The sequence below is a fragment of the Pseudomonas sp. S150 genome (assembly GCF_004526365.1).
Classification (GTDB): Bacteria; Pseudomonadota; Gammaproteobacteria; order Pseudomonadales; family Pseudomonadaceae; genus Aquipseudomonas; species Aquipseudomonas putida_A.
The window spans coordinates 2,519,963-2,981,335 of the sequence record NZ_CP038207.1 but is presented as its reverse complement, the minus strand read 5'-3'; the positions used below and the strand labels follow the sequence as shown (position 1 = coordinate 2,981,335).

General features: G+C 61.1%; 346 protein-coding genes, 5 tRNA genes, 1 other RNA gene and 16 pseudogenes (1 of these 368 running past the window's edge). 181 read left to right on the top strand and 187 right to left on the bottom strand.

Going from position 1 to position 461,373, the window contains the following annotated elements:
- From purB to nuoN, 18 genes and pseudogenes are all read left to right on the top strand, one after another.
- Positions 1–220 (top strand): annotated as a pseudogene (gene purB, locus E3Z29_RS13590) (adenylosuccinate lyase); it begins 1,153 nt to the left of the window's first position.
- 86 nt (positions 221–306) lie between these two features.
- Positions 307–1,482, top strand: a pseudogene (locus E3Z29_RS13585) (JmjC domain-containing protein).
- The gene (locus E3Z29_RS13580) at positions 1,475–1,900 is read left to right on the top strand and encodes a GNAT family N-acetyltransferase (RefSeq protein ID WP_003223818.1); all 426 of its coding nucleotides are present in this window, start codon (positions 1,475–1,477) and stop codon (positions 1,898–1,900) included. The pseudogene E3Z29_RS13585 and the gene E3Z29_RS13580 overlap by 8 nt, the downstream one beginning before the upstream one ends.
- A gap of 243 nt (positions 1,901–2,143) precedes the next feature.
- Positions 2,144–2,881 carry a secretin N-terminal domain-containing protein gene (locus E3Z29_RS13575; RefSeq protein ID WP_134786003.1) on the top strand — a complete coding sequence of 246 codons (738 nt, stop codon included), beginning with the start codon at positions 2,144–2,146 and terminating at the stop codon, positions 2,879–2,881.
- 473 nt (positions 2,882–3,354) lie between these two features.
- Positions 3,355–4,680, top strand: coding sequence for an isocitrate lyase (gene aceA, locus E3Z29_RS13570; protein ID WP_003223815.1), 1,326 nt, complete (start codon positions 3,355–3,357; stop codon positions 4,678–4,680).
- 643 nt (positions 4,681–5,323) lie between these two features.
- Positions 5,324–5,737, top strand: a complete 414-nt coding sequence (locus E3Z29_RS13565; protein ID WP_003223812.1) for an NADH-quinone oxidoreductase subunit A — start codon at positions 5,324–5,326, stop codon at positions 5,735–5,737.
- 10 nt (positions 5,738–5,747) lie between these two features.
- Positions 5,748–6,422 (top strand): NADH-quinone oxidoreductase subunit B family protein, encoded by a 675-nt coding sequence (locus E3Z29_RS13560; RefSeq protein ID WP_003223809.1) that lies wholly within the window; start codon positions 5,748–5,750, stop codon positions 6,420–6,422.
- A gap of 72 nt (positions 6,423–6,494) precedes the next feature.
- Positions 6,495–8,279 (top strand): NADH-quinone oxidoreductase subunit C/D, encoded by a 1,785-nt coding sequence (gene nuoC / locus E3Z29_RS13555; RefSeq protein WP_003223807.1) that lies wholly within the window; start codon positions 6,495–6,497, stop codon positions 8,277–8,279.
- A 2-nt stretch (positions 8,280–8,281) separates the two neighbouring features.
- Positions 8,282–8,779, top strand: a complete 498-nt coding sequence (gene nuoE, locus E3Z29_RS13550) for an NADH-quinone oxidoreductase subunit NuoE (RefSeq protein WP_003223804.1) — start codon at positions 8,282–8,284, stop codon at positions 8,777–8,779.
- The gene (gene nuoF / locus E3Z29_RS13545) at positions 8,776–10,131 is read left to right on the top strand and encodes an NADH-quinone oxidoreductase subunit NuoF (RefSeq protein ID WP_041073222.1); all 1,356 of its coding nucleotides are present in this window, start codon (positions 8,776–8,778) and stop codon (positions 10,129–10,131) included. The genes nuoE and nuoF overlap by 4 nt, the downstream gene beginning before the upstream one ends.
- Positions 10,132–10,267: 136 nt before the next feature.
- Complete coding sequence (nuoG, locus tag E3Z29_RS13540) at positions 10,268–12,982, top strand: NADH-quinone oxidoreductase subunit NuoG (RefSeq protein WP_134786002.1); 2,715 nt, start codon at positions 10,268–10,270, stop codon at positions 12,980–12,982.
- Positions 12,979–13,986, top strand: coding sequence for an NADH-quinone oxidoreductase subunit NuoH (gene nuoH, locus E3Z29_RS13535; RefSeq protein ID WP_007964859.1), 1,008 nt, complete (start codon positions 12,979–12,981; stop codon positions 13,984–13,986). Before nuoG ends, nuoH begins: the two co-directional genes overlap by 4 nt.
- A gap of 11 nt (positions 13,987–13,997) precedes the next feature.
- On the top strand, positions 13,998–14,546 hold the full coding sequence (gene nuoI, locus E3Z29_RS13530; RefSeq protein WP_003223795.1) for an NADH-quinone oxidoreductase subunit NuoI: 549 nt from the start codon (positions 13,998–14,000) through the stop codon (positions 14,544–14,546).
- A gap of 9 nt (positions 14,547–14,555) precedes the next feature.
- Positions 14,556–15,056: an NADH-quinone oxidoreductase subunit J gene (gene nuoJ / locus E3Z29_RS13525; RefSeq protein WP_003223793.1), complete on the top strand. Its 501-nt coding sequence runs from the start codon at positions 14,556–14,558 to the stop codon at positions 15,054–15,056.
- A gap of 3 nt (positions 15,057–15,059) precedes the next feature.
- Positions 15,060–15,368 carry an NADH-quinone oxidoreductase subunit NuoK gene (gene nuoK, locus E3Z29_RS13520; protein WP_003180046.1) on the top strand — a complete coding sequence of 103 codons (309 nt, stop codon included), beginning with the start codon at positions 15,060–15,062 and terminating at the stop codon, positions 15,366–15,368.
- On the top strand, positions 15,365–17,218 hold the full coding sequence (gene nuoL, locus E3Z29_RS13515) for an NADH-quinone oxidoreductase subunit L (protein ID WP_115990180.1): 1,854 nt from the start codon (positions 15,365–15,367) through the stop codon (positions 17,216–17,218). The genes nuoK and nuoL overlap by 4 nt, the downstream gene beginning before the upstream one ends.
- Before the next feature lie 39 nt (positions 17,219–17,257).
- Positions 17,258–18,790: an NADH-quinone oxidoreductase subunit M gene (gene nuoM / locus E3Z29_RS13510; protein WP_003223785.1), complete on the top strand. Its 1,533-nt coding sequence runs from the start codon at positions 17,258–17,260 to the stop codon at positions 18,788–18,790.
- Between the two features lie 7 nt (positions 18,791–18,797).
- Positions 18,798–20,264: pseudogene (gene nuoN / locus E3Z29_RS13505) on the top strand (NADH-quinone oxidoreductase subunit NuoN).
- 191 nt (positions 20,265–20,455) lie between these two features.
- Here nuoN and E3Z29_RS13500 read toward each other — a convergent pair.
- The gene (locus E3Z29_RS13500) at positions 20,456–20,920 is read right to left on the bottom strand and encodes a GNAT family N-acetyltransferase (RefSeq protein ID WP_098968147.1); all 465 of its coding nucleotides are present in this window, start codon (positions 20,918–20,920) and stop codon (positions 20,456–20,458) included.
- A gap of 369 nt (positions 20,921–21,289) precedes the next feature.
- Here E3Z29_RS13500 and E3Z29_RS13495 point away from each other — a divergent pair, with 369 nt between their 5' ends.
- The 4 genes from E3Z29_RS13495 (at position 21,290) to E3Z29_RS13480 (ending at position 24,807) form a co-directional block, all read left to right on the top strand.
- A complete protein-coding gene (locus E3Z29_RS13495) occupies positions 21,290–21,640 on the top strand; it encodes a toxin (RefSeq protein ID WP_027614658.1) in 351 nt (116 codons plus the stop codon).
- A complete protein-coding gene (locus E3Z29_RS13490; RefSeq protein WP_027614657.1) occupies positions 21,630–21,944 on the top strand; it encodes a DNA-binding transcriptional regulator in 315 nt (104 codons plus the stop codon). The genes E3Z29_RS13495 and E3Z29_RS13490 overlap by 11 nt, the downstream gene beginning before the upstream one ends.
- 173 nt (positions 21,945–22,117) lie before the next feature.
- The gene (locus tag E3Z29_RS13485) at positions 22,118–23,443 is read left to right on the top strand and encodes an OprD family porin (protein ID WP_134786001.1); all 1,326 of its coding nucleotides are present in this window, start codon (positions 22,118–22,120) and stop codon (positions 23,441–23,443) included.
- Between the two features lie 179 nt (positions 23,444–23,622).
- Positions 23,623–24,807, top strand: coding sequence for an acyltransferase (locus E3Z29_RS13480; RefSeq protein ID WP_134786000.1), 1,185 nt, complete (start codon positions 23,623–23,625; stop codon positions 24,805–24,807).
- 118 nt (positions 24,808–24,925) lie between these two features.
- Here E3Z29_RS13480 and E3Z29_RS13475 read toward each other — a convergent pair whose 3' ends face one another.
- The 5 genes and pseudogenes from E3Z29_RS13475 to E3Z29_RS13455 form a co-directional block, all read right to left on the bottom strand.
- Positions 24,926–25,258: a DUF2790 domain-containing protein gene (locus E3Z29_RS13475; protein ID WP_134785999.1), complete on the bottom strand. Its 333-nt coding sequence runs from the start codon at positions 25,256–25,258 to the stop codon at positions 24,926–24,928.
- Between the two features lie 66 nt (positions 25,259–25,324).
- Positions 25,325–25,525, bottom strand: coding sequence for a co-regulatory protein PtrA N-terminal domain-containing protein (locus E3Z29_RS13470; protein WP_134785998.1), 201 nt, complete (start codon positions 25,523–25,525; stop codon positions 25,325–25,327).
- A gap of 212 nt (positions 25,526–25,737) precedes the next feature.
- A pseudogene (locus E3Z29_RS13465) lies at positions 25,738–28,888 on the bottom strand (CusA/CzcA family heavy metal efflux RND transporter).
- Positions 28,889–28,903: 15 nt separating this feature from the next.
- A complete protein-coding gene (locus tag E3Z29_RS13460) occupies positions 28,904–30,097 on the bottom strand; it encodes an efflux RND transporter periplasmic adaptor subunit (protein WP_134785997.1) in 1,194 nt (397 codons plus the stop codon).
- Positions 30,098–30,146: 49 nt separating this feature from the next.
- Positions 30,147–31,394 (bottom strand): TolC family protein, encoded by a 1,248-nt coding sequence (locus E3Z29_RS13455; RefSeq protein WP_134785996.1) that lies wholly within the window; start codon positions 31,392–31,394, stop codon positions 30,147–30,149.
- A gap of 537 nt (positions 31,395–31,931) precedes the next feature.
- Here E3Z29_RS13455 and E3Z29_RS13450 point away from each other — a divergent pair.
- Positions 31,932–32,606 (top strand): heavy metal response regulator transcription factor, encoded by a 675-nt coding sequence (locus tag E3Z29_RS13450; protein ID WP_027614650.1) that lies wholly within the window; start codon positions 31,932–31,934, stop codon positions 32,604–32,606.
- The gene (locus E3Z29_RS13445; RefSeq protein WP_134785995.1) at positions 32,603–34,036 is read left to right on the top strand and encodes a heavy metal sensor histidine kinase; all 1,434 of its coding nucleotides are present in this window, start codon (positions 32,603–32,605) and stop codon (positions 34,034–34,036) included. The genes E3Z29_RS13450 and E3Z29_RS13445 overlap by 4 nt, the downstream gene beginning before the upstream one ends.
- Positions 34,037–34,559: 523 nt before the next feature.
- On the opposite strand, the gene E3Z29_RS13440 is transcribed toward E3Z29_RS13445, so the two are convergent.
- From E3Z29_RS13440 to E3Z29_RS13415, 6 genes are read right to left on the bottom strand one after another with little or no spacing between them, the layout of a single operon-like run.
- Complete coding sequence (locus E3Z29_RS13440) at positions 34,560–36,302, bottom strand: ABC transporter substrate-binding protein (protein WP_098968138.1); 1,743 nt, start codon at positions 36,300–36,302, stop codon at positions 34,560–34,562.
- 47 nt (positions 36,303–36,349) lie between these two features.
- On the bottom strand, positions 36,350–36,622 hold the full coding sequence (locus E3Z29_RS13435) for a DUF2160 domain-containing protein (RefSeq protein ID WP_027614647.1): 273 nt from the start codon (positions 36,620–36,622) through the stop codon (positions 36,350–36,352).
- Positions 36,623–36,632: 10 nt separating this feature from the next.
- Positions 36,633–37,433 (bottom strand): carbohydrate ABC transporter permease, encoded by an 801-nt coding sequence (locus E3Z29_RS13430; RefSeq protein ID WP_027614646.1) that lies wholly within the window; start codon positions 37,431–37,433, stop codon positions 36,633–36,635.
- 10 nt (positions 37,434–37,443) lie between these two features.
- Positions 37,444–38,310, bottom strand: coding sequence for a carbohydrate ABC transporter permease (locus E3Z29_RS13425; protein ID WP_007961995.1), 867 nt, complete (start codon positions 38,308–38,310; stop codon positions 37,444–37,446).
- The gene (locus tag E3Z29_RS13420) at positions 38,307–39,416 is read right to left on the bottom strand and encodes an ABC transporter ATP-binding protein (RefSeq protein WP_098968137.1); all 1,110 of its coding nucleotides are present in this window, start codon (positions 39,414–39,416) and stop codon (positions 38,307–38,309) included. Before E3Z29_RS13420 ends, E3Z29_RS13425 begins: the two co-directional genes overlap by 4 nt.
- A complete protein-coding gene (locus E3Z29_RS13415) occupies positions 39,416–40,510 on the bottom strand; it encodes an ABC transporter ATP-binding protein (protein WP_095138884.1) in 1,095 nt (364 codons plus the stop codon). The genes E3Z29_RS13420 and E3Z29_RS13415 overlap by 1 nt, the downstream gene beginning before the upstream one ends.
- Before the next feature lie 381 nt (positions 40,511–40,891).
- Here E3Z29_RS13415 and E3Z29_RS13410 point away from each other — a divergent pair, with 381 nt between their 5' ends.
- Both E3Z29_RS13410 and uppP read left to right on the top strand, forming a co-directional pair.
- Positions 40,892–42,739 (top strand): sigma-54-dependent Fis family transcriptional regulator, encoded by a 1,848-nt coding sequence (locus tag E3Z29_RS13410; RefSeq protein ID WP_134785994.1) that lies wholly within the window; start codon positions 40,892–40,894, stop codon positions 42,737–42,739.
- A gap of 253 nt (positions 42,740–42,992) precedes the next feature.
- Positions 42,993–43,865 carry an undecaprenyl-diphosphatase UppP gene (gene uppP, locus E3Z29_RS13405; RefSeq protein WP_134785993.1) on the top strand — a complete coding sequence of 291 codons (873 nt, stop codon included), beginning with the start codon at positions 42,993–42,995 and terminating at the stop codon, positions 43,863–43,865.
- Between the two features lie 62 nt (positions 43,866–43,927).
- Here uppP and cysS read toward each other — a convergent pair whose 3' ends face one another.
- Positions 43,928–45,310 (bottom strand): cysteine--tRNA ligase, encoded by a 1,383-nt coding sequence (gene cysS / locus E3Z29_RS13400; RefSeq protein WP_134785992.1) that lies wholly within the window; start codon positions 45,308–45,310, stop codon positions 43,928–43,930.
- 22 nt (positions 45,311–45,332) lie between these two features.
- Positions 45,333–47,033 (bottom strand): glutamine--tRNA ligase/YqeY domain fusion protein, encoded by a 1,701-nt coding sequence (locus E3Z29_RS13395; protein WP_027614640.1) that lies wholly within the window; start codon positions 47,031–47,033, stop codon positions 45,333–45,335.
- 265 nt (positions 47,034–47,298) lie between these two features.
- Here E3Z29_RS13395 and E3Z29_RS13390 point away from each other — a divergent pair, with 265 nt between their 5' ends.
- Complete coding sequence (locus E3Z29_RS13390) at positions 47,299–47,805, top strand: peptidylprolyl isomerase (RefSeq protein WP_134785991.1); 507 nt, start codon at positions 47,299–47,301, stop codon at positions 47,803–47,805.
- Positions 47,802–48,548, top strand: coding sequence for a UDP-2,3-diacylglucosamine diphosphatase (lpxH, locus tag E3Z29_RS13385; protein WP_134785990.1), 747 nt, complete (start codon positions 47,802–47,804; stop codon positions 48,546–48,548). Before E3Z29_RS13390 ends, lpxH begins: the two co-directional genes overlap by 4 nt.
- A 179-nt stretch (positions 48,549–48,727) precedes the next feature.
- Here lpxH and E3Z29_RS13380 read toward each other — a convergent pair whose 3' ends face one another.
- From E3Z29_RS13380 to E3Z29_RS13345, 8 genes are all read right to left on the bottom strand, one after another.
- Positions 48,728–50,257 (bottom strand): DHA2 family efflux MFS transporter permease subunit, encoded by a 1,530-nt coding sequence (locus E3Z29_RS13380; protein ID WP_047597558.1) that lies wholly within the window; start codon positions 50,255–50,257, stop codon positions 48,728–48,730.
- Positions 50,258–50,496: 239 nt separating this feature from the next.
- Positions 50,497–51,699 carry an efflux RND transporter periplasmic adaptor subunit gene (locus E3Z29_RS13375; RefSeq protein WP_134785989.1) on the bottom strand — a complete coding sequence of 401 codons (1,203 nt, stop codon included), beginning with the start codon at positions 51,697–51,699 and terminating at the stop codon, positions 50,497–50,499.
- A 14-nt stretch (positions 51,700–51,713) separates the two neighbouring features.
- Positions 51,714–53,183 carry an efflux transporter outer membrane subunit gene (locus tag E3Z29_RS13370; RefSeq protein ID WP_134785988.1) on the bottom strand — a complete coding sequence of 490 codons (1,470 nt, stop codon included), beginning with the start codon at positions 53,181–53,183 and terminating at the stop codon, positions 51,714–51,716.
- Positions 53,173–53,655, bottom strand: coding sequence for a MarR family winged helix-turn-helix transcriptional regulator (locus tag E3Z29_RS13365; protein ID WP_134785987.1), 483 nt, complete (start codon positions 53,653–53,655; stop codon positions 53,173–53,175). The genes E3Z29_RS13370 and E3Z29_RS13365 overlap by 11 nt, the downstream gene beginning before the upstream one ends.
- Before the next feature lie 237 nt (positions 53,656–53,892).
- Positions 53,893–55,212 (bottom strand): DUF308 domain-containing protein, encoded by a 1,320-nt coding sequence (locus E3Z29_RS13360; protein ID WP_134785986.1) that lies wholly within the window; start codon positions 55,210–55,212, stop codon positions 53,893–53,895.
- A gap of 94 nt (positions 55,213–55,306) precedes the next feature.
- Entirely contained in the window at positions 55,307–58,981 is a 3,675-nt protein-coding gene (locus E3Z29_RS13355; RefSeq protein ID WP_134785985.1) for a translocation/assembly module TamB domain-containing protein, read from the bottom strand.
- Positions 58,978–60,705, bottom strand: coding sequence for an autotransporter assembly complex family protein (locus E3Z29_RS13350; protein ID WP_134785984.1), 1,728 nt, complete (start codon positions 60,703–60,705; stop codon positions 58,978–58,980). Before E3Z29_RS13350 ends, E3Z29_RS13355 begins: the two co-directional genes overlap by 4 nt.
- 66 nt (positions 60,706–60,771) lie before the next feature.
- Positions 60,772–61,422: an N-acetyltransferase gene (locus tag E3Z29_RS13345; protein WP_007961094.1), complete on the bottom strand. Its 651-nt coding sequence runs from the start codon at positions 61,420–61,422 to the stop codon at positions 60,772–60,774.
- A gap of 305 nt (positions 61,423–61,727) precedes the next feature.
- Between E3Z29_RS13345 and xthA the strand changes: the two genes are divergently transcribed.
- Together xthA and E3Z29_RS13335 are read left to right on the top strand one after the other, a co-directional pair.
- Positions 61,728–62,540: an exodeoxyribonuclease III gene (xthA, locus tag E3Z29_RS13340; RefSeq protein WP_027614628.1), complete on the top strand. Its 813-nt coding sequence runs from the start codon at positions 61,728–61,730 to the stop codon at positions 62,538–62,540.
- Positions 62,541–62,780: 240 nt separating this feature from the next.
- Entirely contained in the window at positions 62,781–64,115 is a 1,335-nt protein-coding gene (locus tag E3Z29_RS13335; protein WP_134785983.1) for a substrate-binding domain-containing protein, read from the top strand.
- A gap of 131 nt (positions 64,116–64,246) precedes the next feature.
- Here E3Z29_RS13335 and E3Z29_RS13330 read toward each other — a convergent pair whose 3' ends face one another.
- Entirely contained in the window at positions 64,247–65,476 is a 1,230-nt protein-coding gene (locus E3Z29_RS13330; RefSeq protein ID WP_134785982.1) for an acyl-CoA dehydrogenase, read from the bottom strand.
- Between the two features lie 157 nt (positions 65,477–65,633).
- Between E3Z29_RS13330 and E3Z29_RS13325 the strand changes: the two genes are divergently transcribed.
- From E3Z29_RS13325 to E3Z29_RS13310, 3 genes are all read left to right on the top strand, one after another.
- Positions 65,634–66,563: a LysR family transcriptional regulator gene (locus tag E3Z29_RS13325; RefSeq protein ID WP_027614626.1), complete on the top strand. Its 930-nt coding sequence runs from the start codon at positions 65,634–65,636 to the stop codon at positions 66,561–66,563.
- Positions 66,564–66,741: 178 nt separating this feature from the next.
- Positions 66,742–67,140 (top strand): MerR family DNA-binding transcriptional regulator, encoded by a 399-nt coding sequence (locus E3Z29_RS13320; protein ID WP_098968123.1) that lies wholly within the window; start codon positions 66,742–66,744, stop codon positions 67,138–67,140.
- A gap of 143 nt (positions 67,141–67,283) precedes the next feature.
- Positions 67,284–68,183 carry a hydroxymethylglutaryl-CoA lyase gene (locus E3Z29_RS13310; protein ID WP_027614624.1) on the top strand — a complete coding sequence of 300 codons (900 nt, stop codon included), beginning with the start codon at positions 67,284–67,286 and terminating at the stop codon, positions 68,181–68,183.
- Between the two features lie 666 nt (positions 68,184–68,849).
- Here E3Z29_RS13310 and E3Z29_RS13305 read toward each other — a convergent pair.
- Positions 68,850–70,547 (bottom strand): AMP-binding protein, encoded by a 1,698-nt coding sequence (locus E3Z29_RS13305; protein ID WP_134785981.1) that lies wholly within the window; start codon positions 70,545–70,547, stop codon positions 68,850–68,852.
- A gap of 298 nt (positions 70,548–70,845) precedes the next feature.
- Between E3Z29_RS13305 and E3Z29_RS13300 the strand changes: the two genes are divergently transcribed.
- From E3Z29_RS13300 to E3Z29_RS13285, 4 genes are all read left to right on the top strand, one after another.
- A complete protein-coding gene (locus tag E3Z29_RS13300) occupies positions 70,846–72,009 on the top strand; it encodes an isovaleryl-CoA dehydrogenase (RefSeq protein ID WP_007961115.1) in 1,164 nt (387 codons plus the stop codon).
- A 12-nt stretch (positions 72,010–72,021) separates the two neighbouring features.
- A complete protein-coding gene (locus tag E3Z29_RS13295; RefSeq protein ID WP_134785980.1) occupies positions 72,022–73,629 on the top strand; it encodes a carboxyl transferase domain-containing protein in 1,608 nt (535 codons plus the stop codon).
- 137 nt (positions 73,630–73,766) lie between these two features.
- On the top strand, positions 73,767–74,582 hold the full coding sequence (locus tag E3Z29_RS13290) for a gamma-carboxygeranoyl-CoA hydratase (protein WP_098968120.1): 816 nt from the start codon (positions 73,767–73,769) through the stop codon (positions 74,580–74,582).
- Positions 74,582–76,531 (top strand): acetyl/propionyl/methylcrotonyl-CoA carboxylase subunit alpha, encoded by a 1,950-nt coding sequence (locus tag E3Z29_RS13285; protein ID WP_134785979.1) that lies wholly within the window; start codon positions 74,582–74,584, stop codon positions 76,529–76,531. Before E3Z29_RS13290 ends, E3Z29_RS13285 begins: the two co-directional genes overlap by 1 nt.
- A gap of 39 nt (positions 76,532–76,570) precedes the next feature.
- On the opposite strand, the gene E3Z29_RS13280 is transcribed toward E3Z29_RS13285, so the two are convergent.
- Positions 76,571–77,230, bottom strand: coding sequence for a LexA family transcriptional regulator (locus tag E3Z29_RS13280; RefSeq protein WP_027614618.1), 660 nt, complete (start codon positions 77,228–77,230; stop codon positions 76,571–76,573).
- 131 nt (positions 77,231–77,361) lie between these two features.
- Between E3Z29_RS13280 and E3Z29_RS13275 the strand changes: the two genes are divergently transcribed.
- Complete coding sequence (locus E3Z29_RS13275; RefSeq protein ID WP_027614617.1) at positions 77,362–77,700, top strand: DUF6124 family protein; 339 nt, start codon at positions 77,362–77,364, stop codon at positions 77,698–77,700.
- 219 nt (positions 77,701–77,919) lie between these two features.
- Here E3Z29_RS13275 and E3Z29_RS29395 read toward each other — a convergent pair whose 3' ends face one another.
- Positions 77,920–78,084, bottom strand: coding sequence for a hypothetical protein (locus E3Z29_RS29395; RefSeq protein ID WP_158556651.1), 165 nt, complete (start codon positions 78,082–78,084; stop codon positions 77,920–77,922).
- 96 nt (positions 78,085–78,180) lie between these two features.
- Here E3Z29_RS29395 and E3Z29_RS13270 point away from each other — a divergent pair, with 96 nt between their 5' ends.
- Together E3Z29_RS13270 and E3Z29_RS13265 are read left to right on the top strand one after the other, a co-directional pair.
- Positions 78,181–79,332, top strand: coding sequence for a M14-type cytosolic carboxypeptidase (locus E3Z29_RS13270; protein WP_134785978.1), 1,152 nt, complete (start codon positions 78,181–78,183; stop codon positions 79,330–79,332).
- Positions 79,333–79,481: 149 nt separating this feature from the next.
- A complete protein-coding gene (locus E3Z29_RS13265) occupies positions 79,482–80,681 on the top strand; it encodes an MFS transporter (RefSeq protein WP_134785977.1) in 1,200 nt (399 codons plus the stop codon).
- Here E3Z29_RS13265 and E3Z29_RS13260 read toward each other — a convergent pair.
- Both E3Z29_RS13260 and E3Z29_RS13255 read right to left on the bottom strand, forming a co-directional pair.
- Positions 80,678–81,223 (bottom strand): cytochrome b, encoded by a 546-nt coding sequence (locus E3Z29_RS13260; protein WP_134785976.1) that lies wholly within the window; start codon positions 81,221–81,223, stop codon positions 80,678–80,680. The genes E3Z29_RS13265 and E3Z29_RS13260 overlap by 4 nt on opposite strands.
- Positions 81,220–82,317, bottom strand: a pseudogene (locus E3Z29_RS13255) (catalase family peroxidase). Before E3Z29_RS13255 ends, E3Z29_RS13260 begins: the two are co-directional and overlap by 4 nt.
- A 157-nt stretch (positions 82,318–82,474) precedes the next feature.
- Here E3Z29_RS13255 and E3Z29_RS13250 point away from each other — a divergent pair.
- Positions 82,475–82,981, top strand: coding sequence for an RNA polymerase sigma factor (locus E3Z29_RS13250; protein ID WP_134785975.1), 507 nt, complete (start codon positions 82,475–82,477; stop codon positions 82,979–82,981).
- Positions 82,978–83,733, top strand: coding sequence for an anti-sigma factor (locus E3Z29_RS13245; protein ID WP_134785974.1), 756 nt, complete (start codon positions 82,978–82,980; stop codon positions 83,731–83,733). The genes E3Z29_RS13250 and E3Z29_RS13245 overlap by 4 nt, the downstream gene beginning before the upstream one ends.
- 124 nt (positions 83,734–83,857) lie before the next feature.
- On the opposite strand, the pseudogene E3Z29_RS13235 reads toward E3Z29_RS13245, so the two are convergent.
- The 7 genes and pseudogenes from E3Z29_RS13235 to E3Z29_RS13205 form a co-directional block, all read right to left on the bottom strand.
- A pseudogene (locus tag E3Z29_RS13235) lies at positions 83,858–84,834 on the bottom strand (spore coat protein U domain-containing protein).
- A complete protein-coding gene (locus tag E3Z29_RS13230) occupies positions 84,831–87,188 on the bottom strand; it encodes a fimbria/pilus outer membrane usher protein (RefSeq protein ID WP_134785973.1) in 2,358 nt (785 codons plus the stop codon). Before E3Z29_RS13230 ends, E3Z29_RS13235 begins: the two are co-directional and overlap by 4 nt.
- A 244-nt stretch (positions 87,189–87,432) precedes the next feature.
- Entirely contained in the window at positions 87,433–88,221 is a 789-nt protein-coding gene (locus E3Z29_RS13225) for a molecular chaperone (protein WP_134785972.1), read from the bottom strand.
- Positions 88,222–88,255: 34 nt separating this feature from the next.
- A complete protein-coding gene (locus E3Z29_RS13220; protein ID WP_134785971.1) occupies positions 88,256–88,756 on the bottom strand; it encodes a spore coat U domain-containing protein in 501 nt (166 codons plus the stop codon).
- A 4-nt stretch (positions 88,757–88,760) separates the two neighbouring features.
- Positions 88,761–89,297 carry a spore coat U domain-containing protein gene (locus E3Z29_RS13215; protein WP_027614606.1) on the bottom strand — a complete coding sequence of 179 codons (537 nt, stop codon included), beginning with the start codon at positions 89,295–89,297 and terminating at the stop codon, positions 88,761–88,763.
- A gap of 20 nt (positions 89,298–89,317) precedes the next feature.
- Entirely contained in the window at positions 89,318–89,851 is a 534-nt protein-coding gene (locus E3Z29_RS13210) for a spore coat U domain-containing protein (protein WP_096795681.1), read from the bottom strand.
- Between the two features lie 104 nt (positions 89,852–89,955).
- Positions 89,956–90,459 (bottom strand): spore coat U domain-containing protein, encoded by a 504-nt coding sequence (locus tag E3Z29_RS13205; RefSeq protein ID WP_167734198.1) that lies wholly within the window; start codon positions 90,457–90,459, stop codon positions 89,956–89,958.
- A 305-nt stretch (positions 90,460–90,764) separates the two neighbouring features.
- Between E3Z29_RS13205 and zapE the strand changes: the two genes are divergently transcribed.
- Both zapE and E3Z29_RS13195 read left to right on the top strand, forming a co-directional pair.
- Entirely contained in the window at positions 90,765–91,886 is a 1,122-nt protein-coding gene (gene zapE / locus E3Z29_RS13200; protein ID WP_098968108.1) for a cell division protein ZapE, read from the top strand.
- Between the two features lie 202 nt (positions 91,887–92,088).
- Positions 92,089–93,402, top strand: coding sequence for a protein kinase (locus tag E3Z29_RS13195; RefSeq protein WP_134785970.1), 1,314 nt, complete (start codon positions 92,089–92,091; stop codon positions 93,400–93,402).
- 124 nt (positions 93,403–93,526) lie between these two features.
- Here E3Z29_RS13195 and E3Z29_RS13185 read toward each other — a convergent pair whose 3' ends face one another.
- Positions 93,527–94,231 carry a YebC/PmpR family DNA-binding transcriptional regulator gene (locus E3Z29_RS13185; protein ID WP_027614601.1) on the bottom strand — a complete coding sequence of 235 codons (705 nt, stop codon included), beginning with the start codon at positions 94,229–94,231 and terminating at the stop codon, positions 93,527–93,529.
- A gap of 219 nt (positions 94,232–94,450) precedes the next feature.
- On the opposite strand from E3Z29_RS13185, the gene E3Z29_RS13180 reads away from it, so the two are divergent.
- Complete coding sequence (locus tag E3Z29_RS13180; RefSeq protein ID WP_134785969.1) at positions 94,451–95,836, top strand: type VI secretion system Vgr family protein; 1,386 nt, start codon at positions 94,451–94,453, stop codon at positions 95,834–95,836.
- Between the two features lie 952 nt (positions 95,837–96,788).
- Here E3Z29_RS13180 and E3Z29_RS13175 read toward each other — a convergent pair.
- Both E3Z29_RS13175 and E3Z29_RS13170 read right to left on the bottom strand, forming a co-directional pair.
- Positions 96,789–98,180 (bottom strand): FAD-dependent oxidoreductase, encoded by a 1,392-nt coding sequence (locus E3Z29_RS13175; RefSeq protein ID WP_134785968.1) that lies wholly within the window; start codon positions 98,178–98,180, stop codon positions 96,789–96,791.
- Between the two features lie 71 nt (positions 98,181–98,251).
- Positions 98,252–99,579, bottom strand: a pseudogene (locus E3Z29_RS13170) (MFS transporter).
- A 270-nt stretch (positions 99,580–99,849) separates the two neighbouring features.
- Between E3Z29_RS13170 and E3Z29_RS13165 the strand changes: the two are divergent.
- Positions 99,850–100,722, top strand: a complete 873-nt coding sequence (locus E3Z29_RS13165; protein ID WP_096795687.1) for a LysR family transcriptional regulator — start codon at positions 99,850–99,852, stop codon at positions 100,720–100,722.
- Positions 100,723–100,843: 121 nt separating this feature from the next.
- Here E3Z29_RS13165 and E3Z29_RS13160 read toward each other — a convergent pair whose 3' ends face one another.
- Complete coding sequence (locus E3Z29_RS13160; RefSeq protein ID WP_134785967.1) at positions 100,844–101,704, bottom strand: LysR substrate-binding domain-containing protein; 861 nt, start codon at positions 101,702–101,704, stop codon at positions 100,844–100,846.
- A 113-nt stretch (positions 101,705–101,817) separates the two neighbouring features.
- Between E3Z29_RS13160 and E3Z29_RS13155 the strand changes: the two genes are divergently transcribed.
- The 3 genes from E3Z29_RS13155 to E3Z29_RS13140 all read left to right on the top strand — a co-directional run bounded on the left by E3Z29_RS13155 (position 101,818) and on the right by E3Z29_RS13140 (position 104,646).
- On the top strand, positions 101,818–102,927 hold the full coding sequence (locus E3Z29_RS13155) for a 2-aminoethylphosphonate--pyruvate transaminase (protein ID WP_098968103.1): 1,110 nt from the start codon (positions 101,818–101,820) through the stop codon (positions 102,925–102,927).
- 143 nt (positions 102,928–103,070) lie between these two features.
- A complete protein-coding gene (gene phnX, locus E3Z29_RS13145) occupies positions 103,071–103,898 on the top strand; it encodes a phosphonoacetaldehyde hydrolase (RefSeq protein WP_134785966.1) in 828 nt (275 codons plus the stop codon).
- Between the two features lie 193 nt (positions 103,899–104,091).
- On the top strand, positions 104,092–104,646 hold the full coding sequence (locus E3Z29_RS13140; RefSeq protein ID WP_134785965.1) for a cytochrome b: 555 nt from the start codon (positions 104,092–104,094) through the stop codon (positions 104,644–104,646).
- Between the two features lie 126 nt (positions 104,647–104,772).
- Here the strand turns inward: E3Z29_RS13140 and E3Z29_RS13135 are convergent, their stop codons facing one another.
- The gene (locus E3Z29_RS13135; protein WP_134785964.1) at positions 104,773–105,696 is read right to left on the bottom strand and encodes a 1-aminocyclopropane-1-carboxylate deaminase/D-cysteine desulfhydrase; all 924 of its coding nucleotides are present in this window, start codon (positions 105,694–105,696) and stop codon (positions 104,773–104,775) included.
- A 227-nt stretch (positions 105,697–105,923) separates the two neighbouring features.
- Positions 105,924–107,963, bottom strand: a complete 2,040-nt coding sequence (locus tag E3Z29_RS13125; protein WP_134785963.1) for an FAD-dependent oxidoreductase — start codon at positions 107,961–107,963, stop codon at positions 105,924–105,926.
- Between the two features lie 206 nt (positions 107,964–108,169).
- On the opposite strand from E3Z29_RS13125, the gene E3Z29_RS13120 reads away from it, so the two are divergent.
- A complete protein-coding gene (locus E3Z29_RS13120) occupies positions 108,170–109,300 on the top strand; it encodes a carbon-nitrogen hydrolase family protein (RefSeq protein ID WP_103369259.1) in 1,131 nt (376 codons plus the stop codon).
- A gap of 3 nt (positions 109,301–109,303) precedes the next feature.
- Complete coding sequence (locus E3Z29_RS13115) at positions 109,304–110,344, top strand: AraC family transcriptional regulator (protein ID WP_134785962.1); 1,041 nt, start codon at positions 109,304–109,306, stop codon at positions 110,342–110,344.
- 4 nt (positions 110,345–110,348) lie between these two features.
- Here the strand turns inward: E3Z29_RS13115 and E3Z29_RS29620 are convergent, their stop codons facing one another.
- From E3Z29_RS29620 to E3Z29_RS13100, 3 genes are all read right to left on the bottom strand, one after another.
- The gene (locus E3Z29_RS29620) at positions 110,349–110,477 is read right to left on the bottom strand and encodes a hypothetical protein (protein ID WP_256662080.1); all 129 of its coding nucleotides are present in this window, start codon (positions 110,475–110,477) and stop codon (positions 110,349–110,351) included.
- Positions 110,478–110,728: 251 nt separating this feature from the next.
- Positions 110,729–111,616 (bottom strand): DUF2242 domain-containing protein, encoded by an 888-nt coding sequence (locus E3Z29_RS13105; RefSeq protein WP_098968097.1) that lies wholly within the window; start codon positions 111,614–111,616, stop codon positions 110,729–110,731.
- A 91-nt stretch (positions 111,617–111,707) separates the two neighbouring features.
- A complete protein-coding gene (locus E3Z29_RS13100) occupies positions 111,708–112,607 on the bottom strand; it encodes a LysR family transcriptional regulator (RefSeq protein WP_134785960.1) in 900 nt (299 codons plus the stop codon).
- Positions 112,608–112,727: 120 nt separating this feature from the next.
- Here E3Z29_RS13100 and E3Z29_RS13095 point away from each other — a divergent pair, with 120 nt between their 5' ends.
- Entirely contained in the window at positions 112,728–113,921 is a 1,194-nt protein-coding gene (locus E3Z29_RS13095; RefSeq protein ID WP_134785959.1) for an MFS transporter, read from the top strand.
- A gap of 559 nt (positions 113,922–114,480) precedes the next feature.
- Here the strand turns inward: E3Z29_RS13095 and E3Z29_RS13090 are convergent.
- The 10 genes from E3Z29_RS13090 to E3Z29_RS13045 all read right to left on the bottom strand — a co-directional run bounded on the left by E3Z29_RS13090 (position 114,481) and on the right by E3Z29_RS13045 (position 123,882).
- Positions 114,481–116,352 (bottom strand): SurA N-terminal domain-containing protein, encoded by a 1,872-nt coding sequence (locus E3Z29_RS13090; RefSeq protein ID WP_134785958.1) that lies wholly within the window; start codon positions 116,350–116,352, stop codon positions 114,481–114,483.
- Between the two features lie 236 nt (positions 116,353–116,588).
- Positions 116,589–116,861 carry an HU family DNA-binding protein gene (locus E3Z29_RS13085; protein WP_008077714.1) on the bottom strand — a complete coding sequence of 91 codons (273 nt, stop codon included), beginning with the start codon at positions 116,859–116,861 and terminating at the stop codon, positions 116,589–116,591.
- A 148-nt stretch (positions 116,862–117,009) separates the two neighbouring features.
- Complete coding sequence (lon, locus tag E3Z29_RS13080; RefSeq protein WP_003223634.1) at positions 117,010–119,406, bottom strand: endopeptidase La; 2,397 nt, start codon at positions 119,404–119,406, stop codon at positions 117,010–117,012.
- 163 nt (positions 119,407–119,569) lie between these two features.
- Entirely contained in the window at positions 119,570–120,853 is a 1,284-nt protein-coding gene (gene clpX, locus E3Z29_RS13075) for an ATP-dependent Clp protease ATP-binding subunit ClpX (protein ID WP_003223632.1), read from the bottom strand.
- Between the two features lie 112 nt (positions 120,854–120,965).
- The gene (clpP, locus tag E3Z29_RS13070; RefSeq protein ID WP_007951559.1) at positions 120,966–121,601 is read right to left on the bottom strand and encodes an ATP-dependent Clp endopeptidase proteolytic subunit ClpP; all 636 of its coding nucleotides are present in this window, start codon (positions 121,599–121,601) and stop codon (positions 120,966–120,968) included.
- 92 nt (positions 121,602–121,693) lie between these two features.
- Positions 121,694–123,004 carry a trigger factor gene (gene tig, locus E3Z29_RS13065; RefSeq protein ID WP_027614582.1) on the bottom strand — a complete coding sequence of 437 codons (1,311 nt, stop codon included), beginning with the start codon at positions 123,002–123,004 and terminating at the stop codon, positions 121,694–121,696.
- Between the two features lie 398 nt (positions 123,005–123,402).
- Positions 123,403–123,478 (bottom strand) — tRNA-His (locus tag E3Z29_RS13060).
- A 76-nt stretch (positions 123,479–123,554) separates the two neighbouring features.
- Positions 123,555–123,639: transfer RNA gene (locus E3Z29_RS13055), tRNA-Leu, on the bottom strand.
- Positions 123,640–123,697: 58 nt separating this feature from the next.
- Positions 123,698–123,773 (bottom strand) — tRNA-His (locus E3Z29_RS13050).
- A gap of 32 nt (positions 123,774–123,805) precedes the next feature.
- Positions 123,806–123,882: transfer RNA gene (locus E3Z29_RS13045), tRNA-Arg, on the bottom strand.
- 275 nt (positions 123,883–124,157) lie between these two features.
- On the opposite strand from E3Z29_RS13045, the gene folD reads away from it, so the two are divergent.
- On the top strand, positions 124,158–125,012 hold the full coding sequence (folD, locus tag E3Z29_RS13040; RefSeq protein WP_003223627.1) for a bifunctional methylenetetrahydrofolate dehydrogenase/methenyltetrahydrofolate cyclohydrolase FolD: 855 nt from the start codon (positions 124,158–124,160) through the stop codon (positions 125,010–125,012).
- A 229-nt stretch (positions 125,013–125,241) separates the two neighbouring features.
- On the top strand, positions 125,242–126,180 hold the full coding sequence (pbpG, locus tag E3Z29_RS13035; RefSeq protein WP_047597458.1) for a D-alanyl-D-alanine endopeptidase: 939 nt from the start codon (positions 125,242–125,244) through the stop codon (positions 126,178–126,180).
- Between the two features lie 150 nt (positions 126,181–126,330).
- On the opposite strand, the gene E3Z29_RS13030 is transcribed toward pbpG, so the two are convergent.
- The 3 genes from E3Z29_RS13030 to E3Z29_RS13020 form a co-directional block, all read right to left on the bottom strand.
- Positions 126,331–126,525 carry a hypothetical protein gene (locus E3Z29_RS13030; protein WP_047291581.1) on the bottom strand — a complete coding sequence of 65 codons (195 nt, stop codon included), beginning with the start codon at positions 126,523–126,525 and terminating at the stop codon, positions 126,331–126,333.
- A 12-nt stretch (positions 126,526–126,537) separates the two neighbouring features.
- Entirely contained in the window at positions 126,538–126,744 is a 207-nt protein-coding gene (locus E3Z29_RS13025; RefSeq protein ID WP_007965370.1) for a DUF6021 family protein, read from the bottom strand.
- A 90-nt stretch (positions 126,745–126,834) separates the two neighbouring features.
- Positions 126,835–127,506: a peptidase C39 family protein gene (locus E3Z29_RS13020; protein ID WP_134785957.1), complete on the bottom strand. Its 672-nt coding sequence runs from the start codon at positions 127,504–127,506 to the stop codon at positions 126,835–126,837.
- Between the two features lie 232 nt (positions 127,507–127,738).
- On the opposite strand from E3Z29_RS13020, the gene E3Z29_RS29390 reads away from it, so the two are divergent.
- Positions 127,739–127,906 (top strand): hypothetical protein, encoded by a 168-nt coding sequence (locus E3Z29_RS29390; RefSeq protein WP_167734114.1) that lies wholly within the window; start codon positions 127,739–127,741, stop codon positions 127,904–127,906.
- 103 nt (positions 127,907–128,009) lie between these two features.
- Here the strand turns inward: E3Z29_RS29390 and E3Z29_RS13015 are convergent, their stop codons facing one another.
- Positions 128,010–128,759, bottom strand: coding sequence for a TerC family protein (locus tag E3Z29_RS13015; protein WP_027613902.1), 750 nt, complete (start codon positions 128,757–128,759; stop codon positions 128,010–128,012).
- A 29-nt stretch (positions 128,760–128,788) separates the two neighbouring features.
- Positions 128,789–129,031: a hypothetical protein gene (locus E3Z29_RS13010; RefSeq protein WP_007965379.1), complete on the bottom strand. Its 243-nt coding sequence runs from the start codon at positions 129,029–129,031 to the stop codon at positions 128,789–128,791.
- A 153-nt stretch (positions 129,032–129,184) separates the two neighbouring features.
- Between E3Z29_RS13010 and nhaR the strand changes: the two genes are divergently transcribed.
- Entirely contained in the window at positions 129,185–130,084 is a 900-nt protein-coding gene (gene nhaR / locus E3Z29_RS13005; RefSeq protein WP_134785956.1) for a transcriptional activator NhaR, read from the top strand.
- On the opposite strand, the gene E3Z29_RS13000 is transcribed toward nhaR, so the two are convergent.
- A complete protein-coding gene (locus E3Z29_RS13000; RefSeq protein ID WP_007965383.1) occupies positions 130,079–131,242 on the bottom strand; it encodes an MFS transporter in 1,164 nt (387 codons plus the stop codon). The two genes, nhaR and E3Z29_RS13000, sit on opposite strands and share 6 nt — an antisense overlap.
- Positions 131,243–131,579: 337 nt before the next feature.
- Between E3Z29_RS13000 and sstT the strand changes: the two genes are divergently transcribed.
- Positions 131,580–132,812, top strand: a complete 1,233-nt coding sequence (gene sstT / locus E3Z29_RS12995) for a serine/threonine transporter SstT (protein WP_134785955.1) — start codon at positions 131,580–131,582, stop codon at positions 132,810–132,812.
- 240 nt (positions 132,813–133,052) lie between these two features.
- Here the strand turns inward: sstT and E3Z29_RS12990 are convergent, their stop codons facing one another.
- A complete protein-coding gene (locus E3Z29_RS12990; protein ID WP_134785954.1) occupies positions 133,053–133,562 on the bottom strand; it encodes a DUF1993 family protein in 510 nt (169 codons plus the stop codon).
- A gap of 125 nt (positions 133,563–133,687) precedes the next feature.
- Between E3Z29_RS12990 and E3Z29_RS12985 the strand changes: the two genes are divergently transcribed.
- Entirely contained in the window at positions 133,688–134,332 is a 645-nt protein-coding gene (locus tag E3Z29_RS12985) for a YceH family protein (protein WP_134785953.1), read from the top strand.
- A 132-nt stretch (positions 134,333–134,464) separates the two neighbouring features.
- Here the strand turns inward: E3Z29_RS12985 and E3Z29_RS12980 are convergent, their stop codons facing one another.
- Both E3Z29_RS12980 and E3Z29_RS12975 read right to left on the bottom strand, forming a co-directional pair.
- Entirely contained in the window at positions 134,465–134,983 is a 519-nt protein-coding gene (locus E3Z29_RS12980; protein ID WP_134785952.1) for a cupin domain-containing protein, read from the bottom strand.
- A 212-nt stretch (positions 134,984–135,195) separates the two neighbouring features.
- The gene (locus E3Z29_RS12975; RefSeq protein WP_134785951.1) at positions 135,196–136,014 is read right to left on the bottom strand and encodes a shikimate 5-dehydrogenase; all 819 of its coding nucleotides are present in this window, start codon (positions 136,012–136,014) and stop codon (positions 135,196–135,198) included.
- A gap of 257 nt (positions 136,015–136,271) precedes the next feature.
- Between E3Z29_RS12975 and E3Z29_RS12970 the strand changes: the two genes are divergently transcribed.
- The 3 genes from E3Z29_RS12970 (at position 136,272) to E3Z29_RS12960 (ending at position 137,331) form a co-directional block, all read left to right on the top strand.
- Positions 136,272–136,622: a hypothetical protein gene (locus E3Z29_RS12970; protein ID WP_007965394.1), complete on the top strand. Its 351-nt coding sequence runs from the start codon at positions 136,272–136,274 to the stop codon at positions 136,620–136,622.
- Between the two features lie 229 nt (positions 136,623–136,851).
- Positions 136,852–137,046: a hypothetical protein gene (locus E3Z29_RS12965; protein ID WP_025108897.1), complete on the top strand. Its 195-nt coding sequence runs from the start codon at positions 136,852–136,854 to the stop codon at positions 137,044–137,046.
- 102 nt (positions 137,047–137,148) lie between these two features.
- Positions 137,149–137,331 (top strand): hypothetical protein, encoded by a 183-nt coding sequence (locus E3Z29_RS12960; protein ID WP_097087786.1) that lies wholly within the window; start codon positions 137,149–137,151, stop codon positions 137,329–137,331.
- Here E3Z29_RS12960 and E3Z29_RS12955 read toward each other — a convergent pair.
- Together E3Z29_RS12955 and E3Z29_RS12950 are read right to left on the bottom strand one after the other, a co-directional pair.
- The gene (locus E3Z29_RS12955; protein WP_027613894.1) at positions 137,328–138,389 is read right to left on the bottom strand and encodes an AI-2E family transporter; all 1,062 of its coding nucleotides are present in this window, start codon (positions 138,387–138,389) and stop codon (positions 137,328–137,330) included. The two genes, E3Z29_RS12960 and E3Z29_RS12955, sit on opposite strands and share 4 nt — an antisense overlap.
- A 117-nt stretch (positions 138,390–138,506) precedes the next feature.
- Positions 138,507–139,193: a cysteine hydrolase family protein gene (locus E3Z29_RS12950; RefSeq protein ID WP_134785950.1), complete on the bottom strand. Its 687-nt coding sequence runs from the start codon at positions 139,191–139,193 to the stop codon at positions 138,507–138,509.
- A gap of 192 nt (positions 139,194–139,385) precedes the next feature.
- On the opposite strand from E3Z29_RS12950, the gene yegQ reads away from it, so the two are divergent.
- On the top strand, positions 139,386–140,720 hold the full coding sequence (gene yegQ / locus E3Z29_RS12945) for a tRNA 5-hydroxyuridine modification protein YegQ (protein ID WP_098968080.1): 1,335 nt from the start codon (positions 139,386–139,388) through the stop codon (positions 140,718–140,720).
- A gap of 113 nt (positions 140,721–140,833) precedes the next feature.
- Here the strand turns inward: yegQ and E3Z29_RS12935 are convergent, their stop codons facing one another.
- On the bottom strand, positions 140,834–141,697 hold the full coding sequence (locus E3Z29_RS12935) for a LysR family transcriptional regulator (protein ID WP_098968079.1): 864 nt from the start codon (positions 141,695–141,697) through the stop codon (positions 140,834–140,836).
- 101 nt (positions 141,698–141,798) lie between these two features.
- Here E3Z29_RS12935 and E3Z29_RS12930 point away from each other — a divergent pair, with 101 nt between their 5' ends.
- Positions 141,799–142,692 (top strand): DMT family transporter, encoded by an 894-nt coding sequence (locus tag E3Z29_RS12930; protein WP_134785949.1) that lies wholly within the window; start codon positions 141,799–141,801, stop codon positions 142,690–142,692.
- Positions 142,693–142,826: 134 nt separating this feature from the next.
- On the opposite strand, the gene E3Z29_RS12925 is transcribed toward E3Z29_RS12930, so the two are convergent.
- Positions 142,827–143,057 (bottom strand): hypothetical protein, encoded by a 231-nt coding sequence (locus tag E3Z29_RS12925; protein ID WP_007965409.1) that lies wholly within the window; start codon positions 143,055–143,057, stop codon positions 142,827–142,829.
- Between the two features lie 92 nt (positions 143,058–143,149).
- Entirely contained in the window at positions 143,150–143,863 is a 714-nt protein-coding gene (locus E3Z29_RS12920) for a FadR/GntR family transcriptional regulator (RefSeq protein WP_134785948.1), read from the bottom strand.
- 366 nt (positions 143,864–144,229) lie between these two features.
- Here E3Z29_RS12920 and E3Z29_RS12915 point away from each other — a divergent pair, with 366 nt between their 5' ends.
- Both E3Z29_RS12915 and gudD read left to right on the top strand, forming a co-directional pair.
- The gene (locus E3Z29_RS12915) at positions 144,230–145,576 is read left to right on the top strand and encodes an MFS transporter (RefSeq protein WP_134785947.1); all 1,347 of its coding nucleotides are present in this window, start codon (positions 144,230–144,232) and stop codon (positions 145,574–145,576) included.
- 34 nt (positions 145,577–145,610) lie between these two features.
- Positions 145,611–146,954, top strand: a complete 1,344-nt coding sequence (gene gudD / locus E3Z29_RS12910; protein WP_134785946.1) for a glucarate dehydratase — start codon at positions 145,611–145,613, stop codon at positions 146,952–146,954.
- A gap of 132 nt (positions 146,955–147,086) precedes the next feature.
- Here the strand turns inward: gudD and E3Z29_RS12905 are convergent, their stop codons facing one another.
- Positions 147,087–147,959 (bottom strand): LysR family transcriptional regulator, encoded by an 873-nt coding sequence (locus tag E3Z29_RS12905; RefSeq protein WP_134785945.1) that lies wholly within the window; start codon positions 147,957–147,959, stop codon positions 147,087–147,089.
- A gap of 160 nt (positions 147,960–148,119) precedes the next feature.
- Here E3Z29_RS12905 and ampC point away from each other — a divergent pair, with 160 nt between their 5' ends.
- A complete protein-coding gene (ampC, locus tag E3Z29_RS12900; RefSeq protein WP_134785944.1) occupies positions 148,120–149,286 on the top strand; it encodes a class C beta-lactamase in 1,167 nt (388 codons plus the stop codon).
- A 60-nt stretch (positions 149,287–149,346) separates the two neighbouring features.
- Here ampC and E3Z29_RS12895 read toward each other — a convergent pair whose 3' ends face one another.
- Positions 149,347–149,655: a hypothetical protein gene (locus E3Z29_RS12895; protein WP_134785943.1), complete on the bottom strand. Its 309-nt coding sequence runs from the start codon at positions 149,653–149,655 to the stop codon at positions 149,347–149,349.
- A gap of 196 nt (positions 149,656–149,851) precedes the next feature.
- Here E3Z29_RS12895 and E3Z29_RS12890 point away from each other — a divergent pair, with 196 nt between their 5' ends.
- The 3 genes from E3Z29_RS12890 (at position 149,852) to E3Z29_RS12880 (ending at position 152,124) form a co-directional block, all read left to right on the top strand.
- Positions 149,852–150,046, top strand: coding sequence for a hypothetical protein (locus E3Z29_RS12890; RefSeq protein ID WP_134785942.1), 195 nt, complete (start codon positions 149,852–149,854; stop codon positions 150,044–150,046).
- A gap of 97 nt (positions 150,047–150,143) precedes the next feature.
- Positions 150,144–151,511 carry an AAA family ATPase gene (locus E3Z29_RS12885; protein WP_134785941.1) on the top strand — a complete coding sequence of 456 codons (1,368 nt, stop codon included), beginning with the start codon at positions 150,144–150,146 and terminating at the stop codon, positions 151,509–151,511.
- Entirely contained in the window at positions 151,504–152,124 is a 621-nt protein-coding gene (locus E3Z29_RS12880; protein ID WP_134785940.1) for a retron system putative HNH endonuclease, read from the top strand. Before E3Z29_RS12885 ends, E3Z29_RS12880 begins: the two co-directional genes overlap by 8 nt.
- 87 nt (positions 152,125–152,211) lie before the next feature.
- Here E3Z29_RS12880 and E3Z29_RS12875 read toward each other — a convergent pair whose 3' ends face one another.
- Positions 152,212–152,784, bottom strand: a complete 573-nt coding sequence (locus E3Z29_RS12875; RefSeq protein ID WP_027613884.1) for a DUF4174 domain-containing protein — start codon at positions 152,782–152,784, stop codon at positions 152,212–152,214.
- 209 nt (positions 152,785–152,993) lie between these two features.
- Between E3Z29_RS12875 and E3Z29_RS12870 the strand changes: the two genes are divergently transcribed.
- The gene (locus E3Z29_RS12870) at positions 152,994–153,467 is read left to right on the top strand and encodes a GNAT family N-acetyltransferase (RefSeq protein ID WP_134785939.1); all 474 of its coding nucleotides are present in this window, start codon (positions 152,994–152,996) and stop codon (positions 153,465–153,467) included.
- A gap of 80 nt (positions 153,468–153,547) precedes the next feature.
- On the opposite strand, the gene E3Z29_RS12865 is transcribed toward E3Z29_RS12870, so the two are convergent.
- The 3 genes from E3Z29_RS12865 to E3Z29_RS12855 form a co-directional block, all read right to left on the bottom strand.
- Positions 153,548–154,333 (bottom strand): sulfite exporter TauE/SafE family protein, encoded by a 786-nt coding sequence (locus E3Z29_RS12865; RefSeq protein ID WP_027613882.1) that lies wholly within the window; start codon positions 154,331–154,333, stop codon positions 153,548–153,550.
- A gap of 228 nt (positions 154,334–154,561) precedes the next feature.
- A complete protein-coding gene (locus tag E3Z29_RS12860) occupies positions 154,562–155,776 on the bottom strand; it encodes an MFS transporter (RefSeq protein WP_134785938.1) in 1,215 nt (404 codons plus the stop codon).
- 176 nt (positions 155,777–155,952) lie between these two features.
- A complete protein-coding gene (locus E3Z29_RS12855) occupies positions 155,953–156,702 on the bottom strand; it encodes a hypothetical protein (RefSeq protein WP_027613880.1) in 750 nt (249 codons plus the stop codon).
- Positions 156,703–156,936: 234 nt separating this feature from the next.
- On the opposite strand from E3Z29_RS12855, the gene E3Z29_RS12850 reads away from it, so the two are divergent.
- From E3Z29_RS12850 to E3Z29_RS12840, 3 genes are all read left to right on the top strand, one after another.
- Positions 156,937–158,085, top strand: a complete 1,149-nt coding sequence (locus E3Z29_RS12850; protein WP_134785937.1) for an aldose epimerase family protein — start codon at positions 156,937–156,939, stop codon at positions 158,083–158,085.
- 178 nt (positions 158,086–158,263) lie between these two features.
- Complete coding sequence (locus tag E3Z29_RS12845) at positions 158,264–159,085, top strand: aldo/keto reductase (protein ID WP_134785936.1); 822 nt, start codon at positions 158,264–158,266, stop codon at positions 159,083–159,085.
- A 28-nt stretch (positions 159,086–159,113) separates the two neighbouring features.
- Positions 159,114–159,584 (top strand): DUF1810 domain-containing protein, encoded by a 471-nt coding sequence (locus E3Z29_RS12840; RefSeq protein ID WP_098968066.1) that lies wholly within the window; start codon positions 159,114–159,116, stop codon positions 159,582–159,584.
- Here the strand turns inward: E3Z29_RS12840 and E3Z29_RS12835 are convergent.
- Positions 159,549–161,909: a DNA polymerase II gene (locus tag E3Z29_RS12835; protein ID WP_167734111.1), complete on the bottom strand. Its 2,361-nt coding sequence runs from the start codon at positions 161,907–161,909 to the stop codon at positions 159,549–159,551. The two genes, E3Z29_RS12840 and E3Z29_RS12835, sit on opposite strands and share 36 nt — an antisense overlap.
- A gap of 342 nt (positions 161,910–162,251) precedes the next feature.
- Between E3Z29_RS12835 and E3Z29_RS12830 the strand changes: the two genes are divergently transcribed.
- Complete coding sequence (locus E3Z29_RS12830) at positions 162,252–162,692, top strand: CBS domain-containing protein (protein ID WP_027613875.1); 441 nt, start codon at positions 162,252–162,254, stop codon at positions 162,690–162,692.
- A gap of 155 nt (positions 162,693–162,847) precedes the next feature.
- Here the strand turns inward: E3Z29_RS12830 and E3Z29_RS12825 are convergent, their stop codons facing one another.
- Positions 162,848–163,471, bottom strand: coding sequence for a glutathione S-transferase N-terminal domain-containing protein (locus E3Z29_RS12825; RefSeq protein ID WP_134785934.1), 624 nt, complete (start codon positions 163,469–163,471; stop codon positions 162,848–162,850).
- Between the two features lie 1,093 nt (positions 163,472–164,564).
- Here E3Z29_RS12825 and E3Z29_RS12820 point away from each other — a divergent pair.
- From E3Z29_RS12820 to E3Z29_RS12770, 11 genes are all read left to right on the top strand, one after another.
- On the top strand, positions 164,565–165,389 hold the full coding sequence (locus E3Z29_RS12820) for an energy transducer TonB (RefSeq protein WP_134785933.1): 825 nt from the start codon (positions 164,565–164,567) through the stop codon (positions 165,387–165,389).
- Between the two features lie 51 nt (positions 165,390–165,440).
- Positions 165,441–166,148: a MotA/TolQ/ExbB proton channel family protein gene (locus E3Z29_RS12815; protein ID WP_007966644.1), complete on the top strand. Its 708-nt coding sequence runs from the start codon at positions 165,441–165,443 to the stop codon at positions 166,146–166,148.
- On the top strand, positions 166,148–166,549 hold the full coding sequence (locus E3Z29_RS12810; RefSeq protein ID WP_003223575.1) for a biopolymer transporter ExbD: 402 nt from the start codon (positions 166,148–166,150) through the stop codon (positions 166,547–166,549). Before E3Z29_RS12815 ends, E3Z29_RS12810 begins: the two co-directional genes overlap by 1 nt.
- Before the next feature lie 206 nt (positions 166,550–166,755).
- Positions 166,756–169,467, top strand: coding sequence for a TonB-dependent receptor (locus E3Z29_RS12805; protein ID WP_167734109.1), 2,712 nt, complete (start codon positions 166,756–166,758; stop codon positions 169,465–169,467).
- Positions 169,468–169,696: 229 nt separating this feature from the next.
- Positions 169,697–171,562, top strand: a complete 1,866-nt coding sequence (locus E3Z29_RS12800) for an extracellular solute-binding protein (RefSeq protein WP_134785932.1) — start codon at positions 169,697–169,699, stop codon at positions 171,560–171,562.
- Position 171,563: 1 nt separating this feature from the next.
- Positions 171,564–172,628, top strand: a complete 1,065-nt coding sequence (locus E3Z29_RS12795) for a microcin C ABC transporter permease YejB (protein WP_134785931.1) — start codon at positions 171,564–171,566, stop codon at positions 172,626–172,628.
- Positions 172,628–173,650 carry an ABC transporter permease gene (locus E3Z29_RS12790; protein WP_134785930.1) on the top strand — a complete coding sequence of 341 codons (1,023 nt, stop codon included), beginning with the start codon at positions 172,628–172,630 and terminating at the stop codon, positions 173,648–173,650. Before E3Z29_RS12795 ends, E3Z29_RS12790 begins: the two co-directional genes overlap by 1 nt.
- 14 nt (positions 173,651–173,664) lie before the next feature.
- Positions 173,665–175,299 carry an ABC transporter ATP-binding protein gene (locus E3Z29_RS12785; RefSeq protein ID WP_134785929.1) on the top strand — a complete coding sequence of 545 codons (1,635 nt, stop codon included), beginning with the start codon at positions 173,665–173,667 and terminating at the stop codon, positions 175,297–175,299.
- A gap of 168 nt (positions 175,300–175,467) precedes the next feature.
- Positions 175,468–175,989, top strand: a complete 522-nt coding sequence (locus E3Z29_RS12780) for a DUF3455 domain-containing protein (protein WP_134785928.1) — start codon at positions 175,468–175,470, stop codon at positions 175,987–175,989.
- 228 nt (positions 175,990–176,217) lie between these two features.
- A complete protein-coding gene (locus E3Z29_RS12775; RefSeq protein WP_134785927.1) occupies positions 176,218–176,751 on the top strand; it encodes a sigma-70 family RNA polymerase sigma factor in 534 nt (177 codons plus the stop codon).
- On the top strand, positions 176,748–177,449 hold the full coding sequence (locus E3Z29_RS12770; protein WP_134785926.1) for an anti-sigma factor domain-containing protein: 702 nt from the start codon (positions 176,748–176,750) through the stop codon (positions 177,447–177,449). The genes E3Z29_RS12775 and E3Z29_RS12770 overlap by 4 nt, the downstream gene beginning before the upstream one ends.
- A 7-nt stretch (positions 177,450–177,456) precedes the next feature.
- Here the strand turns inward: E3Z29_RS12770 and E3Z29_RS12765 are convergent, their stop codons facing one another.
- Complete coding sequence (locus tag E3Z29_RS12765; RefSeq protein ID WP_134785925.1) at positions 177,457–178,548, bottom strand: DUF1615 domain-containing protein; 1,092 nt, start codon at positions 178,546–178,548, stop codon at positions 177,457–177,459.
- A 324-nt stretch (positions 178,549–178,872) separates the two neighbouring features.
- On the opposite strand from E3Z29_RS12765, the gene E3Z29_RS12760 reads away from it, so the two are divergent.
- Together E3Z29_RS12760 and E3Z29_RS12755 are read left to right on the top strand one after the other, a co-directional pair.
- Positions 178,873–181,077 carry a TonB-dependent siderophore receptor gene (locus E3Z29_RS12760; RefSeq protein ID WP_134785924.1) on the top strand — a complete coding sequence of 735 codons (2,205 nt, stop codon included), beginning with the start codon at positions 178,873–178,875 and terminating at the stop codon, positions 181,075–181,077.
- Positions 181,078–181,416: 339 nt separating this feature from the next.
- A complete protein-coding gene (locus E3Z29_RS12755) occupies positions 181,417–182,952 on the top strand; it encodes an FAD-dependent oxidoreductase (protein WP_134785923.1) in 1,536 nt (511 codons plus the stop codon).
- A gap of 124 nt (positions 182,953–183,076) precedes the next feature.
- Here the strand turns inward: E3Z29_RS12755 and hemB are convergent, their stop codons facing one another.
- Together hemB and E3Z29_RS12745 are read right to left on the bottom strand one after the other, a co-directional pair.
- Positions 183,077–184,051, bottom strand: coding sequence for a porphobilinogen synthase (hemB, locus tag E3Z29_RS12750; RefSeq protein ID WP_027613860.1), 975 nt, complete (start codon positions 184,049–184,051; stop codon positions 183,077–183,079).
- A 243-nt stretch (positions 184,052–184,294) separates the two neighbouring features.
- Positions 184,295–184,993 (bottom strand): glutathione S-transferase family protein, encoded by a 699-nt coding sequence (locus E3Z29_RS12745; protein WP_096797390.1) that lies wholly within the window; start codon positions 184,991–184,993, stop codon positions 184,295–184,297.
- 223 nt (positions 184,994–185,216) lie between these two features.
- On the opposite strand from E3Z29_RS12745, the gene E3Z29_RS12740 reads away from it, so the two are divergent.
- Positions 185,217–185,891, top strand: a complete 675-nt coding sequence (locus tag E3Z29_RS12740; protein ID WP_098968050.1) for a histidine phosphatase family protein — start codon at positions 185,217–185,219, stop codon at positions 185,889–185,891.
- 136 nt (positions 185,892–186,027) lie between these two features.
- Here E3Z29_RS12740 and mnmH read toward each other — a convergent pair whose 3' ends face one another.
- The 4 genes from mnmH to E3Z29_RS12720 form a co-directional block, all read right to left on the bottom strand.
- Positions 186,028–187,131: a tRNA 2-selenouridine(34) synthase MnmH gene (gene mnmH / locus E3Z29_RS12735; protein WP_134785922.1), complete on the bottom strand. Its 1,104-nt coding sequence runs from the start codon at positions 187,129–187,131 to the stop codon at positions 186,028–186,030.
- Positions 187,131–188,165, bottom strand: a complete 1,035-nt coding sequence (gene selD / locus E3Z29_RS12730; RefSeq protein WP_096797393.1) for a selenide, water dikinase SelD — start codon at positions 188,163–188,165, stop codon at positions 187,131–187,133. Before selD ends, mnmH begins: the two co-directional genes overlap by 1 nt.
- 196 nt (positions 188,166–188,361) lie before the next feature.
- A complete protein-coding gene (locus E3Z29_RS12725; protein ID WP_134785921.1) occupies positions 188,362–188,727 on the bottom strand; it encodes a DUF4440 domain-containing protein in 366 nt (121 codons plus the stop codon).
- 98 nt (positions 188,728–188,825) lie between these two features.
- The gene (locus tag E3Z29_RS12720) at positions 188,826–199,346 is read right to left on the bottom strand and encodes an autotransporter-associated beta strand repeat-containing protein (protein WP_134785920.1); all 10,521 of its coding nucleotides are present in this window, start codon (positions 199,344–199,346) and stop codon (positions 188,826–188,828) included.
- 454 nt (positions 199,347–199,800) lie between these two features.
- Between E3Z29_RS12720 and E3Z29_RS12715 the strand changes: the two genes are divergently transcribed.
- Together E3Z29_RS12715 and E3Z29_RS12710 are read left to right on the top strand one after the other, a co-directional pair.
- Complete coding sequence (locus E3Z29_RS12715; RefSeq protein ID WP_134785919.1) at positions 199,801–200,760, top strand: nucleoside-specific channel-forming protein Tsx; 960 nt, start codon at positions 199,801–199,803, stop codon at positions 200,758–200,760.
- Positions 200,761–200,775: 15 nt separating this feature from the next.
- Positions 200,776–201,798 carry a purine nucleoside permease gene (locus E3Z29_RS12710; protein WP_134785918.1) on the top strand — a complete coding sequence of 341 codons (1,023 nt, stop codon included), beginning with the start codon at positions 200,776–200,778 and terminating at the stop codon, positions 201,796–201,798.
- 120 nt (positions 201,799–201,918) lie between these two features.
- Here the strand turns inward: E3Z29_RS12710 and E3Z29_RS12705 are convergent, their stop codons facing one another.
- The 3 genes from E3Z29_RS12705 to E3Z29_RS12695 form a co-directional block, all read right to left on the bottom strand.
- A complete protein-coding gene (locus E3Z29_RS12705) occupies positions 201,919–202,875 on the bottom strand; it encodes a zinc-binding alcohol dehydrogenase family protein (RefSeq protein WP_134785917.1) in 957 nt (318 codons plus the stop codon).
- Positions 202,876–202,904: 29 nt separating this feature from the next.
- On the bottom strand, positions 202,905–203,078 hold the full coding sequence (locus E3Z29_RS12700; RefSeq protein WP_007969534.1) for a DUF1427 family protein: 174 nt from the start codon (positions 203,076–203,078) through the stop codon (positions 202,905–202,907).
- Between the two features lie 212 nt (positions 203,079–203,290).
- Complete coding sequence (locus E3Z29_RS12695) at positions 203,291–204,067, bottom strand: helix-turn-helix domain-containing protein (RefSeq protein ID WP_134785916.1); 777 nt, start codon at positions 204,065–204,067, stop codon at positions 203,291–203,293.
- A gap of 136 nt (positions 204,068–204,203) precedes the next feature.
- Between E3Z29_RS12695 and E3Z29_RS12690 the strand changes: the two genes are divergently transcribed.
- Positions 204,204–204,431, top strand: a complete 228-nt coding sequence (locus E3Z29_RS12690) for a DUF6555 family protein (protein ID WP_027613849.1) — start codon at positions 204,204–204,206, stop codon at positions 204,429–204,431.
- Between the two features lie 40 nt (positions 204,432–204,471).
- Complete coding sequence (locus tag E3Z29_RS12685; RefSeq protein ID WP_098968039.1) at positions 204,472–204,744, top strand: hypothetical protein; 273 nt, start codon at positions 204,472–204,474, stop codon at positions 204,742–204,744.
- Between the two features lie 22 nt (positions 204,745–204,766).
- Here the strand turns inward: E3Z29_RS12685 and E3Z29_RS12680 are convergent, their stop codons facing one another.
- From E3Z29_RS12680 to E3Z29_RS12665, 4 genes are all read right to left on the bottom strand, one after another.
- Positions 204,767–204,934, bottom strand: a complete 168-nt coding sequence (locus E3Z29_RS12680; protein ID WP_081730276.1) for a metallothionein — start codon at positions 204,932–204,934, stop codon at positions 204,767–204,769.
- Between the two features lie 991 nt (positions 204,935–205,925).
- Positions 205,926–207,185 (bottom strand): IS256 family transposase, encoded by a 1,260-nt coding sequence (locus tag E3Z29_RS12675; protein ID WP_134785915.1) that lies wholly within the window; start codon positions 207,183–207,185, stop codon positions 205,926–205,928.
- Between the two features lie 95 nt (positions 207,186–207,280).
- Positions 207,281–207,736, bottom strand: coding sequence for a DMT family transporter (locus tag E3Z29_RS12670; protein WP_095138734.1), 456 nt, complete (start codon positions 207,734–207,736; stop codon positions 207,281–207,283).
- A gap of 4 nt (positions 207,737–207,740) precedes the next feature.
- On the bottom strand, positions 207,741–208,226 hold the full coding sequence (locus E3Z29_RS12665; RefSeq protein WP_134787562.1) for a DMT family transporter: 486 nt from the start codon (positions 208,224–208,226) through the stop codon (positions 207,741–207,743).
- Positions 208,227–208,339: 113 nt separating this feature from the next.
- Here E3Z29_RS12665 and E3Z29_RS12660 point away from each other — a divergent pair, with 113 nt between their 5' ends.
- Entirely contained in the window at positions 208,340–209,275 is a 936-nt protein-coding gene (locus E3Z29_RS12660) for a LysR family transcriptional regulator (protein WP_134785914.1), read from the top strand.
- Positions 209,276–209,492: 217 nt separating this feature from the next.
- Here E3Z29_RS12660 and E3Z29_RS29925 read toward each other — a convergent pair.
- The 3 genes and pseudogenes from E3Z29_RS29925 to E3Z29_RS12650 form a co-directional block, all read right to left on the bottom strand.
- Positions 209,493–210,086, bottom strand: a pseudogene (locus E3Z29_RS29925) (methyl-accepting chemotaxis protein); the annotation flags it as partial.
- A gap of 312 nt (positions 210,087–210,398) precedes the next feature.
- Positions 210,399–211,175, bottom strand: a pseudogene (locus E3Z29_RS29920) (cache domain-containing protein); the annotation flags it as partial.
- 195 nt (positions 211,176–211,370) lie between these two features.
- Complete coding sequence (locus tag E3Z29_RS12650; RefSeq protein ID WP_097087731.1) at positions 211,371–212,690, bottom strand: Na+/H+ antiporter family protein; 1,320 nt, start codon at positions 212,688–212,690, stop codon at positions 211,371–211,373.
- 318 nt (positions 212,691–213,008) lie between these two features.
- Between E3Z29_RS12650 and E3Z29_RS29915 the strand changes: the two are divergent.
- Positions 213,009–214,349, top strand: a pseudogene (locus E3Z29_RS29915) (cache domain-containing protein); the annotation flags it as partial.
- Positions 214,350–214,499: 150 nt separating this feature from the next.
- On the top strand, positions 214,500–215,255 hold the full coding sequence (locus E3Z29_RS29910) for a methyl-accepting chemotaxis protein (RefSeq protein ID WP_371262551.1): 756 nt from the start codon (positions 214,500–214,502) through the stop codon (positions 215,253–215,255).
- A 124-nt stretch (positions 215,256–215,379) separates the two neighbouring features.
- On the opposite strand, the gene E3Z29_RS12635 is transcribed toward E3Z29_RS29910, so the two are convergent.
- The 4 genes from E3Z29_RS12635 to E3Z29_RS12620 are packed head-to-tail and all read right to left on the bottom strand — an operon-like array spanning position 215,380 to position 217,981.
- Positions 215,380–216,693, bottom strand: coding sequence for a sensor histidine kinase (locus E3Z29_RS12635; protein ID WP_134785913.1), 1,314 nt, complete (start codon positions 216,691–216,693; stop codon positions 215,380–215,382).
- Entirely contained in the window at positions 216,690–217,358 is a 669-nt protein-coding gene (locus tag E3Z29_RS12630; protein ID WP_003223514.1) for a response regulator transcription factor, read from the bottom strand. Before E3Z29_RS12630 ends, E3Z29_RS12635 begins: the two co-directional genes overlap by 4 nt.
- Positions 217,359–217,361: 3 nt before the next feature.
- Positions 217,362–217,673 carry a PepSY domain-containing protein gene (locus tag E3Z29_RS12625; protein WP_027613999.1) on the bottom strand — a complete coding sequence of 104 codons (312 nt, stop codon included), beginning with the start codon at positions 217,671–217,673 and terminating at the stop codon, positions 217,362–217,364.
- Positions 217,673–217,981, bottom strand: a complete 309-nt coding sequence (locus E3Z29_RS12620) for a PepSY domain-containing protein (RefSeq protein ID WP_027614000.1) — start codon at positions 217,979–217,981, stop codon at positions 217,673–217,675. Before E3Z29_RS12620 ends, E3Z29_RS12625 begins: the two co-directional genes overlap by 1 nt.
- A gap of 261 nt (positions 217,982–218,242) precedes the next feature.
- Here E3Z29_RS12620 and E3Z29_RS12615 point away from each other — a divergent pair, with 261 nt between their 5' ends.
- The 4 genes from E3Z29_RS12615 (at position 218,243) to codA (ending at position 222,757) form a co-directional block, all read left to right on the top strand.
- The gene (locus E3Z29_RS12615; RefSeq protein ID WP_134785912.1) at positions 218,243–219,322 is read left to right on the top strand and encodes a patatin-like phospholipase family protein; all 1,080 of its coding nucleotides are present in this window, start codon (positions 218,243–218,245) and stop codon (positions 219,320–219,322) included.
- Between the two features lie 95 nt (positions 219,323–219,417).
- On the top strand, positions 219,418–219,774 hold the full coding sequence (gene queD / locus E3Z29_RS12610) for a 6-carboxytetrahydropterin synthase QueD (protein ID WP_007915588.1): 357 nt from the start codon (positions 219,418–219,420) through the stop codon (positions 219,772–219,774).
- 449 nt (positions 219,775–220,223) lie between these two features.
- Positions 220,224–221,495: a cytosine permease gene (gene codB, locus E3Z29_RS12600; RefSeq protein WP_134785911.1), complete on the top strand. Its 1,272-nt coding sequence runs from the start codon at positions 220,224–220,226 to the stop codon at positions 221,493–221,495.
- A 14-nt stretch (positions 221,496–221,509) separates the two neighbouring features.
- Positions 221,510–222,757, top strand: a complete 1,248-nt coding sequence (gene codA / locus E3Z29_RS12595) for a cytosine deaminase (RefSeq protein ID WP_134785910.1) — start codon at positions 221,510–221,512, stop codon at positions 222,755–222,757.
- Positions 222,758–222,885: 128 nt separating this feature from the next.
- On the opposite strand, the gene E3Z29_RS12590 is transcribed toward codA, so the two are convergent.
- Positions 222,886–223,866, bottom strand: a complete 981-nt coding sequence (locus E3Z29_RS12590; protein ID WP_134785909.1) for a diaminopimelate epimerase — start codon at positions 223,864–223,866, stop codon at positions 222,886–222,888.
- Between the two features lie 637 nt (positions 223,867–224,503).
- Here E3Z29_RS12590 and E3Z29_RS12575 point away from each other — a divergent pair.
- A complete protein-coding gene (locus E3Z29_RS12575) occupies positions 224,504–225,655 on the top strand; it encodes an MFS transporter (protein WP_098968027.1) in 1,152 nt (383 codons plus the stop codon).
- 93 nt (positions 225,656–225,748) lie between these two features.
- Entirely contained in the window at positions 225,749–227,257 is a 1,509-nt protein-coding gene (locus tag E3Z29_RS12570; RefSeq protein WP_134785907.1) for a serine protease, read from the top strand.
- Between the two features lie 54 nt (positions 227,258–227,311).
- On the opposite strand, the gene E3Z29_RS12565 is transcribed toward E3Z29_RS12570, so the two are convergent.
- The 4 genes from E3Z29_RS12565 to E3Z29_RS12550 form a co-directional block, all read right to left on the bottom strand.
- A complete protein-coding gene (locus tag E3Z29_RS12565) occupies positions 227,312–229,735 on the bottom strand; it encodes a TonB-dependent receptor (RefSeq protein WP_134785906.1) in 2,424 nt (807 codons plus the stop codon).
- 98 nt (positions 229,736–229,833) lie between these two features.
- Complete coding sequence (locus E3Z29_RS12560) at positions 229,834–230,817, bottom strand: FecR family protein (protein WP_134785905.1); 984 nt, start codon at positions 230,815–230,817, stop codon at positions 229,834–229,836.
- Between the two features lie 40 nt (positions 230,818–230,857).
- Positions 230,858–231,358: a sigma-70 family RNA polymerase sigma factor gene (locus E3Z29_RS12555; RefSeq protein ID WP_003223490.1), complete on the bottom strand. Its 501-nt coding sequence runs from the start codon at positions 231,356–231,358 to the stop codon at positions 230,858–230,860.
- Between the two features lie 95 nt (positions 231,359–231,453).
- The gene (locus E3Z29_RS12550) at positions 231,454–231,831 is read right to left on the bottom strand and encodes a c-type cytochrome (protein WP_134785904.1); all 378 of its coding nucleotides are present in this window, start codon (positions 231,829–231,831) and stop codon (positions 231,454–231,456) included.
- Between the two features lie 221 nt (positions 231,832–232,052).
- On the opposite strand from E3Z29_RS12550, the gene nhaA reads away from it, so the two are divergent.
- The gene (nhaA, locus tag E3Z29_RS12545) at positions 232,053–233,255 is read left to right on the top strand and encodes a Na+/H+ antiporter NhaA (RefSeq protein WP_134785903.1); all 1,203 of its coding nucleotides are present in this window, start codon (positions 232,053–232,055) and stop codon (positions 233,253–233,255) included.
- Positions 233,256–233,394: 139 nt separating this feature from the next.
- Here the strand turns inward: nhaA and E3Z29_RS12540 are convergent, their stop codons facing one another.
- Together E3Z29_RS12540 and E3Z29_RS12535 are read right to left on the bottom strand one after the other, a co-directional pair.
- Entirely contained in the window at positions 233,395–237,864 is a 4,470-nt protein-coding gene (locus E3Z29_RS12540; protein WP_134785902.1) for a hemagglutinin repeat-containing protein, read from the bottom strand.
- A 113-nt stretch (positions 237,865–237,977) separates the two neighbouring features.
- Entirely contained in the window at positions 237,978–239,705 is a 1,728-nt protein-coding gene (locus E3Z29_RS12535) for a ShlB/FhaC/HecB family hemolysin secretion/activation protein (RefSeq protein ID WP_134785901.1), read from the bottom strand.
- Between the two features lie 342 nt (positions 239,706–240,047).
- Between E3Z29_RS12535 and E3Z29_RS12530 the strand changes: the two genes are divergently transcribed.
- Positions 240,048–241,169 carry an HlyD family secretion protein gene (locus E3Z29_RS12530; RefSeq protein ID WP_134785900.1) on the top strand — a complete coding sequence of 374 codons (1,122 nt, stop codon included), beginning with the start codon at positions 240,048–240,050 and terminating at the stop codon, positions 241,167–241,169.
- A complete protein-coding gene (locus tag E3Z29_RS12525) occupies positions 241,166–242,758 on the top strand; it encodes a DHA2 family efflux MFS transporter permease subunit (RefSeq protein WP_134785899.1) in 1,593 nt (530 codons plus the stop codon). The genes E3Z29_RS12530 and E3Z29_RS12525 overlap by 4 nt, the downstream gene beginning before the upstream one ends.
- A gap of 151 nt (positions 242,759–242,909) precedes the next feature.
- Here the strand turns inward: E3Z29_RS12525 and E3Z29_RS12520 are convergent, their stop codons facing one another.
- The 3 genes from E3Z29_RS12520 to E3Z29_RS12510 all read right to left on the bottom strand — a co-directional run bounded on the left by E3Z29_RS12520 (position 242,910) and on the right by E3Z29_RS12510 (position 245,965).
- A complete protein-coding gene (locus E3Z29_RS12520) occupies positions 242,910–243,350 on the bottom strand; it encodes a carboxymuconolactone decarboxylase family protein (RefSeq protein ID WP_007968280.1) in 441 nt (146 codons plus the stop codon).
- 97 nt (positions 243,351–243,447) lie between these two features.
- A complete protein-coding gene (locus E3Z29_RS12515) occupies positions 243,448–244,890 on the bottom strand; it encodes a mechanosensitive ion channel domain-containing protein (protein ID WP_134785898.1) in 1,443 nt (480 codons plus the stop codon).
- A 208-nt stretch (positions 244,891–245,098) separates the two neighbouring features.
- A complete protein-coding gene (locus E3Z29_RS12510) occupies positions 245,099–245,965 on the bottom strand; it encodes a pirin family protein (protein WP_098968017.1) in 867 nt (288 codons plus the stop codon).
- Between the two features lie 291 nt (positions 245,966–246,256).
- Between E3Z29_RS12510 and dkgB the strand changes: the two genes are divergently transcribed.
- Positions 246,257–247,060 (top strand): 2,5-didehydrogluconate reductase DkgB, encoded by an 804-nt coding sequence (dkgB, locus tag E3Z29_RS12505; protein ID WP_098968016.1) that lies wholly within the window; start codon positions 246,257–246,259, stop codon positions 247,058–247,060.
- Positions 247,061–247,064: 4 nt separating this feature from the next.
- Here dkgB and E3Z29_RS12500 read toward each other — a convergent pair whose 3' ends face one another.
- From E3Z29_RS12500 to E3Z29_RS12470, 7 genes are all read right to left on the bottom strand, one after another.
- Positions 247,065–250,283 (bottom strand): transporter substrate-binding domain-containing protein, encoded by a 3,219-nt coding sequence (locus E3Z29_RS12500; protein WP_177416193.1) that lies wholly within the window; start codon positions 250,281–250,283, stop codon positions 247,065–247,067.
- A gap of 8 nt (positions 250,284–250,291) precedes the next feature.
- Positions 250,292–250,924, bottom strand: a complete 633-nt coding sequence (locus E3Z29_RS12495) for a response regulator transcription factor (protein ID WP_098968015.1) — start codon at positions 250,922–250,924, stop codon at positions 250,292–250,294.
- A 142-nt stretch (positions 250,925–251,066) separates the two neighbouring features.
- The gene (locus E3Z29_RS12490) at positions 251,067–251,501 is read right to left on the bottom strand and encodes a chemotaxis protein CheY (RefSeq protein ID WP_134785897.1); all 435 of its coding nucleotides are present in this window, start codon (positions 251,499–251,501) and stop codon (positions 251,067–251,069) included.
- 136 nt (positions 251,502–251,637) lie between these two features.
- The gene (locus E3Z29_RS12485; RefSeq protein WP_007968289.1) at positions 251,638–252,354 is read right to left on the bottom strand and encodes an MgtC/SapB family protein; all 717 of its coding nucleotides are present in this window, start codon (positions 252,352–252,354) and stop codon (positions 251,638–251,640) included.
- A gap of 142 nt (positions 252,355–252,496) precedes the next feature.
- The gene (gene mgtA / locus E3Z29_RS12480; RefSeq protein ID WP_134785896.1) at positions 252,497–255,196 is read right to left on the bottom strand and encodes a magnesium-translocating P-type ATPase; all 2,700 of its coding nucleotides are present in this window, start codon (positions 255,194–255,196) and stop codon (positions 252,497–252,499) included.
- Between the two features lie 558 nt (positions 255,197–255,754).
- On the bottom strand, positions 255,755–257,089 hold the full coding sequence (locus E3Z29_RS12475; protein ID WP_097087697.1) for a lysine N(6)-hydroxylase/L-ornithine N(5)-oxygenase family protein: 1,335 nt from the start codon (positions 257,087–257,089) through the stop codon (positions 255,755–255,757).
- Between the two features lie 134 nt (positions 257,090–257,223).
- The gene (locus E3Z29_RS12470) at positions 257,224–257,706 is read right to left on the bottom strand and encodes a sigma-70 family RNA polymerase sigma factor (protein WP_027614027.1); all 483 of its coding nucleotides are present in this window, start codon (positions 257,704–257,706) and stop codon (positions 257,224–257,226) included.
- Positions 257,707–258,026: 320 nt separating this feature from the next.
- Between E3Z29_RS12470 and E3Z29_RS12465 the strand changes: the two genes are divergently transcribed.
- From E3Z29_RS12465 to E3Z29_RS12455, 3 genes are read left to right on the top strand one after another with little or no spacing between them, the layout of a single operon-like run.
- Positions 258,027–259,199: an efflux RND transporter periplasmic adaptor subunit gene (locus E3Z29_RS12465; protein ID WP_134785895.1), complete on the top strand. Its 1,173-nt coding sequence runs from the start codon at positions 258,027–258,029 to the stop codon at positions 259,197–259,199.
- Positions 259,200–261,173, top strand: a complete 1,974-nt coding sequence (locus tag E3Z29_RS12460; RefSeq protein ID WP_134785894.1) for a MacB family efflux pump subunit — start codon at positions 259,200–259,202, stop codon at positions 261,171–261,173.
- Between the two features lie 7 nt (positions 261,174–261,180).
- Complete coding sequence (locus E3Z29_RS12455) at positions 261,181–262,572, top strand: efflux transporter outer membrane subunit (protein ID WP_098968010.1); 1,392 nt, start codon at positions 261,181–261,183, stop codon at positions 262,570–262,572.
- Positions 262,573–262,828: 256 nt separating this feature from the next.
- Here the strand turns inward: E3Z29_RS12455 and E3Z29_RS12450 are convergent, their stop codons facing one another.
- Positions 262,829–264,448 carry a PvdJ/PvdD/PvdP-like protein gene (locus E3Z29_RS12450; RefSeq protein WP_098968009.1) on the bottom strand — a complete coding sequence of 540 codons (1,620 nt, stop codon included), beginning with the start codon at positions 264,446–264,448 and terminating at the stop codon, positions 262,829–262,831.
- Positions 264,449–264,768: 320 nt separating this feature from the next.
- Between E3Z29_RS12450 and pvdM the strand changes: the two genes are divergently transcribed.
- From pvdM to E3Z29_RS12425, 5 genes and pseudogenes are all read left to right on the top strand, one after another.
- Positions 264,769–266,139, top strand: a complete 1,371-nt coding sequence (gene pvdM / locus E3Z29_RS12445; RefSeq protein ID WP_027614032.1) for a pyoverdine-tailoring dipeptidase-like protein PvdM — start codon at positions 264,769–264,771, stop codon at positions 266,137–266,139.
- On the top strand, positions 266,136–267,416 hold the full coding sequence (locus E3Z29_RS12440) for an aminotransferase class V-fold PLP-dependent enzyme (protein ID WP_134785893.1): 1,281 nt from the start codon (positions 266,136–266,138) through the stop codon (positions 267,414–267,416). Before pvdM ends, E3Z29_RS12440 begins: the two co-directional genes overlap by 4 nt.
- 37 nt (positions 267,417–267,453) lie before the next feature.
- Positions 267,454–268,363, top strand: a pseudogene (locus E3Z29_RS12435) (formylglycine-generating enzyme family protein).
- Positions 268,364–268,511: 148 nt separating this feature from the next.
- Complete coding sequence (locus tag E3Z29_RS12430) at positions 268,512–270,161, top strand: cyclic peptide export ABC transporter (protein WP_007968743.1); 1,650 nt, start codon at positions 268,512–268,514, stop codon at positions 270,159–270,161.
- Between the two features lie 116 nt (positions 270,162–270,277).
- Positions 270,278–272,740 carry a TonB-dependent siderophore receptor gene (locus tag E3Z29_RS12425; RefSeq protein ID WP_134785892.1) on the top strand — a complete coding sequence of 821 codons (2,463 nt, stop codon included), beginning with the start codon at positions 270,278–270,280 and terminating at the stop codon, positions 272,738–272,740.
- 947 nt (positions 272,741–273,687) lie between these two features.
- On the opposite strand, the gene E3Z29_RS12420 is transcribed toward E3Z29_RS12425, so the two are convergent.
- The 4 genes from E3Z29_RS12420 to E3Z29_RS12405 form a co-directional block, all read right to left on the bottom strand.
- A complete protein-coding gene (locus tag E3Z29_RS12420) occupies positions 273,688–274,647 on the bottom strand; it encodes an alpha/beta hydrolase (RefSeq protein ID WP_134785891.1) in 960 nt (319 codons plus the stop codon).
- Between the two features lie 67 nt (positions 274,648–274,714).
- Entirely contained in the window at positions 274,715–289,711 is a 14,997-nt protein-coding gene (locus E3Z29_RS12415; protein ID WP_134785890.1) for a non-ribosomal peptide synthase/polyketide synthase, read from the bottom strand.
- Positions 289,711–302,031 (bottom strand): non-ribosomal peptide synthetase, encoded by a 12,321-nt coding sequence (locus E3Z29_RS12410; RefSeq protein ID WP_134785889.1) that lies wholly within the window; start codon positions 302,029–302,031, stop codon positions 289,711–289,713. Before E3Z29_RS12410 ends, E3Z29_RS12415 begins: the two co-directional genes overlap by 1 nt.
- Before the next feature lie 244 nt (positions 302,032–302,275).
- Entirely contained in the window at positions 302,276–302,962 is a 687-nt protein-coding gene (locus E3Z29_RS12405; protein ID WP_237403067.1) for a thioesterase II family protein, read from the bottom strand.
- Positions 302,963–303,143: 181 nt separating this feature from the next.
- On the opposite strand from E3Z29_RS12405, the gene E3Z29_RS12400 reads away from it, so the two are divergent.
- Complete coding sequence (locus E3Z29_RS12400; RefSeq protein WP_108182192.1) at positions 303,144–304,277, top strand: cupin-like domain-containing protein; 1,134 nt, start codon at positions 303,144–303,146, stop codon at positions 304,275–304,277.
- 179 nt (positions 304,278–304,456) lie between these two features.
- On the opposite strand, the gene E3Z29_RS12395 is transcribed toward E3Z29_RS12400, so the two are convergent.
- Entirely contained in the window at positions 304,457–305,629 is a 1,173-nt protein-coding gene (locus E3Z29_RS12395) for an MFS transporter (protein ID WP_134785887.1), read from the bottom strand.
- A gap of 334 nt (positions 305,630–305,963) precedes the next feature.
- Here E3Z29_RS12395 and E3Z29_RS12390 point away from each other — a divergent pair, with 334 nt between their 5' ends.
- The 5 genes and pseudogenes from E3Z29_RS12390 (at position 305,964) to E3Z29_RS12370 (ending at position 311,649) form a co-directional block, all read left to right on the top strand.
- Positions 305,964–307,511 (top strand): family 2 encapsulin nanocompartment cargo protein terpene cyclase, encoded by a 1,548-nt coding sequence (locus tag E3Z29_RS12390; RefSeq protein ID WP_098967998.1) that lies wholly within the window; start codon positions 305,964–305,966, stop codon positions 307,509–307,511.
- 87 nt (positions 307,512–307,598) lie between these two features.
- The gene (locus tag E3Z29_RS12385) at positions 307,599–308,399 is read left to right on the top strand and encodes a glucose 1-dehydrogenase (protein WP_134785886.1); all 801 of its coding nucleotides are present in this window, start codon (positions 307,599–307,601) and stop codon (positions 308,397–308,399) included.
- Complete coding sequence (locus tag E3Z29_RS12380) at positions 308,392–310,218, top strand: glycoside hydrolase family 15 protein (protein ID WP_134785885.1); 1,827 nt, start codon at positions 308,392–308,394, stop codon at positions 310,216–310,218. The genes E3Z29_RS12385 and E3Z29_RS12380 overlap by 8 nt, the downstream gene beginning before the upstream one ends.
- A 390-nt stretch (positions 310,219–310,608) precedes the next feature.
- Positions 310,609–310,998, top strand: coding sequence for a hypothetical protein (locus E3Z29_RS12375; RefSeq protein ID WP_134785884.1), 390 nt, complete (start codon positions 310,609–310,611; stop codon positions 310,996–310,998).
- 12 nt (positions 310,999–311,010) lie between these two features.
- Positions 311,011–311,649: pseudogene (locus E3Z29_RS12370) on the top strand (BRCT domain-containing protein).
- Here E3Z29_RS12370 and E3Z29_RS12365 read toward each other — a convergent pair.
- Complete coding sequence (locus E3Z29_RS12365) at positions 311,612–312,643, bottom strand: GlxA family transcriptional regulator (RefSeq protein WP_134785883.1); 1,032 nt, start codon at positions 312,641–312,643, stop codon at positions 311,612–311,614. The pseudogene E3Z29_RS12370 and the gene E3Z29_RS12365 overlap by 38 nt on opposite strands.
- A gap of 89 nt (positions 312,644–312,732) precedes the next feature.
- Here E3Z29_RS12365 and inhA point away from each other — a divergent pair, with 89 nt between their 5' ends.
- From inhA to E3Z29_RS12350, 3 genes are all read left to right on the top strand, one after another.
- Positions 312,733–313,419 (top strand): isonitrile hydratase, encoded by a 687-nt coding sequence (gene inhA / locus E3Z29_RS12360; RefSeq protein WP_134785882.1) that lies wholly within the window; start codon positions 312,733–312,735, stop codon positions 313,417–313,419.
- Positions 313,420–313,655: 236 nt separating this feature from the next.
- On the top strand, positions 313,656–314,447 hold the full coding sequence (locus E3Z29_RS12355) for a CPBP family intramembrane glutamic endopeptidase (RefSeq protein WP_134785881.1): 792 nt from the start codon (positions 313,656–313,658) through the stop codon (positions 314,445–314,447).
- Positions 314,448–314,550: 103 nt separating this feature from the next.
- Positions 314,551–316,116, top strand: coding sequence for a PAS domain-containing methyl-accepting chemotaxis protein (locus tag E3Z29_RS12350; RefSeq protein ID WP_003223402.1), 1,566 nt, complete (start codon positions 314,551–314,553; stop codon positions 316,114–316,116).
- Positions 316,117–316,888: 772 nt separating this feature from the next.
- Here E3Z29_RS12350 and E3Z29_RS29385 read toward each other — a convergent pair.
- Complete coding sequence (locus E3Z29_RS29385; RefSeq protein ID WP_167734057.1) at positions 316,889–317,035, bottom strand: hypothetical protein; 147 nt, start codon at positions 317,033–317,035, stop codon at positions 316,889–316,891.
- A 379-nt stretch (positions 317,036–317,414) separates the two neighbouring features.
- Here E3Z29_RS29385 and E3Z29_RS12335 point away from each other — a divergent pair, with 379 nt between their 5' ends.
- Positions 317,415–317,882, top strand: coding sequence for a hypothetical protein (locus E3Z29_RS12335; RefSeq protein ID WP_098967989.1), 468 nt, complete (start codon positions 317,415–317,417; stop codon positions 317,880–317,882).
- Between the two features lie 750 nt (positions 317,883–318,632).
- Here E3Z29_RS12335 and E3Z29_RS12330 read toward each other — a convergent pair.
- On the bottom strand, positions 318,633–319,313 hold the full coding sequence (locus E3Z29_RS12330) for an alpha/beta family hydrolase (RefSeq protein WP_134785878.1): 681 nt from the start codon (positions 319,311–319,313) through the stop codon (positions 318,633–318,635).
- A gap of 95 nt (positions 319,314–319,408) precedes the next feature.
- Between E3Z29_RS12330 and ccoN (E3Z29_RS12325) the strand changes: the two genes are divergently transcribed.
- From ccoN (E3Z29_RS12325) to ccoP (E3Z29_RS12290), 8 genes are all read left to right on the top strand, one after another.
- Complete coding sequence (ccoN, locus tag E3Z29_RS12325) at positions 319,409–320,833, top strand: cytochrome-c oxidase, cbb3-type subunit I (protein ID WP_047293096.1); 1,425 nt, start codon at positions 319,409–319,411, stop codon at positions 320,831–320,833.
- A 10-nt stretch (positions 320,834–320,843) separates the two neighbouring features.
- Entirely contained in the window at positions 320,844–321,452 is a 609-nt protein-coding gene (gene ccoO, locus E3Z29_RS12320) for a cytochrome-c oxidase, cbb3-type subunit II (protein ID WP_134785877.1), read from the top strand.
- A 5-nt stretch (positions 321,453–321,457) separates the two neighbouring features.
- The gene (locus E3Z29_RS12315; RefSeq protein WP_098968495.1) at positions 321,458–321,655 is read left to right on the top strand and encodes a cbb3-type cytochrome c oxidase subunit 3; all 198 of its coding nucleotides are present in this window, start codon (positions 321,458–321,460) and stop codon (positions 321,653–321,655) included.
- Positions 321,652–322,605 (top strand): cytochrome-c oxidase, cbb3-type subunit III, encoded by a 954-nt coding sequence (gene ccoP, locus E3Z29_RS12310; RefSeq protein WP_134785876.1) that lies wholly within the window; start codon positions 321,652–321,654, stop codon positions 322,603–322,605. Before E3Z29_RS12315 ends, ccoP (E3Z29_RS12310) begins: the two co-directional genes overlap by 4 nt.
- Before the next feature lie 482 nt (positions 322,606–323,087).
- A complete protein-coding gene (ccoN, locus tag E3Z29_RS12305; protein ID WP_134785875.1) occupies positions 323,088–324,530 on the top strand; it encodes a cytochrome-c oxidase, cbb3-type subunit I in 1,443 nt (480 codons plus the stop codon).
- Entirely contained in the window at positions 324,530–325,138 is a 609-nt protein-coding gene (ccoO, locus tag E3Z29_RS12300) for a cytochrome-c oxidase, cbb3-type subunit II (protein WP_007905434.1), read from the top strand. The genes ccoN (E3Z29_RS12305) and ccoO (E3Z29_RS12300) overlap by 1 nt, the downstream gene beginning before the upstream one ends.
- Before the next feature lie 6 nt (positions 325,139–325,144).
- On the top strand, positions 325,145–325,330 hold the full coding sequence (locus E3Z29_RS12295; protein WP_003175465.1) for a CcoQ/FixQ family Cbb3-type cytochrome c oxidase assembly chaperone: 186 nt from the start codon (positions 325,145–325,147) through the stop codon (positions 325,328–325,330).
- On the top strand, positions 325,327–326,310 hold the full coding sequence (gene ccoP / locus E3Z29_RS12290; RefSeq protein WP_103368398.1) for a cytochrome-c oxidase, cbb3-type subunit III: 984 nt from the start codon (positions 325,327–325,329) through the stop codon (positions 326,308–326,310). Before E3Z29_RS12295 ends, ccoP (E3Z29_RS12290) begins: the two co-directional genes overlap by 4 nt.
- Positions 326,311–326,365: 55 nt before the next feature.
- On the opposite strand, the gene E3Z29_RS12285 is transcribed toward ccoP (E3Z29_RS12290), so the two are convergent.
- The gene (locus E3Z29_RS12285) at positions 326,366–327,370 is read right to left on the bottom strand and encodes a metallophosphoesterase (RefSeq protein WP_098967985.1); all 1,005 of its coding nucleotides are present in this window, start codon (positions 327,368–327,370) and stop codon (positions 326,366–326,368) included.
- Between the two features lie 627 nt (positions 327,371–327,997).
- Between E3Z29_RS12285 and E3Z29_RS12275 the strand changes: the two genes are divergently transcribed.
- The 8 genes from E3Z29_RS12275 (at position 327,998) to hemN (ending at position 335,980) form a co-directional block, all read left to right on the top strand.
- Positions 327,998–328,252, top strand: coding sequence for a type II toxin-antitoxin system Phd/YefM family antitoxin (locus tag E3Z29_RS12275; RefSeq protein ID WP_047599120.1), 255 nt, complete (start codon positions 327,998–328,000; stop codon positions 328,250–328,252).
- On the top strand, positions 328,252–328,662 hold the full coding sequence (locus E3Z29_RS12270) for a type II toxin-antitoxin system VapC family toxin (protein ID WP_027613254.1): 411 nt from the start codon (positions 328,252–328,254) through the stop codon (positions 328,660–328,662). Before E3Z29_RS12275 ends, E3Z29_RS12270 begins: the two co-directional genes overlap by 1 nt.
- 222 nt (positions 328,663–328,884) lie before the next feature.
- Positions 328,885–330,300, top strand: coding sequence for a cytochrome c oxidase accessory protein CcoG (gene ccoG, locus E3Z29_RS12265; RefSeq protein ID WP_134785873.1), 1,416 nt, complete (start codon positions 328,885–328,887; stop codon positions 330,298–330,300).
- Positions 330,301–330,311: 11 nt separating this feature from the next.
- Positions 330,312–330,854 (top strand): FixH family protein, encoded by a 543-nt coding sequence (locus tag E3Z29_RS12260; protein WP_134785872.1) that lies wholly within the window; start codon positions 330,312–330,314, stop codon positions 330,852–330,854.
- A gap of 211 nt (positions 330,855–331,065) precedes the next feature.
- On the top strand, positions 331,066–333,516 hold the full coding sequence (locus tag E3Z29_RS12255; RefSeq protein ID WP_134785871.1) for a heavy metal translocating P-type ATPase: 2,451 nt from the start codon (positions 331,066–331,068) through the stop codon (positions 333,514–333,516).
- Positions 333,517–333,538: 22 nt separating this feature from the next.
- On the top strand, positions 333,539–333,751 hold the full coding sequence (gene ccoS / locus E3Z29_RS12250) for a cbb3-type cytochrome oxidase assembly protein CcoS (protein WP_007965536.1): 213 nt from the start codon (positions 333,539–333,541) through the stop codon (positions 333,749–333,751).
- Positions 333,744–334,427, top strand: a complete 684-nt coding sequence (locus E3Z29_RS12245) for a sulfite exporter TauE/SafE family protein (protein ID WP_097087645.1) — start codon at positions 333,744–333,746, stop codon at positions 334,425–334,427. The genes ccoS and E3Z29_RS12245 overlap by 8 nt, the downstream gene beginning before the upstream one ends.
- Before the next feature lie 170 nt (positions 334,428–334,597).
- Complete coding sequence (gene hemN / locus E3Z29_RS12240) at positions 334,598–335,980, top strand: oxygen-independent coproporphyrinogen III oxidase (protein ID WP_134785870.1); 1,383 nt, start codon at positions 334,598–334,600, stop codon at positions 335,978–335,980.
- Here hemN and E3Z29_RS12235 read toward each other — a convergent pair.
- Positions 335,977–336,459, bottom strand: a complete 483-nt coding sequence (locus tag E3Z29_RS12235) for a hypothetical protein (RefSeq protein ID WP_098967978.1) — start codon at positions 336,457–336,459, stop codon at positions 335,977–335,979. The genes hemN and E3Z29_RS12235 overlap by 4 nt on opposite strands.
- A gap of 155 nt (positions 336,460–336,614) precedes the next feature.
- Between E3Z29_RS12235 and fnr the strand changes: the two genes are divergently transcribed.
- Both fnr and E3Z29_RS12225 read left to right on the top strand, forming a co-directional pair.
- A complete protein-coding gene (fnr, locus tag E3Z29_RS12230) occupies positions 336,615–337,349 on the top strand; it encodes a fumarate/nitrate reduction transcriptional regulator Fnr (protein ID WP_003223347.1) in 735 nt (244 codons plus the stop codon).
- Between the two features lie 78 nt (positions 337,350–337,427).
- Positions 337,428–337,976: an adenine phosphoribosyltransferase gene (locus E3Z29_RS12225; protein ID WP_003223345.1), complete on the top strand. Its 549-nt coding sequence runs from the start codon at positions 337,428–337,430 to the stop codon at positions 337,974–337,976.
- Positions 337,977–338,096: 120 nt separating this feature from the next.
- On the opposite strand, the gene E3Z29_RS12220 is transcribed toward E3Z29_RS12225, so the two are convergent.
- The 5 genes from E3Z29_RS12220 to dnaX form a co-directional block, all read right to left on the bottom strand.
- On the bottom strand, positions 338,097–339,245 hold the full coding sequence (locus E3Z29_RS12220) for an acyl-CoA dehydrogenase family protein (RefSeq protein WP_134785869.1): 1,149 nt from the start codon (positions 339,243–339,245) through the stop codon (positions 338,097–338,099).
- Between the two features lie 201 nt (positions 339,246–339,446).
- Positions 339,447–340,049 (bottom strand): recombination mediator RecR, encoded by a 603-nt coding sequence (gene recR / locus E3Z29_RS12215; RefSeq protein WP_007965550.1) that lies wholly within the window; start codon positions 340,047–340,049, stop codon positions 339,447–339,449.
- Between the two features lie 66 nt (positions 340,050–340,115).
- Entirely contained in the window at positions 340,116–341,150 is a 1,035-nt protein-coding gene (locus E3Z29_RS12210; RefSeq protein WP_134785868.1) for an NADP-dependent oxidoreductase, read from the bottom strand.
- A 264-nt stretch (positions 341,151–341,414) separates the two neighbouring features.
- The gene (locus E3Z29_RS12205) at positions 341,415–341,753 is read right to left on the bottom strand and encodes a YbaB/EbfC family nucleoid-associated protein (RefSeq protein WP_003223337.1); all 339 of its coding nucleotides are present in this window, start codon (positions 341,751–341,753) and stop codon (positions 341,415–341,417) included.
- Positions 341,754–341,820: 67 nt separating this feature from the next.
- Positions 341,821–343,902 (bottom strand): DNA polymerase III subunit gamma/tau, encoded by a 2,082-nt coding sequence (gene dnaX, locus E3Z29_RS12200; protein ID WP_098967975.1) that lies wholly within the window; start codon positions 343,900–343,902, stop codon positions 341,821–341,823.
- Between the two features lie 143 nt (positions 343,903–344,045).
- On the opposite strand from dnaX, the gene E3Z29_RS12195 reads away from it, so the two are divergent.
- A complete protein-coding gene (locus E3Z29_RS12195) occupies positions 344,046–344,795 on the top strand; it encodes an ABC transporter substrate-binding protein (RefSeq protein WP_134785867.1) in 750 nt (249 codons plus the stop codon).
- Between the two features lie 121 nt (positions 344,796–344,916).
- Here E3Z29_RS12195 and E3Z29_RS12185 read toward each other — a convergent pair whose 3' ends face one another.
- The 7 genes from E3Z29_RS12185 to E3Z29_RS12155 form a co-directional block, all read right to left on the bottom strand.
- A complete protein-coding gene (locus E3Z29_RS12185) occupies positions 344,917–346,866 on the bottom strand; it encodes a hypothetical protein (RefSeq protein ID WP_134785866.1) in 1,950 nt (649 codons plus the stop codon).
- Between the two features lie 228 nt (positions 346,867–347,094).
- An RNA gene (gene ffs / locus E3Z29_RS12180) (signal recognition particle sRNA small type) lies at positions 347,095–347,191 on the bottom strand.
- Positions 347,192–347,302: 111 nt separating this feature from the next.
- Entirely contained in the window at positions 347,303–348,469 is a 1,167-nt protein-coding gene (locus E3Z29_RS12175) for a putative zinc-binding metallopeptidase (protein ID WP_134785865.1), read from the bottom strand.
- A gap of 251 nt (positions 348,470–348,720) precedes the next feature.
- Positions 348,721–351,078 (bottom strand): NAD-dependent DNA ligase LigA, encoded by a 2,358-nt coding sequence (gene ligA / locus E3Z29_RS12170; protein ID WP_134785864.1) that lies wholly within the window; start codon positions 351,076–351,078, stop codon positions 348,721–348,723.
- Positions 351,079–351,302: 224 nt separating this feature from the next.
- Entirely contained in the window at positions 351,303–352,166 is an 864-nt protein-coding gene (zipA, locus tag E3Z29_RS12165; protein WP_027613270.1) for a cell division protein ZipA, read from the bottom strand.
- 259 nt (positions 352,167–352,425) lie between these two features.
- Positions 352,426–355,914: a chromosome segregation protein SMC gene (gene smc / locus E3Z29_RS12160; protein ID WP_098967970.1), complete on the bottom strand. Its 3,489-nt coding sequence runs from the start codon at positions 355,912–355,914 to the stop codon at positions 352,426–352,428.
- 2 nt (positions 355,915–355,916) lie between these two features.
- Positions 355,917–356,576: a GntR family transcriptional regulator gene (locus tag E3Z29_RS12155; RefSeq protein ID WP_134785863.1), complete on the bottom strand. Its 660-nt coding sequence runs from the start codon at positions 356,574–356,576 to the stop codon at positions 355,917–355,919.
- 267 nt (positions 356,577–356,843) lie between these two features.
- Between E3Z29_RS12155 and xdhA the strand changes: the two genes are divergently transcribed.
- From xdhA to guaD, 4 genes are all read left to right on the top strand, one after another.
- Positions 356,844–358,298 (top strand): xanthine dehydrogenase small subunit, encoded by a 1,455-nt coding sequence (gene xdhA, locus E3Z29_RS12150; RefSeq protein ID WP_134785862.1) that lies wholly within the window; start codon positions 356,844–356,846, stop codon positions 358,296–358,298.
- A complete protein-coding gene (xdhB, locus tag E3Z29_RS12145; RefSeq protein WP_134785861.1) occupies positions 358,291–360,690 on the top strand; it encodes a xanthine dehydrogenase molybdopterin binding subunit in 2,400 nt (799 codons plus the stop codon). The genes xdhA and xdhB overlap by 8 nt, the downstream gene beginning before the upstream one ends.
- A gap of 117 nt (positions 360,691–360,807) precedes the next feature.
- Entirely contained in the window at positions 360,808–361,665 is an 858-nt protein-coding gene (xdhC, locus tag E3Z29_RS12140; RefSeq protein ID WP_027613274.1) for a xanthine dehydrogenase accessory protein XdhC, read from the top strand.
- A 13-nt stretch (positions 361,666–361,678) separates the two neighbouring features.
- Positions 361,679–362,983, top strand: coding sequence for a guanine deaminase (guaD, locus tag E3Z29_RS12135; protein WP_041067772.1), 1,305 nt, complete (start codon positions 361,679–361,681; stop codon positions 362,981–362,983).
- Positions 362,984–363,167: 184 nt separating this feature from the next.
- On the opposite strand, the gene E3Z29_RS12130 is transcribed toward guaD, so the two are convergent.
- Positions 363,168–363,932, bottom strand: coding sequence for a GntR family transcriptional regulator (locus E3Z29_RS12130; protein WP_027613276.1), 765 nt, complete (start codon positions 363,930–363,932; stop codon positions 363,168–363,170).
- Between the two features lie 360 nt (positions 363,933–364,292).
- Here E3Z29_RS12130 and E3Z29_RS12120 point away from each other — a divergent pair, with 360 nt between their 5' ends.
- Complete coding sequence (locus tag E3Z29_RS12120; protein ID WP_134785859.1) at positions 364,293–365,489, top strand: benzoate/H(+) symporter BenE family transporter; 1,197 nt, start codon at positions 364,293–364,295, stop codon at positions 365,487–365,489.
- 37 nt (positions 365,490–365,526) lie between these two features.
- Here E3Z29_RS12120 and E3Z29_RS12115 read toward each other — a convergent pair whose 3' ends face one another.
- Complete coding sequence (locus E3Z29_RS12115) at positions 365,527–365,871, bottom strand: YggL family protein (protein WP_134785858.1); 345 nt, start codon at positions 365,869–365,871, stop codon at positions 365,527–365,529.
- A gap of 235 nt (positions 365,872–366,106) precedes the next feature.
- Here E3Z29_RS12115 and dacB point away from each other — a divergent pair, with 235 nt between their 5' ends.
- A complete protein-coding gene (dacB, locus tag E3Z29_RS12110; protein WP_134785857.1) occupies positions 366,107–367,567 on the top strand; it encodes a D-alanyl-D-alanine carboxypeptidase/D-alanyl-D-alanine-endopeptidase in 1,461 nt (486 codons plus the stop codon).
- Positions 367,568–367,692: 125 nt separating this feature from the next.
- Here the strand turns inward: dacB and E3Z29_RS12100 are convergent.
- Positions 367,693–370,080: pseudogene (locus E3Z29_RS12100) on the bottom strand (diguanylate cyclase).
- A 148-nt stretch (positions 370,081–370,228) separates the two neighbouring features.
- Complete coding sequence (gene rlmKL / locus E3Z29_RS12095; protein ID WP_027613280.1) at positions 370,229–372,499, bottom strand: bifunctional 23S rRNA (guanine(2069)-N(7))-methyltransferase RlmK/23S rRNA (guanine(2445)-N(2))-methyltransferase RlmL; 2,271 nt, start codon at positions 372,497–372,499, stop codon at positions 370,229–370,231.
- A 532-nt stretch (positions 372,500–373,031) separates the two neighbouring features.
- Here rlmKL and rmf point away from each other — a divergent pair.
- Positions 373,032–373,247, top strand: a complete 216-nt coding sequence (gene rmf / locus E3Z29_RS12090; protein ID WP_003223300.1) for a ribosome modulation factor — start codon at positions 373,032–373,034, stop codon at positions 373,245–373,247.
- Positions 373,248–373,487: 240 nt separating this feature from the next.
- Here the strand turns inward: rmf and E3Z29_RS12080 are convergent, their stop codons facing one another.
- A complete protein-coding gene (locus E3Z29_RS12080; RefSeq protein ID WP_134785856.1) occupies positions 373,488–374,507 on the bottom strand; it encodes a quinone-dependent dihydroorotate dehydrogenase in 1,020 nt (339 codons plus the stop codon).
- A 223-nt stretch (positions 374,508–374,730) separates the two neighbouring features.
- Between E3Z29_RS12080 and E3Z29_RS12075 the strand changes: the two genes are divergently transcribed.
- The 8 genes from E3Z29_RS12075 (at position 374,731) to cobA (ending at position 386,924) form a co-directional block, all read left to right on the top strand.
- A complete protein-coding gene (locus E3Z29_RS12075; protein ID WP_134785855.1) occupies positions 374,731–375,942 on the top strand; it encodes a CmpA/NrtA family ABC transporter substrate-binding protein in 1,212 nt (403 codons plus the stop codon).
- Between the two features lie 15 nt (positions 375,943–375,957).
- The gene (locus tag E3Z29_RS12070; protein ID WP_027613283.1) at positions 375,958–376,533 is read left to right on the top strand and encodes an ANTAR domain-containing response regulator; all 576 of its coding nucleotides are present in this window, start codon (positions 375,958–375,960) and stop codon (positions 376,531–376,533) included.
- Positions 376,534–377,357: 824 nt separating this feature from the next.
- The gene (locus E3Z29_RS12065; protein WP_027613284.1) at positions 377,358–378,569 is read left to right on the top strand and encodes a NarK/NasA family nitrate transporter; all 1,212 of its coding nucleotides are present in this window, start codon (positions 377,358–377,360) and stop codon (positions 378,567–378,569) included.
- A 7-nt stretch (positions 378,570–378,576) separates the two neighbouring features.
- Positions 378,577–380,247, top strand: coding sequence for a bifunctional protein-serine/threonine kinase/phosphatase (locus E3Z29_RS12060; protein ID WP_134785854.1), 1,671 nt, complete (start codon positions 378,577–378,579; stop codon positions 380,245–380,247).
- Between the two features lie 420 nt (positions 380,248–380,667).
- Positions 380,668–383,121, top strand: a complete 2,454-nt coding sequence (gene nirB, locus E3Z29_RS12055; RefSeq protein ID WP_134785853.1) for a nitrite reductase large subunit NirB — start codon at positions 380,668–380,670, stop codon at positions 383,119–383,121.
- Positions 383,118–383,435: a nitrite reductase small subunit NirD gene (gene nirD / locus E3Z29_RS12050; RefSeq protein ID WP_027613287.1), complete on the top strand. Its 318-nt coding sequence runs from the start codon at positions 383,118–383,120 to the stop codon at positions 383,433–383,435. The genes nirB and nirD overlap by 4 nt, the downstream gene beginning before the upstream one ends.
- Positions 383,435–386,146 carry a nitrate reductase gene (locus E3Z29_RS12045; protein ID WP_134785852.1) on the top strand — a complete coding sequence of 904 codons (2,712 nt, stop codon included), beginning with the start codon at positions 383,435–383,437 and terminating at the stop codon, positions 386,144–386,146. Before nirD ends, E3Z29_RS12045 begins: the two co-directional genes overlap by 1 nt.
- A gap of 13 nt (positions 386,147–386,159) precedes the next feature.
- Entirely contained in the window at positions 386,160–386,924 is a 765-nt protein-coding gene (cobA, locus tag E3Z29_RS12040) for a uroporphyrinogen-III C-methyltransferase (protein ID WP_134785851.1), read from the top strand.
- A 62-nt stretch (positions 386,925–386,986) separates the two neighbouring features.
- Here the strand turns inward: cobA and E3Z29_RS12035 are convergent, their stop codons facing one another.
- From E3Z29_RS12035 to ppsA, 8 genes are all read right to left on the bottom strand, one after another.
- Positions 386,987–388,036, bottom strand: coding sequence for an OmpA family protein (locus E3Z29_RS12035; RefSeq protein WP_027613290.1), 1,050 nt, complete (start codon positions 388,034–388,036; stop codon positions 386,987–386,989).
- 107 nt (positions 388,037–388,143) lie between these two features.
- Complete coding sequence (gene sigX / locus E3Z29_RS12030) at positions 388,144–388,734, bottom strand: RNA polymerase sigma factor SigX (RefSeq protein WP_011333251.1); 591 nt, start codon at positions 388,732–388,734, stop codon at positions 388,144–388,146.
- A gap of 87 nt (positions 388,735–388,821) precedes the next feature.
- The gene (locus E3Z29_RS12025) at positions 388,822–389,646 is read right to left on the bottom strand and encodes a mechanosensitive ion channel domain-containing protein (protein WP_134785850.1); all 825 of its coding nucleotides are present in this window, start codon (positions 389,644–389,646) and stop codon (positions 388,822–388,824) included.
- A 2-nt stretch (positions 389,647–389,648) separates the two neighbouring features.
- Positions 389,649–389,897 (bottom strand): CrfX protein, encoded by a 249-nt coding sequence (locus tag E3Z29_RS12020; protein WP_134785849.1) that lies wholly within the window; start codon positions 389,895–389,897, stop codon positions 389,649–389,651.
- A gap of 63 nt (positions 389,898–389,960) precedes the next feature.
- Positions 389,961–390,956, bottom strand: coding sequence for a zinc transporter ZntB (locus E3Z29_RS12015; RefSeq protein WP_027613291.1), 996 nt, complete (start codon positions 390,954–390,956; stop codon positions 389,961–389,963).
- A 22-nt stretch (positions 390,957–390,978) separates the two neighbouring features.
- Positions 390,979–391,470: a ribonuclease E activity regulator RraA gene (gene rraA / locus E3Z29_RS12010; protein ID WP_098967958.1), complete on the bottom strand. Its 492-nt coding sequence runs from the start codon at positions 391,468–391,470 to the stop codon at positions 390,979–390,981.
- Positions 391,471–391,696: 226 nt separating this feature from the next.
- Complete coding sequence (locus E3Z29_RS12005) at positions 391,697–392,686, bottom strand: alpha/beta fold hydrolase (protein ID WP_027613293.1); 990 nt, start codon at positions 392,684–392,686, stop codon at positions 391,697–391,699.
- A gap of 187 nt (positions 392,687–392,873) precedes the next feature.
- Positions 392,874–395,249, bottom strand: a complete 2,376-nt coding sequence (ppsA, locus tag E3Z29_RS12000) for a phosphoenolpyruvate synthase (protein ID WP_096797095.1) — start codon at positions 395,247–395,249, stop codon at positions 392,874–392,876.
- Positions 395,250–395,423: 174 nt separating this feature from the next.
- Between ppsA and E3Z29_RS11995 the strand changes: the two genes are divergently transcribed.
- The gene (locus tag E3Z29_RS11995; protein WP_007960912.1) at positions 395,424–396,242 is read left to right on the top strand and encodes a pyruvate, water dikinase regulatory protein; all 819 of its coding nucleotides are present in this window, start codon (positions 395,424–395,426) and stop codon (positions 396,240–396,242) included.
- A gap of 112 nt (positions 396,243–396,354) precedes the next feature.
- Here the strand turns inward: E3Z29_RS11995 and E3Z29_RS11990 are convergent.
- Positions 396,355–397,765 (bottom strand): annotated as a pseudogene (locus E3Z29_RS11990) (PLP-dependent aminotransferase family protein).
- A gap of 83 nt (positions 397,766–397,848) precedes the next feature.
- Between E3Z29_RS11990 and E3Z29_RS11985 the strand changes: the two are divergent.
- From E3Z29_RS11985 to E3Z29_RS11970, 4 genes are all read left to right on the top strand, one after another.
- Positions 397,849–398,766 carry a DMT family transporter gene (locus E3Z29_RS11985; RefSeq protein WP_134785848.1) on the top strand — a complete coding sequence of 306 codons (918 nt, stop codon included), beginning with the start codon at positions 397,849–397,851 and terminating at the stop codon, positions 398,764–398,766.
- 66 nt (positions 398,767–398,832) lie between these two features.
- The gene (locus E3Z29_RS11980) at positions 398,833–399,561 is read left to right on the top strand and encodes an alanyl-tRNA editing protein (protein WP_134785847.1); all 729 of its coding nucleotides are present in this window, start codon (positions 398,833–398,835) and stop codon (positions 399,559–399,561) included.
- Between the two features lie 276 nt (positions 399,562–399,837).
- A complete protein-coding gene (locus tag E3Z29_RS11975; protein WP_134785846.1) occupies positions 399,838–401,583 on the top strand; it encodes an ABC transporter permease subunit in 1,746 nt (581 codons plus the stop codon).
- A gap of 14 nt (positions 401,584–401,597) precedes the next feature.
- Entirely contained in the window at positions 401,598–402,920 is a 1,323-nt protein-coding gene (locus tag E3Z29_RS11970) for an AAA-associated domain-containing protein (protein ID WP_134785845.1), read from the top strand.
- A 23-nt stretch (positions 402,921–402,943) separates the two neighbouring features.
- On the opposite strand, the gene prpD is transcribed toward E3Z29_RS11970, so the two are convergent.
- The 6 genes from prpD to E3Z29_RS11930 all read right to left on the bottom strand — a co-directional run bounded on the left by prpD (position 402,944) and on the right by E3Z29_RS11930 (position 411,914).
- Positions 402,944–404,428 (bottom strand): 2-methylcitrate dehydratase, encoded by a 1,485-nt coding sequence (gene prpD, locus E3Z29_RS11965; RefSeq protein WP_134785844.1) that lies wholly within the window; start codon positions 404,426–404,428, stop codon positions 402,944–402,946.
- Between the two features lie 556 nt (positions 404,429–404,984).
- On the bottom strand, positions 404,985–406,187 hold the full coding sequence (gene prpF, locus E3Z29_RS11960; RefSeq protein WP_134785843.1) for a 2-methylaconitate cis-trans isomerase PrpF: 1,203 nt from the start codon (positions 406,185–406,187) through the stop codon (positions 404,985–404,987).
- A gap of 54 nt (positions 406,188–406,241) precedes the next feature.
- On the bottom strand, positions 406,242–408,836 hold the full coding sequence (gene acnD, locus E3Z29_RS11955) for a Fe/S-dependent 2-methylisocitrate dehydratase AcnD (RefSeq protein ID WP_134785842.1): 2,595 nt from the start codon (positions 408,834–408,836) through the stop codon (positions 406,242–406,244).
- A gap of 201 nt (positions 408,837–409,037) precedes the next feature.
- A complete protein-coding gene (gene prpC / locus E3Z29_RS11945) occupies positions 409,038–410,165 on the bottom strand; it encodes a 2-methylcitrate synthase (RefSeq protein ID WP_134785841.1) in 1,128 nt (375 codons plus the stop codon).
- A 136-nt stretch (positions 410,166–410,301) separates the two neighbouring features.
- The gene (gene prpB / locus E3Z29_RS11935) at positions 410,302–411,195 is read right to left on the bottom strand and encodes a methylisocitrate lyase (protein WP_007960897.1); all 894 of its coding nucleotides are present in this window, start codon (positions 411,193–411,195) and stop codon (positions 410,302–410,304) included.
- Entirely contained in the window at positions 411,192–411,914 is a 723-nt protein-coding gene (locus E3Z29_RS11930) for a GntR family transcriptional regulator (RefSeq protein ID WP_177416209.1), read from the bottom strand. The genes prpB and E3Z29_RS11930 overlap by 4 nt, the downstream gene beginning before the upstream one ends.
- A gap of 290 nt (positions 411,915–412,204) precedes the next feature.
- Here E3Z29_RS11930 and E3Z29_RS11925 point away from each other — a divergent pair, with 290 nt between their 5' ends.
- The 4 genes from E3Z29_RS11925 (at position 412,205) to pabB (ending at position 416,867) form a co-directional block, all read left to right on the top strand.
- Positions 412,205–412,741 (top strand): ATP-dependent zinc protease, encoded by a 537-nt coding sequence (locus E3Z29_RS11925; RefSeq protein ID WP_025110318.1) that lies wholly within the window; start codon positions 412,205–412,207, stop codon positions 412,739–412,741.
- A gap of 5 nt (positions 412,742–412,746) precedes the next feature.
- Complete coding sequence (locus E3Z29_RS11920) at positions 412,747–414,282, top strand: inactive transglutaminase family protein (protein WP_007960894.1); 1,536 nt, start codon at positions 412,747–412,749, stop codon at positions 414,280–414,282.
- Positions 414,282–415,268, top strand: coding sequence for an alpha-L-glutamate ligase-like protein (locus tag E3Z29_RS11915; RefSeq protein ID WP_103484624.1), 987 nt, complete (start codon positions 414,282–414,284; stop codon positions 415,266–415,268). The genes E3Z29_RS11920 and E3Z29_RS11915 overlap by 1 nt, the downstream gene beginning before the upstream one ends.
- A gap of 255 nt (positions 415,269–415,523) precedes the next feature.
- On the top strand, positions 415,524–416,867 hold the full coding sequence (gene pabB, locus E3Z29_RS11910) for an aminodeoxychorismate synthase component I (RefSeq protein WP_134785840.1): 1,344 nt from the start codon (positions 415,524–415,526) through the stop codon (positions 416,865–416,867).
- 109 nt (positions 416,868–416,976) lie between these two features.
- Here pabB and thrH read toward each other — a convergent pair whose 3' ends face one another.
- Complete coding sequence (gene thrH / locus E3Z29_RS11905; protein ID WP_098967943.1) at positions 416,977–417,594, bottom strand: bifunctional phosphoserine phosphatase/homoserine phosphotransferase ThrH; 618 nt, start codon at positions 417,592–417,594, stop codon at positions 416,977–416,979.
- A 163-nt stretch (positions 417,595–417,757) separates the two neighbouring features.
- Between thrH and E3Z29_RS11900 the strand changes: the two genes are divergently transcribed.
- The 3 genes from E3Z29_RS11900 to E3Z29_RS11885 all read left to right on the top strand — a co-directional run bounded on the left by E3Z29_RS11900 (position 417,758) and on the right by E3Z29_RS11885 (position 421,395).
- Positions 417,758–418,492 (top strand): phosphoadenylyl-sulfate reductase, encoded by a 735-nt coding sequence (locus E3Z29_RS11900; protein WP_003223260.1) that lies wholly within the window; start codon positions 417,758–417,760, stop codon positions 418,490–418,492.
- 582 nt (positions 418,493–419,074) lie between these two features.
- Positions 419,075–420,613 carry an NCS1 family nucleobase:cation symporter-1 gene (locus tag E3Z29_RS11890; RefSeq protein ID WP_134785839.1) on the top strand — a complete coding sequence of 513 codons (1,539 nt, stop codon included), beginning with the start codon at positions 419,075–419,077 and terminating at the stop codon, positions 420,611–420,613.
- Between the two features lie 53 nt (positions 420,614–420,666).
- Positions 420,667–421,395: an aspartate/glutamate racemase family protein gene (locus E3Z29_RS11885; protein WP_027613303.1), complete on the top strand. Its 729-nt coding sequence runs from the start codon at positions 420,667–420,669 to the stop codon at positions 421,393–421,395.
- 129 nt (positions 421,396–421,524) lie between these two features.
- Here the strand turns inward: E3Z29_RS11885 and E3Z29_RS11880 are convergent, their stop codons facing one another.
- Positions 421,525–422,451: a LysR family transcriptional regulator gene (locus E3Z29_RS11880; protein ID WP_098968494.1), complete on the bottom strand. Its 927-nt coding sequence runs from the start codon at positions 422,449–422,451 to the stop codon at positions 421,525–421,527.
- Between the two features lie 126 nt (positions 422,452–422,577).
- Between E3Z29_RS11880 and E3Z29_RS11875 the strand changes: the two genes are divergently transcribed.
- Positions 422,578–423,324, top strand: coding sequence for a 3-oxoacyl-ACP reductase family protein (locus E3Z29_RS11875; RefSeq protein WP_134785838.1), 747 nt, complete (start codon positions 422,578–422,580; stop codon positions 423,322–423,324).
- Between the two features lie 79 nt (positions 423,325–423,403).
- Here the strand turns inward: E3Z29_RS11875 and E3Z29_RS11870 are convergent, their stop codons facing one another.
- On the bottom strand, positions 423,404–424,099 hold the full coding sequence (locus E3Z29_RS11870) for an HAD-IA family hydrolase (protein WP_134785837.1): 696 nt from the start codon (positions 424,097–424,099) through the stop codon (positions 423,404–423,406).
- 246 nt (positions 424,100–424,345) lie between these two features.
- On the opposite strand from E3Z29_RS11870, the pseudogene E3Z29_RS11865 reads away from it, so the two are divergent.
- Positions 424,346–429,119: pseudogene (locus E3Z29_RS11865) on the top strand (RHS repeat-associated core domain-containing protein).
- Positions 429,116–429,544 (top strand): hypothetical protein, encoded by a 429-nt coding sequence (locus E3Z29_RS11860; RefSeq protein WP_096797772.1) that lies wholly within the window; start codon positions 429,116–429,118, stop codon positions 429,542–429,544. Before E3Z29_RS11865 ends, E3Z29_RS11860 begins: the two are co-directional and overlap by 4 nt.
- Positions 429,545–429,619: 75 nt before the next feature.
- Here the strand turns inward: E3Z29_RS11860 and E3Z29_RS29380 are convergent, their stop codons facing one another.
- The 4 genes from E3Z29_RS29380 to E3Z29_RS11845 form a co-directional block, all read right to left on the bottom strand.
- Positions 429,620–429,787 carry a hypothetical protein gene (locus E3Z29_RS29380; protein ID WP_003223252.1) on the bottom strand — a complete coding sequence of 56 codons (168 nt, stop codon included), beginning with the start codon at positions 429,785–429,787 and terminating at the stop codon, positions 429,620–429,622.
- A gap of 123 nt (positions 429,788–429,910) precedes the next feature.
- Positions 429,911–430,336 carry a YMGG-like glycine zipper-containing protein gene (locus E3Z29_RS11855; RefSeq protein ID WP_027613308.1) on the bottom strand — a complete coding sequence of 142 codons (426 nt, stop codon included), beginning with the start codon at positions 430,334–430,336 and terminating at the stop codon, positions 429,911–429,913.
- A gap of 138 nt (positions 430,337–430,474) precedes the next feature.
- A complete protein-coding gene (locus E3Z29_RS11850; protein WP_134785836.1) occupies positions 430,475–430,843 on the bottom strand; it encodes a glycine zipper domain-containing protein in 369 nt (122 codons plus the stop codon).
- A 325-nt stretch (positions 430,844–431,168) separates the two neighbouring features.
- Positions 431,169–431,357, bottom strand: coding sequence for a hypothetical protein (locus tag E3Z29_RS11845; protein WP_007960727.1), 189 nt, complete (start codon positions 431,355–431,357; stop codon positions 431,169–431,171).
- A 239-nt stretch (positions 431,358–431,596) separates the two neighbouring features.
- Here E3Z29_RS11845 and E3Z29_RS11840 point away from each other — a divergent pair, with 239 nt between their 5' ends.
- The gene (locus E3Z29_RS11840; protein ID WP_027613310.1) at positions 431,597–431,875 is read left to right on the top strand and encodes a hypothetical protein; all 279 of its coding nucleotides are present in this window, start codon (positions 431,597–431,599) and stop codon (positions 431,873–431,875) included.
- Between the two features lie 66 nt (positions 431,876–431,941).
- On the opposite strand, the gene E3Z29_RS11835 is transcribed toward E3Z29_RS11840, so the two are convergent.
- Positions 431,942–432,262, bottom strand: coding sequence for a YbjQ family protein (locus E3Z29_RS11835; RefSeq protein ID WP_134785835.1), 321 nt, complete (start codon positions 432,260–432,262; stop codon positions 431,942–431,944).
- A gap of 464 nt (positions 432,263–432,726) precedes the next feature.
- Positions 432,727–432,975, bottom strand: a complete 249-nt coding sequence (locus E3Z29_RS11830; RefSeq protein WP_134785834.1) for a hypothetical protein — start codon at positions 432,973–432,975, stop codon at positions 432,727–432,729.
- A gap of 414 nt (positions 432,976–433,389) precedes the next feature.
- On the opposite strand from E3Z29_RS11830, the pseudogene E3Z29_RS11825 reads away from it, so the two are divergent.
- A pseudogene (locus E3Z29_RS11825) lies at positions 433,390–434,378 on the top strand (tyrosine-type recombinase/integrase); the annotation flags it as partial.
- A gap of 49 nt (positions 434,379–434,427) precedes the next feature.
- On the opposite strand, the gene E3Z29_RS11820 reads toward E3Z29_RS11825, so the two are convergent.
- Positions 434,428–434,703, bottom strand: a complete 276-nt coding sequence (locus E3Z29_RS11820; RefSeq protein ID WP_098967936.1) for a SinR family protein — start codon at positions 434,701–434,703, stop codon at positions 434,428–434,430.
- Positions 434,704–434,981: 278 nt separating this feature from the next.
- Positions 434,982–435,071: transfer RNA gene (locus E3Z29_RS11815), tRNA-Ser, on the bottom strand.
- Positions 435,072–435,366: 295 nt separating this feature from the next.
- Here E3Z29_RS11815 and E3Z29_RS11810 point away from each other — a divergent pair.
- From E3Z29_RS11810 to E3Z29_RS11800, 3 genes are all read left to right on the top strand, one after another.
- Positions 435,367–436,056, top strand: coding sequence for a crotonase/enoyl-CoA hydratase family protein (locus E3Z29_RS11810; protein ID WP_134785833.1), 690 nt, complete (start codon positions 435,367–435,369; stop codon positions 436,054–436,056).
- A 216-nt stretch (positions 436,057–436,272) separates the two neighbouring features.
- Positions 436,273–436,995, top strand: a complete 723-nt coding sequence (locus E3Z29_RS11805; protein ID WP_098967935.1) for a 1-acylglycerol-3-phosphate O-acyltransferase — start codon at positions 436,273–436,275, stop codon at positions 436,993–436,995.
- 132 nt (positions 436,996–437,127) lie between these two features.
- On the top strand, positions 437,128–438,099 hold the full coding sequence (locus tag E3Z29_RS11800) for a magnesium and cobalt transport protein CorA (RefSeq protein ID WP_134785832.1): 972 nt from the start codon (positions 437,128–437,130) through the stop codon (positions 438,097–438,099).
- Between the two features lie 98 nt (positions 438,100–438,197).
- Here E3Z29_RS11800 and E3Z29_RS11795 read toward each other — a convergent pair whose 3' ends face one another.
- From E3Z29_RS11795 to E3Z29_RS11785, 3 genes are all read right to left on the bottom strand, one after another.
- Positions 438,198–438,920 (bottom strand): amidotransferase, encoded by a 723-nt coding sequence (locus E3Z29_RS11795; RefSeq protein ID WP_095139972.1) that lies wholly within the window; start codon positions 438,918–438,920, stop codon positions 438,198–438,200.
- Between the two features lie 95 nt (positions 438,921–439,015).
- Positions 439,016–441,160, bottom strand: coding sequence for a 3-hydroxyacyl-CoA dehydrogenase NAD-binding domain-containing protein (locus tag E3Z29_RS11790; protein WP_134785831.1), 2,145 nt, complete (start codon positions 441,158–441,160; stop codon positions 439,016–439,018).
- A gap of 25 nt (positions 441,161–441,185) precedes the next feature.
- The gene (locus tag E3Z29_RS11785; protein ID WP_098967931.1) at positions 441,186–442,391 is read right to left on the bottom strand and encodes an acetyl-CoA C-acetyltransferase; all 1,206 of its coding nucleotides are present in this window, start codon (positions 442,389–442,391) and stop codon (positions 441,186–441,188) included.
- Positions 442,392–443,029: 638 nt separating this feature from the next.
- Between E3Z29_RS11785 and E3Z29_RS11780 the strand changes: the two genes are divergently transcribed.
- Positions 443,030–443,797, top strand: coding sequence for a cytochrome c (locus tag E3Z29_RS11780; RefSeq protein ID WP_134787560.1), 768 nt, complete (start codon positions 443,030–443,032; stop codon positions 443,795–443,797).
- A gap of 120 nt (positions 443,798–443,917) precedes the next feature.
- On the opposite strand, the gene E3Z29_RS11775 is transcribed toward E3Z29_RS11780, so the two are convergent.
- From E3Z29_RS11775 to E3Z29_RS11725, 10 genes are all read right to left on the bottom strand, one after another.
- Positions 443,918–444,721 (bottom strand): transglutaminase family protein, encoded by an 804-nt coding sequence (locus E3Z29_RS11775; RefSeq protein ID WP_098967930.1) that lies wholly within the window; start codon positions 444,719–444,721, stop codon positions 443,918–443,920.
- Positions 444,718–445,668 carry an alpha-E domain-containing protein gene (locus tag E3Z29_RS11770; protein WP_027613321.1) on the bottom strand — a complete coding sequence of 317 codons (951 nt, stop codon included), beginning with the start codon at positions 445,666–445,668 and terminating at the stop codon, positions 444,718–444,720. The genes E3Z29_RS11775 and E3Z29_RS11770 overlap by 4 nt, the downstream gene beginning before the upstream one ends.
- 12 nt (positions 445,669–445,680) lie before the next feature.
- Positions 445,681–447,090 (bottom strand): circularly permuted type 2 ATP-grasp protein, encoded by a 1,410-nt coding sequence (locus E3Z29_RS11765; protein ID WP_083366520.1) that lies wholly within the window; start codon positions 447,088–447,090, stop codon positions 445,681–445,683.
- Positions 447,091–447,564: 474 nt separating this feature from the next.
- Positions 447,565–447,912 carry a ribonuclease E inhibitor RraB gene (locus E3Z29_RS11760; RefSeq protein ID WP_007960698.1) on the bottom strand — a complete coding sequence of 116 codons (348 nt, stop codon included), beginning with the start codon at positions 447,910–447,912 and terminating at the stop codon, positions 447,565–447,567.
- A 212-nt stretch (positions 447,913–448,124) separates the two neighbouring features.
- Positions 448,125–448,358 (bottom strand): hypothetical protein, encoded by a 234-nt coding sequence (locus tag E3Z29_RS11755; protein ID WP_027613323.1) that lies wholly within the window; start codon positions 448,356–448,358, stop codon positions 448,125–448,127.
- 289 nt (positions 448,359–448,647) lie between these two features.
- A complete protein-coding gene (gene speE / locus E3Z29_RS11750) occupies positions 448,648–449,523 on the bottom strand; it encodes a polyamine aminopropyltransferase (protein ID WP_134785830.1) in 876 nt (291 codons plus the stop codon).
- Positions 449,524–449,778: 255 nt separating this feature from the next.
- Positions 449,779–449,970, bottom strand: a complete 192-nt coding sequence (locus E3Z29_RS11740) for a PLDc N-terminal domain-containing protein (protein WP_007960694.1) — start codon at positions 449,968–449,970, stop codon at positions 449,779–449,781.
- A 71-nt stretch (positions 449,971–450,041) separates the two neighbouring features.
- Positions 450,042–450,572 (bottom strand): hypothetical protein, encoded by a 531-nt coding sequence (locus E3Z29_RS11735; RefSeq protein ID WP_134785829.1) that lies wholly within the window; start codon positions 450,570–450,572, stop codon positions 450,042–450,044.
- A gap of 203 nt (positions 450,573–450,775) precedes the next feature.
- Complete coding sequence (locus E3Z29_RS11730; RefSeq protein ID WP_134785828.1) at positions 450,776–451,294, bottom strand: ankyrin repeat domain-containing protein; 519 nt, start codon at positions 451,292–451,294, stop codon at positions 450,776–450,778.
- A 97-nt stretch (positions 451,295–451,391) separates the two neighbouring features.
- A complete protein-coding gene (locus E3Z29_RS11725; RefSeq protein ID WP_134785827.1) occupies positions 451,392–453,230 on the bottom strand; it encodes a long-chain-acyl-CoA synthetase in 1,839 nt (612 codons plus the stop codon).
- 379 nt (positions 453,231–453,609) lie between these two features.
- On the opposite strand from E3Z29_RS11725, the gene E3Z29_RS29790 reads away from it, so the two are divergent.
- On the top strand, positions 453,610–453,888 hold the full coding sequence (locus E3Z29_RS29790) for a DUF3509 domain-containing protein (protein ID WP_027613327.1): 279 nt from the start codon (positions 453,610–453,612) through the stop codon (positions 453,886–453,888).
- A gap of 191 nt (positions 453,889–454,079) precedes the next feature.
- Here E3Z29_RS29790 and mtnC read toward each other — a convergent pair whose 3' ends face one another.
- The 5 genes from mtnC to aroC all read right to left on the bottom strand — a co-directional run bounded on the left by mtnC (position 454,080) and on the right by aroC (position 458,297).
- Positions 454,080–454,763 (bottom strand): acireductone synthase, encoded by a 684-nt coding sequence (mtnC, locus tag E3Z29_RS11715; RefSeq protein ID WP_098967926.1) that lies wholly within the window; start codon positions 454,761–454,763, stop codon positions 454,080–454,082.
- 4 nt (positions 454,764–454,767) lie between these two features.
- Complete coding sequence (locus E3Z29_RS11710) at positions 454,768–455,313, bottom strand: acireductone dioxygenase (protein ID WP_027613329.1); 546 nt, start codon at positions 455,311–455,313, stop codon at positions 454,768–454,770.
- Positions 455,314–455,405: 92 nt separating this feature from the next.
- Positions 455,406–456,032, bottom strand: a complete 627-nt coding sequence (locus tag E3Z29_RS11705) for a methylthioribulose 1-phosphate dehydratase (RefSeq protein ID WP_041068872.1) — start codon at positions 456,030–456,032, stop codon at positions 455,406–455,408.
- Positions 456,029–457,174 carry an MFS transporter gene (locus E3Z29_RS11700; protein WP_134785826.1) on the bottom strand — a complete coding sequence of 382 codons (1,146 nt, stop codon included), beginning with the start codon at positions 457,172–457,174 and terminating at the stop codon, positions 456,029–456,031. The genes E3Z29_RS11705 and E3Z29_RS11700 overlap by 4 nt, the downstream gene beginning before the upstream one ends.
- Before the next feature lie 31 nt (positions 457,175–457,205).
- Complete coding sequence (aroC, locus tag E3Z29_RS11695; RefSeq protein WP_134785825.1) at positions 457,206–458,297, bottom strand: chorismate synthase; 1,092 nt, start codon at positions 458,295–458,297, stop codon at positions 457,206–457,208.
- Positions 458,298–458,427: 130 nt separating this feature from the next.
- Between aroC and E3Z29_RS11690 the strand changes: the two genes are divergently transcribed.
- Both E3Z29_RS11690 and E3Z29_RS11685 read left to right on the top strand, forming a co-directional pair.
- Positions 458,428–459,381: an alpha/beta hydrolase gene (locus E3Z29_RS11690; protein WP_134785824.1), complete on the top strand. Its 954-nt coding sequence runs from the start codon at positions 458,428–458,430 to the stop codon at positions 459,379–459,381.
- A gap of 99 nt (positions 459,382–459,480) precedes the next feature.
- Positions 459,481–460,272: a hypothetical protein gene (locus E3Z29_RS11685; RefSeq protein WP_134785823.1), complete on the top strand. Its 792-nt coding sequence runs from the start codon at positions 459,481–459,483 to the stop codon at positions 460,270–460,272.
- 160 nt (positions 460,273–460,432) lie between these two features.
- Here the strand turns inward: E3Z29_RS11685 and prmB are convergent, their stop codons facing one another.
- On the bottom strand, positions 460,433–461,341 hold the full coding sequence (gene prmB / locus E3Z29_RS11680; protein ID WP_086794742.1) for a 50S ribosomal protein L3 N(5)-glutamine methyltransferase: 909 nt from the start codon (positions 461,339–461,341) through the stop codon (positions 460,433–460,435).
- Positions 461,342–461,373 lie beyond the last annotated feature (32 nt).

Here is a 461,373-nt window from a genome sequence, read left to right as displayed (position 1 = left end):
AGTATTGGCCGAGCCGATCCAGACCGTGATGCGCCGCTACAACATCGAAAACCCGTACGAAAAGCTCAAAGAACTGACCCGCGGCAAGGGCATCAGCCCGGAAGCGCTGCAGACTTTCATCGACGGCCTGGACATGCCAGCCGAAGCGAAAGCCGAGCTGAAACAGCTGACCCCGGCCAACTACATCGGTAACGCTGTAGCGCAAGCCAAACGCATCTGATTCACCGCTTGACCCGTTTGAGACGCCCGGCCGCGCCGGGCGTTTTTATTCCCGTCTGAAAAATGCTTTTTTTCAATAGGTTACACATGAATCCTGATACTCCTCTTCAACTTCTGGGCGGTCTCACGGCGCGCGAATTCATGCGCGATTACTGGCAGAAAAAGCCGCTGCTGATCCGTCAGGCCATTCCTGACTTCGAAAGCCCGATCGACGCCGACGAACTCGCCGGCCTGGCCCTGGAAGAAGAGGTCGAGTCGCGCCTGGTGATCGAGCACGGCGAGCGTCCGTGGGAGCTGCGTCGCGGCCCGTTCGCCGAAGACGAATTCAGCAAGCTGCCAGAAAAAAGAGTGGACTCTGCTCGTTCAGGCCGTTGACCAATTCGTCCCGGAAGTCAGCGAACTGCTGGAAAACTTCCGCTTCCTGCCGAGCTGGCGCGTCGATGACGTGATGATCAGCTTCGCCGCCCCGGGGGTGGCAGCGTCGGCCCGCACTTCGACAATTACGACGTGTTCCTGCTGCAAGGCCACGGCCAGCGCAACTGGAAGATCGGCCAGATGTGCGACTCCGAGAGCCCGCTGCTGCAACACGCGGATCTGCGCATTCTCGCCGAATTCCACGAGACCGAAGAGTGGGTGCTTGAACCGGGCGACATGCTCTACCTGCCGCCGCGCCTGGCCCACTGCGGTGTCGCCGTGGACAACTGCATGACCTACTCGGTCGGCTTCCGCGCCCCGAGCGCCTCGGAAGTACTGACCCACTTCACCGACTTCCTCAGCCAGTTCCTGACTGACGAAGAACGCTACACCGACGCCGATGCGAAACCGGTCAGCGATGATCCGAATCAGATCCAGCACGACGCACTCGGCCGCCTGAAAAGCCTGCTCGCCGAGCACATGAGCGACGAGCGCCTGCTGCTGACCTGGTTCGGCCAGTACATGACCGAGCCGCGCTACCCGGAACTGGTGGTCGGCCCGGAAGACGTTGAAGAAGATGACTTCCTCAACGCGCTGCAGGACGGCGCAGTGCTGATCCGCAACCCGAGCGCGCGTCTGGCCTGGTCGGAAGTCGATGACGACCTGCTGCTGTTCGCCAGTGGCCAGAGCCGTTACCTGCCGGGCAAGCTGCGCGAGCTGCTGAAGATGATCTGCGCCGCCGATGCGCTGCACGTCGACAACCTCGGCGAGTGGCTGAACGACGAAGACGGTCGCGGCCTGCTGTGCGAACTGGTCAAACAAGGCAGCCTGGGATTTGCCGATGAATAAGATTCGCGTACGTGTCGCAGACTGGCAAAAGGACAACGCCGAGATCCGGCGCATTCGTGAAACGGTGTTCATCGCCGAACAATCGGTGCCACCCGAGCTTGAATGGGACGCCGATGACGCGACCGCCGTGCATTTTCTGGCGTTCGAAGGCGACTTTCCGATCGGCACCGCCCGCCTGCTGCCCGACGGACACATTGGCCGGGTTTCGGTGCTGAAGGACTGGCGCGGCATGAAGGTAGGCGATGCGCTGATGCAAGCGGTCATCGCTGAAGCCGAAGCCCGCGGCCTGCAGCAGCAGATGCTCAGCGCCCAGGTACAGGCCACGGCGTTCTATGAGCGCCTGGGCTTCAGCCTGGTCAGCGAGGAATTCCTCGAAGCCGGGATTCCGCATGTCGATATGGTTCGCCATTCGGCCTGAGACCGCGGCGCGGCTTTCGCGAGCAAGCTCGCTCCCACAGTTGATCTGCAGCAGACACAGATTGTGTGTCAGACAGAGATTCAATGTGGGAGCGAGCTTGCTCGCGAAGAGGCCAGCAAGAACACCACAAAACGCCCCGACATCAACCGATGCAGGGGCGTTTTGCTGTCTACGATTCAACTTGCCCCACCCCGAGCCGACAAACTGGCAATATCAAGCCTTTCGAAAGCGGAGATAACGGACATGTCCCTACGCACCCTGCTCACCACCCTGCTGCTCGGTTGCAGTTTTTCGGTGATGGCAGCCACAGAAATCGTGCCTCTCAACTACCGCACCAGCGCCGACATGTTGCCGATGGCGCAAGACTTTATCGGCAAGGATGGCCAGGTCAGCGCCTATGGCAACCAACTGATCATCAAGGCCGAGCCGGACAAGATTCAGGAACTCAAAGCGCTGATCACCCAGCTTGACACTGCGCCCAAGCGCCTGCTGATCACGGTCGACACCAACGAAAACAACCAGCAGAACACTGGCGACCAACAGACCCGGATCATCAACTACAGCACCGCCAGCCGTGACGGCGGCATCCAGCAGATTCAGGCCAGCGAGGGCGCGCCGGCGCTGATCCAGGTCGGCCAAAGTGTGCCGATCACCAGCAGCCAGACCAACTCCTACGGCGACTACAGTAGCCAGACCCAATACCGCAACGTCACTCAAGGCTTCTACGTCACCGCCAGCGTCACCGGCGACATCGTTCACCTGGCAATCAGTACCAACCGTGACCGCATGAGCCAGGAACGTCCCGATGTAGTGAACGTGCAAAGTACCGACACAACGGTCAGCGGACGCCTGGGCGAATGGATCACCCTCGCCGGCGTAAATCGCCAGACTCAGGCCGACAAACAGGGCCTGACCCGCAGCTACTCGACTCAAGGCCGAGATGACATGACTTTACGGGTCAAAGTCGACGCCCTGGACTAAAGCACCGAAAACTGACTGATTAGTCGTATTAGACGAAAGATGTAGTGCTTGAAAAAAAGCACTACAAAACGTTTGACGGGTTAAAAAAGCGAAGGCATGATGGCCTCGCTCCCGCTAATCAGAGGCCCTGGCAAGGGCCTTCGAAGCGATGTTCGCACCTACCCCGCGAACCGCTTCGTGTCTGTACCGCCCACAAGGTGTGTTTGACGAGGTTGCCGACTGGAACGAAGTTGTCCCGAGGGACGGAAGCGTAATTAGGTAACCCGGCTTCACGCTGTAGACCGTATAAAGGCCCACGACGCCCGAATGCGCCCGCAGTCCGCCACTACCTGCTCACTTCCCCTCGAGCCCATCGTTCATCCCGTCGCCTCCCCCGCCGAATCCGACTTGACCACCTAAGCTTCTGGTCAGCGAGCGCAGGAATTTTCCACCGCAGAACAACTTTTCATAAAGACGCGACGAGGTTTATCTCCATGGCACTGACACGCGAACAGCAAATTGCAGCCCTTGAAAAAGACTGGGCTGAAAACCCGCGCTGGAAAGGCGTGACTCGCACTTATTCCGCTGCTGACGTCGTCCGTCTGCGTGGCTCGGTTCAACCTGAGCACACCTTTGCGAAAATGGGCGCCGAGAAGCTGTGGAACCTGGTGACCCAGGGTGCCAAGCCGTCCTTCCGCCCAGAGAAAGATTTCGTCAACTGCATGGGCGCCCTGACCGGTGGCCAGGCTGTTCAGCAGGTCAAGGCCGGTATCCAGGCGATCTACCTGTCGGGCTGGCAAGTGGCTGCGGACAACAACTCCGCAGAATCGATGTACCCGGACCAGTCGCTGTACCCGGTGGACTCGGTGCCAACCGTGGTCAAGCGCATCAACAACTCGTTCCGTCGTGCCGACCAGATCCAGTGGAAAGCCGGCAAGAATCCGGGCGACGAAGGCTACATCGACTACTTCGCACCAATCGTGGCTGACGCTGAAGCCGGTTTCGGCGGCGTGCTGAACGCCTACGAGCTGATGAAGAGCATGATCGAAGCAGGCGCCGCCGGCGTTCACTTCGAAGACCAACTGGCTTCCGTGAAAAAATGCGGCCACATGGGCGGCAAGGTACTGGTTCCTACTCAGGAAGCCGTACAGAAGCTGACCGCTGCTCGTCTGGCGGCTGACGTTGCCGGCACGCCGACCATCATCCTGGCGCGTACCGACGCCAACGCGGCTGACCTGCTGACTTCGGACTGCGATCCGTACGACCAGCCGTTCGTGACAGGCGAGCGTACTCAGGAAGGCTTCTACAAGGTACGTGCCGGTCTGGATCAGGCGATTGCCCGTGGCCTGGCCTACGCACCGTACGCCGACCTGATCTGGTGCGAAACCGCCAAACCGGATCTGGAAGAAGCCCGTCGCTTCGCTGAAGCGATCAAGAAGGAATACCCGGACCAACTGCTGTCGTACAACTGCTCGCCTTCCTTCAACTGGAAGAAAAACCTGGACGACGCGACCATCGCCAAGTTCCAGCGCGAACTGTCCGCCATGGGCTACAAGCACCAGTTCATCACCCTGGCCGGCATTCACAACATGTGGCACAGCATGTTCAACCTGGCGCACGACTACGCCCGCAACGACATGACTGCCTACGTGAAGCTGCAAGAGCAGGAATTCGCTGACGCCGCCAAGGGTTACACCTTCGTGGCTCACCAGCAGGAAGTGGGCACCGGCTACTTCGACGACATGACCACCGTGATTCAGGGTGGCTCGTCCTCGGTGACCGCGCTGACCGGTTCGACCGAAGAAGAACAGTTCCACTGATTCGGCTTCGCTGAGCAAACGGCCTTTGCGGATCGTATAGAAAGCTAACCGCAAAGCCGCAAGACTGACGCCCCGACTGGTTCGGGGCGTTTTTTTTTGCGCGCCGATTCCCCAAACACCACAAAACCCCTGTGGGAGTGAGCCTGCTCGCGATAGCGGTTTGTCAGCTAGCACATGTATGAATGACCCACCGCTATCGCGAGCAGGCTCACTCCTACAGGGATCGACGTCGCTCGGACAAAAACATTGATCCAGAGCGGTACGAACGCCAGAAAAATCAGCTAAAACTGGCGCCACCGCTACTTGCAGTAACAGGCATATAAGACAACTTTCTGTTTACTGCACCGCTAAACAGTTACAAAACCACCCCAAACGATATCAATTATCATTTAGCAGCAACTATGTTCGTTACATTTCCTACAAAACATAATTCGCGGAAACCCGGCTAATGCCCGCACTGCATGGGCTACAGGGCATTGGAGGTGCGCTATGTCCTTATTCCAATAAATAATTTCGCTATAGGAATTTTACTTGCCGGGTGTTTAGCCATAAAATCAGCGCGATTGATTGCTGCGACATATCGTCACTGCCTTATTTCTTTATCAAGCTCAGAGACCTTTGCTCTCTGTTAAGGATTACCAGCATGCCCGAAGCGACAGGACTCATGGCCCACAACTGGGGCTTTGCCATTTTCCTTCTGGGTGTAGTCGGCCTGTGTGCCTTCATGCTCGGCGTCTCCAGCCTCCTCGGGTCAAAAGCCTGGGGCCGCAGCAAAAACGAACCGTTCGAGTCCGGCATGCTACCTACCGGTGGCGCCCGCTTGCGGCTCTCAGCCAAATTCTATCTGGTCGCGATGCTGTTCGTGATCTTCGATATCGAAGCCCTCTTTCTCTTTGCATGGTCTGTGTCCGTCCGCGAAAGCGGCTGGACCGGATTCGTCGAAGCTCTCGTTTTCATAGCAATTCTGTTGGCAGGTCTTGTCTACCTGTTCCGAGTGGGCGCCCTTGACTGGGCTCCGGAAGCTCGTCGCAAGCGGCAGGCGAAGCTGAAACAATGAGGCTTTGGCAATGCAATACAATCTCACCAGAATCGACCCCGATGCTCCTAACGAGCAGTATCCGATTGGCGAACGGGAAACCGTTTCCGATCCGTTAGAGGATCAAGTTCACAAAAACATTTTCATGGGCAAGCTCGAAGACGTGCTGAGTGGCGCGGTCAACTGGGGGCGTAAAAACTCCCTGTGGCCGTACAACTTCGGCCTTTCGTGCTGCTACGTGGAAATGACCACCGCCTTCACGGCGCCCCACGACATCGCGCGCTTTGGCGCCGAAGTGATCCGGGCATCACCGCGTCAGGCCGACTTCATGGTTATCGCCGGTACCTGCTTCATCAAGATGGCGCCGATCATTCAGCGTCTCTACGAGCAGATGCTCGAGCCGAAGTGGGTTATCTCCATGGGTTCGTGCGCCAACTCCGGTGGCATGTACGACATCTACTCCGTGGTTCAAGGGGTGGACAAGTTCCTGCCCGTGGACGTCTACGTACCTGGCTGCCCGCCTCGTCCAGAAGCATTCCTTCAAGGCTTGATGCTGTTGCAGGAATCGATTGGACAGGAGCGTCGTCCGCTTTCCTGGGTCGTTGGCGACCAAGGCGTTTATCGCGCCGACATGCCTTCGCAAAAGGAACAGCGCCGCGAACAGCGAATCGCAGTCACCAACCTGCGCAGCCCTGACGAAGTCTGATCCAGTCTGTTCTTACAAAGAAACGAGAAGCTGGCTTCATTCTTTACGTTGACCGAAAGCGAAAAAATAACCATGACTACAGGCAGCGCTCTGTACATCCCGCCTTATAAGGCAGACGACCAGGATGTGGTCGTCGAATTGAACAACCGTTTTGGCGCCGAAGCGTTCACCGCTCAGTCGACCCGCACCGGCATGCCGGTGCTGTGGGTGGCGCGCGCCAGACTTGTCGAAGTCCTGACCTTCCTGCGCAACCTGCCCAAGCCGTACGTCATGCTCTATGACTTGCACGGCGTGGACGAGCGTCTGCGCACCAAGCGTCAAGGGCTGCCATCGGGCGCCGACTTCACCGTGTTCTATCACCTCATGTCGCTTGAGCGTAATAGTGACGTGATGATCAAAGTCGCCTTGTCCGAAAGCGACCTGAGCTTGCCGACCGTCACCAGCATCTGGCCGAACGCCAACTGGTACGAGCGTGAAGTCTGGGACATGTTCGGCATCGACTTCAAAGGCCACCCGCACCTGTCGCGCATCATGATGCCGCCGACCTGGGAAGGTCACCCGCTGCGCAAGGACTTCCCGGCGCGCGCCACCGAATTCGATCCGTTCAGCCTCAACCTCGCCAAGCAGCAGCTTGAGGAAGAAGCCGCGCGCTTCCGTCCTGAAGACTGGGGCATGAAGCGTTCCGGGGCCAACGAGGACTACATGTTCCTCAACCTGGGCCCGAACCACCCTTCGGCGCACGGCGCGTTCCGCATCATTCTGCAACTCGATGGCGAAGAAATCGTCGACTGCGTACCGGACATCGGTTACCACCACCGTGGTGCCGAGAAGATGGCCGAGCGTCAGTCCTGGCACAGCTTCATCCCGTACACCGACCGCATCGACTACCTCGGCGGCGTGATGAACAACCTGCCGTACGTGCTCTCGGTCGAGAAGCTGGCCGGCATCAAGGTCCCGGAGAAGGTCGACGTCATCCGCATCATGATGGCCGAGTTCTTCCGGATCACCAGCCACTTGCTGTTCCTGGGGACCTACATCCAGGACGTCGGCGCCATGACCCCGGTGTTCTTCACCTTCACCGACCGCCAGAAGGCGTACACGGTGATCGAAGCCATTACCGGTTTCCGTCTGCATCCGGCCTGGTACCGCATCGGTGGCGTCGCCCACGACCTGCCGCGCGGCTGGGACAAACTGGTGAAAGACTTCGTTGAATGGCTGCCGAAGCGCCTCGACGAATACACCAAGGCTGCCCTGCAGAACAGCATCCTCAAAGGCCGGACCATCGGCGTCGCGCAGTACAACACCAAAGAAGCCCTGGAATGGGGCGTCACCGGTGCCGGCCTGCGTTCGACCGGTTGCGACTTCGACCTGCGTAAAGCGCGCCCATACTCCGGCTACGAGAACTTCGAGTTCGAAGTACCGCTGGCCGCCAATGGCGATGCCTACGATCGCTGCATGGTCCGCGTCGAAGAGATGCGCCAGAGCATCAAGATCATCGACCAGTGCATGCGCAACATGCCGGAAGGCCCGTACAAGGCGGATCACCCGCTGACCACGCCGCCGCCGAAAGAACGCACGCTGCAGCACATCGAAACCCTGATCACGCACTTCCTGCAAGTTTCGTGGGGTCCGGTCATGCCGGCCAACGAATCCTTCCAGATGATCGAAGCGACCAAGGGCATCAACAGTTATTACCTGACGAGCGACGGCGGCACCATGAGCTACCGTACCCGGATCCGCACTCCGAGCTTCCCGCACCTGCAACAGATCCCTTCGGTGATCAAAGGCAGCATGGTCGCGGACTTGATTGCGTACCTGGGTAGTATCGACTTCGTTATGGCCGACGTGGACCGCTAAGCATGAACAGCACGCTTATCCAGACAGACCGTTTCACCTTGAGTGAAACCGAGCGCTCGGCCATCGAGCACGAGCTGCATCACTACGAAGACCCGCGCGCGGCGTCGATCGAAGCCCTGAAGATCGTTCAGAAGGAACGCGGCTGGGTGCCGGATGGCGCCCTGTACGCGATCGGCGAGATCCTCGGCATCCCGGCCAGCGACGTTGAAGGCGTGGCGACGTTCTACAGCCAGATCTTCCGTCAGCCGGTCGGCCGTCACATCATTCGCGTCTGCGACAGCATGGTCTGCTACATCGGCGGCCACGAGTCGGTGGTCAGCGAAATCCAGAACAATCTGGGCATCGGCCTGGGTCAGACCACCGCCGACGGTCGTTTCACCCTGCTGCCTGTCTGCTGCCTCGGCAACTGCGACAAGGCACCGGCGTTGATGATCGACGACGACACCTTTGGCGACGTGCAGCCTGCCGGCGTGGCCAAACTGCTCGAGGGCTACGTATGACCCTGACATCTTTCGGTCCCGCCAACCGCATCAAGCGTTCGGCCGAGACTCACCCGCTGACCTGGCGTCTGCGTGACGACGGCGAAGCCGTGTGGCTCGACGAATACCAGGCCAAGAACGGTTACGCCGCTGCGCGCAAGGCCTTCGCCGACATGGCCCAGGACGACATCGTCCAGACCGTGAAAGACGCCGGCCTCAAAGGTCGCGGCGGTGCAGGCTTCCCCACTGGCGTGAAGTGGGGCCTGATGCCCAAGGACGAATCCATCAACATCCGCTACCTGCTGTGCAACGCGGATGAAATGGAGCCGAACACCTGGAAAGACCGCATGCTGATGGAGCAACTGCCCCATCTGCTGATCGAAGGCATGCTGATCAGTGCCCGCGCGCTGAAAACCTACCGTGGCTACATCTTCCTGCGTGGCGAGTACACCACCGCCGCCAAGCACTTGAATCGTGCCGTGGAAGAAGCCAAGGCTGCGGGCCTGCTGGGCAAGAACATTCTGGGCAGCGGTTTCGATTTCGAACTGTTCGTCCACACCGGCGCCGGGCGTTACATCTGCGGTGAAGAAACCGCACTGATCAACTCCCTCGAAGGCCGCCGCGCCAACCCGCGCTCCAAGCCGCCCTTCCCTGCCGCCGTCGGCGTGTGGGGCAAGCCGACCTGCGTGAACAACGTGGAAACCCTGTGCAACGTGCCGGCGATCATTGCCGACGGCGTTGACTGGTACAAATCGTTGGCCCGCGAAGGCAGCGAAGACATGGGCACCAAGCTCATGGGCTTCTCCGGCAAGGTCAAGAATCCGGGGCTGTGGGAGCTGCCATTCGGCGTCACCGGTCGCGAGCTGTTCGAAGACTACGCCGGCGGCATGCGCGACGGTTACAAGCTCAAGGCTTGGCAGCCAGGTGGCGCCGGTACCGGTTTCCTGTTGCCGGAACACCTCGACGCACAGATGTACGCCGGCGGCATCGCCAAAGTGGGCACCCGGATGGGTACCGGCCTGGCGATGGCGGTGGACGACAGCGTCAACATGGTCTCCTTGCTGCGCAACATGGAGCAGTTCTTCGCTCGCGAATCCTGCGGCTTCTGCACCCCGTGCCGTGATGGCCTGCCATGGAGCGTCAAGCTCTTGATGGCCATCGAAGAAGGCCGTGGTCAGCCAGGCGACATCGAGACCCTGCTGGGTCTGGTCGGCTTCCTCGGCCCAGGCAAGACCTTCTGTGCTCACGCACCGGGTGCCGTGGAGCCGCTGGGCAGTGCCATCAAATACTTCCGTCCAGAGTTCGAAGCCGGTATCGCGCCTGCAAGCGCCGCCGTCCCGCCTCTGGCAAGGCCGATCGTAATCGGCGCGTAAACGCTTAAAAAGGCGAAGGGTCCGTGCCCTTCGCCTTTCGTCCGATGACGCCTTTCGGGGCTGACTGGATTCGGACGGATAACAAGATTCCATTAGCCACGCCCGCTGACACCGGGCCAACGAAGACCTTTGAACCATGGCCACTATCCACGTAGACGGCAAAGCGCTCGAAGTCGACGGGGCAGACAACCTGTTACAGGCATGTCTGTCGCTGGGCCTCGACATCCCTTATTTCTGCTGGCACCCCGCGCTTGGTAGCGTTGGGGCCTGCCGCCAGTGCGCGGTCAAGCAGTACACCGACGAGAACGACACCCGTGGTCGCATCGTCATGTCCTGCATGACCCCTGCCACCGACAACACCTGGATCTCCATCGACGATGAAGAATCCAAGGCGTTCCGCGCCAGTGTTGTCGAATGGCTGATGACCAACCACCCGCACGACTGCCCTGTGTGCGAAGAAGGCGGTCACTGCCACCTGCAAGACATGACGGTGATGACCGGCCACAACGAGCGCCGTTATCGATTCACCAAACGCACCCACCAGAACCAGCAACTGGGCCCGTTCATTTCCCACGAAATGAACCGCTGCATCGCCTGCTACCGCTGCGTGCGTTTCTACAAGGACTACGCCGGCGGCACCGACCTCGGTGTGTTCGGCGCCCACGACAACGTGTACTTCGGTCGCGTTGAAGACGGCACCCTCGAAAGCGAGTTCTCCGGCAACCTCACCGAGGTCTGCCCGACCGGTGTGTTCACCGACAAGACTCACTCCGAGCGCTACAACCGTAAATGGGACATGCAGTTCTCGCCGAGCATCTGCCATGGCTGCTCCAGCGGTTGCAACATTTCCCCGGGCGAGCGTTACGGCGAACTGCGTCGCATCGAAAACCGTTTCAACGGTTCGGTGAACCAGTACTTCCTGTGCGACCGTGGCCGTTTCGGTTATGGCTACGTCAACCGCACCGACCGTCCACGTCAGCCACTGCTGGCCGACGGCACCAAGCTGGGCCTGGATCAGGCGCTGGACAAGGCAGCCGATCTGCTGCGCGGGCGCAATATCGTCGGTATCGGTTCGCCGCGTGCCAGCCTCGAAAGCAACTACGCGCTGCGTGAACTGGTCGGCGCCGAGCATTTCTACTCCGGTATCGAAGCCTCCGAACTGGAGCGCATCCGTCTGGTCCTGCAAGTGCTCAAAGACAGCCCGCTGCCAGTGCCGAACATGCGCGACATCGAAGACCACGACGCCGTGTTCGTCCTCGGTGAAGACCTGACCCAGACCGCCGCCCGTATGGCGCTGTCCCTGCGTCAGTCGGTCAAGGGCAAAGCTGAAGACATGGCCGAGGCCATGCGCGTTCAGCCGTGGCTCGACGCCGCGGTGAAGAACATCGGTCAGCACGAACTGAACCCGCTGTTCATCGCCAGCCTGGCGGAAACCAAGCTCGACGACATCGCGGAAGAGTGCGTTCACGCCGCTCCGGACGATCTGGCGCGCATCGGCTTCGCTGTGGCCCACGCACTGGATGCCAGCGCACCGGCCGTTGAAGGTCTGGATGCTGAAGCACTGGAACTGGCCAAGCGCATTGCCGACGCCCTGCTCGCGGCCAAACGTCCGCTGATCATCGCCGGTACTTCGCTGGGTTCCAAAGCCTTGATCGAAGCGGCGGCGAACATCGCCAAAGCCCTGAAGCTGCGCGAGAAGAACGGTTCGATCAGCCTGATCGTGCCGGAAGCCAACAGCCTTGGCCTGGCCATGCTCGGTGGCGAATCGGTCGACGCGGCGCTGCAAGCCGTGATCGACGGCAAGGCCGACGCCATCGTCGTGCTGGAAAACGATCTGTACACCCGCACCTCGAAAGCCAAGGTCGATGCCGCGCTGAACGCTGCGAAAGCCGTGATCGTTGCCGACCACCAGAAAACCGCCACCACCGACCGCGCGCAACTGGTGCTGCCAGCGGCAAGCTTCGCTGAAGGCGACGGTACGCTGGTCAGCCAGGAAGGCCGCGCCCAGCGCTTCTTCCAGGTTTTCGATCCGCAATACATGGATGCGAGCATCCTGGTTCACGAAGGCTGGCGCTGGCTGCACGCCCTGCGCTCGACCCTGCTGAACCAGCCGATCGACTGGACGCAACTCGACCACGTCACCGCTGCCGTGGCGTCGAGCACCGAGCAACTGGCGCGTATCGTCGACGCCGCGCCGTCTGCCGCGTTCCGCATCAAGGGTCTGAAACTGGCGCGTGAGCCGCTGCGTTATTCCGGTCGCACCGCGATGCGCGCCGACATCAGCGTTCACGAACCGCGCACCCCGCAAGACAAAGACACCGCGTTCGCCTTCTCCATGGAAGGTTACTCGGGCTCGGCCGAACCGCGTCAGCAAGTGCCGTTCGCCTGGTCGCCGGGCTGGAACTCGCCGCAAGCCTGGAACAAGTTCCAGGATGAAGTCGGTGGTCACCTGCGTGCTGGCGACCCGGGCACCCGCCTGATCGAAAGCACCGGCGATTCGCTGAACTGGTTCGCCGCTGCTCCGCGCGCATTCAACCCGGCACCGGGTACCTGGCAGGCCGTGCCGTTCTACCACCTGTTCGGCAGCGACGAAAACTCGTCGAAAGCCGCACCGGTACAGGAACGCATCCCGGCTCCGTACGTGGCGCTGGCCAAATCCGAAGCGGATCGCCTGGGCGTCAACGACGGTGCTCTGCTGAGCCTGAACGTGGCCGGCCAGACCCTGCGTCTGCCGCTGCGCATCAATGAAGAACTGGGCGCTGGTCTGGTGGCCTTGCCTGCGGGCATCGCCGGCATTCCACCGGCATTCGCCGGCCTGTCCGTCGACGGTCTGCAGGAGGCAGCGCAATGACCTGGTTCACCCCTGAAGTGATCGATGTGATCCTGACGGTCATCAAAGCCATCGTGATTCTGCTGGCCGTCGTGGTCGCGGGCGCGTTGCTCAGCTTTGTCGAACGTCGCCTGCTGGGCTGGTGGCAGGACCGTTACGGTCCGAACCGCGTTGGCCCGTTCGGCATGTTCCAGATCGCCGCCGACATGCTGAAGATGTTCTTCAAGGAAGACTGGACTCCGCCGTTTGCCGACAAGGTGATTTTCACCCTGGCACCGGTGGTGGCCATGTCCGCCTTGCTGATCGCCTTTGCGATCATCCCGATCACCCCGACCTGGGGCGTCGCGGATCTGAACATCGGCCTGCTGTTCTTCTTCGCCATGGCCGGTCTGTCGGTCTACGCGGTGCTGTTCGCCGGCTGGTCGAGCAACAACAAGTTCGCCCTGCTCGGCAGCTTGCGTGCTTCGGCGCAGACCGTGTCCTACGAAGTGTTCATGGGCCTGGCCCTGATGGGCATCGTGGTGCAGGTCGGCTCGTTCAACATGCGCGACATCGTCGAGTACCAGGCGCAGAACCTGTGGTTCATCATTCCGCAGTTCTTCGGCTTCTGTACCTTCTTCATCGCTGGCGTCGCCGTGACTCACCGTCACCCGTTCGACCAGCCGGAAGCGGAACAGGAACTGGCAGACGGTTACCACATTGAATACGCCGGTATGAAATGGGGCATGTTCTTCGTCGGTGAATACATCGGCATCATCCTGATCTCGGCGCTGCTGGTCACCCTGTTCTTCGGTGGCTGGCACGGTCCGTTCGGCATCCTGCCGCAACTGTCCTTCGTCTGGTTCGCACTGAAGACCGCGTTCTTCATCATGCTGTTCATCCTGCTGCGCGCTTCCATCCCGCGTCCGCGTTATGACCAGGTGATGGATTTCAGCTGGAAATTCTGCCTGCCACTGACCCTGATCAATTTGCTGATAACCGCTGCGGTTGTGTTGTGGAACACACCTGCGGTTGCGGTTCAGTGAGGATTTGACCCATGTTCAAATATATTGGCGACATCGTTAAGGGTACCGGTACCCAGTTGCGCAGCCTGGTCATGGTCTTCGGCCATGGCTTCCGCAAGCGCGACACCCTGCAATACCCGGAAGAGCCGGTCTACCTGCCGCCACGCTACCGTGGTCGCATCGTCCTGACCCGTGACCCCGATGGCGAAGAGCGTTGCGTAGCCTGCAACCTGTGCGCCGTGGCTTGCCCGGTAGGTTGCATCTCGCTGCAGAAAGCTGAAACCGAAGACGGTCGCTGGTACCCGGACTTCTTCCGTATCAACTTCTCGCGCTGCATTTTCTGCGGTCTCTGCGAGGAAGCCTGTCCGACCACCGCAATCCAGCTGACTCCGGATTTCGAGATGGCCGAGTTCAAACGTCAGGACCTGGTGTACGAGAAAGAAGATCTTTTGATCTCCGGCCCCGGCAAAAACCCTGATTACAACTTCTATCGTGTTGCAGGTATGGCAATCGCTGGCAAGCCGAAAGGCTCTGCGCAGAACGAAGCCGAACCGATCAACGTGAAGAGCTTGCTGCCTTAAGGAAGAACGATGGAATTCGCTTTCTATTTCGCATCGGGTATCGCGGTGGTGTCCACGCTTCGTGTGGTCACCAACACCAACCCTGTGCACGCCCTGCTCTACCTGATCATCTCGTTGATCGCCGTGGCCATGACCTTCTTCGCACTCGGCGCACCGTTCGCCGGCGTGCTGGAAGTGATCGCCTACGCCGGCGCCATCATGGTGCTGTTCGTGTTCGTGGTGATGATGCTGAACCTGGGCCCGGCCTCGGTTCAACAGGAACGCACCTGGCTCAAGCCCGGTATCTGGGCCGGGCCGGTGATTCTCGCCGCCCTGCTGCTGGCCGAACTGCTGTATGTGCTGTTCGCTCACCAGAGCGGCCAGGCCATCGGCCACACCACCGTCGATGCAAAAGCCGTGGGCGTCAGCCTGTTCGGTCCGTATCTGCTGGTGGTCGAACTCGCCTCGATGCTGCTGCTCGCCGCAGCCGTCACGGCGTTCCATTTGGGCCGTAACGAGGCGAAGGAGTAAGACATGCCTGCTATCCCTCTCGAACATGGATTGGCCGTTGCCGGCATCCTGTTCTGCCTTGGTCTGGTCGGCCTGATGGTCCGCCGCAACATTTTGTTCGTGTTGATGAGTCTGGAAGTGATGATGAACGCCTCTGCCCTGGCCTTCATCGTTGCGGGCGCCCGCTGGGCGCAACCGGATGGACAGATCATGTTCATCCTGGTGATCAGCCTGGCAGCCGCCGAGGCCAGTATTGGCCTGGCGATCCTGCTGCAACTGTATCGCCGCTTCCACACGCTCGATATCGACGCTGCCAGTGAGATGCGCGGATGAACCTAATCTTTCTGACTTTTGTATTCCCTCTGATCGGTTTCCTGCTGCTGTCGTTCTCCCGTGGACGCTGGTCGGAAAACCTCTCGGCGCTGATCGGCGTGGGTTCCATTGGCTTGTCGGCGATTGTTGCCGCCTACGTCATCTGGCAATTCAACGTCGCGCCGCCCGAGGGCGGTCACTACACCCTGGTGCTGTGGAAGTGGATGGCGGTCGAAGGCTTCAAGCCTGACTTCGCCCTCTACATCGATGGCCTGTCGATCACCATGCTCGGCGTGGTGGTGGGCGTGGGTTTCCTGATCCACCTGTTCGCGTCCTGGTACATGCGCGGCGAAGCGGGCTACTCGCGCTTCTTCTCGTACACCAACCTGTTTATCGCCAGCATGCTGTTCCTGGTACTCGGCGATAACCTGTTGTTCCTGTACTTCGGCTGGGAAGGCGTGGGCCTGTGCTCGTACCTGTTGATCGGTTTCTACTACAGCAACCGCAACAACGGTAACGCCGCACTCAAGGCCTTCATCGTGACCCGGATCGGCGACGTGTTCATGGCCATCGGCCTGTTCATCCTGTTCCAGCAAGTGGGCACGCTGAACATCCAGGAACTGCTGGTGCTGGCACCACAGAAATTCCAGGTCGGTGACTTCTGGATCACCCTGGCGACTCTGATGCTGCTGGGTGGCGCGGTCGGTAAATCGGCGCAACTGCCACTGCAAACCTGGCTCGCGGACGCGATGGCCGGTCCGACCCCGGTGTCGGCACTGATCCACGCTGCAACCATGGTAACTGCCGGTGTCTACCTGATTGCCCGTACCCACGGTCTGTTCACCCTGGCGCCGGAAATCCTGCACCTGGTCGGCATCGTCGGTGGTGTGACTCTGGTACTGGCCGGTTTCGCCGCACTGGTACAGACCGACATCAAACGTATCCTCGCCTACTCGACCATGAGCCAGATCGGCTACATGTTCCTGGCGCTGGGCGTGGGTGCCTGGGATGGCGCGATTTTCCACCTGATGACCCACGCCTTCTTCAAGGCCCTGCTGTTCCTTGCCTCCGGCGCGGTGATCGTTGCCTGCCACCACGAGCAGAACATCTTCAAGATGGGCGGTCTGTGGAAAAAGCTGCCACTGGCCTACGCCAGCTTCATCGTCGGTGGTGCTGCACTGGCCGCCCTGCCACTGGTCACCGCCGGTTTCTACTCCAAGGACGAAATCCTTTGGGAAGCGTTCGCCAGCGGCAACCACGGTCTGCTTTACGCCGGTCTGGTCGGTGCGTTCATGACTTCGCTGTACACCTTCCGCCTGATCTTCATCACGTTCCACGGTGAAGCCAAGACCGAAGCCCACGCCGGTCACGGCATCTCTCACTGGCTGCCACTGTCGGTGCTGATCGTACTGTCGACGTTCGTCGGCGCCATGATCGTTCCACCGCTGCACGGCGTACTGCCTGAGAGCGTTGGCCATGCCGGTGGTGAAGCCAAGCACAGTCTGGAAATCGCTTCGGGCGCCATCGCCCTGGCCGGTATCCTGCTGGCGGCCCTGCTGTTCCTCGGCAAGCGTCGCTTCGTGACCGCGATCGCCAACAGCGGCGTCGGCCGTTTCCTTTCAGCCTGGTGGTTCGCTGCCTGGGGCTTCGACTGGATCTACGACAAACTGTTCGTCAAGCCGTACCTTGCGATCAGCCATGTACTGCGCAGAGACCCGCTCGACCAGACCATCGGTCTGATCCCGCGTATGGCCAAAGGCGGTCACACCGCCCTGAGCCGCACCGAGACCGGTCAACTGCGTTGGTATGCCGCCTCGATGGCTGCTGGTGCCGTGCTGGTAATCGGCGCCATCGTGCTGGTAGCGGTCTGATATGAACCTTGCGAATTTGCGAAAGGAAACGAGCCCGTCATGATTCTGCCTTGGCTAATCCTGATCCCCTTCATCGGCGGCCTGCTGTGCTGGATGGGTGAGCGCTTCGGCGCTACCCTCCCCCGCTGGATTGCGCTGTTGACCATGACCCTGGAACTCGCCCTCGGCCTCTGGCTGTGGGCCCACGGTGACTATTCATTTGCTCCGGCGCCTGGCGCCGATCCGACCTGGGCGCTCGAGTTCAAGCACGTCTGGATCCAGCGCTTCGGCATCAACGTGCACCTGGCCCTCGACGGCCTGTCGCTGTTGATGATCCTGCTGACCGGCCTGCTGGGTATCCTCTCGGTACTCTGCTCGTGGAAAGAGATTCAACGTCACGTTGGCTTCTTCCACCTGAACCTGATGTGGATCCTGGGCGGCGTGGTCGGCGTGTTCCTCGCCCTCGACCTGTTCATGTTCTTCTTCTTCTGGGAAATGATGCTGGTGCCGATGTACTTCCTCATCGCGCTCTGGGGTCACAGTTCTTCGGACGGCAAGAAAACCCGGATCTACGCAGCAACCAAGTTCTTCATCTTCACTCAGGCTTCCGGCCTGATCATGCTGGTGGCGATCCTCGGTCTGGTGCTGGTCAACTTCAACAACACTGGCGTGATTACCTTCAACTACGCCGACCTGTTGAAGACCAAGATGTCGATGACCACCGAGTACATTCTGATGCTCGGCTTCTTCATCGCCTTCGCGGTCAAGCTGCCAGTCGTACCGTTCCACTCGTGGTTGCCTGACGCGCACGCCCAGGCGCCGACTGCCGGTTCCGTCGACCTCGCCGGTATCCTGCTGAAAACCGCGGCCTACGGTCTGCTGCGTTTCGCCCTGCCGCTGTTCCCGAATGCTTCGGCCGAGTTCGCGCCGATCGCCATGACCCTCGGTCTGATCGGGATCTTCTACGGTGCGTTCCTCGCGTTCGCGCAAACCGACATCAAGCGTCTGATCGCCTTCTCGTCCGTTTCCCACATGGGCTTCGTGTTGATCGGCATCTACTCCGGCAGCCAACTGGCGCTGCAAGGTGCAGTGATCCAGATGCTGGCGCACGGTCTGTCGGCCGCGGCACTGTTTATCCTCAGCGGTCAGCTGTACGAGCGTCTGCACACCCGTGACATGCGTGAGATGGGCGGTCTGTGGTCGCGTATCGCTTACCTGCCGGCGATCAGCCTGTTCTTCGCCGCCGCCTCGCTGGGTCTGCCGGGTACCGGTAACTTCGTCGGCGAGTTCCTGATCCTGATCGGTACGTTCGCCAGTGCGCCATGGATCACCGCGATTGCCACCTCCGGTCTGGTGTTCGGTTCGGTCTACTCGCTGATCATGATCCACCGTGCCTACTTCGGTCCGTCGAAATCGGATTCGATCCTGCACGGCATGGACGGTCGCGAACTGATCATGGTGCTGGGCCTTGCGGTGCTGCTGATTTACCTCGGCGTCTACCCGCAACCGTTCCTCGACACTTCCGCCGCCACGATGCATGGCGTGCAGCAGTGGCTCGGCACCGCCTTCACTCAACTCGCTTCGGCCCGGTAAGAGCGCTATGGAATTCACGATTCAACACTTTATTGCGCTTGCGCCACTGTTGATCACCAGCCTCACCATTATCGTGGTGATGCTGGCAATCGCCTGGCGCCGCAACCACTCGCAGACCTTCCTGATCTCGGTCGCCGGTCTGAACCTGGCCCTGCTGTCGATCCTGCCAGCCCTGAAAGTCGCGCCTCTGGCTGTGACTCCTTTGCTGCAAGTCGACACCTTCGCCTGCCTGTACATGGCGCTGATCCTGGTCGCCACCCTCGCCTGTGTGACCCTCGCCCACGCCTACCTCGGCGATGGCGGTTCGGGTTACCCGGGCAACCGTGAAGAACTGTACCTGCTGATCCTGATGGCCGCCGCCGGTGGTCTGGTTCTGGTCAGCGCGCAGCACCTGGCCGGTTTGTTCATCGGTCTGGAACTGCTGTCGGTGCCGGTCTACGGTCTGGTGGCTTACGCCTTCTTCAACAAGCGTTCGCTGGAAGCCGGCATCAAGTACATGGTGCTGTCGGCGGCCGGTTCCGCGTTCCTGTTGTTCGGCATGGCCCTGCTCTACGCTGACGCCGGCACCCTGAGCTTCAACGGTATCGGTCAGGCACTGGCTACCACCAACCTGCCGAGCTCGCTGGCGCAGTTGGGTCTGGGCATGATGCTGATCGGTCTGGCATTCAAGCTGTCGTTGGTACCGTTCCACCTGTGGACCCCGGACGTGTACGAAGGTGCTCCGGCGCCAGTCGCCGCGTTCCTCGCCACGGCGTCGAAGGTTGCCGTGTTCGCGGTGATGGTGCGTCTGTTCCAGATCTCCCCTGCTGCCAGAGCAGCGGCGTGCTGAGCGACGTACTGAGCGTGATCGCCGTCGCCTCGATCCTGTTCGGTAACCTGCTGGCCCTGACCCAGAGCAACCTCAAGCGTCTGCTCGGTTACTCGTCCATCGCGCACTTCGGCTACCTGCTGATTGCCCTGGGTGGCGAGCAAGGGTCTGGCGGTGGAAGCCATCGGCGTGTATCTGGTGACTTATGTGATCACCAGCCTTGGCGCCTTCGGCGTGATCACCCTGATGTCCTCGCCGTACAACGGCCGTGACGCCGACGCGCTGTACGAGTACCGCGGCCTGTTCTGGCGCCGTCCGTACCTGACCGCCGTGCTGACCGTGATGATGCTGTCCCTGGCCGGTATTCCGCTGACCGCTGGCTTCATCGGCAAGTTCTACATCATCGCCACCGGTGTCGAGTCGCACCAATGGTGGCTGGTCGGTTCGCTGGTACTGGGCAGCGCCATCGGCGTGTTCTACTACCTGCGCGTGATGGTCACCCTGTACCTGATCGAACCGAACCTGCGCCGCCACGACGCCCAACTGCACTGGGAACAGAAGGCAGGCGGCGTGATGCTGTTGGCCATCGCCCTGGTCGCGTTCTTCCTCGGTGTGTACCCGCAGCCATTGCTGACTCTGGTTCAGCAGGCGGGTCTGGCGGGCTGATTGCTCGGCTGGCTACAAGTGAAAACGGCACCTTCGGGTGCCGTTTTTGTTTTACAGATTCCATGTAGCAACAAATAACCTGTGGCGAGGGAGCTTGCTCCCGTCAGGACGCGAAGCGGCCCCGCTGTTCAACTGAGAAGCGGGGCCCGCTACGCAGTCCAGCGGGAGCAAGCTCCCTCGCCCCAATGGCATCACAGTTTCTTCACCATCGGCACGCACGCCAGTTGCAGACCAGAAGGCGATTGATAAATTGCACTCCCCTCCCCAATGTAACCGCAGCGCCGGTAAAAATCGACAGCGTTCAATGTCGCGTCCAGACACACCTCTGCCAGCCCCAGCTCCCGCGCCAGATCTTCGAGAAAGAACAGAACACGCTTGCCCAGCCCACGCTGCATGAAATCCGGGCGGATGAAGATTGCGCCGATTTCATGCTGCTCCAGATCAAGCATTCCAGTTGCTACAGGTTCACCCTCAGTGCAGACCAGATAGAAATGCTTTTCCATCAGCGTGTCGTAGCCGTCTTCGGCCGCTCCTTTGGTCCAGTCGAGCATTTGCTGCTGGCTGTAGGCACCGATGCATTGGTGCCGGATGGCCAGTCGCCGAATGTCGAACGCGATCTGCGCATCGTCCGGGGTAGCTCTTCTGATGTCGAACATTTCTCTCTCCTTGAGGTATGTGCGGACGGAGCATGAAAAAGCCCCGTCCATTTCTGGCGGGGCTTTGGGTACACGTCAAATGACAAACACGTATGACCTTATGGCCCGCCGGAAGCGGTCATGGAGGAGCACATCATTGTCATTCGAAGTCGGGTAGTCATGGGGGGATAGTGCTGTGGATTGTTCCGACATGTCAATTGTGAAGCCTCCTCTCTACTCAATCGAATGTTCTCACCACACTCGCCGATTCGTCCTACAGGTGTTTTTACGACCGGCGTCTACCGTTCAAAAAGGGACGAAAAGGACGGCCTGAAGGCCTTGACCGATTCGATTATCGAGACAACACTATACGTAGGTAGCGTACAGAACATGGATGCTCTATTTATCGAATTGCCTGTGTTTCAGAAGCACCGAGACGACTATCTGGATGACGATCTGTTTCGCAGCTTTCAATTGGAGTTGCTGAAAAATCCGGAAGCGGGCGATCTCATCGAGGACACAGGCGGGCTTCGTAAAATTCGCTTCAGCGACCAACGAAGAGGGAAAGGCAAGCGCAGCGGATTACGAGTGATTTATTACTGGTGGTCAGGCTTCGATCAGTTCTGGCTCTTTACCGTCTTCAACAAAAACGAGCAGGACGATTTGACGCCTGCCCAGAAAAAGCTTTTCAGAAAAACACTGGATAGAGAACTCAACGCGAGAAGCCACTATGAAACGTGACATTTTTTCCGAACTGATGGATGGACTGGAAGCACTGGCCGATGAACGCCAAGGCAAAATCACCTTGCGTACCCATAAGGTTCAGCTGCCAAAACTGATGCCGATCACTGCTGAGGAAGTGATAGCCATCCGTCAGCAACTTAATCTTTCCCGGTCAGTTTTCGCGATGTATCTACGCACCAATACGCGAACGCTCGAGAACTGGGAGCAAGGACGAGCTACGCCCAATGCTCAGGCCACAACCCTGATCCGTCTGGTCGAGCGTTTTCCACAGACAATCGAACAACTCGCAGCCCTGACCTGACACGGGGTTTTGATTCCAGCCACATGACGAAATTGTAATTCCCCCCTCACCTTGGCGTTATCCGCAGCTTGCAACGATGTGACCCGGCGACCAATGCCGGCGGGCCCTGCCCCGTCGAACAATAAAACCACGCCGACGCACGTTCCCGTTCTGCCGAACCCAAGGAGTGTTTGATGGTTAACAATACAAAAATGTCGATGGCCGCTTTAGCGGTGGTGGTCGGCTCCGGGCCGTCCATGGTGTTTGCAGAAGACAAGCCCGAAGGCTTTGTCGAAGGCAGCAGCCTGACGGTGCTCAACCGCAACTTCTACTTCAATCGTGATCATCGCAACGGCCAGTCCAGCCCCACCGGCAACGGTTATTCCGAAGCCTGGGCGCATGCGGTGATCAGCAAGTTCGAATCCGGTTTCACCCAAGGCACCGTCGGGGTCGGTGTCGACGCATTTGCCATGCTCGGCTTGAAACTCGACACCGGTGACGGCCGCAACGGCGGGCGCAGTTCGTTCGATGTGCTGCCGGTCAACCGTGACGGCCAGGCGCGGGATGAATACACCAAGATCGGTGGCGCCGCCAAAGTGCGGGCCTTCGATACCGTGGTCAAGGTCGGTGATGTGTTCCCGGCCAACCCGGTGGTGGCCGCAGGTGATTCGCGCCTGCTGCCGGAAAGCTTTCGCGGTGTGACGGCGACCAACACCAGCATCGACGGTCTGTCGATTCAGGGCGGTCGTTTGCATGCGATGAGCCAACCGGTGTCCAGCGACATGCGCGAAAATTTCGCCACGTTCTACGCCGGCCCGGTCAATTCGCCGTGGATCGCTTATGGCGGCGGCGACTACGTGCTTAACAAGAACCTCAGTTTCAGCCTGTATTCCAGTCGCCTCAAGGACACCTGGAACCAGTATTACGCCGGCACCGCCTGGACCTATCCACTGTCGGACGAGTTGTCGTTGTTCGGCGGCCTGAACTATTACAAGGCGGTCGACGAAGGCAAGCAACTGCTCGGCCAATTCGACAACAACATCTGGAGCGGCCGCGTCGGCGTGAAGCTCGGCGCCCATTCCGTCGCCCTCTCCCATCAGCGCAACAACGGCAACGACGACTTCGATTACCTGCGCCAGTCCGACTCGATCTTCCTCGATAACTCGATCCAGTACAGCGACTTCAACTCGCCGAAGGAACGTTCGTGGATGGTGCGCTACGACCTCGACATGAGCACTTACGGCGTACCCGGTCTGTCGTTCATGACCCGTTACGCACGTGGCACCGACGCCGACTATTCCAACGCCAACGCCGTGTACATGCGCCGCGATGCCGAAGGCAATCCGCTGACCGACCAGAAGCGCTGGGAGCGCGACATCGAAGTCAAATACGTGGTGCAGAGCGGTTCGATGAAAGACCTGTCGCTGCGTTTGCGCCAGGCCACCACCCGCGCCACGGCGTTCGAGTCAGACCTGGATGAAGTGCGGGTGATCGTCGAGTACCCGCTGGCGATTCTCTGAGTTTCCCGAGCAATACCATTCACCTTTAGAAGCTCCTTGCTCCTTTGGTCAGAGGTGAATTTTTTGGCGTCCTTCGGGGCGCCTTTTTTTGCGCTGAATAAACTCATCGTTTTCTTGACCGAACCGCAAGCCACCTGCCATCTTCGCCTGCGCTGACCAACAAGAATAACGAGGGACCGATGAGTAGCCGTAAGAACCTGGAAATCGAGTACTTGCGAGGGGCTGCTGTGGCCATGACCTTCTTGTGCCATGTCACCATGATGCTGCCGTTCCATACCGATACGCTGCTGAGAATATTCTCGATTTTCATGCCCTGGACCGGTGTCGACCTGTTCTTCTGCATTTCCGGTTTCGTGGTCAGCAAGGCCTATCTGGACCATTTCGACCAACAGCGCGCCCAAGGTCAGTCCGGTCTGGCAACTGCATGTTTCTGGCTGCGCCGCGCCTATCGTCTGCTGCCCACAGCATGGCTCTGGATACTCATTCCGCTGTTGTTTTCCGTTATTTTCAACCAATCGAATGCCTTTGGTTCGTGGTACGACAATTTGCGCAGTTTCACCGCCGTCGCGACCTTCAGCGGCAACCTGGCGATGCATTACAACTCGCTGCTGGGCCCTAGCCCTCAATACTGGAGCCTGGCGCTCGAAGAGCAGTTTTACTTCGTATTTCCTTTTTTTCTGCTGTTTGTCACGGCCCCGCGTTGGCGGATCATTGCCCTGTTCGCACTGATTGCGTTGCAGTTCGGTATCGACAGAAATCCTTACGGCCAACCCGCGAGCATCCTCACGCACTTCCGTCTGGATGCAATGCTCTGGGGAATTCTCCTGTGCCTGTTCACCCGTACCCGCCTCTATCGGCAGATAGAACCGGTCGGTCTGGGTCAGGGGACGATCAAACCGCTGCTTTGCACGCTGTTCCTGCTATACATGCTGGGTTCTGTCGCCATCCAGCTGATTGCCATGCCCATTGCTGTCGGCATCGTCGCGATGGTCGCGGTATTGATTGTCTGGCTGGCGAGTTATCAGAAGGGCTATATCTACTGCCCGGCGTTCATGCGCGGTCTCATGCAATGGCTTGGCTCACGGTCGTATGGGCTCTACGTGATCCACGTGTTCACCAACCACCTGAGTACAGAGGTCTGGACGCGTGTTGCCGCCAACCAAGGCGTGCCGCTGGATGGGCGTTTCACCCTTGAGCTGTTACTGACGTCGGTGGGTCTGCTGGTGCTGCTGAGCGAACTCAACTACCGCTTTATCGAAACGCCTCTGCGTCTGCGCGGCGCCGAGATTGCCCGACGCAAGTTGAACCAGGAAGCGTCTCCGCTCCCGGCCGTTGTGGATGTCGAGCCTTTGCCGACCAAGTAACCCTCCTTGAACACACAGGCTAGAGAGCTGACATACGAAGGACAACCTGAAAACATTGTGGGAAGGTTCTGCTTTTCCCACACAACTTTTAAATGCAGCTCCGGGGATCAGGTGTTGGTTAGCCACCACTGTTGCGGCACACGCCGGCCACGCTGTATCTGAGGGTGTTGAGTTGCCCTTGCGAGTCTTCGTAGGTCATAGCGGTAGGCACCACCGAGCAGGCAGGCTGCGGCTTCACCACGCTGACGATTTTCACCACGTCGAGCTTCATGCCGTATTCGTATTCCTTGACCACCGGCGCCGCTGTGCCGCGCTCGGCTGCGTATTGCTCCATGGCTTTGGCGTTGGCGCTGAAAGCACGTTCGAAAGTGCGATCGCCGCCGCCTTCAGCCAGTGCATTTACCGACATCGCCATGACGCCGGCGAAGGTCATCCATTTGATCAACTGCATGTTTACTCCTCCGTAAAAAAGCCCGGCATCGGCACACGACAACGGGCTTGTTCCAGTGCGCCGGGCTTACAGGTCTTTGGTCTTGTCGTCTTTCTTCTCGTTGACGACGACCGGGTCGCGGGCCTGTTCCTTGGTCACGAACAGCTCCACGGCGCGATCATTGGCGGTCATCATCCGGTCGAACGTGCGGTCACCGCCGCCTTCGGCCATGGCCAGGGACGACAGCATCAGGGCGGCTGCGAAGGTGCTCAGTTGGGCGAATTTCATGGTTGATTCCTCGTTTAAGTAGCTGACGGGATCAAGGTAACAAGGCGCACCTTTCGTGACGGTGGCGGGGGAATTACATATCCGTTATCTGCCGGATCAGTGCACGGAACCCATGTGGGAGCGGGCTTGCTCGCGAAAGCGGTGTGTCATCCAACATTGATGTCGACTGACACGGCCTCTTCGCGAGCAAGCCCGCTCCCACAGGAGATCACCTACTCAGACGGTACGGTGTCCTCATCCCGGCGATGGGCGATCTGGTACAGCGCGGGCAATATCAGCAGCGTGAGAATGGTCGAGGACAGGATTCCGCCGATCACCACCGTCGCCAACGGGCGCTGCACTTCCGCACCCGTGCCGGTCGCCAGCGCCATCGGGATAAAGCCTAACGACGCCACCAGCGCGGTCATCAACACCGGCCGCAAACGCGTCAGCGCACCTTCGTGGATCGCATCGGATAGAGAACGCCCTTCCTCGCGCAAATTACGAATAAACGCAATCATCACCAAGCCGTTCAACACCGCCACACCGGACAACGCAATAAACCCGACACCCGCCGAAATCGACAACGGAATATCCCGCAGCCACAGCGCCATCACCCCGCCGGTCAAGGCAAACGGAATCCCGGTAAACACCAGCAAGCCGTCCTTCAGATTGTTGAACATCATGAACAGCAATCCGAACACCAGCAGCAACGCCACCGGCACCACGATCTGCAAGCGCTTGGCCGCCGACTGCAGTTGCTCGAACTGCCCGCCCCAACTGGTCCAGTAACCGGCCGGCACCTGCACCTCGCGCTCGATCAGCGCACCGGCCTCGCTGACGAACGAGCCGATATCGCGCCCGCGCACGTTGGCGCTGACGATCACCAGGCGCTTGCCGTTTTCGCGGCTGACCTGATTCGGCCCGAGCACCAGATCGAGGCTGGCGACGTCTTTCAGCGCGATAAACCCGACCTGATTCGCCGCACCGCTCAGCGCCGGCACCGGAATCAGCAACGCCGACAAGCCGTCGATGTCCTTGCGCATCGCGTCGGACAAGCGCACCACCATGTCGAAGCGCCGATCACCCTCGTACAAAGTGCCAGCCTGCCGTCCCCCCACTGCGACGGCGATGGTGTCCTGCACATCGCCAACGTTGAGGCCATAACGCGCCGCCTTGTCGCGATCGATGTTGATGGTCAGCACCGGCAGCCCGGTGGTCTGCTCGACCTTCACTTCAGAGGCGCCATTGACCTTCTGCATCGCCGCCGCGATCTTCGCCGCCGTGGCGTTGAGCACGTCCATGTCATCGCCAAACACCTTCACCGCAACATCGCTGCGCACACCGGAGATCAGTTCGTTGAAGCGCAACTGGATCGGCTGCGACAGTTCATAGTTGCTACCCGGCAACGTCGCGGCGGCTTGTTGCAACTCGGCCATCAGTGTTTCGCGGGACTTGTTCGGGTCTGGCCATTGATCCTTCGGTTTGAGCATCACGTAGCTGTCAGAGATGTTCGGCGGCATCGGATCGGAGGCGATTTCCGCCGTACCGGTGCGGGCGAACACCCTTTCAACCTCCGGCACTTTGGCCAGGATCAGCGTTTCCAGCCGCTGCTGCATGTCCACCGATTGCGTCAGGCTGGTGCCCGGCACGCGCAGCGCTTGCAGGGCAAAATCCCCCTCACTGAGGCTCGGTACAAACTCGCTGCCCATGCGGCTGGTGAGCACGCCGCTGAGCACGATCACGCCCAACGCCGCGCCCCACGGCCACCGTGCGATGGGCCATGACCCAGGCCAGCGCCGGCGCATACACCCGACGTGCACCGCGCATCACCACGCCCTCTTCTTCCTTGACCTTGCCGGTGACGAACAGCGCAATCGCTGCCGGCACAAAGGTCACCGACAGCAGCATCGCACCGAGCAAAGCGATGACCACGGTGAACGCCATCGGGTGGAACATTTTCCCTTCGACGCCGCTCAGGGCGAAGATCGGCAGGTACACCACCATGATGATCAACTGGCCGAAAATCAGCGGTCGGCGCGCCTCCTTCGCCGCGGCAAAGACCTCCTTGAAACGCTCGGCGCGGGTCAACAAACGGCCGTGATGCTGCTGCGCATGCGCCAGACGACGCAGGGTGTTTTCGACGATCACCACCGCGCCGTCGACGATGATCCCGAAGTCCAGCGCGCCGAGGCTCATCAGGTTGGCACTGACCTTGTTGCTGAACATCCCGGTGAAGGTGAACAGCATCGACAGCGGAATCACCATTGCCGTGATCAGCGCGGCGCGGATGTTGCCGAGGAACAGGAACAGAATCGCGATCACCAGAATCGCGCCTTCGATCAGGTTCTTTTTCACTGTGGCGATGGCTTTGTCGACCAGGTGCGTGCGGTCATAGACCGGCACGGCGATCACGCCTTGCGGCAGGGATTTATTGATCTGTTCCAGCTTGCTGGCCACCGCTTGCGAAACGGTGCGGCTGTTTTCGCCGATCAGCATGAACACCGTACCCAGCACCACTTCGCGACCGTTTTCGGTGGCCGCACCGCTGCGCAGTTCGCGGCCGATTTCCACCGTGGCGACGTTCTTCACCCGGATCGGCGTGCCGTCGACATTGGCCATGACGATGTTGGCGATGTCCTCGGTGCTCGCCACTTGCCCCGGCGCGCGGATCAGCAATTGCTCGCCGCTGCGCTCGATATACCCGGCGCCGACGTTGGCGTTGTTGCGCTCCAGCGCGGTGATCAGATCGGTGAGCGTGAGCTTGTACGCGGCGAGGCGTTTCGGGTCCGGCGCGATCTGATAATCCTTGGCAAACCCACCGATGGTGTTGATCTCGGCGACGCCCGGTACGTTGCGCAATTGCGGCTTGATGATCCAGTCCTGAATCACCCGCAGATCGGTCGGCGTGTAGGTTGTGCCGTCGTCCTTCAACGCGCCCTCCTGGGCTTCCACCGTCCATAAAAAGATCTCACCGAGACCGGTGGAAATCGGCCCCATCACCGCTTCCGCGCCTTCGGGCAATTGCTCCCTGGCGATCTGCAGACGCTCGTTGACCAGTTGGCGAGCGAAAAACAGGTCGGTGCCGTCCTTGAAGATCACCGTAACCTGCGACAACCCGGAGCGCGACAGCGAACGGGTCTGCTCCAGCGCCGGCAAACCGGCCATCGCGGTTTCAATCGGGAAAGTGATGCGCTGCTCGGTTTCCAGCGGCGAGAACCCGGCGGCGCCGGTGTTGATCTGCACCTGGACGTTGGTGATGTCGGGCACGGCGTCGATCGGCAGCTTTTGATAACTGGCGACGCCGAGGCCGGCCATGAGCAGAACGGCGAGCAGCACGATGATGCGCTGCTCGATGGCAAACTGGATCAGGCGTTCGAACATGGTGACCTTCCAGAATTAATGACTGTGCTCGGCTGAGGCTTTGCCCAGCTCCGACTTGAGGACGAAGCTGCCGGCGCTGGCGACTTGCACGCCCGGTTCCAGCCCTTGAGTGACTTCCACGTGGCCGGCGGCACGGCTGCCCAGTTCCACCGCCTGCGCCTTGAAGCCGTCGTCGGTACGCACGAACACCGTGGGTTTGTCCTCGACGGTCTGGATCGCGGTTTCCGGCACGGCGACTTTGGCCTGGCGGCTCTCGGTGGCGACCCGCGCGGTGACGAACAGCCCCGGGCGCCACGAGCCTTTAGGGTTTTCCACGGTCACGCGCACGGTCGCGGTGCGGGTCTGTTCGCCGAGCAGGCTGCCGACGTACGCCACGCTGCCGGTCACTTCGGCCTTTAACTCAGGCGCGCTGACAGTCACCGGTTTGCCCACCTGCACTTTGGACAGATCCTTGGGCGAGACACCGAACGTGACCCACACCCGCGACAGATCCGAGAGGGTGAAAGCCGCGGTGGTCTCATCGACCACCTCCCCCGGCGTCAGGTGTTTTTCCACCACCACACCGTCGAACGGTGCGCGCAGTTCGTAGCGATTGCCGCCGGTGGCGACCACGCTGCCGCTGAGCACGCTGATTTTCTGTCGGGCGTTGTTCATGGCGATTACCGCTTCTTCCAGCGCCTGCCTGGCCTGGAGGAAATCCTGCTCGGCGGAGATCTTGTCCTGCCAGAGCTTTTTTTCGCGTTCGTAGGTGGTGCGCGCCAACGCCAAGCGACGTTGCGCGGCGGCCTGTTCACTGCGCTGATCGGAGATTTGCTGACTGGCGATCACCGCTAGCAACTGGCCCTTTTTCACCGGTTGCCCGAGGTTGACCGCCACCGACTCGACCACCCCCGGCACGCGCGGCACGACGTGTGCCGTGCGGTCCTCGTCGAAGCGCACTTCGCCGGGAAACGACAAGCCGAGACTGATGCTTTGCGCCCGCGCCTCGGCCAGTTGAATGCCTGCGGCGGCGATCTGCTCGGCGCTCAATTCGATGTGGCCTTGTTCGGCATGTTCGCCTTCGGCGGCAGCGCCCTCCTCGGCGTGATCGGCGTGTTCGGAGGCCTCATCAGCATGCGCGTCGATATTTGAATTGGCCGGCCACATCGAACCGAGGCCAATGCCCAGCGCCAAGGTCGCCACCGCGACCACCATCAGTTTTTTATCCATGGAAACTCCTCTGCGCCGTGCCATCGCGCAGTTGTCTGAAAAGTGAAATTCAAGGGCTGACGCTGAGGTCGCCGTAGATCCGTTCGAGGCGCACGCGGGCGTCGGTCGCCTCGCTGACGGCCTGGATGTATTGGCTGCGCGCAGCGATCAGGGTGCGTTGGGCATCGAGTACGTCGAGGAAACCGAACTTGCCCATTTCGAAACCGCGCGTGGCGCTGTCCACTGCGCTTTGTGCGGCGGGCAGGATGGTCTGGTTGAACGCGTTGACTTCGCCGTTGGCGGTCTGCCATTGCTCAAGGCTGGTCTGGACTTCGGTGCGCAAACGCAGCTCGGTGGCGTTGCGCAGATCCCGCGCCTGATCGCTGCGCCGTGCGGCGGCGAGCACGTTGCCCTGATTGCGGTTGAACAGCGGAATCGGCATCGACAGCCCGACCACGTTGACTCGCTCACGCTCGGTTTCGCTGTACTGGCTGCCGATGCTCACGGTCAGGTCGGGAATGCGCTGGGACTTTTCCAGGCCCAACGAGGCTTCGCGCTGATCGATCTGCAGCTTCGCCAGACGCAGCTCGGCAGTCTGGTTCAGACGCTCAAGCAAACGGCCGGGCGGCGGCAGCGTGGCGAGGTTCTGTGTGCCGGGTTGCACGTTGGTCGAAGTCGGCAACGGTGCGCCCATGACCTGCGCCAGTTGCTGATAGGCGTTGGCCTGATCGCGCTCGGCGCGGCTCACCTCCAGGCGCACTTCCGAGAGCTGCACTTGCGCCCGCGTGCCTTCGACCGGCGACGATTTACCGGCCTCGATCCGCCCCTGAGCAACGCGCACACCGTGCTCGGCCAGTTGCAGTGACTGGCGCGACAGCTGCAAGCGTTGCTGCGCGGTTTGCGCGCTGTTGAACGCCTGAATCACATCGGCGCGCAAGGCATTGCGCTTGCGCTCCAGTTCGATACCGGCAGCGTCCTGCGCCCGGCTGGCAACATCGATCCGCGCTGCGCGTTTGCCGCCCAGCTCAATCGGCTGGCTGAGCATCACCGTGGTGGTGCGCGAGTTGCGCCGGGTGTCTTCGGCCTCCCACGACACCTCGGGATTGGGGATCAGCCCGGCCTGCTGGCGATCGCCCTCGGCAATACCGATTTCCCATTGCGCAGCAGCGAGATCGGGGTTGTCGGCGAAGGCACTTTGCAGCGCCTGATCCAGTGTCAGGGTCGATGCGCTGGCCAGGCTGCTGCACGCCAGCAACAAGAGGCCGCTGGCGGTTTTGTTCAGGCGTGATCGCGCCGTCAGTTCAATTAAACCGGGCAATGGAGGGCTTCCTTTAATTCAGGATTTTTCGATGCCGCCACGTTAGGGTTTTGAACTTATCGACAAGGTGACTGGAACATTACAAATCCGTTATCCACGGTTCAGCAAAGTTGTTTTGTTTTACGATGCGAAGTGCAAACGGCTTTGCCGCAATACATAGAAACAAATACTCGGTAGTTAACTGCTGAACAGTACTTGTCGGAATCAAACTTACGAGAATCACGTGGTCCGCGCTGCGGCGGACTGTCGCACAGCCCCGGTTTAAAGCATTGGGTTGTTGACCCTGTAGCCGCTACAACCTTTATCGTTGCGGACATCCCCTCACCCCAGCCCTCTCCCGGGGGGAGAGGGGGCCGACCGAAGTGTCTCGGGTTTTTTATCGACCTGTTACATCAAGTCGATTATGGATTCAGTAAAGTTTTTCACGTTGGCGTAGTTCTGAAATATCCCGCATTCAGTCCCCTCTCCCTCGGGGAGAGGGTTAGGGTGAGGGGTTGCCTTAATTAGATATCCCTTAAATAAAAGTGGTGATAGATCATGCGAATCCTTGTCGTCGAGGACGAGCTTAAAGCTGCCGAATACTTGCATCAGGGTTTGACCGAAAGTGGTTATATCGTTGACCACGCCGCCACCGGTGCCGATGGATTGCATCTGGCGCAACAGCAGGCGTATGACCTGATCATTCTCGACGTGAACTTGCCGGAACTGGACGGTTGGGGCGTGCTGGAACAACTGCGCCGCACCCACTCGACGCGGGTGATGATGCTCACCGCGCGCGGGCGGCTGGCGGACAAGATTCGCGGTCTGGACCTGGGCGCCGACGACTACCTGGTCAAGCCGTTCGAGTTTCCCGAACTGCTGGCGCGGGTCCGCACCTTGATGCGCCGCAGTGAAAACATCCCAGTGCCACAGGTGTTGAAAGTCGCCGATCTGGAACTGGATCCGGGCCGCCATCGGGCATTTCGGGGTGCGCAGCGCATCGACCTGACCACCAAGGAATTCGCCCTGCTGCACTTGTTGATGCGCCAGTCCGGCGAGGTGCTGACCCGTACGCAGATCATTTCGCTGGTGTGGGACATGAATTTCGACTGCGACACCAACGTGGTCGAAGTATCGATCCGCCGCTTGCGGGCGAAGATCGATGATCCGTTCGACAACAAGCTGATCCACACCCTGCGCGGTGTCGGCTATGTGCTGGAGGCGCGGGAATGAAGCCGGCCAGCCTGTCGATGCGCCTCGGTCTGACGGTAAGTATTCTCGGCGCGCTGTTGGTGGTATTCCTGGCGATCCTCGCCTATTTCGCCCTGACCCATGAGCTGAATGCGCTGTCGCGCGACAGCCTGCAAAAGAAGATGGCGCAGGTGGAGCACAGCCTGTCGCTGTATGTCGACGCCAATGAGGTCAGTGGCAAGCCGCACATTCTGCTCGATCAGGTCATGGGCCACGACAACCTGACGCTGACGATTTATGACCGCTCGAACCTGCGTACGCCGCTGCTCAAATCCGGCTCGGGACTGAAGGATCCGCGCGCCGAATTGCGCGCAGTACGAGGCACTACCGAGCAGTTGGCCTATAGCGACAGCATCGATGACGAGGGTGCGAAGTTCCTTACCGCGTCGAAGCTGATTCGGCTCAAGGACGGCAGCAGCGTGCCGGTGCTGCTGTCGATGGACAACGCGCACGATCAGGCGCTGCTCAGCGCCTATCTGCGCTCGACGCTGATTGCCTTGCCGCTGTTGCTGGTGTTCATCGGCCTGACGGCGTGGGGCGCGGTGCAGCGTGGATTGGCGCCGCTGCGCGAGTTTCGCAAAGTGGCGGCGATGGTCTCGACGCAGGACCTGGATCATCGGCTGTCGGTGGTGAACATGCCGCAGGAGTTGAGCGAACTGGCGCAGGGCATCAACTTCATGCTGCATCGCCTCGATGCCGGGGTGCAGCAGTTGTCACAGTTCTCCGATGACCTGGCGCATGAACTGCGCACGCCGATCAACAACCTGATGGGCAAGGCGCAGGTGACGCTGTCGCGCGAGCGCACGAGCGAGGAATACCAGGACGTTCTGGTGTCGTGCACCGAGGAGCTGGAGCGCGTGGCGCGGATTGTTTCCGACATGCTGTTTTTGGCGCAGGTCAGTCATCCGTCGGCACTGGCGCCGTTTGAATCGGTGGCGCTGGAGGCGGAAGCGGCGAAGGTTGCGGAGATGTTTTCGCTGGCGGCGCAGGACAAGCAGATTCATTTGAATGTTGTTGGCAGCGCATCGGTGTTAGGCGATCGGCTGATGATCCAGCGGGCGATTTCCAATCTGCTGTCCAACGCGCTGCGCCATTGCCCGAACGGTAAAACCATCACCTTGCTGATCGAGCAAGGCGCGACGCAGGCTTCACTGCTGGTGAGCAATCCCGGCGCCGGCATCGAGGCGCAACACCTGCCGCACCTGTTCGACCGCTTCTATCGCGTCGACAGCGCCCGCTCGCGCTCACAGGGCAGCACCGGGCTGGGGCTGGCGATCGTGCGCTCGATCATGAGCCTGCATCAGGGGGTAGCGGAGGTGAAGAGCTTGCCAGGTGTCATGACCGTATTCCGCCTCGGTTTTCCTGCGGCGACACCCATGGCCCCATCGCTTGCAGGCAAGCTCCCACAGTGAGTCGCGGTGAACCCGGACTTTGATGGCAATACAAAACCTGTGGGAGCTGGCTTGCCAGCGATGGCGGCGGCTCAGGCGATATTTTTCGTCTGACACAGCGCTATCGCGAGCAGGCTCACTCCTACAATGAATCGCGGTGAACCCGAATTTTGATGGCAATACAAAACCTGTGGGAGCTGGCTTGCCAGCGATGGCGGCGGGTCAGTCACATTTTTGTTGTCTGACACTCCGCTATCGCGAGCAGGCTCACTCCTACAGTGAATCGCGGTGAACCCGGACTTTGCAGGCGTCACAAAACCTGTGGGAGCTTGCCTGCAAGCGATGGCGGCAGGTCAGTCACATCCTTGTTATTTGACACACCGCTATCGCTGGCAAGCCAGCTCCCACAAGAGTTTGTGGTGTGCCCAGATTGTGTGAGCAACACAGAACCCTGTGGGAGCGTGGCTTGCTCGCGAAAGCGGTAGATCAGGCAACAAAAAAAACGGCACCTCACGGTGCCGTTTTGCTTTTCACACATCAACCATCACTTACGCGCATCCGCCCACGATTTCAGCAGTTCGTTGTAGCTCACGGTCTCGCCCTGCGGCTTCTCGTTGGCCAGTTTTGGTTTTGGTGCGCCCGGTTGGTCGAACCAGTATTGCGCGTCGCGTTCCGGGTTCATTTTCGGGGCGCATACTGCTTGCGCCTTGGAGCGTTCGAGGCGGGTCATGATTGCGTCCTGATCCTTGGCCAGGCCGTCCAGCGCCTGTTGCGGAGTCTTCTCGCCGCTGGCCGCTTCGGCGATGTGGCTCCACCACAATTGCGCCAGGCGCGGATAGTCCGGCACGTTGGTGCCGGTCGGGGTCCATTGCACGCGGGCCGGGCTGCGGTAGAACTCGACCAGGCCACCGAGTTTCGGCGCCAGATCGGTCATCGCCTGCGAGTTGATGTCCGACTCGCGGATCGGCGTCAGGCCGACGATGGTTTTCTTCAGCGACACGGTTTTCGAAGTGACGAACTGCGCGTACAGCCACGCCGCCAACTTCTGTTTCTCAGGGGTGGATTTCATGAATGTCCACGAACCCACGTCCTGATACCCGAGCTTCATGCCCTCTTCCCAATACGGCCCGCGCGGCGACGGCGCCATGCGCCATTTCGGCGTGCCGTCGGCGTTGACCACCGGCAGGCCCGGTTTGGTCATGTCGGCGGTGAACGCGGTGTACCAGAAGATCTGCTGGGCGATGTTGCCTTGCGACGGCACCGGGCCGGACTCGGAGAAGGTCATGCCCGCCGCTTCCGGTGGCGCGTAGGCCTTGAGCCAGTCGACGTATTTCTGCGTGGCGAACACCGCCGCGGGGCCGTTGGTGTCGCCGCCGCGGGTCACGCTGGAGCCGACCGGGTGGCAGTCCTCGACGCGAATCCCCCACTCGTCCACCGGCAAGCCGTTGGGCAGGCCCTTGTCGCCGCCACCGGCCATGGAAAACCAGGCATCGGTGAAACGCCAGCCCAGCGACGGGTCTTTCTTACCGTAGTCCATGTGTCCGTAGACGCGTTTGCCGTCGATCTCCTTGACGTCTTCGCTGAAGAATTTGGCGATGTCTTCATAGGCCGACCAGTTCACCGGCACGCCCAATTCGTAGCCGTACTTTTCCTTGAACTTGGCTTTCAGATCGGCGCGTTCGAACCAGTCGGCGCGGAACCAGTACAGGTTGGCGAACTGTTGGTCGGGCAGTTGATAGATCTTGCCGTCCGGCGCGGTAGTGAACGAGATGCCGATGAAGTCCTTGATGTCGAGGGTCGGCGAGGTGAAGTTCTTGCCTTCGTTGGCCATCAGGTCGGTGATCGATTCGGTCTTGCCGTAGCGAAAGTGCGTACCGATCAGGTCCGAGTCGTTGACCCAGCCGTCGTAGATGTTCTTGTCCGACTGCATCACCGTCTGCATTTTTTCCACCACATCGCCTTCTTGCAGCAGGTCGTGGGTGAGCTTGATCCCGGTGATTTCGGTGAACGCCTTGGCCAGCACCTTGGACTCGTATTCGTGGGTGGTCAGGGTCTCGGAAACCACTTTGATTTCCATGCCGCGAAACGGCTCGGCGGCCTTGATGAACCACTTCAATTCTTCGAGTTGCTGATCGGCCGTCAGGGTCGACGGCTTGAATTCACTGCCGATCCATTTTTTCGCAGCGTCTTCGTAGGCATCGGCCCAGGCAGATGCGCTCAAACCGCTGAGTGCCAGCAAGGCTGCCAATGAAATGCTATGTCGCAGCTTATTGTTTTTGTCGAACATAGAGACCTCCAGTTTGAGTTACGGAGCACGATTGCCGAGCGACTCGACTAGCCCCAGCGCATCACAACCAACAGCCACACCAGAGACAGCGCGGACGCTACCCAGATGCTCCAGTCGGTGACGCCGATTACCAGCAGATGCAGGTAGGCGCTGCCGAGAAGACCGATGAACAAGCGATCGCCACGGGTGGTGGCAATCGGCAGAAAACCGCGTCGCAGGATGCTCGGCGAGCGCAATTCCCAGGTGGTCATGCCCACCAGCAACAGGCCGATGGCGATAAAGAACCCCGCCGTGGGGGTGGTCCAGCTCATCCATTCCATCATGCGTTCCTCAGACCCGACCGAGGGCAAAGCCCTTGGCCACGTGGTTGCGAACAAACCAGATCACCAGCATGCCCGGCAGGATGGTCAGCACCCCCGCCGCCGCCAGCACGCCCCAGTCGATGCCCGAAGCGGAAACCGTGCGCGTCATCACCGCGGCAATCGGCTTGGCGTTGACCGAAGTCAGCGTGCGCGCCAGCAGCAGTTCGACCCAGGAAAACATGAAGCAGAAGAACGCCGTGACGCCGATGCCCGAGCCGATCAGCGGGATGAAAATCTTCACGAAGAACTTGGGAAAGCTGTAGCCGTCGATGTACGCGGTTTCGTCGATTTCCTTGGGCACCCCGGACATGAAGCCTTCAAGAATCCACACCGCCAGCGGCACGTTGAACAGGCAGTGCGCTAGCGCCACGGCGATGTGCGTGTCGAACAGCCCAATCGACGAATACAGCTGGAAGAACGGCAACAGAAACACCGCCGGTGGCGCCATGCGGTTGGTCAGCAGCCAGAAGAACAGGTGCTTGTCGCCGAGGAAGCGATAGCGCGAAAACGCATAGGCCGCCGGCAGCGCCACACTCAGCGAGATCACCGTGTTCAGGCTGACGTAATACAGCGAATTGAGATAACCGGTGTACCAGCTCGGATCGGTGAAAATCACCTTGTAGTTGTGCCAGGTGAAATCCTGGGGGAACAGGGTCAACCCGCCGAGAATTTCGGTGTTGCTCTTGAACGACATGTTCAGCAGCCAGTAGATCGGCACCAGCAGAAACAGGATGTACACCAGCAGCGGAATCAGCTTTCTCTTGCTCATGGCCGGGCCCTCAGCGGTTGGCGTCGGAATGGGTCATGGCGGTGTAGAACAGCCACGAGACCAGCAGGATGATCAGGAAGTACACCAGCGAAAACGCCGCCGCCGGCCCCAGATCGAATTGACCGACCGCCATCTGCGTCAACGTCTGACTCAAGAAGGTCGTGGCATTGCCCGGCCCGCCGCCGGTGAGCACGAACGGCTCGGTGTAGATCATGAAACTGTCCATGAAGCGCAGCATCACCGCGATCAGCAGCACGCTCTTCAGCTTCGGCAACTGAATATGGCGGAACACTGCCCACGCCGAGGCGCGGTCGATCCGCGCCGCCTGGTAATACACGTCGGGAATCGCCCGCAGCCCGGAAAAACACAGCAGCGCCACCAGCGAAGTCCAGTGCCAGACGTCCATCACCAGCACCGTCACCCAGGCGTCCATGGTGTTGGCCGCGTAGTTGTAACTGATGCCCAGCGCATTCAGGCTCGACCCCAGCAGACCAATGTCGGCACGCCCGAAAATCTGCCAGATGGTGCCCACCACGTTCCATGGGATCAGCAGCGGAATCGCCAGGATGATCAGCACCACCGACGACCAGCGGCCCTTGGTCGGCATGGTCAGGGCGACGGCGATACCCAACGGAATTTCGATCAGCAGCACGCAGGCCGAGTAGATGAATTGGCGCAGCAGCGAGTCATGCAGACGCGGGTCGAGCAGCACCTGCTTGTACCAGTCGGCGCCGACAAAGTAGCGGCTGGACTGGTCGAAGATGTCCTGTACCGAGTAGTTGACCACGGTCATCATCGGGATCACCGCGCTGAACGCCACCAGCAGAAATACCGGCAACACCAGCCACCAGGCCTTGTTGTTCTGCACCTTGTTCATGGCTGCACCTCGTCGTCGGCTTCGAGCAGAAACTCATCGGCATAGACCATCAGCCACTGCGCCGGAAAACTGATATACGCCGTGCCCTGCGGCACCGGTTTGTCTTCGGCCAGACGCACCTTCAGCGGCGCGCCATCGAGGTCGAGGGTGAGGATCTTGTAGGTGCCGAGGTCTTCGACGTGAACCACCCGCGCCTGCATCGCCTCGTCAAACGGCTCGTCCCAGACGTGAATGAATTCGGGGCGGATGCCGACCTTCAGATTTTTCCACTGACCGTGTTCGATATGCCGTTGCAAGGCGTCGGACAACGGCAAGTGCGTCGAGGCGAAACCGACCCCGCCCGGCTGCGGCTGCACCTCGATCAGATTCATCCCCGGGCTGCCGATGAAGTAGCCGACAAAGGTGTGAGTCGGCCGCTCGAACAATTCCCGTGGCGTGCCGAACTGCACGATCTGTCCGCCGTACATCACCGCGATCTTGTCGGCGAAGGTCGAAGCTTCGAGCTGATCGTGGGTGACGTAGACCATGGTGATGTTGAACTGCTCGTGGATCTGCTTGAGCTTGCGCCGCAGTTTCCACTTCAGGTGCGGGTCGATCACCGTCAGCGGCTCGTCGAAGAGAATCGCCGAGACGTCGTCACGCACCAGGCCACGGCCCATGGAGACTTTCTGTTTTTCGTCGGCAGTGAGGTTACGCGCCTTCTTGCTCAGCAAGTTTTGCAGGTCGAGGACTTCGGCAATTTCCTGCACCTTGCTGTGCACTTTCGCCTCGGCCATGCCCTGATTGCGCAGGGGGAAGGCCAGGTTGTCGAACACGGTCATGGTGTCGTAGACCACCGGGAACTGGAACACCTGAGCGATGTTGCGCTTCTCCGGGGTCAGGTCGTTGACCGCTTTGCCATCGAACAGCACATGCCCTTGCGAGGGGCTGAGCAGGCCGGAAATGATGTTGAGCAAGGTCGACTTGCCGCAACCCGAAGGGCCGAGCAAGGCATACGCGCCGCCCTGCTCCCAAATGTGATCCATCTCGCGGATCGCGTAATCGTCAGGCCCGCTCGGCTGCTTGCTGTAGCTGTGGGCGAGGTGCTGCAAACGGATTTCGGCCATCAGGCAACCCTCGCGACACGTTGACCCGGTGCCTGCACCAGACGGCCCTGCGCATCGAACACGAACAGTTTGTGGGTCGGGATGTAGATGCGGATCGGCGCATCGACGTCGTATTCGTGAACCCCCGGCAGGTGCAGCACCAGCAGGAAATGCTCGTTGCGCACGTGCAGGAAGGTTTCCGAGCCGCTGATCTCCGCCACTTCGACGGTAACCGCCAGCTCCAGATCGTCATCGTTGCTCGGCACCAGCGAGATATGGCTGGGGCGCACGCCAAAGCGGAACTCGCCCTCACCCACCGGGCGCAGGTCGACGTTCAACGGGAAGTGCACGAAGTTGGCGAAGCTGACTTCGTTGCCGGCGATGCGCCCGGGCATCAGGTTGATCGGCGGCTCGGAGAACAACTCCGCCGCCAGCACGGTTTGCGGCTGGTGGTAGACCGAGGTCGATGGGCCGCTCTGGATCACCCGGCCCTCGTGCAGAATCGTCGTGGTGCCGCCCAGCGCCAACGCTTCGTTGGGTTCGGTGGTGGCGTAGATCGCAATGGTGTGGCGCAGCTTGAACAGCTCGCGCATTTCCTGGCGCAGTTCTTCGCGCAGCTTGTAATCAAGGTTGACCAGCGGCTCGTCGAACAGGATCAACTCGGCGTCCTTGACCAACGCCCGGGCCATCGCCGTGCGCTGCTGTTGGCCGCCGGACAGCTCCAGCGGATAGCGCTGCAGGAACTTCTCGATGCGCAGCATCTTCGCGGTTTCCAGCACTTTGCTATGGATGATTTCTTTGGAAACACCGGCCTGACGCAGCGGCGAGGCGATGTTCTCGAACACGGTCATGGTCGGGTAATTGATGAACTGCTGATAAACCATCGACACGTTGCGCAGGCGCACCGGGCGCTGGGTGACGTCGACGCCGTTCATCAGGATCCGGCCGCTGTCGGGCTTGTCCAGGCCTGCCATCAGGCGCATCAGGCTGGTCTTGCCGGACAGCGTGCGGCCGAGCAGAACGTTGAAAGATCCGGGTTCGAATTTCAGGCAGGCATCGTCGATCCAGGTCTGGCCCTCGACGGTGCGGCTGACGTGCTCCAGGGTGAGTGACATGGCTCGGCCTTTTTATTATTGGAGTCAAGCGACCTGTGCAGCAGAGCGACATTCGTGCCAGAAATGGCAAGTGGTTGATTTGTCGTGAAAAGGGCTGAAAACGCGGGGATCAGGCGTTCATTGCTGAACACATTTGAACAGCTGGGCGATTGACAATGAACAATAGTGAACAACACTCTATGAACGATTTTTGCCCAAATTCTGTGAACGATGAAAATCCAATGTGGGAGCGGGCTTGCTCGCGAATGCGGTGTGTCAGTCGATGTAAATGTGTCTGATATACCGCTTTCGCGAGCAAGCCCGCTCCCACAGTTTTGATCTGTGTTGGTTTTGAAAGCAGTGCCATAACAACAATAAAATGCCCTTCAGAGGCCCACCACCATGGCCGCACCTGCCCCGCCGCTGTCCCACGACGCGATTGTCCAGACCTCCTGGCAACGTTGCCGCGCCTTCGGCCTTGACCACCAAAGCACACCGGCCTTCGATCAATTGCCCGCCGCCGGCATCGCGCAGCTGCTCGACCGTCACCACGCGCTGGTGCAAACCACCCATCAGGAAGTGCTGCCGTATTACGAGAACATCCTCAGCAACTCCAATTGCCTGATCATGCTCGCCGACCATCAGGGTCAGGTGCTGACCTCGTGGGGCACTCAGCGCTTTATCGAGCCGAACCTGGCCCGAGGGTTTAGCGCCGGGGCGAGCTGGATGGAACGCTGCAGTGGCACCAATGCGATCGGCACCGCGCTGGCCTGCGAGCAAGCGGTGCACATCGAGCACGATGAACACTTTCTCAAAGCCAACCGCTTCATGACCGGCTCCGCCGCACCGATTTTCGATGCCGAGCGCAAGGTTATCGCCGTGCTCGACGTGTCCAGCGACAGCTACCTGCCGCCCTCGCACACGCTGGGCATGGTCAAGATGATGAGCCAGACCGTGGAGAACCGGCTGATCCTCAACCTGTTCCATGGCCAGCACTTTCAACTGACCTTCAACACCGGGTTGAACAACCTCGACAGTCAGTGGGCCGGTTTGTTGATTTTCGATGAGAGCGGGCAGGTGCTGTCGGCTAATCGCCGGGCGGACAATCTGCTCGGCGTGCGCCTGTCGCGGGTCAGTGTCGAGAGCCTGTTCAACGTGTCGCTGCTGGAGCTGTTGAATCAGCCCGACGGCTTGCCGTTCGCCCTGCAGACCTCCGGGCGCAACCGTTTTCAGTGTTTGTTGAAGCGACCGCAACAGGCAGCGGTTCAGCCTCAAGTATTTGCTGAACCGAAAAGCGCCGAAACGTCGCTCAAACCCGCGGGCGCCATCAGCCTCAGCACCCTGCACTTCGGTGACAGCCGGGTGGAAAAAGCCGTGCGTCAGGCCGAACGCCTGCTGGAAAAAGACATTCCGCTGCTGATCCACGGCGAAACCGGAGTCGGCAAGGAAGTCTTCGTCAAAGCCCTGCACCAGGCCAGTTCGAGAAGCAAACAGGCATTTATCGCCGTCAACTGCGCGGCGATCCCCGCCGAACTGGTGGAATCAGAACTGTTCGGCTATGAAAAAGGCGCGTTCACCGGCGCCAACCAGAAAGGCAGCATCGGCCTGATCCGCAAAGCCGACAAAGGCACCCTGTTCCTCGACGAAATCGGCGACATGCCGTTGCCGACTCAGGCGCGGTTGTTGCGGGTGTTGCAGGAGCGCTGCGTGCAACCGGTGGGCAGCAGCGAGTTGTTCGCGGTGGATCTGCGGATCATCTCGGCGACCAACCGCTCTTTGCGCGAACAAGTGCAATTGGGCCGATTTCGTGAGGACTTGTACTACCGAATTGGCGGTTTGACACTGGAACTGCCGCCGCTCAGAGAGCGCAGTGATAAAGAGGCGCTGTTCAAACGCCTGTGGGAGCAGCATCGCGAACCGACGCAATGGGCCGGGCTCAGCCGCGAAGTGCTGGAGCTGTTCGAGCGGCACCCGTGGCCGGGTAATCTGCGTCAGGTCAGCAGCGTGATGCAGGTAGCGCTGGCGATGGCCGAGGAACAACCGGTGCGGCCGGAGCATCTGCCGGATGATTTTTTTGTCGATCTGGAGATGGAGCCGGTGGAGAGCGTGCAGCCGCTGGGGCTGGATCTGAATGATGTGGAAGCGTTGAACCGGGAGTTGAAAGCAGCCGGGGGGAATATTTCGCATCTGGCGCGGCGGTTGGGGGTTAGTCGCAATACCCTTTACAAGCGCTTGCGTCAGGCTGAGTGACGGGGTGGCTGAACCGGCCTCTTCGCGAGCAAGCCCGCTCCCACAGGGGATCCGTGTCGTACACAAAAATCAGACATGACAAAAATCCAATGTGGGAGCGGGCTTGCTCGCGAAGGCGCCAGCCCAGTCACCCCACAACTATCAATCCGCCCTCATTGACCGAACCGACTAGACTGTGACGAAATGTTTCAGTTTTTCGCCATGCCATTGATTCAGACACCTCCCTCCTCCTGATTTTCACAGGATAAGTGCTTTGACCAACATCTGTTCCACCGGCCTCGATATCGGCTTCGCTTCGCTGGACTACCTGCAGATCGGCTTCCTCGGCATCATTCAAGGCATCACCGAGTTGCTGCCCGTTTCCTCCACCGCGCATATGCGCATCGTCCCGGCCCTGCTCGGCTGGCCGGATCCCGGCTCGGCGTTTTCTGCAGCGATGCAATTGGCGGCACTGGCGGCGGTGGTCAGTTATTTCTGGCGCGATGTCCGGCAAGTGGTCGGCGGCAGCGTCGATGCGGTGCGCCAACGGGATTTCAACAATCGCTGGTTCATCCTCGCGGTGGCCATCGTGCTGGCGACCATCCCCATCGGCATCGCCGGTATAGCTTTGTCATCGACACTCAACGCCTGCAACTCGCCCCTTCGCGGCCTGATGGTGATCGGGATTTCCTGCGTGGTCATGGCGGTGCTGCTGGCGGCTGCCGAACTCACCTGCCGCCATCGGCGCAGCGTGGACGAAATGCGTCTGCGCGACGCGCTGATCGTCGGCATCGCACAGATTGGCGCGCTGATTCCTGGGGTGTCGCGCTCCGGCTCAACGCTGACGGCGGCGTTGTTTCTCAACTTCAAGCGTGAAGAAGCGGCGCGGTTCTCGTTCCTGCTCGGGCTGCCGGCCATCGCCCTCGCCGGTTTGAAAGAGTTGTGGGTGTTGTTCCACGCCGACCTTCCAGCAGCCGTTTGGGGACACCTGATTTTCGGTCTGGTGATTGCCAGCATCTCGGCGTTCTTCGCGATCTGGGGCCTGATGCGTTTTCTGGAGAAATTCTCCACCTGGCCATTCGTCATCTACCGCGCGGTGCTGGGGATTTTCCTGATCGTCGCGGTCAGCACCGGGGCCTTGAGCTAAGGCCCCGCCAGAAAAAACAAAACCCGCACTCGGCGGGTTTTGTTTTAACGCGGATCAGGCAATCAGTCAGCCAGACGCCAGGTCGTGCCACCCTTGCCGTCTTCCAGCACCACGCCCATGGCGGTGAGCTGGTCGCGGATGCGGTCGGATTCGGCCCAGTCCTTGCCGGCACGTGCCGCCAGACGCGCAGCGATCAGCGCCTCGACTTCAGCGGCATCGACACGCCCTTCGGCGCCGGCCTGCAGGAAGTCATCGGCTTCGAGCTGCAACACACCCAGCACGCTGGCCAGTTCTTTGAGGCGCGCCGCCAGACCGGCCGCCGCGTCGAGATCGCTCTCGCGCAGACGGTTGATCTCGCGAACCATCTCAAACAGCACCGCGCAGGCTTCCGGCGTGCCGAAGTCGTCGTTCATCACCGTGGTGAAACGCTCGACGAAGGCTTCGCCGCCGGCCGGAGCAACGCTCGGCAGGCCTTTCAACGCGTGGTAGAAACGCTCGAGTGCGCCCTTGGCGTCCTTGAGGTTGTCTTCCGAGTAGTTGATCGCGCTGCGGTAGTGGCTCGACACCAGCAGGTAACGCACGACTTCCGGGTGGTACTTGTCGAGCACATCGCGAATGGTGAAGAAGTTGTTCAAGGACTTGGACATCTTCTCGCCATTGATACGGATCATGCCGCAATGCATCCACGCGTTGGCGTAGGTCTTGCCGGTGGCCGCTTCGCTCTGGGCGATTTCGTTTTCATGGTGCGGGAACTCGAGGTCGCTGCCGCCGCCATGGATGTCGAAGGTCTCACCGAGGCAGCAGGTAGACATCACCGAGCACTCGATGTGCCAGCCCGGACGCCCGGCGCCCCACGGCGATTCCCAGCTCGGCTCGCCCGGCTTGGCGGCTTTCCACAGGACGAAGTCCAGCGGATCTTCTTTCGACTCGTCGACTTCGATGCGCGCACCGATGCGCAGGTCTTCGATCTTCTTGCGCGACAGCTTGCCGTAGCCCATGAACTTGGCGACGCGGTAGTACACGTCGCCATTGCCCGGGGCGTAAGCGAAGCCCTTGTCGATCAGGGTCTGGATCATCGCGTGCATGCCCGGAATGTGATCCGTGGCGCGCGGTTCCATGTCCGGCTTCTTGATGTTCAGGCGCGCTTCGTCTTCGTGCATCGCCGCGATCATGCGCTCGGTCAGCGCTTCGAACGACTCACCGTTCTCGCGGGCACGATTGATGATCTTGTCGTCGATGTCGGTGATGTTGCGCACGTAGGTCAGGTCGTAACCGCTGAAGCGCAACCAGCGGGTCACCAGGTCGAACGCGACCATGCTGCGGCCGTGGCCGAGGTGGCAGTAGTCGTACACGGTCATGCCGCACACGTACATGCGCACCTTGTTGCCATCCAGCGGCTTGAAGACTTCTTTGCTCTTGGTGAGCGTGTTGTAGATCGTCAGCACTTTATATTTCCTTGACGCTAAATCACTGGCCCCACGAATCACGCAGGGTCACGGTACGGTTGAATACCGGCTGACCTGGTTTCGAGTCCTTGATGTCGGCGACGAAGTAGCCTTCGCGCTCGAACTGGAAACGGTCTTCCGGCTGTGCATTGCCAAGCGATGGCTCAGCACGACAACCGGTCAGCACTTGCAGTGAGTCAGGGTTGATGTTGTCGAGGAAACTCGCGCTGTCTTCGGCCTTCTCCGGATTCGGAGAACGGAACAGGCGATCGTACAGACGCACTTCGCACTCGATGCTGGCAGCCGCCGGCACCCAGTGGATCACGCCTTTGACCTTGCGGCCTTCAGGGTTCTTGCCCAGGGTGTCCGGGTCGTACGAGCAACGCAGCTCGACGATGTTGCCGTCGGCGTCCTTGATCGCTTCGTCGGCACGGATCACGTAGCTGCCACGCAGACGCACTTCGCCGTTCGGCTCCAGGCGCTTGTAGCCCTTTGGTGGTTCTTCCATGAAGTCATCGCGGTCGATGTAGATTTCACGGGCGAACGGCAGCTGGCGCACGCCGAGTTCTTCTTTCTGCGGATGACGCGGCAGTTCGAGGTTTTCGACCTGACCTTCCGGGTAATTGGTGATCACGACTTTCAACGGACGCAGCACGCACATGGCGCGCGGCGCGTTCGCGTCCAGATCCTGACGGATGCTGAACTCGAGCATGCCGAAATCGACCACGCCATCGGAACGGTTGGTGCCGATCATGTCGCAGAAGTTACGGATCGACGCCGGCGTGTAGCCACGGCGACGGAAGCCGGACAGCGTCGACATGCGCGGGTCGTCCCAGCCATTGACGTGCTTTTCATCGACCAGTTGCTTGAGCTTGCGCTTGCTGGTGATGGTGTAGTTCAGGTTCAGACGGCTGAATTCGTACTGGCGCGGGTTGGCCGGCACCGGCAGGTTTTCCAGGAACCACTCGTACAGCGGACGATGGCTTTCGAATTCCAGGGTGCAGATCGAGTGGGTGATGCCTTCGATGGCGTCCGACTGACCGTGGGTGAAGTCATAGTTCGGGTAGATGCACCACTTGTCACCGGTCTGATGGTGATGGGCGTGGCGGATGCGGTACATGATCGGATCGCGCAGGTTCATGTTCGGCGAGGCCATGTCGATCTTCGCGCGCAGCACGCGGGCACCGTCCGGGAACTCACCGGCGCGCATGCGCGCAAACCAGTCGAGGTTCTCTTCCACCGAACGGTCGCGGAACGGGCTGTTCTTGCCTGGCTCAGTCAGGCTGCCACGGTATTCCTTGGCCTGCTCCGGGGTCAGGTCGTCGACGTAGGCCTTGCCGGCCTTGATCAGCTCGATGGCCCAATCGTGCAACTGGTCGAAATACTGCGAGGCGTAGCGCACTTCGCCGGACCACTCGAAGCCCAGCCATTTGACGTCGGATTCGATCGCGTCGATGTATTCCTGGTCTTCCTTGGCCGGGTTAGTGTCGTCGAAACGCAGGTGCGTGACGCCGCCGAACTCCTGGGCCAGGCCGAAGTTCACGCAGATCGACTTGGCGTGGCCGATGTGCAGGTAGCCGTTGGGCTCAGGCGGAAAACGGGTGACGATCTGGGTGTGCTTGCCCGAGTCCAGGTCTGCCTGGATGATCGGCCGCAGGAAATTGACCGGCACGGCAGGGCCGGACTTGGCATTCGAGGTAGGGTCGACAGTGGGCTTGCTCATAGGATCCTTGACTTACATGTGCGCGGCCGCAAAGGGGGCCAGACAAAACAAAGCCGCTATCATAGCCGATGCTGTCAAGGGCCTGACAGAGTGCGGCCTATAAAGGAGCGCATTTAATCGCCGGGATATGAAAAACAGCCTCGAAATTCGCGCCTGTCACGCTAAACTGCGCACCTTGGCCGATGGGCTGAACCGGTATAGGGCGCAAATGTCCCAATACCCACGAATTCCTTATAAAACGCTTCATTGAAAAAGAGCACCGATCATGACTCAAGTCAAACTGACCACCAACTACGGCGACATCGTCATCGAACTGGACGCTGAAAAAGCGCCGATCACCGTTGCCAACTTCCTTGAATACGTTAAGGCCGGTCACTACGAAAACGTAGTCTTTCACCGTGTGATCAAGGGTTTCATGATCCAGGGCGGCGGTTTCCAGCCTGGCATGCAGGAAAAGAAAGACAAGCGCGCCAGCATCCAGAACGAAGCCGACAACGGCCTGAAGAACGAGAAGTACACCCTGGCCATGGCCCGCACCATGGACCCGCACTCGGCCTCGGCGCAGTTCTTTATCAACGCCACCAACAACAGCTTCCTCAACCACACTGCCAAGACCGCTCAGGGCTGGGGTTACGCCGTGTTCGGTAAAGTCGTTGCCGGTACCGACGTGGTCGACAAGATCGAAGGCGTGGCCACCACTTCCAAGGCCGGTCACCAGGACGTGCCGAAAGACGACGTGATCATCGAGAAAGCCGAGATCATCGAAGCGTGATATTGCTGATTTCAGACTTGCATCTGGAAGAGGAGCGCCCGGACATTACCCGGGCGTTTCTGGATTTGCTCGCCGGACGCGCCCGCTCGGCGAGTGCGTTGTACATCCTCGGCGACTTTTTCGAGGCGTGGATTGGCGACGATGCCATGACGCCCTTCCAGCGCTCCATCTGCCTGGCCCTGCGCGAACTGAGCGACAGCGGCACGGCGATCTTTCTCATGCACGGCAATCGCGACTTCCTGCTCGGCAAGGCCTTCTGCAAAGCAGCCGGCTGCACCCTGTTGAAGGACCCGAGTGTCGTGCAGTTTTACGGCGAGCCGGTGCTGCTGATGCACGGCGACAGCCTGTGCACCCGCGACGAAGCCTACATGAAGCTGCGCCGCTACCTGCGTAACCCGATCACCCTGTTCATCCTGCGCCACCTGCCGCTGAGCACCCGCCACAAACTGGCGCGCAAGCTGCGCAGCGAAAGCCGCGCGCAGACGCGGATGAAGGCCAATGACATTGTTGATGTCACGCCTGAGGAAATTCCGCGGATCATGCAGCAATACGCGGTGAAAACCCTGATTCACGGGCATACCCATCGTCCGGCGATCCACAAGCTGCAACTCGGCGAGCAGGCGGCGAAGCGGATTGTGCTGGGGGACTGGGATCGTCAGGGTTGGGCGTTGCAGGTGGATGAGAACGGGTATGCCCTGGCACCGTTCGACTTTGCTCCGCCGCCGGCCCTGCCGCACGGCTGAAGATCGCCCCCCCTCACCCCAGCCCTCTCCCCCAGGGGGGCGAGGGGGAAAGGGAGCCGATCTTCATGCTATTCAAAACCTGAGTTCAACTCGGTGGCTCAGGTCGGCGGACCTCGAAAGAAACCCTCAGTCAGTCCCCTCTCCCTCCGGGAGAGGGTTAGGGTGAGGGGCTTTTGACCTTAGTGTCCTGAAGCAGCAGGCCCGGCCTTCGCCGCAAACGGCGGCTTCGCCAGCCACACAATCAGAATCAGCCCCATGAAGCCCCAGCCCAGCAGCGTGAAGTAATCCACGGTGGAGAGCATGTACGCCTGACTGGTGAGGATCTGATCCATCTGCGCGTACGCCGATTGGCTCGCGCCGCCTAAATGGTTCAAGGTCTCGCGGGTCGCCGGTTCGAAGGTACTGATGCTTTCGCTCATGTACGCATGATGCTGATCGGCGCGGCGGATCCAGATCCACGTGGTCAACGATGCCGCAAAGCTGCCGCCCAAGGTGCGCAGGAAGGTTGCCAGGCCTGCGCCGTCGGCGATCTGGCTTGGCGGCAGGTCGGACATCAGGATGCTCAGGGTCGGCATGAAGAACAGCGCCACGCCGATACCCATGAACAGCTGCACCAGAGCGATGTGCTGGAAGTCCACCTCGTTGGTGAACTCGGCGCGCATGAAGCAGCTCAGGCCAATCGCCAGGAACGCCAGACCAGCCAGCAGGCGCAGGTCGAACTTGTTCGCGTACTTGCCGACAAACGGCGACAGCAACACCGGCAGAATCCCGATCGGCGCCACCGCCAGACCGGCCCAGGTCGCGGTGTAACCCATCTGGGTTTGCAGCCACTGCGGCAGGATCAGGTTGATGCCGAAGAAACCGGCGTATCCAAGGACCAGCACCAGCGTGCCGATGCGGAAGTTGCGGTAGGCGAACAACCGCAGGTTCACCACCGGATGCTGGTCGGTCATTTCCCAGATGACGAACACTGCCAAGGCGATCACCGAAATCGCCGCGCCGATGATGATGAAGTTCGACTCGAACCAGTCCAGGTCATTGCCCTTGTCGAGGATCACCTGCAACGCGCCGACGCCGATGATCAACGTGATCAGCCCGACGTAGTCCATCGGTTGGCGACTGGTTTCCACCGGGCGCTTGGCCAGTTGCGAGCGCACCACCATCACCGCAAAGATGCCGATCGGTACGTTGATGAAGAAGATCCACGGCCAGCTGTAGCTGTCAGTGATCCAGCCACCAAGGATGGGCCCGGCAATCGGCGCGACCACCGTGACCATCGCCAGCAACGCCAGGGCCATGCCGCGCCTCGCGGGGGGATACACGGCAATCAACAGGGTTTGCGTCATCGGGTACAGCGGCCCGGCCACCAGGCCTTGCAGCACGCGGAAGCCTATCAATTCCGGCATCGAGGTGGAGATACCGCAGAGGAACGAGGCCAGCACGAACAGAATGGTGGCCCAGAGAAACAGCTTCACCTCGCCGAAACGCCGACTGAGCCAACCGGTCAGCGGCAGCGCGATGGCGTTGCTCACGGCAAACGAGGTGATCACCCAGGTGCCCTGCTCCGAACTCACCCCGAGGTTGCCGGAGATGGTCGGCAGCGCCACGTTGGCGATGGTGGTGTCGAGCACTTGCATGAACGTCGCCAGCGACAGGCCGATGGTGCTGAGCAACAGGCTGGGCGGCGTGAAAGAGGCGTTATTGCTCATTGTGAATCCTATGAAACCGGGTTGACGCTGCGTCTGTTAAAGAAGCAGTTGCCCATAAGGAACAGGCCCTTGTGATGAGGAAGTTCATCTGTGGTGAGGGGATTTATCCCCGATGGGTCGCGAAGCGGCCCCTCCTTTGATTCAGAAAAGCCGGGCCTGCTGCGCAGTCCATCGGGGATAAATCCCCTCACCACAGTAAATCTCATCACCTTGAGAACCTGTTCCCACAGGGGGAAGATTCAGCGTTGCGCGGTCTTGCTCACCGCAGCGCTGTTGTCGTGGATCAGTTGCGCAATCATCGCGTCGGCTTCGGCCAGTTGGCGGTCGTAGACGTTGGTGCTGAACGAGGCCTTTTGCGGTGGTTGCTGGGCCAGCACCGGACCGCTCTGGTCATGCAGGTTCACTTCAACGTTGGTCGACAGGCCGACCCGCAGCGGGTGCTTGGCCAGTTCTTCGGCGTTGATGTGAATCCGCACCGGCACGCGCTGCACGATCTTGATCCAGTTGCCGGTGGCGTTCTGCGCCGGCAACAGGGCGAACGCGCTGCCGGTACCGGCGCCGAGGCTGTCGACGGTGCCGCTGTACTTCACGCTGCTGCCGTAGATGTCGGACTCGATGTCCACCGGTTGGCCGATGCGCATGTCACGCAATTGGGTTTCCTTGAAGTTGGCATCGATCCACAGTTGATCCAGCGGAATCACCGCCATCAGCGCGGTGCCCGGCTGTACGCGCTGACCGAGCTGCACGGTGCGCTTGGCGACGTAACCGGTGACTGGCGCGATCAGGGTGCTGCGGGCGTTGGTCAGGTACGCCTGACGCAGATCCGCTGCGGCGGACATCACGTCCGGGTGCGACGAAACCACGGTGTCATCGACCAGCGCGCTGGTGGTTTTCAGTTGCTGCTTGGCGTTGGCCAGGGCGTTTTGCGCCGAGGTCAGGTCGTCGCGGGCGTGGGACAGTTCTTCCTGGGAAATCGCCCCGCCAGCAGCGAGGTTTTTCCGGCGGTTGTAGTTGTCCTGAGCCTTCTGCACCTCAGCCTGTTGCGCGTTGACCTGGGCTTTCATGCCATCGACGTTGCTGTACAGGCCGCGCACCTGACGCACGGTACGCGCCAGTTTCGCCTGGGCACTTTGCAGGCCGACTTCAGCGTCGTTCGGGTCAAAGTTGATCAGCACCTGACCTTCGTGAACCAGATCACCATCGTCAGCGCCAATGCTGACCACGGTGCCAGTGACCAGCGGGGTGATCTCCACGACGTTGCCGTTGACGTAGGCGTCGTCGGTGCTTTCGTTGAAGCGCCCGATGAATTCGTGATACGCCCAGACGCCGGCCCCGGCGAGCAGGACCACGACGGCCAGCACCAGCAGCATGAATTTGCGTTTGCGTGGATTACCGGTGTCGGGGGTGTTGTCTTGAGTTTGAGTGTTTTCGGCAGTGGCCATGACAAATACCTGAATTAGTTGTGCGACGTGGCTGGGGTGGTGTTGGCTGCGGTCAGGGTTTCACCCTGAAAGCCGCCGCCCAGCGCTTGCATCAGTTGAATCGACAGGTCGATCTGCTCGGCATTGAGGTTGGCCAGCTGACGCTGGGCCTGCAGCAATTGCTGCTCGATGCTGAGCACGTCCAGGTAGTTGCCGATGCCGGAACCGTAACGCTGGACGACGGTGTTGTAAGAATCCTGAGCAATCTCGGTGGCGTGTTGCTGCGCGCCGATCTGCCGGCCGATGTCACGCAACTGATTGATCGTATCGCTGACATCACCGAGGGCTTTCACCAGACTTTTGTTGTACTGCGCCACCGCCAGATCGTAATCGGCGTCGCGCGCATCGAGGTTGGCGCGCAGGCGCCCGCCGTCGAAGATCGGCACCGAAATGGTCGGGGCGATGCTGAAGAAACGACTGGCCGACCCGAACATCGCGTCACCCAACAAGGATTCGGCACCGGCCGAAGCCGTGAGGTTCAAGTTGGGATAGAAGCGGGTTTTCGCCGAGTCGATGTCCTTGCTCGCGGCCTCAACGCGCCAGCGCGCAGCGACCAGATCCGGACGCCGGCCGAGCAGTTCCGCCGGCAATACCGACGGCACCGCCACGGCGCTGGCTTGCAGAACTTTCGGTCGAGCAATTTCGTTGCCGCGATCCGGGCCTTTACCGAGCAGTACGGCCAGGGCGATTTTCGCGCTGTTCAGACGTTTTTCAGCGTCGATCAGGCTGGCTTCGGAACTGGCCTCAAGGCTTTGGGTTTGCTGGAACTGGTACTGGCTGTCGATCCCGGCACTCAAGCGGCGCTGGCTCAGATCGAGCATCTGTTTGGTGCGTTTCAGATCGTCGTTGGCCAGGTCGTAAACGATATGCGCCTGACCCAGATCGCTGTAGGCCCGGGCCACGTCGGCGGCGAGGGTCAATTGCGCGGCCTGACGGTCGACTTCGGCAGCGCGAGCCTGACCGAGTGCAGCTTCCCAGGCATCACGCTGGCCGCCCCACAGGTCGAAGTTGTAATTGAAACCGGCGCTGACGTTACGCACGGTGGCGTAGGCATCGCCCTGCCCTCGCGGGTCCTGATCCTTGGCCAGGCGCGAACGGCTGATGCCGGCGCTGGCGTCGAGGGTCGGATAGCGTTCGGCATCGGCGGCATACGCGGCGGCGCTGGCCTGATGCGCGCGGGCTTCGGCGATCTGCATGTCCGGGCTGTCGTGCAGCGCTTCGCGGATCAGCCCGTCGAGTTGCGGGTCGCCGAGGCTGGTCCACCAGTCGCTTTTTGGCCACGCGGCCGGCGACAGGGTCACGCCGTTGAGGGACTGGCTGGCGTTGAGGCTTTTCGCATCCAGGCTTTTGCCTTGAGTGTCGAGGCCGCTGTAATTGGCGCAGCCGGCGAGGATCATCGCCGACAGCACCAGGGTCAGGCTGGTGCGCAAGGTTTTACCGCTCATTGTGTTCACCTAACCGCTGGATAGTGATCGGGTCACCGGCTGCCAGCAGGATTTTCTTGAGGATGTATTCCAGGGTCTTCAACTCGTCCGTAGTGACGGCACCGGCCAGTTCATTCATCGCATCGGCGCCGATGTGCGGCAGGCGATCGGCCAGTTGCTGGCCCTGCTCGGTGAGCTTGAGCTGCACCTGACGGCGATCGCCTTCGCTGCGTTGGCGAACAAGGAAGCCTTTCTGCTCCAGACGATCGAGCATGCGTGTCATCGAACCGCTGTCCAGCGACAAATGCCGGCACAGCTCGGCCGGGGTGTCGACGCCGAACTGGGCCATGATGATCAACACCTTGAATTGCGCGGCTGTGATGCCGTGGGGTTCCATGTGGGTGTCGATGATCCGGTCCTTGAGCAGCGCGGCACGGCCGAGCAACAGGCCGAGATGGCAATGTTTGAATTCGTCCGGGGTGAAATGCTTCATGTGCTCACCTAATAACTGCCTAGGCAGTGAATGTATGTCGAGATGTTACTGCCTAGGCAGCGAATGTCAACGTAATAGTTAGGTTGCTTTGTAATTAGTTGACCAGTGGACTGGGTTTTTGTGTTGCCCGCACTGACGCTTTCGCGAGCAAGCTCGCTCCCACAGGGATCTCATGCATACATGGATCAATGTGGGAGCGAGCTTGCTCGCGAAGGCAGCGACTGGGTGTAACGTCGGTCAGGATTTGTCGGAAGGATGCACAGATGGCGGCTGGAGGGGATGCACTTCGCGCCCGCGCAAGGCCGTCAGCGCATAACCGCAAGCGCGTTTGATCACCGCATACATGCTGTGCCAGCCCGGCGGTGCCGGCTCGATGGCGGCATGCAACGCCCGTGCATAATCGAGCACCAGACCGGGCGTCCAGGCCATCACTTCGGCGCGTTTACGCACCTGCGCCGCCACCCAGAACTCGGGGCTGAGTATCACTCTGGCGAAATCGAGCATGCTCGAATGCCCGCGATTCATCGCCCCTTCAAGGGCTGCTTCGAGGCTGTGGGCGACGGCACTCGAGCAGTTGCGGCTGGTGAGATTGTATGTGCTGTTCTGCCGATACTCAGCCCAGAACGCCTGCAACCGCCGGGCGTCATAGTGAGCAAAACTGACCTGAACCGAAGACGGGCACCAGTCGGCCACCTCCCCCGCATAGTCAGGCAGAAACCGCCCGGCGACATCGTTGTTCGGCGTCGCCCGCAGCAAGCGCACGAAATCCCCCGCCGAACGATCGATGTCGTCCAGCGGGTAATGGCTGATGTAAATCTCCGGGCCACATTCCAGCGCCGCGTGGCCGGCGGAGATCACGCCGTTGATGTCGACCGCTGCGATATAGCGGTTGAGCAGACGGTTGCGCACCAGAGTGTCATCGACGGTGCCGCTGGGGGTCCAGACATGGATCACCAGCGCTGTGCTGGGGGCCGGCCCACCGACCGAGGCCGGACTCGCCAACGGTGGCTGGTGTTTGAAGCGCAGTGACTGGCGCAACAACGCGCAGCCCGAAAGAAAGATGCTCATGCCAATGCAGAAAGGCACCGTGCCCTTATACAACGTCGGATACGGTTCGAGGATGAACAGGCCAAAGGTGATTTCGAACAATCCGGTGAGCAGCGACAATCGCCAACCGACAAAGCGCACCACCACCGCCGCCGCCAGCCGAAAGCCGCCATCGAGCAGAAACGCCACACCGAACAGCACTGCCAGAATCAGGCTGGCGACATGTTGCCGGTCGACGATCAGCAGCCCAAGCAGCAGGAACGCCAGACCGCGCGCCTTGCGCAAAGCGGCGGCGGTGCCGGTCTGCGGTGCTGGCACCAGCAGGATAATCAGGGCCTCGAGTAACAGCAGATAGCCAAAGACATGCAGCGGAAAATACAGCACACCGTCCAGCGCATCGATGAAGATCGCCACCCCGGCCGCGCCCCAGACAATGCCGGTCAGCGCCAGCGTCGACCAACGGTTACGGACAAAGTCATTACCGAGCAAGACCATACTCAAGCGGACCATAGGCGCAACCGGCAAGGTTTTGAGGGTTCGGTGAGTCTAATACATCCTGGAAAAACCGGATCGCAGCGTCACGACCCGGCTATTGGCCACGTTCTCAGAAATCGCGCTTGTAGAAGATATCCAGCGAACTGGCGACACCGCTGGCGGCTTCGACATATACCTTCTTGCTCAGCTTGTAACGCAGCGCGATGGTGTTGGCTGGCTCGAACACGCCGACGCCATAACGCAGACTGAGTTTCTCGGAGATGTTGCCGCTGGCGACCACGCTGGTGGTGTTGCCGCTGCCCTGGGTATCGAGCTGGAAGTCCTGAATCCCAAGATCTTTGGCCAGGCCGCTGGTGACCCCGGAACTGCCCATCAAGCCCAGGCCCAGCGCCGCTTGCGCGAGCATGTTGTTGTCTTCGCCGTTGGTGCTCAGCGGACGCCCGAGCACCAGATACGACAACGCCTGCTCCTGACTCATCGCCGGTTCAGAGAAGATTTGCGTGGTCGGTTGCTCGGCGCTGCCGCTCAGGCGGATACCGGCAATCACGTCGTCGGTCTGGCGGATCGCTTCGATGTCCAGATACGGCTGATCGATCGGGCCGGCAAACAGCAGCCGCGCACGACGCACGTTCAGGCGCTGGCCATAGGCGCGGTAACGGCCGTCGTTGAGCCACAGCTCGCCACGGGTGTCCATGTTGTCGCCGATGTGCACGTGACCTTGCAGGTTGGCGGTCAGGCCGAACCCGGCGAAGCTCAGTTTGTCTTCGCCGACCACCACGTCGATGTCCATTTTCATCGCCAGCGGTGGTTTGCCCTCTTCGGTCTGCGCGCCGACGATGATCGTGTCGTCGGAAACCTTTACCGTCGATGGCGGCAGTTCACGCACGGTGATTTCGCCTCGCGGCACCTGTACCTTGCCGGCAATCTTCAGCTCATCGCCGGCCATGGAAATTTTCAGGTCCGGCGCCACTTCAAGCTTGGCGTACGGTTCAACGGTGACCGGCAATTGCGTGCCCTTGAGCGCCAGATCGACCACCAGCGCCTGGCCCCAGGCGACGTTACCGTTCAGGCTGCCCTGCCCGCTCTTGCCACTCTTCCAGCCGCCGTCCAGACGCACCGATTCACCGGCAATCACCGCCTGCAGTTGCAGGTCTTTGAGTTCCATCGGCAGCTCGGCGCCGGAGACTTCGCCGTCACTGAGCTTCACCGTGCCGTTGACCAGCGGCGCCAGCAGTCCGCCGGATATCGTGCCGCTGCCGTTGAGGCGCCCGGTCAGTTTCTCGACCATCGGCACAAACGGCCGCGCCACCGAAAGGTCCAGCCCGCTGAGACGGAAAGAACCACTCAGCGGTTTGTTTTTCGGCAACGGATTGAGCTGTGCCTGCACCATCAATTCGCCGAGCTTGCCGCCGACGAAGTTGAGTTCGGTGTCCACGCGCTTCGGTGTGAGTTTGCTGGTGAGCTTCAGGGTCTGGTACGGGAAGTCCAGCCACTGATCCTTTTCCTTCATGCGCAAGGTGCCGCCGCTGGCGTCGACGCTGACCACGCCGTTGGGGCCGCTGGCTGGCAGGTCCAGTTGCAGGTCGGCGTTGAGCTTGCCCTGCCAGGCGAAGTCTTTCGGTAGCCATTGTGCGAGGCTTTCAATCGGGAACTGCTTGAGGTGGTAACGCAGTTTCGGCTCCGGCAGCAGGCGCTGATCTTCACCGCACAGGCTGGCATTACCGGACATCCAGCAATGCGCGCCGAAGTTGATCTTGCCGTCGGCGAGGCGTTCGAGTTTGGCCGGGCTCTGCAGTTTCCAGTCCTGGCCGCCGGCCTGAATATCGCCGCTGGCCAAACGACCGCGCCAGTTACCCTTGTCCAGATTGCCGTCCAGGCCGAGGGCCAGTTTCAACTTCGGCCCGAGCAGGTCGAGGTTGAGTTTCTGGCTCTTGATGTCGCCCTGCGCGCTGGCGGTCAATACGCCAAGATTGGTATCGCCGGCCTGAATGCCACTGCCTTTGAGATCGATCTTCGCTCGTTGCGCACTGTCGAGCGTGGCGTCGAGGTTGAGGCTTTGCAGGCGATTGTCCTGGAACGCCAGTTGCGAACCTTGCAGATCAAGTTTGCCTTGCGGTGCTTTCAGCGTACCGGCAACGTTGACCTGACCCGTGACCTGCCCCCGCAGCTGCGGCCAGAGCTGGGCCAGACGCGTCAGTTTGATGTCGATCTGGCCGGTGAGTTTCTGTTGCAGGCTGCCTTTGCCGCTGATGCTGTTATCGCCGAGGCGGATGTGCAGGGCATTCAGGTTCCACTGCTCACCCGCGCCGTCAGCCTTGGCTTGCAGGATCGCCGGTTGCCCACGCAATTTGCCTTTGAGGTCGAGATCGGCGGTGAGGCTCAGGCGTTCGTTCTTCATTTCGCCTTTGCTGCGCAACGGGCCGGCCAGGGTGCCCGGCAGCTGCGCAACCCAGTACGCCGGGTTCAACGCAGAGAGATCCAGCGCAGTGTCCCAGGCGATGCCATCGGCGAACTGCACGTTGACATGGCCTTCGGCCTTGCCCTGCCCGGCTTCCATTTTCAATTGCGGCAAGGCGATCTGTTTCAGGCTGCCGCTGAACGGACTGCTCAGGCTGAACGCCCCCGCCGGTCCATCGAGGTCGGCGGCGAAGTTACCGAGGTACTGACCGTCGGTGTAGGAGACTTCGCCAGTGAAAGTGCGCAAGGCGACTTGCGGCTCGTCGATTTCGTTATACAGCCGATGCCACGGGAAATCCTGCCAGTTGATGTTGGCCTGAGCCGTGAGGCCCTTGCTCCAGTCAACGCTGCCGGTGAGCTTGAGGCTTTGCTTATCGTTGGCCGTCAGGTCGAGGCCGGCGATCTGCGCGCCGCTGGCATCGACCTTGCCTTTGAGCAGCAGCGCCACCGGGCCTTTATCGGCGGGCAGCGTGGCATTGCCGTTTAACTGGTAACCGTTTTTCAAGTCACCTTCGCCGGTCAAAACCAGTTGATTGAGTTGCAGAGTGTCCGGCAGATCGGCGCTTGGTTTGAATGCCTCGGAGGTGATACGCACCTTGGCCGGCAGGTTTTCCGCCAGCGGTTGCAGTTCGCCGCTCAACTGGCCGTCGAGGTAACCGTGGCTGTCGGCGTGCAGGTTGAGGGTTTTCAGCAGATCGCCGTCGACTTTCAACGCCAGCGTCCATGGGCCAGTGCCTGGGGACGGCAGGCTCAGGTCACCGGCGATGTTCAGCGGCCAGTTGCCGGTCGGTTGCAGCAGGCCGGAGAGGTTCAGGCTGAGGTCGTCGCGCTGCAGTTTCACGCTGTCGATCTGCATGCCCTGGGCGGTCCAGTGTGCCGCCAGTTGCAGGCCCTTGAGCTGCTCGCTGCCGTTGAACAGCAGGCTGCCGACTTGTACGTCGCCGAGTTCGATGGCCACCGGCAGTTGCAGATCCGGCAGTTTGATCGGGCCGCTTTCAGTGGTTTCTTCACTCGGCGGGAATTGCAGAATGACCTGATCGGCCTTGAGCTGTTCGATGCACAAAGTCATGCGGGTCAGGCACAGCGGTGACCAGGCGAAGATTGCCTTGTTCAGCTCGACGCGACTGCTGTCCTGCTGCCACAGCAGATGATCGGCGCTCCATTGGCCACCGAGACGGCCCTGGAAATTCTCCACGCTCAAACCCGGCACCAGGCTCAGCGCCCAACGGCTGCCGGCCTGCGTCCCGAGTACCGCGCTGATGCTCAGTACGATCAATAACACCAGCGCCAACAGCGCCAGAGCGGTAATTTTCAAACCACGCTTCACAGCTCAGGCCCCATGGAAAAGTGCAGCCGGATGCCGCCGTCGTCGTCCAGCGCGTGGGCCAGGTCGAGGCGGATCGGCCCCACCGGCGAGACCCAGCGCACACCGATACCGACCCCGGTCTTGAGGTTCGGCAGTTCGAGTTTGTTGAAGGAGTTGCCCTGGTCGACGAAGGTCGCGACCCGCCACTTCTCGGCAATCGAATACTGGTACTCGACGCTGCCGGCGACCATGTAGCGTCCGCCAATACGGTCGCCCTTGGAGTTCTCCGGGGACAGACTTTGGTAGTCGTAACCGCGCACGCTCTGATCGCCACCGGCGAAGAAACGCAGGGACGGCGGTACCGAGTTGTAACCATTGGTGGCGCTGCCGCCGACCTGCACCCGACCGAGGAAGCGGTGGTTGTCGAACACCGTGGTCAGGCCTTTGATCAACGCTGTGCCATATAAGAGGTTGTTGTCCGAACCGAGGCCCTCCTTCGCCACCTTGCTTTCAAAGGTCAGGCGATAGCCGTTGTGCGGGTCGATGCGGTTGTCGCTTTTCAGGTACGAGTAACTGATGCCGGGCATCAGCAAGGTACTCAGGCCGGAGTCGTCGCCGAGTTCATATTCTTCGCGCTGCCATTTCAGCGAGATCACTCGCTGCCAGCCGCTGGGCAACTTGCTGTGCCATTCCGGGCCAAACGTCAGCAGCTTGCTCAGGGTGTCCGAGCCGTCGATGTCTTCGTATTGATAACCACCGGCCCAGCGCAGTTTGTCGGTCAGCGGCGGGTCAAGCGGGATGTCATAGAACAATCCGACGTTCTGCCGTGGCGCCGACAACTCGGCTTCCCAGCCGTAACTGTCGCCCTGCGGGTTGACCCAGTGGCGCGTCCAGTTGGCCTTGATCCGCGGGCCGACGTCGGTCGAATAACCGAGGCCCAGGCCCATGGTGCGTGGCTTGCGGGTGTCGAGTTTGACGTCAACCGGGATCACGTCGTTTTTCGCCGCCGTCGGCGCCGCATCGACGCGCACGCCTTCGAAATAGCCACTCGATTGCAGGTCGCGGTTGAGTTCGGCGATCAGCTCGGAGTCATACGGATCGCCAGCCTTGAACGGCACCATGCGTTGCAGCAGGTCTTCGTCGAACGGCGTATCGCCCTCGAAACTGACTTTGCCCAGCGCATAACGCGGGCCGCTGTCGTAGATCAATTCAACGTCGGCCACCCCGGCACGCGGGTCGACCAAAAGTTTCTGGCTGGTGAAATGGCCACTGAAAAAGCCGAAGCGCGAGGCCTGGTTCTGGATCAGGCGTTTGGCGTCTTCATAACGCCCATGGTTGAGCACGGCGCCGGACTTGAGCGTGTCACTGCTCGGCACACGAAAGGATTTGAGGGAGGCGGCAGGCCCATCGACGCGGATGGTGACGTTGCGCAGACGAATCGGTTCGCCGGGATCGATGTTCAGCACCAGGCGCGGTTTTTCGCCGCCCTTCACGTCACTGTCGATCTGCGGCTGGTAATAACCCAAGGCCTGCGCGGCTTTGCGCGCCTGCTCCTCGGCCCCGCGACTGAAGCGCAGCAAGGCTTGTTCGTCACGATCGCCAAGGCTGCCGATATAACCTTCTATATTGGCCTTGAGTTCATCGTTGGACGGTTTGATCCGCACGTCCAATTCACTTTGCGCCAGCGCCGCGCAGCTGGTTAACAGCATGAGCACGCCACTGGTAAATCTTCCTGGAAACTTCATAGGCGCGGATGCTATCACGGGCTTGGGAGCGTGATAGAACAGGAAATTTCCGAAAAAGTTCTATGGCTAAGCCGTTGCAGTTTGTAACACCTGCGGATTGGCGTGGAAAAACACGTGCTCGCGCACCGGGCCGACGGCCACTTCGCCGATCTCCTCATAACCCTGACGTTTGTAGAATTCCAGGTAGCGCGGGTTGCCGGTGTCGAGCACCACGCCTTGCGAGGTTTCGTCCACTGCGCACCAGTTATGCACGGCGGTCAGCAACTGCTCGCCGAAGTGTTTGCCCTGAAACTGCGGATGAATCCCCAGCAGCGGCAGCATGTGCACGGAGTCGCTGGGCACGCAGGCGGCCACCGCATCGTGGTATTCCAGATAACGCCGGGTGCAGCGGAATCCGGTGCTGAGCACCATGCGCAGGCGCCATGCCCAACTTTCGGTGATGCCCAGGCGACGCTGCGGCGGCGCGATCAGGGCGATGCCGATCAGCCGGTCGTTGACCAACAGGCCGATGGCCGGCTGATCCTGCAGAAAGTGCTGTTTGACCAGTTCCCGCACCGTGGCCCGCACGCGCTGCTCGTAACCCGGCCGCTCGGCCTCGAACAAGTAACCGAAGGTCGGCTCGTGGCGATAGGCCTGATACAGCAGCGATCGGGCTTCGCGCGAGTAACCGCGGTCGAGCATGTGGATGTCGGCGATGGCGGTCTGGGTTTCAGGCATGACGGTGATTCTCCCCCGGGGCGCGGCTCAAATGACTGCGCTCTTGATGGTACGAACCTTTTGCGGGTGGCGCAGTTCCCCACAGGTATAGACCAAGCCAGACTCTTCATCGACCGGGCGGCCGTCAATCGCGAGCAGGCTCACTCCTACAGGGGTACGCATTCCAAATTGTAGGAGTGAGCCTGCTCGCGATGGCGTCAGCTCGGGCAACCCACATCCCACAGACAAAAATGATTTCTCCCACCCCACACTGGCCCCCATCCCACATGTCAGCTAGCATCGCCCTTTTGCCAGGACTGCCGACCATGAAGATTGTTTCCTTCAACATCAACGGACTGCGCGCCCGTCCGCATCAGCTGGCAGCGCTGATCGAAAAGCATCAGCCGGACGTGATCGGCCTGCAGGAAACCAAGGTTCACGACGACCAGTTCCCGCTGGAAGAAGTGCGTGCGCTGGGCTATCACGTTTATTTCCACGGTCAGAAAGGCCATTACGGCGTCGCCCTGCTTTCGCGCAAAGAACCGATCGCGATCCACAAAGGCTTCGCCAGCGATGAAGAAGACGCGCAGCGCCGCTTTATCTGGGGCACCTTCGCCGACGCCAATGGCGTGCCGGTGACCATCATGAACGGCTACTTCCCGCAGGGCGAAAGCCGCGACCACCCGACCAAATTCCCGGCCAAACAACGCTTCTACAGCGACCTGCAAACCCTGCTGGAAAGCCAGTTCCACAACGAACAGCCGCTGGTGGTGATGGGCGATGTGAACATTTCCCCGGAGGACTGCGACATCGGCATCGGCCCGGACAACATGAAGCGCTGGTTGAAAACTGGCAAATGCAGCTTCCTGCCGGAAGAGCGCGAGTGGATGGCCCGCCTGAAAAACTGGGGCCTGACCGACAGCTATCGCCACTTGAACCCGGACGTGACCGACATGTTCAGCTGGTTCGACTATCGCAGCCGTGGTTTTGAAGACGAACCGAAGCGCGGGCTGCGGATTGACGTGATCCTGGCGTCCCATGGTTTGCTGCCAAGGGTCAAGGATGCGGGCGTGGACTATGAACTGCGCGGCATGGAAAAACCGTCGGATCATGCGCCGATCTGGCTTGAGTTGAGCTGATTCACAACGCTTCTCCCTGTAGGAGTGAGCCTGTGGTGAGGGGATTTATCCCCGATGGGCTGCGAAGCGGCCCCAGTCGTCTCTAATAGATCGAAATGAAGATTTTGGGTCGGCTTCGCCAACCATCGGGGATAAATCCCCTCACCACAGGCTCACTCCTACATTGGATCCCTGTCATGTTTTGGTCATGCGCCTGACTTAATCTCCCCGGCAATCCCCTTGGCCTGATTCGGTGCCGGCATGACCCTGCGTGTTCTGTTCGCTTTTCTGTCGAGTGCATGGCTGACGGTCAGTGCCGCCACCCTGCCCATCCCTGAAAATGGCCCGGCATTGCGCATTCAGGGTTCCAACACCATTGGCGCCGATCTTGGCCCGGCGTTGGTTGAAGGCTTTCTGCAGGACCAGGGCCTGCTGAAAATTCACCGCGAGAACCCCGACACCGCCAACGAACAACACATCGTCGGCCAGACTGCCCAAGGCAAACGGGTGGTGGTGGAAGTCGCCGCCCACGGTTCCAGCACCGGTTTCACTTCGCTGAAAAGCGCCAGTGCCGACCTCGCCGCCTCCTCCCGACCGATCAAGGACAGCGAACTGCTCAGCCTGCAAGCGCTCGGCGATCTGAAAAGCGCCGCCGCCGAGCAGGTGATTGCCATCGACGGCCTGGCGATCATCCTTCACCCCGGCAACCCACTGCAGCAACTGGACACAGAGCAACTGGCGCGGGTCTTCAGCGGTGAGGTGAAAACCTGGGAAGACCTCGGCGGTCGCGGCGGCGCGATTCATTTATATGCGCGGGATGATCAGTCCGGCACTTACGACACGTTCAAGGAACTGGTGCTGGGTCGGCGTGGGAAAAGTCTGAGTTCCAGTGCGAAACGCTTCGAATCCAGCGAGCAATTGTCCGACGCGGTGAGCAGTGATCCGCAGGGTATCGGTTTCATCGGTCTGCCGTATGTGCGTCAGGCCAAAGCCGTGGCGATTGCCGACGGCGCATCGCAATCGATGTTGCCGCTCAACAGCCTGATTGCCACTGAGGACTATCCGCTGTCGCGGCGCCTGTTCTTTTATCTGCCGCCGGGCAACCAGAATCCGTGGGCATCGGCACTGGTGGCGTTTGCGCAAAGCCCACAGGGCCAGAAGATTGTTGCGGCCAACGGCTTCATCAGCCAGACCGTGCACGCGATGACCGTGACACCGAATGCGCTGATGCCCGAGGGTTATCAATCCCTCAGCCGCCATGCCCAGCGTCTGACGGTGAATTTCCGTTTCGAAGAAGGCAGCGCCAGCCTCGACAACAAGGCGCGGCAGGATCTGGCGCGGGTGCTCGACTATATACAGCGCCATGACAAGACCGAGCGCGCGGTGACGCTGGTGGGGTTTGGCGACGAGAAAGACGATCCGGCCCGCGCCGACCTGCTGTCAAAGCTGCGGGCGATGGCGGTGCGCCGTGAATTGGTGAAGAACGGCGTGGTGATGCGCGAAGTGCGCGGGTTTGGCGCGTTGATGCCGGTGGCGGCGAACAGTGCGGATGAAGGCAGGATCAAGAATCGGCGGGTTGAGGTTTGGGTGTACTGAATCTGATGCAGGTGTGCTGGATGCATGGGCCCCTTCGCGAGCAAGCCCGCTCCCACTTTTGATCGCATTCTTCTAGTCGGGATGCGGTCGAATGTGGGAGCGGGCTTGCTCGCGAAGCCGGCGACGCGGTCTTAATGACCGCTGCGCAGCATTTCCTTCGGCACATACTTGCCGATCTCGAACTTGCCGATCGCCGCGCGGTGCACTTCGTCCGGGCCGTCAGCCAGGCGCAGGGTGCGCTGCATGGCGTACATGTAGGCCAGCGGAAAATCGTTGGAGACCCCGGCCCCGCCGTGGATCTGGATCGCCCGGTCGATCACCCGCAGCGCCACGTTCGGCGCGACGACCTTGATCTGCGCGATCTCGCTCTTCGCCACTTTGTTGCCGACGGTGTCCATCATGTACGCCGCTTTCAGGGTCAGCAGACGGGCCATGTCGATTTCCATCCGCGAGTCGGCGATCTTGTCGACATTACCGCCCAGACGCGCCAACGGCTTGCCAAACGCGGTGCGACTCACCGAGCGCTTGCACATCAATTCCAACGCACGTTCAGCCATGCCGATCGAGCGCATGCAGTGGTGAATCCGCCCTGGACCTAGGCGACCCTGAGCTATTTCGAAGCCGCGACCTTCGCCGAGCAGGACGTTTTCGTAAGGCACGCGCACGTTGTCGAACAGCACTTCGGCGTGGCCGTGCGGTGCATCGTCGTAGCCGAATACCGGCAGCGGGCGGACGATTTTCACCCCGGGGGTGTCGACCGGCACCAGGATCATCGAGTGCTGCGCATGGCGCGGTGCGTCAGGGTTGCTCAGGCCCATGAAGATCAGAATCTTGCAGCGCGGATCGCAGGCGCCGGAAGTCCACCATTTCTTGCCGTTGATCACCCATTCATCGCCATCATGCACGGCGCGGGCGGCCATGTTGGTGGCGTCGGACGAGGCCACGTCCGGCTCGGTCATGGCGAACGCCGAGCGGATCTCGCCGCGCAGCAGCGGTTCGAGCCAGCGCTGTTTCTGCTCTTCGTTGGCGTAGCGCACCAGCACTTCCATGTTGCCGGTGTCCGGCGCCGAGCAGTTGAACGGCTCCGGCCCCAACAGCGAACGGCCCATGATTTCTGCCAGCGGTGCATATTCAAGGTTGGTCAGGCCAGCGCCGAGTTCCGACTCAGGCAGGAACAGATTCCACAGCCCTTCGGCCTTGGCCTTGGCTTTGAGCTCTTCCATGATCGCGGTCGGCTGCCAGCGATCACCCTCGGCAACCTGGCGTTCGAACACGGCTTCGGCCGGGTAAACGTAAGTGTCCATGAACGCGGTCACGCGCTCACGCAGTTCTTGCACCTTGGGCGAATAAGCGAAATCCATGAGCAATTACCTTCTTTAGGCAGAGGTTGTTCAGATCATGCAATCGATGCTAGAACAGCGCTGATAATTTACCTAGCCTATTCTCGGCGTGTATAAACATTCATCACCGATATATGATCCGCTGATCGTCAGCCCCTAGAACAAGAGAAGCCGCGTTATGAATCTGAGTAAGGTCGACCTCAACCTTTTCATCGTCTTCGACGCGATCTACACCGAAGCCAACCTGACCCGCGCCGGGCAGATTGTCGGGATTACCCAGCCGGCGGTGTCCAACGCGTTGGCGCGGTTGCGCGAGACCTTCAACGATCCGCTGTTCGTGCGCACCGCGCAGGGCATGGTGCCGACGCCGATGGCACAGAACATCATCGGCCCGGTGCGCAACGCGCTGTCGTTGCTGCGGGTGTCGGTGCAGGAGAGCCGGATTTTCAACCCGGCCCAAGCGGTGAAGACTTATCGCATCAGCATGACCGACCTCACTGAGGCAGTGATTCTGCCGCCGCTGTTCCAGCGTTTGCGGCGTCTGGCGCCGACGGTGATCATCGAGAGCTTTCTGTCCAAACGCCGCGAGACCACCAAGGAACTGGCTGCCGGACGCCTGGATTTTGCCGTCGATGCCCCGCTCAACACCGACCCGCAGGTGCGCCACGTCAAGCTGATGGAAGACCGTTACGTCTGTGCGATGCGCAAGGGCCATCCGCTGGCGGGCAAGGAGAAACTGTCGCTGGATGACTATCTGTCGCTGACCCACATCCATATATCCAGTCGCCGCAGCGGGCTGGGCTATGTGGATCTGGCGCTGGGCAAAATGGGCATTCAGCGCAAGATCGCCCTGCGCTCGCAGCATTATCTGATGGCGTCGCAGGTCATGCAGCAGACCGACATGGTGATGACGGTACCCGAGCGCTTTGCCCGGCGTAATGACCTGCATGCGTTCAACCTGCCAGTCAACGACGTGCCGCCGCTGGAGACTCACCTGTACTGGCATGAAAGCACCGACCAGGACCCAGCAAATCGCTGGATGCGCGAGCAGATCATCGAGTTGTGCCAGCAGGTGGCAGCGCAGGAGAAGAAGCTGGACAAGGTGTAAGTCTTTGCACCGAGTCGCTGGCATCGCGAGCAGGCTCACTCCTACATACGACCGCGTTTCAATTGTAGGAGTGAGCCTGCTCGCGATGAGGCCCACAAGAACACCGCAGATCATCCTTCTTGACGTAAACGTCAACTCGCCATTAGCTTAGCGCCAAGACCTTTTTCCGAGCGCTTTCATGAGCAGCCAGACCTACAGCATTTCCGACCTCGCCCGCGAGCTGGACATCACCACCCGGGCGATCCGCTTTTATGAAGAACAAGGCCTGCTCAGCCCTGAGCGCCGTGGCCAGGAACGCATCTACTCGCCGCGCGACAAGGTCAGCCTGAAGCTGATCCTGCGTGGCAAGCGCATCGGCTTTTCGTTGGCCGAATGCCGCGAATTGATCGAACTCTACGACCCGTCCAGCGGTAACACCAAACAGCTCAACAGCATGCTGGCGAAAATCAGCGAACGCCGCGAACAGCTTGAGCAGCAGTTGCTCGACATCGAACAGATGAAGCTGGAACTCGACACCGCTGAAGAGCGCTGCGTGCAGGCGTTGGAGCAGACGCTCAAGGGCCAGCAGGCGAGCTAGTAAACAACACAAATCCCTTGTAGGAGTGAGCCTGCTCGCGATAGCGGTGTGTCAGTCGAGCAAATATTAACTGACTCACCGCTATCGCGAGCAGGCTCACTCCTACAGGGGATCTCCTCGAATCCAGAAGAGCAGGTCAACCCATGTCCCTCCCCTCCCAAGTACGCCTGATCGAAGTCGGCCCGCGCGATGGCCTGCAGAACGAAGCCCAACCGATCAGCGTGGCTGACAAGGTGCAACTGGTCGACGCCCTGAGCGCCGCCGGCCTTGGTTATATCGAAGTCGGCAGTTTTGTCTCGCCGAAATGGGTGCCGCAGATGGCCGGATCCGCCGAAGTGTTTGCGCAGATCCAGCGCAAACCCGGTGTGACCTACGGCGCACTGGCGCCGAACCTGCGCGGATTTGAAGATGCGCTGGCTGCCGGCGTGAAAGAAGTCGCGGTGTTCGCTGCGGCGTCCGAGGCGTTCTCGCAGCGCAACATCAACTGCTCGATCAGCGAAAGCCTGGCGCGCTTCGCACCGATCATGGAGGCCGCGAAACAGCACGGCGTTACCGTGCGCGGTTACGTGTCCTGCGTGCTCGGTTGCCCTTATGAAGGCGAGGTCGCACCGGAACAAGTGGCGATGGTCGCCCGCGAGTTGTATGCGATGGGCTGCTACGAAGTGTCCCTCGGCGACACCATCGGCACCGGCACCGCCGGCGCGACCCGGCGGTTGTTCGAAGTGGTGTCGGCGCAAGTGCCACGGGAAAAACTCGCCGGGCACTTCCACGACACCTACGGCCAGGCGATGGCCAACATCTATGCCAGCCTGCTGGAAGGCATCGCGGTGTTCGACAGCTCTATCGCCGGCCTCGGCGGCTGCCCGTACGCCAAAGGCGCGAGCGGTAACGTCGCCACCGAAGACGTGGTGTACCTGCTCAACGGCCTGGGCATCGAGACCGGTATCGACCTCGACGCCCTGATTGCGGCGGGTCAGCAGATCAGCGCGGTGCTCGGTCGCCCGAGCGGTTCGCGTGTGGCCAAGGCCCGTAACGCCCAGTGAGGGCGAAGGTGTTACCGCTGTGTCCGAAACGTGGGCGTAGTCGAGTAACACGGAAACAAATTGTCTGGTTTGCCCTGAAGGAAAAATCCTTCAAAAATCTCAAGGCATTGATTTACAAGGGATTTAAAAAGTTGGCACGGCTTCTGCTATCTCTATGGCATAACAAGAATAAAAAGCAGCAAACCAATAAAAATAAGACGTACCGACTCTGACATAACAAAAACAACACGGCAGAGACGCAGCTAACAGATTTTTTTGGAGAAGGTGTGCTTTTCAGGGTGCTCTCAGGAGTGACCCGCAACCGGGCAGAGAACAATAAAACTACCTTCAGGTAGCTCCCGAATCGGTTGGATCGTTTAACGAGAAAGCAGATCAGCGCTCAAAAAAATACGTTTGCTCTTGACCCCGGATGGGGGTCGCCAAAAACAGCGGTAAAGGGCCACGGTTGCCAAAAACAACAACAGACCGCCCCTCAATAATAAAAAAGAGCACGCGACGACAAAATTAAAGGGGAGCTTCGGCTCCCCTTTGTGCTTTCTGTGATTCCTGAAAACATCACAGATTCCCTGTGGGAGCGGGCTTGCTCGCGAATGCTGAGTGTCAGGCGACAAATTTGTATCTGATACACCGCATTCGCGAGCAAGCCCGCTCCCACATTTGATTGTGTCAGGCCTGCTTTTCGCGGAGCTCCTCGATACTGATCTCGCGCATCCGGAATTTCTGGATCTTCCCCGTCACCGTCATCGGGAACTCTTCGACGAACTTGAAGTAACGCGGCGTCTTGAAGTGCGCGATGCGTTCCTTGCACCACGCTTGCAGCTCTTGTTCGGTGGCATGGTGGCCGGGATGGAACTTGATCCAGGCGACAATCTCCTCGCCGTAACGCGAGCACGGAATGCCGATCACTTGTACGTCCGCCACCGCCGGGTGGGTGAAGAAAAACTCTTCCAGCTCACGCGGATAAACGTTCTCGCCACCACGGATGATCATGTCCTTGTTGCGCCCGGCGATGTTCACGTAACCCTCATCGTTCATGCTCGCCAGATCGCCGGTGTGCATCCAGCCGGCCTCGTCGATGGCTTCGGCCGTGGCTTGCGGGTTGCTCCAGTAACCGAGCATCACACTGTAACCGCGGGTGCACAGCTCACCGATGGTGCCGCGCGGCACCAGGTTGCCCGCCTCGTCGATGATTTTGCTTTCCAGTTGCGGCTGGGTGCGGCCGACGGTGGTGACGCGCAGTTCCAGCTCATCGTTCGGCCCGGTCTGCAGCGACACCGGACTGGTCTCGGTCATGCCGTAGGCAATCTGCACTTCGCTCATGTGCATCTCGCTGATGACCCGGCGCATTACCTCGATCGGGCAAGTGGCGCCGGCCATGATCCCGGTGCGCAGGGTCGACAAGTCGAACTCGGCCCGCTGCGGCTGATCGAGCATGGCGATGAACATGGTTGGCACACCGTACAGGCCGGTGGCTTGTTCTTCGGCGACAGTTTGCAGGGTCAGCAGCGGGTCGAACGCGTCGTTGGGATAAATCATGGTGCTGGCGTGGGTGATGCAGCCGAGGTTGCCCATGACCATGCCGAAGCAGTGATACAGCGGCACGGGGATCACCAGGCGGTCGCTCGGGGTCAGGCCGATGCTTTCGCCGACCATGTAACCGTTGTTGAGGATGTTGTAGTGACTGAGGGTCGCGCCCTTGGGGAAACCGGTGGTGCCGGAGGTGTACTGGATGTTCACCGGTTGATCGAAGTGCAGACTGTCGCTGCGTTCACGCAGTTGTTCGGGCGAAACTCTGCTCGCCAGATCGGCCAGTTGCGACCACGGCAGGAAGCCCGACGGTGGCTGTGCGTCGAGGCTGATCACCCCGCGCAAATCCGCCAGACGTTCGCTGCACAAATGGCCGATGGATTGCTCTGCGAGTTCCGGTACCAGCCCTTGCAGCATGGCGTGGTAGTTGGAGGACTTGAAAGCGCCGGCGCACACCAGCCACTGGCAACCGGACTGCTTGAGCACGTATTCCAGTTCGGAGCTGCGGTAGGCCGGGTTGATGTTGACCAGGATCACGCCGAGCTTCGCCGTGGCGATTTGCGTGATGCACCACTGTGCACAGTTCGGCGCCCAGATACCGAGCCGATCTCCCGCCTGCAAACCCAGCGCCAGCAAGGCTCTGGCGTGCAGGTCGACGCTATCGGCCAGTTGCTGCCAGGTATAACGCAACTGCTGATGCCTTACGACCAGCGCCTCGCCGTGTGGGTGTTGCGCGACAGTCTGATCGAACTTCTGCCCGATGGTCATCGCCAGCAAGGCTTTGTCCTGGGAGCCTCGGGTATAGCTGCGCTGCGGGTTTGCACTGGGTTGATCCATGATGACCCCTATTGTCTTTATTAGTGGGTTTACCGGGATTTTGCTTCGGGTGGGAGCGGGCTTGCTCGCGAATGGGGAGGATCAGTCGCCAGATGTATAGGCTGACACACTGCATTCGCGAGCAAGCCCGCTCCCACCAAAAGCACTCCGCTTCAATCCTGAACTGGTCCTACTCTCGCCTATGTTGACGTTAACGTAAAGGGTGATTGACAGCCATTCGTCACAGGCTTACGTTAACGTAAAGGTGAGAGCCGTTCGACCGCCCTCCCCACCCTACAAAAAAGCCAAAAGGTGACCCATGAGCTACCCATCCCTGAACTTCGCCCTCGGTGAAACCATCGACATGCTGCGCGATCAGGTTCAGTCCTTCGTCGCCGATCAGATCGCCCCACGCGCCGCGCAGATCGACCGCGACAACCTGTTCCCGGCCGACATGTGGCGCAAATTCGGTGACATGGGCCTGCTCGGCATCACCGTGCCGGAAGAGTACGGCGGCGCGGGCCTGGGTTACCTGGCGCACGTGGTGGCGATGGAAGAAATCAGCCGCGGCTCGGCTTCCGTGGCGCTGTCCTACGGCGCGCACTCCAATCTCTGCGTCAACCAGATCAACCGCAACGGCAACCACGAACAGAAATCCAAATACCTGCCGAAGCTGATCAGCGGCGAACACGTTGGTGCACTCGCCATGAGCGAGCCGAACGCCGGTTCCGACGTGGTCTCGATGAAACTGCGCGCCGACAAACGCGGCGACCGCTTCGTGCTCAATGGCAGCAAGACCTGGATCACCAACGGCCCTGACGCCAACACCTACGTGATCTACGCCAAGACCGACCTGGAAAAAGGCCCGCACGGCATCACCGCGTTCATCGTCGAGCGCGACTGGAAAGGCTTCAGCCGCAGCAACAAGTTCGACAAGCTCGGCATGCGCGGTTCCAACACCTGCGAGCTGTTCTTCGATGACGTCGAAGTGCCGGAAGAAAACATCCTCGGTGTGCTCAACGGTGGCGTGAAAGTGCTGATGAGCGGCCTCGATTACGAGCGCGTCGTACTGTCCGGCGGTCCGACCGGGATCATGCAGTCGTGCATGGACCTGATCGTGCCGTACATCCACGATCGCAAGCAGTTCGGCCAGAGCATCGGCGAATTCCAGCTGATCCAGGGCAAAGTCGCCGACATGTACACCCAGCTCAACGCCAGCCGCGCCTACCTGTATGCAGTCGCTCAGGCCTGCGAGCGTGGCGAAACCACGCGCAAGGACGCCGCCGGGGTGATCCTCTACACCGCCGAGCGCGCCACGCAAATGGCCCTCGACGCGATCCAGATTCTTGGCGGCAACGGCTACATCAACGAATTCCCGGCCGGACGTCTGCTGCGTGACGCCAAGCTGTACGAAATCGGCGCCGGCACCAGTGAGATCCGGCGCATGCTGATCGGCCGCGAACTGTTCAACGAAACCCGCTAAACGGAGCTGCACATGGCTATCCTGCATACCCAGCTCAACCCCCGCTCAGCGGAGTTCGCCGCCAACAGCGCGGCGATGCTTGAACAGGTCGACGCGCTGCACACCCTGCTCGCCCAAGTGGCGCAGGGCGGCGGCGCGAAAGCCCAGGAACGTCACACCTCGCGGGGCAAGTTGCTGCCGCGCGAACGCATCAACCGCCTGCTCGATCCGGGCTCGCCGTTTCTCGAGATCAGCCAGCTCGCCGCCCACGCCGTGTACGGCGAAGACGTGCCAGCCGCCGGGGTGATTGCCGGGATCGGCCGGGTCGAAGGCGTCGAGTGCATGATCGTCGCCAACGACGCGACGGTGAAAGGTGGCTCGTACTACCCGCTGACCGTGAAAAAACACCTGCGCGCGCAGACCATCGCCCAGCAGAACCGCCTGCCGTGCATCTATCTGGTGGACTCGGGCGGCGCCAATCTGCCGCGTCAGGACGAGGTGTTCCCGGATCGCGAGCACTTTGGCCGGATCTTCTTCAACCAGGCCAACATGAGCGCGATGGGCATTCCGCAGATCGCCGTGGTCATGGGCTCCTGCACCGCAGGCGGTGCCTATGTGCCGGCGATGGCGGACGAAGCAATCATGGTGCGCAATCAGGCGACGATCTTCCTCGCCGGCCCACCGCTGGTGAAAGCCGCGACCGGTGAAGTGGTCAGCGCAGAAGACCTCGGCGGTGCCGACGTGCACTGCAAGATTTCCGGCGTGGCCGACCATTACGCCGAGAGCGACGAACACGCCCTCGCCCTCGCCCGCCGCAGCGTCGCCAACCTCAACTGGCGCAAGCTCGGCGAAGTGCAGCAGCGCACGCCGATTGCGCCGCTGTACGCCAGCGACGAGTTATATGGCGTGGTTTCGGCCGACGCCAAACAGCCATTCGACGTGCGCGAAGTGATTGCGCGGCTGGTCGACGGTTCGGTGTTCGATGAATTCAAGGCGCTGTTCGGCACCACGCTGGTCTGCGGTTTTGCGCACCTGCATGGCTACCCGATCGCGATCCTCGCCAACAACGGCATCCTCTTCGCCGAAGCCGCGCAAAAAGGCGCGCACTTCATCGAGCTGGCCTGCCAGCGCGGCATTCCGCTGCTGTTCCTGCAGAACATCACCGGGTTCATGGTCGGCCAGAAATACGAGGCCGGCGGCATCGCCAAGCACGGCGCGAAACTGGTGACCGCCGTGGCCTGCGCCAAAGTGCCGAAATTCACCGTGATCATCGGCGGTAGCTTCGGCGCCGGTAACTACGGCATGTGCGGGCGCGCTTACGATCCGCGTTTCCTGTGGATGTGGCCGAATGCGCGCATCGGCGTGATGGGCGCAGAGCAGGCTGCGGGCGTGTTGGTGCAAGTCAAGCGCGAGCAGGCCGAACGCAGCGGCCAGACCTTCAGCGCCGCGCAGGAAGCCGAGATCAAGCAACCGATCCTCGACCAGTACGAAGAGCAGGGTCACCCCTACTACTCCAGCGCACGCCTGTGGGACGACGGCGTCATCGACCCGGCGCAGACCCGCGATGTGCTGGCCCTGGCCTTGTCCGCGTCGTTGAACGCGCCTATCGAACCGAGCCGCTTCGGCGTGTTCCGGATGTGATGCTTTTTTGTGGGAGCGGGCTTGCTCGCGAAAGCGGGCTTGCTCGCGAAAGCGGTGTATCAGTCGACGTATCCGCAACTGACAGACCGTCTTCGCGAGCAAGCCCGCTCCCACAGAAACCGTGGAGACGGAAGAATATGAGCGACTTCAACACCCTCGAACTGCACAACGACCCACGGGGTTTCGCCACCCTGTGGCTCAACCGTGCGGAAAAGAACAACGCGTTCAACGCCGAAATGATCCGCGAACTGATCCTCGCACTGGACAAGGTTGCCAGCGACGCCAGCCTGCGTTTCCTGTTGGTGCGCGGGCGTGGCAAGCATTTCAGCGCCGGCGCCGATCTGGCGTGGATGCAGCAATCGGCCGAGCTCGATTATCACACCAATCTGGACGATGCCCGCGAACTGGCGGAGCTGATGTACAACCTCGCCAAGCTGAAAATCCCGACCGTGGCCGTGGTGCAGGGCGCGGCGTTCGGCGGCGCGCTGGGGCTGATCAGTTGCTGCGACATGGCGATTGGCGCCGATGACGCGCAATTCTGTCTGTCGGAAGTGCGCATCGGCCTGGCACCGGCGGTGATCAGTCCGTTCGTGGTGCAGGCCATCGGCGAACGTGCCGCGCGTCGTTATGCGCTGACTGCCGAGCGCTTCGGCGGGCAGCGTGCGCGAGAAATCGGTTTGTTGTCCGACAGCTACCCGGCCGCCGAGCTTGATCAAGCCGTCGAGCAATGGATCGACAACCTGCTGCTCAACAGTCCGGCCGCGATGCGCGCCAGCAAGGATCTGTTGCGCGAAGTCGGTAACGGCGCGCTGACCCCGGCGCTGCGCCGCTACACCGAAAACGCCATCGCGCGCATCCGCGTCAGCCCTGAAGGCCAGGAAGGCTTGCGCGCCTTTCTGCAAAAACGTGCGCCAAGCTGGCAAGCCGCAACCACCACTAAGGAGCCGCGTTGATGAGCGCACCTGTTCTCACCACCCTGCTGGTGGCCAACCGTGGCGAAATCGCTTGCCGGGTCATGCGTACCGCCAAGGCGCTGGGCCTGACCACCGTCGCCGTGCACAGTGCCACCGACCGCGAAGCGCGGCACAGCCGGGAGGCGGATATCCGCGTTGATCTCGGGGGCAGCAAAGCCGCCGACAGCTATCTGCAAATCGACAAACTGATCGCAGCGGCCAAGGCCAGCGGCGCGCAGGCGATTCACCCGGGTTACGGTTTCCTGTCGGAGAATGCCGGCTTCGCCCGTGCCATTGAACAGGCCGGGCTGATTTTCCTCGGCCCGCCCGCTTCGGCCATCGACGCGATGGGCAGCAAATCCGCAGCCAAGGCGCTGATGGAAACCGCCGGTGTGCCGCTGGTGCCGGGCTATCACGGCGAGGCGCAGGATCTCGAAACCTTCCGCGATGCCTGCGCACGCATTGGCTATCCGGTGCTGCTCAAGGCCACGGCCGGTGGCGGCGGCAAAGGTATGAAAGTGGTTGAGGACGTCAGCCAACTGGCCGAAGCGCTGGCCTCGGCGCAGCGTGAGGCGCAGTCGTCGTTCGGCGATTCGCGGATGCTGGTGGAGAAATACCTGCTCAAACCACGCCATGTGGAAATTCAGGTGTTCGCCGATCAGCATGGCAACTGCCTGTACCTCAACGAGCGTGATTGCTCGATCCAGCGCCGGCACCAGAAGGTCGTCGAAGAAGCCCCGGCCCCGGGCCTGACCCCGGAACTGCGCCGCGCCATGGGCGAAGCGGCCGTGCGTTCGGCGCAGGCGATCGGTTACGTCGGTGCCGGCACCGTCGAGTTTCTGCTCGATGCGCGTGGCGAATTCTTCTTCATGGAGATGAACACGCGCTTGCAGGTCGAGCACCCGGTCACCGAAGCGATCACTGGCCTCGATCTGGTGGCGTGGCAGATTCTTGTGGCGCGCGGTGAAGCGCTGCCGATCACCCAGGATCAGGTGCCGCTCAATGGCCATGCGATTGAAGTGCGCCTGTATGCCGAAGATCCGTCGAATGATTTCCTTCCGGCTACCGGTCGCCTGGATTTGTACCGTGAATCGGCAGGAGGACCTGGGCGTCGGGTGGACAGCGGGGTTGCAGAAGGCGATGAAATTTCGCCGTTCTACGACCCGATGCTCGGTAAGCTGATCGCCTGGGGCGAGGATCGCGAACAGGCGCGCCTACGGCTGTTGAGCATGCTTGATGAGTTCGCGATTGGCGGCTTGAAGACCAACATCAACTTCCTGCGGCGGATCATCGCGCATCCCGCGTTTGCCGCCGCGGAGCTGGATACCGGGTTTATTCCGCGTTATCAGGAAACGCTGCTGCCCGCTCCGGGTGAGCTGAGCGATGAGTTCTGGCAGACCGCAGCACAGGCTTTCGCGCAGAGTTTGCCGGGTACTGTTCGGGCGGATGATCCGGAGTCGCCGTGGGCCTTGAACAGTGGTTTGCGCGCCGGTCTGCCGGCAGAAGTCACTTTGCATTTGAGCTGCGAGGGCCAGGATCGGGCGCTGACGCTGAATAGCTCAGGCAACGCCACACTGTCCGGTGAAGCACTGGTGGTCGAGCACGATGGCGTACGCCGTGTCCTGCGGGCAATTCGCCAGGGCGATTCGCTGTACCTGCAATGGGACGGCGAGTTGCGGCGCATTCAGGCGTATGACCCGATCAGCGCCGTCGACGCCAGCCACAGCCATCAGGGCGGTCTGACTGCGCCCATGAACGGCAGCATCGTGCGGGTGTTGGTGGAGGCCGGGCAATCGGTCGAGGCCGGTGCGCAACTGGTGGTGCTGGAGGCGATGAAGATGGAGCACAGCATTCGCGCGCCCCATGCGGGAGTGATCAAAGCGCTGTATTGCCAGGAAGGCGAAATGGTCGGCGAAGGCAGCGCTTTGGTGGAACTGGAAGCCGAGTAAATGGGAGATCGATCCTACGCCGAGCGAGGATCGATCGGACTAGAAACGCGCCGTGGCCTGAACCACCACGCCGATGATTCGACACTCATCGGTGAACAGGGCTTTGGGCCAGGTCGGATTGAGCGGTACCAGATAACGCTGGCCGCCCTCTTCGTCGAGCTTGCGAAAGATCGCTTCATCGCAGCCCTGCCACTGGGCGATCACCAGTTTGCCGGGCAGCGCCTCCACCTCCGGGTCCACCAGGATCAGCATGCCTTCGGCGATGCTCTGACCTGAAGGTGCGGTCATCGAATTTCCCGTCACGGTCAGCCAGAACGCTGCGCCACGGGCGTGATAATCCGTCAGTTCGAAGCGCTGCTTGTCATGTGACGGGGCGTAAGCGGCGGTTGCACTCTCACGCGATTCGCACGGCGTGTGCCAATCGCTGACCGGATAGCGGAAATACGGGTTGTACTTCTGCGCCAGCGGCATCTCGTCATCGTCGGTCTCCTGCGGCTCGCGAATCACCAGCACCACTTCCAGGAAGTCCATCCCCAGCGCCTGCAATACGCGGTTCATTTCCGTAATACCCGGCTCGCGACGTTTGTTCAGCCAATGGCCGATCCCGCCCTGGGACATGCCGACGCGCTCTCCGAGCTCTGTTTGAGTGATTTTGAGTTCACTCATTTTGGCCTTGACCAACTCAATCCATTTATCCATGTGCGGCACCTTACTTGCCCCGCCTTCGGCCGGCAAAACACATATTGTAGTATTTAAATTCTGGTCACAACTACGCATCGTACTATGCTGGAAGCACGGACTTTCAATCGAACAAGGAGTGACCCTTCACCATGAATATCAGCAGCAAAGACTTGCCCGATCTGCAAATGGACACCACGTTCACCTCCCCTCAAGGCAATGCAGCAGCGCAGCGAGCACTGGACTATTACTTGAAACCAGCTGTTTCAGAACCCGAGGTCGAGGAGCGATTTTTCAATGTGAAACGCCATCTCAGCGGCGAAGAGGCCCTCGTGCACGCGTCGGATCTGTTGCGCTGCGCAGCCGCCACCGCCTTCAAGGCAGCCGAAAACCTGCAGGGCGCGAGCCGCGACCTGGCATTTTCGGTGGTGCATATGGTGGATATGGCGCGAGCGATGGTCGACCATTCAATTGATGGCGAACAGCTCTGACGAACATGGGAAGCGGACGGACAGGAAAGAATTTTCCGATCGCGCAGATAAAAACATTTGACTTGCAAATGATAATGATTATTATTGCAAGCAGCTGGTCGCGAGATCAGTCGATGGACCAGAGACCTTAGGTCGGTCTTCTGGACTATCTCCTCATCAGGCTAATCACGGTTTTTGACCCGGCTTTTTGCCGGGTCTTTTTTTGCCCGTTTTTCGGGCTTATGGCTTCAGGCTAATGAAGTCTTTGGGTGCTGCAAATTCGATGGCGCGGATAATATCAAAAGAATATCGCTTGGCAAGCAAAGCCCGGCCCGATTGGGGCAAACTAATGACAATTAGCACTTGAGAATCAATCGCACACTCTCTAAGCTGCTTGCGCGTCATGGAAGACGCCCCCCACGCAACCCGCAATTTCCCTCGGTTTCAGCCCTGTCTTGCGTGTAAAGTAGCCGCCATAAAAATCATATTCAGGAACCGATTATGACCGTGGCCAAATCTTCGTTCGACATCAGCGCCAACTTCGACAGCGGCAACATCCAAGTCATCGACATCTCCAACCCGCTCAACCCGGTTCTGGCCATTCGCCCGGATACCCGCAGCGCGCATTTTCAGTGGTTCCACTTCAAGGCCAGCGGCCTGCATGTTCATCAGGAACACTGGTTTCGCCTGGTCAACGCCAGTCAATCCTCTTACAACAAGGCCTGGACTGGCTATCAGGCTGTTGCGTCCTACGACCATGTGAATTGGTTTCGTATTCCTACCAGTTTCGAAGGCGACAGCCTGCGCTTCTGCCTCGAAGCCGAGCAGACCCACGCCTGGTTCGCCTACTTCGAACCCTACAGCCGAGGTCGTCACGACTGGCTGATCGAGCAAGCGCTGAGCAAGGCCGGCACCGAGTTGCTGGCTACCGGCAAAAGCGTCGAAGGTCGTGACATTCAACTGCTGCGCAAGGGCAGGGGCGCCGAAGGCCAGCGCAAAATCTGGATCATCGCGCAACAGCACCCGGGTGAGCACATGGCCGAATGGTTCATGGAGGGTGTGATCGAACGCCTGGAACGCCACGACGACCCGGTGTTGAACAAGCTGCTGGCCAGCGCGGATCTGTATCTGGTGCCGAACATGAACCCGGACGGCGCCTTCCACGGCCATCTGCGTACCAACGCCATGGGCCAGGACCTGAACCGCGCCTGGCAGAGCGCCAGTCAGGAAGTCAGCCCCGAGGTACTTTTCGTACAGCAGCAGATGGAAAAGTACGGCGTCGATCTGTTCCTCGACGTACACGGTGATGAAGAAATTCCCCACGTGTTCACCGCCGGTTGTGAAGGCAACCCGGGTTACACGCCGCGCATCGAGAAGCTCGAAGAGCATTTCCGCACGCACCTCAAGCACACCACCAAAGACTTCCAGACCAAATACGGCTACACCCGCGACGAACCGGGCCAGGCCAACATGACCTTGGCCTGCAACGCGGTCGGGCAGCAATACGACTGCCTGGCGCTGACCCTGGAAATGCCGTTCAAGGATCACGACGACCATCCGGACAAAAAAACGGGCTGGTCGGGCAAGCGCTCGAAACAGTTGGGCAAGGACGTGCTGACCACCATCGCAGACATGGTCGACACTCTGCGTTGATCCCTCCCCCGCTCCACCCAAAGATCGCAGCTGTGGCTGCGATCTTTTTTTTGCGCAATAAAATGCCACCTCCAATCAGGTTGCAAATTAAAACCAAACTATCTACTTTGATTCTGGTTTTAATTTAAAACCCAAAAAGGAATCAGGGCATGCAATCTCAACCCCTCAAAAGCAGTGTGGTGCTGCTGTTCGCCATTGCCTGTGGACTGGCGGTGGGCAACGTGTATTACGCGCAGCCGCTGCTGGACGCCATGGCCGATGCCTTCGCCATGTCACCGGCAACCATCGGCATCGTCATTACCCTGACGCAGATCGGCTATGGCATCGGTCTGGTATTGCTGGTGCCACTCGGCGACCTGCTCAACCGACGGCGACTGATCGTCACCCAGACCCTGCTCTCGGCCGCCACACTGTTGATGATCGCGCTGGCGCCCAACAGTGTGTGGTTGCTGCTCGGCATGACGCTGACCGGTTTGCTCGCCGTGGTGACGCAAGTGCTGGTGGCGTACGCCGCGACATTAGCCGTCCCGGCGCAACGCGGTCGGGTGGTCGGCGTCGTCACCAGCGGCATCGTCGTCGGCATTCTGCTCGCGCGCACCATTGCCGGGGCCATGGCTGATCTGGCCGGTTGGCGGGCGATCTATCTGCTGTCGGCGGGGCTGACGCTGCTGATGGCGCTGCTGCTGTTGCGCGTATTGCCCAAGGATGAAGTCTCGCAGCCGGCGAGCCGTTACGGCGCGCTGATCGCTTCGGTGTTCAGTCTGTTCCGGCAAGAGCCGGTGCTGCGCCAACGGGCAATCCTCGCGTTGCTGACCTTCGCCAGCGCCATGGTGCTGTGGACGCCGATGGTGCTGCCGCTGGCCGCCCCGCCACTGTCGCTGTCGCACAGTGAAATCGGCCTGTTCGGGTTGGCCGGCGCCGCCGGTGCACTTGCCGCCGCGCGCGCCGGGCATCTGGCTGATCGCGGCCTGGGCCAATGGGTCAGCGGTCTGTCGCTGCTGCTGATGCTCGCCTCGTGGCTGCCGATCGCCCTCACCCAGTCCTCGCTGTGGGCGCTGTTGCTCGGCGTGATCACCCTCGATCTGGGCTTGCAGGCCGTGCACGTCACCAGCCAGAGCATGATCTACAGCGTGCGCCCTGAAGCGCAAAGCCGCCTCACCGCCGGCTACATGCTGTTCTATTCGATCGGCAGTGCATTGGGTTCGATTACCTCGACGGCGATGTACGCCTGGGCCGGCTGGACCGGCGTGTGTCTGCTTGGCGCCGTTATCAACGCATTGGCGCTGGGTTATTGGTGGCTGACCCTGAGAAGTGGCGCACCGCAGCGGTGCGCCACACAAGCGGGTTAATCGCGATCGCGACCGCGCAACATGCTGTCGAGCACCTCGTCGCGGCGCACCCAACCATGGAACAGCGCCGCTGCCAGGTGCAACAGCACGGTGAGGAACAACAGGTACGCCAGATAGCCATGCGCCTTGCGCAGCAGGGCAAACACTTGCGCATCGGCCGGCAGGATCGACGGCAACTGCAAGGTATTGCTGAGCATCACCGGCTCCCCGGACGCACTGATCATCGCCCAACCGAGCAGCGGCAGCACCAGCATCAACGCGTACAACAACACATGCGAAGCCTTGGCCGCCATCACCTGCCAGCACGGCAGATCGGCCGGCAGCGGCGGCTGTCGAGTGGAAAACCGCACCAACAGACGCACGACCACCAGCAGCAGAATCGCAATCCCCAGCGGTTTGTGCAGATGAATCAGCCATTCATGCCGCTGTGAAACCGAAGTGACCATGCCGGCGCCAATGAACAACATGGCGATGATCATCAGCGCCATCAGCCAGTGCAGCAGCCGCGCCAACAGCGCGAAATGAGTCGGTTGCGTGCTCATGGGCGAGCCTCCTGTCTGGCGGCGGGCAATTGGCTGACTTCACTGGTTCGCCGTAGATAGGAATCGGCGTAACCGGCGGAACGCGCCGCGAGCAGCGGGTCGTCGGAGCCTTCGATCCCGGCTGGCAGCACCAGCGGATCGTAGTTGATGTCGCGGCATTCGCCGCTGAGCTGCGGCTGAGTCTTCTCCAGCACCAGCGTGCCGGCGTTGATCACCTTGCGGCCCTCGGGCCAGGTTTTACTGGCATCGTTCACCGGATCACCCGGGGTTGGCCAGGGTGATATTCAGCTGCCAGCGCAACGGCCCCTCGGCCAGACGCTGCACCAGATCCTTCTCGAGAAAATCCGCACCCTCCGGCGCCGAGGCTCCGGCGGCATCGCGCGCCAATGGCGTGACACTCCAGCGCACCGCCTGCTTCTGCCCGCTGGCGTTGACCAGATAGAACGCATTGATGCTGTTGTAGGTTTCAGTGGCATAGCTGGCCGACGGTTTGGCGGTCTTCACCCACGTCAGAAACGGCACGGCTTCCGGGTGCGCGGCGAAGAATGCCGGCACTTTCGACGGATCCGGTTTACCCGTGTGGCCGGGTCCGGCGACTGCGCCTGCTGCAATTGATAGAACGCCTCTGGAGTGCCGACCGGGAACACCGGCATGCTGTTCATCCCGGTGCGCCATTGCTGACCGTTGGCCTGGGTGAAACGCAGCGCCAGGCTGCGGATCGGCACGCTGCTGTCCGGGGCGTAGGGATTCCCCGCCGGCAATGCGAAACGCCCGACCACCGGGGTTTGCGCCTCGTTGAACACCTGCGCCGAAGAAAACGCCCGCGCCTCGCCACTGCTCTCGAAATGCCCGATCACGCACACGCCCTTGGCGTGGTTACGCCGAAACCCGGGATGCACGCCGTTGTTTTTCTCCAGCACATCGACCAGCGCCTTGGGCGTCAGACGTTGTGGGTCAAGGTTACCGTGCACGTAGGCAAACGCCCCGGCCACTGCGGCAACCACCACGGCAATCGCCGTCAGGCGCAACACTGTGCTCGCGGCACTCAAGGGCGGGCGCGACGGCCTGCCCGGCGGTGAAGTGCGATCAACCATGAATAACTCCAGGGCCATCGGCCACAAGTAGGAAGAATCAGCAAGACGCGCCCCAGCGGGATTTATTCCATGGCCCGGTATTTATTTTTCCGAACGTGGAATAACCTCGAACGGCAGACGTCTCCCTAGTCCACAGCGTAGTGACTAGCAGAAATTCATGAGCGAATTCGACGAACAGTTGAGAGAAATCATTCCCAGATTGCGCCGCTTTGCCGTGTCATTGACCCGCAACAGCAGTAGCGCCGACGATCTGGTGCAGGCCAGCCTCGAGCGGGCCCTGTCCGGCTGGGGTGCGAAACGCGCCGAGGGTGATGTGCGCGCGTGGCTGTTCGCGATTCTCTATCGGCAATTTCTCGACGCCCATCGGCGCTCGCGTCGTTATGCGCGGATGCTCGAATTCTTCACCGGTCGCGACGACGCCGAACCCTCGGTCGAGCGCACCGTGATCGCCCAATCGACCCTGCAAGCCTTCGATCGCCTGCCCACCGAACAACGCGCGCTGTTGCTGATGGTCTCGGTCGAAGGCCTGAGCTACAAGGAAGTCGCCGAAATCCTCGACATCCCCACAGGCACGGTGATGTCGCGCCTGTGCCGCGCCCGCCAAGCCTTGCGCCAACTCAGCGACGGCGAAATCAGCAGCCCTTCTTTGCGGATACTCAAATGATCAGCATGCCCCCCAGCGAGCGCGACCTGCACGCGTACGTCGATCACCAACTCAACGAAGCCGACCGGCGTCTGGTCGACACCTGGCTGGCCACTCTCCCGGAAGCCGCCGCGCAGGTGCGCGCCTGGCAGCACGACGCCCAGTTGTTGCGCGCAGCCCTGGGCGGTGCCTTGCAGCAACCGGCCAATCCGGAGCTCGACCCCGCGCTGATTCGCCAGCGCCTCAAGCGTCATTCGCGGCGCCACCTGGTCAGCGCGGCGGTGCTGCTGATCGCGGTCGGCATCGGCGGTTTCAGTGGCTGGCAGGCGCGGGAAATGACCCTCGTGCGCTCTTCCACGCTACCCATGACCGATGCCTTGCAAGCCTATCGTTTGATCGCCCAGCAAGGGATATTACCGGCGGACTACAAGGTCGACACTGACGGCGACATGCAGCATTGGCTCGACCGTTATTTCACCCAGGCCAGTCGCTTGCCGGATCTGAAATCCGCCGGTTTCGAACCGGTCAGTGGCCGCCTGCTCAGCACCGATGAAGGCCCGGCGGCGATGGTGGTGTATGAGGATCGCAGCGGCCACAAGGTCAGTTTCTATGTGCGACCACCGGGACCTGAAAACACCTTCCTGCCACGCGGCAGTCGCAGCGACGGCGATCTGCAGGCCGATTACTGGTCCGGTGGCGGGTACAACTATGCGATGGTCAGCCCGACGGATTCGCCGGCGGTGCAGCAATTGAGGCAGTCACTGCCATTGTGAAAACTGCGCCAATCCCCCTGTGGGAGCGGGCTTGCTCGCGAAAGCGCTAGATCAGCCACCATCATTGTTGAATGACACACCGTATTCGCGAGCAAGCCCGCTCCCACAGGGGTCATCGTATGAGTCAGAACCCTACGTCGAGCACCACATTGTCCAGGTAAGTCCCCGCCGGCGGTGTGGTCTGATCGGTGTAGATCTTCGCGTTGTAGTTGAAGATCTGACTTCCGGTGCCCAGCCCATTCCCCGGATTCACCTCGGCATCGGTGCTCGACCGGCGTGCGCTGCCGACACTGCCCCACCGGGTGGTGCCAGCGCTTTTGAAGATATCGTAGGCCAGATAATTACTTCCGGAAATCATCCGCCGCCGACCGCCGACACTGACCGGGTTCTGTCCGTCGCTCAAACCGACGGTGTAAGCACTGCCCTTGGTGCAGGCCAGATTGATGGTCTGCCCGGTCACCGGGGTAAAGGCACTGATTACCGGTGCACTGCCAAAGGCAATGTTCGGCGCAGTAATCGTGCAGTCGTTGGACACGGTCAGGTTCACCGTCAACGTCGCGGTACCGCTATTGATGTCGCGCCCCAGACAAACACTGCCGATACCGATCCCGGAGCAGTAATTCCAGTTCCAGAAAATGCTCAGGGTTTCCGTATAAACCCACCCCGGCGGCGACGTTACTGCCAATGGTCGTGCCCAAGTACAGCGGCACGGTTTTCGGGGTGGTGCCGTTGAGCAGCCCCAAAGCATCGATGATGCCGTTGCGGGCGAAGTCGAAGGCGGTGCCACGGGTGACCGGGTAGCTGGTGCTGTTTGTTGGCGTAGATCGTGTAGCCGATGACGTCACCGGTCGGCCCGAGCAAGCCGCTCTGGGTCGAGGTAATGGTGGCGTAGAAATGGTCGTTGCTGGTCAGCAATGACAACAGCGAACCGGTACAACTCAACCCGGCATTGAGCGTGGAACTGGGCTGCGTCGTGGTGCGCACGGCAATCGAACTGATCGAACCGAACGCCGCCGGCGTGGTGCTGACCACCGAACACAAGGCCTGCGCCATCCCCGGCAGCAGCAACGCCAGACACAGGCAAATCCGCGCCGCGCTCATTGGCACACCAACGGGCCGATCAGCGGCACCTGGCTTTGCCGCATATCCACTTCGAATTGCGTCTTGCAGGTTTTGCCGTCGGCCAGCGTCACCTGCAACGAGTTCTGCGCCTGCAGGTTTTCCAAATAGACCAGCCCGTCCCAGCCGACCACCGTGCGCGCCCCACTCTGCTCGTGCAGCACGCCGGCGCCCAATGGCAGTTCGCGTTGCTGCGCATCTACCAGCACGATGCTCGCGGCGATCACCCGGGTCAGAGGAAACTCCAGCAAATAGCCGCTGCCACGGCGCACGGCGATGCGTTGTTCGACGTTGGGGCTGCGCACGTTGGCCGGCAGATTCAGCGGATCGATTTCGTATTTGCCGCGGTAGTACGCGCTGCTCCACGGCACCAGCAAGTGGCCGTTTTTATCGGTCTGACCGACCTGCTGGTTTTCGTAGCGCACCGGAATATCGGCGAAACCCTCGGTGCTGACCACCACAAACGCGTCGTCGATGCGATTGGCGGCGAACACCTGGCGGTCCATCCACACCAGCGAGCCACTGGCATCGGCCCAACGGGTCTCGGCGTCGGACGTGCCGTAGACACCGGCCTGCAACTGCACCGATTGCAGACGCCAGGTCACATCAGCCTGACGATAATCGGGGCCATCACCCTTGGCGTAACCCAGATTGAAACCCTCCCCGCCCTCGGTCGGCACCGAGCGGCTGTAATTGACCCGCTGCTGACTCTGCCCGGTCTTACTGCGCTCGCTACTGATCGCCAGGCTGCCGCGCAGATCGAACGGGATCACCAGTTGCGCCTGCACTGCCCAGTTGCTGTCGCCGATCTCGCGGTTGGCCGACAGATAGAAGCTGCTGTTGCGCCATAGCGGTTTGCTCCAGCTCAGGTTGAGCAGACGCGTGCGCGAATCGTCCGCCGCGCGCACATCGAAATAACCGGCACCGAGGCTGCCCCAGCGCTCGAGGTTGACGCTCAGGGTCGCTTGCTCGCTGCGCCGGCTGAGGCTGATGTAAGGGCTGTCGATCACGCTGAGGTCGGCGTACTGATCGCGGCGTTGCAGGCGCTGCCAGGAAAAACTGTAGCGCTGGCTGCTGTACTGATAACCGAGACTCACCTGCTCGCCGCCGTCGCCGTCGAATCGGCTCTGACTGATGGCGCTGTTGAGTACGCCGAAATTGCCCAGACGCCAATTGCCGCCGATCCCGCCGAGGGTCAGCGAGTCAGCCGCTTCGGCGTGGCTTTCCAGGGTGAAGCTGTCGCTGACACCGTAGCGCAGGCTGCCGGAGGTCATGCCAGGGCCATAGCTGAAGTCCTTCAAACCGTAATCGCGGCGCAACGTACCGGCCGCCACCGAGAAATCACTCAGGCCTTTTTGCAGCAGACTGCTGGTGACATAGAACGGCACCGTGGTCGACACCTGCCGCCCCAGCGCATCGGTGGTCACCACCACGGCCTCACCGGCGCCGTTGATGAAAGGAATGTTGGTCAGGGTATACGGACCCGGTTGCAGGTCGGTGCTGCTCGACTTGTAGCCGTTGATGAACAGATCCACCGACGACGGCACAGCGGCCTCACCGGCGAACTGCGGCAACGGATAGGTGACCAGATCCGGACGCACGGCAAAGTCCCGCGAGAACTGCACACCGCCCAGACGCACCGAGTTGCTCCACGGCAAGGCGTCGCTGATCACGTCCCCGCCCTCGTAGGTGAGCATTCGCTCGTCGTCGGAGTAACGCCAGGTGGTGTCGTAGCGCAGGTAGCCGTTGCCCAGTGTGCTGACCGAATCGCCGGACAAGGTACGCCGGTACTGCCCGGTGTTGGACAACGTGCCCCAGCTATCGAACAGCCGCACCTCGTTCCACGCCGCCAGATAAGTGCCGGCATCGTCGGTGTCGTTGAGGTACAGGTCATAGTTGAACAACGCGCCGAAACTGCTCAGCGCCGGGGTGCGCGGATAGTTCTCGCGATTACCGATGAACTGATCCGGCAGCCACTGCGGTGGCACCACCAGCAGCAGGCGCTGGCCGACACTGTCGTATTCGCTGTGCAGTCCAGGCAGGCCGTCGAGATCAACTTCAGCACCAGGATTGCCCGGCAGTTTCATCCCGGTTTCAGCCAATACGCTGGCCGGCAAAAACAGATGCCCGTCACGTTGCTGCACCGCCACCACCCGCCCGGTGTTCATCTGATTGACCACCAACTCCAGAAACAACTGTGCATCACTCACGGCCTCCATGCCGCTGGGCGGTGGCGGCAGTTCGCCGGCCTGGGATGGTTGCACGAACATCAGGCACCACGCGCCGGTCATGAGCCACAACGGACGCTGAATACGACGAGCCCATCCCGGGCTCATACACGCTTTACGTCCGTCAATGGACTCGATCCTCCTGATGCCACTCTTGCCAAAGCCAGATATCTTTCTGTGGAATTTTGACGACACGATGCATTCATTGTGGCGAGGGAGCTTGCTCCCGCTCGGCGGCGCAGCCGTCGTCAGAACTGTTTAAGCGAACTGCCTGACATGGCTTGGGGCTGCTTCGCAACCCAGCGGGAGCAAGCTCCCTCGCCACAAAAGTCCACTCGGCATGGCTCCCTTTTCAGCGTCCCGGCGCAATGCTCTGCACCTGGACCCCGCCATTGACTCGCACTCGCAACGCCGACTCACTCGCCAACGCTCCAGGTGCCGGCCAGCGCATCACCGCGCCAGGCAGCACATAACCCAGCAACCCCTCGGCTAATGGCTTGCTCTGTCCACCCTCTTTGATCGCCACGTCGGTCAGCCGCGCATGCACAGCGCCCTGATTGCGCACTTCGATATACGGTCGACCGTCCACCGCCACCGTGCGCCAGCTCAGCTGCGGCACACCGATACCTTTGGGGTCACGCGGGCGGGTGCTGTCTTCCTTGCTCCACAGCCCCGCGCCGTAGGCAAACAAGGGCACCGAATAGCGCATCTGAAAGCGGATCGCGGCCGCGGTCTTGCCGCCCTCGGCAGCCGGCGGCTGGGCGGAAGGGATTTCGTCGATGATGATCCGGTAGGCCAGTTCCTGCCCCGGCGGCACATCCTTGGTCCGGGTCAGGCGCACCAGTTGTTTTTGCCCCGGTTCGATCTTCGCCACCGGTGGGCTGCCGATCACGTCGCGCTGGTTCTGGTATTGCTCCTCAAAGCCGCTCTGGCTCCAGCCGAACACACGGATCTGCAGGTTGGCGGTTTCCGTGCCACGGTTTTCCAGCCACAACGCACTGGCCTGTTGATCGGCTTCCAGCACCGGATCGATCGGCCAGATCAACACCGAACTGGCGGCCTGCGCATGGCCGGCCCCGAGCATGACCAGTGCCAGCAACGCGCCCTGCAACAACGAATGCCCAGACGTAACTGCCCCCATGAACCTGCTCCTTGTCGGCCATTCAAATTTCGCTTTACCACGACAGCTGCACCTGCAACACGTCGCTGTACGTCCCCCCGGGCTGATTGCCCGGCAATTGCACCTGACCGTAAATCGGCAGGCTGATGTTGTTCGCATCGCTATAGGCCACCGCCACGCTCTGGCCGATGCCCAGGCTCTGGCTGTAAGCCGCATCGCGGAACAGCGCATACGCCACCCGCGCACTGCCGCTGTTGATCTGCATGTGGCGACCGCTGCTGTTGTACTGGCCGCCATCGACCGTCATGTTCACTGCCACCCCCGGCGTGCATTGCAACTGCACGCCGCCGGTCAATGCCACTTGCACCGTGCCGGTCGCGAGGGCCGAACTCGAACCGAAATTCAGTCCGCCGTAATTCGACACCCCGCCGACTACCAGACACCCCGGCGTGATGGTCGCGCTGACCTGAAAGCTCTGGCTGGTCGCCGCCCCCAGCGGCAGCGGCACACTGCCCGCACAGAGCAGGAGCAGCGCGGCACAGCCTTGGCGGCGCATGGCATCAGAACGTCAGTTCAACAGCGACGGTGTCGGTGTAAGTCCCTGCCGGCAGCCCGGCCTTGCCCACCGCCTGACCGTAGATATTCACCGTCTGCGCCACGCCAGTGCTGGTCGCCAGATTGATCGTGCCGTCGATCGGCAGCAGCTGCGAATGCCCGGCATCGGTGTAGAAGTCGTACGGCACGTAGTTGGCGACACCGTCATACAACGCACGAGCGCCGCCCGGCGACTGTCCGTCGTGAGCACCGGCGCGCACTTTGACCACCGGGGTCGTGCCGCTGGAGCAGAGAATCGACAGCGCCCCGCCGCCACCGCCCAGTACCTGCCCGCTGGCGGTGGTGAACAGGCTGTTGGCGGTGCCGAAGTTCAAGGCACCGAAGTTCAGCCCGGTGGAGCCGCCGGCACCGTTGACCTGACAGCTGCTGATCAGGGTCAGGCTGGCGGTGATCTGGCCGGTGACCGTGGTGGCGGCGTGGGCACTGGAAACCAGCGTCAGGCCGAGCAACGACAAACCTATCCTTGATGCAAACTTGCGCATGGTGTCCGTCCTCTACGGGGTTACCAGTCGAGCGTCACCGTCAGCGTGTCGGTGTAGACACCTGCCGGAACCGCGCGGGTATTCGCCACCACCGTGCCAAACACCGGAATCGGTATCTGCGCACCGCTGGTGACAGCGAAATTGTGTTGTTGGCCAATGCTGTAGCGCTGGCTGCCGGAGGCATCCAGAAAGAGTTGATAAGGCAGGGTCTGGCGCCCGTTGCTCAGGCGGCGGGTGGTGCCGTCACCGTGGCTGCCGCCGTCGATGGTGACGGTGAAACCGGTGACCGAGGGATTGCAGGCGACGTTCAGCTTGCCGCTGCTGTCGCCGTCGAGACTGGCCTTGATCGGCGCGTTCCAGGTCGGCCCCTGCTGACCGAAATCGAGGGTGCCCAGATTGCTCACCGGGATCGCCGGGGTGGCGCTGTTGGTGACTTCGCACCCGGCGATCAGGATCAGCCGCGCATTGATCTGCCCACTGATCGCCGCCTGTGCGTCGTCAGCGAGCAACAGCAACGTACCCGTGGCGATAACCATCCAGTGCTTGCCTGTCATTGCGTCCGTCCTACTCCTTCAGGATGCCTGCGTACCTTGCGTTCAGCATTGAACGCCCCTTCCCTGCGCAACCCGCCTCCAGCGGATTGCCTGAAATCCTGCACTCACCAGGTCACGGTGACTTTCACCAGATCCGAATAGCGGCTGACCTGCGGCACCTGCGCCAGACGCTCGATCCGCGCGTACAGCGGCAGCTCCACCGTGCCGGTGTCCGGCACCCGGCCGCTGACTGGCACGTTCACCACCAGCGGCACCCGGCGCGCCGCGTCCTGATACAGCCGATATGGAATCGGCTGGCTCCCCGCCGCCCCCGCCATGTAGCGAACCTCGCCAACGCCACCATGCAGGCCACCGTCGACCCGCAGTTGATACGGCGTGTCAGGGTTGCATTCCAGACGTGGCAACCGTTGGTTGGTCAGCGCCGCACCCAGTGGCCCGGCCGGGTCGTCGAGACGCGCAATACTGCCGAAATCCAGCACGCCCAATTGTTCGATACCCGCCTCGCGCTGCTGGCCGATCAACTGGCAGCCACGCTGCACGTCAACGCGGACTTCGACCTGAAGATCCGCCGCATGCACCGAGGCCCCAAGCACCCCGAGCAGGCCCATCACCACACGTACAATCACTGTCCCATTCCTTGTGAGGGAACATCCTGGATGACGTTACTGTGTTTCAGGGTAGCAACGGACGACGAATCCGCCAGTCGATTGGATCCATGGATCTGCCGGGATATGTTTCGAAAGTTTGGCAACACGGCGAATTACATCGCTGAAAATAGCTGTACGCCCCGCACAAATCTGTTCAGTGATCGCCCACTGTCGACGAGCCGCGATGGAAGCCGGGCGCAGCCTCTGGTTACACTACGGCGCCGCGCTCCCGGGCGCGGGTCTGATGAACACGGAGTGACTGCACTGTGCCCTCTCGAGCGCCCAAACGATCGCCACTGACCCTGCGCTGGTCGGCGCTGCGCCGCTGGTTCGCCAAGGGCCGGCCCGCGCATGCCGGGCATGACGCGAATGCCCAGTCGATCCGCGACTATTTCCGGCACAAGGCCCATAGTCAGGGTTACACCCTCAGCCACAGCCAACAGCGGGTGATCGATTGCATGGCGCAGCAGGCCAGCCTGTTGTTCGGCGCCAAGCCGCAAATGCCGCCGAGCCTGTACCTGCATGGCGCGGTCGGACGCGGCAAGAGCTGGCTGCTCGACGGTTTTTTCCAGGCACTGCCGACCGCGCAGAAACAGCGCGTGCATTTCCATGAATTCTTTGCCCGGTTGCATCAGGGCATGTTTAACCATCGCGAACAGGACGACGCTCTCGGCGTCGCCCTCGACGAGCTGTTAGCCGATTGCCAGGTACTGTGTTTCGACGAATTTCATGTGCATGACATCGGCGATGCGATGCTCATCACCCGCCTGTTCAAGGCCTTGTTCCAGCGCGGGATTCTGCTGCTGGTGACTTCCAACTATCCGCCGGAAGGCTTGCTGCCCAACCCGCTCTATCATGCGCGCTTCAAACCGGTGATCGAATTGATCAACGCCCGAATGCAAGTGATGGAGGTCGGCGGCCCGCACGATTACCGCAGCCAGGCGAGCAACCATGCGCATCAGGTTTTCACGCAGGGCCACTATGTGTGGCCAGCCACCGCAACCCAGCGCCAGGCGCTGAACCTGCCGCCCGAAGGTGCCCCGGCCATTGCGTTGCCGGTGGGCAGCCGACACGTTCAGGCGCGCCTGTGCGATGGCAGCCGGGTCGCTTTCACCTTCAGCGACGTGTGCGAGCAACCGACAGCGGTGATGGATTATCTGGAGCTGTGTCGGCGTTTCGACCAGTGGATCATCGACGACCTGCCGGAACTCGGTGAGTGCTCGATCGCCGCACAACAGCGCTTCATCAACCTGATCGACGTGCTCTACGACCAGGACAAGCACCTGACCCTGCTCAGCCGCTTGCCACTGCGCGAGGCCCTTGGCGGCAATGCCATCGATCTGGCGCGCACCCGCAGTCGCCTGGGGCAGTTGCAGGAAACCCACTGATCCCTCGGATCCCCTGTGGGAGCGGGCTTGCTCGCGAAAGCGGAGTGTCAGTGACGAATCACTGACTGACAGGACGCCTTCGCGAGCAAGCTCGCTCCCACAGTGGATCAGAGTGTTCTTCAGTGCAAATCCCGGCTTTGCCGTTATCATGTCGCCCATTCCGAGCGCCCGGCGCTTCTTTCCTTTGATAGTGAACATCCCCATGCACACCCTTGCTCAATTGCGCGCCGGCGAGTTGTCGGGCATTACCCGGCTGGATCTGTCTTGCGGCCTGACCGAGTTCCCCCGGGAGATTTTCGAACTGGCCGATACGCTGGAGGTGCTCAATCTCAGCGGCAACGCCTTGAGCAGTCTGCCCGACGACCTGCATCGCCTGACCAGGATGCGCATTCTGTTCTGCTCGGACAACCGCTTCACCGAGGTGCCGGAGTGCGTCGGAAAATGTGCGGCGCTGACGATGATCGGCTTCAAGGCCAACCGCATCAGCCACGTGCCGGGCGCAGCACTGCCGCCGCTGCTGCGCTGGTTGATCCTGACCGACAACTGCATCGAAAGCCTGCCCGTCGAACTGGGTGAGCGCCCCCACCTGCAAAAACTGCTGCTGGCCGGTAATCGCCTGCAAGCGCTGCCCGCTTCAATGAGCCAGTGCCATCGCCTGGAGCTGATCCGCATCGCCGCCAACCAGATGCGTGAACTGCCGCAGTGGCTGCTGACCCTGCCGAGCCTGACCTGGCTGGCGTATGCCGGCAATCCGCTGGAAACCGAAGCCGATGCCACCGCGCTGGAAGCCACGCCGCTGATCGACTGGTCGGCGCTGCGTCTGGAACAGCGCCTGGGCGAAGGCGCCTCGGGGGTGATTTCCCGGGCGCAGTGGCAGCGCGCCGACGGCTCGCAGGTGCCGGTCGCGGTGAAGCTCTATAAAGGTGAAATGACCAGCGACGGTTCGCCGCTGCACGAAATGAATGCCTGCATTACCGCCGGCCTGCACCCGAACCTGATCCGCGTGGAAGGCCGTATTCACGGGCATCCCGATGGCCAACAGGGGCTGGTGATGCAACTGATCGACCCAAGCTTTCGCAACCTGGCGGCATTGCCGAGCCTGGCGAGCTGCTCGCGGGATGTGTATGCCGAGGACTGCCGCTTCAGTGCCGAAGTGGCGCTGAACATTGCCAAGGGCATCGCTTCGGCGGCCGAGCACTTGCATCAACAGGGCATCACCCACGGCGACCTCTACGGCCACAACATTCTGCTGAACGATCAGGGCGATTGCTTGCTCGGGGATTTCGGCGCGGCGTCGTTCCATGCCACCACCGACAACCTGGAAACCCGGGCACTGCAACGCATCGAAGTGCGGGCGTTCGGGGTTCTGCTCGGGGAATTGCTGGCGCGCGTCGACTCGGGGTTGAGCGATGAACAGCGCGAGGTGCTGGAGGCGCTGGAACAGCGTTGCTGTCAGCCGGACGTGCTGGCGCGGCCGGGGTTTGGCGAAGTGATTGAGATGCTGGAAACGCTGTAACTGACGCAAATCCTGTGGCGAGGGAGCTTGCTCCCGCTGGACGGCAAAGCCGTCCCAAAAACAACGACTGCCGCGCAGCCGAGCGGGAGCAAGCTCCCTCGCCACAGTTTATCTTTGCAGCAAATCAGCCCGCCAGACCGACAAACATGTCCTGCACGTCGTCGTGGTTGTCGAGGCCTTCGAGGAACGCTTCAACTTCAGCCATCTGCTCGGCGCTCAGGCCGCTGACCGGGTTCTTCGGCTGGTAGCCGAGTTTGGCCGACAGCACCGTGAAGCCTTGCTCAGGCAGGGCTTTCTGCACGGCGTCGAGGTCGGTCGGATCGGTCAGGAACAGGGTCGCGCCCTCTTCGCCCGGCTCGAAGTCCTGGGCTCCGGCCTCGATCGCGGCCATTTCCGGATCGGCGTCCGGGGTGTCCGGCGACGCTTCGATCATGCCGACGTGGTTGAAGTCCCAGGCCACCGAACCGGAAGCGCCCAGTTGACCCTTGCGGAACGCCACGCGGATTTCCGCGACGGTGCGGTTGATGTTGTCGGTGACGCACTCGACGATCAACGGAACCTGATGCGGCGCGAAACCTTCGTACGTCACGCGGTGGTACTGCACGGTTTCGCCCAGCAGGCCGGCGCCTTTCTTGATGGCGCGGTCCAGGGTTTCCTTGGGCATCGAAGCTTTCTTGGCCTGCTCGACCACCAGACGCAGGTGTGCGTTGGTGGCGGTATCGGCACCGTTGCGGGCAGCGATGGTGATTTCTTTCACCAGTTTGCCGAAGATCTTGCCCTTGGCGTTGGCTGCCGCTTCTTTGTGTTTAACCTTCCACTGTGCGCCCATTACTCACTCTCTTGATCTGTGGCGCCGAGACATCTATTGGCCGACGCGTGGCGCCAAGTTTATACGGCCTAAAGTCGGCAATCGACCAAAAAAATCATTGTTGAATCGACATCGTCACCACGACTTGTAGGGCGATTCTGAAAAGCCCACCAGCCATGACCATTCGTGCTCGCGTTTTCGTACCCTCTGCCGTCCGTATTGCCCACAGAGCCCGTACGAATGCTCAATGATAAGGAAAGCCCGTTCACCCTGACCCTGATCGACGGCCCGCTGTGCCTGCCGGTCTTGCGTTTCAGTGGCAAGGAAGCACTCAATCAGCCGTTTCGCTTCGAGATTGAAATGATCGGTCTGGCACCGGCGTTGCCCCCAGGCAGTCTGCTGCGCCAACCGGCGTTCCTGCGCCTGGGCGCCGATCACGGGATCCACGGTCTGATCCACAGCGTCAGTTGCGAGCATCGCGCCAGCCACCGCATCGGCTACCGGCTGATCCTCGTCCCGCTGCTGCTGAGTCTGGACCAGCCGCCCCGGCGCCGGGTCTTCGTGCAAACGAGCGTGCCGACGATCCTCGCGCAATTGCTCGGCGAGCATGAGTTGCCGGCGGACAGTTACCGGATCGAAATGAGCGTCGGCCAATACCCGCCGCGGCCCTTTTGCATCCAGTACGAAGAAAGTGACCTGGCCTTCGTGCAACGGCTGTGTGAGGAGGAAGGCATCCACTATCACTTCGAGCATCACCCGAACGGGCATGTGCTGGTGTTTGCCGATGACAACCTCAGCCTGCCGCAGGAACCGTTGCCGGTGCCGTTTGGCATCACCGACGACACACCATCACCGCGCGTCAGCACGCTGTTTCAGCGCCATGACGCGCCACCGGTGATGGCTGCGCACGGCATTCGCAACCGCGGGCAGGAGGCCATCGCCACCGACGCGGCCAACCATCCCTTGCCCGCACTCGCACCGCAGAACCTGTCGGGCGAACAGCGTCACGCCGAACAACGCAGCCGTCGCCATCTGCAGCGCCAGCGCTGTCAGTCGCGCTCGATCCGGGGCAACTGCGATTGCAGCGCGTTGCGCAGCGGGCATCTGTTACAGATCAGCGAGCATCCGATCAATACCTTCAATGAACAATGGCTGATCACCGAACTGCATCACCAGGGCCAGCACCCCTCGATCCTCGACCCGACCACTGATGTGCATCGCTATCGAAACGACTTCACTGCCCTGCCCTGGTCAAGCGATTTTCGCCCGCCATTGGCACAGCCGCGCCCGAACATCGGCGGCTACCATCTGGCACAAGTGCTGGGATCGCCCGGCCAGCCCGCGCAACTGGATGATCGCGGGCGCATCGGCGTCAACCTCTGGCCGGCGCAGACAACTGAGTCTGCATGCCTGTGGCTGCCAATCGCACTGACCGGCGCCGGCCGGCTCGCCACCCACCAGTTGCCCCGCGCCGGCAGTGAGGTGTGGGTCAGCTTCCTCGACAGCGACCCGGATCGACCGATTCTGTGCCTCGCCAACCCACGCCCTGCGCCACCGAGTGAAACACCACCACCGCGCGACAGCAGCCTGTTGCTCGATTGGCTGCTGCACGGTGCCGATCCCTAAGCGCCGCAGACATTGGCATTGAGTACACCTGGAAGAAACTGGGTGGTTGTGAGGTCGCTATCGCTGGCAAGCCAGCTCCCACAGTTGGATTGGGTGTGGGCTGTTGGAGGTGGGTCGGCTCGCAGGCCGCCTTCGCGAGCAAGCCCGCTCCCACAGTGGATTGGGTGTGAGCTGTTGGAGATTGGTCGGCTGGGAGATTGCTATCGCTGGCAAGCCAGCTCTCACAGTTGGATTGGGTGCGGGCTGTTGGAGCTGGGTCGGCTGGGAGGCCGCCTTCGCGAGCAAGCTCGCTCCCACAGTGGATTGGGTGTGGGTTGTTGGAGATTGGTCGGCTGGGAGATTGCTATCGCTGGCAAGCCAGCTCTCACAGTTGGATTGGGTGTGGGCTGTTGGAGGTGGGTCGGCTCGCAGGCCGCCTTCGCGAGCAAGCCCGCTCCCACAGTGGATTGGGTGTGGGCTGTTGGAGATTGGTCGGCTGGGAGATTGCTATCGCTGGCAAGCCAGCTCTCACAGTTGGATTGGGTGCGGGCAGTTGGAGGCTGGTCGGCTCGTAGGCCGCCTTCGCTGGCAGGCCAGCTCCCACAGGGAGCTAAAGCCAAGCGCATGCTTTTCACCACTCAAATGGCCGAGTGTGAGCTCGCCGAAAGCTCTTGATCTTGCCGTGCCGGCCCCATCGGCAGGCTGAGTGGAGGGGTTTATCCGGGGGTGGGAGCGCAGCGACCGTTCGACGAAGTCGAACACATCGAGAGGAGGTGCAGCGAAGCAAACCGGAGGCGCTGCCCCCCGGATGAACCCCGGAGCGAAGGAACCCGAGCCTAAGCGAGGGCCGTACGCCGGGGCCCAGCCTTTTGGTTACTTTTGGGCGTCTGCAAAAGTGACCCGCCGTAAGGGCGGAACCCTAAGCAGCCGTTACCGCAGCAACGGATATGCCCCCATAAATCAAAGCCCCCATTCACCCCTTGTCAGCCTTCCCCGCCGCCGCCGCAAACCTCGCCAACCGCACATCCAGATGCCGCGGCCGCCGCCCATGATCCTCAGCCCGCTCCTTGCGCCGAATCGCATTACGCACCATCAACGACCCCAGATACCGAATCGGCTCCGGCGGAAAATACCCCAGCGGCCCGTTCACCAACGGCGAACGAGTCCAGGGGTTATCGAGCCCCTGCACCAACGAGGCAAGAATCTGCCCGCCCATGTGACACGGCCCGACGCCACTGCCGGAATAACCAAAGCCATAAAACACATTGCCACTGGCACTCATCTGCCCGAAAAACGGCAACCCGGTGACCGATCGATCCGACGGCCCGTTCCACGTTGCGTCGATCTTTACATCGGCAAACGCCGGGAAGAAGTCGCCGAGACTGCGCTTGAGCAAATCCGCATAGGGCGATGGCTGATCGAACACCGGCAACATCCGCCCACCATACGCAAACGTGTTACCACCCTTGCCAAGCATGATCCGGCCGTCCGGCGTGTTGTGGTAGTAGTGCACGAAAATCCGCGAATCGAGCACCGTGACACCGCTGGTCAAACCGATTTCCTGCAGCAGATCCGGGCGCGGCTCGGTGATCAGCATGTCACTGGAGACAATCGCCACGCTGCGTTCGAACTGCGGAAAAGCGCGGGCCATCCACGCGTTCATCGCCAGTACCACGCGGTCGGCTATTACGCAGCCCCCAGCGGTGTGAATACGCGCCGGACGGCCCTCCTCCAGGCCGGTCATCGCCGTGTTCTCGTGGATCTTCACGCCCAGTTGCAACGCCACCCGACGCAGCCCGCGTACCAGTTTGCCCGGCTGCACACTGGCCGCCGCTGGCGAGAACCAGCCCTCCAGATGCTTGCTGGAACCGGCCATGCGCTGCACATCGGCCACCGGGCGCTGCGTGAACGAGTTGATGCCGTTACGCTCCAGCGCCGCGATCACGGCGTCGGTCGAACCGACCTGCGCCTTGTTGGTGGCGGTGTACAGCGTGCCGTCGAGGCGGTAATCGGCATCGACGCCGTACTGTTCGCAGAACTCGCCGATGGCGTGGATGCTGCGCTCGGATTCCTTGACCAGACGCACTGCCTCCTCGACACCGAACAGGCGCTCGAGGGTGAAATACTTGGCCGACCACGACAACGCACACCCACCGTTGCGCCCACTGGCACCGGCGCCGCAGATGTCGGCTTCGATCAGCAATACGTCGAGTTCCGGGTTCTGCTGCTTGAGCATGATCGCCGTCCACAACCCGGTGTAGCCGCCGCCGACGATGCACACGTCGCTGCGCACTTCGCCTTGCAGCGACGGACACGTCGCGGATGGATCGGCCTGCAAGGCCTGTTCGAGCCAAAACGGTCGCATGGGATTCTCCAGTCAGATGGCCACGACACAGCCTGCCGCGAGCGCCGCAGCAGGCCGCAGGGCAAGGGTTTTCAGTTACGCAGGGGTTTGATGGTCAGTGGGCAATTGGGAATGGCCGCGCGCGGTTCCATCACCCCGACCGGGCGGCTGTTCCAGTGCGGAATCAGCACCAGCGCCGAGAACAATGCGCAGCCGGCGAAGACGATGAACACCGTCACCGAATCGAAGTAACCTGGCAGTAATCCGCCGAGCACCGCGCCGACCGAGCCGCAACCGTTGACGAAACCGGCTGCCGTGGCACCGGCCTTGGCCTTGCCGAAGTCAATGGCGGCCGCGCCGCTGATCATCGAATCCGGCCCGTACAGGGTCAGGCCCATGACAAACAGCAGCGCCACCACCAGCATCACGCTGCCGGTGTGCAAGGCTCCCATGAACAGCGCCAGGGTTACGGTCAGCGCCAGCAGGCTGAGGACGCAGGCTGGCATGCGCCGGGCGCCGAACAGTTTGTCCGAGGCCAGACCGATCATGATCGGCCCGAGCAACCCGGCCAGTTCGAACGAGGTGGGAATGATCGCCGCGCCGACCTTGCCGACACTTGGCATCTGCTCAAAGACGATCACCGGGCCCCACAACAGAATCGCGTAACGCGCCGGTTTCAACATGAAATACGCCAGGCCCAGCACCAGCACCGTGCGGTTGCGCAGGATTTCCTTCAACGGCTCCCAGACGCTGAGCTTGCTGTTGGCTTCGGTTTCCGCGGCACTGAGTTCCGGCTCTGGCTCTACCGCCGGCAGGCCGACATCTTCGGGTTTGTTGCGCTGAAAAATGAAGAACAACAGCGCCACCACCGCGACCACTGCCGCGCTGGAAATGAACGCCGCGTGCCAGGTGCCCATCAGCGTATACGCCCACCAGCCGGCAAACGGCGAGGCCACCAGACCGCCAAACGCGTAGCAGGAGCTCCACAATCCGAGCACCCGCCCACGCTGCTGCGCCGGGAAGAAACTCCCAAGGTTTTTACACAATCCCGACCAGCCGGTGGACTGCGCCAGCCCCTGGATCAGCATGCAAGTGGCGAAGATCGGCAAGGTCGCGAAACTGCCCATCACCAATGCCGCACCAGCGGAAATCAGCAGCCCGCCAAGCACCACGACCCTCGGGCCGAAACGGTCGGCAAGCATGCCCCAAGTGAATTGGCCGATGGCGTAGGCCGCCAGAGATAGATCGCATCGAGGTTGGCCATGGCCATCTTGTCGAGCATGAAGGTCGGGTCTTCGGCGATGCCCAGTTTGGCCACCGAAAACGCTTTGCGGGTGAAATAGAAAGCGGCGTACGCGAGCCAGGTGACAGCGAAAATCTGCATGCGCCAACGCGCAATGGTGCCGATGTGCTTGTTCATTGTGGTTCTGACCTCAGGGTGTGAGTGTGCCGGCAGAATCGTTAAGTAAACGCCTGTGTTTTTTATTGTTGAGCACTGCGCCAGCGCCCCATCCCTGATGGCGATAGCGGTCAGATGAGTCCTGTTGTTGCACGCACAGGCTCATCGCCGACGCTGCTGCCCGAGCGGACAGTCAGCGCTGGCGTGAGCGGATCAAAGCAATTACTGTTTAATAAATAAAATCGATTTATCGTATTTCACACATAAGCTCAGCTTGTTACTGGAGGCTGCATGTCGGTGTCCCACGCCCAGCTCAAAGCCTTCCACGCCGTGGCCGTCCATGGAAGCTTTACCAAAGCCGCTGAACGGCTTTTTCTCACGCAACCGGCAATTTCCGACCAGGTGCGCAAACTCGAAGAGCGTTTTGGTGTGTTGCTGTTCCATCGCAACAAGCGTTCGGTGCGCCTGACCGATCTCGGTGAGCGGCTGCTGGCGATTACTCAGCGGCTGTTTGTGATCGAGGCTGAAGCCCAGGAACTGCTGCAGGAATCCCAGGCGTTGCAGACTGGCAGCCTGATTCTCGCAGTGGACGCACCGATACACGTGCTGCCGCAAATCGCGCGGTTCTGCGAGCGGTATCCGGGGATCAGCGTGAAGATCGAGACCGGTAACACCGATGAATCGCTGTTTCGCCTGTTCAACTATCAGGCCGATCTGGCGCTGCTCGGGCGCGATGTCACTGATGAACGTCTGCTGTGCGTGCCGCTGCGTAACGACCCGATGGTGGCGTTCGTTTCGCGCCATCACCCGTGGGCCGAGCGCGAGTCGATCTGTCTGGCCGATCTCGACGACACGCCACTGGTGCTGCGCGAGCACGGCTCGGTGACCCGCCAGACTCTGGAAGAAGAAATGGCCCGCGCCGGTTTTCGCATTCGCCCGGCAATCCAGGTCGAGGGTCGGGAAGCCGCGCGCGAGGCGGTGGTGGTGGGGATCGGTGTGGGGGTGGTATCAGCGGCGGAGTTTGGCGCGGATTCGCGGGTGTGTGCGTTGCCGATCACCGATTGCACCCGGCGGTTGACCGAGACGCTGGTGTGCTTGCGCGAGCAGAGTTCGCGGCGGGTGGTGGCGACATTTCTCGATATGGTTCGCGAGAGTCTTGGGTAAACCGGTCTGGCCCCTTCGCGAGCAAGCTCGCTCCCACAGGGTTCTCGGTCGTTCACACATTATGTACACGCCACAATACCTGTGGGAGCGAGCTTGCTCGCGAATGAGGCGACGCGAATTGTCAGACTGTCGCCAGATCGAAGAACGCCTGAATCAGGCGCAACTCCCGCCGCCGCTCCATGCAGCCAATCATGTGCCGATTGACCAACCCGTCGCCGACAATCGGAATCGCCACCACCCTCGGGTCATGGCTGACCTCCACCGACGACACCACGCCCACCCCCAGCTCCGCCGCCACCGCTTCGGTCACCGCCTCACGGCTGTCCAGTTCCAGCAGCACCCGCGGATTCACCGCCGCCTGCGCACACGCCTGATCAAAGGTACGGCGGGTGATCGAACTCGGCTCGCGCAGCACCATGATCACCTGATCCAGCTCCTTGAGCTTCACTTCGCCGGCACGCTGCGCCCACGCATGCGCCGCCGGCACCAGCGCACAGATCCGCGATTCGCTCAACGCTTGCAGATGCAGGCCCTTGCGCGGTTCGACCTCGGTCAGCACCGCCACGTCGGCATGCTCGGACAACAGCGCGGCGAGGGTTTCCTGCGCATTGCCCAGACGCAGGTTCACCGTGATTCCAGGATAGCGCGCACGCAGGCTGGCGAGCATCGGCATGACCATGTGCGGACCGTCCGCCGCCACTTCGAGGCGCCCGGTGAGCAACTGACGATTGGCTTCGAGCAGGGTTTGCGCTTCTTCGGCCAAACCGAACATCGCGCGGGTAATCGCCGCCAGTTTGGTGCCCTCCTCGGTCAGTTCCACCCGGCGTGCGGTGCGACGCAACAAGGTGATCTGGTAGTGCTCCTCCAGCGCCTTGATGTGTCCGGTGACCGCCGGCTGACTGATGAACAGGCGCGCCGCCGCGCGGGTAAAGCTGCCTTCCCGGGCCACGGCGTCGAAGGCGCGCAGCTGGAACAGATTCATGAATAACCCTCACTGATGGCTGGCATAACAACAAACAATTTGATTGATAGACCGCCGAATTGCAACGTATGCCCCGTAGCTTCATCCCACAGCGCTATCGCGAGGACACACGAATGAGTACTGCCGCACCCATCCTGCTCACTCCCGGCCCGTTGACCACGTCGGCCCGCACCCGCCAGGCAATGATGATCGACTGGGGGTCATGGGATGACCGCTTCAATCAACTGACCGCCAGCCTCTGCGAGCAATTGCTGGCGATCCTCAATGGCGCCGCCACTCACCACTGCGTGCCATTGCAGGGCAGCGGCACCTTCGCTGTCGAAGCCGCCATCGGCACCTTGGTACCGCGTGACGGCAAAATCCTCGTGCTGATCAACGGTGCCTACGGCAAGCGTCTGGCGAAGATCTGCGAAGTGCTCGGCCGCTCGTTCAGCACCTTCGAAACCGCCGAAGATGAACCGACCACCGCTGCCGACGTCGATCGTCTGCTGCGTGCCGACGGCGACATCAGCCACGTCGCGCTGATTCATTGCGAAACCAGCACCGGCATTCTCAACCCGTTGCCGGAAATCGCCGAGGTCGTCGCGCAACACGGCAAACGCCTGATCATCGATGCCATGAGCTCGTTCGGCGCACTGCCGGTGGACGCGCAAAAAGTGCCGTTCGATGCGCTGATCGCCGCTTCCGGCAAGTGCCTGGAAGGCGTGCCGGGGATGGGTTTCGTTTTCGCCCGCAAGGAATCGCTGGCAGCAGCGGCCGGCAATTCGCACTCGCTGGCGATGGACCTGTATGACCAGCACACGTATATGCAGAAGACCGGCCAGTGGCGCTTCACCCCGCCGACCCACGTGGTCGCGGCGCTGCACGAAGCGCTGCTGCAATACAACGAAGAAGGTGGCCTGCCCGCGCGGCATGCGCGCTACGCCGCCAACTGTCAGGCGTTGATGGAAGAGATGGGCAAGCTCGGGCTGCGCAGCTTCCTGCCGGCAGCGATCCAGGCCCCGATCATCGCCACCTTCCATGCCCCGCAAGACCCGCGTTACCAGTTCAAGGACTTCTACGAACGGGTCAAGGCCAAGGGTTACATCCTCTACCCCGGCAAACTGACCCAGGTCGAAACCTTCCGCGTCGGCTGCATCGGCCACGTCAACCCGGACGAAATGCGCCAGGCCGTGGCGGCAGTGGGTGAAGTGCTGCGCGAGATGGAAGTCCTCGATATCTGAAACACCACTAATCCCCTGTGGGAGCGGGCTTGCTCGCGAAGGCGGAGTGTCAGCCGCCATCAATGTTGAATGTGCCGCCGCATTCGCGAGCAAGCCCGCTCCCACAGTTTTGAACCGTATTGCCAACTCAGGAATTGATTGCCATGAACTACACCAACCCAAGCAAACTGCAAGCCGCCATCCTCGACTGGGCCGGCACCGTGGTCGATTTCGGCTCGTTCGCGCCAACGCAGATCTTCGTCGAAGCCTTCGCCGAATTCGATGTGCAGGTGTCCATCGAAGAGGCCCGTGGCCCGATGGGCATGGGCAAGTGGGACCACATTCGTACCCTGTGCGACCAACCGCAGGTCGCTGAGCGTTATCGCAAAGCGTTCGGCCGCACCCCGACCGACGATGACGTGACCGCGATCTACAACCGCTTCATGCCGCTGCAGATCGAGAAGATCGCCGAGCACTCGGCGCTGATTCCCGGCGCACTGGAAACCATCGCCAACCTGCGCCAGCAAGGGATCAAGATCGGTTCCTGCTCCGGCTACCCGAAACTGGTAATGGACAAGGTCGTGGCCCTCGCTGCCACTAACGGCTACGTTGCCGACCACGTGGTCGCTACCGACGAAGTGCCGAACGGTCGCCCATGGCCGGCCCAGGCCCTGGCCAACGTGATTGCGTTGGGCATCGATGATGTCGCGGCCTGCGTGAAGATCGACGACACCGTGCCGGGCATCCTCGAAGGCCGTCGCGCCGGGATGTGGACCGTGGCGCTGATCTGCTCGGGCAACGCGCTGGGCTTGGATTACGCCGGCTACCGGGCGCTGGGCAGCGACGAACTGGCCAGCGAACGCAAACGCATCCACGCGCTGTTCGCCGATTCGCGCCCGCATTACATGATCGACACCATCAGCGACCTGCCGGAAGTGATTGCCGACATCAACAAGCGTCTGGCCAACGGTGAAATGCCGCAATCGAGCTGATTGCTTCTTTTGTCAAAACAACAAAAAACGCCAGGGTCTTCGCGACGCTGGCGTTTTTTTATGGCTGAAGCCTTGAGTCAGCGCAGTGAAACTCCGATCAGCCTCAGGCAAATCCGCCAAAGCGGATTACAGTTAAAGCATGCCGTCGCACAAGAACGGCACGTGGCGACCCTGATCTGTGAGGAAACACCGTATGCCGTGGACAAGTTCCGAATCCCGCTACAGCACCGTGTCCGTGCTGCTGCACTGGCTGATGCTGGTCCTGTTGATCCTGGTGTATGCCAGCATGGAGTTGCGCGGGATTTTTCCCAAAGGCAGTGGCGGCCGCTCGCTGATCCGCGAAGTGCACTACATGCTCGGCCTGACCGTGTTCGTGCTGGTGTGGTTTCGCCTCGTAGCGCGCAGCATCGGCCCGGCACCGAAAATCTTCCCGGCCTCGCCGCAGTGGCAAACCCTGCTGGCGCGGGTGATGCACTGGTTGTTGTACCTGTTCATGATCAGCATGCCGATTCTTGGCTGGCTGATTACCAGCGCCGAGGGGCATCAGGTGATGTTCTACGGTTTCGATCTGCCGTTGCTGGTTCATGAAGACAAGGCATTCGCCAAGCAGGTGGAGCACTGGCACGTGTTGATCGGCAACATCGGCTACTGGCTGATCGGTCTGCATGCGCTGGCGGGGCTGTATCACCATTATGTGGTGGGCGATAACACGTTGCTGCGGATGATGCCCAAGCGCGCGGAACGCTGAGGCCCAGTTTTGTCCATGCCTTGTGGTGAGGGGATTCATCCCCGATGGGGCGCGTAGCGGCCCTGAAAGAAAGGGCTGCTGCGCCGCCCATCGGGGATGAATCCCCTCGCTACAAAACCATTCACGCTAAATCCTGGTGAATCCGCGGCGCCCCTGCAAGCCACCGGTATGCACGAAGATCAGCCGCGTGCCGTGCTCGAACCTGCCCGCTTCAACCTGCTGCTTCAGCGCCAATAACGCCTTGCCGGTGTACAGCGGCTCCAGCGGAACGCCGCTACTGCGCTCAGTGCTCTCGATGAACTCAAGCAACACCGGATCGACCTTGGCGAAACCACCCCGACTCGCATCGAACAATGCGTAATTCGTCATTGCCATATCCGTCTCCCGAACAATCGCCTCAACCTGCGGTGCCACGCCATGATCCTCGGGCACCGCCAGAGCGCCGTACACCGGATGTGCACCCGCCTCGGCGAGCACCAGCCCCGCCAGGGTCGTCCCGGTGCCGCAGGCCAGCCACCAGCCGTGGAAATCGCTCCAGCCCAGATTGTTCAGTTGCGTGTTGACCTGCTCCTTGAGCGCTTTGCAGCCCAAGGCACCGGCCAATCCGCCGCCACCCTCTGGCACTGCGTGCAGATTCGGGAACTGCGCCTGCCAAGGCTCCCAGAATCCGGGCTCATGCCGCGCCCGATAGCCACCGTAACCGAGCCAGTGCAGTTGCATGCCGAACGCCTGCAGGTCCTCAACCGTGGGCGTCTGCTGTGGATGGCCACGCAACAGCCCAACGGTTTCGAAACCCAGACGCTTACCAGCCGCCGCCAGCGCATGCAGATGATTGGAATGCGCACCACCCAGGCTGATGATGCCCTGCGCGCCGGCGCGGTCGGCAGCCTTGAGGTGTTCGGTGAGTTTGAACCATTTGTTGCCGCTGATCAGCGGGTCGATCTGGTCGAGGCGCAGGATGGCGACCTCGATTCCGGCGTTGGTGAGCCAGTCGAGTTGAAGCAATTCGAGGGGGGCTTGGGGTAGCCAGTTGGCGGGGGGAAGAAGCATGGGCGACTGATCATTCGAGGCAGAGCCGGCATTCTAGTCGCTCACAGGACGCCATCGCGAGCAGGCTCACTCCTACAGGCTCCGCGGCATGCATAAATTCTGCGAACACCACAAATCTACTGTGGGAGCGGGCTTGCTCGCGAATGCGGTCTGTCAGTCATTGCATAGGTCAACTGACACGACGCCTTCGCGAGCAAGCCCGCTCCCACATTGGAGATTTGTGGGGCTTAGAGTTCAGCAGCCAGACGCGAACCCTGGTTGATCGCGCGCTTGGCATCCAGCTCCGCCGCCACATCGGCGCCGCCGATCAAGTGCACATTCTGCCCCGCCGCGACCAGACCTTCCTGCAGATCGCGCAGTGGATCCTGGCCGGCGCAGATCACGATGTTGTCCACCGCCAGCACTTGCGGCTCGCCGGTTTCGCCGATGCGGATGTGCAGGCCTTCGTCGTCGATTTTCAGGTATTCGACGCTGTTGAGCATCTGTACCTGCTTGTTCTTCAGACCGGTGCGGTGAATCCAGCCAGTGGTCTTGCCCAGACCATCACCGACCTTGGTTTTCTTGCGCTGCAACAGGAACACTTCGCGAGCCGGCGCGTGCGGCGCTGCTTTGATCCCGGCCACGCCACCACGGGCTTCCAGATGGGTGTCGATGCCCCACTCTTTCCAGAACGCGGTGCGATCCAGACTGGTGGCCACGCCTTCGTGCACAAGGAATTCCGAGACATCGAAACCGATGCCGCCCGCGCCAATCACCGCGACGCGCTTGCCCACCGGTTTGCGCTCGAGGATCACGTCCAGGTAGCTCAGCACCTTGGCATTCTCCACGCCCGGAATCGCCGGCACACGCGGCGCGATGCCGGTGGCGAGGATGATTTCGTCGTAACCGCCCTCGACCAGCTTCGCCACGTCGACACGGGTGTTCAGGCACACCTCGACATTCGTGGTCTGCAGCTTGCGCTTGAAGTAGCGCAGGGTTTCGAAGAATTCTTCCTTGCCCGGCACACGCTTGGCGATGTTGAACTGGCCGCCAATTTCGCTGGCGGAATCGAACAAGGTCACCTGATGCCCGCGCTCGGCGGCCACGGTCGCAGCGGACAGACCGGCAGGGCCGGCACCGACCACGGCGATCTTCTTGATCTGTTGCACCGGCAGATAGTTGAGCTCGGTTTCATGGCAGGCACGCGGGTTGACCAGGCAACTGGTGAGCTTGCCGCCGAAGGTGTGATCGAGGCACGCCTGGTTGCAACCGATGCAGGTGTTGATTTCGTCAGCGCGGCCTTCTGCAGCTTTGTTGACGAAGTCCGGATCGGCGAGGAACGGCCGTGCCATCGAGACCATGTCGGCATCGCCTTCAGCGAGAATCTGCTCGGCGATTTCCGGGGTGTTGATGCGGTTGGTGGTGATCAGCGGAATGTTCACCGAACCACGCAATTTGGCGGTGACCTTGCTGAACGCCGCGCGCGGCACCTTGGTGGCGATGGTCGGGATCCGCGCTTCGTGCCAGCCGATGCCGGTGTTGATGAGGGTCGCGCCGGCCTGCTCGATGGCTTTGGCCAGGGTCACGATCTCTTCCCTGCTGCTGCCGCCCTCGACCAGATCAAGCATCGACAAACGGAAAATGATGATGAAGTTCGGGCCGACTGCTTCGCGCACGCGGCGGACGATTTCCACCGGCAGGCGCATACGGTTTTCATAGCTGCCGCCCCAGCGGTCGGTGCGGTGGTTGGTGTGCGCAGCGAGGAACTGGTTAATGAAATAACCTTCCGAGCCCATGATTTCCACACCGTCATACTCGGCGCTCTGCGCCAGTACCGAGCAGGTGACGAAATCGCTGATCTGTTTCTCGATGCCCTCCTCGTCCAGCTCTTTGGGCTTGAACGGGTTGATCGGCGCCTGAATCGCACTCGGCGCGACCTGTTTCGGGCTGTAGGCATAACGCCCGGCGTGGAGGATCTGCATGCAGATCTTGCCGCCCGCCTCGTGCACTGCGCGAGTGACGATGCGGTGCTTGAGCGCTTCTTCCTCGGTGGTCAGTTTGGCTGCGCCGGAGTACACGCCGCCCTCGTCGTTCGGGCCGATACCGCCAGTGACCATCAGGCCGACACCGCCACGGGCACGCTCGGCGAAGTACGCGGCCATGCGTTCGAAGCCACCCGGTTTCTCTTCAAGGCCGGTGTGCATCGAGCCCATCAGGGTGCGGTTGCGCAGCGTGGTGAATCCCAGGTCCAGCGGGGCCAACAGGTGCGGGTAATGAGCGGCGGTCATCGGTAACTCCACAACGTGCGATCACGGAAATTGCGGGAGCTCTGCGTCCCCCGTCAGTCATGTTCGACAGACTAAGAGTCGCACTGCTGTCACTCAATGACCGAAACTGACAACTTATTGATCCAAATGCGCAGCGCCCCTTGGCAAGCGCAGGCATGCGCCCTACCCTAGTCGCCACACCCTGTACCCGGCTGTTGTTGGTTTTCATGCGCAAACTTCTGTATCTGTTTTTCTCCATGGCCATCGTTGCCGCCCTGACCACCTACGCCATGTGGGCGGCGGACCGGCCGGCGGGGCATTACCTGTCGGACCTGCGCATCAAACTGGCGGTCGATCAGGGCACGCCCGCCGACCGCGGTAATCTGCTGGGCATCCAGCCGGAACTGTTTCCCACCGACTACCAAAGCCCGGAGCGCCTGCACCGCAAACTCGCAGCTTATCTGCAGCAGGCACAGGATCAGGGGCTGCTCAACGAAAAAACCGTGGTGGTACTGCCCGAGCATGTCGGCACCTGGCTGATGATCAGCGGCGAGAAAGACGAGCTGTATCAGGCGCCGACCCTGGTCGAAGCGATGAACTGGCTGGCGGCGAGCAATCCGTTGCTGTTCGCCCGCGCCTGGCTCACTGCCAAGGGCGAAAATCGCCTCGACGACGCGCACCTGCGCATGAAGTCCAAAGCCATGGCCAAGGATTACCAGACGTTATTCGGTGGTCTGGCCAAGGAATTCCACGTCACACTGGTGGCCGGTTCCATCGTCCTGCCCGAACCGAGCATTCGTGATGGCCAACTCAAGCCCGGCAGCGGCGCGCTGTTCAACAGCAGCGTGGTGTTCGGCCGTGATGGCGTGCCGTTGGGCCAGCCCCAGCGGCAAATGCACCCGATCTTCGAACAGCGCGACGTGATCAATAGCGAAGACGAGCATGCAATCAACGTGATCGAGACCCCGGCCGGGCGTCTGGGTGTGCTGATCGGCAGCGACAGCTGGTACCCCGACAACTATCGCCGACTCGACGAGCAAGGCGCGCAACTGGTGGCGGTGCCGGCCTTCGTCGTCGGCCACGACGCCTGGAATCAGCCGTGGGCCGGCTATAAGGGTTCGAGTACACCGGGGTCGGTCAGCCTCAAGCCCGGAGAAATCAGTGAAGGTCAGGCCTGGCATCGCCTGACACTGACCGCACAGCCACCGAGCAGCCGTGCGATCGCCGGCATGAGCGTGTTCCTGCGCGGCCAGTTCTGGGACAAGCCCGGTTCGGGGCAAAGCTTCCTCAGCAGCAACGGCCAGCAATTCGCCGATGGCGAAGCCCGTGGCGCGCGTCTGCTGAACATCTGGTTGTAAGCCATGAAGCCGCTGCCGATGCGTCTGGGGGATCTGTCGGTAGGTTTCGTGCACAGCCTCGCTGATGCCGTGCGCAGCCAAGGTGCCGATCCGCAACCGCTGCTCGAACAATATGGGCTGGATGCTGCGCGACTGGCCGAGGCCGGCGCGCGGTTGTCGATTCCGCGCTACATGCGTCTGGGGCACAGCGCGATTCAGTTGACCGGCGATCCGGCACTGGGCTTGCGCATGGGTCAGCTCAGCCGCTTGAGTCAGGCCGGACTCGCCGGGGTCACTGCCGCGCAGGCGCCGACCGTGCGCGAGGCCGCCCGTTGTCTGATCCGCTTCGAGCCGCTGTACGGCTCCAACTATCGCGGGCAGTCGAGTTTTCACGAAGACGCTCATGGCGCGTGGCTGCGCTTCTATTCGATCAGCCCGTACAACGCCTATAACCGTTTTGTAGTGGATTCGATTATCGCCGGCTGGTTGCATCAACTGTCCAGCGTCGGTCGCGAGCCACTGCGCGCCGAGCGCATCGAGATCGAATTTGACGCGCCGGACTACCGCGACGCCTACAACGCGCTGGGCGACTGCCCGATCCAGTTCGGCGCTGAGCGCAATCAATTGCGCCTGAACCTGAACAGCCTCGCACAGCGTAATCCCGAGCACTGTCCGAGTACCTGGCGGCATCTGCTGCAATTGTGTGAACGGGAACTGGAGCAATTGACCCGCACCCGCAGCCTGCGTGAACGCATCACTCAACTGCTGGGGCCGTTGCTCAATGGTGGCCGGGAACCCGACCTGGAAGAAGTGGCGGCGCGCCTGAAGCTGCCGACCTGGACCTTGCGGCGCAAACTGGCCGAGGAAGGCACGCAGTTTCGCGCGATCCTCAATGACACCCGCCGTGATCTGGCGATGACCTACATCCGCGACACCGAACTGGCGTTCGGCGAGATCGCCTACCTGCTGGGCTTTGCTTCAGCCGAGGCGTTTCAACGCGCCTTCAAGCGCTGGAGCGGCCAGACCCCCGGCGAGTTTCGCCGCAGTCACCGCAAAACCGCCTGACACCTTACAACTCGGTGGCGTCTTCGGCCGGCTCTGGCTGATCCAGTTCATACGCCTGGTATTCGAGCAGTTCTTCTTGATAGTCGTCCATCGTGTGATCCCCCTGCTGCCCGTTTGAAAATAGCCCGATCAACTGACCAGTGCCTCGAGCCTATCGTGCCCGTATGAAGGAAAAGTGACATCCCGCCTTCATGAATAAAACGTAGCAGGTGGTCAGGAATTTATCGCAGGATTTTTGTCGGGGGAATGTAACGAGATTTGAGTACACCACAAAACAAATGTGGGAGCGGGCTTGCTCGCGAAAGCGCAGTGTCAATCAACATATACATTGACTGATACTCCGCTTTCGCGAGCAAGCCCGCTCCCACATGGGATGTGTGTGTGTTACTGCATCGCCGGAATCGGCTCCGATGGCGGCGGGATATTGGTCGGGTTGGCCGGCGGCGTGATCGTTTCGGTAGCCGGTGCAGGCTCTGCACTCGGTGCCGGGGTGATCGGCGCTGACTCGGCCGGCGGCACCACTGGCTCAGAACCCGTTGGCGTCGGCGCAACCGGAGCGGGGGCCGGGGTCGCTGCCGGGGCTGCCGGCGTCATGTTTTGGGCAGGCTCGACAATCCCGGCTGGCGGCGGTGCAGGCGTTGCCTCCACCGCCGGTGCAGGTGTAACCGGCGCTACAGCGGCAGGCTTGGGCTCAGGCACACCGAGATCGGTCTTGGGTTTTTCTTCGATGTGCGCGGCTTTCTTCGCATCGGCTGGCAGGAACAACTCAACCAGCGTGAAGAACCGCTCGTAGAACTTCTGCGAGGTCACGGTCTCACTGGCCACCTTGACCATCGAATCGTCGGATGAGCCGATCGGCATCGACACCGAACCCAATACGCCAACCCCGAGACTGGCGGAGTTGTTGGTCTTCTTCAGCGCATAGCGATCCTGCAGGGCATTGGCGAACACCGTGGCATGGTGCTTGGAGCTGCCATCTTCGGTACACACCACATTGAAGCTGATCTCCATGTGGGTTTCACCGGTTTGCTGGAAGCTTTTGTGGCCACTGATCAGTTTCGGGTCACTGCTGGTGATGATGTAGCCCTGGCTGAGCAACGCACGACGGGCCGCCTCGCAACTCGCGGTGTCGGCCACCGGATAATTGCGCGAGAACGTGCCGGAATCATCGAAGTTCTCATGCTCATAGATCGGCTTGTCCTTCGAACAGCCAGCAACAGCGGTCAACAACAGCGCCAACCCAACGACACGCATGGGAGTTGAAATCAACATTGAACATCCTGAGGAAAAACAGTCCGGGGCGTATTGTGCAACAGAACGTGGCCCTGCGGCGCATGGATTGTGTCTTAAAGCCGTTACAACCCTATTGACCCTTGATTGCCGGAAAAAGTCGCAGCGACAAGTGATCGATGAAGACGCGCAATTTGGCGGTGGCATGGCGACTGGAGGGCCACAATACCCAGAACTGACCGGTGTGCTGCATATAGGCATCCAGCACTCGCTGCAAGCGCCCCTGCGCCACATCCTCATGGGTCATGAAATCCGGCAGGCAGGCGATACCCATCCCTGCCAGCGCCGCATGATGGACGGCTTCGATGGAGGTAGTGACCAGCCGCGTCGGCAAGCTCGGCTCCGGCGCGCCCTCCTCGCCAATCAATGGCCATGGCTCCAGCTTGCCAGTGGCATGAAAGGTGTGCCGCAAGCAGGCGTGCTCCGCCAGATCGGCGGGAATTTGCGGCACGCCGTGCTCCCGCAGATACAACGGGCTCGCCACCAGCACCATGTGAAACTCGCCCAAGGGCCGCGCCATCAGCCGTGAATCACGTGGTTGACCGGTACGAATCACCGCATCAAAGCCCTCCTCAACCACGTCGACCATGCGATCAGTCAGGTCCAGATCCAGCTCGATCTGCGGGTACAGCGCCATGAACTCATTCATCACCGGCATTACCAGGCCGTGCACCTGCGGCAGGCTGATGCGCAGTTTGCCATGGGGCTGGGAGGCGGAATCGCAAAGTTCGAACTCGGCGGCTTCCACCTCGGCAAGAATTTTGCGACAGCGTGCGAGGAACAGCGCGCCCTCGCTGGTCAGGGTGATGCTGCGGGTAGTGCGATGAAACAGCCGCACGCCCAATCGCGCCTCCAGCCGGGCGATACTTTTGCCCACCGCTGAAGACGACACGCCCTGCAGCCGCCCAGCCTCGGTAAAACTGCGGGTCTCGGCGACTTGAACAAACACCGAAATACTGCCCAGACTGTCCATTCCACACCTCCGATTCACGACATCCATGTCCGATATGTTCGGAACCGTAACCCATTTTTCTCCAATGCGCAGCGCCCTAGCCTATGGCCTTCACCCACTTCGGCACATGGACGCTGACTCATGAACGACGCACAACTGACCTCGGCCCTCACCCAGCCAGTCGACACCCGCGAACGATTGCCCCTCGGCGCCCTGCTGGCCCTGGCCACCGCCGGTTTCATCACGGTGCTGACCGAAGCCATGCCCGCCGGCCTGCTGCCACAAATGAGCGCGGGGCTGAATGTCTCCCAGGCACTGATCGGGCAACTGGTCACCCTGTACGCGATTGGCTCGATGCTCGCCGCCATCCCGCTGACCATCGTCACCCGCAGCTGGCGTCGTCGGCCATTGCTGCTGTCAGCCATCGGCGGCTTCGCCATCGCCAACAGCATCACCGCCGTGTCGGAATGGTACTGGCTGACTTTGACCGCACGCTTGCTCGCCGGGATATTTGCCGGGCTGCTGTGGGCGTTGCTGGCAAGCTACGCCAGCCGCATGGTTGCCCCACACCTGCAAGGCCGGGCGATCACCGTCGCCATGCTCGGCGCGCCGCTGGCGCTGTCGCTGGGCATCCCGGCGGGAACACTGCTCGGCACGCTGGTCGGCTGGCGCCTGAGCTTCGCCATCATGACTGCGCTGACGCTGTTGCTGGTGATCTGGGTGCGCTGGCAAGTGCCGGACTTTGCCGGAGAACACGCAGGAAAACGCCTGCCCCTACATCAGGTCTTCACCCTGCCCGGCGTACGCTCGGTGTTGTTCGTGACCTTGACCTACGTGATCGCCCACAACCTGCTGTACACCTACATCGCGCCATTCCTGCAACCGTCGGGACTGGCCAGCGATATCGACCGGGTGCTGCTGGTGTTCGGCCTGGCCTCAGTGCTGAGCCTGTGGATCGTCGGCAGCCTGATCGATCACTGGCTGCGCGAACTGATGCTGATCAGCACGCTGCTGTTCATGCTCTCCGCCATCGCCTTGGGCCTGTGGCGAGAATCGGCGACCGTGGTCTACCTCGCCGTCGCCGTGTGGGGACTGGCGTTTGGTGCGATGCCTTCGCTGCTGCAGACTGCCTCGGCGAAAACCGCTGGAGAGGCTGCCGATACGGCGCAATCGATGCTGGTGACCCTGTGGAATGTCGGAATTGCCGGGGGTGGTTTGGCGGGTGGTTTGCTGCTGGGGAGTCTGGGGGTTGGGGGTTTTCCGTGGATTGTTGTGGGGTTGCTGGTTTTGACCTTGAGTGCGGTGCTGAGGGCGAGGGGCTATGGGTTTGTGTGATTGGGATGTTTGTCTGTGAGAGGCCGGGCGGCTAGTCGGCCGTCTTCGCTGGCAAGCCAGCTCCCACAATTGATCTGCGGATAGTCAGTTAGAGACAGGCCGGCTCGTAGGCCGCCATCGCCGGCAGGCCAGCTCCCACAGTAGCGCAAAAGCCGAACGCATGCTCTTCACCACTCAAATGGCCGAGTGTCAGCTCGCCGAAAGCTCTTGATCTTGCCGTGCCGGCCCCATCGGCAGGCTGAGTGGAGGGGTTTATCCGGGGGAAGGAGCGCAGCGACGTTTGGCGAAGCCAAACACATCGAGAGGAGGTGCAGCGAAGCAAACCGGAGGCGATGCCCCCGGATGAATCCCGTAACGAAGGAACCCGAGCCACGGCGAGGGCCGAACGCCGGGGCCAAGCCTTTTGGGTTACCTTTTCGGCGTCTGGAAAAGGTGACTCGCTGTAAGAGCGAAACCGCCAGCGGCAGCACCCGAAGCAACGGATATACACCCAAATCTCAACCATAAAAAAAGCCCCGACCATAAGATCGGGGCTTTCCAGTTACCACTCAGTCAACCATCAATACCGCTTGATGTCCGCCTGACTCTCCAACTGCTTACGGAACGCCGCAAAATCCTGCTGACCTTCACGCGAAGCCAGGAAACGACGGTACTGCGCCTTCTCTTCATCAGTCGGCGCTACTGCTTCATTCACACCGTCCAGACGCACAATCATCAGACTACCGTCCTGCAAGGTCACGCTGCTGAACGTCGGCTTGCCCTTGGCTGCCGGTTTCGGCATGCGGAACAACGCCTGCAGCACAGTCGGGTCAACCCCTTCCTGAGCACGGGTCGCCGCCGTCACAACCTTCCAGTTCTGGCCGTCAACCGCCTTGTCCAGTGCAGTCTTGCCATCGCGCAGACCAGCAATCAACTGGTCAGCCTTGGTCTTGGCCGCAGCGCTGGCGTGCTCTTTGGTCAGTTGGGCACGGATCGCCGTGTTCACCGCTTCGAGTGGCAACTGCTCAGGCTTCAGATGTTCCTTGGCGCGCAGCACGACCACGGTTTCCGGGTCCAGCTCGATACCGGTGCTGTTGGCGTTTTCTTCCAGCACTTCCTGACTGAACGCAGCCGTCACCACCGCGCGGTTGGCGGCGATGCCTTCGCCACCTTCACGGCCGAATGGCTTGGAGGTGTGCACAGTCAGTTTCAGATCCGCCGCAGGCTGGGCCAGGTCAGACGCTTCGAACGCCGAGTCTTCCAGTTGCTTGGTCGCCTCGACAAAACGCTGCTCGACCTGTTGAGTCTTCAGCTCGCGGGTCAACTTGTCTTTCAGGCTGGCCAGGGTCGGAACTTCCGGCGCTTCAACACCCAGCAGCTTGATCAGGTGGAAACCGAAGTCGGTACGCACCGGCTCGGACACCTGGTCCTTGTTCAGCGAGTACAGGGCTTTTTCGAAAGCTGGGTCATAGACGCCAGGACCGGCGAAACCGAGGTCACCGCCATTGTTGGCCGAGCCCGGATCCTGCGAGAACTCCTTGGCCAGCGCTTCGAATTTCTCGCCCTTGGCCAGACGCGCCTGGACCTCTTCGATCTTCGCCTTGGCCTGAGCGTCGGTGGTCTTGTCGTTGACTTCGATCAGGATGTGCGCCGCACGACGCTGTTCCGACAGGTTGGCGATCTCTTTCTGATACGCCGCCTGCAGGTCTTCATCCTTGACCGCAACCTGGTCGAAGAACGAAGACTTCTTCAGCTCGACATAATCGACGACCACTTGCTCAGGGGTCATGAACTCCTTGGCGTGCTCGTCGTAGTAAGCCTTGACCTCATCGTCGGTCAGCTTGACCGCGGCCGGGTCGGCCTTGACGTTCAGCGAAGCGAAATCGCGGGTCTGTTTTTCCAGACGGGCAAATGCCAGCACTTCGGCGTCGGTGACGAAGCCGCTACCGGCAACACCGGCGCGCAACTGACCGATCAGCATTTCCTGAGCCAGCATCTGGCGGAATTGCATGCGGGTGTAGCCCAGTTGACGAATCACCTGGTCGAAGCGCTCGGAGCTGAACTTGCCGTCCACCTGGAATTCAGGGGTCTGCAGGATCACCTGATCCAGTGCACCTTCGGAGAAAGCGAATTTCGATTGTTCTGCGCCTTGCAGCAGCAGCTTGCGATCGATCAGGCCCTTGAGGGCCGATTCGCGGAGCATTTTTTCGTCAAGCAAGGAAGCATCGAAGTCCTTGCCCAGTTGTTGCATCAGCTGACGGCGTTGCATGTCAACGGCCTGGCTCAGCTCGTTCTGGCTGATTTCTTCACCATTGACCTTGGCCGCATCGTTGGTGTGCGTCGTGGCCTTGAAAATGGCATCGAAACCGGTCAGAGCCATCAGTGCAACGATGACCCCGATAATGGTCTTGGCAATCCAGCCTTGTGAATTGTCCCTGATATTCTGCAGCATGCGTCCCCCAGAAACGGTTGAACTTCAAAAATTAGGCAACCGTGGAGCGTGGGTAGAATCCGGATAGAAGAAAGGCGCATCCGAGGATGCGCCTTCTCGTAACTGGCGGAGCGGACAGGGCTCGAACCCTCGATCCCGGCGTTACAGGCGGCTGTTCCAGCGACCTGCTCTACCGCTCCGCTGCCAAGTCAGGCATGACCCCGACCCGGATGGGTAAAAACCTGAAACAAACTAACTTAGTTAACAGCTTCTTTCAGTGCTTTACCGGCTTTGAAACCTGGCTTTTTAGCAGCAGCGATTTGCAGCGTCTTGCCGGTCTGTGGGTTACGACCAACGCGAGCTGGACGATCAGTCACGGAGAAAGTGCCGAAACCAACCAGAACAACGGAGTCGCCAGCCTTGAGAGCGCCAGTGACGGATTCGATTACAGCGTCCAGCGCACGGCCAGCAGCAGCTTTCGGGATATCAGCGGATGCAGCGATAGCATCAATCAGTTCCGACTTGTTCACTCTAAGTCCCCTTATATCTATTTTGAGATGATTCTAAGTTTTTTGGTGAAAGCAAAAACGAGTGCTGAATGGCCTACAGACACTTAAGAGCCGCTTTATAACAAGGGCTCTAAAAAGCTGTCAAGGAAGCCCCCCAGGCAAAAACGTATTAATGCGTGCTAATTCTTTCCTTTGAATCAGACTCACGTTTTTCGTCCTTGGAAACTATCTCCGGAGCCACATCCGGCAAGGGCTCCGGCGCGTATTGCAGCGCAATTTGCAGGACCTCGTCAATCCATTTAACCGGTTTAATCTGCAGATCCTGCTTGATATTGTCAGGAATCTCCTTCAGATCGCGCACGTTCTCTTCCGGAATAATCACAATCTTGATTCCGCCACGGTGAGCCGCGAGCAGTTTTTCCTTCAGACCACCAATTGCCAACACTTGGCCACGCAGGGTAATTTCGCCGGTCATGGCGACATCGGCGCGCACCGGAATCCCGGTCAATGCCGAAACCAGTGCCGTGCACATGCCTACACCAGCGCTCGGACCGTCCTTCGGGGTCGCCCCTTCCGGCATGTGAATGTGGGTGTCGCGCTTCTCATGGAAGTCCAGCGGAATGCCCAGGCTTTTGGCACGGCTGCGCACAACGGTCAGCGCCGCAGTGATCGATTCGACCATTACATCGCCCAGCGAACCGGTCTTGATCAGCTGACCTTTACCCGGCACCACAGCCGCTTCGATGGTCAGCAATTCACCGCCCACCTGCGTCCACGCCAGGCCAGTCACCTGACCGATCTGATCCTGTTGCTCTGCCAGACCGTAGCGGAATTTACGCACGCCGAGGAAATGCTCCAGCAGGTCAGCTGTCACTTTTACCGAGAAGCGTTTTTCCAGCGCATGTTCTTTCACGGCCTTGCGGCAGACTTTGGCTATCTGACGTTCGAGGCCACGCACACCGGCTTCACGGGTGTAGTAACGGATGATGTCGCGGATCGCTTCCTCGTCGAATTCCAGCTCACCCTTCTTCAGACCATTAGCGGCAATCTGCTTGGGCGACAGGTACTTTACGGCGATGTTGATCTTTTCGTCTTCGGTGTAGCCCGGCAGACGAATGACTTCCATCCGGTCCAGCAATGCCGGCGGGATGTTCATCGAGTTCGAGGTGCACAGGAACATCACATCGGACAGGTCGTAATCGACTTCCAGATAGTGATCGTTGAAGTTGTGGTTCTGCTCCGGATCGAGCACTTCCAGCAACGCCGACGCCGGGTCGCCACGCATGTCGCTGCCCATTTTGTCGATTTCATCGAGCAGGAACAGCGGGTTGCGCACACCCACTTTTGTCATCTTTTGAATCAATCTTCCTGGCATCGAACCAATGTAAGTCCGACGATGACCACGAATTTCCGCTTCATCACGCACGCCACCGAGGGCCATACGCACAAATTTACGGTTGGTGGCGTGGGCAATCGACTCTGCCAGCGAGGTCTTACCCACGCCAGGAGGACCCACCAGGCACAGCACCGGGCCACGGATCTTCTTCACGCGCTTCTGCACGGCGAGGTATTCAAGGATGCGCTCCTTGACCTCTTCGAGACCGTAGTGATCGGCGTCGAGAATGTCTTCAGCACGCGCCAGGTCGAGGCGTACCTTGCTTTGCGCCTTCCACGGCACCTGCACCAGCCAGTCGATGTAGGAGCGCACCACGGTGGCTTCAGCGGACATCGGCGACATTTGCTTGAGCTTGTTCAGCTCGGCGGTGGCTTTGGCCAAGGCATCTTTCGGCAGGCCGGCAGCATCGATGCGCTTTTTCAGCTCTTCGATTTCATTGTGACCTTCGTCACCGTCGCCCAGCTCTTTCTGAATGGCCTTCATCTGCTCATTCAGGTAGTACTCGCGCTGGCTGCGCTCCATTTGCTTTTTGACGCGGCCGCGAATGCGTTTTTCAACTTGCAGCAGATCGATTTCGGCATCCAGCAAGGCGAGCACGTGCTCGACCCGGGCCGACAGATCGATTATTTCGAGGATTTCCTGTTTCTGCTCGATCTTCAGCGCCATGTGCGCGGCCATGGTGTCGACCAGACGACCCGGCTCATCAATGCTGTTGAGCGACGACAGGACCTCAGCCGGGACCTTCTTGCCCAACTGCACGTATTGTTCGAACTGCGACAGCAGGCTGCGCACGAACACTTCGGATTCGCGCTCGGCGGCGTCGACTTCGTCGATCAGCGAGACTTCGGCGCGGCAATGCCCGTCGACTTCGCTGAAGCGCTCTACAGCACCGCGCTGCTCACCTTCGACCAGAACCTTGACGGTGCCGTCCGGCAGCTTCAGCAACTGCAACACAGTGGCGATAGTACCTACGCGATAGAGAGCGTCTTCACCGGGATCATCGTCAGCCGGGTTTCTCTGGGCCAGCAGCAGGATCTGCTTGTCGCCCGTCATCGCGGCCTCGAGGGCTTCGATGGATTTCTCGCGCCCCACGAACAGCGGGATAACCATGTGCGGATAAACCACGACATCACGCAATGGCAGGAGAGGCAATTCGATGGTTGTCTTCATGATTTCGCCTCTACGGCGGCCATATGGCCGTAATCAGATGGAATTAAACTTGAAACCAAGATGGGGGCTGCCTTGAAAAAAAACAAGCGCAAAGCGGATGTAAAAAACGACATAAAAAAAAAGAGGCCCGAAGGCCCCTTCTTTGTTCCGGCAGTGTGGACGCTTACGCGTCCGGCGCTGCCTTGGCCGTCGGCTCACTGTTTTCGTAGATATACAGTGGCTTGGACTTGCCTTCAATCACGCTTTCATCGATGACGACTTTGCTCACCTCAGACTGCGAAGGGATTTCGTACATCGTGTCGAGCAGCACACCTTCGAGAATCGACCGCAGGCCACGGGCACCGGTTTTACGTTCCAGGGCACGCTTGGCGACCGATTTCAGTGCGTCGGTCCGGAACTCCAGATCCACGCCTTCCATCTCGAACAGCTTGGCATACTGTTTGGTCAGAGCATTTTTCGGCTCGGTGAGGATCTGCATCAACGCAGCCTCGTCGAGCTCGTCCAGCGTCGCAAGAACCGGCAGACGACCGACAAATTCCGGGATCAGACCGAACTTGACCAGATCGTCAGGCTCGACTTCACGCAGGGATTCACCAACTTTCTTGCCTTCTTCCTTGCTGCGCACTTCTGCGTTGAAACCGATGCCGCCCTTGGTGGAACGGTTTTGGATAACCTTTTCCAGACCAGAGAACGCACCACCGCAGATGAACAGGATGTTACGGGTGTCGACCTGCAGGAATTCCTGCTGCGGATGCTTGCGACCACCTTGCGGTGGAACGGAAGCGACCGTGCCTTCGATCAACTTGAGCAAGGCCTGCTGCACGCCTTCACCAGAAACATCGCGGGTGATCGACGGGTTGTCGGACTTGCGGGAAATCTTGTCGATTTCGTCGATATAGACAATGCCCATCTGGGCCTTTTCCACGTCGTAATCGCACTTTTGCAGCAATTTCTGAATGATGTTCTCGACATCTTCACCTACGTAACCTGCCTCAGTGAGGGTGGTTGCGTCAGCGATGGTGAACGGAACGTTCAGCAGGCGGGCCAGTGTTTCGGCCAGCAGGGTTTTACCGGAGCCTGTCGGGCCGATCAGCAGGATGTTGCTCTTGCCGAGTTCGACGTCGTCAGCCTTCTTGTCACGCTGATTCAGGCGCTTGTAGTGGTTGTACACCGCTACGGCCAGAACCTTTTTCGCACGCTCCTGACCGATTACATACTGGTCAAGGATGCCGCTGATTTCTTTAGGCGAAGGCAATTTATGCGCGCTGCTTTCGGCCTGTGCTTCCTGCACCTCCTCGCGGATGATGTCATTGCACAGGTCGACGCACTCGTCGCAGATAAAGACCGAGGGGCCGGCAATCAATTTGCGCACTTCATGCTGGCTTTTGCCACAGAAGGAGCAATAGAGCAGCTTGCCGTTGTCCTCGCCGTTGCGGGTGTCAGTCATTCGTTCGATCCAAATCCGATAGGCTTGCAACACAAGATGAAGGCTATTGCGGGCTTTTTCAAGCCCGCTGGTGGTCGGACCTGCCGACCCACCTTATTTTGAGCTGCTTATTTTACGCAGGACGCTGGTTGATGACTTCGTCGATCAGGCCGTATTCCTTCGCAGCTTCTGCACTCATGAAGTTGTCGCGGTTGGTGTCACGCTCGATTTCTTCAAGCGTACGACCGCTGTGCTTGGCCATCAGCGTGTTCAGACGCTCGCGAATGAAAAGGATTTCCTTGGCATGGATTTCGATATCCGAGGCCTGGCCCTGGAAACCGCCCAGTGGCTGGTGAATCATCACACGCGAGTTCGGCAGGCAGAAACGCTTGCCTGGAGCACCGGCCGTCAGCAGGAATGCACCCATGCTGCACGCCTGACCAATGCACGTCGTCGAGACGTTTGGCTTGATGAACTGCATGGTGTCGTAGATCGACATGCCCGCTGTCACCGAACCGCCCGGGGAGTTGATATAGAGATGGATGTCCTTGTCCGGGTTTTCCGCTTCAAGGAACAGCAATTGCGCACAGATCAGGTTGGCCATGTAGTCCTCTACAGGACCCACCAGAAAAATGACGCGCTCCTTCAGAAGGCGCGAGTAGATGTCATAGGCGCGCTCGCCACGAGCAGATTGCTCGACAACCATCGGGACCAGGCCGCCAGCGGCCTGGATATCAGAGTTCTGCTGAATATACGAATTACGGAACATGCTCTGCAGTCACTCCCAAATAGTTATGTCTTGAATACGCATAAGCCAGCTCGAAGGCTGGCTTATGTGTGTACTTCTTAACGCAAAAACAATCAGTCGGCTTTTGGAGCTTCTACCGGCTTGACCGCTTCTTCGTAAGAGACCGATTTGTCGGTCACGCTAGCTTTCTGCAGAACAGTATCCACAACTTGTTCTTCCAGCACAACCGAACGAACTTCGTTCAGTTGCTGCTCGTTCTTGTAGTACCAGGACACGACCTGCTCAGGTTCCTGGTAAGCCGAAGCCATTTCCTGAATCATTTCGCGAACGCGGGCTTCGTCAGGCTTCAGGTCGAATTGCTTGACCACTTCGGCCACGATCAGACCCAGCACTACACGGCGCTTGGCTTGCTCTTCGAACAGCTCGGCCGGCAGTTGGTCAGGCTTGATGTTGCCACCGAACTGCTGAACCGCCTGCACACGCAGACGGTCAACTTCGTTGGACAGCAGAGCCTTCGGCACTTCGATCGGGTTGGTGGCCAGCAGACCGTCCATTACCTGATTTTTTACCTTGGACTTGATGGCCTGACGCAGCTCACGCTCCATGTTCTTGCGAACTTCGGTGCGGAAACCGTCGATGCCGCTTTCCTTGATGCCGAATTGAGCGAAGAACTCTTCGTTCAGCTCTGGCAGCTTAGGCTCGGAAACGGTGTTTACAGTCACGGTGAACTCGGCGGTTTTGCCGGCCAGGTCCAGGTTCTGATAGTCCTCAGGGAAGGTCAGGTTCAGAACGCGCTCTTCGCCCGCTTTAGCGCCCACCAGGCCTTCTTCGAAGCCCGGGATCATGCGACCGGAACCCAGCACCAGCTGAGTGCCTTTGGCCGAGCCGCCAGCGAAGGCTTCGCCGTCAACCTTGCCAACGAAATCGATGTTCAGCTGGTCTTCGTTCTGAGCGGCACGATCGGCCACTTCAAAACGGGTGTTCTGCTTGCGCAGGATGTCCAGCATCTTGTCCAGATCGGCGTCAGCCACTTCAGCGCTCAGGCGCTCGACAGTGATGCCGTCGAAACCGGCAACGGTGAACTCAGGGAACACTTCGAATACGGCAACGTATTCCAGGTCTTTGCCAGCTTCCAGCGACTTCGGCTCGATCGAAGGCGAACCGGCAGGGTTCAGCTTCTGCTCAACCACGGCTTCGTAGAAGGAGGACTGGATGACATCACCAACAGCTTCCTGACGAGCGTCAGCACCGAAACGGCGCTTGATTTCGCTCATTGGCACTTTGCCTGGACGGAAGCCAGCAATCTTGGCCTTTTGGGCAGTCTGCTGCAGACGCTTGTTGACCTGGCTCTCAATGCGCTCAGCCGGCACGGTGACGCTCATGCGGCGCTCAAGAGCAGTAGTATTTTCAACAGAAACTTGCATGGATATTCCTCGTTGCACAGACGTTAGCCGGCCGTTTCCGACCCCAGAATCAAGGGCATGCATTCTAGTGGGTCAAACTCAAGAAGTCACCCTACTGAAAACGGGTAAAAAAACAGCAGGCCATTTATAGGTGTGAATGCAGCAATGCACTCCACCTCGAAGACGAATAAAGACCATCACGCCAAGGCTCTGCTTCAACCGCTTCTATATATAGAAGAGACTGCGAGCCATCTCCCTGACGGCTGATCCCGCGAACATGGCCGGCGGTCGGCACACTGACAGCAAGCCCCTGAACACGACGAAACGCCCTGCCCTTCGACCCGAAACGCTGCGCGACAAACCACCAGCCGTAAAACAAAAAAGGCGCCAGACTGTTAAATCTGGCGCCTTTCGAAATATGGGGTGGACGATGGGGATCGAACCCACGACAACGGGAGTCACAATCCCGTGCTCTACCAACTGAGCTACGCCCACCATATTGCGTCACAAAAAAGCCATTCAACTTCTTTGCTGAACTTCATCAGACCTGCGGCATGAATGAAGCTTTAATTGGTGCGGATGAAGAGACTCGAACTCTTACGCCTCGCGGCGCTGGAACCTAAATCCAGTGTGTCTACCAATTCCACCACATCCGCAGATGAAGCTTTTTAAAGCAAAGGCGCCAGACTGTTACATCTGACGCCTTTCGAAATATGGGGTGGACGATGGGGATCGAACCCACGACAACGGGAGTCACAATCCCGTGCTCTACCAACTGAGCTACGCCCACCATATCGCGCTACTTGTGCCAAAGCTGCCTAATGGCGCACCCGGCAGGACTCGAACCTGCGACCATCCGCTTAGAAGGCGGATGCTCTATCCAGCTGAGCTACGGGCGCCTTATTAATCTGTACTCTTGGAGGACTACAAACTAAATGCTTTCCAGCTTCGCAGAACGCTAATTCCGCTCAACCTTCTTAACCAGTGCTAGGCTGTGCCCGACAAGTGCGACGAATAGTATAGAGCGCTCCCAAGGTCGTCAAATCCTTTTTGAAAAAAATTCATTTAATTAAAGGAGTTAGGGGAATTTGCTGACCAAGCGCCTTTGCCCTCACCGCCTGACATGCGAGAATGCGTTCTCTTTTTTTCCCCTCTCGATGGTTAATCACGCGCAATGACTGCACAACTAATCGACGGCAAATCGATCGCCGCCAGCCTGCGCCAGCAGATCGCCCAACGAGTTGCCGAGCGTCGCCAGCAAGGCCTGCGCACTCCCGGCCTCGCGGTGATCCTGGTCGGCAGCGATCCTGCCTCTCAGGTTTATGTCTCGCACAAGCGTAAAGACTGTGAAGAGGTCGGCTTCCTCTCTCAAGCCTACGACCTGCCTTCCGAAACCACTCAAGAAGCGCTGACCGATCTGATCGATCGCCTCAACGACGACCCGGCCATCGACGGCGTGCTGCTGCAACTGCCGCTGCCCGAGCACCTGGACGCCTCCAAACTGCTGGAGCGCATTCGCCCGGACAAAGACGTCGATGGCTTCCATCCTTATAACGTCGGTCGCCTGGCCCAGCGCATTCCGTTGCTGCGTCCGTGCACCCCAAAAGGCATCATGACCTTGCTGGAAAGCACCGGCGTGGACCTTTATGGTCTGGATGCGGTGGTGGTGGGTGCGTCGAACATCGTCGGTCGTCCGATGGCGATGGAACTGCTGCTGGCCGGTTGCACCGTGACCGTCACCCACCGCTTCACCAAGGACCTGGCCGGCCACGTCGGTCGCGCTGACCTGGTGGTGGTCGCCGCCGGCAAGCCGGGACTGGTCAAGGGTGAGTGGATCAAGGAAGGCGCGATCGTGATCGACGTCGGCATCAACCGTCAGGACGACGGCAAGCTGGTCGGTGACGTGGTGTATGAAACCGCCCTGCCCCGCGCCGGCTGGATCACTCCGGTCCCCGGCGGCGTTGGCCCGATGACCCGTGCCTGCCTGCTGGAAAACACCCTCTACGCGGCAGAAACCCTGCACGCCTGAGACGTTTTTCCGCAATAAAAGAACCCCGCCTTGTGCGGGGTTTTTCGTATCTGAGAAAAAACACTAACCGTTCGCCGGAAACCCCTCTTTTTACAGGCCTTTTCACGAGATTTTCAGGTCATTCAAACAACCATCGACAGATCTTCAGCCATACTCCTAGAATGCGACGCTTTGAAGAAATAACCCGTTACAAACTAACGGAATATCCAACCTTTATGAGTTCGCCCGCGTGAAAATTCGTCTTTCGATCCTGAGCCTGGTTTTTGCTTTTTCAGGCACATTCGTCACGCCAACGGTCAACGCCGCAGAAACTACCGCCGCGCCACGCGACGCTTCACAACTGAAGATCGCCTCCGGCAGCGCCCTGCTTATGGATTTGCAGACCAATAAAGTCATCTATTCGAGCAATCCGGATGTGATCGTACCGATCGCTTCTGTGAGCAAACTGATGACCGGACTGGTGGTGGTTGAAGCGCACCAGAACATGGACGAATGGATCGACGTCGACATCAGCCATACGCCGGAAATGAAAGGCGTGTTCTCCCGAGTCAAACTGAAGAGCGAACTGCCGCGTCGCGAGATGCTGCTGATTGCCCTGATGTCCTCGGAGAACCGTGCTGCCGCCAGCCTCGCGCATCACTATCCAGGCGGTTACGCCGCGTTCATCGCCGCAATGAACGCCAAGGCCAAAGCGCTGGGCATGACCAATACGCACTATGTCGAGCCGACCGGGTTGTCGGAACGCAACGTGTCCACCGCCCGCGACTTGAGCAAACTGCTGGTGGCCGCTAGCAAGCATCCGATCCTCAGCGAGCTGACCACCACCAAGGAAAAAACCGTAGCGTTCCGCAAGCCCAATTACACCCTGGGTTTCCGCAACACCGATCACCTGGTGAACAAGGCTGACTGGGACATCAAGATCACCAAAACCGGCTTCACCAACCCGGCGGGTCATTGCCTGGTGCTGGTGACGCGAATGAGCAACCGCCCGGTTGCCCTGGTGATTCTCGATGCGTTCGGCAAGTACACGCATTTTGCCGATGCCAGCCGTATCCGCAGCTGGATGGAAACCGGTCGTAGCGCCAGCGTCCCGGCAGTTGCGCAGCAATACAAGGCCGAGAAAAACCTCAAGTCGCGCCAGAGCGGCGTGGTCGAAGCCTCCAAGTAATTAGAAATCTCCAACTGTGACGAGGGAGCTTGCTCCCGCTGGGGCACGTAGAGGACCTTCTTTTTTAACAGAAAAGGCCTGCTGCGCAGTCCAGCGGGAGCAAGCTCCCTCGCCACAGAGGTATTCAGCCAGTGGTTAAATACCCGTTATTCAATCATTGGGTAACGGCATTTTGTCGTCGTCCGGAATGCCGTCACCAGCGCTCGGATCTGGCGTCAGCACATTAGGTCGCGCCAGCGGATCGCGCAGCGGGCTGTCCGGATCCAGCACAGGGTCCACGTCGTCCTCAGGCGTGGTCGGCACGCTGTCCGGTTTTTTATCGTCGAAGCTGGAATCGGTACTCATACGCACCTCACTTCATGGTTTCAGATCAGCCAACGGATCATAGGGCTTGGCCGGACGCTTGCTGTCTTCGCCAGGCTCCACGTCTTTTGGCGCCTTGGCGGGGCCGACCGGATCAACCTGCGGATCGTCGAGATCCGGTGAATCCGGATCGAAACCCAGATCATGACCGGAAGAATGCTCGCTCGAGTGCGGGCCTTTCGGGGATGGGGAATCTGCCATGCTTGCCTCCTGACTCACCCGCGAATTCGGGTTCTATCGTTAAGAGGCGTGCCGGGCGTGAGGGGTGCCCGGCAGATGACGAACGGAAGGTTAATGTGTGGCCAAGGCCTTTCTGGCTTGCGCCGCTTCACGTTCCTGGCCGGCTTGCGCCAGCTCGTCCGCAGCCTTGAGCCAGCGCTGGCGGTCGACTTCGGCAGGAATCTGCGACGGTTTCTGGATCAGTACCGCCCAGCCGCCGGATTTTTCGAAGGCGGATTCAAAGGAACTGAAACTCATCAGTTCGCGGCGATTCATCCCGGCGCGCAACAGCACCTTCTGTTTCAGCCGGTCGTAACCGGAAAGGATCGCGTAACGCGGTTCAGCCCAGAACGCCGAGCCCTCACTGAAACGTACCATTACCGGATAACCGGCCGCCACCTGAGTCAACAAGGCAGGCAGGTTCTTGTCCAGCGGGTAGACCACCATGCCGTAATCACGGGCCAGGTTCTGCAGATTCTGCTGCAACTGATCCTGTGCCCCCGGCAGATGCAACGGTTTTTCCAGCAAGCCCGGGGTGATCATGATGCCTTGCTGCGACAACAGGCTGGCCAGCACTTGCGGACCACTTTGATTGGCTTCGCCGCGATAGAACGTGCCGCTGAGTTCGACCCGTTCCGGCAGACGCTTGACCTGCGGCGCGACACTGCCCGCACACCCTGCCAACACCGCCGCGCAACCGGCCACCAGCAACGCCCCTCGCAATCGAGAAAATACCTGCACCATCATCACTCTCGTCAGACGCCGGTCATCGTGTTCCGGCAACGCCTGCGATCATAGGGCGACGCACGCCTGCGGTATAGCCTTAAACCGCAGACCGATCGTTTGCATAGAGCGAACTGATTGGTCATCACCGACCTTTGGTCAATAGTCTGAAACACCCCATTGTCTAGACTGTCACTGAAACAGAGCGAACTGAAAAAGTGTGTGCCCGATGCAGGGCAAAGAGGAGGCACTGATGAGCCTGACCATGACTATCGTAATGCTGATCGCCGGCTGGCTGGCCGTGGCCACTGCCATGTTGTGGGGCGTGCTGCGAATTTCGCGGCGCCACCATCACCCGCAGCCACCTGTGGCGGTCGAAAAACCGCAAAAGCACAACGCACGGCACGCGACCGCACATTGATACTGCAAACGTTGATACTGCAAACGTTGATACTGCAAACGTTCCGCCCATAAAAAAGCCCCCTGAACGCTTGGCGCTCAGGGGGCTTTTGGCTGGTCAGCGCTTACGCCTGCTGCGCCAGTTTCTTCTGCTTAGCCCGACGCGACATCATGTTCAGCACCTCAATCGCTGCCGAGAACGCCATGGCCGCGTACACATAACCTTTCGGTACGTGGGCGCCGAAGCCTTCGGCGATCAGCGTCATGCCGATCATGATCAGGAAGCCCAGCGCCAGCATCACCACCGTCGGGTTGTCGTTGATGAATTTGGCCAGCGGTTCAGCCGCGAACAGCATCACCATTACCGAGACCACCACTGCGATCACCATGATCGGCAAGTGCTCAGTCATGCCCACCGCAGTAATGATGCTGTCGATCGAGAACACCATGTCCAGCATCAGGATCTGACCGATCGCAGCCGCAAAACCCAAGGTCACGGTCGATGTCGCGGATTTCGGGTCTTCCGGTGCCGGGTCCATGCTGTGATGGATCTCGGTCGTGGCTTTCCACACCAGGAACAGACCACCGGCAATCAGGATCATGTCCTTCCAAGAGAACGCCTGGCCCATGATTTCGATCACAGGGGCAGTCAACTGCACGATGAAGGCGATGGTGCTCAACAGAGCCAGACGCAGAATCAGCGCCATGCCAATACCGATGCGCCGCGCCTTCTGCCGATGCTGCACGGGCAGTTTGTTGGTCAGGATCGAAATAAAGATCAGGTTATCGATGCCGAGCACGATTTCCATCACCACCAGTGTGGCCAAAGCAACCCAGGCGGCGGGGCTGGCGGCGAGTTCTAACAGATATTCCATGGGTCAGTCCTGACTCTGTGTAAGACGGTTTAGATGGTCTTGGAGGAAGATTCGGATTTTTCCGCGTCTTTTTCCGGTGTTTCTTTTTTCTCGATCAGGCCGCCGGTGGCGTCGCTGAGTGCTTGTTCAGCAGCCTTGTGCGTGTCGTCGATCGCCTGTTTGGCGCTTTCGGCGGCCTTGCCCATCAACTGCTGGGCGCTTTTCTCGGCCTGATCGCAACCGGCCATAAGCAGTAAAGACGTAAACATCAACGCTGGAATTGTGTATTTCATGGGACTTCCTTCGAATGAACAGACAGGGTCACAGACCACCCGTCGATGGCTGGGCATTCTAGGGAGACAAACACTTCAGGAAAATTCGTATTTTTAGCGGCTATACTTCGGTTTTAACGAACACTGCGCAATCCAGTCAGAGGCCATTGCTCGATGCTCAACTACCGACAACTGCATTACTTCTGGGTGGTCGCCAAGACCGGCAGCATCGTGCGTGCCTGCGAGCAACTTAACCTCACGCCACAAACCATCAGCGGGCAGATCTCGCTGCTCGAACAAACCTACGGCATCGAACTGTTTCAACGGGTCGGCCGTCAGCTGGAGCTGACCGAAGCCGGGCGTCAGGCCCTGCCCTATGCCGAGCAGATGTTCCAGTTAGGCGGCGAACTGGAGCTGATGCTGCGCGCCCAGCCCAACGAGCAGCAGATCCTGTTCCGCGTCGGCGTGGCGGACGTGGTGCCCAAGTCCATCGTCTACCGCCTGATTGCGCCGACCATGGAGTTGCACGAGCCACTGCGCATCACCTGCCGCGAAGACAAACTCGAACGCCTGCTCGCGGATCTGGCGATCCAGCGCCTGGATCTGGTGATTTCCGACAGCCCGATGCCGTCGCACCTCGACATCAAGGGCTACAGCCAAAAGCTCGGCGAATGCGGGATCAGTTTCTTCGCCACCACGAAGTTGGCAGCGCAATACGGGCAGGATTTCCCGCGCAGCCTCAACGGCGCACCGCTGTTGATTCCCGGTGCGGAAACCGTGGTGCGCAGCCGTTTGCAGCGCTGGTTTGCCGAGCAGCAGATCCAGCCGCGAATCGTCGGGGAGTTCGATGACAGCGCCCTGATGCAGGCCTTCGGCCAATCGGGCAGCGGGATCTTCATCGGTCCGAGCGTGATTGCCGATGAAGTCAAACGCCAGTACGGCGTCGAAGTGATTGGCCAGACCGATGCGGTGACCGAGTCGTTCTATGCCATTTCGGTGGAGCGCAAGGTCAAGCACCCCGGCATCGTTGCGATTACCGAAGGTGCCCGACGCGAGCTGTTTACCGCGTTATGACGCCTGGGCGCACGCTTCGCGCGGTTTGAGCGTCATCAGCACCATGGCGAGGAACACCGACAACAGAATGAACCCGGCAGCGGCGAACCCCAGAAAACCCAGGCCGGCACTGTCGATCACCCGCCCGCCGATCATCGCTCCGAGGCCGATCCCGAGGTTGGCCCCGGCGATATTCAGCGAGGCGGCAAAGGCTGGCGCTTCCGGTGCGGCCTTCATCAGGCGTACATGGCTGACCAGGAACAACGCAGCCTGGGTGATGCCCCAGATGCCCATGGCCACCGCCAGCCCCACCGTCGAGTGAATATTCGGCACCAGCGAGACCATGCCGGCAATCATGAACGCGCAGAACAACACCGAGGCGCCCAGTGGATGACGATCCACCGCGCGACCGCCCAGTGAGTTGCCGATCAGCCCGACCGCACCGAAGCCCATCAGGCACCAGCCGACCACCGTGCCGTTGAACCCGGCCAGCCGTTCAAGAATGTCGGCCAGATAGGTGTAAGCGGTGAACATGCCGCTGAACACCAGGATCGACAATACGACATGGCCGATCATCAGCGGGTTGCGCAGGATCTTGAACTGCGAGGCGAAACTGACCTGATGCTGATGCAGACTGGTTTTCGGCAGGTAAACAAACAGCAGCAAGGCCTTGGCGAAAGCGATCACCGCCAGAATCGCGAATGCACTGCGCCAGCCGAACGCATCGGAAATCAAGGTGCCCACCGGAATGCCGAACACCGTCGCGCAAACAATGCCGAAGCCGATCTTGGCAATCGCGCGGCCGGCGTGATCCGGGCCGACGATGTCCACCGCCGTCTCACTGGCCAAGGCCCAGAACACCGGCAGGCCGAGCGCCGGGATCAACCGGGCGATGGCCATGACCCAGATGTTCGGCGCCAGCGCCGCAACGGTGTTGGCCAGGCCGAACATGATCAAAATCGTGATGAACAACTTGCGCCGCTCGAACCGGGCGAAATACGCGGTCAAAAATGGACCGAACATCGCCACCGTGAAAGCGAATAGAGTCACCAGCAAACCGGCCTGCGGAATGGTTACCGCCAGGTCGCGGGCAATGGCCGGCAACAGGCCGACGATGACGAATTCCGTGGTCAGCACCGTGAATCCGGCGGCGGACAACAGAAGAATGGGCAACAGCATGAGCAACTCCAGCAAAACGACGACACCAGCGATGACCAAGAGGCCCGCTGGCAGACTATGAAAATGAGGATGGCGAATCTTAACAGAGTGTTTCCGGGCTGACTTGCACAAACCTGCCGACTTGCCGATCAATCCGGTGGCAGATCGTCACAGGCCTGAAGGATAACGCCTACGCTGTGATAAAGTCCGCGCCCTGAAAAACGTACACCCTATTCAGCGGCCTGTTTAACAGCGTTGATGGCGCGTCAGCCCTTTCGGTTCGTGCCGGTGACCTGCCCCCCGATGTATCACCGGTTTCACGCAACCTTGCACCCTATAAAAAATCAGAGATGCCGTTATGACCGCTTCATCCCCTTCTCTATTGCAACGCCTGAAAAACCTCAGCCTGGTCACGCAGATCCTGATCGGCCTGATTGCCGGTATCGCTCTGGCGCTGTTCGCCCCGGAAGCGGCGAAAGGCTCGGCGTTCATCGGCAAAGTGTTCGTCTCGGCACTGAAAGCCGTGGCCCCGATTCTGGTGTTCGTGCTGGTGATGGCGTCGATTGCCAACCACAAGCACGGCCAGGAAACCCACATCCGGCCGATCCTGTTTCTTTATCTGCTCGGCACATTCGCTGCGGCGGTGGTGGCGGTTGTCGCCAGCATGGCGTTTCCCTCGCATCTGGTGTTATCCACCGACAACGTGTCAGTCACCGCGCCAGGCGGCATCGCCGAGGTGCTGCAAAGTCTGCTGTTGAGCGTGGTCGATAATCCGGTCAGCGCCCTGATGAACGCCAACTTCATCGGCATTCTCGCCTGGGCGATCGGCATGGGCGTTGCCATTCGCCACGCCGGTGACACCACCCGCGAAGTGCTCGGCGATCTGTCCAACGGCGTGACGCTGATCGTGCGCGTGGTGATTCGTTTCGCCCCCCTGGGCATTTTCGGTCTGGTGGCCTCGACGCTCGCGACCTCGGGCTTCGGCGCACTGATCGGTTACGCGCATCTACTGGGCGTGCTGCTGGGCTGCATGCTGTTCGTCGCGCTGGTGATGAACCCGCTGATCGTGTTCTGGAAACTCCGTCGCAACCCGTACCCGCTGACCCTCAAGTGCCTGCGCGAAAGCGGCATCACCGCGTTCTTCACCCGCAGCTCGGCGGCGAACATTCCGGTCAACCTGGAACTGAGCAAGCGCCTGGGCCTGCACGAAGACACCTACTCGGTATCGATCCCGCTGGGGGCAACCATCAACATGGCCGGCGCGGCGATCACCATCACCGTATTGACCCTGGCCGCGGTGCACACGCTGGGGATTGCCGTGGACATTCCAACCGCGACTCTGCTCAGCGTCGTCGCGGCGATCTGCGCCTGTGGCGCCTCGGGCGTGGCCGGCGGCTCGCTGCTGCTGATTCCGCTGGCGTGCAGCCTGTTCGGTATCCCGAGCGAGATTGCCATGCAGGTGGTGGCGGTCGGTTTCATCATTGGGGTGTTGCAGGACTCGGCGGAGACGGCGTTGAATTCGTCCACCGATGTGCTGTTTACCGCCGCGGCGTGCCTGGGTGAAGAGGCGAAAGCCCAGCGCACTGCGTAACAATTGCTGCAATGAAAAGCCCGCCAAGGTGTGAACCCTGGCGGGCTTTTTTGTGGCCGAGATCTTTCCCCCCTCACCCCAACCCTCTCCCCCCAAGGGGCGAGGGGGAAAGGGAGCCGATCTTTGTCGCATTCAAGTCTTGAGTTCGACTCGATAGATCAAGTCGGCGTATCTCGAACAAACAACGCGATCAGTCCCCTCTCCCCCTGGGAGAGGGCTAGGGTGAGGGCTTCTAACGATTTAGTACGCGCCCATGTAATCGCGTTTACCCACTTCAACACCGTTGTGACGCAGCAGCGCGTAGGTGGTGGTGACGTGGAAGAAGAACTGCGGCAGACCGTAGCTCAGCAGGTAAGCCTGGCCGCTGAAGCGCTTCTCCTTCGGCGTGCCCGGACGGGTCACGATCTCGATGCCTTCCTTGCCGTTGATCTGCTCCGGCTTGATCTCGCCGATGTAGGCCAGGACCTTGGCGATCAGCGCCTGCAGCTCGGCGAAGGTGGTTTCGGTGTCGTCATATTTCGGGATTTCGACTTCAGCCAGACGCGAAGTAACGCCCTTGGCGAAGTCGACGGCGATCTGCACCTGACGTACCAACGGGAACATGTCCGGGTACAGGCGCGCTTGCAGGAAGGCGTTCGGGTCGATGTTTTTCTCGGTGGCGTGGGCTTCAGCCTTTTTCAGGACATCGCTCAGGGCGTTGAGCATTTGTTGAAAAACCGGGACGGATGCGGCGTACAGGGAAATGGTCATGGCAGTCTCGTGTAGTGGCTGGGTGGAACGTGGAGGCGATTATAGCCATGCTTGATGACCACACGGCTTGCCTTTTGTTAGCCAAGGATTAGGCTAGGCGCCTTCGACTGCAGAGGGAACGCGCGATGACCACCGAACTTGCAACCACCACCGACGAACCACGGCTCAACGCCACGGAAATCCGCATTCTGGGTTCGTTGATCGAAAAACAGGCCACCAGCCCGGAAACCTACCCGCTGACCCTCAATGCACTGGTGCTGGCCTGCAATCAGAAAACCAGCCGTGAACCGGTGATGAACCTGACTCAAGGCCAGGTTGGCCAGAGCCTGCGGGCGCTGGAAAGCCACGGTTACGCCAAACTGGTCATGGGCAGTCGCGCCGATCGCTGGGAGCACAAGCTCGACAAGGCACTGGAGCTGGTGCCGGCCCAAGTGATTCTCAGCGGATTGATGTTCCTGCGTGGCCCGCAGACGGTGAATGAGCTGCTGACCCGCAGCGGCCGCATGCACGACTTCGAAGATGCCGAGCAAGTGGTGCATCAGCTTGAACGCCTGATCGCGCGCGGACTGGCGGTGTTGATTCCACGTCAGGCCGGTCAGCGCGAAGACCGCTACACCCATGCGCTGGGCGATCCGGCAGATATCGAGGCGATCCTGGCGTCGCGGCAGAATCCTGGGGAACGCTCGACCAGCGGCGTTTCCGTGGAGAGAATCGAAGAGCTGGAAGCACGGATTGCCGCACTGGAAGAGCGCCTGGCGCGCCTCGAATAATCACCCCCAATCCTATGGTGGGAGCGGGCTTGCTCGCGAAGGGGCTGTGTCAGTCGAATCACTGTGAATGACACACCGCATTCGCGAGCAAGCCCGCTCCCACAGGGTCTGCACCAAGCCGAAGATCTCTATTTATTCACCATCCCAGTAATCCACACCATCCGCCTGCCGCGCCACGGCAACGAAGCCTGACGCATTGCCTTGGTCATCGACTTTGAAGTTGTCCATCACCGCGTATTTGTTGGAGTCCGGGTATTCACAGATATCCGGTTGCTGCTGGGTGCTGACCGCCAGGTAACGCAGTTCCGCGTCGCTGGTGTTGATGATCTGATGCGCCGTTTCCGGGCCGCCCGGCGGGCAGGCGATCACGTCGCCCGCGCGGATCGGAAAGCGTTCGGCCCCCAGCCGCACTTCGCCCTTCCCGGCCACCACATAGAACATCTCTTCATTGACCCGATGGCTGTGAAACGGACTGCCGCGCATGCCTGGCGGCAAGGCGTACAACCGATAGCCGAGTTTCTGCGCACCAAGCTGCTGGCCGATGCGCGCCATGCGTTGTTGATAGCGGCCAGCGGTTTCGCCCTCCGGAGCAAGGGCTTCGGGCAGGGATTCGAGTTCGACCTGGTGCAGGTTGAGGATGGGTGGGTGCATGGCGGGCCTCGGTCAGGTTTTTTATGAGGGGCAAGTCTGGGCTTGCTGAGGCCGCAGTATAGGCAACCGACTAACAACCGAGTCGCGGCCTTCGCGAGCAAGCCCGCTCCCACAGGATTTGTGGTTGCTCACCTGGTTGTGTTGCAACCTGATACCTGTGGGAGCGGGCTTGCTCGCGAAGAGGCCCGATGGATCAGCGCAAAACTCAATGATCAGCTGCGAGCAAATGCCACCGCCGCCGCAAACTGCTCTTCATTTGGCCGCACCCCGGTGTACAGCACAAACTGCTCCAGCGCCTGGATCGCAATCACTTCCAGCCCGGTAATCACCTTCTTGCCCTCAGCCCGCCCACGCACGATCAGCGGCGTCTCGGACGGAATCGCTACCACATCGAATACCGTGTCGGCGGCCTGGATCACTTCAGGCTCGAACGCCAGTTGCCCGGCCTCCGGCCCGCCGTCCATGCCCACCGGGGTGACGTTGATCAGCATCTGCGGCCGCTCTTCGCCGAGCTCCGCCTGCCAGCGATAGCCCAGCGAGTCCGCCAGTGCCCGTCCGGCGCGCTCGTTACGCGCAACGATCAAGCCATTCTTGTAGCCACCATCGCGCAAGGCACTGGCCACCGCTTTGGCCATGCCGCCGCTGCCGCGCAGGGCGAACGTCGAATCCTTCGGCACCGCGTGGGTTTCCAGCAATTGCGCGATGGCGATGTAGTCGGTGTTGTAGGCCTTGAGGTGGCCGTTGGTGTTGACGATGGTGTTGATCGACTGGATCGCCGCCGCCGACGCATCCAGTTCATCGACCAGCGCAATGCACGCTTCCTTGAACGGCATCGACACACCGCAACCGCGAATCCCCAACGCACGAATCCCGCCAACAGCCCCCGGCAGATCCTGACTGCTGAACGCCTTGTAATAGAAGTTCAGGCCCAACTGCTCATACAAATGGTTATGAAACCGCAGACCGAAGTTCCCGGGGCGCCCTGACAGGGACATGCACAGCTGGGTGTCTTTGTTGGGATTCATCTGCATGAAACTTCTCCTTCAAAACGGACTTTCGGATGGACGGAGTTAGCCATTCCATCGGGTTCTGGACGATCATAGGCGCCTGTCTGCAACGGGCTGCGAGCCCCTTTGACCGACCGGTAAAGAAGCCGGTACAGACCTTACACAAAATTTACCCAGCGGCTGTGCTGATTTTCAGAATTTCGCTGTCATAGAAGTATCCCCGCGACAACTTTGGGCCTGGTGCAGGCCCGGACGCCGGGTCGAAGAACCGAGGAATTATCATGATTCGTAAACTCCCCATCGTGGCCTTGTTGATTGGTGCATTCGCTATCACAGGTCAGGCAGAAGCCCACGGCGGTGGCTGGCAGGGTCCGGCAGTGTTTGGTGCGATCGTCGGCTCGGCCATCATCGGCTCCGCGTTGATCAACCAGGACCGGCCGGTCTACGTGCAACAGCCTGTTTACGCTCAACCGGCACCGGTTTATGTGCAACAGCCTCCGCCACCGGTCTACTACCAGCCGGCGCCGGTCTATGTGCAACAACCGGTCTACGTGCCTGGCCCGGTCTACTACGGCCCACCACGCGGCTACTACGGCCGGCCACACGGCTACTACGGTGGCCCGCGCTGGTAATCGCAACCAACAAGCCCCGCTTTATAGCGGGGCTTTTTTATGACCGTCGGTCGGGCCAAGTCTGAAAAAATCTCGCCAAGGTCGCTGTGAGGACAGTCCCGGCAGCTAAAGTCGGCATGATGGACTTGACCGTCGGGGGCAAAACACAGAACGGTCATCTATTTGTCATGACGGAACCGCAATCTGAATCCGTCCGTAAACAACAGGTTGATAAAAACAAGGACGACCCATGCCTACTCAAAATCCGCACCGCATCGTCGGCCTGTGCACTTCAAGCAAGGTGTACAGCGCGCTGACTGAACTGAAACACCTGGAAGGCCACCGCTGCGCCAAGTTTCTTTCGCTGCTGGCGGAGAATCTCGTGCACAAGGGCCTGCTCAATGAGCGCGAAGTGGTGCACATGCTCGACCAGGTTGTCGACTGATGCAGCCCTCACTGTGATCAATGACCACTATCGAAAGCGTTGATTGTCCCTGAGCGCAGCGAATCCCTAAGGTAGCTCCACAGATTGATGGAGGTACTTGTCATGGCTCAGGTTCAAATCATGTCGGTAGTCGGTAGCGCTGTTCCCGCATCGCTCAGAGCGTCGGGATTGCTCGCCTGCTGGTATCTGGTGCGCGATGGCGAGCCGATCAGCGGCCCGCTCACTTCACTGCCCGCCGCACAGGCCCTGTCACAGAAAATCGTCAGCGGCCCATTCCACGCTTAAGGCAACTGGACTTTCGGTTTGGTCTCGATGAACAACGCCCAACTGGACATGAACAGCGCTGCGATCAGCGGCCCGATCACGAAACCGTTGAGGCCAAACACCGCGAGGCCGCCGAGGGTCGAGATGAGGATCATGTAATCCGGCATGCGCGTGTCCTTGCCGACCAGGATCGGGCGCAGCACGTTGTCCACCAAGCCAATCACAAACACCCCGAACAGCCCCAGCACCACGCCCTGCCAGATCATCCCACTGAGCAGGAAGTACACCGCCACCGGCGCCCAGACGATCCCCGCACCCACCGCCGGCAACAGCGACAGAAAGCCCATCAGCACCGCCCACAGCAACGCGCTGGGAATGTCGAGAAACCAGAAAATCGCCCCACCCAATGCGCCCTGAGTGACCGCCACCACCAGGTTGCCCTTGACCGTCGCGCGTACTACCCGATTGAACTTCAACTGCAAACGGCGTTTGTGGCTCTCTTCCAACGGCACCGCGGTGCGTACCTTGCGCACCAGCTCGGCGCCATCGCGCAGAAAGAAAAACAGCAGGTACAGCATGATGCCGAAGCTGACCACGAACTCGAATGTGCCTTGACCGAAACTGAACGCCTGACTGGCCAGCACCTGACTGCCCTGCATCGACGCCTTGACGATTTTCTCGCGCAGACCGTTGAGTTCGCCCATGCCGAAGCGATCGAGCAAATGCTGAAAATACGGCGGCAAGCTGTGTTTGAACTGTGCCAGATAGGCACCGATGTCCAGCTGGCCGCTTTCGATGTTGTTGTAAACCGTCGCGCCTTCCTGGACCAACAGGATGCTGAGGATGATCACCGGCAGAATCGCGATCACCAGGCAGATGCCCAGAGTGCAGAGCGCTGTCAGGTTGCGCCGCCAGCCAAATTTGAGCTGTAACTTGCGCTGCATCGGCGCAAACAGAATGCCGAGAATCACCGCCCAGAACACCGCGCCGTAGAACGGCAGCAGAATCCAGATGAAGGCGACCGTCACCAACAGCAACAGCACGGTGAGGGATTTGAATTGCAGGGTTTTTTCGTTCATGTCCGATCCATGTCAGTCAGGCGTCTCGCACGCCCCGAACCTTAGTCAGCCGGGGCGCGCGCGAGTGCCATCTTTGTTCATGGAGCATAGATTGCCTGGACGATGCAGCCCGGCTAATCAGCGCACCGGCAGTTTGACGATCTGCGCAGTGCTCAACACATCGCCGAAGGTGTCTTCGACTTCCGCCAACGCGGCTTTGTGCAGCGAATCCTTGTCGATAGACACGCCGTTGGCGCGGGTGATGGCGCGGGTCGCCGAGGCATCGGACGCGACAATCACGTTGTAACCCAAAGGCGCGGCGTCCCGTGCGGCACCCGCCACGCAGGCGTGGGTCATCAGGCCGGAAATGATCAGGGTCTGGATGCCGGCCTTTTTCAATTGCTGGTCAAGGTCGGTGCTGGCGAACACGCTGACGGTGCTCTTTTGCAGCACCACGTCTTGCGGGCGCGGCTGCATGTCCGGGTGAAATTTGACGGTCTGGCCATCGATGGCAAATACCGGCGAACCGGCCGGTGCGACGTGCTGCACGTGATACACCGGGATCTTGTGACTGTCAGCGAAAGTGATCAGCTCACGGGTTTTCGCCAGGGCCGCGGCACCGTCCGGGATCGGCATCCGGCCGCTGAAATATTCATTCTGGAAATCGATCACCACCAGTGCGGATTTGCCCGCTGGCAAATGATCAGCCGGTGTCGCGCCGGACATTGCCCGAATGGTCGGGTGGTTGTCGGCCATCGCTGCGGTGCTGGCCATTACACCGGAAAATGCACAAGCGGTGAGAAAGCGGCGAGTAAAATTCTGCATGGGAAAGTCCTGCCTCGGTTGATTTGACAAGCGAATCTTAAGCAGCCACCGCCGCACCGAACACAGTGAAACCGGCACATGATCTGTGCCCTTTCTGCACAGATAAAGTCCACGCACTCAAACGTAGATCCAGATCAATAAACCGCACTTGCCACTGCACTACCCTGCCGCGCTTTTGCGACCGATGCCGCCATGAAGCCAGACCTCCCCCTCGCCGCCCCGGAATTGCTCGCCCCTGCCGGCACCCTGAAGAACATGCGCTATGCCTTCGCCTACGGTGCCGATGCGGTCTACGCCGGCCAGCCGCGTTACAGCCTGCGGGTGCGCAACAACGAGTTCGACCACGCCAACCTCGCCCTCGGCATTCGCGAAGCGCAGGCACAGGGCAAGCGCTTCTACGTGGTGGTCAACATCGCCCCGCACAACGCCAAACTGAAGACCTTCCTCAAGGATCTGGCGCCAGTGATCGAGATGGCGCCGGATGCGCTGATCATGTCCGACCCGGGCCTGATCATGCTGGTGCGCCGGCATTTCCCGCAGATGCCGATCCACCTTTCGGTGCAGGCCAACACGGTGAACTGGGCGAGCGTCGAATTCTGGCAGCAACAAGGCCTGAGCCGGATCATCCTGTCGCGGGAGCTGTCGCTGGAAGAAATCGGTGAAATCCGTGAACAGGTACCAGGCATGGAACTGGAAGTGTTCGTTCATGGCGCACTGTGCATGGCCTACTCCGGGCGCTGCCTGCTGTCGGGCTACATGAACAAGCGCGACGCCAATCAGGGCACCTGCACCAACGCTTGCCGGTGGAAGTATTCGGCGCAGCAAGCCACGGAAAACCAGCTCGGCGAGATCGTGCAGACCTTCCAGCCGGAGCCAACCCTGGGCATCGGCGCGCCGACCGATCAGGTATTTCTGCTGCAGGAAGCCAATCGCCCCGATGAGTTGATGCCGGCATTTGAAGACGAGCACGGCACCTACATCATGAACGCCAAGGATCTGCGCGCGGTGCAGCACGTCGAACGCCTGACGCGCATGGGCGTGCATTCGTTGAAGATCGAGGGCCGGACCAAATCGCACTTCTATTGCGCACGCACCACTCAGGTCTATCGCCGGGCAATCGACGATGCGATGGCCGGGCGCGAGTTCGACCGCAGTCTGATGACCGATCTGGAATCACTGGCCCAGCGCGGCTACACCGAAGGTTTCCTGCGTCGCCATGTACATGACGAATACCAGAATTATCAGAACGGCAGCTCGGTGTCAGAGCGTCAGCAGTTCGTCGGCGAACTGACCGGCGAGCGCCGCGACCGGTTGGCCGAGGTCAAAGTGAAGAACCGTTTTGCCTTGGGCGATCATCTGGAACTGATGACACCCAAGGGCAATTTCCACTTCGATCTGCACCAGTTGCAGAGTGCCAAGGGTGAAGCGATCGAGGTTGCGCCGGGGGATGGGCACACGGTGTACCTGCCGATTCCGGATGCGGTGGATTTGCGCTTTGGCCTGCTGATGCGCGACCTGACTCCTTGACCCCCTCCCCTGTAGGAGCTGCCGCAGGCTGCGATCTTTTGACTTTATTTTTGAAAAACTAGATCAAAAGATCGCAGCCTGCGGCAGCTCCTACAGGTGCGCGTTGGATGTGATCAGAGGAATTCTTCACGCAACATCGCCACGAACGCCTCACGCGCCGGGTGTACCCCGGCGTTTTCGTGCCAGTAAAACAGGTTGTCGATCGCCGTCAGTTCGGGAAACTCATAGCCCACGCATCCAGCGCCTTTGGCGTATTGCTCGAACACGCCTTTAGGCACCAAGGCCACGCCGGCGCCAGCACTCACGCAACCGACAATCGCCCCGTAACTGGCCAAGCTGACAATCGGCAGCGCCTGCCCCTGACGCAAAAGCCAGTGCTCCAGCGCCGCCCGATACGGGCAGCCCTGCGGCCACATGAACACGGTTTTGTCCTGCAGATCGTGGATGTCGCGCACCGGGCCGAATGATGTCGAGGCAATCAGTAGCAATTCTTCGCGGTACATCGGCGTGCGTTTCAGTTGCGCTCGCTCGACGTCCACCGCGACGATCGCACCGTCGAGGCGATGGCTGACGGTGTCGTCGAGTAATTGGCCCCAGGTGCCAGTGGTCAATTCCAGCGCCACCTGCGGATAGCGCTGGTGAAACTTGGCCAACAGTCGGGGCAAACGCCCGGTGGCCGAGGACTCGATCGCGCCGATACGCAGCGGGCCGGACGGTTCGGCGGCGGGATCCACCGCGCGCTTGGCTTCGGCGGTCAGCGCCAGAATCCGCTCGGCATACGCCAGGAACGTCTGCCCCGCCGAGCTGATCCGCAGCCCGCGCCCTTCGCGCAGAAACAGCGCCACACCGAGTTCAGCTTCCAACGCCTTGATCCGTGCGGTGATGTTCGACGGCACGCAAAACAGCTTTTCAGCGGCGCGGGCAATGCTGCCCTCGTCAGCCACGGTCTTGAACATGCGGATCTGCGCCAGCTCCATACTCATCACTCAAAGTGAACATTCAGCGCAGTATAAGTCAGTTGTGGAGACTTTCTGGCCGCCCGGATACTCGGCGCATCAACCCTTGCGGTGCGCCGATCATGCCGTCTCCTTCTCCCTTGAAAATCATTCTGGCCATGGCCTTCGTGGTCGGTTGCTGGGCCTATTCGCCGACCGGCATTCACATCGGCCTGCAAGCCTACGACCCCGGGCATCTGGCGTTGCTGCGGTTTCTGCTGGCGTCGTTGTTCATGGCCGTGATTGCGGCGTTCAAGGGCATTCGCCTGCCGCAACCGCGCGATGTGCCGCTGTTGTTCGCCCTGGGATTTTTTGCCGTCAGCCTGCATCACGTGGCGCTGAACATCGGCCAGCAAAGCGTCAGTGCCGGCGCCTCCAGCGTACTGGCACAGTCGAGCCCGCTGTTCAGTACGCTGCTGGCGCGTTACGTGTTCAAGGATCAGGTCAGTGTCTGGCGTTGGGGCTGCGTGTTGCTGGGACTGGTCGGGGTGGTGATCGTGGTCAGCGCCGATCGGGGCATGGGGCAGATCGACGCGCATGGCTTGCTGATTCTGCTGGCGGCGCTGTCATGGAGCATTTACTTCGCCCTGCAAAAACATCACGCCCGGCGTTATGACGGCTTCAGTCTGGCCTGTTATGCGGTGTGGTCGGGGACGCTGCTGTTGCTGATTTATCTGCCGGGGCTGGGTGCGGCGGTGGTGAAAGCGCCGCTGCGAGTGCAGTGGGCAGTGCTGGCACTGGGGGTATTTCCCAGTGCACTGGCCTATCTGGCCTGGGGCTTTGTGCTCAAGCATGTGGACTTGAGCCGGGCGACGATGACGTTGTACCTGATACCACCGACGGCGATGGGGATTGCTTCACTGGGATTGGGCGAGCGACCGACGCTGATGGTGCTGGTGGGGTCGGCGGTGGTGCTGATCAGTGTGCTGGCGTTGAATCTGGAGCGGCGGGTGGAGGGTCGACCGATTGAGGTCTGATCGAGGTTTTTACTGAGGCTATGACCCCATCGCGAGCAGGCTCACTCCTACAGGGGGATGCGTTCTACCTGTGGGAGCGAGCTTGCTCGCGAAAGGGCCGGCGCAGACTATAAATATCTCATGCCGGGTTAGCCTCAGCGCCTGTCATCCGACAATGGCGTCGGCTCATCCGCTGGCGGCACATCATCGTCCGCCGCCGGGTCCTTCCAGTCTTCCGGCCGATCGGCATCACTCAACGGATCGCGCCCCGGGCTCATGCCCGGCGGCGCATCGTGATCGGCCAGTGTCGGCTCATCCGTGCCGGGCACCGGACGGGTTGGATCGGTCGGCAGCACACCACCCTGAAACAGCAAATCATTAGCCATGACACACCTCACCAAGGAGGTCCGGAGAACCCGGGCCATACAGCTTGGAAGCGTGCATCTGCAGGCGGTGCTATCGAGCAGACCAACGGCAATCAGCCTTGAGAACTGAAACGGTCGCGGCTGTTGGTCAGGTGCAGCCACATGGCCGCGCGCGCCGCGTCCGGATCCTGCCGCTTGATCGCATTCAGGATCGCTTCGTGCTCCAGATGGGCCAACTGCCCCAGCTTGCTCAGATCCGCCGCGCCACGCTCGGCGGCATTGAGCCGCTGACGTGGAATCATCGCGCTGCCCAGGTGCTGCATGATTTCGCTGAAGCAGACGTTGCCGGTGGCTTCGGCAATAAGCAGATGAAAACGTCGATCAGCCTCGACACAACTGTCATTGCTGTCCAGCAAACGCTGATAGTCATCCAGCGCCTGACGCATTTGCAGCAATTGCTGCTCGCTGCGACGTGACGCGGCCAACGCCGCAGCCTGCGTCTCCAGGCCCATGCGCAATTCCAGAATGCTGCGCACCCCGAGAGCGGTGTCGACATTCAGGCGCAAGCCCTGCTCGGCAGCGCGCTCGATGACAAAACTGCCGATGCCGTGCCGCGTCTCGACCAGGCCCGAGGCCTGCAACTTGGAAATCGCTTCGCGCACCACCGTGCGACTGACGCCGTGCTCCTGAACGATGGCGTTCTCCGACGGCAGCTTGTCGCCGGGCGACAACTGGCCAAGCAGGATGCTCTGGGTGAGTTTCTCCACCAGATCGTGTGCGAGGTTGTGTGCACGTTTGGGCGCAGGGGCGTCGAGGTCTTCTTGCATGATCGGTTCCGGTCATCGGGGCTTGTCGATCGTAGCACTGCGCGGTGGCTGACGAGATCGATTTTAGCGCTGAAACAGCCAGCAACTTGTATGACAACATTCAATAAAACGAAAAAAACCGCAACAACCAAGCCCTACGCCCTGTTTGAAAATTTGGATCGCGAACCGAAATGCACGTCTGATGGGTGCGATTTGAACCAATGAAAACGGGGACAAATCCCAAAAAGAAATAAAAAATCTGTTCACCAGACAAATTTAATCGCTCCACCCCACTTGTAGGACAAAAAATCCAAGTTGTATGATGTCTATCAACAACGCAGCATCCAGCCCTACCCCGCATAAAAATAATCAGTGGGAGAAAACCAAGTGAAAACCTCCGTCTCCGGGATGAACGAGGGCGTCGATTCGACACTCGCGTCCGCCATCTCGAAAGTGAAACGCCACGTCCTGCCGCTCTTCGTGATCATGTTCATTGTCAATTACATTGACCGGGTGAACATCGGTTTCGTCCGCACTCACATGGAACAGGATCTGGGCATCGGGGCTGCCGCCTACGGCTTCGGCGCCGGGCTGTTCTTCATCGGTTACGCGCTGTTCGAAGTGCCATCCAACATGCTTTTGCAGAAAGTCGGCGCGCGTATCTGGCTCACCCGCATCATGCTCACCTGGGGCCTGGTCGCCGCCGGCATGGCGTTCATCCAGAACGAAACGCACTTTTACATCCTGCGCTTTCTGCTCGGCGTGGCCGAAGCCGGGTTCTTTCCCGGGGTGATCTACTACTTCACGCGCTGGCTACCCGGCGCCGAACGCGGCAAGGCAATCGCGATTTTCCTCAGCGGCTCAGCGGTCGCCTCGCTGATCTCCGGCCCGTTGTCCGGCCTGCTTTTGCAGATCAATGGCCTGGGCCTGCACGGCTGGCAATGGATGTACTTCATCGAGGGCATGTTTTCCGTGGGGCTGTGTGTGTTCGTGTGGTTCTGGCTCGACGCCAAACCCCACGACGCAAAATGGCTGACCCGCGCCGAACAGGACGCACTGGTCAGCGCCATCGATGATGAACAGAAGGCCCGCGAAGCCGCGACGCCGATCCGCCCGTCGATGGGCAAACTGCTCAAGGACCGGCAGATCATCCTGTTTTGCCTGATCTACTTTTTTATCCAGCTGACGATCTACGCCGCGACGTTCTGGCTGCCGAGCATCATCAAGAAAATGGGCGAGATGAGTGACTTCCAGGTCGGGCTGTTCAACTCGATTCCATGGTTGCTGTCGATCGTCGGCATGTACGCCTTCGCCGCCTTCTCGGCCAAGTGGAAGCACCAGCAGGCCTGGGTCGCCACCGCGTTGTTGATCGCCGCGGCGGGGATGTTCATGTCCACCACCGGCGGGCCGATCTTCGCCTTTGTCGCGATCTGTTTTGCCGCGCTGGGCTTCAAGTCCGCCTCATCGTTGTTTTGGCCGATTCCGCAGGCCTATCTGGATGCACGGATCGCCGCGGCAGTGATCGCACTGATCAACTCGGTGGGCAACCTCGGCGGCTTCGTCGCGCCGACCACCTTCGGCCTGCTCGAAGAACACACTGGTTCGATTCAGGGCGGCCTCTATGGCCTGGCCGCGACTTCGATCATCGCCGCGATCATCGTCTTCGCTGCACGTACCACCCCGAAACCCGCTGCTGACCTCGCCGTGGCCGAGGCCGCGCCAAAGCACGCATGACTTCCTTTTTAAAGATGCTGACAAGGATAAAAACATGACCGCACACGACACTGCCAAAGCGCCAATCATCACTGACATGCAGGTGATTCCCGTGGCCGGCCACGACGGCATGCTGCTCAACCTGAGCGGCGCCCACGGGCCGTTTTTCACCCGCAATATCGTCATTCTCAAGGACAACGCCGGCCACACTGGCGTCGGTGAAGTGCCCGGTGGCGAGCGCATCCGGCAGACGCTGGAGGACGCCCGCAGCCTGGTGCTCGGCAGCACAATCGGCAACTATCAGAAGATCCTCAATCAGGTGCGCCAGACCTTCGCCGAGCGTGATGCCGGCGGCCGTGGCCTGCAGACGTTCGACCTGCGCATCACCATCCACGCGGTCACCGGACTCGAAGCCGCCCTGCTCGACTTGCTCGGGCAACACCTCGACGTACCGGTCGCGGCGCTGCTCGGTGAGGGGCAGCAGCGCGATCAAGTGAAGATGCTCGGTTATCTGTTTTATGTCGGCGATCAACGCGAGACCAACCTCGCCTACCGCAGCGAACCGGACGCCGATAACGACTGGTTCCGCGTGCGTCACGAGAAGGCCATGAGCGCCGAAGCGGTGGTGCGCCTGGCTGAAGCGGCCCAGGCGAAATACGGTTTCCAGGACTTCAAACTCAAAGGCGGCGTGCTTAGCGGCGACGCGGAAATCGAAGCCGTGACGGCACTGGCCGAACGCTTTCCCGAGGCGCGTATCACGCTTGATCCGAACGGCGCCTGGTCACTGAAAGAAGCGATCCGCCTGTGCCGCGATCAACATAAGGTGCTGGCTTACGCCGAAGACCCGTGCGGTGCGGAAAACGGTTACTCGGGGCGCGAAGTCATGGCCGAGTTCCGCCGCGCAACCGGACTGAAGACGGCGACCAACATGATCGCCACCGACTGGCGCGAGATGGGCCACGCCATTCAGTTGCAGTCGGTGGACATTCCGTTGGCCGACCCGCACTTCTGGACCATGCAAGGCTCGGTACGTGTCGCGCAGTTGTGCCATGAGTGGGGCCTGACCTGGGGCTCACACTCCAACAACCACTTCGATATCTCACTGGCGATGTTTACCCATGTCGCGGCAGCGGCACCGGGCGACATCACCGCCATCGACACGCACTGGATCTGGCAGGACGGCCAGCGTCTGACCAAGGCACCGCTGCAAATTGTCGACGGTTGCGTGCAAGTGCCGCAGAAACCTGGGCTGGGGGTGGAGCTGGACATAGATCAGCTGGCCAAGGCCCACGAACTGTACAAAGGCATGGGTCTCGGCGCGCGGGATGACAGCGTGGCGATGCAGTTTTTGATACCGGGGTGGACGTTCGATAACAAGCGGCCGTGTCTGGTGCGCTGAATTCTGATCTGCAGTCCACTGCCGTCCCTGTGGGAGCGGGCTTGCTCGCGAAGGCGGTGCATCAGTCAATATTTGAGTTGACTGACACACCGCCTTCGCGAGCAAGCCCGCTCCCACAGGAGGGGATTTGTGTCAGGCAGAGTTTTGTACCAGCCACTGCTTGAACGCCGTCATCGCCGCCGTCTCCGGCCTTGACTGCAAGCGCGTCAGCCAATAACTGCCGGTGGTGATTTCAATCGCAAACGGCTGACGAATCACGTCCGCCGCCAGTTGCCGGGCGAACATCAGCGGTGGCGCCAAGGCCACCCCGCTGCCCTGCAGCGCCGCTTCCATCATCGCCAGAGACGAATCGAACACAATGCTTTGCGGCGGCGCCGCGTGGGTCGCCAGGCCGGCGGCGTGAAACCACTCCGGCCATTCATCGGTGCGATAGGAACGCAGCAAGCGCTGTTGCAGCAGATCGCCCGGGGTATGCAACTGCCGGGCAATTTCCGGCACGCACAACACCGACAGTGGCGCATCCAGCAGACGCGTTGCCTCGATGCCGTGCCACGCTCCGGCGCCAAAACGAATCGCGTAATCCAGCCCCTCGGCGGCGACGTCGACCCGGTTGTTGTGAGTCGACAGCCGCAAATCTATGAGCGGATGTTTCGCCTGGAAGTCTGGCAGCCGTGGCAGCAACCAACCGACCGCAAAGGTTCCGACGGCACCCACGGTCAACATTTCCCGATACTGACCGCCGGCCAGCCGCTCGAGCATCTGCGCGATATGATCGAACGACGTGGTCAAAACCGGCAACAGGGTCTCGCCTTCACTGGTCAGCATCAGCCCGCGGGGCAGGCGTTTGAACAGGGTGACGTTGAGTTGCGCTTCGAGGCTTTTCACCTGATGGCTCACCGCCGCCTGAGTCACGCATAACTCCACGGCGGCACGGGTAAAGCTCAGATGACGCGCCGAGGCTTCGAACGCGCGCAGTGCATTGAGCGGCAGTAGAGGTCGAATCATGCCCAGTCCCAAATTTTTCTAATGGCTCATCCGAAATATCATCGTTTGTCGACGAGTGCCAGACTGCCTAAATTGTCGGCGCTGATCAGCTGCCCAACATTGCAATTGCCCGCAGTCTAGCGGGATAACACCCTCAACACTCATGGAGAGTGGTTCATTTATGTCATTCATCAATCCGAGCAAAGTCATTTCTCGCAGCGCTTTCGGCCTGATTTTCGCTGCCACCGCGTGCATGGCTGCCCAGCAAACCGACGATCAGTTGCAGGCGCTGGTCAAGGCCGCCGTGACCCCGGTCATGCAGCAACAGGACATTGCGGGGCTGGCCGTGGCCGTGACCGTCGATGGCAAGGTGCACTACTTTAACTACGGTGTCGCCGACAAAAGCACCGGGCAACCGGTGAGTGAAAACACCCTGTTCGAAATCGGCTCGGTGAGCAAAACCTTCACCGCAACCCTCGCCGCCTACGCCCAGGCCAGCGGCAAACTGGAATTCTCCGACAAGGCCAGCCAGCACTGGCCCGAGCTGAAAGGCAGCGCTTTTGACCACATCAGCCTGCTGCAACTGGGCACTTACAGCGCCGGCGGCCTGCCATTGCAATTCCCGGATGCTGCGGATTCTTCCGACAAGATGCTCGGCTATTACCAACAGTGGAAATCGACTTTTCCGGTCGGCAGCCATCGCCTGTATTCCAACCCGAGCATCGGCCTGTTCGGCTATCTGGCGGCGAAAAGCCTTGGCCAACCGTTCAATCAGGTCATGACTGAAACCCTGCTGCCGAAACTCGGGCTCAAGCACACCTTCCTGTCGGTGCCGGCGTCTGAACAAAAGCTCTACGCCCAAGGCTATGACAAGAACAACAAACCGATTCGAGTCAGCCCCGGCGCCCTCGACTCCGAAGCCTACGGCGTAAAAACCAGCGCCGCGGATCTGCTGCAATATGTCCAGGCCAACCTCGACACCGCCAAACTCGAATCACCCGTGCAAAAAGCCATCGCCCTCACCCACACCGGCTACTACACCGTCGGCGACATGACCCAGGGCCTGGGCTGGGAACGCTACACCTACCCGATCAGCCTCGACCGCCTGCTGGACGGCAACTCGACGCCGATGGCCATGGAAGCGCACAAGGTCAAATGGCTCAACCCGCCACAGCCGGAACCGGCGAACGTGCTGCTGAACAAGACCGGTTCCACCGGTGGCTTCGGCGCGTATGTCGCATTCGTACCGTCGAAGAAAGTCGGGATCGTCATTCTGGCGAACCGCAACTACCCGAATGGAGAGCGGGTGAAGATTGCGCACAAGATTCTGGGGGAGTTGACCCGGTGATCACGCCATAAAAAATGGGCGACCTGAGAGGGTCGCCCATTTTGGTTTGAGGGTTTGAAACTACGCCTGTAGCTTCCAGCCCAGCACATCCATCAGGTCGCAGCTGTCGCGCAGAGGGATTGCCAGCACCCGGGCGAAGTCCTGCAGCAGTAATGAGTCATGACCGATGCCGTCGCTGAGGGAAAGGGTTTCCAGCAGTTGAGTCACGCTTCGTAATCGGTAGGCGGCGGTGCCGTGGAGTACGTCTACCGGGGCTTCGCGGTCGATCAGGAGACAGGGGATCGGGCAGTCGATGCCGGTGATGGGGATATAGCGGGGTTTGCTTGAACTGGTGGAAATTTCAGGTGATTCGACATCCGTTTTCTTCATGGGTGAAACTCCAATGGGGATTGCTGAAAACGCTACCCATCTCACTTCCACATGAGGGTGGCAGCTGCACGCAGGTGTGGAAGACCGAGCCAATCACCCTAACCCGGCGCACTCAAAAGCGCTCCCGCGTACAGCCACCGTAAGGTCGCGATGTTGACATAAAAGATGTCGCCATGCGCATAACGGAGCTTGGTGAATGAGTCTGCAAACGGACTTCCACATCCGGCCGCTGATTTTGCAGCGGCCCGAAGAGGTTATCGGCGTTCGACCCAAGCCACCAGCTCACCAACGCCGCCGCGCTTTGAAGGAAATATCCGAGGAATTTGAAGGGTGTTGCGCAGCTCATTCTGGTGGGAATATGCGGCAACTATTTTCATGGGTGACCGGGTGAAATGGAGTATCTACACTCCATCGAATCAATCCGTGGCCGGGGATGACATAATGCGCGCCAAAGCTTTTTAACCGACTGACCCTCGAAGGGCGTTGTAATGGAAATCTACAGATTGAGGCTCACGAATGTCGGTCGGTTCGCCGATGTTAACGTTCGACTGGCGCCTACCCAAGAACACCCTTCTAACGTAACCGTACTGGTTGGGAACAATGGCGCCGGGAAAACCACTCTTCTTAAATCCTTAGCAAACTCGCTGAGTTGGCTGGTCGCAAGAGTTCGTAACGAGAAAGGCAATGGCAATCATCTGGCTGAGGAAGACATTCAGAATGGAGCTAACGCAGCATTAGTGTTGGTCTCTGTAATTGACGAATCGTCTACAACGCCCCTCCCTTCGGACTCCGATGGTGACAATAGCCTTTTTGTTTGGGGTATTGGCCGCGGGAGGCAGGGTAGAAAACACTCCATGCACAGCACGTTAGCGGATGCAACTCGCTTGGCAGACCACTATCGCAATCAACTGACTGCCAATGATAAGGCGTCTCTTCCACTGATCGCTTACTACCCCGTCGAGCGTTCGGTTTTGGAAATACCACTTAAAATAAAAACCAAACACACCTTTGATCAGTTGGATGGGTACGACAACTCTTTGAATCGAGGCGTCGACTTCCGGCGCTTTTTCGAATGGTTTCGTGAACGTGAAGATAGTGAAAACGAGACTGGAGTATCCACAAGCGCATTGTTGGAAATCTCCAAAAAGTTCGGTACTGACAGCGACGTTTGGAAAACTCTATCCAAACTGAAAGCTTCTTCCCGCGACCGCCAACTGACCGCCGTCCGCTCCGCCATCGCCGCTTTCATGCCCGGCTTCACCAACCTGCGCGTGCAACGCAAGCCGCGTCTACACATGGCTATCGACAAGGACGGCGTCACCCTCAACGTCGCCCAACTCTCGCAAGGCGAGAAGTCGATGATGGCGCTGGTCGGTGATATCGCCCGCCGCCTGGCAATGATGAACCAGTCGCTGGACAACCCGCTCCACGGGGACGGCATCGTGCTGATCGACGAAGTGGATCTGCACCTGCACCCGAAATGGCAACGCAGTCTGATCCGCCAACTGAGCGAAACCTTCCCCAACTGTCAGTTCGTACTGACCACCCACTCGCCACTGGTCATCAGCGACGCCAAGGATGTGCTGGTTTACGTGCTCAATGACGGTGAACTCCACGAACACAACGGCCTGTACGGACTTGATGCCAATCAGGTGCTGCTGGAAGTCATGGACACCGATATCCGCAACAGTGACGTTCAAAAACGCTTGAACGCGCTGCTCGAACGCCTGCAGGACGGTGATCTGGAAACTGCCCAGAAGCTATTCGCCGAACTGGCAGAAGAACTTCCAGACGGTCATATCGAACTGGCGAAAGCAGCGCTGTTGCTGCGCAAGCTGGAGCTGCGCCGTGCGTAAGATCACCAAGGGAACCGAGCCGGAACAACTCATCAGATGGAAACGCGCCAACACAACATTACGTTACCGGGACCTGCCCGGCGAAGAACGCGTGAGCGTGCGCACGGCCTGTATAACGGAACAGTTCAGCCTTTGCGCCTATTGCTGCCAGACCATTGCAGGCGACAACTCACATAACGAGCACGTTGAGGCCCAGGATAAAGCTCCCAATCGCACCTTGGAGTTCACCAACATCGTCGCCAGTTGCCAGCGCCAGAATCAATGTGGACATCATCGAGGCACGCGCCCACTAGATCTGACGCCCTTGATGGAGGAATGCGAGTCGGAATTGAAGTTTTATCTGTCCGGCAGAGTGACCGGCAAAACTGAACGCGCAAATTCAGCTCTGGAAATTTTGAATCTCGGTCATACCGAAGAAAGCAATCGCGGACTCATAGGGGCACGGAAACAACTGGTTGATCAGTTGATCTTTACAGGAGGCATGCAACCCGATGACCTTGAAGATGAAGAGCTTCTGGGCATTCTCCTTGATGACATGCTGACTCCCAAGAATGGCCAGCTTGCGGCTTTTTCTCCGATTCTGGTCAATGTCATCCGTCAGCTCCTGCCCTGATGTTCAAAGTATCGTGGCCATTCCCGCGGACAAAAAAATGGCGATCGTTTAAGACGTTCGCCATTTTTTATTCAGAGCCTGCCTCAATCAATCATCCGGCATTTCCGGTGGCTTGCTCGGTTTCGCCGGTTTACTCGCCTTGGCGCCCTTCTCGCCTTTCTTGGCTGCCGGTTCGGCGGCGGTGGCCTTGGTTTCAGCGACCGTCGGTGCGCTGATTTCCTTTTCGCTGGCCGGCAGCGCGTCAACCGTGTCGAAGATTTTCTTCAGGTCCACCGATTTCGCTTCATCGCCCGAGGCCGACAGTTTGGTCTCGCCGTCCTTGCCCAGCAGGAACACTTTAGGATACGCGCCGGCACCGAGTTTCAGCGACCGCAGCAAAGCCATGGTGTCTTGCTGGCCGAGATCCTTGCCATCGAGTTGTCCGGCCATATTGAGGATGGTGTAGACCTTGATGTTGCGGTCGGCGACGCCCTTCTTGTTCGCCGGATCTTCCAGCGACTTTTTCAACCCCACCCACACCGGGTCGACGGTGCTTTGGGCGATCACGATCAACGGTCGGGCCCGTCCCATATCCCCGGCTATGGGCGAGTCATTGTCAGCGGCGAACAAGGGGCCGGCAATCGCCAGCAAGAGTGTCAGGGTCAGTGACCTGATGAGCATGCGCATCTCCTTTTGATATCCACGCTCTAATGATTGCGCATCGCGGCGATTGTTCCGGGGTCGTGCCCGGCAAATATGTTTCGCCTTGTCAGAAGCTTAGGTCAGCCGCGTCATTGCGCAACTGCATCGGCGTAATCGTGACGCGGATTTGATTACCTTTTGTGAGCGCATTAGGGTGGTCATTCTGCCCACGAAATGGAGTTCAACCCATGCACATCGACTACCTGTGCGATCACCCGCATTTGATTGAGGAACTCGCCGAACTCAATTTCAAGGAATGGGGCGAATTCCGTGACGGCGATACCCTTGAAGCCCGCACCGAGCGGATGCGCGCGGCCTGCGGCAAGGGTGCGGTTCCCAGCGTGGTGGTGGCCATGGAAGATGGCAGATTGCTCGGCGGCGCGCTGTTGATCGACAGCGACATGAAGATCCGTCCCGAGCTGACGCCTTGGCTGGCCGGGGTTTATGTGAAGGCCGAGGTGCGTGGACGCGGGGTTGCTTCGCAGCTGGTCAACAGGATCGTCGCCGAGGCGGCGACGCTGGGAGTGACTGAGTTGTATCTGTACACCGATGCGGCGCAAGCACTGTATGCGCGGTTGGGTTGGGAGGTGGTCGAGGATCTGGTCTACGAGGATTTGCCGGTGACCGTCATGAAATTCAACATCCTTCATACCCCAGTGTAGGAGCTGCCGCAGGCTGCGATCTTTTGATCCTGATCGTAAAAACGAAGATCAAAAGATCGCAGCCTGCGGCAGCCCCTACATCAGAACGCCAGCTTATAGCCGATCAACAGCAACATGGTCGCCAGGCACGGGCGCAGCAACTCATCGGAAATGCGCCCGGTCAGGTGGCTGCCCAGCCAGATGCCCGGCAGCGAACCCATCAGCAGAAAGCCCAGCACGCCCCAGTCCATGTTACCCATGCTCGCGTGGCCCAGACCTGCAACCAGGGTCAGCGGCACGGCGTGGGCGATTTCGGTGCCGACCAGGCGCCGGGTGGGCAGCAGCGGATAGAGGATGAACAACGCGACTGTGCCAAGGGCGCCGGCGCCGATCGAGGTCAGGGCGACCATGGTGCCGAGGATCAGCCCGGTGATCACCGTCATCACATTCAGGCGCGTGCCGCTCGGGTTGTAGTTGCCGCCCGCGCGTTTGTGGGCGAATTCGAGCAGGCGCTTCTTGAACAGAATCGCCAGCGCCGTGGCGAACAGCACGAAGCCCAAGGCCTGTTTGATGATCGCGTTCATCGCTTCGGGCGCGGTGTGCAGGGTGCTGAGAAACCACAGGGTCATGGCGACTGCCGGCACGCTGCCGAGGGTCAGCCAGCCGGTGATCGCCCAGTCGATGTTGTTGTTTTTTTTGTGCACCAGCACGCCACTGGATTTGGTAATGGCCGCGTACAACAGGTCGGTGCCCACCGCTGTTGCCGGGTTGATGCCGAACCACAGCAGGATCGGCGTCATCAACGAACCGCCGCCGACACCGGTCATGCCGACAATAAAACCCACCACCAGCCCGGCAATCACCAGGCCGAAATTTGCCAATTCCATTAAGACGTCCAGAAAAACGACAGGAAAAATCTGGCCCGCAGCATAGCGATTTTTCATATAACCACATATATCGATGCGGTCTATCGTTATGCCTTCCAGCCACACCGCCTTTATCTGAGTGGGAGCGGGCTTGCTCGCGAAGGCGGTGTGTCATTCACGTAGATATCGACTGACACGCCCTTTTCGCGAGCAAGCCCGCTCCCACAGGGGTTCATGGTGCCAGGTAGATCAATGCACGCGCCGGCCCGGTTTGAAACTGTGATGACGGTTGATCCACACCGTCGCCAACGCAATCAGCGACAGGACCAACAACGCCCACGGAAACGACATCGCCCCCGCCCGATCCAGCAGCAGCCCGCCAAACAGACCGCCGCCGGCAATCGCCACGTTCCAGGAGGTGGTGAGCATCGCCTGCACCACGTCCACATGCTCGCCAGCCGAATCCGCTGCAGCCGTCAGCAGCAACGTCGCCGAGCCGCCAAACGACAGGCCCCACACGGCCATGCAGGTGTAGATCAGCCACGGTGACGGGGATATCAGCGCCAGCACCAGTGCGGTCACGGCAAACAGCACGAGGCTGATTAGCGTCAGCCAGCGCAACCAGCGGTCCACCAGCAGGCCGATGATCCAGATCCCGATCAGCGAACACAGGCCGAACACCAGCAGCACCAGATCGACGCGCTCGGCCAGCCCGGCCTGCATCAGGAATGGCGCGATGTAGGTGTAGAGAATGTTGTGCCCAAGCATCCAGGTCAGCACCACGAACAGCACCGGCCGTACGCCCGGCAGACGCAGCGATTGCAGCAACGGCAGGCGTTCGGCGCTGGCCTGGCCCGGACGGTCCGGCACCGCCAGCACAATCCACGCCGCCAGCACCAACGCCAGCGCCGACATGATCCCGAACGAAGCGCGCCAACCGATCAGGTTGCCCAGCCAGGTTCCCGCCGGGGTGCCCAGCGACAGCGCCACCGGGGTGCCGAGCATGGCGATTGCCAACGCCCGTCCCTGCTGGTGCACCGGCACGATGCCACGGGCGTAGCCGGCCATGATTCCCCACGACAGGCCTGCCGCCATCCCGGCCAGGAACCGCGACGCCAAGGTCAAGCCGTAATGGCTGGAAAACGTAGTCACGGTGTTGAACACTAGGAAGCCACCGACCGTCATCAGCAGTACCCGCCGCCGTGGCCAGCCCCGGGTGGCGACGGTCAGCGGAATCGCCGCGACAATCGAGCCCAGCGCATACAGCGTCACCAGTTGCCCGGCGAGCACTTCGCTGACCCCAAGCCCGGCGCCGATCTGCGGAAGCAGCCCGGCCGGCAGGGTCTCGGTGAGGATGGCGATGAAGCCGGTCATGGCGAAGGCCAGCAACGCGGCATAGGGCAGTTTTTCTGTGCGGGTAGCGCGGTCGATACGGTTGAAGTCGGTGCTTGCGGAGTCGGTCATGACAGGTGCAGCTCCCTTTGGATCAATAGTAGCGATGGATTGTATACAAAAATCCCACGCACAATTTGATCAATGTGGGAGCGAGCCTGCTCGCGAATGCGGTGGATCTATCAGAGATTCAGCGCCTGGTAGATCGCTTTCGCGAGCAGGCTCGCTCCCACATTGGATCTCCGCACTTACTGCACCGGAAGGAAATTCAGGAACAGCAGGCTCTGCGCGTAGTTCAGGCCGATGCGCCGGTAGCGCTCATCAAGCATCTGCGCCAGCAGGTCGAGCCGCGCGACGATCTTGCCGAACTCGGTGGCGAAACTCAGGTTGCTGCCCTCCTCCGAGATTTCATTGGAGAACAGCAGCGGCTGGCCTTCCTTGTTCTGGCGCTGGGCCAGAATCCACGTGGCTTTCTCGATGTTGCGCGCGGCGTTGTGGACGAAGGTCGGGTTGATTGCATCGGTCATGTAGAACTCGATGCGATTGCCGTGGGCGGTGACCAGCATGCTGCCGATGGCATAGATGAAGGCGCCGACCCGATCCCCGAGAAACTCCGGACTCATCGCATAGCTGAGCGCCGCCAGATCCTTGCGCCCGCCCAGCACCGGCAACGGTTGTTGCTGCTCGACTGCCAGGCGCACCTGTTTCACCGCGGTGTTGATGTCGAGGAATCCCGATTTGCGCAGCTCTTCCGGGTTGCGCAAATACAGCTTGCCCATCAACCGATAAAGACTGTTGAGGTTGTCGCGCATCGCCAACGTGGCCATACGGTCGACGCTGGTCTGCAGGAATTCCTGCGGTTGACCGTCACGCATCTGAGCGATGAAACCGTTGCCGGTCTGGTGCGTGCAACCGCTGACAAACAGCGATGACAGACAGGCCAGCAGCAGGCACGGGCGGCGAAAAAATCGGGCGATCGGGTGAAAAACTCTCGGCATGAATTCTCGAACGGGCACATTTCTGTGCGGCGGGCGTCGCCGCATCCTGGCCATGGATAGAGCCGCCGAATCCGGAAAAGTGCAGCGCTGGCACGATTTCCCGACCTTCGGCAACTATTTAGTATGACTTTATATTTGCACTAAACCTTTAACCGGCTATAAATTCTGACTCAACCCACAATTAGCATGACTATTACCCTGTTTTGAAAACAACAACAAAAAGGAAGGTCAACCATGCTTCAATCACGTCACCTGCTCTCCGGCCTCGGAATGTCCCTGATGATCGCCACCCTCTCCGCCAACGCGGCCGGCCTCAGCGCCGAACACAAAGCCTTTGGCAAAACCAATGACGGCACGCCCGTCGAGCAATACATCCTGCGCAACAGCCACGGCATGCAGGCGACCGTCATCACCTACGGCGCCACCCTGCAATCACTGCTGGTGCCGGACAAACACGGCAAAGCAGCCGATGTGGTGCTGGGTTTCGACGATGTTCAGGGTTACCAGAAAGGCACAGCGTATTTCGGCGCGACCATCGGCCGTTTCGGCAATCGCCTCGCGGACGGCGCGTTCGAACTCGACGGCAAGCGCTATCAGGTGCCGCAGAACGACAAGTCCAACGCTTTGCACGGCGGTACTCAGGGCTTCGACAAGAAGGTCTGGAAAGCGCAGGAAACCAAGGACAAGGATTCCGTCGGCGTGACCCTCACCTATCTGTCGGCAGACGGTGAAATGGGCTTCCCCGGCAACCTCACCACCGAAGTGACCTACCGCCTGACCGACAGCAACGAGTTGCGCATCGACTATAAGGCCAGCACCGATAAACCGACCGTGCTCAACCTGACCAACCACAGCTACTTCAACCTCGCCGGCGCCGGCAATGGCGACATTCTCAAGCAGGTGGCCACCTTGCACGCCAGCCGTTACACCCCGGTCACCGACAAGTTGATCCCGACCGGCGAACTGGCGCCAGTGGCCGGCACACCAATGGACTTCACCAAACCCACCGCCATTGGTACGCACATCAAGGCCGATCACCCACAGCTGAAATTCGCCGAGCCGAAACAGGGTGGCTTCGATTTCAACTGGGTGCTGGATAGCAAAGGTGATGTGAACAAAGTCGCCGCCGAGGTCAGCGATCCGCAGTCAGGGCGGCATTTGCAGTTGTTCACCAGCGAGCCTGGTGTGCAGTTCTACACCAGTAACTTCCTCGACGGCACGGTCAAGGGCAAGGGCGGCAAGGTCTATCCGCACTGGGGTGCGTTTACCCTGGAGACGCAGCACTATCCGGATGCGCCGAATCAGCCGAACTTCCCGAGCACGCGTCTCGATCCGGGGCAGACTTACAGCCATAACGTGGTGTTGAAGTTCTCCGCTAAATAACACTTGCCTTGTGGTGAGGGGATTTATCCCCGATGGGTTGCGCAGCAACCCTGCTTCTTGGGGGCGCTGCGCGCCCATCGGGGATAAATCCCCTCGCCACAGGTTCATCGACCTCCATTGGAACCCCTGCGCTATCCTGCTGCCCACTAAGGTATGACCATCAGCACAGGAGGTTTGAATGCGTACCCTTGAACTGGCAGGCGTGCAGGTTCCAGTGATCGGCCAGGGCACCTGGCGCATGGGCGAAGATCGCTCGGCGCACAAGCGTGAAGTGTCCGCGCTGCGACAAGGTATCGAGTTGGGCATGTCCCTTATCGACACCGCAGAAATGTACGCCGAGGGCGGTGCCGAAAGCGTGGTCGGCGAAGCCATCGCCGGTCTGCGTGATCAGGTGTTTCTGGTGAGCAAGGTCTACCCGCACAACGCCAGCCGCACAGGCATCCCGCAAGCCTGCGAGCGCAGTCTGCGCCGGCTCGACACCGATTACATCGACCTCTATCTGCTGCATTGGCGCGGCCAGTATCCGCTGGAAGAAACCGTCGAAGCCTTCGAACGCCTGCGCGAGGACGGCAAGATCTGCCGTTGGGGCGTGTCGAATTTCGACGTCGATGACCTCGAAGAGCTGGCCAATCCTGCCTGCGCCACCAATCAGGTGCTGTACAACCTGGAAGAGCGCGGCGTCGAATTCGACTTGCTGCCATGGTGCCAACAACAGCGTATGCCGTTGATGGCGTACTGCCCGATCGGCCAGGGCGGCGCGATGCTCGCCGAACCGGTGCTCAAGCAGATTGCCGCTCGTCACAACGTGACCCCGGCACAGGTTTCACTGGCGTGGATTCTGCGTCAGGATGGTGTGATTGCGATTCCCAAGGCTGTGCGACCGGAACACGTGCAACTCAATGCACAAGCGGCGCAGTTGCAACTGGATGCCGGGGATCTGGCGGCGCTGGATCGGGTATTCAAAGCGCCACAACGCAAGCAGCGGCTGGCGATGGTCTGAGTCGCTGGGCGCTGGCGAGGGCTTCGTCATGAGAAGCACTGATCAGTACGACCCGTTCAATCTGCAGCGTTTCGTCCAGGCGCAGGACCCGGTGTTCGAACGGGTTCAGCGTGAACTCGGTGAGGGGCGCAAGCGCAGCCACTGGATGTGGTTTGTGTTTCCGCAGTTCGCCGGGCTGGGCGGTAGCGAGATGTCCCGGCGTTACGCCATTCAATCCGCCGAAGAAGCGCGGGCCTATCTGACCCACGACCTGCTCGGTGCGCGGCTGCGCATCTGCACGCAGTTGGTACTGAACATCCGCCAGCGCTCGATTGCCGAGATTTTCGGCCACCCCGACGACCTGAAATTCCACTCTTCAATGACCCTGTTTGCGCAGTTCAGCGCCGAAGATTGCCCGTTCGCTCAGGCGCTGGAGCGATACTTCCACGGCATCCTCGATGAATGGACCCTGCAGCTGCTGGACTCAAAACAGGCCCAGTTGCCCCCCGATCAGGGTTGAGAAATCGTCGTCGACAAACGGCAGAATCGCGTCCGCCACCGGTTGCAGCTGGCGGGTGATGTAGTGGTCGTAGTCGATCGCGGCGCGGCGTACTTCCAGCGGTTCCGGCCCGGCCAGGGTGATCACGTAACTGATCCAGCCGCCGTTCTGGTACTGCCGCGGGCGACCCTGCTGCGCGTTGTAATCGTCGGCCAGCCGCGCTGCACGCACATGCGGCGGCACGTTGCGTTCGTAGTCGTCGAGGGTGCGGCGCAGGCGTTTGCGGTAGACCAGTCGTTCATCGAATTCGCCGGCCAGGGTCTTGCGTACGTAATCGCGCACGTAATCCTGATACGGCTTGCGCTGGAAGATCCGCTCGTAGAGTTCCTGCTGGAACTGCCGGGCCAGCAGCGACCAGTCGGTGCGCACGGTTTCCAGGCCCTTGTAGACCATTTCGTCACTGCCATCGGCGCGCGTCACCAGTCCGGCGTAGCGCTTTTTGCTGCCCTCCTCGGCACCGCGAATGGTCGGCATCAGAAAACGTTTGTAGTGGGTTTCGTACTGCAATTCGAGAGCACTTTGCAGGCCGTATTCCTCACGCACGTGCTCGCGCCACCAGTCGTTGACGTGCTTGACCAGCGCCTGACCGATCTGTGCCGCTTCCTCCTGACCGTGCGCGCGACGCAGCCAGACGAAGGTCGAATCGGTGTCGCCATAGATCACCGCGTGGCCCTGCGCTTCGATCAGCTGACGGGTGCGCAGCATGATCTCGTGGCCGCGCAAGGTAATCGACGATGCCAGACGCGTATCGAAAAATCGGCAACCACTGGAGCCGAGCACGCCGTAGAAGGCGTTCATGATGATTTTCAGCGCTTGCGACAGCGGTGCGTTGTGCTCGCGCTTGGCGGTCTCGCGGCCCTCGGCGACCCGCGCGACAATCGACGGCAGGCAATGCCGTGTGCGCGAGAAACGTGCACCGCGAAACCCCGGCACCGAGTCGGCATCGTCCGGGTGCTGCAAGCCTTCGATCAGGCCTACCGGGTCGATCAGAAAGGTGCGGATGATCGACGGGTACAGGCTCTTGTAATCGAGCACCAGCACCGACTCGTACAGCCCCGGTTGTGAATCCATGACGAAGCCGCCGGGGCTGGCCTGTGGCGGATTGGTCCCCAGGTTCGGCGCAACGAAACCCTGACGGTGCATCAGCGGCATGTACAAATGGGTGAACGCCGCCACCGAGCCGCCGCTGCGATCCGCCGGCAGGCCGGTAACGCTGGCGCGTTCGAGGAGAAACGTCAGCAGTTCGGTCTTGGCGAAGATCCGCGTCACCAGCTCACAGTCCTTGAGGTTGTACTTGGCCAGCGCCGGTTTGTCCTCGGCGAACATGCGGTTGATTTCATCCATGCGCTGGTACGGGTTGTCGATCGCCTTGCCCTCGCCGAGCAGGGTCTGCGCGACGTTCTCCAGGCTGAACGAGGGAAAACTCCAGGTCGCTGAACGCAGCGATTCGATGCCGTCGATGATCAAGCGCCCCGCTGCCGAGGCAAAGTAATGCGTGCGGCTGCCGTGTTCGCGCCACTGCATCTCCTCACCGCCACGGCCGATTTTCAGCGGCACACCGAGGCGCCGCGCGTGTTCGTGAAGGATGCGCAGGTCGAACTGCACGACGTTCCAGCCGATGATCGCGTCGGGGTCGTGGAGGGCGAACCAGTCGTTGAGCTTTTTCAGGATCAGCGTACGTGAGTCGCAGTATTCGAGGTCGAAGTCGATGATGCTCGCGTCACCGTTGGGCGCGCCGAGCATGTACACCTGACGCTGGCCGCAGCCTTCGAGGGCGATGGAATACAGCTCGCCGGTTTCGGTGGTTTCGATATCCAGCGAGACCAGCCGTAGTTGCGGTCGGTATTTCGGATCAGGTTTGAGTTGAGCGTTGAGCAATACGCCGTCAGCGTCGGCGCTACCGCCGAACAACACCGGTGCAGTGATGAAGCGCTCCATCAGGTAGCGCTCGGGCGGACGCACGTCGGCTTCGAAGACATCGACACCGGCGCGGGACAGCGCGGTTTCCAGGCGCATCAACTGGCCGTGTTGCTGGCAATACAGTCCGAGCACCGGGCGATGTTCGAAATCCTGCAGGGCCAGCGGGCGCAGTTCGACGTTCTTTTCATCGTGCAGCAGGCGTTCGGCTGCTTCACGCTGTTCGGCGGGGATAAACGCTACCGACGTTTGCGGCGCCAGGCGCACACGGCGCGGCCCGGCGTCGGTCGCCAGCCAGAATTCGACTTCGGTGCCGGCCGGGGTATCGCGCCAATGCCGGGTCAGGACGAAGCCCTGCTGTAAATCCACCACTGCAACCTCAGGAATTGAATCAGAGGGGCATTCTACGCTGCCCTTCAAGGGATAACCCCATTCCCTGTGGTGAGGGGATTTATCCCCGATGGCCTGCGTAGCAGGCCCAAAGCCATCCAGTGATATATGTCAGAAAAATCCGGCTTCATGAGTTTGGGGCTACTTCGCAGCCCATCGGGGATAAATCCCCTCACCACAAGGTTTCCCTTTGCACAGGCTCAGGGGTAGGTATTTTCGGAAAATGACGTTTTTTGCGTGCTATCTGCCGCTTTGCCACCTTGCCCTGCGTACAAGGGTCTACGATGCTTGAGTAACAACGACAACACCTGAGTAACCGCCATGAAGACCGTCGCCCAACTGCTCAAGCTCAAAGATCAGAAAAATCAGGAAGTGCACCATATCGATCCCGGTCACATGGTGCTCGAAGCGCTGATGAAAATGGCCGAGAAAAACGTCGGGGCCTTGGTGGTGATGGAAGATGACAAAGTGGTCGGCATCATCAGTGAGCGTGATTACGCACGCAAACTGGTACTGCACGGGCGCTCGTCGGTGGGCACACCCGTGCGCGACATCATGGTCAAGGACGTCATCACCGTGGACACCCACCAGACCGTCGACACCTGCCTGGGCATCATGTCTGACAAACGCCTGCGCCATTTGCCGGTGGTGGAGAACGGCAAGCTGATCGGTCTGCTGTCGATCGGCGACCTGGTGAAAGAGGCAATTGCCGAGCAGGCGGAACTGATCAAGCAGCTGGAACAGTACATTCGCGGGGAATAGACCCTTCCCACTTACAGAAGTGAGCCCTGTGGCGAGGGGATTTATCCCCGATGGGGCGCGAAGCACCCCCAGAAAAGCCGGGACCGCTTCGCAGTCCATCGGGGATAAATCCCCTCACCACAGAGTTCACTCCTACATTTTGGTTTACCGGGTGTTCAGGACGGCCAATGCCGGGCAAACACCGGCGCCAGCACCGGATGCCTGTCAATACGCTGCAACCACGCATAAAACCCCGGACGGGTCTGGCTCAAGTGCTCGCGACTGCCCGCCCAACGCGTCACCACGGCCGCCAGCACGTCCAGCGCGCCGGGCGTTTCGTCGTCCAGGTACAACTCGGCGGAAAACTGATCGGCAAACACTTCCCAGCTCCAGTGCAAACGCTCCCGCGCGCCGGCCATCAGGTTCTGCCGTGAGGCTTCGTCGGGCATCACCAGCCAGCGCTCGGGGTAATCGATGACGCCGATGGCTGCATAGCAACTGCTGGCGATGTAGACCATGCCGCGAATCGCCTGATCGCGATCAGCCGCCTTGGCCGGCAACAGACCGGACTCGGGAAAACTCAGGCCCAGATGAATCAGAATCGCCACACTCTCGGTGATCGCACTGCCATCGGGCAATTGCAGGGTCGGCACCTGCTTCAGTGGATTGAGGCGCGCCAGTGCCTCGGCGGCTTCGCTTGAGGCTTCGATATCGATAAAGCGATAGGCGATCTGGCATAACTCCAGCGCTGCCTCGATGGCTGCGGCACCTGAATTGCGATGTCCGTACAGTTGATACATGCCCCCTCCTCGATCTCGACAGATCTGTGTAGCCCTATTTATAGCGGGTGTATCCGCTTTGGCACGTTTTTCCCATGCATTGGCGACTTGCGAATTCAAACCTCGCAAAACAGCGCTGGCGGTGCCCATCCCGCACCAAGAGCAATCATCGAACGCTATCCGCGTTCTTGTAAGGTGCGATACCGAACCAAAAGTTCGCGTATCCGAGCTGGCAACAAGGAGTTCACCGCGTGAATCTTCAAACGCTCTGCCGCATCAGCCTCTGCTTGCTTGTTTATCCACAACGCCGAGTTCATTCGAACAGTCCCGGCGGCCAGTGCCTCTACTTTATTACCTGACTCCATGACCACACACCGTGATTGGCGATGACGCTTCGCCGACAACGGCGTGCTATTTATTTTTTAAATACAACTGCAAAAATTCCTGGACCTGCGCCGTATTAAATGAACGCAGGCGGGATTGTCGGACAATAACTTTCAGCGACTTTGCAAGTGCACCAAAACGGCTCCAGTGAGTTGGATTATTCAGCACTGGAAACATTGATTTCATTTAAACAAGAACAAGGAACATACGCCGTGACCCGCTAAAACACAGACCCGCACCAAATCAGTCCGCCGCGCACCAGCAAGTGCCCGGGCCGTTAGCCAAGCCGCCGCTCTATCCCGCCGATCAGCGTGATACCGCGTAGAGCCTGACTCGCCTCTGAAAAAACTCCACTCAATGGAGTTTCGGGAAACTGTTGGCCGGAGAAATACACGACCAAGGCAAAACTTATATAAATGCGACATGGGTAACACTGATGAAATAAGACCTATACATTTCGGCAACATCTGGCACAGCGGTTGCTACATGCAAAAAGCACAAGCATGAGACACCAACACTGATCTCAAGCGATAGAAGAACAACCAGGGAATGGCCAATGAACACTCGAAGTCGATGGCTCTAAGCCAGTAACTGTAAGCAAGCCCTGTTCTATAGATAGTTCAACTATCGGCCTGCGTACACCTTGAAGAAAGTTACACCCACCCACTCGAACATCACCCCTATGTTCGGACGGCACCTTATTGCCCTTCATCAACCCGAGGGAGCTTTAATGAACGATGCGGTAAAGCACAGAACCCTGCCGGGGTCGTTACGGGAAGCGCCAATCCCGCTGTCACCGGACAGGCCAGCCTTCACGGCCAATACCTCGCAACCCGGCGGGTTGAACAAACAGCAAATGCTGTTGCTGGTGGCGGTATCGGCGCTGATACACGGCGGCGCCTGGTGGTTTTTCCAGCAGACCCGGCCCGAGCCACTGCCGACTCCGCCGCAGATTCCGGAAATGACCGTCGAGTTGAGCAGCCCGACGCCGCCGGCACCGCCCACACCGGAACCGCCACCGCCACCGCCGCCCCCTCCACCTCCGGAACCGGAACAACCGGTGGAAGACGAAGACGCGGTCAAGCCACCGCCAAAACCGGTAGAGAAACCCAAGCCGATCGAAAAACCGAAACCGCTCGAGAAGCCCAAACCGGTGAAGAAAGTCGAGCCGCCGAAAGCTCCGCCCGCCCCGGCACAACCGGCCGCTCCCGCTGCGCCGGCGACACCGAGCGCGCCACTGGCCCCGGCCGCCGCGCCTGGCCCGATCAAGGAATCGGCAGCGATTTCCGGTCTCGCCAGCCTTGGCAACCCGCCGCCGGAATATCCGTCGCTGGCGCTGCGGCGCAATTGGGAAGGCAGCGTGGTGCTGCGCATTCAGGTGCTGGCCAACGGTCGCGCCGGCTCGGTGACAGTGACCAAGTCCAGCGGCAAGCCGCAACTGGATGACGCCGCCGTCGCGGCGGTAAAGAACTGGAAGTTCATTCCGGCCAAACGCGGTGACACGCCGATTGACGGCTTCGCCACCCAGACCATCGATTTCAAATTGCCGCAATAACGGCACAACCCAACGAACTCACAACCGACTTAATGCAAGCGAGGTGTAGCGATGAACAATTCACTGTCTTCGATGATTGTCCCCGGTGTGCTCTGGGGCCTGGTGCTGTTTTCCGTGGTCAGCTGGGCGATCCTGCTGGTCAAGTCGGCGCAATACCTGCGCCAGAAAGCCCAGAACAAACAGTTCAGCAAAGCCTTCTGGGGCGCACCGGATCTGCTTACTGCCGCCGAACACGCCAGTCAGTACCCGGGCTCGCTGGCGCGCATCGCCAGCAGCGGCTTCGAAGCTTTGCTGGTGGAAGAATCGCCGCGCACCACGCAACAACTGGCGCACACCATCAACCGTTCCGATCGCCTGGAGCGCAACCTGCGCCAGCAGATCCAGAAAGAACGCCGCTCGCTGGAAAACGGTCAGGCGATTCTCGCCAGTATCGGCAGCACCGCGCCGTTCATTGGCCTGTTCGGTACCGTGTGGGGGATCATGGAAGCCCTGCAAAGCATCGGCGAAACCGGTTCGGCCAGCCTTGAAGCGGTCGCCGGCCCCATCGGTCATGCACTGATCGCCACTGGCGTGGGGATCGCCGTCGCGGTCCCGGCGGTGCTGATTTACAACTTCTTCCTGCGCCGCCTGAAACTCGCTTCGGCAGACATGGATGACTTCGCCCACGACTTCGACGCCCTCGCCTCGCGCAGTGCGTTCTCCATCAGCCGCCAGGCCATCGCCAGCAAAACCACAGCCGCCGTGCGGGAGGCCAGCTGATGTCCTTTTCCACCCAAGACAGCGATGAAGTGCTCAGCGAAATGAACGTCACGCCGCTGGTGGATGTGATGCTCGTGCTGCTGGTGGTGTTCATCGTCACCGCGCCGCTGATGACCAATGCGATCAAGGTCAATCTGCCGAAAACCGACGCCGTCGCTCCCGCCGAAAAGAAAGACCCGGTGGTGGTCAGCGTCGATCAGGACGGCAAGTTCTACCTGGCGAAAACCGAACTGGCGCCGGAATCGCTGGAGGCCAGCCTCAAGGAGGTCAAGGCCAAGGACGCCGAAGTACGCGTGCAGCTGCAGGCCGACGCCAACGTCAATTACGGCCAGGTGGCCAAGGCCATGGCGTCCATCGAGCGCTCGGGCATCAGCAAGATTTCGGTGATGACCACCCACTGAGTGCGGTGCCGGGCGCGCGTTGAGAAGCGCGCCCGACACCGCTGAAGCATCCCGTCGCAATCAGCCGACCGAAAAAACGCAACGCGTGTTCGGAGGGGATCGGCTTGCTTGAAGAAAGTGGTTTTCCGCACGCGGTATCACCGATAGCGGAGCAATGAGGGGCTCACAAGGCCAATTCGATAACGTCTAAAAAGTCGGAAATAACCATGCTGATGAACACTCCACGCTTCACGCTCAAACCTTTGGTGGCAACGATCTCTCGCCACCGTTTTGTTCCGTTGTATCTGGTGGCCATGGGGATGGGCGCCGGGACTGTGCAAGCCGCCGAGGATGACAACGCCGCCGTGCCCGCTGCGACAGCGGTGGTGGCGCCGACCACGCAACTGCAACGGGTGGAAGTGACGGGTTCGGCGATTCGCCGGGTAGATGCGGAAACGGCGGTGCCGATCACCATTCTCAAGGCCGATGAGTTGCGCAAACAGGGCGTGACCACCACCGCCGAACTGGTGCAGCGGATCACCGGCAGCCAGTCGATCAACAACAGCGCCGGCTCGGTCGGCGCCGCCACCGGTGGCGCTTCGTTTGCCGACATGCGCGGCATCGGCGCGAACAAGACGCTGGTGCTGCTCAACGGTCGACGCCTGGCGAACAACGCCTTGTCGGGCACCAACTCGGCCGGCGGCGCGGTGGATCTGAACATGATCCCGTTTGCCGCGATCGAGCGCGTGGAGGTTCTGCGCGACGGCGCATCAGCCCTGTACGGCACCGACGCCATCGGCGGCGTGATCAACTTCATCACCAAGAAATCCATGACCGACGGCCAGCTCACCCTCGGTGGCGAAACCCCGACCCACAGCGGCGGCGGTGCCACCAAAGACATGAGCGCCAGTTGGGGCTACGGCGATCTGGAGCAAGACCGCTTCAACGTCCTCGGCGTGTTCAACTACAACAAGCAGCAGAACCTCGACGCCAACGACCGCTCCTTCGCCCGCGACTATGTGCCCGGCCGTGGCCTGGACCAGACCTCCGGCACCGCGTTCCCCGGCAACTACAGCCAGAACGGCAACGCCACCAACCCGTTGGCCAATAGCAATTGCAACGGGCCGAACCTGGTGGCGCGCGATGGCCTGTGCCGCTTCAGCACCCGCGAATACATCGACCTGATTCCGCAAACCGAAAAGACGTCGTTCTTCGGCAAGACCACCGGCAAGCTGGCGGATGACCACAACGTCAACCTCGAATACTTCTGGTCGCGCAACAACAACGCCACGGCGGTCGGCCCGGCCCCGCTCACCGGTTTGAGCCTGGATTCGTCATCGCCCTACTACCCCGGCAACGGCATCACCCCCGGCCCGACCGGCTTCGCCCTCGACCCGACGCAACCGGTCGATGTGAACTGGCGCGAGACTGCTGCCGGCCCGCGTGAATCGAAAGACCAGAACACCAGTCAGCGCTTTCTGCTGAGCTTCGATGGTCTGGTCGGCGGCTGGGATTACAACGTCGGCGCCTCGTACAACCAGAACAAAATCGTCTCCAGCGTCACCAGTGGATATGTCAGCGATCAGGCGATGATCAACGGTCTGGCCAGCGGTCTGCTCAACCCGTTTGGCCCGCAATCCGCCGCCGGTCAGCAGTACATCGACCAGGCCATGTACCACGGCGCCTACTCCACGGCTGTCGGCCGCGTGGCCGGTTTCGACGGGCGGATCAGCCGCGAGATCGGTGACTGGTTCGGTGCCGGCCCCGCCGGTCTGGCGCTGGGTGGAGAGTACCGCAAAGAGAAATTCCACCAGGACTTCGAACAGTTTGCCGGTGATATCCAGAGCCTCGGCATCGACCCGGCCGGCAGCGTCGAAGGTGACCGCAGCGTGAAAGCCGCGTACGCCGAAATCAACGTGCCGGTGCTCGACAGCCTCGAACTGTCCGCCGCCGTGCGTCACGACAAATACAGCGACTTCGGCAGCACCACCAACCCGAAATATTCGTTCCGTTATCAGCCGCTCAAGGAGCTGGTGGTGCGCGGCGCGTACAGCGAAGGGTTCCGTGCACCATCGCTCTACGAGCTGTATTCGCCGCGCAGCATCACCTACACCCAGGGCTACTACAACGACCCGGTGCTGTGTACCGGTGGCGTGGTGCAACCGGGCGGCAACGGCGGGCGCGATTGCGGCCAGCAGTTCCTCAATCAGATCGGCGGCAATGAAGATCTGGCTCCGGAGAAGGCGCGCAACGTGACGCTGGGCTTCGTCTATCAGCCGGTCAGCAACCTGTCGGTGGGTCTGGATTTCTGGTGGATTCACATTTCCAACCAGATCCAGCCGTTCCCTGAATCCACCGTGTTCGATCAGGCCGGCAGCTACCCGGATCGCTTCGTGCGCAACGCCGACGGCACGCTCAACTACATCGTCACCGGCAACGCCAACCTCGGCATCGTCGAAACCAACGGTGTCGATGTGTCGCTGGATTACCGCTTCCCGAACACCCCTTACGGCCAGTTCGGTCTGGGGCTGCAAGGCACCTACGTCGACAGTTACGACTTCCAGAGCACCATCAAGGGTCCGTTTACCGACAAGGTCGGCGACTTCGAAGGGGACGGGGTGATCGCGCGCTGGAAACACAACCTCACCGGCAGCTGGACCTTCGGCGCGGCTCGCGCGTCGCTGACCAACCGCTTCACCACCGGTTACAACGACTACGACCGCGATACCCATGCGCGCGTGGCGTCGTATTCGGTGTGGGACCTGTCGGCCGGCTACACCTTCAACAAGGTGCTGGACGTGGATGCGGGGATGAAGAACATGTTCGACCGCAACCCGCCTTTCACCAACCAGGCCTACAACTTCCAGAGCGGCTATGACCCGCGCTACACCGACCCGCTGGGCCGCACGCTGTTTGCGCGCATGACGTATCACTTCTGACCCCAGGGCTGGACACATCCTTTGTGTGACTGAGCTTTTGTGGTGAGGGGATTCATCCCCGATGGGGTGCGAAGCGCCCCCAAAACCTGAACTGCGGATGACCAGAATCACCGCATGCAATGGGTTTGCGACTGCTTCGCAGCCGGTCGGGGATAAATCCCCTCACCACAGGGCACTCCCACAGTTTTCAGCGTTGCCAGTGAGTTTTCGGGCTTAGAGGAAAAACTTCATGAGATTCATGCGCAACATGGCAGGCCTGCTGCTCGGCGGCGTTTTGCTCTGCGCCGCCGTGCCGGCAATGGCCGCCGGCAGCTACGCACTGACGGTATACGGCGAGGCTCCGAAGTATCCGGCGGGTTTCGAGCATTTCGATTTCGTCGATCCGCACGCGCCCAAGGGCGGTTCACTCAGTCGTGCGTCGATGGAAATCGGCCAGTACAACTACATCACTCCGTATGCCGATCAGGGCATTTCCGTGGTGCAGGTCAACGACTGGGTGTATGCGCCACTGGCGTTCCGTTCGCTCGACGAGCCGTACACCGTTTACGGTCTGGTCGCGCAACAGATGGAACGCGATCCCGATGGCCTCTGGGTGCGCTTCACTCTGAACCCCAAGGCTCGCTTCGCCGATGGCACGCCGATCACCGCCGAGGACGTGCGCTACACCTTCAACCTGCTGATGACCAAGGGCAGCCTCAGTTATCGCCAGCAATACGCCGACGTGCAGGACGTGCTGATCGAAGGCCCACGGCAGGTGCGTTTCACTTTCAAGAACAACCTCAACCGCACCCTGGCGCTGGACCTGGCGACCCTGCGCGTGGTGCCCGAACACTGGTGGAAAACTCGCGATTTCGCCAACGGCGGCGGCTTCGAGCCACCGCTGGGCAGCGGCCCGTACCGCGTGAGCAAGGTCGATGCCGGGCGCAGCATCAGTTTCCAGCGCGACCCGGACTGGTGGGGCAAAGACCTGCCGGTCAGTCGCGGGATGTACAACTTCGACACGCTCACGGTGAATTTCTATGGCGACACCGACGTCGCCCGGCAACTGTTGCAGGCCGGGGCTTTCGACTACAACCGCGAGTTTTCCTCGTCCGGTTATGTGGTGGGTTACGACAGTCCGGCGCTGCGTGACGGTCGCTTGCAGCAGGCGATCCTCGCTCCGGAAAAACCCACCGCCGCCCAAGGCTTCGTGTTCAACCTGCAAAACCCGATCTTCCAGGATCGCCGCGTGCGTCAGGCGATCAGCCTGCTGTGGGATTTCGAATGGACCAACAAGCAGATGATGCGCGGCTTCTACGTGCGCCAGAACAGTTTCTGGCCCAAGAGTGAAATGGCCGCCACCGCCCTGCCCGACGCCGAAGAATTGAAGATTCTCGAACCGCTGCGCGGACAGATTCCCGACGAGGTGTTCACCACGGTGTATCAGGCGCCGAAAACCGACGGCAGCGGCTACATCCGCGACAAGCAGCTGCAAGCTCTGAAGCTGCTCGCCGAGGCCGGCTGGACGCCGCAACACAGCCGACTGGTCAACGCCGCCGGTGAGCCTCTGGAGTTCACCTTCCTCGACGGTCAGGGCGGTTTTGATCGCATGCTGCTGCCGTTCAAACGCACCCTCGCGCAGATCGGCATCACCCTCAATCTACGGCGGATCGACTCGGCGCAATACGTCAATCGGCTCAACGCCCGCGACTACGACATGATCGTCACCAGTTTCCCGCGCAGTGGCGATCCGATCGTCTCCCCCGGACGCGAGCTGTACAGCCTGTACGCCTCGCAAAGTGCCACGCAAGTCGGCAGTTCGAACTCGATGGTGCTGGCCAACCCGGCGGTCGATCAGCTGATCGACGGGCTGGTCGAGGCTGACACCCGCGACGCCATGGTGCATTACGCCCGCGCCCTCGACCGGGTGCTGCAATGGGGTTACTACATGATTCCCAACTACTACTCCAAGGGCACGCCGACGGTGTATCAGAACCGCTTCGGCATGCCGCCGGTGCAACCGGCGTACGACGAAGGCCTCAACACTTGGTGGGAGGTCTCGGCCAAGCCGTTGACCACGCAACAGATGCACACCCAGCTCGCGGGGGGCCAGTGACATGCTGCGTTATCTGAGTCGACGTTTGCTGCTGATCATCCCCACGCTGCTGTGCATTCTGGTGGTCAACTTCGTGATTGTGCAGGCCGCACCGGGCGGCCCGGTGGAGCAAGCCATTGCCCGCCTGCAAGGTTTCAGCGGGCACGGCATGGGCGGTGGTGGCGAAGTCGCCGCGGTTGGCGGTGCCGGGCGCAGCAGCCGGGGCCTCGATCCGGCGCTGATCGAGGAAATCAAACACCACTACGGCTTCGACAAGCCGATGCACGAACGCTTGTGGCTGATGCTGAAAAACTACGCCCAGCTGGATCTGGGCAGCAGTTTCTTTCGCGGCGCCAAGGTCACCGATCTGATCGTGCAGAAACTGCCGGTGTCGCTGTCGCTCGGCCTGTGGGCAACGCTGATCACCTACCTGATTTCAATCCCGCTGGGCATCCGCAAAGCGATCAGCAACGGCAGTGCGTTCGATGTCTGGAGCAGCACCGCGATCATCATTGGCTACGCGATGCCGGCGTTTCTGTTTGCGATGCTGCTGATCGTGGTGTTCGCCGGCGGCAGCTACGTCAACTGGTTCCCGGTGCAGGGGCTGGTGTCGGATAACTTCGACAGCCTCAGCACCTTGGGCAAGGTCGGCGACTACCTCTGGCACCTGGTGTTGCCGGTTACAGCACTGGTGATCGGCGGTTTCGCCACCCTGACCATCCTCACCAAAAACAGCTTCCTCAACGAGATCAGCCGCCAGTACGTGATCACCGCGCGGGCCAAGGGTCTGACCGAACGCCGCGTGCTCTACGGCCACGTGTTTCGCAACGCGATGCTGCTGGTGGTGGCCGGGGTGCCCTCGGCGCTGATCGAGGTGTTTTTCGCCGGTTCCTTGCTGATCGAAACCATCTTCAACCTCGACGGCCTCGGGCGCATGAGTTACGAGGCGGCGGTGTCGCGTGACTATCCGGTGGTGTTCGGCGCGCTGTTTCTGTTCACCCTGTTCGGCCTGTTGATCAAGCTGATCGGTGATCTCTGCTACACCCTGCTCGACCCGCGCATCGACTTCTCGGCGAGGACTGCCTGATGTTCACACTTTCTCCTCTGGGTCAGCGCCGGGTCGCGCAGTTCAAGGCCAATCGCCGTGGGCGCTGGTCGTTGTGGCTGTTCCTCGGGCTGTGCCTGATCTGCCTCGGCGGCGAACTGATTGCCAACGACAAACCGTTGGTGATCCGCTACCACGGCGCCTACTACTTCCCGATCCTCAGCGAATACCTGGAAACCGATTTCGGCGGCGAACTGCCGTTCCAGCCGGATTACGCCAGCGCTTACGTGCACGGGCTGATCGAGGATCAGGGCGGCTGGATGCTGTTTCCGCCGATCCCGTTCAGCTACGACACGGTCAATTACGACCTGACTGAACCGGCACCCAGCCCACCCTCTTCGAGCAATTGGCTGGGCACCGACGATCAGGCGCGGGACGTATTGGCACGGGTGATTTTCGGCACACGAATTTCGATTCTGTTTGCGCTGATCCTCACCGGCATCAGTGCGTTGGTCGGCATCGTTGCCGGGGCGTTACAGGGTTATTACGGCGGTTGGGTGGATTTGCTTGGGCAACGGGTGCTGGAGATCTGGTCGGGGCTGCCGGTGCTGTATCTGCTGATCATCTTGTCCGGGTTTGTCTCGCCGAGTTTCTGGTGGTTGCTGGGGATCATGGCGCTGTTTTCCTGGCTGGCATTGGTGGACGTGGTGCGCGCCGAGTTCCTGCGTGGACGCAATCTGGAATACGTCAAAGCCGCGCGGGCGCTGGGGCTGACCGACAGTGAACTGATGCTGCGGCACATCCTGCCCAATGCGATGACCTCCACCCTGACCTACCTGCCGTTCATTCTGACCGGCGCCATCGCCACCCTCACCGCGCTGGATTTCCTCGGTTTCGGCATGCCCGCCGGGACCGCTTCGCTGGGCGAACTGATCGGCCAGGCCAAGCGCAATCTGCAAGCGCCATGGCTGGGGCTGACGGCATTTTTTGCCTTGGCGCTGATTCTGTCGTTGTTGGTGTTCATCGGCGAGGCTTGCCGTGATGCGTTTGATCCACGATCTTGATCCGAGGAGCTGACATGAGCGACAACCTGATTGAAATCCGCGACCTGCGTGTCGCCTTCGCCGGGCAGGAAGTGGTGCACGGTCTGGACCTCGATATTCGGCGTGGCGAATGCCTGGCGCTGGTCGGTGAGTCCGGCTCGGGCAAGTCGGTGACGGCGCATTCGATTTTGCGCCTGTTGCCGGGCAAAACCGTCAGCAGCAGCGGTTCGATCGCTTATGACGGGGTGAACTTGCTGCACGCCAGCGAGCAGCAGATGCGCGGTTTGCGCGGCAACCGGATTGCGATGATTTTCCAGGAGCCGATGACCTCGCTCAATCCTCTGCACACCGTGGAGCGACAGGTCAGTGAAGTGCTGGAGATTCACAAGGGCCTCAAGGGCCGCGCCGCCCGTGAGCGCACGTTGGAGCTGCTGGAACTGGTGGGCATTCGCGAGCCGTTGCAGCGTTTGAAAGCCTATCCGCATCAGCTCTCCGGCGGTCAGCGGCAACGGGTGATGATTGCGATGGCACTGGCCAACGAACCGGAACTGCTGATCGCCGATGAGCCGACCACGGCGCTGGACGTGACCGTGCAGCAGAAAATTTTCGAACTGTTGATCGAGTTGCAGCAGCGGCTCGGCATGTCGATGCTGCTGATCAGTCACGATCTGAATCTGGTGCGGCGCATCGCGCAACGGGTGTGCGTGATGCGTCACGGTGAAGTCGTCGAACAGGCTGACTGCGAGACGCTGTTTCGCGCGCCGCAGCACCCTTACAGCCGCTTGCTGATCGAGGCTGAACCGAGCGGTGCGCCGGTGCCGAGTCCGTACCAGCACAACCTGCTGGAAGTCGATGATCTGAAGGTCTGGTTTCCACTGCCCAAGGGCTTGTTCAGTCGTTCGCAGGCGTACATCAAAGCGGTGGACGGAGTCAGTTTCCGCCTGCAACGCGGCAAGACCCTGGGGATTGTCGGCGAGTCCGGTTCGGGCAAATCGACGCTGGGTCAGGCGATCCTGCGGCTGGTGGAATCCGAGGGCGATATCCGCTTCGGCAACAAGCAGCTGAGCCTGCTCAATCAACGCTTGATGCGCCCCTTGCGGCGACAGATTCAGGTGGTGTTCCAGGATCCGTTCGGCAGCCTGAGTCCAAGGATGTCGGTGCAGCAGATCATTGCCGAAGGCTTGCTGACCCACGGCATCGGCACCGAGGCCGAGCGCGAAGCAGCAGTGATTCGCGTACTCGAAGAAGTCGGCCTTGACCCCAAGAGCCGTCATCGCTACCCCCACGAATTTTCCGGCGGCCAGCGTCAGCGCATCTCCATCGCCCGCGCGCTGGTGCTGGAGCCGGCGCTGATCCTGCTCGACGAACCAACCTCGGCGCTGGATCGCACGGTGCAGAAACAAGTGGTGGAGCTGTTGCGGCAACTGCAGATCAAGCATGGGCTGACCTATCTGTTCATCAGCCATGACCTGGCGGTGGTGCATGCGCTGGCGCATGACTTGCTGGTGATCAAGGATGGCAAGGTGGTGGAACAGGGTTCGTCGCGGGAGATTTTTGCTGCGCCAGCCCACCCCTACACCCAGGAACTGCTGAAAGCCTCCGGCCTCAAGCCCGACGCAAGTCCCTGTGGGAGCGGGCTTGCTCGCGAATGCGATATGCCTGTGACATGAATATCGACTGACAGGACGCCTTCGCGAGCAAGCCCGCTCCCACAGGGGGGATTGGTGGGGTTTGAAAAATATTTTTCAGGCACTGCATCCAAACGCCTCCGCCACGGGTAGTCCCTGTAACAGCCCTCTTCGGCTGTCAGCGGTCTACCCCTTTCGGAGATAACACTGATGAACATCACTCAACTGATTGGCCTCACCGGTTTGCTCGCCCTGTCCTCGACAACCTTCGCCCAAAGCAGCTACCCCGATGCGATCAAAGTCCCGGAAGGCCACAAGATCGCGATGGAAACCACCGGCGTCGGCGAGATCACTTACGAATGCCGCGACAAGCCCAATGCCGCCGGGCAGACCGAATGGACCTTCGTCGGCCCTAAAGCGGTGCTCAATGATCGCAGCGGCAAGCAGGTCGGCACCTACTTCGGCCCGCCCGCCACCTGGCAGGCCAAGGACGGTTCGAAAGTCACCGGCACGCAATTGGCCGTCGCTCCGTCGAGCCCGGGCAACCTGCCCTATCAACTGGTCAAGGCCAACCCGGCTGAACGCAAAGGCGCGATGAGCGGCGTGAGTTATATCCAGCGTGTCGCGCTCAAGGGCGGCGTGGCGCCGGGCAGTGAATGCACAGCGGCGAACAAGGGCAAGCAGGAAGTGGTGAAGTATCAGGCCGACTACATTTTCTGGGCGGCGAACTAGTTCCTTGATGTCCCTATGGGAGCGAACTTGTGGCGAGGGGATTCATCCCCGATGGGGCGCGAAGCGCCCCAAAATCCGGCAACTGCGGAGTCAGGCATTCACCGCAACCAACGGTTACGGCTGCTGTGCAGCCGGTCGGGGATGAATCCCCTCACCACAAAGGCTCGCTCCCACAGTAGAAGACTGTGTTGTCTGGATGTTTGAAGAATGTGAGCTAGATTGCACCCCATGTCTTTGCCTGAACCGCTGTTTGATTACGAAGCCCGTCTCGCTGCCTGTGCCCGCGGCGAGCAGTCGGCCCTGCGCGATTTGTACGTGCAGGAAGGCCCGCGCCTGCTCGGCGTTGCAAAACGACTGATACGTGACGCGGCGCTGGCCGAAGACATCGTGCATGAGGCGTTTATCAAGATCTGGAACGGTGCGGCGCAATTTGATCCGGCGCGCGGTTCAGCGCGCGGCTGGATGTTCAGCGTGACCCGGCATCTGGCGTTGAACCAGCTGCGTGATCAAAGCCGGGAGACGCCGTTCAACGAAGAACACGATGCCGTGCCTGACGAGGACGCCTTCGATGTGCAGGGCCATTCGGCGCGGATCCATCGTTGTCTGGAACAACTCGACCCGCAGCGGCGAAGCTGCATTCTCCACGCCTATGTCGACGGCTACAGTCATGCACAGATTTCCGCGCGCCTGGACACGCCGCTGGGCACGGTCAAAGCCTGGATCAAACGCAGCCTCAACGCTTTGCGGGAGTGCATGGGATGACCACTGAATCGGCGCAGGAACGTGATGAACTGGCCAGTGAATACGTGCTCGGCACCCTGTCGGCGCCGGAGCGCGAAGCACTGCAACGGCGCTTGCCCCACGAGCCCGAGCTGCAAGCGGCGGTGGATGCCTGGGAGCGACGCTTGCTCGACCTGACCGAATTTGCCGGCACGCAGCAGCCTTCGCCGCACTTGTGGCCGCGCATCGAGCGCAGTGTCGAGCGGTTCGCGCAAAAAGCGCCGGCTGCGCCGTCAACCTCGTGGTGGAATCTGCTGCCGCTGTGGCGCGGCTTGAGTGCGGCCGGCTTGGCCGCCACATTGGTTTTGGGCTCGATCCTGCTGACCCAGACCCCGCCGAAGCCGAACTATCTGGTGGTGCTGGTCGCGCCGCAGGACAAGGCGCCAGGCTGGGTGATTCAGGCCAGCAATCCGCGTGAAATCCAGTTGATCCCGCTGGGCGTGGTCGAAGTGCCGGCGGACAAGGCGCTGGAGTTCTGGACCAAGGCTGACGGCTGGCAAGGGCCGGTGTCGCTGGGGCTGGTCAAACCGGGGCAGACGCTCTCGGTGCCGCTGGATAAATTGCCGCCGCTGCAACCGAATCAGCTGTTCGAGCTGACGCTGGAAGGCGCCAATGGCTCGCCGATCGGTAAACCGACCGGGCCGATTCAGGCCATTGGCCGAGCCGTCAAAGTGCTTTGAACCGGCGTCAACCGGCCTTGGCCATGCAGCGCTTGTAGCGCTCATCCACGCGTTTGGCGAACCACGCCGTGGTCAGCTTGCGGGTGATTTTCGGGCTCTGCAAAACGATCCCCGGCAACACCGCGCGTGGCAAGGTCTTGCCTTCAGCCTTCTCGGCCAGTTCGAACACGCGCTGGTAGAGTTTGGTTTCTTCGAATTCCAGGGTCTTACCCTTCTCCAGTTGATCGCGAATGGTCGGGTTGCGCATGCCCAGCGACTTGCCGAGGGTGCGCACCGCCAGTTCGGTGGTGCCAGGCATGATCGAGTCGTAGCGAATCAAGTCGCCATCCAGCGCCAACGGGATGCCCGAAGCTCGGCTGACGGCGTTCTGGAACGCGGCATTGCGGCTGGCGTACCAGCCGGCATTGAAGTCGGCGAAGCGGTACAGCGGCTCGCGGTAACTCACCGGGTAGCCAAGTAAATGGGCGATGCCGAAGTACATGCCGCCACGGCGGGTGAACACTTCGTGGCGGATCGTGCCGTCTACCGGGTACGGATACTCCTTGGCGTACTGCTCGGCGAATTCGATGCTGACCTGCATCGGTCCGGCGGTGTGCACCGGGTTGAAGCCGCCGAACAAGGTGCGGCCCATCGGCACCCTGCCGATGAAATCGTCAAAAATGGCGCTGAGTTCTTTTTCACTGCGTGCCGCGTTCAAGCGTTCGCTGTAGGTCTTGCCGCTGGTGGAGCGCACTTGCAGCGCGGCGCTGACCAACAGACCGGGGATATGCACTTTGGCGGCACGACGGTCGATTTCGTCGCGGGCGATCTTGCCCAGGCCCGGCACCGTGGGGTCTACCTGGAAGGTGGATTCCTGCTCGGCCACGGCCAGCACCGAACACAGATTCTGCGTGGTCGGGCTGATGTTCTGCGCGGCGAACGCGGCGTAGATGTCGGTGGCCCAGCCTTGACGGTCGGGCACTTTGGCCGGCATCAGCCGCACTATTTCGGCCTTCACTTCAGCCGGCGCACGCGGAACAGGCTCCTGACTGCGCTGGCCGGCGCAACCGGCGAGCACCAGCAGCGCGGCGAGGGTAACGAGTAATCGAGGGGTGTGCATGGCGCTCCTTGGCGTGCATTGAGGCGGGTTCACCATACGATCAAAGGGGTGACGCAGGCTAGGACTGTGACCTTAGTGGTGAGGTGATTTATCCCCGATGGACTTCGCAGCAGCCTTCCAATATCAAAGCGACCCGCTCCGCGCGCCATCGGGGATAAATCCCCTCACTACAGGTTTCCATTCGGATCGGGAAATTCAGCAAGATAAACTGATTGCAAAACGTTACTGCGAACTCCTATCATTTGCGCCTGGAGTCGTATTTGCGCAAGGAGTTCCCCGCGCCGTTCTAATTTTCTCACCAGCCGCACGCCTCCAGGTATCGACATGCCCGTTTCAGCTCGACTCGCCGTCCCGTTTCGCCCGACGCTTCTTGCCCTGCTGTGCTCCCTGACTGTCACCGCTCACGCTGCCGACGAAAACGGCAAGGAGCTGGTGCTCGACAACGTCAACATCAACGCCCAGGCACCGACGCCCAACGCCCTGCCCCCGGTCTATGCCGGTGGTCAGGTCGCCCGTGGTGGTCAGCTCGGCGTGCTCGGCAATCAGGACATGATGGACGTGCCGTTCAGCGCCGCGTCGTACACCGAACAGCTGATTCAGGACCAGCAAGCGGAAAACGTTGCCGACGTGTTGCTCAATGATTCGTCGGTGCGTCAGGCCTCGGGCTTCTCCAACCAGGCGCAGGTGTTCATGATCCGCGGCTTGCCGCTCAACGGCGACGACATTTCCTATAACGGCCTGTACGGCGTGCTGCCGCGGCAGATCATTTCCACTGACGCCCTGGAGCGCGTGGAAGTGTTCAAAGGTCCCAACGCTTTCATCAACGGCGTGACCCCGACCGGCTCCGGCATCGGTGGCGGCGTCAACCTGCAGCCCAAGCGTGCCGGCGACGAGCCGCTGCGCCGCTACACCACCGACATCAACAGCGAAGGTCGCATCGGTCAGCACTTCGATATCGGCCAGCGTTTCGGCGAAGACAACCGCTTCGGCGCGCGGATCAACCTGTCGCAGCGCGAAGGCGACACCGGCATCGATCACGAAAACCAGCGCTCGAAACTGTTCAGCATCGGCCTCGACTATCGTGGTGACGCGCTGCGTATTTCCGGCGACTTCGCCTACCAGAAAGAACGCGTCAACGGTGGCCGCAACTCGGTCAACCTCGGCACTGCCACGCACATTCCGGACGCGCCGTCGGCAGACACGAATTACGCGCCGAAGTGGGGTTACACCGACATCGAAGACACCTTCGGCATGCTCCGCGCCGAGTACGACCTGAACGACAACTGGACCGCGTACGTCGCTGGCGGCGCCAAGCACACCCGCGAGGTCGGGCGCTACAATTCGACCACGCTGGTGGGCAACAACGGCGCCTCCTACACCACCGGCTCGTTCATCCCCCACGATGAGGACAACACCAGCCTGATGGCCGGTCTCAACGGCAAGTTCAACACCGGCGCCGTCAGCCACAAGCTCAATTTCGGCCTCAGCGGTCTGTGGGCCGAACAGCGCAGTGCCTATGATTTCGACCTGACCAAGTACGCCAACAACATCTACCACCCGGTGGAAACGCCGTCGCCGGTCGGCAATTTTTCCGGCGGCGATCTCAATGACCCGGGCATCGTCGGCAAGACCTTCAACCGCAGCCTCGCGCTCTCCGACACCCTCGGTTTCTTCGATGATCGCCTGCTGATCACCGCTGGCCTGCGTCGCCAGCAACTGGTGGTGCAAGGCTACAACTACGCCAGTTACGGCAGCGGCAGCCGCAAGTCGAGCTACGACGAATCGATCACCACGCCGGTCTACGGCATCGTGTTCAAGCCGTGGGAACACGTGTCGTTCTACGCCAACCACATCGAAGGCCTGGCCCAGGGGCCGACCTCGCCAGCCAGCACCGGCGGCTTGCGCGTGACCAACGGCAACGAAGTCTACGCACCGGCCCGCTCCAAGCAGACCGAGGCCGGGGTCAAGGTCGACATGGGCACTTACGGCGCGAGCCTGGGCGTCTATCGCATCGAGCAGCCGAGCGATGGCTACTGTGAAATCAACAGCGCCACCACCTGCACTTACGTGCGTGAAGGCGAGCAGATCAACAAAGGCGTAGAGATGAACGTGTTCGGCGAGCCGATCAATGGCCTGCGCCTGATCAGCGGCCTGACGCTGATGGACACCGAACTGCGCAACACCCAGAACGGCGCCAACGACGGCAACCGTGCCATTGGCGTGCCGAGCTTCCAGTTCAACGCCGGCGCCGATTGGGATGTACCGGGCCTGCAAGGCGTGGCGCTGAATGCGCGGATGCTGCGTACCGGCGGCCAGTACGCCGACGCGGCCAACAACCTCAGCCTGCCGACCTGGAACCGCTTCGATGCGGGTGCGCGTTACGCGTTCAAGGTGTCGCAGAAAGACGTGACCCTGCGTTTGGGCGTGGAAAACCTGGCCAACAAGAAATACTGGGAGTCGGCTCAGGGCGGTTATCTGACCCAGGGTGAGCCGCGGGTGGCGAAGTTGTCGGGCACTATCGATTTTTAAAGCTGAGAAGCCCTCACCCTCAAAAGCCCCTCACCCTAGCCCTCTCCCGTAGGGAGAGGGGACTGACCGCGGTGTTCTTTCGAGTCACGCCGACGTGTGCCACCGAGTCGAACTAAGGTTTTGAAAGGCACCCAAATCGGCTCCCTTTCCCCCTCGCCCCCTTTGGGGGAGAGGGCTGGGGTGAGGGGGCAAATTTCACTGTCACCAAATCTCCTGCCAAACACCCGAAAAAAGGCCCCACAGCCCCACCGCTGCGGGGCCTTTTTCCGTCTGACCGATCAACTGGCCACCCTTCCCATCTGATCCATACTTGCTCCACAGCAAACAGAGGACAGGCCCATGAAGCGCAGCGACGTACTGATCATCGGTGCCGGCCCGACCGGTCTGGTGCTGGCCCTGTGGCTGAGCAAACTGGGCGTGCGCGTGCGCATCATCGACAAGACCTCCGCGCCCGGCACCACCTCACGAGCACTGGCGGTGCAGGCGCGCACCCTGGAGTTGTATCGCCAGCTGGACCTGGCCGACACCGTGGTGCGCAACGGCCACAAGGTCGCGGCGGCGAATTTCTGGGTCAAGGGCAAACCGGTCGCGCATTTGCCGTTGCAGCGCATCGGCGAAGGCCTGACGCCCTACTCGTTCATCGAAATCTTTCCCCAGGACCTGCACGAACGGCTGCTGCTCGAACGCCTCGAAGACTACGACGTAGTGGTTGAGCGCAACACCGAACTGGAGAGTTTCGAAGAAACCGGCGACGGCCTCAGCGCGCATCTGCGCTTACCGGACGGGCAGCAGGAAATCTGTCAGGCGTGCTTTCTGGCAGGCTGCGACGGCGCGCGCTCGGTGGTGCGCAAAACCCTCGATACCGGGTTCCCGGGCGGCACCTATCAGCAGATTTTCTACGTGGCGGATGTGCAGGCCAGCGGCCCGGCGCTGAATGGCGAGCTGCATCTGGATCTGGACGAAGCGGATTTTCTCGCGGTGTTCCCGCTGGCCGGTGAAGGCCGCGCCCGACTGATCGGCACCGTGCGTGACGAACGTGCCGACCGCGCCGAAACCCTGCAATTTGCCGACGTCAGCAGCCGCGCCATCGAGCACCTGAAAGTGCACATCGACGAGGTCAACTGGTTCTCCACCTACCGCGTGCATCACCGCGTGGCCGAGCACTTTCGCAGCGGTCGGGCGTTTCTCCTCGGCGACGCCGCGCATGTGCACAGCCCTGCCGGCGGCCAGGGCATGAACACCGGCATTGGCGATGCGATCAACCTGGCCTGGAAACTCGCCGCCGTGCTCAACGGCAGCGCCACGGCGAAGCTGCTCGACACTTACGAAACCGAGCGCATCGCCTTCGCCCGGCGGCTGGTGTCGACCACCGACAAGGTGTTCAGTTTCGTCACCGCCGAGGGGCGCATCGCCGATTTGCTGCGCACGCGTCTGGCACCGTTTCTGATCCCGAAAATGGCCACGTTCGAGGCCAGCCGCGAATTCCTCTTTCGCACCGTCTCACAGGTCACCCTCAACTACCGCGGCATGCCGCTGAGCCAGGGCACGGCCGGCCACGTCCACGGCGGCGACCGCTTGCCGTGGGCGCATGATGGTGAGGGGGATAATTTCGAGCCACTGCGCCAGCCCTGCTGGCAGGTGCATGTGTACGGCGACACCAGCGACGAGATGATCGCCTGGTGCAATGAACACCATCTGCCGCTGCACGTGTTCGACTGGCGGCCGGCGTTTGAAACGGCGGGGTTGGGGCGTAACGGGTTTTATCTGCTGCGCCCGGATACCTATGTGGCGATTGCCGATAACAGCGCGGATCCGAAGGTGATCGAGCGGTACTTTCGGGATCACGGGATCCGACCCTACTTCCACTGCCCCTGACTCTACACAGTCCCAATGTGGGAGCGGGCTTGCTCGCGAAGGCGTCGTGTCAGTCAACCTATTCGTTGCTGATACACCGCATTCGCGAGCAAGCCCGCTCCCACAGGGGGTTCTGCGGTATTCGTCAGATCCCGGCCAATGCCAGATCCATCGCAAAGTAGGTGAAGATCAGATCCGCCCCCGCGCGCTTGATCGCGCCCAGGCTTTCGCGCACCACGCGATCCTCGTCGATTGCACCGGCCTGCGCGCCGAACTTGATCATCGCGTATTCGCCGCTGACCTGATACGCCGACAGCGGCAGGTTCGAGGCTTCACGAATGTCGCGGATGATGTCGAGATACGCACCGGCCGGTTTGACCATCAGCGCATCAGCGCCTTCCTGCTCGTCGAGCAGCGATTCGCGCAGGGCTTCGCGGCGGTTCATCGGGTTCATCTGATAACTTTTGCGATCACCCTTCAGCGCGCTGCCGCCGGCCTCGCGGAACGGGCCGTACAGCGCCGAGGCGAATTTGGTCGAGTAGGCCATGATCGGAATCTGGGTGAAACCGGCGGCGTCCAGCGCTTGGCGAATCGCCCGCACCTGGCCGTCCATCGCCGCCGACGGGGCGATCACGTCAGCACCGGCACGCGCCGCGGCCACCGCCTGTTTACCAAGGTTGATCAGGGTCTGGTCGTTGTCGACTTCGTGGTTGTGCATCACGCCGCAGTGGCCGTGATCGGTGTATTCGCAGAAGCAGGTGTCGGACATCACGATCATTTCCGGCACGGCGTCCTTGGCAATCCGCGACATGCGCGAGACCAGTCCCTCTTCGCGCCAGGTGTCGCTGCCGTTGGCGTCCAGGTGATGGGACACGCCAAAGGTCATTACCGATTTGATCCCGGCACGGGCATAACGCTCGATTTCACTGGCCAGCTTGCGCTCGGGAATGCGCATCACCCCCGGCATGCTCTTGATCGGCACGAAGTCGTCGATCTCTTCTTCGACGAAAATCGGCAGCACCAGATCATTCAGGCTGAACTCGGTTTCCTGGAACAGGCTGCGCAGGCTCGCATTGCGGCGCAGACGGCGGGGACGTGCTTCGGGGAACTGGCTGGACATGGGGCGTTCCTGAAATCGGAAGATGAGACGAAAGTCGTAGGGGGCGAAGCTTATGCCTTCGGTGGGCGCAGGTACAAACCTGGATCAATCAACAGTGCGTTACCGAGGACGCAATAATCTGCGGGCGTCATCACTATTCCTGTGGGAGCGGGCTTGCTCGCGAAGGAGGTGTATCAGAAAAAACGTGTTGACTGACACGACGCCTTCGCGAGCAAGCCCGCTCCCACAGGGTTATGTGTGGCCTCAGGAAGGAATGGTCAACCCGCGCACCACAGCCGGGCGAGCCAGAAAGCGCTCCAGCACCCGGGTCACGTTCGGGAAGTTGCTGATGCCCACTAGATCCCCCGCCTCATAGAACCCGATCAGGTTACGCACCCACGGAAACGTGGCGATGTCGGCGATGGTGTAGCGCTCGCCCATGATCCAGTCGCGACCTTCCAGACGTTTGTCGAGCACGCTGAGCAGGCGTCTGCTCTCCTCGACATAGCGATCACGCGGACGCTTGTCCTCGTAGTCCTTGCCGGCGAATTTGTTGAAGAAGCCGAGCTGGCCGAACATCGGGCCGATACCGCCCATCTGGAACATCAGCCACTGAATCGTCTCGTAACGCAGCGCACCTTCCTGGGCGAGCAACTGGCCGCTCTTGTCGGCGAGATAGATCAGGATTGCGCCGGATTCGAACAGCGGCAGCGGCTGGTCTTGCGGGCCGTGGGGGTCGAGGATCGCCGGAATCTTGTTGTTGGGGTTCAGCGACAGAAATTCCGGGGACATCTGGTCTTGCGTGTCGAAACCCACGCGGTGCGGCTCGTAGGGCAGGCCGATCTCTTCGAGCATGATCGAGACCTTGACGCCGTTGGGGGTCGGCAGGGAATAGAGTTGAATCCAGTCGGGGTACTGCGCCGGCCATTTCTGGGTGATGGGGAACGCGGACAGATCGGTCATGGGAAACATCCAGTCACATGGAAAGCGCTGATCATAATCCAGGAACCGTAACATTCTGCAGCTAGTGTGCAGAAGCCAGGATCGAACCAAGCGGCCTCAGTGGACTCTGAGCTATGTCTTTGCAAGGGAAGTACGACACGACATGGACAACACCCGGTGCTGGGAGCCCGCGGTGTAAGGGTTGGTCAGCCCCAACCGAATTTGCTGAAGAATCCTATATTCAATGACGAACCTCATGAGTTTCGCCAAACGCTTCAAACATCGCGCCTATGTGGCCCTGCCCTCCCTGCTGGCAGTCAGTGCGCTGACCTTGTCGCTCGAATCGAGCCAGATTCGCGCGCAACCGGTGGACGGTACGCAGACGCTGATCTTCCTGCGCCACGCGGAAAAACCCGAGGGCGGTCTCGGCCAGCTCAACTGTCAGGGTCTGAACCGGGCGATCGAGCTGTCGACCCTGCTGCCGGAAAAATTCGGCAAGGCCGATTACGTGTTCGCCGCCAACCCGACGCGCAATGTCGAGGAAGGCGAACTGGACAATTCCTACAGCTACATCCGTCCGTTGATGACCATCAGCCCCGCCGCGATCAAGCTCGGCCTGCCGGTGAACATCGAGTTCTCCGCCAACGACACCAGTGATCTGGCGCGCGAGCTGACCGAGGACAAGTACCACAACGCGACGATCTACACCGCATGGTCGCACGGCTATTTGCCGGAACTGATCAACAAAGTCGCGGGCAAGGCCGTCGGCGAGAAGCAGACCATCACCGACGACTGGGCGTCAGGCGATTTCGATTCGCTGTACGTGCTGACCCTGACTTGGCACAACGGCAAGGCCAGTCTGCAGAGCCACAGCTACAAGCAGGGGCTGGATAACGGCAAGGTGACTTGCCCGACTTGAGTGTTGTGTGGCCTGACCCGGCCCCTTCGCGAGCAAGCTCGCTCCCACAGGGGATCTGCGTCAGGCAGAAATTTCTGCCCAGTGGAGACCCAATGTGGGAGCGGGCTTGCTCGCGAAGAGGCCCGCAAGAGCACCCTCAAACCCGCTGATTCACCCGCTCACGCAAATACTCCAGCACCGCCCCGCGCTCGCCGGCAAACTCGATCCGCCCGCCCTTCTTCTCACGCTGGAACGCATACATCGGGTCGTAATATTCGCGCAGCAACACGCTGATCCAGTCACGGAACTGCTCGACCGAACCGCTGCGCGCCTGCTCCGCCAAGGCCTCTTCCATCTGCAGGAACATCCGCTGATGGCGTTCGCCGCCCAGCCGGCGCTGGATATTGTTCAAACTCGCAATCAGCCGCTCGGCATACAGCGCAAAGCCCTGCTCGCCATGCACCGCGACAAACTCGGCGTGCAGGTTGATCACGTAATCCTGCAGAATCCGCTCGACCCGCTGCTCCAGGCTGTCTTCGAGCCAGACCATCGGCGCCACTTGCATGCCTCGGTACAGCGGCAATGGCAAGGCACAACTGCCGACTACCCGGCTCTCGTCTTCCAGCACAAACTGCTGGATCCCGCCGGCGCGTTTTTTCAGCACATCAACGGCCAGACGGTTTTCAAAATCGATGTTGGTCGGTTGGCCGGTGGCGCGCTTGCCGAAACTCGAACCCCGATGATTGGCGTGGCCTTCCAGATCCAGACCATTACTCAACTGCACCAACAGTTCGGTCTTGCCGGTGCCGGTCATGCCGCCCAGCAGCACCATATCGCACTCGGCCACGGCCTGATCGATCGTCTCCAGCAGGAACGTACGCATCGCCTTATAGCCACCGCCGACACGCGGGTAATCGATGCCGCCCTGCTCCTTGATCCATTGCTGGACGATCTGCGAACGCAAGCCGCCGCGAAAGCAATACAGATAGCCGTCGGGGTGTGCCCGGGCAAACTCGACCCAGCCTTGAATGCGCTGCTCCCGCACTTCGGCAGACACCAGCCGCTCACCCAGGGCGATGGCGGCTTGTTGCCCATGCTGCTTGTAGCAGGTGCCCACCTGCTCGCGCTCGCGGTCGTTCATCAGCGGCAGGTTGACCACGCCCGGAAACGCGCCGTGGGCAAACTCGATCGGCGCACGGGCATCCATCATCGGCCGGTCGTTGAGGAAAATATCGCGGTAATCGGTGCAGTCGCGTGACATCAGTTCACCTCGACTGCGTGGGTCTGTCGCTCGACCAGCTCGCCGATCGGCGCCAGGTTCAGGCCCAGTTCGGCAGCCACGGCGAGGAATTCGGCGTTGCCTTCCGGTGTAACTGCAATCAACAGACCGCCGCTGGTCTGCGGGTCGCACAGCACGCGCTTGTGCAACTCCTGCAGACGGCCGAGCTTGCTCGAATAGCTGTCAAAGTTACGCAAGGTGCCACCGGGCACACAGCCCTGTTCGAGGTAGTACTCGACGCTGTCCAGACGCGGCACGTGGTTGTAGCCGATACGTGCGGTCAGGTGGCTGCCGTCGGCCATTTCCACCAGATGCCCGAGCAGGCCGAAACCGGTAACGTCGGTCATCGCGGTGACGCCGGCCAGTTTGCCAAAACGGCTGCCGGGTTTGTTCAGGGTGCACATCCAGTCACGGGCCACGCCAATGTCGCTGGAACGCAATTTGCCTTTCTTCTCGGCGGTGGTGAGGATGCCGATGCCCAACGGCTTGGTCAGGTACAGCAGGCAACCGGCGGTGGCGGTGTCGTTGCGCTTCATGTGGCGCTTTTCCACCAGACCGGTCACGGCCAGGCCGAAAATCGGCTCCGGCGCATCGATCGAATGCCCACCGGCTAGCGGAATGCCGGCGGCGTCACACACCGCGCGCCCGCCGCGAATCACTTCCCGCGCCACTTCCGGCGCCAGCACATTCACCGGCCAGCCGAGGATCGCAATCGCCATCAACGGATCGCCGCCCATCGCATAGATGTCGCTGATCGCATTGGTCGCAGCGATCCGGCCGAAGTCGAACGGATCGTCGACAATCGGCATGAAGAAGTCGGTGGTCGACACCACACCGCGCTCGGCGTCGATCTCGTACACCGCCGCATCATCACGCGAGGCATTGCCGACCCACAGTTTCGGGTCAAGGTTCTGCGCACCGCTGCCGGCCAGAATCACTTCCAGCACCTGCGGGGAAATCTTGCAGCCACAACCGGCACCGTGGCTGTATTGGGTCAGGCGAATCGGCTCGCTCATGGGAGAGTCTCTGGCAGTTGATGGGGCGGATTCTAGCAGAGCGCGGGCCGGCTGATTTTTGCGCTGAATGTCACGGCCCCTTCGCGAGCAAGCCCGCTCCCACAGGGGATCGCTGTCATCCACAAATCCTGTGTTCACTGAAGATCCAGTGTGGGAGCGGGCTTGCTCGCGAAAGCTATCGACGGGTCACCACGATTCACGGCCGGGCACAAAAGGTGCCCTGATGAAAAACCAACTGCCACTGCTCACCCTGCCGCCGCCATACCGAACTGCGCAGACTGTCCGCCGGCACCCGCTGGCCGCCAGCTACGGTATGGCAGTGATACGTCACCAGAGCCGAATCTTCCGACAATTGCTTGAGCGTGAACTGACTGACGGTACGTTGTGCGAACACTTGCTGCGGTAATGCTTCCAGTACATCGGATTTATTCCAGATGCCGCCGCTGGCGCCGAATTCGACAAAGTCGTCCGCGATCAGTCGCGCCAGTTCAGCGGCATCCTCGCGCACGGCGCGCGACAGCAGGCGGTTTTCCAGATGTAACAAATGCTTCGACAGATCCATCTCGTTCCCACCTCAGTGCATAAATCACTCGCCACAAAGACTTTCGATTGTGCAAAAAAAACCGCCCTTTCGGGCGGCTAAAGTACTTCGACCATGATTCAGAAGCTTTGACTGAAGCTGATGTTGAACGCGCTGTCGTTGTTGTCGCTCGACACCTGGCCCGAGTAGCCGATGCCCAGCTTGCCGGTCGGGGTGACCTGGAAGTCGATGCCGGCTTCGAGCAATGCGCTGTCCTTGGCGATGGGTACGCCCTGGGTGCTGAACGAGGCGCCGCCGTCGATGAAGGTCAGGTCGGCGTCAGGTTTGGTGTCGCCGTAGGCATGCCGCCAGCCGATGGCCGCGCGTGGCGTCAGTTGGCTGCCGTTGGCCAGGGTCACCAACTTGCCGATGCGCACACCGAGGGTCGAGTAGGTGATGTCCTGATCGGCGTCGGCCTTCAGGCGCCCCACTCCCCCTTTTTCCTTGCCGGTGTCGCTGTTGTAATTGACGTAGGCCAGCCCGGCGAACGGTTCGATGGCAACACCGCCGGCGTTGATCGCGTAACCCACTTCACCGAACACCTGCGCACTGCGCGCGTCGTAATCGGCCTTCAGGCGATCGTTGTAAGTACCGACGCTGACATCGCGTTTGGTCTCGATGCTGTGCCAGCTGTAAGCCGCGCCGAGGCGCACCGCCAATGCATCGAATTGCGAGTTCAGATAACCGGCCAGGTGGTAGCTGTCGACCTTGGCATCCGAGTTGCGATCATGCGCGTTGAGGTTGCTGCGGGTGTAGCCGGCCGCCATCCCGGCACGCCAGGTGTCATCCAGCGCCTTGTCGGTGCCGAGCATGAAACCGCCGAGGTTGCGATCGACTTTCGCCGTGTTGCTGTCGCCGCCCATGTCGCCCCAGGCACCAATGGCCCGGATCCAGCCGACCATTTCCCCGTGGCAACCGTTGCTGCTCAGTTGCGTGTCGCTCGGGGCCAGGGGTCTGCGTGGATCATCCGCCGCGCTGCACGATGGCTGGCGCATGCGGTCATTGACCGCCTCGCGGATGAAGCGCGAGTCCTCCAGCATGGCGCTGGCGGTGCTGGCGTGGATTTCACCCGACAGGCTGTCGAACGCATTGCGCGCACCGGCGACGCTGAGGTTGACGATCTGGTTCTGCAACGCCGCACCGGCCGCTCCGTTATTGGATAGTGCCGTGGCGGTGCCGCGCTGGTTGCCCGTGGCAGCGACGTCGGCGAACGAGTTGCCGTTGCGGCTCACGGCCAGGGTCACCGAATCGGCACCGTAGATCAGCGAGCTGTCGAGGAACGCGTACTGCGGCAGATCTGTGGCACTGAAGGTGCCGGTCACCCCACCGCCCGCAGTGATCAGCGAGTAAGTGGTGTTGCCGGTGAACGGCGCCAGGCTGTTGACCACCAGACCGCCGCCCAATGCCGCCGTACCACCCACCGCCAACGGTGTCGCGGTTGGCGAGCTGACGGTCAGCGCCAGCACACCATCGCTGCTGTTGGTCAGGTTGCCGGCCACGCTCAAGGTGCCGTCAGCGCCACCGGAAGCCACCACACCGTGGTTGACCACCGAACCGACGCTGCCGTTACCGCTCAGGCCTGCGCCGTTGGCGACCATGACTTGTGCGCCCAACGAAGCCCGGGCCGCACGGCTGCCGACTTGCAGCAGGCCTTGATCGACCGAAACGGTACCGCTGAACGGTTGATTGCCGACCATCAACAGGCGACTCACGCCGCGTTTGAACAGCGCGCCGGTGCCGTTGAGCACACCATTGAACTGGCCATCGGTGTTTTGCTGGAACACCAGCGTGGCGTTGTCGGTGATGTTGCCTTGCAGACTCGTGGTGTTACCGATCAGCGTACCGCCACTGACGGTGGTGCCACCGCTGTAGGTATTGGCGCCAGTCAGCACGAGGGTGCCGGAATCGAGTTTCTCGATGCCGCCGGTGCCGATCAGCGGCACGTCGATTTCAGCACTGGCCCCGGCATTGACCCGCACCGGCGCCAGGCTGCCGTCCGCACCGTTGACTGGCGTCAGCGTACCGCCAGCGCCCGGCACCAGGCTGTAGCCGCCGGTGAGGAACTGCAGACCGGTGAAGTTCTGATTGCCCTGCACAGTGACGGTACCGGCCTGGCCACCAAACACTGCGAATTGACCATTGGACGCCAGCGCCTGCGTACCGCTCGGATCGGTCCAGTTGGTGCCCGGGCCCCACACGCCACTGCCGCCACCGATGCTGCCATCAGGGTTGGTAGTGCCGCCGTTCCAGAACTGCACCTCACCCGGCGTGCCTTGTACCAACAGGTTGACCTGATTGGCGATCGCGGTTTGCAGGGTCAGGTTGGCCGCCGACACCGGCAGGCTGCCGTAGACCAGCCCGTTGTCGGTCAGGCTGCCACCGTAGCGGAACAGTTGATAGACCCCGGTGCCGAAACCGCCGGCGTTGCTGATATTCAGCGTGCCGTCGAGGGTCAGGTTACCGGCGACGTTGACCACCGTGGTGGAGCTGGCGGCCGAGCCGAGGCTGAAGTCCAGGTTGGTGCCCGAGGACAGCGCCAGCGAGCCGACCGACAACGGTGTAGCCGTGCCGCCACCGGTCAGCGTCGCACCGCTGGCCAGTTGCACGTTGCCGCCCAGTTGCCCGCTGCCACCGACTTTCGCACCACTGGCGACGTTGACGTTGGCACTGTTGAGCACGCCGTTAACGATCAGGTTGCCGGCCTGCACCGAGGTATCACCGGTGAAGGTGTTGTTGCCGGTCAGGAGCAATTGGCCGGTGCCGGTTTTGTTCAGCGTGCCGGCGCCCGTCAAGTTGCCGGTGTAGCTGCCGTCGGCGTTCTGCGCGAAGGTCAGCGCCGCGTTGTTGACGATGGCGCCTTGCAGGCTGCTGGTGTCGCCGGTGGTAGTGCCAGCGTTCAGCGTGGTGCCGCCGCTGTAGGTGTTGGCGCCGCTAAGCACGAGGTCACCGTTGCCGTTTTTCACCAGACTGCCGGTGCCGGTGATGGCGCCGAGCAGCGTGGTGTTCTGGTTGCCGGCCAGGGTCAGTTGCGACCCCAGATTGATCGCGTTGGCCAGTTGCAGCGCCGAGGTGCTGTCGAGGCTGCCGTTGCCGGTCACGCTCAGTGCACCGCTGCTGATTGCGCTGTTGTTGCCCAGCACCAGCGTACCGCCAGCGAGCTGAGTACCACCGCTGTAGGTGTTGCTGCCGTTGAGGGTCAGGCTCGAAGCGCCAGACTTGATCAGGCTGCCCGCCCCACTGACTACACCGTCGAGGGTCAAGGCGTTGCTGCCTGCGACAGTCAGGCCACCGTTCACCACCACATCGTTGCCCAGCGTGACGGCCGCGTTGCTGTCCAGCGCGGTGCCGTCCGCAGCGGTCAACACACCGCTGCCGAGCGCTGCGTTGTTGCCGACCACGATCTTGCCGCCATTGAGCGCGGTGCCGCCGGTGTAACCGTTGGCGGCGTTGAGCACCAGCGTGCCGGTGTCGTATTTGCCGAGGGTGCCGCTGCCGTTAAGCGCAACGCCGACGGTCGCGGTGGCGTTCGGATCGACTCGCACCGTGGCGTTACCCAACGAACCGTTGACCAGGTTCAGCGCACCGGCCGTGCCGTTCTGCAGGCTGTAGCCGTCGGTGACGAACTGCATGCCGGTGATGGTTTGCGCGCCGTTGACGGTCACGGTGCCCGCCGTGCCCTGGAACACTGCGAAGCTGTTGGTCCAGGCCTGGTTGGTGGTGCCGTTCACATCGGTCCAGTTGGTGGTGCCGGTACCCCAGGTGCCGCTGCCGCCATCCACCGAACCGTTGGCCACCAGTTGGTTGCCGTCCCAGAACTGCACGGTGACGCCCGGTGCAGTGACCAGCAAATTGATCTGGTTGGCCAGCGCGGTTTGCAGAGTCAGATCGCCCGGGGTGACGCTGCCCGGCACCGTGCCGATCAGCATGCCGTTGTCGGTCAGGCCGCCGGTGTAGTTGATCAACCGGTACACACCGCTGCCGAAACCGCCGATGTCGCTGACGTTAAGGGTGCCGTCGAGGGTCAGGTTGCCGCCAACATTCACCAGTGCGTTCCCACCACCGGAGACCGGCGCGCCAAGGCCGACATCGAAGTTGGAGTTGGCGTTGAGCACCAGCGAGTTGACCGACAGGGTGCTGCCGGTGGCGCCGGCCAGATGACCGCCATCCGCCACGGTTACCGCCCCGCCGAGCGAGCCGCCGCCGGTCAGGGTGCCGCCGCTGTTGACCAGTACGCTGGCGCTGTCCAGCGAGCCACTGACGTTCAAGGTGCCGGCGTTGACCGTGGTGTTGCCGGTCAGGCTGTTGAGGCCGGTCAGGGTCAGGGTTCCGGTGCCGAGCTTGTTCAATTCGCCGGTGCCGGTGAGCACGCCGTCAAAAATGCTGCTGGCGTTGTTGCCGCCGATGCTCAGGGTGTTGCCGCCACCGATCAGCGCTGTACCGCTACCGGTCAGGCTGGCGAGACTGCTGGAGCCGCCGAGGTTCAGCGTCGCCGCAGCGCCGAGATTGACTCCGGCATTGCTGCCCAGTGCCGAGTTGCCCAGTGTCGTGAGGCTGCCAGATTGCACATCAAAGGTGCCGCTGAAGGTGTTGTTGCCGGACAGCGTCAGGTCGGCCAGACCATTCTTGGTCAGGGTGCCCGCCCCGGCGATCACGCCACCGAGCGTCAGGTTGTTGTTGCCAGCCACGCTCAGGTTGGCATTGACGTTGACGTTGTTCGCCAGCACCAGCGGCGCGGTGGTGTCGAGGGTCGAAGCGCCCGCCACGGTCACCGCGCCGGAGCCCAGGCCCGCCGAGGTGCCGAGGGTCACGGTGCCGGCGTTCAGTGTGGTGCCGCCGCTGTAAGTGTTAATGCCGTTGAGGGTCAGGTTGGACGCGCCGTTCTTGATCAGACCGCCGGTGCCGCTGACCACGCCGCTGAGCGCTACGTCGCTGCTGCCGGTATTGGTCAGATTGGCATTGAGCACCACGTTGTTGCCCAGCGACACCGAGGTGTTGCTGTCCAGCGCCGAGGCACCGGCCACGGTCAGGTTGCCCAGACCGAGTGCGCCGTTGCTGCCGGTGGTCAGTGTGCCGGCGTTGAGAGTGACGCCGCCGAGGAAATTGTTAGCCCCGCTCAGGATCAGGTTGGCCGCGCCATTCTTGGTCAGGCTGCCGGCGCCATTGATCGCGCCGCTCAGTGTCAGATCGTTGCTGCCGACAACACCAAGGTTGCCCGCCAGATTGATCGCGTTACCCGCCGTAAAGGCGCCGCTGGCATCCAGTGTGGTGCCGCTCGCCGCGTTCAGAGTGGCCGAGCCCAGCGCGCTGTTCGACGCCAGAATCAAGCCGCCCGCATTCAACGCCACCGGCCCGAGGAAGGCGTTGTTGCCGCCAAGGGTCAGGCTGGCCGCGCCATTTTTGATCAGGCCACCAGTCCCGCCGATCACGCCGTTGAGGGTCAGCGCATTACTGCCGACCACCGTCAGATTGCCATTGAGCGTTGCCGCGTTCGCCAAAGTGACCGCTGTGTTGCTATCGAGTTGTGTGCCAGCGTTGGCGGTCAGCGTGCCGCTGCCCAGCGCGGTGTTGCTGCCGACGATGATCTTGCCGCCGTCCAGTTGCGTGCCGCCGGTGTAGCTGTTGGCACCGTTGAGTACCAGGGTGCCGGCATCGAGTTTGTTGAGGATGCCGCTGCCATTGATGTCCACGCCGACCGTGGCGGTCACGCCCGGATCGACCCGCATCGCCGTGGTGCCGCCGGTGCCATTGACGGCGGTCAGCAGACCCGACGTGCCGTTGACCACGTTGTAGCCATCGGTGAGGAATTGCATCCCGGTGAACAGTTGCGTGCCGTTGACCGACACTGTGCCGGCCGTGCCCTGGAACACCGCAAAATCGCCGGCCCAGGTCTGGTTCAGCGTGCCGTTGGAATTGGTCCAGTTGGTGCCGCCGGCAGTCCATGTACCGGTGCCGCCGTCCACATTACCGTTCGGGATGGTCTGGCTGCCGTCCCAGAAACGCAGGTTGGTGTTCGGTGCCGACACCACCAGGTTCACCTGATTGCCAAGGGTCTGCACAAGGATGTCACCGAGGCCATAACCCACCGGCACACCGGCCACGGTCAGGCCGTTGTCGGTCAGTGCGCCGATGTAGTTGAACAAGCGATAGACACCGACGCCAAAGCCGCCGGCATCGGTGACGTTGAGATTACCGTCGAGGGTCAGGTTGCCGCCGATGTTCATCAGCGAGGAGGTCGATGGCGTGGCGAGGCTCGCGTCGACATTGCTGTTGGCAGTGAGAATCAGCGACGAGGTGGACAAGGTGTTGCCCGAGGACAACGCCAGATGACCGCCGCTGTTAATGGTGATGAAGCCAAGCGCCGAACCGGTACCTGTGAGCGTGGCGCCGTTGTTGATATTGAGCTGGGTGCTGGCCAGCGAACCGGTGAGATTCAGCGTACCGCCGTTGACATTGGTGTTGCCGGTAAGGCCGTTGCTGCCGGTGAGGTTCAGCGTCCCGGTACCGACTTTGGTCAGCGCACCGCTGCCACCGAGGTCACCGTCAAAGGTGCTGGTGTTGCTCAGCCCCCCCACGGTCAAGGTATTGCCGCCGGCGATCTGCACACTGCCGCTGCCGCTCAAGCCGTTGAGGCTGGCGCTGCTGTTGAGATAGAGATTGGCACCGGCGCTGATGTTGGCGCCGGAGGTGTTGCCCAGCGCCCCGCTGCTCACGGTGGTGACGCTGCCGGAGGCGATGTTCAGCGCACCAGTGAAGGTGTTGTTGCCGCTGAGCGTCAGATCGCCAAAGCCGTCCTTGGTCAGGCTGCCGGCGCCATCGATCACGCCGCTGAGGTTCAGGGTGTTGCTGCCGGCCAGGGTCAGGCCGGCGTTGAGGGTGATGTTGTTGCCGACGCTCATGCCGGTGCTGGTGTCCAGCGTCGAAGCGCCACCGACGGTCAGGCCGCCACTGCCCAACGCAGCGGCCGAGCCCAGTGTCAGCGTACCCGCGTTGAGCGTGCTGCCACCGCTGAAGGTGTTGGTGCCGTTGACGGTCAGGTTGGCGCTACCGTTCTTGACCAGTTGGCCGGCGCCGCTGATCACGCCGCCGAGGGTCAGGTCCTGGGTGCCGCCGACGCTCAGCGCCGCATTGAGCACGACCGCGTTGGCCAGGCTGACCAGCGGCGAACTGCTGTCGAGCGTTGCCGCGCCGCCAACGGTCAACGCACCGGTGCCGAGCGCCGAACTGTTGCCGGCGGTCACCGTACCGGCGTTCAGCGTGGTGCCGCCGGCGTAGGTGTTGGTGCCGTTGAGGTTCAGATTGGCCGCGCCGTTTTTCACCAGGCTGCCGGCTCCGGCGACAGTGCCGGTGAGGGTCAGGTCTGCGCTGCCACCGATGTTCATCGCACCGGCCAGGTTGACCTGGTTGCCCAGCGTGACGGCGGTGTTGGTGTCCAGCGTGGTGCCGGCCGCCGCGTTCAATGCGCCGCTGCCGAGCGCGGTATTGCTGCCGACAATCAGCTTGCCGACGTTGAGAGCGGTGTTGCCGAAGTAAGTGTTGGCGCCGTTGAGGATCAGGTCGGCCGGGCCGCTTTTGGTCAGACCACCGACCCCGGAGACCACGCCTGCGAGGGTCAGCGCGTTGCTGCCGCCGATTGTCACGTTGCCGCCGAGGTTGACGTTGTTCGCCAGGCTGGTCGCGGTGCTGGCGTCCAGCGTGGTGTTGTTGCCAGCGTTGAGCACGCCGGTGCCGAGCGCGGTGTTGGAGCCGACGATCAGTGTCCCGGCGTTCAGCGACGTAGAGCCGGTGTAGGTATTGGCGCCGGTGAGGGTCAGGGTCGAAGCGCCAGTCTTGATCAGGTTGCTGCTGCCGCTGATCACGCCGCCGAGGGTCAGCGGGTTGGCACCGCCGGCAGTCAGGTTGGCGTTCAGGGCAATCGCGTTGTTCAGCGTCACGTTGGCGCTGCTGTTAAGCGTTGCGCCCGCACCGCCCACGGTCAACGTGCCGGTGCCGAGTGCCGCGCCGTTGCCGACGGTCAGGCTGCCGGCGTTGAGCGCGGTGCCACCGGTGAAGGTGTTGGCGCCGTTGAGGGTCAGGTTGGCCGTGCCGTTCTTGATCAACTGGCTGGCGCCGCTTAGCACGCCGCCGAGGATCATGCCGTTGCTGCCGCCGATGGCCAGGTTGCCGTTGAGGGCGACGTTGTTGTTGAGGATGACCGAGGTGTTGCTGTCGAGGGTCGCGGCGTTCGCGACGGTCAGGTCGCCGCTGCCCAATGCGGCGGCGTTGCCAACGGTCAGGGTGCCGGCATTCAGCGTGGTTCCGCCACTGAAGGTGTTGGCGCCGTTGAGAATCAGGTTGGCCGCGCCGTTCTTGGTCAGCCCGCCACTGCCGCTGACTATGCCGCCGAGAGTCAGATTGGCGTTGCCGGCGATGTTCAGGTTGCCGCCGAGGGCGACCGCGTTGCTCAGCGCCACGGTGGTGCTGGCGTCGAGGGTGGTGCCCGCCGCCGTGGTCAGTGCGCCGGTGCCCAGCGCGGTGTTGGAGCCGACGATCAGCGTGCCATTATTCAGCGCGGTGCCACCGGAGAACGTGTTGTTGCCGCTGAGGGTCAGGTTCGCAGTGCCGCCCTTGATCAGGTTGCCGGCGCCGCTGATGACACCACTCAAACCAAGCGCCTGAGTGCCACCGATGGTCAGCCCGCCTGCCAGCGCGACGGCATTGGCTAACGTCACGGCGGCGGTCGCATCCAGCGTGGTGCCGGCCGCCGCGTTCAATGCGCCCGTGCCGAGGGCGGTGTTGCTGCCAACGAGCAAGCTGCCGCCATTGAGTGCGGTGGTGCCGCTGTTGGTGTTGTTGCCGGTCAGGGTCAGGCTGGCGCTGCCGCTCTTGGTGATCGCACCGGTGCCGGAGACGATGCCGCCCAGGGTCAGGGCATTGCTGCCGAGCACGTTCAGCGCACCGGTGATGCCGACGTTGTTGCCCAGTGTCACGTTGCCGGTGCTGTCGAGGCTGGTGCCGTTGCTGGTGTTGAGCACACCGGTACCCAGTGCGTTGTTGTTGCCGACGCGCAAGGCCCCGGCACTGAGACTGGTGATCCCGGTGTAGGTGTTGATGCCGTTGAGGGTCAGGCTGCCGCTGCCGGTCTTGGTCAGGTTGGCGGCGCCGCTGATTACCCCGCCCAAGGTCAACGCACCGGTGCCGGTTGCGGTGAGGGTGCTGTTGAGCGTGATCGCGTTAGCCAGTGAAATCGGTGCCGTCGCTGAAATGCTCGAAGAGCCGCCAACCGTGATGCCACCGGTACTGAACGACTGGTTGTTGCCCACCAGCACCACACCGCCATTGAGCACGGTGTTGCCGGTGTAAGTGTTGATGCCGTTGAGGTTGAGCTGGCCGCTGCCGATCTTGGTCAGGCCGCCTGTGCCGGAAATCACACCGTTGAGGGTCGTGCCGTTGATGCCCTGCAGGGTCAGGCCGCCGGCGCCCAGGTTGATCTGGTTGGCCAGCGTCAAACCGGCATTGCTGGCCTGGAGGATCCCGCCGTTGGACGTCAGCACGCCGCTGCCGAACGCCGCGTTGTCGTTAAACTGCGCGACACCGCCATTGAGGGTGGTCGCACCGCTGACCAACGGCCCCTGCAAGGTCCAGGTGCCGCTGTTGAGGGTCAGGTTGTTGAAGTTGACGTAGGTGGCGCTGGACGCCGTGCCCGTCCCGGTGGTGCCGCCGCCAAGGCCGATCGGGTTTTGCAGGATCAGCGTGTTGGTGCCGGCCGCGCCGCCATCGATCGTCCCGGTCGGGGCGAAGGTCAGGTTGATGCCGATCAGGCCACCGAGGCCGACGGAGACTTGCACACCGTCGCCGACGTTAACGCTGGAACCGGTGATCGCGTAGAAGGTGTTGGTGCTGCCCGCCCCCATCGACACACCGCCGGTGATGTTGCCGGCGTTGGTGAAGGTGTTGCCCGCCACTGACGTTTCGAACGCAATCCGGCCATTGATGGTGCCGCTGGCACTGTTGGTCATGTTGACTTGCGAACCGCCATACACCCCGACCACCGGGGTATCGGCCAGGGTGATGCCGCCGACCGACAGCCCGGTGGAGGTGATGGTGCCGTCGTTGGTGATGGTCGTGGTGCCCGACACCGAGTTGTTCACGGCAATCCCCAGCCCGTCGATGCTGGTCAGGTTGAGCCCGAGCAACATGCCGGTGCCGCGAATCAGCCCGGTGGCGTTGTTGACGATGCTCACCGTGCTGGTCGCGCCGGTACCGATGAACGCACCGCCACTGAGGATCGACACCAGGCCCAGCAAGGCCGGGTCGAGGGTGCCGGAGTTGTTCAGGTTGATGTTGGCCCCGGTCAGGTTGAGCACCTTGCCGCCCAGGGTGGCGTTCATCTGCGCTCCGTTGGTGACGTTGACCGTCAGGCCGCTGGTGGCACTGCTGTAGTCATTGAGAAACAGCGGCAGCGTCGGGACGCCCGAACAGGTAATCGTCGAACCTGCCGCCGAGCAGGTCGCGAGCGCCTGCTCGCTGACGCCGCCGAACAACAGTCCGGCGACGCTCAGGTGCACAGCAAGGGAAAGTGGGGAAAAACGCGAAACGAGGGCGACACCAAACCTTGCTTCCACGGGCTACTCCTTGTCGTGGCCAAATTCTTCCTTGAAGGCGTGGGAGACGTGCTTATTCCACACGCGAATCAAGACTGCGACGGTCATCACAAAACCGCGTCTTGGCTGACAAGCTAGTAGACGCCCCGCAATGGGGCACTGATTAAATGGTGTTAATACTTTAATACTAGGACCGTCTAGAACGCGGGTTTCGGTCAGTAAACACTGGGTTTGGCGACACCTGACTAACCCTGTGGGAGCGGGCTTGCTCGCGAAAGCGGTGTATCTGAGAAGGATGTGTCAGCTGACCCGACGCCTTCGCGAGCAAGCCCGCTCCCACAAGGGGAAATGGGTGTATCTGGAAAACTGGTACGCCTTGTGCAAACGTTTGCGACCTGCCTATAACGGCTTTTTCGTAACAAAACCGTACAGACCCGCAGAATCCGGGCCTCGATCCGCAAAAAAAGGACTTTGAATGCACGCTGCTTCCCGTCTTCGCGCCCCATTTGCGCGCACGTTTGCTGTTTCCCTGCTACTGACCGGCGTTACCGGAGTTCTCAGCCACAGCGCGTTGGCGCAACCGGCGCTGCCCGAAGAGTCCGCTCAGGGCGAGGCCCTCAGCCCGGAAGCTGCCCCGCCGAAAAAAGGCGCTTACCTGTCGGACTGGTACAACCAGGACCTGACACTGATCGGCAGCAAGGACATCAGCTTCGGGCCGCAACCGGCCGACGATATCTACCTGGAATACGAGTACTTCGGGCGCAAGGGTCCGTTCGAGCTGTACGGCTACGTCGACATTCCGAAGATCTTCAACATCGGCAACAGCCACGACAAAGGCGTGTGGGATCACGGCTCACCGGTGTTCATGGAACACGAGCCGCGCATCTCCATCGACTACCTCGCCGGCCGCAGCCTGGCCATCGGCCCGTTCAAGGAATGGTATGTGGCGTTCGACTGGATCTACGATCACGGCAGCCGTAAAGAGAACCGCGCCAACACCCTGTACAGCGGCTTCGGCACCGACATCGACACCCATTCGCGGGTCAACCTGTCGGCCAACCTGTACGGGCGCTACCAGTGGGAAAACTACGGCGCGAGCAATGAGTATTCATGGGACGGCTACCGCGCGCAGCTCAAGTACATCGTGCCCATCGACAAATTCAGCAACGGCGCGTCGCTGACCTACATCGGCTTCACCAACTTCGATTTCGGCTCCGACATCCACAAGGACAACCCGGCGCGCACCGCCAACGCCACAGTGGCGACCAACGTGTTGCTGTACTCATTCACCCACTTGCGCTTCACCCTGGTCGGTCGCTACTTCCACAACGGCGGCAACTGGGAAGACGGCAGCGAGCTGAACTTCGGCGACGGCAATTTCCGCGCGCGCTCCAACGGTTGGGGTTACTACGCCGGCATTGGCTACCAGTTCTGAATCAAGGAGATTTTCATGCAAGCAATGACGCGTCTGACCTTGGCCGCTGCGGCCCTGCTCTCTTCCACGGCGTGGGCGGCTGAAGCGCCGATCCAGCCGAAAGTGGTGCTGATCACCATGTTCGCCCCCGAGGCGCAGAACTGGATCGAGCGCCTCGACCTCAAGCAGGAAATCCGCGTGCCGGGGCTGTCCGCCGAGTACCCGAGCATTCGCTGCAACAGCCAGCAGGTGTGTCTGCTGACCACCGGCATGGGCCAGACCAACGCTGCCGCCTCGACCCTGGCCCTGGCCCTGTCGCCGAAATTCGATCTGCGCAAAAGCTACTTCCTGATCGCGGGTATCGCCGGCATCAGCCCGAAGCACGGGACCATCGGCACTGCGGCGTGGGCGCATTACCTGGTGGAATTCGGTACCCAATGGGAGCTGGATTCGCGCGATGTGCCGGCGAGCTGGCCGACCGGTTACCTCGGCATCAACACCAAAGGCCCGAACGAAAAACCGCCGTTGGACTACAAGACCGAAGTCTTCGAACTCAACCCGACACTGCAGGCCAAAGCCTTCGCCCTGAGCCACAAGGTCGAACTGAGCGAGAGCAAGGAGTCGGCGGCGTGGCGCCGGAAATACCCGTCGGCCCCGGCCAATCAGCCGCCCGTGGTCACGCGCTGCGACACGCTGGCGGGCAACACCTGGTTCTCCGGTACACGCCTGAGCGAACGCGCCGAGGTCTGGACCAAACTGCTGACCGATAACAAGGGTGAATACTGCACCACACAACAGGAAGACAACTCCACCTATGAAGCGCTGCTGCGTGCCAGTCGCGAAGGTCTGGTGGATGTGCAGCGTCTGGCCGTGGTGCGTGCCGGCTCTGACTTTGATCGGCCGGCACCGGGCGGCAGTGAAGTGGATAATCTGCTGAAATACGCCGATCAGGGCGGGTTCGTGCCGGCGCTGGAAAACCTCTACCGCGCGGGCAATCCGCTGGTGCAGGACATTCTGAAACACTGGTCAGCGTGGGAAAACGGCGTTCCGCAATCCTGAGTACAACACGGTAAAAATGTGGGAGCGGGCTTGCTCGCGAATGCGGTGTATCAGCCAATACTTGCTTCGCTGACACACCGCTTTCGCGAGCAAGCCCGCTCCCACAGTTGTTTTGCGGTGTCAGGGAATCAGGATGACCTTGTCGCCACTGCCCTGATTCACCTCCGCATAGCGCTGCAACCCCTCCGCCAGCGGCACCTCCACCAACCCCTGCGGCAACGGCAACAGATCCTCATCAAAGAACCGCCCAAACTGCTCGAGCATCGCCGCACAGGCTTGCACGCCGTACAGCAGCGAGTTGATCCCGACCACCGAACCGCCCTTGCGGTACAACACCAGCGCCGGCAACTGCACATGGCCGTCGACCGGTGCGGCGATGATCGCGATGCGGCCGAACGCTGCCAGTGCCGCCACCGAGGCCGGCAGCCAGAAGCCGGTGGTGTCGAAGATCACGTCAGCGCCACCGCTGTACACCGCGCTGACCTGCGCGCCGAGGTCTTCGGGTTTATCCAGCTGAATCGTCTGGAAGCCCTGCGCCTGCAACTCCTTGACCTGCTCCGGCCGCCGCGCTGCCGCGAGGATCTGCGCACCGCGCACCTTGGCCAACGCCAATGCCGCCGTGGCCACCGCGCCGCCACCGATCACCAGCAAACGGGTTTCAGCCGTCACCAAGCTACGCTCCAGCGCATCCCACGCCGTGGTGTACGGCACGCCGAGGCTGGCGGCCTGGGCGAAACTCAAGTGCGACGGTTTGTGCGCCACGCCATTGGCCGGCAGTTTGACGAACTGCGCGTGCGAGCCATCGGCGAAAAAGCCCAGTTCACGCCCGGTGCCCCAGACTTCCTGACCGAGCAACGCCTGCGGGCCTTCGACCACGACACCGGCGAAATCGCGCCCGGGAATCCGTGGCAACGTGGTGTACGGAAATCGCCCGAGCACGTTCTTCACATCGCTGGGGTTAAGACCGGCCGCCTTGATCTCGACCAGCACTTCATCAGCGCCGGGCAGCGGGGTCGGTACGTCGACGAAATGCAGGGAAGACAGATCGCCGGTTTTATCGAATTGCAGTGCTTTCATGAGGACATCCATCAAAGGGAAAAAGGAATTCAGGACAGCCAACCGGCGACCAGTTGCCGGCCCATCGGCCACAGCTGCTCACCCGCGAGCATGCCCAGCAGCCCCACCAGCGCGATGGCCGGAGGTGCCGGGGAACGAAAATCCAGCGCGCCATAGAGCAGGCCGACACCGAGACCGATGGCCAGCGAAATCAGGTAGTTCATGGGGGAAACTCCGCCGCGTGAAAGGAATGGGCAAAGTCTAGGGAAGGATCGGCAGAGGTGTCGGCCAAGGACTTCTGAATTTCGGCCAACTCCCCGCGTTCACTACCATCCCCTGTGGGAGCGGGCTTGCTCGCGAAGGCGGCGGGTCAGTCACTTTATCCTTCACAGACAAACCGCTTTCGCGAGCAAGCCCGCTCCCACAGGGATTGCGTTCAGGTGGCCGTAAATTGCGAAGGCGCCACGCCCAGCTCGCGCCGGAACATGTCACTGAAACTGCTCGGCGAATACCCCAGCTCCCGAGCAATCGCACTCACCGGCACGCCCTGAATCAACTCGGCCACCGCCGTCGCCAGTTGCACCTGCCGCCGCCATTCGGCGAAGCCCATGCCCAGGCCTTCCTTGAACAACCGCGCCAGCGTGCGCACACTCGCCCCGGCGTTTTCCGCGTGCTGTTCGAACGGAATGTCCAGCGACGGTGCCGCCATCACCGCCTGGCACAGATTCATCAGGCGCCGGTCGGAATCGTCCGGCAGCGGGATCTTCAATTGTGAGCGCCGGGCACGCTTGAGCTCCAGCAACGCCAGCCCGACCAAGGCGTCGTAATAAGCCGGCTCACCGCTGTCGCCCTGCTCCACCAGCCCGACGATCAACTCACGCAACAGCCCACCGACCTCGATCACCTGCACCGTCGGATCCAGCGTTGCCGCCAGCACCGGGCGCAGGTAGATATTGCGCATTTGCAAGTCCGAGACCACGCGAATTCCATGCGGCACCCCGGGCGGCAACCACACCGCCCGCTGCGGCGGCACCACCAGCGCCTCATGCGGGGTTTCGACCCACATCACCCCGCTCATCGCATACAGCAACTGCCCCCAGACATGCTCGTGCGGCTCGATGAACAAACCACGCGGATAGGTACGCGCCAGCGGTTGCACCGGCACATCGGTATCCGTGAGATCGGGGGGTGCGGCGAGGGCCATGGCGAGCATTCATTGGGGTTGGCGGAAGGCGCATGGTAACCAGTCGGTCACAGCGTCGACAACGATAGATACCGTCGGACAATCCGAGTGAATTTTCCCGACGCGCCGCGATCCTTCTAATACCACAGGGAGGATTACGGGCTTTATGAACAACGCAAAACTGTTTGTCATCGATTACACCCTTCACGGCACGCCTAAGTCGTTCATTATCCGCTCGGACAGAATGGACAACGCCGAGGCGTGGCACTGGGCAAGCTGCGACGCCGGTGTGGGTCGCATCCCGCGTTTCGGCCGGGAAAAAGTGCAAAAGACCAGCAAACCGATGGCGGAGAAATTCGGCGTGGAAAACGTCACATGGCGACCGGCGAGCTAGACTCTCGTCAGGCGATGGGGACTCTTTGGGGGCGTACACAATGACCAGCATCTTCAGCCCGGCGCATCTGGATTACGGACTGGACACCCTGTTCGGACGTATCACCAAAAGCGTGGACTGTCGGGTGGGTCTTGAGGCTGTCGAAGACGACCCGTATAGCTTCGCCCTGCGTGTGCCGGCGCCGTTACCGGAAGACCTCGACCAGGCGAAAACCGTGGTGGTCAGGGTTGACGGGCGACGACTGCAAGGCACGGTGCGCCGTACCGAACGGCTGGATGATGAAAGCCTGAAACTGCAAGTGGAGCCTGATTAGGCTCCACTTTTTTTGCGCGCGGTTATTTGGGGTGGGCGCAATGGCAGCCTTTGCTTGAACACTCTTCACCGCCCTTGTGGTGGTGAGCGCAGGCTTCACAGCAATAGTGTTTGCCGTGCACGGCGTAGGCGTGGTCGCCTTCCTTGATCGTGCATTTGCAGTTGGGGCAGTCGCATTTTCTATCGGGCATGGGGGCAGACTCCTTTTTTTGGTGGTTGTCTGGGCTTTTGGGATAAGCCGTAAATACCAGTGTAGGAGCTGACGAAGGCTCGGGCCGCGTTCGGACGATCTTTTGATCTGGGTTTTTTGGGGGGATTGGGTGTATATCCGTTGCTGCGGTAACGGCCTCCTATGGTTTCGCTCTTACAGCGAGTCACCTTTTCCAAACGCCGAAAAGGTAACCCAAAAGGCTTTGCCCCGGCGTACGGCACTTCGCTTAGGCTCAGTGTTCCCTCGCTACGGTGTCCATCCGGGGGCATCGCCTCCGGTTTGCTTCGCTGCACCTCCTCTCGATGGATGCGGCTCCGCCGCATGGCGCTGCGCGCCTACCCCCCGGATGAACACCTTCGCTCGGCCTGCCGAAGGGGCAAAAGATCAAAAGCCAAAGCCACATCAAAAGCCAGATCAAGAGCCCCTCACCCTAGCCCTCTCCCGGAGGGAGAGGGAACTGATCGCGGTGTTTGGGAGAGGTGCGCCGACGTGAAACACCCAGTCGAACTCAGGTTCTGAAAGGCTCAAAAATCGGCTCCCTCTCCCTCGGGAGAGGGCTGGGGTGAGGGGTAGATCCAACACAGAACACAAGCCGACCGCATGCTTTTCCACCACTCAACAGGATGAGCGCAAGCTCGGCTGCAGCTTTTGATCTTGATCCACGGGCGACGTCGGAAGGCTGAGTGGAGGGATTCATCCGGGGGTGGGAGCGCAGCGACCGTTTGGCGCAGCCAAACACAGCGAGAGGAGGTGCAGCGAAGCAAACCGGAGGCGCTGCGCCCGGATGGAGCCCGGAGCGAAGGGACCCGAGCCCCAGCGAGCGGGCCGAACGTAGGAGCAAGCGTTTTTTTGCTTACTTTTTTTAGGCGTTTGTAAAAAAAGTGAGTCGCCGTAAGGGCGAAACCCTAAGGAGAGTGTCAGATTTTTTGTGTGCGGGCCGGTAATGGCCTGCCGTCAGGCAGGCCTTCATTTCACCAGTTCGGCCTGATGAATCGGTCTCCATATAAAACCGCAAACTGATTCATGGCGCTTTTCCAGTCATGGGCGGCGCTGCCCCAGTTGGCGGTGATGTTTTTCAGCGCCAGCCAGATCAGTTTTGTCGCCGCCTCATCGGTTGGAAAGTGGCCTCTTGTCTTGATGATCTTGCGTAACTGCGAATTGATGCTTTCGATCGCGTTGGTGGTGTAGATCACTTTGCGTATCGCGGGTGGGAACACGAAAAATGGGATAACCCGCTCCCAGGCGCGTCTCCAAGCCGCCGCTATCGTCGGATACTGCTTGCCCCACGGCCCCGCTTCGAAGGCGTCCAGAGCCTGTTCGGCGACATCGGCATTGAGAGCTTGATAAATCGGCTTAAGGGCCTTGGCCAGTTCACGGCGCTTGTCCCACGCCGCGTAATCAAGGCTGTTGCGGATCAAATGGACGATGCATGTCTGCAGCGTTGTCTCTGGAAACACCGCACTCAAAGCCTCCGGCATACCTTTGAGCCCGTCAGTTACCGCGATCAGCACGTCTTCGACGCCCCGGGTTTTGAGGTCATTGAAGACCTTCATCCAGAACTTGGCACCTTCAGTGTTCTCGATCCAGATCCCCAAAATATCTCGGGTCCCATCCGGCAGCACGCCCAGAGCCAAGTAGATGGCCTTATTGCGAACCACGCCTTCGTCACGGATCTTGACCCGCAGAGCATCGAAGAAAATGACCGGATACATGGGCTCAAGCGGGCGTTGCTGCCAGGTACTGACTTCCTCCAGAACCGCATCGGTGACGGAGCTGATGAAGTCATGAGAGACATCTGTGCCGTACTGTTCCGAGAGGAAAGCACGAATCTCGCGAACGCTCATGCCACGGGCATACATGGCGATGATTTTGTCGTCGAAACCCGTGAAACGGCGCTCGTGCTTGGGGATCAGGATCGGGGCGAAACTGCCGTCGCAGTCTCTGGGAATATCCAGACGCAACGGGCCGTCTTCGGTCAGCACGGTCTTGCTGCTTCTGCCATTACGCTGATTACTCGAATCCTCAGGGCGCTCCGCGCCCTGAGGATAACCAAGGTGGTGCCCCATCTCGGCGCCAAGGGCTCGCTCGATCAGCGCTTTCTTAAACGCCATCGCGGCATCCTGAATAGCGTCGGCACTCATCGGGCCGCTGACGAACTGGTCGATCAGCTCTTGGGGAATGGAAGGAAGGTCACGCTGGGCCTCTCGGGCCGGTCTCTTTTTGGTCGGCATACATGCACCTCTGCGACATGTTATGCCCGAACACAAAATTTATGACACTCCCACCCTAAGTGGCCGTTACCGCAGCAACGGATATACACCCAATCTCAATCAGAACGACGAACACTACTCCGATACATAAAAACCAAAGCCAACCCCAGACACACCATCGCCAACACCCGCGAGGACGAAAGCTCGATCGCCGGATTCCCCAGCCAGCCAAAATTGTCGATCAACATCCCCATCCCAAGTTGACCAACAATCACCGCAACAGTCGCCACCGCAGTCCCCACAACAGGCACCGCGCCAACCATGACCATCATGTAAACCACGCCAAACAGCGCCCCGCAGACCTGCCACTTCGGCACATCGAGCAAACTCACCGCATGCGCCGGCTCAAAAAACACAATCAACAACCCGGTGACCACCGCCCCGACGAAAAACGTCAGCAAACTGCTGCGCAACACCCCGACGCTTTCACCAAGGCGCCCATTGATCGCCGCCTGGACACTCAACACCGCGCCAGCCAACACCACCACTGCCAACAAAATAACCAGACTCATATTCTCAACCCCGCGCAATCAGAACCAGTGCCACCACTATCAACCCCAACGCCAGCCAGCGCTCGGCATTGACCTTCTTGCGCGTCGCGCCGAACCAGCCGAAATGGTCGATCAGCACACTCTTGCCGACCTGCCCGGACAGGATCGCGATCATCGTCATCGCGATCCCGATATGCGGCGTCGCCAGGGTCAGCACTACCACGTACATCGGCCCGAGAAAGCCGCCGATCAATTGCCAGCGCGGCAGATCGGTCAGCGCCGGGCCTTTCTGCGGGCCGGCGAACAACAGCAGCAAAAACAGAATCGCCGAACCCACGCCGAAGATGCTCAAGGTCGCCCACAGATGCCCGACCTGCTGCCCCAGCGGCCCCAGTAACCCGGCCTCCACCGACAGGCCCATGCCAGCCAGAATCACCAGCGGCAGCAACAACAGGCGCAACCACGACCGGGTCGCCGGCGCCGCCACACTCACTTCATCCAATGTCTGCATCATCCAAAACCCACGCAAGTAAACGATGGCGCGGATTATCGGCTGGCGCAGCTGTGCGATAAATGGGAGCATCCGGACAACACTTTTGCGCAACTCGCACAGCAGGACGATCTATGCATGGGCTGAACGAACTGGGATTCAAGGCGCTGAGGCTGTTTGTGGCAGTGCTCGACCACGGCAGTTTTTCCGAAGTCGCCCGGCGCGAGGGCGTGGCGCCCTCTTCAATTTCACGGCAGATCCAGTTGATGGAGCAGGCGCTGAACCAGCAATTGCTCTACCGCCACACCCGCGCCGTGACGCCGACCGAGGCCGGGCGCATGCTCGGCCACCATGCGCGGCTGGTGCTGGTGCAACTGGAAGAGGCCGAGCAGGCGTTGCAGGAGCAGCAAAGCGAACCCACCGGGCTGGTGCGGATCAACGCGCCGGTGGTGTTCGGCCAACGGCATCTGACGCCGTGGCTCGGTCAGTTGTGCGCGCGCTATCCGAAGCTGCAACTGGACATCCAGCAGACCGACCATTACGTCGACCCGTTGCAGGAAGGCGCCGACCTGCTGTTCCGCATCGGCCCGCTGCACGACTCGAGCATGCAGGCGCGGATTCTGGCGCCGCACCGCTTTCAGGTCGCGGCCAGCCCGGCTTACCTGAAGCGTCACGGCACGCCGCAGCATCCCGACGAACTCGCGCAACACCAGTGCCTGGCCTACAAAGGTGCGACCGGTCAGCAACGCTGGTTTTTCCGTCAGGATCAGGACGACTGGACGCCTTACTCGGTCAAAGGCCCGATCACTGGCAACCACGCCGACACCCTCACCCAGGCCGCCGAACAAGGCTTGGGGCTGGTGATGTTTCCGTCCTGGTTGATTGGTGAAGCGGTGCGCGAAGGCACGCTGGTGCCGGTGTTGCGCGAGTATCAGGTGTCGAACAGCCTGGAGCCGCAGCAGATCGCAGTGCTGTGGCCGGGGAGTCGAAGGTTGTCGGTGAAGGTGCGGACGGTAATTGATTTCTTTGTCGAGTGCTTTGGTGAAGTGCCGTACTGGGACAGACCTTGAAGCTGAAAATCAAAAGCCCCTCACCCTAGCCCTCTCCCGGGGGGAGAGGGGACTGATCGGGGGATAGTCAAGAGATACGCTGACGTGAGCGATCGGCTTTGAATCCATAATCGACTGGTTTTTTCAGGTCGATGTATGACGCGAGACGCTGCGGTCGGTTCCCTCTCCCTCCGGGAGAGGGCTAGGGTGAGGGCCCGCTTGAAGATTCACACAATTATCAGATGCGGAACTGGCCCACCAGCTTGCCCAACCGCTGCCCAAGCTCTGCCAGACTGCGCGAAGTCTGCGCGCCCAACTGGGTCTCATCCGCCACGCTGTCTACCGCCACCGCGATCTGATGCACGCTGCGGTTGATCTCTTCGGCCACCGCCGTTTGTTCCTCGGCCGCGCTGGCGATCTGCGCGTTCATCGAGTTGATCGTCGCGATCAGGTCAGCCATGGCATCCAGCGACGCCCCGGCCTGATTGGCCTGCGCCGAAGTACCATCGCCCGCTTCACTGGAACGGCGCATCGCCTCGACCGCCGACTGGGTACCCGCTTGCAGACGATCGATCATGCCCTGAATTTCCTGGGTGCTGATCTGCGTGCGGCTGGCCAGTGCCCGCACTTCGTCCGCCACCACCGCAAAACCGCGCCCGGCCTCCCCGGCACGCGCCGCTTCAATCGCCGCGTTCAGCGCCAAGAGGTTGGTCTGCTCGGCAATCGAACGGATCACCCCAAGCACGCCGACAATCGAAGACACGTCCTGCTGCAGGCTGTCGAGCGACACGCCGCTGCTGCGAATGTCATCCACCAGCGCATGAATCTGTTTGATGCTGCCGGCCACCACGCGTTTGGCGCTCTGGCCTTCTTCGTCGGTCTGCTGCGCGGCGACCGCAGCGTTCTGCGCGCTCTTGGCGACTTCCTGGGCAGCGGCGGACATCTCGTTGATCGCCGTGGCGACCTGATCGGTCTCGTGGCGCTGACGCTCCATCGCCTGATCGGAACGCTGGGCCTGATCCGACACCTGGGTCACCAGGCCGGTGAGTTGCGTGGTCATCTCGGTGATCTGCCGCACCAGACCGTGGATCTTGTCGACGAAGCGGTTGAACGAGCCGGCCAGTTCGCCGAGTTCGTCCTGGCTGGTGATGTTCAACCGGCGCGTGAGATCGCCCTCGCCCGCCGCGATGTCGTCGAGGTTGGCTTTCATCAGGTTCAACGGGCGCAGAATGGTGTTGGCCAGCAGCATCCCCGCGATGGCAATCACCAGCAGCACCAGCACCGCCACGCCGACGATGCTGAGGATCACGCCTTGCATGCGCTCCTGCACTTGCGCCTCGACCACTGCCACTTGCGCTTCAATGCCGTCGAGGTTGACCGAGGTACCGACCGCCATATCCCACTTCGCCAGGTACTCGGTGTAGCCGAGTTTCGGCACCAGCACGCTGGCATTGCCCGGCAGCGGCGAGCTGTATTGCAAATAGTGGGTGCCTTCCTTCGCCACTTTCACCAGGCCGAGGTTGACGTAGACGCCATTCGGGTCGCGGTTGTCCTTGAAGCTTTTGCCCACGCCTTCGGGGTCGTTGGCCTTGAACAGGCGCACGGTCTCGGAGTCGTAGCCGAAGAAGTAGCCGTCCTTGCCGTAGCGGATGCCCGACAGCAGCTTGATCGCCTGCGCCCGCGCCGCGTTGTCACCGGGGGCGGCTGCGTCGTACAGCGGTTTGATCGTGGTCATGGCCACAGCGACGTAACTTTGCAGCGTGGCCTTGGCGTCGGCGAGCAGGCGCTCGCGGGTCTGTTCGACTTCGGTGTGCGCCTGTTGCTGGAGGATAAACAGCGTGGTCAGGCTGATGACCAGCGCAAAGAGCAGCACCGGCAGGACGGCAAGGGACAGGACTTTGGCCTTGAGACTCAAGCGCATGGGGGGGCTCACTCTTTTGGTTTTATTGGCGTGGTTAAAGGCGTTAACGGCACGCGAAAGCAAAAGTTGAGCGGGGGTTCACCGCATTCCTCTGTGGGAGCGGGCTTGCTCGCGAAGGCGTCGTGTCAGTCAACATTTATGTTTCTGATACACCGCTTTCGCGAGCAAGCCCGCTCCCACAGAGGATTGGCGGGTTTAGAGGACCATCGCGGCCACCCAACCGAACGCCAGCAGCGGCAGGTTGTAGTGCAGGAAGGTCGGGACCACGGTGTCCCAGATGTGGTGATGCTGGCCATCGACATTCAGACCGGAGGTCGGGCCCAGCGTCGAGTCCGAGGCCGGCGAGCCGGTGTCGCCCAGCGCCCCGGCGGTGCCGACGATGCACACGATGGCCATCGGGCTGAAGCCCAGCTGCACGCACAGCGGCACGAAAATCGCCGCCAGAATCGGCACCGTGGAGAACGACGAGCCGATACCGATGGTCACCATCAGGCCCACCAGCAGCATCAACAGCGCGCCGATCGCCTGACTGTGATCGATCCACGCCGCCGCGCTTTCCACCAGCGAGCGCACTTCGCCGGTGGCCTTGAGCACTTCGGCAAAACCCGAGGCGGAGATCATGATGAAGCCGATCATCGCCATCATCTTCATGCCTTCGGTGAACAGGTCGTCGGTCTCACGCCACTTGACGATGCCCGAGGCCGAGAAAATCAGGAACCCGGCCAGTGCGCCGATAATCATCGAATCCAGCAGCAACTGAATGATGAACGCGGCGGCAATCGCCAGACCGGCAATGGCGATGGTCTTCGGGTTGTACGCCACGCTGACTTGCTCGACTTGTTCGATCTTCTGCAGATCGTAAACGCGCTTCTTGCGATAGCTGAAAAACACCGCCAGCAACAGGCCGAAGACCATGCCCAGCGCCGGAATCGCCATGGCGTGCATGACGTTGATCTGGCTGATATCGACCCCGGCCTTGCTGACGTTGGCCAGCAGGATCTGGTTGAGGAAAATGTTGCCGAACCCCACCGGGAACACCATGTACGGGGTGATCAGGCCGAAGGTCATGACGCAGGCGATCAACCGGCGATCGAGCTGCAACTTGGTCAGTACATAGAGCAGTGGCGGCACCAGCAGCGGGATGAACGCAATGTGGATCGGCAGGATGTTCTGCGAGGCAATCGCCACCACCCACAGCAGGCCGATCAGCAGCCACTTGACGCTGCCGCCGCCGGTCGAATGCTGACGATCGACCATCGCCAGGGCCTTGTCGGCCAGCGCATGGGCCAGGCCGGACTTGGCAATCGCCACGGCGAAAGCGCCGAGCAACGCGTAGGACAACGCCACCGTCGCCCCGCCACCCAGGCCGCTGTTGAACGCCTTGAGCGTGGCGTCAATGCCCAGACCACCGGTCAGGCCACCGACCAGCGCACCGACGATCAGGGCTATCACCACGTGCACACGGGACAGGCTGAGGATCAGCATGACGCCGACCGCAGCAATCACTGCATTCATTTCACTACCTCAAAAACACTGCGATGAGATCATCACCGCCAGACAGGATGAGTCCGCCAACGGTTAACCGGCGGATTTGCAAAGAGGGTCTTATTAGAAGGGCGCGCACTGTGCCGCAGAGTGGCGGCGGTGTCAAAGCGAGCGGCTGAACTGAAATGTAACGGGCAATGGAGAACCGTGTGGCGAGGGGATTTATCCCCGATCGGCTGCGCAGCAGTCGCCAAACCTGACTATGCAATTTCTCTGAACGATTGTGAGGGCGGCTTCGCCCCCCCCATCGGGGATAAATCCCCTCACCACAGGTATCTGATCGCCAGCATGCGGCAATTGGTCATATTGCGCTTGAACAATAAAGAAAGCCGAAACGCGGCCGTTACAGTGCAAAGTCTCAGATATTTATCGAATAAGGACGTCTCCATGTCGCTCAGACAACTTTCCATTCAATGGAAAATCACCCTGCTCGCCGGCCTGTGCCTGGCGGGCATCGTGACCCTGCTGGTGGGTCTTTCGCTGTATCGCATGGAGCACAGCTCCGAGCTGGTGAAGGCTTCGAGCATGGAGATGCTGACCGAGTCGGCCCAGGCGCGCATTGAGTCGCAGGGTGAGGTGCAGGCGGCCGGGATTCGCCAGCAGTTCATGGACGCCTATCAATACGGTCACGGTTTCTCGCGGCAGGTGCTGTTCCTGCGCGAACAGGCCGAGAAGCGCTTCCTCGACGCCTTCGACCTGCGCGAAGACATGACCCGCCAGGTCAAGTCCGCCCTGCAAGCCAACCCGGATCTGCTCGGTCTGTCGCTGGTGTTCGAAGCCAACGCGCTGGATGGCAAGGATGAACTGTTCGCCGGTCAGGCCGAGCTGGGCAGCAACGACAAGGGCCGCTTCGCCCTGTACTGGTCGCAGCCGACGCCCGGCAAAGTCACCTCGATGGCCCTGCCGGAAAGCGACATGGCCGACACCAGCACCGGCCCCAGCGGTCAGGCGGCCAACGCCTGGTTCACCTGCCCGCGCACCACGCTCAAACCGTGCGTGATCGAACCGTACTTCTATGTGATCGACGGTCAGAACGTGCTGATGACCAGCATCGTCTTCCCGCTGATGGTCAACGGCAAAGTCATCGCCTCGCTGTCGGTGGACATCAATCTCAACAGCCTGCAGGCGATCAGCCAGGGCGCGAGCAAAAAACTCTACGACGGCCAGACCGCCGTGAGCATCATCAGCCCCACCGGCCTGCTCGCCGGCTACAGCCCGGACGCCAGCAAGCTGAGCAAGCGTCTGGATGCCGTGGACACCGTCAGCGGCGCTGAACTGCTGCGTCAGCTCGCGGCCAGCAGCAGCGTCAGCAGCCTGCACAGCAACGGCCAGTTGAAAGTGCTGTCGCCGTTCCAGCCGATCCCCGGTGGGCCGTCGTGGGGCGTGTTGCTCGACGTGCCGGAAAAGGTGCTGGTCAGCCGCGCCGAAGCGCTCAAGCAGCAACTGGATGCGAGCAACAACTCCGGCACCCTGATCGAGCTGAGCCTCGGCGTGCTGGCGGCATTGGTCGGCCTGCTGCTGGTGTGGCTGATGGCGCGCAGCGTGACCAAACCGATCCTCGGCGTGGCCCACATGCTCGAAGACATCGCCAGTGGTGAAGGTGATCTGACCCGGCGTCTGGCCTATGACAAGCAGGATGAACTCGGTCAACTGGCTGGCTGGTTCAACAAGTTCCTCGACAAGCTGCAGCCGATCATCGCCGAAGTGAAACGCTCGGTGCAGGACGCACGCAACACCGCCGACCAGTCTTCGGCCATCGCCACCCAGACCAGCGCCGGCATGGAGCAGCAATACCGTCAGGTCGATCAGGTCGCCACCGCCTCCCACGAAATGAGCGCCACCGCGCAGGACGTCGCACGCAGCGCCGCGCAAGCCGCCGAAGCCGCCAAGGACGCCGACCGCGCCACCCGTCAGGGCCTGACCGTGATCGACCGCACCACCGCGAGCATCGACACCCTCGCCGCCGACATGAGCGCGGCGATGGTTCAGGTCGAAGGCCTGGCTGCCAACAGCGAAAAGATCGGCACCGTGCTGGAAACCATCCGCGCCATCGCCGAACAGACCAACCTGCTGGCGCTCAACGCGGCGATCGAGGCCGCTCGCGCCGGTGAAGCCGGGCGTGGTTTTGCCGTGGTCGCCGACGAAGTGCGCAACCTCGCCCGTCGCACCCAAGAGTCGGTGGAAGAAACCCGTCAGGTCATCGAGCAATTGCAGACCGGCACCCAGGATGTGGTCGGGTCGATGGGCAACAGCCATCGTCAGGCGCAGGGCAGTGTCGAACAGGTCGGGCAAGCGGTGACCGCACTGCGCCAGATCGGCGATGCAGTGACGGTGATCAGCGACATGAACCTGCAGATCGCCAGCGCGGCGGAAGAACAGAGCGCGGTGGCCGAGGAGATCAACAACAACGTGGCGACCATTCGTGACGTGACCGAATCGCTGTCCGGACAGGCCAATGAGTCGGCGCGGGTGAGCCAGTCGCTGAACAGCCTGGCGAATCAGCAGCAGAGTCTGATGGATCAGTTCCGGGTCTGAAAACCATCACCGTCCCTGTAGGAGTGAGCCTGCTCGCGATAGCGGTTTGTCAGACACATTGATTTCGAATGTATCGGCGCAATCGCGAGCAGGCTCACTCCTACAGTTCTTTGGCAGGCAGGGGTTAGCGTTTAGGCAACTCGATCACCACCTTCAGCCCGCCCCACTCACTCTCGCCCAGCACCAGCAACCCGCCCCACGTCTCGACAATATCGCGCACAATCCCCAGCCCCAGACCATGCCCGTCAGTCTGCTCATCGAGCCGCGTGCCACGGCTGAACACCTGAGTGCGTTGCTCTTCAGGAATTCCCGGGCCGTCATCTTCAACGCTCAGGGCGTAACCGTCAGTACGTTCGATCACACTCAGGCGCACCTCGGCATCCGCCCATTTGCAGGCGTTGTCCAGCAAGTTGCCGAGCAGTTCCAGCAAGTCCTCGCGGTCCCACGGCAGTTGCAGCCCCGGCGGCGCGACGTAACTCAACGCCAGATGCTCGCCGTGGATCATGTTCAGCGTTGCCAGCAATCCCGGCAGTTCCGCATCGCAATCAAACAGCGCACCGGGCAGCGCATCACCTGACAACCGCGCGCGATTAAGCTCGCGATTGAGCCGCTGTTGCACCTGCTCCAACTGTTCCTTGAGGATCTTGCGCAGCTCCGGGTGGGCATCGAGTTTTTCGCTCGACGCCAGACTCAAAAGCACCGCCAACGGCGTCTTCAGCGCATGTCCCAGATTGCCCAGCGCATTGCGTGAACGCTTGAGGCTGTCCTCGGTGTGCGCCAGCAAATGGTTGATCTGCGCCACCAGCGGCTCCAGCTCGACCGGCACCTGATCGTCCAGTTGCGAGCGCTGGCCCTGCTGCAACTGGGCGATCTGCTCGCGCGCCCGTTCCAGCGGCTTCAACGCGCGACGCACCGTCAGCCGTTGCAGCAGCAGAATCAGCAGCAAACCGGCCAGGCCCAGCCCGAGGCCGATCTGGCGCATGCGCTGGAAACTCTCGCGCACCGGGGTGTAATCCTGGGCGATGCTGATCGAGATCGACTGCCCCAGACGTCGATAGTCCGAGCGCAATACCAGCAACTGCTGACCGTCCGGGCCCAGTTGCAGGTTGCTGTGCAAACCCGGGTGCTCCAGCAGCGGCAGATCCTGATCCCACAGCGAACGCGAGCGCCAGTGGCTGTCGGCAAAATCGATGCGGAAGTAATGCCCGGAAAACGGTCGCTGATAGGCCGGTGACAGATGCCGCTCATCCAGTTGCAAACCTTGCGGGCCACGCACCAGCGCGACCAGCAGGCTTTCGCTGTCGTTGCGCAGACCGGCCTCGAGATAACGCTGCAACCCGACTTCGAACAACCACAGACTGGTTTGCGCCAGCACCAGACCGACGATCACCATCACACTGATCAAGCCCAGGCTCAAACGGCGCTGGATCGACCTCACGAAGCTTGCCCGCCGAACAGGTAACCCTGGCCGCGACGGGTTTCGATCACCGCTTTACCCAGCTTGCGCCGCAGGTGGTTGACGTGAACTTCGAGGACGTTGGAATCGCGCTCGGTTTCGCCGTCGTAGAGGTGCTCGGCGAGGTGGGTTTTCGACAGGATCTGTTCCGGGTGCAGCATGAAATAACGCAGCAGACGGAATTCGGCGGCAGTCAGCTGAATCTCGCTGCCGTCGCGGATCACGCACTGGCGACCTTCATCCAGATGCAGGCCGGCCGCCTTGAGCGTTGGCTGATTGGCCTGGCCCTTGGAGCGGCGCAGCAACGACTGCACCCGCAAATGCAGCTCTTCGGGATGAAACGGTTTGGTCAGGTAATCGTCGGCGCCGGCCTTCAGGCCTTCGATGCGCTCGGCCCAGGAATCGCGGGCGGTGAGGATCAGCACCGGGGTCGACAGGCCACCGGCACGCCATTGCGCCAGCACCTCCAGCCCGGGAACGCCGGGCAGGCCGAGGTCGAGAATGATCAGGTCATAGGGCTCGCTGCTACCCTGATAGACCGCATCGCGTCCGTCCGCCAGCCAGTCCACCGCGTAGCCTTGGCGCTGCAGGCCGGCGATCAGTTCGTCGGCGAGCGGCACGTGGTCTTCCACCAGAAGCAAACGCATCGGTCAATCTTCCTTGTCTTTGAGTAATTGGCCGGTATCGGCTTTCAGGTGCAGCTCGCGCGCCACGCCCTCGACCGTCAGCAGCTCGACTTCATAAACATAAACGTCGTGCTTTTCCTCCAGCTCGACCTCCAGCAGTTTGGCCCCCGGATAGCGATCCAGCGCCTGTTGCAGCACCTGCTCCAGCGGCAGGATCACGCCCTGCTGACGCAGCTTCAGCGCTTCGTCCTGATCGAGGTCGCGGGCCATCGCCGCCGAGCAAACAATTACAAGCGCCAACGCCGTGCGGCTGGTGGCGCGAACATTAACCTTCATTACGTATCCTGATGATCCTTGAGAACCTGCCCAGTGACCGCGTCTAATTCCAGATCCCACTCCAGCCCTTGCGGATCACGCATTTCGACCTGGTAGACATACTTGCCGTACTCCTCTTCCAGCTCGGTTTCGGTGATGGTCGAGCCCGGGTGTCTGGCCAGCGCCGTGGCGTTGAGCTTCTCGAAGGAGACGATAGTACCAGCGTCGCGCAGGCGCAGGGCTTCATCGGGGCCAAGATCGCGGGCGTGGGCGAGGCTGGCGGTCAGGCCGATGATCGAGGCAATGGACAGGGCAGTCAGGGTTTTCATGGGTGTCTCCGTGTTTTTATGTGCAGCTACGGTCGGCACCATAGCGGTGCGAACTTAACTGAAACTGAATTGCCATCATTGCCCCTGACACCAACCTCATTTGCAGATTCATGCAAAACCCTGTGGGAGCGGGCTTGCTCGCGAATGCGGTGGGTCAGCAGTAATGATGGCGACTGATACACCGCTTTCGCGAGCAAGCCCGCTCCCACAGGGTCAAGTAGTGCGCCTATAATCCAAAGCTTGCTAACGATCGAGACCGGTATGACAGCCATCCACATCAAGTTCCCTGCCCTTACCCTCAAGGCCGGCCCACGGGCCATGGCGCGCATTCGTGCCCAAGGCCTGAACGCCGCTGACGTCGGCACCCTGCCCGGTGCGGCCGGCGGGCCGAAGGCATTGGGGATTCAAGGGCTGGATCTGGCGTTGTTCGGTGAGTGGCTGCCGAGCGCGCCGCGTGAGCGCTCGCTGATCGGCGCGTCGGTCGGTTCCTGGCGCTTCGCCAGCGCCTGTCTGCCGGACGCCGCTGAAGGCATCCGCCGCCTCGGTCAGTTGTACGCCGAGCAGAACTTCAACAAAGGCGTGACCATGGCCGAGATCAGCCAGAGCTCGCAGCGCATGCTCAATGACCTGCTCGACGGCCGCGACGCCAGCATCCTCAACAACGCCGACTACCGCCTGAACATCATGGTGGTGAAAAGCCACGGACGCCTGGCCGACGATCATCGTGGCCGCCTCGGTCTGGCGCTGGGCTCGGTGATTGCCGATAACCTGCGCGGTCGCGCGCGGCTGTCGCGGCACTTCGAACGCCTGATCATTCACGACCCGCGCCTTGCCCCGCCGTTGAATGCGCTGAATGACTTTCCGTCGCGCTTCGTCGCCCTCGACGCCGGCAATCTGCGCCAGGCGCTGCTGGCCTCGGGATCGATCCCGATGGTCATGGAAGGCGTGCGCGACCTGCCGGGCGCCGGTACCGGCACGTTCCGCGACGGCGGGCTGCTCGACTATCACCTCGACCTGCCCTACAGCGGCGACGGCATCGTGCTCTATCCGCACTTCACCGACCGGGTGATTCCCGGCTGGTTCGACAAGACCCTGCCGTGGCGCCGTGCCTCGGTGGAGCGCTTGCAGGACGTGCTGTTGCTCGCACCATCGAAGGAATATCTGGCGCGCCTGCCCTACGGCAAACTTCCCGACCGTAACGACTTCAAGCGCTTCATGGGCGATGCGCCGAGTCGGCAGAAATACTGGCACGCGGCGATGGACGAAAGCCGCCGTCTCGGCGACGAGTTTCTCGAACTGGCGGCCAACGGTCGCCTCGCCGAACGCTTGCTGACCCTTTAGTCAGTGTTTTCCCGCATCGCCAAACACAAGCTGGTAAACTCGCCGCCTGCCCGAATCGCTGCGGCGAACGCCACCTGAACAGAGCCGAAAATACTGTGGAAATTTTCAAAGAGTTTACTTTCGAATCCGCCCACCGCCTGCCGCACGTACCGGACGGCCACAAGTGCGGACGCCTGCACGGTCACTCGTTCAAAGTGGCGCTGCACCTGAGCGGCGACCTCGATCCGCACACCGGCTGGATCCGCGACTTCTCGGAGATCAAGGCGATTTTCAAGCCGTTGTACGAGCGTCTGGACCACAACTACCTGAACGACATTCCCGGTCTGGAAAACCCGACCAGCGAAGTCCTGGCCAAATTCATCTGGAATGAAATGAAGCCCCTGCTGCCGGAACTCAGCGCGATCCGCATTCACGAGACCTGCACCAGCGGTTGCATCTATCGCGGTGAATGATCCAACACAATCCCCCCTGTAGGAGTGAGCCTGCTCGCGATAGCGGTTTGTCAGACACATTGATTTCAGATGTGCCGATGCCATCGCGAGCAGGCTCACTCCTACAAAGGATTGATGTTTTGTCAGGAAAATAGAGAACAGCCCCCGAGGCTGTTTTTTTATGCCTGTGCTTTTTGGCTTACCGCGACATCCCCGACATCTGCCCCCCCCACACAGTTCAAAACTGTGGGAGCGGGCTTGCTCGCGAAAGCCGTGTATCAGTCGCCATCTGCATTGGCTGACCGGGCGCATTCGCGAGCAAGCCCGCTCCCACATTGGGCCTGTATGTGTTCTGGTGCACTGCTTTCGCGCCGAAATCCCTGACTCGGCTATACATAATCCGCATAACGGTCTTTGGCACGACCACTGCAACTTGCTTCGCGTCTCCCCAATCCAGCAAGGAACGCCCCATGACGCAGAACGATCCCGGCAACGACTACCCCCTCAGCGAAGTCCCGATGCATGCGCGAAAAGGCCTGGCCTCGACCGCCATGGTGTTGCTTGGTTTCACGTTTTTCACCGCAACCATGTTCGCCGGCGGCAAGCTCGGAGTGGCGTTCAGTTTTGGCGAGATGCTGGCGGTGATCATCGTCGGTAACCTGCTGCTCGGTCTGTATGCGGCAGGCCTCGGTTATATCGCCTTCAAGAGCGGGCTTAATTCGGTGCTGATGGGGCGGTTCTGTTTTGGCGAAGTCGGCAGCAAGCTCAGCGACCTGATCCTCGGTTTCACCCAGATCGGCTGGTACGCCTGGGGCACTGCGACCGCCGCCGTGGTGCTCGGCAAATACTTCGATCTGGAGCAAGGCACGGTGCTCGGCCTGATGGTGCTGTTCGGCCTGGTGTTCTGCGCCACGGCGTATGTCGGTTATCGCGGCCTGGAGATCCTGTCGTACATCGCAGTGCCGGCGATGATGTTGCTGCTGATGCTGTCGATGTGGGTCGCGACGGTAAAAGTCGGTGGCCTCGATGGTTTGCTCAGCGTGGTGCCTACGGGTTCGCTGGACTGGTCGACCGCGATCACGCTGGTGTTCGGCACCTTCGTCAGCGGCGCGACCCAGGCGACCAACTGGACACGCTTCTCGCGCTCGGCACGGGTTGCCGTGCTGGCGAGCCTGATCGGATTTTTCATCGGCAATGGCTTGATGGTGCTGATCGGTGCCTACGGCGCAATCGTCTATCAGCAGCCCGACGTGGTTGAAGTGTTGCTGCTGCAAGGTTTCGCCATGGCCGCAATGGCCATGCTGCTACTGAATATCTGGAGCACCCAGGACAACACCATCTACAACTTCGCCGTCGCCGGCTGCAACCTGCTGCGCACCGGGCGGCGCAAAACCGTGACCCTGGCCGGCGCGGTGATCGGCACCCTGCTCGCCCTGCTGGGCATGTACGACATGCTGGTGCCGTACCTGATTCTGCTCGGTACGGTGATTCCGCCGATTGGCGGGGTGATCATGGCCGACTTTTTCTTCCGCTGGCGCGGGCGCTATCCACGTCTGGCCGACGCACGGCTGCCGGCGTTCAACTGGCCGGGGCTGGGGGCTTACGCGGTCGGCACGCTCACTGCGTTCCACTCGCCCTGGGTCGCGCCGCTGGTAGGGATTGCCGCCGCCGCGCTAACGTATGTCATCGTCACCAGCCTGCTCGGCGCCCGTCGCGCCAGTGCGCCACTACCAGACCTATAAGAAGGATTCGCCTGATGCACATCATCAACGCCCGACTGCGCAACCAGGACGGTTTGCACGAATTGCACCTGGAAGACGGCCTGATCCGCAGCATCGGCCGCCAGACCGAAGCCCCGACCCTCAACCCCGGCGACCTCGACGCCGGCGGCAATCTGGTGGTGCCGCCCTTCGTCGAGCCGCACATCCACCTCGACGCCACGCTGACCGCTGGCGAGCCGCGCTGGAACATGAGCGGCACGCTGTTCGAGGGCATCGAGTGCTGGGGTGAGCGCAAAGTCACCATCACCGAAGAAGACACCAAGACCCGCGCGAAAAAGACCATCCAGGCCCTGGCCGCACACGGCATCCAGCACGTGCGCACCCACGTCGACGTCACCGATCCGCAACTCACCGCGCTCAAGGCGATGCTCGAAGTGCGCGAAGAATCCCGGCACCTGATCGATCTGCAAATCGTCGCGTTCCCCCAGGAAGGCATCGAGTCGTACCGCAACGGTCGCGAGCTGATGGAAGAAGCGATTCGCATGGGCGCCGACGTGGTCGGCGGCATTCCGCATTTCGAGTACACCCGTGATCAGGGCGTCAGTTCAGTGAAGTTTCTGATGGATCTGGCCGAGCGCACCGGGTGCCTGGTCGATGTGCATTGCGACGAGACCGACGACCCGCACTCGCGCTTTCTTGAGGTGCTCGCCGAAGAGGCGCGCAGCCGCGACATGGGTGCGCGGGTCACCGCCAGCCACACCACGGCAATGGGTTCTTACGACAATGCCTACTGCGCCAAACTATTCCGCCTGCTCGGGCATTCCGGGATCAGTTTCGTCTCGTGCCCGACCGAAAGCATTCACCTGCAGGGGCGCTTCGACAACTTCCCGAAACGCCGTGGCGTGACTCGCGTGAATGAATTGCTTGAGGCCGGGATGAACGTGTGTTTCGGCCAGGACTCGATCGTCGATCCTTGGTATCCGCTGGGCAACGGCAACATCCTGCGGGTGCTGGAAGCCGGGTTGCACATCTGCCACATGCTCGGTTACCGCAACCTGCAGAACGCGTTGGATCTGGTCACCGACAACAGTGCCAAGGCCATGCACCTGGGCGAGCGTTATGGCCTGGTAGAGGGGCGCCCGGCGAACCTGCTGATTCTGTCGGCGGACAGCGACTACGAAGTGATCCGCAGCCAGGGCCTGCCGCTGTATTCGATTCGTGGCGGCAAGGTGCTGATGCAGCGGCAGATGCCGGTGGTGGCGTTCAGCGGCGGACAAATCTGAAACTTTTGTCAGGCTGATGGCCTCATCGCTGGCAAGCCAGCTCCCACAGTATCCAGCAGTGAACGCGTGATTTGTGTTCACCATATAACTCTGTGGGAGCTGGCTTGCCAGCGGAGGCGATTGCCGCTTCAGTCGATCAATCGAGCCGTACCAAACAGCCTGACCCGCACCAATTCGCCCTGCTCTTCTTCGAGCAACACCGGCGCCGTCCCGCCCGGCATGACGACGTGCACTTCGCCGCTCGCCACCCAACCCACCGCCCATGCGGCACACGCCACCGCACTGGCGCTGGTGCCGGAGGACGCTGTCGGCCCTTCGCCACGCTCGAATACTCGGGCGACGATGCGCTGCGCTGACTCAAGCGCGGCCCATTGCAGATTGATGCCCGCCGGCCATGGCTGGCCGGCGCCGGTCGGCATCGCGTAGGCGATTCGGGTCAGGCCTTCAGACCAGGGCGATTCGCGCATTTGTGAGTTGCTCGGCAACACGGCAACGTCGGTGAGCAAGGTCACGCAATGCGGATTGCCGATGCGCACGAACTGGCTGTGCTGCCACGCGGGATCGAGCTGTGCCAAGGGTGTTACGTGACTCACCTGACGATCATTGAACTCGCGGCTTTCAACATCTTGAGCGGCCACCGCTGAAGGCCCGAAGCCCGGTTGACCGAGATCCAGCCAGAAGCCGTGAACGCCTTCGACTGCAGCCGGTTTCACCGAAGTTTCCACTGCGTCGCCCTTGTCGTGATGCACTCGCAGCGACGCCCCTTCCGCCGGCATCAGCCCCTGCTCCAGCAACGACTGGGAAAAAATCGTCAGGCCATTGCCGCTGCGCTCGGCCAAGGTGCCGTCGGTATTGACGATCAGCACGTCGAACGGCGCTGCCGACTGAAACGGGCCGATCAACAGACCATCGCTGCGGTGCGATTTGCTCCCCGCCGGACGCTGGCCCTCGGGCCATTCGCAGTACAGCGCAATGGCTGCGCCACTCCATGCCGGTCTCGACACAGCACACTGCGCGGCATCGTTCGGCAGATCGATCCCCGCCTCGCGAAGCGCCTCAGGCGAAACCACCCCGTAAATATTGCCCCGCGCATCGTAGAACTGCGTCATCACCGGCCTCACTCACCTTGTCGAAGCCATCACTGTAAACCGCGATCCCCTGTAGGAGTGAGCCTGCTCTCGATGGCGCAGTATCAGGCGCCCTGGTCATTGCCTGAGCCACCGCCTTCGCGAGCAAGCCCGCTCCCACAGGGTTCTGCACAGAACGGGCATTTGTGAACACCGGTCATCCAATGTGAGAGCGAGCTTGCTCGCGAAAGCGGCGTGTCAGTCGCCATATTCATCGCCTGAACCACCGCAATCGCGGGCAAGCCCGCTCCCACAGGGTTCTGCACAGAACGGGCATTTGTGAACACCGGTCATCCAATGTGGGAGCGAGCTTGCTCGCGAAAGCGGCGTGTCAGTCGCCATATTCATCGCCTGAACCACCGCAATCGCGGGCAAGCCCGCTGCCACAGGGTTCTGCACAGAACGGGCATTTGTGAACACCGGTCATCCAATGTGGGAGCGAGCTTGCTCGCGAAGGCTGCGTATCAGTCGCCATATTCATTGGCTGATATACCGCATTCGCGAGCAAGCTCGCTCCCACAGGTTAGGATGTCGGCTGCACTCCCCCGTGACCTGCGATCGAACCTCGACGCGCTATCACTGTCATTCGGGGACGCGACGTTTTTTGCCAAGGATCGATATGACCAGCCTCAACCCCCAAGACACCTTCGTCCCCGGACGCCTGCAACAGGTGTCCACACGCATCGCTTTTTTCATCGCCGGCCTGGGCATTGCCGCGTGGGCGCCGCTGGTGCCGTACGCCAAGGCCCGCGCCGGACTCGATGAAGGCACGTTGGGCCTTCTGCTGCTGTGCCTGGGGGTCGGCTCGATTCTGGCGATGCCACTGGCGGGGATTCTCGCCACGCGCTTCGGCTGCCGCAAAGTCGCCACCGGCGGCACCCTGCTGATTTGCGCGGCGCTGCCGTTGCTGGCGACAGTGTCGTCGATACCGGCGCTGATCGCCACGCTGTTCATGTTCGGCGCCGGGTTGGGCACGGTGGATTCGACCGTCAACCTGCAAGCGGTGATCGTCGAGCGGGCCAGTGGCAAGAATATGATGTCGGGGTTTCATGGCCTGTTCAGCCTCGGCGGGATTGTCGGCGCGGCCGGTGTCAGCGCCCTCCTCGGCCTCGGCCTGACGCCACTGGCGGCGATGCTGGTGGTGGTGGCGGTGTTGATCGGCGCGCTGGTCAAAGCGGTGCCGCACATGCTGCCGTACGGCAGTGAAAGCTCGGGCCCGGCATTCGCCATTCCCCACGGTATCGTGCTGTTCATCGGCGGGATGTGTTTCATCGTGTTCCTCACCGAAGGCGCGGCGCTCGACTGGAGCGCGGTGTTCCTCGCACAGGAACGCGGGATCGACACGGCGTATGCGGGCTTGGGTTACGCCGCATTTGCCCTGACCATGACGGTGGGACGCCTGCTGGGTGACCGGATCGTGCGCAGTGTCGGGGCTACGCGGATCATTCTGTTTGGCGGGCTGCTGGCAGCGGCAGGCCTGTTTCTGGCGACCTTCGCCCCGAGCTGGGAAGCCGCGCTGCTGGGGTATGCGCTGGTCGGCGCGGGCTGTTCGAACATCGTGCCGGTGCTGTATACGGCGGTGGGCAAGCAGACGGTGATGCCGGAAAGCATTGCGGTGCCGGCAATCACCACGCTGGGTTACGCAGGGATTCTGGCGGGGCCGGCGGTGATCGGTTTTGTCGCGCATGCCAGCAGTTTGAGTTTTGCGTTTGGCTTGATGGCGGTGTTGTTGGTGGCGGTGGCCATCGGCGGCAAGACCTTGAAAGTCTGAACATTGGCGCGGTACCTGTCAGGTTTGACAGTAGACAAGCCCTGCCCCCAATCATAGGGTTGATTTCCAGCTCAGGAGGAAAGGAAATCCGGCATGAACATTGGAACAGGATCAGTTATTGCGCTAATCACTATTCTCCAGGGATGCGCTTCCGTTAATCGATACGACTGGGGCGAAGGCACTGCCAATTTTGCGCCTGCTGAGCGGCTGGCCAATGCCAGCGGGAACTATGCGCATTGGCAAGCCATTGGCCGTGTTGAAGTTGAAGGCGGCATGACCTGCTCCGGCACGCTCATTGACACACGAGAACCCGGTACAGTGTCGCAACCCGCCTACGTACTGACCTCCGGACACTGCACACACCCGGAGATAGCTAATAACGAGATCATCGTCAATCAACCGGCAAAGGGTCGGGTGACGTTCAATTATTTTTTTGACACGCAACCGCAAAGCCATTCCTACAGCGTCAGTCGCATTGTCTGGAGCACGCTACGCGGTCAAGACCTCTCTATCGTTGAACTTCAACAGCCTCTCGAACAGTTGATCAGAGACGGTATCCAGCCGTTGAAATTGGCGCAGACCCCGCTGGTCGCCGAAGACAATATTCTGATCACCGGCGCGCCCATGAGCGGTTTCATTCAGCGCATGGCCTGCAAGCAGGAACACTCGGCAGCGATCATTGAAGGCCCATGGCGTTGGGTCGGACAACCAAGCAACCGTTGCCTCGATGTTGTCAGTGGGCTTTCAGGCTCGCCATTGCTTGCGCGTTACACCAATGAAGTTGTGGGTGTGCTGGGCACCACCACTCGCGGGAGTGAGCGCGATCGCTGCAAAAAAGGCGCGCCCTGCGAAGTCGCGAGGGGACAGGTCGATAAACGCAGCGACACCAACTACGCCTCCACAACCGATGGACTGGGCGCCTGTTTCGCCAAGGGGCATTTCAATCCACGTCTGGGCGGTTGCCCGCTTGGAGAGAACTGGTCGTTTCCTGGTTCGCCGAAAAACAGCGGTTACATTAAGGTCGAGCGCGACGAACATGGACAAGTCGTGCCTTGGCGATGGCTGCAAACGTTCACCACAACCGCGCCTTACTACCGCTATCGCTTTACGCGCACTCTGGACGAATGTCAGAACCTTGATGGCTATAGCCAAGTGCGAACGGCTGCACCGGACGCCGATAATCAATTGAGTCATGAACTTAAAGACGGCTCAGGCTTGTACTTTCTCTGCCTGATTGGCCAACAGCGGCCTACGGACGTACCCAAGCAATGGGCCGGAAGAACACCCAGCGTCTACTGGCGCTGGATGATGGACGCGCCCGCACCGCTGAAGCCTGCCTATAAGGTCGAAGCGGTAGGTGGCGACGAATACGACATCAGGGTATTTCCGGTTTCACCGGATCTGGATCCCGCCCGATTTCAATATAAGTACGGCCAGCCAGGGAGCATCAATTGCAATGACGGGCAGGGATTTCAACGCGTATCACCCTCCACAGGCGTGTTCCATGTTTCCATTGCCAATGGCCGAAAGAACGTCTGCCTCAAAGGCGCAGACCTGGCCGGGAATCCCGGGCCGACCATCGAGTTTCTGATCCCTCAATAGCTTCAGGCTTTTTGTGGCTGAACCGTGTGAAACCGATTCAGCCACAACAGCGCCTTAGAAACCTACACTGGCCTGCACGAAGAACGTACGCGGCGCACCGACATACATCCCCGAATTGTTGTCGCTGGAGCGGGTGAAGTACTGCTTGTCGAAGACGTTTTTCACCCCGGCACCCAGTTTCAGATTCGACACTTGCGGCCCGAAGTCATACCCGCCGCGCACGTTCCAGGTCACGTAACCCGGGATGTCGCCGTACTGCCCGTCGGCCGTGCCTTCGGTGATGTAGTTGCCGTTGAAGCTGCCATCGGCGTTGACCCCGGTGCCCGGCGAGCGTTGTTTCGATTGGGCGAAACCATCGATGTTGTAGGTCCAGCGATTGACGTCGTAACGCAAGCCTACGGTCGCCACCTGCCGCGAATAGAACGGCAGATCACGGCCCTTGAAGCCCGGAATCTCGCCTTCGTAAGTCGCACGGGTGTAGGTGAAACCGGCGTTGGCGGTCAGACCATCGAGACGCGGATCGAGCGCTGCCATGTCGTAGTGCACCGACGCTTCGATGCCCTGGTGCTTGGTCGCGCCGAGGTTGGTCCAGCCGACATCGTTGCTGATGTATTGCAGTTCGTCATCGAAGTCGATGTAGAACAACGTCACTTCCCCACCCCACACGTCATCGTTGTAGCGCGTACCGATCTCGTAAGTCTTGGCTTTTTCCGGCTCCAGGCCGTTGGCGGTCTGGTCGCCCGAGCCGCCCTGGCCGAGCTGGAAATACTGCAGGCTGCCGAACGAGGTTTCGTAGTTGGCGAACAGTTTCCACGCGTCCGACAGGTGATACATCACGCTCAGCGCTGGCAGCGGTTCGTTGCTTTCGATGCTGCGGTTTTTCTCCGGCACGCGTTTGCCTGCGGTGTCGAGCACGGCGCGGTCATGCCAGTCAGTGCTGATGTGTTCGAAGCGAATGCCCGGGGTGATGGTCCAGTTGCCGACGTCGATCTTGTTGTCGACGTACACCGAGTTGGCCTCGGTGCCGCCGGTGCGGTCCTGAAACACATGGCCGTCGGACGTCGGGGTGACCACCGGCTGATTATTGACCAGCGCCAGACGGCTCGACTGTTCGTGCATCGCCTCTTTCAGGTAGCGATAACCGACGCTGACTTCCTGCGTGGTCGGGCCGACGTCAAACACCCGCGACACACGCGGTTCGACACCGAGGGTGTAGTAGGAACGCGGGTACGAGCTGAGGGTTTTCTGGTCGCGGGCGGCGATGGTGCTGCCGCGAAAGCTGTCGGTGTAGTAGGTGAGGATTTCTGCCTGGGTGCGCTCGTCGATCTGCCGGATCCACTTGAACGACACGTCTTTGCGCCGACCGCTGAAGTTGTCGTAATCGCGCACCGAATCATACGGTTTGTCGTCGTACTGCTTCTGCGTCAGGCCGCCGGGCATGTCGGCGCTGGCGTCGTAGTAATGGAAGTTGAGGCTGAAATCGTCCTGATCGGTCGGCGCCCAATGGGTCTTGAGCAGCACGTCGTCGATGTCGTTACCGTTGTTGCGCTCGCGGTAACCGTTGCCATTGACCCCGGAATACAACAGCGCCACGCCCATGCCGTTGTCGGCGGTGCCGCCGAGAAACGCCGTGTCGATGTGCTTCCAGCCGCCGTACCGGGTGGTTTCCAGGGTGGTGCCGATTTCCCCGGTGGCTTTTTCCGGAATGGCGCGGGTGACGAAGTTGATCACCCCGCCGACGTTTTGCGGGCCGTAACGCACGGAACCGGCGCCGCGTACCACGTCGATGCTGTCGAGATTGCCCGAGGAGATCGGCGCCATCGACAGTTGTGGCTGACCGTACGGCGCGAACGCGGCCGGCACGCCATCGATCAGCACCGTGGAGCGTGGCGACAGGCGCGAAGTCAGGCCACGCACGCCGACGTTCAGCGCGATGTCGCTGCCGCCGGTGCCGTTGGAGTCCTGCACCTGTACGCCCGGCACGCGCTTGAGCACGTCACTGACGTTCATCGCGCCCTGCTCGACCATGGCTTCGCGGCGGATCACCGTGCGTGCGCCCGGGTGGTTCTGCACCACGGCGGCATCGGCGTCGCCGAGCCAGTCGCCGACCACTTTGATGTCGGTCACGCCCAGTTCCAGTGGGCCATTGCTGGCGGCAGTTGCGGCCGGGGCCAGGGTCACCGAGCCTTCGTTGATCTGATAGTCCAGGCCGCTGCCCTGCAACAATTGGCGCAACGCCTGCTCGGGAGAAATGTCGCCATCGACCGCCGGAGCCTGTTTGCCGGCGACCAGATCCGGGCTGAAAAACACCTGCAGCGAGGTTTGCTGGCCCAGCTCGCTCAGGGCCTGGCCCAACGGCTGGGCGCGGATGTGAATGGCCTCGGCGGCATAGGCCAGCGGCATCGCAGCATTGACCGCCAGCGTCAGGGCCAGCGGTAACCAAGGGGATTTTTTGTTGTTGGTTGAGGTGTTTTTCACGTCGAACGTAGTCCTGTGGAGCGCAAGAGTGTGCGTCTGTTAATGCAAACCAGTTGCAGTTGAACAGGAAGACGATGAACTCGAAAAAAACCTGAATGTTATTTTGAAATTATTTCCTGACTGCCATCGGCCAGGGTGCGAACGGCCACCGGCAGGATGTTTGGCAGGGCCTTGAGCAAGGCGTCGGTGTTGTCGGTTTTGAACACGCTGGTCAGGCGCAGACTGGCCACGGCGGGGTTGCTGACCGTCAGTGGCTTGTCGCGATAACGCGAAACTTCCGCCGCCACTTCGCCGAGGCTGGCGTTGTTGAACACCAGTTTGCCGCTGCGCCACGCCGTCAGTTCCGCAGGCTTGACCGCGTAGGCGGCAGCGACTTTGCCTTCGGCATCGACATGGGTGCCGAGGCCGGCGGTCAGGTTGATGAATTGGTCGTCCAGCGCATTGCGCCCCTGCACCTTGACCGTGCCCTGTTCCACCGCGATCCGGGTTTGCGTGACATCGCGGCGCACATCGAAACGCGTGCCGGTGACCGTGACCTTGCCACTGCCGGCCTCGACCACGAACGGCCGCGCCGTGTCGTGCTGAACGCTGAACATCGCCTCGCCTTCACTCAATTCGATCAGCCGCCGATCCTTCTCAAAACGCACCTGCAGACGGCTGCGGCTGTTCAGGTCGATCACCGATCCGTCCGGCAGCGCCACATGCTTGCGCTCACCCAGCGCCGTCGCGAACTCGGCGCTGTAGCCGTCGGGGTGATTCAGACCGCTGAACAGACCGAGGCCGAGCGCCACCGCCAGCACACTGGCGGCCACGGCATAGCGCAGCAGCGGGCGACGTTCGCGACGGGCTGGCGGGGTTTCGACGAGGGACTTGAGACGTGGCGCCGGCAGCAGATCGGCCGCCGTCCACAGGCCTTGCAGCAACTGGAATTCGTCACGGTGTTGCGGATGCTGGTTCAGCCATACGTCGAAGCGCTGCTGTTCGTCGGCACTGATCAGCGGTTCCTGCAAACGCACAAACCAGCGTGCCGCCTCATCGCGCACCGTTGTTTGCCCGCACGCGCAATCACGGGTATCCATCATGGAATGTCCTGTCGGGCTGGGGATGAAACGCGGCGGCCGCTCATGACTGCATGCCGTCGAGACGATCGCGCAAGTGGCGCAGGGTGCGGATCATATACTTTTCGACCATATTTCTGGACAGCCCCAGGCGCTCAGCGATTTCCGCCTGGGTCAGCCCTTCGATCTTCTGCCAGACGAAAATCTTCCGGCAGTTGAGCGGCAGCTCCTGCAGCGCCCGTTCGATGGAGTCGGCCAGCTGGATCGCCTGCATGTAATGCTCCGGGTCCCCGGTTGACGACACACTGTGATCGATCGCCTGCGACTCCATGGCTTCCCGCCGATCCTCACGCCGATAACCATCGACCGCGATGTTGCGTGCGGTCTGGTGCAGATACGCCCGTGGCTGCTGCACCGCTGCCGAATCGGATTCGAGCACCCGCACAAAGGTGTCGTGCGCCAGATCCTCGGCCTGCGCGCGGTTGCGCAGACGCCGGGTCCAGGTGCCGATCAACTCTTCGTAATGCTCGAAAAAGCCGGGTCTGCGGGGCAGCATGGGGTTCATGACAGCGTGCTGGGGAAAGAGGCGTGAATAGTAATGCTTCCTATTAAGGCCGGCAATTCATTCCTTGGAGACCCGATCCGCCGTTCATCTCCAGGTCATCGTGCTTTTGCAATCACCTCACTCATGTATTGATGCAGATCGCGAAAATCCTGAACGCTCCAGGCGTGCGGCGCGATCTTCACGCCGTTGTCCTGCAAGGTTTTTGGAATCAGGTTTCCATTGGGACGAAGGATGATCGAGGACACGATGACGCCCGGATAATCCTTAAGGCGTTTCTTGAAGGTGGCTGTTGTCAGGTCAGGCGTTGGCGGATTGCTTTTTTTGGCCAATGGCCCGGTTGCCTTGATATCGGCGCCGTGGCACACAGCACAGCGCTGGACATAAAGATTTTTGCCGTTGGCATTTTCCGCAACGGACAGGGAGGTCTGAATGACTGATAACAAAGCGAATAAGGTGACGAGGGTTGTTTTCATTTTTATAGAGCAGAGGCTGAAACGGACGACGCACAGCTAAGCACACATCAGGAAGCCAATTTCCACGTATCGAGAAATTGCCGGGCAGCGACCCACGTCGTCGAGTTTTTCGCAGCCGTCCCGCCTATTGTGTAAAATGCCGCCCGGGTGCCACCGCAACAACGCGGCAGGGCAGGTTTAATTCAGCGCAGGTCGGGCCGCCGCGCGGAGTTGCTGTGCCTATGAGCCACGATCCGTCACGCCTGCAGGCTGCCCGTCAGGAGTCGCCTTCTGCCCTGGCCTTTCTCTCGCGATTTTTCGCCGCCGAGTCCGCCGGTGGCCTGATTCTGATGGCCGCTGCCCTGGCCGCGCTGCTGGTCGCCAACTCGCCTTGGGCGGCCACGTATTTCTTGACCTTGCACATCAAGATCGCCGGTCTGTCGATCGAGCATTGGGTGAATGATGGCCTGATGGCGATCTTCTTCATGCTGGTGGGCCTGGAGATCAAGCGCGAAATGCTCGCCGGTCAGTTGTCGACCTGGGGTCAGCGCGCGCTGCCGGGCTTCGCCGCGCTGGGCGGGATGCTGGTCCCGGCCCTGATCTACGTCGCGATCAACTGGGGCAATCCGCAGACCCTGAGCGGTTGGGCGATCCCCGCCGCCACCGACATTGCTTTCGCCTTGGGCGTGCTGTCGCTGCTGGGCAAACGAGTGCCCGTCTCGTTGAAAATCTTCCTCTCGGCGCTGGCCATCCTCGATGACCTGGGCGCAGTGGTGATCATCGCGATTTTCTACACCAGCGGCCTGTCGGTGAGCATGCTGCTGGCCTCGTTGGCGGTGATTGCACTGCTGGTAATCCTCAACCGCTGCGGTGTCAGAAAGCTTTGGCCATACCTGATCGCCGGCGCCTTCCTGTGGTTCTTCATGCTGCAATCGGGGATCCACGCGACCCTCGCCGGGGTGATTCTGGCCCTGTGCATTCCGCTGGGAAATCCCGAAGACGAGCACAACTCGCCGCTGCTCTACCTCGAAGAAAAAATGCATCCGTGGGTGGCGTTCGCCGTGGTGCCGATTTTCGGCTTCGCCAACGCGGGTGTGTCGCTGACCGGCATTTCTCCGAGCAACCTGCTTGAGCCGGTGCCGCTGGGCGTCGCGCTGGGGCTGTTGTTCGGCAAGCAGATCGGCATCCTCGGCCTCGGCGCCCTGGCGATTCGCAGCGGCCTGGCGCAACTGCCGCAAGGCGCGAACTGGCTGCAACTGTACGGCGTCGCCCTGCTCTGCGGGATCGGCTTCACCATGAGCCTGTTCATTGGCGCACTGGCCTTCCCGGGCGCGCCGCATCTGGTCGACTCGGTGAAGGTGGGTGTGTTGCTGGGTTCGATTTTGTCCGCGCTGCTGGCGGTGGTCGTGCTGATGAGTGCGGGTAAGGCGAAGGCTTCGAGCTGACCGCCAGATCGGGTCGAGACAGAAAACCAATGTGGGAGCGGGCTTGCTCGCGAAAGCGTCAATTCAGTCAGCTAATTTATCGACTGAACCACCGCCTTCGCGAGCAAGCCCGCTCCCACAGTTTTTACAGCGGTGCTGCTCAGCCTTTTTCGTCGATCCCGGCCTGTAGGGTCTGGCTGTCCAGATTGCCGCTCAGGGTCACCGGACCGACTTTCAGATTGCCGTTATCGAACGACACCTTCGGTGCGTTCTCCTCGGTTTTCTGCGGCAGATCCAGTCCGGCTTTTACCCCGTAGTTACGGTTGACCAGATCGCTGCTACTGACCTTCGAACCGCCCAGATCCACCTTGCCCTCAGGCGATGAAATCCGCGCGCCAGTCAGCTGCGTTGCGCCGCCCACCGCAAGATTCACGCCCTGATTGCCACTGATGCCGGACGCCTGCGCCACGCTGTCCTTGTGCGCGTATTCGCCCTGCGCTTTCAACGTTGGTTTGTAGTCAGTGCCGGCGAGCTTTTCCTTGTCGCTCGGTGGATTTTTCTTCGCCGTCAGGCCCAGATCAACATCGACCTTGGCCTGCGTCTTCGAGTCCTGACGGCTTTCGACGGTCAGATTACCGGCAACCTTGCCGCCGACAGTGTTCGCGTCGATCCGCGCGCCAGACAGTTGTGCATCGCCTGCGCTATTGAGTACCACGCTGTCAGCCTTGATCTGGCTGTTTTGCTGGGTGGTGCCTTGCAGGTAATCGACGCCGACCTTGGCCCCGGCGTTGAAGCCGTGGTCACTGCTGGCCTTTTCATCGGCTGCGGTCGGGGTCTTGCTGCTCAGGTTGCCGCCGGCATTCAGCGCGACGTTCCAGTTGTTGCGGCTCTCGGTGGACTGCGCCGATTCCTGAACCAAACCGCCCTTCTGCGCATCGATGCTGACGTTCGGCGCGCTGACTTGCGTGCCTTGCAGGTGCACCGCGTCACCGCTCAAGGCGACGTTGCTCTGGCTGTTGAGCTGGCCACCGGTCAGGGTTTGCGAGTTTTCGTTGACCCGACCAATGTTGAAGTTACCGCTCAGATTACCGCCCTGATCGCGACTCTTCTCGCTGCTGGATTTGCTGCCGCCGCCCTTCAAGCCGCCGCCGAGATTGCTGCCAGTCGCGGTGTGGGTATCAACGGCCGCTTGCAGATCGAGTTTGCCGTCAGCGTGCAGCTCAATGCCGCCGACGCTGTCGATCTGCGTGCCTTGCTGAACCTGATTGCCACCGCTGCTCAGTTGCACCGGGCCGTTGCCGCTGATGCTCGCCACGTGAGCCTGGGTGTCATTGGTCTGCTTGCCGGTGTGATCAAGCTGGAAGCCAGCGCCGAGGTCGACGTTGGTGCCGTCGGTGCCCGGCAAGGTGCCGACCGTCAGCGAGCCGTTGCCGCGCAGGCTGGAGTCGCTGCTGCTCTGGCGGTCGGTAGCCTGATTCAGCGCCAGATCGCCGCCGGTCTTGATGTTCACACCGCCCTGCCCGCCGTCGAAACGGCTGCCAGCGAACTGCGCATCACCGCCCACCTTGATGTTCACGCCTTGGCTGCCGGCAAAACCGCCGACCACTGCGGTGCTGCTGTCCTTGCTGCTGTAGCTGTTGCCACCCGCGCCGCTGCCGGCGACGTTCACGTCCTCGCCGGTCTTGGTGTAGACGCGCACGTCGACCTTGGCGTCCACCGAGTTATCGGTGCTGCTGTGAGTGTTGCTCGCGGCATCGGCAACCAGTTTGTCAGCGCTGATGTTGACCATGCCGTTGCTCGCACTGTACTGGGTGCCCTGGTCGTGCAGGTTGCCGGCGGTTTTCACGTCGACACTGCCGCCGTCGAAACGGCTGACCACAGCGTTGCTGCTCTGCTCGGTCTTGTCGGCGCTGCCGTGACCGATCGCCACGTCGAGGCCGACGTTCGGCTGGCCGAGATTGCTCAGGGCTTCCTTGTCCGGCACCTTGCCGTTGAGCACATCCTTGACCGCACCGGCAATCGGGCGGGCGATGTCCTTGTACTCGACGTTGGCGCCGATGTCCGCCGACCACTTGCTCTGGTTGTGAGTGCTGCTTTCGGTGTTGCTGGCGGCGCGGTTGTCGACCTCGTTGGCCGCGACGTTCAGACCGTTGCCAGCCTTGACCTGCGCGCCTTCGGTCAGCAGTTTGTCGGCATTGATGTTCAGGCTGCCGCTGCTTTGCACGTGGGTGGTTTGCGCGGTGGTTTTGCCGCTGCTGTCTTGCGTGGTGCTGTGGGCAAAGTCGACGCCACTGCCAGCGCGGTCGAGGCCGCCGGTGTAGTAGAAACCACCGCCGGTGCTGGAGGTGTCGGATGAGGTTTTGTGGCTGTCCTGTTCGGCCAGCAACGACACGTTCTTGCCGCTCAGCGTGGTGTCGCCGGCCGTGGATTTGACTTCACCGCCCTTGATTGTCAGATCGCCGCCGGCCTTCACTTGCACGGTGGTGCCGCTGAGACTGGAGCCTTGCTGGTTGACGTCGTTACGGGTGACGGTCTGCTGCTTGTCTTCGTAGTGCACCCCGGCGCGGTATTGCTCCGGCGTTTGCTCTTTGGCGTAGGCATCGAAGCCACGGGTCTCGGTGGTCGAGCTGCTGTCGTGGCTGTTCTGCGTGGAATGCACGTTCACATCACCCGCTGCGTCCGCCGTCAGCACGCCACCAGCCTTGACCGTAGAGCCGGCCACTTCGATGTCCTTGGCGCTTTTGAGCTTGAGATTGCTGTCGGAAACCAGCTCGCTGCGCACCGTGGTGCTGTCCCTGGAATTCTGCCGCGACTCGTCCTTGGTGATACCGAAGAATTTGCTGTCCTTGTCGTGGTTGTTGCTGTGCGAAGTGTCCTGCACACCATCGATCACCAGCGAACCCTGATCGCTGATCACGCTGGCCTCGGTGCCGCCACGGACCTGGCTGCCGCTGATGCGCACGTCGTCAGCCTTGACGATCAGTTTGCCGGCCGCATTGATTTTGCTGCCCTGATGCCGGGTCTGGCCCTTGTCGGCATCACCGGTCTTGCCGAAGAATCCGCCGCCAACCAGGTCGCCGGAGTAACTGTTGTTATTACTGCGACTGGTGCGCGTGGCGGTGGTGACGTCCACTTGCTTGCCCGCCAGTTTCACATCGCCGGCACTGTTCAGTTCGGCACCTTCGGCGCGCAGCAACGCGGCGGTTTGCAGAGCGATATTGCCGCCCTTCAACTGACTGCCGATGCTGCGCTGTTCTTCGCTGCTGTTGTTCCAGTCGGCCTTCCACAGATGCTTGCGATGGTTGCCCTGATCAGTCTGGGTGTGGCTTTCGGTGGCCGCGGTCAGGCGCAGATCGCCGCCACTCTGCACATCGAGATTTTTCGCCGCTTCAACCTTGGCCGCTTTGAGTTCGGTGTCTTTGCCGGAGGTCAGCTTGACGTCGCGGCTGGCGACGATCTGGCTGCCGTGCTGGCGAGTTTCACTGTCGGTCTGGGTCCGGTCGTAGGTTTCCCAAGTGATGCCGATGGTGCTGTTGCTCCAGTTCTCGCGTTTTTCCTGAAGCTTGCGGCTTTCTACGGTGCTCAGGGTCAGGTTGCGCTTGGCATTGACGTTGACGTCGCGACCACTGACATCGGTGGCGGCCAGCGTCAGGTCGTTGCCGCTGTGCAGGCCGACATCCCCCTGACTGCTGCGAATGCTGGCACGCGTCACTTCGAGGCTGTTGGGGATGGCTTCACCGCTGACGCTGAGATCGCCAGCGGAACGGATCTGCACGCCGTCACGCCCGGCCACTTGCACCGCCCCCACACGCACGCCCGCGCCTTCGGCGGTGCTGACGATGTTGATGCGCCCGGCCTGCATCGCGCCGAACAGGCTGGCGTCGATGCGCTGATCCTGGGTATTGCCCGCCGGGTCCACGGCTTTGACCTGACCGCTGGCGTAATCGACCTGATTGCGCCCGACGGTGAGGTTCAACTGATCGCGGGCATCGATGCGGCCCTGGCTGTCGATACGCGGGGCGATCAGATTGACCGAACCCTCGGCGTTACGCAGGCCGCCACTCTGGATCTGCAACTGACCGCTGGCGTCGCGGGTGTTCAAGGCTTGCAGTTTGCCGTCGTTCAACTCCGGACGACCGACCAGCAGACTGGCGTTAGGCGTGTTGATGAAACTGCCGCCGTTCACCGAAATGCCGTTGGGGTTGGCCAGCACGTAATCGGCGGCGCGGCCGAAGATTTCCTGGGCGCCGTTGATGGCCGAAGGGTTGCGGCTGATCACCTCGTTGAGGATCACGCTCGCCGCCTGGCCCTGCAGTTGCGGGTTGGCTGCCAGTTGCCCGGCGAGCTGCGATTGCCCGGCCTGCAAGGCGTTGTTCAGCACCAAGCCCTGACGGTCGACGTTGTAGTCGAGGAACTGGTTGTGCGACAGGCCCGAGCCGTTGGGCGCGACGATGTTGACGATGGGCACGCCGCCCTGGGTCTGCAGTTGCGCGGTGCCGCCGGGGCCGGGAGCGACCACCACACCGCCGGCGATGGCGCTGGGCAGGTGCACGGCGAAGAACAGGCTGGCGATCGCCCAGCGCAGTTTGCCCCGAGGAGAAAGATGGAATGCAAAGGTGTGTGCTGGCATAAAAACGTCTCCATGTAAGTACGGCATCACGGCACGCGATTTGGTCTTGGCCGTGGCTGTCGCGCTCAGATCCGACGGCGGTTTGTTCACTGCTTGATGAGTCTCGCTGGTGCTCATATCTGCAACCCCACGCGCATCAGCCAGGTCTCTGGCTCGTGCTGCAAACCGCTGGGGGTGTTGAGGGCGCGTTGGTAATCGACGTCCACTTGCAGATTCTTCCAGCCCAGATTCAGCCCGACGCTGGCGCCGCTCAGGCGCTGGCCCTGGGCGCCGTGGTCGGCCTTGAGCCAGCCGTTGTCCAGGCCCACCCGCGGGGTGATCTGCACCGGCCAATCGCTACGCAGCGGCAGACGCAAGGTGTTGCGCCAGATCGCGCCGCTGGCGCCGGATGCGCTGCTGACCCGATAGCCGCGCACCGCCGAATCATCGGTGCCGAGCAACTGTTCGATGGCCGGTAACGGGTCGGGGCTGTATTGCAGATTGAGCTGGCTCTGCCACTGCCACGCTTGCGCGCCGAACTGGCCGTTGCGCCATTGGCTGAGGCCAGCGCGGTACTTGCGAAACTGCGCTTTGGGCAAATTGTTGACCGCATGATTGGCGTCGTCATCAGCGCCCAGCCAGCGCAGGCCTTGCGAATAGGTGAAGTCGAGGTTCCACACCGCACGGTCGAGCCAGAACAGATTGAGTCCGGCTTCGGCCACGGTCAGGGTCGGGCTTTGAATGCCCAGACGGACATTTTCCAGATAGCTGTCGACGTCCTTGTGTGCCAGTTGCAGGTTTGCGCTGAGCTGACGGCTCTGGTCGCGCCACAACACGCGGTCGGCGCGCAGGCTCAGTTGATCGGTGAGGCCGGTGCTGTACAAGGTCGCACTCGGCAGCTTGAACGGCGCGCGGTATTCGGCGTGGCTGGCGAACGCGCTGTAGGTCCAGTAGCCGTAGGGAATCGCGTAATACAGGCTGGCGTTGCGACTGTAGCGGTCGCCCTGATTCAACGTGTCGCTGGCACTGAGGCTCAACAGATCGTTGAGTTGCAGCGGGCTGTCGAAGTTCAGGCTGACGCTGTCGCGATCACGCCCGGTGCTGGCGCTGCCAAGGTTGTCCATGCCCAGGCCCAACGCCCAGCGCGACTGCCCGGAGGTGCGCGAGCGCAGGATGATTCGCGACGCGCCGGGCTGGCTGCCGGGGGCGATGTCGGCGGTCAGGTCGATCGAGCGCAAGCGGTTCAATTGATCCAGGCCCTGCTCCAGATCGCGCAGGTTCAGCGGCTGGCCGAGCATATGCGGGAACGCGCCGCCCAGCGAAACGGGGAGGCTCTGATCGGCCAGTTCGATGGACTCGATGTAGCCCTCGTCGATCATGATGTCCAGCGACTGCCCCGCCGCCGGCGCGCTCAACAGGTACGGGCGGCTGGCGATGTAGCCCTGCTCGACGTAGCTCGCGGTGATGGTCGCCAGCAGATGGTTGATCTGGCCGACGCCCATGCACGGCGCCAGCAGCGGTTTGATCCGGGCGTTGAGCTTGGCGCTGTCGATCAGCGTGACGCCACCGATACGCGTGCCACTTAGCGGCCAGCAGCGCTCATCGGGGGTGACGGTTTGCGGGATCGCCGGGGTGACCGGTGCCGGGCCGAACGCACCGCGCTCCAGTTGGCGCTTGCGTTGTTCCATTTGCAGTTGTTGCAGATCGCGCTGTTGCTGTTGCTGCTGGCGCAGCACTTCCTGGCCCGGCGCAACAGGATCAGCCGCTTGAATCGAGGAGGCACACACACTCAACACAAAGGCCGACAACAGCGGGCAAAGCGTGGAACGACGACGGAAAACAGCGCAAAGCAAATACGGCACGCAACATCCTTGCAATCATAAAGTAGCGTAATGCCACCTCATCAATGCGAGTGATAGTCAGAGCCTTCCTACACAAATGCAAGACGCTTCCTACAACGCTTACATTTCTTAAACATTTGATTTTGCTGTGTTCAACGTCAGTCCCTCAGGGGTTCCCCGAGGGCTTTCATCGAGTTCTCGAAGATTTGGCCCCGTATTACGGGCGCTGTCGTTTGTCGAAACCGCTCCAAACCCCGAGGCCGGATAAGCAACTGACGATTGGCACAAAAACATAATTGTCACAAAATATTACTTGCGTCATATTACACCCGTAATAACAGTCCGTTTCTGCAGGATTACGCAATGACCAGCATGCCCACCCTTGAGCCAGACCTGTCTGCCCCGGTCACCCCCGCCAAACCGCCACTGCGCAAACGCCTGCTGCTGACCGGCTCTGGCCTGGTCGCGCTGGTCGTGGTCGGCGTTTACGCCAGTCATTGGTGGGGCACCGGGCGTTTTCTTGAAGAGACTGACGATGCCTACATCGGTGGCGACGTGACGGTGATCGGGCCGAAGGTCGCCGGTTACATCGAAGAAGTGCTGGTCAGCGACAACCAATCGGTCAAGGCCGGCGACGTGCTGATCCGCCTCGACGCACGTGACTATCGCGCCAGCCTCGCCAAAGCCGAGGGCGCCGTTGCCGCCGAGGAGGCGCTGCTGGCCAACCTCGACGCCACTGAACAACTGCAGCAAGCGGTGATCGGCCAAGCCCGCGCCGGCATCGATGCCGCCGGTGCCGAAACCGCCCGCTCGCGGGATGACAATGCGCGTTACAAACGTCTGGTCAGCACCAATGCCGTGTCGGTGGAAAGTGCCCAGCGTGCCGACGCGACTTTCAAGACCGCGCAAGCCCTGAGCGCTCGCGCCCAGGCTGAATTGCTCGCCGCCCAGCGCCAACTGGCGGTGATCGACACCCAGAAACAACAGGCCCGCGCCGCCCTGCAACAAGCCCGCGCCGAGCGTGATCTGGCGCAATTGAATCTCGGCTACACCGAGCTGCGCGCGCCGGTTGACGGCGTGATCGGCAACCGCCGCGCGCGGGTCGGCGCCTATGCCCAGGCGGGTTCGCAACAGCTGTCGGTGGTGCCGGCCAGCGGTCTGTGGGTCGATGCCAATTTCAAGGAGGATCAACTGGCGCGGATGAAACCCGGGCAACGGGTGAGCATCCGTGCCGACGTGCTCTCCGGCCAAGAATTCCACGGCCGCCTCGACAGCCTCGCCCCGGCTACCGGCTCGCAATTCAGCGTGCTTCCGCCGGAGAACGCCACCGGTAACTTCACCAAAATCGTCCAGCGGGTTCCGGTGCGAATCCTCCTCGATCCAGCCGACGGCGTACTCGGGCATCTGCGGCCGGGGCTGTCGGTGACCGCTGAAGTCGACACCCGCGCACAAGCCGAAACCAGCGGCGTGGCTATCGCGCCATGAGCACCGCCCTCGCCGCCCCGGCGCAACCGTTCAACGCCGCCGACATGGCCACTGCGACCAAAGTGTTCGCCTTCGCCACGATGTGCATCGGCATGTTCATCGCGCTGCTGGACATCCAGATCGTCTCAGCCTCGCTGCGCGACATCGGCGGTGGGCTCTCGGCCGGCACCGACGAAACCGCCTGGGTGCAGACCAGTTACCTGATCGCCGAAATCATTGTGATCCCGCTGTCGGGCTGGCTGTCGCGGGTGTTCTCCACACGCTGGCTGTTCTGCGCCTCGGCGGTCGGCTTCACCCTGGCCAGTCTGCTTTGCGGCGTGGCCTGGAACATCCAGAGCATGATCGCCTTTCGTGCACTGCAAGGCTTTCTCGGCGGCTCGATGATTCCGCTGGTGTTCACCACCGCGTTCTTTTTCTTCAGCGGCAAACAACGGGTGATTGCCGCCGCAACCATCGGTGCGGTGGCGTCTCTGGCGCCGACGTTGGGGCCGGTGATCGGCGGCTGGATCACCGACATTTCATCGTGGCACTGGCTGTTCTACATCAACCTGGTGCCGGGGATTTTTGTCGCGGTGGCCGTGCCGATGCTGGTGAAGATCGACCAGCCGGAACTGGCGCTGCTCAAGGGCGCGGACTACCTGAGCATGGTGTTTCTCGCGCTGTTTCTCGGCTGCCTGGAATACACCCTCGAAGAAGGCCCGCGCTGGAACTGGTTCAGCGATCAAACGATTCTGACCACGGCATGGATCAGCGGTCTGGCGGGGCTGGCCTTTATCGGGCGCACCTTGCACGTGGCCAATCCGATCGTCGATCTGCGCGCGCTCAAGGATCGAAACTTTGCCTTGGGCTGCTTCTTTTCCTTTGTCACCGGGATTGGTCTGTTCGCAACGATTTACCTGACGCCGCTGTTTCTCGGCCGGGTGCGTGGTTACAGCGCGCTGGACATTGGTCTGGCGGTTTTTTCCACCGGGGTGTTCCAGATCATGGCGATTCCGCTGTATGCCTTTCTCGCCAATCGCATGGATCTGCGCTGGATCATGATGATCGGCCTGGGCCTGTTTGCCGTGTCGATGTGGGAGTTCAGTCCGATCACCCATGACTGGGGTTCCGGCCAGTTGATGCTACCGCAAGCGCTGCGCGGGATCGCCCAGCAACTGGCGGTGCCGCCGGCGGTGACGCTGACCTTGGGGGGCTTGGCACCGGCGCGCTTGAAGCACGCTTCGGGGCTGTTCAACCTGATGCGCAATCTGGGCGGAGCGATCGGCATTGCTGCGTGCGCGACCATTCTCAATGACCGCACCAACCTGCACTTCACCCGCTTGGCCGAGCATTTGAACAGCAGCAACGAGGCGATGAATCAGTGGCTGGCGCAGGTCGGTGGCAACCTGGCGACACTGGGTCAGAGTGGTGACGTCGGCGTCACCGCAGGCCTGCGTCAACTGTGGCTGCTGACCTACCGCGAGGCGCAGACCCAGACCTACGGCGATACCTTTTTGATGATCATGCTGTGCTTCATCATTGCCACGGCGATGGTGCCCTTGATGCGCAAGGTGCAACCACCGGCCGCGCCGAGTGCGGATGCGCATTGATCACCCTTCTGAAGTTTTGCACTTTTCACTGTGGGAGCGGGCTTGCTCCGGGCGGCGATCCGACGAAGGCGGTGTGTCAGATAACCACTAAAGTGACTGACACGACGCCTTCGCGAGCAAGCCCGCTCCCACAGTTTTCGACCGTGAACTGTCAGAGCTGTGGGGTTTTGCGGAAGCCCACCGCCAGACGGTTCCAGCTGTTGATGGTGCTGATTGCCACGCTCAGGTCGACCATTTCCTTGGGCGTGAATTGCGCCGCGACGATGTCGTAGTCTTCGTCCGGGGCGTGGGTCAGGCTCAGTTGGGTCAGCGATTCGGTCCACAGCAGCGCAGCGCGTTCGCGCTCGGTGAAGAACGGCGCTTCACGCCACGCGGTGACGGCGAACAGTCGACGCGGGGTTTCGCCGCCCTTGATCGCGTCAGCGGTGTGCATGTCGATGCAGAAGGCGCAGCCGTTGATCTGCGAAGCGCGCAGCTTGACCAGTTCGACCAGGGTCTTTTCCAGCGGCAGTTTCGAGACCGCGGTTTCCAGGGCGATCATCGCTTTCAGGGCGTCTGGGGAGGCGGTGTAGAAATCGGTACGAGCTTTCATGATTGAGTTTCCGGGGCCAGTGAATGTGTGACTAAGGTAGTCCCGCACTTGCCCCGGACAAATAGCCAATCTCCCGGAAGACGAGTAGACCACCCTGTCACACCCGATTGCGCAACCAGTGCAGGAACCCGGTTTTCGCCACCACGGTCGGCACGTCCTGGGTCAGGCTCTGGGCCTTGTGCAGGCGATAATCGAGCAAGGCCTTCATCGCCTCATTGATGTCGTGTCGGGCATCCAGGCACGGCTTCAGGTAGGTCTTCTCGATGCGGTACAGCGCACAGAAGGTTTTCGCCGCAAAGGTCGCCGGCACCGACGAATCGGAGAGGATGCCGGCCTCGCCGATCACCTCCCCCGGCCCCATGCGCCCGGATTCGAACGGGCTGCCATGGCGAGTCAAGGTCACGCTGACCACGCCCGATTCGATGATGAACAAATGATCGCTGACCTCCCCGGCGTCGAGGATCGTCTCGCCGGCACGGAAGGTTTGCAGGGTCATGTTCTGGCTGAAGGTGTCTTTCTCTTCCTGGCGCAGCGTGGAGAAAATCGGCGAACTGTCGAGCAGCGCCCGCGGCCGCGAGAGGTTGCCGGCGACGATCGGTTCGACACTCGACAACAGATTGATCCCGGATGCCTGCAGATGCCGGTAAGCCAGATCGAACAGCTGATTGCGCACTGAGCGCTTCTGATCCATCGACGAGACAAAACCGCTGATTTCATATTCCGCGCCGGCGCTGCTGGAGCTTTTCAGCGCGACACTTGGCGAGGGATTGTCCAGCAGCGGGCGGCAGCCCTGCATCGCCCGCTCCAGCGCATCGATCACCGTATTGGGCCGGGCATGCGGGCTGACCTGGACACTGACGGCCACCCCGAACATGTTGCTCGGACGGCTGAAGTTGATGATCTTGGCCTTGGCCGCCAGCGAGTTGGGAATCACCGCCATGCTGCCCTGACTGGTCTGCAGACGCGTGGCGCGCCAGTCGATGTCGATGACCCGGCCTTCGGTGCCATCGATCGAAATCCAGTCATCGATCTGATAGGGCTTGGTGGTGTTGAGCACGATCCCGGAAAACACATCGCTGAGGGTGCTCTGCAACGCCAGACCGACGATGATCGCCAAGGCCCCGGACGTCGCCAACACACCTTTGACCGGCAGATCCAGCACGTAGGCCAGGGCCGCGATAATCGCGATCAGGAAAATCACCGCACCGAGCAGATCCTGCAACAGCCGTCCGGTGTGGCCGACCCGCTGCATCATCACCGCGCCGATCAGCACGGTCAGGGTGCGCGCGCCGAACAGCCACCAGCCGATCTGCAACCCGGTCGCCGCCAGGTGCAGCGGCACGTTGTCGGCCCACGGCGCCGGCTCCATCGGATTCAGGCCTTCGTTGAACAACAGCACGCTGAACAGGCTGAAAATCAGTACCCGCACCAGCAGCTTCCACTCGCTGCCACGGGAGCTGATCAGGCGCCACAGCCCGAGATCGAGGAGGATCAGGATCAACGCGCAAAACAACGGATGTTCGGTCAAAAAAGACAACATCAAAGCACTCCGACAGGGCCCGGTCGCGAGAAGATCGCACAGATTGGGCAAGTGTAGGAGTAATTGATTTCAGAGGCAGAACACCAGCGCAAAAACACCGGAAAGCCCCTGTGGAAGCGAGCCTGCTCGCGAAGGCGGTGGATCAGTCAGACATGCATTGACTGGCACTGCGCTTTCGCGAGCAAGCCCGCTCCCACAGGGGTGAAATTTACCCGTGCATTTGGCCAAAACGTCCCGACTGGAAGTCGGCGAATGCCTGATGAATTTCCTGCTCGGTGTTCATCACGAACGGGCCATGGCCGACAATTGGTTCGTCGATTGGCTCGCCGCTGAGCAGCAACACCACTGCGTCTTCACTGGCCACAAGGGTCAACTGACGACCGTCGCGCTCGAACAGCACCAACTGCCCGACACCCGCGGTTTGCGCACCGTTGATCTGCACCGAACCTTTCAACAGCACCAGCGCGGTGTTGCGTCCCTCGTGCAGATCGAGCGTCAGCAATTTGCCGGCGTTCAGCCGCAGGTCCCAGACGTCGATCGGCGTGAAGGTGTGCGACGGGCCTTTATGCCCCTCGAACTCACCGGCAATCAGCCGCAGCCGGCCGGCGTCGTCCTTCAGCGCGATATTCGGAATATCGCCGTCGAGAATGGTCTGGTAGCCAGGCGCAGCCATTTTGTCCTTGGCCGGCAGGTTGACCCACAGCTGCACCATTTCCAGCTTGCCGCCGGTTCTGGCGAAATCATCCGAGTGGAACTCCTCGTGGAGGATCCCGGACGCGGCGGTCATCCACTGCACATCGCCGGGGCCGATGGTGCCGCCGCTGCCGGTGGAGTCGCGGTGCTGCACTTCGCCGTCGTAGACGATGGTCACCGTTTCAAAACCACGGTGCGGGTGCTGGCCGACGCCACGGCGCTCGGTGGTCGGGGTGAATTCGGCCGGGCCTGCGTGATCGAGCAGCAGGAACGGGCTGATGTGTTTGCCCAGGTTGTCGTAGGAAAACAGGGTGCGCACCGGGAAACCATCGCCGACCCAATGGCCGCGAGGGCTGGTGTAGATACCGATGATGTTTTTCATGGTTGCCTCCAGAAAAGGTGGGTGACGCAATGGATTAAGCTTAAATCCATAGCGTTTTGAGCACTAGACGGCAAAAACCGGCTTTAGTGTTCCATTTATAGAACAGTCCCACCGTTGAGTCTCGATCCTTGCGGGAGCGGGCTTGCTCGCGAAGGTGCCAGTCCGGACAACACAACTATCGGGAAAGATTCATGACTTCTGCTCAACAGTGCTTTGCCCCAGCAGCGGTTTTTCCCAAGCACGCAGACGCGGATACTCCTGCCCATTCCCACTGCAACCCTGGAGTCATCAATGTCTGTTCCCGCTTTTGGTCTGGGTACGTTTCGCCTGCAAGGTCAGGTGGTCATCGATTCGGTGCGCACCGGCCTTGAACTCGGTTACCGCGCCATCGACACCGCGCAGATCTACGAGAACGAAGCCGAGGTCGGCCAGGCCATCGCCGCCAGCGGCATTGCTCGCGAAGAGTTGTTCATCACCAGCAAGATCTGGATCGCCAACTTCGCCAAGGATCGTCTCATCGACAGCCTCAAGGAAAGCCTGCAGAAATTGCAGACCGACTACCTCGACCTGACGCTGATCCACTGGCCGTCGCCGGAAGATCAGGTGCCGGTCGCCGAATTCATGGGCGCGCTGCTCGAAGCCAAGCGTCTGGGCCTGACCCGGCAGATCGGGGTGTCCAACTTCACCATCGACTTGATGCAACAAGCCATCGCAGCGGTCGGCGCGGAAAACATCGCCACCAACCAGATCGAGCTGCACCCGTACCTGCAAAATCGCAAAGTGGTCGAGTTCGCCCGCAGCCAAGGCATCCAGATCACCTCCTACATGACCCTTGCCTATGGCGAAGTGCTGAAGGATCCGGTGATTCAGCAGATCGCTGAACGCCTGCAAGCGACCCCGGCGCAAGTCACCCTGGCCTGGGCGATGCAGTCGGGTTACGCGGTGATTCCATCGTCGACCAAACGCGCCAACCTGCAGAGTAACCTCGGCGCCACCACGCTGACCCTGAGCGAATCCGACATAGCGCTGATCGCCGGTCTGGAGCGCGGCCATCGTCTGACCAGCCCGAAAGGCATTGCCCCGCAGTGGGATTGATCGCTCAGTCCTGAAGCCGCTGCGCGAGGTCGTGCATGGCCCTGCGCAGCGTGTCCACCGAGCGGTGGACAGTCAGGGTTTCGGCGTCGCGACACGCCTGTTCGAGATCGCTGCACGCCGCCGCCACTCGCGCCGCACCGACCATTTGCGCACCGCCCTTGATGTGATGCGCCAGGGTGCTTAATTCGCTCAGATCCTGTGGCTGGCGCGCAGCGTCCAGCTGTTGCAGATCGTCGTGCAGACTGCGCAACACTTGTTCGCGCAGGCGCTGCATCACCGCAGGATTGTCCCCGGCCATCTGCTCAAGCGCGCTCAGGTCGATCTCGGGCAACGGCGGTGCCGGGTCCGACAGCTGGTCACCGTCACCGCGACTGGCCGCCTTCAATGCCTGTTGCAGATCGTGCAAGCGAATTGGCTTGAACAGACAATCGTCCATGCCGGCCTCAAGACAACGGACTTTCTCCTCGACCTGCGCGTTGGCAGTGAAGCCGAGGATCAGGCAGCGTGCCCGACCGCTCGCCGCCTCTTCTTCACGAAGTGTCCGAGCGAGTTCGTAACCGTTGCGCCGGGGCATGTTGCAATCGGTGATCAGCACATCGAAAGCCTGTGTTCGCCAGCGCTGCAAGCCCAGCTCACCATCCTCGACATCGACCGTAGCGTGGCCCAGTTCACTCAGTTGCCGGCACAGGAGCAAGCGGTTGACCGGATGATCGTCCACCACCAGCACGCTCAGCGAACGCGCTGGCGTGTCCGCCACTTGCGGGCCTGCCGTCTCGGGTTCGAGCGCGGTCAACAGCGGCAACTGCAGGTTTACCTCAACCCGCGTTCCATGCCCCGGCTCGCTGTCCAGGCGCAGTGTGCCGCCCATCATTTCGCAGAGGTTACGGCTGATCACCAGGCCCAGTCCCGAGCCGCTACGCGCTGACTGGCCCTGGTTAGCGGCCTGGACGAACGGACTGAACAGGCGTTTGCGGTCATCGGCACTGATGCCGATTCCGCTGTCTGCAATCGCTAGTTTCACGGCCAACTGGCCAAGCGCTGTCCTGGTTACCGACAGTTGCAGACTGACCTGCCCGTGCTCGGTGAACTTGATCGCGTTGCTCAACAGGTTTGACAGCACTTGCTTGAAGCGTGTCGGGTCGAGCATGACGTCGACGTCACTGTGCGCATCCAGTTCGACCTGCCACAGCAGGCGTTTCTCCCGCGCCAGCCCTTCGAATACGCGGCACACCGCGATCACTTGTTCGCGCAGATTGGCCCGCTGCGGCGCGAGGGACAAATGCCCGGACTCGATACGTGCGATATCGAGAATATCACCGATCAACGCCAGTAATTGCTGGCCGGCAGCGGACGCGACCTCGATTGCCAGCTTGTCGGTGACGCCCTCCTCGGCACGCTTGAGGGCCATTTCGAGCATGCCGATCAGGGCATTCATGGGGGTGCGGATTTCATGGCTCATGGTCGCCAGAAACGTAGTCTTGGCCCGATTGGCGTCGTCGGCGGCATCCTTGGCCTGCTGCAACTGTTGCAGCCACTGCTGACGCTGACGCAGCTGCGAGCGCTGAAAACCGATCCAGGCCAAGGCCAGCAACAGCATCCCTGCCGCACCGGCAAACGCCAGCAGGATTTCGCGGCGATGACGCTGCCAGTAGCTCTCTTCCACGACCACGTCATGGCTCCAGCGCTCGACCAGTTCGTCCATCTGCTGCGGCGCGATGCTCAGCAACGCCTTGTTCAGAATCGTGTGCAGCGCCGTATCCTGCGCTGCGGTCGCCAGGGCAATGCGTGCCGGCTGATCGCCGATCGTGTTGGTGATGCGCAGGCGCTCGCGGTAATGGCGGGCGATCAGAAACCGCGCCACCAGCAGTGAGCTGACGGTCACGTCGGCCTGGCCTTTGGCGATCTGCTCCATGCCCTCGGCCGGGCTGCGCACCTCCACCAGGCGAATCCCGGGCACCTGCTGCAGAATAAAGTCGTGCAATGGATGACCGCGATAAATCGCCAGCCGCTTGCCCGGCAGATCGGCGAGGCTGCGCGGGCTGCCGGCCGTCGTCGCGCTGACCAGCACAAACGGATTGTTCAGGTAGGCACGGGTGAATTGCAGCTCGGTTTCCCGTTCGCTGCTCGGGGTCACCACCGGCAGCACGTCGAGCTCACCGGCCTTGAGCTGTTCGATCTGACGGTCCAGCGAACGCCCCCGAACCACCTCGAATTGCAGCCCGGTACGCTGACTGATCAGGTTGAGCAACTGCGCCGACAGCCCGTTGAATCGTCCGTCGGCATCAAAAAACGTCAGCGGTGCGAAGTCTTCGATCACGCCGACCCGCACCCGCGGATGTTGCTCCAGCCACTGCTGCTCGCTGGCACTGAGGCGCACCTGCGACTGCGCGGCCATTTGCGCGCGCCCTGCGCTCCAGCGCTGCTCGATCAGTTGACGACGCTCCATGGGAATCGCCGCCAGCGCCTTGTCGATAATGCGTTTGAGGCGTACGTCACTGCGCAGCAGGGCGAAACCGAAGGGATTGGCATCCAGCCCCGACGGCCCGGCCAGTTGCAGGTCATTGCGGTAATTGGTGTTGATCAGGTAATTGGCACTGATCAGATCGCCGAGATAGCCGTCATCGACACCAAACGCCACCGCACCCAGCGCATCCATTGCCGAGGAGTAACGCTGCACCTTCGCGTCGGGGTAGAACGCCTGCACGCTGGTCAGCGGCAGGTAGTCCTCGACCATGGCGATGCGTTTGCCTGCCAGGTCGGCCGGTAACGTTTCGTCGAGCCGGGTCACCAGCATCGGTTGGTCTTCGGCATAGGGGCGCGACAAGATGAAATCTGGATCGGCCAGCTCGAAATTGTTCGAGGTGCCCAGCAGATCGAGTTCGCCGCGCTTGAGTGCGCTCATCACCGCGTCGCGGTTTGCGTAGCGTTGCACCTCGATCCGAACCCCGAGCAGTTGCGCCAGCAACTCGGCATAGTCGGCGGTGAGACCTTCCAGCTCCTGCCGATTCCGCGTGATCTCGAACGGTGGATAATCGGGCCCGGAAATCCCCATGCGCAACGTCGGATGGCGGCGTAGCCACTGTTGATCCTGGGGGTCGAGCGGGACCTGAATGTTCTCCAGTGCTGCCTGGCTCAACAACTCCAGAGGCTGCGGCGACTCACTGGCCCAGCAGGTGGCCGTGATGCTCAACCAGAGCACGCACCACCAGCGTCGCAGATTCACTGTGCTACTCAGATCAAATCGTTGCGCTTGGCGAATTCGCGCAAGTACACCGCTGACTTTGAGTGCAGACCCAGCTTTTTTATCAAGCGGGTTTTGTAGGTGCTGACGGTCTTGTGGCTGAGGAACATTTCAGCGGCGATTTTCTTGTTGGGCTTACCCAGAGCCAACTGCACGAGAATGTTCAGTTCTCGGTTGGAGAGCTCGTCGATCAGCTGTTTTTCGCTGCGGTGCGACGGGGTCGACACAGAGCCGCTATCAGGCAGTGCAGCAAAATAGGAGTAGCCCGACATCAGCGCCTGGACAGCCTTGTGCAATTGCAGCAACTGGTTGGTTTTAGCCACGTAACCCATGGCGCCACTACGCAGACAGCGATCCTGATAGTGCAGCGGATCCTGAGAAGTAAAAATCAGCACCCTGCATTCGGGGTCGTTGGCCTTGAGCCGCTCCAGCGCTTCCAGTCCACCCACCCCCGGCAACTTGAGATCGAGTATCACCAGTTCCGGTTTGTGCTCACGGCTAAGCTCCAGGGCTTCGCTGGCGCTCGACGCTTCATGAATCACCCTGAACCTTTCGGCTTCGAGCACAAGTTTCACGGCAGCCCGCACCACCGGATGATCGTCGACGATCAGCGCTGACTTCATGACCGCTCCCAGGGCAAAAACAAAACGATGGCGCCACCGGTAGCGGCTGTTCCGCCGGGGTGGCTGCGCAAGAACTGTTACACGGGAAGCCAGTTGTATCTACCTGTCAGATCTGACAGTTGCGCAAAAACGTAATTCGTGCTCAAGCCCGGCGTTGCAAGGCTGGCGCCGGGTTCCAGGCATTAGCTGCACACACCGGGGCAACGTCGACCCGCGCCATCAGGTGCTTGATCGCGGCCGCATTGGGCAAGGCGACGGGGCTGATCTGCAGGTTTTCCTGAGCGAAGCCTGCGGGCGTCAGCGCAGGTGCCGAGGGCTCGTTATAGATCAGCGCGTGGCGCACATGCGGGTTGTTGAGGAAAAACCCCGGCAGGTCCAGCGATCCGGCCGCCAGCTCGGCGTTGATAACCACCGCATCGAAGGGTTCACAGCCGTACTCCACCAGGGTCAGCAGCTCAAGCAGACTCTGTACCGGAGCGATGCGGAAGTATTCAAGGCCATTGAACAGGCGCTCGATTTTCATCCGGTGAAAATGCTGCGGATCGGCAATCAGGATGCGCAGGGTTTTATTGATCATGCTCGATCTCGTGGAGGTGGACGGGTGCGCCAAGACTACGCAAGCCTCAGGAGCAGTTCTGTAGGACTTTTCCTAAAAAACCGGTCATTCATCCGCACTCATGAGCCACGCCGAGTGGCGGCTCGAGGTTGTTGCCTTATTCCGTGGTACTCGGACTCCAGAACGCCTGCACCACCAGCGCTGAAGTCGAAATCCGCGCTACCAGCGCATCGAGTTCATCGCCGTCGACCGAAGTCGTCGCCAGCGTCGCTTCGATCTCGATTTCGTCGGCACCGAAGGCGTGTACATCGACATCGCTGGCCGGGTAATTGCTGCGTTCCAGCTCGGCTTCGAGCAGGGCGAACACGGCTTTCTGCTGTGAGCGCCGGGCGATGACATAGACAATGTTGGTGACTTCGGCCGAGACCACGTCCAGTGGCTGGCGGTTGATGTTGTTGACGATCGGCCGCAGCAAGGTGTTGGCGGCGAGGATGAACAGCGTGCCGAGCACCGCCTCGGCCAGCAGGTCGGCACCGGCGCAGGCGCCAACGGCGGCGGAAGTCCACAGAGTCGCGGCGGTGTTGAGGCCACGGACGTTGCCCTCTTCGCGCATGATCACCCCGGCACCGAGAAAGCCGATGCCGGAGACCACGTAGGCGACCACCCGCACCGCGCCTTCAGCACCGCCGAGACGGTTGGCCATGTCGACGAAAATCGCCGCGCCGACCGCCACCAGCACGTTGGTGCGCAGACCGGCGGTGCGTTGCCGGTACTGACGCTCGAAACCGATCAGGCCACCGAGGATGAACGCTGCGCTGAGGCTGACCAGCGTGTCGAGCAAAGAAGTCAGGTTGAGGTTGTTGATGGCTTGCATAGTCTTGTCCTTGAAAACATCCGAATCCCCTGTAGGAGTGAGCCTGCTCGCGATAGCGGTGTGTCAGTCGTTGAAATTTTGACTGACAGATTGCTATCGCGAGCAGGCTCACTCCTACAGAGGGAACAGCGTTGTCCTGTTGTTACTGCCAGCCGAACCGGCGGATGTAGAAGCCTTTCACCGCCTGGGTCAGCGCCATGTACGCCAGCAGGATCATCGGCAGGAACACGAAGTACATCGACGGCAGTGCCTGCAATTTGAAGTAGTTGGCCAGCGGCCCCATCGGCAGGAAGATCCCGACCGCCATGATGATCCCGGTCATCACCAGCAACGGCATGGCTGCACGGCTTTGCAGGAACGGAATCTTCGGCGTGCGGATCATGTGCACGATCAGCGTCTGGGTCAGCAACCCCACCACGAACCAGCCGGACTGGAACAGGGTCTGGTGATCCGGGGTGTTGGCATCGAACACATACCACATCAAGGCGAACGTCAGGATGTCAAAGATCGAACTGATCGGCCCGAAGAACAGCATGAAGCGCCCGACATCCGCCGGCTGCCAGCGTTGCGGCTTCTTCAGCATCTCCTGGTCGACGTTGTCGAACGGAATGGCGATCTGCGAAATGTCGTAGAGCAGGTTCTGTACCAGCAGGTGCATCGGCAGCATCGGCAGGAACGGAATGAACGCACTGGCCACCAGCACCGAGAACACGTTGCCGAAATTCGAGCTGGCGGTCATCTTGATGTACTTGAGCATGTTGGCGAAGGTGCGACGCCCCTCGAGTACGCCCTCTTCCAGCACCATCAGGCTCTTTTCCAGGAGGATGATGTCAGCGGCTTCCTTGGCGATGTCCACCGCGCTGTCCACCGAGATTCCGATGTCGGCGGTGCGCAGCGCCGGGGCGTCGTTGATGCCGTCGCCCATGAAGCCGACCACATGCCCGTTGCCCTTGAGGATGCGCACGATGCGCTCTTTGTGCGACGGCGTCAGCTTGGCGAACACGTTGGTTTTTTCTACCGCTACGGCCAGCTCGGCGTCGCTCATGCGCTCGACATCGTTACCCATCAGCAAGCCCTGTTGGGCCAGACCGACTTCGCGGCAAATCTTCGCGGTCACCAGTTCGTTGTCACCGGTCAGCACTTTGACCGCCACACCGTGCTCGGCCAAAGCCTTGAGCGCCGGCGCGGTGCTTTCCTTCGGTGGATCGAGGAATGCCACGTAACCGATCAGCGTCAGTTCCTGCTCATCCGCCAGGCTGTAAGTGTCGCGACCTTCCGGCATCGAGCGGGCAGCCACCGCCACCACGCGCAAGCCTTCAGCGTTGAATGCTGCGGTGACCTGACGAATCCGGGTCAGCAATTCATCGCTCAAGGCTTCTTCGACGTCGCCGTGCTGCACGCGGGTGCACACCGCCAGCACTTCTTCCACTGCGCCTTTGCAGATCAATTGATGCGGCTGGCCCTGACCTTCGACCACCACCGACATGCGCCGGCGATTGAAGTCGAACGGAATCTCATCGACCTTGCGAAATGCCGTGCCGACTTTCAGTTCACGGTGAATTTCCACATGTTCCAGCACCGCCACGTCGAGCAGGTTTTTCAGCCCGGTCTGGTAATAGCTGTTGAGGTAGGCCTTTTCCAGCACGTCATCGGAGTCTTCACCCCAGACGTCGACATTGCGCGCGAGGAAGATCTTGTCCTGGGTCAGGGTGCCGGTCTTGTCGGTGCACAGCACGTCCATCGCGCCGAAGTTCTGGATCGCGTCCAGACGCTTGACGATGACCTTTTTGCGCGACAGGAACACCGCACCTTTGGCCAGGGTCGAGGTGACGATCATCGGCAGCATTTCCGGGGTCAGGCCCACGGCAATCGACAGCGCGAACAGCAGCGCTTCGGTCCAGTCGCCCTTGGTGAAACCGTTGATGAACAGCACCAGCGGCGCCATGACGAACATGAAGCGGATCAGCAGCCAGCTGACTTTGTTCACGCCCAGCTGGAACGAGGTCACCGCGGGGTCAGTTGCGCCCACACGCTGTGCCAACGCGCCGAAATAGGTGCTGTTGCCCGTGGTGAGAATCACCGCCACCGCCGTGCCGGACACCACGTTGGTGCCCATGAACAGAATGTTCTCCAGCTCCAGCGGATTGCGCGTGTCGCGGTCGGCCTGACGGGCGAATTTTTCCACCGGCATCGATTCACCGGTCATCGCCGCCTGGCTGACGAACAGGTCCTTGGCGCTGAGCACCCGGCAGTCGGCGGGAATCATGTCGCCGGCGGACAGCACGATCAGGTCGCCCGGCACCAGCTGCTTGATCGGCAGTTCGATGCGCGGCTCGTCGCGGCGCATCACCGTGGCGGTGTTGCTGACCATCGCCTTGAGCGCGTCGGCGGCCTGGTTGGATTTGCTTTCCTGCCAGAAGCGCAGCAGCGTCGACAGCACCACCATGGAGAAAATCACCGTGGCGGCTTTCAGGTCTTCGGTCAGCCACGAAATCACCGCCAACAGGGTCAGCAGCAGGTTGAACGGGTTTTTGTAGCAGTGCCACAGATGGGTCCACCATGGCAGCGGCTGCTCGTGTTCGACTTCGTTGAGGCCGTACTGCGCACGCAGGGCGTCGACTTCAAAATCGGTCAGGCCGTCGGTGTGAGTACCCAGTGACGACAGCAGTTCACCGCTGTCGCGATGGGCTGCATCGACCAGGGTGTTGGCCAGGGTGGGCGGGACTTCACGGCTGACCGTGGTGTCGGTGATCGATTCCAGCAGCGCCAGACGGCGGAAGTGCCGGGCGATGTGGCGTGTGCGCAGGAAGCCTGCGAAAAATTCCTTGAGCGTAAGTTTCATGGCTGTTGCCCCTATGGTCAGCCGGGAAACCGTCGAGCAGGTACGACCGCGCCTCGTACGCCGGAAAATCCGGCACGGCAAGGCTTGGCGCGCCGATCACAAAGGACAGGCGTGTCGATAGGTTTGCGATCGCGACCACACGGTCGAAATCACATACTTTCAGTGTCGATGAGAAGGACGTCGGGACATGGTCTCAACTGACCATGATCGGGATGCCGCTGCTCGCTTTACGGCGAGACAACGGCAGAGAAAGGCTGCGCGTTATCTTGCCGAGAATCTGCCGGTTACCGAGACCGGCCGACAACTGTCACTCGAACAAGTACCCACTGTGGGTCTCCGCTATTGATGAAAACGCGCGAAGCTTACGCCTCGATGATGGATGAGTAAACCCGTGTAAGAAGGTGTGTCGGGGATGTTCAGGAAGGGTTCAGGTTTCGGATTTTCAGCATTTCTGATGGCCCTATCGCGAGCAGGCTCACTCCTACAGTTGTCCTGCGTGCACAGAACATTGTAGGAGTGAGCCTGCTCGCGATAGCGGTATTACAGACGACGCAAAACTCAGCTGGCCGTCGCCAACAACAGATCCGCTACCGAACGATGCCCACGGTTCTTGCCATGCTCATACAGCGAACCGGCAATCTCGTCGGCACGCACCGGCAACACCGACAGCAATGTATCACTCAGGCCATGGCTGGCCTGGCAGAAGCCCTGCATGTACAGGCCGGCCTTGCAGCGTTCGTCGGTGATCAGTTTGTAGTTGCGATCGACCTCGAAATCACCGAGGTATTCTTCCAGCGGTGCCAACAGTTTGCGGTGCATCTGCCGCTCGTAACCGGTGGCCAGGACCACGGCGTCATAGATACGCACGGTGACTTCGCCGGTGGCGTTGTTGCGCACCGCCAGTTCGATGCCGCGTTCGGTGGCCGTGGCGCTCTCGACGGTGGTCAGGGTACGGAACGCATGACGGGCGATGCCCGAGACTTTCTGGCGATAGAAGATGCCGTAGATGCGTTCGATCAGGTCGATGTCGACCACTGAGTAGTTGGTGTTGTGGTACTCGTTGACCAGGCGCTCACGCTCGGCGCTGTTTTGCTGGAACACCAGATCGGTGAACTCCGGCGAGAACACTTCGTTGACGAACGGGCTGTCATCCGCAGGCTTGAGGGCCGAACCGCGCAGGATCATGTCGACCTGCACCGACGGGAACGAATCGTTCAGATCGATAAAGGCTTCCGCCGCGCTCTGCCCGCCGCCGATGATCGCGATGCTCATCGGTTGGTTGTTCACACACGGCTGTTTGGCCATCTGCGACAGATACTGCGAGTGGTGGAACACGCGGCTGTCACCCTTCAGCGCCTTGAACGCCTCCGGAATACGCGGTGTGCCGCCGGCGCTGACCACCACCGAACGCGCAGTGCGCACCAACTGCTGGCCTTCGCTGTCGCGGGAGATCACGCGCAATGCTTCAACCTGATGGTTGTGCAGCACCGGTTCGATGGTCAGCACTTCTTCGCCATAGCGGCTCTGCTCGGTGAACTGCCCGGCAACCCAGCGCAGGTAGTCGTTGTACTCCATGCGGCACGGGTAGAAGGTGCCGAGGTTGATGAAGTCCACCAGACGGCCGTGAGCCTTCAGGTAATTGACGAACGAGTACGGGCTGGTCGGGTTGCGCAGGGTCACCAGATCCTTGAGGAAGGAAATCTGCAATTCGCTTTGGGTCGACAGGGTGTTGCCGTGCCAGCTGTAGTTGGCCTGCTTGTCGAGGAACAGCACATCCAGCTCGCCGTGGGTCGGGCCGCGCTCTTGCAGAGCGATGGCCAGCGCCAGGTTCGAAGGGCCGAAACCGACGCCGATCAGGTCGTGAACGATGGGCGATGCAATTGCCTGAGTCATTTCCAGTGTCCTCTGGATGAACCCCTCAACAAGGGGAAAGGAGAGCCTAAGTGACCCGACTGGCCTTGAGCAGGACAGCAGGTCGTCTGTTGAGTAGGAACGAGGACAGTGAAATAAAATTTAGCGATGGCGGCTCAATGGGCATCCCATTGCTTGATGCGCAGACGGCAATGCTTCATCGCATTGACGATGTGTTTTTCCACCAGTGCCTTGGAAATTCCCAGCTGTTCGGCAATCTGCGGGTGCGACAGGCCTTCGATCTTGCGCAGCAGAAAACTGTCGCGGCACAGCGGCGACAATTCCGCCAGTGCACGCTGGAGCATCTCCAGACGCTGGCCGTGATCGAGAGTGCCATGGGGCGACGGGGTGAAATAGCGCTCTTCGCTGTCGAGCACTTCCAGTGGCTCGACCTGGCGCAAGGCGTTGCGCCGATGATCGTCGATCACCAGATTCAACGCAGTGCGATAAAGAAAGGCCCGGGGCTGCTCGATGGGCGTGTCGCTGGAGCGTTCCAGAACCCGCACATAAGCGTCATGCACCACATCTTCGGCGACCTGACGGTTGCCGAGCTTGGCGTTCAGGAAACACACCAGCTCGCGATAGTAGTTTTCCAACATGACTCCCGGCCGCTTCGATGCGGATTCGATCCTTGAGCACACTGATCGACGGCCCGCGAACACGGGTAGCAAGATAGTGGCAACTGAGGTGCGTAATTTATAGTAATTCTCATATAGATTTAAAGTGGCGTTTGTCGTTGCCCGCTAAATAGTGCCGTTCCATACCTGTAACATCCTGTGTCTTCGCTTAAATTCCCCCGCGTATTCATCGTTTACAGGACAGCTCCCCGTGTCTGTCGCGCCCTGCGACAGCGTTCAACGGCTGCGCGCTGTGGCGTGCAGCCGGACGACGGGCCGAATTCCACTGGCCGGAACCCTGCATGAAACGTCCCCGCCCCGCTCGACGCGCCCTGCTCGCAGTCCTTTGTCTGATTCCTGTTGTTGCCTACGCCGCGTGGCAAATCATGCCGCCGGGCCGCGAGCGCTTCGCCACCGTGCAAGTCAGCCGTGGCGACATCGAGAGCAGCGTCACCGCGCTGGGCACCCTGCAACCGCGCCGTTATGTCGATGTCGGTGCGCAGGCCTCCGGGCAAATCCAGAAAATCCACGTCGAAGTCGGTGACGTGGTCAAGGAAGGTCAACTGCTGGTGGAAATCGATCCGTCCACGCAGCAGGCCAAACTCGACGCCGGGCGCTTCTCCATCGAAAACCTCAAGGCGCAATTGCAGGAGCAGCGCGCCCAGCATGAACTGGCGCGGCAGAAGTATCAGCGGCAGCAGCATCTCGCCGCCGGCGGCGCCACCCGTGAAGAAGACGTGCAGACCGCCCGTGCAGAATTGAAAGCCACTCAGGCCCGCGTCGACATGTTCCAGGCACAGATCCGCCAGGCTGAAGCGAGCCTGCGCAGCGATCAGGCTGAACTCGGCTACACGCGGATCTACGCGCCGATGGCCGGCACCGTGGTTGCCCTCGACGCCCGCGAAGGCCAGACCCTCAACGCGCAACAGCAGACGCCGCTGATCCTGCGCATCGCCAAGCTGTCACCGATGACCGTGTGGGCCGAGGTTTCCGAGGCCGACATCGGCCACGTCAAACCGGGCATGACCGCCTACTTCACCACCCTCAGCGGCGGTCAGCGGCGCTGGAGCAGCACCGTGCGGCAGATCCTGCCGGTGCCGCCCAAGCCGCTGGATCAGACCAGCCAGGGCGGCGGCAGCCCGGCCAGCAGCAGCAAAAGCGGCAGCGCCCGCGTTGTGCTGTACACGGTTTTGCTCGACGTCGATAACGCCGACAACGCCTTGATGGCCGAGATGACCACCCAGGTGTTTTTCGTCGCCAATCAGGCCAAAGGCGTGCTCACCGCGCCGGTCGCCGCGTTGCAGGGCAGCACCACGGCCAACCTGCAAACTGCGCAGGTGGTGGCGGCCAACGGCGACATCCAGCAACGCGAGGTACACACCGGCATCAGCGACCGGCTCAAGGTGCAGATTGTCGACGGCCTCAACGAAGGCGATCATCTGCTGATCGGCCCGGTCGACGGCAGCGGAGGCTGAATGCAAACGCCTCTGATCGATCTGCAGGACATTCGCAAATCCTACGGCGGCGGTGACGCTCCGCAAGTTCACGTGCTGCGCGGCATCGACCTGTCGATCCACGCCGGTGAATTCGTGGCGATTGTCGGCGCTTCCGGCTCCGGCAAATCGACCCTGATGAATATCCTCGGCTGCCTCGACCGCCCGACCTCCGGCGAGTACCGCTTCGCCGGAGAAAACGTCGCCGGCCTCGACAGCGACGAGCTGGCCTGGCTGCGCCGCGAAGCCTTTGGATTTGTGTTCCAGGGCTATCACCTGATTCCGTCCGGCTCGGCCCAGGAAAACGTCGAGATGCCGGCGATCTATGCCGGTACCCCGGCCGCCGAGCGTCACGCCCGCGCCGCCGCCCTGCTCGACCGCCTCGGTCTGGCCTCGCGCACCGGCAACCGCCCGCATCAGTTGTCCGGTGGCCAACAGCAACGGGTGTCGATTGCCCGGGCGTTGATGAACGGCGGCCACATCATCCTCGCCGACGAACCCACCGGCGCCCTCGACAGCCACAGCGGCAAAGAAGTGATGACGCTGCTCGATGAGCTGGCGAGCCAGGGCCACGTAGTGATCCTCATCACCCACGACCGCGAAGTCGCGGCCCGGGCCAAACGCATCATCGAAATCCGCGACGGCCTGATCATCAGCGACAGCGCCCGCGACAATCCCCACGCCCAGACCAGCGCCAACCCCGGCGCCCTGCAAGCGGTGGATCTGCGCCAGCGTCTGGCCGACGGCGCGGAAGCCACCGGCGCCTGGAAAGGCGAACTGGTCGATGCCCTGCATGCCGCGTGGCGGGTGATGTGGATCAACCGCTTTCGCACAGCGCTGACCCTGCTCGGGATCATCATCGGCGTGGCATCGGTGGTGGTGATGCTGGCGGTTGGTGAAGGCAGCAAACGCCAGGTGATGGCGCAGATGGGCGCCTTCGGTTCGAACATTATTTACCTCAGCGGCTCGGCGCCCAACCCGCGCACGCCGCCGGGGATCATCACCCTCGACGATGTGCACGCGCTGGCCAGCCTGCCGCAAGTGCAGCGGATCATGCCGGTCAACGGCGCCGAGGCCGGCGTACGTTACGGCAATGCCGACCACCTGAGTTACGTCGGCGGCAACGACACCAACTTCCCGGCGATCTTCAACTGGCCGGTGGTGCAAGGCAATTACTTCACCGAGGCCGATGAGCAGAACGCTGCAGCCGTCGCGGTGATCGGCCACAAAGTCCGCAGCAAACTGCTCAAGGATGTGCCGAACCCGATCGGCCAATTCATCCTGATCGAGAATGTGCCGTTCCAGGTAGTCGGCGTGCTCGCCGAAAAGGGCGCCAGCTCCGGCGACTCCGACAGTGATAACCGCATCGCCATCCCCTATTCGGCGGCCAGCGTGCGGCTGTTCGGCACGCGCAATCCGGAATACGTGGCCATTGCCGCCGCCGACGCGCGCAAGGTCAAGGACACCGAGCAGGCCATCGAGCAACTGATGCTGCGCCTGCACAACGGCAAGAAGGATTTCGAACTGACCAACAACGCCGCGATGATCCAGGCCGAGGCCCGCACCCAGAACACCCTGTCGCTGATGCTCGGTTCGATTGCCGCGATCTCGCTGCTGGTCGGCGGCATCGGCGTGATGAACATCATGCTCATGACCGTGCGCGAGCGGACTCGCGAGATCGGCATTCGCATGGCCACCGGCGCCCGCCAGCGCGACATCCTCCGGCAGTTCCTCACCGAAGCGGTGATGCTCTCGGTGGTCGGCGGCATTGCCGGGATCGCCCTGGCCTTGATTGTCGGCGGCGTGCTGATCCTCAGCGAAGTGGCCGTGGCCTTTTCCTTGATGGCGGTACTCGGCGCCTTCGGCTGCGCCCTGGTCACCGGTGTTGTCTTCGGCTTCATGCCTGCCCGCAAAGCTGCCCGGCTCGACCCGGTCACAGCCCTTACCAGTGAATGATCGATTTATGAAACCGCGCCTCAGCCTGTTGACCGTGTGCCTGATCCTCAGTGCCTGCGGCAGTCCCGTTCAACGCCCGGACAGCGGTGTGCAGGCGCCTGCTGCCTGGCAGTCGCCCCATGGCGCCAGCGTTGCCCGCAATAGCCCGCAGTGGTGGACGCAATTTGGCAGCCCGGAACTGGATCGTCTGATCGAACAGGCTCGCGTCGGCAGTTTCGACCTCGCGGCCGCCGTCGCTCGAGTGCGTCAAGCGCAGGCAGGCACTGTCATCGCTGGCGGCTCTCAGTTGCCGGAGGTCAAGGCCGGCCTGAATGCCAATCGGCAGAAACTGCTGCGCGGCAATGGCTACAGCCAACTCGATGCCAACAGCAGCAACAAGGCTGTGGACTATTTCGATACCAACCTGAGCGCCACTTACGAAATCGATTTCTGGGGCGGCAAACGCGCCTCGCGCGACAGTGCGCAGTTCGCCCTGCAGGCCAGCGAATTCGACCGGGCGACGGTCGAACTGACATTGCTCAGCGGCGTTGCCAGCACGTATGCGCAAACCTTGTCGCTACGCGAGCAGAGCCGCATCGCCGAACTCAATCTGGCCAACGCGCAAAGCGTGCTGAAACTGGTGCAGACGCGGTTTGATTCAGGCTCAGCCACCGCGCTGGAGCTGGCGCAACAGAAGAGCCTGGTCGCCGCCCAGCAATGGCAATTGCCGCGCGTGCAACAGCAAGCCCAGGACGCGCTGATCAGCCTCGCCGCCCTCCTCGGCCGACCGGTGCAGCAACTGTCGGCGACAGAGTCCTTCGAGCACCTGCAATGGCCAGACATCGCCGCCGGCGTGCCCAGCGAGTTGCTCACGCATCGTCCGGACATCGCACGCGCCGAAGCCCAACTGGCCGCCGCCGAAGCTGACGTCAAAGTCGCTCGCGCAGCCATGTTGCCGGCACTGACCCTGACCGCCCAACTCGGCTCGGGCGCCAATCAGTTCGACGATTTGATCCGCAGCCCTTTCTACAACCTGACCGCCGGACTGGTCGGACCGATTTTCAATAACGGTCGCCTCGGCGCGGAACGCGACAAGGCCTCTGCGCGCCAACAAGAGCTGCTGGAAACTTACCGTGGCGCAATCATCAACGGTTTCGCCGATGTGGAAAAAGCGCTCAATAGCATTCGTCGCCTGGATGAGCAGCGGTTGTGGCAGAACGAAGAACTGAATCAGGCGCAGACCGCGTTCGACATCGCCCAGAGCCGTTACCAGGCCGGCGCCGAAGACTTGCTGACTGTCCTCGAAACCCAGCGCACCTTGTACGCAGCGCAGGATCAGAACGTGCAACTGCGCCTGGCGCGGATGCAGGCGAGCATTGCGCTGTACAAGGCGCTTGGTGGCGGGTGGCAGACCTTGTAATTGCGGCGACTGACAGATCGCCTTCGCGAGCAAGCTCGCTCCCAAACTTGATCGTGTTCCATCAGCAGGAATGCGTTCTCATGCAGGAGTCAGCCAGCTCGCGATGGCGGTGGCTCAGGCAATTGAATGTCGACTGGTCGGGCGCTATCGCGAGCAGGCTCACTCCTACAGGGTGTCCGGGGTCAGTCCGGACATTGTGGGCTGACACCTGAACCTGTGGGAGCGGGCTTGCTCGCGAAGAACGATAACGCAGCCCTCAAGTCGGGCTGGTTTTAGGCTTCAGATTGCGCGCATACCATGGCCGTTGCGGCACGCGGCGGAACAGGCCGGCGAGTTTTTCCTCGTCGGTGATGAAGGTGATGCGCAGCGCCAGCTTCATGGTTTCCGGATCCATCTCCACCGACTTGCCCATCTGCAAACCCGGCGTGGTGCTGCAGCCATGGGTGATCGGCCCGAGCCACGGGTCGTCGACCTCGACCCAGCGCCCCGGGGCAAACCATGGCACGCCATTGACCTGCAGCCGCGTGACTTCGCCCGGATGGAAACGCTCATGGGCGCGGAACCAGTCCTCGATGCGATCATCGATCCAGCCATGGAAATGCCAGAACGTCGGGTTGACGTGGGATGAAAACGGATCGCCGAGGAAGTCGTTTTCGGCGTTGTACCAACGTGCGGCGAAGTCCGCCGGATCGCGGGCAAACGGCACCGGCTGACCGTTGGACGGATCGCGTGGCACGGAGGCCCAGCGCATGTGCAGCCAGTCATGCAGGCCCAGCTCGACTTCGGAGCCGAACTGGCCGAGGGTGAGCCGGGCCAGATACGCCGGATCGCGGTACTGCGACTCCCAGACCTGGAAGTTGCTTTCGTAGGTTTCGGCAGTCTTGATGTCACTGACCCACTGACTGAATTCGTCATCACCCGCCGCCGTCCAGGTCGGCGGCAAGGCCGTGCCGTCGTGGTTGTCGAAATAGCGGGCGAAGCCGACGCGGTCGCGGATCAGCTCCGGCTGCGGCAGCGGGAAAAACGCCCAGGACGGCAGATCCTGCATCGAGCGCGCCGTCCCGAGCATGTGCCGGTGCATGAAGAAAAAGTCCACACCCGAGCCATTGCGATCCTTGCGCGGACCACGGGCATCGCGCTCCTTGTCGCGCGGGCCGGGCTGCCAGCCAATGCCGCGCAAGGCTTCGCGTTTGTCCTCGGGCAGTTTGTGCCACTTGTCCCGGGTCGCATGCCACAACTGGTGAAACAGGCGATGCTCGGGAGAGATAAGCCACGCCAGCAACGTCGGGTTGAGCGGCGTGCGCTCGCGCGCTTCGGGAAACAGCCGCTTGACGGCGACGAAGCGATTGTCCTGCGCCGGCAAGGCCAGCGACCGGTCCAGGCGCAAGGCCTTGCCGCTGAGGGTGCCACTGCCGGCATTGCCGAAGTCGGCCCAGACCTCATCGAGGATCATCTCCAGCTCATAGCTGATCTGACCGTCAGCGCCGATCAGGCGCCAGCTCAGCTTCGCCGCATCGGCTTTCGCGAGGTCGCCCAGAATTCGATAACGCGGTGTTTCAGCGGAGCGCAGGCGCTCGGGCGTGTCGAGAAAACCGCACACGCCGCGTCCCTTCTGGCCGATGTCGAGAAACACTTGCAGCCCCTTGAGCGGCAAGCCCTCGAGGCCGGCATCGGCACCTTCGAAACGGATATCCCACACCCCGCGCAACGCATTCGCCAGGCGCTGCCCGGCCATGTCGGCGACGTCGAAAGACGCTTCGCCCGGGGTGATCGTCGGGTCCGGCTTCGTCCATTCACGATGCCCGAAATACGCCGCAGGCACGGCAGCGCCGGTCAGCGCCAGGCCCGCCATGAACCATCGTCGAGAAATCTTCATTGCCCTACCTGTGTCAGCCATGAAGCAGGCTTTATCCAAGCTAGAACGTTTGTTGCCCCGGCAAATTTAACGTGCCCGGCGATGATGACCCGTGGCGAGGGGATTCATCCCCGATGAGTTGCGAAGCAACTCCCATCCGACGCTGGCGGCGACACCAGAAGGGACGGCGCTCGCAGGCCTTGCGAGCGCTTCGCCCTCGATCGGGGATAAATCCCCTCGCCACAGTGTCAGGCTTAAATTTTGCCGCCAACCACTCGTTCTTCCCAGATAGCGAAGGCCCCCGCGCCTGCACCTCGATGGCGAACCTGACTGAGATGGCAATGACAAAACCACGTTCGAAAAAGGCTCTATTCATCGGCCTGCCGTTGGCCCTGGCGATCAGCGCCGGCGCAGGCTTTGCCGTGTGGCATCACTGGTTCAAGGACGACCTCGGCTACCCGGCCAAAGTCATGAAGCAGGCCGATGAGCTGCACGAACGCATGCTCTCTTTCGACAGCCATGTCAGCCTGACGCAAAATTTCGGCACCGACGGCCACGAAGCCGACAAGGACGGCGACGGCCAGTTCGACCTCGCCAAGGCCAACCGCGGGCGCCTGTCCGGCGCCGCGCTGACCATCTTCGGCTGGCCGGAAATGTGGAACGGCCCCAACGCCCCGCACAAGCCGACCCCTGGCTTCGTCGACGAGGCGCGCAATCAGCAGGAAATCCGCTTCAAGATCATCTCCGGGATGGTTCGCGACTACCCCAATCAGGTGGCCATCGCCTACACCCCCGACGACTTCCGGCGCCTGCACGGCGAAGGCAAATTCGCGATTTTCATCAGCATGCTCAACGCCTATCCGCTGGGCCACGACCTCAACCTGCTGGACCTGTGGACCGCGCGCGGCATGCGCATGTTCGGCTTCAGCTACATCGGCAACAACGACTGGGCGGATTCGTCGCGGCCGCTGCCATTTCTCAATGATTCGCCGGACGCCCTCGACGGCCTCTCGGATCTGGGCAAGCAGGCGGTCAAGCGCCTCAACGATCTGGGCGTGATCATCGACGTCTCGCAAATGTCGACCAAAGCCCTCGAACAAGTCGCGCAGCTCAGCCGCACGCCGCTGGTAGCCTCGCATTCGGCGCCACGTGCGATGGTCGACATTCCGCGCAACCTCAGCGACAAGGAAATGCAGCTGATCAAAAACAGCGGCGGCGTGGTGCAGATCGTCGCGTTCTCGCAGTACCTGCGTCCGCTCACCCAACAAACCCAGGACAAGCTCAACGAGATGCGCAAGGACTTCGACCTGCCGCCGCTGCCGAACCTGGCGATGGCGTTGATGCCGGGCGACCCGATCATTGCCGCGTGGTCCGAGCAGAAGTTTGGCCAGTACGCCAGCCGCCTGTACGGCATCCTCGAAGAAGAGCCGAAAGCCAGCCTCAAGGATCTGGGCGATGCCATCGATTACGCGGTGCGCAAGATCGGCATCGACCATGTCGGCATCAGCTCCGACTTCAACGAAGGTGGCGGCGTCAAAGGCTTCGAGAACGTCGGCGAAATTCGCAACGTCACCGCCGAGCTGATCTCACGCGGTTACTCCGAAGCGGACATCGCCAAGCTCTGGGGCGGCAACTTCCTGCGGGTCTGGGATCAGGTCGAGAAAGCCGCGAAACCGGCACTGGCCGCCGCGCCCGGAACTGCCCAGCCATGAGCAATCGTCGTGAGTTCTTGAAGCAGGCGGGGATTCTCGCGGCGGCTCTGCCACTGGGCGCGAGCCTGCCGAATGTCGCCGGTGCCGCGAACGCCGCGCCCGCGACCGGCAACAAGTGGGCGCGGTTGCAGCAGCTGTTCGATCAGGATCCGGCGTATCTGCACTTCTCCAATTTCCTGATTACCTCGCACCCGAAACCGGTGCGCGAGGCGATTGAGCGGCACCGCGCCGCCCTCGACAAAAATCCCGGCCTGGCCATGGATTGGGACCTCGGCGTGATCGAACAGCGCGAGGAGAACGTGCGGGTCTGGGCCGGACGCTACCTGCAAGCCGACGCCAAACAGATCGCCCTGACCGGCAGCACCACCGAAGGTCTGGCGACGATCTACGGCGGCGTGCACGTGCGCCCCGATCAGGAAATCCTCACCACCGAGCACGAGCACTACGCGACCCACACCATCCTCGCCCTGCGTAGCGAACGCGACGGCACCCGGGTGCGCAAAATTCGTCTGTTCAAGGATTCGTACAGCGCCAGCAAAGCAGAAATCCTTGCCGCGATCGACGGCGCCATCTGCCCCGAAACCCGGGTGCTGGGCATGTGCTGGGTGCATTCGGGCAGCGGCATGAAACTGCCCATCGGTGAAATCGGCGCCATCGTCGACCAGCACAACCGCGGTCGCAGCGACGCTGACCGCATCGTTTACGTGGTCGACGGGGTGCATGGCTTCGGCGTGGACAACCTGAACTTCGCGCAGATGAACTGCGACTTCTTCATCGCCGGCACCCACAAGTGGATGTTCGGCCCACGTGGCACCGGCATCGTCTGCAGCCGCTTCGCCGAGGTCAGATACGTCACCCCGATCATTCCGACGTTCTCTGAAGCCACGGCGTTTTCCACCACCATGACGCCCGGCGGCTATCACTCGTTCGAGCACCGCTGGGCGCTGGACGAAGCGTTCAAATTGCATCTTGAGCTGGGCAAGGCCGAGGTCGAGGCGCGCATTCACGCGCTCAACAGCTACCTGAAACAACGCCTGCAGCAACGGCCGCAGATCGAACTGGTGACGCCACTGAGCCCTGAGCTGTCCGCCGGTTTCACCTTCTTCCGGGTCAAGGGCAAGGACAGCGACAAGATCGCCGCGCACCTGATGGCCAACCGCGTGGTGGCCGATGCCGTGCACCGCGACGTCGGCCCGGTGATCCGCACCGCACCGGGGCTGCTCAACGACGAAGAGCAAATCGACCGCTTGCTGGCCGTGCTCGACCAGGCCCTTTGACCCGGACGCTCCCTTTTTTCTTTTAGCGAGACTCGCAATGAACAGTGAACTGCGTCGATTTTCCTTGAAGGCGCTGCCGGCGCTGATGCTCACCGCCCTCGCCGCCGGCCTGCTGCCGGGCGCCGCGCAGGCCGCCACCCCGCCTGCGCCGGGCAAGGTGTTCAAGGACTGCAAGGACTGCCCGGAAATGGTCGTGCTGCCCACCGGCACGTTCACCATGGGCACCCCGGAGGATGAGGTCGGCCGCGAGCCGGATGAAGGGCCGCTGCACCCGGTGACGTTTGCCAAACCGCTGGCGATCAGCCGTTTCCAGATTCTGCGCGGCGAGTGGGACGCCTACCTCAAGGACAGCGGCTACAAAATGCCCGACGGCGACACTCGCCCCGGTCGCGCCTGCAAGGCCGGGATCCCGGATTATCAGGGCAGCGACCCGCGCAAGCAGTACACCGACAAGCACCCGGCGGTGTGCATGGATTTCCCGGAGGTCGAAGCTTACGTGGCCTGGCTGTCGAAGAAGACCGGCCAGCAATACCGGCTGGTCAGCGAGTCGCTGCGTGAATACGCCGCCCGCGCCGGCAGCACGGGGCCGTTCCCCCTTCCCGTTCGATGAAGGCAAGGAATACAGCATCGCCAAACACGCCAACACCTATGGCGCCGCCGATGGCTACAACTTCACCGCGCCGGCCGGCAGCTTCCCGGCCAATGCCTTCGGCGTCTACGACATGCACGGCAATATTTATGAGTGGACCGCCGATTGCTACAACGAGAACTACGTCGGCGCGCCAAGCGATGGCAGTGCCTGGTTAAGCGGCAAGTGCGACGTGCGGCGCATCCGTGGCAACGACTGGGGCGAGGCACCGGTGTTCTCGCGTTCGGGCAACCGCAACGCCACCTACACCGACACCCGTGGCGACTGGATCGGCTTCCGGGTCGCCCGTGATCTGTAACGCCATCGCCCGGCTAAATTAGCCGTCCTGCCAGTCGTTCTACAGGTGGGCGCGATCCTCCATGGCGCGCCCACCGCCCCTCTACGTCATCCAGGCGAACCGCCCGAGCAGTGCCGGTGTTCGCCGCTCCTTCAAGCAGGGAACCTCCATGAGCAAACCAACACGCGGGGTGATCAATGAATTGTTCGCCCTGCTCAAACCCTTTCGACTGATCGTCAGCGTGTCGATCCTGCTCGGCATGGTCGGTGGCCTGAGCGTCACCGCGCTGCTGGCGACCATCAACAACGTGCTGCACGCCGAGGGCGCACTGACCAGCACGATGGTCGCGGTGTTTGCCGGCCTGTGCCTGCTGGCGCTGACCAGCTCGATCTTTTCCGACATCGGCACCAATTTCGTCGGCCAGCACATCATCGCCAAATTGCGCAAAGAGCTGGGCGAGAAAGTCCTTTCGGCGCCGATCGAGCAGATCGAGCGCTATCGCAGCCATCGGCTGATTCCGGTGCTGACCCACGATGTCGACACCATCAGCGACTTCGCTTTCGCCTTTGCGCCGCTGGCGATTTCCCTGACCGTGACCCTCGGTTGCATGGGCTACCTGGCGATGTTGTCGTGGCCGATGTTCCTGATGATGGCCGTGGCGATCCTGATCGGCACGGTCATTCAGTACATTGCGCGCGGGCGTGGCATGCAGGGTTTCCTCAAGGCCCGCGACTACGAAGACGAGTTGCAGAAGCACTATCACGCAGTCGCCGAGGGCGCCAAGGAACTGCGCATCCATCGCCCGCGCCGGCATCGCATGTTCGTCTCGGGCATCGAAGGCACGGCCGACAAAATCTGCGACACGCAGGTGCGTTCGGTGAACATTTTCGTGGTCGCCAAGACCTTGGGTTCGATGCTGTTCTTCGTGGTGATCGGCTTGGCGCTGGGCCTGCAATCGCTGTGGCCGAGCGCCGACAAAGCGGTGATGAGCGGCTTCGTGCTGGTGCTGCTGTACATGAAAGGGCCGCTGGAACACATCATTGGCACCCTGCCGATCGTCAGTCGTGCGCAAATCGCGTTCCGCCGGATCGCCGATCTGTCCGAGCAATTCTCCTCGCCCGAGCCGCACCTGCTGCTCAGTGATCAGGGCCATCAAAAGACCCCGGTGCACAGCCTGGAGCTGACCGATGTCTCGTACAGCTTCCCGACGGTAGAAGGCGCCAAGCCGTTCCGGCTGGGGCCGGTGAACCTGAAAATCGAACAGGGCGATATCATTTTCATCGTCGGCGAAAACGGCTGCGGCAAGACCACGCTGATCAAGTTGCTGCTGGGCCTGTACGCGCCGCAGCAAGGCGAAATCCGCCTCAACCAGCAGCTCGTCGATGCCGCCAACCGCGACGATTACCGCCAGTTGTTCACCACGATCTTCGCCGACTATTACCTGTTCGACGACGTGGTCCAGGGCGATACGCATATCCCGGAAGACGCCAACCAATACCTGGAGCGCCTGGAAATTGCGCACAAGGTCAGCGTGCGTGACGGCTCGTTCACCACCACCGACCTGTCCACCGGCCAGCGCAAGCGTCTGGCCCTGATCAACGCCTGGCTGGAAGAGCGTCCGGTGCTGGTGTTCGATGAGTGGGCCGCCGATCAGGACCCGACCTTCCGGCGGATTTTCTACACCGAGCTGCTGCCGGACCTGAAGCGTTTGGGCAAGACCATCATCGTCATTTCCCACGACGATCGTTACTTCGATGTCGCCGATCAACTGGTGCGCATGAGCGCCGGCAAAGTGGTCACTGAGCTGCAACCCGCCTGACTGTGAAAATTTTGTAAAAAATTTGCGTTGAGTTTTCCGGTTTTCGGAAGGCTCAACGTCTTACTAACAGTTAATAGAAATAGTTCTCAGTCAACACTTTGAAGAGTAGAAGAACAATGCCCGCACCGCACGGACTCCACCCGCTCGCCAAGGCTCTGCTGATCCGCCGCTCCTTCCGTTGCACCTTGCCCGCGTTCTGCGCCATGGCCCTGACTGTGCCGATGATCGGCCAGGCCCAGGCCGCCGCCGTGGCGATCAATATTCCTGCACAGTCGCTGGGGAGCGCCTTGCAGGAATTCGGTCGCCAGACCAACCTCCAAGTGCTTTACAGCCCGGATGAAGTCAGCGGCCTGCGCAGCAGCGCGGTCAGTGGCAACCTGGAACCGACCGCCGCCATCGCGCAACTGCTGCAAGGCACCAACATCGCCTACAGCGTCGAAGGCAACAACGTCGCCTTGCGTTCACGCAGCAGCGGCGGCGCCAGCCTCGATCTGGCCCCGACCAGCATTTCCGCCACCGCCGAATCGGCCTGGGGCCCGGTCGACGGTATCGTCGCCAAGCGCAGCGCCACCGGTTCGAAGACCGATTCGTCGCTCAAGGAAATCCCGCAGACCATCAACGTCGTCACTCAAGACGAAATCAAGATGCGCGGCTCGAAGACCGTCACCGAGGCCCTGCAATACACGCCCGGCATGACCGGCGGCGGTTTCTCGGATCGAGTGAAGATCTTCGACGAACCGACGTCCCGTGGCTTCTCCCCTACTCCGCTGTACCTCGACGGCCTGCACATGCCTTACGGCGGCGGCAGCACCGGCGGTTCGCTGCAGATCGACCCGTACACCCTGGAGCGCGTCGAAGTGCTCAAGGGTCCGGCCTCGGTGCTGTACGGCCAGAACCAGCCGGGCGGTATCGTCAACATGGTCAGCAAGCGTCCGACCGCGACCCCGCTGCACGAAGTGAAGCTCGGTGGCGGCAGCTATGACCGCAAGTACGGTGCCTTCGACCTCGGCGGCCCGATCGACGATCAAGGCGAATTCCTCTATCGCCTGACCGGTGTGATCAACGACAGCGGCTCGGCCATCGACTACGCCAGCCAGAACCGCATGCTGCTGGCGCCAAGCCTGACCTGGCTGCCCAACGACCAGACCACCATCACCGTGTTCGGTCAGTACCAGAAAGACCACGATGTACCGGAAGCCCAGGGCCTGCCCGCCAACGGCACCGTACATCGCAGCCAGGCCGGGCGCATCAGCCGCAGCCTGTTCCTCGGCGAGCCGGACGTGAACAAGTACCACCGCGAGCAGTTCGTGGTCGGTTACGAGATCGCCCACGAACTCAATGACGTCTGGACCCTGAAGCAGAACGCGCGTTACGCCGACATCAACGACCAGTACGTGGCGCCGCTGCACGGTTATGCGTTCCCGACCAACCCGGTTACCGGCCTCAACGACGGCAGCTACCAGAGCCGTTATGCGGTGGACTGGTCGCAGCACAACAAGGTCTACGGCATCGATAACATTGCCCAGGCCAAGTTCCACACCGCCGACGTCGAGCACACCGTGCTGCTGGGTGTGGACTACTACCACTACAATTCGAAATTCCTCGGCCTGTACGACCGCACCGCTCCAGGTCTGGATCTGTACAACCCGGTGTATGGCAGCCAGATCAATTTCCGTCAGCCGTACAAATGGGACAACACCATCACCCAGACCGGCCTGTACGCTCAGGATCAACTGCGCTGGAACCAGTGGTTCCTGACCCTCGGCGGTCGTTATGACTTCGCCGAAACCGACAACAAGCAACCGCTGAGCGGCGGCCACAGCAATCAGAAGGACGAGAAGTTCACCGGGCGTGCCGGCCTGGGCTACGAGTTCGACAACGGCATCACGCCGTACGTCAGCTACGCCGAATCGTTCCTGCCGCAAACCGGTACCGACATGAGCGGCGGCGCCTTCGAACCGACCACCGGCAAGCAGTACGAAGTCGGCGTCAAGTACGAGCCGAAGGCCATCGACGGCTTCATCCAGCTGTCGGCGTACCAGATCGACCAGGACAATATGCTCACCACCGACCTCAACAACCCGGGCTTCAGCACCCAGAGCGGCTCCGTGCGTTCGCGCGGTATCGAGCTGGAAGGCAAGGTCAACGTCACCCGCAACCTGCGCGTGCTGGCGGCGGTGTCGCGTAACCAGACCAAGTGGGAGAAAGACAACGACGGTCGCGAAGGTCGCACTCTGGCCATGCGTCCACCGCTGACCGCCTCCGCGTGGGTCAACTATGACTTCGACATTTCCACCGCCCTCGCCGGTTTCGGCATGGGTCTGGGCGCCCGTTACGTGCGCAGCAGCTACGGTTCGGATTACGAGTCGGACTCGTTCCAGATTCCGTCCTATACCGTGTATGACGCCATGGTCTCTTACGACCTGGAGAAATCGCCGCTGCATGTCAAAGGCGTGAAGCTGCAAGCCAACCTGCAAAACCTCACTGACGAGAAGTACGTGGCCGCGTGCAACGGTACCCTCGATTGCTACTACGGCGAAGGCCGCACCATGACTGCTGACGTGACCTATAACTGGTAATACGTTTAGCGCTCACTGAAACGCCGGCATTTGCTGGCGTTTTTTTTGGGGGACTTGGCGGCCTTTGGGCCGACCAGGCTCTTGGGGGGTTGGGTGTATATCCGTTTTTTCGGGTGCTGCCGCTGGCGGTTTCGCTCTTACAGCGAGTCACCTTTTCCAGACGCCGAAAAGGTAACCCAAAAGGCTTTGCCCCGGCGTACGGCACTTCGCTTAGGCTCAGTGTTCCCTCGCTACGGTGTCCATCCGGGGGCATCGCCTCCGGTTTGCTTCGCTGCACCTCCTCTCGATGTATGCGGCTCCGCCGCATGGCGCTGCGCGCCTAACCCCCGGGTGAACACCTTCGCTCGGCCTGCCGAAGGGGCAAAAAATCAAAAGCCAAAGCAAGATCAAAAACCACATCAAAAGCCCCTCACCCTAGCCCTCTCCCGGAGGGAGAGGGGACTGATCGAGGTGTTTGGGGGAGCTACGCAGACATGAAATACCGAGTCGAACTCAGGTTCTGAAAGGCTCACGAATTGGCTCCCTCTCCCTCGGGAGAGGGCTGGGCGGGCGGCGTTCCGATGAGGGGCAAATCCACCACAAAACCAAATCCGAACACCCGCTCTGCACCACTCAATAGGCCGAGTGTCAGCTCGCCTGCTTTTGATCTTGATCTGTAAGGCGACGTCGGAAGGCTGAGTGGAGGGATTCATCCGGGGGTGGGAGCGCAGCGACCGTTTGGCGCAGCCAAACACAGCGAGAGGAGGTGCAGCGAAGCAAACCGGAGGCGCTGCGCCCGGATGGAGCCCGGAGCGAAGGGACCCCGAGCCCCAGCGAGCGGGCCGAACGTAGGAGCAAGCGTTTTTTTGCTTACTTTTTTTAGGCGTTTGTAAAAAAAGTGAGTCGCCGTAAGGGCGAAACCCTAGGCGGCCGTTACCGCAGCAACGGATATTCACCCCCCCACCCCATTAAGCCAAAGTAAACACCTCTACCAAGCGCCCAGCAATCAACCCCAGCGCCTCTTCAGCCTCATCAACAATCGCCCCCATCCGCATAAAGTCATGGGTCATGCCCGAGTACACCTGCAAATCCACAACAACCCCCGCCGCCTGCAAATGCCGGGCATACGCCACCCCCTCATCATGCAACGGATCACACTCGGCCAACACCATCAACACCGGCGCGACATCGGCCGGAACTTCGCCGAGCAACGGCGAGAAACGCGGATCAAGACGATCGCTGGCATCACGCTGATAGTGCGCGTAGAACCACTGCAGCGAAGCCTTCTCCAGCAGATAACCTTCGGCGAAACGCTCGATCGAAGGCGTGCTGCGACTGGCATCGGTGACCGGATAAATCAGCACCTGCAAACGCGGCTGCACAGCGGCATCCGTCAGTTGCGCAGCCAGCACCGTGGCCAGGCTCCCACCAACGCTGTCACCGGCAATCGCCAGCCGCGCCGTGTCGATGCCCAGATCAGCAGCACTCGCCACCAGCCAGTCCCAGGCATCGCGGGCGTCGTCGGCCGCTGTCGGGAAACGATGTTCCGGTGCCAGTCGATACGCCACCGACAGCACCACACAATCCGCCAGCAAGGCCAGCGCGCGGCACAGCGAATCATGCGAGTCGAGGCTGCCAACCACATAGCCGCCGCCATGGAAATACAACAGTGCCGGACGACCGGCACCCGCCTGCAACGCATGGTTACTGTAGATCCGTGCGTTCAACAGTGCACCGTCACGCACCGGCAATTGCAGCTCATCCACCACGACCAGTTCTTCACCGCCGGCGTCCATCAGCAACGATGACTGATCGAATTGTTCACGGGCCTCGCTCGGGGTCAGCTCATGCATGCCGACGCGTTTGCCACTGGCCCGGCCGTTGCCGACCAGTTGCAGAAATGCGGCGATATCAGGATTCAATGACATTCAAATCTCCAAACCGATCGGGCGCCATCAGCGCCCGATCGGTTTTGCTTGGGTTTCACAGCAGGTTTCAGGACATGACTACTGATTCAACGATCTGGCCGAGCATTTCTTCAGCCTCGGACAGGAAAGTTTCATCGCGCGGGATCTGGAAGTGCCCGCAATCCAGCCATTCACCGCCCATGCCCGGCTGGTCGAGTTGCGCCGCCAGCTCCAGTGCCTCGGCTTCGCGACCCAAGCTCCACCAGCACGTCGGGTCGACGGTCAGCGGCGCACAGCGCTCAAGCTTGAGCGACAACTGCTTGAGCCGGCGCGCCACGCTGAACACCTGCGCCAGTTCTTCGGCACCCAGCGCCACATAAGTCGACGCCCCGCGCTCGGCGCTCATGGCACGCTGGAACAGCGCGCGCAGGTTGTGCGGCGTTTCCTCACCGTCGATAGACAAGTCCGAAGCGGCGTCCGGCAGCGTCACCTGCAGGAAATCGCGCAGGTCGGCTTGCCAGTCATCGACCGCCCCGACGTCAACCGCCGCCGACGGCACGAAGCTGTCGACCAGCCCGACAAACTTGACCTGTTGCCCGGCCTGCTCCAGTTGCGCGGCGATCAACATCGCCAGCGTTCCGCCCAGCGACCAGCCCAGCAGGTGATACGGCCCCTGCGGCTGTTTCTGGCGAATCTGCGCCAGGTAATCACTGGCCATTTCCTGCAGCGAGGTGTCGTTGAACGCCGGATCCAGCAGCATCCGCGACTGAATCGCCAACAGTTGGCGTTGACCGCTCAGGCGCCGCGCCAGCGGCTCGTAGTCGAACACCGTGCCGAAGCCGGCATGCAGGCAGAACAACGGCGCCACGCCCTTGACCTCGGCGTTCATCGCCAGCAACCCGGAGGCTTTTTCCGCCGTGCCCTGAACGCTCGCTACCAGTTCGCCGATGCTCGGTTTCTGCATCAGATCGCGCAGTTTCAGGCTCAGGCCCTGAGCCTTGAGCACACGGCTGCGGGCCACCACTTGCAGGCTGAGGATCGAGTCGCCACCCAGTTCGAAGAAGTTGTCGCTGAGCCCGACCCGTTCGATTTTCAGCACCTCCTGCCAGATCTTCGCCAGGGCTTTTTCCAGCTCGGTGCGCGGCTCGACGTAGGCCAGGCGCTGTTCGGCGTCCGGATTCGGCAGGGCCTTGCGGTCAAGTTTGCCGTTCGGCGTCAGCGGCATGCGCTCAAGCACCATCAGGTGTGCCGGCACCATGTAATCCGGCAGGCTGACCTTGAGTTGCTCGCGCAGACGTTCGCCCAATCCGTCGGCCGGCGTCTCGGCAGCGGCCAGTACATAGCCGAGCAGTTGCTTGCCGCTGACACCCTCGCGGGCCACCACGGCAGCGTCACGCACGCCCGGCTGCTGCTTGAGGCGCGCTTCGATTTCACCCAGCTCGATGCGGAAACCACGGATCTTCACCTGATGGTCGATCCGCCCGAGGTAATCAACGGTGCCGTCGGCACGCTGGCGCACCAGGTCGCCAGTGCGGTACAGGCGACTGCCGTCGGCACTGAACGGGTTGGCAACGAAACGTTCGGCGGTGCCACCGGCACGCCCCAGATAACCGCGAGCCAACGCGCCACCCAAGTACAACTCACCGGCAATGCCGGCCGGCAGCGGGTTGAGATCGCTGTCGAGCACATAACCGCTGCGCTCGCCGACCACGCTGCCGATCGGCGCATAGGCCGCGCCGCATTGATCGTCGACCGCGGCCTTCCAGATCAGCGGCGTGACCACCGTTTCAGTCGGGCCATAGCCGTTGATGATGTACTGCGGTTGCAGCGCTCGTTTGGCCAGTTCGAAACTCGCCACCGGCACCGCATCCCCGCCGAAGCAGTAGATCCGTACCGGCGGCGGATTGCCGTGCTGTTCGGCATGCTCGGCCAGTTGCTGCAGGTACACCGGCGGGAACGCGGCCACGGTCACCCCATACTGATGCAGGGCGTCGTAGGTTTGTTCGGCCGTCCACAGGCTGTCGTCGCGAATCAGCAAACGCGCGCCGTGCGTCAGGGTGGTCAGCCAGCGCTCATGCGCGCCGTCGAAGGCGAACGACATGAAGTGCAACTCGCAATCGGCCGCGCTCATTTCGTAACGCTGGCCGATCGCCTGGCAGTGCATCGCCAGCGGCCCGTGCGCCACGCCGACACCTTTCGGCTGACCGGTGGAGCCGGAGGTGTAGATCACGTAGGCCAGGTTGCCCGGCTGCACCGCCACCTGCGGTGCCGACGGCGGCTGAGCGCGCAGGTCCAGCTGATCGAGTTCCAGCACATGCAGGTTGGCCTGGGTCGGCAGCACCTGACGCAGACTCGAATCGCTGAGCAGCAAGGCGATGCCCGAATCGTGCATCAGATAACTCAAGCGCTCGCGGGGATAGGTTGCGTCCAGCGGCACATAGGCGCCACCGGCCTTGAGCACCGCCAACAACGCGACGATCATGTTTTCGCTGCGTGGCAGGGCCACACCGACCCGCACTTCCGGGCCTACACCTTCGGCGATCAGCGCATGCGCCAGACGATTGGCCCGCGCTTCGATCTGGCCGTAGCTGAAGGCTTGCTCATTGAAGATCACTGCGGTTTGTTCGGCACGTTGCGCGGCCCACCCGGCAATGCGCTGGTGCACCAGCGTGGTCTGCGGGTGCGCGACAACGTCCGGCGTGGGCGCGACTTGCCCGGTCGGCAGACCGATGCGTCCCAGCGCCTGCCCGGCGTCCTGAACCAGGGCCGTGAGCAGGCCTTCCATGTTGCTGCGGATGCCTTCCACGGTCGCCAGATCAAAATGTTCGCGCAGGAACATGTACTCGATCACCAGCCCGTCTTCGAGAGTGACCATCAGGTCCATCGGGAAGTTGGTCAGGCCTGAGTTATTGATTTCGCCAAACTTCAGCGAATCATCGCGCCACTCGCGCAGCGCCTGATCGATCGGGTGGTTCTCGAACACGATGATGCTGTCGAACAGCGACTGCCCGGCACGCCCGCCCCAACGCTGGACGTCGGTCAGCGGGGTATATTCGCGCTCGCGCATCTCCAGGTTGAAATCCTGCAACTCGCGCAACCAGGCACCCACGGCCTGCTCGGCCGGCACGTCCTTGATCACCGGCAAGGTGTTGATGAACAGGCCGAGGATCGATTCCGAGGCCGGCAGGCTCGCCGGACGCCCCGCCACCGTCGCACCGAACGCCACGCAACGCTGGCCGCTGTACCGGCTGAGCAGCACCAGCCATGCGCCCTGCACCAAGGTGTTGAGGGTGATCTGCTGCGACTGGGCAAAGGCTTTCAACTGCTCGGTGCGGGTTGCGCCCAAACGGCTGTACAGCGCCTGGTGACCGCGACCGCTGCCGGTGCGCGTCACCGCGTCCGCCAGATAGGTCGGCTCGTCGAGCAGGCTCAGGTGCTGACGCCAGAAACCTTCGCTGGCATTCGCGTCCTGCTGCTGCAGCCAGTTGATGTAACCGCGGTACGGCACCGCGTCGGCCAGTGGTCGTCCGGAATACTGGCTCAGCACTTCACCGATCAACTGCGAACTGCTCCAGCCGTCGATCAAAATGTGATGGTAAGTCCAGATCAGTTGATAGCTGTGCTCGCCGACTTGCACCAGCGTCAGCCGCTGCAGCGGTGGCTGGTCAAGGTCGAAGCCCTTGGCCCGCTCGGCATCCGCCAGGCCTTGCAAGGCTTCGGCCGAATGATCCTGCTCACGCCAGTCGAGCAGACTGAACGGCAACTGCGGATCGGCGAGGACGAATTGCAGCGGCTCGGCCATGTCCTGCCAGAGGAAACCGGTGCGCAGAATGTCGTGGCGACGGCTGACGGTTTCCCACGCGGCTTGCAGACGCAGCGGCTCAAGACCCTGCACCGGAACGCTCAACTGGTTGACGTACAGGTCCGATTCCGGCGAATTCAATCCGAGGAACAGCATGCCCTGCTGCATCGGCGACAAGCGATAGAGCCCGTCGAGTTGCCCCGCCGGCAGTGGCAGTTGCGCCACTTGCGCCTCGCTCAAGCCGTGCAGCGGCAGGTCGATCAGCGCCGGCTCCGGCGCCACATGCCCTTCGGCAGCCTGCACGCACAGGGCCAATTGTTGAATGGTCGGTTGTTGGAACAGGTCTTTCGGGCTCAACTCCAGCCCTTGCTGACGGGCGCGACTGACCACCTGAATCGAGATGATCGAATCGCCGCCCAAGGCAAAGAAACTGTCATGGGTGCTGACCTGCTCAAGGCCCAGCACTTCTTTCCAAATCTCCACCAACATTTGCTCGGTGGCATTCACCGGTTCGACATGCAACTGCGCGGCACTCAGCTCCAGTGCTGGCAGGCGCTTGCGATCGATCTTGCCGTTGGGGGTCAGCGGCAGCTGCGCCAGCCACAGGCGGTGGCTCGGCACCATGTAATCCGGCAGGGTCGCGCCCAGCCAGTTGCCGAGGGTTTGCTGCAGTGCGGCCTGTTGCTCGGCGCTGGCCTCGATGATCGCCGGATCGCTCGGCACCAGATAGGCAATCAGTTGCTGACTGCCCGACACTTCGCTGGCCACGACCACCGCTTCACGCACGGCGGCATGCGCCAGCAGACGCGCTTCGATTTCGCCCAGCTCGATACGCAAGCCGCGAATTTTCACCTGATGGTCGATCCGGCCCATGTACTCCAGCTCGCCCTCCTCGCGCTGACGAATCAGGTCGCCGGTGCGGTACATGCGCTCGCCGTTGCCGTCGAAAGGATTCGGCACGAAGCGCTCGGCCGTCATCGCCGCACGCCCCAGATAACCGCGCGTGATGCCGGCGCCGGACAGGTACAGCTCGGCCGAAACGCCTTGCGGCACCGCGTGCAGATCGGCATCCAGCAGATGGCTGGCACTGTAATCGAGCGCGCGACCAATCCGTGCCTGACCGCCAGCGCTGCGGCGGGTCCAGGTCGAATAAGTGGTGTCTTCCGACGGGCCATACAGGTCGTAAACGTGCTCGGCCGTCGACTGCTGATACAGCGCCTCCACCAGCGCTTGTTTCAGCGGTTCACCCGCCAGGTTGATAATGCGCACGCTCGGCGGAATCTGCCCGGCACGCTGCAGCGCAGCAATTGCCGACGGCACAGTGTTGATCAGGCGTACCTGATCGCGGGCCGGCAGTTGCGGCAGCTCCAAGGCATTACGGGCGATGATCAGCGAGCCGCCGTTGGCGAGGGTGACAAACAGCTCCCACACCGACAGGTCGAAGCACACCGAAGTCGAGGCCAGCACGCCTTGAATGTCATCACGGCTGTAGACCTTGCCCGACCAGTCGATCAGCGCCATGACGTTGCGATGGGCAATCGCCACGCCTTTCGGCTTGCCGGTGGAACCGGAGGTGTAGATCACGTAGGCGAGGTTGTCCGGAGCCACCGATGTTTGCGGCGCGCTGCTCGGATAACCGCTCAGCGACAGCTGATCCAACAGCAGCACTTGGGTATCGCTCGGCACGCTCAGGGTCTTCGCAACGGCCTGCTCGGTGAGCAACACCCGCGCCCGACTGTCTTCGAGCATGTAGGCCACGCGATCCGCCGGGTAGTCCGGGTCCAGCGGCACGTAAGCGCCACCGGCCTTGAGCACCGCGAGCAAGGCAATCAGCAACTGCTCGGAACGCGGCATCGCCACGCCCACGCGTACTTCCGGGCCGACACCCAGCTCAAGCAGTTTGTGCGCCAGACGATTGGCCTTCGCGTCCAGCTCGGCGTAGGTCAGTTGCGTATGGGCGAAGGTAACCGCCAAGGCATCCGGGGTCGCCGCCACTTGACGGGCGATGGCTTGATGGATGCACAGATCGGTGGAGAAGTCGGTACTCACCTGCGGGCTGTGCTCGATCAGGTTCAGTTCACTGAGCGAACGCTCCCCCGACTCGCTCATCTGCCCGAGCAAACGCTGCAGATATCCGGCCAGTTGCACCACGCTGTGTGCGGCAAAGCTTTCGCACTGGTAGCTGAAGTGCATCGACAACTCGTCGCTCAAGTGCACCAGCAGCGTCAGCGGGTAGTTGGTCTGCTCATGATTGTGGATTTCACCGAAGCGCAGTTCTTGCGGTGCGCCCTGCGCCAGCGCCTCGGACACCGGGTAGTTCTCGAACACCAGAATGTTGTCGAACAGCGCCTCACCGTTGCGCTCGGCCCAACGCTGAATGTCGAACAGCGGAGTGTGCTCATGTTCGCGCAAGGCCAGGTTCTGCGCCTGCACGCTCTGCAACCATTCGCCAACGCTCGATGGCGACTGCGGGCTGGCGATGACCGGCAAGGTGTTGATGAACAGGCCGATCTGCTGCTCGACCCCTTTGAGCTCGGCCGGACGCCCCGCTACCGTCGCGCCGAACGCCACACACGGCTGGCCGGTCAGGCGCTGCAACAGCAGCAGCCATGCCGCCTGAATCAGCGTGTTGAGGGTGACTTTCTGCTGGCGCGCGAACTCGCCCAGACGCCGCGTCTGCTCAGCGTCGAGCACGCAGAAATGTTCTCCGTGGCCGTCGCGCGGTGCATCGCCGCGCTGCGCCTGCAACGCTTGCGCCAGCATGGTCGGCGCTTGCAGGTCAGCCAGTTGCGCGGTCCAGTAACGCTCGCTGGCCTGCACGTCCTGACGCTGCAGCCATTCGATGTAATCGCGGTAACGCCCGGCCAATGGCGGCTGGGCAACCCCGCTGTAGCGCTGCAGGACTTCGCCGAGCAACTGCGAGTTGCTCCAGCCGTCCATCAGGATGTGATGGTTGGTGTAGATCAAGTGGCAGCGCTGCTCGTCCAGCCGCACCACGACCATGCGCAACAGCGGCCCTTGGCTCAAGTCGAAACCTTGCGCCTGTTCGGCTGCGGCCAACGCATTCAGATCGCTCTGACAATCGTCGCGATCACGCCAGTCGAGGACGCGGAACGGCATGTCCAGTTGCTTGTGCACCACCTGCACCGGACGCGCCAGTTCACCCTGCCAGACAAAGCTGCTGCGCAGGATGTCGTGGTTGTCCACCGCCGCTTGCCAGGCCTGCTGAAAGCGTTGCGGATCGAGGCCTTCGACATCGAGCCGGACCTGGTTGATGTAATCGCCGGTGGCCTGCTCGTAGAGGCTGTGGAACAACATGCCCTGCTGCATCGCCGACAGCGGATACACATCGGCGACCTGGCGCGGCGCCAGCGGGAACTGGTCGAGCTGCGCCTGCGTCAGGCCGGCCAACGGGAAGTCCGACGGGGTCAGGCCTTCGACGTCCGGGGTCAGGCAATGGCCGATCAACGCTGCGAGTTCTGCGGCGTAATCTGCGGCCAGGGCTTCGATCACCGCGCTGTCGAAGCGCTCACTACTGAACGTCCAGCCCACCCGCAGCTCGCCGCCATACACCTGACCGTTGAGGGTCAACCAGTTGCCCAGCGGCGCCTCCGGGCTCTGGTCGAGGCCGGCGTTGTCCGGCGACGGCACGAACAGCGCAGCCTCGTCGCCAGCGAAACTGCCGTCGAACTGCCCAAGGTAGTTGAAGGTGATGCGCGGGCTCGGCAAGGCCTGCAAGCTCTGCTGCGCGCGGGCATCACCGAGGTAACGCAAGGCGCCGAAACCGATGCCCTTGTTGGGGATCGAGCGCAGTTGTTCCTTGATCTGCTTGATCGACTCGCCAAGCGTGTCTGCCGGTGTCAGGCGCACCGGGAACAGGCTGGTGAACCAGCCCACCGTGCGGGTCAGATCAACACCGTTGAACAGTTCTTCGCGGCCATGGCCTTCGAGCTGGATCAGCGTCGACGCCTGCCCGCTCCAGCGTCCAATGACCCGCGCCAGCGCCGTCAGCAACAGATCGTTGACCTGAGTGCGGTACGCCGCCGGGGCCTCTTGCAGCAGTTGGCGGGTCAGCTCGGTGCCGAGCCGGGTTTGTACGGTCTGGGCCAGACGATTGTCCTGACTGGCGTCAACGCGTTTGCACGGCAGATCGGTACTTACATCGCTCAGGCAGGCCTGCCAATAATCCAGTTCGGCCTGCAACGCCGGGCTGTTGGCGTAACGCTGCAAATGCTCGCCCCAGTCCTTGAAGGCGCTGGTCCGGGACGGCAGGCTCAACGGCTGATCATTCAGCAATTGCTGATAAGCGTTTTGCAGGTCTTCCAGCAGAATCCGCCACGACACGCCGTCCACCGCCAAGTGATGAATCACCAACTGCAGACGCTGCGTGCCATCGGCCAGATTCGCCAGCACCGCACGCAGCAACGGCCCGTGTTGCAGATCGAGACTGCGCTGGGCGCGGTTACCCAAGGCTTCAAGACCGGCGGCATCCGCGACGTGTTCCTGCCAGAGCAGGTTCTGCGGCAGCGCTTCGACCGCGCGGTGCTCGGCCTGCCACACGCCATCGTGCTGAGTGAAGCTCAGGCGCAAGGCATCGTGATGAGCGACCAGTGCGCGCAACACTTGCTCGATTTTTTCAGCGTCCAGCGTCTGCCGCGGTTGCAGCAGCACCGACTGGTTCCAGTGGTGACGCTGTGGGATCTCGTCGGCGAAGAATTGCTGCTGGATCGGCAGCAGCAACGCCGCACCGCTCGCGGCTTGCTGATCAATCGTCGATTCGTCGCCACCCCACTGCGCGACCAGCGCCAGACGCTGCACGGTCTGGTGCTGGAACAGGTCTTTGGGATTGAGGCGAATGCCGGCCTGACGGGCGCGGCTGACCACCTGAATCGAGATGATCGAGTCGCCGCCCAATTCGAAGAAATTATCGTTGATGCCGACTTGCGGCAGCTTCAGCACGTCCTGCCAGATCGCGGCCAGTCCCTGCTCCATCGCGCTTTGCGGCGCCTGATAGGTCTGCTGCGCCTGACTGGCGTCCGGTGACGGCAAGGCATTGCGGTTGAGTTTGCCGTTGGCGGTCAACGGCAATTGCGCCAGCAGCAACAGGTGCGCCGGGACCATGTGATCCGGCAGATTGGCCTTGAGTTCGGCGCGCACGCTGTCACGCCACAGCGCCTGTTCGACCGGGCTCGCGTCGAGCAGCGCGGCGTCGCCTGGCACCAGATACGCCACCAGTTGCTGACCACTGAGGCCCGGCTGCGCCAGCACCACGGCCTGGCGCACCGCAGCCTGTTCCAGCAACTGCGCTTCGATCTCGCCGAGTTCGATACGGAACCCGCGAATCTTCACCTGATGGTCGATCCGGCCGATGTATTCGATCACGCCGTCGGCGCGGTAGCGCGCCAGGTCACCGGTACGGTACAGACGCCCGCCATCGGCGGCGAACGGGTCGGGAATGAAGCGCAGACTGGTCAGATCCGCACGGTTCAGGTAACCGCGAGCCAGGCCGGCACGACCGACGTACAACTCACCGATGCAACCTTTGGCGACCGGGTTCAGATCTCCGTCGAGCAAGTACCAGGACAGGTCGGGAATCGGTTCGCCGATCGGGCTGCTGGCGTCACGCTGCAAGTCGGCCAGCGAAATCGGCCGGTAGGTCACGTGCACGGTGGTTTCGGTGATGCCGTACATGTTGATCAGTTGCGGTGCCTGATCGCCGAAACGCTCGAACCATGGACGCAGGCTCTTGACCTCCAGCGCCTCGCCGCCGAACACCACGTAACGCAGCGCCAGTGCTTGCGCCGCGTGTTCGGGGGCGCAGGCCACTTGCATCAATTGCTTGAACGCCGACGGCGTCTGATTGAGCACGGTGATGCCTTCGCGGCAGAGCAAGGCGAAGAAATCTTCCGGCGAGCGGCTGACCTCGTAAGGCACCACCAGCAGTTTGCCGCCGTACAGCAGCGCCCCGAAAATCTCCCACACCGAGAAGTCGAAGGCGTAGGAATGGAACAGGCTCCAGACATCTGTGGCGCCGAAATCGAACCACGCATCAGTGGCTTCGAACAGGCGCAGCACGTTGCGATGGGCCAGCAACGTGCCCTTCGGCTGCCCGGTGGAGCCGGAGGTGTAGATTACGTAAGCCAGGTTGTCCGGACTCATGCGCACCTGCGGATTGCTGTCGCTGTAGCCTTCCAGACCGTCACGCTCCTGATCGAGCATCAGGCTGCTCAGCGAATCCGGTACTGGCAGATGCCCCAGCAGATGACTCTGGGTCAGCAGCAAGGCGATGCCGCTGTCGCCGATCATGTAGCTCAGGCGTTCTTCCGGATACGTCGGGTCCAACGGCACATAAGCACCGCCGGCCTTGAGGATCGCCAGCAGGCCGACCAGCATGTCGAGGCTGCGCTCCACCGCCAGACCGACGCGCACGTCCGGGCCGACACCGCTGGCAATCAGCTTGTGGGCCAACTGGTTGGCGCGACTGTTCAGCTCGCCGTAGCTCAGGGACTGCCCGGCACAGCTCACGGCAATCGCTTGCGGGGCGCGGGCGGCTTGTTGTTCGATCCGTTGATGCAGGCACTGTTCGCTCGGGAAATCGCGGATGGCCGGGTTCCACTGCTGCAAGGTCGCCGCGCGTTCGGCGGCGTCATGCAGCGGCAGTTCGGCAATGCGCTGAGCGCTGTCGGCAACGATGCCTTGCAGCAGACGGGTCCAGTGTTGCGCCAGGCGTTCGATGGTTTCGACGTCGAACAGATCGGTGGCATAGGTCAGCTCGGCCCAGACGTTGTCGCTCGATTCAAAGGTGTTCAGGGTCAGGTCGAACTGCGCAGTACTGGACGCCCACGGCAAGCCTTCAATCGCCAGGTTTGGCAGCCGCGTGGCGCCCTGCGCCTGACGCACCTGGCTCTGGTGGTTGTGCATCACCTGGAACAGCGGGCTGTGGCTGAGGCTGCGCTCCGGTTGCAGCGCGTCGACCAATTGTTCAAACGGCAGATCCTGATGCGCCTGCGCACCCAGCACGGTGTTTTTCACTTGTTGCAGCAGGCTGCGGAACGTCTGCTGACTGTCGAACTCGGCCTTGAGTACCTGGGTGTTGACGAAGAAACCGATCAGGCCTTCGGTCTCGACCCGGTTGCGGTTGGCCACCGGCACTCCGACGCGGATATCGGCCTGACCGCTGTAGCGATGCAGCAAGGTCTGGAACGACGCCAGCAACAGCGCAAACAGCGTGACGTTCTCGCGCTGCGCCAGTTGCTTGAGCGCGGTGGCCAGTTCGAGGCTCAGCGGGATATCGCGACGGGCGCCACGATAGCTCTGCTCGGCTGGACGCGGACGGTCGGTCGGCAACTCCAGCAGCGGTTGATCACCATCGCCGAGTTGTGCGGTCCAGTAGCTCAATTGACGCTCGCGTTCACCGGCGTCCATCCACTGTTTCTGCCACACGGCGTAGTCGGCGTATTGCACCGGCAGCACCGGCAATTGCACGCTCTGGCCCTGGCTGTAGGCGGCATACAACGCCACCAGCTCATCGACCATGACATTCATCGACCAGCCATCGGAGACGATGTGATGCAGGGTGATGACCAGCGCGTGGTCATCGGCGGCCAGACGCAGCAGTTTGACCCGCAGCAACGGGCCTTGCTGCAGATTGAACAGGTGCAGGGTTTCGGCGGCGACCAGCGCTTGCAGCGCCGCCTCGTCGAGATCCGCCGCCACGTCCTGCACCTGCAGATCGAGCGTGCCGTGAGCCTGGATCACTTGCAGGGTCTGCCCCTGCTGCTCGACGAAGCAGGTGCGCAGCGATTCGTGGCGCTCGATCAGCGCGTCGAAGCTGCGCTGCAACGCCGGCAGATCCAGCTCACCGCGCAGACGCAGCGCCGCCGGCACGTGATAAGCGGTGCTGGTCGGTTCCAGTTGCCAGAGGAACCATTGACGCTCCTGGGCATAGGACAGCGCCAGCGGTTGCTGGCGTGGCAAGGCAACAATCGGCGGCTCCCGATGCGCCTGATCGACACCCAGCGCGGCGACAAAGTCTTCCAGCGTGCTGTGTTCGAACAACGTGCGCAGCGGCACTTGAACGTTCAGCGCCTGACGTACGCGCGAGACCACTTGCGTGACCAGCAACGAGTGGCCGCCCAGTTCGAAGAAGTTGTCACTCAGGCCTACGCGATCAAGCTTGAGCACCGCCTGCCAGATTTCGGCAACGCTGTGCTGAGTGGCGGTCTGCGGGACGATGTAAGTTGATTGCAAGTGGCTGGCGTCAGGTGCCGGCAAGGCTTTGCGGTCGACTTTGCCGTTCGGCGTCAGCGGCAGTTGCGCGAGGAACAGCAGGTGCGCCGGCACCATGTATTCCGGCAGCTCGGCCTTGAGGCTGGCTTTCAATGCGGCGCGCAGTTCGACTTCAGCAATATCGTCGGCGGTCGGCACCACATAGCCGACCAGTTGCGGGCCGTTCGGGCCGTCCTGAGCGACTACCACGGTTTCGCGCACGCTATCGAGGGCGAGCAAACGCGCTTCGATCTCGCCGAGTTCAATCCGGAAACCACGGATTTTCACCTGATGGTCGATCCGCCCGATGTACTCGATCACGCCTTCGGCGCGGTAACGGGTCAGGTCGCCGGTGCGGTACAGACGCGCGCCGGTTTTCGAAAAGGGATCAGGGACAAAGCGTTCGGCAGTCAGGCTCGGGCGCTGGAAGTAACCACGAGCGAGGCCGTCGCCGCCGATCAGCAATTCCCCCGGGGCGCCGAGCGGATTGAGCTCAAGGTCGCTGCCGAGGATGTACAACGCGGTGTTGTCGATCGGCGTGCCGAGGAATGGACGGCTGCTGTCCGCACTCAAGGCGTGCTGCGCCGACCAGATAGTGGTTTCGGTCGGGCCGTAGAGGTTCCACACGCTCGGCGTCAGTGCGAGCATGCGTTGCGCCAGTTCCTGCGGCAGCGCTTCACCGCCACAGAGGAACGTGCGGCCCGCCAGGATTAGCGCCTGTTCATTGTCCAGCAGCATGCGCCAGGTCGAAGGCGTGGCTTGCAGCGCCGTCACGGCGTGACGCTCGATCAGTTCGAGCACCGCTTGCGGGTCTTGATGCACATCCTTGCCGGTCAGCACCACACAGGCGCCGGCCAGCAAAGGGCCATAGATTTCCAGGCCGAAAATATCGAACGAGAAGGTGGTCAGCGACAGCATGCGATCGACGGCACAAATACCCGGCTGTTCGATCATGCTCGCGACAAAATTGCTCAGCGCCGCGTGGCGCACCATCACGCCTTTCGGTTTGCCGGTGGAACCGGAGGTGTAGATCGTGTAGGCCAGATGCTCGCCATTGACTGCCACGTCCGGCGCGGTCTGTGGATAAGCCGCCAGCCACTCGTGTGGTTGATCCAGCAACAGCGCTTGCACGCCCGGCGGGATCGGCAGCTGCGTCTGCAAATGGCTTTGGGTCAGCAGCAATTGCAGGCCGCTGTCTTCAATCATGTAGGCCAGGCGATCCTGCGGATACGCCGGGTCCAGCGGCACATAAGCACCGCCAGCCTTGAGGATCGCCAGCAGGCCGACGATCATTTCCGCGCTGCGCTCGACGGCGATGCCAACCAGTTGATCCGGGCCGACGCCGGCCTCGATCAGCTTGTGCGCCAGTTGACTCGAGCGGGCATCCAGCTCGCCGTAGCTCAGCACGTCTTCGCCGATGATCAGGGCCGTGGCCTGCGGCGTTTGCTGCGCACGCCGGGAGAAATCCTGCTGCACGCATTCGGCTTGCGCGCTGCGGTCGGCGCTGCGCAACCAGTCCTGCAACAGCACGCCGTGCTCGGCACTTTCCAGCAACGGCAATTCGCCGACGCGCTGGCTCGGTGCGGCGACGATGCCGCGCAGCAGGTTCTGCCAATGACGCGCCAGACGCTCGACGGTTTCAGCTTTGAACAGATCGGTGGCGTAGGTCAGCTCGGCGGCAAAGCCGTCGCTGGACTCGTAGGTATTCAGCGTCAGGTCGAACTGCGCGGTGCGCCCTTCCCACTGCACATCCTCGACACTCAGCTGCGGCAACTGCGCCGCGTTGCGGCCCTGATCACGGCTGGTCTGGTGGTTGAACATCACCTGGAACACCGGGCTGTGGCTCAGGCTGCGCTCCGGTTGCAGGGCTTCGATCAGTTGCTCGAACGGCAGATCCTGATGCGCCTGCGCGGCCATCGCCGCCTGCTTGACCTGAGCCAGCAACTGGTTGAACGGCAGTTGCCCGCTGACCTCGGCACTCAGCACCTGCGTGTTGACGAAGAAGCCGATCAGGCCTTCGGTTTCAACCCGGTTGCGGTTGGCGGTCGGCACCCCGACGCGAATCTGCGCCTGACCGCTGTAGCGATGCAGCAACGCCTGGAACGACGCCAGCAACAGCATGAACAGGCTTGCGTCTTCGCGCTGCGCCAGCTGTTTGAGGGCGTCACCGAGGTCGGCCGGCAGGTTCAGCTCCAGCCGCGCACCGCGCAGGCTTTGCACGGCCGGACGCGGGAAATCGATCGGCAGCTCCAGCACCGGCTGCTCGCCGCCCAGGGTCTTGACCCAGTAGGCCAACTGGCGCTCGCGCTCGCCCGCTTCCAGCCAGTGGCGCTGCCAGATCGCGTAGTCGGCGTATTGCACTTCCAGCTCCGGCAGGCTCAGCGGCTGCCCGGCGGTGTCGGCGGCGTAATGCTGAATCAACTCGTTGACCAGGACTTTGATCGACCAGCCATCGGAGATGATGTGGTGCTGGATCAGCACCAGCACATGGTCGTCCGGTGCCACTTCGAGCAGCGCCACCCGCAGCAGCGGGCCCTGCTGCAAATTGAACGGGCGTGCGGTTTCGCTCTCGACGAAGGCCTTGATCGCGGCGTCTTCCCCGGCGGCATCGAGGCCCTCCGGCAATGGCGTCAGGCTGATGCTCAGCGGCAGCTGCGGGTGAATCACCTGGCAAAAGCTTTCACCCTGTTCGGCGAAAGTGGTGCGCAGGCTTTCGTGGCGCGCCGCCACGGCGTTGAAGCTGCGCTCCAGCGCCGCCACATCCAGCCGCCCCTTGAGGCGCAGGGCGCTGGGGATGTGATACGCGGTGCTGTGCGGGTCCATTTGCCAGAGGAACAGTTGACGTTCCTGAGCGTACGACAGAGGAATCGCCGCAAACCCGGAACGTGTTTCCGGGATCGGCAGGTTGGCCGGAGAGACGCCCTCTTCGAGCATCTTTTCCAGGTACAGCTTACGTTTGTCCAGCGGCAGAGTGATAAAGCGCTTGGCTACCCTCAAAGCAACACTCTTGTCCATCAGACTTCCTCCATATCGTCAAGCAGGGCTTCCAGCTTGCTCAGTTTCTGTTCGTTGATTGCCCCGCCTCCTGTATCGAGTCGAGCGACAAAATCGCTCAGGACGGGGTGCTGGAATAACAGTTGCGGGGTCAGCGTCAGGCCCAGTTCAAGGGCCATGCGCGACACCACGTTGACCGCCAGCAGCGAGTGCCCGCCGAGTTCGAAGAAGTGATCGTTCAAGCCGATGCGTTGCACTTCGAGCACTTGCTGCCAGATCGCCGCGACCTGCTGCTCAAGCTCACTGTGCGGCGCGACATACGCGGCCTGCATCTGGCTGGCATCGACCGCCGGCAGGGCCTTGCGGTCGAGTTTGCCGTTGGGGGTCAGTGGCAACTGCTCAAGGAACAGCAGGTGCGCGGGAATCATGTAGTCAGGTAACGAAGACTTGAGGCCAGTCTTTAGTCCCTCGCGCAGTTGCCGCTGCGCGTCCCCGTCGTGCATCTCCAGTGACGGGGCGATCACATACGCCACCAGTTGCGCGCCGGTGTCGCTTTCGACGGCCAGCACCGCCGCCTCAGTGACTGCCGGTTGCGCGAGCAATCGCGCCTCGATCTCCCCCAGTTCGATGCGGAATCCACGAATTTTCACCTGATGGTCGATCCGGCCCATGTACTCCAGTTCGCCCTCCTCGCGCTGACGAATCAGGTCGCCGGTGCGGTACATGCGCTCGCCGTTGTCGACGAAAGGATTCGGCACGAAGCGCTCGGCGGTCATCGCCGCACGCCCCAGATAACCGCGCGTGATGCCGGCGCCGGACAGGTACAGCTCGGCCGAAACGCCTTGCGGCACTGCGTGCAGATCGGCATCCAGCAGATGACTGGCGCTGTGCTCAAGCGCGCGCCCGATCCGTGCCTGACCGCCAGCACTGCGGCGGGTCCAGGTCGAATAGGTGGTGTCTTCCGACGGGCCGTAAAGGTCGTAGACGTGCTCGACCGTCGACTGCTGATACAACGCCTCCACCAGCGCTTGTTTCAGCGGCTCACCCGCCAGGTTGATGATGCGCACGCTTGGCGGAATCTGCCCGGCACGTTGCAGCGCGGCGATCGCCGATGGCACGGTGTTGATCAGGCGCACCTGATCGCGGGCCGGCAGTTGCGCCAGCTCCAAGGCATTACGCGCGATGATCAGCGAACCACCGTTGGCCAGGGTGACAAACAGTTCCCACACCGACAGGTCGAAGCACACCGACGTCGAGGCCAGTACGCCTTGAATGTCGTCGCGGCTATAGACCTTGGCCGACCAGTCGATCAGCGCCATGACGTTGCGATGGGCAATCGCCACGCCTTTTGGTTTGCCGGTGGAACCGGAGGTGTAGATCACGTAGGCGAGGTTATCCGGCTGCACCGCAGTCTGTGGTGCAACAGCCGAATAGCCGCTTAGCGAAACCTGATCCATCAGCAGCACTTGGGTATCGCCCGGCACGCTCAGGGTCGCGGCAACCGCCTGTTCGGAGAGCAACACCCGCGCGCGGCTGTCTTCGAGCATGTAGGCCACGCGATCCGCCGGGTAATCCGGGTCCAGCGGCACATACGCACCGCCAGCCTTGAGCACCGCAAGCAAGGCAATCAGCAATTGCTCCGAACGCGGCATCGCCACGCCCACGCGCACTTCCGGGCCGACACCCAGCTCAAGCAGCTTGTGCGCCAGACGATTGGCCTGCGCATCCAATTCACCGTAGCTCAACTTCGTATTGGCGAAGGTCACCGCCAAGGCATCCGGGGTCGCCGCCACCTGATTGGCGATGGCTTGATGGATGCACTGCTCGGTGGAGAAGTCGGTGCTCACTAGCGGGCGGTGTTCGATCAGGTCCAGCTCGCTGAGCGTGCGCTCACCGGCATCCGCCATCTGGCTCAGCAGACGCTGCAGATGCGCGCCCAACTGCGCCACGCTGGCCGCCGCGAAGCTGTCGCGCTGATAACTGAAATGCACCGACAGTTGCGCGCCCATGTTCACCAGCAGGGTCAGCGGATAGTTGGTCTGCTCCTGATTGGCCACCGTGCCGAAGCGCAGACCTTGCGGCGCACCGCGTTCCAGTGCTTCGCCGATCGGGTAGTTCTCGAACACCATCAGGCTGTCGAACAGCGCGTCACCGCCCTGCCCGGCCCAGCGCTGAATATCCGCCAGCGGCGTGTGTTCGAACTCGCGCGAGGCGAGGTTCTGCGCCTGCACCGCTTGCAGCCAGGCGATCACGCTCTGCTGCGCGGACGGCGCAGCGATCACCGGCAGCGTGTTGATGAACAGGCCGATCTGCGCTTCGGCACCCGGCAGGTCCGCCGGGCGCCCGGCGACGGTGGCGCCGAACGCCACGCAATCCTTGCCGGTGTAGCGCTGCAACAGCAGCAGCCACGCCGCTTGCACCACGGTGTTGACGGTGACTTTCGCGGCCCGGGCAAACTCGCCCAGGCGCTGGCTCAGCTCAGCGTCCAGCACCTGGTAATGATCGCCGTAACCCACGCTCGGCAAACCGGCCTGCGGCCGCGCGATGGCATTGGCCAGGCGCGTCGGTTCCTGCAGATTGCCCAGCGTCGCCAACCAGTAGGCTTGCGCCGCCGCGCCATCCTGACGTTGCAGCCAGGCGATGTAATCGCGGTAGCGACCCGCGCCACGGGCGACCGCTTCGCCGCTGTAGTGCTGCAACACTTCGCCGAGCAACTGCGCGCTGCTCCAGCCGTCCATCAGGATGTGATGGTTGGTGTAGATCAGGTGATAACGCTCGGCTGCAGTGCGCACCAGCACCAGGCGCATCAGCGGCGCACAGCTCAGGTCCAGACCCAGGGCGCGCTCCTCATCGGCGAGGGTTTGCAGCGCTGCCTCCAGATCAGTCCTGCCATGCCAGTCGAGCACGCTGAACGGCACCTCGACCTGACGCTGCACCACTTGCACCGGTTGCGGCAGATCGCCTTGCCAGAAGAAACCGCTGCGCAGGATGTCATGCGCATCCACCGCCGCCTGCCACGCCGCGCGGAAGCGTTGCGGATCGACACCGTCGACGTCCAGGCGCATCTGGTTGATGTAGTCGCCATTGCCGTGTTCGAGCAAGGTGTGGAACAGCATGCCCTGCTGCATCGGCGACAGCGGATAGATGTCGTCGATGCCTTGCGGCTCCAGCACCAGCGCATCCAGTTGCGCTTGCGACAGTTGCGCCAGCGGGAAGTCCGACGGCGTCACGCCACGGTTGGCAGTGTCGCAGCAGTGGCCGATCAGCGCGGTCAGTTCATGCACATAGTCGTCGGCCAGACGCTGGATGGTGGCGGTGTCGAACATCGCGCCGCTGTAGGTCCAGCTCAGGTCCAGCTCACCGCCGAACACCTTGCTGTTAAGCGCCAGCGGATTGCCCAGCGGCCCTTGCAGATTGACCTCTGCGCCGCCGGACTCGCTGGTCGGCACGAACAGGGCATCGCTGGCAGCGTCGAAGCTGCCGTCGAACTGGCCGAGGTAGTTGAAGGTCAGGCGCGGCGCCGGCAAGGCTTGCAGGGTGGCACGCGCCGGCTCATCACCAAGGTGCGCGAGTGCGCCGAAGCCGATGCCTTTGTGGGGGATCGCCCGCAGCTGTTCCTTGATCTGCTTGAGCGACGCGCCGAGTTCGGCGGCCGGTGCCAGGCGTGCCGGGAATACGCTGGTGAACCAGCCCACGGTGCGGGTCAGATCGATGTGTTCGAACAGGTCTTCGCGACCATGGCCCTCAAGCAATACCAACGCATTGTCGTCACCGGTCCAGCGCACCAGCACCCGCGCCAGCGCGGTCAGCAACAGGTCGTTGACCTGGGTGCGATAAGCCGCCGGAGCTTCCTGCAACAGCTGACGGGTCAGGGTCTGATCGAGTTTGCTGCGCAGGATCAGCGCCTGATCGTGTTGCTGCCCACCGTTCGGATGGTCGTAAGGCAAAGCCGCCGAAGCGCCCTGCAACTGCTGCTGCCAGAAGCCCAGCTCGGCCTGCAACGCCGGGGTTTGGGCGTAGTCCTGCAACGCTGCCGCCCAAGCTTTGACTGCGCTGGTTTTCGCCGGCAATTGCACAGGCTTACCTGCGAGGAGCTGGCGATAAGCGTTTTGCAGGTCTTCAAACAGAATCCGCCACGACACGCCATCGACCACCAGGTGATGGACGATCAGCAGCAGGCGCTGACTGCCATCAGCCAGGTTCGCCAGCACCGCGCGGATCAGCGAACCGCCGCTCAGTTGCAGACTGCGCTGGGCCTTGTCGCCCAGTGCCTCAAGGGCGGCGAGATCAGCGACCTCGACTTGCCAGAGAATGGTTTCCCCCGCTTGCGTGGCGACGTCGCGGTAGTGCGCCGACCAACCCGCGGCCTGCTCGACAAAGTCCAGACGCAAACTGTCGTGCTGCACCACCAACGCATCCAGGGCTTGCTCCAGTACCTGAGCGTCCAGTGCCTGCGTCGGCTTGAGCATCACTGACTGGTTCCAGTGGTGACGGTCGGGAATCGCTTCGGCAAAGAATGTTTGATGAATCGGCAGCAGCGCGGTTTCGCCGGTTTGCGCACGCTGATCGATGGGCTGCACGGCTTCGCCGGTCTGCGCGACTGTAGCGAGGGCCTGAATGGTCTGGTGCTGGAACAGGTCTTTGGGGCTGAAGCGAATCCCGGCCTGCCGCGCCCGGCTGACCACCTGAATCGAGATGATCGAGTCGCCGCCCAGTTCGAAGAAGTTGTCGCTGACACCCACTTGCTCAAGCTTGAGCACGTCTTGCCAGATCGCCGCCAGTTGCTGCTCCAGCGCCGTCTGTGGCGCGACATAGGTTTGTTGCAGTTGGCTGACGTCCGGTTTTGGCAGGTTCTTGCGATCGAGCTTGCCGTTCGGCGTCAGCGGCATGCGCTCAAGACGCAGGACATACGCCGGCACCATGTGCGCCGGCAGGCTGGCCTTGAGCTGCGCGCGCAGGTGGTCGGTGAACTCGGCACTCGCTGAATCGCCGACCACGTAGGCCACCAGCCGCTTGCCACTGCCGGCGCTGCCTTCCTGCGCCACGACCACCGCTTCGCGCACGCCGTCGAGGGCTTGCAGCGCCGCTTCGACTTCGCCCAGTTCGATACGGAAACCGCGAATCTTCACCTGATTGTCGATGCGATCCAGATAGTCGAACGTGCCGTCGACACGCTGGCGCACCAGGTCACCGGTGCGATACAGCAAGCCGCCATGGGCGCTGAACGGATCGGCGACAAAACGCTCGGCGGTCAGCCCCGGACGGTTCAGATAACCCCGCGCCAACCCGGTACCACCGAGGTACAGCTCACCGGCCATGCCTTGTGGCAGCAGGTTCAGATCGGCGTCGAGCACGTAGGCGCTGCGGTCGCCGATCCGGCTGCCGATCGGCGCGTAAGCGGCACCGCATGACTCTTCACGGCCAGCCTTCCAGATCAATGGCGTGACCACGGTTTCGGTCGGGCCGTAGCCGTTGATGATGTAGTCCGGATCGAGGGCGCGTTTGACCCGTTCGAAACTGGCGTTTGGCACCGCATCGCCGCCGAAGCAATAGATCCGCACCTTCGGCGGGTTGCCGACACGCTCGGCGTGTTCGGCCAGTTGTTGCAGGTACACCGGCGGGAACGCAACCACGCTCACGCGGTGTTCGATCATCGCGTTGTAGGTCTGCTCCGGCGTCCACAGCGTGTCGTCGCGAATCAGCAGCGAAGCCCCGTGGGTCAGGCTGGTCAGCCAGCGTTCGTGGGCGCCGTCGAAGGCGAACGACATGAAGTGGAATTCGCAGTCGCTGTCGCGCATTTCGTAGCGCTGACCGATGGCCTGGCAATGCATCGCCAGTGGGCCATGGGCAACGCTGACGCCTTTCGGATTACCGGTGGAACCGGAGGTGTAGATCACGTACGCGAGGTTGTGCGGATCGACTGGCACCTGTGGCGCCGTGATCGGCAACTGGCGCAGGTCGAGACGATCCAGCTCCAGCAATGGCACCGACTCGCCGACCGGCAACTGCGCCGACACCGACGAATCGCTGATCAGCAGCGCCAGCCCAGAATCTTCAATCAGATAGGCCAGGCGTTCACGCGGGTAACTGGTGTCCAGCGGCACATAGGCACCGCCGGCCTTGAGCACCGCCAGCAGCGCGACGATTACCGCCTCGCTGCGTGGCAGGGCCACGCCGACCCGGATCTCGGCGCCGACACCACGGGCGATCAGTGCGTGAGCCAGTTGATTGGCACGCTGCTCGATCTCGCCATAACTGAAGTGCTGACCGTTGAAAATCACTGCAGTGCGCTGCGGGCGCTCGGCCGCCAGCGCAGCAATGCGCTGATGCACAGCGATGTCCACCGGGTAAGGCTGCGGCTGGTTTTCGGCTTGCTGGCGGGCATGCTCGTCAGCGCTGGCCAGAGCGATTTCGCCAAGGTTGCGTTCGGCCGACAGCGCAAACTGCTCAAGCAATTGCAACAGATGGGCACTGATGCCTTCGATCACTTCACCGGCAAACTGGCTGCGGTCGAAACTGTAGTGCAGCGCCAGTTGCTGTCCGAGGGTGACCGCCACGCTCAGGGCGTAGTGGGTCTGCTCCAGGTTGCCGACCTCACCGAATGTCAGGCCTTGCCCGGCCTGGCTCAGCGCCTGGGCGACCGGGTAGTTTTCGAACACCAGAATGTTGTCGAACAGCGCTTCACCGCCCTGCCCGGCCCAGCGCTGGATGTCCGCCAGCGGCGTGTGTTCGAAGTCGCGCAGGCTGAGGTTCTGCGCCTGCACCGCTTGCAGCCATTGACCAACGCTTTGGTCCGGACGCGGCGCGCCGATCACCGGCAGGGTGTTGATGAACAGGCCGACCTGTTGCTCGATGCCCGGCAAATCCGCCGGACGCCCGGCCACGGTCGCACCGAACGCCACCGCTTCGTGACCGGTGTAGCGCTGCAGCAACAGCAGCCACGCGGCTTGCACCAGGGTGTTGACGGTGACTTTCTGCTGGCGGGCAAACGCTTCCAGCGCCTGAGTGCGCGGCACGTCCAGCGTCAGGTAATGGTCGCCATGGCCGCTGGCGCGCTCGCCGCCGGTAGCGGCGCGGGCCAGTCGGGTCGGCTCTTGCAGCGTAGCCAACTGAGCGCTCCAGAAGTCCTGACTGAGTTGCGCGTCCTGACGCTGCAGCCAGGCGATGTAATCGCGATACCGTCCGCCGCCATGGGCCGGGGTGCGACCGCTGTAGCGCTGCAACACTTCGCCGAGCAACTGCGAGTTGCTCCAGCCGTCCATCAGGATGTGGTGATGGGTGTAGATCAGGTGCCATTGCTCGGCAGCGGTCTGCACCAGCACCAGACGCAGCAACGGTGCATGGCTCAAATCGAATCCTTGCTGACGTTCGGCATCGGCCAGCGCCGCAAGGGCTGCCGGCTGATCGTCGCGCTCGCGCCAGTCGAGAATGCTGAACGGCAACTGCACCTGCTTATGGACGATCTGCAGCGGTTGCGCCAGTTCGCCCTGCCAGACGAAACCGCTGCGCAGAATGTCCTGCGCATCGACGGTGGCCTGCCACGCGGCGCGGAAACGCTCAGGGTCAACGCCTTGCACATCCACGCGCAATTGATTGATGTATTCCCCCGCCGCTTGCTCGTAGAGGGTGTGGAACAGCAAACCCTGCTGCATCGGCGACAGCGGATAGACATCATCGAGCTCACCGGCCGGCACCGGCAGCGCATCCAGTTGCGCCTGGGTCACCCGAGCCAACGGGAAGTCCGATGGCGTCGCTTGCGCAATGGGTAGCGTGCAGCAATGTTCGATCAACGCCTGCAATTCGCTGGCGTATTGATCGACCAGTTGCTGCACCGTGGCGCTGTCGAACATCTCGCGGCTGAAGCCCCAGCTCATCGACAGTTCGCCGCCATACACCTGACCTTCCACAGTCAGCCAGTTGCCCAGAGGCGCCGACAGATCCTGCGCCACGCCGCTGGTTTCAACAGCCGGCACGAACAGCGCCGCTTCGTCGAACTGGCGGTCGAACTGGCCGAGGTAGTTGAAGGTGATGCGCGGTTGCGGCAGCGCGGCCAGTTCGGCGCGCACCGACGGCGCGGCCAGATGCCGTAGCACGCCGTAACCCAGACCTTTGTCCGGCACCGCGCGCAGTTGCTCCTTGATCGCCTTGATCGAGCCGTCGAGATCAGCGCTGGCGGTCAGGTTGACCGCGAACAGACTGGTGAACCAGCCCACGGTGCGGGTCAGGTCAATGTCATCGAACAGGTCTTCGCGGCCATGCCCTTCCAGTTCGATCAACGTGCCCGGCTGCTGGCTCCAGCGGCTGATGGTGCGCGCCAGTGCGGTGAGCAACAGATCGTTGACCTGGGTGCGATAGGCGGCGGGCGCCTGTTGCAGCAACTGGCGGGTGCGCTCGGCGTCGAGGCGCCATTCGATTTTCTCGCCATGCAAATTTTTCAGGCTGCCATCCGGGCGGTCGCACGGCAGATCTTCGGCGCCCTGATGCTGGGCTTTCCAATAACTCAATTGCTCATCGAAACGCGACGCTTCCTGCGCCAGACGCGCCGTCCAGCTCTGGAACGCGCTGGTCTTGGCCGGCAACTGAATGCCGCCACCCGCCGCCAGTTGCTCGTAAGCCTGCTGCAGATCTTCCAGCAGCACCCGCCAGGAAACGCCATCGACCGCCAGGTGATGAATGATCAGTGCCAGTCGTTGCGAGCCGTCGGCCATCGTCACCAGCAACGCGCGCAGCAGCGGGCCGTTTTGCAGGTCGAGGCTGCGCTGAGCTTCGTTGCATAGCGCCTGCAACTGTTCGGCAGATTCGGCATCGCGTTGCCACAGCTCAGCGCCCGTCAGCAGCGGGCCGTGGCTTTGCTGCCAGCCTTCGCTGCCTTCGACAAAACGCAGGCGCAAGGCGTCGTGGTGATTGATCAGGTGGGTCAGCGCCGCATCGAGCCATTGTGCGTTCAATGCCTCACGCGGGGTCAGCAGCAACGACTGGTTCCAGTGCTCGCGCACCGGCATCGCGCGGCTGAAGAAATCCTGCTGGATCGGCCCGAGCACGGCATCGCCGGTCACCGGCCCCTGATCCACCGAAGACAGATGATCGTGGCTCGCGACCAGCGCCAGACTGCGCACCGTCTGGTACTGGAACAGGTCACGCGGGCTGATGCGGATCCCGGCCTGTCGCGCACGGCTGACCACTTGAATCGAGATGATCGAATCGCCGCCCAGCTCGAAGAAGTTGTCTTCGAGGCCGACGCGGTCGAGGCCGAGCACAGCTTCCCAGATCGCCGCGAGGGCTTTTTGCATGGCGTCCTGTGGCGCCACGAATGCCTGTTGCGGCGCGGCATCCGGTTGTGGCAAGGCCTTGCGGTCGAGCTTGCCGTTGGCGGTGACCGGCAATTTGTCGAGGGTGATCAGGTAGGTCGGCACCATGAACTCCGGCAGACTGCCGAGCAGCCACGCCTTGACCTCTTGTTGCCACTGCTCGTCTGCCTGCGGGTTTTCCAGCACCAGATAAGCCACCAGATGCTTGCCGCCCTGCACCAGCACCACCGCCTCACGTATCAGCGAGTGCTGCATAAGGCGGGTCTCGATTTCGCCCAACTCGATGCGCAAACCGCGCAACTTAACCTGATGGTCGAGACGCCCGAGGTATTCGATCACGCCGTCGGCACGCTGCCGCACACGGTCACCGGTGCGGTACAGGCGCGCGCCGTCATGGAACGGGCACGGCACAAAACGTTCGGCCGTCAGCGCCGGACGCTGGTGATAACTGCGCGCCAGCCCGGCGCCGCCCAGATACAGTTCACCGGCGACACCGCTCGGCACCGGCAGCAATTCGGCATCGAGGACATGGGTGCGCAGGTTGGCGATCGGCCGGCCGATCGGCACGCTGTCCGCGCCTTCATCGACACAGGTCCAGTGGGTGACGTCGATGGCCGCTTCGGTCGGGCCGTACAAGTTGTAGAGGCTCGCGTTCGGCAGTTTGGCGAAGACTTGCAGTTGCGCATCCAGCGGCAACGCTTCACCGCTGCAGACAATCCGCTTGAGACCGCTGCAGCTTTCCACGCCGGCCTCATGGATGAACGCCTGCAACATCGACGGCACAAAGTGCAGCGTGCTGATGCCGTGACGGTTGATGCTATCGATCAATTGCAGCGGATCACGGTGCGCACCTGGCGCGGCCACCACCAGCCGCGCGCCGGTCAGCAGCGGCCAGAAGAACTCCCACACCGATACGTCGAAACTGAACGGGGTTTTCTGCAGCACCGAATCGCTGGCGTCCAGCGCATAGGCGTCCTGCATCCAGCACAAACGGTTGACCAGCGCCGCGTGGCTGTTGCCGGCGCCCTTCGGTTTACCGGTGGAGCCCGAGGTGTAAATCACGTAGGCCAGGTTCAGCGGATCGACGCTGACGTCGGGACGGCTGTCGCTGTAGCGGTCGAGCAGTCCTGGCTGATCCAGAGTGATGACGTTTACGCCGTCAGTCGGCAGCGTTGCCAGCAGCGCCTGTTGCGTCAGCAGCAAAGTGATGCCGCTGTCCTCGATCATGTAGGCCAGGCGCTCCTGCGGGTACTCCGGATCCAGCGGCACGTAGGCGCCGCCGGCCTTGAGAATCGCCAGCAGCGCGACGACCATTTCCACCGAACGCAGGGCACAGACGCCGACCAGGCTGTCCGCCTGCACACCCTGTTCGCGCAACAGATGCGCCAGACGATTGGCCCGGCCATCCAGTTCGGCATAACTCAGGGTCTGTTCGCCGAATACCAGTGCCGGTGCCTGCGGCGTGCGCGCGACCTGTGCTTCGATCAACTGGTGAATCGGCGTGTCGCTCGGGTATCGCGCGTGGATGTTGTTCCAGTCGTGCACCAACGTGCGCTGCTCGTCAGCCTCCAGCAGCGGCAACTCACCGATGCGCTGCGACGGATCAGCGACCATCGCCGTCAGCAGGCGCAGCCAGTGCCGCGCCATGCGTTCGATGGTCGGTGCATCGAACAGGTCGCTGGCGTAGGTCAGCGCGGCGTGCAGCTTGCCGCCCTTCTCCCAGGTGTCCAGCGTCAGGTCGAATTGGGTGGTGCGGCTCTGCCAGTCGAGGCTGTCGAGTTGCAGGCCGGATGCGGTGCTAATGGTGGCGATATCGGCGACGTGCGGCTGATGGTTGTACATCACCTGGAACAGCGGCGTGTGGCTGAGGCTGCGTTCCAGCTTCAGCGCTTCGACCAGTTGCTCGAACGGCAGATCCTGATGCGCCTGGGCACCGAGCGCGGTTTCCTTGACCGCCCGCAACAGTTCATCGACCCGAGTCTGGCCGTGCAGCTGCGTGCGCAGCACCTGGGTGTTGACGAAGAAGCCGATCAGCCCCTCGATCTCGCCGCGATTACGGTTGGCGATCGGCACGCCGACCCGCAGGTCGGTCTGCCCGGTGTAACGGTGCAGCAGCGCATTGAAGGCGCCGAGCAGGAACATGAATATAGTGACTTGATGCTGTTGCGCAGCGCTGCGCAGTTGCTCGGCGAGTTGGCCGTCGACCGCAAACTCGTAACGAGTGCCGCGATAGCTCGGCATCGCCGGGCGCGAATGATCCAGTGGCAGCTCCAGCACCGGGTGTTCGTCGCCCAGTTGCGCCTGCCAATAGTCGAGTTGGCGTGCTTGCTCACCGGCTTCCAGCCAGCGGCGTTGCCACAGCGCATAGTCGCTGTACTGAATCGGCAATGGCGGCAATTGCGGCGTCTGACCGGCGTCGAACGCGTCGTAGCAACGGATGAATTCGTCGATCAACACGTTCATCGACCAGCCATCGGAGACGATGTGGTGCAGGGTCAGCAGCAGCACGTGTTCCTGCTCGGCAAGCTTGAGCAAGGTCACCCGCAGCAAGGGGCCGACCGCCAGATCAAATGGCAACACCGACTGCTGTTCGGCGGCACGGTTCACCGCCTGCTCGCGCTCACCGGCCGGCAGTGCGCTGAAGTCCTCCCGGGTAATCAGCAGCGGCGCGGTGGCTGGCACTTGCAGCAGGCTGTCATCGGCCTGGCGCTGGAACACCGTACGCAGGGTTTCGTGGCGCTCCACCAGACTGGCGAAAGCTTGCTCCAGCGCCGACTGGTTCAGTCGACCATTGAGCCGCACCGCACCGGGCAGGTTGTAGGCGCCGCTCTGCGGGTCGAGTTGCCACAGGAACCACATGCGGCGCTGCGCGTAAGACAGCGCCTGACGATCCTCGGCTGCGATGCCGGCCGGTATCGGGAACCGCGCGAAATCCACGCCCTCCTTGTGCAGGGCCGCGAGGAACATCTGGCGCTTTTCCAGGGGCAACCCGATAAACCGGCGAGCAAGTTTCAAGGAGTCTTCAGCATTCATTTCTCAGCATCCGGATCAGTAGGCAGGAAGCACAAAGGCACGTCGTCCCTATAAAACGAATGCAGACCGGAAAAATTAGCGAATGAGAACAACTGTCAGGCGGGAGGTAGGGCGGCTTTTTTCATAAACACAAATCAAATGTGGGAGCGGGCTTGCTCGCGAAAGCGGTGTGTCAGTCAACGATGCAATAACTGAAATACCGCTTTCGCGAGCAAGCCCGCTCCCACATTGAGTGATGCGCTGCTCAGGCGATTGCGGCCATGATATGCCGGCGATGATGCCCTTCCAGCTGATCCTTGATCACCTTGAGCACTTTGGCTTCATGCTCATGAATGAAAAAGTGCCCGCCGGCGAGCATGTCCACCGAAAAGCTGCCGCGGGTTTCCTTGCTCCAGCCGATCAGTTGTTCGGTGGTCGCGCGATCCGCCTTGCCGCCCAGCACGTGCACCGGGCAGTTGAGCAACGGCCGCGACAACGGCTCGAATTTGCCGCAGAGCAGAAAGTCGGCGCGCAGGATCGGCAGGGTCAGGCTCATCAGTTCGGCATTGGCCAGCACTTCTTCGCTGGTGCCGTTGAGCGTGCGCAATTGATCGATCAGCTCGGCGTCGGTTTTCGGCTCGGCAAAACCGCGATCGTAATCGGCGCGCATCGTCGGCGCCGCCGTGCCCGAGGCAAACAGCGCCACCGGTTCTGGACAGCCCAATGCGCGCAGCGCGTGAGCGATTTCGCAGGCCAGCAGCGCGCCCAGGCTATGGCCGAACAACGCATACGGCGCTTTGAGATTCGGCCGCAATTCCTTGGCCAGTTGCATCGCCAGCGCCCGCATATCCGTGTGCAGCGGCTCGTCGAAACGTGCACCGCGCCCCGGCAGTTCCACCGGTTGCAGTTGCAGCCATTGCGGCAGTTTTGGCCGCCATCGGCTGTAGACCATGGCGCTGGCGCCGGAGTACGGCAGGCACAGCAGGGTCAGCTTGTTCACCCGGCTTTCCTCGAAAAATTTTGTCTGTAGAGATAAACGGATTACGCCCCCGGCAAATTAGTCGCGCGCCGGTAAATTGCGCCAACAGGCGCTCGTTAACTGTTCAGGCCAAAACCAATAACGAGGATTCACCGTGGACCTGCAGAGCATCCTGGGCAAGTTGTTCGCCAACGCCGGTGCCGTCGGCATCGAAGGCGTTTTCCAATTCGTGTTTGGCCCGCAGCAGGCCTACTGGTCGGAGGTCAAGGCCAGCAGCCGCACCGCGCCCGGACGCCATCCCAGCCCCGACGTGACCATTGAAGTCGCCGAGAGCGATTTTCTCGGGATCATGGGCGGCCGAGTCAATGTCGAAGAACTGTTCGCCAGCGGACGCCTGAAAATCGGCGGCAACATGGGCCTGGCGACGCTGCTGCCGCAGATCATCGAGCATGCGATGCACGGTGGCGCAGTGGCGCAAAAGGTCGACATGAACAAGCGCTACCCGACCCCGCCACGCTTCAGCGAACAACTCACCGCCGGGCTGCCGGTGCAGACCCGCATCGAGCGCCATGCGCGCGATGAATTGTCGGTCAGCGAATTCAAAAGCAGATACTTGCCCAACGGCATCCCGGTGGTGATCAGCAATGCCTTGCAGGACTGGCCGCTGTTCAAGCTCAGTCGCGAGGAATCACTGGTGCATTTCGCCGAACTGCAGGGCATCACCCGCCACGGCGATTACGTGAAGAAAACCTTTTCCACCGAACGTGATTTCCGCTCGACGTCGATGGCCGAGTTCATTGCCTCGCTGGACCAACCGGCAGTCAAACGGGCTGACGGCGAACCACCGGCCTACATGGGCAACAACATCCTGCCGGCGCAATTGCTGCAGCAGATCAAGTACCCGCCCTACTTCGATGCTTCGCTGTTCATCCCGCCACGCATCTGGATCGGCCCCAAAGGCACGCTGACGCCGCTGCACCGCGACGACACCGACAACCTGTTCGCGCAGGTCTGGGGCCAGAAGCAGTTCACCCTCGCCGCCCCGCATCACCGCGAAGCACTGGGCACCTGGTCGACAGCGCCAAAGGGTGGCCTGGACGGCTGCGACTTCAACCCCGACGCACCGGACTATGAGCGCTTTCCCGCAGCACGCGATGTGACGTTCCTGCGCGTGACGCTGGAGGCCGGGGATCTGCTGTTTCTGCCGGAGGGCTGGTTCCATCAGGTGGAGTCGGTGTCGACGTCACTGTCGGTGAATTTCTGGGTGAATTCGGGGCGGGGTTGGTAACCCATCCGCTGTCTGTGTGGATAACTCTGTGGCGAGGGGATTTATCCCCGATCGACTGCGCAGCAGTCGCAAACTCACCCGGCACGCTTCTTCTGAAGGAAAGAGCTGGCTGGATTTGGGGCTGCTTCGCGGCCCATCGGGGATAAATCCCCTCACCACAACAGCCCGCGATGGCCGGGTTATTTCAGGTGCCTATAACTCTGAAACGCCGACGCCAACACCACCGCCCCCGCCATAATCGCCAGCCAGAATCCGCTGCGGGCGCCAAACGCATCCACCAACGCGCCCGAGCCGGCGGCGCCGATCGCCACGCCGATACTCAGCCCCGTCACCAGCCAGGTCAGGCCTTCAGTCAGTTTCGCCGGCGGCACGATGCGTTCGATCAACGCCATCGCCACAATCAGCGTCGGCGAGAAGAACAATCCCGCGACAAACACCGCCAGCGACAAACCGAAAATATTGCTCGCCAGCAACAGCGGCAGCGTGGTCACCGCCGTCGCCACCCCACCGTAGAGAAACAGCCGCGGCAACGGCAGTTTCGAACGCATCGCGCCAAACGCGATACCGGCCAGACACGAACCGATGGCGTACACCGACAACACGATGCTCGCCGACGCCGGTTGGCCCTGCTGCTGGGCGAACGCGACGCTGACCACATCGACCACACCGACGATGACGCCCATGGCAAGCATCAACGCCAGCAGCCATTGCACGTCGGTCGAGCGAATGATCGAACCCTGATGCTGTGATTCCTGCGGATGCACCGCCGGCTCGGTGCTGCGCTGGGCGACAAACGCCGTCACCCCGATCGCCAGCGCCAACAGCGCGGCCAACGGCCCGGCCTCGGGAAACGCCACCACGCACAAACCCACTGACAGTGGCGGGCCAACGATGAAACAGACCTCATCGAGTACCGATTCCAGCGCATAGGCGGTCTGCAATTGCGGCTGGCCGCGATAGATCTCGGTCCAGCGCGCGCGCACCATCGCCGACATGCTCGGCATGCAGCCGGCCAGCGCGGCGAAGATGAACAGGGTCCAGGTCGGCGCCTGCAAACGCGTGCACAGCAGCAACATCAACAGCGCCCCACCACCGATCAACGCCGATAGCGGCAGCACTTTACCCTGGCCGAAACGATCCACCAGCCGCGACACCTGCGGCGCACAAAAAGCCGTGGCCAGGGCAAAAGTCGCCGCCACCGCACCGGCCAGCGCGTACCCGCCCTTGAGCTGCGAGAGCATGGTGATCACGCCGATGCCGGTCATGGAAATCGGCATGCGCGCGATCATCCCGGCCAGTACAAAAGCCCGGGCGCCGGGGGCGGTGAATAATTCGCGGTAGGGGTTTGCCATGGGTACAGCCTCATCAGGGGCCGCCAAGTTGCCATAAAGGTTGATGAGCGTGGAAGCGGGGAATTGTTGGTGGAATGTGAAGGCGCGAAACTCGACACCTTGCGATTCCAGGCACTCTCCCAGGATCGCTCCCCAAGACCAATGGCATTGCCGCCGACGTCTGGAATCACATAACCAATCGTCGAAAATCGCGCACACCTGTCAGGTTTTACAGGTGCCTTTTCATGCGATTGCAGTTCTCATGAGGCTTTGACTCAATGGCGTACCGCTCCTGAATGAACGGGCAACTGCTCTTGAGCACTATCCCATAGCGCACGCGCCAAGGAGCCTTGCCATGGAAGAACAGCTTATTCTGGTATCGCCCAAGGATCGCCAGACCGGTGTAGCCTCAAAGATGAAAGTGCATCACCAGGGACTGCGCCATCGCGCATTTTCGATTCTGCTCTTTGACTCACAAGGTCGGATGCTGATGCAACAACGCGCGTTGGGCAAATATCATTCCGGCGGATTATGGACCAACACGTGCTGCGGGCATCCTCGCCCCGGCGAACGCACGGCCGCCGCTGCCCTGCGTCGACTGCAGGAGGAAATGGGCACGACGTGCAAACTGCAAAAAGTCGCCTCGATGCTCTATTACGAGCAAATGTCCAATGAACTGATCGAGCATGAATTTGACCACGTGTTTGCCGGCCTCAGCCAGCTCGATCCGGTAGCCAATCCCGAGGAAGTCGAAAGTTGGGAGTGGCTGTCGCTGGAGGAGATCACCGAACGGATCGAACAGGCACCCGAGCAGTTCACGATCTGGTTTCGCCGGATGTTCGAGCAGTTCGGGATAGGGGGTGTAAGGCAATGGTTCGAGGCCGCCCACGATGCGTCAGCGGCACGATCAATGCCTGATGCTTTTGGGAAAAAGGCAAGATCACCCTGGGCCGTCCCGCCGTTGTATTGTCCGGCGCCGTTTCGGGTTGATACGGCGCTGGCCGAGGCCGTCGAAGATCGGCTTATGCCATGGATCAAGGAAGTCGGCATATTTGCGGGACAACTCGAAAAGGTCCGCGCCATGGGGTTCGGTCGCTTCGCCATGCTTTGCCATACCGACACTCACGATCCCGATCGCCTGCTGCTTTCGGCACAGTGCATCGCCGCCCTGTTTGCCGTGGATGATTACTACTGTGATGACGAGCGAACCGGCTCCGAACCGCGCCTGGTAGGGCCCCGACTTTCGCTGGCGCTGGCCGCACTGGAGCCGGCGCACCTGCCCTCTCGCTTTCGTTGCGGTCTTGATCATGCACTGAACAGTGACCCGGTACTGGTTGCGCTTCGCGCCTATATGGACCGCGTTCAGGCATTCGCATCTTCCGTACAAGTGGCCAGGGTACGCCACGAAATCATCGCCATGTTTGTCACCATGACTGCCGAAGCGGCCTGGCGCCTGGAAGGATTGACCCCACCCATCTGGGAATACCTCGCTCAACGCCAGACCAACAGCTTTTTACCCTGCATGTCATTGATCGACGTGATCGGTGGATACGAACTGCCAGCACACATCTACAGCGCCCCTGCCGTGCGGCGCGTGACCACGCTGGCCGCCAGCGCCACAATCGTCGCCAACGATCTGTATTCCGCACACAAGGAAAATCAGGCCGCAATCGGCGATTTCAATCTGCCGCAGTTACTGGCTCGCGAACACAATTGCACGCCCCGACAAGCGATGATCAAGTGCGCGCACGTTCATGACGAAATCGTGCACCTGTATGAAGCGGCGGAACAAGCCGTGCTGCCGGATGCATCGCCGCTGCTGCAGCGTTTTCTGACCGGCATAAAAAGCTGGGTCTCCGGCAGTCTTGAATGGCACCGGCACAGTGGCCGCTATCACGTCTGAACGTGTCGATCTTTTCATGCATGCGGATGAACTCTCGCAGCTCGCCATGGGTCAGCTGACTGAGCCCTTAACCCAGGCATTTCGAGCATGCAGATTTCCCTCGCCCGCCAAGTAGCACTGGTCACCGGCGCCAGCTCCGGCATCGGCCACGCTGCCGCAAAAGCGCTGGCCGCTGCCGGCGCAGCCGTCGTGATCAATTACAACCGTCAGGCCGAACCTGCCGAGGCACTGGCGCAGCAAATCATCGCCGACGGCGGTCAGGCACTGGCCATCGGCGCCGATGTGTCCAAGGAAGACGAGGTCGAACGGTTGTTCGCCGAGACCCTCGAGGCCTTTGGCGCGCTGGACATTCTGGTGGCCAATTCCGGCATGCAAAAGGATGCGCCGGCGGTGGACATGACCCTCGAAGACTGGAACACGGTGATCGGCGTCAACCTCACCGGCCAGTTCCTCTGCGCTCGCGCCGCGCTGCGGATTTTCAATCGCCAGGGCGTGCGTGAAGGCGTGTCCCGCGCGGCCGGCAAGATCATTCACATGAGCTCGGTGCATCAGCGCATTCCGTGGGCCGGGCATGTCAACTATGCGGCGTCCAAGGGCGGCGTCGATCAGTTGATGCAGACCCTCGCCCAGGAAGTCAGCCAGCAGCGCATCCGTATCAACGGCATCGCGCCGGGGGCGATTCGCACGGCAATCAATCAGGAAGCCACCGAAGGCGCGGCCGGTGAGAAGCTGCTGGAGCTGATCCCTTACGGTCGCATCGGCGATGTCGAGGACATCGCTAACGCGGTGGTGTTTCTCGCTTCCGACGCCGCTGACTACATCGTCGGCACCACCCTGTTCATCGACGGCGGCATGAGTCTTTATCCGGAGTTTCGTGGCAATGGCTGAGCATCATCCTGAACGACAAAGCCCGATCGACGCCCACGGCATCATCGGTGATCTGCGCAGTGCGGCACTGGTCAACGACAAGGGCAGCGTGGATTTTTTCTGCTGGCCGGAATTCGACAGCCCGTCGATCTTCTGTTCGCTGCTCGACACGCCCGAGGCAGGGATTTTCCAGCTCGCCCCGGACTTGCCCGATGCCCGACGCGAACAGATCTACCTGCCGGACACCAACGTTCTGCAAACGCGCTGGCTCAGCGAACAGGCCGTGGTGGAAATCACCGACCTGCTGCCGATCGGCGACAGTGTCGATGACCTGCCGTTGCTGATGCGCCGGGTGCGGGTGGTCAGCGGTGAAGCGACGTTTCACATGCGTTGCGCGGTGCGCCATGACTACGCGCGTGCCGACACCCGGGCGCAGATGGATCAACAATCGGTGATTTTCAGTGCGGAGGGCCAGCCATCGCTGCGGCTGGTGGCGGATCAAGCGTTGCACATCGATGGCGAATCGGCCGTTGCCGCGTTCAGTTTGAAACAGGATCAGCACGCCGAATTCGTCCTCGGTGGCGCCGACGATCCGCGCTTCAAGGATGACGGCGCGAAAATGTGCCTGGAGCGCACGCTGAAGTTCTGGCGCGACTGGGTCGGGCAGTCCAACTACCGCGGGCGCTGGCGTGAGATGGTCAATCGCTCGGCACTGGCGCTGAAGTTGCTGACCTCGCGCAAGCACGGCGCGATCCTCGCCGCCGCCACCTTCGGCCTGCCGGAAACCCCCGGCGGCGAGCGCAACTGGGACTATCGCTACACCTGGATCCGCGACGCTTCGTTCACCGTCTACGCGTTCATGCGCCTGGGTTTTGTCGATGAGGCCAACGCTTACATGGGCTGGCTGCGTGGGCGGGTCAGCGATTGTCAGGGAAATTCGACCAAACTCAACATCCTCTATGCGATCGACGGTCGCCAGGAGCTGCCGGAAACCGAACTCTCCCACCTTTCCGGTCATGGTGGCGCGCAACCGGTGCGCATCGGCAATGGCGCGTACGATCAGATTCAGCTCGATATCTTTGGCGAACTGATGGACGCGGTGTACCTGGTCAACAAGTACGGCGACGCGATTTCCCATCAAGGCTGGAAACACGTGCGCGAAGTGGTCGATCAGGTGTGTGAGACCTGGCAGACAACCGATGTCGGCATTTGGGAAATGCGCGGTGAGCAGCATCACTTCCTGCACTCGCGACTGATGTGCTGGGTGGCCTTGGACCGGGCGATTCGCCTGGCCTCGAAACGCTCGCTGCCGGCGCCGTTCGTCCAGTGGGATCAGACCCGGCAGGCGATCTATGCCGACATCTGGGACAACTTCTGGGATGAGGAGCGCGGGCATTTCGTCCAGTACAAGGGCGGCACCGCGCTCGACGGTTCGATGCTGCTGATGCCGCTGGTGCGCTTCGTCAGCGCCAAGGATCCACGCTGGCTGTCGACCCTTGAAGCGATCGAAAAGACTCTGGTACGCGACGGCATGGTTTATCGCTATCGCAACGATGACGCCAACATCGACGGTTTGACCGGCACCGAAGGCGCCTTTGCCGCCTGCTCATTCTGGTACGTCGAATGCTTGGCCCGCGCCGGTCAGGTGGAAAAGGCGCATCTGGAGTTCGAACAACTGCTGCGCTACGCGAACCCACTGGGCCTGTATGCCGAAGAGTTCGACAGCAAGGGCCGCCATCTGGGCAACACCCCGCAAGCGCTGACGCATCTGGCGCTGATCAGTGCGGCGAGTTTTCTGGATCGGCGTTTGAGTGGGGAAAAGAGTGTTTGGCAGCCGTAATTTCGCCAGTGTTTGTAGGAAATATGCCGCATAAGCGCGCTGCGCCGGGCTAACCCCTACACAGAAATAAACAGAATCAGATCCCCTGTGGTGAGGGGATTTATCCCCGACGGGCGGCGCAGCAGTCCTGATTTTTCCGGTGCATTTCGTCAACAGCACCGCGTTGCTTGGCTTTGCGCCTGCTGCGCAGCCGATCAGGGATAAATCCCCTCACCACAGTTTGGGTAGTTTGTTCCTGCTTCTTCTAAACAACACCCTGGCAAATCCCTCCCCCGCAACCTGCACTTACACCCTGAAATACCCTGTTGCCAGCTGTTACATCCCCCCCTACCATCCACCGCAACGGGCACAGCGGAGCTGTCCAATAAAACCCGAATTCAAGGAACCAGAATGACCCAGCACGTCCACCGCCCCATCGCCACGCCCCTGCGCAGCGGCCTGACCCGCACCCAACTGTGGGAAGCCGCCGACAAAGGCCTGATCAAGTGCTGGGAAATCGGCCGCCAGCGCGCCACCCGCTTCCCCGACCTTGCCCACCAATGCCTCGCCGGCGAACTGCCGGTGCTCGGCTGGAAAGGTGGCGTGAGCCGCAGCCTGAAGAAAAACGAGAAATACGGCTCGCTGAAATACTTGGCGCAGTGGCAGGGGTTGCGTGGCGAGGATCTGGATATTGATCTGGGTGAAGAGCGTTCGCTGACCTGCTCGCGGACGAAGATGCGGGTAACGTTTACCCCGGATCGGACGAAGTATTTCAATCAGGTGGCGGAAGCCGAGGCTTAAGGAGAAGCAACGATGGTCGATTTGCATCAGGAATTTAAGAGCAGCGTGTTCTTTCACCAGGCAAGAATCGAGCGGCGCTCGGTCGATGCTCTCATCGGCATCGCCGCCGGGCTTGCCGCAGACGGCACGATCAACCAGCAAGAAGCCGAGTTTCTCAGAACCTGGATTGAAACCCATTTGGTGCACCTGGATGATCCGGTTGTGAACATCCTTTACAGACGTCTTGCCGACATGCTCAGTGATGGAGTTCTAGACGCCGACGAGTCTGCGGAGCTGTTGGAAATGCTGCATCAGTTCACCGGGCTGCCAGTCGCACCAACACAAACACCAACGTTTACCACTCCGGCCAGCCTTCCTCTCGACCACCCTGCCCCGCAGTTATGCCTGATTGATCGGGTCTTCCTGTTTACAGGCGTCATGGCCTATGGGCCACGTAAATAATGTGAGTCGCAGATCCTCGAACGCGGCGGCCTTATTGGTGGTTCCGTCAGCAAAAGGATTCACTATTTGGTAGTGGGCAGCATTGGCAATGATCAGTGGCTTCACAGCTCTTACGGCACCAAGATCAAGAAAGCCGTTGAGCTGAGAGACAGCGGCGTGCCGATTGCGATCATCAGCGAAGATCATTGGCAGAAGGTTCTGTTCGGGTAATTGCCCCTAAGGGCATCGCTGACTCTGCTTCGCCAACACTGACCGAAAACCGCTCCCGGTACGCCTGCGGCGTCACCCCGATCGCCCGCAGGAAACTGCGGCGCAACGTCTCCTCACTGCCAAACCCGCAGTTGGCCGCAATCCGTTTCACCGGCAACCCGGTATCACTGAGCAAACGGCGGGCGGTTTCGACGCGGATCAGTTCGATGGCGCGGGCCGGGGTCTGGCCGGTGTCGGCGCGGTAGTGGCGGACGAAACTGCGTTCGCTCATGCCGGCCTGTTCGGCCAGGGTCGGGACGCCGAGGTCGCAGGTGAGGTTTTCGGCGATCCAGGCGTGCAGTTCATCAAAGCGATTGCCCTGATTCTGCAGGGCCAAGGTCACGCTGAATTGCGATTGCCCGCCGGGGCGTTTGAGGAACACCACCAGATGCCGGGCGACGTCGAGAGCAATATCACTGCCCAGATCTTCCTCGACCATTGCCATTGCCAGATCGATGCCGGCGGTAACGCCTGCCGAAGTCCAGACCGGGCCGTCGTTGATGAAGATCGGATTGGCTTCGACCTGCAGCTTCGGATGCTGCTGCGCCAGTTGTTCGCAACGGGTCCAGTGGGTGACCACGCGACGTCCGTCGAGCCAGCCGCTCGCCGCCAGTAGAAATGCCCCCGTACACACCGAGGCGACGCGTCGACATTTCGCTGCGTGCTCGCGTACCCAATCCACCAGCGACTCATCTTCGGATGCCGGATAGATCCCCCAACCACCAGCGATAATCAGCGTGTCGCTGGCGTCTTGCGGCAACGGTTCGGCGAGCACCGCCAGCCCCGCCGAGGACATCACGGCCCCGCCCTCGCGAGCAATCACCGACGGCGCATACGGTACCGGCAAGCCGCGCTGACGGGCGATGTCATTGGCCGAGGCGAACACTTGCAGCGGGCCGGTGACGTCGAGGATCTGCATGTTGGCGAACGCGAGTACGTGAATGGCTTTGGGCATTTGGCGTAATTCGTGGGGTTATTGGCGTATACGCCAGAACCTACGCGCCTACAGTGAAGCCGTCCACCCCTCAAATGGAGAAAAACCCCATGACGTTGCAGATCGGTTTTCTGTTGTTTCCGCAGGTGCAGCAACTCGACCTGACCGGTCCCTATGACGTACTGGCCTCGCTGCCGAACGTGCAGGTGCATCTGATCTGGAAAGATCTGGTGCCGATCACCGCCAGCACCGGCCTGCTGTTGAAACCGACCACCACCTTCGACGACTGCCCGGATCTGGATGTGATCTGCATTCCCGGCGGCGCCGGGGTCGGGCCGCTGATGGAAGATGAGCAGACGCTGGGGTTCATCAAACGCCAGGCAGCGCAGGCCAGGTATGTGACGTCGGTGTGCACCGGTTCGCTGGTGCTGGGCGCGGCGGGACTGCTGAAAGGCAAACGTGCGACCACCCACTGGGCCTATCACGAACTGCTGCCGAAACTCGGCGCGATTGCGGTGCAGGACCGGGTGGTACGCGACGGCAATCTGTTTACCGGTGGCGGCATTACCGCAGGCATCGACTTTGCACTGGTGCTGGCCGCCGAACTGGTGGGAGTTGAGGCGGCGCAGTTGATTCAGCTGCAACTGGAATATGCGCCGGCACCGCCGTTTGAATCGGGCAGCCCGCAGACGGCGCCGAGTGCTGTCGTCGATGAGGCTCGGCACCGTGCAGCGCCTTCGTTGAAACTGCGCACGGAAATCACCGAGCGCGCGGCGGCGAAGCTCGATCTGCGCTGATTCCTCAGCCACACACAGATCTACTGTGGGAGCGGGCTTGCTCGCGAATGCGGTGTATCCGTCGAGATTTTTATCGCCTGACACACCGCATTCGCGAGCAAGCCCGCTCCCACAATGGGTTTTGTGGATAGCCTAAGGTTGGGAGCCTGTCCCCGCATCCCGCCACAGCTTTACTTGTCCCCACGCCCTCACCCGTGTAGAAAGCCCTTCCACAAAATTCTGCACAAGGACTTTCGATGAAGGCGTTGCCATGGCTCTATCTGGCACTTCTCAGCCTCGGTTATGGATTGGCGTTGAGCTTTGGCCAACTCGGCTGGCTCGCGCTGATCTCCGTGGGACTATTGCTGTTGACCGGTTTCGCCGTGCGCCAACAGCAGGTGCCGGTGGCGCGCCTGTTGGGGCATGCCGTGTTCATCTTCCTCGCCCTGTCGCTGGCGCTGCACTGGTTGCCGGGATTCGCCAACGGCCGGGCCATCGCCCCGCTGCGTTTCACCGACGACGCCGTGCCGTTTGCGATGTACCTGAATCTGGACAAACCCTTGATCGGCTTCTGGCTGTTGCTCGCCTGCCCGTGGATTGTCGCGGCACGCTCGCTGCGTCCGACGGAGTACGCCAGCGTCCTCGCCCTGACCTTGAGCGCCGTCCTGGCGCTGGGCGGCGCACTGTTGTTCGGCATGATTGCCTGGGCGCCGAAGTGGCCTGATCAGGCATGGCTGTGGCTGCTGAACAATCTGCTGTTGGTGACGCTGGTCGAGGAAGCGCTGTTTCGCGGCTATATACAGGGCGGTTTGAGCCGACTGTTCAAACACCTGCCCCACGGCGACAACCTCGCTCTGCTGCTGGCGTCGCTGATCTTTGCCCTGGCGCATCTGGGCGCGGGTTGGCACTGGGTGTTGCTGGCGGGTCTGGCGGGTGTCGGCTATGGTCTGGCCTACCGTTTCGGTGGCCTTGCGGCGGCGATCGCCACGCATTTCGGGCTGAACCTGCTGCATTTTGCGCTGTTCACCTATCCGATGCTGGCCGGTTGAAGCAAGAGCGGTTTTGCGACGCCGTACTTATATCTGAAAAAAAAACTTCAATAATTTCCTGACAGCGCCGACAACCTTTCAAAGCCTTGCGGATTGAAAAACCATGCGTAATAACCAGCCCATTACACAACGCGAACGGACTTTCCCGGCTCAGCAGCGGTTGATTTCCACAACCGACGCCAAAGGCGTGATCACCTACTGCAACGACGCTTTCGTCGAAATCAGCGGGTTTTCGCGTGAAGAGCTGATCCGTGCGCCGCACAACCTGGTTCGTCACCCCGACGTCCCGGCTGCGGTGTTTTCGCACATGTGGGGCACACTGAAACAAGGCTTGCCATGGATGGGCATTGTCAAGAATCGCTGCAAATCCGGTGACCACTACTGGGTGAACGCCTACGTGACACCGGTGTTCGACGGCAATCAGGTGGTCGGTTACGAGTCGGTGCGGATCAAACCCACCGCCGAACAGATCCGCCGTGCCGAAGCGCTCTACCAACGCATCAACCAAGGCAAGTCGGCGATCCCTTCCAGCGACAAATGGCTGCCGGTGCTGCAGGACTGGCTGCCGTTCATTCTGGTGAGCCAACTGAGCTTCGTGATCGGCGCAACCCTGAACTCGCACTGGGGCTTCGCCCTGGCAGCGGGCCTCTCGGTGCCGCTGGGCCTGATGGGTCTGCAATGGCAGCAACGCGGGCTCAAGCGCCTGCTGCGTCTGGCCGAGCAGACCACTTCCGACCCGCTGATCGCGCAGATGTACACCGACAGCCGTGGCGCGCAGGCGCGTCTGGAAATGTCGATCCTCAGCCAGGAAGCGCGCCTGAAAACCTGCCTGACCCGTCTGCAGGACACCGCCGAGCACCTGACCGATCAAGCGAAACAGTCCGACGCCCTGGCGCACAACAGCTCCAGCGGTCTGGAACGTCAGCGCGTGGAAACCGAACAGGTCGCCACCGCCGTCAACCAGATGGCTGCGACCACCCAGGAAGTGGCGAGCCACGTGCAGCGCACCGCTGACGCCACCCAGGAAGCCAATCGCCTGACCGGTCGTGGCCGCGACATCGCCGGGGAAACCCGCGAAGCCATCCAGCGCCTGTCGGTGGTGGTCGGTGAAACCGGCCTGACGGTCACCCAACTGGCCAAGGACAGCGACGAAATCGGCGGCGTGGTCGACGTGATCAAAGGCATCGCCGACCAGACCAACCTGCTCGCCCTCAACGCCGCCATCGAAGCCGCACGTGCCGGCGAAATGGGCCGTGGCTTTGCCGTAGTCGCTGACGAAGTCCGCCAACTGGCGCAACGCACCAGCGAATCCACCGGCCAGATCCATGCCCTGATCGCCAAGCTGCAGCAGACCGCGTCCAGCGCCGTGCAAACCATGGAAGCCGGCCATCGCCAGGCCGAAGAAGGTGTGGCGCGGGTACTGGAAGCGGATCAGGCACTGGTCGGCATCAGCGAAGCGGTGGCCAACATCACCGACATGACCACCCAGATCGCTGCCGCCACCGAAGAGCAAAGTGCCGTGGCTGAAGAAATCAGCCGCAACATCAGCAACATTTCGGAGTTGGCAGACCAGACCTCGGAACAGGCGCATAACTCGGCGTTGCTGAGTGAAGAGCTGACCAAGACTGCGAATACTCAGTATTCGTTGGTGGAGCGGTTTAACCGCTAAAAGTAAAAGATCGCAGCCTGCGGCATCTCCTACACCGATCACCTGTAGGAGCTGCCGCAGGCTGCGATCTTTTAATCTTAAAAGCCCAGACAGCGAAAGCGTCCGGGCTTTTTATTGCCAGTCTGAAATTGATGGTGCTTGGCAGACCGCATTCGCGAGCAAGCTCGCTCCCACATTGGCACTGCGTTGAGTCACAGTTCTGCGCACGACGACAATCACCTGTGGGAGCGAGCTTGCTCGCGAAGACGCCTTCTCTGCCAACGACGATCTCACTCAAGCAACGCAGACACTGCCTACAACTGCGCCAGAATGCGCCGACTGGTGCTTGGTGCAGCCAAGTTCTATCGCTTGCCGGTCGCTACTCAATCACGCAGATCGGCCAGCATGAATCCATACCCCACGCGAAAACCCCACAAACAGAAAGTTCGTGATGAACTGACATTCCTGGATGTTCGGCACGCCGCGCGTGATGGGCAGAAAGTGTTCGATAAATATGTGATCACTGGCAGGCTATCCACCACAAAGTAAATCAAAAGATCGCAGCTTTCGGCAGCTCCTACACCGATCACCTGTAGGAGCTGCCGAAGGCTGCGATCTTTTGACCTGTAAGCCCGGACAGCTAAAGCGTCCGGGCTTTTTGTTGCCAGTCTGAAACTGGTGGTGTCTGGCAGACCGCATTCGCGAGCAAGCTCGCTCCCACATTTAGTCCTGTGTACGCAGAACCAATGTGGGAGCGAGCTTGCTCGCGAAGAGGCCATAACGGCCAGCGGAATTATTGAGGCAACCGCAGTTTGTACAGCAATCGATTAACCAACAGCTCGTTCAACATGATCGGCTGTTGCAGCGCCAGCAGCGGATTGCCCTCCGGGCCACCGATTGAGTTGGCGATATTGCCAGCCTTGACTTTGGCCGACGACAACGATTCGCAAGCCTCGGCGATCGAGAGGAGGTGCAGCGAAGCAAACCGTAGGCGCTGCCCCCCGGATCGATCCCGGAGCGAAGGAACCCCGAGCTCCAGCGAGCGGGCCGAACGTTGGAGCAAGCGTTTTTTTGCTTACTTTTGAGGTGTTTGTCAAAAAAGTGAGTCGTCGTAAGGGCGAAACCTTAAGTGGCCGTTACCGCGGCAACGGATATTCACGCAGTCTCGGCAACGTTATTAGCTGACCAGCACATGTAAGGCTGGTTGCCTAGCTGTCAGATCTGACAGTAGACGCACACCTGTTCGAGCGGATATCAAGAGAAACCGTAATTGCAGTCGGTTGTAACACCTCCTCTTAATTGAAAAGGCAGGTTTAACAATGACCACTCACGTTATGTTTCTCCCGAAAAAACCACTCGTCAGTGATGACAGGTTTCAATGGAGATTGGGCGGTAAACGGAAAACAGCGAAATTCAGATCTTTCTATCAGGACGAGTTCTTGGGCGAGCGGTATTGGTCCATCAGTGGTGGAACAGGAAATTTCGACGATGAAAGCTATTTTTCGTTCTCCATGACTCTGCCCTACCAATCCGATGAGTCACTCACAGGCGTCTATAACTTCGACAACGGGCTGACATTTGTCCACAGCCATTGGATCCCTGCGCCGCCGGGATTTATCGGAATGGCTTCAGTGGACGCCGACTCGGCGATCCTCAGCGTTAAATATGATGCTGAAACGGATATCGCTACGGGATCATTCGAGGCCGTGTTCAAAAGCCATCGCTATCGTCTGAATCCCAAGGGGACTTTCACCATGACGAGACTGAGACCGTCGGATGCTGGCTAACTCTGGCAGGGGTGCTCGCTGCAACTCCGGAGGAGTACCCCTTCAATGTAATTTGAAAGAATGACTCCTTGGAGCTGCCGCAGGATGCGATCCTTTGATCGTGAAAAACTGGTTAGCGAAAGCCTCCGGGGTTTTATTGCCTGTTTGAAATGGATGGCGCGCGGAAGACAGCTTTCGCGAGCAGGCTCGCTCCCACAGTAGGGCCGGGTACATCAGTAAGAGAATGGTCGGCTGTCAGGCCGCCTTCGCCAGCAGGCGGGTTCCCACACAAAAGCAAGAGCAGAACGCGCACCGCTCTTGCTCCTCACCACTCAACAGGATGAGCGCAAGCTCGGCTGTCGCTCTTGATCTTGATCCACAGGCGACATCGGAAGGCTGAGCGGAGGGATTGATCCGGGGGTGGGAGCGCAGCGACCGTTTGGCGCAGCCAAACACAGCGAGAGGAGGTGCAGCGAAGCAAACCGTAGGCGCTGCGCCCGGATGGATCCCGGAGCGAAGGGACCCCGAGCTTTAGCGAGCGGGCCGGACGTAGGAGCAAGCGTTTTTGGTTACTTTTTAGGCGTTTGTAAAAAGTGACCCGCCGTAAGGGCGGAACCCTAAGTAGCCGTTACCGCAGCAACGGATATGCACACAGTTCGAAAAGTGTGCAACGTTCAAGATCTACCCCCTCACCCCAGCCCTCTCCCCCAAGGGGGCGAGGGGGGAAAGGGAGCCGATCTTCATGAGTTTCAAAATTTCAGCTCGGCTCGGTCAACACTGAAGAAACGCAGCCACCTTCTGCCCGGCGGCAGCCAAATGCTGCTCATGCGTAAACCCGGAAACCTTCAACGGCTTCAAATCATGATCCCCAGAGGCCAACCAAAACACCTCAATACTCGGCGATAGATCGTAAGCCTCGACAGCGTCCCGATTTCCGAGAGCATCCCGCTCCCCCTGAACAATCAAAGTCCGAGTCCGCAAAGAAGCCAAATGCTCAACCCGCGGTTTCTCAGGTTTCCCAACCGCATAAAACGGATATCCAAGACAGACAAGCGCATCGGCGCCCAACTCGTCAGCCAAAAGACTGGCCATCCGCCCGCCCATGGACTTACCACCGATGGCCAAAGTCCCAGCGACATGACGTCGCACTTCAGCGAACACTTCGCGCCAGCACTCAAGCAGTTTCGGCGCCGGATTAGGCGGCCGTTTACTGCCATCCACCCGCCGCTGCGCCATGTAAGGAAACTCAAACCGCAACACGTTCACGCCCAATCCAGCAAGGCGCCCAGCCATATCCGCCATCCACTCACTGTCCATCGGCGCCCCCGCCCCATGCGCCAGGATCAGAGTCGCCGAAGCCTCGCCCGACGCGGCATCCCAAAGCCACCCATGATCCCGCACGCACTGCGCCCATTGATCCCCGTCAATACTGGCCTTGTGCTGTTTGTCCATGCTTGCCTCGCTTTTAGTCTGCCTATAACTCCAGGCGAAGGATTCGCGGCGTTTTCCGCGCGCGCTCACTTCGGCTGAACCGTGGATGGGGAACCATGAACACTTCTATCAGTACCGCCTACAACTACAAGGTGGTCCGCCAATTCGCCATTATGACGGTGGTGTGGGGCATCGTCGGCATGGGGCTCGGGGTTTTTCTCGCGGCCCAATTGGTCTGGCCCGAACTCAACTTCAATTTGCCCTGGACCAGTTTCGGCCGTCTGCGCCCGCTGCACACCAACGCGGTGATCTTCGCCTTCGGTGGCTGTGCGCTGTTCGCCAGTTCGTTCTACTCGGTACAACGCACCTGCCAGACGCAATTGTTCGCGCCGAAAATCGCCGCATTCTGCTTCTGGGGCTGGCAGCTTGTGATTCTATTGGCAGCGATCAGCCTGCCACTGGGTTACACCAGTTCCAAGGAATACGCCGAGCTGGAATGGCCGATCGACATCCTGATCACCATCGTCTGGGTCGCCTACGCCATCGTGTTCTTCGGCACGATCATGCAGCGCAAGACCAAGCACATCTACGTCGGCAACTGGTTCTTCGGCGCGTTCATCATCACCGTGGCGATTCTGCACATCGTCAACAACCTTGAGTTGCCGGTGAGCCTGACCAAGTCCTACTCGGTGTACGCCGGTGCGACCGACGCGATGGTGCAATGGTGGTACGGCCACAACGCCGTGGGCTTTTTCCTCACCGCCGGTTTCCTCGGGATGATGTACTACTTCGTGCCGAAACAGGCCGAACGTCCGGTGTATTCGTATCGCCTGTCGATCGTGCACTTCTGGGCGCTGATCACCCTGTACATCTGGGCCGGCCCGCACCACCTGCACTACACCGCACTGCCGGACTGGGCGCAGTCGCTGGGCATGGTGATGTCGCTGATCCTGCTGGCACCGAGCTGGGGCGGCATGATCAACGGCATGATGACCCTCTCGGGCGCGTGGCATAAGTTGCGCAGCGACCCGATCCTGCGCTTCCTCGTGGTCTCACTGGCGTTCTACGGCATGTCGACCTTCGAAGGTCCGATGATGGCGATCAAGACGGTCAACGCCCTCTCCCACTACACCGACTGGACCATCGGCCACGTACACGCCGGCGCACTCGGCTGGGTGGCGATGATCTCGATCGGCGCGCTGTACCACATGATCCCGAAAGTCTTCGGCAAAGAGCAGATGCACAGCATCGGCCTGATCAACGCGCACTTCTGGCTCGCGACCATCGGCACCGTGCTCTACATCGCCTCGATGTGGGTCAACGGCATCGCCCAGGGCCTGATGTGGCGCGCAGTCAACGAGGACGGCACGCTGACCTACTCCTTCGTCGAAACCCTGGTGGCCAGCCACCCAGGCTTCATCGTGCGTCTGGTGGGTGGGGCGATCTTCCTCAGCGGCATGTTCCTGATGGCTTACAACACCTGGCGCACCGTGCGGGCCTCGCAGCCTGCTGACGTCGTTGCTGCCGCGCAGATGGCCTGAGGAGTCCGCCATGAAACACGAAACGATTGAAAAGAACGTCGGCCTGTTGATGCTGCTGATGGTGTTCGCCGTGAGCATCGGCGGCCTGACCCAGATCGTCCCGCTGTTCTTCCAGGACGTCACCAACAAACCGGTGGAAGGCATGAAGCCCTACACCGCGCTGCAACTGGAAGGCCGCGATATCTACATCCGCGAAGGCTGCGTCGGTTGCCACTCGCAGATGATCCGGCCGTTCCGCGCCGAAACCGAACGCTACGGGCACTACTCGGTGGCCGGTGAGAGCGTATGGGATCACCCGTTCCTGTGGGGTTCCAAGCGTACCGGGCCAGACCTGGCCCGGGTCGGCGCGCGTTACTCGGACGACTGGCACCGCGCGCACCTGTACAACCCGCGCAACGTGGTACCGGAGTCGAAAATGCCGGCCTACCCGTGGCTGGTGACGCAAGCGGTCGACAGCAGCCACATCGAAACCAAGCTCAAGACCATGCGCACCCTCGGCGTGCCGTACACCGACGATGACATCAGCGGCGCGGTCGCCAGCCTCAAGGGCAAGACCGAAATGGACGCCCTCGTCTCCTACCTGCAAGTGCTTGGCACTGCGATCAAGAGCAAGAGGTGAGCAAGATGATCATTGAAATGAGTGCAGGCCTGATTCGCGGCCTCGGCACCGTCGTGGTGTTCGTGGCCTTCGTCGGCCTGACGATCTGGGTGTTCAACCGCAAGCGCACGCCGGAGTTCGCCGAAGCGCGCCTGCTGCCGTTTGCCGACGAACCGCAACCCGACATTACCCAAGCACCTGAACCAAGGAGTACCCGGCCATGACCACCTTCTGGAGTACGTGGATCTGCGTACTGACCATCGGCAGCCTGATCGGCCTGACCTGGCTGCTGATCGGCATCCGCCGGGGCGAGACCAAGGGCAGCGTCGACCAGACCATGGGCCACAGCTTCGACGGCATCGAGGAGTACGACAACCCGCTGCCGCAGTGGTGGTTCATGCTGTTTGCCGGCACGCTGGTGTTTTCCGTGGGCTATCTGATCCTGTATCCGGGCCTGGGCAACTGGAAAGGCATTCTGCCCGGCTACGAAGACGGCTGGACCGGCGTCCACGAGTGGGAAAAGGAAATGAACAAGGCTGACGCCAAGTTCGGGCCGATCTTCGCCAAATTCGCCGCCATGCCGGTGGAAGAAGTGGCGAAGGATCCGCAGGCGCTGAAAATGGGTGGCCGGTTGTTCGCCTCCAACTGCTCGGTGTGCCACGGCTCCGACGCCAAAGGCGCTTTCGGCTTCCCTAACCTGGCCGACAAGGACTGGCGCTGGGGCGGCGACGCCGAGACCATCAAGACCACCATCATGGGTGGGCGGATGGCGGCGATGCCGGCCTGGGGCGAAGTGCTCGGCGAGACGGGTGTGAAGAACGTCGCCGCATATGTGCGTCACGAACTGGCCGGCCTGCCGCTGCCAGCCGACAGCAAGGCTGACCTGCAGGCCGGACAGCAAGCGTTCAGCACCACCTGCGTAGCCTGTCATGGGGCAACCGGCCACGGCACTGAAGCCATGGGTGCGCCGAATCTGACGCACCCGGCCGGATTTATTTATGGCACGAGTCTGACGCAGCTTGAGCAGACCATCCGCCACGGTCGCCAGGGCCACATGCCGGCACAGAACGAACTGTTGGGCAACGATAAAGTGCAACTGCTCGCAGCTTATGTGTACAGCCTGAGCCATGGATTGAATACAGAAAAACTGATTACTGAAGACAACAAACATTAATCATTGCACACACCTCTGCCGCACCATTCTCGGTGCGGCAGCATCCCGCCCCTTTGCGACGCATTGTCGCACCCCGTCACACCCTCTCCTTTCGGTTCCCCGGATTCGGGTCTACGCTTGCTCGATGCGGACTGGCTTGTGCTGGTTCCAGGTCAACGCTGACTGCTGTGTTCTTCGAACCGGCTGACTGATGTGGCCGCAAACGCCGGTAGATACCGGCTGTCGTGCCATTTACCGTCCGTCACCCGAACTGAGCGTTTGAACACACCCCGTTACAAGCGACCTGATCCCCTCGCTTTTTTCGTCCGCTGCGACATTTTGTCCGAGGCCAATTTTGACCTTACGCGGCGTATGGAAAGGCCGCAGAATCAGCGTTGGAAAGCATTGACCCAGGTCATGGCGCGTTGCAATGACCCCCTGCTCTCTGCATACTTGCGGCCGATTTTAATCCTAATAAAACACCCAAACCGTGGAACCTTAGAATGAGCACAGCAATCAGTCCGACTGCTTATAACTATAAGGTAGTCCGCCAGTTCGCCATCATGACGGTGGTCTGGGGGATCCTTGGCATGGGGCTCGGTGTCTTCATCGCCTCGCAACTGGTCTGGCCGGAGTTGAACTTCGGTCTGCCGTGGACGAGCTTTGGACGCCTGCGCCCGTTGCACACAAACCTGGTGATTTTCGCCTTCGGTGGTTGTGCACTGTTTGCCACTTCCTACTATGTCGTGCAGCGAACCTGCCAGACGCGACTGATTTCCGACAGCCTTGCGGCCTTCACCTTCTGGGGATGGCAAGCGGTCATCGTCGGCGCGATCATTACCTTGCCGCTGGGTTACACCACCACCAAGGAATACGCGGAACTGGAATGGCCTCTCGCCATTTTGCTGGCCATTGTCTGGGTCACCTACGGTCTGGTGTTCTTCGGCACCATCACCAAGCGCAAGACCAAGCACATCTACGTGGGTAACTGGTTTTACGGCGCGTTCATCGTCGTGACCGCGATGCTGCACATCGTCAACCACGCCTCGCTGCCGGTGAGCTTGTTCAAGTCCTACTCGGCCTACGCGGGTGCGACCGACGCGATGATCCAGTGGTGGTACGGCCACAACGCCGTGGGCTTCTTCCTGACCACCGGCTTCCTCGGGATGATGTACTACTTCGTGCCGAAGCAGGCCGAACGTCCGATCTACTCGTATCGCCTGTCGATCGTGCACTTCTGGGCGCTGATCACCCTGTACATCTGGGCCGGCCCGCACCACCTGCACTACACCGCACTGCCGGATTGGGCACAATCGCTGGGCATGGCGATGTCGATCATCCTGCTGGCGCCAAGCTGGGGCGGCATGATCAACGGCATGATGACCCTGTCGGGCGCCTGGCATAAGCTGCGCACCGACCCGATCCTGCGCTTCCTCGTGGTGTCGCTGGCGTTCTACGGCATGTCGACCTTCGAAGGTCCGATGATGGCGATCAAGACCGTCAACTCGCTCTCGCACTACACCGACTGGACCATCGGCCACGTCCACGCCGGCGCTTTGGGTTGGGTGGCAATGATTTCGATCGGCGCGATCTACCACATGATCCCGAAACTGTTCGGTCGTGCGCAGATGCACAGCGTCGGCCTGATCAACGCGCACTTCTGGCTCGCGACCATCGGTACCGTGCTGTACATCGCCTCGATGTGGGTCAACGGCATCACTCAGGGCCTGATGTGGCGTGCAATCAACGATGACGGCACCCTCACCTACTCGTTCGTTGAAGCGCTGCAGGCCAGCCACCCTGGCTACATCGTTCGTGCCCTGGGCGGTGCGTTCTTCGCCAGCGGCATGTTCCTGATGGCCTACAACGTGTGGCGCACCGTTCGCGCCTCGGACCCGGCTGAAGCTGAAGCCGCCGCCAAGATCGCCGTAGTTGGAGCTCACTGATGAAGCATGAAGCTGTCGAGAAGAATATTGGCCTGCTGGCCTTCTTCATGGTCATCGCCGTCAGCGTCGGTGGCCTGACCCAAATCGTTCCGCTGTTTTTCCAGGACGTCACCAACAAGCCGGTCGAAGGCATGAAGCCGCGCACCGCCCTTGAACTGGAAGGCCGCGACGTTTACATCGCCAACGGTTGTGTCGGCTGCCACTCGCAGATGATCCGTCCGTTCCGTGCCGAAACCGAACGCTACGGCCACTACTCGGTTGCCGGTGAAAGCGTCTGGGATCACCCGTTCCTGTGGGGTTCCAAGCGTACCGGTCCGGACCTGGCCCGTGTCGGCGGTCGTTACTCCGATGACTGGCAGCGTGCGCACCTGTACAACCCGCGCAACGTGGTGCCTGAGTCGAAAATGCCGGCTTACCCGTTCCTCGTGGAAAACAAGCTCGACGGCAAAGACACGGCCAAGAAAATGGAAGTGTTGCGCACGCTCGGCGTCCCTTACACCGACGAAGACATCGCCGGTGCAAAAGATGCCGTGAAGGGCAAAACCGAAATGGACGCGCTGGTGGCCTACCTTCAGGGCCTGGGCACCATCATCAAAAGCAAACGGTGATTCTTCATGGATATCGGGATGATTCGCGGCCTGGGCACCGTCGTCGTGATGGTGGCCTTCATCGGTTTGGCGTTGTGGGTATTCAGCCCCAAGCGCAAGTCGGAGTTTGAAGACGCAACCTTGCTGCCTTTTGCGGATGATCCCGAAGCCATCAAGCACGTCGAGCAAGCTTCTAGGAGTAACAAAGAATGACTACATTCTGGAGTCTGTACGTCACAGTCCTCAGTCTCGGTACGATCTTCGCCCTGACCTGGCTGCTGCTGTCGACCCGCAAGGGCCAGCGCAGCGAACAGACGGACGAAACGGTCGGCCACTCCTTCGACGGGATCGAGGAGTACGACAACCCACTGCCGAAATGGTGGTTCATGCTGTTCGTGGGCACCATCGTGTTCGCCCTGGGTTATCTGGTGCTGTACCCGGGTCTGGGCAACTGGAAAGGCCTGCTGCCGGGCTACAACTACCTCGATAACGACAAGCAGACCGCGTTCGCCAACGGCCAGACCGGCTGGACCGGCGTGCATGAGTGGGAAAAGGAAATGGCCCGCTCGGACGCCAAGTTCGGTCCGATCTTCGCCAAGTTCGCGGCGATGCCGATCGAGGAAGTGGCCAAGGATCCGCAAGCACTGAAGATGGGCGGCCGTCTGTTCGCCTCCAACTGTTCGGTATGCCACGGTTCCGACGCCAAGGGCGCCTATGGCTTCCCGAACCTGACCGACGCCGACTGGCGCTGGGGCGGCGAGCCGGAAACCATCAAGACCACCATCATGGGCGGTCGACACGCGGTGATGCCGGCCTGGGCCGAAGTCATTGGCGAACAAGGCGTAGCCGATGTCGCAGCCTTCGTGGTGACCCAGCTCGATGGCCGCAAACTGCCGGAAGGCACCAAGGCTGACCCGGCCAACGGCCAGAAACTGTTCGCCGCCAACTGCGTGGCCTGCCACGGTCCGGAAGGCAAAGGCACCCCGGCGATGGGCGCGCCTAACCTGACCCACCCGGCCGCGTTCATCTACGGTTCGAGCTTCGCGCAACTGCAGCAGACCATCCGTTACGGCCGTCAGGGCCAGATGCCTGCGCAGGAACAACTGCAAGGCAACGACAAGGTCCACCTGCTGGCGGCTTACGTTTACAGCCTGTCCCACGGTGAAAAAGCGCCGGAGGCCGAGGCGCAATAAGGCCAGGGCTTGATGTAATGAAGAATCCCCCGCCAGTGCTCTGGCGGGGGATTTTTTATGGGTTACTGGCCCAGATCGACTTCACCGGCACGGTGGCCACCGGCGTACGTTTGCGCCACTGATTGTCCTCGACCAGACTCACCTCCAATTGCTTGCGATCCTTGGAAAAAGTGGCGGTCAGGTACGTCTGCTGAGAAGCTGAACCGCTGAGAAACATCGGCACGCTCCCCATATAGGTCTGGCTACCACCCTCGTCGTGGAAGTGGCCGGCGAACATCGCCGTCACCTGATACTTTTCAATCATTTCGCGAAAGCGCTTCTCTTGATCCCAACTGCCTTTCCACTCATAGGGCTTGTGCATGTTGATAATGATCGCGTAGCCCTGCGCTCGCGCTATTCGCAAATCATTTTCCAGCCAGTCCAGCGACGCCGTGATATCGAATGTGGTCGGATTCAACGCGTGAGAAATCTTCACCGCATAAGTGGGTTCATTGTTCAACTGCACCAGATGCACTTCACCCATATTCTTTGAATAAGCCAGACTACCCAGATAGTGTTTATTCACAAAGCTGCCGGTGACTTCCAGATCAAATTCATCGACTTTACCGACATGATGATCACGGTAATCAACAATACTGCCCGCTGCGCAACTTTCACTGAAACAGTCATTCACGTTGTTCTGGTAGTCGTGATTGCCCAATCCGTAGAGCACGTGATCGCCAAAGTGTTTCTTCAGCATCGAACCGATGAAAGAGCGCTGCCAGCCGTGGCCAAACGCGGTCATGTCACCGTTGATCATCAATGGCACGGCAGCCTGCCCGCCCATCTCGGTACGGAACTGGGCAATGCTCGCGAACTGGGTTTCCACCAGCCATTTCGCGCGTTTTTCGAAATCCGCGCTCGATTCATCCTCGCCACTGTCCGACTTTTCTGTCCACGGGTATTGCGGGTCTGATGCAAATACCATGTGCTGCGGCATACCTTCATTGGCACTGGCGAGAGAAGTCAGGGACACCAGACACAAACAAGCGAAGAGCTTTTTAACTTCCTTGATTTTCATAACACTCCATTATTCCGTTAAATTTCAAAACATGAACATGCAACTAGCACGCTGCAGAACAGCCAATAAGCTATTCGAAAAAAACAAGAAAACAAAACCTATTAATTAACTAATGATATTTCCAGAATATTAAAATCACCTTCGAAATTAATACTTTGAGACACATGCCTGATGGACTCGATTCGCTATGCTCTGTAGGGTCGTCCACAGCCCGTTGACCCTCATCGGAGCCACTTCAAGGATGAAGCCGCTATGTTGAATGACAGCAAAAACCCTCTCCCGGTTGATCAGAAACTCATAGACAACGATCAGGCAATCGATCCATCGAACCACCCCGTGGAATCGATTGCCGTGACACTGGGTAATCCGTTGCAACCCGACTCCAGAAGCACCACAAAGCCCCACAGAAATACCGGCAGTCTCGAGAGCCTGGGCGGCGGCAGACTTCCCTGAGTCTTGACGCCACGTCTGAATCAATCCGAGCCGGTCTGCGCCTTGTGCGAGGCTGGCTCGACTGATGTCTGCCACGGACCGACCAACGGACGGCTGAGTCCTGTCTTCCTCGATTGCCGCCCCCAAGGCGAAGTAGTAACGTTGCTACATCTGTATTGCGAGAGGTCAACCATGATGGCAATCACCACCATCTCCAGCCGTGAATTCAATCAGGACACCAGCAGCGCCAAAAAGGCTGCGCGTCTGGGTCCAGTGATCATCACCGACCGTGGCAAGGCCTCTCATGTCCTGTTGAGCATTGAGGAATATCAGAAACTGAGCGGCGCAAACACGAGCATTGTCGATTTGTTGGTCATGCCGGAGGCTGCCGACATCGATTTCGAAACCGAGCGCGCAGTCATCATTCATCGTCCCGTGGATCTGTCCTGATGTATTTACTCGACACCAATGTGATTTCCGAACTTCGCAAGCCGCAGGCCGATGCCAATGTGGTCAGTTGGGCCAAAGGCGTCATCGCCCCGCGCCTGTACATTTCCGCCATTACTTTGAAAGAACTGGAAACCGGAGTACTGCGAATGGAACGGCGTGATCCTGCTCAAGGAAAGCTGTTGCGCAGTTGGCTGACGCGTCACGTCATTCCGGCATTCGAAGCCCGAATCCTGCCGGTTGATGCCGCGGTGGCACTGCGTTGTGCCAGCCTGCATGTACCCGACCAGGCCAATGAAAGCGATGCATTGATCGCTGCCACGGCCCTGGTGCATGGACTCACGGTGGTCACCCGCAATGTCGGTGATTTCCGCTCGAGCGGCGTCGCCCTGATCAACCCATGGGAACATTGAATTAGCCGCCACTCCAAAACCGTCCATACTCAACAAGTCAATTGATCTGCATCAGGCTTTTCTGCATTCGCTACACCAATAATGCTTTTTCCCCAACGCGACCAAAGGTCGCACCCTTGAGTTAGAGCGACAGGCGTATCATTGCGCCACTGCGACACCCCTTTCTGACCGCGGTCGGCACGTATCGACCGAGGCATTTGTCCACTGCCGTGGGATGCAATGATGAGCAACCAGATTCCGGTACACGACGTCACACCACCGAGCAAAAACGCGAACAACAGCGTCGATCTTTACGCCTCTCGAGAAAAAATCTACACCCGTGCTTTCACCGGCCTGTTCCGCAATCTGCGGATGATCGGCGGCGCCGCGCTGTTCCTGTTGTATTTCGGTACGGTTTGGCTGAACTGGGGCGGGCATCAGGCGGTGTGGTGGAACCTGCCGGAACGCAAGTTCTTCATCTTTGGTGCGACCTTCTGGCCGCAGGACTTCATCCTGCTGTCGGGGCTGCTGATCATTGCGGCGTTCGGCCTGTTCTTCATCACCGTTTACGCCGGCCGCATCTGGTGCGGCTACACCTGTCCGCAAAGCGTGTGGACGTGGATTTTCATGTGGTGCGAGAAGGTCACCGAAGGCGACCGCAACCAGCGGATCAAGCTCGATAAAGCGCCGATGACCGGCAACAAATTTCTGCGCAAGCTCGCCAAGCATTCATTGTGGCTGCTGATCGGCTTCGTCACCGGCATGACCTTCGTCGGCTACTTCTCGCCAATCCGCGAACTGGTGTTTGAATTCTTCACCGGCCAGGCCGATGGCTGGTCGTATTTCTGGGTCGGTTTCTTCACCCTCGCCACCTACGGCAACGCCGGCTGGCTGCGCGAGCAGGTGTGCATCTACATGTGCCCCTACGCACGTTTCCAGAGCGTGATGTTCGACAAGGACACCCTGATTGTTTCCTACGACCCGCGTCGCGGCGAAAGCCGTGGCCCGCGCAAGAAAGGTGTCGACTACAAGGCCATGGGTCTGGGCGACTGCATCGATTGCACCATGTGCGTTCAGGTGTGCCCGACCGGTATCGACATCCGTGACGGCCTGCAGATCGAGTGCATCGGTTGCGCCGCGTGTATCGACGCCTGCGACGCGATCATGGACAAGATGGACTACCCGCGCGGCCTCATCAGCTACACCACCGAACACAACCTCTCCGGCCAGAAAACCCATAAACTGCGGCCACGCCTGATTGGCTACGCGGTGGTGCTGCTGGCGATGATCAGCCTGCTGGTGACCGCGTTCTTCATGCGCTCGCTGGTCGGTTTCGACGTCAGCAAGGACCGCGTGCTGTACCGCGAAAACGCCGAAGGCCGGATCGAAAACGTCTACAGCCTGAAGATCATGAACAAGGATCAGCGCGACCACACCTACGTGCTGGAAGCCGCCGGTCTGCCGGATCTGCGCCTGCAAGGCAAACGCGAGATCAAGGTGCCGGCCGGCGAAATCTTCAGCATGCCGGTGGAGTTGTCGAGCGCACCGGAACAATTGCCGTCGAGCACCAACGAGGTGAAATTCATCCTCAAGGATGCCGACGATGATAGCGTCCACGTTGAAGCCAAGAGCCGATTCATCGGCCCACAAACCCGTTGAGAGAACTGAACATGCCCGCAGCAAACGCCGCCAGTCCTTGGTACAAGCACCTTTGGCCGTGGATCATCATCGGAATTCTGGCCTGTTCGGTGACCTTGACCCTGTCGATGGTGACCATCGCGGTGAACAACCCGGACAACCTGGTCAACGACAACTACTACGAGGCCGGCAAAGGCATCAACCGCTCGCTGGACCGTGAACTGCTGGCGCAGGATCTGAAGATGCGCGCCAACGTCCATCTGGATGAACTCACCGGCGAGGTCGACCTGCGCCTGAGCGGTGACAGCCAGCCGAAAACCCTGGAACTGAACCTGATCTCGCCGACCCAGCCGGAGAAGGATCGCAAGATCGTCCTGACCCGCAGCGAAACCGAAGCCGGCCGTTACATCGGTCAGTTGGGCGACAAGGTCGAAGGCCGGCGTTTTGTCGAATTGCTGGGCACGCAGGACGACCACGTGTGGCGCATGTTCGAAGAGGAACAGGTCAGCCACGACAAGGATCTGCTGCTGCTCGGTGACGAACCGCTGCAGGGCGCCGAAGACCTGGATAAATAAATAAACTGCAGAAGCCCCTCACCCTAACCCTCTCCCGGAGGGAGAGGGTTAGGGTGAGGGGCTCGCATGCCTTGTGTATGGCAGTGACGATATCCGTGGATGCACCTCTTTTCCGGCCTCCATCAATCGGCTCCCTCTCCCTCCCGGGAGAGGGCTGGGGTGAGGGCAAGCGGACAACCCCAATGCAAGGGCTTACCCCCTCAACGATGCCATGACCACCCCACTCCCCTGCTACCACTGCGCTCTGCCCGTCCCGTCGGGCAGCCGCTTCACCGCCGTCGTGCTCGGGGAGTCCCGCGAGTTCTGCTGCCCCGGCTGTCAGGCCGTGGCCGAAGCCATCGTCGCCGGTGGCCTGGAAAGCTATTACCAGCATCGCAGCGAAGCCTCGGCCAACCCCGAAGCCTTGCCGGTGCAATTGACCGATGAACTGGCGCTGTACGACCGCGCCGACGTGCAACAACCCTTCGTCCGTCACGCGGGCGAACTCGCCGAAACCACCCTGTTGATGGAAGGCATCAGTTGCGCCGCCTGCGGCTGGCTGATCGAGAAACACCTGCGCAGCCTGCCGGCAGTGGCCGAGGCGCGGCTCAATCTGTCCAACCATCGCTTGCATGTGCAATGGGCCGACGGGCAATTGCCGCTGAGCCAGATCCTCGCCGAGCTGCGCCACATCGGTTACGCCGCCCACCCCTATCAGGCCGACCGCGCCAGCGAGCAACTGGCCAGCGAAAACCGTCTCGCGTTGCGTCAACTCGGTGTCGCCGGGCTGCTGTGGTTTCAGGCAATGATGGCGACCATGGCGACCTGGCCGGAATTCAACATCGACCTCAGCCCCGAACTGCACACGATCCTGCGCTGGGTCGCACTGTTCCTGACCACACCGATCGTGTTCTACAGCTGCGCGCCGTTCTTCAAAGGCGCGATGCGCGATCTGCGCACCCGCCACCTGACCATGGACGTCTCGGTGTCGCTGGCGATCGGCAGCGCCTACATTGCCGGGATCTGGACCTCGATCACCGGCGTCGGTGAGCTGTATTTCGATGCGGTCGGGATGTTCGCGCTTTTTCTCCTCGCCGGGCGCTATCTGGAGCGACGCGCCCGCGAGCGCACCGCCGCGGCCACCGCGCAGCTTGTGAACCTGTTGCCAGCCTCGTGCCTGCGCCTCGACGCCGACGGCCAGAGCGAACGCATCCTGCTCAGCGAATTGCGCCTGGGTGACAGGGTGCTGGTGCAACCGGGTTCGATCCTGCCGGCGGACGGCAAGATCCTCGACGGCCAGTCGAGCATCGACGAATCGCTGCTGACCGGCGAATACCTGCCGCAACCGCGCACGCTGGGCGATGCGGTCACCGCTGGCACGCTGAATGTCGAAGGCGCGCTCACCGTCGAGGTTCTGGCGCTGGGTCAGGACACGCGCCTGTCGGCCATCGTCCGTCTGCTTGATCGCGCCCAGGCCGAGAAACCGCGACTGGCAGAAATCGCCGACCGCGCTGCGCAATGGTTTCTGCTGTTGTCGCTGATTGCGGCCGCAGCGATCGGCCTGTTGTGGTGGCAGCTGGATTCGTCGCGGGCGTTCTGGATCGTGCTGGCGATGCTGGTGGCGACCTGCCCTTGCGCGCTGTCGCTGGCAACCCCGACGGCGTTGACCGCCGCCACTGGCACCCTGCACAAACTCGGCCTGTTGCTGACGCGCGGCCATGTACTGGAAGGCCTGAACCAGATTGACACGGTGATCTTCGACAAGACCGGCACCCTCACCGAGGGGCGGCTGGTTTTGCGTTCGATCCGTCCACTGGGCACGCTGAACAGCGACCAGTGCCTGAGCCTTGCCGCCGCGTTGGAAAATCGTTCGGAACACCCGATTGCCCGCGCCTTCGGTCGTGCGCCACTGGCGGCTGAAGAAGTGCACAGCACGCCGGGACTTGGCCTCGAAGGGCTAGTTGGCACACAGCGTTTGCGCATCGGTCAGGCAGAATTTGTCTGCGCCCTCAGCGGTTCGCCGCTGCCGGCGATGCCGGATGAACCGGGTCAGTGGCTGCTGCTCGGCGATGACTCGGCAGCGCTGGCGTGGTTCGTTCTCGACGACCGCCTGCGCGACGATGCGCCCGCCCTGCTCGCCGCCTGCAAGGCCCGTGGCTGGCGCACGCTGCTGTTGTCCGGCGACAGCTCGCCGATGGTCGCCAGCGTCGCCGCCGAACTGGGTATCGACGAGGCCCGTGGCGGTCTGCGTCCGGACGACAAATTGCAGGTGCTGCAACAGCTTCATCAAGAAGGACGCAAGGTCTTGATGCTCGGCGATGGTGTGAACGACGTGCCGGTGCTGGCTGCTGCCGACATCAGCGTGGCCATGGGTTCGGCCACCGATCTGGCGAAAACCAGCGCCGACGCGGTGCTGCTGTCCAACCGCCTCGACGCGCTGGTGCAAGCCTTTACCTTAGCGCGCAGAACCCGTCGGGTAATCATCGAGAACCTGCTGTGGGCGGCGCTGTACAATGGCCTCATGTTGCCGTTCGCCGCCCTCGGCTGGATCACCCCGGTGTGGGCTGCGGTCGGCATGTCGATCAGTTCGTTGACCGTGGTGCTCAACGCCCTGCGCCTGACTCGCCTGCCGAGCGCGCCGGTCGCCGGCACCCGCCCAGAAACCCGCCCGTTGCCGGCCTGAGCCGCGCGGGCCTGGAGTACCGATGCCAGCTCTTTACGTGATGATCCCGGCCGCCCTGCTGATCGTGGCCATCGCCGTGTACATCTTTTTCTGGGCGGTGGACAGCGGACAGTACGACGACCTCGACGGCCCGGCCCACAGCATCCTGTTCGACGATCAGGACCCGAACCACACCGCCGCGGTGGACGAAGCCAAAGCCGACAAACCGCAGGACAAGGCGCCACCCCATGCTTGAGCTGGCGCCGCTGCTGGTTTCCGCGCTGATCCTCGGCCTGCTCGGCGGCGGTCACTGCCTGGGGATGTGCGGCGGCCTGATGGGCGCGCTGACCCTGGCGATTCCCAAGGAGCAGCGCAGCCGACGCTTTCGTCTGCTGCTGGCGTACAACCTCGGACGGATCCTCAGTTACGCGACCGCCGGTTTGCTGATCGGCCTCGCCGGTTGGGCGGTGGCGAACAGCCCGGCGGCGATGGTCATGCGCATCCTCGCCGGACTGCTGCTGATCGCCATGGGCCTGTATCTGGCCGGCTGGTGGAGCGGCCTGACCCGCATCGAAAGTCTTGGTCGTGGTTTGTGGCGTTACATTCAGCCGGTGGCCAATCGATTGCTGCCGGTGTCGACACTGCCCCGTGCGTTATTGCTCGGCGCGCTATGGGGCTGGCTGCCGTGCGGACTTGTTTACAGCACGCTGCTGTGGTCGGCGAGCCAGGGCAATGCGCTGGACAGTGCGCTGTTGATGCTGGCGTTCGGGCTGGGCACATGGCCGGTGCTGCTGGCGACCGGGCTGGCGGCCGAGCGGGTCACGGCGTTGCTGCGTAAACGCAGTGTGCGCATGGCTGGGGGGTTGTTGGTGATTGTGTTCGGGATCTGGACATTGCCGGGGCCGCATCAGCATTGGCTGATGGGCCATTAACAGCGAAAGATCGCAGCCTTCGGCAGCTCCTACAGGGGAACAGATTCCAAATGCAGGAGCTGCCGCAGGCTGCGATCTTTTGCTCTTATGCTCTTGATGCAAATCAACAGCCCCGTCGCCGCACCCCGATAGACTCGCCACACTGCCAGCCTATCCGGGGGAATGCCCGCATGCTCGACGCCATTCGTTGGGACACTGATCTGATCCGCCGCTACGACCTGGCGGGGCCGCGCTACACCTCGTATCCGACGGCCGTGCAATTCAACAGCCAGGTCGGCACCTTCGACCTGTTCCATGCCCTGCGCGACAGCCGCAAGGCGCTGCGCCCGTTGTCTCTTTATGTGCACGTGCCGTTCTGCGCGAACATTTGCTACTACTGCGCCTGCAACAAAGTCATCACCAAGGATCGCGGGCGGGCACAGCCGTATCTGCAGCGCCTGGAGCAGGAAATCCAGTTGATCGCCTGCCATCTGGAGCCGGCGCAGAAAGTCGAGCAATTGCACTTCGGCGGCGGCACCCCGACCTTTCTCAGCCATGACGAACTGCGTCAGCTGATGGCGCATCTGCGCAAACACTTCAATCTGCTGGATGACGATTCCGGCGACTACGGCATCGAGATCGACCCACGCGAGGCCGACTGGTCGACCATGGGCCTGCTGCGCGAACTCGGCTTCAATCGGGTCAGCATCGGCCTGCAAGACCTTGATCCGGCGGTACAGCGCGCGGTCAATCGCCTGCAAAGCCTTGAGGAGACCCGCGCAGTCATCGACGCGGCGCGCACCCTGCAATTTCGCTCGATCAACATCGACTTGATCTATGGCCTGCCCAAGCAGACCCCGGAAAACTTCGCGCGCACTGTCGAGGAAGTCATCAGCCTGCAACCGGACCGGCTCTCGGTGTTCAACTACGCGCACTTGCCGGAGCGCTTCATGCCGCAGCGGCGGATCAACAGCCACGAACTGCCAAGCCCTGCGCAAAAACTGGAAATGCTCCAGCGCACCATCGAACAACTGACCGCCGCCGGCTACCGCTACATCGGCATGGACCACTTCGCGCTGCCCGACGATGAGCTGGCAATCGCTCAGGAAGAACAGACCCTGCAGCGCAACTTTCAGGGCTACACCACTCACGGCCATTGCGACCTGATTGGTCTTGGGGTGTCGGCGATCAGCCAGATCGGCGACCTCTACTGCCAGAACAACAGCGATCTGAACCAGTACCAGAACACCCTCGCCGCCGCGCAACTGGCAACCAGCCGTGGCCTGGTGTGCAATGCCGACGATCGCCTGCGGCGTGCGGTGATCCAGCAACTGATCTGCAATTTCAGCCTGGAATTCGCCGAAATCGAGCAAGCGTTCAACATCGATTTTCAGGGCTATTTCGGCGAGCTGTGGCCGCAACTGCAAGGCATGGCCAACGATGGATTGATCACGCTGGAACGCGAGCGCATCGAGGTGTTGCCGGCCGGGCGTCTGCTGGTGCGTTCGGTGTGCATGGTGTTCGACGCGTATCTGGAACAGCAGAACCGCCAGCGCTTCTCGCGGGTGATCTAGTTTTTCGTCAGCAGTGAGCCGAGTTTGAGGTTCTGCTCGGAGGTGAGGCCGGACTGATCCATGACTTTGGACAGGGCCAGATTGGCGCTGATCAGCCCGGTATTCAGGGCGGCGATGGCACCGCGCAGCGCGGCGAGCATATTGACCTTGGCTTCGTTGGTCAGTGTTCTGTCGGACATGACGGCCGCCATCCGGGCTTTCTTCTCGGCGATCTCTTTTTGCAGTTTGCGGATCATCTTCAGCAACTGCTGGACGTTCTCGGGCAAGCCGCTGTCTTCGATGTCGCTGTTCTCACCACTGACGCTGAAGGATTTTTCGATGGAGGCGCCGGACAGCGACACTTTGACGCCCTCGACCAAGGTCGGGGTTGTCAACGGCGCAGAGGCGGCATTCTGCTCGCTGTCGGTGCCCGTCCTGGCGGTGCTCGGCACAGACGCAACGCCGCTATTACCGGGGTTCAGCGTGTCAATGGCGGCCATCGAAGCGATTCCTTGCATGCGTGGTGATACCCCTTTATCGGCCACTTGCCCTGCGGCTTTACGCCCGCGGGACAAACTCGCCACAGGCTGGCCTGAATGTCCCCCCGTGGGTTACCCTTACGTCTTATGTGTGTTTTCCCACAAGGATTTAAGAAATGTCCGAGCCAGTCAAACTGCGCGCTCACAACCAGGCCCATTGCAAGGATTGCAGCCTGGCCCCTCTCTGCCTGCCACTTTCTCTGAATCTGGAAGACATGGATGCGCTGGACGAAATCGTTAAACGTGGCCGCCCGTTGAAAAAGGGTGAGTTCCTGTTCCGTCAGGGCGACACCTTCGATTCCGTTTATGCAGTACGCTCCGGCGCGCTGAAGACCTTCAGCCTGAGCGACAGCGGCGAAGAACAGCTGACCGGTTTCCACCTGCCGAGCGAACTGGTCGGCCTGTCCGGCATGGACACCGAGAAACACCCGGTGTCGGCCCAGGCCCTGGAGACCACCTCGGTCTGTGAAATTCCTTTCGAACGCCTTGATGAACTGGCCCTGCAACTGCCGCAGCTGCGCCGTCAGTTGATGCGGGTGATGAGCCGCGAGATCCGTGACGACCAGCAAATGATGCTGTTGCTGTCGAAAAAAACCGCCGACGAGCGCATCGCCACGTTCCTGGTCAACCTATCGGCCCGCTTCCGTGCTCGCGGGTTCTCGGCCAACCAGTTCCGCTTGAGCATGTCGCGTAATGAAATCGGCAATTATCTGGGCCTGGCGGTGGAAACCGTGTCACGGGTATTCACCCGCTTCCAGCAGAACGAACTGATCGCCGCCGAGGGCAAAGAGATCCACATCCTCGACCCGATCCAGCTCTGCGCCCTGGCCGGCGGCTCGCTCGAAGGCTGATCTCGATCCGCGGTTGAGCGAAGCGTTTCAGCCGCGGGTATACTGCGCCGTTTGCAGCCCTGCCAGGACACCTCGACGATGGTCTTCGACTCCTTCGACATCAAATCCCTGATCCGCCCCGTGATCGACTTCCCGAAACCGGGCGTGATCTTTCGCGACATCACCCCGCTGTTCCAGTCGCCCAAGGCCCTGCGCCTGGTGATGGACAGCTTCGCCCACCGTTATGTGGAAGCCGATTTCACCCACATCGGCGCGATGGATGCGCGCGGTTTCCTGATCGGTTCGGTGCTGGCCTACCAACTGAACAAGCCGCTGGTGCTGTTCCGCAAGCAGGGAAAACTGCCGGCGGACGTGTTGGCCGAGGGTTATGCGACCGAATACGGTGAAGCGTTCCTCGAAGTACACGCCGACAGCCTGTGCGAAGGCGATTCGGTGGTGATGTTCGATGACCTGATTGCCACCGGTGGCACGCTGATCGCCGCGGCCAACCTGATCCGCCGCATGGGCGCGCGGGTGCATGAGGCGGCGGCGATTATCGATCTGCCGGAGCTGGGGGGTTCGCAGCGCCTGGAAGATATGGGGATTCCTACTTTCTGTCTGACGCAGTTTGCTTTGACTGACAAGTAAGCGGCGTCTGTACTGGCGCCTTCGCGAGCAAGCCCGCTCCCACAGAGGATTTGTGAACGCCACAGATCCAATGTGGGAGCGGGCTTGCTCGCGAAGGGGCCTGCAGCCTCACCGCAGAACCTAAAGCCCCATCTGCTTGCTGATGATCTCGTTCATCACCTCCCGCGTCCCGCCGCCAATCGACAGAATGCGGTTATCCCGATACAGCCGCTCCACCAGACTTTCGCGCATGTAACCCAGGCCACCAAGAATCTGCACTGCCTCGGTGGTAATCCGGTCCGAGGTGTCCGTGGCAACGTTCTTGGCCATGGAAATCTCCTTGATCACGCTCTGCCCCGCCGCCATTTTCGCCGCCTGGCGGTAGGTGAACTCGCGCGATACTTCCAGCGCCGTGGCCATTTCGGCCAGCCGATGCTTGATCACCTGGAACTTGCCGATGGGTTTGCCGAACGCCTCACGCTCGCGCGCCCACTTCAGCGCCTCTTCGAGCGCGAGCTGCGAGGTCATGTTGGCCATCAGTGCCAGCGCCAGCCGTTCACTCTGGAAATTGCCCATGATGCAGGCGAAGCCCATGTTCTCCGCGCCGATCAGATTGCCCACGGGCACCCTGCAATCGTCGAAGAACAGCTCAGCGGTGTCCGAGGCCCACCAGCCCATTTTCTTTAGCTGGCGGCCTACCGTGAAGCCTGGGGTGCCCTTCTCGATCAGCAACAGACTGATGCCGCCGAAACCCGGCGCTCCGGTGCGCACCGCAACGGTGTAGAAATCGGCACGCACGCCGCTGGTGATAAAGGTTTTGCTGCCGCTGACCCGGTAGAATTCGCCGTCACGCACGGCGCGGGTCTGAAGGTTGGCGACGTCGGAGCCGCCGCCGGGCTCGGTGACCGCCAGGGCGCTGATTTTCTCGCCGCTGAGCACTTGCGGCACGACGCGCTCGCGCACCTCGGGCCGGGCCCATTTGACGATCGGTGGCAGGCCGATATCCAGCGAACCGAGGCCCGCGACCAGACCACCGGAGCCGCAGCGCATCAGTTCTTCGCTGGCGGCAACCTTGGCGAACACATCACCTTCGTGGCTGCCACCCAGCGCTTCGGGATAACCGATGCCAAGAATCCCCGCCGCCCCGGCCTTCTGGTACAGCTCACGGGGAAAGCTTTCGGCTTCTTCCCACGCATCGATGTCCGGCAGGATCTCGCGCTCGACGAAACGTTTGACGCTGTCGCGGACCATTTGGTGGCTGGGGTCGAAGTATTCCTGGAAAGCAGGCATCGGCGAACTCCATCGAAGGGTTGGCCGACGTTAACCGAGCGCTTGCTTGGTTTTCAATAGGTTTGTGTGAATCAGTCAGACCGAGGTGCGCCATTCGCGAGCAAGCCCGCTCCCACATTCGACCGCATTCAATCTGAATGAACTCGATCAACTGTGGGAGCGGGCTTGCTCGCGAAGGCGTCTGTTCAGACACCCTATGACTTAGAGGGAAATCGGCTTACGCCCGGCAAACGAATGCGCCAGTGTCCCGCCATCCACCAACTCCAGCTCCCCACCCAACGGCACACCGTGGGCAATCCGCGAGGCGATCAAGCCTTTGTTGGCCAGAAGTTGAGCGATGTAATGCGCAGTAGCTTCACCTTCCACCGTCGGGTTGGTGGCGAGGATGACTTCGGTAAAGGTGCCCGCCTCTTCAATACGCGCCATCAGCTGCGGAATACCGATAGCTTCCGGCCCCAGACCGTCGAGCGGCGACAGGTGGCCCTTGAGCACGAAGTAGCGCCCACGGAAACCCGTTTGCTCCACCGCATACACGTCCATCGGCCCTTCCACCACGCACAGCAGCGTGTCGTCGCGGCGCGTGTCGGCGCACTGCGGGCACAGATCGTCTTCGGTCAGCGTGCGGCACTGACGGCAGTGCCCCACCCCTTCCATGGCCTGGCTCAAGGCCTGGGCCAGGCGCGTGCCGCCGCTGCGATCACGCTCGAGCAACTGCAACGCCATGCGCTGGGCGGTTTTCTGACCCACGCCCGGCAAAGTGCGCAGGGCGTCGATCAGTTGGCGAATCAAAGGGCTGAAGCTCATGGGTAAAAAGTCCGACAAAACAACGAGACGCGGTTTATACCCGCGCCTCTGGCCAGCGTCAAATGCTCAGTCCTGGGCGACCTTCACCACCAGTTTGCCGAAGTTGCGCCCCTCCAGCAGACCGATGAACGCCTCGGGCGCCTGCTCCAGACCTTCCACCACGTCTTCGCGGAATTTGACCTTGCCGTCGCGCACCCACGGCACCATATGGCTGATGAACTCAGGCTGGCGGTCGCCGTAGTCGTCAAACACGATGAAGCCCTGAATCCGTACACGCTTGGTCAGCAGGGTGCGTTGCAGCATCGGCAGACGATCCGGACCTTGCGGCGCTTCAGTGGCGTTGTAACCGGCGATCAGCCCGCACAGCGGGATCCGCGCCTTGGGGTTGAGCAGCGGCACCACGGCATCGAACACATGCCCGCCGACGTTCTCGTAATAGATGTCGATGCCATTCGGGCAAGCCTTGGCCAGTTGTTCGGCAAAGTCCGGCGCCCTGTGATCGATGCAGGCATCAAACCCCAGTTCCTCGACCACGTATTTGCATTTGTCGGCACCACCGGCCACACCCACGGCGCGCAGGCCCTTGATCTTCGCCACCTGACCGACCACTGAACCGACCGCACCGGACGCTGCAGCCACCACCAGGGTCTCGCCTTCTTTCGGCTGACCGATGTCGATCAGCCCCATGTACGCGGTCATCCCCGGCATGCCCAGTACACCGAGCGCCATCGACGGGCTCGGCAGACCGGACGGAATCGGCATGATGTTGCGCCCGTCGCTGATGCTGTGGCTTTGCCAGCCGGTGAGGCCGACCACCAGATCGCCCTGGTGGAATTTCGGATGACGGGAATTCTCGACACGGCTGACAGCGCCACCGGTCATCACTTCGCCGATTTGTACCGGCGCGGCGTAGGACGGTGCATCGCTCATGCGCCCGCGCATGTAAGGGTCCAGCGACAGGTACAGGGTTTTCAGCAACACCTGGCCGTCTTCGAGATCCGGCAACGCTTCGCGCTCCAGACGGAAGTTTTCCGGAGTCGGCGCGCCCACCGGACGTGAAGCGAGGACGAAGCGTTGGTTGAGGGTCAGAGGGTCGGACATGTCAGCGTCTCCTGTGAATGGGGAATTCGGGGGTATAGGGAGCAGACCTTTGGCGGCGGTGGTGGGTTCGATGTTTCTTCAGTTGGTCCGAGTCGACGCCTTCGCGAGCAAGCCCGCTCCCACAGGGGAATGCATTTCAACATGTGGGAGCGGGCTTGCTCGCGAAGGCGTCAGCCCCGCCAACACATAACGATCAGGCAGAAACAAAAATGCCAAGCGCAATGCCTGGCATTTTGTGTAGCTCATCCAACCCGCAAAGGCGAATCAGAATGGCAGTTTCATACCTGCTGGCAGGTTCATGCCGGCGGTCATGCTGCCCATTTTTTCCTGGCTGTTGGCTTCGATCTTGCGCACGGCGTCGTTGACGGCCGCGGCGACAACGGCTTCGAGCATTTCCTTGTCGTCTTCGCTCAGGCCTTCAACCAGGCTTGGGTCGATGCTGACGCTTTTCACGTCGTGACGACCGGTCATCACCACGGTGACCATATCGCCACCGGCCTTGCCGGTGACTTCGGCGTTGGCCAGTTCTTCCTGCATCTTGGCCATTTTTTCCTGCATCTGCTGCGCCTGCTTCATCAGGCCGGCCATGCCACCTTTCATCATGGGAATCACCTCAAAAGTACTTGGATCAAAACAGCGCCCGGCCAGCGAGGCCGGACGCCCTCAGTTATTAGCCTTGGGCGACCAAGGCGTCGACAGGTTCAATAGTATCGTGTCGCACCACTGCACCGAACTGCTGGACCATCTGCTGGATGAACGGATCCCCGTGGATCGATTCCTCCGCCTCGCGCTGACGGTTGGCCCGGCGACGGGACGCGGCCTGCGCCGGGGTTTCCTGCTCGGGCTTGATCAACTCGATGGTCAGGGTCAGCGTGCGACCGTGGAACTGGTTCAACGCATCGTTCAGGCGCCGCTGTTGCGTGGCGTTGAACAGCGCGCTGTGCGCCGGGTCCAGGTGCATCAGCCAATGGTCGCCATCGACCGCGATCAGCGTGCAGTTGGCGGCGATGCTGCCGGTCATGCCGGAGATCGGCAGTTGCGGGAACAGCTCCAGCCATTGCAACGCCAGACCGGTGGCCGGCGCTGCGGCAGGCTCCGGCTCGGGTTCCGGGGCCGGCTCGGCGGTGTGTTCGCTGGCCAGGTCGTCGAGGTAGCTGTAGGCCGAATCCATGTCCGGCTCGATGTAGTCTTCGTCCAGCGGCGGCTCGTCGTCGAGGTCCATGCCTGGAGTGGCGGCATCGACGTCGGCGACCGACGGCTCGGGAATCGGCGCAGCGGCCCACTCCGGTGCATCCGGCACCACGCTGTCCGGGGTCGGCAGCGGCATCGGCGGCAACTCGGGCTGCTCGCTGGCGGTTTCCAGCACCGGCTCGACGGCTGGTTGCTGCACCGGCTCGGGTTCCGGCTCGGGTTCGACCGGATCGTTCCATGGCAGGTCGACCACCGCTTCGGCGGCGACTGGCTCTGGTTCCGGTTCTGGCGCATGGGCCACCACAGGCGCTGGCTCTGGAGCCGGCGTTGGTGCTGGAACAACAACCGGTGCAGGCGCAACAGCCGCAGCGACTACCGGCGCAGGCTTGGGCGCGGCAGCCACTGAATTTGCGGAATCAACTGTGGCCTGGCTGATCCCCACTGGCTTTAGCGGTTGCCTCGGGGCGTCCGTCGTATCCGCCGGCCGGAAGGCCAGCATCCGCAGCAGGACCATTTCAAAGCCACCACGGGGATCCGGCGCCAGCGGCAAGTCGCGGCGACCGATCAGGCCCATCTGGTAATAGAACTGCACGTCTTCGGCCGGCAGCGCCTGAGCCAATGCCAATACGCGGTCACGGTCGCCATGACCGTTGTCGACACCTTCAGGCAAGGCCTGGGCGATGGCGACGCGGTGCAGCACGTTGAGAATTTCCGAGAGCACGCCGTTCCAGTCCGGGCCTTGCTCGGCCAGATGGCGCACGGCTTCGAGCAACGCCTTGGCGTCGCCTTCGATCAGCGCGTGGAGCACGTCGAAGACCTGACCGTGATCCAGCGTGCCGAGCATCGCCCGCACGTCGGCGGCCAATACCTTGCCTTCACCGAAGGCGATGGCCTGGTCGGTCAGGCTCATGGCGTCACGCATCGAGCCGTCAGCGGCGCGGCCCAGCAACCACAGCGCGTCGTCCTCGAACGGCACGTTTTCGGCGCCGAGCACGTGGGTCAGATGCTCGACCACACGCTCGGGCGTCATGTTCTTCAGCGAGAACTGCAGGCAACGCGACAAAATCGTTGCCGGAAGTTTCTGCGGATCCGTCGTCGCCAGGATGAACTTGACGTACGGCGGCGGCTCTTCGAGGGTTTTCAGCAGCGCATTGAAGGAATGGCTGGAGAGCATGTGCACTTCGTCGATCAGGTAGACCTTGAAGCGCCCGCGGCTCGGCGCGTACTGCACGTTGTCGAGCAGCTCGCGGGTGTCTTCGACCTTGGTCCGGCTCGCGGCGTCGATCTCGATCAGGTCGACGAAGCGCCCTTCATCGATCTCGCGGCATACCGAACACTCGCCGCAGGGGCTCGAAGTGATACCTGTCTCACAGTTCAGGCATTTGGCAATGATCCGCGCAATGGTGGTCTTACCGACCCCGCGGGTACCGGTGAACAGGTACGCGTGGTGCAGCCGCTGGCTGTCCAAGGCATTGATCAGAGCCTTGAGCACATGGGTCTGGCCGACCATTTCGCGGAACGAGCGCGGACGCCATTTACGTGCAAGAACCTGATAACTCATCGAAAACCGTCGCAACGAAGGAAGCTGAAGCGGCTAATGCTAGCGGAGCAAGGGCAAAATTGCATCCGGTGTGCTCGTCTAATCTGGCTAAGCTGCTGTTGGCGGGGAAATTTCGCTCGTGATCGGGACTCATCGGAGCATGTATGCGTTGGGCCTTGGGAGCTTTGTTGGGGATCAGTCTGAGCGTGAGCGCGTCCGAACCGCCGCTGCGCTTTGTCGTGGCCGACAGCTGGGCGATGCCGATGGTGCAGATCGACCACGGCCGCCCGACCCAGGGCATCCTCCACGACATCATGCTCAGCCTTGCGACGCAGGTCGGCGTGCCGGCCGAATTCCACGTCCTGCCGCGCGCCCGGGTGCAGAACGCCATGGAGCACGGCGAAGTCGACGTGCGCTGCTATGCCGCACAATCGTGGCTGCCGAATCAGTCCGGGGACTATATCTGGAGCCTTCCGCTGCTGTTCCAGCGCGATTTGCTGATCAGCCGCGACGCTCAGCCGCCCCGCGTCGACCCTGCCGACCTGCCCCGCCAATCGATCGGCACCGTGCTCGGCTATACCTATCCGACCCTGCAACCGCTGTTCGACGCCGATCGCCTGCAACGCGAGGACGCGCGTAATCAGGAACAAGTGCTGGAAAAACTCCTGGCCGGCCGCTACCGCTATGCGGTGAGCAATCAATGGACACTGGACTGGTTCAATCAGCGCCTGCTGCCCGGGCAGCAACTGCACGGCGTCGCGGTGCTGCAGGAGCAGCATGTGGGCTGCTACGTGAGGAATGACCCTCAGGTGCCAGTGCAGCGGATCCTGCGCACGTTGTTGCGGATGAAAATGTCGGGGGAGATTGATGACATCATCCGGTTGTATACCGGGTCCGCTGAAGCCACCCCATAACCCATTGTGGGAGCGGGCTTGCTCGCGAAGGCGTTGTGTCAGTCACCTGATTCGTTAACTGGCACACCGCCTTCGCGAGCAAGCCCGCTCCCACAGGGGGACATTTCCGACAGAGAATTATTCAGTAGCCGTGCGACTCACGGAATTTCTGGTAGTCGTGAAATTCGATCCACTCGACCACGTCGTACGGCAGATAAAGCTGCTGCCGGGCGCGGGAGATGGCGATGTACACGGCGCAGATCCGCTGATCGAACGCGTAGGCGTCCTTGAACTGCACGTTGGTCAGCAGCTCGGGCGTCAGCAGAACGCGGTCGAACTCCATGCCGCCCGCCTCTTGCGCCAGCATCAGCAGGCAGCTTTTGCCGGGGCTGCCGATCATCCGATTGAGCCGGGTCAGGTCAGCGACCTTGAAGCCCTTCTCCAGTTCGGCCTCGACCCACAGAAACGCCTCGTCGAACTGGTTGGCATCGCGCACCTGCTGCCACTTGGGCAGATCGCTGAAATAGCGATGCGGGCCCTTCTCGCTGTGTTCGGCACTGTAGAAGTCGACCCTGAACAGTTCGATGGCGGTGATCATGAAGTGCTCGAGGTCGCGCTGGGCTTTCATGTCGGCAAAGCTGAACAGGCAATTGGCATCGTGCAGCTGCATGGCCCACTTCATGGTGTCCCAAGGGGACGCGGTCAGCACCACGCAACCTTCGGGCGGGACAAAGCCCTGCGGATAAAACTCGATGCCGACGTCAGCTTCACGCGCGCCTTCGAACGGCACCTTGCTCTTTTCCGAGTGCCGGGAAATCAGCGGATTGACCAGACGTTCGACGTTGCGCCCCGAGCGCACCGAATAGGTGATATCGCTCTGGCGCACTTCACGCTTTCTTTTCACCAGATCGCGCTCGGCATGCTGATACTCATCCCCAAGCGTGATCAGCACCTGCCGGCCGCGCTCGATAATCTGCAGCAGCGAGGCGGGAATGTCCTGACTCTCGTCAATCAGCACGTGGGTATAACGCGGCGGCACCACGCAGCCCGCAAGGCTTGCCCGCTTGATCAGCAACAAGGCTTCAAAGCCGCTCTGCCGGCCCCACGCCGGGTTGGCCTCAAGGTAAGTCCACACGCGGCTTGAATATTCCAGCAGCACCTTGGACTCAAGGCTGGACAAGGACAGTTTGAAATACGGCAGATGATGCGCCGACAGGCTGTAATCCCGGGAGTGGCAATAGCGCTCGAGGGTTTCCAGACAGACGTTGAGAGTCCTTTGCGCGTCATGCTCGCGAAAGCCGAGGATGTTCAGCTCCTGCGCCAGACTCTGCTTGCTCGCGACTCGGCCAGCGGCGCTTGCCGGCTGCGGCTTGCGCCCATAAATCAGCCCGCGTGCGAACGCCTCGAAGGTGATGCCGGGCTTGCGTTCACTGGCAACGCCCATGCGCTGGCACAGGGTCGCGAGTTTTTCCGGGGTGCGTGCCAGCAACAGGGTTTTCCCGGGGTCCAGGCACTCGGTCAAGGCACCGACCAGGTGGCTCTTGCCGATCCCGGCATAGCCTTGCACGTGCAGGTCTTCATCGAGGTTGGCGCGGAAGGTTCTGACCAGTTTGTCCTGCGCGGCGCTGAGCCAGCGCTCGCGGTGCGCGGGGCTGATCATCTGCTGGCTGAACGGATTGTTGATCGCGTGGTGGCGCGTCTTGAACTCGTCATCCCACTTGCCATCGGGCAGCAGGTAATCCTGCGCCGACACCTCTTCGGCCAACAGCAATCGCAGGTTCAATCCCCTGATGGCGTTCAGGCCGAAGTACAACTGGCGCGGGTCGAACAGCCGTTGCGCCTCGGACAGCAGCCCTGCCCCGCCATCGACCGCCCAGGCGATCAGGCGCGCCAGCACCTTCTCCGCTGCTGCGGCGGTGAGATCCTTTTCGGTGGCCTGAGCCAGATTCTGGATGACCAGCACGGCGGCCAGCTGCGCATCCGTCAACTCGCCGAGGTTTTTTGCGCCATCGGGCTGCAACAGGCTGGCGCAGGTCTCATCCGTCACGGGCAAGTACACGGCGGTGGATAAATCGTGATGTTCCGGGTGCATACAACCTCGTAGCCAGGGCGCGAACTTGTCAACGACGCGCGCAGCAAGACGGTGGAGTATGCCACTGTTCAACCTTGGTGGCTGAACAGGCATCGGGGGGCAGCCTTCGCGAGCAGGCTCGCTCCCACAGGGGCTGGTGTGAAAGCCCAAATCGCGGGCATAAAAAAACCGCAGTGGGCGAAACCCATGCAGTTCTGTTGAAGCGTTCTTCGTTCGTTAAGGTGGTAACCCCACCAGCCACACCCCGGCACACAATGTTCCCGCTGTGGCTGCTGCCTTCCGGCTCTGACCAGGTTCACGGGTAATCGTTGCGGGGGGACCGATGGGGTCACCATAACGACACTCACCTGTCGGCGAGCCGCGCCATTGTACCTATCTGAAGCGAAGTTACAACCGTTGGTTTCAGATAAAAAATATGAAGGGCTTCAAGCACTTGCTATTGCGCCTGCAACACCTCGTCCGCCTTGCCGCCCGCCTGCTGGATCACCAGATGGATGAAGTGCAGCTTGGCAATCGCCGCCGCCGGCAGCACGAACGGGTAGAAATCCGGCTGCCCCATGCTGCGTGACAGCTCGTTGAGCATGCCCGCCAGTTCGATCCACGCATTGACGAACGACAGGAACGCCGCGCCGCCGGGGTGCTCCGGGTCATACAGGGTGCTCGGCGGAAACGGCTGGTAGTCGAAGTCCATTTCCCGCGCGCTCATGCCGAAACCCAGCGCGGTATCCACCGCATCCATCATGTGCAGGTAATGCGCCCAGGTTTCGGCCCAATCTTCCCATGGGTGCATGGTCGCGTAGGCGCTGACGTAGTGTTGCGGCCAGTCCAGCGGTGCGCCCTGTTGATAATGACGGTCGAGCGCTTCGGCGTAACTGGCGCGCTCGTCGCCGAACAGGTTGCGAAAAGCTTCGAGCCACGGGCCGTTGGCGATCAAACGATCCCAATAATAATGCCCGACCTCATGCCGGAAATGCCCGAGCAGCGTGCGATAGGGTTCATGCATTGCCGCCCGCACCTGCTCGCGATGGGCGTCGTCGGCTTCTTTGATATCGAGGGTGATCAGACCGTTGGCGTGGCCGGTCATTGGCGCGTTGCCTTCGAGGTCGACGCCGATGAAGTCGAAGGCCAGACCGGTGGCCTCATCCACGGTTTTCGGGATGACCGGCAGGCCGAGGGTGATCAGTTGCGCCACCAGCCGGCGCTTGGCGATTTCGACTTTGCGCCAGCGTTCGGGGTTTTCCGGCACTGAGAGGTCGGGGATGGTGCGGTTGAGGCTGCAGGCGATGCACAGGCTGTCGTGGCCGTTATCCGGCAGCAGCCAGTTGCACGCGGCGGGCGTGTCGAGGTTGGCGCAGCGACGAAACAGTCCGGCGTCGGGATCGGCATCGAGTGTCCAACTGCCGTCGTGCGGCCCCGGTTGCAGCGAGGTCAGGCGACTTTCTTCAGGCTGATAGCCCAACAAGGCGCTGCAAGCCAGGCACTGACTGTTGCGAAAGAACAGCGACTGGCCGCAGCGGCACGGCCAGATTTTGCTGTTGCGTGAAGATTCGCCCATGAACGGCGCGACGATGCGAGAACTGAGCTGCTCGAAAAAGCGGTACATGGCGATCTCTCCCTGGGGCTTGCCAAGACTAGATCATTGCCGAGCCGACATCGTTCCGAATACTCCACGGCTATTGGCCGATACCACCCTTGTGGTGAGGGGATTTAGCGAAACGTCGCACCGCCCCGATGGGTTGCGAAGCAGCCCCAAATCCTAAAACTCGGTTGAATCAGACAAACCGTGTGCTCAGGCTTTACGACTGCTGCGCAGCCGGTCGGGGATAAATCCCCTCACTACAGGTTTGAGCCCTATCAGGCAGAAATGCCATGGGTTTTGAGGAACGCGATAAACGCCTCTTCATCCATCACCTTCACCCCCAGTTCATTGGCCTTGGTCAGCTTCGAGCCAGCACCCGGCCCTGCGACCACACAATGAGTTTTCGCCGATACCGAGCCGGCGACCTTGGCGCCGAGGCTTTCCAGGTGTTCTTTGGCCACATCACGGCTCATCAATTCGACCTTGCCGGTCAGCACCCAGGTCTCGCCGGACAGCGGCAGGCCTTCGACGACTTTCTTCTCGCTCAGCCAGTGCATGCCGAAATCCCGCAGCTGTTTCTCGGCGGCCTCGGCGATCAGCCGATGCTCGGGCACAGCAAAAAACTCGCGAACAGAATTGGCCTGCTTCTCCGGCAACGCCTGGCGCATGTCCAGCCAGTCGGCATCCATCACCGCTTGCAGCGAACCGAATTTGTCCGCCAGTTTCTGCGCACCGCCCGGCCCAACCGAAGGGATGTGCAGTTTGTCGAGCAAGCCGCCGAGCGTGGTGCTGGCGGCAAATTCAGCGCCGAGTTCACCCTGATCCTGAATCTGCAGGCCATGCCCCAACAACTCGGTGATCACTTGCTGGTTGTGCGCATCCTCAAAGAAGCTGTGAATCTCGTGCGCCACTTCCAGGCCGATGTCCGGCAGGTAGGTCAACACTTGCGGCAACGCCTGCTGCACGCGCTCCAGCGACCCCAGCGAGCGCGCCAAGACCTTGGCCGTCTCCTCGCCGACATCGGGAATGCCGAGGGCGTAAATGAAGCGCGCCAGACCCGGTTGCTTGCTGTCTTCGATGGCTGCCAGCAGCTTGTTGCTGGAGACCTCGGCAAAGCCCTCCAGATCGACAATGTCGTCGAACTTCAGCGCATACAGATCGGCCGGCGAGCTGACCAGACCTTCATCGACCAGTTGCTCGACGCTCTTGTCGCCAAGGCCTTCGATATCCATCGCCCGGCGCGAGACGAAATGAATGATCGCCTGCTTAAGTTGCGCGCCACAGGCCAGACGGCCGACGCAGCGGTACACCGCACCTTCACTGATGGTTTCCTTGCCTTTGCTGCGCTTGACCAGTTGCGTGCGCTCGACATGGGAGCCGCAGACCGGGCAATTCTCTGGAATCGCTACAGGACGAGCATTCTCCGGGCGACGTTCGGTGACCACTTGCACCACCTGCGGGATCACGTCACCGGCGCGACGGATGATCACCGTGTCGCCGATCATCAGGCCCAGGCGCGCCACTTCATCCATGTTGTGCAGGGTCGCGTTGGCGACGGTGACGCCGGCGACCTTGACCGGTTTCAACCGCGCCACCGGAGTGACCGCGCCGGTGCGACCGACCTGGAATTCCACGTCGAGCAGTTCGGTGAGTTCTTCCATCGCCGGGAATTTGTGCGCAATCGCCCAGCGCGGTTCGCGGGCCCGGAAGCCCAGCTCGCGCTGATCGGCGATGCTGTTGACCTTGAACACCACACCGTCGATTTCGTAGGCCAGCGCGTTACGCCGCTCACCGATGTCGCGGTAGTAATCCAGGCACTCGCCGATGCCTTTGGCCAGCTTCAGCTCGTGGCTGATCGGCATGCCCCACTTCTGCAATTGCTTGAGGTTGCCGATGTGAGTATCGGAGATATCGTGGGAGACCTGACCGATGCCGTAGCAGCAGAATTCAAGCGGGCGATTGGCGGTGATCTTCGAATCCAGCTGACGCAGGCTGCCGGCAGCGGCGTTGCGCGGGTTGGCGAAGGTCTTGCCGCCGACTTCCAGTTGCGAGGCGTTGAGGCGCTCGAAACCGGCCTTGGACATGAACACTTCCCCGCGCACTTCGAGGGTCGCCGGCCAGCCTGAGCCGTGCAGCTTCAACGGGATGTTGCGCACGGTGCGCACGTTGACGCTGATGTCTTCACCGGTGGTGCCGTCGCCACGGGTGGCGCCGCGCACCAGCACGCCGTCCTGATACAGCAGGCTGACCGCCAGGCCATCGAGTTTCGGCTCGCAGCTGTATTCCACCGCCGCGCCGCCACCGAACAGATCACCGGCCGGCAGATCCAGACCTTCGGTCACCCGGCGGTCGAACTCGCGCATGTCGGTTTCTTCGAAGGCGTTGCCGAGGCTGAGCATTGGCACTTCGTGACGCACCTGGGTGAACGCGGTCAGTGCCACGCTGCCGACACGCTGGGTCGGCGAGTCGCTGGTGATCAGTTCCGGATTGGCCGCTTCCAGTGCCTTGAGCTCGTGGAACAACCGATCGTACTCGGCGTCCGGAATGCTCGGCTCGTCGAGGACGTGGTAACGGTAGTTGTGCTGATCGAGTTCAGCGCGCAGCTCTAGAATGCGGTTTTTGGCGGCGGTCATGGGTGTTCTCTCATAAAGCAAAAGAGCAGCCGAGGCTGCTCAATCTTCTAAATCACAATAGCTCAAGGCTATGGACATTGTGGCGAGGGAGCTTGCTCCCGCTGGGCTGCGAAGCAGCCCAATACCATCCACCGTGTTGCATCAGGCACAACCAGGTTGCAGGATTTACGGCGGCTTCGCCACCGAGCGGGAGCAAGCTCCCTCGCCACAACTGCGCTCTGGCCTTAGCGCTTCTGGGTCAGGGCGCGGCGTTCGAATTCGACGATGCGCTGACGGTAGTGCTCGATAGTCTGTGCGGTCAGCACGCTGCGCTGGTCGTCTTTCAGCTCGCCGTTCAGTTCCTGCGACAGCTTGCGTGCTGCCGCCACCATCACGTCGAAGGCCTGCTTCGGATGACGCGGGCCTGGCAGGCCGAGGAAGAAGCTCACCGCCGGGGTGCTGAAATGGTCGATGTCGTCCAGATCGAAGATGCCCGGCTTGACCGCATTGGCCATGGAGAACAGCACTTCACCGTTGCCGGCCATGCTTTCGTGGCGGTGGAAAATATCCATCTCGCCAAAACGCAGACCGCTTTCGAGAATGTTCTGCAGCAGGGCCGGGCCTTTGAAGCCGGCGGCGTCGCGGCAGATCACGCTGATCACCAGGACTTCTTCGGCTTGCGGCTGATCCTTGTCGGCCACCGCTGGCGCAGGCTTGCTGTCGTCGACGAAGTCATCATCACGGCTGCTGAAGCTCGGACCGCCGTCCAGATCCAGATCGAGGTTCAGGTCGCCCTGGGCCGGACCATTGCTGCCGCGCTTGCCACGTTTCGAACCGGATTCGCGAGGCTCGCGTGCTTCGCGGGCCGGCATGCTCACCGACGGCAGATCGTGTTCGTCCAGTTGCGGCTCTTTGTGCGTATCCAGCACGCGGGCCGGGCCCAACAGCTCGGCGCTGGTGTCCTCGTCCGGCAGGTTGGACAGACTTCGGTCAAGACGGAATTTCAGTTTTCCCTTGCCGCCGCGCATACGGCGCCAGCCATCGAAAAGAATACCGGCTATCACAATGATGCCGATGACGATCAGCCACTCGCGCAGACCGATTTCCATGTAATCCCGTGCCTCTATAAAAAATGCTGAAAAATAAGGGGTTTACATTGTGCAAACCGCTTTAAAACGTGGCGCCAACTCTATGTTCTGACAGGCGTTTTGCCCACGTATACGAAAAATTGACATTAAACTAGCACGACCAAAGACAACTTTACACCGTCTGTCACATTGGCTTGCGCGAATATGTCGATTGGCCAGCAAGTCGAAGTCGGTAAAAAAGTCCTACAGACTACTCATACCCTTCCGACACCACGCTGACTCAGGCGTCCACCATCGCCATCGCCTCCTCGACATCCACTGCAACCAGTCGCGAACAACCCGGCTCGTGCATCGTCACACCCATCAGTTGATCGGCCATTTCCATGGCGATCTTGTTGTGGGTGATATAGATGAACTGCACGGTCTGCGACATCTCTTTAACCAATCGTGCGTAGCGTCCAACGTTAGCGTCATCCAGTGGCGCGTCAACTTCATCGAGCATGCAGAACGGCGCCGGATTCAATTTGAAGATCGCAAAAACCAGTGCCAGCGCGGTCAGGGCTTTTTCCCCGCCGGAGAGCAAATGGATGGTGCTGTTCTTCTTTCCTGGCGGCCGCGCCATGATCGTCACCCCTGTATCGAGTAGATCTTCGCCCGTCAGTTCCAAATACGCGCTGCCACCACCGAAAACTTTCGGGAAAAGCGCCTGTAATCCGCCATTGATCTGATCAAAGGTATCCTTGAAGCGGTTACGGGTTTCCTTGTCGATCTTGCGAATGACGTTTTCCAGGGTCTCCAATGCCTCGACCAGATCGGCGTCCTGCGCATCCAGATAACGTTTACGCTCGGATTGTTGCGTGTATTCGTCGATGGCCGCGAGGTTGATCGCACCCAGGCGCTGAATCCGCGCATTGATTCGTTCGAGTTCTTCTTCGGCGGCGCGTTCACTGGCCTCAGGCGTCAAGGTCGCGAGCACGCCATTGAGATCGTAGCCGTCTTCGAGCAATTGATCCTGCAACGCCTTGCGCCGCACGGTCAGCGCTTGCCATTCCATGCGCTGCTGTTCGAGCTGGCCACGGATCAGTTGCGATTGCTGCTCGGCCTGGGTCCGGCGCTTTTCCGCCTCGCGCAATTCGCGGTCGGCGTCTTCCAGCGCAATCTGCGCAGTCTTCAGTTCTTCGTCGACGGTCATGCGTTTGTCGAGCAGCTCTTCGAGTTTCAGGCGCAGCTCTTCCAGCGGTGCCTCGCCCTCCTCCAGATTCAGACTCAACTGTTCGCGTTTTTCGGTCAGGCGCTCGGCCTGCATCTCCAGACGTTCCAACGCCTGACGCGTGGAATCGTGCTGCGCGCGCAACGAGCCGAGACGCACCGCCAGTTGATGGGCGTGATCCTTGTGCTGGCGGGCTTCCTGGCGCACGCGATCAAGGCGTTCTCGCAGGCTGTCACGCTGAGCCAGCAGCAACTCGCGCTGCTCGGTATCCAGCGCCATGGCGTCGAGCGCTTCCTGCAATTGCATGCGCGCTTCGCCGATCTGCTCGTGTTCCAGTTCGCGTTGCTCGCCGAGTTCGATCAGCTCCTCATCGAGTCGGGTGCGGCGCAGCGTCAGCTGTTCAGCCTTGGCTTTACCGGCGGACAACTGGGCTTTCAATTCACCTTGGGAGCGGGCTTCGTCCTGCAGCAAACGGCGCAAGTGTTCGCGGCCGTTTTCCTGCTGCCGCTGTTGCGCCCGCAGGGTTTGCAGACGGGTTTCCATGGCTTCGACCGTGGCTTCGCGCTCTTCGCGTTCGACCTGCAGCGTCTCGATTTCCTGGCCACGGGCAAGCATGCCGCTCTCGGCTTCACTGGCGCGACGCACCCGCAGGAAGTGTCGACCAACCCAGTAACCGTCGCGACTGATCAGGCTCTGCCCGGCACTCAACTGGCCGCGCAGGGCCAACGCCTGTTCAAGGCTGTCGACCGGTTTGACCTGGCCGAGCCACGGCGACAGATCGATCTGCGCCTCGACTTTATCCAGCAGGCTGCCCGCCACTCGCACACCATCGCTGGCGGGGCTGAGCAGGCGCAGATCGCCTTGGGTGAAACCGGACAGATCGAAGCCGTTGAAGTCGTCCACCAGCACCGCTTGCAGATCGGCGCCGAGCACGGTTTCCACCGCCAGCTCCCAACCGGCCTCGACCTTCAAGCCTTCGGCGAGACGCGGCCGTTCGGCGAGGTTGTGTTCCTTCAGCCATTCGGCGGTGCCGGTGCCCGGGTCGAGCGCGGCTTGCTGCAAGGCTTCCAGCGACGCCAGTCGCCCGTTGAGGCGCTGCAAATCGCCCTGCGCCTGCTGCTGCGCGGTCAGTGCCTGCTGCAATTCCTGACGCAGTTGTTCCAGTTTTTCGACCTGCGCTTCTTCGCTGGTCTGCAAATCTTCGAGGGTCGCCTCGGATTCGGCGAGCTGCTCGTTGAGCGCCATGATCGCCGCGTCTTCCGGGTCGGCGGAAAGCAGATCGCGCTCTTCGGCGAGACGCTTTTGCCGATCGGCAAGACGCTCCATGCTGGTTTCCAGCTGCTGGATCCGTGACTGCTGCACCTCAGCCTGACGCCGTGGTTCGGCGGCGGTCAGGTTGAAGGTGTCCCACTGCTCTTGCCAGCCGTGCATGGTCAGCTCGGCTTCTTCCAGCGCAGCGGCGGCTTCTTCGGCAGCGGCGCTGGTGACTTCCTGCTCGGGGGTGAGCATGTCCAGCTCTTCGCCGAGGGTCAGCAGCAGCGTGCGGTCGTGGCCCAGGTGCGATTCGGTTTCCAGACGCGCGCGCTCGGCTTCTTTCAGATCGTCCTGCAACTGGCGCAAGCGCTGCTGGCCGTGCTGGATGCTCTGCTCGACCCGGGCGATGTCGCCGCCGACCGAATAGAAGCGGCCCTGCACCAGATTGAAGCGCTCGGACAGTTCATGGTGCCCGTCGCGCAGCCGCTCGATAGCCGCATCGGCATTGCGCTGCTCGGCGACCAGCGCTTCGAAACTGACTTCCTGGGTGCCGATGATCGACTCGCGCTGGCCGACCTGATCGTTCAGATCCTGCCAGCGCAGGGCCGACAGTTGCGCCTTGAGCTGGCGCTCTTCGCTCTTGTATTCCTGATACTTCTTGGCGGACTCGGCCTGCCGGTGCAAGCGTTCGAGCTGGCGCTCGAGTTCTTCACGCAGGTCGGTCAGACGCGCAAGGTTTTCGTGGGTGCGGCGGATGCGGTTTTCGGTTTCGCGCCGACGCTCCTTGTACTTGGAGATGCCCGCCGCCTCTTCGATGAAGTTGCGCAGGTCTTCCGGTTTGGCTTCGATCAGCTTGGAGATCATCCCCTGCTCGATGATCGAGTAGCTGCGCGGGCCGAGGCCGGTGCCGAGGAAGATGTCGGTAATGTCGCGACGACGGCACTTGGCGCCGTTGAGGAAATAGCTGTTCTGGCTGTCGCGGGTGACTTTGCGGCGAATGGAGATCTCGGCGTAAGCCGCGTACTCGCCGACCAGGGTGCCGTCGGAGTTGTCGAACACCAGTTCGATGCTCGCCTGGCTCACCGGTTTGCGGCTGGTCGAGCCGTTGAAGATGACGTCGGTCATCGACTCGCCACGCAGGTTCTTCGCCGAACTCTCGCCCATCACCCAGCGTACGGCGTCGATAATGTTCGACTTGCCGCAACCGTTCGGCCCGACGACCGCCGCCATGTTACTGGGGAAGTTCACCGTGGTCGGGTCGACGAAGGACTTGAACCCCGCCAGTTTGATGCACTTCAGCCGCACGCTCAGGCAACCGTCAGGGCGGAGACCACCAGATCGCAGCTGCGCTGGGCGTAAGCCGTCAGCACGATGCGGATCTGCGGCAAATCACGGGCGAGCACAGCGGCCAGCAGGCGTTCGAACAGTTCGAGAAACTCGCTCATTTCGGCCTTGCGCTGTTCGAGGGCGAGGAAATAGGCACGGCTCATGGCCGGCTGCAGGTTCTCGACGGTCTCTTGCAGGTACGGGTTGTTGGCAAACGGGTACGCAGCGCGCATCACGGCGAAGCTGTCGTCGACGAAGGTGCGGATGTCCTGACGCTCGTAGCTGGCGGTCAGGCGCTGCTGGATCTGCACGAACGGCGCCATGTCGGCCTGGATCTGCCAGCCATTGGCGACCGCATTGCCGAGCAGGATGTACAGCTCGCTCATCAGCGTGCACAGGCTCTGCACCTTGTGCGCGGTGAGTTCGGTGACATGGGCGCCACGTCGCGGCAGGATCGCGATCAGGTGACGGCGTTCGAGGATCAGCAGGGCTTCGCGGACCGATCCGCGGCTGACATTGAGGGCCAGCGTGACCTTCTGTTCCTGAATGCGCTCTCCCGGCTTCATTTCGCCGCGAATGATGCGTTCGGCGAGGTGGTGAGCAATTTGCTCGGCGAGGCTGTCCGGCGCCTTGAACGTCATGGTTGTCCTTCAAACTCTTCGATCTGCACAAGCGGCGCAGTGTAGCGCAAATGCAGGTGCATGGCGGAGTGCCCGCACGGCGCTTTTTGGCACGATTCAAGCAAAAAAGCAGTGGATCCGCTCAGGGTCAATACTCAATAGAGCACGCGTTAATCGACAAAACCGTTTTTCCTGACCTTTAAGTCAGAAAACCATTGACCGAAAAGTCAGACCTGCTAAATTCGGCTCAAGTCGGTTAACAACAATAATGAGTCTGCGAGGCCTTCCGTGATCCAGTTTTTACTTAACCAGGAACTCCGTAGCGAGCACGCCCTGGACCCGAATCTGACCGTGCTCAATTACCTGCGCGAACACGTGGGCAAATCCGGCACCAAAGAAGGCTGCGCCAGCGGCGACTGTGGCGCCTGCACCGTAGTGGTCGGCGAGTTGCAAACGGATGACGCCGGCCGCGAACACATTCGCTATCGCAGCCTCAACTCGTGCCTGACCTTTGTTTCGTCGCTGCACGGCAAACAACTGATCAGCGTCGAAGACCTCAAGCACCAGGGCGAACTGCACAGCGTGCAGAAAGCCATGGTCGAGTGCCACGGCTCACAGTGCGGCTTCTGCACCCCCGGTTTCGTCATGTCGCTGTTCGCCCTGCAAAAGAACAGCGATGCACCGGATCAGGCCAAGGCGCACGAAGCGCTGGCCGGCAACCTCTGCCGCTGCACCGGCTACCGGCCGATCCTCGCCGCCGCCGAGCAATCCTGCTGTGGCAAGCAACCGGACCAGTTCGATGCCCGCGAAGCCGAAACCATCGCCCGCCTCAAAGCCATTGCCCCGACCGATATCGGCGAACTCAACAGCGGCGACAAGCGCTGCCTGGTGCCGCTGACCGTCGCCGATCTGGCCGATCTGTATGACGCTTACCCACAAGCGCGGCTGCTGGCCGGCGGCACCGATCTGGCGCTGGAAGTCACCCAGTTCCATCGCACCCTGCCGGTGATGATCTACGTCGGCAACGTCGCCGAAATGAAGCGCATCGAAACCTTCGACGACCGTATCGAAATCGGCGCCGCCACCGCCCTCTCCGACTGCTACGAAGCGCTGACTGCCGAGTACCCGGACTTCGGCGAACTGCTGCACCGCTTCGCCTCGCTGCAGATCCGCAACCAAGGCACCCTCGGCGGCAACATCGGCAACGCCTCGCCGATCGGTGACTCGCCACCGCTGCTGATCGCCCTCGGCGCGCAAGTGGTGCTGTGCAAAGGCGAAACCCGGCGCACGCTGAACCTGGAAGATTACTTCATCGACTACAAGGTCACCGCCCGTCAGGAAAGCGAGTTCATCGAGAAAATCATCGTCCCGCGTGCCACCGCCGAACAGCGCTTCCGCGCCTACAAAGTCTCCAAGCGTCTGGACGATGACATCTCCGCCGTCTGCGCCGCGTTCAACCTGCGCGTGGAAAACGGCGTGATCACCGACGCGCGCATGGCATTCGGCGGCATGGCCGCGATCCCGAAACGCGCCGCCCACTGCGAAGCCGTACTGCTCGGTCAGCCGTTCAAAAACGCCGTGATCGAACGCGCCTGCGCCGCACTGGCCGAAGACTTCACGCCGCTCTCGGACTTCCGCGCCAGCAAGGAATATCGCCTGCTCAGTGCACAGAACCTGCTGCGCAAATACTTCATCGAACTGCAAACACCGCACATCGAGACTCGGGTGACCGCTTATGTCTAACCATCACGCCGTAGAGAAGACTCAAGCCGAACTGGCGGAACTGTTCGCCAAGGACCTGACCACCGGCGTCGGCCGCAGCGTCAAGCACGACAGCGCCGCCAAGCATGTGTCCGGTGAAGCGCAGTACATCGATGATCGTCTGGAATTCCCCAATCAGCTGCACGTGTACGCACGGCTGTCGGACCGCGCCCACGCGAAAATCATCAGCATCGACACCAACCCCTGCTACGCCTTCGAAGGCGTGCGCATTGCGATCACCCACGAAGACGTGCCGGGCCTGAAAGACATCGGCCCGCTGCTGCCGGGCGATCCGCTGCTGGCCATCGATGACGTGCAGTTCGTCGGGCAACCGGTGCTGGCCGTGGCCGCGAAAGACCTGGAAACCGCACGCAAAGCGGCGATGGCGGCGATCATCGAGTACGAAGATCTCGAGCCGGTGCTGGATGTGGTCGAAGCCCTGCGCAAACGCCACTTCGTGCTCGACAGCCACACCCATCAGCGCGGCGATTCGGCTTCGGCCCTGGCCACCGCCGAACACCGCATTCAGGGCACGCTGCACATCGGCGGCCAGGAACACTTTTATCTGGAAACCCAGATCTCCTCGGTAATGCCCACCGAAGACGGCGGCATGATCGTCTACTGCTCGACGCAGAACCCCACTGAAGTGCAGAAGCTGGTGGCCGAAGTGCTCGACGTGTCGATGAACAAGATCGTCGTCGACATGCGCCGCATGGGCGGTGGTTTCGGCGGCAAGGAAACCCAGGCCGCCAGCCCGGCGTGCCTGTGCGCGGTGATCGCGCACCTCACCGGGCAGCCGACCAAGATGCGCCTGCCACGGGTCGAAGACATGCTGATGACCGGCAAGCGCCACCCGTTCTATGTCGAGTACGACGTTGGCTTCGACAGCAGCGGGCGCCTGCACGGCATCGCCATGGACCTGGCCGGCAACTGCGGCTGTTCGCCGGACCTGTCGGCGTCGATCGTTGACCGGGCGATGTTCCACTCGGACAACTCGTACTACCTCGGGGACGCGACCATCAATGGTCACCGCTGCAAGACCAACACCGCGTCGAACACTGCCTACCGTGGTTTCGGCGGCCCGCAAGGGATGGTCGCCATCGAAGAAGTGATGGACGCGATTGCCCGTCACCTCAACCTCGATCCGCTGGCGGTGCGCAAGGCCAACTACTACGGCAAGACCGAGCGCAACGTCACCCACTACTACCAGACCGTCGAGCACAACATGCTCGAGGAAATGACCGCCGAACTGGAAGAAAGCAGCCAGTACGCCGAGCGCCGCGAAGCGATCCGTCGCTACAACGCCAACAGCCCGATCCTGAAAAAAGGCCTGGCGCTGACCCCGGTGAAATTCGGCATTTCCTTCACCGCCAGTTTCCTCAATCAGGCCGGCGCGCTGATCCACGTCTACACCGACGGCAGCATCCACCTGAACCACGGCGGCACGGAAATGGGCCAGGGCCTCAACACCAAAGTCGCGCAGGTGGTGGCCGAAGTGTTCCAGGTGGAAATGGATCGGGTGCAGATCACCGCGACCAACACCGACAAAGTGCCGAACACCTCGCCGACTGCGGCCTCCAGCGGCGCTGACCTCAACGGCAAGGCCGCGCAGAACGCCGCCGAGATCATCAAGCAGCGTCTGGTGGAATTCGCCGCGCGGCACTACAAGGTCAGCGAAGAAGACGTGGAATTCCACAACGGCCATGTGCGCGTGCGTGACCACATCATGACCTTCGAAGCGCTGATCCAACTGGCGTATTTCAATCAGGTCTCGCTGTCGAGCACCGGCTTCTACAAGACCCCGAAAATCTACTACGACCGCAGCCAGGCCCGTGGTCGGCCGTTCTACTACTTCGCCTTTGGCGCGGCGTGCTGCGAAGTGATCGTCGACACCCTGACCGGCGAGTACAAGATGCTGCGTACCGACATCCTCCACGACGTCGGCGCCTCGCTGAACCCGGCGATCGACATCGGTCAGGTCGAGGGCGGTTTCGTCCAGGGCATGGGCTGGCTGACCATGGAGGAGCTGGTCTGGAACAACAAGGGCAAGCTGATGACCAACGGCCCGGCCAGCTACAAGATCCCGGCCGTGGCAGACATGCCGCTGGACCTGCGGGTGAAACTGGTGGAAAACCGCAAGAACCCGGAAGACACGGTGTTCCATTCCAAGGCTGTGGGTGAGCCGCCGTTCATGCTCGGGATTGCCGCGTGGTGCGCGATCAAGGACGCGGTGGCGAGCCTCGGTGACTATAAGCATCAGCCGCAGATCGATGCGCCTGCGACCCCGGAGCGGGTGTTGTGGGGCTGTGAGCAGATGCGCCAGCTCAAGACGGTGAAAGCGGTCGAAGCTGAAACCGAGTTGGCTCCGCTCTAGGACCGAGGTGCGGCTATCGCGAGCAGGCTCACTCCTACAGGGGAACGCATTCCAAATGTAGGAGCGAGCTTGCTCGCGAATAGGCGCGAACAGACAACGATGTTGTAGGGGTGACATATGTACAATTGGATCGACGCCCTCGCCGACCTGCAGAACCAGGGCGAACCCTGTGTTCTGGTGACGATCATTGAAGAACTCGGCTCGACCCCGCGCAACGCCGGCTCGAAGATGGTCGTCAGCGCGAAACAGACCTTCGACACCATCGGTGGCGGGCATCTGGAATACAAAGCCATGCAGATCGCCCGCGAGATGCTCGCCAGCGGCAAGCAGGACACCCATCTGGAGCGCTTCAGCCTCGGCGCCAGCCTCGGCCAGTGCTGCGGTGGCGCCACCGTGTTGCTGTTCGAACCGATGGGCCAGGTGCAGGCGCAGATCGCTGTGTTCGGCGCCGGGCATGTCGGCCGCGCGCTGGTACCGTTGCTCGCCAGCCTGCCGTGCCGGGTGCGCTGGATCGATTCGCGGGAAGAGGAATTCCCCGAACAGATCCCCCACGGCGTGCGTAAAATCGTCGCCGAAGAGCCTGTGGATGAAATCGACGACCTGCCCGCCGGCAGCTACTGCATCGTCATGACCCACAACCATCAGCTCGACCTGGAACTCACTGCCGCGATCCTCAAGCGCAACGACTTCGCTTACTTCGGCCTGATCGGTTCGAAGACCAAACGGGCCAAGTTCGAACATCGCCTGCGTGATCGCGGTTTCGACAGCGGCGTCGTGCAACGCATGCGCTGCCCGATGGGCATTGGCGAAGTCAAAGGCAAACTGCCTGTGGAAATCGCCATCTCCATCGCCGGCGAAATCATCGCCACCTATAACGCCAATTTCGGCCAGCACAGCGCCAGCGCCGAACCGATTGCCAGACTGCTGCCGGTTTCGCGGCGCAGTCAGGCCGCCAAACTCAAAGCCTCAAACTGATTAGAGAACCCTCATGCCTCTGACTCGCAAAGCCTACCGCGCCGCCATCCTGCACAGCATCGCCGACCCCGCCGAAGTCGGGATCGAAGCCTCCTACGAATATTTCGAGGACGGCCTGCTGGTGGTCGATGGCGGCAAGATCAGCGCCCTCGGCCACGCCAGCGAACTGCTGCCGACCCTGCCGGCGGACATCGAGATCACCCACTATCAGGACGCGCTGATCACCCCGGGCTTCATCGACACCCACATCCACCTGCCGCAAACCGGCATGGTCGGGGCCTACGGCGAGCAACTGCTGGATTGGCTCAACACCTACACCTTCCCGTGCGAAAGCCAGTTCGGTGACAAGGCCCACGCCGACGACGTGGCCGATATATTCATCAAGGAACTGCTGCGCAACGGCACCACCACCGCGCTGGTATTCGGCAGCGTGCACCCGCAGTCGGTGAACTCATTCTTCGAGGCGGCCGAGAAGCTCGACCTGCGGATGATCGCCGGCAAGGTGATGATGGACCGCAACGCGCCGGACTATCTGACCGACACCGCCGAATCGAGCTACGTCGAGAGCAAGGCGCTGATCGAACGCTGGCACGGCAAGGGCCGCCTGCACTACGCGGTCACCCCGCGCTTTGCGCCGACCAGCACCCCGGAGCAACTGACCCTCGCCGGCCAACTGCTGACCGAATACCCGGATCTGTACATGCAGACCCACATCAGCGAGAACCTCAAGGAAATCGAGTGGGTCAAGGAACTGTTCCCGGAGCGCAAGGGCTATCTGGACGTTTACGATCACTACCAACTGCTCGGCGAGCGCTCGGTGTTCGCCCACGGCGTGCACCTGTGTGACGACGAATGCGCGCGACTGGCAGAAACCGGCTCGGCAATCTCGTTCTGCCCGACCTCGAACTTCTTCCTCGGCAGCGGCCTGTTCAACCTGCCGATGGCCGAGAAGCACAAGCTCAACGTCGGTCTCGGCACTGACGTCGGCGGCGGCACCAGTTTCTCGCTGCTGCAAACCCTGAACGAAGCCTACAAAGTCATGCAACTGCAGGGCGCGCGGTTGAGCCCGTTCAAGTCGCTGTACCTGGCGACCCTGGGCGGTGCGCGGGCACTGCGTCTGGAAGACAAGATCGGCAACCTGCAACCGGGTTCAGACGCCGACTTCCTGGTGCTGGATTACAACGCCACGCCACTGCTCAGCTATCGCCTGAAACAGGCCAACAACATTGCCGAGACGTTGTTTGTGCTGATGACACTGGGGGATGACCGCACGGTGCAGCAGACGTATGCGGCGGGGGCTTTGGTGCATCAGCGCTGAGTTTTCCCGAGGCATAAAAAATCCCCCGGCGGTGTTAGCCCCGGGGGATTTTTGTTGCCTATCAGACCGTATTCGCGAGCAAGCCCGCTCCCACAGGGGATCTCAGTCGATGCCAAATTTTATATTCACTGAAGATCCAATGTGGGAGCGGGCTTGCTCGCGAAGGCCGCGACTCGGTGTCAGCTCAAAGCTTGGCCGCCGGGCGCCCAGTTTTTTTGGTCTGCAACAGATGCGAGAACACTGCATGCAAATCATCCGACGCACTTTCCTCATCGAGGTTGAGCTTGCTGTCGATGTGGTCCATGTGATGCATCATCAGGTCCACCGCCAACTCACCGTTGCGCGCTTCGATGGCGTCGATCAACTGAGTGTGCTCGTCGTAGGAGCAATGCGAGCGGTTGCCGCTTTCATACTGGGCGATGATCAGCGAGGTCTGCGAGACCAGACTGCGCTGGAAGCTGATCAGTGGCGCGTTCTTCGCCGCTTCGGCCAGTTTCAGATGGAATTCGCCCGACAGACGGATACCGGCGCCGCGATCGCCACGGGAGAAACTGTCGCGCTCGTCGTTGACCATCTGACGCAGTTCGGCGATCTGCTCGGCGGTGGCGTGCTGCACGGCCAGTTCGGTGATCGCGCGCTCCACCAGACGGCGGGCCATGAACACCTGACGCGCTTCTTCAACGCTCGGGCTGGCGACGACCGCGCCACGGTTCGGCCGCAACAGCACCACGCCTTCATGGGCCAGACGCGACAGCGCGCGGCGAATGATGGTGCGGCTGACCCCGAAGATTTCCCCCAGCGCTTCTTCGCTCAATTTTGTGCCGGGCGCCAGACGCTGTTCGAGGATGGCCTCGAAGATATGCGCATAGACAATATCGTCCTGGGTTCCGCTGCGGCCGGCTTTGCCTGCTCGCGGTTGTTTCTTGAGGGGTTGCAACTGTTCGTTCATGGGCACTCGAGTCGGGAGAACTGCGGCGAATAGACCGTGACTGTAATACGGCACAGTAGGTCGCTGGCAAGTATCGCGTAAAAAACAGCGCGATTGTACACAATGGATGGTGGCAACACGACTGTATGGCTGTTTGTGACCACGGCTGTATTGCAACGATCCGTTACGATTGAGTTTAGGCTTGATCGCATAATCCGCAGCCAGAACACAACTCTCCTGTGGGAGCGGGCTTGCTCGCGAGGGCGGTGTGTCAGGCGACATCTGCTTTTACTGGCCCAGCGCTTTCGCGAGCAAGCCCGCTCCCCCAGGGATTCATGGGTAATTGCGGGGATCTTCATCTGTATAAGGAACACCGCCGTCATGAACGACGCCACCTACACCCGCCTGCGCCCTCTCGCCGACACTTCGCCCTCAGCGATCGTTGCCGGGTTCATTGCAATGATGACCGGCTACACCAGTTCGCTGGTGCTGATGTTCCAGGCCGGGCAAGCGGCGGGTTTGAGCAGCGGGCAGATTTCCTCGTGGATCTGGGCGATCTCGATCGGTATGGCGGTGTGCTCGATCGGCCTGTCGCTGCGCTATCGCACGCCAATCACCATCGCCTGGTCGACGCCCGGCGCGGCGTTGTTGATCACCAGCCTCGGTGGCGTCAGCTACGGCGAGGCCATCGGTGCCTACATCACCTGCGCAGTACTGGTGACGATTTGCGGCCTGACCGGCAGCTTCGAACGCTTGGTGAAGAAGATCCCGGCGTCGCTGGCGGCAGCGTTGCTGGCGGGGATTCTGTTCAAGATCGGCAGCGAAATCTTCGTCGCCGCGCAACACCGCACCGGGCTGGTGCTGGGGATGTTCTTCACTTATCTGCTGGTCAAACGCCTGTCACCGCGTTACGCGGTACTGGCTGCGCTACTGATCGGCACTGCGCTGTCAGGTTTCATGGGTCTGCTGGATTTCAGCGGTTTCCATCTGGAACTGGCGACGCCAGTCTGGACCACCCCGCACTTCTCGCTGGCCGCGACCATCAGCATCGGCATTCCGTTGTTCGTGGTGGCGATGACTTCGCAGAACATGCCCGGCATCGCCGTACTGCGCGCCGACGGCTACAACGTGCCGGCCTCGCCGCTGATCACCACCACCGGCATCGCCTCGCTGTTGCTGGCGCCATTCGGCTCCCACGGCATCAACCTCGCGGCGATCAGCGCGGCGATCTGTACCGGGCCGCACGCCCATGAGGATCGCAACAAACGCTACACCGCCGCCGTCTGGTGCGGGATTTTTTACGGGATTGCCGGCGTATTCGGCGCTACGTTGGCGGCGCTGTTTGCCGCGTTGCCAAAAGAACTGGTGCTGTCGATTGCCGCGCTGGCGCTGTTCGGCTCGATCATCAATGGCCTGAGCATCGCCATGACCGAGGTCAAGGAACGCGAGGCGGCGCTGATCACCTTCATGGTCACGGCGTCGGGGCTGACGCTGTTTTCCATCGGCTCGGCGTTCTGGGGGATTGTCGCGGGGGTACTGACCTTGCTGATCCTCAATTGGCGCAAAACCCAGGCATAAAAAAACGGCGACCCTCAGGTCGCCGTTTTTTTCAGTATCACTTGGCCGCGTTGATCGGCTTTTCCGGATACCAGACGTCCAGCAGCGGGCTGACGGTCATGCTGGTCAGTTCGCTACGGTTTTTCAGCCAGGCTTCAACGGCAGCGCGCTGCTCTTCGTTGACCGAGCCACGCTTCTGCAGGCAAACCAGACCGAAGTCATCGCCGCCAACATAACCCAGACCGTTGGCTTCCATGGCTTCTTTGATGAATGCTTCGAGGAAAGCGTCAATGGCTTCTTCGGACAAGTCTTCTTTGAAGTCCAGGTTCAGTTCGAAACCCAGCTCTTGGAATTCATCAACGCACAGTTTTTTGCGCAGACGCTGGGAACGGTTAGTCGCCATTGGAACAATCCTCTTAAGTAATAACGGCCGGTACTTTACCAGTTTAAGCGGTCAATTGCCCGACTCTCTGGGTACGGTGGCCGACCGCCTGTAAAAAAAATAACGAAATGGCCGCCCCGGGCAAGGCACAAGCTGTTACACCTTGGGGCATAATGCCGACACTTTCATGACCACTGAGGGCTTTTTCATCCATGCCCTCGTTATTTTTCCCCTCTTCTGCAGGGTTTTATTTCATATGATCAAATCGTTGCGTCCTCTCTTTCTCGCCGGCCTTCTTCTGCCCCTGGCCCTGCCGGTTGCCGCTGCCACTATCAATACCGCCCTCACCCCTAACGTCGAAAAAGCCCTCAAGGCCAGCAAGCTGCAGCCGACCGCGCTGTCGCTGGTGATGATTCCGCTCGACGGCCCGGGCAATCCGACCGTGTATAACGCCGACGTCTCGGTCAACCCGGCCTCGACCATGAAACTGGTCACCACCTACGCCTCGCTGGAAATGCTCGGCCCCAACCATCAGTGGAAAACCGAGTTCTACACCGATGGCGATCTGAGCGGCGGCATCCTCAACGGCAACCTGTACCTCAAGGGTGGCGGCGATCCGAAGCTGAACATGGAAAAACTCTGGCTGCTGATGCGCGACCTGCGCGCCAACGGCGTGACCCAGGTCACCGGCGATCTGATCCTCGACCGCAGCTTCTTCATCCAGCCGCAACTGCCCGAGTTCAACGACGACGGCAATGACGAGAACAAGCCGTTCCTGGTCAAACCCGACTCGCTGCTGGTCAACCTCAAGGCCCTGCGCTTCGTCGCGCGCAATGACGGGGGCCGAGTACTGATCTCGGTGGAGCCGCCGATTGCCAGCGTGCGCATCGAAAACACGGTCAAGGCGCTCAACTCCAAGCAGTGCACCGGTGGCGTTCGCTACAACCCGGTAACCCAGGCTGACGGCAGCGTGACCGTGACCGTCGCCGGTCAATTGGGCGAAGGCTGCAGCTCGCAGACTTATCTGTCGCTGCTTGACCACGCGACCTACACCGCCGGTGCCGTGCGCGCGATCTGGAAAGAACTGGGCGGCAGCATCCAGGGCAAGGATCGCCTCGCCGCGACCCCGAGCAGCGCCAAGCTGCTGGCCCGCGCGTACTCACCGGATCTGGCGGAAATCATCCGCGACATCAACAAATACAGTAACAACACCATGGCTCAGCAGCTGTTCCTGAGCCTCGGTCAGAAGTACCGCAACGAAGCCGACGGTGATGACGCCAAGGCTGCGCAACGCGTGGTTCGCCAGTGGCTGGCGAAGAAAGGCATCACCGCGCCGCACCTGGTGATGGAGAACGGCTCCGGGCTGTCGCGCGCCGAACGCGTCAGCGCCCGCGAGATGGCCAACATGCTGCAAGCCGCCTGGCACAGCCCGTACGCCGCCGAGTACATCAGCTCGCTGCCGATTGCCGGCACCGACGGCACCATGCGCAAACGCCTGAAGACCACCGCGATGCGCGGCGAGGCCCACGTCAAGACCGGCACCCTGAACACCGTGCGCGCCATCGCCGGCTTCAGCCGCGACGTCAACGGCAACACCTGGGCGGTGGTGGCGATCCTCAACGACAAGGCCACGTTCGGCGCGTCGTCGGTGCTGGATCAGGTGCTGCTGGATCTGTACAAGCAGCCGCGCCTGCCGCAGACCGCTTCGGCCCTGTAAAAACACAGCCGCTCTCATGTGGGAGCGGGCTTGCTCGCGAAGGCGTCAGATCAGTCAGTATTTTTGCTGGCTGACACACCGCTTTCGCGAGCAAGCCCGCTCCCACAGGTAGATCGTGCCAAGGCTCAGCTCATTTGCTCGACCCGATCGCGCCCGCCCTGCTTCGCCGCATACACCCCCGAATCCGCGCGCAGCAGCAACGCATCCGCGCCCTCCCCCGGGCGCCAGCTGGCGATGCCGAAACTGGCCGTCACCACCCCGACCACATCCACCGGCGCACTGCGCAGGCCTTGCCACAACTCCACCGCCAGCATGTACGCATGCTCGCCGTCGATGTCTGGGCACAGCACCATGAACTCTTCACCACCGAGGCGACAGAACACATCAGTCCGCCGTAAACGATGGCCGATGCGCTCGCACACCGCCTGCAGCACCCGGTCGCCCACGGCATGGCCGTACTGGTCGTTGATGCGTTTGAAGTGGTCGATGTCGAGCATGATCACCGACAGCTCACCGCCGCCGCGCTCGACCCGGGCCATTTCGGTGGTCAGGCGTTCCTGGAAGTAGCGGCGGTTGTGGATGCCGGTCAGCGAGTCGGTGACCGACAGCGCCCGCAATTCCTCTTCCACCCGTTTCAAGTCGGAAATGTCCGAGATGTAGCCGTGCCACAGCACGCCGCCGCCCGGCAGCTCTTCCGGCGTTGCCTCGCCGCGCACCCAGCGCAGGCCGCGCTCGGGCAACTGCACACGGTATTCCTCGCGCCATGGGCTGAGGCTGTCTGCCGAAGCACGGATCGAGCTGCGCACTCGCGAGACGTCTTGTGGATGGATGCGGGTGAAAATCGCCTCGGCATTGAGCAGCAGCACGTCCGGCTCCAGCTCGTAGATCTCGCGGATGCCATCGCTGGCATAGATCACGCTGAAGCGCCCGTCGAACTCCATCTTGAATTGATAGATGCCGCCGGGCACGTGGGCGCTGAGCTTTTTCAGCAATACATCGCGCGCCGCCAGCGCTTCGTGCACGCGCTTGCGCTCGGTGATGTCGATGCAGATCGCCAGATGCCCGACCCACAAACCCTGCTCATCGAGCACCGGGGTGGCAAGCATGTTCACCGGCAGATGACTGCCGTCGCTGCGCACCAGCGTCCATTCGCGCGCCTCATGACCGCCGACCTCGCCGCCCTCGACCAGCATCGCGTGGCAGGTCGGAATGCTCTTGCCGTAACGCGCACTCAACTCCGCCGAACGCGCGGCCAGCTCTCGCGGCAGATGCAGGTTCTCCAGAGTCATGTGGCCGACCACATCAGCGCTGCTGTAGCCGAGCATCTGTTCGGCGCCGGGGTTGAAGGTGTTGATCACCCCGCGCAGGTCGGTGGCGATGATTGCCACCTGGGTTGCGGCATTCAGCACGCCACGCAACTGACCGTGGGTGCCGCGCAATTCCTGCTCGCGGGCGTGCAGTTCCTGGGTGCGCAGTTCGACCATGCGCAAGGCGCGCTGGCGTTGACTGACCAGCACGTAAAGCAGTGCGCTGAGCAACAGACTCAGCAGCGCCCCCAGCACCACCAGGCTGCTGATTGACGAATGGTTGGCCTGCAGAAACGCTTCGCTGGGCTGCATATCCACTTGATAGTCATGGTCGGCCATGCGCAACAGACGTGTGGCGGACAGATCACTGGCCCCGGCCTGGTTGGCGGACTCGTAGAGCACTTCATGCTGTTCATCGGTGGACAGGTCGAGAATGCGTACATTGAGGAAATCCTGGTGCTCCTCCGGCAGTCCGTCGGCCAGCAACTGCTGCATGCTGATCACCGCCATCACATAGCCTTGCGGCGGCCCTTTCGGCGCCCCTTCACGAGTGACCGGCGCCAGCAGCAAGACGCCCCGGGCATACGCCGGATCAATCCCCACCAGATGCAATGGCTGCGACACCACCATGTGCCCGGTGCGGTCGGCGCGTTCCAGCGTCGCCCGGCGCAGCGGTTGCGCCAGCAAGTCGTAACCCAGCGGCGTGGGCAAGCGACTGAGGCTCTGGGTGTAGATCACCGGTACGTATTCGGGGCGATCAGCGGCGGTCTGCAACTGATCGTCAGCGTTCAGTTCACGAAAGGTGAAGGTACTGAAGCCTTCGTTACGCACGGCTTGTTAGACCGCCGGGCGTTCGGCACGGCTGACCCGCGGCGCATAGGAATAGGCCTGGGTGCGTAATAGAAGCGGTTTGGCATAGCCGTCGAATTCGTTGCGTGAGACCGAATCGGAGTTGGCGAAGAAACGGCGCAGGCCGTCGAGACGCTGTTCCTGATCCTGGAAACGTTCTTCGATGCGGCTGTAACGCTCATTGGCCAGCAGCTGGAAGCGTTGGCGCAGTTGATGGTGAAACTGATTGAGGGTGGCCCAGGCGAGCAGCCCCGTGAGAATCCCGCCGGCGAGCAATACCAGCAGCGCGACCAGCCAGGCCGAGACGTCTTCGCTGATAAAACCCAGAATCTTTGGGCGCACGGGGTGCAACGACATAGGGGCAACTCACGACGCCATTGTTTCGGGGGGAAAACCCCATTGGCCATGAGTTGAGTTATAGCTATTAGCCATTAATTTGGCTAGCGCTGATCGGATCCAAGAGCCTTTAAAAATCAAGGCTCTGTGGATCCAACCAGACCGAGCGTCAACGAGCCGTGATTTTCCAGGCGCGGTGGATCTTGGTGTTACGCGCAAAATCCGGATCGATGGTCTGCGCGCTGATTTCCTCGACCGCGTAACGTTCGGCCAGGTTCTCCTCCAGCTGGAACTTGCGGAAGTTGTTGGAGAAGTACAGCACGCCACCCGGGGCTAGACGTGCCATGGCCAGGTCGATCAACTGCACCTGATCACGCTGCACGTCGAAGATGCCTTCCATGCGCTTGGAGTTGGAGAAGGTCGGCGGGTCGATGAAGATCAGGTCGTACTCGTCGCGGCTGCTTTCCAGCCACGCCATCACGTCGCCCTGCTCCAGACGGTTCTTGTCGGAGAAGCCGTTTAGCGACAGGTTGCGCCGCGCCCAGTCGAGGTAAGTCTTCGACAGGTCGACGCTGGTGGTGCTGCGGGCACCGCCCTTGGCCGCATGCACACTGGCGGTCGCGGTGTAGCAGAACAGATTGAGGAAGCGCTTACCGGCCGCCTCTTTCTGAATGCGCATGCGCATTGGCCGGTGATCGAGGAACAGCCCGGTGTCGAGATAGTCGGTGAGGTTCACCAGCAGCTTGACGCCGCCTTCGCTGACCTCATTGAACTTGCCCTGCGCCGCCTGACGCTCGTATTGCTTGGTGCCGCTCTGACGCTCGCGGCGCTTGACCACCACGCGGCTCTTGTCGACGTTCAGCGCCTGCGGGATCGCCGCCAAGGCGTCGAACATGCGCGCCGAGGCCTTTTCCGGATCGATCGACTTCGGCGCGGCGTATTCCTGCACGTGCACCCAGTCGTGGTACAGGTCGATGGCCATGGCGTATTCCGGCATGTCGGCATCGTAGACGCGGTAGCAGTCGATGCCTTCGCGCTTGACCCACTTGCTCATCGCCTTGAGATTTTTCTGCAGGCGATTGGCAAACATCTGCCCGCCTTCGCTCAGGCGCGGCTGCTCGATCACTGGCGCCGGGGCTGGCGTCGGTTTGATCGGGTTGCCGTTCTTGTTGAACTTGCGCTCCTGCGGCTCGTTCGGGGTCTGATCGTAGGCTGCTTGCTCGCGCTCGGCCTGACGCTGTTCCGGAGTACGCCGCTCGCCGGTGACGAACTGGTCCGGCAGCACCTTGATCAGCAACAGTTTGCACGGCAGCGCGCCGTTCCAGAACGAATACTGTTTGTGGCTGCGAATGCCCATGCGCTTGCCCAGATCCGGGGCGCCGGTGAACACCGCCGCTTCCCAGTTCAGGCAGGCCTGCCGCAGGCGCTCGCCAAGGTTCTGATAGAGGTAAAGCAGGCTGGCTTCGTCGCCCAGACGCTCGCCATACGGCGGGTTGCAGATCACCAGACCTTTCTGGTTCTGGTCCGGACGCGGCTCGAAGGTCGCGACTTCGCCCTGATAGATCTTGATCCACTCGCTCAGACCGGCGCGCTCGACGTTGTTGCGGCCCGGTTGAATCAGGCGCGGGTCGGCTTCGTAACCACGAATCCAAAGCGGCGGCTTGGCCAGACCGGCAGCGGCGCGTTCGACCGCTTCTTCATGGAGTTTTTTCCACAGCGCCGGAACGTGGCCGAGCCATGCGGTAAAGCCCCACTGCTCGCGGCGCAGGTTCGGCGCCATGTCGGCGGCGATCATCCCGGCTTCGACGAGGAACGTACCGACACCGCACATCGGGTCAGCCAGCGCGCCGCCTTCGGCCGCAATGCGCGGCCAGCCGGAACGGATCAGGATCGCTGCCGCGAGGTTTTCCTTCAGCGGTGCCGCGCCCTGCTGCAGGCGGTAGCCACGCTGGTGCAGGCTGTGGCCGGAAAGGTCGAGGGACAGGATCGCTTCGCCGCGATCCAGGCGCAGGTGAATACGCAGATCCGGGTTGAGCTTGTCGATCGACGGACGGTCGCCTTGCGGGGTACGCAGTTTGTCGACGATGGCGTCTTTGACTTTCAGCGCACCGAAGTGGGTGTTGTCGATGCCCGAGCCGTGGCCACTGAATTCGACGGCCAGGGTGCCGTCGGCGAGCATGTGATCCTGCCACTCGACGTCAAGCACGCCGTGGTACAGGTCTTCGGCGTCTTTCATCGGGAAGCGCTTGAGCACCAGCAGCACCCGGTTGGCCAGACGCGACCACAGGCACAGGCGATAAGCGGTTTCCATGGTCGCCATGCCACGCACGGCGGAGGTGTGCTCGCGGGCGTCTTCAAGGCCAAGCCCGACGGCTTCCTCGATGAGCAGGCCTTCAAGGCCTTTGGGGCAAGTGAGGAAGAGTTCGAAACGGTCGGACATGGTATTTCCAGAGCCTTTGGCTAGTGAACCGGCAACGCATTGCCGATCCGGTTTTCAATCAGGCGCTTTTCTAAAAGAGCGCCCGCGTGGCACGAAGGTGTGCCGTTCCATCCCCGCTGCTCGGGTTAAAAGAGCTTAGATGCAAGGACAGGTATTAAAGTTGATGAAACAAAATGACTCAAAGCAACCCTTCGTCGAATATTACCCCAGCGTAAACGTGGGTCATTCTCACTAAAGGATTAACCCCATCATCCAGTGCGGGGCCGATCATACCGGGGTTTGCTGAAAAAACGTTCATGAAACCCGTCGTTACTTATGGCTGTAGCACTATTTTCGTTACGTCCTTATGACAAAACGATCATTCCCTCGGTGTGACTCATTGGTTAGAACTGACCACAGGTTGACGTCGCAACGGCGTCAACACCTTGGCTCGCCACGCCGGCAGCGAGCCGCCCAACGGCAGAGTTTTTTCTGCCAGACCTCGGTTGAGGTCAACGCGACGAAAACAGTCAACAAGTGAGGGAAACACCCTATGAGAAGACTTAAGCGTGATCCGTTGGAAAGAGCATTTTTGCGCGGATATCAATATGGCGTTGGTGGCAAATCCCGCGAGCTTTGCCCATTTACTCTACCGTCGGTACGCCAAGCCTGGATCAACGGCTGGCGAGAAGGACGCGGCGACAACTGGGACGGTATGACCGGCACTGCGGGGATCCACAGACTCAACGAACTTCACGCCGTCGGCTGACACAGGGCACTTATTGCAACACGACAATCTGAATTTTTAGCGACTTACCATGCACGTCCTTCCCGGACGGCGGGCTACGGCCCAGGGGCTCCTTCGAGGAGCCCTTTTTTATGCCCGCAAATCATTTGAACTGCACACATAACCTGTGGGAGCGGGCTTGCTCGCGAAAGCGTCGTGTCAGCCACCGCAAATGTTGACTGAAACAGCGCTTTCGCGAGCAAGCCCGCTCCCACAATGGGATCAGCGTAAGGCAGCGATCGCGTCCACCGATTCACGAATCAGCGCCGGGCCCTTATAGATGAAGCCCGAGTAAATCTGCACCAGACTCGCACCCGCGGTGATCTTCTCGGCCGCATGCTTGCCTTCGGTGATGCCACCGGCCGCGATGATCGGCAACCGACCACCCAGCTCACCAGCCAATACCTTCACGGTATGCGTGCTCTTCTCACGCACGGGAGCGCCGGACAGACCGCCCGCCTCGTCACCGTGCTCCATGCCTTCGACGCCGACGCGACTCAGGGTGGTGTTGGTGGCGATCACTGCGTCCATTCCGGTTTCGATCAGTGCCTGAGCCACCTGCGCCGTTTCTTCGTCGGTCATGTCCGGAGCGATCTTGATCGCCAGCGGTACGTGCTTGCCGTGGCGCAGGGCCAGTTCGGCGCGGCGCGTGGCCAGATCCGCCAGCAACTGCTTGAGCGAATCACCGAACTGCAGACTGCGCAGGCCCGGGGTGTTCGGCGAGCTGACGTTGACCGTGACATAGCTGGCGTGGGCATACACCTTGTCCAGGCAAATCAGATAGTCGTCCACCGCGCGCTCGACCGGAGTGTCGAAGTTCTTGCCGATGTTGATCCCCAGCACGCCCTTGTATTTGGCCGCCGCGACCCGCGCCAGCAGGTTATCCACACCGAGGTTGTTAAAGCCCATGCGGTTGATGATCGCCTCGGCCTCCGGCAGGCGGAAGATCCGTGGTTTCGGGTTGCCCGGCTGCGGACGCGGGGTCACGGTGCCGATTTCGACAAAACCGAAACCCAGTTGCGAGAAACCGTCGATGGCCGCGCCGTTCTTGTCCAGACCAGCCGCCAGACCCACCGGGTTCGGGAAGTCCAGGCCCATGACCGTCACCGGCACGTTCGCCGGCTTCTTGCACAGCATGCCGTTGAGGCCCAAACGCCCACCCGCGCCGATCAGATCCAGCGACAGATCGTGGGAGGTTTCCGGGGAAAGTTTGAACAACAGCTGACGGGCCAGGGTGTACATGGGCGGCGATGACTCGGGCGGCGAAAAGAGGCGGCGATTATAGCCGGGCAACGTCCCCCGGCGCGAGGCACACAGGTAAATCAGCCTGACTGGCATATGCCTTGCACTTTCAGGGGTATCAGCCCACAGGCCAATGGCGGCGTGCGGGCACGAACAATGGCGTCGTTCGGAGGTTTTGCCTGGGCAAAGCCTGGGACGGCGTTTTTTTTGAAGGTGGCTTTATATGAGTGATTCGTCCGTAGGGCCGCTGGCCTGGGTCAACGGCAGTGATGCCCCGGAAAAGCGTGTGATCAACCTCGGCTTCATGGCCCTGAGCGATTGCGCCTCGGTGGTCGTGGCCGCAACACAGGGCTTTGCCCAGCCCTACGGCCTGACGATCAACCTCAAGCGCCAGGCGTCCTGGGCGACCTTGCGCGACAAACTGGTCAGCGGCGAACTGGATGTGGCCCACAGCCTGTACGGGCTGATTTACGCGGTGCACCTGGGCATCGGCGGCGTCGCCCCGAGCGACATGGCGGTGCTGATGGGGCTGAACCAGAACGGCCAGAGCCTCAACCTGTCCCACGGGTTGCAGCAACTGGGCGTGACCAGTCCTGAAGCGCTGGATCGGCAGGCGCACCAAACCCGCGCAAAACTGACCTTCGCCCAGACCTTTCCCACCGGCACCCATGCGATGTGGCTGTATTACTGGCTGGCGAGTCAGGGCATTCATCCGTTGCAGGACGTCGACAGCGTGGTGGTGCCGCCGCCGCAAATGGTCGCTCACCTGCAAGCCGGGCGTATCGATGGCTTCTGCGTCGGTGAGCCGTGGGCGGCCAGCGCCGTGCAACAGGATCTGGGGTTCACCCTCGCTACCAGCCAGAGCATCTGGCCTGACCACCCGGAAAAAGTCCTTGGCTGCACCCGCGCGTTCGTCGAGCAATACCCCAACACCGCCCGGGCGCTGGTGATGGCGATCCTCGAAGCCAGCCGCTTCATCGAGCAAAACCCGGAAAACCGCCGCAGCACCGCGCAGTTGCTGAGCGCCCCGGAGTATCTCGACGCTCCACTGTCCTGCATCGAGCCGCGTTTTCTCGGTGATTACGCCGATGGCCTCGGCAATCGCTGGCAGGACCCGCACGCCTTGCGCTTTCACGGCAACGGCGAGGTGAATCTGCCGTACCTGTCCGATGGCATGTGGTTCATGACCCAATTTCGCCGCTGGGGCCTGTTGCGCGAGGATCCCGACTACCTCGCGGTGGCCCGCCAGGTCCAACAATTGGATATCTATCGCGAAGCGGCCACCGCCGTCGGTGTCGCCGCGTGGGGCAAGGAAATGCGCAGTAGCCAGTTGCTCGATGGCAAAGTCTGGGACGGCAGCGATCCGGCTGGTTACGCCCGCAGTTTCAAGCTGCACGCCCTGAGCGACGCCGCTCCTCTGCTCGCCCGCCGCTGACAGGAGGCCGCCAATATGCTGCGCATTCTGCTGATCAACGACACCGCGAAAAAAGTCGGGCGCCTGAAGGCCGCGCTGACCGAGGCCGGTTTCGAGGTCATCGATGAGTCCGGTCTGACCATCGACCTGCCGGCCCGCGTCGAAACAGTGCGCCCGGACGTGATCCTGATCGATACCGAGTCGCCGAGCCGCGATGTCATGGAGCAAGTAGTGCTGGTCAGCCGCGACCAGCCCCGGCCGATCGTGATGTTCACCGACGAACATGACCCGGGGGTGATGCGTCAGGCGATCAAGTCCGGGGTCAGTGCCTACATCGTCGAGGGCATTCACGCCCAGCGCCTCCAGCCGATTCTCGATGTGGCCATGGCGCGCTTCGAAAGCGATCAGGCCTTGCGCGCGCAACTGCTGGCCCGCGACCAGCAACTGGCGGAGCGCAAACGCATTGAACTGGCCAAAGGGCTGCTGATGAAAATGAAGGACTGCAACGAGGAAGAGGCCTACACCCTGATGCGCCGCCAGGCCATGAGTCGCCAGCAGAAGCTGATTCAGGTGGCGGAGCAGATCATTGCCATGAGTGAGTTGCTTGGCTGAAAACCGCTGAGCGCTTGAAAAGCCCCTCACCCTAACCCTCTCCCAGAGGGAGAGGGAACTGATTGGGGGATAGCGCAATGATATGCCGACCTGAACGATGTTGGGTGAATTCATAATCGACTCGGTCATTCACGTCGCTGAACTCGTTGGAACAACTCGATCAGTCCCCTCTCCCTATGGGAGAGGGGACTGATTGGGGGATAGCGCAATGATATGCCGACCTGAACGATGTTGGGTGAATTCATAATCGACTCGGTCATTCACGTCGCTGAACTCGTTGGAACAACTCGATCAGTCCCCTCTCCCTATGGGAGAGGGGACTGATTGGGGGATAGCGCAATGATATGCCGACCTGAACGATGTTGGGTGAATTCATAATCGACTCGGTCGTTCACGTCGCTGAATTCGTTGGAACAACTCGATCAGTCCCCTCTCCCTATGGGAGAGGGGACTGATTGGGCGATAGCGCAGTGATATGCCGACCTGAACGATGTTGGGTGAATTCGTAATCGACTCGGTCGTTCACGTCGCTGAATTCGTTGGAACAACTCGATCAGTCCCCTCTCCCTATGGGAGAGGGTTAGGGTGAGGGGCTTTTGATCTTTCAAGTGTTGGCACAAATCTGGCTAAGTATTCCGCACAGGTAACCAACGGCGGTTGCCCCACCCACGACAAAGACGTCGCTCACCCCGCTCGCCCACATCGGCGAACCAGGTAGCGGCGTTTTTGCGTTTTGGCCCCACAGCCCGGGGCCGGTGGTGCGGCCGTGGCGGCGCGCCACCTGCTGTGACTCCTTTCGAGATTCTTTTCAGCTGAGGTGCGCGATGAATTCAAGCTTCTGGAAATCCGGCCACACCCCGACCCTGTTCGCAGCGTTCCTGTATTTCGACCTGAGTTTCATGGTCTGGTACCTGCTCGGCCCGTTGGCGGTGCAGATCGCCGCCGACCTGCACTTGACCACACAACAACGTGGTCTGGTGGTGGCGACACCGATTCTCGCCGGCGCGGTGCTGCGCTTTGTGATGGGCATGCTGGCCGATCGTCTGTCGCCGAAAACCGCTGGCCTGATCGGTCAGGTGATCGTGATCTGCGCGCTGTTCGGCGCATGGAAACTCGGCATCCACAGTTATGAACAGGCGCTGATTCTGGGACTGTTCCTCGGCATGGCCGGTGCTTCGTTTGCCGTGGCCCTGCCGCTGGCTTCGCAGTGGTATCCACCGCAGCATCAGGGCAAGGCCATGGGCATCGCCGGCGCCGGTAACTCCGGCACCGTGTTCGCCGCGCTGATCGCCCCGGTGCTGGCTGCGGCGTTCGGCTGGAGCAACGTGTTCGGTTTCGCCCTGATTCCATTGATCCTGACGCTGGTGCTGTTCGCCTGGCTGGCAAAAAACGCCCCGCAGCGGCCCAAGGCCAAAGCCATGGCCGACTACTTCAAGGCCCTTGGCGACCGCGACAGTTGGTGGTTCATGTTTTTCTACAGCGTGACCTTCGGCGGCTTCATCGGCCTGGCCAGCGCCCTGCCCGGCTACTTCAACGACCAATACGGCCTGAGTCCTGTCACGGCGGGTTACTACACCGCTGCCTGCGTGTTCGGTGGCAGCCTGATGCGTCCGCTCGGCGGTGCGTTGGCGGATCGCTTCGGTGGCATCCGCACCTTGTTGGCGATGTACACCGTGGCGGCAATCTGCATCGCCGCTGTCGGTTTCAACCTGCCCAGCTCCTACGCCGCACTGGCGCTGTTCGTCTGCACCATGCTCGGTCTCGGTGCCGGCAACGGCGCGGTGTTCCAGTTGGTGCCGCAACGTTTTCGCCTGGAGATCGGCGTGATGACCGGGCTTATCGGCATGGCCGGTGGCATTGGTGGTTTTGCCCTGGCGGCCGGCATGGGCGCGATCAAGCAAAGCACCGGTAGCTATCAACTGGCGCTGTGGTTGTTCGCCAGCCTCGGCGTGTTGGCGTGGTTCGGTCTGCACGGGGTCAAACGTCGCTGGAGAACCACCTGGGGTTCGGCCGCAGTGACCGCTGCGCGGGTCTGAAGCCTTCATGCCCCTGCAACTGAGCTTTGCCCAGGCCAGCGCCACCGGCCCGCGCGCGGAAAATCAGGACGCAATGCGCCTGGTGACGCCCGCCCCGGCGCTGGCCGCCAGCAAAGGCTATCTGGTCGCCATTGCCGACGGCGTAAGCCAATGCGCCGACGGCGGCCTGGCCGCACGCTCGACCCTGCAGGCACTGGCGCTGGACTACTACGCCACGCCGCAAACCTGGAGCGTGGCGCAGGCGCTGGATCGCCTGCTGCTCGCACAAAATCGCTGGTTGCAGGCCAATCGCGGCGGGCAACCGCTGCTGACCACGGTCAGCGCACTGGTCCTGCGCGGTCGGCGTTTCACCCTGGCCCACGTCGGCGATTGCCGGGTCTATCGCTGGCAGGCCGACGCTTTGCAGCGGATTTCGCAGGATCATGTCTGGGAGCAGCCGGGCATGCAGCACGTGCTCAAACGCGCGCTGGGGCTGGATCAGCATCTGGTGCTGGATTTTCTCGACGGTGACTTACGCGAGGGCGAATGTTTCGTGCTGCTCAGCGATGGCGTGTGGTCGTCTCTGGGCGATACCGCAATCGCGGCGATTCTGCGCGATCAGCCGGATCTCGATAGCGCCGCACACACGTTGGTCAACGCTGCGCATCTGGCCGGCAGTCAGGATAATGCCAGTGCGCTGCTGGTGCGGGTCGATGCGCTCGGCGAAGCGAACATCGGCGATGCGCTGATTCACTTACAGCAGTGGCCGCTGCCGCCAGCGCTGAAAACCGGGCAGATGTTCGAAGGCTGGCAGGTGCAGGGCGTTGTCGCTCAGAGCCAGCAATCGCTACTGTATCGAGTGCTGGATGGCCAAGCTCGGGGCTGGTTGTTGAAAACCCTGCCGGCGCGGCTGGCCGATGATCCCCAGGCCGGGCAAGCCTTGCTGTCGGAAGAATGGTTCCTCAAGCGTGTCGCCGGGCGGCATTTTCCTGAAATCCATGCCGGCACTCAGCGTCAGCATTTGTACTACGTGATGCGCGAATATTCCGGGATGACCTTGGCGCAGCTGTTTCAAAACAACAACCCGTTGCCGTTGGCGCAGTGGCAGGACATTGCCGAGCGCTTGCTGCGGGCGGTAGGCCTGCTGCATCGGCGGCAGATTCTGCACCGCGACATCAAGCCGGAAAACCTGCATCTGGGTGACGATGGAGAGTTACGTCTGCTGGATTTTGGTCTGGCGTACTGCCCCGGTCTGTCCGCTGACGCACCGTCAACGCTGCCGGGAACGCCCAGCTTCATCGCCCCGGAAGCCTTTCGCGGCGAGCCACCGAGTGCGCAACAGGATCTGTACGCGGTGGGCGTGACCCTGTTTTTCCTGCTGACCGGGCATTTCCCCTATGGCGAGGTCGAAGCTTTCCAGCGGCCGCGATTCGGCCTGCCGGTGAGTGCCGGTCGCTACCGCCCGGACGTGCCGGAATGGATTGCGCAGAGTCTGGAGCGTGGCGTGGCGGCGGATCCGCAACAGCGCTTCGAAACGGCTGAGGAATGGTTGCTGGTGCTGGAACAAGGGGAGCGGCGCAGTTTGAGTGTGCGACCCAGGCCTTTGCTGGAGCGTGAGCCGTTGACGGTCTGGCGGACGGTAGCATTGCTGGCTTTGCTGGGGAATCTGGTGCTGCTGGTGGTGTTGTTTCACCGCTGATACCGCTTCGCGCCCTTCGCGAGCAAGCCCGCTCCCACAGGGGATTTGTGAACGACTCGGTTCCACTGTGGGAGCGGGCTTGCTCGCGAAGAGGCCAGCCCAATCACAACAATTCTTTCTGCCTGAATGCCCCGCGAACGAGCAACCCGCGTCGATTCGGTGCAAAAAATCCCCGTCTATAACCGCTTCCGCCTAATAAACACGCCATTCTCCCACTTGGCACAACCGCTGCATTACCCGTTTCACCATACATAAAGCCCAGCCTTCAACGACGAAGGCCGGGCTTCCCGAGAGAACGGGACCAGGACAAAGGCGTCCTCGCTAGGCAACTAGCGGGACGCCTTTTTTTGTTTGCGCAACATTTGTCGAGCACGGCCTGACTGCCCACAAGAGGCCAGCCACCGCTCCCCGGAGAACCTGATGAAAAAACTCAAACTGGTGATGATCGGCAATGGCATGGCCGGGGTTCGCACCCTGGAAGAACTGCTCAAGTTGAGCAACGAGCTGTACGACATCACGGTCTTCGGTGCCGAACCGCACACCAACTACAACCGCATCCTGCTGTCGCCGGTGCTGGCCGGTGAACAGACCTTCGAAGAGATCGTGCTCAACGACCTCGACTGGTACCTGGAAAACCACATCAAGTTGCTGCTCAACCGCAAGGTGGTGCAGATCGACCGGGTCAAACGCCGGGTGATCGCCGAGGACGGCACCGAGGCTGAATATGATCGCCTGCTGATCGCCACCGGCTCGACGCCGTTCATCCTGCCGATTCCGGGCAATACCTTGCAGGGTGTGATCGGCTACCGCGACATCGCCGACACCCAGGCGATGATCGACACCGCCAAAACCCACAAGCACGCGGTGGTCATCGGCGGCGGCCTGCTCGGCCTCGAAGCCGCCAACGGCCTGATGCTGCGCGGCATGCACGTCACCGTGGTGCACATCGGCGAATGGCTGCTGGAGCGACAGCTGGACAAGACCAGCGGCCAACTGCTGCAAACGGCGCTCGAAGCCCGTGGCCTGCACTTTCGTCTGTGCGAGCAGACCCAAGCCCTGCACGACGCAGGCAACGGCCGGGTCGGCTCGGTACAGTTCAAGAACGGCGAGATCATCCCCGCCGATCTGGTGGTGATGGCCGCCGGCATCCGCCCCAATACCGAACTGGCGGAACGCGCCGGCATCCCCTGCAACCGCGGGATTCTGGTCAACGACACCCTGCAGACCTACGATCCGCGCATCTATGCCATCGGCGAATGCGCCAGCCATCGTGGCATCGCCTATGGCCTGGTGGCGCCGCTGTTCGAACAGGCCAAGGTCTGCGCCAATCACCTCGCACAACTGGGTTTCGCCCGCTATCAGGGCTCGGTGACCTCGACCAAATTGAAAGTCACCGGCATCGACCTGTTTTCCGCCGGTGATTTCATGGGCGGCGAAGGCACCGAAACCATCACCCTCTCCGACCCGATCGGCGGCGTGTACAAAAAACTGGTGATCAAGGATGACGTGCTGGTCGGCGCCTGTCTGTACGGCGATACGGCAGATGGCGGTTGGTATTTCCGACAGATTCGTGAGAATCACGCCATCGGCGAGATCCGCGATCACCTGATGTTTGGTGAAAATTCTATCGGCGACGTAGGACATCAGGGCCAGGACAAAGCCATGAGCATGGCCGACACTGCCGAAGTCTGCGGCTGCAACGGCGTGTGCAAAGGCACCATCGTCAAGGCGATTCAGGAACACGGCCTGTTCAGCGTCGATGACGTGAAGAAGCACACCAAGGCTGCCAGTTCCTGCGGCTCCTGCGCCGGGCTGGTCGAGCAGATCCTGATCAACACCGTCGGCGGCGCGGCGGACGTCAAACCGAAAAGCGAAAAAGCCATCTGCGGTTGCAGCGACCTCAACCACGGGCAGATCCGCCAGGCGATCCGCGAACAGCATCTGCTGACCATCGCCGACACCATGAGCTACCTCAACTGGCGCACCCCGAATGGCTGTGCCACCTGCCGGCCGGCGCTGAACTATTACCTGATTTCCACCTGGCCCGGCGAAGCCAGGGACGATCCGCAATCGCGCCTGATCAACGAACGCGCCCACGCCAACATTCAGAAGGACGGCACCTATTCGGTGGTGCCACGGATGTGGGGCGGCGTGACCAACCCTTCGGAACTGCGCCGCATCGCCGACGTGGCCGACAAATACAACGTACCGATGGTCAAGGTCACCGGCGGTCAGCGCATCGACCTGCTGGGGATCAAGAAGCAGGACTTGCCGGGCGTCTGGAAAGACCTCGACATGCCGTCCGGCCACGCCTACGGCAAATCCATCCGCACCGTGAAAACCTGCGTCGGCAGCGAGTTCTGCCGCTTTGGCACGCAGAACTCGACGCAGTTGGGTATCGAGCTTGAGCACGACCTGTTCAACATGTGGTCGCCGCACAAGGTGAAACTCGCTGTCTCCGGATGCCCACGCAACTGCTCGGAAGCGGGGATCAAGGACGTAGGAATCATCGGTGTCGACTCCGGCTGGGAGATGTACATCGGCGGCAACGGCGGGATCAAGACCGAAGTCGCCGAGTTCTTCGTCAAGCTGAAAACCGCCGAGGAAGTTCGTGAATACAACGGCGCGTTCCTGCAGCTGTATCGCGAAGAAGCCTTTTACCTCGAACGCACCGTGCACTACCTGCAACGGGTCGGCATGGAGCACATCAAGCAGGCCGTGCTTGAAGATCCGGAGCGGCGCAAGGCCCTGAACGAGCGTCTGCAGTTCTCCCTGTCGTTCGAACAGGACCCGTGGAAAGAGCGTCTGGCGCAGCCGCAACTGAAGAAAGAATTCGAGGTGATCCCCGTGAAAAACCTGGAGGTGCCGGCATGAATTGGCTCGATATCTGTGCCCTGGAAGAGATCAACGCCCTCGGTTCGCGGATCATTGCCGGGCCGAAAGGCGACATCGCGATTTTTCGTACAAGCGACGACGAAGTTTTCGCCCTCGACGACCGCTGCCCGCACAAGGGCGGGCCGCTGTCACAAGGTTTGATCTACGGAAAACGCGTGGCCTGCCCGCTGCACAACTGGCAGATCGACCTGCAAACCGGCGAGGCTCAGGCCCCGGACATCGGCTGCGCGCACCATCATCCGGCCCGGGTCGAAAACGGCCGCGTGCAGTTGGCACTGCGGGATGCGGTCTGATGAACCGCCAGACGACCGCCTCGACCTGCTGCTACTGCGGCGTCGGCTGCGGCGTGCTGATCGAGCATGACGGCGAGCGCATTCTCGGCGTCAGCGGCGATCCGGCGCATCCGGCCAACTTCGGCAAATTGTGCAGCAAAGGCTCGACCCTGCACCTGACCGGCGATCTGGCCGCCCGGGCGCTGTACCCGGAGCTGCGTCTGGGCAAAGGCCTGGCGCGCAGTCGCTGCGACTGGAATACGGCGCTGGATCACGCGACCCAGGTCTTTGCCGAGACCATCGCCGAACACGGCCCGGACAGCGTGGCGTTTTACATCTCCGGACAGTTGCTGACCGAAGACTATTACGCCTTCAACAAATTGGCGCGAGCGCTAGTCGGGACCAACAACATCGACAGCAATTCCCGGCTGTGCATGTCGTCGGCAGTGGTCGGTTACAAGCGCAGCCTCGGCGCCGATGCGCCGCCGTGCAGCTATGAAGATCTGGAGCTCAGCGATTGCGTGATGATCGCCGGCAGTAACATGGCCTACGCCCACCCGGTTCTTTTCCGACGCCTTGAAGAGGCAAAATCGCGCCGACCGCAGATGAAGGTCATCGTCATCGACCCCCGACGCACCGACACCTGTGAGCTGGCGGACCTGCATCTGGCAATTTTGCCCGGCACCGATGTCGCTCTGTTCCATGGGATTTTGCATCTGCTGCTGTGGGAAGACTGGATCGACCGCGACTTCATCAGGGCGCACACCGACGGTTTGCCTGAACTGAAAAATCGGGTGCGCGATTACACCCCGCAAATGGTCGCGCAACTGTGCGGGATCAGTGTCGAGCAATTGCAGCAGTGCGCGGAATGGGTGGGCACGGCGCCAAGTTTCCTGTCGCTGTGGTGCATGGGCCTGAATCAGTCCACCGCTGGCAGCGCGAAAAACAGCGCGCTGATCAATCTGCACCTGGCCACCGGGCAGATCGGCCGGCCAGGCGCAGGACCTTTCTCGCTGACCGGTCAGCCAAATGCCATGGGCGGGCGGGAAACCGGCAGCCTGTCCAATTTGCTGCCCGGTCACCGGGAGGCAGCCAACCCCGAACACCGCGCCGAAGTGGCAGCCTATTGGGGCGTCGATCAACTGCCTGAAAACATTGGACTGAGCGCCATCGAGCTGTTCGAGCGGATGCGCAGCGGCCAGATCAAGGCGCTGTGGATTGCCTGCACCAACCCCGCACAGTCCATGCCCGATCAACACGCGGTTCGCGAGGCGCTGCAGGCCTGCCCGTTCGTGGTGTTGCAAGAAGCCTTCCGCACCACCGAAACCGCCGCCTTCGCCGACCTGTTGTTACCCGCTGCCAGTTGGGGCGAAAAGGAAGGCTCGGTGACCAACTCCGAACGGCGCATTTCCCACGTGCGCCAGGCCATTCTCCCACCCGGTGAAGCGCGGCCGGACTGGGCGATCACCGTGGATTTCGCACAACGGCTGGAGCAACGTCTGCGTCCGCAACAACCAAGCCTGTTTGCTTTCGAGCATCCGGCGCAGTTGTTCGACGAATACAAGCAACTGACCCGTGGACGCGATCTGGACCTGTCGGGCATCAGCCATCAATTGATCGATGAACTGGGACCGCAGCAGTGGCCCTTCCCCACCGGGGCCCGAAAAGGCACCGCGCGTTTGTATGGCGACGGGATTTTTCCCACGGCCAACGGTCGTGCGCAGTTTGTTGCCGATCCTTATCGCGCGGCCAAAGAACAACGCGATGCACGGTTTCCGCTGACCCTGATCACCGGCCGTCTGCGCGATCAATGGCACGGTATGAGCCGCACCGGCACCGCAGCGCAATTGTTCGGGCATGTCAGCGAAGCGCTGTTGAGCCTGCATCCGGACGAAATGCGCCGTCATCGTTTGCAGCCGGGAGATCTGGTCAATCTGAAGAGTCGACGCGGTGCGGTGATTGTGGCTGTCGGCAGCGACGACGGCGTGCGTCCGGGTCAGGCTTTTTTGCCGATGCACTGGGGCGAGCGCTTTCTCAAGGGCGGAGTAAACAGCCTGACCCTGGCGGCCTTCGACCCGCTGTCGAAGCAGCCCGAACTCAAGCACAGCGGCGTGCGTCTGGAACCGGTGAATCTGCCATGGCAGCTCTTCGCACTCATCGAGGGCGATGTTCAACGGCATTTCGAGACACTACGACCCCTGTGTGAGGCGTTTTCCTACGTCAGCCTCAGCCTTGCCGGACGTGAACGGCCCGCGCTGCTGATACGCGCTGCCAGCGTCACGGCGCCGGAGCCGCAACTGCTGCGCGATATCGATCAGTGTCTGGCGCTGCTCGACGGGCCGGTGCTGGCCTACGACGACCCGCGTCGCGCCATCGGCAAACGGGTACGCATCGAAAACGGCCGCATCACCGCGATCCGCCTGGCCGGCGAAACCCTGGCCCGGCATTGGCTGCAGGGGCTATGGCTGGAGGGCCGCGCCGATGAACAACTGCGACGCTGGCTGCTGGCGCCGATGAGTGCGCCGCCGGGCAGTGCCGGTTTGCAGGCCAATCCGGGAAAAACCCTATGCAACTGCCAAAACGTCAGCCACAGCGCGGTGTGTGCCGGGATTCGCCAGGGTCTCGATCTGCAAGGCCTCAAACGACAACTGGGATGCGGCACGCAATGCGGTTCGTGCGTCCCGGAAATCAAACGATTGCTGGCGGCCGATCTGCAGCCGGTATCCAGCTGATAAGGAAAACACCATGAATGCAAAAGTCTGGCTGGTGGGTGCAGGTCCCGGTGATCCCGAACTGCTGACGCTCAAAGCGGTGCGCGCATTGCGTGAAGCGCAGGTGGTGTTGATTGACGATCTGGTCAATGCCGCGGTGCTGGAGCATTGCCCCACCGCGCGAATCATTGCCGTGGGCAAACGCGGCGGCTGTCGCTCGACACCGCAGGCGTTCATCCATCGGCTGATGTTGCGTTATGCGCGCCAAGGCAACTGCGTGGTGCGGCTCAAGGGCGGTGACCCGTGCATTTTCGGTCGTGGCGGCGAAGAGGCGCAGTGGTTACGCGAACGTGGGATTGAGGTCGAGTTGGTCAACGGTATTACCGCCGGACTCGCCGGCGCGACGCAATGCGATATTCCGCTGACGTTGCGCGGTGTGGCGCGCGGGGTGACGCTGGTGACCGCGCACACCCAGGACGACAGTCAATTGAACTGGCAGGCGTTGGCGCGAGGTGGGACGACACTGGTGATTTACATGGGGGTGGCCAAGCTTGGCGAGATTCGCGATCAGCTATTGGCCGGCGGGATGGCGGCAGATACGCCGGTGGCGATGATCGAGAATGCCTCTCTGCCAGAGCAGCGTGAGTGCCGCACTGATCTGATGAGCATGAGTGACGACGCCTGCCGGTTTGAGCTCAAGAGCCCGGCCATACTCGTCATCGGCGCAGTGGCTGCCATTGCAGAGCAAAGGATCGCAGTCTCCGGCAGCTCCCGCAAGGGAACTGTGTACGCCCTGTAAAGCCAAATCGCAGGCAAAGAAAAGCCCGGCCTGAGCCGGGCTTTTCTCGTAGCGGCAGCTAATTACTTAGCTTGAGCTTCAACCTGCGCTTCTACGCGACGGTTAACAGCACGGCCAGCTTCGGTTTTGTTGTCAGCAACTGGGCGGGATTCGCCGTAGCCGATCGACTGAACGCGGGACGACTCAACACCGTACTGCTGGGTCAGAACCTGCTTAACGGCGTTTGCACGACGCTCGGACAGTTTCTGGTTGTAAGCGTCAGGACCGACGGAGTCAGTGTGACCTTCAACAGTGGTGTGAGTGGCTGGGTACTGCTTCATGAAGTCAGCCAGGTTCTTGATGTCAGCGTAGCTGTTTGGCTTGACGACCGACTTGTCGAAGTCGAACTTCACGTCCAGCTCTACACGAACAACTTCAGCAACTGCTGGGCAGCCATCAGCGTCAACAGTTACGTTGGCTGGGGTGTCCGGGCACTTGTCAACGTTGTCGCAAACGCCATCGTTGTCGCTGTCGGAGCAGACTTCAGCCGGAGCTGGAACTGGAGCAGCAGCTGGCTTGCCGCCGCCACCGAAGTTCACACCCAGACCAACCGATGGAGCGTAGTCCCAACGGCCGTTGTCCAGTTTGTAGTCAGCTTCTACGCCAGCACGGGCGAAGAAGTTTTCAGCGAAGTAGTACTTAACGCCAGCGCCAGCAGTCAGGAAAGTCGACTGGTCGCGACCGGTGTGGCCGTCAGCAGCTACGTTGGTCAGGTTGCCGTGCTTAACACCACCTTCAACGTAAGGACGCAGAGCGTCGCCAGCGTTGTTGAAGTGGTACTGAGCGGTCAGACCGAAGTTGTCACCGCGCAGTTTCTGGCTACCGGTACCGTCGTTCGAACGGGTGTGGTTGTTACGATCCCAGCCGAAGTTGATCGAGACGTCGTCGGTCAGGAAGTAACCGATTTTGGCGCCTGGGTTGAAGCCGTCTTCGACATGATCAATGCTGTCGTTGTACTGCTTCTTGTAGTTGATCTCGCCTTCAACTGCGCCTTGGCCTTGTGCCAGTGCGCCGAACGAAGTAGCGGCAATAAGAGAACCAATGGCCAAGCCCAAGGTGTTTTTCAGTTTCATCCGTTAAATCCCCATCTGGTGATTGTGAAGCAGTCCCGCAAACCGGGGGACAACTCGGCGGCAAGTCTATCAGAACTTGCCTACACGTAAGAGATATTTGCGCTGAACTAAGTTTCAGCAATGCCTGCAAATTTCTCACGCAATTTGTCTAGAGCACGTTTGTACCGCATTTTTGTCGCACTCAAACCCATGTGCATGATGTCTGCGATCTCCTGAAACTCCAGCTCTGCGACAAATCGTAGCACCAGAATTTCACGGTCAATCGGGTTCACATACACCAGCCAGCGATCGAGTCCGCCCTTCTCCTCGGGTTTCGGCGCCTTTTCTTCCGACGCTTCTTCCAGCGGGTCCAGACTCAAGGCGTCCATCAAGCGACGCTTTCGCCGTTCCTTCCGATACTGCGTGATGCATTCGTTATACGTGATGCTGTAGAGCCAGGTTTTGAACTTCGATTTCCCCTCGAAGTTCTTCAGGCCGTACAACACCTTAAGCATCACTTCCTGACAGACATCGTCTGCGTCGCGATCGTTCCCAAGATATCTCGCACAAACGTTAAATAATGTTCGCTGGTAACGCCGCATCAGCTCTTCATAGGCGCGCGTCACGTGAAACAGCTCGGTATGCGAGCGCGCGACCAACTCCTCATCAGAGAGCTCACGGGGGTCATAGCGCGTGGATAGCGTTTGGGCTTTATTCAAAACAAGTCGTGCCGACAGTCAGGTCAATGTCCGCCGCACCCCTCTCAGGGCATTTTGCGGCGGCATACATTAGCAGGGTTTGCCGGGTTAGCGGCTACTCACATGCTGTTCCAGCAGGATCCGATTGGAGAGTGAGACTAGCTCACCCTCATCGGTCAGCAATGTGGTTTTAACCGTGCCGATCTCTTCGATCTGGCCTTCGACCTCGCCAACACGCACTTGTTGCCCAACCTGATACAACTCACGCACATAGATTCCCGCAAGAATCTGACCGGCAATTTCCCGGCTTCCCAAACCCATGGCCAGCGCAACGGCCAGACCAACGGTAATCAATACGATGACAATCACATGGTTCAGCAGGTCAGTCTTGACCTCGAGCTGGCTGATCGCGACCGAGATACTGATGATGATCACCAGCCCCTGGGCGATTCGGCCCAAACCCGAAGCGTAGTCCAGCCCTACGCCTTCTGCCGCTCCGCGCACCAGGCCGTTGGCCAATTGCGCGAGCAAAACACCCACCAGCAACACCAGCGCGGCGCCGAAAACCTTCGGCAAATACAAGGCCAGCATGTCCAGCGTAGCTGAAACTCGCTCAAGTCCAAGGGACTCTGCTGCAGAAACCAGGAAAATCAGCAGAACGAACCAGTAAACAATCTTCCCGATCAAGGTTGAGATCGGCACTTGCAGGCCGGCCCGCGACATCAACTTGGTCAGGCCGGTGCCGCCCATCAGGCGATCAAGGCCCGGTTTGGCGAGCAATTTGGACAGCAAGGTATCGAGCAGCTTGGCCACCACGAAACCCAACAGCAGCACCACCAGTGCGCCGAACAGGTTCGGGATGAAGTTGGCGACTTTGGTCCACAACGCAGTCATTGCAGTGACGAGGCTCTGAGTCCAGAGATCAAGTTCCATATTCAATCAGCCTTATCAGCAGTGCGTGCAGTAGTTTTACGAAGACGGGAAACCGGCGAGACGTGGGCCGATCCGTTATTCAGGGCGATCATCAGCGCGGGCAGCCAGCGGCCCAGCAGGCTGAACAGATCACCGGCGCCCACCAGGCGGTTGGCGGTTTTGAGTACGCGACCCAGGCATGCGTCGTCGTCACGGCTGGACGGCGAGGCGTTGAGCATGTCGCGCAAAGACTGTTCAAACGGATCGTGCATACGCACCTCTCGTGATGTCTGTGAAAGACGCGGGCAAATTTGGTCGGGTCACATGTTGCATCTTCACACCCAGCGCAAACGGCGGAATAACCACCATTGACCGAAGGCCATCGCCAGCACCGTCAGACAGGCAATCAGGAAACCATAAGGGCTGCTCGAGAACGGAATGCCGCCCACATTGATGCCCAGCAGGCCGGTGAGAAAACTCATCGGCAAAAAGATGCAGGTGATGATGCCGAAGCGGTACATCGTGCGATTCATGCGCACGTTCAAACGCCGGTCTTCGGCCTCCAGCACAAGCCCCATGCGCTCTCGGGTCAATTCCAGCTCTTCGAGATAGCGCGTCAGGCTGTTGTTCAATTCGTTCCAGTAGTCAGCGTCATCGTCGACAAACCACGGCAGTTTTATCCGGGTCAGTTGTCCGAAAATATCCCGCTGCGGTGCCAGAAAACGCTTCAGTCCGGCCGCCCGGCGGCGGATGTGCAAAATCGAGCCATGCTCGGGGGTATACCGTTCGTCGGCATCCAGTTTTTCTTCCTCTTCATCGACCAGTTCCGACAGGCAGGTGACCAGATCCTGCACCTTGTTGGTAAGGAATTGCGCCAGATACAGGATCAGTTCAGATGAGGTTTTCGGGCCTTTGCCTTCGCTTAGCAGCGCCAGCAGCTCATCGGTGGCACGCAGCGGACGCAAACGCAGCGAGATGACCCGTTGCGCCGACGCGAAAATCCGCACCGAGACCATGTCTTCCGGCTCGGCGCCGGGGTTGAGGTTGACCCCGCGCAGAAACAGCAGAAGTTCGGCATCCGGCAACGGCAACAGGCGTGGCCGGGTGTTCTCTTCCAGCAGCAGGTCGCAGGCAAATTCATTCAGGCCGCTGGATTTGCGCAGCCAGGTCTGGGTTTGCGGATGGCTGCGATCCCAATGCAGCCACAGGCTCTCATGGGCCTGCAGCTGCAGATCGTCGAGCTCAGTCCGGGCAATCGAACGCGCACCGCCTTTACCGTCCAGCACCAGGGCATGCACCAGCCCCCACTGCGCGTTTTCTTCCTCGAACATCCGCATCCCTTTGTCGAAAAACTTATTCAGGCATCTGCAGCGGACTTGGCGAAACGATCACGCCGTTGTTGTCCGCATAGATGTAGTGGCCCGGGTGGAACGTCACGCCGGCGAAAGTCACCGGTACGTTGAGATCGCCGATACCGCGCTTTTCGGTTTTCATCGGATGGCTGGCCAACGCCTGAACGCCGAGATCGGTCTGGGCAATAACGTCGACGTCACGGATACAACCGTAGATGACCATCCCTTCCCAGCCGTTTTTCGCGGCTTTCTCGGCGATCATGTCGCCCAGCAGCGCGCGCCGCAGCGAACCGCCGCCATCGACCACCAGCACCTTGCCGTTACCCTTGAGTTCGGCTTGCTCTTTGACCAGCGAGTTATCTTCGAAACATTTGATGGTCACGATTTCGCCGCCGAAGGAATCACGGCCGCCGAAATTGCTGAACATCGGTTCCAGCACCTGCACCAGCTCCGGATAGGCGTCGCACAGGTCAGGCGTGAGGTAATGGTTCATCGAAAAACTCCTGTAAAAAGGAAGACGATCAAGGATGTCGCACTCTTTTGAAACGAGTCCCGGCGGTCGCTGTTTACCTTAGTTCATGCAATGGTCGCTGAACGAACCTGAACAAACGCTGAAACGTAATAGCTAAACAGCCACCAAATATGACCAGAACCGCACAATGCGTCATATCTTAGCCGCAAGCCGACCTGAACGAAATGCCCTTTTCAGAGCCCCGGACTCAGACCGCAGCGGCAAGATCCGGCTTGTCGCCGAGCAACGGCGTCTGCTGATCGTTCAACCAGCGTGCCACCAGCGGCCAGACCTCGGCCTGCGCCGCCTTGCTCACCAACATCTCGACATGCCCGAAGTTGTCGCTGAAACCCTGCTCGCGCCCCAGATTGACGAACTGTTTGTGCTCGGAGCCGATCTGCTCGAACAGTTTGCGACAGGCCCACGCCGGATCCTGATGATCGCCCGCCGCGGTCACTGCCAGCACCGGCACCTGAACCTCGGCCAGGCCGGCCCACCAGTCCTTGTCCTTGTCGCCAAAACGCCCGAACAAGCCGTACCAGCGCATGCTCTCCAGCGCCAGCCCGATCGGCTCGTCTTCCGGGCCGCGCTTGAGGCGTGAGCCGGACAACTGCGCGAAACGCTTGAGAATGAAGCGCCCGCTCCACTCCACCGGCGGAATCTTCAGGGGCCAGTACGTGCGGCTGACCTGCGTGCCGAAAAACGCCGCCGAGGCCACGGCCGGCTCGCCGAGGTATTCGCCACCCAGCGCCGCCGCCAGCGTGATGCCGCCCAGCGAATGGCCGATCCAGTGCGGCACCTGCCCGCTCTGCTCACGCACGAACGCGGCAATCGCCGGCAGATCGTAACGGGCGTAGTCGGCCACGCGGTTGCGCCGGTAGTCCTCGTTGCGCTGCGACAGGCCGTGACCGCGCATCTCCGGGATCCACACGTCGAAGCCCAGACGGGTCAGGTACGCACCCAACCCGAGGCCCTTGGGGGAAAACCAGAAGCGCCGATTGGAAAAACTGCCGTGCAACAAAATCACCGGCACGCCGCGTGGTGTCGTGTCGTCGGCCATGCCCAAGCGGGTCACGGCGATTTCCACGGACCAGTCGGGACTGTTGCCGGGTTTGAGTCGATACACATCTTCGCTCAGATCACCGCGACGTTCGGCGCTGATCAGGGCGACAGGAAACAGGTTGCTGCTGCTTTGCATAATGCTCTTGCACAAAAAAGGGCGGCATCTACAGGAGCCCGCCCTACTTCAATCTCAAAGCCCCCGACCTTTGTGGGAGCGGGCTTGCTCGCGAAAGCGGTGTATCAGCCAACATTTGTGGCGGATCTCATTCCGTCTTCGCGAGCAAGCCCGCTCCCACAGGCGTGGATGGCCGTTCACATATGGATCAAGCCTGCGCCTGACCTTCGGCGAGGAAGAACCAGGTTTCCAGCACGGAGTCCGGGTTCAGCGACACGCTTTCGATGCCCTGCTCCATCAGCCACTTGGCCAGATCCGGGTGGTCCGAAGGGCCCTGACCGCAGATGCCGATGTATTTGCCGGCCTTGTTGCACGCGGCAATCGCGTTGGCCAACAGCTTCTTGACCGCCGGATTACGCTCGTCGAACAGGTGCGCGATGATCCCGGAGTCACGGTCCAGGCCCAGTGTCAGCTGAGTCAGGTCGTTGGAACCGATCGAGAAACCGTCGAAGAACTCGAGGAATTCTTCAGCCAGGATCGCGTTGGATGGCAGTTCGCACATCATGATCACGCGCAGGCCGTTGTCGCCACGGGCCAGGCCGTTTTCGGCGAGCAGATCGACTACCTGACTGGCTTCGCCGAGGGTACGAACGAACGGCACCATGATTTCGACGTTGGTCAGGCCCATCTCGTTGCGCACGCGTTTCAACGCGCGGCATTCGAGTTCGAAGCAGTCACGGAACGATTCGCTGATGTAACGTGAAGCGCCACGGAAGCCGAGCATCGGGTTTTCTTCTTCCGGCTCGTACAGCTTGCCGCCGATCAGGTTCGCGTATTCGTTGGACTTGAAGTCCGACAGACGCACGATGACCTTCTTCGGCCAGAACGCTGCCGCGAGGGTGCTGATGCCTTCCACCAGTTTTTCGACGTAGAAACCGACCGGATCGTTGTAACCGGCGATGCGCTTGTCGACGCTGTCCTTGATTTCCTGCGGCAGGCCGTCGTAGTTCAACAGCGCTTTCGGGTGGACGCCGATCATGCGGTTGATGATGAATTCCAGACGGGCCAGGCCGACACCGGCGTTCGGCAGCTGCGCGAAATCGAAGGCGCGGTCCGGGTTGCCGACGTTCATCATGATCTTGAACGGCAACTCCGGCATGGCGTCCACGGAGTTCTTCTTGACGTCGAAGCCCAGCTCGCCTTCGAAGATGTAACCGGTGTCGCCTTCGGCGCAGGACACGGTTACGCCCTGGCCATCTTTCAACAGTTGGGTGGCGTTGCCGCAGCCCACGACCGCTGGAATCCCCAGTTCACGGGCGATGATCGCCGCGTGGCAGGTACGGCCGCCACGGTTGGTGACGATGGCGCTGGCGCGCTTCATCACCGGCTCCCAGTCCGGGTCGGTCATGTCGGAGACCAGCACGTCGCCGGCCTGGACTTTGTCCATTTCCGAGACGTCCTTGATGATCCGCACTTTGCCGGCGCCAATGCGCTGGCCGATGGCACGACCTTCCACCAGCACGGTGCCGGTTTCTTTCAACAGGTAACGTTCCATGACGTTGGCCTGGGTGCGGCTTTTCACGGTTTCCGGACGGGCCTGCACGATGTACAGCTTGCCGTCGTCACCGTCTTTGGCCCACTCGATGTCCATCGGGCAGCCGTAGTGCTTCTCGATGATCATCGCCTGCTTGGCCAGCTCGCTGACTTCGGCGTCGGTCAGGCAGAAACGCGCGCGTTCGGCCTTGTCGACATCGACGGTCTTCACCGAACGACCGGCCTTGGCCTCGTCGCCGTAGATCATCTTGATGGCTTTGCTGCCGAGGTTGCGGCGCAGGATCGCCGGGCGACCGGCTTCCAGGGTGCCTTTGTGTACATAGAATTCGTCGGGGTTGACCGCGCCTTGAACAACGGTTTCGCCCAGACCGTAGGCGCCGGTGATGAACACCACGTCACGGAAACCGGATTCGGTATCGAGGGTGAACATCACGCCGGCGGTACCGGTTTCCGAACGCACCATGCGCTGCACGCCAGCCGACAGGGCGACCAGTTTGTGGTCGAAGCCCTGGTGCACGCGGTAGGAAATCGCCCGGTCGTTGAACAGCGAAGCGAACACCTCTTTGGCGGCGCGGATAACGTTTTCCACACCACGGATGTTCAGGAAGGTTTCCTGCTGACCGGCGAACGAGGCGTCCGGCAAGTCTTCGGCGGTGGCGGAAGAACGCACGGCCACGGCCACGTCAGGGTTACCGGCCGACAGCGCGGCGAACGCGGTGCGGATCTCGGTATTGAGTTTTTCAGGGAATTCGGCGTCCATGATCCATTGACGGATCTGCGCACCGGTCTTGGCCAGTGCATTGACGTCATCGACGTCCAGGGCGTCGAGAGCCTTGTGGATCTGATCGTTGAGGCCGCTCAGTTCGAGAAAGTCGCGATAGGCCTGCGCGGTGGTGGCAAAGCCGCCGGGGACCGACACACCGGCACCCGCCAGGTTGCTGATCATCTCGCCCAGGGATGCGTTCTTGCCCCCCACATGCTCAACATCGTGTTTGCCGAGCTTATCGAGGGAAACTACGTACTCTACCAAGGTGATCTCTCCACTAACTGTGTTGGAAAAGCTCAGAAACCGGCGGCTCGGGGGAGCGTTGGCCGGCTGTATGGCCTGGACCTGGAAAATAAGTGAGAATGCGGGCCAATGGCGGCCGGCAAATCGCGCCTATCATATCCAGAAATACTCTTTAGCTTAAGGCCCAAGGTGCAAATGAAACGATCTGCTTTCTTTATCTCCGATGGCACCGGCATTACCGCCGAAACCCTGGGTCAAAGCCTTCTGGCGCAGTTCGAAAACATTACCTTCACCAAGCTCACGCGGCCGTATATCGACAACGCGGACAAAGCGCGGGCCATGGTACAACAAATCAACAAAGCCGCCGAAACCGACGGCTTCCGTCCGATCATCTTCGACACCATCGTCAATCAGGACATCCGTGAGATTCTCGCAACCTCCAATGGTTTCATGATCGACATTTTCTCGACGTTCCTCGCCCCGCTCGAACAGGAACTGACCGAGCATTCTTCCTACACCGTCGGCAAGTCGCACTCGATCGGCCACAACTCCAATTACATGGAGCGCATCGAGGCGGTGAACTTCGCCCTCGACAACGACGACGGCGCGCGCACCCACTATTACGACAAGGCCGACCTGATACTAGTGGGCGTGTCGCGTTGTGGTAAGACGCCGACGTGTCTGTACATGGCAATGCAATTCGGTATCCGCGCGGCCAACTATCCGCTGACCGAAGACGACATGGAACGCCTGACCCTGCCGACCGCCCTGCGCGCCCATCAGCACAAGCTGTTCGGCCTGACCATCGACCCCGACCGCCTCACCGCGATCCGCAACGAGCGCAAGCCCAACAGCCGTTATTCGAGCTACGCCCAGTGCGAATTCGAAGTGCGCGAAGTGGAAAACCTGTTCCGCCGCGAGAACATCCCGCACATCAACTCCACGCATTTTTCGGTGGAAGAGATTTCGGCGAAGATTCTGGTGGAGAAAGGCGTGGAGCGGCGGTTCAAATAGATTTGTGGCGTCTGTTCTGACGCCTTCGAGCAAGCCCGCGCCCACAGGTTGATCGAGCTCCTCCAGCTGGAATGCGATCGCATGTGGGAGCGGGCTTGCTCGCGAAGAACGATTACACGGTTTCCGTTAATGCCCGCGCCAGAGCCTCGAACCCGCCCAGCAACAATCGGTCATCCCCCACCGCATTGCACACACTCGCTCGAATGAACTGCGGCACCGCCGCATGCCCGACCGCAAAGGCCTCGGCGGTGGCCACCAGATAATTGTTTTCCTTGAGTTCCGCAGCAATCTGCGAGGCCCGCCACAGCTCCGGCACCTCAATCCAGAAGTGCGGGCTATGCGCATCCGCCTTGTAATTGAACCCCGCCAACACCGGTGCGACCAGCGCCTTGCGCCGGCCGATCTCGCTGATCTGCTCATCCAGCAAACGCTCGGCCATGCCGTTGTCGATCCAGCGGCTCGCCAACTCCATCGCCAGCGGATTAGCCATCCAGCAGGTGCCGCGAATGGCCGCACTCAGGCGCCCGATCAGCGCTTGCGGTGCATGCAGATAACCGACCCGCAGACCGGCTGAAACGGCCTTGCTCAGACTGCCGATCAACACCGCGCGCTCGGCGGCGAAATGGCTCAGCGGCAACGGTCGCTGGCGGGCCAGCACCGCATGTGCGTCGTCCTCGAAAATCAGCAGATTGTGTTGGCGACAGATGTCGGCAATCGCTTCGCGCCGCGGCACGGACATGACTGCTGCCGTCGGGTTCTGAATCGTCGGCGTGCAGTACAGCGCCGAGACACGGTGCTGCCGGCAGACGTCGTCCAGCGCTGCCGGCAGCAGCCCTTCGTCATCCATTGCGACACCGATGAGTTTGATCCCCAACTGGCGCGCGACGCTGATCAGGCCTGGATAGGTCAGATGCTCGGTAACCAGCGTATCGCCGGCCTTGAGCACCGCCCATCAAGGCGCACAGCAAGCCATGCTGGCCGCCATTGACGCACAACACCTGATCGGCGTGCGGCTGAAACGCGCCATGACTCAACCAGCGCGCCCCCGCCTGCCGATGCCGCAGCAAACCGCTTTCGACGGTGTAACCGGTCAACTGCTGCAAGCCGCGCGGATCACTGGCGAGGCTGTGCAGGGTCTGGCTCATGAATGCCGCTTCCTGCCCGGGGATCGGCTGATTGCGGCTCATGTCGAAACAGGCGCGCGGCTCATCGCTGACATTGCGAAAGCCCTTGTCCTGCGGCCGCTCCATCCCGCGCTCACGCACATAAGTGCCATCGCCGACCCGGGCCACCACCAGACCGACCCGCTCCAGTTCGCCATAGGCGCGACTGATGGTGCCGATGGTCACGCCCAGGCTATCGGCCAACAGCCGGTGCGGCGGCAATTTCGCTCCCGCCGCAATCACGCCTTCGGCGATGGCCTGCTGCACCGCATCCGCCAGGCGCTTGTACTTTACCCCCACCCCGTTGGCGAGGCCGTCGCGGAGGATTGACACCATGGCAATACTTACTTTGACAGTCATTGTCGCCCCGAATAGCGTGCTGAAAACAGGTTCAATCAGGGATAGCCCCTTTTCAACTACCAGGTCAATGCGGAGCACCAAGCATGTCGACTGCCATCAGCGCACCGTTGAACGCCAGCAAACCGTGGCTCGCCGGATTGCTCACCAGCACGTTTCTGATCGTCTGCCTGAGCTGGGGCACTACGTGGCTGGGGATCAGGATTGCCGTGGAAAGCGTGCCGCCACTGACCGCCGCGGGCCTGCGCTTTGTGATCGCCTTTCCGCTGTTCCTGAGCTTCGCCGCACTGCGCAGGGAACCGCTGTTGTTCCCGCGACAGAGTCGCTGGTTTTTCGTGTTCGTCACGCTGTCGTACTTCAGCCTGCCGTACTACCTGCTCAACTACGGCGAGATGCACGTTTCGTCCGGTCTGACAGCGCTGCTGTTCAGTTGCATGCCGGTATTTATCCTGATTTTTTCCGCGCTGTTTCTGCGCGAGAAAATCCTCCCCACACAGATGCTCGGTATCGCCATCGGTTTCGCCAGTCTGTTCATGATCATTCGCAGCCAGGGCCTGCATCTGGATCAGGCGGAATGGCTCGGCGTACTGGCGATTCTGTGCGCGGCGATCCTGCATGCGCTGTGCTACGTGGTGACCAAAAAGCACGGCAGCGCGATCAGCGTGATCACCTACAACACCCTGCCGATCGGCATCGCCGGGCTGATGTTATTTATTGTCGGCTTGAACGTGGAAGCACCGGTATTCAAGGACGTGACCGCGCGCTCATGGGGCGCTCTGCTGTACCTCGGACTGGTGGCGTCAGTGGGCGGCTTTATCGTGTATTTCATCCTGCTCAAACGCCTCAGCCCGGTGCTGTTGTCGTTCGTGTTCATTATCTTCCCGGTATTCGCCCTGCTCATCGGCGCCTGGTACGAAGGCACGCCGATCTCGCGGGACCTGATGCTGTACTCGGCAATCCTGCTCGCCGGTTTCGCGATCACCAAGCTACCGCTCAAACGCTGAAAGCCCACGACCCGAGGTGAGCACAAGGGCTCACACACCACTCAACTTTGAACATCGGAGGTTCAAATGTCGGTACACACCATGGAAACCCTCAGCCTGTTTAACAGCGAACCCTACCGGCGCGCCTTTGGTGCCCGAGTCATCGCAGTGGTCGATCAGGCCGTCGTGCTGGAACACACCCTTTTCTACCCAACCGGTGGCGGGCAACCGGGTGACACCGGGCATTTCAGTCTGGTGGATGGCACGCGGATCGAAGTCACCGGGACGGTGCGCGATCCCCTGCTGCCGTCGATCATCTGGCATCAGGTGCAGGAGTGCCCGCCGCAGTTGTGTACCGGCGCATTGATCAACGCCAGTCTCGACTGGGAGCGGCGCTATCAGCACATGAAGATGCATACCTGCCTGCATCTGCTCGGTGCGCTGATCAATGCGCCAGTCACCGGGTGCAGCATCAGCGCCGACAAGGGCCGACTGGATTTCGATCTGCCGGAAATGACCCTCGACAAGGACAGCATCACCCGCGACCTCAACACGCTGATCGAACAGGCCTGCACGGTCAATACCCTGTCGATGCCGGCCGCCGAGTACCCCGCCTTGCTGGAGAGGACCGGCAGCAAGACGGTCAAGCCGCCCGTCATTCAGGGTGACTTGCGCATGGTCGAGGTCAGCGGCGTCGACATCCAGCCCTGTGGCGGCACCCATGTGCACAACACCCGGGAAATCGGCCGGGTGTATTGCGAAAAAATCGAGAAGAAAAGCCGCAACAATCGCCGGGTAATCCTGCGTTTCGCGTAGGCGGACGGGCATTTACCGGATGAAAGTTTCTTCACTCAAAACAGACACGGTCTTTACGTCTTTGTAACATCTGGAAATATACAATCCGCGCAAGCAGCGCATCCGGTTCCCAAACCGGATGCGCCAGCCCTCCTGGCCTGATGAATTCAGCGGGCCCGCAACATTCACCTCCCACTTGAACCTGAAGAACGAGCATCCGCTCACTCGGTGGGTCGTGCAGACAGAAGCTACGCTCAGACTGCCGCGCCCCCTTGGACACCGCTGGAATCACTGCGTATGAAGAAAGTGTTCCGTCACTACATCCCGGCCACGACCCGGCGCTTGCTGCCCAATCGCTGGGACCTGATCGCCATGCCGCTGGTGATCGGCTTCTTGCTGTTTTTCTCGATCACCGCCCGGGAAACCTGGGCGCCAATCGCCACCTTGCAGAGCGAAGTGATTTCCCTCGATCCGGGCAACCTGCCGGAATACGCCATGCGGACCACCCTGCGCATGCTCGCGGCGATGGTCGCGGCGCTGGTGTTCACCCTGCTTTACGGCACCCTGGCCGCGAAAAGCCGTCGCGCCGAAAAACTGCTGGTGCCGGTGCTGGACATCCTGCAATCGGTGCCGGTGCTGGGCTACATCTCGTTCACCGTGACCTTCTTTTTGCTGATGTTTCCCGGCCGGGTACTCGGGGCGGAATTCGCTGCGATCTTTGCGATTTTCACCAGTCAGGCGTGGAACATGACCTTCAGCTTCTATCAGTCGCTGCGCATGCTGCCGCGGGATCTGGTGGAGGTGTCGACCAACCTGCAACTGTCCGGCTGGCAGAGTTTCTGGAAACTCGACGTGCCTTTCGCCATGCCCGGGCTGGTGTGGAACATGATGATGAGCATGTCCGGCGGCTGGTTCTTCGTGGTGGCGTCGGAAGCAATCACGGTGGGGGACCAGACCATCACCCTGCCGGGTATCGGCTCGTATCTGGCCATGGCCATCGCGCAGAAAGACCTGCACGCGGTGGGTTACGTGATCCTGACGATGATCGTGGTGATCCTGATCTACGACCAGTTCCTGTTCCGCCCGCTGGTGGCCCGGGCCGACAAGTTCCGCATGGAAAACACCGCCTCGCAGACCGCCGCGCCCGAATCCTGGGTACTGAACCTGATCCAGCGCACCCGCTTGATCCAGCGCCTGCTGCGCCCGTTCAGCCGCGCCATCAGCCGGCTGGGCAACATGCGCTTGAACCTGCCGCGCGCGGCGCGCCACACCCTCAGCGCGGACAACCCGAGCAGAGCGAAAATGATCGACTGGATCTGGGGCACATTGATCGCGCTGCTCACGGCTTATGCGCTTTATCACATCGTCCTGTATGTCGGCACAGAAGTGACGCTCGCCGAGGTCGGCCATGTATTGCTGCTGGGGTTCTTCACCTTGCTGCGAGTGGCCGGTCTGATTCTCATTGCTTCGCTGATCTGGGTGCCGCTGGGAGTGATGATCGGCCTGCGTCCGGCGCTGGCGGAAAAGATCCAGCCGCTGGCGCAGTTCCTCGCGGCATTTCCGGCGAACTTGCTGTTCCCGGTATTCGTCATCGTGATCCTGCGCTACCAGTTGAACCCGGACATCTGGCTCAGCCCGCTGATCGTGCTCGGCACGCAGTGGTACATCCTGTTCAACGTGATCGCCGGAGCCAGCGCCTTCCCCAATGACTACAAAGAGGCCGCCGCCAACTTCCGCATTCGCGGCTGGTTGTGGTGGCGCAAAGTCATGCTGCCGGGCATTTTCCCGTACTACGTGACCGGCGCCATTACCGCCTCGGGCGGTGCGTGGAACGCCAGCATCGTTTCCGAATTCGTCTCCTGGGGGCAGGACAAAGTCGTTGCCCACGGTCTCGGGGCCTATATCGCCCAGACCACCGCCGCCGGAGATTTTCCGAAAATCACCCTCGGCGTGGTGGTCATGGCGATCTTTGTCGTGGCCTTCAATCGTCTGGTCTGGCGACCGATGTACGCCGTGGCCGAAAACAAACTGCGCCTGAACTGATGGGACTCGCTGCGATGAATACCTATACCGGACAAACCGCCGCCAGCCCCGAAATCTACTCGCTCAGCGATGTGAACCGGGTGTTTGGCAAGGGCAAGGAAGAACTGCAAGTGCTCAGCGGGGTCGATCTGACCCTGCGCGAAGGCGAGATCGTCGGCATGCTCGGCCGCTCCGGCTCCGGCAAATCCACCTTGCTGCGGATCATTGCCGGCCTGATCGAACCGTCATCGGGCGATGTCCTGTACAACGGCCAGCCGCTGCACGGCCCGGCCGAAGGTGTGGCGATGGTGTTCCAGACCTTCGCCCTGTTCCCGTGGCTGACGGTGCTGGAAAACGTCGAGGCCGGCCTGCAAGCCTTGCAGGTCGAACGCAAGGCTGCGCGTAAACGGGCGCTGGCGGCGATCGACCTGATCGGCCTCGACGGTTTCGAAAACGCCTACCCGCGCGAGTTGTCCGGCGGCATGCGCCAGCGCGTGGGCTTCGCGCGTGCGCTGGTGGTCAACCCGACCCTGTTGCTGATGGACGAACCCTTTTCGGCACTGGACGTACTGACCGCCGAAACCCTGCGCACGGATCTGCTGGACCTGTGGAGCGGCAAGCAACTGCCGATCAAATCGATCCTGATCGTCACCCACAACATCGAAGAAGCGGTGCTGATGTGCGACCGCATTCTGGTGTTGTCGTCCAACCCGGGACGGGTGGTGGCGGAAATCAAAGTGCCGTTCGCCCATCCACGCAACCGCCTGGATCCGGCTTTCCGGCAGATGGTCGACGACATTTACGCGCAGATGACTGACCGGCGCAGCGCCGATGCCAGCGCCGGCAAACCCGAGCTGAAAATGAGCAGTCCGCTGCCTGAGGTCTCGACCAACCTGATGGCCGGTCTGATCGAAACCATCGCCGCCGAACCCTACAACGGCCACGCCGGCCTGCCCACCGTGGCCGAACGGCGTCTGCTGGAAGTCGATGACCTGTTCCCCGTGGCCGAGATGATCGAGCACCTCGGTTTCGCTGAACTCAAAGGCGCCGACATCACCCTGACCGACGCCGGCAAACTGTTCGCCGACTACGGCACCCAGGAGCGCAAAACCCTGTTTGCCGAGCACCTGATTCGCCACGTGCCGCTGGCCGCGCGCATCCGTCAGGTACTGCTGGAGCGCAATGGTCACCGCGCGCCACGGGTACGTTTCGAGCAGGAACTGCAGGACTCGCTGACCGAAGCGTTCGTCGAGAGAACCCTGGAAGTGGTGATCGCCTGGGGTCGTTATGCGGAGATTTTCTCCTACGACGACCACACCGAAACCTTCAGCCTGGAGGATGTCGAGGGCAGCCTGTAGCCCGCGACACCTCTGGCGTTGGCCTAGATCACGAACAGGTCGACGAAGCGATTGACCGGCGTGGCTTCGAGCGCTTGCTGATCCTTGCACAGGGTGAAGATCTCGTTGCTGCGCTGGCCGGTGAAACGCGTCGCCAGGTTGGCCTTGAACTTGTCCTCCAGCAACGGGATGCCCTCGGCGCGGCGGCGACGGTGGCCGATCGGGTATTCCACCACCACGTTCTCGGTGCTCGATCCGTCCTTGAAAAACACCTGCACCGCGTTGGCAATCGAGCGCTTGTCGGCCTCCAGATACTCGCGGGTGAAACGCGGGTCTTCGACGATGACCATCTTCTCGCGCAGCACATCGATGATCGGGTGCGCGGCGTGGAAATCGTCCTCGTATTGCTCGGCCAGCAGATTGCCGAATGCCAGCGGCACGGCGGTCATGTATTGGAGGCAGTGGTCGCGGTCGGCGGCGTTGGCCAGCGGCCCGACCTTGGAGATGATGCGAATCGCCGACTCATGGGTGGTGATGACGATGCGGTCGATTTCATGCAAGCGGTTGCGCACCAACGGATGCAAGGTCACCGCTGCTTCGCAGGCCGTTTGCGCATGGAATTCGGCGGGGAAGCTGATCTTGAACAGCACGTTTTCCATCACGTAACTGCCGTAGGGCCGCGAGAAACTGAAGGCACGTTTGCCTTCGGGCTTGAGCGCCAGATCGTTATTGGTATGGCTGAACGATACGTCGTAGAAGCCCCACTGCCTGGCCGTCAACACCCCGGGAATACCCATCTCGCCACGCAGGGCAATGTCGGCCAGACGCACTCCGCGGCTGGTCGCATCACCCGCCGCCCAGGATTTACGCGATCCGGCGTTCGGCGCATGGCGATAGGTGCGCAGCGCCTGACCATCGGCGAAGGCATGGGACAACGCCGACAGCAGTTGCTCGCGATTGCCCCCCCTCAGTTTGGCGGTGACGGCGGTCGAAGCGACTTTCACCAGCAGCACGTGGTCTAGGCCGACGCGGTTGAACGAGTTTTCCAGAGCGATCACGCCTTGAATTTCGTGGGCCATGATCATCGCTTCAAGTACATCGCGAATCGTCAGCGGCTTCTCACCATTGGCAACGCGCTTTTGCGACAGGTGATCGGCCACCGCGAGAATTCCGCCGAGGTTGTCCGACGGATGCCCCCACTCGGCGGCGAGCCAGGTGTCGTTGTAATCGAGCCAGCGCACGACGCAGCCGATGTCCCACGCGGCTTTCACCGGGTCGAGGCGATAGGAAGTGCCCGGCACCCGCGCCCCGAACGGCACGACGGTGCCCTCGACGATGGGGCCAAGGTGCTTGGTGCATTCGGGAAAACGCAACGCCAGCAGGCCACAGCCGAGGGTATCCATCAGGCAGTTGCGGGCGGTGTCGAGGGCTTCGGCAGATTCGACGTTGAAGGTGAGGACGTAATCGGCGATGTCCTGCAGGACACGGTCGTAGTCGGGGCGGTTGTTCTGGTCGACGTTGGCGCTCATTGCGGTTCTCCTGGTGGGGAATGATGAGTGGGGTGGTCTTCCTCAGGGGCTGGTTGGTTTTTTGTTCAGAGCAGATCGTGGTGTCTGCTTTGTGATGTTTCGTCAGTGGATTGTTTCCCTCACCCTAGCCCTCTCCCGGAGGGAGAGGGAACCGACCGGGTGATATTCAACACATACGTCGACCTGAAAGCTCTTCCGTGAATCCATAATCGCCAAGATGCTTCAGGTCGCAGGACATCCAATTACAACTCGGTCTGCTCCCTCTCCCTCCGGGAGAGGCTAGGGTGATATTCAACACATACGTCGACCTGAAAGCTCTCCCGTGAATCCATAATCGCCAAGATGCTTCAGGTCGCAGGACATCCAATTACAACTCGGTCTGCTCCCTCTCCCTCCGGGAGAGGGCTAGGGTGATATTCAACACATACGTCGACCTGAAAGCTCTCCCGTGAATCCATAATCGCCAAGATGCTTCAGGTCGCAGGACATCCAATTACAACTCGGTCTGCTCCCTCTCCCTCCGGGAGAGGGCTGGGGTGAGGGCATCGATACTGGATCAGAAAGAGTCGCCAGGGATACGGACGAAACCTTCCATGAGGACGCGCGCACTGCGGCTCATGATGGCCTTTTTCACGACCCACTCACCGTTTTCCAGACTGGCCTCGGCGCCTACGCGCAGCGTCCCGGACGGATGGCCGAAGCGCACCGCGTTGCGCTCGACACCGCCCGCCGCGAGATTCACCAAAGTCCCGGAAATCGCCGCCGCCGTGCCGATTGCCACCGCCGCCGTGCCCATCATCGCGTGGTGCAATTTGCCCATCGACAACGCACGCACCAGCAAATCCACATCAGCGGCAGCGATCGCCTTGCCGCTGGACGCGATGTAATCCGCAGGCTTGGCGACGAACGCGACTTTCGGCGTGTGCTGTCGCTTGGCCGCTTCGTCCAGATTCGAAATCAGCCCCATGCGCAATGCACCGTAGGCGCGGATGGTTTCGAACATCTGCAGGGCTTTCGGGTCGCTGTTGATCGCGCTTTGCAGCTCGGTGCCGGTGTAGCCGATGTCTGCGGCGTTGACGAAAATCGTCGGAATCCCGGCGTTGATCATGGTCGCCTGGAACGTGCCGACACCCGGCACTTCCAGCTCGTCGATCAGGTTACCGGTGGGGAACATCGAACCGCCGCCGCCCTCTTCTTCCGCTGCCGGGTCCATGAACTCCAGTTGCACTTCGGCGGCCGGAAAGGTCACGCCGTCGAGTTCGAAATCACCGGTTTCCTGCACCTCGCCGTTGGTGATCGGCACGTGGGCGATGATGGTCTTGCCGATGTTGGCCTGCCACACGCGCACCACCGCCACGCCGTTGTGCGGAATGCGGCGGGCCTCCACCAGACCGTTGCTGATGGCGAACGAACCGACCGCTGCCGAGAGGTTGCCGCAATTGCCGCTCCAGTCCACGAACGGCTTGTCGATGGAGACCTGACCGAACAGGTAATCGACGTCGTGATCGGCCTTGCTGCTTTTCGACAGGATCACGGTTTTGCTGGTGCTCGACGTGGCACCACCCATGCCGTCGATCTGCTTGTCGTACGGGTCGGGGCTGCCGATCACCCGCAGCAGCAAGGCATCGCGGGCGGGGCCGGGAACCTGCGCGGCTTCGGGCAGATCCTTGAGGCTGAAGAACACGCCTTTGCTGGTGCCGCCGCGCATGTATGTGGCGGGGATTTTGATCTGCGGTGCGAAATGAGCTGCGTGAGCCATGGTGCTCCTTATCCGCAAACGCGGGTCAACCGACCCGCGCTCGCACTACGTGATTTAAACGGCAACAGCCGACTCTTCGAGGAAGTCCTGGGCGAAGCGCTGCAACACGCCGCCGGCCTCGTAGATCGACACTTCTTCAGCGGTGTCGAGGCGGCAGGTCACCGGCACTTCAACGCGCTCGCCGTTCTTGCGGTGGATCACCAGCGTCAGGTCGGCGCGCGGGGTGCGGGCGCCGATCACGTCGTAGGTTTCGCTGCCGTCGATGGCCAGCGTGTGACGGTCGGTGCCCGGTTTGAACTCCAGCGGCAATACGCCCATGCCCACCAGATTGGTGCGGTGGATACGCTCGAAACCTTCGGCGACGATCGCTTCGACACCCGCCAGCCGCACGCCCTTCGCCGCCCAGTCGCGGGACGAACCCTGACCGTAGTCGGCACCGGCAATGATGATCAGCGGCTGCTTGCGCTCCATGTAGGTTTCGATGGCTTCCCACATGCGCATCACCTTGCCTTCCGGCTCGACGCGGGCCAGCGAACCCTGTTTGACCTTGCCGTTTTCCTGAACCATTTCGTTGAACAGTTTCGGGTTGGCGAAGGTCGCGCGTTGCGCGGTCAAGTGGTCGCCACGGTGCGTGGCGTACGAGTTGAAGTCTTCTTCCGGCAGACCCATTTTCGCCAGGTATTCGCCGGCGGCGCTGTCGAGCATGATCGCGTTCGAGGGCGACAGGTGATCGGTGGTGATGTTGTCCGGCAGCACCGCCAGCGGGCGCATGCCCTTCAGCGGCCGCGCGCCGGCCAGCGCACCTTCCCAGTACGGCGGACGGCGGATGTAGGTGCTCATCTCGCGCCAGTCGTACAGCGGCGTGACTTTCGGGCCGGTGTCTTCGTGAATGGCGAACATCGGAATGTAGACCTGCCGGAACTGCTCCGGCTTCACCGACGACTTCACCACCGCGTCGATTTCTTCGTCGCTCGGCCAGATGTCTTTCAGGCGGATTTCCTTGCCGTCGACCACGCCCAGCACATCTTTCTCGATGTCGAAACGGATGGTCCCGGCGATGGCGTACGCGACCACCAGCGGCGGCGAGGCGAGGAACGCCTGCTTGGCGTACGGGTGGATGCGGCCGTCGAAGTTACGGTTGCCGGAAAGCACGGCCGTCGCATACAGATCGCGGTCGATGATCTCTTGCTGGATCACCGGATCGAGGGCGCCGGACATGCCGTTGCAGGTGGTGCAGGCAAACGCGACGACGCCGAAACCAAGTTGCTCCAGCTCGGTGGTCAGCCCCCCTTCATCGAGGTACAGCGCCACGGTTTTTGAACCCGGTGCCAGCGAGGATTTGACCCACGGCTTGCGGGTCAGGCCAAGCTTGTTGGCATTACGCGCCAAGAGGCCGGCGGCGATCACGTTGCGCGGGTTGCTGGTGTTGGTGCAGCTGGTGATGGCGGCGATGATCACCGCGCCGTCGGGCATTTGCCCCGGCACGTCATCCCACTGCCCGGAGATACCTTTGGCCGCCAGATCCGCTACCGCCACACGGGCGTGCGGATTGCTCGGGCCGGCCATGTTGCGCACCACCGACGACAGATCGAAAGTCAGGCCACGCTCGTATTGCGCGCCTTTCAGGCTGTCGGCCCACAGGCCGTTGAGTTTGGCGTACTGCTCGACCAGTTGCACTTGCTGGTCTTCGCGACCGGTGAGTTTCAGGTAGTCGATGGTCTGCTGGTCGATGTAGAACATCGCTGCGGTGGCGCCGTATTCCGGGGCCATGTTGGAGATGGTTGCGCGGTCGCCGAGGGTCAGCGCGGACGCGCCTTCGCCAAAGAACTCCAGCCAGGCGCCGACGACTTTCTGTTTGCGCAGGTATTCGGTCAGCGCCAGCACCATGTCGGTGGCGGTGATGCCGGGTTGCAGCTTGCCGGTCAGTTCGACGCCGACGCTCTCCGGCAGGCGCATCCACGAGGCGCGACCGAGCATCACGCTCTCGGCTTCGAGGCCACCGACGCCGATGGCGATCACGCCCAGCGCATCGACGTGCGGGGTGTGGCTGTCGGTGCCGACACAGGTGTCGGGGAACGCCACACCGTCGCGCACCTGGATCACCGGAGACATTTTCTCCAGGTTGATCTGGTGCATGATGCCGTTGCCCGGCGGGATCACGTCGACGTTTTTGAAGGCCTTTTTGGTCCAGTTGATGAAGTGGAAACGGTCTTCGTTGCGCCGGTCTTCGATGGCGCGGTTCTTCTCGAACGCCTGCTTGTCGAAACCGCCCGCTTCCACCGCCAGCGAGTGGTCGACGATCAGTTGCGTCGGCACCACCGGGTTGACCTGCGCCGGGTCACCGCCCTGCAGGGCGATCGCGTCACGCAGGCCGGCGAGGTCGACCAGTGCGGTCTGGCCGAGAATGTCGTGGCACACCACGCGTGCCGGGAACCACGGGAAGTCGAGGTCGCGTTTGCGCTCGATCAGTTGTTTCAGCGAATCGCTGAGCGTGGCCGGGTCGCAGCGACGCACGAGGTTTTCCGCCAGCACGCGGGAGGTGTACGGCAGGGTGTCGTAGCTGCCGGGCTGAATCGCCTCGACCGCCGCACGGACGTCGAAATAATCCAGGGAACTGCCGGGCAGGTTTTTGCGGAATGCTGTGTTCATCGGGTCAGGACTCGGGTCACGGTAGTTTCAAAGGGTGGGCAGACGCCCGACTCAAGATTCACACCGTCCCTTGTAGGAGTGAGCCTGCTCGCGATAGCGGTAGATCAGTCGACATCAATGGTGAATGTCAGTCCGTCATCGCGAGCAGGCTCACTCCTACAGGGATTTGTGGTGGCTTCAAGGATCGGGTCAGCTCACCATTCAGCGACGTTCGATTGGCACGAACTTGCGCTGCTCAACGCCGATGTACTCGGCGCTTGGACGGATGATGCGGTTGTTGGCGCGCTGTTCGAACACGTGCGCGGCCCAGCCGGTCAGGCGCGAGCAGACGAAGATCGGCGTGAACAGCTTGGTCGGGATGCCCATGAAGTGGTACGCCGAGGCATGGTAGAAGTCGGCGTTGGGGAACAGTTTTTTCTGCTCCCACATGGTCTTGTCGATGGCTTCGGAGACCGGGAACAGCACCTTGTCACCGACTTCGTCGGCGAGTTTTTTCGACCAGCCCTTGATCACCTCGTTACGCGGATCGCTGTCCTTATAGATCGCGTGGCCGAAGCCCATGATCTTGTCCTTGCGCTCGAGCATGCCGAGGGTGCCTTTGATCGCCTCTTGCGGCGACGAGAAGCGCTCGATCATTTCCATTGCCGCCTCGTTGGCGCCGCCATGCAGCGGGCCACGCAGCGAACCGATAGCCGCCGTGACGCAGGAATACAGGTCGGACAGGGTCGATGCGCAAACGCGAGCGGTAAACGTCGAGGCGTTGAATTCGTGCTCGGCGTAAAGGATCAGCGACACGTTCATCACTTTGACGTGCAGTTCGCTCGGCTTCTTGTCGTGCAGCAGGTGCAGGAAGTGGCCGCCAATCGTAGGTTCGTCGCTGACGCAGTTGATGCGCTTGCCGTCGTGGCTGAAGCGATACCAGTAGCACATGATCGCCGGGAATGCGGCCAGCAGACGGTCAGTCTTGTCGCGCTGTTCGGAGAAGTCTTTCTCCGGCTCGAGGTTGCCGAGGAACGAGCAACCGGTGCGCATCACGTCCATCGGATGGGCGTCAGCGGGGATGCGTTCGAGCACTTCTTTCAGTGCTTGCGGCAGGTCGCGCAGCTTGCTCAGCTTTTGCTGGTAGGCGTCAAGTTGTGCCTGGGTCGGCAGCTCACCGTACAGCAGCAGGTAAGCCACTTCTTCGAACTGCGCGTCTGCTGCCAGTTCACGCACGTCGTAGCCGCGATAGGTCAGCCCGGCACCGGCCTGGCCCACGGTGGACAGTGCGGTTTGCCCGGCAACCTGGCCACGGAGCCCGGCGCCACTGAGTACTTTTGCTTCGGCCATTGCTGTCTCCAATCTTCTTGAATTTGTAGGGGAAACGTGTGGGAGCGGGCTTGCTCGCGAAAGCGCTGGATCAGTCGACATCAATGTTGGATATCAGTCCGTCTTCGCGAGCAAGCCCGCTCCCACAGGGTTTAATTCAGCCTTTCTTCTGTGCAAACAACGCATCGAGCTTCTGCTCGAACGTGTGGTAATCGATGCGATCGTAAAGCTCCATGCGCGTCTGCATGGTGTCGATGACATTCTGCTGGGTGCCGTCGCGGCGGATCGCGGTGTAGACGTTTTCCGCTGCCTTGTTCATCGCGCGGAACGCCGACAACGGGTACAGCACCAGCGACACATCCGCCCCTGCAAGCTGCTCGGTGGTGTACAGCGGTGTCGAGCCGAACTCGGTGATGTTGGCGAGGATCGGCGCCTTTACCCGGTTGGCGAACAGCTTGTACATCTCCAGCTCGGTGATGGCTTCCGGGAAGATCATGTCGGCGCCGGCCTCGATGCACGCCGCGGCGCGATCCAGTGCCGACTCCAGACCTTCCACCGCCAGCGCGTCAGTACGCGCCATGATCACGAAGCTGTCGTCGGTACGGGCATCGACGGCGGCTTTGATGCGGTCGACCATTTCCTGCTGGCTGACGATTTCCTTGTTCGGACGGTGGCCGCAACGCTTGGCGCCGACCTGGTCCTCGATGTGAATCGCCGCCGCGCCGAACTTGATCATCGACTTCACGGTGCGCGCCACGTTGAACGCCGACGAGCCGAAACCGGTGTCGACGTCCACCAGCAGCGGCAGGTCGCAGACGTCAGTGATGCGCCGCACGTCGGTCAGCACGTCATCCAGGCCGGTGATGCCCAGGTCCGGCACGCCGAGCGAGCCTGCGGCCACCCCGCCACCGGACAGGTAGATCGCCTTGAAACCGGCACGCTTGGCCAGCAGCGCGTGGTTGGCGTTGATCGCGCCGACCACCTGCAATGGATGCTCGCTGGCGACCGCATCGCGGAAACGCTGGCCTGGAGTGTTCTGCTTGGAACTCATGACTCACCTCGTTCAGTGGCTGTCTTATTGTCGGCGCCGTCCTGGTAATGACGGGCGATGTTGCGTTTCGAGGCGCCGATGTGACGGCGCATCAACAATTCCGCGAGTTCACCGTCACGGTCGGCGATGGCATCGAGAATCCGGTGGTGTTCGGCGAAGGCCTGACGCGGGCGGTTGGGCGTGGTGGAAAACTGGATGCGGTACATGCGCACCAGTTGGTACAGCTCGCCGCAAAGCATTTGCGTCAGCGTGCGATTGCCGCTGCCCTGGATGATCCGGTAGTGAAAGTCGAAATCGCCTTCCTGCTGGTAATAGCCGACGCCAGCCTGGAACGCCGCGTCGCGCTCGTGGGTTTCCAGCACCCGGCGCAGTTCGTCGATTTCTTCGACGCTCATGCGCTCGGCCGCCAGCCGGCAGGCCATGCCTTCAAGGGATTCGCGGATTTCGTAGAGTTCGAGCAATTCGGCGTGGCTGAGCGACACCACCCGCGCGCCGACATGCGGTACGCGCACCAACAGTCGCTGACCTTCAAGCCGATGAATGGCCTCGCGCAGCGGCCCGCGACTGATGCCATAAGTGCGCGCCAGCTCGGGTTCGGAGATCTTGCTGCCTGGGGCGATCTCGCCTTTGACGATGGCCGCCTGGATGCGCCGGAAGACGTTTTCCGAGAGCGTCTCGGAATCCTCGCCGCTGATGACCGGGGGATCGAGTTGATCCAGCATGATTGTCGACACCTTTAAATCCAATGCGGCAAAAACTAGCCAATTCGCCCACATCAGTCAAAGGATAAATACACATTGTCGACAATCGTCTAATAACCCTCCTTGGCTACCCCAAGGGTTATAGACCGGTGCGGGCGCTGGCGCCATAAAACCACCGTGCTAGAATGCCGCCCGCATTTGCTGGCCATTTGTACGGCTTGTCATAAAAAGCTGATAGGCACACGAAGGAACTTGCGCAGTATTGCCAGGCACCTGAACCGAAAACGGAACGCTGCGCACCAGGATTTATGAGACTCAAGCCCTTCCCCACATTTTTTGCGCTGTTTTGCCTGCCCGGCCTCGCCGCGGCGGGGGAAAAAACCGTGTACGGCCTCAACGAATACGCATCGCTTGACGGCATCAATCTGCAAGTCGCGGCCAAACTCGACACTGGCGCCAAGACCGCCTCACTGAGTGCCCGCGACATCAAACGCTTCAAACGCAACGGCGAGTCCTGGGTGCGTTTCTACCTGGCGATCGACGCGGCGCATTCGCACCCGATCGAGCGGCCGCTGGCCCGGGTCAGCAAGATCAAACGCCGCGCCGGCGACTACGACCCGGAAGAAGGTAAAAAGTACACCGCGCGCCCGGTGATCGAGCTGGATATCTGCATGGGCACGGCGTTGCGCAGCATCGAAGTGAACCTGACCGACCGAAGTGCGTTCCAATACCCGCTTTTGATCGGCTCCGAAGCGCTGAAACGCTTCGACGCGCTGGTCGACCCCAGTCTTAAATACGCTGCCGGCAAACCTGCCTGCACCATCGCCGCTCATACCGCCGAGTAATTTCCATGCGTTCTCTAACCTTCCACCTGAAAATCCTGATCACCATTCTGGTGCTCCTGGGCGTTTCGGTTACGGCCTATCAGATTTTCGTGCTCGGCATCCCGGTGACCGAAGACGCTACCGACGACTTGTGGAACATCGACGCCAAAGTCGAGTTCGTCGCCAGCACCAAGGACCCGGTGAAGGTCCAGATGTTCGTGCCGCCCCTGAGCCGCGATTACGTCAGCCTCAACGAAAGCTTTATCTCCAATAATTACGGCGTGGCGGTCAACCGTGTCGACGGCAACCGCAAGGTCACCTGGTCGGCGCGCCGGGCCAAGGGCAACCAGACCCTTTATTACCGTCTGGTGCTGACCAAGCGCTACACCGCGGAAAAATCCAAGATCAAAGGCCCGACCTTCCGCGACAGCATCGCCATCGAAGGCCCGGAAAAAATCGCCGCCGAAGCCCTGCTCGCGCCGATCCGCCAGCACTCGGCCGACGTCGAAACCTTCATCGGCGAAGCGATCAAACGCGTCAACAACGCCAACGATGACAACGTCAAACTGCTGCTGGCCGGCGACCCGTCGACGCCGCATAAGGCGAAGATCGTCGAACTGCTGCTGTCGATCGCTCACGTGCCGGTGGAAAAAGTCCACACCATCCGCCTCGTCGCCGATCAACCGCAAACCCCGGAACTGTGGCTGCGCAGTTTCAACGGCAACGACTGGCTGTACTTCAACCCGGAAACCGGCGAACAAGGCCTGCCGACCGACCGCCTGCTGTGGTGGACCGGTGATGAAAACCTGATCACCATCGAGGGCGCGAAGAAAGCCAACGTGACCTTCAGCCTGAACAACAGCGAGATGAACGCGATTCGTCTGGCCAAGCTGACCGACGAAAACACCGACGCCAACTTCCTCGAATACTCGCTGTACGGCCTGCCGCTGCAGACCCAGCAAACGTTCATGATCATGGTGATGATCCCGATCGGCGTGCTGGTGATCCTGATCCTGCGCAACCTGATCGGCCTGCAGACCCTCGGCACCTTTACCCCGGTGCTGATCGCCCTGGCCTTCCGCGAAACGCAACTGGGCTTCGGCATCCTGCTATTTACCGTGATCACGGCGCTGGGCCTGTCATTACGCTCGTATCTGGAACATTTGAAGCTGCAGATGCTGCCGCGCCTGTCGGTGGTGTTGACCTTTGTGGTGGTGCTGATTGCCGCCATCAGTCTGTTCAGCCATAAACTCGGCCTGGAGCGCGGTTTGTCGGTGGCGCTGTTCCCGATGGTGATTCTGACCATGACCATCGAACGCCTGTCGATCACCTGGGAAGAACGCGGCGCCAGCCATGCCATGAAAGTGGCGATCGGCACCCTGTTCGCCGCCTCGCTGGCACACCTGATCATGACCGTGCCGGAGCTGGTGTACTTCGTGTTCACCTTCCCGGCGATCCTGCTGATTCTGGTCGGCTTCATGCTGGCGATGGGTCGCTATCGCGGCTACCGCCTGACCGAACTGGTGCGCTTCAAGGCTTTCCTGAAGAAGGCTGACGCCTGATGTTCGGTTTCTGGAAGACCTGGAAGGCGCTGGAGGCGCGGGGCATCATGGGCATCAATCGGCGTAACGCCGACTACGTGCTCAAATACAACAAGCGCAGCCTGTACCCGATCGTCGATGACAAGATCATCACCAAGGAGCGCGCCATCGCTGCCGGCATTCACGTGCCGGAGCTGTACGGCGTGATCTCCACGGAGAAGGAAATCGACAAGCTCGACGCGATCATCGGCGGGCACAACGACTTCGTGATCAAGCCCGCCCAGGGCGCCGGCGGTGACGGCATCATCGTCATCGCCGACCGCTTCGAGGGCCGCTATCGCACGGTCTCGGGCAAGATCCTTGCCCATGAAGAACTCGAACACCACATCTCGAGCATCCTCACCGGCCTGTATTCGCTGGGCGGTCACCGCGACCGCGCACTGATCGAATACCGGGTGACTCCGGACCAGATCTTCAAGAGCATCAGCTACGAAGGCGTGCCGGACATCCGCATCATCGTGCTGATGGGCTATCCGGTGATGGCCATGCTGCGCCTGCCGACCCGTCAGTCCGGCGGCAAGGCCAACCTGCACCAGGGCGCCATCGGCGTCGGTGTCGATCTCGCCACCGGCCTGACCCTGCGCGGCACCTGGCTGAACAACATCATCAACAAACACCCCGACACCACCAACGCGGTGGACGGCGTGCAACTGCCCTACTGGGACGGCTTCATGAAGCTCGCGGCTGGCTGTTATGAGCTTTGCGGGCTGGGTTACATCGGTGTGGACATGGTGCTGGACCAGGAGAAAGGTCCGCTGATTCTCGAGCTGAATGCGCGGCCGGGGCTGAATATCCAGATTGCCAACGATTGCGGGCTGACCCAGCGTACGCACGCGGTCGAGGCGCATCTGGAAGAGCTGAAGGCGCGTGGGGTGACGGAGTCAGTTGAAGAACGGGTGGCGTTTACTCAGGAGATGTTTGGGCATATTCCGGCGGTCGAGGGCTGAAGCTGAAAAGCTGAAGAGCCCCTCACCCTAGCCCTCTCCCGGAGGGAGAGGGGACTGACCGTGTTGGATGCTCGAAGTACATCGACCTGCAAGTTCGAGTCGAACTCAGAACTTGAAAAGCATGAAGATCCGCCCCCTTTCCCCCTCGCCCCCTTGGGGGAGAGGGCTGGGGTGAGGGGGTAGCTTTTGATTTTGATCTGGCAGCCGAGAGGACTACAATCCCCACCCCGCCTCGATGGCCGATCTGCCCCGCCCATGTTGACCTGTTCCGTACACCCGCTGCCCTACCGCGCCAACCCCGCCGACTACTTCGCGGCCATCCGCCATGCACCCGGCGCCGTGCTGCTCGACAGCGGCCGGCCGAGCGCCGACCGTGGCCGTTATGATCTGCTCAGCGCCTGGCCGCTGGAACAACTGGCGGTGTTGCCCGACGAAAGCGGCAGCGTTTTCCTGCAACGCCTGCGCGATAATCTGAGCCGTCTGGGCGAGGCGCAGTTGCCTGGCGAATATGACCTGCCATTCGCCGGCGGCCTGATCGGCTACCTGAGCTACGACTTTGGCCGGCATCTGGAACACCTGCCGAGCCAGGCCCGGGATGATCTGCAATTGCCCGACGCGCGGTTCGGCCTGTACGACTGGGCGCTGATCAGCGATCACCAGACCGCCACCAGCCAACTGGTGTTTCACCCGTCACTGGCCGACAGCGAGCGGCAACGGCTGATCGCGCTGTTCAGCCAACCGACTTCAGCGCCGCTGACGCCGTTCAAGCTGGACACGCCGATGACCGCCGATCTGTCGGCCGATGACTATCGCCAGGCGCTGGAACGCATTCATCAATACATCCAGGCCGGCGACTGCTATCAGGTCAACTTCGCCCAGCGTTTCCGCGCACCGTGTCAGGGCGATCCGTGGCTGGCCTATTGCGCGTTGCGCGAGGCCTGCCCGACGCCGTTTTCCGGTTTCCAGAGCCTGCCCGACGGCGACGCGGTGTTGAGCCTGTCGCCGGAGCGCTTCGTCAAAGTCAGCCAGCGCCAGGTGGAAACCCGCCCGATCAAGGGCACCCGCCCGCGTGGACTGACGCCGGCCGAAGACGCCGCCAACGCCGCCGAACTGCTGGCCAGCCCCAAGGATCGCGCGGAAAACCTGATGATCGTCGACCTGCTGCGCAACGACCTCGGCCGTACCTGCCGCATCGGCTCGGTGCGGGTGCCGGAGCTGTTCAGCCTGGAAAGCTATCCCAACGTGCATCACCTGGTCAGCAGCGTGACCGGTGAACTGGCCGAGGATCGCGATGCGCTGGATCTGATTGCCGGCAGTTTCCCCGGCGGCTCGATCACCGGCGCACCGAAGATCCGTGCGATGCAGATCATCGATGAACTGGAACCGACCCGGCGCGGTTTGTATTGCGGTTCGTTGCTGTACCTGGACGTACGCGGCGAGATGGACAGCTCCATCGCGATTCGCAGTCTGTTGGTCAAGGATGGGCAGGTGTGCTGCTGGGGTGGTGGCGGGATCGTGGCCGATTCGGACTGGCAGGCGGAGTATCAGGAGTCGATTACCAAGGTCAGAATCCTCCTCGATACCCTGCAAAACCTATAACTTTTTGTGGCGAGGGAGCTTGCTCCCGCTGGAGTGCGAAGCGCTCCCCAAAATCTTACGACTGCTGCGCAGCCGAGCGGGAGCAAGCTCCCTCGCCACAATGTTGTAATTACAAACTCAAATCCCGGTTTGAGGCTTTGAGGAATTCCTGCTTCAACTCGACAAACGTATGCACCGCCGGAAACTGCGGGAACTCGCGAATCACGTTGTCCGGCGCATGAAACAGAATCCCCGCGTCCGCCTCGCCCAGCATGCTCGTGTCGTTATACGAATCTCCCGCCGCAATTACCCGGTAGTACAGGCTTTTGAACGCCAGCACCGACTGACGCTTGGGATCTTTCTGACGCAATTGATAGCTGGTCACTCGCCCGCTGTCGTCCGTGATCAGGCGATGGCAGAGCAAGGTCGGGAAGCCCAGTTGCCGCATCAGCGGCTGGGAGAATTCGTAGAAAGTGTCCGAGAGAATCACCACCTGAAAGCGCTCGCGCAGCCAGTCGACGAACTCCACCGCGCCGTCCAGCGGCTTGAGGGTGGCGATCACTTCCTGGATGTCCGAGAGCTTCAGGCCGTGCTCGTCGAGGATGCGCAGGCGCTGCTGCATCAGCACGTCGTAATCGGGAATGTCCCGGGTGGTGGCCTTGAGGGATTCGATTCCGGTTTTTTCGGCGAAGGCGATCCAGATTTCCGGCACCAGTACCCCTTCAAGATCCAGGCAAGCAATTTCCACAAGACACTCCCGTTTGTAGTGATTATTGAGTCGAGCGAGCCCGAACTCTAGCGACTCCCCCGCCACCGCGCAACGCAGCGGGCACACCCTACTCCGCCGCTTTTTGTTACCATCGCCGCCATATAGAGCGCCCAGCGCCACCGACCTGTAGGAAGCCGCCCTGATGAGCCCAACGTTCGATGTCGTGGAACTCGCCACGACCTATGCCAACAAATCCGCCCAGGACATCCTGAAACTCGCGTTCGCCGAGTTCGGTGACGAGCTGTGGATATCTTTCAGTGGTGCCGAGGATGTGGTGCTGGTGGACATGGCCTGGAAGCTGAACAAGAACGTCAAGGTGTTCAGCCTCGACACCGGCCGCCTGCACCCGGAAACCTATCGCTTCATCGATCAGGTGCGCGAGCACTACAAGATCGATATCGAACTGGTGTCGCCGGACTACACGAAGCTGGAACCGTTCGTGAAGGAAAAAGGCCTGTTCAGCTTCTATAAGGACGGCCATGGCGAATGCTGCGGCATCCGCAAGATCGAACCGCTGCGCCGCAAACTGTCCGGCGTCAAAGCCTGGGCCACCGGCCAGCGCCGCGATCAGAGCCCGGGCACCCGCAGCGCCGTGGCGGTGCTGGAAATCGACACCGCGTTTTCCACGCCCGAACGCACCCTGTACAAGTTCAACCCGCTGGCGCAGATGACCAGCGAAGAGATCTGGGGTTACATCCGCATGCTCGAACTGCCGTACAACAGCCTGCATGAACGCGGCTTCATCAGCATCGGCTGCGAACCGTGCACCCGCCCGGTGCTGCCGAACCAGCACGAGCGCGAAGGCCGCTGGTGGTGGGAAGAAGCGACGCAGAAAGAGTGCGGGCTGCATGCGGGGAATATCATCAGCAAGGCGTAAATCTCGCCCCAATGATGTCTCCCCCTGTGGAAGCGGGCTTGCTCGCGAAAGCGGTCTGTCAGTCAGCGAATTTGTTGACTGGGAAGATGCCTTCGCGAGCAAGCCCGCTCCCACATTTGCTTCGTGGTGCCATGAAAAAAATGTGTACACACGAATGTCACCATCGGTGCCATTTATGTGTGCACTTTTTGCTTTCACGCCCTGAAAAGTTACATCCCTGCTGAATTCCCCTGCGTTCTGCCACCTGCGCAAAATCCCTCGCAAAAAATAAATACCTGTTCAATCGGTCAATTTATAACCAATTATTTTCAAACACTTAGCGCTCATCGATAACTTTTCGAAATGAGCGCATCGCTGCATAGATCGCTGACTGGCACAGATCTGGCTTTGGTGCATACATGTTTTGTATACAAAACTGCAAAACATCAATCCACACTTTCGATCCGCAAGCCTGAAGCGCCCTATCCCGTACAGGCTGCAGATGCCCCGTAACCAGTGATGTCTGCTGGCCGCGACGAAGATTTGTCGAGCACTGAGCTCATGCACAGTCATCGCGGCCCCGCCCATCAGGAGCCTGCCGGAATGCGTACAAGTCTCTCCAACAACATCGCGCTGAATCTGCCCGCCTCTGCCCTCGACCAGCCATTGCCCGACGCGGGTCTGGCCCAACCGTTACAACTCAGCCCGCGCCTGCACAACAGCGACCTGGCACCGACCCGCGCCGAAGGTCGGCGCTGGGGCAAATACAGCATCTTCGCCCTGTGGACCAACGATGTGCACAACATCGCCAACTACTCGTTCGCCATCGGGCTGTATGCGTTGGGCCTGGGGGGCTGGCAGATTCTGCTGTCGCTGGGGATCGGCGCGGCGCTGGTGTACTTCTTCATGAACCTGTCCGGCTACATGGGGCAGAAAACCGGGGTGCCGTTTCCGGTGATCAGCCGGATCAGTTTCGGCATCCACGGCGCGCAGATTCCGGCGTTGATTCGCGCGGTGATCGCCATCGCCTGGTTCGGCATTCAGACGTATCTGGCGTCGGTGGTGTTTCGCGTGCTGCTGACGGCGATTCACCCCGGTTTCGCCGATTACGACCACAACTCGATTCTCGGCCTGTCGACGCTGGGCTGGGTGTGCTTCGTAGCGATCTGGTTCGTGCAGCTGGCGATTCTCGCCTACGGCATGGAAATGGTTCGCCGTTACGAGGCTTTTGCCGGCCCGGTGATTCTGCTGACCGTCGCCGCCCTCGCCGCGTGGATGTACACCCAGGCCAACGCGACCATTGCCTGGTCGATCCGCGAACCGCTGAGCGGTGGCGAAATGTGGCGCAACATCTTTGCCGGCGGCGCCTTGTGGCTGGCGATCTACGGCACGCTGATCCTGAATTTCTGTGACTTTGCGCGTTCTTCGCCGTGCCGCAAGACCATCAAGGTCGGCAATTTCTGGGGCCTGCCGGTGAACATTCTGGTGTTCGCCGCTATCACCGTCCTGCTCTGCGGTGCGCAATTTCAGATCAACGGACGGATCATCGAAAGCCCGACCGAAATCATCGCCTCGATTCCCAATACGTTCTTTCTGGTGCTCGGTTGCCTGGCGTTCCTGATCGTCACCGTGGCGGTGAACATCATGGCCAACTTCGTCGCCCCGGCCTTCGTCCTCAGCAACCTGGCGCCGAAGTACCTGACCTTCCGCCGCGCCGGGCTGATCAGCGCGACCATCGCCGTGCTGATCCTGCCGTGGAACCTCTACAACAGCCCGCTGGTGATCGTGTACTTCCTCTCCGGCCTCGGCGCCCTGCTCGGCCCGCTGTACGGGGTGATCATGGTCGACTACTGGCTGATCCGCAGAGGCCGGATCAACGTCCCGCAGCTGTACAGCGAAGACCCCAACGGCGCCTATTACTACAGCCGTGGAGTGAATTTCCGCGCCGTGGCGGCGTTCATTCCGGCAGCGCTGATCGCCATCGTTCTGGCGCTGGTGCCGGGCTTCCACAGCATCTCGCCGTTCTCCTGGCTGGTGGGCGCCGGCATTGCCGCGATGCTCTACCTGATCATCGCCAAACGTCAGCCGCACTACGCCGACGTCAGTGGCGAATCGATCGCCGTCGACAACGTCAGCCATTAACTTCCTTGCGGCCCGGGTTTGGGCCGCTGAACTGCCCGCAATAAGGACTTCCCATGCGTATTCTTGTGGTCAACGTCAACACCACCGAATCCATCACCCAGGCCATCGCCCGCTCGGCGCAGGCCGTCGCGTCTCCCGGTACGGAGATCGTCGGCCTGACACCGTTCTTCGGCGCCGACTCGGTGGAAGGCAATTTCGAAAGTTACCTGGCGGCCATCGCCGTGATGGACCGGGTGATGTCCTACGACCAACCGTTCGACGCGGTGATTCAGGCCGGTTACGGCGAGCATGGTCGCGAAGGTTTGCAGGAACTGCTCAACGTGCCAGTGGTGGACATCACCGACGCCGCCGCCAGTACCGCGATGTTTCTCGGTCACGCCTATTCGGTGGTGACCACGCTGGATCGCACCGTGCCGCTGATCGAGGATCGACTGAAACTCTCGGGCCTGTGGGATCGCTGTGCCTCGGTGCGGGCCAGTGGTCTTGCGGTGCTGGAGTTGGAGCACGAACCACAGCGCGCACTGGAAGCCATCGTGCAGCAGGCGGAACTGGCGGTGACCCAGGACAAGGCCGAAGTGATCTGTCTGGGCTGCGGCGGCATGGCCGGGCTGGATGAACAGATTCGTCGCCGCACCGGGGTGCCGGTGGTGGATGGCGTGACGGCGGCGGTGACCATTGCTGAATCGCTGGTGCGGCTGGGGTTGTCGACGTCCAAGGTGCGGACTTACGCGACGCCACGGCCGAAGCAGATCATTGGCTGGGCGGAGCGGTTTGCTCGCTGAGTTCACAGACGAATACCGAGTCGTATCCTTCGCGAGCAAGCCCGCTCCCACATTGGATTTGTGAACGCCACAGATCCAATGTGGGAGCGGGCTTGCTCGCGAATGGGTCAACTCGGTGCCACGTCTTGCTCAGAAAGCACTGAACCGCCGAGCCAACCCCTGCTGCGCAAACTGCTCAATCACAAAATCGACAAACGCCCGAGTCTTGCCCGGCAATAATTTATGCTCGGCGTAATAGATCGAAATATTGCCGTCATCGATGTACCAGTCCGGCAGCACCCGCTGCAACGTGCCCGCCTCGAGGTAACCCACGGCAAACGGCATGCTGACCAGTGCGATCCCCAGACCTTGCGCTGCCGTGGCGCAGGCGGCTTCGGAGTCGCTCATGGTCATTCGCGTCTTGAGGCTCAAGGGCTGACAGAGCTGACTGCGGCCACTGATCAACTGCCAGGAGCGCACTCGACCGGTTTGCGGCGAACGAATCAGGATGCCATCGTGACGTTGCAGGTCATCCGGTTCGGCGATGGCTTCTTGCTTTTGCAGATAGTCAGCAGATGCGACCAACACACGATGCGCGGGTGCCAATCTGCGTGCGACCACGCCTTGGGGCAATTCAAAGCCGCCGCCAATCGCCGCATCGAAACCCTGCCCAATCAAATCGACCTGACGGTTATCAAAATGCCAGTCAGGGTTGATCGCCGGAAACCGACGTAAAAATTCTTGCAGCAATGGCACGATGTACAAGCGCCCGAATACCGTGCCCATGCTGACTTTCAACGTCCCCGCCGGCAGCCCTTCCACACTCGCCAGATTGGCCACCGCATTCTGAATCGTCGTCAGACTGCCACTGACCTGACTCAAAAACAGCTGACCGGCCTCGGTCAGGGTCAGGCTGCGTGTACTACGCTGGAACAGCCGTACACCGAGCCGCACCTCGAGCTTCGCCACACTCTTGCCGACGGCGGCCGGGGTCAGGCTCAAGCGCCGGGCGGCTTCGGCAAAGCTGCCGACTTCGGCGCTGCGCACGAAGCATTCGATGCTGCTGAAAGTTTCCATGATCGCCACTATAAACTTCTGGTTTACACAGACTATAGCAATCATGGTCTACACGGTTGTCGATGCGAGGCCGATACTCGGCTCCAACAACAAGGCACCCCGCCTTGAATTTTCTGGAGATCGAACATGACCACTCAACACCTCAGCGGCAAAGTCGCTCTGATTCAAGGCGGTTCCCGTGGTATCGGCGCCGCCATCGTCAAACGCCTGGCCGCCGAAGGCGCCGCTGTCGCATTCACCTACGTCAGCTCCACCGCCAAGGCCGAAGAGTTGCAGAACAGCATCACCGCCAGCGGGGGCAAAGCCTTGGCGATCAAGGCCGACAGCGCCGATGAAGCCGCAATCCGCAATGCTGTCAGCGCCACCGTCGAAGCCTTTGGCCGCCTGGATATTCTGGTGAACAACGCCGGCGTCCTGGCCATCGCGCCGCTGGAAGACTTCAAACTGGAAGACTTCGACCAGACCCTGGCGATCAACGTGCGCAGCGTGTTCATCGCGTCTCAGGAAGCCGCCAGACACATGGGCGAAGGCTCGCGCATCGTCAACATCGGCAGCACCAACGCCGACCGCATGCCCTTCGGCGGTGGCGGGGTGTACGCGATGAGCAAATCGGCACTGGTCGGCCTGACCAAAGGCCTGGCCCGTGATCTGGGCCCGCGCGGCATCACCATCAACAACGTGCAGCCCGGCCCGGTCGACACTGACATGAACCCGGCCCATGGCGATTTCGCCGAGAGCCTGATCCCGCTGATGGCCGTCGGTCGTTACGGCACCGCCGATGAAATCGCCGGTTTCGTCGCTTATCTGGTCGGCCCGGAAGCCGGTTACATCACCGGTGCCAGCCTGACCATCGACGGTGGTTTTGGCGCCTGATTGCGCTGAATCCCGGATACAAAAAACGCCGCGCCTCCTTACAGAGGGCGGCGTTTTTTTATCGGCGCTTATTGGCTGATCAAGCCCATTCCAGCGCCGGCAAACCGCAGGCACTCGGGGTGAACGCCTTGAGCGTGCGCAGAATCCCGTCGGCATGCGCGTATTTTTCATCGGCCATGGCCGCGTCGGGAATCGCAATGGCAGTCATTCCCGCCGCTTTCGCGGCGGTGACGCCAAACGGCGAATCCTCGAAGACCAGACAGTCTTCAGGCGCTACACCCAGACGCCGGGCGGCGGTGAGAAAGATGTCCGGCGCCGGTTTTGCTGCGCCAACTTCCGGGTCGTCGGCGGTGACGATGAAATCGAACAGGGCAAACCAGTCGCGGTGCAAGGTGGTTTTCTGGCCGAACGACTGCCGCGACGAACTCGTGCCCACGGCGATCGGAATGTTGTGCGCCTTGAGGTGACGAATCAGCTCCTCCGCGCCCGGCATGGCCTGGGCCTTGGGAAAGCGTTCACGCATCAGTGGTTCGCGGATCAGCAGAAACTCTTCGGCGCTGATCGGCAGATCCAGCGCCTGCACCACGTAGTTCGCCAGATCATTGGCCCCGCGACCGATGATGTTCTGTTTGATGCTCCAGTCGAAGGTCCGCCCGTAACGCTCGGCGATGAGCGAGGTGACCTCGGTGTAGATGCCTTCGGTGTCCAGCAGCAAACCGTCCATGTCGAAAATCACGGCCTTGATCGGGCCAAACGTCTTCATCGGTGCATTCATCATCGGATCCGTTATCAAAAACATCCCGGGCGGCCCAAACGGCGCCGCTACGCGGATCTGATTAATGGGTTCAGCAGCATAGCGAGGCCAGCGGACATTGAGCAACGGGCAATGTTTACGGGCGGTGGAATGACTCGCTGACATTTAGCGAAATGCCCTACAGATAACGCCTACTTTCCCGACTTCTTTCCATGTTGATCCCCCGCAAAGTCCGCGCACCTCTTTCATGTGCGCGAGTGCTTGCGAATGTTCCAAACCGATCGGCTCCTGGCCCTGAACAACAGCATCGGCCTGCTGGTGGTTGCCGCCCTGAACCCGCAACACCCGGACTTCGAAACGCTGATCCGCGAGTTCCGCCTGTGCCTGAACAACTACGAGGCCTGGGCCGAGCAGCTCTGGACGGGTACGGCACTGGATGTCGAGCAGGTGTTCAAGGTCGGCGACGACGTGCACCTCAGCGCTCCGGTCAAATCCCGCCAGCCGATCCAGACCCCGGTGGTCATGTGCCCCGCCAGCGGCCCGTTGACCTTGGTGCACCTGTTCGAGGCGGCGCGGTTCGTACCGATCGGCGATACCCCGGTGATGCTGGAACCGGTGATCGGCGAAATCGGCGGTGTATTGAGTTTCGGTGAACCGCTGCGCCATACCATCGGCCCGAGCGGCATTCTGGAAGTGCGCGACTGCGACCGGGGCCAGCGTTATCGCATCACCTTCTTTCCTGATGTGTCCAGCGCCCATATCCAAGCGCTGTATGCCTCCTATGAAGAGATTCTGGACGGGCTGGAGGTCTGGCTTCGCCAGGAGTGGGATGGGTTTCAGCCGCTGTGGGCGGAGTTTTCCGGCGCCGGTTTGGCTGATCGTTACCAGCAGTTGCAACAGGCCGACTGGCGCGGTTTCGAGAAAGCCCTGCACGACATCTGGGATGACGTTAAACAGCTGTTTGCCCTGCTCGCCGACCTGCAGGCCAACAGCGAAAAACTCCTGCAGTACCTGAGCGATGTCGAGCTGCAAGCGCTGCTCGACGCCTCCGGCGAGGCCATCGCCAATGGCTTGCTGATCCTCAGTGACGAGCCGTTGCTGTTTATCCATCTGGCAGCGTTCACCAGTTGGCTGAAGATGCTGCCGCCGCAGTATCTGGCAGAAGTAGTGGCCGAAGTCCGGGTCGAGTTGTTGATCAGCTTTTTGCTGATGCGCGTTTCCGGCGGCGTTGGCGTGCCCGTGCGACTGAGCAGCAAGGTGCTGAGCAAGATCAAGTCGCCCCGGGCTCGGCAATGGCTGGCCGCATCGGCCTTGCGCCTGAGCGAACTGACTTCCCCTGCGGATCTGAACAAGCATGCGGGCGCGTTGAAGCCATTGATGGTCAATGCACGCAATGTGTCTTTGAAGCCGACACCAGCGATCCCTCTGAACATTCGCCAGGCCGACTCGGTCGTGCTGAGTGTGCCGAATCCGGCGCCGATGGCGCGGGAAAAGTCGCGGAACACCACCCGGATGGAGCGTCACGAACCCCGCGACGATGCTTCGAACCAGGCCAAAAACCCCAACGGCGACAGCGCCGATTGCGCGCCGCTGACCTGCACCAACGGCTGTCCGGTGTCGATGGTTACCGGCGAAGAACTGCTGACCCTGACCGACGGCACGCTCGATGGTTTGCTGCCGTTCGAGTTCACCCGGTTGTACCGCACCAGCGCGGTGGAGATCGATGTCGGGCTGGGGTTTGCCTGGAGCCATTCGCTGGCGCATCGGCTGGAGTTTGATGGCGAGGCGGTGATCTGGGTCGATCACGAGAACCGCCGCACGCGTTTTCCGTTGCCCAGCGTTGAGCGCCCGGGGATTCACAACAGCCTGTCGCGGGCGGCGATTTTTCTCGGCGATGAGCCGGAGGAACTGATCCTCGCGCTGGCCGGGGATACGGCGCGGTTTTATCACTTTCGTGCCGGGCGGCTGGTGGCGGTCAGTGATGCGTATGGCAATCGTCTGACGGTGCATCGCGATTTTTCCGAGCGTGTGCAGCGCCTGGATAACGGGGCCGGGCGGTCGCTGTTGTTGCGCTACGACCGGGCGCATCTGGTGGCGGTTGATTACCAGGTGCTTGAGGTTGATGGCTGGCGCACCGAGCAAACGCTGGTCAGTTATTGCTACGACGCGCGTCAGCGGTTGTTGGCCGCGACCAATGCGGTCGGTGACAGTGAGCGTTACGACTACGACGATCAGCACGTCATCCTGCAGCGGCAACTGACCGGCGGCGCGAGTTTCTTCTGGGAATGGGAACGCTCGGGCAAGTCGGCGCGTTGCGTGCGGCACTGGGCGTCGTTCGCGCAGATGGACACCCGTTACGTCTGGGCCGATGACGGCAGCGTCGCGGTGCACTACGTCGATGGCAGCGAAGAAACCTACGTCCACGACGACAGCGCACGGCTGGTGCGCAAGGTCGCGGCCGATGGCGGTGAGCACCTCAAGGCTTATGACGATCAGGGTCGACTGATCGCCGAGCAGGATCCGCTGGGCGCGGTCACCGAATACCGCTACGACGACGTCGGACGGCTGATCGCGCTGCTTCCGCCGGACGATGAGCCAACGTCCTACGAGTACCGCAACGGATTCCTGCACAGCCGTTCTCGCGGTGAAGCGGTGTGGACGTTTCGGCGCAACGCCGAGGGCGATGTCACCGAGGCGGTCGATCCTGACGGTCAGGTCACCCATTACTACTACGACACGCGCGGGCAGTTGCTGTCGATCCGCTACCCGGACAGCAGCCGGCACAAGTTGTCGTGGAACGACCTCGGGCAACTGATCGAGGAAACCCTGCCCGACGGTGGTGTGCGGCGCTTTTCCTACGACGCGCTGGGGCGACGGACGACCACTTGCGACGAACACGGCGCGATCACCCGCCAGCAGTGGGACGCTGTTGGCCGACTAATTCAGACGACCTTTCCTACGGGCGCCACCCGTGCCTACAGCTACGGCGCCTACGGCCAGGTCACTGCCGAGCGCGACGAACTCGGGCACCTCACCCGCTACGAGTATGACGACGACCTGCACCGGGTCTCGCGCAAGATCAATCCCGACGGCACGCGGGTGCAGTACCGCTACGACCATGCGCAACTGCTGCTGACGGAAATCGAGAACGAGTCCGGGGAAAAGTATCGCCTGGACTACACGCCAACCGGATTGATCCGACAGGAAACTGGCTTCGACGGCCGGCGCACCGCTTACGCCTACGACCGCAACGGGCACCTGCTGGAAAAGAACGAGTTCGGTGATGACGGCTCGACGCTGGTCACCGTCTACGCGCGTGATGCGGCCGGGCGCTTGCTGCTGAAAACCCTGCCGGACGGGGTTGAGGTGGCTTACACCTATGACCGACTGGGCCGTTTGACCGGGGTCGATGACGGTCAAAAGCATCCACTGGCCTTTGAATATGACCGGCAGGACCGGCTGATCACCGAGCATCAGGGCTGGGGCACCCTGCGTTATGTCTACGACGCTTGCGGCCAGCTCAAGCGCCAGCGTCTGCCGGACAACAGCAAGCTCGACTATCACTACGCCAAGGGCGGCGCGCTGACCGCCATCGACCTCAATGGCACGGCTGACCAGTCACGTCTACCTGTCCGGTCGCGAACAACAACGCCAGCAAGGCCTGCTGCGCAGCGATTATGCCTACGACGATCAGGGACGTTTACTCGCCCACGCTGTAGGTCATCAGCACGACTCGCTGTATCGCCGGGATTATGCCTACAGCGCCAACGGCAACCTCGAGCACATTGCCGACAGCCGCCACGGCCAGCGCACCTATGGCTATGACGCCCTCGACCGCTTGATCCGCGTCCGTCACTCGCGCGACGAACTGCCGGAATCCTTCGCCCACGACCCGGCCGGCAACCTGCTGATGCAGGATCGTCCCGGCCCGACCCGGATCAAGGGTAATCGCCTGCTGATGCAGGGCGACCGCCATTACGACTACGACGCCTTCGGCAACCTGATCCGCGAACGCCGTGGCCGCGACCAGCAACTCGTCACCGAGTACCGCTACGACTGCCAGCACCGCCTGATCGGCCTGACCCGCGCCGACGGCCAAACCGCGACCTACCAATACGACGCCTTCGGCCGGCGCATTCGCAAAACCGTCGACGGCCAGACCACCGAGTTCTTCTGGCAAGGCGACCACCTCGTCGCCGAAAGCGGCCCTAACCACCACCGCAGCTACGTCTACGAACCCGGCACCTTCCGCCCACTGGCGCTGCTCGACGGCAAAGGTCCGAAAAAGGCCTGCCCGTTCTACTACCAACTCGACCACCTCGGCACCCCGCAGGAACTCACCGACTACAGCGGCGAAATCGTCTGGTCGGCGCAGTACGACGCCTACGGCAAGGTGTCGGCGATCACCCTCGCGGGCGAGGACTACCTGGACCAGCCGCTGCGGTTTCAAGGGCAGTATTTCGATGCGGAGAGTGGGCTGCATTACAACCGGCACCGGTATTACGACCCGAGGTTGGGGCGGTATCTGACGCCGGATCCGGTGAAGTTGGCTGGAGGACTCAACCAATACCAGTACACGCCGAATCCGACGGGGTGGGTGGATCCGTTGGGGTTGAACTCCAACTGCCCGCCGCCGAATAAGCCTGGGTGTGAAGTACCGGGTGGGATTGGCGGGGCTAAGGTTGACGAGGGTGAGCCGAAACTACCGACCATTGCTCACAATATAGATCCGAAAACTTTGAAGCGTGTACATACAATAGAGGGAAAAACCTCAACCAGGACAGTCGAAGATTATAAAAATAAAATGCGCAACGGATACGGCCCAACCGATCCCATCACCGTAATAGAACATGACGGCAACCTATATATCTTGGACGGACACCATCGCGCAGCAGCTGCACGACATACTTCGACCAATGTGACAATCAAACTCATAACAGATCTAAAAACGTATAACGGAGCTCTAAGAAGTATTGAAGATGTATTGGAATCAGCAAACAATGTGGGCCTGGACAGGTTGGAGCACCGGAGAAGAAGATGAGCGATCAAAATGAAGCTTTGGACATCCTGATAAATGACTTTATCTCCATGGTAGAGTCCAGCACGCTGATATTTGAGCGCAAATTTGGCACTCGTGACATTCGACGGCTCTGGTACACCAAGACAATAAAGCGACGAGGAAGAGTCACTCGAGGCGTTAAATATGAATTGCATGGTGTTGGCTGCCGCATCAATCTATCGACAGGAAGCGTAGATTTTGACTATGGCCCAAACGGTGAAATTAATGGGTTTGATACTTGGCGCCTATACAATTTTGCCCGCGAAAGACCATCTAAACATAGGAAATATTGCGATGAAAAAATCATTAAAAAAGAACTGGAAGAATATCTTAATTTAAAAAAAATCAAAAAAATGTCAGCCTTCAGTAACCTGTATGTATGGGCTGACTCAAAAGAAACCGATTAAACATGACCACGAAAAGGGCCTGTTCACTCAGGCCCTTAAAAACAAATCCAAATTTTCAATCCACCTTACTCCCCCTCACTGCTCATCCTCATCCTCCTCATACTCCATATCTGCCTCATCCGCATCATTCAACGGCACCGTCGCATCATCCATCAGCGACCCCGGATCCTCGTTCCCCGGATCATTGATAAACGGCAGACCACTCGGGCCTTTTTCTTCCTTGCCTTCGGTTTCGGGCGTCATGGCAAACCTCTACGTCTGGTGGGTTGTATAACGTTCGAAAAGCCTTACAGCCAATCGTTCCAGTGTCCGGCCGCCAGAAACGAAAAACCCGGCGCCAGGCCGGGTTGGTTTTCGAATATTCAATCAGTGATGGCGGTTTTTATGTTTGTACTTGTTGTGCTTGTGACCACCACCGGAATGAGCTCTGCCACCGTCGTCACCCAGGTTGTTGCCCACCGCACCACCCGCTGCGCCGCCCAAACCGGCACCAATGGCCGAACCGGTGGAGCCGCCCAAGCTGTTGCCGACCACCGAGCCGCCGGCAGCGCCGAGACCACCGCCAATGGCGGCTTCGGTGCGATTGTGTTTATTCGCCCCGACCGCGCTGCCCGCCGCACCGCCGACGCCTGCGCCAACCGCGGCACCAGTGCTGCCACCGAGCTGGCCACCGACCACGTTACCGAGTACACCGCCCAAACCGCCACCGACGGCGGCGCTGCCATCTCCGGCGGCCATCGCACCTTGAGCGATGAATAATCCGAAAAACAGTGCAGACAATGACAAGCGCATTTGAACCTCACAGTTCCCGAATCGGGAGGGTATGCCCATAGGGCCTATGTCAGATTGGAGACACTTTTCGAGAAAACGTTCAGCCATGAAAAAGCCCGACATCGAGCCGGGCTTTTTCTGACAAACAAACGTTCGATATCAGTGACGCTTGTGACCTTTGGACAGGTTAGCGCCGACGGCACCACCCGCAGCGCCACCAAGACCGGCGCCAATGGTTGCACCATTCCGGCCGCCCAGGCTGTTGCCGATCACCGAACCACCGGCCGCGCCAACACCACCACCAATAGCCGCTTTGGTGCGGCTGCCCTTGCCGGCAGCCATCGCACTGCCCGCCGCGCCTGCAACACCGGCACCAATCGCTGCGCCAGTGCTGCCGCCCATCTTCTGGCCGACCACGTTACCCAGCACGCCACCCAGACCGCCGCCGAGTGCAGCAGTACCCTCACCGGCGACCGCACCTTGAGCAACCAGAAGCCCCAGAACCAGAGCAGGCAATGTTAGACGCATGACGAAAACCTCAAAAATAGGGAGATCAAAAGGGGCCGAGATTGAAAGCTGCCGACGCGCTGAAGTCCAGACAAATCAGCTGCCGCCGCGCACTTGGCGCCGATTGGACAGCGATTTCGCCAAAGGTTTTATCGCAGGCAAAAAAAAGCCCGCTGGGGAGACGGGCTGGAGACTTGCTTTCTAACGGATGGCTTCACCCTACGTCCGTGGACGTGAAAAGTTTGTGAAAAACACCAACCCCGTCCAAGAGTTTGTAGGAGATTTCCTTTTCATAAACAGCAGGCATAAAAAACCCCGTTCATAGACGGGGTCGTTCGGTCTCACTTTATTTTCTTGAGCGGGCCGAGACCTTTGGAAGGAATTTGGCTTTCGGCCCCTTGGGTGCCGTGGACTTGATCTTGCCGGTCTGCACCGGATCCTCGCCAAAGCCCGATTGGTACTCCGTCTGGCCGCAACGGACACAGTTGTTGAATGAAAATTCGGCTCCATCGTCTTCGATATACGGGTCAGTCATAGCCTCTCCCCTTTGCAATAGATCGACACCGGCAAAGCCCTTTTGCCTGAAAAAATATCGACCTCCAAGGCTTTTGAGACTAGCCGGTCATTACCGGACTTGTGGTTCAGCTAGACCGATGCCCGACGAATGGCCTACACCTGCTCAACATCCGAACCAACCGTTGATCTCACAACGCTAAAGATTCCCGACCACAGGCCGTTGCCCTTTTTCATACAAATGAATCTCAAGGAGAGAATATGAAAATCAACGGATTCCCGGAAATGCCTGTCGTAAAACTCACGGACGAACAAATCGCTGCCGGCAAAGCCGCCGGTGAAAAATTCAAGGAAAAGCTCGCTTCAGGCGACATCACCATCACCTACCCGGACAAACCGGTTCTGACCCCTGGCGTTATCTACCACCCGAGTCAGCCGGCCGATCCGACGCCCTCCACCGGCACCCCGCCGATGGTCGCAATCGATACGCCCCTGACCTATGACGCCCACGGGCTTGTCATCCTCAAGCCACAGGGCTGATCGAAAGCAGAAAAGCAAAAAGCCCATTCATCATCTGAATGGGCTCGCTTGAACACCGCGACTGCATCAACGCAACTTGACCGCCGTACCCGTCGCGAACACCGCAACCATGCCACCCTTGCCCGCCGGCATGCTGATCTCGAAATCCAGCCCGACCACCGCATCCGCCTGCAACGCCCGCGCCCGTTCCTTGATCTCGTCCGTCGCCTGAACCCGCGCCTCTTTCAACGCACGCTCCAGCGTCTGCGAGCGCCCACCGAAAAAATCGCGCATGCCGGCAAACATGTCACGGATCACGTTGACGCCCTGCACCGACTCCGCGCTGACAATGTCCAGGTACGCGGTGATCTGTCGGCCTTCGATGGCGTGGGTGGTGGAGATGATCATGGGAACAGTCCTTTTTTCTACGGATAAAGCGACGATTGTAATGCGCTATGGCGAATCAGGCCGAACCCTTCCTGTGTAACCTGTACGTCGAATTATTCTAAAGGCAGGACGAAGGCGGAGCGTGCAAGTGCAAAAGCCCGACTCGCCCCTTTGTAGCACGCCAGTCCCCAACTCGTTCTATCGCCCTCCGCGTCCCTCAGTCAGCTCGTTCACACCAATCCTGGTGTCAGCACAAGTCCTACAATGTGCAACTCATAGGGCGAGATGTCACTTTTCTAAGTAGGAATTTTAAAATATTACACATTAAAATTTAGCTAGTAAAAAGCCGCCTCATAGGCGGCTCAGCACTTGGGCAATACTTGAGATTAGAGGTAGCGAACACTCAACTCATTCATCGTACAGTTCGTTTATTTGCAACCTCACGCAGTCAGTTTTTATAGCAATCGTGAACTCAACTGCACAGATTATATTTTCTTTAGCATCCCTGTAAGCTCTCTTCCCGATGGACCATCCATTACGAGATAACTAACTTTGTCTCCAACGGAAAGGTATTGCTTTCCGGTATTCCAATCAAAATTTTCTCCTATAGCGATGGCAACATCCTTACTCCCATCATCCGGACTGATAATGGCAAATTTTTGCGCTGGACTTCCCCAAACGATGCCAATCTCCGAAAATGATTTAACAACCCCCTTGACATTTCTCTCTGACATATTGATCTCCTTACAAGTGATATAAAAGCTTAATTACGCCGTCCCCACAGATAAGGCGCTGCACGGAGAAATTTGTATACTGTAAAACTTGACAGGTATTACGATTCAGCTCTGTAGAAAACAAACCGTTCGTCGCCTCATTCATGCTCTAGAAATTCATAACTCAAACAACATATTTAGTGTGTTCAAACGAGCTGGTGCTCTCCTGCGAATCATGGTCCTGTCTGGTGCCAGATCTGCCTTACGTAAATGAAAAAGACTGGCTGACTAAAAATCCTCTTCATCCTTTCGCGAACCTGGTTGCATGGTCAGTGCCCGCATACCTATACCAGCCAATTGCATACCCAAGTGCGGTGCTTCGATTGACTTGATTGCTAAGCAGATTGGGAATAACAACTGGAACTCGTCCGGCAGCACCGCCGGCATTTTCCCGAGTCGACCAAGCTCGCTGTGAACAGTTTCGGGGCACTAACTAGGAGCTGGGCTGACCATCTAAAACAACAGCGTGGCCGCGACTTCTTTCGGGTACAAAAACAAGGCAAAGGTCCACGGGCGGCCGCGTTGGGATGACATTCAAATCGATCAGATTTACCACCTGGACCTGCAAGACTGGATTCAGGGGCCGCTGTCGAAGCGCCTGAAGAACAAGACCATCCGCGACATCATCTGCAATGTGCGCCAGGTGTTCAGACTCTACCGCACACGGCAGAAGGTCGCGCACGATCCGACTGAGGGTTATTCGTGCGTCTGCCCGATCCAGACGCACCGGATCCATTCACCAGGGCGGAGATAGAGCAGATTCTCGAAACACGCACCAACCGCACCCAGGAACTGCTGATGGTTCAGTTCATGATTTGGGCAGGCCCACGGGTGTCGGAGACCATCGCGCTGGCGTGGGAGGACGTCGATCTGAAACAAGGAACGGTGACTTTCCGCAGGTCAAAGGTGCGGGGGCCAATCGCGTGACGAAGACTCGGCGCTCTACGCGCAAGGTGCGTTTGTTGGCGTGGGACGCCCTTCGCAAACTGGATGTGATCAACCAGCTCAAAACGGTGGACACCGTCGACGTTGTTGAGCGGGACAACAAGACAGTCCGCAAACACAAGCTGCACTTCGTATTCCTCAACACCAAGAGCGGCCTGCCGCACGTCAGCGACTTTGTCGTGAGGGACAGGTTCTTCAAAGCGCACTTAAATGCGGCCGGCGTTCGATATCGTGGGCCGGGCCAGTGCCGCCATACCTATGCCAGCCAGTTGCTGACTACCGGCGTGGCATCGGTTGACTGGATTGCGGAACAGATGGGCCACACCAGCGCGAATATGATCCGGCAGCACTATGGAATATGGATTAACGAGGATGGGCCGGACGTTATAGCCATGCTCCAAAATGCGCTCAAAATATAAGACGCCTGAGCACCCTCTCCGAATTTAGAGCAGGTACTCAGGTTTTTTATCACATGTTTGCCTTAAGCCAGTCTTGGCAGCCTTTATTGAAGCTGACAGTCCAAGCAGCTCCCTTAGACATAGGCGCCACCAGGAGCCGGTCATTGCCGTCAATGAACTGGAGCAAATAATCCGCAATTTGTTTAGCGGTATGATCGGTCTTAACCAGCCATGTTGAATCTAAGCAATGCCAGTAATTCGGGAAGGTCTTCTGAATCGCGGGAACGATCTTTGAATAATCTTTCCCGGGCTTGATCAAATCGTAGCCAATAAAAAACACACCCATGTAATCGCTCCTGTTAGGCGAAATGCCCAAGGAGGCAGGCTAGCTTATGGATGCTATTTTGCCATTACGGCTGAGGATGCTGAGTATCCGTTTCCCGGATACGAATGAACAACGAGCACAACCACTATCACCAAAAATAGGCCCCTTAGCGCGTCATCCTGCAGGTAGGAAGCAGCCCGTATTCCCATGGATGTTCCCATATAGGCCTTTTTTACTCCCCTGAAAACACAAAACCCCTGAAAACCTTAACGTTTTCAGGGGTTTAGTCGTTTCAAATTTGGCGGTGAAGGAGAGATTCGAACTCTCGATACAGTTTCCTGTATACACACTTTCCAGGCGTGCTCCTTAAGCCACTCGGACACTTCACCGTATCTCTTCAAACATGTTCTGTCTGTCGAGGCGCGCTAATGTAGTCGAAAGCTTTTCTGATGGCAAACTTTTTTTCAGAATTTTCATGCGGTTAAGACAAAAAGGCGTTTCGCCCCACCTTGGGCGATGGCAAACCGGCCAATCTCTGGTGACGGCCGCCCTTCTATATAGAAGCAGAACGGTGTGCTACGCCGGGCGCGGCCGGAAACGGTGACCGGCGAGTCAGTCACAGTGCTTTACCTGGCCTACGGCGGTGGGTAACGTCTGCCCATCTTTCTTACAAGGAATAGCGTCATGAGTGAGTTGATTGCCTACCACCTCGAAGACGGTATCGCGACCCTGACCTTGAACAACGGCAAGGTCAATGCCATTTCCCCGGACGTGATTGCGGCGTTCAACGCGGCGCTGGATCAGGCGAAGACTGATCGTGCCATCGTGATCATTACCGGTCAGCCGGGGATTCTGTCGGGCGGCTATGACTTGAAGGTGATGACCGCCGGGCCTAAAGAAGCCGTGGCGCTGGTGACTGCGGGTTCGACACTCGCCCGTCGCCTGCTGTCCCACCCGTTTCCGGTGATCGTTGCCTGCCCAGGCCACGCCGTGGCCAAAGGTGCATTCCTGCTGCTGTCCGCCGACTACCGCATCGGTGTCGACGGCCCGTTCAGCATCGGTCTGAACGAAGTGCAGATCGGCATGACCATGCACCACGCCGGCATCGAGCTGGCGCGTGATCGCCTGCGCCGCTCGGCGTTCCACCGTTCGGTGATCAACGGCGAGATGTTTGATCCGAAAAGCGCGGTGGATGCCGGTTTCCTCGACAAGGTGGTGGCTGCCGAAGAGCTGCAAGCCGCAGCCCTGGCAGCGGCGCGTCAGTTGAAGAAGATCAACATGAACGCGCACAAGAACACCAAGCTCAAAGTGCGCAAGGCGCTGCTCGAAGCCCTCGACAACGCGATCATCCAGGATCAGGAGCACCTGGGCTGAGCCCACGCTTCCCGAGCCGAAGAAAAGCCCGACCGTCGTGTCGGGCTTTTCTTGCGCGATCGGTTGATCATCCGCCGACAGCTCTAGGACGCGTCTGACGATCAACTTGGAAACATGCGCTTAAACATCGCCTATCTCCGGACTCTATAGCAGCAATTGCCGAAAACAGTGCACATCCGTACACTGCGCCACCTTTTGTCCCGGTGGGGCCTGAAAATGCTGTTTGTGTTTCGTATGTTATTGATGGGCCTGCACTTTATTCTGGCCGGCGTGTTGGGGGTGATCCTCGGGCTGTGCCGTCCGTTCAATCCGGACAACAGCCGACTGTGCGCCCGCCTCTACGCCCTTCCGGCCATGTGCATCCTGCGTTTGCGGGTGAAGGCCGACGTCGGTCCGTTGATGAATAAGCCCGATAGCTGCGTGATCGTTGCCAACCATCAGTCCAACTACGACCTGTTCGTGTTCGGCAACGTGGTGCCCCGGCGGACCGTGTGCATCGGCAAGAAAAGCCTGAAATGGGTGCCGCTGTTCGGGCAACTGTTCTGGCTCGCGGGCAACGTGTTGATTGATCGTGGCAACGCGCACAAGGCGCGCAAGTCGATGCTCACCACCACCCACACCTTGCAGCACGAAGACACGTCGATCTGGGTATTCCCGGAAGGCACGCGCAACCTCGGTGAAGAACTGCTGCCGTTCAAGAAAGGCGCGTTCCAGATGGCGATCGCCGCCGGTGTGCCGATCATGCCGGTGTGCGTCAGCAGCTACATCAAGCACATGCGCCTGAACCGCTGGCGCAGCGGGAAAATTCTCATACGCTCGCTGCCGGCGATTCCTACAGCCGGGCTGACCATGGATGACATGCCCATGCTCATGTCCCAGTGCCGCGAGCAGATGCGCGAATGCATCGCCGCGATGGATCAGCAGCTGCAAGCTGCGTGAAAAAAACCCGCCTTGTGCGGGTTTTCTTTTGCCGGGTGAACTGTACAGATTTCACTGACTCTCAAGCAGCGACACAGCTAAGCTGAAGCCTTGTATTCCCTGCCATCTGCCAAGAAGAAGTGAACCACTACCATGGGTCGAGTTGTTGCTGCTGCGGTTTACAGCGCCGGTAAGAAAGTCACCAATATCACGCTTGACGAAGGTGCCGCCTGGGCCGCAAAAACCGGACATTTTGTCTGGATCGGCCTGGAAGAGCCGGACGCTCAGGAGCTGGCCAATCTGCAGCGCCAGTTCAACCTGCACGAACTGGCCATTGAAGACGCCCTGGAAAAACACAGCCGGCCGAAGCTGGAAACCTTTGGTGACGCCTTGTTTATCGTCACCTACTCGCCAATCCGCGAACATGGGATCTTGCAGTTCATCGAAACACACATCTTCGCCGGCAAGGGCTACATCATCACCGCCCGCAACGGCCACTCGGCGTCCTACGCGCATGTCCGCCAACGCTGTGAGGCGCGGCCGCTGTTGCTGGAGCACGGCGAAGATTTCGTCCTGTATGCGCTGCTGGATTTCGTCATCGAAAACTACCAACCGGTGGGCGAAGCGATTCATGCCGAGATCGATGAACTGGAGCGCAACGTGCTGTGCAGTGCGTTGAACGAGCATGACATTCAGAAACTCCACGGTCTGCGCCGCGACGTGTTGCGCCTGCGCCGCTATGCAGCGCCGATGGTGGAGATTGGCGAGGAGCTGCAGAAGCTGAGCTTCCCGTTCATCGACAAGAACATGCGCCCGTACTTCCGCGATGTGCAGATTCACGTCACGCGGCAGATGGAAGACCTGACTACGCTGGCGGACATCGCCAGCCAGACCATCGAGGTCGGTGTGTTGCTGGAAGCGTCGCGGCAGAGTGTGGTGCAACGCAAGTTTGCCGCGTGGGCGGCGATTCTGGCATTCCCGACGGCGGTGGCGGGGATTTACGGGATGAACTTCCAGAACATGCCGGAGCTGAGCTGGCACTACGGCTATTTCGCTGTGTTGGGGTTTATTACGGTGGGGTGTGTGAGTTTGTGGGCGAGTTTCAAGAGGTCGGGGTGGTTGTAGGGAAGCAAAAGCAAAAGATCGCAGCCTGCGGCAGCTCCTACAGGGTGTAACCACCCCGATGTAGGAACTGCCGCAGGCTGCGATCTTTTGATCTGCTATCAAGCAGCCTCAGGCTTGTGCGCCACAAACCGCATCATCCATTCCGCCACGGTGGTGCCATGGTGCTCCTGCTCCAGGCTGGCCACGCCTTTCGAGTAGATCTGCGAACCCAGCGCTTCCTGGCGCAGATCCAGCAGCGCCCGCGAATAGTCGTGAATGAATTCCGGGTGGCCCTGGAAGCACAGCACCTGATCGTTGATGTGGTACGCGGCAAACGGGCAGAAATCGCTGGAAGCGATGACCGTGGCGTTTTCCGGCAGCGCAGTGACCTGATCCTGGTGGCTGATCAGCAGCGTCAGCTCTTCTCGCACCGGGCTCATCCACGGCGCCTTGGCCGCCAGTTTGTAGTTGTGGGTGCCGACGCCCCAGCCTTGGCTGGCGCGCTCGCTCTTGCCACCTAGCAGCAGCGCCAGCAATTGATGGCCGAAGCACACGCCGAGCAGCTTGTCGCCACGCTCGTAGCGGGTCAGCAGGTATTGCTTGAGGGTCTGGATCCACGGGTCGGTGCCGAACGAATCGGCCTTGCTGCCGGTGATCAGGTACGCATCGAAGGTCAGGTCGTCGCTGGGGTATTCGCCCTGCATCACGTTGTACACGGTGAACTCGGCGGCAATCGGTTGCTGCGAGAACAGGCGCTGAAACATCTGCCCGTAACCCTGATATTGATCGACCAGTTCCGGACGCAGGATGTCGGTTTCCAGAATGCAGATGCGTAGCGACATAAAAAATACCTGACACGTGATGGGAATAATGAACACCCCAGAGCCTGCCTTGAAACACCCCGGCAAGGCAAGCCCCGCAGCGTTCACCCGATCACTTAAAACAGCTCGCCTCTCGCAGCTTTTTCCAGCAACAGGGCCGGTGGCGCAAAGCGCTCGCCGTACTGCTCGGCCAGATACTGCGCGCGTGCGACGAAGTCCTGTACCCCGTACTGATTAATGAACTGCAAGGCGCCGCCGGTCCAAGGCGCAAATCCGATGCCGAAGATCGAGCCGACGTTGGCATCCACTGTCGAGGTGAGCACGCCCTCCTCCACGCAGCGCACGGTTTCCAGGGCTTGCACGAACAGCAGACGATCACGCACATCCTTCGGCGAAATCTGCCCGTCGGCCTTCTCGAAGCGCGTCTTCAACTCCGGCCACAGATGTTTCTGACCACCCGCCGGGTAATCGTAGAAACCACCGCCAGCGGCTTTGCCCGGGCGCTTGTATTCGTTGAGCAGCAAGTCAATCACGGCGAAGGCCGGGTGTTCTATCAGCGGTTTCCCTTCCGCTTGCAGGTCCTTGGTCGTTTGCTGACGGATATGGCTCATCAGGCTGAGGGAAACTTCGTCGGAGATCGCCAGCGGCCCGACCGGCATCCCGCCCTTGCGCGCTTCGGTCTCGATCATCGGCGCGCTCACGCCCTCGCCGAGCATGGCGATGCCTTCATTGGTGAAGGTGCCAAACACCCGCGAGGTAAAGAAGCCGCGACTGTCATTGACCACGATCGGGGTTTTCTTGATTTGCAGGACGAAGTCGAAACCGCGCGCCAGGGTTTCAGCACTGGTCTGCGCACCTTTGATGATTTCCACCAGCGGCATTTTGTCCACCGGGCTGAAGAAGTGCAGACCGATGAACTTACTCTGATCGGGTACTGCGGTCGCCAGCCCGGTGATCGGCAAGGTCGAAGTGTTGGAGGCCATCACCGCGTCAGCACCGACAATCTTTTGCGCTGCCGACGAGACCTTGGCCTTGAGTTCGCGATCCTCGAACACCGCCTCGATGATCAGATCACAACCCGCCAGATCCGCATCATTTTCAGTGATGTGAATCCGCGCCAGCAACGCTTCGCGCTTTTCGGCCGTCATCTGGCCACGGGCGACTTTCTTGTCCAGCAGCGCCGCCGAATGGGCCTTGCCCTTCTCGGCCGCCGCCAGGTTGATGTCCTTGAGCACCACATCGATACCAGCCGAGGCACTGACGAAGGCGATCCCGGCGCCCATCATGCCCGCACCGAGCACACCGACCTTGCGCGTGACATATGGCGCAAAACCCTGCGGCCGCGAACTGCCGGCGTTGATCTCGTTGAGCTGGAACCAGAAGGTGCCGATCAGGTTTTTCGAGATCTGCCCGGTGGTCAGTTCGGTGAAATAGCGGGTTTCGATCAGGTGCGCGGTGTCGAAATCAACCTGCGCGCCTTCCACCGCCGCACACAGAATCTTCTCTGGCGCCGGCAGCGTGCCCTGAGTCTTGCTGCGCAGGATCGACGGCGCTATCGCCAGCATCTGCGCGACTTTCGGATTCGACGGTGTGCCGCCGGGGATCTGATAACCCTTCACGTCCCAACGCTGCACCGCGCCCGGGTTGGCGACAATCCAGGCGCGCGCCTTGGCCAGCAACTCGTCACGATCCGCCGCCAGTTCATCGATCAGACCGGCCTGCAATGCCTGTTGCGGGCGCACCTTTTTGCCTTCGAGCAAGTACGGCAAGGCTTTTTCGATGCCGAGCATACGCACCATGCGCACCACCCCGCCGCCGCCCGGCAGCAGGCCCAGCGTCACTTCCGGCAGACCGAGTTGCACCATCGAATCGTCCAGCGCCACCCGGTGATGGCAGGCCAGACAGATTTCCCAGCCACCGCCGAGCGCGGCGCCGTTGATCGCCGCGACCACCGGTTTGCCGAGGGTTTCCAGGGTGCGCAACTGCCCCTTGAGGCTCAGCACCATGTCATAGAACGCTTTGGCCTCGGGTTTGCCGACCTTGATCAGCTCATTGAGGTCGCCGCCGGCAAAGAAGGTTTTCTTCGCCGAGGTGATGATCACCCCGGCGATGCTGTCTTTTTCCGCCACTAGCCGCGCAACGCAGGCGCCCATGGCCTGGCGGTACACGGCGTTCATGGTGTTGGCGCTCTGGCCCGGCATGTCGATGGTCAACACGACGATGGCGTCCTGGCCTTTTTCGTAACGAATGGCTTCGCTCATAACAAGGTTTCCTTGAATTCGGGGCTCAGAGGCGTTCGATGATGGTGGCAATGCCCATGCCGCCGCCGACGCACAGCGTCGCCAGGCCGTAGCGCAGGCGCCGGGTTTCCAGTTCATCGAGCAAGGTGCCGAGGATCGCGCAACCGGTCGCGCCCAGCGGGTGGCCCATGGCGATCGAGCCGCCGTTGACGTTGACCTTGTCCGGGTCCACCGCCATGTCCTTGATGAACTTGAGCACCACCGAGGCAAATGCCTCATTGACCTCGAACAGGTCGATGTCTTCCACGCGCAAACCCGCCTTGGCCAAGGCCTTGCGGGTGGCCGGTGCCGGGCCGGTGAGCATGATGGTCGGGTCAGTGCTGGTGACCGCTGTGGCGACGATCCGGGCCCGCGGTTGCAGGCCCAGTGCACGACCCTTGGCTTCGGAGCCGATCAACATCAGCGCCGCACCGTCAACGATCCCGGAGCTGTTGCCCGGCGTGTGCACGTGGTTGATCCGCTCGACGTGGCTGTAAACCCGCAGCGCGGTGGCATCAAACCCCATCTGGCCGATCATTTCGAAACTTGGCTTGAGTTTGCCGAGGCCTTCCATCGTCGACTCGGCGCGAATGAATTCGTCGTGATCGAGCAGGATGATGCCGTTCTGATCCTGCACCGGCACCAGCGACTTGTTGAACGAGCCGTCGGCCCGCGCCCGTGCAGCTTTTTGCTGCGAGTGCAACGCGTAGGCATCGACATCCTCACGGCCGAAGCCCTCAAGGGTGGCGATCAGGTCCGCACCAACGCCCTGCGGGGTGAAGTGGCTGTGCAGATTGGTTTGCGGATCCAGTGCCCAGGCGCCGCCGTCGCTGCCCATCGGCACCCGCGACATCGACTCGACGCCACCGACCACCACCAGATCCTCGAAGCCCGAACGCACCTTCATCGCGCCGAGGTTCACTGCCTCCAGGCCCGAGGCGCAGAAGCGGTTGATCTGCACACCCGCGACGCTGACATCCCAGTCGGCTACCTGCACTGCGGTTTTGGCGATGTCCGAGCCTTGATCGCCGATCGGCGTGACGCAGCCGAGCACCACATCATCGACCTGACTGGTGTCCAGCGCGGTACGGCTTTGCAGTGCGGTCAACAACCCGGCGACCAGATTCACCGGTTTGACGCTGTGCAGCGCGCCATCGGCCTTGCCTTTGCCGCGGGGCGTGCGTAACGCATCGAAAATCAAAGCTTGGGTCATGACGTCCTCGAACCTGTGCGGTGAGTGAATTTCGTAGTGTCACTGTTGTCCCGAGCGCCCATGGATTCAATGACCACAGCGCTCAATGACGTTGACGTGCACGCTCAGACGGACGGTCATCCACCCTCAGGTGAACCGGTTCAGGTCAGCGAGTTGTCTAGCCAGCGGGCGGCGAAGAAGCTGGCAATAAGCCTCATGCCGTTTTTATCGCCAACGGCAGCAAATACATATGAAATGGATCTAAGCCAAGCGTGACGCGGGCTCTAAGGTAGTAAATGTACGTCAGGGTCGTCGGGTTTTGCCGGGGCCGACGTTCTTCAACAGGAAGTGCAGCGTTTGCCGTCATGGATATGCAGGCAGACATCAGGAAATAACAATAAAGGCGGTCAAGCCATGTTCAAACAACCGAAAGTTCGTCAAGCAGGACTCATTCTTTTCGCCACCACGCTGCTGTTGATTTTGCCCAATCTGACCAAGGTGATTGGCTGACTCAAGCGGCAGGCGTCCGCTATCGCCAGACAAAATGTGACTGGCCCGCTACCCGGGCCAGCGTGGCTGTGCGAACCTTTGCGCACTTCCACGACAGGGACGGCGATCATTTGAAAACGCTCATTGTGTTCTGGGCCTTGCTGCTGAGCATGCCCTTGTCTGCGGCGCAGCTCACGCTGGAGCTGGGCGCGAACAGTCGCACCTGGCAGACCGAAGAGATGCTCAAGCATCCGCAAGCACAAACTCTGACCATCAAGAACGATGTGTCCTACAAGAAGGACATGACTTATCGAGCCGTGCCCGTGGCGGCGCTGCTCACCGGCATCAAGCCCGACGATCACTTGCAAGCCGTGGCGCTGGACGGTTTTGCCGCAGAATTGAGTGCTGCACCGCTGCTCAACAGCAAAGGCGCGCAGGCCTGGCTGGCGATCGAGGACCCGACGCAGCCGTGGCCGCCGCTGTCCGAGGGTAAACACAGCGCCGGGCCGTTCTATCTGGTATGGACTGACCCGCAGGCCGGCAACATCAGCCCTGAGCAATGGCCGTTCCAAGTGGCGAGCATCAAGCGCATGGCGCCGGTGGCCGAGCGCTTCCCGGCGCTGTTGCCGGATCCCAAGCTGAAAGCGGATGACCCGGTGAATCAGGGTTTTGCGCTGTTTCAGAAGAACTGCCTGGCCTGCCACCGGTTGAACGGTGCGGGGGATGCGCAGTTCGGGCCGGACTTGAATATTCCGTACAACCCGACCGAGTATTTCGGCGCCGATTTCCTCAAGCGCTACATTCGCGATCCACAGAGCTTGCGCCAGTGGCCTCAGGCGAAGATGCCGGGGTTTTCGGCAGAGGTGTTGCCGGAGAGGGATTTGCAGTTGTTGATCGGCTATTTGCAACACATGGCTGGGCGCAAGGTTAAACCATAAGCGTTGCGGTGATATCACCGGCCTCTTCGCTGGCAAGCCAGCTCCCACAGGTTAGCGCTGACTCTGAATTCGCGGTAATCCTGTGGGAGCTGGCTTGCCAGCGATAGCGGTATCCCGGATCTACTGTTGTTGCACGGAAATAACCGGCGTCGGCGACACGAACACCTTCGCATGCATCTGCTCACAACCACCGCCCCGGCGCATGCCGCGCACCGGGCAGGCATCCAGATAATCCAGGCCCACCGCCAGTTTCAGATGCCGCTCCGGTCGGGCCAACTGGTTGGTCACATCAAAGCTGTACCAGGCGTCATCCAGCCACGCTTCGGCCCAGGCGTGACTGGCCAGATGCTCGGCGTCCTCGCTGTACAGATAACCCGACACATAACGCGACGGAATCCCCAGGCTGCGTGCACAGGCGAGAAACGCATGGGTGTGATCCTGACAAACCCCGGCGCGCCCGGCAAAGGCTTCGGCGGCGCTGGTGTCGACTTCAGTCGAACCCGGCGTATAGCTGATGTGCTGGTTCAAACCGTGCATCAGGTCGATCAGCGCGGTGCGATCGCGCCGCTGCTTACAGGATTTGTCGGCAAACGCCCGTAGCCCTTCGTCGGCCTCGGTCAGCCGGGTGAAACGCAGGAACGGCAGCGCCGACTGGCTCTCATGCTCGGCCTCACGCAATTCGTCGATATCGACCTGGCCGCGGGCGCCGATGATGATCGCTTCGTGCGGCTCATCCATGGTCAGCACGTGCAGGATATTGCCGAACGGATCGAGCTGGGCGCGCACCGGACGCGGCAGGTCGAGCTGCCAGCTCAACACGTGCTGACGCTCGCTGTCGTGCGGGGTCAGGCGCAGATACTGGATGCTCGCCCGCACCTGATCTTCATAGTGATAGGTGGTCTCGTGGCTAATGGAAAGTCTCATGCAGCCTCCAGGTATGAACTGTGAATCGCGTTGCCCAGCTGGCGCACCAGCGGGATGAATTCGGTGAGCCAGGCGTGCAGGCCTTCGGCGAGGATTTCGTTGATGCCGGTGTAGCGCAGACGCGCGTCCATTTCGGCGGCAAGGCGTTGTGCCGGACGGCCATTCGCGCCGGGCAACTGGGCGAGGATCTGGTCGATTTCCTCGGTGCAGGCGCGCAACGAGCGCGGCACATCGGCGCGCAACAGCAGCAGCTCGGCGACATGCCGGGCGCCGGGGGCGTCGCGGTAGATCTCGGTGTAGGCCTCGAACGATGACAGCGCTCGCAACAGTGCACTCCACTGGTAATAGGCGTGCGCCGTACCGTCACTGACGGCCTCGGCCTGATCGCCGGCCATTTCATAGCGCGCATCGAGCAGGCGCAGCGTGTTATCCGCACGCTCGATGAACGTCCCCAGACGAATGAAACGGAACGCATCGTTGCGCATGATCGTGCCGTAGGACGCGCCACGGAACAGGTGCGAGCGCTCCTTGATCCACTCGCAGAAACGGCTCATGCCGTAACGACTGAGGCCCTGCTCGGCAATGCCGCGAATCTCCAGCCAGGTAGCGTTGATGTTCTCCCACATGTCCGCGGTGATACGCCCGCGCACCGCATGCGCACTGGCCCGCGCCGCGCCGAGGCAACTGTAGATGCTCGCCGGGTTGGCCGCGTCCAGGGCGAAGAAATGCAGCAGGCGTTCGGCATGCAGTTCGCCGTGACGCTCCAGATAATCGTCGAGGGTGCCGGTGATCAACAGCGGCATCGCCAGTTCGTGCAAACCGTCGCCGCGACCGTCCTGCGGCATCAGCGACAGCGAATAGCTGATATCGAGCATCCGCGCGAGGTTTTCCGCCCGCTCCAGGTAACGCGACATCCAGTACAGATCCGAGGCAGTTCTACTTAACATGGCAAGCTTCCTTCAATCCTCGACCACCCAGGTGTCCTTGGTGCCGCCGCCCTGGGAGGAATTCACCACCAGGGAGCCTTCACGCAGGGCGACACGGGTCAAACCGCCGGGCACGACCCGGGTTTCGCGGCCAGACAATACAAACGGACGCAGGTCGATATGACGCGGCGCAATGCCGTTTTCGACAAAGGTCGGACAGGTCGACAGCGACAATGTCGGCTGCGCAATGTACGCGTGGGGCTTGGCCTTGATCCGCTCACGGAACGCATCGATCTGCGCCGTGGTTGACGCCGGCCCCACCAGCATTCCGTAACCGCCGGAGCCCTGGGTTTCCTTGACCACCAGATCCGGAAGATTGGCCAGTACGTGGGAAAGTTCCGAGGGGTTGCGGCACTGCCAGGTCGGCACGTTCTTCAGGATCGGTTCTTCATCGAGGTAGAAACGGATCATCTCGGTGACAAACGGGTACACCGATTTGTCATCCGCCACCCCGGTACCGATGGCATTGGCCAGCACCACGTTGCCCGAGCGATACGACGACAACAGTCCCGGTACACCGAGCATCGAATCGGGGTTGAACGCCAGCGGATCGAGGAACGCGTCATCGAGACGGCGATAAATCACGTCCACCGCTTTCGGCCCGTCGGTGGTGCGCATGAAGACCTTGTCGTCACGCACAAACAGGTCGGCGCCCTCCACCAGTTCAACGCCCATTTCCCGCGCCAGGAAAGCGTGTTCGAAGAACGCACTGTTGAAGCGCCCCGGCGTCAGTACCACCACGCTCGGGTCGTCGATCGGGCTGGAGCTTTTCAGGGTGTCGAGCAACAGATTCGGGTAGTGGTCGATGGGCGCGATGCGCTGGGCGGCGAACAGCTCCGGGAACAGACGCATCATCATTTTGCGGTCTTCGAGCATGTAGCTGACGCCGCTCGGAGTACGCAGGTTGTCTTCGAGCACGTAGTAAGTGCCATCGCCGTCGCGCACAAGGTCGACGCCGGAGATGTGCGAATAGATGTCGCGGTGCAGATCCAGGCCCTGCATCGCCAACTGGTACTGCTCGTTGGCCAGCACCTGTTCGGCAGGGATAATCCCGGCCTTGATGATGCGCTGCTCGTGATAAAGGTCGGCGAGGAACATGTTCAACGCCTTGACCCGCTGGATGCAGCCGCGCTCGACGATCCGCCACTCGCTGGCGGGAATGCTGCGCGGGATGGTGTCGAACGGAATCAGGCGCTCGGTGCCCTGCTCGTCGCCATAGAGCGTGAACGTGATCCCGGCCCGGTGGAACAGCAGATCGGCCTCGCGTCGCCGTTGTGCCAGCAACTCGTCAGGCGTGTCGGCCAGCCAGCGGGCGAACTCCCGGTAATGCGGGCGGACCTGGCCGCCGGCATCGTACATTTCATCAAAATAGGTGCGGATCATGCCGTACTCCTTGTCACCCGGACCTACAGGCCTTCGCAAGGCCCGTGCCATCGGCATAAACGCTTTGATTTCAATCGGTTGGATAATCACGCCGCAAGCACCGCACCATTCCTGTGCGGCAAATGCCCCAAGCCGATTGCCCCCGCCTCATTGCGACGCATTGCATCGCCTATCACCAGCATAGTCAGAGTTGATTTCACCGCTCGCACCGAGCTGCGGATAATCGGCGCATCCGCTGAAAACTTCCCCGGTGAAGACTTCAGCTCCACTGATCCGGACTGCCCGCGCAGTCCCCGCAGGCCGTAACCCTGACCGGTTTCCTCTCCTTATCGGTCTTCCCTTTAGCCACCCTCTCCGGTGGCTTTTTTTTGCCCGGGATTCTTGTTTCAGGGTTTTGCCACGGGCTATTCGGCGGCCAGAAACGACAACGGCCAACCCGAAGGTCAGCCGTTGCTCAATACCTGAAACCAGAGATCAGTTCAGACGATGGCGGTTACGCACCTCCTGCTTGACGCCCCAGCCCTCGATGATGCCGCCCAGCGGCTCGACCACGGCAGAGAAACCTTGCTCGAAATCGCCAATGTCGTCATAGGTTGCGTACATCACTTTGCTCAGTTCCAGCGACCAGGCGCCATCGTCGCGCGCACTGACCTGGGCATTGATGGATTCACCACGAAATTTGCCTGCCGCCCTGCGCGCCCGCTCCTCGTCCGGGAAAATGGCGTAGAACTCGATGGGATGGAACCGGGAAAAGTCGAAACCGCCTTCTTTCATGCGGCGCAGAACATTGCTGCTGATGTCTTCTTGATAGGCTGTGCTCATGAATCGTCCCCCTCGGATAGATGGATAGACTTTCCGTATTCCCGCCCCGGGCCTTACAGGCCAAAGTACTTCGGCAACGTGGTTGCACGCGGGAAACAAGCATGTAGCTGACAAGACCAGACCTTAGCGATTGTTTCGCTGATCTCGCTTGCAGAGTAGCCCCAAGATAGAGCTGCTGCCAAGGCCTGGTGCTTCAAGTGACAGGAAGAATTTCAGATTGGCGTGATACTGCGGATTTCGATGCTGTTCTGGGTTTTCAGGCTTTTCACGCCAGCATCGGTGGTGCGCCCTTCAAGATCGTTCATATCCAGTTCGGCGGCCACCGGCAGGAGCCGTTCCTTGATCAGGCGTGCAGCCTCGTCGTCGCTGGGGCATTCCGCGCGCTCGAACACCTCATCGACAATTTCACCATGATCGTCCACGAAAGTGACTTTCCACTTTTGCATCGGTGCCTCCTCGATCAAACCCGCAAATGGGCTTACTACTATCTCGACTTTTGGCGAGATTGATCGTTCAAAAGGATTGCAGCGGACGAACATGAAAAAAAATTAACCGATGGGGAAACAGGCTTGTGTGGCGAGGGGATTCATCCCCGATGGGCGCGAAGCGTCCCTGAATTCAGCGAACGCATAGTGTCAGTTCCAACGCGTCTGCCGATTTTACGACTGCTGCGCAGCCGGTCGGGGATAAATCCCCTCACCACAGGGGATCTATCACCGATCCGGGAATAGTGCGTCAGTCGTTGCTCGGCTTGTTGATCGCCTGCAGCACGTACTGCGGCAGCGCGAATGCGCCGATGTGGATTTCCGGGTTGTAATAGCGGGTGACGATGCCGCTGCCGATGAAGCGCTGTTGCAGGGTTTCACGGCTCAGTTTGCGGTAGGCCGGGTTGGTCGAGCCCCAGGCAAAGGTCATCGAACCGCCAATGTAGGTCGGCACGGCCGCCTGATAGAAGTGCCAGTCCGGGAACAGGCTGCGCAGGCGACCGGCAGTGGTTTTGACTTCGTCGATCTGCATGAACGGCGTGCCGTTCTGGGTCACGAGGATCCCGCCTTCGCTCAGGCAACGATGGCACGCCTGATAGAAGTTCTCCGAGAACAGCACTTCGCCCGGGCCGATCGGGTCGGTGGAGTCGGAGATGATCACGTCGAATTTTTCCGTGGTGGTGGCGACGAAACGCATGCCGTCGTCGATCACCAGGTTCAGCCGTGGATCGTCGTAGGCGCCCTTGGAGTGGTTCGGCAGGAATTCCTTGCACATGTCGACCACGGTGCCGTCGATCTCGACCATGGTGATGTGCTCGACGCTGGCGTGCTTGGTCACTTCGCGCAGCATGCCACCGTCGCCGCCGCCGATGATCAGCACGCGCTTGGCGGTGCCGTGGGCGAGGATCGGCACGTGGGTGAGCATTTCGTGGTAGATGAATTCATCGGCTTCGGTGGTCTGGATCACGCCGTCCAGCGCCATCACCCGGCCCATGCGCGGGTTCTGGAAAATCACCAGGTGCTGGTGTTCGGTGCGCACTTCGTGCAGCAGTTTTTCCATGCGAAAACGCTGGCCGTAGCCTTCGTAGAGGGTTTCCAGGTATTCGCTGGTTTTGGTTACGGTCATGGTCAAGTGCTCCGATGAATGCGCGGGCGCCAATCGTGGGGGACGATTGCCCGGGAAAGGCGCGCATTCTACGTTGCCGAAGATGACAGGTCGAACCTTCCTCCGACAGGGCACACTCTGGAGCTACCACAAGACCAATGTGGGAGCGGGCTTGCTCGCGAAAGCGGAGTGTCATTCAACCTGTGTTTCGACTGAACAATCGCCTTCGCGAGCAAGCCCGCTCCCACAGGGGATCAGCGTGTTTTCGGGAAAGCGTCAGACCCGCACATTGCCCCGTGGCCCGGCGATCGCCCAGATGATCAGGCCCAGTACTGGCAGGAGGATGATCAGCAGAACCCAGAGGATTTTCATCCCGGTCTCGGCGCCGCTTTTCAGTACGTTGATGATCGCCCAGATATCGAGGGCAAGAATGATCAGACCAATCAGACCGTTGAACGTGGAACCCATGGTGTCGCTCCAGAATAGTGGCATGCACTTTTAGGATAGACGGTCGCGCGCAGGGTTCCCTTTTATTGCGTTCAGACGTGAACGGCGACCTTCAGCGCTTCCAGCGAAGGCGCGGCCGCGATGCCGACTTCGGCGCACAGCTCCAGCACTCGCGGCACGTCGTTGCCGTAAACCAGCACCACTTGCAGCTCATCGTCGAGTAACTGGCTGAAGTTCATCAGCGTGTAACCGCCGTTTTCCTTGTTCAGGCTGCTCATCTGCACCTGGATGCGGTTGAGTGCGGTCAGCGCTTCGGTCTTGGCCAGTTGCTTGGGCTTGAGGTTGAAATCCACGCCCGGGCCAAACGAGGCGACGATCTGCGCGAACAGATCGACGTAGGTGTCAGCCTGGAACAGCACGGTTTCCGGCAGACTGCCGACCACCACCCACTCGCCCAGCGGGATCGGGAAGGTGTCGTCGTAGTTGATGTCCGGGTTGGCTGCCAGAAAGGCGTCGGCATCGGCGTAGGCCTGCGCCGCTTCGTCCGCCACGTTCAGGATCTCGTCCTCGCCCATGCAGCCGGAGCTGATTTTGCTGATGAGTTCAACGAGTGCGGCTTTCATGAGGGCGGATCCTGTGGAAGGTTGAATTTGAGGGCGCGGAGGATAACGCATTGCAACCTCAGGCTGCACACAGAACATCTGTGGCGAGGGAGCTTGCTCCCGCTGGGGCGCGAAGCGGCCCCCAAACAGTGAATTCACCATTTTTACCAGCGCTGCGCACTGGAGCGGGAGCAAGCTCCCTCGCCACAGAATCTCGACAGTCCTCAGGCCAGCAGTTTTTCCAGCTGTGCCGTGGTATCGACCGCGCCCATGGTGCGGGCCGCGTCCAGCGCGGTGACGCCATTGGCATCCTTGGCTTGCGGGTCGGCGCCCTTACTGATCAGGTAATCAACGATTTCAACGCGGTTGAACATCGCCGCCATCATCAGCGCGGTGCGGCCATCGAACGACGAGCCTTCGATCTCGGCGCCCGCTTCCACCAGTGCCTTGACCACCGCCAGATCGCCCTTGAACGCGGCGCCGGCAATCGGGCTCTGGCCGTTGCCGTTACGCAGCTCCGGGTCGGCCTTGTGCTTGAGCAGCACCTGCACCGCGTCGACGTGGCCATAGTAACTGGCGAGCATCAGCAGGGTGTCGCCCTTGCTGTTTTTCAGGTTCACCGGCAAACCGGCGCTGATCAGCCGATCGAGCATCAGCGCATCACCTTCGCGCGCCTTGTTGAAAACCTGCTCGGTGAATTCGGCAGCTTCTTCAGGGGTCATCTGGCGGCTCTGGTCAGACATAGGGCAACTCCACTTTCGGTTATTCGCAAAGCCGACAGTTTCCCGAGCGCGACGATAGCTGTCACCCCCTTTTTCTCAAGTCAGGCCATAGCCAATCTCAATAGCGGTATTTGCCTTGATGAATATCGGCCAGAATTTCGTCCGTCACTTGCACGTAAGTCTGGGTGCCAGGCAGCCACGCGTAGATCGGGTCGTCGCCCGTCTGGCCGGGGTCGAAACCCTCGTTTTTCAGCCGGGTCTTCTGGTATTTGAAGGTCCCGGTGGTTTCCATTTTCACCTTCACCCGCAGGAACAGCGGCACCGCGTAGGCCGGCATGCGCTGGCGGGCGAATGCGAGCAATTCGGCGAAATCCAGGGTCGCCAGTGACTCGGCGGGCGTGATTGCGGCCATGCCGGCACGACCGTTGGTGTTGCTCACTTCGACGCCGTAGGCGACGGCCTCAGAGATATGCGGATGCTGCAGCAACAGGTTTTCCACTTCAGTGGTCGAGACGTTTTCGCCCTTCCAGCGATAGGTGTCGCCGAGTCGATCGACGAACTGCGCGTGGCCGAAGCCAATATTGCGCAGCAGGTCGCCGGTGTTGAAGAAACGGTCGCCCTTGCTGAACACATCGTGCAACACCACCTTGGCGGTTTTCTGTGGGTCGGTGTAACCGTCCAGCGGGGCTTTTTCGTCGATCCGTGCCAGCAGCAAGCCCTGTTCGCCCTTGCCGACCTTGCGCATGAAGCCGTCGGCGCTGCGCAACGGCTGCCCGCTGTCGTGGTCGTACGCCACCAGCTCCCAGGCCATCAGCGAGAAACCGATGGTGTTGTCGAAGTTGAGGATATTGCTGAAGCCGATATTGCCGTCGCTCGCCGCGTACAGCTCGCAGATGTGCTCGACGGCAAACCGGGTTTTGAACTCGGCCCAGGCGCCGGGACGCAAGCCGTTGCCGATCATCTTGCGCACCGCGTGACGGCTGTCATCGGCGCTGGGCGGTTGATCGACCAGATAACGGCACAATTCGCCGACATAGCCGAGGGTGGTCGCGTTGTAGCGACGCACGTCCGGCCAGAACTGACTGGCGCTGAACTTGCGACGGATCGCGAACCCGGAAGCGCCATTGATCGCCGAGCCCCAGCACACACAAAGGCCGGTGGCGTGGTACAGCGGCAAGGTGCAATAGACGACATCGTCGGGCGTCATGTTCAGGGCGATCATGCCGAAGCTGGCCGAGCTGCGCATCCAGCGGCCGTGCTTGAACACCCCGGCCTTGGGCAGGCCGGTGGTGCCGGAGGTGTAGATGTAAAAGCACGGGTCGTTGAAGAACACTTCGCCGCTGCTGGGCGGGTTTTCAGTGCAGGCGTCAGCACTGGCACTGATCAGATTGACGTAGCCCTCGGGCGCAATGCCTGGGTGGCTATAGGTGTCACGGTCGGCGATAAACCAGGTGCGCTGCGCCGGGATCGACACCTGCTCGCGGATCGCGGCAAACGCCGGCTGCAATTCCTCACCGAGGACAATCGCCACCGGTGCCACCAGATTTACGCTGTGAATCAGTGTGTCGCGGGTTTGCGAAGTATTGAGCAGCGCACTGACCGCGCCGAGTTTGGCCAGCGCCAGAATGGTCACCAGCAGCTCGGGACGATTTTCGATGAACACCGCGACCACGTCGCCCTTGCCGATGCCCTGCGCGCTCAGATAGTGGGCGATGCGGTTGGCCCACTGGTTGACCTGCGCATAGGTCAGCAAGACGTCGTCCTGCAAGATCGCCTGCCCCTCTGGATTGCGCAGCGTTGCTTGCTCGAAGGTCCAGCCGAGGCCACACGTTTGGGTCGGATCCGTGACGTTGGCGACTTTCATGCCCTTGACCACCCGCGGGATGGCTTTGGCGATCGTCGGCAGTTTGCGGAGCATCATGCTCCAGGTAATCGTGTCGCTCGACGCGTGACGCATGGCAGCTCCCCGGTCGGCCTGGTCGGCCGGTTTTTTTATTGTTCGGGCTGTGGGCATGACCTGCGTTGTGGGCAAGGTCGAGATCGAAAATACGTCAGCGCTTCGCGGGCTGTACACGCGGTTTTTGCAATGTTTTGTATCCGCCCTGTCACGCCTGGCGGCGGTGATTGCGACTTTGCCGTTTGGTTCCGTTCAACTCATGAGAATCCCGCAAAATGCAGGATGCACGATGGCCATTCATGCAGATTGCACGACGAATGCAAATTTCACGATTTTTAACTTATTGATTTATAAGCATTTTTATTTTTTCGTGTGCTGGCACAATCGCTGCAACCTCCTCTGCATGCTTGCCATTCAAGTGCATACGGAGCTGAAAGACATGAGCCTGATCCAAGAAAAATTTACCTCGCTGTTCTCCAACTTCAACGTCACCACTGCGCCACGTCCCGATGGCGGGATCCTGCTGACGCTGCGCAGCAGTGAAGGCAAAGTATTCAAGCGCGCCCTGACGTATCAGCAAATGCACAACGCCGACCAACTGTCGTGGGCGATCAGCGCGATCCGTCGTGACCTGGCGGAAGAAGCCAGTGAGCTGCCGCAGATTGCGATGCTGCAAAGCCAGCAGCGTTTTGCCCTGCCGACGTATCACTCGCTGTAATTGATTCGAAGCTTTAAACAGCTTTAAACAAAAACAGGCCGGGCAGCTTTCACTGTCCGGCCTGTTTTTTGGCTGATGCAAAACTCCGTGCGGGAGCGGGCTTGCTCGCGAAAGCGGTGTGTCAGTCAAAAATATTTGGCTGACACACCGCTTTCGCGAGCAAGCCCGCTCCCACATTGGATCGAGGGTGGTTAAAAGGCTTCGGGTTCGATGCCGGTGAAGCTGTCGACGGTGATATGGCTTCCCAGCTCCCCCCCCTCGCGCGCCAGGCCGCAGGTCTGCAGGCCTGCCGATTGAGCGGCATCCAGCTCCTCAACGATGTCGGACAGAAACAGAATGTCCTGCGGTTCGACACCAATCGCCTGTTGAATGTTGGTGTAAGACTGCGCCTCACGCTTGGGCCCCGACGTGGTATCGAAATACCCGCTGAACAGCGGTGTCAGATCCCCCGCCTCGGAGCAGCCGAAGATCAGCTTCTGCGCCTGGATCGAACCCGACGAATACACAAACAGTTGATAACCGGCCTGATGCCAGCGCTTGAGCGCTTCAACGGCATCCGGGTACACGTGGCCCTTCAACTGCCCGGCGTGGTAACCCTGCGCCCAGACCATGCCTTGCAAGGCTTTGAGCGGCGTGGCTTTGCGATCTTCCTCGATCCAGCTCAAGAGAATTTCAACAACCCGTTCAACATCGGCCTGCGGTGCATTGCTGTCGCGGCGCACGGCGTCGAGTTGCTCAGCCACATCGGCACGTTCGGCGTTCTGCCGAACAAAATCCGGCAGGTGTTTGGCCGCATACGGGAACAGCACATCAAAAACGAAACTCACCGCGCTGGTGGTGCCTTCAATGTCAGTGACAATGGCTTTGATCGACATCGGCTCAGTCCTCCAGACGCGGGAAGCGCCCGGCGATGTCTTCGCCGGTGAAATTCGCGACCCAGCCTTCCGGGTTGTTGAACAGGCGAATCGCCACGAAGTGCGGGTGCTCGCCCATGTCGAACCAGTGCTTGGTACCGGCCGGCACCGAGATCAGGTCGTTCTTCTCGCACAACACCGCGTAGACATAATCGTCGATGTGCAGGGTAAACAGGCCACGACCGGCAACGAAAAAGCGCACTTCGTCTTCGCCATGGCGGTGTTCTTCAAGGAACTTGGCGCGCAGTTCGGCTTTTTGCGGGTGATCGCTGTTGAGGCTGATCACATCGACGGTGATGTAACCGCGCTCGGTCATCAGCTTGTCGATCTGCTCCTGATAGGCGCTGATCACCTCTTCCTGGCTGGCGCCGGGCTGGATCTTCGCGGCGGCTTGCCAGCGGTCGAAGCGCACGCCCTGCTCGGCGAGCGTCGAGGCGATGTCTTCGAAATGGGTCAGCACCTTGTTCGGAATCTCGGGGCTGGATACGTGATAGACGGACAGGCTGCTCATGGGCAATTCCTCGGTATCGGCCTTGCCGTCCGGTTCTTGCAGACCGGTCGGGCAGTGCATTTCATCAGGCAAATGGGCGGCTTCGGGTGAAGTCAGCCTTGGCGGTTCATGACGCTGCGGGTTTTCAACTCGCATTCAAACAGAAATTCGAAGGCCTCGATCTGCCGCAGGGCATCGCTCATCTGCGCGCCCCAGGTGTAGAGGCCGTGGCCGCGAATCAGATAACCGACGCAATCGGGATGGGCGTCGAGCCAAGGCTGCACCTTGGCGGCAAGGCGCGCAATGTCCTGATCGTTGTCGAAGATCGGCACGCGCACCCGCGATTCGTGGGTGGAGATGCCGCTGAAGGCTTTTTGCAGCTCGTAGTCTTCGAACTCGATGAAGTCTTGCGGCGTCAGGCGCGACAGCACTGTGGCGTTCACCGAGTGGGTGTGCAGCACCGCACCGATTTCCGCGCGCCAGCTGTAGAGCTGAGTGTGGAGCAGGGTTTCGGCTGAGGGCTTTTTGCCCGGTTCCAGGCTGTTGCCGGACAAATCCGTGGCGAGCACGTCGTCCAGGCCCAATTGGCCCTTGTGCTTGCCGGACACGGTCAGCAGCGCTTCGCTCGGCGACAGACGCGTCGAGTAATTGCTGCTGGTGGCCGGCGACCAGCCGCGACCATAAAGAAAACGCCCGGCGTCGACGATCTGCTGGGCGAGCTGTTCACGCGTAAGGCTCATGGCCTGTCCTCTTGCATACGTGTGGCAATGATAACGGCAGCAGCGAGCGCCGCGAGACTGGCAATACTAAAGGTCAATGTCGCACCGAGGGCATTCCAGCTGTAACCGGAATACAACGCGCCCAGCGCGCCACCGGTGCCGGCCAGCGCCGCGTACAGCGCCTGACCCTGACCTTGCTGACGCGCACCGAAGCTACGTTGCACGAACGCGATGGCAGCCGCATGAAAGCTGCCGAAGGTCGCCGCGTGCAGCACCTGGGCCAACAACAGTACCCAGAGGAATTCGGCGAACGAACCTAGCAGCAACCAGCGCAGCGCCGCCAGCAGAAAACTCGCCATCAGCACGCGGCGCAGGGAAAACCGCGCGAGAATCCGGCTCATGGCCATGAACATCAGCACCTCGGCGACCACGCCCACGGCCCAGAGCATGCCGATTGTGCCGCGTGTGTAACCGAGGCGTTCAAGGTGCAAGGTCAGAAACGTGTAATACGGGCCGTGGCTCATCTGCATCAGCGCGACACAGGCGTAAAACGCCAGCACACCGGGGCTGCGCAGCTGCTTGAGAAAGCCCTCCCCGCTCGGCCGATTACCTTGCGGTGGCTGCGCGTTCGGCACCCACAGGCTGCTGAGGACGATGCCGGCCATGATCAGCACCAGCGCCGCCGGGTAGATGTCGAGGCTCAGCCATTCGAACAAACGGCCCAGCGCGACCACGGTGATGATGAAACCGATCGAGCCCCACAGGCGAATCTGGCTGTAGCGCGAGGTTTGCCCCTGCAAGTGCGCGAGGGTGATGACTTCGAACTGCGGCAGCACCGCGTGCCAGAAGAACGCGTGCAACGCCATGACCATCGCCAGCCAGGCGTAGGTCTTGCTGACGAAAATCAGCGAGAACGTCAGCAGCGTACACACCGCACCGAAGCGCACGATGGCCAGGCGTTTGCCGGTGTAGTCGCCGAGCCAGCCCCAGATGTTCGGCGCCACACAGCGCATCAGCATCGGGATCGCCACCAGCTCGCCGATGCGCGCAGGGCTGAAGCCGAGATGATCGAAGTACAGCGCCAGAAACGGCGCTGTCGAGCCGAGCAAGGCGAAATAGAACAGATAGAAACTGGACAGCCGCCAGTACGGGAGCGCCGCCACGGTCAGACCGCGACGGCTTGGCGATCAACCATCAAAGCTGACCCAGCACCGGGGTGCTGACGCGCACGTCGGCGTTCTGCCCACGATGACGCAGCAGGTGATCCATCAGCACGATGGCCATCATCGCTTCGGCAATCGGCGTGGCGCGGATGCCGACGCACGGGTCGTGACGGCCCTTGGTGATCACGTCGACCGGATTGCCGTGGATGTCGATCGAACGGCCCGGAGTGGTGATGCTCGACGTTGGCTTGAGCGCCAGATGCGCGACGATCGGCTGACCGGACGAAATGCCGCCGAGGATGCCGCCAGCGTTGTTGCTGAGGAAACCTTGCGGGGTCAGTTCATCGCGATGCTCGGTGCCGCGCTGGGCGACGCAGGCGAAACCGGCGCCGATTTCCACGCCTTTCACCGCGTTGATGCTCATCAGCGCATGCGCCAGTTCAGCGTCGAGGCGGTCGAAAATCGGCTCGCCGAGGCCCGGCATCACGCCTTCGGCGACTACAGTGATCTTCGCCCCGACCGAGTCCTGATCGCGGCGCAACTGGTCCATGTAGGCTTCCAGTTCCGGGACCTTGTCCGGATCCGGGCTGAAGAACGCGTTCTGTTCCACCGAATCCCAGGTCTTGAACGGGATTTCGATCGGGCCGAGCTGGCTCATGTAGCCACGGATGACGATGCCCTGGCTGGCCAGATACTTTTTGGCAATCGCACCTGCCGCCACACGCATCGCGGTTTCCCGCGCCGAGCTGCGACCGCCACCACGGTAGTCGCGCTCGCCGTATTTGTGGTGGTAGGTGTAGTCGGCGTGCGCCGGGCGGAACAGATCCTTGATCGCCGAGTAGTCCTTGGACTTCTGGTCGGTGTTGCGGATCAGCAGGCCGATCGAGCAACCGGTGGTGCGGCCCTCGAACACGCCGGAAAGGATTTCGACTTCATCGGCTTCCTGACGCTGGGTGGTGTGGCGGCTGGTGCCTGGCTTGCGCCGATCGAGGTCGCGCTGCAGGTCTTCGAGGAAGATCTCCAGGCCCGGCGGGCAGCCGTCGACAATGGCGACCAACGCCGGACCATGGCTCTCGCCAGCGGTGGTGACAGTGAACAACTTGCCGTAGGTATTGCCGGACATGCAGGACGCTCCGTGAAATCAAACCCGAATTCGTGATGCGCGCCAGTATACGCAGGCTAACCGAGTAGTTCATCCTCGAACCTTAGTGGTGTTGGTGAGTCCAACCGGCACCTTGGCGAATGATGGCGTGATGATGCTGCGAGTTCTGATCTTGAGTCTTACCCTGTTTACCGGTTTTGCCCACGCGACTGTCCTGCAGCGCCCGATCTCTCTGGATACCGGGAGCGGTGAACTTTTCGGCTCGCTGTTGCTGCCAAAATCCGACAACCCAGTGCCGGTTGTCCTGATCCTTGCCGGCTCCGGTCCTACAGATCGTGACGGCAATAACCCCGATGGCGGGCGCAATGACAGCCTCAAGCGGCTGGCCTGGGTGCTGGCCAAACACAACATCGCCAGCGTGCGCTACGACAAGCGCGGGGTGGCTGCGAGCCGGCCGGCCACACCTGACGAGCGCAATCTGTCGGTGGAAGGCTACGTCGACGACGCCGTGGCCTGGAGCCAGAAGCTAAAAAACGACCCGCGCTTCGGCCCGTTGATTCTGCTCGGTCACAGCGAAGGTGCACTGATTGCCACCCTCGCCGCCCCGCGTGCCGACGCCGCTGCGCTGATTTCGCTGTCCGGCAGCGCCCGCCCGGTGGATCAGGTAATCCGCGAACAACTGGCGCGCAGCCTGCCGCCACCGTTGATGTTGCGCAGCAACCAGATTCTCGACAGCCTCAAGGCCGGTCACACCGATGCCGACGTGCCGGCGCCGTTGCAACCGATCTTCCGCCCGAGCGTGCAGCCGTACCTGATTTCGCTGTTTCGCCAGGACCCGGCCAAGGCCTTTGCACAACTGAAGATGCCGGCGCTGATCGTCCAGGGCAGCAACGACATGCAGGTCGGCGTCGGCGATGCGCAGGCGCTGAAAGCCGCCAAACCCGACGCCGAACTGGTGGTGATCGAAGGCATGAACCACGTCATGCGCATCGTCCCCGCCGATGTGAAGCGGCAATTGGCCTCGTACAAGGATCCGAATTTGCCCCTGGCGGCGGAATTGGGTGGCAAACTCATCGAGTTTATTGACGGACTTCACACCCGTTAAACGGCGTTTACCCTCTAGTCCTGCAAAAAGCGGCCGATAAGCCTTTGTCGCCAGCGTATCGGCTGGCGACAAGCAGAGCTTGGACAGGATCTCGCCGTTATGACTGATACCCCGACTTCACCCGACACCACCGCTGAAAAAGACGCACCGCCAGCGGTCGAGCTGCCATGGGCGGACGTCAGCGTCGAGCACCACAAGATGCTCCGTCTGGCCCCGCTGCAGACTGACCGTCACACCGGGGGCCGGCCGTTGCGCTTTGTCGAATTCGGCTATGCCGAGCGCAACAGCAAAGAACACAGCCTGATGCGCATGGCGATCAAACTGCCCGGTCAGCGCGTGCGCAAAGAGCAGAACCACCTCGACGTTTGGGTCGATCACACCAGCAAACGTGTGCACTTCGGCCCCGACAGCGGTTTGCAGATCGAACCGTTGAACCGTGGTATAGGTCGTTTCATGGCTGCACAAGGCATCAATTGGGCGAAAAAACGCTGGCCCGCCTACACGGTCGACGGCATGGACCTGAACAACAAGGATGCGCTGAACGAAGACACCCGTCTGCGTCGCGATCACTTCTTGCGTGTGCATGGTTTTGACGTGTTGTACGCCGACGCCCAGCATTTGAAGGGCAGCGTCAAAGAGGTGCAGGTCGGTGACCTGTTGGGCGACTGGAACAGCGAGAAGCTGCAGATCGTCGAGATTCTCGAAGCAGCGCAGATGCTGCAACAGGCCGAGCAGAACCTCGCCGAGCAGGAAGTGAAGCTGAAGAAGCAGGAAGACAAGGTCAGCAAGTTCAAGCGTGAAGACGCTGGATTGCGCTTTACCATTACCTGTCTGGTTGCGTTTGCGGTGTTTCAGGCAGGATTGTTGATCTGGATTGCTACGCACCGCTGAAATCAGCGTTGACCTGTGGCGAGGGAGCTTGCTCCCGCTCGACTGCGAAGCAGTCGTAAAACATGCACATGCGGTATGTCTGGTGCACCGTCATTGCATATTTTGGGTCTGCTTCGCAGACCAGCGGGAGCAAGCTCCCTCGCCACAAAAGTCAGTCAGGTCAGACGCGGGAAGCGAACAAGGCCTGATGATCGCGGCACTGCTCCGCCGTCAGCATGAACACACCATGCCCGCCGCGCTCGAATTCGAGCCAAGCAAAATCGACTTCCGGGTACAGCGCTTCGACGTGCACCTGGCTGTTGCCCACCTCAACGATCAATAGCCCCTTCTCGGTCAGGTGATCTGCCGCTTCGGCGAGCATCCGCCGTACCAGGTTCAGACCGTCATCTCCGCAGGCCAGGCCCAGCTCCGGTTCGTGCTGGTATTCGTCCGGCATGTCGGCGAAATCTTCGGCATCAACGTACGGCGGGTTCGACACGATCAGGTCGAAACGCTGCCCCGGCAGGCCATCGAAACCATCGCCCTGCACGGTGTACACACGCTCATCGACGCCATGGCGCTCGATGTTCTGGTTGGCCACTTCCAGCGCTTCGAACGACAGGTCCGCCAGCACCACTTCAGCGTTCTGGAACTCGTAGGCGCAGGCGATACCGATGCAGCCCGAGCCGGTGCACAGGTCGAGGATGCGTGCCGGCTCGTCGCCGATCCACGGTGCGAAGCGGTTTTCGATCAGCTCGCCAATCGGCGAACGCGGGATCAGCACGCGCTCATCAACGATGAACGACATGCCGCAGAACCACGCCTCGCCCAGCAGGTACGCCGTCGGGATGCGCTCTTCGATGCGGCGCTTGAGCAGGCGTTGCAGGTTGACCAGCTCGTCGTCTTCCAGCGCACAGTCGAGGTAGCTGTCGGCGATCTCCCACGGCAGGTGCAAGGCACCGAGCACCAACTGCCGGGCTTCATCCCAGGCGTTGTCGGTGCCATGGCCGAAAAACAGATCCTCCCCATGGAAGCGGCTGACGGCCCAACGGATATGGTCGCGCAGGGTACGAAGTCGGGAAGTGATCACGGGGCAGAACTCCAGAAAAAACGACTGGGGAT

Coding starts and splice junctions, on each gene's coding strand:
- E3Z29_RS13580 (WP_003223818.1), top strand. CDS start 1,475: ATGAATAAGATTCGCGTACGTGTCGCAGACTGGCAAAAGGACAACGCC.
- E3Z29_RS13575 (WP_134786003.1), top strand. CDS start 2,144: ATGTCCCTACGCACCCTGCTCACCACCCTGCTGCTCGGTTGCAGTTTT.
- aceA (WP_003223815.1), top strand. CDS start 3,355: ATGGCACTGACACGCGAACAGCAAATTGCAGCCCTTGAAAAAGACTGG.
- E3Z29_RS13565 (WP_003223812.1), top strand. CDS start 5,324: ATGCCCGAAGCGACAGGACTCATGGCCCACAACTGGGGCTTTGCCATT.
- E3Z29_RS13560 (WP_003223809.1), top strand. CDS start 5,748: ATGCAATACAATCTCACCAGAATCGACCCCGATGCTCCTAACGAGCAG.
- nuoC (WP_003223807.1), top strand. CDS start 6,495: ATGACTACAGGCAGCGCTCTGTACATCCCGCCTTATAAGGCAGACGAC.
- nuoE (WP_003223804.1), top strand. CDS start 8,282: ATGAACAGCACGCTTATCCAGACAGACCGTTTCACCTTGAGTGAAACC.
- nuoF (WP_041073222.1), top strand. CDS start 8,776: ATGACCCTGACATCTTTCGGTCCCGCCAACCGCATCAAGCGTTCGGCC.
- nuoG (WP_134786002.1), top strand. CDS start 10,268: ATGGCCACTATCCACGTAGACGGCAAAGCGCTCGAAGTCGACGGGGCA.
- nuoH (WP_007964859.1), top strand. CDS start 12,979: ATGACCTGGTTCACCCCTGAAGTGATCGATGTGATCCTGACGGTCATC.
- nuoI (WP_003223795.1), top strand. CDS start 13,998: ATGTTCAAATATATTGGCGACATCGTTAAGGGTACCGGTACCCAGTTG.
- nuoJ (WP_003223793.1), top strand. CDS start 14,556: ATGGAATTCGCTTTCTATTTCGCATCGGGTATCGCGGTGGTGTCCACG.
- nuoK (WP_003180046.1), top strand. CDS start 15,060: ATGCCTGCTATCCCTCTCGAACATGGATTGGCCGTTGCCGGCATCCTG.
- nuoL (WP_115990180.1), top strand. CDS start 15,365: ATGAACCTAATCTTTCTGACTTTTGTATTCCCTCTGATCGGTTTCCTG.
- nuoM (WP_003223785.1), top strand. CDS start 17,258: ATGATTCTGCCTTGGCTAATCCTGATCCCCTTCATCGGCGGCCTGCTG.
- E3Z29_RS13500 (WP_098968147.1), bottom strand. CDS start 20,920: ATGTTCGACATCAGAAGAGCTACCCCGGACGATGCGCAGATCGCGTTC.
- E3Z29_RS13495 (WP_027614658.1), top strand. CDS start 21,290: ATGGATGCTCTATTTATCGAATTGCCTGTGTTTCAGAAGCACCGAGAC.
- E3Z29_RS13490 (WP_027614657.1), top strand. CDS start 21,630: ATGAAACGTGACATTTTTTCCGAACTGATGGATGGACTGGAAGCACTG.
- E3Z29_RS13485 (WP_134786001.1), top strand. CDS start 22,118: ATGGTTAACAATACAAAAATGTCGATGGCCGCTTTAGCGGTGGTGGTC.
- E3Z29_RS13480 (WP_134786000.1), top strand. CDS start 23,623: ATGAGTAGCCGTAAGAACCTGGAAATCGAGTACTTGCGAGGGGCTGCT.
- E3Z29_RS13475 (WP_134785999.1), bottom strand. CDS start 25,258: ATGCAGTTGATCAAATGGATGACCTTCGCCGGCGTCATGGCGATGTCG.
- E3Z29_RS13470 (WP_134785998.1), bottom strand. CDS start 25,525: ATGAAATTCGCCCAACTGAGCACCTTCGCAGCCGCCCTGATGCTGTCG.
- E3Z29_RS13460 (WP_134785997.1), bottom strand. CDS start 30,097: ATGGATAAAAAACTGATGGTGGTCGCGGTGGCGACCTTGGCGCTGGGC.
- E3Z29_RS13450 (WP_027614650.1), top strand. CDS start 31,932: ATGCGAATCCTTGTCGTCGAGGACGAGCTTAAAGCTGCCGAATACTTG.
- E3Z29_RS13445 (WP_134785995.1), top strand. CDS start 32,603: ATGAAGCCGGCCAGCCTGTCGATGCGCCTCGGTCTGACGGTAAGTATT.
- E3Z29_RS13440 (WP_098968138.1), bottom strand. CDS start 36,302: ATGTTCGACAAAAACAATAAGCTGCGACATAGCATTTCATTGGCAGCC.
- E3Z29_RS13435 (WP_027614647.1), bottom strand. CDS start 36,622: ATGGAATGGATGAGCTGGACCACCCCCACGGCGGGGTTCTTTATCGCC.
- E3Z29_RS13430 (WP_027614646.1), bottom strand. CDS start 37,433: ATGAGCAAGAGAAAGCTGATTCCGCTGCTGGTGTACATCCTGTTTCTG.
- E3Z29_RS13425 (WP_007961995.1), bottom strand. CDS start 38,310: ATGAACAAGGTGCAGAACAACAAGGCCTGGTGGCTGGTGTTGCCGGTA.
- E3Z29_RS13420 (WP_098968137.1), bottom strand. CDS start 39,416: ATGGCCGAAATCCGTTTGCAGCACCTCGCCCACAGCTACAGCAAGCAG.
- E3Z29_RS13415 (WP_095138884.1), bottom strand. CDS start 40,510: ATGTCACTCACCCTGGAGCACGTCAGCCGCACCGTCGAGGGCCAGACC.
- E3Z29_RS13410 (WP_134785994.1), top strand. CDS start 40,892: ATGGCCGCACCTGCCCCGCCGCTGTCCCACGACGCGATTGTCCAGACC.
- E3Z29_RS13395 (WP_027614640.1), bottom strand. CDS start 47,033: ATGAGCAAGCCCACTGTCGACCCTACCTCGAATGCCAAGTCCGGCCCT.
- E3Z29_RS13390 (WP_134785991.1), top strand. CDS start 47,299: ATGACTCAAGTCAAACTGACCACCAACTACGGCGACATCGTCATCGAA.
- E3Z29_RS13380 (WP_047597558.1), bottom strand. CDS start 50,257: ATGAGCAATAACGCCTCTTTCACGCCGCCCAGCCTGTTGCTCAGCACC.
- E3Z29_RS13375 (WP_134785989.1), bottom strand. CDS start 51,699: ATGGCCACTGCCGAAAACACTCAAACTCAAGACAACACCCCCGACACC.
- E3Z29_RS13370 (WP_134785988.1), bottom strand. CDS start 53,183: ATGAGCGGTAAAACCTTGCGCACCAGCCTGACCCTGGTGCTGTCGGCG.
- E3Z29_RS13365 (WP_134785987.1), bottom strand. CDS start 53,655: ATGAAGCATTTCACCCCGGACGAATTCAAACATTGCCATCTCGGCCTG.
- E3Z29_RS13360 (WP_134785986.1), bottom strand. CDS start 55,212: ATGGTCCGCTTGAGTATGGTCTTGCTCGGTAATGACTTTGTCCGTAAC.
- E3Z29_RS13350 (WP_134785984.1), bottom strand. CDS start 60,705: ATGAAGTTTCCAGGAAGATTTACCAGTGGCGTGCTCATGCTGTTAACC.
- E3Z29_RS13345 (WP_007961094.1), bottom strand. CDS start 61,422: ATGCCTGAAACCCAGACCGCCATCGCCGACATCCACATGCTCGACCGC.
- xthA (WP_027614628.1), top strand. CDS start 61,728: ATGAAGATTGTTTCCTTCAACATCAACGGACTGCGCGCCCGTCCGCAT.
- E3Z29_RS13335 (WP_134785983.1), top strand. CDS start 62,781: ATGACCCTGCGTGTTCTGTTCGCTTTTCTGTCGAGTGCATGGCTGACG.
- E3Z29_RS13330 (WP_134785982.1), bottom strand. CDS start 65,476: ATGGATTTCGCTTATTCGCCCAAGGTGCAAGAACTGCGTGAGCGCGTG.
- E3Z29_RS13325 (WP_027614626.1), top strand. CDS start 65,634: ATGAATCTGAGTAAGGTCGACCTCAACCTTTTCATCGTCTTCGACGCG.
- E3Z29_RS13320 (WP_098968123.1), top strand. CDS start 66,742: ATGAGCAGCCAGACCTACAGCATTTCCGACCTCGCCCGCGAGCTGGAC.
- E3Z29_RS13310 (WP_027614624.1), top strand. CDS start 67,284: ATGTCCCTCCCCTCCCAAGTACGCCTGATCGAAGTCGGCCCGCGCGAT.
- E3Z29_RS13305 (WP_134785981.1), bottom strand. CDS start 70,547: ATGGATCAACCCAGTGCAAACCCGCAGCGCAGCTATACCCGAGGCTCC.
- E3Z29_RS13300 (WP_007961115.1), top strand. CDS start 70,846: ATGAGCTACCCATCCCTGAACTTCGCCCTCGGTGAAACCATCGACATG.
- E3Z29_RS13295 (WP_134785980.1), top strand. CDS start 72,022: ATGGCTATCCTGCATACCCAGCTCAACCCCCGCTCAGCGGAGTTCGCC.
- E3Z29_RS13290 (WP_098968120.1), top strand. CDS start 73,767: ATGAGCGACTTCAACACCCTCGAACTGCACAACGACCCACGGGGTTTC.
- E3Z29_RS13285 (WP_134785979.1), top strand. CDS start 74,582: ATGAGCGCACCTGTTCTCACCACCCTGCTGGTGGCCAACCGTGGCGAA.
- E3Z29_RS13280 (WP_027614618.1), bottom strand. CDS start 77,230: ATGGATAAATGGATTGAGTTGGTCAAGGCCAAAATGAGTGAACTCAAA.
- E3Z29_RS13275 (WP_027614617.1), top strand. CDS start 77,362: ATGAATATCAGCAGCAAAGACTTGCCCGATCTGCAAATGGACACCACG.
- E3Z29_RS29395 (WP_158556651.1), bottom strand. CDS start 78,084: ATGACGCGCAAGCAGCTTAGAGAGTGTGCGATTGATTCTCAAGTGCTA.
- E3Z29_RS13270 (WP_134785978.1), top strand. CDS start 78,181: ATGACCGTGGCCAAATCTTCGTTCGACATCAGCGCCAACTTCGACAGC.
- E3Z29_RS13265 (WP_134785977.1), top strand. CDS start 79,482: ATGCAATCTCAACCCCTCAAAAGCAGTGTGGTGCTGCTGTTCGCCATT.
- E3Z29_RS13260 (WP_134785976.1), bottom strand. CDS start 81,223: ATGAGCACGCAACCGACTCATTTCGCGCTGTTGGCGCGGCTGCTGCAC.
- E3Z29_RS13250 (WP_134785975.1), top strand. CDS start 82,475: ATGAGCGAATTCGACGAACAGTTGAGAGAAATCATTCCCAGATTGCGC.
- E3Z29_RS13245 (WP_134785974.1), top strand. CDS start 82,978: ATGATCAGCATGCCCCCCAGCGAGCGCGACCTGCACGCGTACGTCGAT.
- E3Z29_RS13230 (WP_134785973.1), bottom strand. CDS start 87,188: ATGAGCCCGGGATGGGCTCGTCGTATTCAGCGTCCGTTGTGGCTCATG.
- E3Z29_RS13225 (WP_134785972.1), bottom strand. CDS start 88,221: ATGGGGGCAGTTACGTCTGGGCATTCGTTGTTGCAGGGCGCGTTGCTG.
- E3Z29_RS13220 (WP_134785971.1), bottom strand. CDS start 88,756: ATGCGCCGCCAAGGCTGTGCCGCGCTGCTCCTGCTCTGTGCGGGCAGT.
- E3Z29_RS13215 (WP_027614606.1), bottom strand. CDS start 89,297: ATGCGCAAGTTTGCATCAAGGATAGGTTTGTCGTTGCTCGGCCTGACG.
- E3Z29_RS13210 (WP_096795681.1), bottom strand. CDS start 89,851: ATGACAGGCAAGCACTGGATGGTTATCGCCACGGGTACGTTGCTGTTG.
- E3Z29_RS13205 (WP_167734198.1), bottom strand. CDS start 90,459: ATGGGCCTGCTCGGGGTGCTTGGGGCCTCGGTGCATGCGGCGGATCTT.
- E3Z29_RS13195 (WP_134785970.1), top strand. CDS start 92,089: ATGCACACCCTTGCTCAATTGCGCGCCGGCGAGTTGTCGGGCATTACC.
- E3Z29_RS13185 (WP_027614601.1), bottom strand. CDS start 94,231: ATGGGCGCACAGTGGAAGGTTAAACACAAAGAAGCGGCAGCCAACGCC.
- E3Z29_RS13180 (WP_134785969.1), top strand. CDS start 94,451: ATGCTCAATGATAAGGAAAGCCCGTTCACCCTGACCCTGATCGACGGC.
- E3Z29_RS13175 (WP_134785968.1), bottom strand. CDS start 98,180: ATGCGACCGTTTTGGCTCGAACAGGCCTTGCAGGCCGATCCATCCGCG.
- E3Z29_RS13165 (WP_096795687.1), top strand. CDS start 99,850: ATGTCGGTGTCCCACGCCCAGCTCAAAGCCTTCCACGCCGTGGCCGTC.
- E3Z29_RS13160 (WP_134785967.1), bottom strand. CDS start 101,704: ATGAATCTGTTCCAGCTGCGCGCCTTCGACGCCGTGGCCCGGGAAGGC.
- E3Z29_RS13155 (WP_098968103.1), top strand. CDS start 101,818: ATGAGTACTGCCGCACCCATCCTGCTCACTCCCGGCCCGTTGACCACG.
- phnX (WP_134785966.1), top strand. CDS start 103,071: ATGAACTACACCAACCCAAGCAAACTGCAAGCCGCCATCCTCGACTGG.
- E3Z29_RS13140 (WP_134785965.1), top strand. CDS start 104,092: ATGCCGTGGACAAGTTCCGAATCCCGCTACAGCACCGTGTCCGTGCTG.
- E3Z29_RS13135 (WP_134785964.1), bottom strand. CDS start 105,696: ATGCTTCTTCCCCCCGCCAACTGGCTACCCCAAGCCCCCCTCGAATTG.
- E3Z29_RS13125 (WP_134785963.1), bottom strand. CDS start 107,963: ATGACCGCCGCTCATTACCCGCACCTGTTGGCCCCGCTGGACCTGGGA.
- E3Z29_RS13120 (WP_103369259.1), top strand. CDS start 108,170: ATGCGCAAACTTCTGTATCTGTTTTTCTCCATGGCCATCGTTGCCGCC.
- E3Z29_RS13115 (WP_134785962.1), top strand. CDS start 109,304: ATGAAGCCGCTGCCGATGCGTCTGGGGGATCTGTCGGTAGGTTTCGTG.
- E3Z29_RS13105 (WP_098968097.1), bottom strand. CDS start 111,616: ATGTTGATTTCAACTCCCATGCGTGTCGTTGGGTTGGCGCTGTTGTTG.
- E3Z29_RS13100 (WP_134785960.1), bottom strand. CDS start 112,607: ATGGACAGTCTGGGCAGTATTTCGGTGTTTGTTCAAGTCGCCGAGACC.
- E3Z29_RS13095 (WP_134785959.1), top strand. CDS start 112,728: ATGAACGACGCACAACTGACCTCGGCCCTCACCCAGCCAGTCGACACC.
- E3Z29_RS13090 (WP_134785958.1), bottom strand. CDS start 116,352: ATGCTGCAGAATATCAGGGACAATTCACAAGGCTGGATTGCCAAGACC.
- lon (WP_003223634.1), bottom strand. CDS start 119,406: ATGAAGACAACCATCGAATTGCCTCTCCTGCCATTGCGTGATGTCGTG.
- clpX (WP_003223632.1), bottom strand. CDS start 120,853: ATGACTGACACCCGCAACGGCGAGGACAACGGCAAGCTGCTCTATTGC.
- clpP (WP_007951559.1), bottom strand. CDS start 121,601: ATGTTCCGTAATTCGTATATTCAGCAGAACTCTGATATCCAGGCCGCT.
- tig (WP_027614582.1), bottom strand. CDS start 123,004: ATGCAAGTTTCTGTTGAAAATACTACTGCTCTTGAGCGCCGCATGAGC.
- folD (WP_003223627.1), top strand. CDS start 124,158: ATGACTGCACAACTAATCGACGGCAAATCGATCGCCGCCAGCCTGCGC.
- E3Z29_RS13030 (WP_047291581.1), bottom strand. CDS start 126,525: ATGAGTACCGATTCCAGCTTCGACGATAAAAAACCGGACAGCGTGCCG.
- E3Z29_RS13025 (WP_007965370.1), bottom strand. CDS start 126,744: ATGGCAGATTCCCCATCCCCGAAAGGCCCGCACTCGAGCGAGCATTCT.
- E3Z29_RS13020 (WP_134785957.1), bottom strand. CDS start 127,506: ATGGTGCAGGTATTTTCTCGATTGCGAGGGGCGTTGCTGGTGGCCGGT.
- E3Z29_RS29390 (WP_167734114.1), top strand. CDS start 127,739: ATGAGCCTGACCATGACTATCGTAATGCTGATCGCCGGCTGGCTGGCC.
- E3Z29_RS13015 (WP_027613902.1), bottom strand. CDS start 128,759: ATGGAATATCTGTTAGAACTCGCCGCCAGCCCCGCCGCCTGGGTTGCT.
- E3Z29_RS13010 (WP_007965379.1), bottom strand. CDS start 129,031: ATGAAATACACAATTCCAGCGTTGATGTTTACGTCTTTACTGCTTATG.
- nhaR (WP_134785956.1), top strand. CDS start 129,185: ATGCTCAACTACCGACAACTGCATTACTTCTGGGTGGTCGCCAAGACC.
- E3Z29_RS13000 (WP_007965383.1), bottom strand. CDS start 131,242: ATGCTGTTGCCCATTCTTCTGTTGTCCGCCGCCGGATTCACGGTGCTG.
- sstT (WP_134785955.1), top strand. CDS start 131,580: ATGACCGCTTCATCCCCTTCTCTATTGCAACGCCTGAAAAACCTCAGC.
- E3Z29_RS12990 (WP_134785954.1), bottom strand. CDS start 133,562: ATGACCATTTCCCTGTACGCCGCATCCGTCCCGGTTTTTCAACAAATG.
- E3Z29_RS12985 (WP_134785953.1), top strand. CDS start 133,688: ATGACCACCGAACTTGCAACCACCACCGACGAACCACGGCTCAACGCC.
- E3Z29_RS12980 (WP_134785952.1), bottom strand. CDS start 134,983: ATGCACCCACCCATCCTCAACCTGCACCAGGTCGAACTCGAATCCCTG.
- E3Z29_RS12975 (WP_134785951.1), bottom strand. CDS start 136,014: ATGCAGATGAATCCCAACAAAGACACCCAGCTGTGCATGTCCCTGTCA.
- E3Z29_RS12970 (WP_007965394.1), top strand. CDS start 136,272: ATGATTCGTAAACTCCCCATCGTGGCCTTGTTGATTGGTGCATTCGCT.
- E3Z29_RS12965 (WP_025108897.1), top strand. CDS start 136,852: ATGCCTACTCAAAATCCGCACCGCATCGTCGGCCTGTGCACTTCAAGC.
- E3Z29_RS12960 (WP_097087786.1), top strand. CDS start 137,149: ATGGCTCAGGTTCAAATCATGTCGGTAGTCGGTAGCGCTGTTCCCGCA.
- E3Z29_RS12955 (WP_027613894.1), bottom strand. CDS start 138,389: ATGAACGAAAAAACCCTGCAATTCAAATCCCTCACCGTGCTGTTGCTG.
- E3Z29_RS12950 (WP_134785950.1), bottom strand. CDS start 139,193: ATGCAGAATTTTACTCGCCGCTTTCTCACCGCTTGTGCATTTTCCGGT.
- yegQ (WP_098968080.1), top strand. CDS start 139,386: ATGAAGCCAGACCTCCCCCTCGCCGCCCCGGAATTGCTCGCCCCTGCC.
- E3Z29_RS12935 (WP_098968079.1), bottom strand. CDS start 141,697: ATGGAGCTGGCGCAGATCCGCATGTTCAAGACCGTGGCTGACGAGGGC.
- E3Z29_RS12930 (WP_134785949.1), top strand. CDS start 141,799: ATGCCGTCTCCTTCTCCCTTGAAAATCATTCTGGCCATGGCCTTCGTG.
- E3Z29_RS12925 (WP_007965409.1), bottom strand. CDS start 143,057: ATGGCTAATGATTTGCTGTTTCAGGGTGGTGTGCTGCCGACCGATCCA.
- E3Z29_RS12920 (WP_134785948.1), bottom strand. CDS start 143,863: ATGCAAGAAGACCTCGACGCCCCTGCGCCCAAACGTGCACACAACCTC.
- gudD (WP_134785946.1), top strand. CDS start 145,611: ATGACCGCACACGACACTGCCAAAGCGCCAATCATCACTGACATGCAG.
- E3Z29_RS12905 (WP_134785945.1), bottom strand. CDS start 147,959: ATGATTCGACCTCTACTGCCGCTCAATGCACTGCGCGCGTTCGAAGCC.
- ampC (WP_134785944.1), top strand. CDS start 148,120: ATGTCATTCATCAATCCGAGCAAAGTCATTTCTCGCAGCGCTTTCGGC.
- E3Z29_RS12895 (WP_134785943.1), bottom strand. CDS start 149,655: ATGAAGAAAACGGATGTCGAATCACCTGAAATTTCCACCAGTTCAAGC.
- E3Z29_RS12890 (WP_134785942.1), top strand. CDS start 149,852: ATGAGTCTGCAAACGGACTTCCACATCCGGCCGCTGATTTTGCAGCGG.
- E3Z29_RS12885 (WP_134785941.1), top strand. CDS start 150,144: ATGGAAATCTACAGATTGAGGCTCACGAATGTCGGTCGGTTCGCCGAT.
- E3Z29_RS12875 (WP_027613884.1), bottom strand. CDS start 152,784: ATGCTCATCAGGTCACTGACCCTGACACTCTTGCTGGCGATTGCCGGC.
- E3Z29_RS12870 (WP_134785939.1), top strand. CDS start 152,994: ATGCACATCGACTACCTGTGCGATCACCCGCATTTGATTGAGGAACTC.
- E3Z29_RS12865 (WP_027613882.1), bottom strand. CDS start 154,333: ATGGAATTGGCAAATTTCGGCCTGGTGATTGCCGGGCTGGTGGTGGGT.
- E3Z29_RS12860 (WP_134785938.1), bottom strand. CDS start 155,776: ATGACCGACTCCGCAAGCACCGACTTCAACCGTATCGACCGCGCTACC.
- E3Z29_RS12855 (WP_027613880.1), bottom strand. CDS start 156,702: ATGCCGAGAGTTTTTCACCCGATCGCCCGATTTTTTCGCCGCCCGTGC.
- E3Z29_RS12850 (WP_134785937.1), top strand. CDS start 156,937: ATGCTTCAATCACGTCACCTGCTCTCCGGCCTCGGAATGTCCCTGATG.
- E3Z29_RS12845 (WP_134785936.1), top strand. CDS start 158,264: ATGCGTACCCTTGAACTGGCAGGCGTGCAGGTTCCAGTGATCGGCCAG.
- E3Z29_RS12840 (WP_098968066.1), top strand. CDS start 159,114: ATGAGAAGCACTGATCAGTACGACCCGTTCAATCTGCAGCGTTTCGTC.
- E3Z29_RS12830 (WP_027613875.1), top strand. CDS start 162,252: ATGAAGACCGTCGCCCAACTGCTCAAGCTCAAAGATCAGAAAAATCAG.
- E3Z29_RS12825 (WP_134785934.1), bottom strand. CDS start 163,471: ATGTATCAACTGTACGGACATCGCAATTCAGGTGCCGCAGCCATCGAG.
- E3Z29_RS12820 (WP_134785933.1), top strand. CDS start 164,565: ATGAACGATGCGGTAAAGCACAGAACCCTGCCGGGGTCGTTACGGGAA.
- E3Z29_RS12815 (WP_007966644.1), top strand. CDS start 165,441: ATGAACAATTCACTGTCTTCGATGATTGTCCCCGGTGTGCTCTGGGGC.
- E3Z29_RS12810 (WP_003223575.1), top strand. CDS start 166,148: ATGTCCTTTTCCACCCAAGACAGCGATGAAGTGCTCAGCGAAATGAAC.
- E3Z29_RS12805 (WP_167734109.1), top strand. CDS start 166,756: ATGCTGATGAACACTCCACGCTTCACGCTCAAACCTTTGGTGGCAACG.
- E3Z29_RS12800 (WP_134785932.1), top strand. CDS start 169,697: ATGAGATTCATGCGCAACATGGCAGGCCTGCTGCTCGGCGGCGTTTTG.
- E3Z29_RS12795 (WP_134785931.1), top strand. CDS start 171,564: ATGCTGCGTTATCTGAGTCGACGTTTGCTGCTGATCATCCCCACGCTG.
- E3Z29_RS12790 (WP_134785930.1), top strand. CDS start 172,628: ATGTTCACACTTTCTCCTCTGGGTCAGCGCCGGGTCGCGCAGTTCAAG.
- E3Z29_RS12785 (WP_134785929.1), top strand. CDS start 173,665: ATGAGCGACAACCTGATTGAAATCCGCGACCTGCGTGTCGCCTTCGCC.
- E3Z29_RS12780 (WP_134785928.1), top strand. CDS start 175,468: ATGAACATCACTCAACTGATTGGCCTCACCGGTTTGCTCGCCCTGTCC.
- E3Z29_RS12775 (WP_134785927.1), top strand. CDS start 176,218: ATGTCTTTGCCTGAACCGCTGTTTGATTACGAAGCCCGTCTCGCTGCC.
- E3Z29_RS12770 (WP_134785926.1), top strand. CDS start 176,748: ATGACCACTGAATCGGCGCAGGAACGTGATGAACTGGCCAGTGAATAC.
- E3Z29_RS12765 (WP_134785925.1), bottom strand. CDS start 178,548: ATGCACACCCCTCGATTACTCGTTACCCTCGCCGCGCTGCTGGTGCTC.
- E3Z29_RS12760 (WP_134785924.1), top strand. CDS start 178,873: ATGCCCGTTTCAGCTCGACTCGCCGTCCCGTTTCGCCCGACGCTTCTT.
- E3Z29_RS12755 (WP_134785923.1), top strand. CDS start 181,417: ATGAAGCGCAGCGACGTACTGATCATCGGTGCCGGCCCGACCGGTCTG.
- hemB (WP_027613860.1), bottom strand. CDS start 184,051: ATGTCCAGCCAGTTCCCCGAAGCACGTCCCCGCCGTCTGCGCCGCAAT.
- E3Z29_RS12745 (WP_096797390.1), bottom strand. CDS start 184,993: ATGACCGATCTGTCCGCGTTCCCCATCACCCAGAAATGGCCGGCGCAG.
- E3Z29_RS12740 (WP_098968050.1), top strand. CDS start 185,217: ATGACGAACCTCATGAGTTTCGCCAAACGCTTCAAACATCGCGCCTAT.
- mnmH (WP_134785922.1), bottom strand. CDS start 187,131: ATGTCACGCGACTGCACCGATTACCGCGATATTTTCCTCAACGACCGG.
- selD (WP_096797393.1), bottom strand. CDS start 188,165: ATGAGCGAGCCGATTCGCCTGACCCAATACAGCCACGGTGCCGGTTGT.
- E3Z29_RS12725 (WP_134785921.1), bottom strand. CDS start 188,727: ATGGATCTGTCGAAGCATTTGTTACATCTGGAAAACCGCCTGCTGTCG.
- E3Z29_RS12715 (WP_134785919.1), top strand. CDS start 199,801: ATGCACGCTGCTTCCCGTCTTCGCGCCCCATTTGCGCGCACGTTTGCT.
- E3Z29_RS12710 (WP_134785918.1), top strand. CDS start 200,776: ATGCAAGCAATGACGCGTCTGACCTTGGCCGCTGCGGCCCTGCTCTCT.
- E3Z29_RS12705 (WP_134785917.1), bottom strand. CDS start 202,875: ATGAAAGCACTGCAATTCGATAAAACCGGCGATCTGTCTTCCCTGCAT.
- E3Z29_RS12700 (WP_007969534.1), bottom strand. CDS start 203,078: ATGAACTACCTGATTTCGCTGGCCATCGGTCTCGGTGTCGGCCTGCTC.
- E3Z29_RS12695 (WP_134785916.1), bottom strand. CDS start 204,067: ATGCTCGCCATGGCCCTCGCCGCACCCCCCGATCTCACGGATACCGAT.
- E3Z29_RS12690 (WP_027613849.1), top strand. CDS start 204,204: ATGAACAACGCAAAACTGTTTGTCATCGATTACACCCTTCACGGCACG.
- E3Z29_RS12685 (WP_098968039.1), top strand. CDS start 204,472: ATGACCAGCATCTTCAGCCCGGCGCATCTGGATTACGGACTGGACACC.
- E3Z29_RS12680 (WP_081730276.1), bottom strand. CDS start 204,934: ATGCCCGATAGAAAATGCGACTGCCCCAACTGCAAATGCACGATCAAG.
- E3Z29_RS12675 (WP_134785915.1), bottom strand. CDS start 207,185: ATGCCGACCAAAAAGAGACCGGCCCGAGAGGCCCAGCGTGACCTTCCT.
- E3Z29_RS12670 (WP_095138734.1), bottom strand. CDS start 207,736: ATGAGTCTGGTTATTTTGTTGGCAGTGGTGGTGTTGGCTGGCGCGGTG.
- E3Z29_RS12665 (WP_134787562.1), bottom strand. CDS start 208,226: ATGCAGACATTGGATGAAGTGAGTGTGGCGGCGCCGGCGACCCGGTCG.
- E3Z29_RS12660 (WP_134785914.1), top strand. CDS start 208,340: ATGCATGGGCTGAACGAACTGGGATTCAAGGCGCTGAGGCTGTTTGTG.
- E3Z29_RS12650 (WP_097087731.1), bottom strand. CDS start 212,690: ATGAATGCAGTGATTGCTGCGGTCGGCGTCATGCTGATCCTCAGCCTG.
- E3Z29_RS29910 (WP_371262551.1), top strand. CDS start 214,500: ATGGAGCAGCAATACCGTCAGGTCGATCAGGTCGCCACCGCCTCCCAC.
- E3Z29_RS12630 (WP_003223514.1), bottom strand. CDS start 217,358: ATGCGTTTGCTTCTGGTGGAAGACCACGTGCCGCTCGCCGACGAACTG.
- E3Z29_RS12625 (WP_027613999.1), bottom strand. CDS start 217,673: ATGAAGGTTAATGTTCGCGCCACCAGCCGCACGGCGTTGGCGCTTGTA.
- E3Z29_RS12620 (WP_027614000.1), bottom strand. CDS start 217,981: ATGAAAACCCTGACTGCCCTGTCCATTGCCTCGATCATCGGCCTGACC.
- E3Z29_RS12615 (WP_134785912.1), top strand. CDS start 218,243: ATGACAGCCATCCACATCAAGTTCCCTGCCCTTACCCTCAAGGCCGGC.
- codB (WP_134785911.1), top strand. CDS start 220,224: ATGACGCAGAACGATCCCGGCAACGACTACCCCCTCAGCGAAGTCCCG.
- codA (WP_134785910.1), top strand. CDS start 221,510: ATGCACATCATCAACGCCCGACTGCGCAACCAGGACGGTTTGCACGAA.
- E3Z29_RS12590 (WP_134785909.1), bottom strand. CDS start 223,866: ATGACGCAGTTCTACGATGCGCGGGGCAATATTTACGGGGTGGTTTCG.
- E3Z29_RS12575 (WP_098968027.1), top strand. CDS start 224,504: ATGACCAGCCTCAACCCCCAAGACACCTTCGTCCCCGGACGCCTGCAA.
- E3Z29_RS12570 (WP_134785907.1), top strand. CDS start 225,749: ATGAACATTGGAACAGGATCAGTTATTGCGCTAATCACTATTCTCCAG.
- E3Z29_RS12560 (WP_134785905.1), bottom strand. CDS start 230,817: ATGATGGATACCCGTGATTGCGCGTGCGGGCAAACAACGGTGCGCGAT.
- E3Z29_RS12555 (WP_003223490.1), bottom strand. CDS start 231,358: ATGAACCCCATGCTGCCCCGCAGACCCGGCTTTTTCGAGCATTACGAA.
- E3Z29_RS12550 (WP_134785904.1), bottom strand. CDS start 231,831: ATGAAAACAACCCTCGTCACCTTATTCGCTTTGTTATCAGTCATTCAG.
- nhaA (WP_134785903.1), top strand. CDS start 232,053: ATGAGCCACGATCCGTCACGCCTGCAGGCTGCCCGTCAGGAGTCGCCT.
- E3Z29_RS12540 (WP_134785902.1), bottom strand. CDS start 237,864: ATGCCAGCACACACCTTTGCATTCCATCTTTCTCCTCGGGGCAAACTG.
- E3Z29_RS12530 (WP_134785900.1), top strand. CDS start 240,048: ATGACCAGCATGCCCACCCTTGAGCCAGACCTGTCTGCCCCGGTCACC.
- E3Z29_RS12525 (WP_134785899.1), top strand. CDS start 241,166: ATGAGCACCGCCCTCGCCGCCCCGGCGCAACCGTTCAACGCCGCCGAC.
- E3Z29_RS12520 (WP_007968280.1), bottom strand. CDS start 243,350: ATGAAAGCTCGTACCGATTTCTACACCGCCTCCCCAGACGCCCTGAAA.
- E3Z29_RS12515 (WP_134785898.1), bottom strand. CDS start 244,890: ATGTTGTCTTTTTTGACCGAACATCCGTTGTTTTGCGCGTTGATCCTG.
- E3Z29_RS12510 (WP_098968017.1), bottom strand. CDS start 245,965: ATGAAAAACATCATCGGTATCTACACCAGCCCTCGCGGCCATTGGGTC.
- dkgB (WP_098968016.1), top strand. CDS start 246,257: ATGTCTGTTCCCGCTTTTGGTCTGGGTACGTTTCGCCTGCAAGGTCAG.
- E3Z29_RS12495 (WP_098968015.1), bottom strand. CDS start 250,924: ATGAAGTCAGCGCTGATCGTCGACGATCATCCGGTGGTGCGGGCTGCC.
- E3Z29_RS12490 (WP_134785897.1), bottom strand. CDS start 251,501: ATGATCAATAAAACCCTGCGCATCCTGATTGCCGATCCGCAGCATTTT.
- E3Z29_RS12485 (WP_007968289.1), bottom strand. CDS start 252,354: ATGCAAGCCATCAACAACCTCAACCTGACTTCTTTGCTCGACACGCTG.
- mgtA (WP_134785896.1), bottom strand. CDS start 255,196: ATGAAACTTACGCTCAAGGAATTTTTCGCAGGCTTCCTGCGCACACGC.
- E3Z29_RS12475 (WP_097087697.1), bottom strand. CDS start 257,089: ATGACTCAGGCAATTGCATCGCCCATCGTTCACGACCTGATCGGCGTC.
- E3Z29_RS12470 (WP_027614027.1), bottom strand. CDS start 257,706: ATGTTGGAAAACTACTATCGCGAGCTGGTGTGTTTCCTGAACGCCAAG.
- E3Z29_RS12465 (WP_134785895.1), top strand. CDS start 258,027: ATGAAACGTCCCCGCCCCGCTCGACGCGCCCTGCTCGCAGTCCTTTGT.
- E3Z29_RS12460 (WP_134785894.1), top strand. CDS start 259,200: ATGCAAACGCCTCTGATCGATCTGCAGGACATTCGCAAATCCTACGGC.
- E3Z29_RS12455 (WP_098968010.1), top strand. CDS start 261,181: ATGAAACCGCGCCTCAGCCTGTTGACCGTGTGCCTGATCCTCAGTGCC.
- E3Z29_RS12450 (WP_098968009.1), bottom strand. CDS start 264,448: ATGAAGATTTCTCGACGATGGTTCATGGCGGGCCTGGCGCTGACCGGC.
- pvdM (WP_027614032.1), top strand. CDS start 264,769: ATGACAAAACCACGTTCGAAAAAGGCTCTATTCATCGGCCTGCCGTTG.
- E3Z29_RS12440 (WP_134785893.1), top strand. CDS start 266,136: ATGAGCAATCGTCGTGAGTTCTTGAAGCAGGCGGGGATTCTCGCGGCG.
- E3Z29_RS12430 (WP_007968743.1), top strand. CDS start 268,512: ATGAGCAAACCAACACGCGGGGTGATCAATGAATTGTTCGCCCTGCTC.
- E3Z29_RS12425 (WP_134785892.1), top strand. CDS start 270,278: ATGCCCGCACCGCACGGACTCCACCCGCTCGCCAAGGCTCTGCTGATC.
- E3Z29_RS12420 (WP_134785891.1), bottom strand. CDS start 274,647: ATGTCATTGAATCCTGATATCGCCGCATTTCTGCAACTGGTCGGCAAC.
- E3Z29_RS12415 (WP_134785890.1), bottom strand. CDS start 289,711: ATGGACAAGAGTGTTGCTTTGAGGGTAGCCAAGCGCTTTATCACTCTG.
- E3Z29_RS12410 (WP_134785889.1), bottom strand. CDS start 302,031: ATGAATGCTGAAGACTCCTTGAAACTTGCTCGCCGGTTTATCGGGTTG.
- E3Z29_RS12405 (WP_237403067.1), bottom strand. CDS start 302,962: ATGGTCTACAGCCGATGGCGGCCAAAACTGCCGCAATGGCTGCAACTG.
- E3Z29_RS12395 (WP_134785887.1), bottom strand. CDS start 305,629: ATGGCAAACCCCTACCGCGAATTATTCACCGCCCCCGGCGCCCGGGCT.
- E3Z29_RS12390 (WP_098967998.1), top strand. CDS start 305,964: ATGGAAGAACAGCTTATTCTGGTATCGCCCAAGGATCGCCAGACCGGT.
- E3Z29_RS12385 (WP_134785886.1), top strand. CDS start 307,599: ATGCAGATTTCCCTCGCCCGCCAAGTAGCACTGGTCACCGGCGCCAGC.
- E3Z29_RS12380 (WP_134785885.1), top strand. CDS start 308,392: ATGGCTGAGCATCATCCTGAACGACAAAGCCCGATCGACGCCCACGGC.
- E3Z29_RS12375 (WP_134785884.1), top strand. CDS start 310,609: ATGACCCAGCACGTCCACCGCCCCATCGCCACGCCCCTGCGCAGCGGC.
- E3Z29_RS12365 (WP_134785883.1), bottom strand. CDS start 312,643: ATGCCCAAAGCCATTCACGTACTCGCGTTCGCCAACATGCAGATCCTC.
- inhA (WP_134785882.1), top strand. CDS start 312,733: ATGACGTTGCAGATCGGTTTTCTGTTGTTTCCGCAGGTGCAGCAACTC.
- E3Z29_RS12355 (WP_134785881.1), top strand. CDS start 313,656: ATGAAGGCGTTGCCATGGCTCTATCTGGCACTTCTCAGCCTCGGTTAT.
- E3Z29_RS12350 (WP_003223402.1), top strand. CDS start 314,551: ATGCGTAATAACCAGCCCATTACACAACGCGAACGGACTTTCCCGGCT.
- E3Z29_RS12335 (WP_098967989.1), top strand. CDS start 317,415: ATGACCACTCACGTTATGTTTCTCCCGAAAAAACCACTCGTCAGTGAT.
- E3Z29_RS12330 (WP_134785878.1), bottom strand. CDS start 319,313: ATGGACAAACAGCACAAGGCCAGTATTGACGGGGATCAATGGGCGCAG.
- ccoN (WP_047293096.1), top strand. CDS start 319,409: ATGAACACTTCTATCAGTACCGCCTACAACTACAAGGTGGTCCGCCAA.
- ccoO (WP_134785877.1), top strand. CDS start 320,844: ATGAAACACGAAACGATTGAAAAGAACGTCGGCCTGTTGATGCTGCTG.
- E3Z29_RS12315 (WP_098968495.1), top strand. CDS start 321,458: ATGATCATTGAAATGAGTGCAGGCCTGATTCGCGGCCTCGGCACCGTC.
- ccoP (WP_134785876.1), top strand. CDS start 321,652: ATGACCACCTTCTGGAGTACGTGGATCTGCGTACTGACCATCGGCAGC.
- ccoN (WP_134785875.1), top strand. CDS start 323,088: ATGAGCACAGCAATCAGTCCGACTGCTTATAACTATAAGGTAGTCCGC.
- ccoO (WP_007905434.1), top strand. CDS start 324,530: ATGAAGCATGAAGCTGTCGAGAAGAATATTGGCCTGCTGGCCTTCTTC.
- E3Z29_RS12295 (WP_003175465.1), top strand. CDS start 325,145: ATGGATATCGGGATGATTCGCGGCCTGGGCACCGTCGTCGTGATGGTG.
- ccoP (WP_103368398.1), top strand. CDS start 325,327: ATGACTACATTCTGGAGTCTGTACGTCACAGTCCTCAGTCTCGGTACG.
- E3Z29_RS12285 (WP_098967985.1), bottom strand. CDS start 327,370: ATGAAAATCAAGGAAGTTAAAAAGCTCTTCGCTTGTTTGTGTCTGGTG.
- E3Z29_RS12275 (WP_047599120.1), top strand. CDS start 327,998: ATGGCAATCACCACCATCTCCAGCCGTGAATTCAATCAGGACACCAGC.
- E3Z29_RS12270 (WP_027613254.1), top strand. CDS start 328,252: ATGTATTTACTCGACACCAATGTGATTTCCGAACTTCGCAAGCCGCAG.
- ccoG (WP_134785873.1), top strand. CDS start 328,885: ATGAGCAACCAGATTCCGGTACACGACGTCACACCACCGAGCAAAAAC.
- E3Z29_RS12260 (WP_134785872.1), top strand. CDS start 330,312: ATGCCCGCAGCAAACGCCGCCAGTCCTTGGTACAAGCACCTTTGGCCG.
- E3Z29_RS12255 (WP_134785871.1), top strand. CDS start 331,066: ATGACCACCCCACTCCCCTGCTACCACTGCGCTCTGCCCGTCCCGTCG.
- ccoS (WP_007965536.1), top strand. CDS start 333,539: ATGCCAGCTCTTTACGTGATGATCCCGGCCGCCCTGCTGATCGTGGCC.
- E3Z29_RS12245 (WP_097087645.1), top strand. CDS start 333,744: ATGCTTGAGCTGGCGCCGCTGCTGGTTTCCGCGCTGATCCTCGGCCTG.
- hemN (WP_134785870.1), top strand. CDS start 334,598: ATGCTCGACGCCATTCGTTGGGACACTGATCTGATCCGCCGCTACGAC.
- E3Z29_RS12235 (WP_098967978.1), bottom strand. CDS start 336,459: ATGGCCGCCATTGACACGCTGAACCCCGGTAATAGCGGCGTTGCGTCT.
- fnr (WP_003223347.1), top strand. CDS start 336,615: ATGTCCGAGCCAGTCAAACTGCGCGCTCACAACCAGGCCCATTGCAAG.
- E3Z29_RS12225 (WP_003223345.1), top strand. CDS start 337,428: ATGGTCTTCGACTCCTTCGACATCAAATCCCTGATCCGCCCCGTGATC.
- E3Z29_RS12220 (WP_134785869.1), bottom strand. CDS start 339,245: ATGCCTGCTTTCCAGGAATACTTCGACCCCAGCCACCAAATGGTCCGC.
- recR (WP_007965550.1), bottom strand. CDS start 340,049: ATGAGCTTCAGCCCTTTGATTCGCCAACTGATCGACGCCCTGCGCACT.
- E3Z29_RS12210 (WP_134785868.1), bottom strand. CDS start 341,150: ATGTCCGACCCTCTGACCCTCAACCAACGCTTCGTCCTCGCTTCACGT.
- E3Z29_RS12205 (WP_003223337.1), bottom strand. CDS start 341,753: ATGATGAAAGGTGGCATGGCCGGCCTGATGAAGCAGGCGCAGCAGATG.
- dnaX (WP_098967975.1), bottom strand. CDS start 343,902: ATGAGTTATCAGGTTCTTGCACGTAAATGGCGTCCGCGCTCGTTCCGC.
- E3Z29_RS12195 (WP_134785867.1), top strand. CDS start 344,046: ATGCGTTGGGCCTTGGGAGCTTTGTTGGGGATCAGTCTGAGCGTGAGC.
- E3Z29_RS12185 (WP_134785866.1), bottom strand. CDS start 346,866: ATGCACCCGGAACATCACGATTTATCCACCGCCGTGTACTTGCCCGTG.
- E3Z29_RS12175 (WP_134785865.1), bottom strand. CDS start 348,469: ATGTACCGCTTTTTCGAGCAGCTCAGTTCTCGCATCGTCGCGCCGTTC.
- ligA (WP_134785864.1), bottom strand. CDS start 351,078: ATGACCGCCGCCAAAAACCGCATTCTAGAGCTGCGCGCTGAACTCGAT.
- zipA (WP_027613270.1), bottom strand. CDS start 352,166: ATGGAAATCGGTCTGCGCGAGTGGCTGATCGTCATCGGCATCATTGTG.
- E3Z29_RS12155 (WP_134785863.1), bottom strand. CDS start 356,576: ATGACGTTCAAGGCGCCGGACAGCCTCGCCGAGCAAATTGCTCACCAC.
- xdhB (WP_134785861.1), top strand. CDS start 358,291: ATGTCTAACCATCACGCCGTAGAGAAGACTCAAGCCGAACTGGCGGAA.
- xdhC (WP_027613274.1), top strand. CDS start 360,808: ATGTACAATTGGATCGACGCCCTCGCCGACCTGCAGAACCAGGGCGAA.
- guaD (WP_041067772.1), top strand. CDS start 361,679: ATGCCTCTGACTCGCAAAGCCTACCGCGCCGCCATCCTGCACAGCATC.
- E3Z29_RS12130 (WP_027613276.1), bottom strand. CDS start 363,932: ATGAACGAACAGTTGCAACCCCTCAAGAAACAACCGCGAGCAGGCAAA.
- E3Z29_RS12120 (WP_134785859.1), top strand. CDS start 364,293: ATGAACGACGCCACCTACACCCGCCTGCGCCCTCTCGCCGACACTTCG.
- E3Z29_RS12115 (WP_134785858.1), bottom strand. CDS start 365,871: ATGGCGACTAACCGTTCCCAGCGTCTGCGCAAAAAACTGTGCGTTGAT.
- dacB (WP_134785857.1), top strand. CDS start 366,107: ATGATCAAATCGTTGCGTCCTCTCTTTCTCGCCGGCCTTCTTCTGCCC.
- rlmKL (WP_027613280.1), bottom strand. CDS start 372,499: ATGTCCGACCGTTTCGAACTCTTCCTCACTTGCCCCAAAGGCCTTGAA.
- rmf (WP_003223300.1), top strand. CDS start 373,032: ATGAGAAGACTTAAGCGTGATCCGTTGGAAAGAGCATTTTTGCGCGGA.
- E3Z29_RS12080 (WP_134785856.1), bottom strand. CDS start 374,507: ATGTACACCCTGGCCCGTCAGCTGTTGTTCAAACTTTCCCCGGAAACC.
- E3Z29_RS12075 (WP_134785855.1), top strand. CDS start 374,731: ATGAGTGATTCGTCCGTAGGGCCGCTGGCCTGGGTCAACGGCAGTGAT.
- E3Z29_RS12070 (WP_027613283.1), top strand. CDS start 375,958: ATGCTGCGCATTCTGCTGATCAACGACACCGCGAAAAAAGTCGGGCGC.
- E3Z29_RS12065 (WP_027613284.1), top strand. CDS start 377,358: ATGAATTCAAGCTTCTGGAAATCCGGCCACACCCCGACCCTGTTCGCA.
- E3Z29_RS12060 (WP_134785854.1), top strand. CDS start 378,577: ATGCCCCTGCAACTGAGCTTTGCCCAGGCCAGCGCCACCGGCCCGCGC.
- nirB (WP_134785853.1), top strand. CDS start 380,668: ATGAAAAAACTCAAACTGGTGATGATCGGCAATGGCATGGCCGGGGTT.
- nirD (WP_027613287.1), top strand. CDS start 383,118: ATGAATTGGCTCGATATCTGTGCCCTGGAAGAGATCAACGCCCTCGGT.
- E3Z29_RS12045 (WP_134785852.1), top strand. CDS start 383,435: ATGAACCGCCAGACGACCGCCTCGACCTGCTGCTACTGCGGCGTCGGC.
- cobA (WP_134785851.1), top strand. CDS start 386,160: ATGAATGCAAAAGTCTGGCTGGTGGGTGCAGGTCCCGGTGATCCCGAA.
- E3Z29_RS12035 (WP_027613290.1), bottom strand. CDS start 388,036: ATGAAACTGAAAAACACCTTGGGCTTGGCCATTGGTTCTCTTATTGCC.
- E3Z29_RS12025 (WP_134785850.1), bottom strand. CDS start 389,646: ATGGAACTTGATCTCTGGACTCAGAGCCTCGTCACTGCAATGACTGCG.
- E3Z29_RS12020 (WP_134785849.1), bottom strand. CDS start 389,897: ATGCACGATCCGTTTGAACAGTCTTTGCGCGACATGCTCAACGCCTCG.
- E3Z29_RS12015 (WP_027613291.1), bottom strand. CDS start 390,956: ATGTTCGAGGAAGAAAACGCGCAGTGGGGGCTGGTGCATGCCCTGGTG.
- rraA (WP_098967958.1), bottom strand. CDS start 391,470: ATGAACCATTACCTCACGCCTGACCTGTGCGACGCCTATCCGGAGCTG.
- E3Z29_RS12005 (WP_027613293.1), bottom strand. CDS start 392,686: ATGCAAAGCAGCAGCAACCTGTTTCCTGTCGCCCTGATCAGCGCCGAA.
- E3Z29_RS11995 (WP_007960912.1), top strand. CDS start 395,424: ATGAAACGATCTGCTTTCTTTATCTCCGATGGCACCGGCATTACCGCC.
- E3Z29_RS11985 (WP_134785848.1), top strand. CDS start 397,849: ATGTCGACTGCCATCAGCGCACCGTTGAACGCCAGCAAACCGTGGCTC.
- E3Z29_RS11980 (WP_134785847.1), top strand. CDS start 398,833: ATGTCGGTACACACCATGGAAACCCTCAGCCTGTTTAACAGCGAACCC.
- E3Z29_RS11975 (WP_134785846.1), top strand. CDS start 399,838: ATGAAGAAAGTGTTCCGTCACTACATCCCGGCCACGACCCGGCGCTTG.
- E3Z29_RS11970 (WP_134785845.1), top strand. CDS start 401,598: ATGAATACCTATACCGGACAAACCGCCGCCAGCCCCGAAATCTACTCG.
- prpD (WP_134785844.1), bottom strand. CDS start 404,428: ATGAGCGCCAACGTCGACCAGAACAACCGCCCCGACTACGACCGTGTC.
- prpF (WP_134785843.1), bottom strand. CDS start 406,187: ATGGCTCACGCAGCTCATTTCGCACCGCAGATCAAAATCCCCGCCACA.
- acnD (WP_134785842.1), bottom strand. CDS start 408,836: ATGAACACAGCATTCCGCAAAAACCTGCCCGGCAGTTCCCTGGATTAT.
- prpC (WP_134785841.1), bottom strand. CDS start 410,165: ATGGCCGAAGCAAAAGTACTCAGTGGCGCCGGGCTCCGTGGCCAGGTT.
- prpB (WP_007960897.1), bottom strand. CDS start 411,195: ATGAGTTCCAAGCAGAACACTCCAGGCCAGCGTTTCCGCGATGCGGTC.
- E3Z29_RS11925 (WP_025110318.1), top strand. CDS start 412,205: ATGAGACTCAAGCCCTTCCCCACATTTTTTGCGCTGTTTTGCCTGCCC.
- E3Z29_RS11920 (WP_007960894.1), top strand. CDS start 412,747: ATGCGTTCTCTAACCTTCCACCTGAAAATCCTGATCACCATTCTGGTG.
- E3Z29_RS11915 (WP_103484624.1), top strand. CDS start 414,282: ATGTTCGGTTTCTGGAAGACCTGGAAGGCGCTGGAGGCGCGGGGCATC.
- pabB (WP_134785840.1), top strand. CDS start 415,524: ATGTTGACCTGTTCCGTACACCCGCTGCCCTACCGCGCCAACCCCGCC.
- E3Z29_RS11900 (WP_003223260.1), top strand. CDS start 417,758: ATGAGCCCAACGTTCGATGTCGTGGAACTCGCCACGACCTATGCCAAC.
- E3Z29_RS11890 (WP_134785839.1), top strand. CDS start 419,075: ATGCGTACAAGTCTCTCCAACAACATCGCGCTGAATCTGCCCGCCTCT.
- E3Z29_RS11885 (WP_027613303.1), top strand. CDS start 420,667: ATGCGTATTCTTGTGGTCAACGTCAACACCACCGAATCCATCACCCAG.
- E3Z29_RS11880 (WP_098968494.1), bottom strand. CDS start 422,451: ATGGAAACTTTCAGCAGCATCGAATGCTTCGTGCGCAGCGCCGAAGTC.
- E3Z29_RS11875 (WP_134785838.1), top strand. CDS start 422,578: ATGACCACTCAACACCTCAGCGGCAAAGTCGCTCTGATTCAAGGCGGT.
- E3Z29_RS11870 (WP_134785837.1), bottom strand. CDS start 424,099: ATGAATGCACCGATGAAGACGTTTGGCCCGATCAAGGCCGTGATTTTC.
- E3Z29_RS11860 (WP_096797772.1), top strand. CDS start 429,116: ATGAGCGATCAAAATGAAGCTTTGGACATCCTGATAAATGACTTTATC.
- E3Z29_RS29380 (WP_003223252.1), bottom strand. CDS start 429,787: ATGACGCCCGAAACCGAAGGCAAGGAAGAAAAAGGCCCGAGTGGTCTG.
- E3Z29_RS11855 (WP_027613308.1), bottom strand. CDS start 430,336: ATGCGCTTGTCATTGTCTGCACTGTTTTTCGGATTATTCATCGCTCAA.
- E3Z29_RS11850 (WP_134785836.1), bottom strand. CDS start 430,843: ATGCGTCTAACATTGCCTGCTCTGGTTCTGGGGCTTCTGGTTGCTCAA.
- E3Z29_RS11845 (WP_007960727.1), bottom strand. CDS start 431,357: ATGACTGACCCGTATATCGAAGACGATGGAGCCGAATTTTCATTCAAC.
- E3Z29_RS11840 (WP_027613310.1), top strand. CDS start 431,597: ATGAAAATCAACGGATTCCCGGAAATGCCTGTCGTAAAACTCACGGAC.
- E3Z29_RS11835 (WP_134785835.1), bottom strand. CDS start 432,262: ATGATCATCTCCACCACCCACGCCATCGAAGGCCGACAGATCACCGCG.
- E3Z29_RS11830 (WP_134785834.1), bottom strand. CDS start 432,975: ATGTCAGAGAGAAATGTCAAGGGGGTTGTTAAATCATTTTCGGAGATT.
- E3Z29_RS11820 (WP_098967936.1), bottom strand. CDS start 434,703: ATGGGTGTGTTTTTTATTGGCTACGATTTGATCAAGCCCGGGAAAGAT.
- E3Z29_RS11810 (WP_134785833.1), top strand. CDS start 435,367: ATGAGTGAGTTGATTGCCTACCACCTCGAAGACGGTATCGCGACCCTG.
- E3Z29_RS11805 (WP_098967935.1), top strand. CDS start 436,273: ATGCTGTTTGTGTTTCGTATGTTATTGATGGGCCTGCACTTTATTCTG.
- E3Z29_RS11800 (WP_134785832.1), top strand. CDS start 437,128: ATGGGTCGAGTTGTTGCTGCTGCGGTTTACAGCGCCGGTAAGAAAGTC.
- E3Z29_RS11795 (WP_095139972.1), bottom strand. CDS start 438,920: ATGTCGCTACGCATCTGCATTCTGGAAACCGACATCCTGCGTCCGGAA.
- E3Z29_RS11790 (WP_134785831.1), bottom strand. CDS start 441,160: ATGAGCGAAGCCATTCGTTACGAAAAAGGCCAGGACGCCATCGTCGTG.
- E3Z29_RS11785 (WP_098967931.1), bottom strand. CDS start 442,391: ATGACCCAAGCTTTGATTTTCGATGCGTTACGCACGCCCCGCGGCAAA.
- E3Z29_RS11780 (WP_134787560.1), top strand. CDS start 443,030: ATGCCCTTGTCTGCGGCGCAGCTCACGCTGGAGCTGGGCGCGAACAGT.
- E3Z29_RS11775 (WP_098967930.1), bottom strand. CDS start 444,721: ATGAGACTTTCCATTAGCCACGAGACCACCTATCACTATGAAGATCAG.
- E3Z29_RS11770 (WP_027613321.1), bottom strand. CDS start 445,668: ATGTTAAGTAGAACTGCCTCGGATCTGTACTGGATGTCGCGTTACCTG.
- E3Z29_RS11765 (WP_083366520.1), bottom strand. CDS start 447,090: ATGATCCGCACCTATTTTGATGAAATGTACGATGCCGGCGGCCAGGTC.
- E3Z29_RS11760 (WP_007960698.1), bottom strand. CDS start 447,912: ATGAGCACAGCCTATCAAGAAGACATCAGCAGCAATGTTCTGCGCCGC.
- E3Z29_RS11755 (WP_027613323.1), bottom strand. CDS start 448,358: ATGCAAAAGTGGAAAGTCACTTTCGTGGACGATCATGGTGAAATTGTC.
- speE (WP_134785830.1), bottom strand. CDS start 449,523: ATGACCGTAACCAAAACCAGCGAATACCTGGAAACCCTCTACGAAGGC.
- E3Z29_RS11740 (WP_007960694.1), bottom strand. CDS start 449,970: ATGGGTTCCACGTTCAACGGTCTGATTGGTCTGATCATTCTTGCCCTC.
- E3Z29_RS11735 (WP_134785829.1), bottom strand. CDS start 450,572: ATGAAAGCCGCACTCGTTGAACTCATCAGCAAAATCAGCTCCGGCTGC.
- E3Z29_RS11730 (WP_134785828.1), bottom strand. CDS start 451,294: ATGTCTGACCAGAGCCGCCAGATGACCCCTGAAGAAGCTGCCGAATTC.
- E3Z29_RS11725 (WP_134785827.1), bottom strand. CDS start 453,230: ATGCGTCACGCGTCGAGCGACACGATTACCTGGAGCATGATGCTCCGC.
- E3Z29_RS29790 (WP_027613327.1), top strand. CDS start 453,610: ATGAGCCTGATCCAAGAAAAATTTACCTCGCTGTTCTCCAACTTCAAC.
- mtnC (WP_098967926.1), bottom strand. CDS start 454,763: ATGTCGATCAAAGCCATTGTCACTGACATTGAAGGCACCACCAGCGCG.
- E3Z29_RS11710 (WP_027613329.1), bottom strand. CDS start 455,313: ATGAGCAGCCTGTCCGTCTATCACGTATCCAGCCCCGAGATTCCGAAC.
- E3Z29_RS11705 (WP_041068872.1), bottom strand. CDS start 456,032: ATGAGCCTTACGCGTGAACAGCTCGCCCAGCAGATCGTCGACGCCGGG.
- aroC (WP_134785825.1), bottom strand. CDS start 458,297: ATGTCCGGCAATACCTACGGCAAGTTGTTCACTGTCACCACCGCTGGC.
- E3Z29_RS11690 (WP_134785824.1), top strand. CDS start 458,428: ATGATGCTGCGAGTTCTGATCTTGAGTCTTACCCTGTTTACCGGTTTT.
- E3Z29_RS11685 (WP_134785823.1), top strand. CDS start 459,481: ATGACTGATACCCCGACTTCACCCGACACCACCGCTGAAAAAGACGCA.